Below are 461373 nucleotides of genomic sequence, written 5' to 3' on the forward strand. Positions count from 1 at the left end.
CCGGCCAGCCACGCCGTCTGGCGTCGGTGCCAGAATCGTTTTTTAGTCTTGATGAGTACTGCCTGAATAACGTCTTTCATGACACCGTTGGCTTCCCTCCTTCCTGGAGCACGCCAACCCACTGCTTTGCCGCCGCCATTCCCGCGACAGCGCTGAAAAACCTCACGCCCCCCAGCCCGGCGGGGGCGCCTATGTCCTCATAGCCTAACGGCTTGCCGAGCAGAAACAATAGGATAAACCCCAATCGCTCCCCAGTGACGTCGTCACTTGTACCCTTTACCGATCCATTCCGGCCGCCAGGTGAATTCACCGCATTTTAGCGCCGATTTTGCCGATAAAAAGCACAGTACCCCGTGGCTGCGCGCCACCGCGCAGGGCATTGTACACCCCTGCAATACGCAGCGTGGCGATGCGAACGCCTGCGCATTCCTCACAACCGACCGCGTTTTCCCCTGATGAAATACGCATTTTGCCGTTATTTTAGCCGTCTGTTCTACGACTGGCGGAGTCCGGATGTTGCTTTCTTTACTGTGGCACGCGCTGTTTTTCACCGCGCTGCTGTCGGCGGGCCTGATCGCCTTCGCGCTCATTACGTGGCTGGAACGCGTGGAGGGCGTCAACGATCGCCCACAGAGGTTGCGCCTTCAGGGGCCGCTGCTGACGGCACTGGGGCTGGCGTTGGCGACGCTGCCCCTGAGCCTGGCTGCAGCGCCTCGATGGGGGTTAGTGCCGGCCGCGGCGCTCCTGATCGCCCTGGCCTGGCTGGACTGGCGCCATCGGTGGCTGCCGGATCGACTGACTCAGCCGCTGCTGTGGGGCGGGCTACTGTGCAACCTTGACGCTCGCTGGGCGCCGCTGGAAGACGCCGTGCTGGGTGCCGTCGCCGGTTACGGCGCGTTATGGCTGCTCAATGCGCTCTACCGGCTGACGCAGCGGCGTGACGGCATCGGCCAGGGCGATTTCAAACTGCTGGCGGCGCTGGGCGCCTGGCTTGGCTGGACGATGTTGCCGCTGCTGGTCTTTCTGGCGGCGGCGTTCGGATTGGGCGTCGCGTTGGCGCGTGGCCTGCACAACCGCCGAGCCTGGCGAACGCCGCAACCTTTCGGTATCGGGTTAGCGGCGGCCGGCTGGCTATGCCTGCTGACCGGTCTCGGCTCACCTGGCCCGCAGTGGAATTTCATTTATTTCACAGCATCAACCCCACATGAAATCGAGGCAGAACGCGGTTCTGCGCATTTCGCACCGTTTTTACCCAGCCTCGCCGACGGCCATTTTTCCGCTGCCGGCAAGGGATGATAACCCGGTGAAATTTTGCCTATTTCACCAAAACTCACTGTGTCCCTTTAGGCCCCGGTGTTATGTTCCCCAGCTGGATCACGCCATGGAGCATCCCATGCAAAACCCGGTCAGGCCACTCGCCGCCCTTCCCGACAGCGAACAGGCGCATTCTTCCGTGCAATGGCTGCTGCTGGGCGCCGTCGCCATCACAGGCGTTTGGTTCGCCCCCTATTTATCGTTGGTGATTTGCAGCGGCTTGATCGCCGCCTTTATGCTGCTGCGCCAGCAACCCGATCGCGTGCTGAATCTCACCGCCTTCCTGCTGCTGACCGTGATATCCGCGGTGCCGCTGGCGACGAAGAACCTCGAGCCGGTGATGAACGACAAGGTGAACTACTACCTTGAGATGCAGCAGTACAGCGGCTACGGCCTGATGGACTGGTTGGCGCAGTTTTCCGGCACCGACTTTGTCTCGCACCTGTTGTTTAAACTGACTGCCACCTGGTTTGGCGTCGGTAATGGCGCATTCGCCGCCTTCTTCCTTATCAGCTTTTCGCTGCTGGCGCTGGGCGTTTACCGCCTGTCGCGCACTTACTTTGCCGTGATCCTGTTTTTGTTCTGCTGCCAGTACAATTTCCAGGGGCTGTACGGCAACCTGTTGCGGCAGGGGCTAGCGCTCTCTTTCCTGGTGCTGGCCGTGTCGGAACAGCACCGCGGCCGCATGTTGCTCTGGATCGTGATGGCGTCCTTCAGCCATTTTTCCGCTTTCCTGTTTCTGCCCTATCTGCTGCTGCCCGCGCGCTGGCGCACCGTGGGCACCCTGCCTGTGCTGGCGCTGTTCGCCGCCTGTTACCTCGGCGGCGCGGTGCTGATGCCTAAACTGATTGCCGTCGTCGGCAACGACTTTCTGGCCTCGCGCGCCGAAGCCTACGTCAGCGGCGACTTCGGTAATAACCCGGTGCGCAAAATCCAAATCACGCTGCTGTACGTCGGCGTGGTGGAGACGCTGTATCAATTCGCCCGCTACAAGTTCCACACGCCATCACCTCAGTTTGTACAAGCCGCCTATGCCGTGCGCCTGATGTTCCTTTATAACTGCGCGGTGTTCTTCGCCACCATCAGCTTTGAAGAGGTGGCCAACCGCTATTCATTCAACATGATGATCTTCGTGCTGATCTTTATGGTGATGGTGTGCGGCAATCTGAAAGACGCGGTAAGCCGGGTGCTGCTAACGTTGCTGTGCTTCTCGCTGGGCATCGCGTCCTATCTGTATATCAACCAGGTCGGCGTGCAGCAGTTTTGGTACGGCGATCTGCAGGCGCTGGTGACCGACAGCCTGCCGACAATCCTCAATAAGCTGAATCTCGCCGGCACGCCGTGGTGAGCTCGCCGCGTTAACACCGGCCAGGCCCCCTCTCCTCTCGGCGGCGAGGGGGCATTTTTCGTTCACGGCTGCGTTTTATTCACCCGATCCAAATACAGCATGCTGTTGGCGATATCCACCCGGGCATCTTCAACATTGTCCCGTAATGCCACCAGCGTTTGCCCCTGCAGCGCCAGCACATAAGGCGAACTGGCCTGCAATTCCCGTTGCAGCGCGGCGTAACGTGCGCTGCGCGCTGCGCTGTCGCCTTCCGCAGCCGCCGCACGCGTTTCCGCGCTGATGGCGGGAATGCTCCACTGGGTGCGCCAGGCCAGGGTCTTCGGCCCGCCCGGCACATTGTAGGCAAAGGCGCTGGCGTTGGTGTTCGGATCCAGATAGTCGGCGCCCCAATAGGTGAAGATCGCCTGGAAATCGCGGCCGCGCATCTTGCCCCACAGATCGCTCTCCACCACCGGATGAATGTCCAGCCGCAGCCCAGCCTGCGCAAAGCTGGCCTGCAGCGCCTGCGCGATGTCGGTATACGGCGGCTGGTTGATGACGATCAGGCTGATGCTTGTGCCCTCGTTGATGCCGGCATCGCGCAGGATCTGTTTGGCCTTGTCCACATCGAGCTTAAACGGCCGCTCGTCGAGCGCACCGTCCAAGCCCTGCGGCAAGAAGGCCTGATGCACGCGATATTGCCCTTTCAGCAACCGTTCGGCGATGCTCTGATAATCCACCAACCAGCGCGCCGCCTGCCACAGAGCCGGATTGCCCAGCGCCGGGTTGTCTTTGCTGCCGGTATTGAAACCGAGGTAATACACCTTGGGCGCATCGGCCTGCTCAATGCGCACGCCCGGCGCTTTGCGCAGCGAGTCGAACTGGTCAGCGCCCAGATCGTAGGCCACGTCGGCATCCCCCTTCAGCAACAGTAAACGGCGGGTGCCGGCATCGCTGACGTTCTTGAATAACACCATTTTCAACCGGGCCGGCGACGGCGCGTAATCGTTGCGGCCAAACAGCAGTGCCTCATGCGGCACATAGTTATTCACCCGATACGGGCCGCCGCCGGCCGAATGCTTGCGCAGCCAGGCGTTCCCGAAGTCCCCCTGCTGCGCGTGTTCGCTCAACAGCTTCTCATCCACGATCGAAGCCACGTTCGCCGTCAGCAGCCGCAGCGCCAGCTCGCTGCCGATGTTGGCCGACCAACTGAGCTGCACCTGGTTATCCCCGATCTTCTTCAGCTGCTGCTCGACGTTATCCGGCGTCCAGCCAAACTCAGCGAGAATAAAGGACGGCGCCTTGTTCAGCTTCACCGCACGCACCAGTGAGTAAATCACGTCCTCGGGACGCAGCGGATTGCCGGAAGCGAAACGTTGTTGCGGCTTCAGGGTAAAGATCAGGCTGCGCCCATCGGCGCCCGCTTGCCAACGGGCGGCGGCGTCCGGCACCAACTTTTGCGGCGCACCGCGATCCGGCGCCACCAGGCGCTGATAGAGATTGACCAGATTGGCCGAGCTGACGGTTTCAAAGCTCTCCGCCGGATCGAGGCTGATGATGCCCTCGAGCGAACTGACCACCACCAAGGTATCCGGCGGGGTGGCGGCCTGCGCGCCGAAAGCGGTCGCCAGCGCGCCATATAATAAGGTTGGGATTAACCGTTTCATCGATACACTCTCCACAATCACGCGGTTGCGTTGTTTTTCGAGTGTAGGGGGTAAGAATTAACAGAAGAACGACGATAAATTGCTTTATTTATTACCAAGATGGATATGCCCGCCGCATTGACGGGCATTGGCTCAGGCAAGGAGACGGCCGTGCGCCATCGCCACCGCGCGATCGCACATATGGTCGATCACATCCGCATCGTGACTGACCAGCACCAGAGTCAGATCGCCCGCCTGTTTCAGCTCGTTGAGCAAGTTGAGGATCTCCGCCTGCACCGACATGTCCAATGCCGAGGTCGGCTCATCCAGCAGCAGCAGCTTCGGCCGCAACAGCAAGGCGCGCACGATCGCCACGCGCTGCCGTTGGCCGCCCGACAGCTGATGCGGATAGCGATCCAGCAGGCGCGGATCCAATCCTACCTGGCGAAAGCCCGCGCTGATTTTGCGTTCGATGTCGCTTTCTTGCAGCAGTTTGAGCGGTTCCGACAACGTGCGCAACAGCCGGTGCTTGGGGTGTAGCGAAGCATAAGGATCCTGAAACACCATCTGCACTTCACGCCGCAGTTCGCCGGTGAACGCCTGCCCCGGCTGCAACCGCCGCCCGAGCAGTTCAAAACCGCCGCGCCAGCTGTCGTTCAGCCCGGCCAACACCCACAGCAGCGAGGACTTGCCGCAGCCGGAAGGCCCCACCAGGCCGAAGCACTCGCCCGGTTCGATACGCAGGTTAACGTCGTGCACCACGGTGCGCTGTTCATAGCCCTGGCGATGGCTGACGCTGAGGTTCTCCAGTGCAATCACGCTCATTTCAATGCCTCCAGCAGCGCGCGATCCAGCACCGGCAGCGGCTTGCCGCGCGTCTCGCGGCTCGGCCGACACGCCCACAGCGTGCGAGTATAAGGGTGCGTGGCCTGCGCCAGCTCTGCTGCCGGCAGCTGATCCAACAGCTCGCCTTTGTACATCACCAGTACCCGCTCGCAGTGGTGCGCCACCTGCTGCAGATCGTGGCTGATCAGGATCAGCCCCATATTACGTTGCGCCACCAGATTTTCTATCAGCTGCAGCACCTGATCGCGCATCTGGTGATCCAGCGCCGATGTGGGTTCGTCGGCAATCAGCAGCTGCGGATCGTTGATCAGGGCGATGGCCAGCATCACCCGCTGCCCCATCCCGCCGGAGAGCTGATGCGGATAGCGGCGACACAGCGCCACCGGATCGGGCAAGCCCACCGCCGCCAGCATCTCCAGCACTTTTTCACGCCGCTCGGCGCGGCTCAGCTTGGCATGCAACACCAGCGGCTCCTCCACCTGACGGCCAATCGGCTGATTGGGATTCAACGCATGTTTGGGATCTTGCATCACCATCGCCACCCGGTCGCCGCGCAGGCGGCTCCACTGGCGCTCGCTCAGGCGCGTCAAGTCTTCGTCGTCCAGCGTCAGGCGCTGCGCCCGCAGCTGCAACGGCGGCGGCAATAGCCCCATCAGCGCACGCGCGGTCAACGATTTGCCGGAGCCGGACTCACCGACCAGCGCCAGCCGCTCCCGCCCCATGCTGAACGAAATATTCTTCACCAGCGCCGCCGGCTGTGGCCCCGGCACGCCGATCGCCAAACGTTCAACGGTCAATAAGGTGTTATCAGTGCCCATGACGAGGATCCATTTTATCGCGCAGGCCATCGCCCAGCAGGTTAAAGGCCAGGCTGGCGAACAGGATCGCCCCGCCCGGTGCGGCGGCGACCCACCATTGATCGAAAATCACTTTACTGCCTTCGGCCACCATCGAGCCCCATTCGGCGGTCGGCGGCGCGACGCCCATGCCGAGGAACCCCAGACCGGCGGCGGACAGGATGATGCCGCCCAGGCTCAGCGCCGCGCGCACCACCGCGCTGGGCAGGCATAAAGGTAAAATGTGGCCGACCATCAGCCGCAGCCCGTTGATGCCCTGCATGCGCGCCGCCGCCAGATAATCGCTGCGGCGCAGCGCCAGCGTTTCGGCCCGCGCCTGACGGGCAAAGGCCGGCCAGCTGGTCAGTGCCAGCGCCAGCGCGCCGTTCATCAGCCCCGGCCCCATCACCGCCACGAACGCCAGTGCGATCACCAGGCTCGGCAACGACAGGAAAATATCGGTCAGACGCATCAAGATGCGTTCTGCCCAGCCGCCGAGATAACCGGCGCAGATGCCCACCAGCAGACCGATAGGAATGGTCAGCACCAGAATCAGCGACACCAGAATCAGCGTCGGCCGCGCGCCGTAAATCACGCGGGAGAGCAAGTCGCGGCCGAAACCGTCGGTGCCCAACCAATGCGTGGCGGAAGGCGGCAGCAGCCGCAGCTCGATATGCTGCAAATTGGGATCGAAAGGCGCCAGCCACGGGGCCAGCAGTGCGGTGACGATCAGGATCGCCACCAGCACTGCGCCGAGCGTCAGCGTGGTCAGCCGCTGACCGGTGCGATAGCCGACGGCCGGCTCGCTTTGCGGTTCGTGTTCAGAGAGATATTGGCTCATCGGGTTCGCGGATCCACTAGATAGGTCAAGGCATCGGCCAGGGTATTCAACAGCACGAAACAGGTGCCGATCAGCAGCGTGGCGCCGAGGATCGCCGGGGTGTCGGCGGCAAACAGCGCCGAGGTCAGATAGCGCCCGACGCCGGGCCAGGCGAACACCGTTTCGGTCAATACCGCGCCCTCCAGCAGGCTGGCATAGGAGAGAGACAGTACGGTGATCAACGTCCCCAGCACGTTGGGAAACACGTGGCGCAGCAGAATGCGCAGGCGGCCGGCGCCTTTGGAGCGCGCCAGCGTCACGTATTCCTTATTGCACTCTTCCAGCATCGCCGCGCGCAGCAGCCGGGTGATGCCCGCCATCGACAGCAGCGCCAGCGCCACGACCGGCAGCCACAGGTGGCTGATGGCGTTGTAGAACATCTCGCGATCGCCGGACAGCCAGCTGTCAATCAACACGAAACCCGTACGCGGCTCCATGCTGTACAAGTAAATGTCATCCAGGCGCCCCGGCCCCGCCGACCAGTGCAGCGTGGCGTAGAACAGCAGCAGCCCCAGCAGGCTCAACCAGAAAATCGGCACCGAATAACCCACCAGCGACAGCAACCGCGCCGCATTATCCAGCCAGCTCCCCGGTTTGAGCACCGCCAGAAACGCCAGCGTAATGCCGCCGAGAGCACCGAGAATAATGGCGCAGGTGGCCAGTTCCACCGTTGCCGGGAAGGTACGCAACAGATCGCTCAGCACCGGCTGGGCGGTAATGCGCGAAATGCCCAGATCGCCGTGCGCCAGGTGCACCAGATAGCGCCAAAATTGCACCGGCAGCGGCTGATCCAGCCCCAGGTCATGACGCACCTGCGCATAGGTGGCTTCGCTGGCGTGATCGCCCGCCACCTGCAGCGCCGGATCGATCGGCGCCAGGTGCGACAGCATAAAGGTGAACAGCAGCAGGCCGAGCAGCGTTAACGCCAGCGACAGCGCGCCGCCGAGCAGCCGCCCGCCCCAGCGCCAATACCGCCGGGCTAGCCCGGCGGAGGCGGAGAGTTCAGCGGCCATTACTTGCTGACCTTGCTGTAGAACACCATGTCAGGGTTGATGCCCTGCACATAGCCCTTGAGGTTGTCACGCACCGCGATCAGGCTGCGCGCCTGCAGGCCGATAACGAACGGCGAGCTTTGCTGCACCTGTTTTTGCAGTTGCTGGTAGTCGGCCACCCGTTTGGCGGTGTCGTTTTCCGCGGTGGCGGCCAGCGTCAACTTGCTCAGCGCCGGGATCTGCCAGTTGGCTCGCCAGGCCAGCGTCTTGCTGCCGTCCTCCGGGTTGTAGGCAAAGGCGGCCGCGTTGGTGTTGGGGTCGAAGTAATCCGGCCCCCAGGAGGTCAGCGTCGCATCGTAGTTAAGCGCTTTCACCTTGGTGGAGACCTGCGAGCTGATGCCCGGCACCAGTTCGACCTTCACGCCGCCCTGAGCAAAACTGGCCTGCAGCGCCTGAGCGATATCCAGGTACGGCGGCTGGTTGTTGACGTCCAGACGGAAACTGACGTTGCTCAGCCCCGCTTTAGCCAGTATTTCTTTGGCTTTCTGCGGATTGAAGCTGTACGGCCTATCCTTGAGCGCGCCCAGATAACCGTCCGGCAAGAATGCCTGATGGCTCTGGAACTGCCCTTTCAGCAGATCGTCGGCGATGCCTTGGTAATCGAACAGCCAGCGCGCCGCCTCCCAAAACGCCGGGTTGCCGAGCGCCGGCGACGCCTTGGCGTTGAACTGCAGGAAATAAAGCGAGGCGTAAGGAATGGCCAACGGTTTGACGCCCGGCTTGCCCTTCAGGGCCGCCATCTGGTCCGCCCCCAGGTTGCGGGCGATATCGGCATCGCCCTGCTCGATCAGCAAACGACGCGCGGCCGGATCGGGCACGTTTTTGATCAGGATGGTTTTCAACGTCGGCGCCCCTTCCGGCGAGCCGGGGTTCGCGTCCAACACCACCACTTCGTGCGGCACATAGGTGCGGATTTTGTAAGGGCCGCTGCCGGCGGAGTGGCTGTTCAACCATTGGTGCCCCAGATCGTCGCCCTGCTGGTGCGCCAGCGCCTCTTTGGCGTCGACGATCGAGGATACCGGCGCCGACAGCAGGCTGAGCACGAAGGCCGGGCTGACGTTTTCATCCCAGCTGATTTTTACCGTATGGTCATCCACCTTGGTCAGGTGTTGATCCACGTTCTTCGCGTTCCAGCCCAGCTGCGTCAGGATAAACGACGGTTCGAGATTGAGTTTCACCACCCGTGAAAGCGAAAAGATCACGTCCTCCGGCCGCAGCGGGTTGCCGCTGGCAAATTTGGCGTCCGGGCGCAGGCTGAAGGTCAGGCTGCGGTTATCGGCGCCGGCCTGCCAACGGCTGGCCAGGGTCGGTTTGAGATCGACGGGATTGTGCGGATCGGACTGGATCAGACGTTGATACAGGCTGTTGAACGACTGCACCGTGGTTAACTCAAATCCCTGAGCCGGGTCAAAGCTGACCACGTCATCGATAGACTGCGCGATCACCAACGTGTTGGCCGGCGTCGCCGCCTGTACGTCAACGCTGGCCGCCACGGCCAAAAACAGCAAAGAAGGAACGAGCGCTTTCATCTGAAACTCTCCAAGCGGATGGAATTTATAATAATTTCGCGAGTGTATGCGAGCGCGATCGGCAGCTGAAGGTACTTAAATCACTATAGATATTCTTTTTATGTATATAGATGGGGTTTTGATTATTAGAGCGAGGATTGCGCGGCCGATCGCACTCTCGCGGCACCTCGCAGCAATTGCCCATTGTCTTTGCGGCGCGATTCGCAGCGATGAAAGTCGAGGTTTGAGTCTGTTTCATCGGGTGATTAACGTGAGCTCGGTCACCCAAAGGACGGGCAAATGGAAAACCATCCATCAGAAAATGGCTTCTCACTCCGGCATGAGAGAGCGATAGAGCAAACATTGGCAGATATGAACAGCGTGCTGCTTGAGTCGGATCTCTTTATGACTCGTCTGACGGTACAAGACCGGCGCTGGCAAAAAGGCAGAAAAAACGGCCATACGTTAAATTGGCGCTCTCTCTTTAAATATCATGCCCAAATGCCCATAACTTTCGCTTTTGTCTACCGGCGAATAACCAGCCCGCTGAGCCGTGCAGGCTTTTGTCTGTGCCGTTATCTCCAGGCCGAGAACGTTATTGAACTTGTCGCGCTGGAGAATTTCTCCTTGCGCGAAACGCAACATCCACTGAAAGGCAATATGCTGCGCAACTGCTTGCAGGCTCTGTATCTGTATGGCCTGAACCTGCAAGAACAGGGGCTGACGCCGGCGTCTCCGCCGGACATGCTGATCAGCCACGCCATTAATCACCGCGTGTTGGCGCTGTATACCCGTCAGGCCGCCTTTGAAGTGATACCCGGTACCATGACATGTAAAACCAGCTTCAACGCACTGAAAAAGTACATACAATCGCTGGAAAAATACGGTGCCAAATGTGATAAGGTGCGTACAAATAACGCGCAAAAAGGAAGCAAAAATGAAAAATAAGGATCTGACCGACCCGACGCTCTCCATTCAAGAGCAAAAACGCATCGCCATAGAGATTTTACGTCAGTACCATCGCTGGGAGATGGCCAACCCTCGCCCCCCCGAAGAACTCCCGGAATGGGAAGCCATCGGCCCGTTCAGAAAAAGTAAACGTCATCTGATCGAACGTACCGACGACTGATCCCGCATTAGCCCGCAAGCAATCCGGTCCGGCAGGGCAATGACGCGCTGTTAAATCTGGTAATCAATCACCGCGTCCAGCTGCGACGAGAAGACCTTGTCTTTTATTTCGGTCAGCGACAGCGTCGGGTTGCACAGTTGGATAAAGCGCCAGGCATAGTTGCGCTGCAGCTGGCTGCGTTTCAGGCCCAGCCATACCGTATTAGGCTCAAACAAATGCTCGGCGTTGAGACTGACCAACCCGCGATCGCGCTCTTTTTCATACGACATGTCCGCCAGCACGCCCACGCCTAACCCCAGCTCGACGTAGGTTTTAATCACGTCGGAGTCCTGCGCGCTGAGCGCGATGTCCGGGGTCAGGCCCGCCGCTTTGAACGCCGCATCCAGCTTCGCGCGCCCGGTAATGCCCTGGCGGTAAGTGATCAGCGGCAAGGTGCTGAGCATCTCCAGCGTCACCTGCGGCTGACGCGTCAACTCGTGCCCTTCCGGCACCAGGATGGTGTGATGCCAGCGGTAGTAAGGGAACGCCGCCAGCGATTCGTCACTCATCAGCCGTTCGCTGGCGATGCCGATATCGGCTTCTCCGGCGGCCAACATCGAGACGATCTCCTCAGGGCTGCCCTGATTGAGCACCACCCGCACCCGCGGATAAAGCGCGCGAAACTCTTTGATTACCCCCGGCAGACTGTAACGCGCCTGAGTGTGCGTCGTTGCGATATGCAGCTGCCCCGAGTCGTTGCTGCTGAAAACGTCCGCCAGGCGACGGATGTTGTTGGCGTCGTTGAGAATGCGCTCCGCCACCACCAGCAGCTCTTTGCCGGGTTCGGTCATGCCCAGCAGCCGTTTGCCGCGGCGAATGAATATTTCAATGCCCAGCTCTTCTTCCAGCTCGCGAATATGCCGACTGACGCCGGACTGCGAGGTAAATAACGTATTGGCGACCTCAGTCAGGTTGTAGTTGCAGCGCGCCGATTCACGAATAATTTTTAATTGTTGAAAGTTCATCCCCGTCTCCCTGTTTCTTCCAGTAGCGTTAGCCATATTGATACGGAGTCCGACGAGTCTGAACAAATAAGAAATAACCTTTACTTATGCAATTTAATACTAAGTCGATCATTCTGCTTCGCAGGTGGGGTGGGAAACTGACAAAAAACAGCTAATGACTTTAAAAATAACGGGATAGATAACCACAATAAAAACATGCCTTCAATCGCTGCGCAAATTAAAGTTATTAAATATAGGCATTAGATATAAAAAAAGGGCTCAGCATGCTGAGCCCCTCACCGTTCGTATTCCCGCAGCAGCCTCAGGCGGTGGCCTCGCTGCCGATGCCGCCGGTGCGGTTCTGCTGCAGCCACTGCTGTACACAGCGCACCAGATCGCCGATGCAATCATCCTGCATGCCGTGGTGCTTCAACTCGTTATCCAGCGCAAACAGATATTGCGCGTTGGTGCCCAGCGGGCCGCTGGCGCTGGCGATCAATGGCGCAATCACCTGGTAGCTGGTGTCTTCTTCAAACAGCGGATGCTGCGGGTTCATCACGAACACCAACGCAGTAACCTTCTCGCCGCCATCCAACTGCAGCTCGCACCAGGTGGGCACGTAGCAATCGGTCACCATTTCGCGCTTCCAAAGCAGCTCCAACTCTTCACGCAACTTGCTTTCCGGCAAACGAAACGCCAGGCCCGTGGTGTGGCCGCCGGCTTTTAACGCCAGCATGCGCCCCGGCTGATGCAGCGTGCCGCGCCCGGCGGTCAAGCGCATGCAGAACGCCCGGTGCCAGCCCTGCAGCGTGGCCGGCCGCACTTCTTCCGATTCGAAAACTGGATTCCACATCAGCGAACCGTAACCGAATATCCATACGGGGCTGTGATCCGGCCGGCGCGATAAGGTGCAATCCAACGAGGCTGCACGCTGTTCAGGCGTCAGCAACAACGACTCCTCAATAGCGCCGAATGCAGTTTTGCAATCCGCTTTTTGCAGAAAATCTCGCGTTAACACTGATATTACCTCCCGGGAATACGATTTCTCGCCTTCCCTCGCCACTGCTGAACCTTTGATGTTTTATTTTCGGCTGCGGATTTTTATTAATTCAATCACCGCGCCTTATAAGAATGACCTTATTCTTTTCCTGACGTGCAATCAAGTTACAAAGCGGCGTTAAAGTGAAAAAGTATTTGTACTGAGCAGCAATAATATTAATTGCCGGGCTCCACATAATGTCTGCGCGATTTTACTGCGTGATAATTCGTTACTTTTTATGCCAGCGTTCGTCGTCGCCCTTGCGATAGCTTTGCTTGACCGCCGCCCAGGCCACCTTATGCGCCGTCTCTTCCCGGCTGTCGTCACCGCGCCGCTCATCGGGATCCCGGTATTGTTGCCAGGCGCTGTTGAACGCTTCTTTATAGATCGCCTGCGCATGTTCCGGCAGCACATGCTTAACGTTGTCCGGCAAGTCGTTCGTGCTGTGGTAGGGCATATGGCCTCCCCTTTCAGGATGAGTGAACCTTAAGCCTAGCCCACATGCGGTTTCGTCTCAATTAGCAAACAATTCTCATTATCAAACGACATGTTATACTCACCGCCAAACGAACTATAAGGAGAATCCCGTGACTACCGAAGCCCCTCGCTCACGCGCCCCCTACCTGATCGCCGTCAGCCGCGTACAGGACATGACGCCGCACCTGCGCCGCATTACCTTTACCGCTCCCGATCTGCGTTACTACCCGGCCAATGCCGCCGCTGCACACATCAAAGTCTTTTTGCCGCTCGCCGGCCAGACGCAGCCGGACCTGCCGACGCTGACCGAAAACGGCCCGCGTTGGGCTGCGGACGCCGTGCGCCCGATCGTGCGCACCTATTCCATCCGCGCCGTGCGCCCGGAACTGGCGGAAGTGGACATCGAGTTCGCCATTCATGATCATCAGGGCCCGGCGGTGGACTTTGCACGCCAGGCGAAAGCCGGTGATAAAATCGGCATCAGCAACCCGGGCGGCCCCAAGCCGATGCTGCCGGCCGCCGACTTCTACTGCCTGGCGGGCGATCCTTCCTCACTGCCTGCGCTGGCCGCACTGCTGGAAAACCTGCCGCCACACAGTGCCGGACGCGCTTTCGTCCGCGTCGACAGCAACGCTGACGTCATTGACCTGAAGAAACCCGCCGACGTTGAGGTCAATTGGGTCGTCGGCGGCACGGAGAAGACCGACGAGTTGGTCGCTCGGTTCCGCGCGCAGTCCCTGCCGCAGGGCGAAAGCCACTTCTGGCTCGCCGGTGAAGATCGCCTGGTGGTAGAGCTGCGCCGCTACCTGCGTCGCGAACGTCAATGCGATCGTAATCGTCTTTATGCCGTGCCTTACTGGCGTGAGGGGCTAAATGAAGAGGGTTACCACAATAAACGGCATGAAATCATGGACAACATTGACGACTGACGGTCTCATTTTCCTTGATTAACCACGAGCTAAACAAGTAAACACGACTTTTCTCAAATCTAACGCTAAAAATTGGCGTTATTGCGTAAAAGTAAGTAAATAAAACCGCACCCCGTGCGGTTTTTTTGTTACCCTGATCACATAAGCAAGCAATTGCTTTCTCAGATAAAACAACATCACACCGGCGCCGCGGGTGTATCCTAATATAAAATACCTACTGGAAACGCAACGTTGCCGTATCACGGCGACCGGCGCTGACGGGCTACGCTGTTTGAGAAGGAGTGCCACCCTCATGAAGTCGCAACACGATCCTGGCCGATCCACCAAATCTCGCCACACCGAATACTCGCTGATCTTCCCTATCGCCGCGCTGGTGGTGTTAAATCTATGGGGCAGCACCGATAACTTTCCGCTGATCGTCGGCATCAATATTCTCGCGCTGGTGGGGATCCTCAGCAGCGCCTTCAGCGTGGTGCGCCACGCCGACGTGCTGGCTCACCGATTGGGCGAACCCTACGGCTCGCTGATCCTCAGTTTGTCCGTCGTGATCCTCGAAGTCAGCCTGATTTCCGCGCTGATGGCCACCGGCGACGCCGCGCCGGCGCTGATGCGCGACACGCTGTACTCCATCATCATGATCGTTTCCGCCGGCCTGGTCGGCTTTGCGCTGCTGCTCGGCGGGCGCAAGTTCGCCACCCAGTACGTCAACCTGGGCGGCATCAAACAGTATCTGATGGCGATTTTCCCGCTGGCGGTGATCGTGCTGGTGTTCCCGAGCGCGCTGCCAGGCGGTAACTTCAGCACCGGGCAAGCGCTGCTGGTGGCGTTGATCTCCGCCGCCATGTATGGCGTGTTCCTGGTGATCCAGACCAAAACCCACCAGAGCCTGTTCGTGTACGAGCATGAAGACGACGATGGCGACCCGCACCACGGCAAGCCCTCTTCGCACAGCAGCGCCTGGCACGCCGCCTGGCTCATCGTGCACCTGATCGCGGTTATCGCCGTCACCAAGTTCAACGCCAACCCGCTGGAAGGCCTGCTAACCAAGATGAATGCACCGGCGCAGTTCACCGGTTTCCTGGTGGCGCTGTTGATCCTGTCGCCGGAAGGCCTGGGCGCGCTGCGCGCCGTGTTGAACAATCAGGTGCAACGCGCCATGAACCTGTTCTTCGGTTCGGTGCTGGCGACCATCTCCCTGACGGTGCCGGCGGTGACCATCATCGCTACCCTGACCGGGCAGACGCTGATCTTCGGCCTGCAAACGCCGCATATCGTGGTGATGTTGACGGTGTTGCTGCTGTGCCAGCTGTCGTTCTCGACCGGCCGCACCAACGTGCTGAACGGCACCGCCCACCTGGCGCTGTTCGCCGCCTACATGATGACTATCTTCGCCTGATCAAAAAGGGGCGCACTCTGTGCGCCCCTGCCTTCGTTATACCGAGAAGAATATCGCCGCGGCGATCCCCCCGAACAAAATCCACTTGATGATGTAATAACCGGTGCGGTTCCAGGCCTTCAGGCGTTTCCCCACCCGGCGTATCGCATAGATGTATTTGAACATCTTGTTGACGCCGCCGGTGCGATCGCCCTCTTCATTCGGCGCGGTGGCGGCGCTCATCAGGTTGCGCCCCAGCCAGTGATTCACCGCCTGCGCCCAGCGGTAGCGCATCGGCCGTTCGATGTCGCAGAACAGGATCAGACGATTCTGCCCGCTCTGGTTTTCCGCGTAGTGCAGATAGGTTTCATCGAACATCACCCCTTCACCGTCGCGCCAGCTGTAGCGCTCACCGTCCACCTCAATGAAGCAGCGGTCATCGTTGGGGGTAATCAACCCCAGGTGATAACGCAGCGAACCGGCGTAAGGATCGCGGTGGCGCGGCAAACGGCTGCCGTCCGGCAGTTCGGCGAACATCGCCGCTTTGACCGAAGGCAGGCTGCGCAGCAGTTCCGTGGTCTGCGGGCACAGGGTCATGGCGGAAGGATGGCTGTCTTCATACCATTTCAGGTAAAAGCGCTTCCAACCGGTCTTGAAGAACGAGTTGAAACCGGCATCGTTGAATTGATCGGACGCTTTGATCTGCTGGATCTCCATCAGCTTCTGTCCTTCGTCGCGGATGGTTTCCCAGTTCTCCCGCAGTACCGCCAGCTCAGGGAACTGCTCCGGCTTCAGGTACGGCGTAGTCGGCACACGAGAAAACAGATACATGAAGACGTTCAGCGGTGCGGTAAAGGTGGAATGGTCAGACAGCTGCCGCCAAACGTTGTAGCGCACCCGTCCGCGGTAATGCACATAGACGACGCATAAAATAAGCAAAATCAGAATGATGTATTTCATGTTTGAATCGCAGCAAGGAACCCACACTCAATGCGCCGCGCGGCGCACACCCCAGAAAATGTCCTTTTGGCGGCGCAGGCAAACTGCGCGCCAATCTGGAACCCATTAATCATTAACGCTAACTCAACGAAAATCTATACAGAAAACCACAATAATTTACACAAAGGTTAAACGAGAGCGGAAACGAGAGCGGAAATGGGGGGTGATAAAAAAGGCCGCCGAAGCGGCCTTTCCATTAGCGGATAGGTTAACTGTAAGCGTTGAGCGTGCGCTGGCACAAAGCGGAGCGCACGCAGTCCTGTTTTTCAAAGCGGATAACGCCGATCATCTCGTCCTCTTCGAAGCGCTCCAGGGCATCGCTGAGACCGGATTTCACGCCGCGCGGCAGGTCGCACTGGGTCACGTCGCCGTTAACGATAACCGTCACGTTTTCCCCCAGGCGGGTCAGGAACATTTTCATCTGGCTGGCGGTCACGTTCTGGGCTTCATCCAGGATAACGACCGCATTTTCGAAGGTGCGTCCGCGCATATAAGCGAACGGCGCAATCTCTACCTTGCCGATTTCCGGGCGCAGGCAGTACTGCATAAAGGAAGATCCTAAACGACGTACCAGAATGTCATACACCGGGCGGAAATAAGGGGCGAACTTCTCGGAGATATCCCCCGGCAAGAAACCGAGGTCTTCATCCGCCTGCAAAACAGGACGGGTAACGATAATCCGATCCACCTCTTTATGGATCAGCGCCTCCGCCGCCTTGGCGGCGCTGATAAATGTTTTGCCACAGCCGGCTTCGCCGGTGGCGAAGATCAGCTGCTTATTCTCTATGGCTGATAAGTAATGACCCTGAGCTTCGGTTCTAGCCTCGATGGGTGAGCTATCGCGCTTGTCTCGCGCCATGCCGATAGACTCGACTCCCCCCATTTGCACCAGCGAGGTCACAGACTCTTCTTCCAGCTGGCGATGACTACGAGCGTCACGACGAATAACGCGTTTCGCTTCACGACGTGCTTTGATCACTGCTTTCTGTCTACCCATAGTGGCACCTTACAGTTTGTTTCACCTACCGCAACGGCCAGGCCGTGCGATTATGTTTCACACACGTATTAGGTTTTGGCCTCCTCCGAGCCAATAAGAGCCAAGGGACAATGTGAATTGACGGCAACGCTTAAGCGCCGTTGCTTCACGGGACAACGCGGACTGCATCAATAAACGTGGAGTAAAAAGTGGTGAGATTCGGTAGCGATAAGAGTGCGGAGTTGCCGGTAAAAGAGAGTCGGAGAGAGAACCCTCGTTACAACGAGAAATCAGGGGAGATGTGTTATTTTTTCTTTCCAGCCCAACCAAGGACTTTACCATTAGCGATCCCCGCAGTGATATTTACAGCTTCAAGCTGTGCACCGTGTGAAAACTACCGCCAGATGATTACAGTATAATGACATTCAATCCTGTCGCGTTACTAAAATGTAAAAAAATTTTATATGTTTTGTTTTTAGTTATCGCTAAAACACTATATCACGCGCGACACGTCATTCCATAAAAAATTTTAACATATAAATTTCAATGAATTACAATTAAAAACCGCGAATGACACTTTGGTTTCCTGATTAAATTTTGCACAGCCCAAAAACGCGGGCGGTGTGTGCTTTTTAATCCATAGGCCAGGTGTCGAATTGACTTTCGACGCTCAATCTTCCGTACGGCAGGCAACACAAAGTAAAACGAGGCAGGCGAGCCCGCCTCGTCATTGCGCGCTCAGGCCTTGAGCAAACCGCTGGCCAAATAATCGCCGCGTTCTTTCACGCCCGGCAGCACGAAGAAATACCCGCCGCCAATCGGCTTGATGTATTCCTCCAGCGCTTCGCCGTTCAGCCTTTTTTGCACCGTCAGGAAACCTTTCTCCAGATCGGCCTGATAGCAGACGAACAGCAGCCCCATTTCCAGCTGGCCGGCATTGGATACCCCCAGTGAATAGCTGTAGCCGCGTCGCAGCATCAGATTGCTTTGGCTTTCCGGCGTGCGTGGGTTAGCCAAGCGAATGTGCGCGTCCATCGGGATCACCTTGCCGTCGGGATCGTTCGCGTAATTCGGCTCGTCATGTTCATGCTTCATGCCCAGCGGCGCGCCGCTGTGCTTCTCGCGGCCGAAAATGGTTTCCTGCTCCTGCAGCGGCGTGCGATCCCAAAACTCGACGCGGAAACGAATAATGCGCGCTGCCTGGTAGCTGCCGCCCGCCGTCCACGCCGGTTCACCGACGCTGTCGCCGACCCACACCACCTTATCCATCAGCGGTTTGTCGTCGGTTTTCGGGTTGGCGGTGCCGTCTTTGAACCCCAGCAGGTTGATCGGCGTCTCTTTGCCTTTGCTGCGCGCCGCGTGCGCGGAGATAAATCCTTCCCGCTTCCAGCGCACGCTGAGCAGATCCGGCGAATGCTTGATGATGTCGCGCAGTGCGTGGAGAGCGGTTTCGTTGGTGTTGGCGCAGATCTGCAGCAGCAGGTCGCCGTGGCAAAGCGCGGCGTCCAGCGCATCGTTGGGGAAGCGCGTCATCTTCTGCAACCGCAGCGGTTTGTGCGCCTGCAGGCCAAAGCGTTCATCAAACAGCGATGCGCCGACCGAGACGGTGATGGTCAGGTTGTCCGGGTAAATCTCCGGCCCCATGATGCCGGAATCGAGCGGCGGCAGCTTGGCGTCCACCTCCGGCGCCTTGCCGCCGTGGGTCAGGAACGCGATGCGATCGGTCAGCAGCCGGAACAGGCGCTCCAGATCCGCTTTGCTGGTCGCCAGCACGTCGAACGCCACCAGCATCATCGCCGCCTGTTGCGGGGTCAGCACCCCGGCCTGATGGCGGCCATAAAACGGCTGTTTCTGCCAGCGCTCATCCTGCGGCGTCGCCAACGGCTCCGCCACGTTGCCCGTCGCCTGCGCCAGGCGGGTGCCGCCCAGCGCCAGTGCGCTTAGCCCCAGCCCCTGCAGCAAACGGCGCCGCGAAGGCGATGCCGCCCCCTGAGAATGCGGATGAGGCCCGTTATTCGGGCCTGCCTTGTTGCTCATAACCGTATGCCTCAGTCCAGACCCAATACGCCGCGCAGTTGGGAAAGGTCTTCCGCCAGCGTGGTGATCGGCCCTTTCAACGCATTGCGATCGGCATCGGTCAGCTTCTCATAGAACTCATAGCCCTCTTTGGTTTGGTACTTCGCCAAAATGGTGTCGACGGTTTTGAAGTTGGCGTCGATCTTGTCCAGCAGCGGCTTGTTGGCCTTGGCCAACAGCGGGCGCAGCAGGTTGACTATCTTCTGCGCGCCGTCGACGTTGGCCTGGAAGTCCCACAAATCGGTGCGGCTGTAGCGGTCTTCTTCACCGCTGATCTTGCTGGCCGCCACTTCTTCGATCAGCCCGGCTGCGCCGCCCACCACCTTGCTCGGCGGGAAGGTCAGTTCACTCACGCGCTTTTGCAGCTCTACGGTGTCGTGGTACAGGCGATCGGCGTAGGCGCCCATGTCTTTGGTGGAGTTGTCGGCAAACAGCGCCTTCTCGAGGCGGTGGAAACCGGTGAAGTTAGGATCCGCCGCTTTCTTCTCGTAGTCGTCTTCACGGGCATCGATGCTGCCGTCCAGATCGGAGAACAGCTCGGCGATCGGCTCAATGCGCTCATAGTGCTGGCGGGTCGGCGCGTACAGCTTGCGCGCTTGTTCCACGTTGCCGGCCTTCACCGCGTCGGTAAACAGCTTGGTCTGTTTCACCAACCCATCGACTTCTTTGGTGACGTAAACCTTGTATTCGGCAATCGGGCCGACCAGGTCCAGCGCGTTCGGCTTGCCGTCGGTGGCGCCGTTGGCCGCTGCGGTGACAGTCAGTTTGCCTTTCGGGTTGCTGAGCAGCCCGCAGGTCATGTCATATTCGCCCGCCTCCAGCGTGGCGGTCATTTTCTGGGTAAAGCCCGGCGCGATGTTCTCACGCTCTTCCACCACCATCACCCCTTTCAGGATTTCCCATTCGACGTTTTTCTGGCTGGTGTTGTGCACCACAAACTGCGTCTTGCCGGCCGGCACCGTCAGCTGCATCGGGTCGCACTGCTTGTCGTTGACCGTGACCTTGACCTGCGGCACGTCCGCCGCCAACGCGTTGATGCTCAGCGCAAACGCCGGGATAGCCAGTAATGCTGCGTGCAACGCCTTGCGGCGAAATAACGGAGTAGACATACGAGATTCCCTATTAAACATTAATGATTGATTTTACGTTGCGCCGGGGCCGCTGCCGGCTCCGCGCGCTGCGGCAGAAAGAAGAAAATCAGCGCCGGGATCAAATACAGGAAGTAGACCGCCACTTCGCTGACTGTCGGCGCTTCCTGATAACCGAGGATGCCTTCCAGCAGGGTGCCGAACAGCGAATGGGTCGACAGGGTGCTGCTGAAATCGAAGGCGATGTCCTGAAAGTGGTTCCACAGACCGGCTTCGTGGAAGGCGCGGATCGCCCCGGCGGCCAGCCCGGCGGCGACGAACAGAATGAACAGGCTGGTCCATTTGAAGAATTTGGCCAGATGCAGCTTCACCCCGCCCCAGTAAATCATCATGCCCAGCACAATGGCGGCGACCAGGCCGAGCACCGCACCGATCGGCGCTGCGGCGCCCACGTCTTGCTGAAACGCCGCCAGCAGGAAGAATACCGACTCCAACCCTTCGCGAGCGACGGCGAAGAACACCATCGCCACCAGCGCCCACCCCTGCCCTTTACCGGCGCTGAGCGCCTGATCGATCGCCCCTTCCAGATGTACCTTGACCGACCTGGAGACTTTGCGCATCCAGAACACCATATAGGTGAGGATCAGCACCGCCACCACCGCCACGATGCCTTCGAACAGCTCCTGCTGTTTCTGCGGGAACTCGCCGGTGGTCTCATTGATGAAGATGCCGAGCGCCAGACACAGCGCCGCCGCGACAATCACGCCGATCCACACCGCGCCCAGCCATTGGCTGCGCTGCGTGCGCTTCAGGTAGCTGGCGATCAGGCTGACGATCAGCGCGGCCTCCAGCCCCTCACGGAACATGATAAGAAAGGGAACGAACATAACTAATCACCCCTGAAAAGACCGCGGCGGCAGAGAAAACCGGCTCGCAATGAGCCGCGGCGAGTATGTAAAGAAACGTAAAATACAACGAGAGTGATTATCATTCTGCCAAAAAGAAATACAAGAGGCGCAAGCGTGATTTTTTCTAATCAAATGTCGCCAGGTGTTACAGCTGAATGACAGTGGCGAACAGGCAAAAAGAAGGGGCGCTCTGAGCGCCCCTTGCTGACTGACAGTGAACGGCGTTATACCGTTTTGTACTCGGCTTCCGCCTGATCGAAACGTTCGGTCATGGTGGAAGACGGCTGGCGGCCCATCAGGCTCACCACCACAATGGCCAGACAGCCCAGGATGAAGCCCGGGATGATTTCGTACAGGCCCAGCCATTCGTACTGTTTCCAGACGATCACCGTCACCGCGCCGACCAACATGCCGGCCAGCGCGCCGTTGCGGGTCATGCGCGACCACATCACCGAGATCAGCACTACCGGGCCGAAGGCGGCGCCGAAACCGGCCCAGGCGTAGCTCACCAGGCCCAGCACGCGGTTCTCCGGGTTGGCCGCCAGCGCGATGGCGACCAACGCCACCACCAGCACCATGACGCGGCCGACCCACACCAGTTCACGCTGGCTGGCGCCTTTGCGCAGGAACGCTTTGTACAGGTCTTCGGTGATTGCGCTGGAACAGACCAGCAGTTGGCAGCTCAGGGTACTCATAACCGCCGCCAAAATCGCCGACAGCAGCACGCCCGCCACCCATGGGTTGAACAGCAGCATCGCCAGTTCGATGAACACGCGCTCGCCGTTTTGCGACACGTTGCCGGCCTGATCCGGGTTATTGGCAAAGTAAGCGATACCGAAGAAACCGACGGCGATGGTGCCGGCCAGGCACAGGATCATCCAGGTCATGCTGATGCGGCGCGCGCTGCGGATGGTGCGGTGAGAATCCGCCGCCATGAAACGCGCCAGGATGTGCGGCTGGCCGAAGTAGCCCAGGCCCCAACCCAGCAGCGACAGGATGGCGACGAAGTTCAGCCCCTTCAGCATGTCGAGGTTGGCCGGGTTCTGCGCCTGGATCACCAGCATCGAGGTATCGATGCCGCCGACGGCGAAGATCACGATCACCGGGGTCAGGATCAGCGCGAAAATCATCAGGCTGGCCTGCACGGTGTCGGTCCAGCTCACCGCCAGGAAACCGCCGATGAAGGTATACAGGATGGTCGCCGCGGCGCCGGCCCACAGGGCGGTTTCGTAGCTCATGCCGAAGGTGCTTTCGAACAGGCGCGCGCCGGCTACGATGCCGGAGGCGCAGTAAATGGTGAAGAACACCAGGATAACGATGGCCGAGATCACGCGCAGCAGCTTGCTGTTGTCTTCAAAGCGGCTGGTGAAATAATCCGGCAGCGTCAGGGCGTTGTTGTTGGCTTCGGTATGCACGCGCAGCCTTCCTGCCACCAGCTTCCAGTTCAGGTAAGCGCCGATGGTCAGGCCGATGGCGATCCAGCTTTCGGAGATGCCGGAGAGGAAGATGGCGCCCGGCAGGCCCATCAGCAGCCAGCCGCTCATGTCGGAAGCGCCGGCGGACAGCGCGGTCACCACACTGCCCAGACTACGGCCGCCGAGAATATAGTCATCAAAGTTATTGGTTGCCCGGTAGGCAAGCAGGCCGATCAGCACCATCCCGAAAATGTATACCAGGAAGGTCACCAGCATAGGTGTGCTCATTGTCATTTAATTCTCCACTTTCATTATTATTCGCGTTTCGCTCCGGCCAAGCCGGCGCCGGTAAACCCACGCGCAATGCATTTCACTGGCCGCCGCGCCGGAACGTGGCGCAGCCTGCGAGCAAGTGCAGGTAAAATAGTTTCTGCCCGTAATTGTTGACCGTCGGTTATCCTAGATGAGCCTTTCATCAACCAACAAGATATTTAACAACAAAGTTACACAAAGTTTACCCTGCGTCACATTTACCGGGCTCAAAGGTTGCACTCACGACAAGCAAAATGAGTTGCACCTTGCTATTACCCTTATATACCGCAAGGTAAAGCGCCTGCGGCATCATTAACCCCGCCGCGTTCGCTCAATAACGCAACATTCATGCCAACTGCCCGTGTTAAAAAATCGATGAAACTCACACTTCGCTCATCCGCCTGATTTAACAAGGTTGCACAAAGTTGCAACATGCAGGATATTGTCTGCATTCTTGACACCACACATCTCACGAACCTATCCCAACAGGCTTTCCGGCCTGCTGTTTGTCTAGCCTGATGGGATAGGTTCTAAACACAGGAGTTGGACAGGCATGGGCACTACCACAATGGGCGTGAAACTCGACGAGGCAACACGCGACCGGATCAAGAGCGCCGCGCAGCGCATCGATCGCACGCCGCACTGGCTCATCAAGCAGGCCATCTTTAATTACCTCGAGCGTCTCGAGAGCGGTACCGATATTCCTGAAATTCCAGCGCTGGCCGCAGCGGGCCAGCCTGAAGCGGACGACATTATGCCGCAAGCGCAGGAAGAGTCACACCAGCCATTCCTCGATTTCGCCGAACAAATTCTGCCGCAGTCGGTGACCCGCGCCGCCATCACCGCCGCGTATCGCCGCCCGGAGACAGAAGCGGTGCCGATGTTGCTCGAACAGGCGCGATTACCCGCCGATCTTGCACAGGCTACTCATAAAATGGCCTATGGCATCGCCGAGAAGTTGCGTAACCAAAAAAGTGCAAACGGCCGCGCCGGCATGGTGCAAGGCCTGCTGCAAGAGTTCTCCCTCTCCTCGCAGGAAGGCGTAGCGCTGATGTGCCTGGCGGAAGCGCTGCTGCGCATTCCGGACAAACCGACCCGCGATGCCCTGATCCGCGACAAGATCAGCAACGGCAACTGGCACTCGCACCTGGGGCGCAGCCCGTCGCTGTTCGTCAACGCCGCCACCTGGGGCCTGCTGTTCACCGGCAAGCTGGTGTCGACCCATAACGAAGCCAATCTGTCCCGCTCGCTGAACCGCATTATCAGCAAGAGCGGCGAGCCGCTGATCCGCAAAGGCGTGGACATGGCGATGCGCCTGATGGGCGAACAGTTCGTGACCGGCGAAACCATCGCCGAGGCGCTGGCCAACGCGCGCAAGCTGGAAGAAAAAGGCTTCCGCTACTCCTACGACATGCTGGGGGAAGCCGCCCTGACCGAAGCCGACGCCCAGGCCTACCTGGTTTCCTATCAGCAGGCTATCCACGCCATCGGCAAAGCCTCCAACGGCCGCGGCATCTATGAAGGCCCCGGCATCTCCATCAAGCTGTCCGCCCTGCACCCGCGCTACAGCCGCGCGCAGTACGAACGCGTGATGGAAGAGCTTTACCCGCGCCTGCTGTCGCTGACCCTACAGGCACGCCAGTACGATATCGGCATCAATATCGACGCCGAAGAGGCCGACCGTCTGGAGATCTCGCTCGATCTGCTCGAGAAGCTGTGCTTCGAACCGCAGTTGGCCGGCTGGAACGGCATCGGCTTCGTGATTCAGGCCTACCAGAAACGCTGTCCGTTCGCCATCGACGCTGTGATCGACATGGCGCAACGCAGCCGCCGTCGCCTGATGATCCGTCTGGTGAAAGGCGCCTACTGGGACAGCGAAATCAAACGCGCCCAGATGGACGGCCTGGAAGGCTACCCGGTTTACACCCGCAAGGTGTACACCGACGTTTCCTATCTGGCCTGCGCCCGCAAGCTGCTGTCGGTGCCGAACCTGATCTATCCGCAGTTCGCGACCCACAACGCCCATACGCTGAGCGCCATTTATCACCTGGCCGGCAACAACTACTACCCTGGCCAGTATGAGTTCCAGTGCCTGCACGGCATGGGTGAACCGCTCTACGAACAGGTGGTGGGCAAAGTGGCCGACGGCAAACTGAACCGCCCTTGCCGCATCTACGCGCCGGTCGGCACCCATGAAACGCTGCTGGCTTACCTGGTGCGCCGCCTGCTGGAAAACGGCGCCAATACCTCGTTCGTCAACCGCATCGCCGACGCCACCCTGCCACTCGACGAGCTGGTGGCCGATCCGGTCAGCGCCGTGGAAGCGCTGGCGGCCAGCGAAGGTCAAATTGGCCTGCCGCATCCGCGCATCCCGCTGCCGCGTGAGCTGTATGGTGAGAAACGTACCAACTCCAGCGGTCTGGATCTGTCCAACGAACAGCGTCTGGCTTCGCTGTCCAGCGCCCTGCTCACCAGCGCCAGCCATCCATGGCGCGCGGAACCGATCATCGACGCCGAGTTGGATCAGGGCGTCGAACAGCCGGTGATCAACCCGGCCGAACCGGGCGATGTGGTCGGCTACGTGCGTGAAGCCACCGAAGGCGAAGTCAGCCGCGCGCTCGACGCCGCCGCGGCCGCCGGCCCAATCTGGTTCGCCACACCGCCGACGGAGCGCGCCGCGATCCTCGAACGCGCCGCCGAGCTGATGGAAAGCCAGCTGCAAAGCCTGCTGGGCATTCTGGTGCGCGAAGCGGGTAAAACCTTCAACAACGCCATCGCCGAAGTGCGTGAAGCGGTCGATTTCCTGCACTACTACGCCGGCCAGGTACGCGACGATTTCGCCAACGACAGCCATCGCCCGCTGGGCCCGGTGGTCTGTATCAGCCCGTGGAACTTCCCGCTGGCGATCTTCACCGGCCAAATCGCCGCCGCGCTGGCGGCGGGCAACAGCGTGCTGGCCAAACCGGCTGAGCAAACGCCGCTGGTGGCCGCGCAGGCGGTGCGTATCCTGCTGGAAGCCGGCATTCCGCAAGGCGTGCTGCAGCTGCTGCCGGGCCAGGGTGAAACCGTCGGCTCAACGCTGGTTAACGACGCCCGCGTCCGCGGCGTGATGTTTACCGGCTCCACCGACGTCGCCGGCATTCTGCAGCGCAGCATCGCCGGCCGTCTGGATCCGCAAGGCCGTCCGACGCCGCTGATCGCCGAAACCGGCGGCCTGAACGCCATGATCGTCGACTCCTCCGCCCTGACCGAACAGGTGGTGACCGACGTGGTGGCCTCCGCCTTCGACAGCGCCGGGCAGCGTTGCTCCGCGCTGCGTATCCTGTGCATTCAGGAAGACGTGGCCGAGCACACGCTGCAAATGCTGCGCGGCGCGATGGCCGAATGCCGCATGGGCAACCCGGAACGCCTGTCCACCGACGTGGGCCCGGTGATCGACGCCGAAGCCAAAACCGGCATCGAACGCCACATCCAGGCAATGCGCGCCAAAGGCCGCAAGGTGTACCAGGCCGCCAAAGGCAGCGCGCAGGATGAGAAAGAGTGGGCGCGCGGCACCTTCATCAAGCCGACGCTGATCGAGCTCGACAGCTTCGACGAGCTGCAGAAAGAGATCTTCGGCCCGGTGCTGCACGTGGTGCGCTTCCAGCGCAACAATCTGGACGCGCTGGTCGATCAGATCAACGCCGCCGGTTATGGCCTGACGCTGGGCATTCACACCCGTATCGATGAAACCATCGCCCGGGTGACCGAACGCGCCAAGGTCGGCAACCTGTACGTCAACCGCAACATGGTCGGCGCAGTGGTCGGCGTGCAGCCATTCGGCGGCGAAGGCCTGTCGGGCACCGGCCCGAAAGCCGGCGGCCCGCTGTACCTGTACCGTCTGCTGGCCAACCGTCCGGACGACGCGCTGCAACGTACGCTGCACCGCCAGGACGAAGAGCGCCCGATGGAAGCCACCGCGCGGCCGCAGCTGCTGGGCGCGCTGCAATCGCTGGAGAAGTGGGCGGTCACCAGCCAACAAGGCGAACTGGCGGCATTGGCGCAACGTTATGCGGAACTGGGCCAGGGCGGCACCGTACGTCCGCTGCCGGGCCCGACCGGCGAGCGCAACACCTATGCCCTGCTGCCGCGTGAACGCGTGCTGTGCCTGGCGGATAACGAAACCGACGCGCTGATCCAGCTGGCCGCCGTGCTGGCGGTTGGCAGCTGCGCGCTGTGGCCGGAAGCGGAACTGCAACGCAATCTGTTCCGCCGCTTGCCGAACGATGTGCAGGCGCGCATCGCCTTCAGCAAAGACTGGCAGCAGGACAAGGTCGAGTTCGACGCCGCCATCTACCACGGCGATGCCGACCAGCTGCGCACCCTGTGCGAGCAGATCGCCCAGCGCGGCGGCGCCATCGTCTCGGTACAGGGCTTCGCCCACGGTGAAACCAACATCCTGTTGGAACGCCTGCTGATCGAACGTTCCCTGAGCGTCAACACCGCCGCCGCCGGCGGTAACGCCAGCCTGATGACCATCGGTTAACGCATCCTCAAGGCTGCACGCGTTGCAGCCTGATGGGCTTACCGCTACGCAAACCCTGCCTCGTGCAGGGTTTTTTATTGTCCGCAGGCCGATCGGCCGTTAGCGCCTTGTTATCCTTACAGGGTGGGGCATCGCTCATGGACGATGGATTACTCTGCTTGAAAGCCGCGTCAGAGCGCTACGAAACGCATTGGCTTTCGGGTTCGGTAATATCCGGGATACGGCAGCCGCAGCGGATTTCTCGCCGCCGCCGCGCGAAACGAATGGTTGAAAGCGGAGTGAATGCGGTCGGGGGAAACGCCCCCGCCGCCTTATTGATTCCGGAACTTGTCGAGGAATTGCTGGGTGCGTTGATGCTGCGGATTGGCGAACAGCGCTTTCGCCGGGCCCTGTTCGACGATGCGGCCGTGATCCATAAAGATAACCCGATCGGCCACGTCGCGAGCGAAGCTCATCTCATGGGTGACGATCACCATGGTGCGTTTCTCTTCCGCCAGTGAGCGCATGGTATTGAGCACTTCCCCCACCAGCTCGGGATCGAGCGCCGACGTCGGCTCGTCGAACAAAATCACCTCCGGCTGCATCGCCAGCGCGCGCGCGATAGCCACCCGCTGCTGCTGCCCGCCGGACAGCCGACGCGGATAAGCCGCCTCTTTGCCGCTCAGGCCCACTTTGGCCAGCAACGCGCGAGCACGCTGTTCGGCGCTGGCTTTCGCCTCACCTTTAACGATAACCGGCCCTTCAATGATGTTTTCCAGCACCGAACGGTGCGGAAACAGGTTGAAGTTCTGGAACACGAAACCGACCTGCTGACGCAGCGCGCGCACCTGATTTTTCTGTTTGCTCAGCGGCTTGCTGCCGTCGATCCGGATATCGCCGACGCGGATGGTGCCGGAATCCGGCTCCTCCAGCAGGTTGATGCAGCGCAACAAGGTGGTTTTCCCGGAACCGCTCGGCCCGATGATCGCCACCACTTCGCCGGCGTCCACCGCCAGATCGATCCCATGCAGCACCGTCTGACCCTTGAACTGCTTGGTCAATTGCTTAACTTCAATGGCACTCATGCGCTACTCCTGATCCTGGCGATTAACGTGGGCTTCCAGACGGTTTTGCAGTGCGGAAAGCAGGGTCGCCATCACCCAGTAAATCAGCGATGCCGCCAGGTACATGGTGAACACTTCCAGCGTGCGCGAGGTGATCAGCTGCGCCTGGCGGAACAGTTCCGGCACCTGAATGGTGGCGGCCAGCGAAGTGTCTTTCACCAGGCCGATAAAACTGTTGCCCAGCGGCGGCAAGGCGGTGCGCGCCGCCTGCGGCAGGATCACCCGGCGCAGGGTTTGCCAACGGGTCATGCCGATGCTGGCGGCGGCTTCCCACTGCCCTTTATCGATCGACGAAATCGCCGCGCGCAGCGTTTCTGAAGTGTAAGCGGCGGTATTGAGCGACAGGCCAATCAGCGCCGCCGGGAAGGGATCGAATTCAACGCCGAACTGCGGCAGACCGTAATAGATCATAAACAGCTGGGCGATCAGCGGCGTGCCGCGGAACAGCGATACGTAAATGCGCGACAGCCACGACAGCGGCCAAAGCGGCGAAAGGCGCATCAGCGCCAGCAGAAAACCGAGCAACAGGCCGAACGCCATGCCGCCCAGGCTAAGCTGGAGCGTCAGTATTGCGCCTTTCAATAAAAATGGCGCTGAATCCAGCGCCAGTTGAATACTTTCGTGCATTATTTAGTTACGTCCGCGCCAAACCATTTCTCGGAGATCTTCGCCAGCGTGCCGTCTTTTTGCATCTCGGCGATCGCCTGGTCAATCGCGGCCAGCAGCTCTGGGTTATTCTTGCGCAGCGCCACGCCGGACTCCTGGCGGGAGAATGCCGGGCCGGCCACCGCCAGCGTATCGCCGGTTTTCTTCACCAGATCCAGCGCCGCCAGACGGTCCACCAGAATGGCGTTGATACGGCCGACGCGCAGATCCTGATACTTGGTCGGATCATCGTCGTAAGTGCGCACGTCTACACCTTGCACGTTCGCACGCAGCCATTGCTCATAGTTGGTGCCCAGGCCAACGCCGACCTTCTTGCCCTTCAGGTCTTCCGGCTTGGTGATCGTGCCTTCGTTGCCCTTTTTCACCAGCGCCTGAATGCCGGAAACGGTGTAAGGGGTGGAGAAGTCATATTTCTTCTTGCGCTCATCGGAGATTGTCACCTGGTTGATCACCACGTCGATGCGTTTTGACTCCAGCGACGCCAGCATGCCGTCCCACTTGGTCGGGTTCAGCTTGGCTTTCACGCCCAGATGTTGCGCCAGCGCGTTGGCGAAATCCACTTCGAAACCGGTCAATTTGCCGTCTTCACCCTGGAAGCTGAACGGCGGATAGGTGCCTTCCAGCCCAACGATCAGCGTGCCGCGCTGTTTCACCTGCTGCAGCAGGTTATCGGCGGCGTAGGTTTGCGTCGTCACACCGGCGGCCAACGCAATACCCACCACGCCCAACAACCATTGACGACGAACTTTCGCAAACATCATAAACACCCCTGTGTGTTATTTATCTTTTTTGATATCAGCACTTTAACAGTGCGACCGCCCGCATAAAGGAATATAACTTTATAAATATAGTTCAAAATGGAATAACAAGCGGCATTTACACCTGCGGATGGTAGGCGAACAGCGCCGGCGCACCGCCGGTGTGAACGAACAGGATGGGCCCTTCGTCGCGGAAACGCCGCTGGGCGATGCCGTCGATCAAACCGGCCATCGCTTTGCCGGTATACACCGGATCCAGCAATACCCCCTCTTGCTGCGCCAGCAGCTGCACCGCCGCCATACCTTCTTCATTCGGCATGCCGTACTGCGGCGCGAAGTAATCGTCCCACAGCGCGATCGGCGCCAGTTCGTCGATATTCAGCGAACAGGCCAGGGCTTTCTGGATTTGTTCCACCTTCGGCAACTGATCGATCACGGTGCGCGAGACCGTCACGCCGATCAACTCGGTTTCGGGCAGCAGCTGTTGCAGCCCCACCGCCAGCCCGGCGTGGGTGCCTGCGCTGCCGGACGCCACCACCACCGAACTGAACGCCACGTTGCTGCGTTGGCTCTGTTCGGCGATTTCCAATGCGCACTGCACGTATCCCAGCGCGCCCAGCGCATTGGAGCCGCCCACCGGCACCACGTAAGGCCGGAAGCCCTGCGCCTCGAGGCGCGTCGCCAGCTCCGCCAGCTGCTGCTGCGGATCGTGCAGCGCTTCGCACATCACCACTTCGGCGTTGAACAAGCCGAGCAACAGGCGGTTGCCGTTGGTCAGGTAGTTTTCCGCGCGGGTATCGATAGGGTTTTCCAGCAGCGCGACACAGTGCAGGCCCAGTTTCGCCGCCACCGCCGCCGTCTGGCGCACGTGATTGGATTGAATGGCGCCGGCGGTAACCAGCGTATCGGCGCCTTGCCTCAGCGCATCGGCAGCCAGAAACTCAAGCTTTCTCAGCTTGTTGCCGCCCAGGGCCATAGGGGTGACATCGTCACGTTTAAGGTAGATTTCACGGCCGAGATAATCGGAGAGACGGGACAGTTTTTCCAGCGGCGTGGCGACGCCAACCAGATCCAGACGCGGAAATTGCGCCAGTTGTTGTTGCAGGTTCACTACTTCCCCCCAGGGAATCGAGTATCAACATCTGATAACCGATAGATTTAGCAGATGTGAACTGAATAATCATCCTTTATCACGGGGGGATCCGCAGACCCCGGCCCAGCGGCCGGGGAAAATCTCAGTAGCTGCGCTGCCAGGCGAGATACTGATCGTATTTGCGCAGCGCAATGCGGTAGTTGTTGTGCGCTGCGGTAGGCAGATCGTCGATAATGCGCTGATGGCTGGCGCAGTTGGCGAACTTGTCCGCCGGGTAATTACGCGCCACCAGCATTTCGTCCAGCCGGCGCAGCCGCACCACGTACTCGCGAATGGTGCTGTGGCTCATCTCGGTCTGTTCGAACAGATACTGCTTGAACGCCATGATGTCGAAATAGCTCGGGTGGCTGTTGCAGGAAATCTCGCTGCAAAAGCGGCACAGTGCGGTCAGCTCATGCTGCACGTTTTGCCAGACCGCATCGTCGATCGGCTGATCCATGCGCGCGATGGCTTCTTTATTGATTATCTTGCCGCGAAACACCAGCGCCATGCGGTCCAACAATTTACCGCACTGGGAGCAATGGGTCTGGCTGTGCTTGTAATCTTTCAGGTAACGGCTAAGCGGCCGTTTCTTCAACAGTATTCCTGGCATAAGGGGCAGTCCGATTGTCGCATGAGTCATCGAGTTGAGGGGGCGGCAGCCCGCCGTCAGGTATCGTTCGCCAGCCGCGCACGCAGCCGTTTGATCGCCTGACTGTGCAGTTGACTGACGCGGGATTCCCCGACGTCCAGCACGGCGCCGATCTCTTTGAGATTCAACTCTTCCTGGTAATACAGCGTCAGCACCATTTTTTCGCGCTCCGGCAACGCCTCGATGGCGTCGATCACTCGCTGGCGCAGGCTGCCTTCCAACAGGTGATGCAGCGGGTTGGCCTCTTCATGCCCTTCCAGCATCGGTTCCGCGTTTTCGCCATGCTCCTCGCGCCATTCGTCGTAAGAGAAAAGCTGGCTGTTATTGGTGTCCAACAGAATTTGACGGTACTCATCCAGCGAGATATTCAGCGTCTGCGCCACTTCCGTCTCGCTCGCCGGCCGGCCATAACGCTGTTCCAGTTGCCGCATCACCTGCGCGACCTCGCGCGCGTGGCGCCGCACGCTGCGCGGCACCCAGTCGCGGCTGCGCAGCTCGTCGAGCATCGCGCCGCGAATGCGCTGCACCGCATAGGTGGTAAAGGCGGTTCCCTGTAGGGCGTCATAACGCTCAACGGCGTTCAATAACCCGATTCCCCCGGCCTGCAGCAAGTCGTCAAGCTCCACGCTGGCGGGCAACCTGACCTGCAGGCGCAGCGCCTCGTGGCGCACTAACGGGACGTAGCGCAGCCAGAGAGAATTTTTGTCCATCACGCCTTCGGCGGTATACAGATCGCTCACTATGTCTTAAACCTGCGGATAAGAGAGTCAGCGCTATTATGCGTAGGGGGCGAAATGCCAATCGGCTGAACAGTCGCACAAAACGGGCTTTATTTGCGCCATGTAATAACCGCGCGGTGCGCGAGCATAAAAAAACCCCGCCGAAGCGGGGTTTTTTGCGACAGTTAATCGGGAGAGACGATTAACGCAGCAGGGACAGAACGTTCTGAGTAGACTGGTTAGCCTGTGCCAGAACAGAGGTGCCAGCCTGTTGCAGGATGTTGGCACGGCTCATGTTGGACACTTCGGTCGCGTAGTCAGCATCCTGAATACGGGACTGAGAAGCGGACAGGTTGTTCACGGTGCTGTTCAGGTTGTTGATAACAGAATCGAAACGGTTCTGTACCGCACCCAGAGAAGAACGCAGGCCGTCAACCTGTGCCAGCGCTTTGTCCAGGGTTGCCAGTGGATCTTTAACGTCAGTAACGTCAGCACCCTTGGTTACAACGCCTTTGTCGTCGATTTTCGCAGTGGCGTAGGTTTTTGCGCCAGTCGCTGCATCAGTAGTCTGAATGTAGTAACCTTCTTTACCGTCTTTGTCTTTACCGGAAACCAGAGTCGCTTTCTCTAAAGCGCCACCAGTTTTGGAAGATTCAGCCAGGTCGAAAGCAACATCTTTACCGGTGTCATCTTTAACCATGGCTTTATCGGCAATTGCAGAGCCAATTTTGGTGCCTTTTTCGGTTACATCGAAACCAGTCAGACCCAGTTTGCCAGAATCGATCTTCTGCAGGTCGATATCGATGGTTTCACCGTCGTTAGCGCCAACCTGGATAGTCAGTTTCTGATCGCTGCTCAGCACTTTCACGCCGTTGAAGTCAGTCTGCTCGGAGATACGGTTGATTTCCGACATGCGCTGAGTGATTTCGTCCTGGATGGATTTCAGGTCGCTGGTGGAGTTAGAACCGTTCTGCGCCTGTACGGTCAGACGACGGATGTTCTGCAGGTTGTCGTTAACTTCGTTCAGTGCGCCTTCAGTGGTCTGCGCCAGAGAGATACCGTCGTTGGCGTTACGGGAAGCCTGAGTCAGGCCTTTGATGTTAGCGGTGAAACGGTTGGAGATCGCCTGACCCGCAGCATCGTCTTTCGCGCTGTTGATACGCAGACCGGAAGACAGACGCTCAATCGCAGTGCCCAGAGAAGACTGAGATTTGTTCAGGTTGTTCTGCGCCATCAGAGACAGGCTGTTAGTGTTGATTACTTGTGCCATTGTTTGCTTTCCTTACGAGTCAGTTGCGTTCTTCGCAACACAGTTAAAAGGTTCGGGCTTGTTTGCCCACGGCGTCAACCACCGTCCCCTCAGGTATCGGCCCTCCCCTAACAACCTTTAGAATTTTTTTAATTTTTTTTGCGTCCGCCGCAATGGCGGAAATAACGCGGTTTTTCCCTCTTCTATTGCGCCATCGGTTTTTTGTTTTTTTCGGTAAACTTTTTCATCACTGGGCCGATAACGCGTAAAGCGAATAAAGTCATAATCAAGGAGAATTACCCATGGCAACGATCAGTTCATTAGGTCTCGGCTCAGGACTCGACCTCAATGGCCTGCTGGACAAGCTGACTAAAGCGGAACAACAGCGCCTGACCCCTTACACCACCAAACAATCCAGCTATAAAGCCCAGTTGACCGGTTACGGCACGCTGAAGGGCGCGTTGGAAAAATTCGACAACCTCAGCAAAGAGATGGCGAAAGAGGACTTCTTCAAGGCCACCACCGCCACCGAACATGACGCCTTCAAGATCACCACCAACGCCAAGGCGGTGCCGGGCAACTATGTGGTGGAAGTGAAGAACCTGGCGCAGGCGCAAACCCTGACCACTCAGGCGAAAGTCAGCGACCAGGGCGAAAAATTAGGTAAAGAAGGCATCACCAACCGCTCTCTGACCATCACCGCCGGCAACCCGCCGAAAGAAACCAAAATCCCGCTCAGCGACGATCAAACCTCGCTGGTTGAGATGCGCGACGCCATCAACGGCGCCAAGGCCGGCGTCACCGCCAGCATCATGCGCGTCGGCGACAACGACTACCAGCTGGCGATCAGCTCTTCCACCACCGGCGAAAACAACAAGATCTCCCTCCAGGTCGACAATGACGACAAACTGGGCGATATCCTGAACTACAACGCCACCCGCGGCACCACCACCGCCATGAAGCAGACGGTCGCGCCGCAGGACGCGGAGCTGATGGTGAACGGCACGGCCATCAAACGCAGCACCAACTCGATCAGCGATGCCCTGCAGGGCGTCACCATCGATCTGAAAACCAAAACCAAAACCGATGAACCGCAACACCTGGTGATCAGCACCAACACCGCCGGCACCACCGACAAGATCAAAGAGTGGGTCGACAGCTATAACTCGCTGCTGGACACCTTCAACTCGCTGTCCAAGTTCACCCCGGTGAAAACCGGCGAAGCGCCAAACCCAACCAACGGCCCGCTGCTGGGCGACAACACCCTGCGCGGCATTCAGTCGTCGATCAAAAGCGCGCTGAGCGCCGCCCAGGACAACCCGGAGTTGAAAGGCCTGGGCAACCTCGGCATTTCCACCAACACCAAAACCGGCAAGTTGGAAATCGACAGCGCCAAGCTGAAGAAAGCGATGGATGAGAAGCCGGATCAGGTCAGCAACTTCTTCGTCGGTAACGGCAAAGACACCGGCATGGCCACCGAGATCCACAACGAGATCCAGAGCTACATCAAATCCGGCGGCATCATCGAGAACTCGACCAAAAGCATCAACACTAACCTCGATCGCCTGAACAGCCAGATCACCACGGTCACGGCCAGCATTCAAAACACCATCGATCGTTATAAACAACAGTTCGTTCAGCTGGATACCATGATGTCGAAAATGAACGGCACCAGTAACTATTTGGCTCAACAGTTCAAGTAACCCTTTAACAAGGCAAAGAAAACAGCATGTATAACCGTAGCGGCACTCAGGCCTATGCACAGGTCAGTCTGGAAAGCGGCGCCATGAGCGCCAGCCCGCACCAGTTAATCGTGATGTTGTTCGACGGGGCGCTCAGCGCCCTGCTTCGCGCACGCATCCTGATGAACCAGGGCGATATCGCCGGCAAAGGCATGGCGCTCTCCAAAGCCATCAACATCATCGACAACGGCCTGAAAAGCGGCCTCGATCCTCAGCAGGGCGGCGAGATCGCCGAAAACCTGGCGGCGTTATACGACTATATGAAGCGTCGCCTGATGCAGGCCAATCTGCACAACGACGAAGCGGCGATTGCCGAGGTGGTCAAACTGCTGGAAAACATCGCCGACGCCTGGCGCCAGATCGGCCCCAACTACCAACCTTCGCAGGACGCCGTGTAATGGAACGTCAACAGCAGCTGTTAGCCGCTTATCAACAAATTTACACCCTGAGCAGCCAAATGATCGCGCTGGCGCAAACCGGGCGCTGGGAAGAGCTCGTCGAGCTTGAGTTCGCCTACGTGACGGCGGTGGAAAAAACCGCCGCCTTTACCGGGCAAGCCGGCCCGTCCATGGCGTTGCAGGAGATGTTGCGCAATAAGCTGCAACAGATCCTCGACAACGAAACCGAGCTCAAACGTCTGTTGCAGCAACGGATGGATGAGCTGAAAACGCTTATTGAACAGTCAACGCGCCAAAACGTGGTCAACAACACCTACGGCCAGTTTCATGACCGCGCGCTGCTGCTGGGAGAGCCACAGGTCCGATAAGATCGACAATACTGACGAAAATGGATTAAATAGCACTATGCGCTATTACCCTCGGGTTACGTTAGGATATTAATCTATGGCATTTGAATTATTCAGTTTATGGGTAATTGGTAAAATGCGCGCTTCGAGCCTGGCTCTCACTTTAATGGATAAACATCATCCCGACACGGACGTTTTCTGTTCATCAGGAAATTGATTTTTGATAGATAAAACTCGCCGCTGTGTTTCACGGCCCATGGAAAAATGTTGCTCCAGCGCGGATCAAAGCGTAAAGATATTCCCAGATAATGGCTGCGAAATGAATATCGATGGAACGTACAATTAATCTCTGTCCTGGAATTGGCGCCTCAGCGCACATCATTCAGTATACTGAATTATTATTCCCTTCAGTCTATTTTGAGCAACCACATCTGTATCTGATACAACAAGGCCATAAGCGCGTACGCTGGCAACAACACGAAGTGGTCGCTCATCCCGGCGAGCTGTTGATTATCGACGGCGGGCAAACGGTGGACATTATTAACGGCCCGTCCGAAGACGGCGTATTCAGTTGCCAACTGCTGACCTGCGATCCCCTGTTGCTCACCGTCCAACCTCCGGCCGAGGAAACGCCGGCGGCGATGCCGTTCGATGCCGTCCTGGCGCTGCGCAATCTGCCCTGCGCCCTAAAGCACAGTTTTGAAACCACCGGCCTGGCGCTGACGCTGCGGCAACGCTTTCCCACCATCATCGTGCGGCACAAAATGCTGGAAATTCTGCTGTGGCTGGCCCAATTCGGCATTCGCTTTATTCACAACGAAGCCAAGGATCTGACGCAGCGGGTGCGTCGCTGCCTCGCGACCGATCCGCACAGCATTTGGACGGCGGCCAAAGTCGCGGAGAGCCTGTCGATGAGTGAGGTGATGTTGCGCCGCAAACTGTCGATGGAAAACACCGCGTTGCGCAACCTGATGATCGACGTCCGGATGAGCAGCGCACTGGCCCTGCTGCAATCGACCGACTGGCCGATTTCCGCCATCGCGCAGCATGTGGGTTATGAAAGCGCGTCGCGTTTCGCCGAACGTTTTCGCAAACGCTTCGGTTTCGCGCCTACCGCCATTCGCGGCCACCAAAGGATTATGGAACCCGGCTCTCAGGGCGTTGAGGCGATGGTCGCCGGAGAAACATAAATAGACGCGCAACAAAATGGCTTTATTTAACACAAGTCCCTAACGGTTGTAACAACGCTGAGATACGCTAAGCCACGTCCATCCGCCGAAAGCGAATTAAACGATGCGCAATGAAAAGCGATTATTTTCTCTGGCAATAATGTTGTTGGGGCTGTGGCTGCTAGCCTTACTGTATGAAGAAGACATGATGCGTTTACTGGCCGCACAATAAAACGGCCAGGTTTTTTATCGCCTGGTCAGACTTCAATCCAGTTTGACCAACACGCCAATTAACGTGACTAACACCGCCAGCATTAAAATACTGATCAGGCGCCATCTGGATTCGCTTTTACTGCTCATTGACCTGCCTCGAATAATAACCCTACTAATAAGGCCATAATAAACGCTCACCGGCACATTCAATAAGCCTGACAGCACAATGTTCGCCCCTCTATTCGGGACATTGCCCCCATTTCCTGTCGGTTGCGACGCGGTGATTACCGCTGCGATAACGGCGGCGGCACAAGCGCCAATTTTGCGGGCAGCTCAGCCACCAGTTTGTCCACCGCCAGCCGCACCTTGAGCGGCTGGTAAGGCATATAGGGCCACACCACGTTGACCGGGAAACTGAGGTTGGACTCACCGCGCATGATCTCCACCAACGTCCCCGCCATCAGCCGCTCGCGCACCAGCCACTCCGGCAGCCAGGCAATGCCGGCGCCGGCGGATATCGCATCGACGATCCCCTGCATATCATCCATCATCATCTTGGCCGGGGGGCTGAACGATTGCAGCTCACCGTTTTCGCCACGCAGCTGCCACGGCAGCACGGCGCCGGCGTGCAGATACCCCACCGCCTGATGCCGGCTTAACGCTTCCACCGTGCTCGGCTCGCCGCAGCGCCGCACGTAGTCGGGCGACGCGCACAGGAGCATGCCATGTTCGCCCAGACGTCGGGCAACCAAACTGCCGCTGTCCGCCAGTTCGCCGATGCGCACTGCCAGATCGAATCCCTCGTCGACGAGATCGATCCTGCGGTCGCTGAATGAGATTTCCAGCGTCAGTAACGGATGCTCATTCGCCAGCGCCGTCAACAAGGGCGCAATGCACAGGTGGCCGAACAGCACCGGCACCGAGACTCTGAGCCGGCCGCTGACCTGCATCTTGCCGCTGTCGAGCTGGTTTTCCGCCGCCTGAACGTTCGCCAACGCCTGTCGACAGTGTTCATAGTACAGCGCGCCTTCGTCCGTCAGGCTCAGGCTGCGCGTCGTGCGCATAAACAGCATCACGCCCAGCCGCGCCTCCAGACGCGACACGATTTTGCTGACCGCAGAACGCGTCAGATGCAGTTTCTCTGCGGCGGCGGCGAAACTGCCGCCTTCCGCTACGGCAACAAAGGCCGGCAGCGCACTCAGATCGCTTTTCATCTTAATGTTGCCAATATGGAATCAATTAGGTGAAAACCTATCACCACTGGTGAACCTTAAGCAATGATAACCTGCAGTCATTCCGGAGTCCCCGGTGAAAACCACAGATTACCGTCAGAGGACAACAGCATGAAAAAAATACTGGCTCTCAAATCCAGCATTATGGGAAATGACTCGCAGACCAATAACCTGATTGACCGCTATCTGGCGGCGCGCAAAGCGAAAGGATACGACGATCGGATCGTCGAACACGATCTGACGGCGCTGGATCTGCCGGTGTTGGACGGCGAGCTGTTCAGCGCGCTGCGCGGCGCGGAAAATGTCAGCCCGCGCGCCAAAGCCACGGTGGCGCTCTCCGATCAACTGATTGCCGAACTGAAAGAGAGCGACCTGTTACTGATCGGGGCGCCGATGTACAACCTCAACGTGCCAACTCAGCTGAAAAACTGGTTCGATCTGGTGGCCCGCGCCCGGATGACTTTCAACTATACCGCCACCTACCCGGTGGGGCTGGTGGAAGGCGTCAATGCGGTGGTCTTCAGTTCACGCGGCGGTATGCACGCCGGGCATCCGACCGACGCCGTAACGCCCTACCTGCGCTCGGTGCTGGGGCTGATGGGGATCAGCGACGTGCAATTCATCTATGCCGAAGGGCTGGACATGAAGCCGCACGGCCGCGACCAGGGGCTGGCAAGCGCCCACCAGCGCATCGTGGCGTTAGCAGGCTGAGGCAAACGCACGGCAGCATTGATTTGTTATAATATAACAAATATGATGTTCGCGTTGACGCACCTCGAACGTGCGTCGGCGCTCCTACATCACATAAATGTTTTATCGCACCTTCAGCCAGCTATTTCGATAGCTGGCTTTTTTTGTCCATCGACTGGCGTCACGGCTTCAGTCTTACCGGGCGGCGCGTTTCATTTCACGCTCGCCGGGCGACTGTGTCTTCACCGACAGCGGCGCGACAAACGCCTTCCACTCTTTGCCGGCATCCTGATGAGGCGCCGTTTTTTGCGCCGATGGATAGTCATCATTCTGGCCGGCGCATCCAGACAACGCCATCATGGCCAGAGCAAGGCACAGCGATTTACACATTATCCTATCCCTCCTATAACCATCGCCATAGGCTAACGGCGCCGAGCCAAATTTCACTGAAAAATGGACGGTACGTTCATCACACCGGCATATTCATGATGTCCTGGTAGGCCGCCACCAGCTTGTTGCGCACCTGGACGCCCAGTTGCAAAGACACCGACGATTTCTGCAGATCGACCATCACATCGTTCAGGCTGATGCCCGGCACGCCCAGCTCAAAGTCCTGCGCCTGTTTGCGCGCCGTCTGCTGAGTGTCGCTGATCTTGCCGAGCGCCGCGGTCAGTTCGCTGGCGAAGCTGACGCCCTGCGGCGCCGCATTTTGCCCCATCTTGCCGGCCTGAACCGCCATGGTCTGCATCTGCTGCAGTACCCCTTCAATGCCCTGAATCGCCATCTGGTCCTCAATCCTCTCGTCTCGCCGGGTGACGTTTTCACCCTGTACTTCTCCAATGATGCACACCCTAGCACAGCGTTTTCGGACCTAAAGCGGTTAATTAACTGCAAAAAACCCGGCTTATCGGGCAATCGGAATTGTCTGATAAGGCGAATAATGGCCTGCCCAGAAATGGGAGCGCCGCTATTTAGAAGATATGTGTATCAGGGAGTCTGTTTTGTCACACAACGCTAACCATACCGTTCATCAGCCTGGCAGGGAGCTGCTCAGCGGCCCGTACGGGATCGTGAGCGCCATTGAAGGACGAGACCTAAAATGAGTGCTTCGATAACCGCCGGCGAAAGCCGCGACAACGGCCTGCAGGCCATCTGGAACCGTCTGCGCGCCAACCCGAAAATTCCGTTGCTGGTCGCCGCTTCCGCCGCGATCGCGATCGTCGTCGCACTGCTGTTGTGGGTGAAAAGCCCCGACTACCGCGTGCTGTACAGCAATCTGAACGACCGCGACGGTGGCGCCATCGTCACCCAGCTGACGCAGATGAATATCCCTTATCGCTTCGCCGAGAATGGCGCAGCGCTGCTGATCCCGGCGGAAAAGGTGCATGAAACCCGTTTGCGCCTCGCGCAGCAGGGGCTGCCGAAAGGCGGCGCCGTCGGCTTCGAACTGCTGGATCAGGAAAAATTCGGCATCAGCCAGTTCAGCGAGCAGATTAACTATCAGCGCGCCCTCGAGGGCGAGCTGTCGCGCACTATCGAGTCGTTGGGGCCGGTGCAAAACGCCCGCGTTCACCTGGCGCTGCCTAAACCTTCGCTGTTCGTGCGCGAACAAAAATCCCCTTCCGCCTCGGTAACGCTGACCCTGCAACCCGGCCGTGCGCTGGACGACGGCCAGATCAACGCCATCGTTTATATGGTGTCGAGCAGCGTCGCCGGTCTGCCGCCGGGCAACGTGACCGTGGTCGATCAGGCCGGCCGCCTGCTGACCCAGTCCGACGGGACCGGGCGCGATCTCAATGCTTCGCAGCTGAAATACGCCAACGAAGTCGAAAACGGCTTCCAGCGCCGCATCGAAGCGATCCTCGCCCCGGTGGTCGGCAGCGCCAACGTGCGTGCGCAGGTCACGGCGCAGATCGACTTCGCCACGCGCGAACAAACCGATGAACAGTACCAACCTAACCAGCAGCCGGATAAAGCCGCCATCCGCTCACAGCAAACCAGCCTGAGCGAGCAGATCGGCGGGCCGCAGGTCGGCGGTGTGCCGGGCGCGCTGTCCAACCAACCGAGCGCTCCGCCTACGGCGCCGATTGAAACCGCCAAGCCGGCGGCGGGCAATAACGCCAACGCCACCGCGCAAAACGCCGCGACCACCCGCAGCGCGGCGGCCAGCGGCGTGCCGCAAAATACCCGTCGCGACGCGACCACCAACTACGAGCTCGATCGCACCATCCGCCATACCCAGCAAAAAGCCGGCACCGTGCAGCGTCTGTCGGTCGCCGTGGTGGTCAACTACCTCGGCGCGGATAAAGACGGCAAACCGCAGCCGATGAGCAAAGAACAGCTGGCGCAGATCGAAGCGCTGGTGCGTGAAGCGATGGGCTACTCCAGTAGCCGTGGCGATACCCTGAACGTGGTCAACACGCCGTTTACCGACGCTCAGGTGACCGGTGGCGAACTGCCGTTCTGGCAAAGCCAGTCGTTTATCGATCGCCTGATCGACGCGGGCCGCTATCTGCTGGTGCTGCTGGTTGCCTGGCTGCTGTGGCGCAAACTGGTGCGGCCGCAGCTGCAACAGCGCCAGGCGGCGCAACAGGCCGCCATCGCCGCCGCCAACGCGCCTGCCGCCAAAGCGGTCGACAGCAGCAAACCGAGCAACGAGGAGCTGGCGCAGCGTCGTAAATCGCAGCAGCGCGTCAGCGCAGAAGTCCAGAGCCAGCGGATCCGCGATCTGGCTGACAAAGACCCGCGCGTGGTCGCTCTGGTAATCCGCCAATGGATGAGTAACGAGATATGAGCCTGACCGGAACCGACAAAAGCGCCATCTTGCTGATGACGCTGGGTGAAGATCGCGCGGCGGAGGTGTTCAAGCACCTCTCCTCGCGCGAAGTACAGCTGCTGAGCGGCACCATGGCCGGCATGAGCCAGGTGTCGCACAAACAGCTCGGCGAAATACTGACCGAGTTTGAAGACGACGCCGAGCAATACGCGGCGCTGAGCGTCAACGCCAGCGACTATCTGCGTTCGGTGCTGGTCAAGGCGCTGGGCGAAGAGCGCGCCGCCAGCCTGTTGGAAGACATTCTCGAATCGCGCGAGACCACCACCGGCATGGAAACGCTCAACTTTATGGAGCCGCAGAGCGCCGCCGACCTGATCCGCGACGAACACCCGCAGATCATCGCCACCATTCTGGTGCACCTCAAACGCGGCCAGGCGGCGGATATTCTGGCCCTGTTCGACGAACGCCTGCGCAACGACGTGATGCTGCGTATCGCCACCTTCGGCGGCGTGCAGCCGGCGGCGTTGGCGGAGCTGACCGAGGTGCTGAACAACCTGCTCGACGGCCAGAACCTCAAACGCAGCAAAATGGGCGGGGTGCGCACCGCCGCCGAGATCATCAACCTGATGAAAACCCAGCAGGAAGAAGCGGTCATCGACGCGATGCGCGAATACGACGGCGAGCTGGCGCAGAAGATCATCGACGAGATGTTCCTGTTCGAAAACCTGGTGGAAGTGGACGATCGCAGCATCCAGCGCCTGCTGCAGGAAGTGGAAGGCGAGTCGCTGCTGATCGCGCTCAAAGGCGCCGAACAGCCGCTGCGCGAGAAGTTCCTCAAGAACATGTCGCAACGCGCCGCCGACATCCTGCGCGACGATCTGGCCAACCGTGGCCCGGTGCGCATGTCGCAGGTGGAGAACGAGCAGAAAGCCATCCTGTTGGTGGTGAGACGCCTGGCGGAAACCGGCGAAATGATCATCGGCGGCGGCGAGGACACCTATGTCTGATCGCATTAACACCCTGCCCTGGCAGCCCTGGTCGCTCAACGATTTGGGTGAACAGAAACCGGCGTTCGAACTGCCGCCGATGCCGGATCTCGAACACAGCGATCCGTCGCCGGACGCGCAGGCCGAATTGCAACAGCAGTTGGCGACGCTGCGGCTGCAGGCCGAGCAACAGGGCCAGCAATTGGGCTATGCCGACGGCCAGCAAAAAGGCTATGAGGCCGGTTTTCAGTCCGGTCTGGAAGAAGGCCGTCAGCAAGGGCTGCTGGAAGCGCAGCAGCAGCAACAGCCGCTGACCGCCCACTGGCAGCAGTTGGTCACCGAATTCCAGCACACGTTGGACGCGCTCGACAGCGTGATCGCTTCCCGGCTGATGCAGCTGGCGTTGACCGCCGCCAAACAGGTGCTGGGCCAGCCGCCGGTGTGCGACGGCACCGCCCTGCTCGCGCAGATCCAACAGCTGATCCAGCAGGAGCCGATGTTCAACGGCAAACCGCAGCTGCGGGTCCACCCGGACGACTACCCCCGCGTCGAGCAGCAACTGGGGGTTACCCTCAGCCTGCACGGCTGGCGCCTGCTGGCGGACGGCGAACTGCACCCGGGCGGCTGCAAGGTCAGCGCCGAAGAAGGCGATCTCGACGCCAGTCTGGCGACGCGCTGGCATGAACTGTGTCGCCTGGCGGCACCGGGAGAAGTCTGATGACCGCGCGTCTCGGCCGCTGGCTGAGCTCTCTGGATACGTTGGAAAAACGCATCGCCCGCGCGCCGACGGTGCGCCGCTACGGCCGCCTGACCCGCGCCACCGGGCTGGTGCTGGAGGCCACCGGGCTGCAGCTGCCGCTCGGGGCGACCTGCCTCATCGAACGGCACGACGCCGGTGAAGTGCAGGAAGTGGAAAGCGAAGTGGTCGGCTTCAACGGCCAGCGGCTGTTCCTGATGCCGCTGGAAGAAGTGGAAGGCATCGTGCCGGGCGCGCGGGTTTACGCCCGCATCGCGCCGGAAGGCCAAAGCGCCGGCAAACAGCTGCCGCTCGGCCCGGCGCTGCTGGGGCGCGTGCTGGACGGCAGCGCCAAACCGCTCGACGGCCTGCCGTCGCCGGAAACCGGTTACCGCGCGCCGCTGATCACCGCGCCGTTCAACCCATTGCAGCGCACGCCGATCGAGCAGGTGCTGGACGTGGGAGTGCGCACCATCAACGGTCTGCTGACCGTCGGTCGCGGCCAGCGCATGGGCCTGTTCGCCGGTTCCGGCGTCGGCAAGAGCGTGCTGCTCGGCATGATGGCCCGTTACACCCAGGCGGATGTGATCGTCGTTGGCCTGATCGGCGAGCGTGGCCGCGAGGTCAAAGACTTTATCGAGAACATTCTCGGCGCCGAAGGCCGGGCGCGCTCGGTGGTGATCGCCGCGCCGGCGGACGTATCGCCGCTGCTGCGCATGCAGGGGGCGGCCTACGCCACCCGCATCGCCGAGGATTTCCGCGATCGCGGGCAGCACGTGTTGCTGATCATGGATTCCCTCACCCGCTACGCCATGGCGCAGCGTGAGATAGCCCTGGCTATCGGCGAACCGCCGGCGACCAAAGGTTATCCGCCTTCGGTCTTCGCCAAACTGCCTGCGCTGGTGGAACGCGCGGGCAACGGCATCAGCGGCGGCGGTTCCATCACCGCCTTCTACACCGTGTTGACCGAGGGGGACGATCAGCAAGACCCGATCGCCGACTCGGCGCGCGCCATCCTCGATGGCCACGTGGTGCTGTCCCGACGCCTGGCGGAGGCCGGCCACTACCCGGCTATCGACATCGAAGCGTCAATCAGCCGCGCCATGACGTCGCTGATCGACGAGGAGCATTATCGCCGGGTTCGCACCTTCAAACAGATGCTGGCCAGCTATCAGCGCAACCGCGATCTGATCAGCGTCGGCGCCTACGCGGCCGGCAGCGATCCGTTGCTGGACAAAGCGATGACGCTGTACCCGCAAATGGAGGCGTACCTGCAACAGGGCATCTTTGAACGCAGCGGCTATGATGAAGCCTGTCAACAGCTGCAGCAGTTGATTGTTTAACGTCACAGAGGCGCAGAGCGATGAAATCACAGTCACCCCTGATTACCCTGCGCGATCTGGCGCAGGACGCGGTGGAACAAGCCGCGCAACAGCTGGGCCAGGTTCGGCAGGCGCAGCAGGCGGCGGAGCAACAGCTGTCGATGCTGCTCAACTATCAGGACGAATACCGCCAGAAGCTGAATCATACGCTCTGCGACGGCATGGACAGCTCACGCTGGCAAAACTACCAGCAGTTTATCGGCACGCTGGAACAGGCCATCGACCAGCACCGCCAGCAGCTGCTGCAGTGGGGGCAGAAAGTGGATCATGCGGTGAAGCAATGGCAAGACAAACAACAGCGGTTGAACGCTTTCGAGACCCTGCATACCCGCGCCTTAAATGCGGAGCAGCAGCAGGAGAATAAACGGGATCAAAAACTGATGGATGAGTTCGCTCAACGCAGTGCACAAAGGAATATCAACCCATGAATCTGAACGCCCTGCCCGGCCTGGCCTTACCCGGCGATGCCGGCGGCCTGGCTGAACTGACGTCGGCGCTGGATGAGAGTCAACTGTCGACGGCATTCGCCCAGTTGCTCGGCGCGCGTTTCGCGCCCGCCGCCGATGGCAAACAGCCGCCGGTCACGCTGAGCGCGGACGATGAACGCGCCCCGGCCCTGAGTCGCAACCAGCTCAATCAACTGCTGGCCGCCTTCGGCGAGCGCGGCGGTCTGCTGCAGAACCCGGCAATCTCAGCCGATGCGCTTTCATCTGAACGCCCCGAGGCCGATGCGCCCCTCGCCGGCGATAAACAGGCGCAGCCGCCGATCGCCGCGGCCAAAGAGCTGGATGCCGCGACGCTGCAGGCGCTGTACGCCATGCTGCCGGCCGCGATCGTCGCCCAGACTCAACCGGCCGACGGCCAGCGGCCGCTGCCGGTGGAAAACGCTGACGATGCGACCGCGCTGCAGCCTGGCAACGGCCTGCTGAACATCGCGGCGGCCGGTGATAACACCGCCGCGCGCTCGTCGGCGTCAGCCGCCACGACGGTGACAAACGCTAAAAACCCTGCCCCGGACGGCGATAGCGCCACGGCGGCGCTCCCGCAGCCGACCAGCGGTGAGCGCGCCAGTGCCGCTCAACCGCTGCCGGCGAGCGATACGCAGCAGCCGACGACGCTCAATCACGCCGTCGCCCTGGCCGCCGCCAGCCCCACGCAAACGGCCGCCCCGGCCGGCGCGCTGGTGACGGCGCCGCCTACGCCGCAGTTAAACGCGCAGCTGGGCAGCCCGGAATGGCAGCAGGCGTTGAACCAACAGGTGCTGATGTTCCACCGCAACGGCCAGCAAAGCGCCGAGCTGCGCCTGCACCCGCAGGAGCTGGGCGCCTTGCAGATCACGTTGAAACTGGACGATCAGCAGGCGCAATTGCACATTGCCTCCGCCCACGGTCAGGTGCGCGCTGCGGTGGAAGCGGCGATGCCGCAGCTGCGTCACGCGCTGGCCGAGAGCGGCATCAACCTGGGGCAGAGCAGCGTGGGCGGCGAGTCCACCCCGCAATGGCAACAGGCGCAGCAGCAGGCTTCCAATGGCCAGGGGCGTTCCAGCTATGCTGAACACGCTGGCGGCGAGGCTGCGGCCGCCGAGGGCGTCAGCGCGCCGGTGGCGTTGCAGCGCATGGCCAGCGCGGTCAACGGCGTCGATATTTTCGCCTGAGCCGCTGCAAACGCCCAAGCTGGCACCCATTTGCGCGTCTATTCAGGCTATTGCACGCCGCGATAGACGCGATAATACCTTTACATGTCATGCGTGCGGCTTTGCCGCGCGCTATGCCCGCCGCCACGCAGGCCGCGGGTGGAACAACAGGAATTAGATTTGGCTATGTCTCAGAACTCCCTTCCGGCAGCACCGAAACGCCCCCTTCTGGTCATCCTGCTGGTATTGATCAGCGTCGTCGCCTGTGGCGCCGCGGGCTACAGCTGGTGGCTGCTGCAACAGCATAAAAACGGCGCCGAACCGGCCGCCGTCAAACAGCAACCGCCGGCCGCGCCGGTGTTCATGCCGCTCGACACCTTTACCGTCAACCTGGTGACGCCGGACAACAACCCAGATCGCGTGCTGTATATCGGCCTCACGCTGCGCCTGCCGGACGAAAGTACCCGCCGTCAGCTGAACGATTTTCTGCCGGAGGTGCGCAGCCGCTTGCTGATGCTGCTTTCCCGTCAGGAAGCGAGTCAGTTGGCCAATGAACAAGGGAAGCAACAGCTGGTGGCGCAGATTAAGGACGTGCTCAGCCCGCCGCTGGTTAAGGGACAACCGAAGCAGGTGGTCAGCGACGTGCTGTTCACCGCCTTCATACTGCGGTAATCACTATGGGCGATAGCATTCTTTCACAGGCAGAGATCGACGCCTTGCTCAACGGCGACAGCGCGGGTGATGAACCCGAAGCGGTGGTCGGCAAAGAGAGCGAGGTCAAGCCTTACGATCCGAACACCCAGCGCCGCGTGGTGCGCGAGCGTCTGCACGCGCTGGAAATCATCAACGAACGTTTTGCCCGGCAGTTCCGCATGGGGTTGTTCAACCTGCTGCGCCGCAGCCCGGACATTACCGTCGGCCCGATCAAAATCCAGCCGTATCACGAGTTCGCCCGCAACCTGCCGGTGCCGACCAACCTGAACCTGGTGCACCTGAATCCGCTGCGCGGCACTGCCCTGTTCGTGTTCGCGCCGAGCCTGGTGTTCATCGCCGTCGATAACCTGTTCGGCGGCGACGGCCGCTTCCCGACCAAGGTCGAAGGCCGCGAGTTCACCCCGACCGAACAGCGGGTGATCAAGCGCATGCTGCGCCTGGCGCTGGACGCCTACGGCGACGCCTGGAGCGCCATCTACAAGATCGACGTGGAGTACGTGCGCGCCGAAATGCAGGTGAAATTCACCAACATCACCACCTCGCCGAACGACATCGTGGTCACCACGCCGTTCCAGGTGGAGATCGGCGCGCTGACCGGCGAGTTCAACATCTGCATTCCATTCGCGATGATCGAACCGCTGCGCGAACTGTTGACCAACCCGCCGCTGGAAAATTCGCGGCAGGAAGACAGCCACTGGCGCGAAACGCTGGTGAAGCAGGTGCAGCACTCCGAACTGGAGCTGATCGCCAACTTCGTCGATATCCCGATGCGGCTGTCGAAAGTCCTGAAGCTGCAACCGGGCGATGTATTACCGATAGACAAGCCGGAACGCCTGATCGCCCATGTGGACGGCGTACCGGTTCTGACCAGCCAATACGGCACGTTAAACGGGCAATACGCCCTGCGTGTTGAACATTTGATTAACCCTATTTTGAATGCTCTGAGTGAGGAACAGCCCAATGAGTGATCCTAAGCAACCGTCTGGCGAAGGAAAGGAATCCGTAGACGATCTGTGGGCTGATGCGTTTAACGAGCAGCAGTCTTCAGAGAAATCCGGCGCGAGCACCGAAGGGGTGTTCAAGTCGCTGGAAGCTCAGGATGCGCTCGGCAGCCTGCAGGATATCGACCTGATCCTGGATATTCCGGTCAAGCTGACCGTGGAACTGGGGCGCACCAAGATGACCATCAAAGAGCTGCTGCGCCTGTCGCAAGGCTCGGTGGTGGCGCTGGACGGCCTGGCCGGCGAACCGCTGGATATCCTGATCAACGGTTACCTGATCGCGCAAGGTGAAGTGGTGGTGGTGGCCGACAAGTTCGGCGTGCGCATCACCGACATCATCACCCCATCCGAACGCATGCGTCGACTGAGCCGCTGATGACCGCCGCGGCGCCCGTTACCGTCCAAAGCACCCAACCACCCGCCGCGCCGGCCCTGCCGGCCGGTTCGGTGTTGATGCAGGTCAGCAGCGCGCTCGGCGGCATTCTGCTGCTGATCCTGCTTGCCGGTTGGCTGTTCCGTCGGCTGGGTTTCGCCCCGCAGGCGCGCAACAACAAACTGCTTAACCTGCGCGCCAGTTGCCAGGTCGGGCAGCGCGAGCGCGTGGTGGTGGTGGAAGTCGATGACACCTTGTTGGTATTGGGCGTCACCGCCCAGCAGATCACCCCGCTGCACACCCTGCCCGCTCCGCCGAAAGACGCAGGCGAGGCCGACGCGGCGACACCGGCGGACTTCCGCCAACTGATGCAAAAAGTTCTGAAACGCCCGGAAAAATCGGCATGACCTCGACTCTTCATACCCTCGTCCGCCGCCCGGCGGTTTGGCTCCCTGCCGCCCTGCTGTTCATCAGCCCGGCGGCTTTCGCGCAACTGCCGGGGCTGATCAGCCAGCCGCTGGCCAACGGCGGCCAGAGCTGGTCGCTGCCGGTGCAGACGCTGGTGCTGTTGACCTCGCTGACCTTCCTGCCGGCCATGCTGCTGATGATGACCAGCTTCACCCGCATCATCATCGTGCTCGGCCTGCTGCGCAACGCGCTGGGCACGCCGTCGGCGCCGCCGAACCAGGTGATGCTGGGGCTGGCGCTGTTCCTGACCTTCTTCATCATGTCGCCGGTGTTCGACAAGGTTTATCAGGATGCCTATCTGCCGTTCAGCCAGGACAAAATCGGGCTGGAAGTCGCGCTGGATAAAGGCGCGCAGCCGCTGCGCGAATTCATGCTGCGGCAAACGCGCGAAACCGATCTCGCGCTGTACGCCAGGCTGGCCAATCAGCCGCCGCTGGCCGGCCCGGAAGCGGTGCCGATGCGCATCCTGCTGCCCGCCTACGTCACCAGCGAACTGAAAACCGCCTTCCAGATCGGCTTTACGGTGTTCATTCCGTTCCTGATTATCGACCTGGTGGTCGCCAGCGTGCTGATGGCGCTGGGGATGATGATGGTGCCGCCCGCCACCATCTCGCTGCCGTTCAAGCTGATGCTGTTCGTGCTGGTCGATGGCTGGCAGCTGCTGCTCGGCTCGCTGGCGCAGAGCTTCTATTCGTAACCCCTGACCGGAGAAAGCGAGATGACACCTGAATCGGTTATGGCGCTCGGCACCGAGGCGATGAAAGTCGCGCTGGCGCTGGCCGCCCCGCTGCTGCTGGCGGCGCTGATCAGCGGCCTGGTCGTCAGCCTGCTGCAGGCCGCCACCCAGATCAACGAAATGACGCTGTCGTTCATCCCTAAAATTCTGGCGGTGGTGGCCACCATCATCATCGCCGGTCCCTGGATGTTGAATCTGTTGCTGGACTACATGCGCACCCTGTTCAGCAACCTGCCTACCCTGATCGGCTGACCGTGCTCACCTTCGACAGCGCCCAGCTCACCGTCTGGCTCAGCCACTACTTTTGGCCGCTGCTGCGCATTCTGGCGCTGATAAGCACCGCGCCGATATTCAGCGAAAAGCAAATCAGCAAAAAGGTCAAAATCGGCCTTGGCGGGCTGATCGTCATCCTGATTGCGCCGACGCTGCCCGCCAGCAATATCCCCATCTTCTCCGCCGCCGGCCTGTGGCTGGCGATTCAACAGATTCTGATCGGCGTGGCGCTCGGATTGACCATGCAGTTCGCCTTCGCGGCGGTGCGCCTGGCGGGGGAAGTGATCGGCATGCAGATGGGACTGTCGTTCGCCACTTTCTTCGATCCCAGCGGCGGCCCGAACATGCCGGTGCTGGCGCGCCTGCTCAACCTGCTGGCGATGTTGCTGTTCCTCAGCTTTGACGGCCATCTGTGGCTGATTTCGCTGCTGGCGGACAGCTTCCATACCCTGCCGATCCAAACGCAGCCGCTGAACGGCAACGGCTTCCTGGTGTTGACTCAGGTCGGCTCGCTGATCTTCATCAACGGCATGATGCTGGCGTTGCCGCTGATCTGCCTGCTGTTGACGCTCAACATGGCGCTCGGCCTGCTCAACCGCATGACGCCGCAGCTGTCGGTCTTCGTGATCGGTTTCCCGGTCACCATGACCTTCGGCATCATGACGCTGGGCATGATGATGCCGATGTTGGCGCCGTTCTGTGAGCACCTGTTCGGTGAAATCTTCGATCGACTGGCGGCGGTGATCGGCGGCATGACCTTCTGAGCCCCTGCGGCCCCTTCCTTTCCCCCTCTTCCGCCTGAGACAAAATGGCAATAAAAACGCTTTCTTGGGACAAAAGCCTGAGAAACGTCTTTTATCCGGATTAAGGTTCAAATGTCTCCGGCGGCTTGAATAAATAAAACCCCAACCTAAAATAGACCCGGTAGAAAAAATATCGCCCGCACCCCATCAGTCGCCCGCGGCGATAATATAAACTTATTGGTTAGAGAAAAATAAAATAACGCAGCCACGCAGAGTTAAATGCGCGGCAGATAACTTACACCCTGAATAAATGCGTCCGGCAGCCTGCCGGCTGCAGGGCGCAGCATCGACCTTTGCTAACTACAGGAGCGAGATCATGATTAAAGCGAAAAGCAACCGCAAAGCACGCCGATTATTCGGCATGGCCCACTGGAAAAGCAACAAATTTAAAGTTGCCATCAGCGAAACGGCCGCCGGTGAAAAATGGAAAGTGGTGAAGAAAAAGAAATAGCACCGATATTTATCGTCAGGGAAATAATATCCATCGTGATTTTTCCACCGCTGATTTCAATAATGTCATCGCGCATTAAACAGGGGTGACAATCGTATTATTTCTTCCCTGATGAAAAAAAGGCGCGTCACTCAGTCAGTAGTGGGAGAACGAGCGACGCGCCAAACGAGTGCGCCCGGTTTCAAGAAGCCTCCCTCCCCGCGGGGCGGAGAAGGCGTTTTCTAAGCGCACTAAAGGGAAACCCGTCGCGGTCAGGCAACGGGGTATTGCTCTTAACGATTCATCTGGAACAACGACATGCCCTGCATATCGCTGAAGGTTTTGTACGACGCCTGCAGCGCCGCCTGCTGCATGAAGTAGGACGAGATAGACTCGGCCAGGTCGGCATCCGTCAGCGCGCTCATCTGGATCTGATTGGTCATGTCGCGCTCTTTACCGATGCTGTCCAACTGATCCATCTCCTGCAGCTGGCTGCCCAGCTCGGCGCGCACGCTCAGCACGTTGTTGTAGGAGTTGTCCAGACCGCGGTTGGCTTTCGCCAGCGCATCGTTCACCTGCTGCTTGGTGGCCTCGTCGGCGCCCTGCAGCGGGGTTTTCAGCGCGTTCAGCGCAATATCGATGCTCTCGAATACGTTGCTGACCGGCGCGCTGCCGTCCGGCTCGGGCTTCGGATTGCTGGTCAACGACATGAACACCGCGTTGCCGGTATGGCCGATGGTCATGGTGCGGTTGGCGTCCACTTTCTGCTCAACCGTCTTGTCGCCGCCCTGGTAACTGACGGTGCCGCCGTTGTCGACGAACGGCGCCTTGTCGTTCACATACCCGCCGAACATATAGCGGCCGTTGCCGTCGGTGCTGTTGGCCTGGTTCAGCAGCTGATCTTTCAACCCCTGCAGCTGGGTGGCCAGCGACTGGCGATCGTTATCGCTTTCGGTGCCGCCGGCGTTGACGATCAACGCCTTCATGTCCGCGATGGTGGAGGTCGCGCCGGCCAATACCGTTTCTTCCATCGACACGTTCTGACGGGCGAAGGTGCGCGCCAGCGTGTATTGACTGTTTTCCGCCTGCGACTGCGACAGCATCACCGCGCGCGACGCCGCCAACGGATCGTCGGACGGGTTGATCACTCGCTTGCCGGAGGAAAGCTGCTCGGCGGCCTTCATGAACAGCGACTGGTTGCCCGTGATGCCGTTCATGTTTTGTTGGTACATCATGCCGGTACTCATGCGCATGCTGTGGGTTCCTTACTCTGAGCGACCGGCGCCGTTATCGGCGCCGATTAACAATGAAATCAACGAATGTTCAGCAGCGCGTCGAACAGCGAGCTGGCGGTCTGAATCACCTGCGCGTTGGCCATGTAGTACTGCTGGAAACGCAGCAGTTCACCGTACTCTTCGTCAAGGTTGACGCCGGACATCGACTGCTGTTGCGCGCCCAGCTGGGTGACGATTTTGGCCTGCGACGTGGCGATGGCCTTGGCGGCGGCGGTCTGGTTGCCGACGCCGCTGACGATGCCGGCGTAAGCGCCGCTCAGGGTCGCTTTGCCGTCCACCAGGTTTTTGGTTTGCAGATCCAGCAGTTTCTTGGCGTTCTCGTTATCGCCGCGGCCGCTGTCGTCTTTACCGGCGGCGGCGATCTTGGACGAATCGGTGATGGCCACTTTCAGGTTGCCCGCCACGTCGCTGACCGGTTTCACGGTGAAGCTGTCTTTGGCCTGCGCATTGCCGTCGATGCTCACTTCCAACCCGTCGAAGTTCAGCGTCGGTTTACCGTCGGCGCTGGTGCCCGGCGTCGCGTTGACTTTCACGTTGTCCGGCAGGCGGCTGACCTGCCAGTTGCTGCCGTCGAACTCGACGCGATAATCGTTGGCCTTCACCTTGCCGGTATCGGTGTAAGAGACCGACAGCGACGCGTCGCCAGTGTTGCGGGTGTTATCCACCACCCTGCCGCCGCTGAAGCTGAAGAAGTCGCCGCCCGCGTCACCGTTCAGATCGAAGCCGGCGCGATGCTGTTGGTTAAAGCTGTCCGCCATCGCCAGCGCCAACTGGCCCAGCTGATTGCGCACGCCGTCCAGCGTTTCGCTGCGGAATTTCAGCACGCCGCTCAACGTGCCGCTGGTGATCTGGCCTTCCGGCACTTCGCTGGCGCCGTTGCCGCGGTTATAGCCGATGGTCAGACGGGAAGGATCGCTGCTGGAAGGCACGGCTTCCACCTGATACGTATTGCTGCCCTGCACCAGGGTTAAACCGTTGGCGAAGGAAACGGTATAGGCGTCGCCGTCCTGTTGCGTGACCTGTACGCCCACCAGCTGGTTCAATTCGGTGACCAGCTGATCGCGCTGATCCAGCAACGCATTCGGTTCGCCGCCGGCGCTGCCGCGCAAACGGGTGATCTCGTCGTTCAGCTTGGCGATCTGTTGGCCGTAGCTGTTGATCTGCTGCGCCGTATCGCTGATCTGCTGATTGACGCCGTTGTCCATGTCGCGCAGGAATTTGTCGGTGTTGTTGAACTGGTTCACCAGGCCGTTGGCCTTGCCCAGCACCGTCTGGCGCGCGGCGTCGTCACCGGCGTTGCTCACCAGGTTCTGCAGGTTGGTAAAGAAATCCTGCATGTTGGTCGACAGCGGGTTGGTCTTGCTCGCCAACAGGTTGTCGATCTGCGAAATCTTCTCGTAATAGGCGTTTTGCGCCCCGAACGCGCTTTGCGCGCCGCGCAGCTGGTTGGTGATGAACTGGTTGTACTCGCGGTTAACGCTGGTGACGGTCACGCCGTTGCCGATAAAGCCGCTCATAGTGGCCATGCCGCCGTTCTGCGCCAGGATCGCGGTCTGACGGTTGTAGCCCGCCACGTTGTAGTTGGAGATGTTGTTGCTGACGGTACTGAGCGCCACCTGAGCCGCATTCAGCCCGCTCATCGCGGTATTGATTAAGCTATTGGACATCGGAATTCCTTATGCTGCGGCGCCGGTGGCCCACAGGGTTCTTAATTGAGCTGCTGAGCCTGTTCGCTCAGCCTGTTTCGGTTATCGGCAAAAATGAGAAGAACTTGAGGAAAAAAAGCGGCAATGCGGTCAGCATCCAGCGAGCCTCCATTGCCGCCTACCCCCTAAATAATTGGCGCCGCAGCGGCGTCAAGAATGACGGGGATTTAGAACAAATCTTTCAGATCGTGGGTGTAAGCTTTCACCGCCTGTTCCCCCGCGCTCTTCATCTGCTGAATCACGCTGACCAACTTGCTGGCGTACTGGGGATCGGTGGCGTACCCGGCGCGCTGCAGCGCATGCGCCGCCTGCTCCGGGCTGCGCGCGGCGGCCACGTCGGCGTAGCGCGGGTTGTTGGTCAGCAGTTTGACGTAATCGGCGATCGCTTCGACGTACGACCCGTAAACGCGGAACTTCGCCTTCACCTTCTTCGCCGCGCCCTGTTCGAACTCGGTGGTGGTGATCTCCGTCACCGGCCCGCTCCAGCTGCCGCCGGCCTTGATGCCGAACAGGTTGTAGCTCGGCGTGCCGTCTGAGGTTGGGATCTCGCGCTGCCCCCAGCCGGATTCCAGCGCCGCCTGCGCGACGATCAGCTGATGCGGAATGCCGCTCTGCTGGCTGGCGACCTTCGCCGGTATCGACAGACGAGCGACGAAGTTGCCGTTGTTGAGCGACAGCGGCGCGGCGGCCGGCGGGGCTTTCGGCATCGCCCGGCGCACCATCTGCTCCAGCGCCTGGTTCGGCAGCGTTTGCAGCACCTCGTTGTCCAGCGCCATCGGCGACATGCCCGCAGTTTCGCTCGGCACCGCGTTGGCGTTGCTCATCTGCTTGACCATCATGTCGGCCAGCCCCAGCCCTTTTTGCGACATCTGCTGGGCGATTTGCTGATCGTACATCGAGGTATAGAGCCGCGTTTGATCGCTGCTCAACATCCCGTCCTGCGGCAAGGCGGAACGCATGCTTTTCAGCATCATCTGCACGAACATGCCTTCCACCTGCTGGGCCACCTGCTTGAGGTTGCCCTGCGGGTCGGCCGCCGCGTCGCGCTTCAGGCCGTTCAGCGCCTGGGCGTCATAGGCCGCGCCCGACATCGCCATCAGATCGCCCGCCATCAGATGATTTCCAGCTTGGCGCGCAGGCAGCCGGCGCTCTGCATCGCCTGCAGGATCGACATCAGATCGATCGGCGTGGCGCCCAGCGCGTTCAGCGCGCGAATGACGTTGTTCAGGTTGGCGCTGGCATTCACCTTCTGCAGCGACCCGCCCTGCTGTTGCACCGAAATCTGGGTGTTTGGCGTCACCACCGTTTGGCCGCCGCCGAACGGCGTCGTCGGTTGGCTGACGGTGTTCTGCCGATCGACCACCACCGACAGGTTGCCCTGGGCGACGGCGCAGGAATCGAGGATCACATCGCGGTTCATCACCACCGACCCGGTGCGCGAGTTGATGATCACTTTGGCGTCCATTGCGCCGACGTTGACGGTGATGTTTTGAATCTCCGCCAGGAAGCGCACCTGAGAGCTGTTGCCCTGCGGCACCAGCACCTGAATCGTACGGGCGTCGAGCGGCGTCGCGGTGCCGCCGCCGCGTTGGCGGTTGATGGCGTCGCTGATCTGCTGCGCCAGCGTGAAGTCTTCGTCGTTCAGCTGCAGGTTGAGTACGCCGCCGCTGCCGAAGGTGGTCGGCAGTTCGCGCTCGATGGTGGCGCCGTTGCTGATGCGCCCGCCCGCCAGCTGGTTGACCTGCACGCTGCTGCCGCCGGCCGCCGCGCCCGCGCCGCCGACCAGCACGTTGCCCTGCGCCAGCGCATAGACCTGGTTATCCACGCCTTTCAGCGGCGTCATCAGCAAGGTGCCGCCACGCAGGCTCTTGGCGTTGCCCATTGATGAGACCACCACGTCGATATTCTGCCCGGCGCGCGAGAACGGCGGCAGTTTGGCGGTCACCATCACCGCCGCCACGTTTTTCAGCTGCATGTTGGTGCCCGGCGGCACGGTGATGCCCAACTGCGACAGCATGTTGCTCAGGCTTTGGGTGGTGAACGGCGTCTGCATGGTCTGGTCGCCGGAGCCGTCCAGCCCCACCACCAGGCCGTAGCCGATCAGGGCGTTGTCTCGCACGCCCTGCACCGTCACCAGATCGCGGATGCGCTCCGCCGCCGCCGGCAAGCACACCAGCCCGACGCACAGCGCGATAAACCATTTTTTCAGCATCAGTCAATCCTTAGAACGGTGAAACATTTAAGAAGAAGCGCTGCAGCCAGCCCATGGTCTGCGCTTCGTTGATATAGCCATTGCCGACGTATTCGATCCGCGCGTCCGCCACCTGCGTCGAGGTGACCGAGTTGTTGCCGCTGATGGTGCGCGGGTTGACGACGCCGGAGAAACGAATGAATTCGGTGCCCTGGTTGATGGCGATCTGCTTTTCCCCCACCACGTGCAGGTTGCCGTTGGCCAGCACCTGGTTGACCGTCACCGTAATGGTGCCGTTGAAGGTGTTGTTGGCGTTGGCGCCGCCCTTGCCGCCGAAGGTGCTGTCGCCGGAAATGTCCATATCGGCGCGCGCATTGCCCAACAGGCCGTCAAGGTAACGCGGCGAGGTGGCGACGCCGAACTTGCTGGCGCCGTTGCGGCTGGCATTGGCGGAGGAGCTCTTGCTGGCGCTGACGTTTTCCTGCAGCACGATGGTCAGGGTGTCGCCGACGTTGCGCGGACGGCGGTCTTCGAACAGCGGCTGATAGCCGTAGTTCATCGGCTGCACCGTCTGGAAGATCGAGCCGTTCGGCATCGGCGCGCTGGCCGGCGCGGGCTGCGCCGTGGTCGCACCGTCCACCAGCGGTTTATGCGGAATATAAGCGCAGCCGCTCAGCGTCAGCATCACCATTCCCGCCAGCCAGCGTTGTCCCTGCCGCGGCAGGATTGCCATCGAATATGTGGTTACCACGGGTATCGCCTTTGTTTCACGAAAGAGAATGACGGGCGCGGCAAGCCGGGCCCGTCAATGACAGATTACAGTTGCGTCAGCTTTTGCAGCATCTGATCGGAAGTCGATACCGCTTTGCTGTTGATCTCGTAAGCGCGCTGAGTCTGGATCATGTTGACCAGCTCTTCCGCCACGTTAACGTTGGAGGTCTCCACGTAGCCCTGATACAGCAGACCGGCGCCGTTGAGCCCCGGCGTGCTCTCGTTCGGCGCGCCCGAGCTTTCGGTTTCCTGATACAGGTTCTCGCCCACGCTCTCCAGACCGCTGTCGTTGACAAAGGTCGTCAGCGTCAATTGGCCCACCTGCTGGGCGGCGGTTTGCCCCTGCTGGGTGACGCTGACGATGCCATCGCGGCCGACGGTGATGGACAGCGCGTTCGCCGGAATGGTGATCGCCGGCTGCACCTGGAAACCGCTGGAAGTGACCAACTGGCCGTTCTGATCGATCTGGAACGAGCCGTCGCGCGTGTAGGCCTGGGTGCCGTCCGGCAACATCACCTGGAAGAACCCCTGCCCCTTGATGGCGACGTCTTTGCTGTTGTTGGTCTGCGACAGGTTGCCCTGGCTGTGCAGCCGCTCGGTCGCCACCGGACGCACGCCGGTGCCGATCTGCAGACCGGAAGGCAGCGTGGTCTGCTCGGAGGACTGCGCCCCCGGCTGACGCATGGTCTGGTACAGCAGATCTTCAAATACCGCACGCTGGCGTTTGAAGCCGTTGGTGCTGACGTTCGCCAGGTTGTTGGCGATCACGTCCATGTTGGTCTGCTGCGCGTCCAGACCGGTTTTGGCAATCCATAAGGATGGAATCATCGGTTATTTCCTTGCTGCTTAGCTCACTGAGAGCAGTGAGTTGGCACGCTGTTCGTTTTCATCCACGCTGTGGATGACCTTCATTTGCATTTCAAAACGGCGGGCGTTGGCGATCATGTCGACCATGGTCTCCATCGGCTTGACGTTGCTGCCTTCCAGCACCCCGGGCATCACCCGCACCTGCGGATCGTTTTGCAACTGATTGCCGCGCATCTGTTGGGTTTCCGGCGTCAGGCGGAACAGCCCGTCGTCACCGCGCATCACTTCGCGCGCGTCGGCTTTCACCAGCTTCAGGCGGCCGATCTGCGCGATGGTGTTCGGCGGATCGCCGGCGTTCAGCGCCGAAATGGTGCCGTCGGCGGCGATGGTGATCTCCGCCGACGGCGGCACCTCGATCGGCCCCCCGTCGCCCATCACCGGCAGCCCCTGCACCGTCAACTGCCCGGTGGAGGAGATCTGGATGTTGCCGTTGCGGGTATAGGCTTCACCGCCGCCCGGCAGGCTCACCGCCAGGAAACCGTCCTGCTGCAGCGCCACATCCAGCGGGCGCGCCGTATAGTTCAGCGCCCCCTGGCTCATGTCGGCGCCCGGCGTCGACGCGGCCACCAAGGTGCGCGTCGCCAGGCTCGGCCCGTCAACCGGCACCGCGCGCAGCGCGGCGAGCTGAGCGCGAAAGCCCGGCGTCGACGCGTTGGCCAGGTTGTTGGCGGTAATGGACTGCTGCTCCAGCGTTTGGCGAGCCGCGCCCATCGCGGTATAAATCGCGTGATCCATAACTCGACCCTATTAGCGCAGGCTAACCAACGTCTGCAGAATGGAGTCCTGCGTCTTGATGGTCTGGGCGTTGGACTGATAGTTACGCTGTGCGACGATCATGTTCACCAGCTCCTGGCTCAGATCGACGTTGGAAGACTCCAGCGCGCCGCTGGTCAGCTTGCCTAAGCCGCCGCCGCCCGCAAGACCGACGCGCGGCTGGCCGGACGCGCCGGTTTCCTGCCAAACGTTATCGCCCTGCGACGCCAGCCCTTCCGGGTTGGAGAAGTTAGCCATGACGATCTGGCCCAACAGCTGGGTTTGCTGGTTGGAGTAGACGCCCACGATGGTGCCGTCGTTGTTGATCTGATAGCCCGTGTATTCACCGGCGGCATAACCGTCCTGCGATACCTTGCTCACCGAGTCGCTGCTCACGTTCTGCTGCATGCTGCCGGCGAAGCTCAGGGTGAAGTTTTGCGCCGGCGCGCCGTCTTTGGCGGTCATCGGGATCACCATGCTGAACTCGCCCGGCGCGCCGTTGGTGCTGGTGGTTTTCACCAGGGTACCGCTGGTGCTGAACTCCATGGTGCCGGCGTTCACTGGCGCTGCGCTGCCGTCCTGGGTGTAGACCTGCCATTTATTGTCTTCGGTCTTCACGAAGTAAGCGTTGATGTTGTGCGCGTTACCCAGCGAGTCGTAGGCGGTGATGGTATTGGTATAGTTGTAGCTGTCCTGTTTGGTCGGATCGAAGGTCTTGTTTTCCGGCACCTTATGGGTCGACATCAGGTTGGCGACCATCTGGCCGGAAGTGGACGCTTTCGCGTTCATCATGCCTTCAGGAATGCTCAACGGCACCGGGTTGGCGCCCTGCTGAATGGTCGGCGGGGAGCCGGCCGCCGGATAGCCGGTCAGCTGCAGACCCTGCATGTTGGTCAGATTGCGGTTCTCGTCCAGCTTGAACTGGCCGTTGCGGGTATAGAAGATGCCGCCGTCTTTATCCTGCATGCGGAAAAAGCCGTTGCCGTTGATGGCCACATCCAATGAACGGCTGGTGCCGGTGGTGGTGCCGCCCTTGAAGTTCTGGGTGATGCCGGACACTTTGACGCCCAGACCGACCTGCGAACCGGCGAACATGTCGGCAAAGGAGACGCTGCCGGATTTGAAGCCCGCCGTCGCGGAGTTGGCGATGTTGTTACCGATCACGTCCAGGTTGGTTGCTGCCGCGTTCAAGCCGCTGACTGCCTGAGAAAAAGCCATGTTATTCTCCGAATAGTGGTCAGGCTATCGTCCGATTGAGCCTGATGCTTAGGGTTATAAGATCTGTCGCACGTCTTCCAGGGTGGCGTTGCCCGCCAGACCGAGATCCAGCTTGGCGCCGTTGCCGTCGCGGATCACGCCGTTCACCAGGCCGAAGTGCAGGCTGCGCGCCACCAACTGCTCGCCGTTGCCTTTGGCGTTAATCGCCACTTTGTAGGCGCCGTCGGGCGCGGTGGAGCCGTCATCCAGCGAACCGTCCCAGGTGAAGGCATGCACGCCGGCGGTCAGACCGCCGATTTCGATGGTGCGCACCACCTGCCCGCTGGCGTTGGTGATGGTGGCGGTTACCTGATCGGCGGCGCGCTCCAGTTCCACGCCGAACGGCGTGGTGCTGACTTTGCCGTCCTTGCTGCCGACCAGAATGTTGCTGCCCGGCACCATCACGCCGTGGCCGATCAGCGCGGTGGCCTGCAGCGACTGATTGCTGTTGATCTGACCGGAGATCGACCCCAGCGTGGTGTTGAGTTTTTCGATGCCCTGAACGGTGTTGATCTGCGCCAGCTGCGAGGTCAGTTCGTTGTTCTGCATCGGATTGGTCGGGTCCTGGTTTTTCAACTGCGCCACCAGCAGCGTCAGGAAGCTGTTGTGCAGATCCTGGCTGTTGGTATTTTTGCTGTTGTTACCGATGACGGTATTGTCCAACGACTCGTTCGTGGTTGGGGCGATAGCCATGGGAACCTCCGGTTACTGACCCAGCGTCAGGGTTTTCATCATCATCGACTTGGTGGTGTTGAGCACCTCGACGTTGGCCTGATAGCTGCGGGAAGCGGAGATGGTGTTGACCATTTCCCCCACTACGTCGACGTTCGGCATGCGCACATACCCCTTGGCGTCCGCCAGCGGGTTGCCCGGCTGATACACCAGACGCTCGGGCGCCGGATCGTCCACCACCTGGGCAACGCGCACGCCGCCGGTCGGCTGTCCCGGCGCCGCTGCGACCTGGAACACCACCTGCTTGGCGCGGTAAGGTTCGCCGTCCGGGCCGGTCACGCTGTCGGCGTTGGCCATGTTGCTGGCGCTGACGTTCATGCGCTGGGATTGCGCCGATAACGCCGAGCCGGAGATATCAAAAATATTCAGTAAAGACATGCGCCTTATCCTTGTTGCAGTACGGACATCATCCCTTTGATCTGACCGTTGAGCAGCGTCAGGTCGGTCTGATATTTCAGGCTGTTATCGGCAAAGTTGGTGCGTTCGCGATCCATGTCCACCGTGTTGCCGTCCATCGACGGCTGATCCGGCACCCGGAACAGCAGATCGAGCTGCGGCGGCTGCAGGGTCTGCGCCGGGATATGGCGCGCCGCCGTCAGGTTGAGCGCCATGCCGTTGCCGCTGACGCGCCCCTGCTCCATCACTTTGTTCAATTGGCTGGCGAAATCGATATCCCGCGCCTGATAACCCGGTGTGTCTGCGTTGGCGATGTTGGCGGCCAGAATTTCCTGCCGCTGGGCGCGCAAGTTCAGCGCCTCTTGGCCAAAGCGCAGAGCCGCGTCCAGTTTGTCGAGCATGCTCCCTCCGCGAGGTTAGAATTTGGAGTCGACAGCATAAACGCCCCCCGCGCTACCCTATCGCGGGAATAAACGCAAAATGGGGCGCTATTTATCTGCTTAGCCTGCGCGCGCTGCGGGTACACTTACGCGTATCCCGATGAAGCTTGAGAAGATGACGATGAAAGGTAAAATGCTGCTGCTTATCGGCCTGCTGTGCAGTCTGAACGCGCGCGCCGACGATCTGGCGACGCAAATCGAAAGCTTCATCCAAGGCAAGTTCAGCGGCGAACCGGTACAGGTAAAAGTGCGGGTGCGCACGCCGCCGAACCAATGGCCCGCTTGCGAACTGCCGCAGCTGTCGCTGCCGCCCAACGCGCGGATCGGCGGCAACGTCAGCATTTCGGCGCGCTGTGGCCAGGAGCGGCGTTTTATCCAGACGCAGGTGCAGGTGTTCGGCCGCTATCTCGTTTCGGCGCGCGGCATCACCGCCGGCAGCCGGTTGACGGCGGCGGACCTGACGTTGAAAGAAGGTCGGCTCGATACCCTGCCGCCGCGCGCGCTGACCGAAGCGGGCAAAGCGTTAGGCGCCGTCAGCCTGCGCAACATCAGCCCCGGCCAGCCGCTGACCCTCGCCATGCTGCGCCGGGCCTGGATTATCAAGGCCGGGCAACCGGTGCAGGTCAATGCACAGGGCGAAGGATTCAGCATTAGCGGCGCGGGCAAGGCGATGAACAACGCCGCCGCCGAAGACAGCGTGCGCGTGCGCATGGCGTCCGGGCAAATCGTCAGTGGCGTGGTCGGGGACGACGGCGCGATTCGCATTACGTTATAAAAAAGTAAAGGTTCCGCAAACCTTGCCGATAAGACAAATCAAGCAGCATTTTATTGGCCATCAGGGCCGTAACACTTTCATTGCAGCGTCGTCGCCCGAGTGCGGTCACGGCGTAAACGGAGATGGACCATGAGTATCGATCGCACCCAGCGGTTACAGCCGGTTTCCACTGTGCAACCGCGTGAAACCCCGGCCGACAACCCGCTCCAGCCGCGTAAGGCCGCCGTGGCCGAAACCGCCGTCAGCGGTACGCAGGTCAAACTGAGCGAGGCGCAGGCGCGCCTGATGCAGCCGGGCACCCAGGATATCGATATGGGCCGGGTCGAGGCCATCAAGCAGGCGATCCGCAACGGTGAACTGAAGATGGACGCCGGCAAAATCGCCGACGCACTGCTGCAAGACGCGCAGAGCGATGTTCAATGGATCGCCGGACGCGACTGACAACGCGGCGGCGGGTAGCGGTAAAGGATAAGTCATCACTATGGAAAAGCTGGCACAACTGCTGGACAAACTGTTGGAAACGCTGCAGGCGCTCAATGGCGTGCTGGAAGAAGAGCACGATCTGTTATGCTCCGGCCAGCTGCCGGGCGTGGCCTTGCAGCGCGTAACCGATGCCAAAAGCCAACTGTTGGCGACGGTCGCCTACCTCGAGCAACAGCGCCTGGGGCAGGAAAAAACCTGCGGGCAACGCGCGCCCTATGCCAGCCACGCCCCCCTGGCCGACCGTTGGCAGCGCGTTCAATTGCTGAGCCAAACGTTGCGCGAAAAGAACCAGCACAACGGCCTGCTGCTCAATCAGCAGATCGACCATAACGCTCAGGCGCTGGCCATCCTCAGCAAAAACAACAAATCGCTGTATGGCCCGGACGGCCAATCGCACGCCGGCAGCCTGCTCGGCAGAAAAATCGGCGTCTGACCTGACTCATTTGCCCGGTGAGCCTATCACCGGGCATGCGTTAACCGGCTTCTGCGCATCCCGTCGCATTTTCTCCCTATCACTCTTTGAATTCACTTAAGACTTTGCGCCAGGCTGCGCATGGCGTGAATTTGGCTGTTTCTTTCCCTTTGGCCGCTTGTCACCCTGTGGTTATTTTTAAACCACTTGAAATATACCCTTAACGGGTATAGATTCGCAGGGAGAGCGAATGGCCGACATTTATCTCACCAAAACCTTTCAGGGTTTTGCCGCACGCGAGCGCATTAGCGACGCCACGATAGTGAAAGCGGCGCGAGAGACGCAACATCAGCTGTACGACGCCAATCTTGGCGGTTGCGTATACAAAAAGCGCATCGCTCGGGCTGGTGCGGGCAAACGTGGCGGCTATCGGGTACTGATCGTTTTTCGCGATGAAGACCGCCTGTTTTTTATGCGCGGCTTTGCCAAAAGCGAGAGAGAAAACATCAGTGCGGATGAGTTACAGGGATTGAAACATCTGGCTGCGCTGTATCTGGATTATTCGCCATTCAGACTCTACCAGCTGGTCAACAACAGGGAGTTACGGAGGCTAAGCGATGAGTAAAATTCTTGCCGAGATCCACCAGGAAGTTCAGGGCCTGCACCGCGCCGGTTTCGTCGACGACGTGACCATGCGCACTTTCGACATGCTGTGCCTGCGGCCGGTAAAGCAGTTCGGGCCGGCCGAGATCCGCGCGTTGCGCGAACGGGAAAACGTCAGTCAGCCGGTGTTTGCGCTGTATCTCAACGTCAGCAAAAAGGCGGTGCAGAAATGGGAGCGCGGCGAAGCGCAACCGAACTCCGCCGCGATGAAACTGCTGACGCTGGTGGAACGCAACGGCCTGCAAATTCTGGCCTGATCTTACTGATAATTGACGATCACCTGATTGCCAATCACCCGCAGCGGCGGATTCAGCCCGCCTTGCGACTGCACGTAATAGACAAAGCGCAATTCCGCATTGGCCGGCTCGCCCTGCAGACCGATGCTGCTGCCGCTGCCGCCGCCGAGCGGAATGCAGCGGTTTACCGTGCAGAGTTGGGCCTGCAGCCCCACGGGCTCCGGCCCCAGCAAACGGTAGCGCCAGCTGACGCTGGTGATGCGCGCATTGGCATCCGGCAGCGCGTTCGGCGGCCGCAAACCGGCGGATTCATCGCGCATCCCGCCCTGTTCCAGCGTGACCCCCGCCCCTTCAGCCACCCAGGAGCCGGACACCGCGCCGGCGGCTAGCGGCGCCAGCAAACACAACAAGGACAGACAGCGTTTCATCAGGCGGCTCCAATGGTCGAGGTCATGCGAATCTGGCGATCGTCGTTGATCTCCAGGTTGGACAGCACCACGAGCTGCGGCAGGCTGCGACGCAGGAAGCGCGCCAGTAAAGGACGCAGCGCATGGTTAACCAACAGCACCGGCGGCGCGCTGAGCATCTCTTGCCGTTGCAGCGCCTGACGCGCCTGCTCCAGCAGACGGTCAGCCAGCCCCGGTTCCAGACCGCCTCCGCCCTGCAACGCCTGCAGCAACAGGCGCTCCAGCTGGGTATCCAAGCCGATAACCTGAATCTCGCCGTTGCCCGGGAACCACTGCTGCGTGATCGCCCGGCCCAGCGCCACCCGCACCACGGTGGTCAATTCGTAAGGATCGCTCTGCGCCGGGGCATGTTCCGCCAGCGTTTCGACGATGGTGCGCATATCGCGGATGGACACGCGCTCGGCGAGCAGATTTTGCAGCACCTTGTGCAGCGTCGTCAGTGACACTACGCCCGGCACGAAGTCTTCGGTCAGCTTCGGCATCTCCTGCGACACGCGATCCAACAGCTGTTGGGTCTCCTGGCGGCCGAACAGCTCGCTGGCGAACTGGCCAATCAGGTGATTGAGGTGCGTCGCCACCACGGTGCTGGCTTCCACCACGGTAAAGCCCTGGATTTGCGCCTGTTCGCGCAAGGCGCTGTCTATCCACACCGCTTCCAGTCCGAAGGCGGGATCGACGGTTTTGTCTCCCGCCAGCTCGCCCACGGCATTGCCGGGGTTGATCGCCAGCCAGCGGCCCGGCTGCGCTTCACCGCTGCCGATCTCGACGCCTTTCATCAGGATGCGATAGCTGGCTGGCGGCAGTTCCAGGTTGTCGCGAATGTGCACCACCGGCGGCAGATAACCCATGTCCTGGGCGAATTTCTTGCGGATCCCGCGGATACGCCCAAGCAGCTCGCCGTTCTGTTGAAAATCGACCATCGGAATCAACCGGTAGCCCACTTCCATCCCCAGCGGATCTTCCAACTGCACGTCGGCCCAGCTGGCCTCGGCGGCCTGCGGATTCTCCGGCATCACCGGATCTTCCACCGTTTTCGGCGCCTGTTGTTCACGGCCGCGCAGCCACCAGGCGAGGCCCAGCAGAGCCGCGGTAAACAGCAGGAACACCAGGTTCGGCATGCCCGGCACCAGGCCCAGCAGGCCCAGCACCCCGGCACTCAGCAGCATCACGCGCGGATTGTTGAACAGCTGGCCCACCATCTGCTCGCCGACATCCTGATCGGTCGCGACGCGAGTGACGATGACACCGGCGGCGGTGGAGATCACCAATGCCGGGATCTGCGCCACCAGGCCGTCACCGATGGTCAGCAGCGTATAGCTTTCCGCCGCCGCCCCCAGTTCCATGCCGTGTTGCACCACGCCGACCAGCAGGCCGCCGACCACGTTCAGCACCATGATCATCAGGCCGGCGATGGCGTCGCCGCGCACGAATTTACTGGCGCCGTCCATCGAGCCGTAAAAATCGGCCTCCTGGGTCACTTCGGCGCGGCGTTTCTTCGCTTCGTCTTCACCAATCAATCCGGCGTTCAAATCGGCGTCGATCGCCATTTGTTTGCCCGGCATGCCGTCCAGCACGAAGCGCGCGCCCACTTCGGCGATACGCCCTGCACCTTTGGTAATTACCATAAAGTTGATCAGCACCAGGATGATGAACACCACGATGCCGATGGCGAAGTTGCCGCCCACCAGGAAGTGGCCGAAGGCTTCCACCACTCGCCCGGCGGCGGCGGAACCTGTGTGGCCTTCCAGCAAGATGATGCGCGTCGAGGCGACGTTGAGCGACAAACGCAGCAATGTGGAGAACAGCAGGATGGTCGGGAAAGCGGCGAACTCGAGCGTACGCTGGGTGAACATCGCCACCAGCAGCACCATGATCGACAGCGCGATGTTGAAGGTAAACAGCAGGTCGAGGATAAACGCCGGCAGCGGCAACACCATCATCGACAAAATCAGCAGGATCAGCACCGGGCCGGCCAGCACCTGCCACTGCGTATCTTTAAAATTGCCCGGCAAACGAAGCAGGGAGGCCAAATTAGCCATCAGAGTCACTCTCTCTCGCAAAATCCAGTGCTTCCGGCACCGGTAAACGTTCAGGTTTTTTCGGGATCAGGCCGCCCTCGCGCCGCCAGCGGCGCAGTTGGTACACCCAAGCCAGCACTTCGGCGACCGCGGCATACAGGGTGGCCGGAATGTGTTGTCCAATCTCGCTGTGCCGATACAGCGCGCGCGCCAGCGGCGGCGCCTCCAGCATCGGAATGCGGTGCTCCGCGCCGAGCTCGCGAATGCGCAAGGCGATTTCGCCGGCCCCCTTGGCCAGCACCTTCGGCGCACTCATTTTCTTGTCGTTGTACTGCAACGCGACGGCGTAGTGCGTCGGGTTGGTGACGATCACGTCCGCCTTAGGCACATCGGCCATCATGCGGCGCCGGGCGATCGCCCGCTGCTGCTGGCGAATGCGCCCCTTGACGTGCGGGTCCCCTTCCTGGTCTTTGAATTCGTCGCGAATATCCTGCTTGGTCATCTTCAGCTTTTTGAAGTGGCTCCACAGCTGATAGAACACGTCGAACGCCACCATCGGCGTCAGCCCCAGCACCACCAGAAAACCGCAGAACAGGATCATCTGCAGCGCATTGCCCAGCGCATCGAGCGGCTGCTGGGTCATCAGATGCAGCATCGCCGCCCAGTTGTGCCACAGATAAAGACCGGTGACCCAGCCGACCAACGTCGCTTTCAGGATCCCTTTCAGCAGCTCGGCCAACACCTGGCTGGAAAAGATGCGTTTCAACCCGGACAGGGGGTTTAGCCGCTTCATATCGAACTTGATCGACTTGCCGCTGAACAAGATGCCCCCCAACAGCATTGGCGCGGCGAGCGCTACCAGCACCAGCCCCGCCATGATCGGCAGCAGCGCCAGCACCGCCTGACGCAGCAACATGCCCAGTTGGCGAAGCATCTGCTTGTCGTTACTGACCATGCCGTGGTCAAAGTTCAGCCCTTGCGTGAGCATCGCCGCCAGCTGTTGCGCCATGTTGCTGCCGGACATCAGGATGATCGCCAGGCCCGAGAGCAGCATCAGTACCGAGGTCAGCTCGCGGGAGCGCGGGATCTGGCCGTCTTCACGCGCCTTCTCCAGCCTGTGGGGCGTGGGGGCCTCGCTTTTTTCCAGATCGCTGTCTTCAGCCACGAAACGCCGTTCCTGTGTCGGGAGGGTAAAGAATGGCGGTCAGCATGCCAAAAAATTGGCGATGTCATTGGCGGAACAACGGGGAAAAAGGCGGGTTATTTAGGGGATGAGACGAAAACTGCGTGGCTTGTTGTCGGGGCGCGCCGTCGCGCGCCCCGAAAGGCCTCAGAAACCGAGGCTGTCGAGCAGATCGTCGACCTGCGCCTGGTTGGCGATCACGCCGACGCCGTTCTGGTCGAGCTGCGGGCCGTTCAGCAGGCTGTCGTTCGGCCGTTTTTCCTTCACCGGCTGCTCCGGCATGTTTTCCATCAGCACCATCAGCAGCTGCTTTTCGATCTCCTGCACCACGTCCATCATGCGCTTGATCACCTGACCGGTCAGATCCTGGAAGTCCTGCGCCATCATGATTTCCAGCAGCTGAGCGTTGGTGAAGGCCGTATGGCCCGGCACCTGATCCAGATACTGACGCGTGTCGTTGACCAGAGAACGCGCGTCGTCCAGTTCGATGGGATTGGCGAACCACTCGTCCCAGCGCCCTTTCAACGCGTTGGCGCCGGACTCCAGCTCCGCCTGGCGCGGTTGCGCCGCCTCCACGCAGTTCAACGCCCGTTCCGCCGCCTGCGCCGTCATGGTTACGACATAGTCAAGACGGTCGCGCGCATCCGGGATCGCCTCTGCCGCCTGGGCAATCGCCTGATCGAGCCCCAGTTCGCGCATGCTGTCGCGCAGCATTCGGGTCAGTTGGCCGATGCGGGAGATGATCTCTCCCGCGGTCGCTGCATCGCTGGCAGGCATTGGAATGTCTCTCATCGCCCTCTCCTTACATGCCCAATTTTTCAAAAATCTTGTTGAGCTTTTCTTCCAGCGTCGCCGCCGTAAAAGGTTTCACTACATAACCGCTGGCGCCGGCCTGCGCCGCCGCGATGATATTTTCTTTCTTGGCTTCCGCCGTCACCATCAGCACCGGCATCGCGGCCAGCGCGCTATCGGCGCGGATGGTCTGCAACAGTTCGAGCCCGTCCATGTTCGGCATGTTCCAGTCGGACACCACGAAGTCGAAACCGCCGGCGCGCAGCTTGTTCAGCGCATCTGCGCCATCTTCAGCTTCTTCGACGTTGTTGAAGCCCAGCTCTTTCAGCAAATTTCTGACGATGCGGCGCATGGTGGAGAAGTCGTCCACAACCAGAAATCTGAGGTTCTTGTCTGCCATTGTTACTCCTGAAATAGTTAACCGTTTAATGATGCAAAACCGCAGGCCGCCGCGCGGCGACCGTAGGTCATATCGCCGCCGGGCAAACCCTGCGGACTGAAATCAAATGCGCAATGCCTGGCCGCCGGAAATCTGCGCCAGCATGCGCTGGCTCATCCTGTCCAACTCGACCACTTCGCTCACGCCGCCGCCGGCGATCGCCTCGCGCGGCATGCCGAACACCACACAGCTCGCCTCGTTCTGCGCCAGGGTATAGGCCCCGGCGCGGTGCATCTCCAGCATCCCCGCCGCCCCGTCGTTCCCCATGCCGGTGAGGATCACCCCCACCGCATTGCGGCCAGCATATTGCGCTACCGAGCGGAACAGCACGTCGACCGACGGACGATGGCGGTTGACCGCCGGGCCGTCATGCAGCTTCACCTGATAGTTGGCGCCGCTGCGCGCCAGCTCCAGGTGGCGATCCCCCGGGGCGATGTAAGCATGGCCCGGCAGTACGCGCTCGCCGTCCTCCGCTTCTTTCACCGTGATCTGGCACAGCTTGTTCAGCCGTTCGGCGAACGAACGGGTGAACCCCGGCGGCATGTGCTGGGTGATCAGCAGCGCCGGACTGGTGGCCGGCAGCGGCTGTAGCACCTGGCGGATCGCTTCGGTGCCGCCGGTGGAAGCACCGATGGCGATCAGTTTTTCACTGCTCAGCAGCGGCGCATGGCTGAGGATCGCCGGCGCCGGGCTGCTGGATCGCTGCGGCAGGCGCGCTCTGGCGGCGGTGCGGATCTTCTCGGCGATCAGTTCGCTGTAGGCCAACATGCCCTCGCGAATGCCGAGCTGCGGTTTGGTGACGAAATCCACCGCGCCCAGCTCCAGCGCTCGCAGCGTGATCTCCGAGCCTTTACCGGTCAGCGAAGAAACCATCACTACCGGCATCGGCCGCAGGCGCATCAGCTTCTCGAGGAAATCCAGCCCGTCCATGCGTGGCATCTCGACGTCCAGCGTCAGCACCTGAGGATTAAATTTTTTGATCAGATCGCGCGCCACCAGCGGATCCGGCGCGGTCGCCACCATTTCCATGTCGGGGTGGCCGTTCACGATTTCCGTCATCAGCTGACGCATCAGTGCCGAATCGTCTACGCATAACACTCTGATTTTACTCATTACCTCTCCTTGGTCAGCCCATACACGGTCTGCCCACGCAAGTAGAAATCCCGGCTGATCTGGCTGAAGTTCTCGGAGTGGCCGGCGAACATCAGCCCCCCCGGCTTAAGCAAGGGAACGAAGCGGCGCAGGATGCGCTCCTGCGTCGCCTTATCGAAATAGATCATGACGTTGCGGCAAAAAATGGCGTCAAATTGCCCCGGCAGCGCCCATTCCGGCGCCAGCAGGTTCAACGGCTGGAAGTTCACCCGCGCCGCCAGTTCCGGCCGCACGCGCACCAGCCCCTGATGCGGCCCGGTACCACGCAAAAAATAGCGCTGCATTTGGGTCGGCGTCAGGGTGCGCAGATCTTCCTGGCGGTAAACGCCCGCTTCCGCTTTTTCCAACACCTGCGTGTCGATGTCGCTGGCCCAGACCTGGCAACTGCCGGCCCGCTGCCCCAGGGCATCGCTCAGCGTGATGGCGATCGAATACGGCTCTTCGCCGGTCGAGGCCGCAGTGCTCCAGACGCTGTAGCCGTTCGGCCGCGAGCGCGCATGCTCCGCCAGGATCGGGAAGTGATGCGCCTCGCGGAAAAATGCCGTCAGGTTGGTGGTCAATGCGTTGATGAACGCCTGCCACTCCGCGCTGTTCGGATCGCTTTCCAGCAGCGCCAGATAGTCGCCGAAATCGTGCAATCCCAGCAGCCGCAACCGGCGCACCAGGCGGTTGTAAACCATCTCGCGCTTATGCTCCGCCAGCACGATGCCGGCGCGTTGATAAATCAACTGGCTGATACGGCGAAAATGCACGTCCGACAGCGGCAGGCGCTGCACCATTTGCGTCAACATCGACGCAGTATCCCGGTTAGAAGTTGACGGCGCCTGTTTCATGCTGCCTCACCGGAGAAAAACGTGCTGTTTATGCGGTTTAACAATCTTGGGCTTCCTTTACCACGGGTGAAACTGCGTTGTTGCTGTTACCTGGCGCGACAACGTTATCGTCCGCCAGACGGAATACCGCGACCGCGTCGGCCAGGGTAATGGCCTGCTCTTCCAGCGCGGTGGCGGCAGAAGCGGATTCTTCCACCAGCGCGGCGTTCTGCTGGGTAACCTGGTCCATCTGGGTCACCGCCTGCGTCACCTGTTCGATGCCGCGGCTTTGTTCATCCGAAGCCGACGCGATCTCGCCCATGATGTCGGTCACGCGAGTTACCGAACGCACAATGTCCTGCATGGTGGCGCCGGAGTTTTCCACCAGCACCGAGCCGTGTTTGACGCGGCTGACCGATTCGTCGATCAGCACCTTGATCTCTTTCGCCGCCTGCGCGCTGCGGCTCGCCAGGTTGCGCACTTCACCGGCGACCACCGCGAAACCCCGCCCCTGTTCGCCGGCGCGCGCCGCTTCCACCGCCGCATTGAGCGCCAGAATGTTGGTCTGGAAGGCGATGCCGTCGATCACGCTGGTGATGGCGCCGATTTTCTGCGAACTGTTGGCAATATCGTGCATGGTGGTGACCACGTCACCGGCCAGTTCGCCGCCCTTGGCCGCAGTGGCCGAAGCGTCGCGCGCCAGCTGAGACGCCTGCCGCGCATTGTCGGCGTTCTGTTTCACCGTCGCGGTCAGCTGTTCCATGCTGGCGGCGGTTTCTTCCAGCGACGCGGCCTGCTGCTCGGTGCGGGAAGAGAGATCGTTGTTGCCTTCGGCGATCTCCTGCAGGCCGATCAGAATCGACTCCGCCCCGTCGCGCACCGCGCCGACGGTGCCGATCAGCGACTGCTGCGTGCGTTGCAGGCTGGCGAACAGCATGCTGATTTCATTACGGCCATACACCTGAATCGGCGTCGCCAGATCGCCGGCGGCGATGCGTTCAAAGTGGCTGCGGATTTGGTTCAGCGGCTGTATCAGCATGGTGCGCAACCACCACATGGCGCTGCCGGTCACCACGATCAGCATCAATACCGCCCCCGCCAGCATCAGGCCCGCCAGCGTGAAGGAGAACTGATTAGCGTCTCTGGCCTCGCTGATGTCACCGTTCACCAACTGCAGGTACTGCACGAAGTCGGCCTCGAACAGGTCCTGGGTTTTCTGCGTCGGCTGATCCATAAACGCCTGCAGCTCGCCCTTTTCCAGGAAACCGATCAGCTCGCGCAGCGCGCCGCGCAGCCGCTCGTAGCTGGCCTTGGTGGTGGCCGTCTGCTGGTTCTGCTGTTCACTGCTGCGTTCAACCGCCATAAACTGATTGAAATAGAGATCGGCCTTCTGCAGCGAACTGCGGGCGTTGCTCATCAGCTCGTTCACCTGCTCCTGCGGCAGTTTCAGCGCCGCGCGGGTGCCGGCGCGGTTCAGCGTATTGCGCGCCTGCAACAGCGACACCCAGCTCAGGCTAAGCGAATCGCGCTGCTGGCTGCCGAGGGTGATGATGTCGAGGTTGTGGTTATCGGAGCGAAACGCGGAATACGACAGGCCGCTGCTGGCCAACTGCAGAACGCAGAAGGTCATCAACAACAGGAATAAGCTGGTAGAGATACGGATTCGGTTAAACACTTGAACCTCCTTGCAGCCGGCCGGCGACCGGCCTACGTAGGGAAAAGGGCCTCTGCGAGAGAGGCCCGATACCGGTCAGAACGTTTCCCAGTTATCCTGCAGATCGCTGGCGTTCATTTTCTTATGATTGATTACCGGTGTTACCGTCGCCTTGCTGGTGACAGGCGCTTTAAATTCTTCCTGGCCTTCCTGCCTCAGACGGAATACCGCTACCGACTGGGTCAGCATGCTGGCCTGTTCTTCCAGCGCCGCCGCCGCCGAGGCGGATTCTTCCACCAACGAGGCGTTCTGCTGGGTGACGCGGTCCATTTCCGCCACCGCCTGGCCAACCTGATCGATGCCGCGGCTCTGCTCGTCCGACGCCGAGGCGATTTCGCCCATGATGTCGGTCACGCGGGTGACGGCGTTGACGATGTCGCCCATGGTTTCCCCGGCGCTCTCGACCAGCACGGAACCCATATCGACGCGGCTGACCGAATCTTCGATCAGGCCTTTGATCTCTTTCGCCGCCTGTGCGCTGCGCTGCGCCAGGTTACGCACTTCACCGGCCACCACCGCGAAGCCACGGCCCTGCTCGCCGGCGCGCGCCGCTTCCACCGCGGCGTTCAGCGCCAGGATGTTAGTCTGGAAGGCAATGCCGTCGATCACGCCGGTGATATCGGCGATCTTCTGCGAGCTGCCGGCGATGTCATGCATGGTCTGCACCACGTTAGCCACGACCTTGCCGCCTTTCTGCGCGGTTTCAGAGGCGCTCAGCGCCAGTTGCGAAGCCTGACGCGCGTTTTCGGCGTTCTGTTTCACCGTCGCGGTCAGCTGTTCCATGCTGGCGGCGGTCTCTTCCAGCGACGCGGCCTGCTGCTCGGTGCGGGAAGAGAGATCGTTGTTGCCCGCGGCGATTTCGGACGCGCCGCTGTAGATGGCGTCTGCGCCCTGGCGCACGCCGCTGACGGTTTCAATCAGTTCGCCTTGCATGTGTTTCAGGCTGGCCGCCAGCACGCCCATTTCGTTGCGGCTGTTGACGACGATCTGCTGAGTCAGGTCGCCGGCGGCGATCTGTTTGATGTGCTCGATCATGCGGTTCAGCGGGCGTACCAGGATGTGATGGATACCAGTCCAGACCAGTACGATCACCGCCAGCACCACCACCAGGATCACGATCAGCGTCCAGATGGCCGAGTTGTAGGAGCTGTTGCTGCCGTCGACCGCGATTTGGTACAGCTTGCCGTTTTGCTCCAGGTAAACGTTGTAGCTCTGCTCAAAGTTGTCCTGGTAACTCTGCGTAGGTTGATCGAAGAACGCGTTGATTTTGCCTTCGCCCAGCAGTTGGATCAGCTCGGAGAGCGCGCCGTACAGCACATCGTACTGATGCTTGAGGCGTTCCGCCGCCTGAGGATCCTGACGCGGGTCCTGAGGGATTTTCTCGTACGCGGCGTAGTGTCTTTCCGCTTCGCCCAGCTCTTCCTTCGCCTTGGCCAGCAGTTCATCAATGGTGGCGCCGCTGCCGATCTTGTTGGTATCCATCATGTAGCGAATACCGGCACGGTTCAGGGAGTTGCGCGCCTGCAGCAGGTCAACGCGGCTTTCGCTCAGCTGCAGCTGCTGCTGACGAATAGTTTGCAGGACGGTAAAGTTTTCCTTATCGCTTTTCAGCGAGGAGAAAAAGAGTCCGCCCGAAATCAACTGCAAGGCGCCAAACAGCACCAACACCAGCAACAGGCTGGTGACCACCTTCATACGATTTAACATGATTTCCCTTGTTGAAGCCCGCGCAGACAGGCTCTGATGACGTTGAATGTGAGAGTTATCGGCGCAGCGCGGCAAAACTTTATGCGGGAAAGTAACTATTTTTAGTGGGGGTTCCGGGCGCGGCGGGCGGCATCGCGACAGGTCAGGGAACGTGAAGGTTGAAGGGGGCAGCGCCCTGCCCCCTTGAGTCTTGGATCAGACGCTTTTCGCCACGCTGTCGACCAGCGACATCTCTTCGCTGCTCAGCAGCTTTTCGATATCCACCAGGATCAACATGCGCTCGCCCAGCGAACCGAGGCCGGTGAGGTATTCGGTCGCCAGAGTCACCGCGAACTCCGGCGCCGGACGGATCTGCTCGGCGGTCAATGACAGCACGTCGGAGACGCCGTCAACCACGATGCCCACCACGCGCTGGCCAAAGTTCAACACGATCACCACGGTGTTCTCATCGTAGGAAACGCTCTGCTGGGAGAATTTCACCCGCAGATCGATGATGGGAACAATCACGCCGCGCAGGTTGGTGACGCCCTTGATGAACGCCGGGGTGTTGGCGATGCGGGTCACCTGATCGTAGCCGCGAATTTCCTGCACCTTGAGGATGTCGATGCCGTACTCCTCGTTGCCCAGGGTAAAAATCAGAAACTCTTGCCCTACCGTTTCGCCAGCCAATTTGCTGACGGCTGCCAATCCTGCCATATCATTCACCTTTTAAATCAATAAACTCATTATTATGCGGCGGCGTCCGTCAGACGCTTTTCACGGTTCAAGGTTTGCAACGCCGAGACATCGACGATCAAGGCCACGCTGCCGTCGCCCAAAATGGTCGCGGCGGAAATGCCCGGCACTTTGCGGTAGTTGCTTTCCAGATTCTTCACCACCACCTGATGCTGGCCAATCAGCTGATCCACCAGCAACGCATAGCGGCGGCCGGCGCTTTGCAGGATCACCACAATGCCCTGGGTGGCGTCGGTTTTGGCGCCTTCCACTTCGAATACCCGATACAGTTCCACCAGCGGCAGGTATTCGCCGCGCACCTGCAGCACGCGCTCGCCGCCGGCCAGCGGGTGCAAGTCTTCCGCCTGCGGCTGCAGCGATTCCATCACCGCGTTCAGCGGCAGAATAAAGACTTCGTCGTTCACTTTGACCGACATGCCGTCGAGGATCGCCAGCGTCAACGGCAGCAGAATGCGGATGGTGGTGCCTTTACCGGCCTGCGAACGGATCTCGACGTGGCCGCCCATCTCCTGAATATTTCTTTTCACCACGTCCATGCCGACGCCGCGGCCGGAAACGTCGGTCACCTGCTCGGCGGTGGAGAAGCCCGGCGCGAAGATCAGCATGCCGACCTCTTCGTCGCTCATGCTGTCGCTCACCGCCAGCCCTTGCGAAGCGGCCTTGGCGAGAATTTTTTCGCGGTTCAGACCGGCGCCGTCGTCGATGACCTCAATACAGATGTTGCCACCCTGGTGTTCGGCCGACAGCACCAGATTGCCCACCGCCGATTTACCGGCGGCGATGCGGGTGGCCGGCTCTTCGATACCGTGATCGAGGCTGTTGCGCACCAGGTGCGTCAACGGGTCGATAATCCGTTCGATCAGGCTCTTGTCCAGTTCGGTCGAGCTGCCCTGCAGCGTCAGCTCCACCTGTTTGTTCAGCTTGCCGGCCAGATCGCGCACCAGACGCGGGTAGCGGCTGAAGACGTATTCCATCGGCATCATGCGGATCGACATCACCGACTCCTGCAGATCGCGTGCGTTACGCTCCAGCTGGCTCATGCTGTTCAGCAGATCGCCGTGGTTCACCGGATCCAGCGTGCCGGAACGTTGCGCCAGCATCGACTGGGTGATCACCAGCTCGCCCACCAGGTTGATCAGCTGATCCACCTTTTCCACCGCTACGCGAATGCTGGTAGATTCGCTCGCCTTGGCGCGTGCTTTCGGCGCTTCGGCCGCTGCGGCCGCAGGTTTGGCGGCAGGCAGCGCAGCGCTGGCGACCGGCGCCGGTTCCGGCGCAGCGACCGTCTCCGGCAAGTTCGCCTCCGCGACGGCCGGCGCGCTTTGCGTCGGCGTCGAGAAGCTGATTTGTTCCGGTTCCAGCACGAAGCACAGCACGGCGCTGATGTCGTCTTCGCTGGCGGAGGTGAGCAACGTCACGTCCAGGCTGTGTTCCGTCTGATGCGGGTCTTTAACTTCGCCGAGGTTGCCCAGCTCTTCCAACATCAAGGGGATTTCACTGGCTTTCAGCCCGTTCAGGCTGATGCGCATGCCGCCTTCGATCGCCGCCGGCGCGGCCGATGGCTGAGCGACCGGCTGCTGAACGGCGGGTTGAGCCGCAGGCGCCTCCTGCTGCTGTTGCGCTTCCAACGCCAGCTGACGCAGCGCCTGGCAAATGTATTCAAAGCTTTCAGCGTCAGGCTGTTGCGAGGTTTTATAGGCGTCCAGTTGCTCCTGCATAATGTCTTTGGTTTCCAGAAACAGGTTGATAATCTCGGTGCTCAGGCTCATTTCCTGGCGTCTTGCACCGTCCAGCAGGTTCTCCAGCAGATGGGTGGTTTCCTGCAGCACCGAAAAACCAAAGGTCGCCGCGCCGCCCTTGATCGAATGCGCCGCGCGGAAGATGGCGTTCAACGGCTCGATATCGGGGGCCAGCGGATCCAGCTCCAGCAGGTGTTGCTCCATGTCGGCCAGCAACTCGTCCGCCTCATCAAAGAAGGTCTGATAAAAATCGCTAATGTCCATGCTCACGGGGTCACCTCTGGCTGTGAGTCGCGGTTAGTCGGTGCGGGTGCGGCCGCCGGTGGTTCCGGCGCCTGGTCGGCCGGGGCTATCGCCGGGGACGCCTGCGGGGGAGCGTTCGGCGTTGGTGCCGCGGGTTCCGGGGCTGTCGTCGAGGATTCCGGCGTTTGGCTGGCCGGCGCGGTCGCCGACGGCGCCAGCTGCTTCAGGCTGTCCGGCTGGGCAATATCCAGCGCGTTGCTTTCGGCATTTTCGTGCTCGATGCCCTCTTGCGTTTGCTTGTTCAACACCAGCACGGTGATGCGGCGGTTAATCGCATCATCGGCGCCATGCTGTTTCAGGCTCATGGTGGCCGCCATGCCTACCACCCGCAGCACTTTGCCTTCCGCCAGGCCGCCGGCGATCAGCTCGCGACGCGACGCGTTGGCGCGATCGGCCGACAGTTCCCAGTTGCTGTAGCCGCGTTCGCCGGTGGCGTAAGGGATGTCATCGGTGTGGCCGGACAGGCTGATTTTGTTCGGCAAGTCGTTAAGGATCGGCGCTATCGCGCGCAGAATATCGCGCATGTAGCTCTCGACCTGCGCGCTGCCGGTTTTGAACATCGGCCGGTTCTGGCTATCGATAATCTGGATGCGCAGCCCTTCGTCCATCATGTTGATCAACAGATGTGGACGCAGCGCCTTCAGGCGCGGATCGGACTCAATCAACTCATCCAGCTTTTCACGCAGCTTGTTCAGGCGCAGCTCTTCGGCGCGCGAGTCCGGCGAATCGACCTGTTTTTTCACCAGGCCATGCTGTTGCGTTGGATCGTCGCCGCCGCCAGGAATGGGGCTGCTTTCGGAACTGCTCTTGTCGCCGCTGGTCAGGGCAACCTTGAGCGGCGTGCGGAAGTATTCGGCGATTTGCGTCAGCTCCTGCGGGCTGGCGATCGCCAGCAGCCACATCACCAGGAAGAACGCCATCATCGCCGTCATAAAGTCGGCATAAGCGATCTTCCAGGAGCCGCCGTGATGGGCGGCATGATGCGACTTGCGCTTTCTGACCAAAACGACCGGATGATTCTGTTTCATGCTTCTTCTTCTTCCGTCGCCTGCTGCGCCGGCGCTTTCACGCGGCGCACGTGTTCTTCCAGCTCAACGAAAGAAGGACGTTCGGTGGTATACAGCGTTTTACGGCCGAACTCGACCGCGATCTGCGGCGCGTAACCGTTCAGGCTCGACAACAGCGTGACTTTGATGCACTGCATCATCTTGACGTTTTCGGCGCTCTTCTGACGCAGCAACGTCGCCAGCGGCGAGATGAAGCCGTAGGCCAGCAAAATGCCGAGGAAAGTACCGACCATGGCGTTAGCGATCAGCGCGCCCAGTTCAGCGGCCGGACGGTCAGCCGAAGCCAGGGCGTGCACCACCCCCATCACCGCCGCGACGATGCCGAACGCCGGCAAGGAGTCGCCCACCATCGCCAGACTGCCGGCGGGCACTTCGCTTTCCTGCTCGTAGGTTTCGATCTCTTCGTCCATCAGCGCTTCGATCTCGAACGCATTCATATTGCCGCTCACCATCAGCCGTAAATAGTCGGTAATGAACTCCACCAGGGTGTTATCGGCAAGGATGCGCGGATAATTAGAGAAAATTTCACTTTCTTGCGGATTATCGATATCGAACTCGAGCGACAGCATGCCCTGCTGACGCGATTTGGCCAGCAGACGGAACAGCAACGCCATCAGATCCATATACAGATCTTTGTTGTATTTGGAACGGCGCATCAGGCGCGGCAGGGCGCGCAGCGTCGCTTTGATCGCCTTGCCGTTGTTGCCGACGATGAAAGCGCCGACCCCCGCCCCGCCGATAATCAGAAACTCCGCCGGCTGATATAACGCACCGAGATGACCGCCCACGATCAGGTAGCCGCCAAACACCGCACCCAATACCACGAGATAACCCAAAATAACTAGCACACGCATTCCTTAAATTAACAATGTGGATGGAAGGTGGGGCAAACGCGCCCTGGCGCGACAGACCAGGCTGCATGTCTGGGGGCGGCATGCCGCCCCTGCGTATCACACGTCGGTATTCATTGCCGAGAGCCGGCAACGTGGCGGCTCAAATGGCGCGTTTGACCTGCTCGTCCAGCAGTTGAGGAATAATATCGGCCAGTTGCGGCGAAAGTTTACGTCTTTTTACGGCGCGGGATGGGGGTTGGCATAAACTGCAGATGAAACCGTTCAGCGGCTGGTGCGCGTGGGTGATAAATGCGCCGCCGCAGCAGCTGCAAGCGGAGAGCTGCAACATGCCGCTGTCGACGAAGCGCACCAGCGTCCAGGCGCGGGTCAACGCCAGCAACGGCGCCTCGCCGGCCTGCTGCGGGCACTGCTCCAGGTAGAGGCGATAGGCTTTGATCACCGCTTCCACCCCGCTGCACTGTCCGCTTTTCATCAGAAACAGGTAGGCGTTATAAAACATCGAGGAATGAATATTCTGTTCCCAAGTCATAAACCAGTCGGTTGAGAACGGCAACATTCCTTTTGGCGGCGGGCTGCCGCGCAACTCCTTGTAAAGTTTAATCAAGCGCCCGCGGCTGAGCTGGGTTTCACTCTCCAGCATCTGCAAACGGGCCCCCAGCGAAATCAGCTCCATGGCGAGCTGAATGTCCTTGGCTTCTTGAACAATGCTTTTCTCAACCATCATCAGGCTCTTTTCTTCGTCGGGCTAGCGTCTTTACTCGATAGCTCTTGCAGTAAATGGCTTGATAGCAAAATGCCGGTATGGATTTGTTGCAGATCGTCGACGCGCGACTCTTTGGTCAGGCGTTCGATGGTCTGGTGATCGTTAAAGCGGAAGTGGCAAACCAGCTGGTTGGTCTCGGCCAGTTTGACCATTTGCGGCAAAGTCAGCTGCGCCAACGCATCGGCCATGGTCTCATCAATACCAAGGCGGAACATCGCGGACGCTTTTTCATCGTTGATCAAACGCTGTGCTAAAAGTAAATATGACAAATTGATGTCATAAATATGCTTAAGTAATTCAGACGTACCCATATTCCCCATCCCGACAGACTATGTTTAAAAACATACGCTGGGTGATAAATTTTATCGCCCGTGACCTGGGTTGTTTCCCAAAGTTGGCAAATTAATCTCTCAAAAACGACTGCTATAATTTTCGCCAATCGCTAAATTCGACCACTGTTCAGTATTTGCTACGAGCGTAAACCAACGTGTATGGATGTACAGCATTCTGCTTCGATAGTGTTTAGTCACCATGAAACTATTTTTACAAATTTAATAAGATTATTCCTAAAGCAGCGCAACTCTACCCCCGAACCATTAGCACACACAATGTAAGTGAGAGGCAATTTTAAATACAATGTGACATAGATCACAAAAATAAAAAATAATTAAGCCAAATACCCCTAAATTCGCACATTTTATGACCCGCATTTTGCTCATAAAATCGCCTTAGGTAAAAAAACGTCTTAAAAACAATGTTTATCAGCCAAAAAATTATCTTTTTTAGATCAATTCGAACAAAACCATCACCAAACCAAAATAACAGAACAAAAATCTGCATATAGGCAACAATCTTAGTATAAATAACCATTTGAGCCGCTAAAAAATATCCCAGGTGAAAAATAACCAATGTAAACTATAAGGTTATTAGCTATCGGATTTGACTTAAACCCTCCGCAGAGGGTTGTTCTAATTTTCAACATCAGGTGATTATGGCTTATCAATGATTCGCTGGCGTAGTGAACAAGCCAATAGACGTAACGATATGTTTCCGTATTAGCGCGGCGCAAGAATGGTTTTTTAACGTTAAATTACCCCAAAACGACATATCGGCAGCACATCCTAAAGCTTTAGCGTTTTTTTATTTCTTTTTTGCCGGCGCATTAATTACCACGCCGTTCCAGACGTTATTAAAATTCCCGCGCCCCATCGTTTCATTGCAATAAAATAAAACGCAGTTTTGTTTTACTTGCCATAATCGCGCAGGCCAAACAGGCGTAGTTTCAATGCCGACAGCGGCAACATACATCGCCTCGTGCTGCGAGCGCCCTCCGGACAGGCGAAAAAAACGCCGCCAAAGGAGAGCGAGCGCGGCTTCGCGCGCTTGCATGCAGCGAAACGTCGACGCTTAAGCTTCTCGTTCGTGACGCATCGCCCTGAGACTTTCCCTATTTCTTCATTTATCAGCAGGATGAGATTGCTGATGGCGCACTTGCATATTATGATTTATCCCAGCGCCGCCACGGGCGGCGTCACATTATTACCCAGTGCAATTTATTCACTTGAAATGATTTTTGTCAGGTCGTACATCGCTGCCTCGACGGCGTCGCCGTGAGCCGCTATGTGTTATTCACCCGGCTTTAACTATTAACAGGCTATATTTTAATCATGACCGATACGCTCGAATATCTGCTGACATTCCGTAAATGCTCCTCTTTGGACAGCCTGGAGAAGGTGTACGACAAACTGAACTATTCCATTGAAAACGATACAGAAATGAGCAATATGTACCGTGCTGCCGACCACCGTCGCGCCGAGCTGGTTGCCGGTAAATTGTTCGATCTGGGCAAGGTGCCGAAAACGCTGTGGGCGCAGGTGCTTTAATTCAGTGAAATTACGTGCGGCAACGGTTTTATCTTTTATTGCTATATAACCGGAGCAAACTCAGCTTTTATTGCCGCGCGTGATGCGAAACACATTTATTCCCCCCGCCAGGTTCTACCCTTTATCCGAGCGCAGCATTTCATCCAAGGCCCCGACGCGGCAGCCTGAAACACGACGGATGCAACAAGGAGTGGAATATGGGGTATCAAAACGTTCTGGTTACCGTCGCCGTCGCGCCTGACAGCCATCGCCTGGTGGAAAAGGCCGTCTCTATCGTCCGCCCCTACGGCGGCAACATCACCCTGTTAAGCACCCTCGCCAATCCGGAAATGTACAATAATTTCGCCGGGCCGATGCTGGCCGATTTGCGCACGCTGATGGAAGAGGAAACCCGGCTGTTTATGGAGGAACTGCGCCAACGCGCCGGCTACCCGATCGCCGATACCCTTATCGTGCATGGCGAGCTTGGCGACAGCCTGGAATACGCCAGCCGGCATCAGCCGTTCGACCTGCTGCTCTGCGGCAATCATCGCGACAGCATGATGAACAAAGTCTCCTGTTCCGCCGCCCGCTTCATCAACATCAGCCATATCGACGTGCTGATCGTTCCGCTCTGAGGCTAAGCACATTCGGTAACGTTGCCTTGGTGCCCCTGGACTAGGCTTAACGAACCTTGTTTGTCGCAACACAAAGGAGCTTTCGATGTCCCCTTCTCAACAGAACCGCCGCTTTCTGCTGGCCTCGCGTCCGCACGGCGAACCGACGGCGGCGAATTTCCGCCTCGACACGGTCGCCGTGCCACAACCCGAGGCCGGCCAGCTGCTGCTGCGCACCGTATATCTGTCGTTGGATCCTTATATGCGCGGACGCATGAGCGATGCACCCTCCTACGCGCCGCCGGTGGAAATCGGTCAGGTCATGGTGGGCGGAACGGTATCTCGCGTGGCGGCCTCACAGCATCCCGATTTCAACGTCGGCGATTGGGTATTGGGCTATGACGGTTGGCAGGATTACGCGCTGTCCGACGGCAGCGGCCTGCGCAATCTCGGCCCACACTTGCCGCACCCTTCCCGCCTGCTCGGCGTGCTGGGCATGCCCGGTTTTACCGCTTACATGGGGTTGCTCGATATCGGCCAACCGCAGGCGGGTGAAACGCTGGTGGTCGCCGCCGCCAGCGGCGCGGTCGGTTCAGTGGTCGGCCAAATCGGCAAACTGAAAGGCTGCCGCGTCGTCGGCGTTGCCGGCGGTGCGGACAAATGCCGCTATGTGGTGGAAGAGTTGGGTTTCGACGCCTGTATCGATCACCGTGCCCCCGACTTTGCCGAACAGCTGGCCGCCGCCTGTCCGCAGGGCATCGACATCTATTATGAGAACGTCGGCGGCGCCGTATTCGACGCCGTGTTGCCGCTGTTGAACGCCAAAGCGCGCATTCCGGTCTGCGGCATCATCGCCCATTACAATGCCACCGGGTTACCCGCCGGGCCGGACCGCTTACCGTTGCTGGAAGGGCTGATCTTACGTAAACGTATCCGCATGCAGGGCTTTATCATCTTCGACGATTACGGTTCACGCTTTGATGAATTCCTGCAACAGATGAGCAGTTGGGTCGAGCAAGGAAAGATCAAGTTCCGCGAGGACATCGTCGATGGACTGGAGCAGGCGCCGCAGGCCTTTATCGGCCTGCTGCAGGGCAAAAACTTCGGCAAATTGGTGATCCGCGTCGCTGACGAATAACGCGCATCAGGGCGTGGCGCGCCACGCCCTGCTTGTCAATGCACGGCACCGTCGCCGAATTGCACATCCTCCTCTACCGTGAGCGTCACCTGCACGAGAGTGCGCACCGCTTCCACCATCGTCGCCAGCGCCATACTCGGCTTGCCCGGATGCGCCGCCGCCAGTTCATGGCTGTACGGAATGTGCACGAATCCGCCCCTGGCCCGCGAATGCCGCGTCTCCAGATAGTGACGCAGACCATAAAAAATATGGTTGCAGTTATAGGTGCCCGCCGTGTAAGAAACGCCCGCCGGGATCCCCTGCCGGCGCAGTTGCTGCACCGCGGCCTTGACGGGCAGCGTACTGAAATAGCCCACCGGCCCGCCGGCAACCACCGGCACGTCAATCGGCTGTTTACCGGCATTGTCGGGAATGCGGGCATCGATCAAATTGATGGCTACCCGTTCCAGGGATATTTCGGCTCGGCCGCCGGCCAGCCCCAGACAGATCACCGCCAGCGGCTGCAATGCCTCAATCGCCGCGATCAGCTGCTGGTTGGCCACGCCCAATACGCACGGCAACTCGAGCACCGCGATCTCCGCGCCGGCGATACGCTCTCCGGCCAATGCCTGCGCGACCTGCCAGGAAGGGTTCACCGCGTCACCCTCGAACGGCTCAATGCCGGTGATTAACACTTTGTTCATCATTTCCCCTGATTGAAGGCTAAATACGTGTGCTACCAGCCTAGGGAACGCTGTAAGATTCTGGAAATGGATTATCTGTATATAGAGTATTCATAAAATGAATTTAGCCAACGTCGATCTCAATTTACTGGTGGTGTTTGAAGCGCTGTATCAGACTCGTAACGTCACCGCCGCGGGCCGGCGTCTTAACCGCGCGCAACCTTCCGTCAGCAATGCATTGGCGCGACTGCGCATTCTGCTCAACGATCCGCTGTTTGTCCGCAGCGGCGGCGGCATGGCGCCCACGCCGCGCGCCCACCAGCTTATGCCGCAGATACAGCGGGTGCTTGAGCAAATCCATCTGGCGTTGGCGCCCCCTGCCCGTTTCGATCCGGCCACCGCCGGGCAGCGGCGTTTTACGCTGGCCGCCGGCGACTATGCGGATATCTTGCTGCTGCCCGCCATCATCAGCCGTTTGCGTCAGGCGGCACCCGGCATCGATATTCGCGTTTCGCGTCTGGATCGCCGCAATATTTACCGTCAATTGGATAGCGGGGAGGTGGATGTCGCGCTGGGAGGGCATCTTTCCGGGGCGGAAAGTCACTATGTGCGCACGTTGTTTGAAGAGCATCTGGTCTGTATCGCCAGCCGTTCACACCCGCAATTGGCGGATGGCCGCTGGGATCTGGCCCGCTACCTCAGCCTGCCGCACGGGCTGTACGCGCCGGCTGACGACGGCTCCGCCAGAGGCTTGGTCGACCGCCGCCTGGCGGAAATCGGCGGCCAGCGGCGCGTCGCCGTGACCTTTTCACACATTGTCGCCCTGCCGGCGGTGGTCGCCGACAGCGATCTGATCGCCACCCTGGCCGCCAGCGTGGCCCGGCGTTTTTCCGATCCGCAACGCGTACGCATTCTCCCGCTGCCTGAGGAGTTGGCCATCGCGCCTTTCCCCATTGAGCTGATCGCCGGCCGACAGGCGCAACGCGACCCGGCCTTAATCTGGCTCTGTGACCTGATAAGCCGACTTTCCCTCGATCCCCTTCCGCGCTAACCGCATCAATTGCTGCTTTATCAACCATTCAGACTCACCGTCGGAGGCCCGCACCGCGGGCTTTTCACGCAGGCCAAATAGGAATCATCCGAATTAACATTCGGTAAATTTATATATTTGATCATCTTTAACTAACGAATGGTAAGGATAAAAAATACTCAGTGACTTTTTTCACGGAAAAAAAGAGTTGTTTTATAAACACGTTGACTTAAGTGTTACAGATTTATTATTTGGTATTACCATTTTCCCAATAATTTTGGATAAAAAAAGATCTGCTCGTATCCATATGTTTTAGATAATAAAAAACCAGATCGTGAGCGAGTTAACGAATTGAGCATTGATCCACAAGGCTATTTTGCAAATGCAGAGCTCTATTGTAGACTGCACAAATCGTGCCTTTGTGTAAACTTTGTTAAATCTTTCGTCAGCCCCTGTCTCAATTCGTGACAGATACGCCATCGGGATCGCGCGTCAAATCTCGTGCGGTAGCTATGCCTAAACCGGGGATATAGTATGGATCGCCTTATCATTGCGCACACACCTTTGCCCGCCTATCAGCTGTTGTTCAGAAGCCTTTCCGGTGAGGAAAGACTGGCCGGGCTGTTCGAGTTCGACGTCGAGCTGCTCAGCCCTGACAATCGCCTCGATCTGAAATCGCTGCTGGGACAAAAAATCACGCTGGAGCTGCGGGGCAACCCGATGGCCCCGCGTTATCTCAACGGCAATATCACGCGTATGACCCTCTCCGGACGAGAAGCCGGCGGCAACCGCTACTATATCTACCGCGCCGTGCTGCGCCCCACGCTGTGGTACCTGACGCAAAACCGCGATTTTCGCATCTATCAGGAAAAGACCGTTCCCGACATCCTGACCCAGGTGCTGGGGCAGTATCAGGTGAAGATCGATAACCGTCTGAGTTACGACTACCGCATCTGGGGGTACTGCGTGCAGTATCAGGAGAGCGATTTCGATTTCATCAGTCGTCTGATGGAACATGAAGGCATCTATTACTATTTCACGCACCAGCAGGACGGCCATACGCTGGTGCTGGCCGACGCGCCGGCGGCGCATCAGGAACTCGCCGGCTATGCCAGCATCCCCTATCAGCTCGCGGAAGGCGGTCTGGTGGAAAACAAGGACAGCATCAACAGCTGGAGCGTCTCGGACGCCATCACGCCCAGCCTGTATAGCCTGGATGACTACGATTTTCGCAAACCGCGCGCGCGGTTGCTCGAGGCCCGGCAGAATCCCGCCTCGTTCGCACAGGATAAAGCCGAGGTGTTCGACTGGCCCGGGCGTTATACCGATCACGCCCACGGCCAGTTTTACGTCAAGGTGCGCCAACAGGAGTTCGAAGCGCAGCATGAGCAGATGAGCGGCGAAGGCAGTTCGCAGGGCATTGCGCCCGGCTACCGTTTTCAGCTGATCCAGGCGCCGCGCATGGAAGACAACCGCGCCTATCTGGTGGTCAGCGCGCGTTACTTCATGCAGGAAAACAGCTACGCCAGCAACGATAACGACGTTGGCGAACAACATACCGAATTTCAGGTGGTGCCGGCGGACATCAACTGGCGCCCGGCGCGCACCACACCCTGGCCGAAAACCCATGGCCCGCAGACCGCCGAAGTGGTTGGCCCGGAAGGCGAAAGCATCTGGACCGATAAATATGGCCGGGTGAAACTCAAGTTCCGTTGGGATCGCCACGGCAGCGGCAATGAAACCAGCTCCTGCTGGGTGCGCGTCTCCAGCGCCTGGGCCGGCTGGAAATACGGCGGGATCCAAATCCCGCGCGTGGGTGAGGAAGTGGTGGTCGACTTTATCAACGGCGATCCGGATCGCCCCATCATCACCGGCCGCGTTTACAACGAAGACAGCATGCCGCCTTGGGATCTTCCCGGCGACGCCACCAAAATGGGCTTTATGAGCCGCAGCAAAGGCGGCGGCGTCGACAATGCCAGCTTCATGTTCCTGGAAGACTCGCCCGGCAACGAATCTTTCGACATGCACGCCGAACGCAACATGAACATGACGGTGGAAAACGACAAGAACGTCAATATTGACGGCAGTCGCACCACCACCATCGGTCGCCAGCAGAACGATACCGTCACCGGCGACGCCACGTTCCTGTACAAAGCGAAACGCACCACCACCGTCGATGGGCTGGAAACCGCCAACCTGAACGCTCACCAGACGGTGAACATCAAAGGCGGCCGCGCCCTGACGATTATCGACGGCGGCGATAAGATCGACATCACCGGCAATCAGTCCTTCAAGCTTGACGGCGCGCAGACGCAAAACATTACGCAAACCCAGCATGTCACGGTGAAGGGCGACCAGACCCTCGACATTACCGAGGGGCAACAGACCAACACCATCAACAAGGGGCAGACGGTCAACATCACCTCCGGCGGGCAGCACACCACCATCACCGCCGGCGGGCAAACCACTACCGTCACCGCAGGCGGTCAGACGCTGACGGTGGAGGCCGGCGGCCAGACCACCGACATCACGGGGAATGTCAAAGAAACCTACAAAAACGATCAGCAAACGACCATTAGCGGTTCGCTGACCATCACGGCAAAAACCATCAGCATTACCAGCGAGGACGGCGTGTCTATTTCGGCGCCCACCTGGAAAGATAACTGCCACGGCTATAAGTGGACCGCGATAGGCGCCAACCTTGCCTTAACGGGGCTGAGCGTCAAGCACACGATGTTCGATGTTTCCCATAACCCGCTTTCGATCAGCAAAACCAATTTCAAGCTAAGCAACGATCCCATGACGTTCACGCAGCTTGGGGCCTTAATCACCAACGGTTCTTTGCGATTGAGCAGCAAGGCGCTGGCGATCTTTTTATAAGTAGGGATGCCCATGTCCAAAGCCAAAAATATCTTCACCGTAATCGGTTTGATTTTATTGGCCCCTATTCTCAGCCTGGTGGGTTTTTTCAAATTCATCACGGTCGATATCTGGGGCTATTTCAAACACATCGGTTCCTCTCTCAGCGTGATGGAGAACGGAGTTTCCGCCTCCGGGCAAATCGTCAGCATCCGCCAGACCAACCTGTGGGACGGGAATCGGCCGGTCTGCGAAGTGGAAGTCAAATACATCGCCCAAGACGGAAAAAACCATACGGCCGTAGCGAAAGGCCCGATCAGCGTCGTTGATCTGCCGCGTTATCAGCCGGGTCATTTCACCGCGATAAAGTACGATCCCAAGAACCCCAAAAAAGCGGTGATCGAAGAGTTATCCCGACTTTGAGCGAAAAGAACCTTTTCAATCAACGCGATCCGATTTCAACGTTGTGAAAACGACTTGTCGTCCATCAGTTCGCTAAATCACCTTGCATAAGGAAGTGTCACGATGGGCGCGTTTATTGCCTTTTCGACGCAGGACAGCCTCTGGGGACAAATCCTGTTTACCTTCTTAGGCATCCTGGTTGGCGGCGTATTGATCGCCACCATTTGCAAGACCGTCTTACCCGCGGGCAGAACGGCGGCATTGTCCGTCCGGTTGCTGATCTTTGTCGCACTGATGCTGGCGATACTGAAGTACAACCAGCAGGTGATGTCTGCGGTGAACGCGCCCGCGGAGCTGATCGGGTTCCTGATTTTGCCCGGTTTTTTGATGGGTTATCTGGGTGCGGCGGCCCCCGGCAGACTGGCGCTGGCGATAGAACTGTGCTGTTTTGCCCCGCTCGCCGCGCTGCTGATTCTGGGTACCCCCGGCGTCGGCTTTTTTGCCCCCTATCATCTGGAGAGCGCAGGCCAATTTACCGCCAAGGCGATCGCCGCGGCATTGTCCGTCGCCGTCGTACTGCTGGCTCGTAAAATAAGCGGGAAGGACAACGCACCGTCCTCTTGATAATCCCTTTGACGCGAGGAAATGCTCCCCGCATTCGCGATCGGCTCTGGACGCCGCATCGTTTTCTTCATCTGTTGTGACATAGCCTGATATCTATTAAACCGAAAAACGGATTGTTTTTGAGCAAGCAGCCTGGCTGCCGGCTGATATCCACAGGAAGCTTTACACACACAATGAAAGTCGTAAAACCTCTGCGCCTCAGCGCGCTTCATCGCCCCTTCTCTTGGCAAGGGCAAAATCATCTGGGCGTTTCCATTTTGGCCTTGGCCGACATGGGGGCTTCCCCGCGCCTGCGCCCCGAACCGGAGCTGTGGCAGTTGGCCGCCGACGAACTTACGCTGAGCGGCGGCGTGCTCGATTTGGCTATTCCGAAAGCCTGTGCGGAGTTTCTCGCCACCGGCAACGCTTACACCCACCATCAACAAGACAAAACCGCCTGCGCCGTGAAGATCCAGCTTGATTCGCTGGAGAAAACGCTGGTGGTTTTCGGCGATCGTCATTGGATCAACGATCGCCCCTCCTCTCCTCTCCCTTTTGCAGAAATGCGTCTGGACTGGCGCCGGGCTTACGGCGGGGCTCAGTTCGCCGATAATCCGCACGGCATCGGCGCCACTCCAGAAACATTTCCGCAGGGCCGCATTCATCGCCTACCCAATGTTGAACCGCTGCAGGAGCGCCTCGCGTCTCCTCGGCAAAGCGCGCAGCCGGCAAGCTTTGACGCGTTGGAGATCACCTGGCCGCGCCGCTTCTCACGCATCGGTAAAAACTACGACGCCGACTGGTTGAAACACGGTTTTCCCGGCTTCGCCAACGATATCGACTGGCGCCTGTTCAACATGGCAGAAAGCGATCAGCAGTTTCCCCAACGCGACAGCTTGCCGCTTCAGGCTGCCTACCGGATATGGAACATGCACCCTTCAGAGCCGGTTCAGCAAGGCCGTTTGCCGCCGTGGCGCGCACGCTGCTTCATTAACCGGCTGCGCGGCGGCGAAGCGCATTTCGGGGAAGTCGCGATGCGCCACACCACCGTGTGGTTCTTTCCCCATCGCGAACAAATGCTGTTGATCTACCAGGGCAGCCTTCACATCAATGAAGACGATGCCGCAGACGTCATGCAGCTCATGCCGGCGCTGGAAATTGAGGGTAAAAGCCGCACCGTCGCGCATTATCGGCAGGTGCTCGATCGGCGGCTTGATAAAGAGCATGGCGCTCTGCACGCTTTTCGTGAAAAAGATTTGCTGCCGGAGTGCTGTATTGGCCCCTGGCTCGATACGGAAACGCCGACGCAGCAAAGCCCGATGGTGGAAAACATCGCCGCCTACGAGCATCACCAACGCGAACAACACCGCCAACGTCTGCAGCGCGAAGGCCGAGACATCGACGACATGTTTGCCGCGCCGCCAGCTGAACCGATGCCCGCTTTGGATCAGCTGGCCGAGTTTGTCGAGGGCATGGAACAGCGCGCTGAAGCGCATTACCGTGAAATCCGCGATAACGCGCAGGCAAACGGCATTGATATTGACGGCCCTGGCCCCGCCGACCTTTCCGGCGCGGAAAGCTACCAACAGCAGCGCGACCAGCTGTTTCAACAGGCGCGTCAACGCCCCGACGCGTTTAGCGACAAGCAGTTGGGGGAAAGCGAGCGCGCGCTGCACCAAATGTATTTAATGTCGGCACAGGCGCAAAGCCCGGCGCTGCGTTTAAGCGGCGATCTGGCACAGATCATTCGCCAACGCGTCACCGCGGCCATGCAGCGCGATAAAGATCTCAGCGGCCTGGACCTCACCGGCGCCGATCTGTCCGGCATGGACCTCAGCCATGCCACCTTGCGCGGCACGTTGCTGGAAAACGCCAATCTGCGCCAAGCCCGGTTGGTGGGCTGTGACCTTCGCGAGGCAATGCTGGCGCGCGCCGATCTCTGCGGTGCCGTCTTGCAGCAGGCGGATCTGAGCCACGCCTCTTTGGCCCTGGCGAAATGCGAAGCGACGGATTTCGGCGGCGCGCAGCTGCATGAAACCAACATTCAACAAACGTTGTTTCAACGCTGCAACTTCACGATGGCGTCCTTACGCGATTTGCTGGGGTACGAAACCTTGCTCGGACAGTGTGATTTCAGCCGCGCCACGTTGGCCAACATTACGCTGATGGAGCTGCAGCTGGAGCAACTGACATTCAGTCACGCCCGGCTCGACAAAGTCAGCTTCATCAAATGCCGGCTGCTGGCGGTGAAATTCGAGCAGGCACGGCTGGAAAGCTGCGCCTGGGTTGATACCGAAACACAAAACCTCAGCTTCCGCGCCGCGCGCCTGACGGCCTGCGCCTTTGCGGCAAAGACGCTGTTGCCCCAGGCGGATTTCAGCGACGCGACGCTGAACCAGTGCAATTTGCGTCAGATGCCGTTGCAGCGGGCGAGTTTCAGCCGCGCGCGCCTCAACAATTGCGATCTGTCGGAAACGCGGCTGAACGAGGCCGACTTCAATCAGGCCAACGGCAGCGGCAGCCTGTTCATTCGCAGCGATCTGACGCGCGCCAACCTGCGCGACGCCAACTTTATTGCGGCGATCCTGCAAAAGTGCGTGCTGTCAGGCGCCGACCTGCAGGGCGCCAATCTGTTCCGGGCCGATTTGTCGCAGTCGAAAGTGGACAAGGCGACCCGGCTCGACGATGCCTATACCGCCAGAGTGAAAACATTGCCTCGCCACAACGGGAAAGAAGTATGACCTCAACGCCAGAGCAGATACGCCAGCGTGTGAAACGCGGCGAACCGATTTCCGGTGAGGATTTGCACGGCCTGTCATTCGCGGGTATGGATTTGGCCGGCGCAATGTTCAACGCCCTGAACCTGAACGGCGTGGACTTCTCCGATTGCGATCTGCGCGACAGCGTATTCAGCGATTGCCGGCTCGAGCACGCTCTGTTTACTCGGGCGAACCTCAAGCAAACGGCCTTCAATCAGTGCGCCATGTCCGCCAGCCGCTTCAGTGAGAGTCATATCGAGCTGACGATGTTCAACGAATGCCGGCTTGAACAGGGTGATTTCAGCCGTCTGCCGCTCACCCAAAGCCACTGGATGTCATGCCAATTGGCCGGCGCGAACTTTTCCGCCACTCAGCACGATCGCACCACGTTTTACGAAAGCCCGCTCGACGGCGCCACGTTGGAGCATGCCCGACTTTCGCTTGTCACGTTTTTTCGCTTAACCCTCTGTAATACAGAATTTTCAGGAGCAGATTTCGACCGCGTCACGTTTTTCGAATGCGACCATCGCGGCAAAAGTTACGCCGGGCAGCGCCTGATCGCCTGCCAGTTTACCGATAACCAATTGGACGACGTCGACTTCAGCCAGGCGACGCTGCGCCAAAGCAACTTCAAGGGCGCTTCGCTGCGGCGCGCCAACCTGACGGGCGTGCAGGCGCAGCAGTCGCTGTGGCAGGAGGCCAACCTGACTCAGGCGCAGTGCCGCAGCGGGCAGTTCGATCAGGCGATTTTCAGCGAAGCGACGCTGGACGCCGCCAACTTCAACCAGGCGCGTCTGTATCAGGGCGTGTTCCAGCACAGCCGCGCGGCGCGCTGTGATTTCAGCGACAGCGACCTGACCTACGCCGATTTTTGTTATGCCGACATCGGCGCCGCCGATTTTCGGCGTGCGCGCTTCATGCGCACCCGCATGCACCGCGCCCACCAGCAGCAAACGCGCTGGGGCGACCGCAGCGGCATTCTCGAGCGCGACGAAGAGCTGTACGCCGCCGAAATCTGGAGCGCACAGCGCCAGAGCCGCATTTGAACGTATTGACCACTTCACGAGGGGATCACCATGAGCGTTGTCAACACTACTCGCGCCGTCAACATCGCGCCGCCCCAGCAGGCCGCCGGTCAGGTCGTCAACCTGTTGCCGGACGGCAGCCTGGTGGTGGAATGTGAAGGCCGCGGCTGGCATTGCCGCCGTGCGGCCAGCTGCCTGCTGACGCCGGCCCTCGGCGATAGCGTGCTGGTCGCCGGTTGCGGCCACCAGCTGTGGGCGATCGCCGTCCTCGAGCGCGCGGAACCGCAAAACGCGGCGCGGCTGAGCGTCGAAGGCGATCTGCACATTGAAACGCTGCACGGCTCGCTGTCGCTGCACGGCGCGCAGGCGCTGAACCTGAGCGGCGACGCCATGACCCTGCAAGCGAACAGCGGCGACTGCCACGTCGACAAGATGAAATACAGCGGCGAAGAGCTCTCGGCTTTCGTCAGCATCAGCCGCCTGGTCGGCAAACGCTGCGAGTCACTGTGGCATTCGGTCAGCCAGATCAGCCACTCGCTGTTTCGCAAAGTGCGCCAGACCGAGCACGTGCGCGCAGGGCAGCTGGATTATCAGGCGGAAGATTACGCCCGCATTCATGCTCGCAACACGCTGATTACCTCGAAAGACATCACCAAGCTGGATTCGGAACAGATCCACGTCGGATAACCTTGCGGAGGCCTTTTATGTTTGCCAACAGCCAAATGATCGGCGTGGACCTGGCGTTTCCCGACGTCTGTCTGACGCCAAGCCCGGCGCCGGTGCCCATTCCCTACCCGGATATCGCCCTGGCGCCGACCGCCATCCCGAACGCGTTCAACATTCTGTTCGTCGGCACCCCGGCGCACAACATGGCGACGGTGACGCCCCTGACCAACGGCGACAACCCCGGCGTGGCCACCGGCGTCGCTTCCGGCACGGTGATGGGGCCGTCCCGCCACCTGACCGGCGCCTTTACCGTGCTGCTCAAAGGCACCCCGGCCACCCGGCTGACCAGCCTCAGCCTGCAGAACTCCACCAACGCGCTCGGCATGCGCATCGTGCCGAGCCAATTAAAAGTGTTGCTGCTTGCGCCCTGATGACGGCGCTTTATTACACAGCCATTCAATCAAGAAAAAGAGGACATTGTGAAAACACGGATTACCCTGACGTTGTTGACCGCCCTGACGCTTGCCGGTTGCTCCACCCCACCGCCACCGCCGCCGGCGCTCAATAACGACGCCATCGTCAGCAGTGAAGTCAACGGCGTCACGCTAAAGCACCGCGCCGCGGTGAGCGCGCCGAAACAGTTCAAACCGATCGGTGAGGAGTACCGCAGCCTGTACGCCGCCAGCATCATGAGCAGCCCGAATTATACCGGCACCGCCGTCGGTAGCCTGGACAATGCCGCCGCGTTCTACGCGCTGGGCGAAGTGGAAAACAACTGGCTGGCGATCTCCGCCATCCGCGGCGGCGATCTGGTGGGGTATATCCAGGCCAACGCCGGCGTGCCGGAAGCGCGCTACAAAGCGACGCTGCGCAAAGATCTGCCGCGCCGCGCGCGCGCCGCCAAGCAGGACTGCGTTAAAGTCGGCGGCGACAGCAAGGCGTGCAAAAACGCCGGCTCAGCCACCTGGATCCTCCAGTAGTCAGCACGCCTGCGGGCGACGAGATTCCCATGACGACGACCCCTATCGCTTCCCGCTGGTGCGGGATGCTGTTTCTGCTGCTGGGCGCGCTGGCGCTCGGCGGCTGCATGTCTTCCGCGAAAAGCGTGCCGGCGCGTTACAGCCTGGTCTTCGACGCTGACCGCCAGGTCAACGCCGCCGCCGGCGCGCAACCGGCGCCGATCAAAATTCGCGTGCTGCTGCTGCGCTCGGATGCGGAATTCATGGAAGCCGACTTTTTCAGTCTGCAAAACGACGCCAAAAGCGTGCTCGGCAACAGCCTGCTGGACAGCGATCAGTTCTTCCTGACGCCGGGCCAGACCGGCAAAAAGCTCGGTGGGCAAAGCACATTGGACGCACGTTACATCGGCGTGATCGCCGAATATCAAAATCTGGACGGCAAGACCTGGCGCATTTCACTGCCGCTGCCGGAACCCACCGAAACCAATTTCTACAAGGTATGGCAATTCTCGCCGGATGAGCTGGAAGCGCATATCGTCGCGGGCGTGAGTGGCCTGCGCCCCGTAAAAAAGGTCGACTGACCTACCGCTGCGCTGAAGCGAAGTAACTATAGGTGTGATGATGAAAGATGCTCATAAGGTTGTCTGGACTGAGGGGATGTTTTTGCGCCCTCACCATTTCCAGCAGGCGGAAAACTATCTCGAAGGCTATATGCGCAACTGGGGCCAGGCCCACAGCGGCTGTTTCTGGGGCTTTCTCACCCTGGATCTGGACCAAACGCTGCTGCGCCAGGGCAAGATCGCGCTCAACGCCGCCAGCGGCATCATGCCCGACGGCACGCCGTTTCGCTTCTCCGGCGCCCAGCAGGCGCCCGCGCCGCTGGCCATCGCCGACAACAAGACCGGTGAAAACGTGGTGCTGGCTCTGCCGACCTATCGCGCGGGGCGTGAAGACGTGATCTTTCAGGAAAGCCCGGAAGCTCTGGCGCGCTATCTGGCTTACGAGACCGAAGTCGACGATCTCAACGCCGTTTCGGTGGGCAGCGCGGCCTTGCAATTCGGTCGCCTGCGCCTGCGGCTGATGCTGGAGAGCGAGCTGAACGCCGAATGGACTGCGCTCGGCGTCACCCGCGTGCTGGAAAAGCGCGGCGACAACAGCCTGCGTCTCGATACGGCGCAAATCCCGCCGATGCTGAACTGTCAGGGCAACCCGGTACTGAAGACCTTCATCAACGATCTGCAGGGGCTGCTGCAACAGCGCAGCCAGCAGATGAGTCAACGCCTGCTGCAACCGGGCCGCGGCGGCAGTTCCGAAATGGTCGATTTCATGCTGCTGCAGCTGATCAACCGCCATCTTGGCCAGGTGAGCCACGCCTACCACCTCGACCATCTGCACCCGGAGCGCCTGTTCGCCGATTGGCTGCAGTTCGCCACCGAACTCGCCAGCTTCTCGGCGCAGCGCACCCCGGAAGGCCGCCTGCCGGTGTATGACCACGACAATCTGGCGCTGTGCTTCGGCAAGCTGATGCTGTTGCTGCGTCAGGGCCTGTCGGTGGTGCTGGAGGACAACGCCATTCAGCTGACGCTGGTCGAGCGCTCCCACGGTCTGAACGTCGCCACCGTGCAAGACGCCAAAATGATGCGCGACTTCGGCTTCGTGCTGGCGGTGCGCGCCGACGTGGCCGCCGAGGTGTTGCTGACCCACTTCCCGGCGCAGATGAAGATCGCCCCGGTCACGCGCATCCGCGATCTGGTGCAGCTGCAGCTGCCGGGCATCGGTCTGCGCACCATGCCCGTCGCGCCGCGCCAGATCCCTTATCACGCCGGCTACACCTATTTCGAGCTGGAAAAAGGCGGCGACCTGTGGAAACAGATGGAAAAATCCAGCGCCTTCGCCCTGCACCTGGCCGGCGAATTCCCGGGGCTGGACATGGAATTTTGGGCGATTCGCAGCCATACGGACCGGTAACCTATGACTCAGGAAAATAGCATGGCGCCGGCGGCTAACCCGCTGGTGGACGCCGCCAACCCGCTGCTGAACGCCATTTCGCAGATCCGCCAATCGGCCACGCACGCCAACCCGGCGCAGCTGCGCCAACAGCTGATCGACGAAATGCGCCGCTTCGAGATCCGCGGCCAACGCGCCAACCTGCCGTACGAAGTGATCATCGGCGCGCGTTATTGTCTGTGCACCGCGCTGGATGAAGCGGCGGCGCTGACCCCGTGGGGCAGCAACAGCGTGTGGTCCGGTAGCGGGCTGCTGGTGACCTTCCATAACGAAACCTGGGGCGGCGAGAAGTTCTTCCAGCTGCTGGCCAAGCTGTCGCAGAGCCCGCGCGAGCACATCAATCTGCTGGAGCTGATCAATTATTGCCTGCTGCTGGGCTTTGAAGGCCGCTACCGGGTGATGGAAAACGGCCGCTCGCAGTTGGAAACCATGAAGCAGCGCCTGCTGCAGCTGATTCGGTCGGTGCGCGGCGGCTACGCCCCGCCCCTGTCGCCTCATGCGCTGGATCTGCCGGTACAACAGAAACTGTGGCGTCCGCTGGTGCCGCTGTGGGCCTGCGTGGCGCTGACCGGCTTCCTGGCTTCGCTGCTGTTTATCGCCCTCAACTGGCGGCTGGGCGACAACACCAGCCCGGTGCTGGCGGCGATTTACCAAACCAACCTGCCGCAGGTCGCGATCGGTAATCCGGCGCCGGCCGCGCCGCCGACGCTGAGCCTGAAAAGTTTCCTGCGCAAAGAGATCGCCGAAGGATTGGTGGTGGTGCGCGACGAAGCGCAGCAAAGCGTGGTGATCCTCAAAGGCGACGGGCTGTTCGACTCCGCCGCCACCACGGTGCGCGCCAACTATATTCCGGTCATCGACCGCATCGCCGCCGCCATGAACGGCGTCAGCGGCAAAATCCTGGTCACCGGCTACAGCGACAACGTGCCGATCCGCAGCGCCCGCTTCGCCTCCAACTGGGAGCTGTCGCTGGCGCGCGCCGAAGCGGTCAGCGCCCGCTTGCAAAAACACCTCGCTAACCCGCAGCGGGTCAAGGCCGAGGGCCGCGGCGAGAGCAACCCCGTCGCGCCGAACGATAACAAAGTGAACCGCGCGTTGAACCGCCGGGTAGAAATTACGCTGTTGGTCGCCCCGGAAAACACCCAGGCGGAAATCAACGGCTTGCCGCAAGGAACCGGAAAGTAATGCTCAGTACGTTATTCTCCATCATCACCAGCCGCCTGCTGTGGGGCTTTGTCGGCATCACCGCGCTGGCGTTCATCATCTGGACGATCGGCCCGCTGGTCGCCATCGGTGACTATCGCCCGCTGGAGCCGGAACTCAACCGCCAGATCGCCATCGGCACTATCTACCTGATTTGGTTCCTGTGCCGCCTGATCCCGCGCCTCTACAGCGCCTGGTTCAACAGCCGCCTGCTGAGCAACCTGCGCGCCGCCGAAGCGGTGCCGGCGGAAGACGGCAAGCCCGAGATCAAACCAGACGATCCGCTGGCCCAGCGTTTCGACGAAGCGGCGCAGCTGTTGAAAAAGGCGCGCTTCGCCCCGGGCCAGGGCGACGGCAAACATCGCTGGATGACCCGCTTCAGCCGCCAATATCTGTATCAGCTGCCGTGGTATGTGATCATCGGCGCGCCCGGCGCCGGTAAAACTACCGCGCTGGTCAACTCCGGCCTGCATTTTCCGCTGGCGGATCGCTTCGGCAAGTCCGCGCTGCGCGGTGTGGGCGGCACCCGCAACTGCGACTGGTGGTTTACCAACGACGCGGTGCTGCTCGACACCGCCGGCCGCTACACCACCCAGGAAAGCCAGCGCGAAGAAGACGCCGGCGAATGGCAAAGCTTCGTCGCGCTGCTGAAAAAATATCGCACCCGCCAGCCGATCAACGGCGTGATGGTCACCATCAGCGTCGCCGATCTGCTGAGCGACAGCGCGGAAGCGCGCGCCGCGCAGGCCAGCGCGCTGCGCAAACGCCTGATAGAACTGCACGAACAGCTGGGCATTCACTTCCCGGTCTATGTGCTGGTGACCAAAACCGACCTGCTCAACGGCTTTATGGCCTATTTCGGCAGCTTCGACAAAGCGCAGCGCGACCAGATCTGGGGATTCACCTTCCCTTACGAGCGCTCGCGGCAGCCGGACTTCAACCTGAACGCCGCCTTCGAACAACAATACGCCCTGCTGCAACAACGGCTGGATGCGGCGCTGCCGGATACGCTGCTGATGGAGCACGACGCGCGCCAACGCGCCGAAAGCTACCTGTTCCCGCAGGAGTTCGCCGCGCTGCGCCCGCTGCTCGGCCAATATCTGGAACAGGTGTTCGCCACCTCCAGTTTTGAAACCCGCTTTACCCCACGCGGCATCTACTTCACCAGCGGCACTCAGGAAGGTCTGCCGTTTGACCGGGTGATGGGCGAACTGAACCGCTACCTGCAGCTGCCGCCGGCCAATTCAGGGGCGCAGGCCAACGCGGCCTGGGACAGCGTGGGCCAGGAAACGCCGATCCCGGCAGCCAAAGGCCAGAGCTTCTTCCTGAAAGAGACGCTGGAATCGGTGGTCTTCCAGGAGTCCGGGCTGGCGGGCAGCAACCGCTGGTGGGAATACCGCAACCGCGCCCTGCACTGGGCGGGGTACATCGCGCTGGCGGTGATCCTGGCGGTGCTGGCGATGTTGTGGTTCACCAGCTACGGCAACAACAAGGCCTATCTGGCGGAAGTGGCCGCCAAGGTGCCCGGCGTCGAGCGCCAGGGGCAAAGCCTGACCCAGTTGGGCAACGGCGATATGTTCTCGCTGCTGCCGTTCCTCAACAGCCTGCTGCATCTGCCGGACAGCCAGAACTTTTCGCTGGACGATCCGCCGTTCACCTATCGCATGGGATTGTTCCGCGGCGATCAGGTCGGCAACGCCGGCAATGCCCTGTACCAAAAAGCGCTGAAAGAACTGCTGCTGCCGCAGGTGGCACAACAGATCGCCGCCACGCTGCGCAACGATAACCACGGCGACGCGGACTTCAGCTATGAAGCGCTGAAGGCCTACCAGATGCTGTATCTGCCGAAGCAGTACGACGGCAAATTCCTGCGCGCCTGGGTGATGCTCAACCTGCAGCGCAACCTGCCGCAGGGCAGCACCCAAAAACAGCTGCAGCAGATCGAATGGCACCTGAGCCAACTGCTGGATACGCAGATCCAGGCCTCGCCTTACGCCAAAGACGAGCCGTTGGTGGCGCAGGCGCAGGCCGCGCTCAATCGGGCGCCGCTGTCGCAACGCGTCTATGGCCGCCTTAAGCGTCTGCTGCTGAAACAGACCGACATCAAGCCGGTCAGCCTGGTCGATTTGGCCGGTCCGCAGACCGAACTGGCATTCAGCCGCAAAAGCGGCAAACCGGTGACCGACGGCGTGCCGGGCCTGTTCACCTCGCAGGGGTATTGGAAAGCGTTCAACGACAACATCGATCCGGTGACCGATACCCTGCGCAAGGAAGACGTCTGGGTGTTGAACAGCCAGACGCCGGAGCAGAAAAGCGCCGATCTGACCAAGACCATCCGCCAACTGTACATGCAGGACTTTATCAGCGCCTGGGATGAGCTGCTGGGCGATATCCAACTGGCCAACATCGGCAACCTGACCCAGCGCATCAGCAGCGCGCGCCTGCTGTCCGGCAATCCGTCGCCGATGCGCAATCTGCTGGTTAACGTCAGCAAAAACGTCACCCTGCGCGACGAGAAAAGCGACGCCGATTCCCGCTCGCTGCTGGCCAAAACCGAAGACAAACTGAATCAAAACGCCAACCGCACGCTGGAGGCGCTGTTCACCAACCGGCCGGCCAACGCCGACGGCGACGTGTCGGCCCAGCCGGAACAGCTGGTGATGGCGCACTTCGCGCCGCTGCTTGAGCTGGCGCAAAGCCAGGGCGAAGGCAATAAGGCGATCCCTTTTGACAGCGTGCTGAAACAGGTCGATGAGCTGTACAGCTACCTGACGGCGGTGCAAGGCGCGGCCAACAGCGGCATGTCAGCGCCGCCGAGCGACATCATCCCGCGCCTGCAGGCCGAATCCGGCCGCTTGCCGGTGCCGTTCAAACAGATGCTGCTGTCGCTGGCGATCGGCGCCAGCAGCGACACCCAGCGCAAAGAGATGGAGAACGTGAAAAAGCGCATCAGCTTCGAGGTCGGCAGCTTCTGCCGCCAGGCGATCGCCGGGCGTTATCCGTTGGTGGCCCGGGCGCGCCAGGAAGTGACGCCGGACGATTTGGCGCGCATGTTCGCGCCGAACAGCGGGCTGATGGACAGCTTCTTCCGCGACAACCTGCAGGGCAAGGTCGATACCACCCGCGCCAACTGGCGTTTCACGCCCGGCGTGGACGGCAAGACGCTGCCCGGCGGCGAAGGCATCCTGCGGTCGTTCCAGCAGGCGCAGCGCATCCGCGACGCCTTTTTCGCCAACGGCACGGCGACGCCCTCTTACCGCGTGACCGTGCGGCCGGTGCGGATGGATAACGACATCCTCAACCTGACGCTGGATATCGACGGGCAGCTGTTCAAATACAGCCACGGCCCGCAGGTGCCGCTGGTGGTCAGCTGGCCGGGCACCCGCAATACCAACCAGGTGCATCTGCAGCTGGCGCTGGCCAACGGCACCACCGCCAGTCTGGTGACCAGCGGGCCGTGGGCGCTGAACCGCCTGGTGGATATGGCGCAGTCTTCGGGCACCGGCGGCCTCGGCCGTCAGGCGACGTTCAATCTCGACGGCCACCGCGTCACGCTGGAGTTCACGCCCAACAGCATTCGCAATCCGTTCCAACTGCCGGCCTTCTCGTGCCCGTAGCCCCGAAAGGACATGACCATGAGCACTGATTCAAGCGCCCCGACGAGCATCGGCTGGTACGGCAAACTTCCTTCCGCCGGTGACTTCCTGCAACGCCGTTTGCCTGACCCGGTGGTCAACAACTGGGCCCACTGGTTCCATAACGGGCTGGTGAATTTGCAGCGCGATGCACAGGGGCCAAACGATCACCCGTTCAGCAACGCGCCGGTGTGGAACTTCGTGATCCCCGCCACGCTCGGCAGCCAGTACGTGCAGATGGGCTGCCTGTTGCCGGCGCGCGACCGCGTCGGGCGGCGTTACCCCATCTGCGCGCTGCGCCTGTTCAGCCAACAGGATTGGCGCCCGCAACAGCTGAACATGGCGGCGAGCTGGTACCAACAGCTCGGCCATACCCTGCTGAACGGCGTGCGCAACGGCTTCTCCGCCGAACAGATCGACCGCACGCTGCAGGCGATCCCGGCGCTGCCCAGCCCGCCGGCGGAAGCGGACTCCGAGATCTTGTCGATTATCGGTTTCCAGCATCCGGACGTACCGGGCCTCGGCTGGCAGCAGGCCGCCGACTGTTTCGATCCGGCGCAGTACACCAGCTTTTGGTGGACCAATCAGGCCGACGGGCACCCGCTCTACACCCACGTGCACAGCGGCAACCTCACCGTGCAGCTGTTTTCATTGCTGTTCGAACCCAACGGCTGGGCGCGCCCAGGCCGCGGCGGCCAGTACCCGCAAATGTTTGATTAACATCGCTCGTTGAAGGAAATCTTATGGCTATCGACACCGATACCCTGCTGGCCCCGGTTGACGCGGATACGCCCTGCGGCGACAACCTGGAATACGACGCCGACTTTCTGGCCATGGCGCGTGCCGCCACCGGCAAAGCCGAACAGCAATTCGGCAGCACCATCATTCCGGAAGAAGCGCCGGATTGGGTGCAGGTCGAGCGTCTCGCAAGCTCGCTGCTGGCGCGCACCAAAGACCTGCGCGTCATGCTGTATCTCACCCGCGCCTGGACCCAGCTGCGCGGATTGCCGGGCTATGCCGACGGGCTGACGCTGATCCACCAGGCGATACTCCGCTACTGGGATGCCCTGCAGCCGCCGCTGGAGTTCGACGGTGAGGCCGACCCGCTGTTCCGCATCAACGCGCTGGCCGACCTTGGCGACAAGGCCGCGCTGGCCGCCAGCGTGCGCGCCGCGCCGCTGCTGAAAAGCGCCGCCGGTGAAATCTCGCTGCGCGATGCCGGCGCCCTGCTCGACGGCAGCAAGCAAGAGTGCCCCAACTTTCCCGGCGGCCGCGCACGGCTGCAGGATGAGCTGGCGCAACAGGATCGCCCCGAAGGCGCGCTGGTGATGCATATCGCCAACACCCTGGCCGCCATTCGCAGCGAAGTCACCCGCCATCTGGGTGAAAGCGCGCTGCCGGAAATGAGCGCGCTGACCAAGGTCTTTTCGCTGGTGGCGCTTGCCGGCCAGAGCGAGGCCCCGGCCGCCACCGAAGCGGACGCCACACAGGAAACCGCCGCTGAGCAGCCACCGGCCGCCGTGCAGAGCGCCTCTGCCCCACTCAACTGGCGCAGCGCGCAGATCCAGTCGCGCGATGACGCCCAGCTGATGCTGGACAAGGTGAAAAACTATTTTCGTCTTCATGAGCCAAGCCACCCGGCGCCGCTGATGATCGATCGGGTACAGCGACTGATTACGCTGGACTTTATGCAAATCGTCCGCGATTTGGCGCCCGATGGGCTTAACCAACTGGAGACCATTCTCGGTCGCCCCGACAACGAGGAGAACAGCTAGCCGCCGACTTTTGTTCTCTTGACGACACCCGATACCGTCTGCCCCTGCGCAGACCCGAATCAGAACCTGACTCTCCCAGCCGGACGAGGCGCGTTCCCAATCGCCATTAGATGGAGTAAATCATGTCAAACTCGAAATCCCGCAGCGGGCAGAAATTCATCGCCCGCAACCGCGCGCCGCGCGTACAGATTGAATACGATGTCGAAATTTATGGCGCAGAGCGCAAAATCCAGCTGCCGTTCGTGATGGGCGTGATGGCGGATCTGGTGGGGAAAGCGGTCGATCCGCAAGCCAGCGTGGAGGAGCGCAAGTTCATGGAAATCGACGTCGACAACTTCGACGAGCGCATGAAATCGCTGAAGCCGCGCGTCGCTTATCAGGTTGACAATACCCTGACCGGCGAAGGCAAGCTGAACATCGATCTGACCTTCGAAAGCATGGAAGACTTCTCCCCCGCCGCTATCGCCCGCAAGGTCGACGCGCTGGACAATCTGCTGGACGCCCGCACCCAGCTTTCCAACCTGCTGTCCTACATGGACGGTAAAAACGGCGCCGAGGAGCTGATCTCCAAGATCCTGCAAAACCCGGCGCTGCTGAAATCCCTGACCGACGCGCCGAAGCCGGCGGTTAACGATGACAACAACGAGCGTGAGGATTAATCGATGAGCAACTCGCCTCAGCAACAAAATGCGTTGCAAACCACCGAGACTTTTTCCAGCGATGAGTTCAGCGCGCTGTTGAACAAAGAGTTCCGGCCGAAGACCGATCAGGCCAAAGAAGCGGTCGAGAACGCGGTGAAAACTCTGGCGCAGCAGGCGCTGGAAAATACCGTCACCGTTTCTTCCGACGCCTACCGCACCATCCAGGCGCTGATCGCGGAAATCGACGAAAAGCTGTCGCAGCAGATCAACCAGATCATTCACCACGACGATTTCCAGAAGCTGGAAGGCGCGTGGCACGGCCTGCACTACCTGGTCAACAACTCTGAAACCGACGAGATGCTGAAGATCCGTTTCATGAGCATTTCCAAGCAGGAGCTGGGCCGCACGCTGAAGCGTTATAAAGGCGTGGGCTGGGATCAGAGCCCGATCTTCAAGAAAATCTACGAAGAAGAGTATGGCCAGTTCGGCGGCGAGCCGTTCGGCTGCCTGGTGGGCGACTACTACTTCGATCACAGCCCGCAGGACGTGGAGCTGCTGGGTGAAATGGCCAAGATCGGCGCCGCCTCGCACTGCCCGTTCATCGCCGGCACCGCGCCAAGCGTGATGCAGATGGAGTCCTGGCAGGAGCTCTCCAACCCGCGCGATCTGACCAAGATTTTCCAGAACACCGAATACGCCGCCTGGCGCAGCCTGCGCGAATCGGAAGACGCGCGCTACCTGGGCCTGGTGATGCCGCGCTTCCTGGCGCGCCTGCCGTATGGCATCCGCACCAATCCGGTGGACGAGTTTGACTTCGAAGAAGATACCGACGGCGCGACCCACGGCAACTACACCTGGACCAACGCCGCCTACGCCATGGCCGCCAACATCAACCGTTCGTTCAAAGAGTTCGGTTGGTGCACCGCCATTCGCGGGGTGGAATCCGGCGGCGCGGTGGAGAACCTGCCGTGCCATACCTTCCCGAGCGACGACGGCGGCGTGGACATGAAGTGCCCGACCGAGATCGCCATCAGCGATCGTCGCGAAGCCGAGCTGGCCAAAAACGGCTTTATGCCGCTGGTGCACCGCAAAAACTCTGACTTCGCCGCCTTTATCGGCGCGCAGTCGCTGCAGAAGCCGGCGGAATACTACGACGCCGACGCCTCCGCCAACGCCCAGCTTTCCGCACGCCTGCCATACCTGTTCGCCTGCTGCCGCTTCGCGCACTATCTGAAGTGCATCGTGCGCGACAAAATTGGCTCCTTCCGCGAGCGCGACGATATGGAGCGCTGGCTGAATGACTGGATCATGAACTACGTGGACGGCGATCCGGCCAACTCATCGCAGGAAACCAAGTCGCGCAAACCGCTGGCCGCGGCGGAAGTGCAGGTGGAAGAGATCGAAGACAACCCGGGCTACTACAGCGCCAAGTTCTTCCTGCGCCCGCACTACCAGCTGGAAGGCCTGACCGTCTCCCTGCGCCTGGTGTCGAAGCTGCCTTCGCTGAAGCAAAACGACGCGTCCTGATGGGCTGAAGTCAGGCCGCGATCGCGCGGTCTGGCTGATACATTAACCTCATCACAGGGAAAGAAAGATGAAGACAAAGCGGTTTTATCTGGCATCGCTGTTGGCAGTCGTCTGCTCGCTCTCCGCCGCGCCGCCAGCTTTCGCAGAGCAGACATCGATAGCGCATTTGACGTCCGATGATGTCAATCTGCCAGGCAGCGACTTTTTCCGTTTCTATCGCAGTACAGATAAACAGGAAAAAGAGAAAGCGCGAATTTATTTGCTGGGCGTGCTGGACGCGACGGAAGGAAAAAGCTGGTGCCAATACAGCCAGCTACAAACCGTCACTCTGCAGGAGTTTGTGTTCGAATTCTTTAATAAACTTCCCGCTGCGCGCCTGCACGAAAGGGCTGCCCCCCTGATTGAAGAGGCTCTGGCGACTCGCTTCCCCTGCAAAGGAGGCAAAGCATGAAACCTTTATATCGTCAGCTAAAAAGCAGCCATTACTCCTCTGATTACTCTAGCCCGGGATATTTGGCAGCAGAAGCCGTTTACGCCGAGATTGGTTATGAGCTTGATACGCTTCTAAAGCAAAATCCTGGTTATGCCAATACCTGTGCCGTCCGCATGAGCCTGGCGCTGTTGAAAACCGGTATCAGCTTCAAAGGCCGCCTGCCAATCAAAAAAGGCGCCTATAAGGGTAAAACGATTGAACCTGGAGCCAAATTGCTGGCCGATCAGTTGCATCGCTCCAGTAGTTTTGGCAAAGCCAAAATTTTCTTTAATGCTCCAGATGCAGAGAAAGGTATTGGCAATAAAAAAGGCGTCGTGTTCTTCAATAAGATCACCAACTATGATGGCGGACACATTGATCTTATCGAACCAGAAAACTCGCTATTAACCTGCCATTCCCATTGCTATTTTAACTGCAAAGAGGTCTGGTTTTGGGAGTTGAGCTAGTGTTCCATCGGCTGGCCAGTAAAAGCATGAGGTTTGGTTTAACTGCATATAAGGCATTCTCTCTTGATGCGGCCAGAACGGCGAATGCGATGAGAGAATGGATGCCATTCGATATCGAATCAGGTGATGAGAAAATCAATGCTCTCATCGGCAAATATAAATCCAGAGTCAATGAGTTTCACAGTGAAACCAAAGGCAAGAGTCAAGGTGTCACCTTAAACTGCCTGCGGTTGTACCATAGTCCGGAATTGGACAAGCTTTCCCGACAGCTCATTGCAGGCAATCCAGATCGCACGTGGAATCAAGATAACGCGAAATAATTAAGCATTGAGCCATTATCATTTTAATAATGGCTCGGTAACCCGTACCGATAGTTTTCGGTATTTAAGAAGGTGCATGGCACAAGGATATAAATTGGTAATGCATTACCACACTTGCAATTCCTGCTGCTATTACCTGAGTTTTTCAACGTAACGTTAATACTACTGTTAACCCTTAATAAAGAGTGAAGAAACTATGGCTATTGATATGTTCCTGAAAGTTGAAGGTGCCAGCGGCGAATCCAAAGATTCGAATCACAAAGGCTGGACCGACATTACTTCTTTCTCCTGGGGCGCCTCTCAACCAGGCAATATGGGCGTTGGCGGCGGCGGTGGCGCCGGTAAAGTGTGCTTCAACGATCTGCACGTCAACGCGCTGATCGACAAGTCAACCCCGGCCTTGCTGAAACACTGCTCAAGCGGCAAACACCTGACCAAGATTGAGCTGTCGGTTTGCAAGGCGGGCGGCACCCAGGTTGAATACGCAAAAATCACCCTGGAAGACGTGCTGGTCACCGCCGTGCAGTACACCGGTGCAGGCGGCGAAGACACCGTGGGCGTCACCTACTCCTTCCAGGCGGCGAAAGTGAAACAGCAGTACTGGGAGCAGAGCGACAAAGGCGGCAAAGGCGCCGAAAGCAGCGCAGGTTGGAACATCAAGGAAAACCGCGAAGCTTAATTTGTCTGCCCCCGGCTACGGCCGGGGGTTCATAACATGGATACAATGGAGAGTCAGGATGAAAAAACCTCTATTTGGACCCGCATGGATTCGTTTTTCTGAAGTCAATATCAATGTAAAAAAAGTGGGTGCATTGATTGGTGGAAAAGTAGAAAGCAATATTGAAAACGGTATTTTTGAAAATGCTTGTCCTATACGAATGAGTTATGTACTCAACTATACAGGCATACCAATTCCCTCTAACTCCGGTTATGCGACTGTGTCTGGTAAAGATAAAAAATGGTATCTTTATCGTGTTAACGATATGATTCTCTTTTTAGAAAAGAACTTCGGCAAGCCTGATATCACGGTGAAATCCCCTACCCCAGCTAAATTCTCAGGTAAAAAAGGGATAATGGTTATACAAGGAAATGGCTGGCGAAATGCCAGAGGACATGTCACATTATGGAACGGTGACATTTGCTCTGACTCTTGTCATTTCATGGGGGATCCTGAGAATGGATCTTTTGTTCCTGAAGTCGCATCACTTTGGATATTAAAATGAAGACTACCCACATCGCCCTTGCTCTTCTTCTCGTTTCTCCTATGTTGCTGGCGGAAGATATAAAAATAGAAAACTTACCTCAAAGCGAAATTTATGAAAATTGGCTGATTAGCCGCTGCATTGGGAAATCTACTGACTCAGAAAAAACCAAGCAAGATGCCTTCCGTTCCGCTTCCGCCTATTTAGAATTCAGTAAACTCCCCATGGATGCATTCGAACAAGGCGAAAAACTGGCTGAACAGTACGCAAATAAAAATAGTCAAGGATCAGTTAAAGGAAGTTATCATACTTTAGATTGCCTTTCGCTGCAGAGTTCCAGTGAGGCTAAAGCCATCTTCGAACGTTACTCTAATTAATAATTAACATTGTAAGTTGCAATTTTATAAAACCATCAACTTAAGAAAATTAGAGTTTTATTAATTATTTTCACTGGGTATTAGCCATCAAGCATTGAGATACTCATGCGCTGGTTATGTATTACTCTGCACAAACCATACGGATTTTGGAGTGTTGAGATGAAAAAAATCCTTATCTCCTTTTTTTGTCTATATGCCACTTGTGCTATAGCGCAGAAAAATCAAGAAGAGTCGATTGAAAATTGGCCGCCGCAAGCGGCATACAGAAGCTATTTGCAAAACTACAAGGATATTGCTCTAACCTACTGCATTTCCGTCGCTTATAAGACATCACCAGAGGCTAGCAAAGATGCAATTGCCTCATCGAATGGTATCGATGCTTGGTCATACTATGCAATTCGTGATGAAGAATCCCCTATCATCAAGCTGACAAAGCAGTATTTGCAAAAGAATTACAATGCTAAGGATGGGAAAAGCCGTTTAGACTTAATGAAGTGCATGGATATGTACCATAGTAAAGAGCTTGACAAACTTGCGAAAGATTATGTGCAGCGCCCTAATGATAATTGGGTGAAAGACAATCCGGACAGAGTAAATGAAAATCCTCCTCGGAAATAACCAGTGAAAAAAATCTCACTGACTGTGGCCATCGCCGCAACGTTGAACGTCAATGCAGCGACAGAAATTGACTATTCCCCTGCCGAGTACCTCAAAAACTACGCGCTTAGCGTCTGTATCGCCGAGGGGTACTCAGCAAAAGAAGTCAAAAACGATGCCGCAGCCGCTGCTCGGGGTTACATGGAGTTCGGCGATTATTCTCTGGAGGCGCATACCGCCGTCAGGGCGCTGGCAAAAGAATTTCTGGCAAAGCCCTATGACAGCATGTCTGGGGAGCCGATGACGATGGCCAAGTGCATCGATCTTGTACATAGCCAAGCGTTGCAAGCCATCATCAAGAAGTACCAAGGGAAAGACGACAACTGATAATAAATACGCATCCTTACATATAATAAATGTTAGTTTAGAAAAATAGGAAAGGAATCCTGATGCAATACAAAACAAAAGCAGATCTGGATAGATCTGTCGATGAACTCAAAAAACTATCAAGAACGTTTTCACGACAGTATCTATACACCAACGAATCAAGAGCTAATTTCTCACTGGAAATAGACCAACTTATTCAGTTTGCACAAAGGGATATCAGTATACACTGCACATCCTACTCTGGGGCAATCAGTATAATTGAAGAGGAAATCAACAACCTCAAACAACAAGAATTCAACATTAATACAGGTAAAGCCAAGCTCTTTGTCGCAATAAAAAAAGAAAAAAGAGAAAGATTTTCAAACCTGGTGATGAAACAAGTTGGTTTTGTCAGCGGCGGCTCTCAGATATTTGCCGGAATCGGAACCTGTGCACTTTCTGCAGGCATGGCCTGCGGGGGCATTGGCGTACCGTTAATGGCTCAAGGAGCAAATAATGTTTACGAAAGTGGCTATTATTTACTTTTCAGAAAAGATAAGGTTGGCAGTATAAGAGAGGCATACCACTACGCGGCTAACTATCTAGGTTATAATAAAAATGAAGCTGACATCGTTTATAGTTCCGTTGACATATCACTATCCGGGTACGGTATATTTGGCAAGTCATTAAGACCTGACTCTTGGCGGTTGTTTAAACACATAAACAGCGATTATATTATTGGATGGAAAAAACTTGGCACGGTTCCATTAGGCGCAGAGGTTTTTTCCAATGCCATAACTGGCTATGGAATTTACAAATTAATCGATGAGGAAACAAAACAGTGATCGATGACGTCACGCTTTCCACCTACTCTTACTCATTTGTGTTTTTATACTTTTTCCTGTCAGTCTTAGTATTTGTCGGGCTTTATCACCTAAAACAAAAAACCAACAATAGAAAATCCTATTCCCTTTTTGTGATAGCTACCACAGTAAATTTATTTGCAAGCATCATCCAAGGTTTAGTATTTAACTATGGTTCTGAGATACTGGATCCAATTCTCAATATAAAATTTCAAGACTATGATGAGGTGTGGTACGCCAGTATTATATTCGCCCTTACTTACCTGTCTCAATTACCAACTAACCTCTATTACAAAAGAAAGACTAAGAATAATGCGAATAATAGCAAAGACATCTCCTGACATATACAGCCTCACGTTATTACATTGAAGTTTTCGACCATATAATGCGTTAGCCAAAGAATTTAGTCACTCACATTCAAAGCTCTCTCTTAGGAAAGAAATCAAGTCAAACTCATCCAGTTATCGAGTTTCACTGTCTGGCCATAAGATCTAATCAGCAGGAATGCCTTATGCGATTTTCCATTGTAAAAAATAAAAGCGGCCAGGTTCCGCCGCAAAGCAGTTGCGATTTTCTGCCGCCGGGCGGCACCATCGGCCGTAGCGTGGACAACAACCTGGTGCTGCCGGACGAAGAGCGCGCCATTTCCCGTCTGCAGGCGATCGTGCACATTTCCTCTGACGGCGAATGCCGCATCACCAATCGCGGCAACGTCACCCGCGTGCTGCTGAACGATATTCCGCTGGAGCGTGGCCGCCAGGTTGAACTGCAGGATGGCGACGTGCTCGGCATCGACGATTACCAGATTGAAGTCAGCGCGCTGCAACAGCACGCCGCGCCGCAGGCTCAACCGGTGGCCAAGGCCGTTGCCGCTGCTGCGGCCCCTGCAGCCGCCGCCAAAGAAAAATCCGCCGCGCCGATCCCCAACGAAATCTGGGACAGCCTGGTGGAAGAATTTACGCCGAATGCGTCGGCCGCCGTCACACCGCCGCCGGTAGCCAATCCAGACAGCCATCCGCTGCTGGATACCCCCGCTCGCGAGCTGAACCCGGCCGATCCGCTGGCGCAGCTGGCGGGCGATGTCGATCTGCGCCAATTGCAGCAACAGCAAACCGATCCGGCCGCCCTATTCAACACCGACTCCACTTTTGAGCGTGAGCATATCCTGGCCGACACCACCCCCAGCGCGCTGCTGGCGGAGCAGGCTGCGCCACCGCGCCCGGCTCCCCCCGTCCAGAATGCGCAGCAACCGGAACAAGAGCTGGATCCGCTGGCGCTGTTCGGCGGTTCATCCGCGCCCGCTTCGCCAGAGACGTTAAACAGCAACGACCCGCTGGGGCTGTTGATGGGCGGCGCCGTGCCGCTGGCTCAGCCGGAGGAACCGGCACAACCGCCGTCCCCACCACCGGCGCCGATCGCCGCACAACCGCAAGCGCCGCGCCCTCAACCGACGCCGCCGCCGGTGCAGAGACCCGAGCCGCAGCCCCAACCCGCACCGCAGTTCAGCCAGCAGGAACCGCCTGCGCAACCTCCGCGCCCGCGCCAGGGCAACCGCTTGGGCATCGATCCGGTCGCCTACCAGTCCGCCCAGCGGCAGCACGCCGCCGCGCCGAATGGCGACACCTTGGAGGGGCCGCTGCTGACGGCGCTGTTGCAAGGCCTCGGTCTCGACGATCTGCAGCCGCAGCCGCATTTCGACGAACAACAGATCCGCCAAGCCGGCCGCCTGCTGAGCCTGTTCTCGCAAGGCACCGTCGCCCTGCTCTCATCCCGCTCGATCCTCAAGCGCGGCGTGAAGGCTGAGATGACCATGATCCTCGACGAGGCCAACAACCCGTTCAAACTGCTGCCTTCGGGGAAAACGGTGCTGATGCAGATGTTCGGCAGCCAGATGCCGGGCTTTATGCCGCCGGAACAGGCGGTGCGCGATGCGCTGATCGACCTGCAGGCGCACCAGCTGGGGATGATCGCCGGCATTCGCGCCATCATCGCCGCCATGCTGCAGTCGTTCAACCCGGAGCGCCTCGAAGAGGAAGCGCGCAAGGAAGGCGTGGCGCCGCGTCTGTCGCTGCCCGCCAACCGCAAGGCCGCGCTGTGGGACTACTTTGTGAAGAACTATCAGCAAACCTCCGGCGAAATCGAGGACGATTTCCACACTCTGTTCGGCGAAGCCTTCCTGCACGCCTATGACGTTGAAGTGAATCAATACAAAGACTCACAGACCAAACCGGACGCGTAATGAATATCACCATAGCCTCTACCTCCAATCAGGGCGGCCGCGCCTCCAACCAGGATCAGACCGGCGAGGTGCTCGGCAACCGCGCCGCCTGCTTCGTGGTGTGCGACGGCATCGCCGGTTTTCCGGGCGGCGATATCGCCGCCAAACTGGCGCGCGACACCATTTTGCAAAACTTCGACGGCGAAAAGCACCTTAACGCCCAGAGCATTCGTCAGCACATTACGCGCGCCAATGCCGCCATCCACCAGCAGCAGCGGCAGTCGGACGAATACAGCAAGATGGGCACCACGCTGGTCAGTCTGTTTATCGATCGCGATTACCAGCTGGCCTACTGGGCGCACGCCGGCGACAGCCGCCTGTACCTGTTCCGCCGCGGCTACCTGCATGCCGTCACCACCGACCACAGCCTGATCCAACAGATGCAGGACGCCGGTTATCAGACCAACGGCATCAACAGCAACCTGCTGTATTTCGCGCTGGGGCTCAACGAAGAGCGCGACGCCACCTACAGCGACGTGCTGCAGCTGGAAGACGGCGACGTTTTCCTGCTGTGCACCGACGGCTTCTGGCACAGCTTCAGCCAGGCCGAACTGGAACAGTCGCTGCACATGGTCAACTCCCCCAGCGAGTGGATCGCCCTGATGCAGCAGGCATGGAAGAAAAACAATAACAGCGATAACTACAGCGCTATCGCCGTCTGGATTGGCTCACCGCAGGAAACCACCCTGCTGCATTCGCTGGCGGATGCGGAACGGTTTCTCATCCGCGACTGAGTCGGCGCACATTCACAGCAAGGTTCACTATGAAATACTGGATGCCGGGGCTCGTCGCCCTGATGGCGGTACCGACCGCGCAGGCGATGAACTATCGCCTGGTTTACTCCCCCAGCCAGAAGCTGGAAGTGTTTATTGATGACGTCAAGAACAGCAATCCGGAAAGCTGGTGCGGCAAAAGCATCCCGCTGCGCATCGTCTCGGCGCAAGGCAAAGATCCGGCCGTGTTGAACGACTTTCTGCCCCGCGTCGGCAATCTGCTGGAAAAGCAGTGCCCAAAAGCCGGTCATCTGCCCTGGACGCTGACCGACAAGCGCGGTGAGAAGCTGGCGACCGGCGAAGCCGCCAAAGCGCGCGGCTGGAAACCGGTGGTCAAGCAAGAGACCGCCGAGCAGCCGCAAACCCCGCCGCCGCCGACCATTCCTACGGCGGTGGCCGTCACCTCTGCGCAGGCGGACACCGCGCCGCCACAGCGTTTCAGCCTGCCGCAGGGCTGCCACTTCCGCACCTTCTGGGGTGACGAAGCCACCGGCGGCGCGCTGTTCATTCCCGCCGGCGACGCGCTGCGCTGCGGCGAGGACGGCTGGCTGCAAGGCAGCGGCGCGGTCACGCTGCAACACGGCGGGCAAACCCTCTCGCCGACGCTGTGGTTCCTGCAAGGTTACCCGCTGGCGAAGATTAACGGCGGCGATCGCGCGCTGACCGTCGTCAGCGCCAACGCCCAACGGCTCATTTTGGGCGGCAACCCGCAGGCGCCGGGCAGCTTCCTGCTGCTGACCTTCGAACCGCAGTTGCATGCCTGGGCGTTCAACGGTGAAGCGATCGTTGAAATGCCGCGTGTCGACGCCGCCGACGAGACCAAGATCACACAGCGCGTGCAGCAGGCGCAAACCGCCTGGCAGCCGCTGCTGAGCGCCGCCGCCCCGCTGACCTTCAAGCTGGTGGAACAGTTGGCCGCAGACCGGGTCGATCCCGCCAGCGGCAGCTACCTGTCGGTTAACGGCGCCACTCACTGATTATAAGGAAAGCCTGTGAAATCATTAGCAAGCATGCTGCAAGGCCAGTCGATCGCCGCGGCCATCACCGCCGTCGAGAACGATATCAAGGCAAAACCGGCGGATGCCGACCTGCGCGCCGCGCTGGTGCAACTGCTGTGTCTGAGCGGTAACTGGACGCGCGCCAACGCGCAGTTGAAATCCTGGCAGGCGCTGAAACCGATCGCCCAACCAACCACCTTGCTGCTGATGCAGTCGGTCAACGCCGAGCTGCAACGCCAGGCGGTATTCGCCGGCACGGCCGCGCCGACGCTGCTGCGGCAGGCGCATCCCTGGCTGAAACTGATGGTGCAGGCGCTGCATCAGGATGCGCAAGGGGCGGCCGAGCAGGCCCAGACGCTGCGCGATGAGGCGCTGGAGGCCGCCCCGGCCGGCGCCGGGCGGTTAATGTTGGCCGAAGGCGACCAAGAGCGGCAGCTGAGTTTCGACTGGCTGACCGACGGTGACGGCCGCCTCGGGCCGGTGTGCGAGCTGGCGCTCAACGGCGTTTACTACTGGGTGCCGTTTGCCGACATCGCCGCGATCCAGTTCCAGGCGCCACAGAGCGCCATCGATCTGGTGTGGAGCCATGCGCTGGTGCGCCTGACCGACGGCCGCGAACAGGTATGCCAACTGCCCGCCCGTTACCCGCTGCCCGAAGGCAGCGACGACGCGCTGCTGCTCGGCAAACGCACCGAATGGCAACCGCTGGGCGACGGCGCCCACTATGCGGGGCTGGGCCTGAAGACCTGGCTCAGCGAAAGCGACGAATTCCCGCTGCACAGCCTGCGGCAGTTGAGCTTCGACGCGAGCGCCTGACCATGAACGACAAGCGCCCACCCCACTATGACGGCGGCGATCTGCGCCGCCAGGGCTATCGCTCTCGTCAGGACAGCGAACGCCTGACTTCACGCGACAAAATGCAGCCGGTGCTGCTCGACATGCTGACCGACGACGAACCGCAGAAAAAGCAGGAGGCGCAGGTGCGCAACCTGGTGTCGCACAGCGAGCTGCGCCGCCGGGTATTGCGCGATTTGCAGTGGCTGTTCAACTGCGTCAACAGCGAATCCAATCTGGATCTCGGCGATTTTCCACAGGTGCGGCGCTCCACCCTGAATTACGGCATCGCCTCGCTGGCGGGCAAGCGCATGTCGGACATCGAATGGCTGGACATTCAGCGCGCGCTGACCGATTCCATCCTCCATTTCGAGCCGCGCATTCTGCCCGACGGGTTGCAGGTGCGCTGCATTTCGGACACCGGCTCGCTGGATCTGCACAACGTGCTGTCGATCGAAATCAAGGGCCGCCTGTGGTGCGTGCCCTATCCGCTGGAGTTTCTGTTCCGTACCGACGTGGATCTGGAAAACGGCCACTTCGATCTGAAAGACATAGGGTAAGGCGATGGACAGTAAACTGTTAGATTATTACAACCGCGAGCTGGCCTATCTGCGTGAGATGGGCGCCGAGTTCGCCGAACAGTACCCGAAGGTCGCGGGCCGTCTCGGCATGCGCGGCATCGACGTGGCGGACCCTTATATCGAGCGTCTGATGGAGGGCTTCGCCTTCCTCACCTCGCGCGTGCAGCTGAAAATGGACGCCGAGTTCCCGCGCTTTTCTCAGCGCTTGCTGGAGATCATCTACCCCAACTACCTGTCGCCGACGCCGTCGATGGCGATCGCCGAGCTGCAGCCGGACAGCAGTAAAGGCGATATCAGCAACGGCTTCGTGGTGCCGCGCGGCACCATGATGGACAGCCAGACGCTGAAGAAAAGCGGCATCACCTGCAGTTACACCACGGCGCATGACGTCACGCTGCAGCCGGTGCGCATCGCCGGCGTCGAGCTGGGCGGCATTCCGGCCGATATTCCGCTGGCCTCGCTGGGGCTGCAGCACAGCGGCTGCGTCAGCGCGCTGCGCATTCGGCTGGAGTGCTACGAAAGCGTGACGCTCAACAACCTGCAGCTGGACCAATTGATGTTTTACCTGGCCGGGCCGGACATGCAGGCGCAGCAGCTGCTGGAGTTGCTGATGCAGCACAGCGTCGGGCTTGTCTGCCAAACGGTGGAGGCTCAGCCGCAGCGGCGGGCGCTGGCGTTGGACGGGCTGCGACAGGAAGGCTTTGCCGCCGATCAGGCGCTGCTGCCCAACGATCTGCGCAACTTCGAAGGCTACCGGCTGCTGCAAGAATATTTCGCCTTCCCGGCGCGCTTCCAGTTCTTCAGCGTCAACGGCCTGCGCCCGCTGTTGCAAAGCGTGCGCGAAGGGAAAAAGGCGCTGCGCCAGTTCGAAATCGTGGTGCTGCTCGATAGGCACGACGCCGCGCTGGAACGGGTGGTCGACGTTGCCCATTTGGCGCTGCACTGCACGCCGGTGATCAACCTGTTTCCTAAAGTGGCCGAACGCATCGCGATCAACGAAAAGAACCACGAATACCATCTGGTGGTCGACAATATCCGGCCGCTGGATTACGAAGTGTTTTCGGTGCAGCGGCTCGGCGGCAGCGCCAGCGAAAAACGCTACGAGCAAGAGTTTCGGCCGTTTTACAGCACCCTGAGCGCGGACGATGGCAACTATGGCGCCTACTTCTCGCTGCGGCGCGAACAGCGCACGCTGTCGGAGCACGCCCGCCGCTACGGCACCCGCACCGGCTATGCCGGTTCGGAAGTGTTCGTATCGCTGGTGGACGAACGGCAGTCGCCGTGGCACAGCGATCTGAAATACCTCACCGCCGACGTGCTGTGCACCAGCCGCGACCTGCCGTTGATGCTGTTGCAGCAGGATCAGGGCAATTTCGTGATGCCCGATTCAATCCCGATCAAGCAGGTCTCGCTGCGCAAAGGCCCTACACCGCCGCGTCCGGCGCTGGCCGAAGGGATGATCACCTGGCGGTTGATCAGTCAGCTGCAGCTGAATTACCTCAGCATGATGGACGGCGATCCGGAACAGGGCGCCGCCAGCCTGCGCCAGCTGCTGGGGCTGTACGGCAACCTGAGCGAGCCGGCGATCGCCAAACAGATCCAGGGCGTGCGCCACTGCAACCTGCGGCCGGTCTATCGGCGAGTGCCTGAACCCGGCCCCATCGTGTTCGCGCGCGGCATCGCCATCGATCTGACGGTCGATGAGCAGGCGTTCTCCGGCAACAGTCCTTACCTGCTCGGCAGCGTGCTGGAGCGCCTGTTCTCGCGCCTGGTGGCGATGAACACCTTCACCGAGATGACGCTCTCCAGCCAGCAGCGCGGCGAGATCGCCCACTGGCAGGCGCGCATGGGCAAAAGGACGCTGATATGAACGCGGAGATGATCGCCACCGAACTGGCGCCGCCGCAGATCAACGCGCTGTATCGCCTGCCGGACGACTTCTGGCCGCGGCTGCGCAGCGCGCCTTACAAGCACGATCTGTTTCAACTGCTGCGGCGCATCGACGCCCAGGGCGGCCAACCCTACCTGCTGGGGCGCGCGCCGCTGCCGCGCCACGAGATGCTGCGCCTGGGCCAGGAACCTTCGCTGTCGTTCGCGCCGTCCACGCTGGCGCAGGTGACGCCGCGCGCCAACAGCCCGCTGCACGACGTATCGATCTTCAGCTTCGGCCTGTTCGGCCCCAACGGGCCGCTGCCGCTGCACCTGACCGAATACGTGCGCGAACGGGTGTATCACCATCAGGACACCACCCTGCTGGCGTTCACCAATCTGTTCCATCACCGGCTGACGCTGCTGTTTTACCGCGCCTGGGCCGACGCGCAACCTACGGTGTCGCTGGATCGCCCCGACAACCGGCGCTTCGACGAGTACCTGTCGAGCCTGATCGGCATCGGCCAGCCGGCGCAGCAAGAGCGCGACAGCATCAACGCCCACGCTAAACATTTTATGGCCGGTCATCTGATTCGCCACAGCCGCGATCCGGAAGGCCTGAGCAAAATTTTGCAGCAGTATTTCAAAGTGCCGGTGCGCATCGTCGAAAACGTGCCGCACTGGCTGCGGGTGGAGCCGAGCGAGCAGGCGCGGCTCAAGGCCGGACGCGGCGCGCCGCGGCTCGGCGAATCGGCCTTTCTCGGCATCGCGGTGCGGGATATCCAGCACAAGTTCCGCATCGAGCTGGGGCCGATGCCGCAGCAGGACTATGACCGCTTTCTACCCGGCGCCGATCTGTGCCGGCAACTGCGCGACTGGGTGCGCCAATACCTGGGCATCGAGTTCGTCTGGGAAGTCCGCCTGATCCTGGCGAAGGAACAGGCGCACGGCATCCAGCTCGGCGGCGCGCAGCGATTGGGCCTGAGCAGTTGGCTGGCCGACCATCGGCGACAGCGCGATCTCGACGATCTGATCTTCAGCCCTGAACCGCTGGAAAACCCGTTCTGACCCTATTTCGGCCGACGCCCGGCGGCGTCAGGCCACTCTGAGACCTGAGGAAAACCATGTCTGAAATCAGCCGCTCGGTATTATTCGGCAAACTGGATAGCCTGTTATTCACCTCTCTGGAAAGTGCGACGGCGTTTTGCAAGCTGCGCGGTAACCCCTACGTCGAACTGGCGCACTGGCTGCATCAGCTGATGCAATCGCCGGACGGCGATCTGCAGCAGATCGTTCGCCACTTCGCGCTGGACGAGGCGCAGCTGGCGCGCGACATCGTCGAGGCGCTCGATCGCCTGCCGCGCGGCGCCAGCGCCATCTCCGATCTGTCCGAGCACATCGACAGCGCGGTAGAACGCGCCTGGGTCTATGGCTCATTGAAGTTCGGCGCAGCGCGCATCCGCGGCGGCCACCTGCTGCTCGGCATTCTGAAAACCTACAGCCTGCGCCACCTGCTGAAGGCCATTTCCCCGCAGTTCGAGCGCATCAACGCCGATCTGCTGATGGAACAGTTCGCCGCCATTACCGCTCACTCGGCGGAAAACGCCCAGGACGCGGCGGCGCAAAGCGGCGCCGAGCCCCTGCCCGGCGCGGCGCGCAGCGGTGAAAGCGTGCTGGCGCAGTATGCCCAGGATCTGACCGCCAGAGCGCGCAACGGCGAGATCGACCCGGTGGCCGGCCGCGATGAAGAGATCCGGCAAATCGTCGATATTCTGATGCGCCGCCGCCAGAACAACCCGCTGCTGACCGGCGAGGCCGGCGTCGGCAAAACCGCCGTGGTGGAAGGCCTGGCGCTGCGCATCGTGGCCGGCGACGTGCCGCCGCAGCTGCGCGACGTGAAGCTGTGCCTGCTGGACATCGGCATGCTGCAGGCCGGCGCCGGCGTCAAGGGCGAGTTTGAAAAACGGCTGCAGGCGGTGATCGACGAAGTGCAATCCAGCCCGACGCCGATCATCCTGTTTATCGACGAAATTCACACCCTGATCGGCGCCGGCGGCGCCCAGGGCACCGGCGACGCCGCCAACCTGCTGAAACCGGCGCTGGCGCGCGGCCAGCTGCGCACGATCGGCGCCACCACCTGGTCGGAATACAAGAAATACATCGAGAAAGACCCGGCGCTCACCCGCCGTTTCCAGGTGGTCCAGGTACACGAGCCGAGCGAAGACAAAGCGCTGCTGATGCTGCGCAGCACCGTCAGCCCGCTGGAGCAACACCACCGCGTGCTGCTGCTGGATGAAGCGGTAGACGCCGCGGTGCGGCTGTCGCATCGCTATATTCCGGCCCGCCAGCTGCCGGACAAGGCGGTGGCGCTGCTGGATACCGCCTGCGCGCGCGTGGCGGTCAGCCAACATGCCGAGCCCGCCCAGGTCGAAGACTGCCGCCACCGCATCGATGCGCTGCAGATAGAGTTGGATATCGCCCGCCGCGAGGCCAAGGTCGGCATCGGCGATCCCCTGCGCCCGCAGGAGATTGAAGCCCAATTGACCGCGCTGCGCCAGGAACTCGAACAGTTGACCGAGCGTTGGCAGCAGGAGCTGGCGCTGATCCAGCAGATCATCACGCTGCGCGCCCAACTGCACGCCCAAGAAGAGGCGAGCACCGACGAAGAGACGCAAACGCGCCCTGATGCCGACGCGCTGCGCGCCCAATTGGGCGAACTGCAGCAGCAGCTGAGCGCGCTGCAGGGCGAAGCGCCGCTGATCTTCGCCGCCGTCGACGCCAACATCGTGGCGGCGGTGGTGGCCGACTGGACCGGCATCCCGCTGGGCCGCATGGTGAAAAACGAGATTGAAGCGGTGCTGCAGCTCTCCGACACCCTGAATCAGCGCGTCATCGGCCAACGCCATGCGCTGGATCTGATCGCCCGCCGGGTGCGCACTTCGCGGGCGCGGCTGGACGATCCGAACAAGCCGGTCGGGGTGTTCCTGCTGGCCGGGCCATCCGGCGTCGGCAAGACCGAAACCGCGCTGGCGCTGGCGGAAACCCTGTACGGCGGCGAGCAGAACGTCATCACCATCAACATGAGCGAATTCCAGGAGTCGCACACCGTTTCGACGCTGAAAGGCGCGCCGCCCGGCTATGTCGGCTACGGCGAGGGCGGCGTGTTGACCGAGGCGGTTCGCCGCCGTCCTTACAGCGTGGTGCTGTTGGACGAGATCGAAAAGGCGCACCCGGACGTACATGAAATCTTCTTCCAGGTGTTCGACAAGGGCTGGATGGAGGACGGCGAAGGCCGTCATATCGATTTCCGCAACACCATCATCATCCTGACCTCCAACGTCGGCACCGATCTGATCGCCGGGTTGTGCAGCGATCCGGAGCTGCTGCCGGAGCCGGAGGCGCTGAGCGGCGCGCTGCGCCAACCGCTGCTGTCGGTGTTCCCGGCCGCCTTGCTCGGCCGCCTGCTGGTGGTGCCGTATTACCCGCTGACCGACGCCACGCTGGGCAACATCGTGCGCCTGCAATTGGGCCGCATTCAGCGTCGCCTGGCGGAGAATCACGACATCGTCTGCACCTTCGACGATGCGGTCATCGAGCAGATCGTCAGCCGCTGCACCGAGGTGGAGTCCGGCGGCCGCATGGTCGACGCCATCCTGACCAACACCCTGCTGCCGCAGATCAGCCACACCCTGCTGACCGGCAGCGCCAACGACCAGCGCTATCGCCAGCTGCATATCGCGCTGCAGAACAACGAATTCATTTGTCAATTTCAGGCATAACGCCGCGGCCGCCGAGACGGCGGCCCTTTGAACACAGAGAGTCATCACTATGTCGGGAACCGGGATAACCAAACCGAATTCGAACAGCCTGCCGAGCGGCTATCGATTCAATGAATTCGAGATCCAGGAAGCGATCGGCGAAGGCGGCTTCGGCATCGTCTACCGCGCCTACGATCACCAACTGGAACGCACCATCGCCATCAAGGAGTACATGCCAACCTCGCTGGCGAAACGCAACGACGATCTCAGCATCGGGCTGCGCGGCGAACGCTTCGGCAAAACTTTCCAGGCCGGGCTGAACAGCTTTATTCAGGAGGCGCGTCTGCTGGCGCGCTTCTCGCATCCCGGTCTGCTGCACGTGTTGCGCTTCTGGGAAGAGAACGGCACCGCCTATATGGGCACCCAGTTTTACAGCGGCACCACGCTGAAAAACCTGCAGGCGCAGCAGCCGGAGAAAATCGACGAGGCGTGGATCCGTCGGCTGCTGCCGCCGCTGTTCAGCGCCATCAACACCATCCATCAGGAAGGCTATCTGCACCGCGACATTTCGCTGGATAACATCCAGATCCAGGAGAGCCAGCTGCCGGTGCTGCTGGACTTCGGGTCGGCGCGCAAAGAGATCGGCAACCTGTCGGACGAAACGGAGATCATGCTCAAGCCGGGCTTCGCGCCGATCGAGCAGTACACCGAGAACAGCGACGGCGAACAAGGGCCGTGGACCGATATCTACGCGCTCGGCGCCGTGCTGCACACGCTGATCGTCGGTTCGCCGCCGCCGGTCAGCGTGGTGCGCAGCATCGAAGACAGCTACCAGCCGCTGACCGAGCGCCGCCCCGCCGGCTACTCGCCGGAGCTGCTGCGCACCGTCGATCGCGCGCTGGCGCTGAAGCCGGAAGACCGCCCGCAGACCATTGACGAAATGGCCGAGTTGTTGCACCTGCCGATCGCCGATGAAAACGAAATAATCAGCACCCCGGCCGCCGCGCCGGAGAACTTGCTGGTCGCCGCCAACCCGGCCGCCGCTGCGGCCGCAGCCGGCACCGTTACCGCGCGCGGCACCCAATTCTCGCGCCCGATGATGGCCGGCGCCGGCGTCGCCGCGCTGCTGGTGATCGGCGCGATCGCCTGGCTGAGCGGCGGCAAGGACGATGCCCAGGCCGTCGCTCAAAACAGCGAGGCGTCACCGGCGCAGAAAACCCTGACGCAGCAGCCGAGCGCGCCGCAAACCGCGCAGCCTGCGGCGGCGGAACCTGAAAAAGCGGCGCCGCCGGCGCAACCGGTGGCGTTGGTGTACTTCAAACTGCAACCGGGTGAGCAGGTCAGCCTCGACGGCAAGCCGCAGCAGGTGACGCCGGGCGAAAACGGCTTCGCCAGCCTGAACCTGGCGCCGGGCCGCTATCAGCTGGAGATCCGTCACAACGATCGGCTCCGCCGCCAGCAGCTCAGCATCGACACCGCCGGCACCTGGCTGGTCAACCCGGCCACTGCCGGCTAATCCCGTTCTGAAACTCCGCCTCGGCGGGGTTTCCCCTATTTCATGAGACTGACGAGCAACTGCCCCCTCATTGGCCGCGCGGCAAGGCCGCTGCAACGCCGGAGTATGCAGGGCATGACGTCAATCACAGAGGACGTTCTCATGTTGGATCGCATTATTGCGCACACGCCGCTGGGCCAGGAGCAACTGCTGTTTCGCTCGCTGGACGGTATCGAAGCGCTTTCCACTCCTTTCGACTTCTCTATTGAATTGCTGAGCACCGACGCGCGCCTCGATCGCAAAGCGCTGCTCGGCCAACCGCTGACGCTGGAAATTCCGACCCAGGGCTTTCTCAGCGCCCCGCGTTACCTGAACGGTAAGATCACCGCCATCGCCGTCAGCAGCGAAGAGATCGGCGGCACGCGCTACGCGGTGTACAACCTGCACGTGCAGCCGGACCTGTGGCCGATGACCAAAGACCGTAATTTCCGCATCTTCCAGGAACAGACGGTGCCGCAGATCGTCAAGACCCTGCTGGCGGAGCACAACGTGCAGCTGGAAGATCAGCTGACCGGCGACTATCGTCTGTGGGGCTACTGCGTGCAGTACAACGAAAGCAGCTTCAACTTCATCAGCCGCCTGATGGAGCAGGAGGGCATCTATTACTATTTCAAACACGAAATGGGCAAACACACGCTGGTGCTCGGGGACGCCCCCCACCATCACCAGCCCTATCCCGGCTATGAGATGATCCCCTACCACCTGACGCCGTCGGGCGGCAGCACCAGCGAGGAAGGTATCAGCCAGTGGACGTTGTCCGATCGCGTCACGCCGGGCATCTACAGCCTGGACGACTACGATTTCCGCAAACCGAACGCCTGGCTGTTCCAGGCGCGGCAAAACCCGGTCTCGCCGACGCCGGGGCAAATCGACGTTTACGACTGGCCGGGCCGCTATACCGAGCATCAGCAGGGGGAGTTCTACGCCCGCGTGCGCCAGGAAGCCTGGCAGGCCGAACATCAGCAGATCCGAGGCACCGCCACCGCCATGGGCATCGCCCCCGGCAGTACCTTCACGCTGTATAACGCCCCGCATGCCGACGACAATCGCGAATATCTGACGCTGCAGGCCAGCTACCATCTGAAAGAGAATCGCTACGCCAGCGGCGACGATCAGAGCAGCGAACACCGCATCGACTTCATCGTCCTGCCGGCGGACGTGCCCTGGCACCCGCCGCAGCAGGCCACCTGGCCGAAAACCCACGGACCGCAGACCGCACGGGTGGTCGGCCCGGCCGGCGAATCGATTTGGACCGACAAATACGGCCGTATCAAGGTGAAGTTCCACTGGGATCGCTTCGGGCCGAAAGACGACGGCAGCTCCTGCTGGGTGCGCGTCTCCAGCGCCTGGGCCGGCCAAGGCTACGGCGGCGTGCAGATCCCGCGCGTGAACGACGAAGTGGTGGTGGACTTTATCAACGGCGATCCGGATCGGCCGATCGTCACCGGGCGCGTCTATAACGAAGCCAGCATGCCGCCGTGGGCGCTGCCGGCCGCCGCCACCCAGATGGGCTTTATGAGCCGCACCAAGGACGGCACCGCCGACAACGCCAACGCCCTGCGTTTCGAAGACAAGGCCGGCGCCGAACAGGTGTGGATCCAGGCGGAGCGCAACATGGACACCCAGGTGAAAAACGATGAAAGCCACACCATCGCTAACGACCACACGCATCTGGTGGGCGGTAACCAGATCAAACGGGTGGTGCTTAATCAGGCGACCGGCGTCAAAGGTGAATCCTCCGCGCTGACCGGCAAAACGCGCAGCGACGCCGTGGTCAATGCCTTTACCCTCGGCTCCGGCGAATCGCTGCGGCTCGAGTGCGGCGAAAGCGTGATCGAACTGCTGGCGGACGGCCAAATCAACATCACCGGCACCAGTTTCAATATCACGGTAAAAGAGGATGGCGCGATCAACACCGGCGGCCAGCTGGATCTCAACCAGCCTGGCGGCGCCGCGCGCACCGCCGCACCGGGCGGTGGCCATCAGGCGGCAATCCAGAGCGCCGTCGATCAGCTGTTCCCGAACGAGGAGGCGAGTGGTACGCCGGGAAAGCCGGTTAACGCCGCCCCTCGGGCGGCGGCAGCGGCGCCGGCATCTATCACGCAAAATGCTCAATCGACAACAAAACCCGGCAGAATTGATAATCGGGTTGTTGAATCGGTCATGGCCTCTGAAGGGAGTGCTGGAGAACAAGGTGGGCGCCGTGAGTTATACGGATTCAGAAAAGGAAATGGCAATGCTTATGACAAAATCCTTGCTGCTCGTAACCAATACGGCCAAGGCAGCGCTGAAGAGTTTGAGGAAGTATCCAAAGCAATGAGCGCATCAGCGAAGTCTGCAGGTGCACTGAACTTTTCTGATCCAGGAAAACAAGGGGCAATAACTTCATTGGCACATATGCGTGGCTCATCTGGCGCACAAGCGATCCTGAACTCCATGGAGTCCGGACGAATAGTTAAGGCTGATACCTTAACGTCGGAGGCAATAGCCAAAATTGAAAGTATGTCGGCGGAAAGCTTTCAGGATAATTTACTTAAAGCTCGGGTAGAATACGATAGAGCAATATATGGAGATACCATCACGACGCAGGGTGGTAAACAGTACAACTGGTGGGCACGTTATGGTAATGGCCTTCAAAAGCGGTATGCCCGGGAAGCAGAAGAATTTTTAAAATTATCAAACGAGTGATTTATGTTCAAAAAAATCTTATTACCTACATTGTTTGCTGCTTCTTTGCTTGGCTCCATTGAATCCACATCAGCGATAGACCTGTTACAATATAACAAAACCAACACAGTAAGCGGGCTGGTCAACGATAAAGCGGTCACTGACAATCTTAAAAGCATACTGGGTCAAGACTATGAAAAGTACATCAACAACTTTGATGTGTTCGGTGAACCTCATTCAACCCCAGGTGGTGGGTTATTTGTTGAAGGGTGGCTAAAAGATCTTTATCTGGAAAATGCCTCTGCTCTGGTCATCAATCCCGATGGGAAAATTTATGCCGCCTGGGTTGTACCTGATTCTGATATCATAAATTACAAATCATCTGATAAAGATTCCCCTATTAATAATGATATTCTGCATTGGGCTGCACGCTTCAAAGACATGCATTTTTCCTCAGACAGCAAAAGAAATAAGGTGAGGACTGAGGAAGAATACTTTGACACACAGTCATTCTCTATCAAGCTCATGACTGTTTGCATCAGTAAAGGAAACTGTAATGATGCTACTTATTATGGAGAGCGTAAAAAAGATGGTGCTGCTGTAACTTTGCAGGGAAAAGTGACACGTGCTGATTGCAATACAGCCCCATGCCCAATAATCAGTTATGAGTTTAAAAATGCATCGACGACCTACATGCTCAGTAAAATTGATAACACACTGACAGTTATAAAGAACGGTAAGATATTAATGAATCAAAAAGGAACTTGGGGGAAATAGCCACCACAACCGCCACCGAGTGATTCCAAGGCACTTGATTCCAAGGCGCTAAAGTGAGACTTGGCCTATCTACCTACACTGTATAGATATCAAACGGCCTATACGTCAGTGCGAGTGACACTCCCTCCTCTTGTCACCGCTCCTAAACCGAACAGGAATGACAATCACAGGCTGAATCGATATCCCCTATCGATTCAGCCTTCTTTATCATTTCCCCTTCACCACTTTTTCACCGTCTGGTAAATCTCGAGGTCGAAATAGCCGTCGGCCTCGCAATCGTTGAGATAGTGTTCATAGCTCACCCCCTCAACCGGCTGATAGCCGCTGGCCGGCAGCAGCTTCTGGTAGAACTCGCCCCACACCCGCTCGAAATCGCCATCGCTGATGCGTACGCGGTAAACCGCGTACTGCCCAGCGGGCAGCGTCTGCACGGTCATGCCCGCGCTGTCCGTCGGCAGCGCGAAATCGTCCGCCACGCTCATCACCACGTCGGCGCGCAGCTTTTCCGGCGCCACTTCTGCCGGATCGTCCCAGTACAACACCAGCCATTTGCCGAACGGCACGTCGTGACGCTGCCGCCATGCCAGCAGTTGCTGCGAACCCTGCGGGATGGTCTGTGGATACGGCCCCACCACTCTTACCCCCACCACCTTCTCCGCCGCCTTATCGATAATCCTCACGCTCATCGCCCTTCCCCCTCACAGTGTCTCAGGCACCGATTTCGGTACGCACGTCCAGCAGTTCGGGGAAAAAGGTCAGATCCAACGCCTTTTTCAGGAAACTGACGCCGCTGGAACCGCCGGTGCCCGACTTAAAGCCGATGATCCGCTCCACCGTTTTCATATGGCGGAAGCGCCACAGATGGAAACTCTCTTCGATATCCACCAGCTTCTCCGCCATTTCATACGCTTCCCAATAGGTCTGCGGGTTGTCGTAGATCACTTTGAACGCCGGCAGCAGATCCGGGTTGCGCTGATAGGGCTGCGTCCAGTCGCGCTTGAGGCACTCCTGCGGGATCGGCAAACCGTGGCGCGCCAGGTACAGCAAGTATTCGTCGTACAGGCTCGGCGCTTCGAGGATCGCCTTCAGCGCCGCGTGTTTTTCCGCATCGCTGCTGAACACCGCCAGCATGGCGGCGTTCTTGTTGCCGAGCAGAAACTCGATCGAACGGTATTGATGCGACTGGAAGCCCGACGAACTGCCCAACACATCGCGAAACTCGACGTATTCCGACGGCGTCAGCGTTTCCAGCACCGCCCACTGTTCGAACAGCAGCCGCTGGATCTGTTTGACGCGCGCGAGAATTTTGAAACAGTGGCTGAGTTTGTCCTGCTGCACCAGCCGCAGCGCCGCCTGTAGCTCGTGCAGCATCAGCTTCATCCACAGTTCGGAGGTTTGGTGCTGTATCACGAACAGCATTTCGTCATGATGCGCCGGGTTGGAGAGCGGGTGCTGGCAGTCCAGCAGTTGGTCCAGGCACAGGTAGTCGCCATAGCTCATGCGTTTGGAAAAATCGGTGACAATCGCGCTTTCTAATTCCCGTTTGTTCATCTGTGATCTCCGTTGCGCCCAGCGCCCCATCGGCCTGGAACGTGCCGCAAAGAGAAAACAATAGTACAGAACCCGCCGCCCCGAAGTGCGATAAACGAGAGATGCTTCGCAGATCTCACTCATCCGCGTCACCCCATGGCCGCCGCCCTTTGCTGTTTAGTAAACAACCAGCCCTGCGCCTGACGACTCTCACAAATGCGCGATCCCGTGCGGGTTTCGCCCCGGTTGCGGCTTGCCTGCGCCCGCCTTCCCTTATAGATTGCAGGCTAACGGCAGGCAGCAAGGGATCGGCAAATGGCAAATATTCGTGATGTCGCGCGGTTGGCCGGCGTGTCCATCAGCAGCGTGTCGAACCTGCTGAATAATCGCAGCCACCAGATGAGCGCACAGACCCGTCAGCGCATCGAACAGGCGATGGACACCCTGGGCTATCGTCCGGCGCGCACCGCAGTGAACCTCGCGCCACAGGCGAAGATCATCGGCCTGCTGCTGCCGTCGATCGTTAACCCGAGTTTTTCGGCGCTGGCGCACGCCGTCGACAGCGCGGCGCGCGCTCACCGCTACCGCGTCTTGCTCGGCAACGCCTACAGGCAGGAACAGGAGGAAGCCGCGTTTATCGACGATATGTTTCTGCATGGCGTGCGCGGCATCATCGTGGCGGCGAGCGACATCCGCCAGACCCATTTTGTCCGGGCGGCCGAGCGAGGCATGAAGATCGTCAGCTATGACAGCCCGTTCGCCGAGCCGATGGCCGCCGACAGCCGGTTGTTCGACAGCGTGTCGATGGACAATCTCGCCGCCGGGCGTCTGGCCGCGCAGCACCTGCTCGAACGCGGCTGCCGACATATCGTGTTCGCCACCGAAGCGGCGCTGACCGTGGGGCGCAGCCACAAGATCGACGGTTTTCTGAGTGCGCTGGGGCACAACTTGAGCGAACGCCAACGGGTGATCGAAGGCAAAGCCACCAGCGCCTACGGCGACACGGAGATGTTCGAATTGGGGCTGACGCTGGCATCCCGCATCCTCGCGCTGACGCCGCGCCCGGACGGCATCGTGGCGATTAACGATGCGCTGGGCATCGGGCTGATGGTGGGGCTGCGCGCCGCCGGCGTCCAGGTGCCAGCAGAGATTTCGGTGGTCGGCATCGACAATATCGCGCTTGCCGGCCTGGCCGAACCGGGGTTGACGTCGATCGGCCCGCCGCTGGCCGAGATGGCGCAGCTGATGGTCGAACGCCTGATCGGCCGCATCAACAATGATTCACAACCGCCCGGCGAGTTTCTCTTCCCGCCGACGGTCATCAGCCGGCGTTCCGTCAAAACCGCCGGTTAATACGGTAAAAACGGCTTACCCCGGCGATGCGCAGATAGCATCGTCCGGCTCGCCGCAGCCAAAATCAGAAAAAACAGCGTCGTCGCAATAAATAAACGGCGCGACGCTTTATGCACGCAACGTCGTTATTCAGCATGCCGCTCATGACTTTGGGCCGGGCCGCTATTATTCCGATTAACCACATGGGAAAAACCATGATGAAAAAAACAATGCCAAAGGATATTGAACGCAGTGCCATCAGGAAATTGACGCTGCATATTGTCCCCCTCATGATCTTGTTGTATTTCCTGGCCTTTCTCGACCGCAACAATATGGCCTACGCCGCCAAAGCGTTGGAAGATAATCTGGGATTGACCGCCTCGGCTTTCGGCTTCGCTTCCGGAATTTTCTTTATCGGCTATTTCCTGTTTGAAATACCCAGCAACGCCGGCACCATTAAATTCGGTCCGCGCATCTGGTTCGCCAGAATATTAATTTCCTGGGGCATCTTCGCAACCCTGCTCGGTTTTGTGCGCACGCCGCTGGAGCTGTATATTTGCCGTTTTATGCTGGGCGTGTGCGAAGCCGGTTTCTTTCCCTCGGTGGTGTATTATTTCACGGTCTTCTTCCCGGAAAAATACCGCACCAAAATTCTCGGCATGTTCATCATCGTCCAGCCGCTGTCCAACGCGGTCGGCTCGCCGATTTCCGGCTTTATTCTCAATATTCAGCATGACTGGTTCGGCTTCGCCCCCTGGCAGCTGCTGTTCATCCTCGAAGGGCTGCCGCCGATCGTCATCGGCCTGCTGATCCCCTTCCTGATCAAGAACTCGCCCAAGGACGTCGGTTATCTGAACGTGGAGGAAAAAGCCTGGCTGATGAGCAACGCCGGCCGCTCCAAATCCGGCTCAAAAATCACGCTGGGCGACTTCCTCAAGGGCATTAAAAACAGAAAGTACCTGCTCTACGCGCTGCTCAACTTCGGCATGGTATGCGGCATTTACGGCTTCGGCACCTGGCTGCCGTCGATCATCAGCGCCATTTCCGGCAGCGATATCTTTCGCGTCAGCCTGCTGGCGCTCATTCCCTACGGCCTGGCCGCGCTGCTGGTGTATCCGTGGAGCCTGTGGGCCAGCAAAACCAAAAAGCTCGGCGTGTTCGCCGGCCTCAGCATGGTGATCGCCGCCATCGGCCTAATGGGCGCGGTGACATTTTTTAAATACGACCCGTTCGTCGCGCTGTCATTCCTGTGCATTGCCGCCATCGGCATCTACACCGCCGTGCCGCCGTTCTTATCCATGCCCGCCAATATCTCCACCGGCGCGGCCGCGGCCGCCGGGCTGGCGGTGGTGAGCTGCATCGGCAATATCGGCGGTTTTGTCGCCCCCTATGCGGTGGGCGTGCTGAACGATCTGACCGGCAGCAGCGCGCCGGGGCTGTTTTTCCTGGCCTCGTGCCTGCTGGCGACCGGTTTGATCTGCATTTTCTACTGCGCCAAACAGCGTGAAGGCGTCATCAATTCTTAACGAACCAATAAGGAGTCAATCATGGGCGATCTTGCGGGCAAAAAGGTCTTTATCACCGGGGCGGAACAGGGCATCGGCCGCGCCACCGCAGAGCGGCTGATCAAGGCCGGGTGCGACATCTATTTTCACTACCACAGCGACGAAAGCGGCCCCAAGGCGCTGGTGGCACTGGCCCATTCACTCGGACAAAAGGCCGCCTACGGCTACGCCGATCTCATCGACACCGACGAAACGCTGCGCTGCGTCTCGGCCGGCGCCGAGTTTCTCGGCGGCATCGATATTCTGATCAATAACGTCGGCGGCATCGTCGGGCGCAAATGGCTGGGCGAGATCGATCGCGCCTTCTGGCAAACCGTGATCGACGTAAACATGACCACCATGCTGAACGTGACCCAGAGCGCGCTGCCGCACCTGAAGGCGGCGCCGAACGGCGCCAGCATCATCAACCTGGCCTCGCTGGCCGGCCGCGCCGGCGGGCACGCCGGCTCGCTGGTCTATTCCGCCACCAAGGGCGCGGTGCTCACCTGGACGCGCTCGCTGGCGGCGGAGCTGGGCGAGCACGGCATCCGGGTGAACGCGGTGGCGCCCGGCCTGATCCTCGGCACCCGCTTTCATAATCGCCATACCACCCAGGCATCGGCGGAGGAAACCGTTCGCAGCATCCCGCTGGGCCGCGCAGGCACGCCGGACGACGTGGCCCGCGCCATCGCCTTCCTGGCGGCGGAATACGACGGCTTCATCTCCGGCGCCACTCTCGACATCAACGGCGGCATCTTCCGCATGTAGTTCAGCTGCGGGCGGCACAGCCGCCCCCTATTCAGGAATCGCTTTATGATCAAATCCGCCATCACTCACCCGCCGCTGCTCGCCGCGCTGGCGCAATGCGGGCATAAAACCCAGGTGCTGATCGCCGACGGCAATTACGCCTGCGTGACGCACGCGCCGAAAGACGCCACCGTGGTCTATCTGAACCTGGCGCCCGGCACGCTCGCCGCCCCGCCAATCCTGGAAAAACTGCTGGCCTGCATCAACGTGGAAAGCGCGGCGCTGATGGCCTGCCCGCCGGACTTCACCAACACTATCGAAGCCGAATACCGGCAACTGCTGCCAGAACATTGCCCGATCGAGCACCTGCCGCGCGAGGCGTTTTACGCCGCGGTCAAATCGGATCGGACGCTGCTGGTGATCGCCTCCGGCGAACGGCGCCGCTTCGCCAATCTGCTGCTGACGGTGGCGCCGGTGGTGTGAAAGAGGTAGAGGGTGTGAGGGATAAAATGAGGGGGCCAGCCCCCTCATGCCGTTACAGGTCAGCGACCCACTTCTCCAGTTCCCCCGCACGTTCCGCATCGATATAGCTGGTGGCCCAGCCAAACAGGTAAGCAAAGGCGAAAATGCCCACCGTCGACGACACCAGCGTCGGCGCGAAAAACGCAGCGATAGCGGAAAGCGTATATCCTGCGCCGATCGACAACCCGAGCGCTTCGAGCTGGTTGCGGAACGCTTTCCAGTTGCCGGTAGAGAAACCTTCAATCGCGGCGTTTACCAGATCCGCGCCCTTGAGCGCCCAGTCCACCCCGGTGAAGACCTTGCCCAATACCCGCGCATTGCGGGCATACTGTTCCGCATCGATCATTTTCAGCCAGGCGACAATCGCCGCTTTGTCCTGCGCCTTGAGCTTTTTATTCAGGCCCTTCGTCAATTGCTCGTAGGTTTTCTCCGCATCTTGCACGTTGCGGATATATTTTCCTTGAATTCCCGCCTCCAAATCCTTGGCGAGTTTGGCGTATTTCGCGCCGATCTTTTCCGCGATATCTTTATTGATACCTGCGGCCAGGCTGACGCCATCCTTGATGGCTTTTAATTCCGCATTTTGATATTCGACGAATTCCTTAACGATCGTTTTTACCGAGCCGGGCGATTTTACCGGCTTGCCGTTGGCATATTTCACCTCCATGGCATTCAGGTTATCCCCTCTCACCACGGCGATAAACGCGGGCCGGTTCTTATTGGCCTTATAGTAGAGGTTGTAGGTCGCCACTCCGTCTTGCTTTTCCACCTTCAAATGATGAAAACCGTAGTAACTCCCGGTCGTGCGGGTCGTCGAGAATTCACCGGTTTTGCCGTTGCCATGCCAGCCGCTGACGGGCCGATCGCGATGCGAGTCTGTCACGAAACTGCCTAACGAAGAGGCGCCGATCTGCCCGGCATTCAGGCCATTGTTGCCGCCTTTGCCAGGGGGTGAGGGTTTGCGCGCATGGCCGGTTTCGATATCCCCGATCGCCACTGTCCCCCCCTTAGCGTTGACCCCCATCACCAGCCCCCCCAGGCCAATGTGCTTCGCCTGATCGGCCGTCAAACCGGTGGCGGAAAGGCTCAGCGTGCCGGATGGGCTGACGCTTTCAATATGCAATTTCGCATCCGGGTTAATTCTGCGCGCCGCCTTAATCACCGCCTCCAGCTTCATGCGCAGCGCCGGATCGTTTTGGATCGCCGCTATCTGTTGCTGTTCCGGGCTGTTGCCAACGCCGGCGCCGCCGCGATCGCGATCGCCGGAATGGCCTTTATCGCCGCCCCCCGGCTCAGGGCCCGTACCGCGTTCAGAACTCCAGTTAGTCCCATCTCCTTTACCACCATAATTAAATCCAGGCATATGCTTTCATCCTTATTTCGTTTTATTTTTAAGATGCCGATATTCTCGTTTAACGCGGATTGACACGCGCATTATCCCTATCGGCAAACCGTTTTTAGCTGCCCGTCATTTATAAAAAACCGCAGAAATAAGGACAACGGATGGCGGCTGTCTGGTCGGTGAAACAAATAGGATCGCGTCTGCATAACCTGAATATATCGCCGCGGGTCACGCCTGGATGGCTGCGACCTGTTCAGAAGTCATTGGCACACGCCATGAATTGCAATTACAATCATCGCACCTGCAACTTAAAGGGAATGCTCCGCATGTCGCCTCAACGTATAACAATGCCTGCCGCCTCCGCCAGGACCAGAACCCTGGCCGAAGCCTGTATCCGCAAGATGGCCTCCGTCAGCCAGAACGCCGGCGCGGCGCTTCCCTCTTCCACCGCCTGGACGGCGGAAGCCTTGAGCGAACTAAACGCCAGTGGCAACATCTGGCTCATCGACGGCAGAAGGCGCGCCGAACCGCCGAGCTCCTGCTACGCCACCGCCTGGCCGCTCTGGTTTGGCCATCAATCAGAACGTTATGAGAAACCGTTGTTTTACGTCGTCAACACCCCTTCGGTGGACATGCTCCGCGGGCTTGAGCCGGAAACCAATCGCAAGGGGATTTTCATCAGCGATGCGGATACCGGCAGTACCGACTTGCCGAAAGGCGTGCAGGCCTGGTTCCCGCTCCAGCTCACCGCCATGCCGGACTGGCTGCCTTTCGATCCGGCCAATGCCCGGGAAACCGGCGCGATACTCCATCACGCCCTGCACGCGCTCTATCTGGAGGGAACGAGAAAGATGGTGTATCTCGCGACCAACGCAGACAATGACGCCCCCGCTTCCGGTGAGCCGTTTGTCGCAGAGCAGGCGTTCAAGGGGATGTATCGTGTCGCGGCGGCGGCGGACTCGCCGTTGCAGGTTCGCCTGTGCGGCGCAGGCAGAGCGCTCGCCCGCGTTCAGCAGGCGGCTGAGGTGTTGAAAAATTGGGGCATCGCGGCCGAAATCTGGAGCTGCCCCAGCTACACGCGGTTGGCGCAGGATGCCGAACTCGCCGACATGCAGCGCCAGGACAGCGGTGGCGAATGCCATCTGAAAACGTGTCTGGGCGCCGGGAATGTCCCCGTCGTCGCCGTCACCGACTATTCGCATCTGCTCGCCAACCAGCTCAAGCGGTTCATTCCCGCACGCTTTGCCGCGGTGGGTTCGGATTCTCGCACCCGGGGCGAAATTCACTATCCGCAGGCGGAATGGATTGCGCTATGTGCCCTCAAACTGCTGGCCGACGAGCAGAAAATTCCCTCGACGCTGATCGCCGATGCGCTGCGCGTTCTGCACATCACGCCCGATGCCTGATCACGCTCTGGCCAGCTGCATCGCGTTGTCCAACGCGTCGGAGAAGCGTGCGATCTCTTCTTCGCTGAACTGATTGAGAAAGTGGGTTTTGACCACCGCGCGGTAGATCTCCCACATTTTTTTCCGCAGGGCCTTGCCTTCCTCGGTGATGGTGGCGAAGGAGGCCCGACGGTCGTCATCCGAACGGAAACGCGTGACCAGCCGCTCTTTTTCCAGGCGATCCATCAGGCGGGTCAGGTTATAACGCTCAATCACCAACACGTCCGCCAGTTCATGCATGCGGCGCGTGCCGTTTTCCCCGCTTTCCAATCCCCATAACACGTCATACCAGGCGTACGCCGGCAGCCCCGCCTCCGACAATTGCGTTTCTATCTTTTTGATGATTGCCCGGTGCGCGCGCACGAAGGAGAACCACAGGTCGGGTTGTTTATCTGTCATGTCAGTTTTCTCGTCAAAAGCGGTGAGTTGCAATTGCAATTGTAAAGGGATAGAGTGGCTTTCGCCATTATTGCATTTGCAACTCTTGCATATGCAATTCAATAAATTCCTGTATCGCTCAGCGCCTTATCAGGTAAGTACATTTGGAGCTTTTATGAACCAACCCGCGGTAAAAGCAGATCTTGACCCACAAGAGACGGCTGAATGGCTTGAGGCATTTGAAGGGGTCGCCGACATCGACGGCCGTGAACGCGCGCATTTTTTGTTGGAAAGAATGGCCGAAGCCGATCAGCGAAAACACGGCGATTTCTTCAGCATGGTCACCACGCCGTACGTGAATACGATCCCGGTCTATAAGCAGCCGACGTATCCCGGCGATCTGGCCGCGGAAGCGCGCATCAATGCGTTTATTCGCTGGAACGCCATGGCGATGGTGCTGCGCGCCGGCAAACATTCCAACGTCGGTGGACACATCGCCACCTACCAGTCGGCCGCGGTACTTTACGACGTGGGATTCACGCACTTTTTCCGCGGACGCACCGATGAGTTTGCCGGTGACATGGTGTATATCCAGGGTCACTCCGCCCCCGGCATTTACGGCCGCGCCTATCTCGAAGGCCGCATCGACGAGGAGCAGCTCGACAACTTTCGCCGCGAATCCGCGCGCCGCGGCCTTTCTTCCTATCCGCACCCCAGGCTGATGCCGGATTTCTGGCAATATCCCACCGTTTCGATGGGGCTGGGGCCGCTGACCGCCGCCTATCAGGCACGCTATATGCGCTATCTGGAATACCGCGGGTTGAAACCGCATCAGGGGAGAAAGGTGTGGGCGTTTCTCGGCGACGGCGAGATGGATCAACCGGAATCGCTGGCGGCAATTGCGCTGGGCGGGCGAGAAAAGCTCGATAACCTGATCTTCGTCGTGAACTGCAATCTGCAGCGGCTGGATGGTCCCGTGCGCGGCAACGGCAAGATCATTCAGGAACTGGAAGGCACCTTCAAAGCCGCCGGCTGGCAGGTGATCAAGGTGATCTGGGGCAGCGGCTGGGACAAACTCCTGCAAAAAGATCGCTCCGGGCTGCTGATGCAGCGCATGATGGAGTGCGTCGACGGCGATTACCAGACCTTCAAGTCGCAAAGCGGCGCCTATGTGCGGGAGCATTTCTTCGGCAAGTACCCGGAGTTGCTCGCGCTGGTCGCCGATCTGAGCGACGATGAGATCTGGGCGCTGCACCGCGGCGGCCACGATCCGCAAAAGGTGTACGCCGCCTACCATCAGGCGATGCATACCCCGGGCAGGCCGACGGTGGTATTGGCCAAAACGGTCAAAGGGTTCGGCATGGGAGAAGCCGGTGAAGGGCAGAACATCAACCATCAGCTGAAAAAAATGAGCCAGGATGCGGTGAAAGCCTTCCGCGATCGTTTGGGGTTGACGCTCCCCGATGCGCAGCTGGAAGCGATCCCTTATCTGAAGCCCGAGCCCGACAGCGCGGCGGCGAAGTACATCACCGCGACGCGCACCGCGCTGGGCGGCTACATCCCCGCCCGCTTCGGCCAATCCACCCCGCTGGCGATACCGGCGTTATCGCGCTTCGACAGTCTCCTTAAGGGCAGCGGCGAGCGCAACATGTCAACCACCATGGCCTTCGTCAATATCCTCGGCGCGCTGCTCAAAGACCCCAACATCGGCAAACTGATCGTGCCCATCGTGCCGGACGAGTCGCGCACGTTCGGCATGGAAGGCCTGTTCCGCCAGATTGGCATCCATTCCTGGCTCGGCCAGCTATATACCCCGCAAGATGCCGGGCAGCTCAGCTACTATAAAGAGGCCAAAGACGGCCAGATTTTGCAGGAAGGCATCAACGAATCCGGCGCGATATCGACCTGGATCGCCGCCGGCACCGCCTACAGCAACCACGATGTCGCGACGATCCCGTTCTATATCTTCTACTCCATGTTCGGGCTGCAGCGGGTGGGCGATCTCGCCTGGGCGGCGGCCGACGCGCGCACCAAGGGTTTCCTGCTCGGCGCCACCTCCGGCAGAACCACCCTGATGGGCGAAGGCTTGCAGCATGACGACGGCCACAGCCACGTGCTGTCTTCCGTGATCCCCAGCTGCGTCTCCTACGATCCGACCTATGCCTATGAACTCGCAGTGATCGTTCAGAGCGGCATGCGCAGGATGTTCGTTGAGCAAGAGGATATTTACTACTACATCACCTTGCTCAATGAGGGATACCCGCAGCCGCCGATGCCGGCGGGCGTAGAGGACGGGATTATCCAGGGGGCGTATTTGCTCAAACAGAGCGCAGCGACAACCCAAGAGAGCCCGCGCGCTCAGCTGGTCGCCAGCGGCGCCATCATGCGCGAGGCGCTGGCGGCGGCGGAGCTGTTGGCCGTGGACTTTGGCGTCGCCAGCGATATCTGGAGCGCCACCAGCCTGAGCGAGCTGCGCCGCAACGGCATGGCGGCCGAACGCTGGAACCTGCTGCATCCGGAAGATCCGCCGAAAGTCCCTTATATCCAAAGCCTGCTGGCGGCGCATCCCGGCCCGGTGGTGGTAGCGACGGACTATATGAAGATCGTCGGCGATCAGATCAAACCGTTCTTGCCCGACCGCACCTTTATCGCCTTGGGCACCGACGGCTTTGGCCGCTCGGACACCCGCGAGGCGCTGCGTGAGTTCTTCGAGGTCAACCGCCATTTCATCGCGCTCGCCGCCCTGAAGCTGCTGGCTGACGAAGGCCGTATCGCCCGCAGCGAGGTCAACCGCGCCATGGCGCTGTACGGCATCGCCCCCGATAAGCCGGATCCGGCTGCGGTGAAGTAACACTCAGCCTACCCACGCCGCCGGTTGTCACCCGCGGCGTTTTTCTTCCTTCGATTCGGCAGCGCGCGGCGCCCGCTCCCCCAGCCGCACCACGGGAATGTCCGCCAGCCGGGTGGTGTAGGCCGGCGACAGCATGTCGCGCTTCATTTGCCACGGTTTGACGATCCCCTGCCCGGCGAACCATACGCGCCCGCGCCCTTCCTGATTCAGGCGATCGAGGGTCGCCATCAGGCGCTCGCTGTTGCGGCGCGGCGGGCAGTCGTCGAACAGGTCGATCTGCGCCATGGCGGCGGCGCTGAAATCCCCCAGCATCACGCCGCCCTTCAGATAACGCCGCCCCTCCTGCCAAATGCTCTCCAGCGCGCGCACCGCCATGGCGATGATGTCGCGGCTGTCGTTGCTCGGCGTTTGCAGCCGGGCGGTGCCCATATTGCTGTAATAGCCTTCGCCCGCCGAATGCGGGCTGGTTTTGATAAACACCGACACGTTGCGGCAATAGCGCTTTTCCTGTCGCAGCTTTTCGGCGGCGCGTTCGGCATAGCTGCAGATCGCCTCGCGCATGTGCGGGTAGTGCGTCAACCGCTGGCCGAACGAGCGGGAACAGATGATCTGCTCTTTCGCCGCCGCCTCATCTTCCCATTGCAGGCATGACTCGCCGCGCAGCTCACGTATCGTGCGCTCCAGCACCACGCTGAAGGTTTTACGCGCCAGCCGGGTATCGCAGTCCGCCAGCTGCAGCGCGGTGTGAATGCCCATCGCCTGCAGCTGGCGCGTCAGGCGGCGGCCCACGCCCCACACTTCTTCCACCGGAAGCAACGCCAGCAGTTTGCGCTGGCGCGCCGGATCGGATAAATCCACCACGCCGCCGGTGCCGCGCCATTTCTTGGCCGCGAAGTTGGCCAGCTTGGCCAGCGTTTTGCTCGGCGCAATGCCAACCCCGACCGTCAAATGCAGCTCGCGCCGGATGCGATCGCGCACCCGCTGGCCGAACGGTTCCAGCGCTTCGCAGCGCGCCACGCCGTCCAGCCGCAGAAAGGCTTCGTCCAGTGAATAGATCTCCACCGCCGGCGCCATCTCCTCCAGCGTGTCCATCACCCGGCGGGACATATCGGCGTACAGCGCGTAGTTGGAGGAGAACACCGCGACGTTGCGACGGCGCATCTCCTCTTTGATCTTGAAATAAGGCGCGCCCATCGGCACGCCCAGCGCCTTCGCCTCGGCGCTGCGGGCGATCACGCAGCCGTCGTTGTTGGACAACACAATCACCGGCCGCCCCCGCAGGTCGGGCCGGAAAATGGTCTCGCAGGAAGCGTAGAAGCTGTTGACGTCTACCAGGGCGAACATGGCTACAGCGCCGCGTAGACGATAAAGGTCACCACGCCGAAAATCTCCAGCTGCGCTTCGTCGTCGAACACGATGGGCGCGTAGGCGGGATTCATCGGCAACAGCCGCACGTCGGGGTGGCACTGCAGCTTTTTGACGGTGAATTCACCGTCCACCGCAGCGATCACGATATTGCCATGCTCCGGCGTCAGGGCGCTGTCGACAATCAGCAGATCGCCGTCCCGAATGTTGCCGTCGATCATCGATTCGCCGCTGGCGCGCACGAAATAGGTGGCGTTGGGGTGCCGCACCAGCAGCTTGCCGATGTCCAGCCGGCCTTCGACATAGTCCTGCGCCGGGGAAGGAAAGCCGCAGGCCACGCGATCGGCAAACAGCGGTAACGTTAGGGGTTCACCTGGTGAAAAAGCATACAACCTTGAATTGCTCAGCATAATCATAACCAAACTGTATATTTATACAGTTAAGCATAAACAAAACGCGAACGCGTGCAACCCCCAATCCCCCTGCGGATCGCGCTTTCCCGCGTAATATAATAATTTTCTGAGCGATTTTTCCTGCAGCTTTTGGCGTTCTTCACGTGTGTTTGCACACATGATATCCACCAAAACTGTGGATAATGCGGCACTCAGACCGTTGGCGTATCGATGGGCAGGATGAGTGAGGGATTGTCATTGCGAACGGCGCCGACGGCGGGCGATACCGGTTGCCAGACGAAATCCTCTGCCTGCAGGCTGTACACGTCAGCCTGCATTTGACCAGAGGGCGGGACTAAGCGGGTGTCGAGCCAGTCGCGCGCGGCCGTCGGTCTCTGCTGCGTACAGCGCCGCAAAGAACAGCGGCAGGCCTTGCCTCAGCAAGAGCCCACGGGAGGAACGGCGGACGGCCTTACAAAATGACGCCAATAAAATTGCGACTGGCAATGGCATCAATGGGACGGCCAGAGACGAAAGTCAGTACGTTATGCCAGGAGCTTGGGATAACCCGACAAACGCTGTACCGCCACATTTCCCCTGATGGTCCACTGCGAGCTGACGGTATAAAGCTGCTCAACCGGGGATAATTTTAGCGGACGGAAAAATCTGGGGTTCCGGCGTAGAACCCCGAATAAGGAATAATCCTTAATTCATTTCAGGATTATTAATTCCATCTAAAACCTCTCGGCAATATTCTTTTTTATAGGCTTCATCATTACTTAATGACTTAACCAAAAAATCAGCATTTTTCCAACCATTATCCCAATGCGTATCGAATCCTGACTGTTCATACTTTAATGTTCTAGTTAATGAGTCTTTTATTTGTTTTTTATATTTATCAATTTTCTCATTGGTTGCCCCACAAACATCATGTGCAACACGAGCATTTGAGCCAGAAAAACCTATTGCTGAAATTGCCATCGCTTCATTTGATTTGTCGAAATCATTCGCATATGCCACAGCATTAGATAAAGCGAATATGACAAGAGCAGGTATGATTTTTTTGTATGAAATCATCTTTCACCTCTAACTCATTGATTGTTCATGGGGTCAGTTTGGATATCGAAAATTATTGTACATTAAGGCTGCTTTTTAATCAGTCTCAACTTCTTTATAGAAGGCCTGAATGCGACAAACTTGGGAAGTACTGTAGCCTGTCGCGTCTGCTGTTTCTCGGATGCTCAGTTTCTTAATCTGTCGGTAGTACAGGACTTTCTGATGTCGTTCCTGATCTGCCTGCTTTCCCCGGTATCTACCCAACGTATGCGCCCGTTCAATTCCCGGCTTTTGCCGTTGGCGGCGACTTGATCGTTCCGTCCGCGCGCCACAGCAGCAGGCAGGGGGCGCGCAGGTTCGGCCAGCACAATCAGCATCCGTCGCTACAGCGGCGACGGCCGGCGGACGTTAACCGTTGCCACGATGTCACTCCTCTCTCTTATAGATGAGGACATGCAGGCGCAGCCGGTCGGCATCAACACGTTCATCCATTATTGTGCCCGGATAGCCCTGCAGCGCCAGACCGTACCAGAAACTCAGAATGACAGAAGCCTTACCCAACTCTAGGGTGTAACCCATCCCGCCCTGGTTCAGATTGCATTTTTTAATCGCATCTTCTGCTTCCCGGATCAGCTGCGCATAGCTGAGTGAAAAATTCAGTGCCTGATCCATCCTGCTCGCTCCATCTCACCGCTGGCGCGCACGAATAAGTGGCATTAGGATGCCGCACCAGCAGTTTGCCGATATCCAGCCGGCTCTCGACATAGTCCTGCGCCGAGGAGGGAAAACCGCAGGCCACGCGATCGGCAAACAGCGGTAACGTCAGGGGCTCACCTGGTGAAAAAGCATACAACCTTGAATTGCTCAGCATAATCATAACCAAACTGTATATTTATACAGTAAAGCATAAACAAAACGCGAACGCGTGCAACCCCCTATCCCCCTGCGGATCGCGCTTTGTCGCGTAATATAATAATTTTCTGAGCGATTTTTTTTTACGCCTGCTAAGTGTTTCACTGCCCCTTGCACACACGTTATCCACCAAAACTGTGGATAACCTGCAGGGCGTGATTCCCTACGCGAGCGGGATCAGAATCCTGTATAATCCCCACACCTGCTAATAAGAATTCATCCTCGTCGGCGCCTCGTCACCGACGGTCACGAGAACGTTATGAACAAGCACCTGCTCTTCGCAGAAACCGACGATATCAAACAGGAATGCCTGTCGCGCCACGCGGTCTGGCAGCGCAACGATCTGGCACAGGCGCAGCAGGATTGGCTGGCGGAAGAAGTGCCGGTCGCCCTGGTGTACAACGGCATTTCCCACGTGGTGATGATGGCGACGCCAAAAGATCTGGCGGCCTTCGCCATCGGTTTTTCGCTGTCCGAAGGCATCATCACCTCCCCCGACGATATCTACGACATCCGTCAACAACCGGCCTGCAACGGCATTGAAGTGCATGTAGAGCTTTCGAGCCGCCGCTTTATGCAGCTGAAAGAGAAGCGCCGCAGCCTGGCCGGCCGCACCGGCTGCGGCGTCTGCGGGGTCGAGCAGCTGCAGGAGGTTGCTCAGCCCATCGCACCGCTGCCCTTCACCCAACGTTTCGATTTGGCTCAGCTCGACCGGGCGTTGGCTCAACTGCAGGAAGTGCAAACGGTGGGAAAACTGACCGGCTGCACCCATGCGGCGGCCTGGATCCAGCCGGACGGCGCACTCAGCGGCGGATGTGAAGACGTCGGCCGCCATGTGGCGCTCGACAAACTGCTGGGTTACCGCAGCCAACAGGCCTGGTCGCAAGGGGCGGCGCTGGTCTCGAGCCGCGCAAGCTATGAAATGGTGCAAAAGTCCGCCATGTGCGGCGTCGAGATCCTGTTCGCCGTCTCCGCCGCCACCCGTCTGGCGGTGGAAGTGGCCGAGCGCAGCAACCTGACGCTGGTGGGCTTCAGCAAACCGGGGCGCGCCACCGTCTATACGCACCCGCAACGGCTCTGGCAATCGACAACGGCGGCATAGCGCCGCCGGATAAGAATCGACTATTCTCAATAGCAGGACACCAGGAAGCACCCACGTTATGATAATTCGCCCGCACCAGAACTGGTTTTTTCGCCTGTTCGCCTGGCACGGTTCCGTGCTGTCAAAAATTACCTTTCGCCTGTCGCTGAACGTGCTGATGTCGATAGTGGCGGTGATCAGCTACCAATGGTACGAACAGCTCGGCGTGCATTTGACCATTGCGCCGTTCAGCCTGTTGGGCATCGCCATCGCCATTTTTCTCGGCTTTCGCAATAACGCCGGCTACAGCCGCTTTGTCGAAGCGCGCAACCTGTGGGGCTCGCTGCTGATTACCGAACGCACCCTGCTGCGCCAGATCAAAAGCCTGCTGCCGGACGAACCGGCGGTGCAGCAAAAGGTCGCCAAGCTGCTGATCGCCTTTAGCTGGAGCCTGAAGCATCAGCTGCGCGGCACCGACCCCACCGCCGATCTGTACCACAATCTCACCGGCAACGAGCTGGCCGAGGTGATCGCCAGCCCGATGCCGACCAACCGCATCCTGCTGATGCTGGGCCAGGAAATCGGCAAATTGCGCCGTCAGGGCCTGCTGAGCGACATCACCTTCGGGCTGATCGACGATAAGCTGAGCGAACTGTCTCATACCCTCGGCGGCTGCGAACGGCTCGCCAGCACCCCGGTGCCGTTCGCCTATACCCTGATCCTGCAGCGCACCGTTTACCTGTTCTGCAGCCTGTTGCCTTTTGCCCTGGTGACCGATCTGCATTACATGACACCGTTTGTTTCGGTGTTCATTTCCTATACCTTCTTATCCTGGGACTCACTGGCCGAAGAGCTGGAGGATCCGTTCGGCGTGTCGGCCAACCATCTGCCGTTAAACGCCATTTGCAACACCATCGAGCGCAACCTGCTGGAAATGAACGACCAAAGCCCGCTGCCACCGCCGATGAAACCCGACGAGCACTTTAATTTGATCTGATCTATTTCACCCGAACACACTGGAGCCGAATGCAATGAATGCAAATAACACCCCGCCGCAAGCCGTATTCACGCCGGTCACGCGCCATGCCATTTTCATCGTCGCCACCCTGTCGCCCGTTCCTGCCCATCTGGCGGCGGTGCGCGCCTGGTGCGGCGATATCGCCGCCGTGGTGCGTTCGGTCGGCAAACGCGCGCCGGCGGGCAATCTCACCTGCGTCTGCGGCTTCGGCTCCGAGGCCTGGGATACGCTGTTCGGCGCGCCGCGCCCTCGCCAGCTGCATCCGTTCAGCCCGATCGGTAGCGGGGAGCGCGTTGCGGTCGCCACGCCTGGCGACATCCTGCTGCACATCCGCGCCGATGAAATGGATCTGTGTTTTGAACTGGCCTCTCAGTTGACCGCCAAGCTCGGCGACGCCGTGACGGTGATCGAGGAGGTGCACGGCTTCCGTTATTTCGATCAGCGCGCCATGATCGGCTTCGTCGACGGTACGGAGAACCCGGAGGGGCACGAAGCCTTCGACTACACGGTGATCGGCGACGAAGACGCGGCGTTCAGCGGCGGCAGCTATGTGCTGGTGCAGAAATACCTGCACGACATGCAGGGCTGGAATTCGCTCAGCGTGGAAACGCAGGAGAAGATCATCGGCCGCCATAAACAGTCCAACATCGAGCTGGATGAAGCGGTCAAACCGTCGTCGTCGCACAGTTCGTTGACCACCATCACCGACGAGCAAGGCAACGAGGTGAAAATTCTGCGCGACAACATGCCGTTCGGCCGCCCCGGCCTGCGCGAGTTCGGCACCTACTTTATCGGCTATGCGCGCTCCCCGCAGCCGATCGAGCAGATGCTGGAAAACATGTTTATCGGCCGCCCGGCCGGCAACTACGATCGGCTGCTCGATTTTAGCCACGCGGTGACCGGCACCCTGTTCTTCGTGCCTTCCGCCCCGCTGCTGGAAGCGCTGGCCGATCGCAGCGGCGCCGAACTGCACTGATTGGATGAAATGCGGGGCCGCAGCGATTAGCCGTTGGTTATCCTGTGGCCCTGCGCATCAATCACCGGCTCCCCGTCCTCTTTGCTGAAGGCGCCGCGCTGCGGATCCGGCAGAATCTCCAACACCACCTCCGACGGACGGCACAAACGCGTGCCGAGCGGGGTCACCACAATGGGGCGGTTGATCAGGATCGGCTGTTGCAGCATGAAATCGATCAGTTGATCATCGCGCCAGCCGGCTTCGTCCAGCTTCAGCTCGGCGTAAGGCTCGACGTTTTTGCGCAGCAACGCGCGCGGCGTCATGCCCATTTCGTCCAGCAACGCAATCAATCGTTCGCGGCTTGGCGGCGTTTCCAGATACAAAACCACCTCTGGCTCAACGCCGCTGTTGCGGATCAACGCCAACGTATTGCGCGACGTGCCGCAGGCCGGGTTATGGTAAATCTTGATGTCGCTCATGACGGTTTCTCCGGTCAGGGCAAAACGGACAACCGCAATGCCAGCGCGGCCAGGGTGACAAACAAAATCGGTAACGTCATCACCAGCCCCACGCGGAAATAATAGCCCCAGGTAATGACGATGTTCTTTTGTGCCAACACATGCAGCCACAGTAACGTCGCCAGGCTGCCAATCGGGGTAATTTTGGGGCCGAGATCGCTGCCGATAACGTTAGCGTAAATCATCGCCTGTTTGATGACGCCTTCCGCACTGCTGCCGTCGATAGACAACGCCCCCACCCATACCGTCGGCATGTTATTCATGATGGAAGAGAGAAATGCGCTCAGGAAACCGGTGCCAAACGTCGCCGCCCACAGCCCCTGCCGTGCCAACGCGTCCAGCACACCGGAAAGCCAATCGGTCAAACCGGCGTTGCGCAACCCGTAGATCACCAGATACATGCCCAGTGAGAAAATGACGATCTGCCAGGGCGCCCCGCGCAACACTTTACCGGTATCGATCGCTCGCCCGCGTTTCGCCACCGCCAGCAAAACCAGGGCGCCGCAAGCGGCGACCAAACTGACGGGCACGCCGAGCGGCTCCAGGGCGAAAAAACCCATCAACAACAGCGCCAATACGGCCCAGCCGGTCCGAAACGTCGTGCGATCGCGAATCGCTTCCCGTGGCACCGGTAAACGCGTCAATGCGTAGCGCTGCGGAATATCCTTGCGGAAGAACAGATGCAACATCACCAGCGTCGCCGCGACGGCGGCAAGGTTGACCGGCACCATCACCGCCGCATACTCCGTAAAGCCCAGCCGGAAGAAATCCGCTGAAACGATATTTACCAGGTTGGACACCACCAGCGGCAGGCTGGCAGTATCGGCGATAAAGCCCGCCGCCATGACGAAAGCCAGCACGGCAGCAGGACGAAAACCGAGCGCCGACAGCATGGCGATCACGATCGGCGTCAGAATCAACGCGGCGCCGTCGTTCGCGAACAACGCTGCCACTACAGCCCCTAGCAGCAACATGTAGGTAAACAGCCATCGACCTTTGCCGTTGCCCCAACGTGCGACATGCAAGGCGGTCCAGGTGAAGAAGCCGCTTTCATCCAGCAGCAGGCTAATGATGATGACGGCGATGAAGGTCGCGGTCGCATTCCAGACTATCTGCCACACCACGGGAATATCACCGACGTGCACCACGCCGCTCACTAATGCCAATCCCGCCCCGATCGACGCACTCCAACCGATGCCCAGCCCTTTCGGTTGCCAAATCACCAAAATCAACGTCAGAATAAAGATTGTCCCTGCCACTATCATCGTCGCCTCGCTGCTTCTTCAAGTTTACATATATGTTTTTCCGGATATGTTAAGGCAAATTTTTTATCGTTACGGGCAACCTTTCGCCGCGCGTTGCGCCAATTCCATCATCTGTTCTGATCGGCACTGATAAGCCTGCTCAATAATAGCCGCCGCCCAGGCCGGCATATGCGGCGACAGGCGATAATGTATCCACTTGCCATCGCGCCGATCGAGCAACAGCCCGCTTTCACGCAGCATCGCCAGATGTCTTGATATTTTTGGCTGCGGCAGCGCCAGTGCGCCCGACAGCTCGCACACGCACAGCTCGCCGGCGTGGCGCAGCACCAGCACCAGCGTCAGACGCGTCTCATCCGACAAGTTTTTAAACAGCTTCAGCGGCGTCAATGACGTCATGTCGCACTCCCGTTAACCTTTATCTGCTCGACAAATCGCTCGTGAAAATATCACCTTCATATTCGAAAAAGCAAATATAAAACGCAAGGCGTTATCCCCAGCCCAACAACTTATACTTATCTTACGCTGTTTTTATGGGAAGGAGGCGCCATGCCGCTCACATTCAAACCGTCGGAAAGACTCTCCATCGGCACCGAAATAGAGCTGCAGCTGGTCGATGACGAGCACTACGATCTTACGGATCGGGCTGACCGGGTGGTCAGCGCGGTCGGCGACCGCCGACGCGTCAAACATGAGCTCACCAAGTCGATGGTGGAACTGAACAGCTCGGTGCACCGCGATCTCGATGCGCTGCACGCCGAGCTGCGCGCCCTGACCGATACCGTCCGGCGCAGCGCACGACGCCTGGGCTGTGACGTCTGCGGCGGCGGCCGCCACCTGAGCAACGACTGGCGCAAGCAGGTCATCAGCGACAACGCGCGCTACAGGCAGCTGGCCAGCCGCTTTGGCTATCTCTCCAAACTGGCCTGCGTATTCGGCCAACACATCCACCTCGGCGTCAACGACGGAGACGAGGCGATGTACCTGTGCCATGCGCTGACGCCCTATTTTCCGCAGCTGATCGCGCTCAGCGCTTCGTCACCGCTGTACCAGGGCGTCGATACGCGCTTTGCCAGCTCCCGTTTCAGCGCACAGAATTCTTTCCCCAATTACGGCTGCCTGGAACACATCTACAGCTGGCGCGAATTCAACGCCTACTATGACCGGCTGCATGCCGCCGGCGTCATCGACAGCGTCAAGGATATTTACTGGGATGCGCGGCCGAAACCGGAGCTGGGCACGGTAGAGATCCGCATCTGCGATACGCCGCTGCGCCTCGCGCACGCCACGCTGCTGGTCGGCTACTGCCGTCTGCTGGCCGATTTTCTGTTGCAACACCGCACGCCGATCGCGCCGGAGTACGATGCCTTCACCAACTACAACAAGATCAACGCCTATCGCAGCGGTTTCGCCGCCGAATACGTCGATCCCGCCACGCTGCGCCGCTGCAGCCTGACCGCACATATCCTGCACACCCTCGACACGCTGAGCGGCTTCGCCGAGCGGCAGGAGGATCGGGCCGTGCTGCAGGCGGTCGAGCGCCATGTGCGCCGGGGCATCAGCGATGCGGAGCATATCCGCCAGATGTTGCACAACGGCCTGCCGCAAACCCAGGTCATCAAACGCCTGTGCGATGAGCTGTTGCAACCGGCAAGTTAAGTTTCGGCTATCGATTCCATACGCCAAAGCGGCTGTTCATTATGTGCTCTTTCGCTACAATCGTGAGCACTGACATTCACCGTATCGAGGACACTATGTACAATTTCTCCCGCTATCAGGCAAAAGAACTGGCGCTGGCTTACATGAGCGGCAAAAAGCACGATCTGTCGCCGCAGGAGTTTTTGCAGCAGCTGAAAAGCAGCGAAAGATCGTTTGAGCACCTGCTGAAACACGGCAGTGAAATGCCGCGTGACGTGCTGGTCAAAAGCTTCTGAACGGCCGGTCGCCGGCCTCTTTCCGTCTACGCCGCCGGTGGCGGGCCTGACAGGTCCGCGCATTCCCGGCCGTCTCTCTCCCTTTCTCTTCGCCCCCGACGTTTCGCCTCCACCGACCAACACCCGGAAAATTCGCCTTTAGAGACGAATTATTGACATATTCGTATTCAGGTGCGAATTTATAGTCATCCCCCATCCACAACGGATCACGCCATGCCGACGCCAATCAGCGTAATCAGCGGCGATCTGGTCGATTCTCGCCGGTCAGACACCGTCAACTACCTCAACGGGCTGCACAGCCTGCTCGATCGGCTGCAGCGCGACGGGCGGCTGCGCCAGGTGGAAATCTTTCGCGGCGATGCCTTCCAGGCGCAGGCCGCGCCGGAGGACGGGCTGTTGCTGGCAGTGTATATTCGCACTGCGCTGCGGGCGATGGGCACCGCTCACTGGGATGCGCGCATCGCCGTCGGGCTGGGTAGCCAACGGCCCGACGCCGCCGGTTACGGTAGCGCCTTTATCAACTCCGGCAGCGCGCTGGACGCCATGACGAAAAATTGCCGCCTGGCTCTGAAAACCGACAACGATCGGACAAACGCCATTGTCAGCGATCTGCTGCCGATGTTAGATCATGTCATTGGCCGCTTGTCGCAGACCGAAGCGCGCATCGTCCAGGCGAGAATGTTCGCCGACAGCGGCGCGGCCGTAGCCGAGCAGCTGCAAAAAGCCGCTTCCACGGTCTCCGCCACGCTCAAACGCGCGGCCTATGAGGAGATCATGCGGTTTATTCACGCCATTAACAGGATCGTCTGACTATGGATCTGACCTATGCGCCTTTACTGGCCTGGCTGTTGATCGTCCATCTGCTGGCGGATTTTCCGCTGCAGCCGCTGAGTTGGGTGGAAGATAAAATCCAACATCGCGCGCGTTCGCGTTTTCTGCTGCTGCACGCGTTGCTGCATGGGGTGCTGGCCGCCTGGGTGGTGGCCGGTTTCGGCCTGCTGCACGGCGGACTGTCTTCACTGCAGGTGTTGGTCAGTCTGCTGGTTATCGCCGTCAGCCACTACCTGATCGATTTGCTGAAAGTCACCGCCATGATCCGCCTGAGCCCGGCCCGCAGCTTTCTGCTCGATCAGGGATTGCATCTGGCGGTGATCGCCTTGCTGTGGCTAGGGCTGACGCCGAATGCCGGTGAACTGCTCGCGGCGTTGGGACGGCAACTGGGGAGTTGGCAAACCGGCCTGGTGCTGGTGGCCTACAGCCTGATTTATCTGCCGATGAGCCTGCTGATTGGGCAACTGCTGGCGCGCTGGACGCCGCAAATGCCGCCTTCGGCCAAGGCCGACAACGATTCGCTGCTGCGCGCGGGCAAACAGATTGGCTATCTGGAAAGAACGCTGATCCTGACCTTTGTGCTGCTGGGGCAAATTCCGGCGATCGGTTTTTTGCTGGCGGCCAAATCTATCTTCCGTTTCGGCGATCTGCGCCAAAGTGACGATAAGATGCGTACCGAGTATGTGCTGCTCGGCACGCTGTTTTCCTTCACGCTGACCATCATGCTCGGCCTGCTGGTCAACAAACTGCTGTAGCGGTGCGGGGGCGAAGAATTTCGCCCCCGAAGTGAACGCCGAGGCGGCTTAGAGCCACTCGCCGAAGCGGCGGATATAGAAACGCTTCATCAACTGTGCGACCACGCAGTAGCTGACCAGCGTAGCGGCCAACCACGGGAAGTATTCCCACGGCAGCGGCTGCAAGCCAACCAGGGCGCCGAGCGGCGAGAACGGAATGTAGATGCCGAGCGCCATCACCAACCCGGTGGTCAGCAAGACCGGCAACGCCGCCGTGCTCTGAATGAACGGGATCTTCTGGGTGCGCAACATATGCACCACCAGCGTTTGCGACAGCAGCCCCTCAATGAACCAGCCGGACTGGAACAGCGCCTGGTGTTCCACGCTGTTGGCGGCGAACACGTACCACATCAGCGCATACGTCGTGATATCGAAGATTGACGAGGTCGGCCCAATCCACAGCATAAAGCGCCCGATGTTTTTGGAGTCCCACTTGCGCGGTTTGCGCAGAAACTCTTTGTCCATCTTGTCCCACGGCAGCGACAGCTGAGAAATGTCGTACATCAGGTTCTGAATCAACAGGTGGATCGCCAGCATCGGCAGGAACGGGATGAAGGCGCTGGCCACCAGCACCGAGAACACGTTGCCGAAGTTGGAGCTGGCGGTCATGTTCAGGTACTTGATGATATTGCCGAAGGTCTCGCGCCCTTTGATTACCCCCTCTTCCAGCACCATCAGGTTCTTTTCCAACAGGATGATGTCCGCCGACTCCTTGGCGATATCGGTACCGGTGTCGACCGAGATGCCGACGTCGGCGTCGCGCAGCGCCGGCGCATCGTTGATGCCGTCGCCGAGGAAGCCGACGGTATGGCCGTTGGCCTGCAGCATTTTCAGCACCCGCGATTTTTGCAACGGCGTCAGCTTGGTGAAGACCGTGCGCTGTTCCACTTCGCGCGCCAGTTCTTCGTCATCCATCTGTTCAATCCGCAGCCCGGAGAGCGGCTCGCCCGGCTCCAGCCCGACGTCGCGGCAAATCTTGCAGGTGATCACCGGGTTGTCGCCGGTCAGCACCTTCACCGTCACGCCATTTTCCTGCAGCGCGGCGATCGCCTGCTGAGCGCTCTCCTTCGGCGGATCGAGGAAGGTCAGCAGCCCTTGCACCACCATATCGCGCTCGTCGGCCACGCTCAGCGGTTCGGCCGGGCGTTGCGCGTCCAGCTCGCGCGTCGCCAGCACCAGCACGCGGAAACCGTCTTCGTTATATTCGCGGGCCAGCGCCTGCAGCGCCGCACGGCGCGCGTCGTCCAGCACCAGCGTCTGATCGCCTTCGCGCACGTGGGTGGCGATCTCCAGCATCTCCTCCACCGCGCCCTTACAGATCAGCTGCTGGCGACCATTCTCATCCGCCACCACGATCGACAAACGGCGGCGCACGAAATCGAACGGCAGCTCATCCACCTTGCTGAAACGCCCCAGGGCTTCAATGCCCGGTTTGCCGCGGCCAAAGCGGATCACCGCCTGATCCATCAGGTTCTTCATGCCGCTCTGATGGAAGCTGTTCAACCAGGCCAGGTGCAACACCTCGTTATCTCTGGCGCCGTTGACGTCGATGTGGTGCTCGAGAATGATGCGGTCCTGGGTCAGCGTGCCGGTTTTGTCGGTGCAAAGCACGTCCATGGCGCCAAAGTTCTGAATGGCGTTCAGACGCTTCACCACCACCTTACGACGCGACATGGCGATCGCCCCTTTCGCCAGGTTGGAGCTGACGATCATCGGCAGCATTTCCGGCGTCAGGCCGACCGCCACCGCCAGCGCGAACAGCGCCGCTTCGCTCCAGTCGCCTTTGGTGAAGCCGTTGATCAGCAACACCACCGGCACCATCACCAGCATGAAGCGAATCAACAGCCAGCTGACGCTGTTCACCCCGCGATCAAACGCAGTCTGCGCCCGTGTCCCGACGATCGACTTGGCCAACGAGCCGAAGTAGGTGCGCCCGCCGGTCGCCACCACCACCGCCGTAGCGGTACCGCTGGCGACGTTGGTGCCCATCAGACAGATGTTGGAGAGCTCAAGCAGCGCGTTCTCGCTGGACACTTCCCCTTCGCTCGACTTCTGCGCCACGTTGCCCATCGCATCGTATTTCTCGATAGGGATCGCCTCGCCGGTCAAAATCGCCTGGCTGATGAACAGATCGCGCGAGGCGATAAGACGCACGTCGGCCGGCACCATGTCACCGGCGGAGAGCTGGATGATATCCCCCGGCACCAGTTCGCGGATCGGCACTTCCAGCGTCAGCGGATGCGCGCTGTAGCTGCTGCGGCGCAGCACCGTGGCGGTAGTGCGCACCATCGATTTCAGCGCTTCCGCCGCTTTGTTGGTGCGGTATTCCTGCCAGAAACGCAGCAGCCCGCTCAGCGTGACCATGGTCAGGATGATAATGACGCCGGTGAGTTCAGTTTCTTCACCGCTCTGGAGCGGCAGCCAATAATCGGTAAAGAAACTGATCGCAGCCAGCACCATCAGCACGAAGATAAACGGGTTGTTGAAGGCCTTGATCAGCTGGATCAAGGCATGCGGCGCCTTGTCATGGGCGACCTGGTTGGCGCCGAACTGTTCCAGCCGCTCATCGGCGTCGTCCTGGGTCAAGCCGTTGCGGTTGCACTTCAGGTTCGCCAGCGTTTGAGCGATGCTGTTGGTGGCCTCTTGCGCAATGGCGTAGGTCACCGCGTCTTTATCACGGCGACGCGTTCTTTCATTAATCTGAGTCATAACGCTATTCTCTTATTTTAGTTCTGCGCACAGCGAAGCCCCGCCCGATAAACAGGTGACTATGCGCAGCTTGGAATTTTTTATTAGCGTGACTAAATGGCGGAATTACCCTGTCAGCCACGCTGGAATCATTTTCCTTCCGGGGTCATCGTCCATAACGCCTCCTTAATGTTCAGCGTTATTCAAGGCGTGCATGAATAAACCTGAACATATAATCAAGTTAATCAATATTTATATCATTAATCAGACCGGTAATTCGGACGCGACGCGCCAGCGAACGGCGCTCACGCTTTTTTCCAGACTGACGCGGCAGACAATACCTTCGATTTCTTTTTGCGCGGCCGGCGTAGCGGTAATTTCCGCGCACACTTCCAATTGCCCCGGGCTCGAAATATCGGCGCTGCGCAAGGATTGCAGCCGCAAGGCGACGCCGTTCAGCGCCTGCAGGATCAGGGTGCGCACCAGAATTTCGTCCTGCTCGCCGCAGGTCACCTGAATGCGATAGCACAGTTCCAGATCGGTCGCCTGCTGATGCGGCTGCAGATTGATGCGCTGCGCGGCTTCGCGCAGCAGGATATTGGCGCACAGGATCACCAGCGTAGCGACCACCGCATCCCAATGCTGGCCCAGGCCGCACAGTACGCCGATCCCCGCCGAACACCACAGCGTGGCGGCGGTATTGAGGCCGCGAATATTAAGCCCTTCACGCATGATCACGCCGGCGCCGAGGAAGCCGATACCGGATACGATCTGCGCCGCCACGCGGCCGGCGCTGGCCGGATCGGTGGACATGGAGCTGAGAATAAAGACCGCCGCGCCGGTCGCCACCAGCGCATTGGTGCGCAGGCCGGCCATGCGTTGGCGCCACTGGCGTTCGGCGCCAATGACCGCGCCCAGGCACATCGCCAGCAATAAATTCAAAACGAAAGGAGTCATAGCCATGACTGTCCCCTTAATTAACCGCAGGAGATAAAATCATGTGCTGTTTAGCACACGCGAAATCGCGCTGAAAATAAATCAGCGAATCAGCGTGCTGTGCCTGGAGGGAAAAGGCTGTGGCTGCAGAATACCATAATAACGTCCAACTCAATTCACCTGAAACCGTCAGGCATCAGGAAACGTTTCTTATTCGGGTATGCACAGCTCAGAAATAACTGGAGAGGGGTGCTGCCCGCCGATAACGGCAAGCAACAAATCAGAAGAGAATTGGTCAGCTTGCCTTATTTGTTTTATTACAACTACAACTGTCCAATTGGGTTTCTCCACTGAAATTTTGGCTGAGTATAGTGACGTCGGGTAATGAAGTAAAGGCTAATTTATTAAACGAAAAATAAACTGGAATACGGCGTTTATATTTCGATGTCACAAATAGAAGATGGCGACATTGGGTGACACTGCGCTTATCGGTAAACTGCCCTCTTTCATCTTCCAAGGACGCCCCTGATGAAACAACGGTTTTCCCCGCTCGCGCTGGCGCTGCTCATCAGTTTTCCCGCCGAAGCCTTACTGCTGCAGCAAGGCGACGTGCAGTTTGAACTCGACCCTGCCACGCTGCATATCGCCGCAGGCCCGGTGCCGATCAATCTGGCGCAGCCTGCGCAGCAGGTAACGGATCTTACCGCAACGCCACGACGCGCCAGCTGGCGATGGCCGCAACGCGCAATCAACGTCAGCGCCCGTCTGGAAGGCGGCGATCTGCGCCTGAGCTTCAGCAGCGATCGGCCGCAAACCCTGAACTGGTATCGTATGCCGCAGGGGGAAACGCTGCTGTTGCCGATCGGCGAAGGCAGCCGCATCCCGCTGGACAACGCGGTCTGGCGTCATTACCTGACGACGGAAATGACGCCGCTGGATACCAACTGGGATCTGAAACTGCCGCTGTGGAGCCTGCAACACCAGGGTAAGGTCTACAGCTGGCTGATGTTGACGCCGTTCAGTAACCAGATAGCCTTCGCCACCGCGCAGGAAAAGCTGGCGATGCGCGCCAGCCACCAATTCAATCGCTTCAATCAACAACAGGCATTCGAGGTGCTGCTGCACGTCGGCAACGCCCCGCTGTCCGGCGCCCGCCGTTACCGCGACTATCTGCAACAAAACGGCCGGTTCAGCAGCCTGCGCGAGAAGATCAAGCAGGCGCCCGAAGGCGAAAAGCTGATCGGCGCTACCCATATCTATCTGTGGGGCGACCAATTGCTGGCGGCGGAAGATGTCAAGGATTGGCCGGGATTACTGCACTACTTCGCCTCTCCCGCCGCCGAAGCGCTGCGGCAGAAGATGGACGCCGAGAGCAGAAGCTTGCTGCTGCGGCTGGCGGGAAAAACGCCGGAGGGCTGGCAACAACAGCCCCTGATCGACGGCATCAACCGGGCGTTGACGGCGCAGTTCGCGCTTGGCGCGACGCCGGATGACGCCGACTTTCTGCAGGCGCAACAGCGCCAGGCCGCCGCAGTGCGGGCGCTGGCGCAACGGGAGCTGGGACGCTGGTTAACCCCAGCGGACGGTTGGGGGCAAGGGTTGGCCAAACCGTTGATCGACGCGCTGCGCCAGGCCGGTTTGCCGCGCCTGTGGTTGGGCACCGATAACTGGACCGCCGCCTTCCTGCACCCGCAAGCGGTAGCCGCCGCCAAAGCGGCCGGTTATCTGATCGCCAGCTACGACTCCTACGATACCGCCATCGCGCGCGGCGTCAACGACAGCTGGCTCACTGCGCAGTTGCCGACGACGCTGCGGGAATCCTGCGCCATCGTGCGTGCAGACGGCAGCAGGAAACCCGGCTTCGGTAAACAGGGTTATTACCTCAATCCAGGCTGTGTCCTGCCCTATTCTCAACAGCGCATGCGCGAACTGGTGCAATTGGCCGGGTTGAACAGCCTGTTTCTCGATGTGGACGGCACCGGCATGGTTTCCGACGACTATCAGCCCGACCACCCAACCGGCGCGGCGCAGATGGCCGAAGCCCGCAACGCCCGGCTCGCCTGGTTCAGCGCCACCCTTAAGTTACCGCTGGGCTCAGAGGATGGTAACGCAGTGACCGCGCGCAGCCTGATGTTCGCCCACGGCATGGAAACCTGGGGATTCGGCTGGGGAGATAAACAGATGAATCAGGATAAATCCTCGCCCTATTATCTCGGCGCTTGGTGGCCCAACGCCCAACCGGCGTTTTTCTTCCGCCCCGCCAAAGTGAAACAGCCCTACCGTACCGTCGAATTCGATCCGCGTTACCGCCTGCCGCTGTACCAGGCCGTTTTCCACGATGCTATCGTCAGCAGCCACCACTGGAATTACGACAATCTGAAATTCAGCGACGTTCAGACCACCCGCAGCCTGCTCAGCCAGCTGTACAACACCGCGCCGATGTTCCACCTGAGCCGCACCACTCTGGCGGCGCGCTTACCGGCGATAAAACGCGCCGATGCCGCCTTCCGGCCGCTGCATCAAGCCTTGTGGGATAAAGCGTTAACCGACTTCCGCTGGCTCGATCGGGACGGCTGGGTGCAACAGACGACGTTCAGCGACGGATCGACCCTGACCGCCAATTTCAGCGCGCAACCTTTCGGCGGCGTGGCGCCCCACAGCGTACGCGCCAAACTGGCCGACGGCCGCACTCTCGACGTCGCACCTTAGCAAGGCCGCCGACAGTGGGCTACGCTAGGCTATATTTCCGTTTACCCACAAGGAGCGGCCGATGACTCCCCTGATCCACACTCTGCTCGACGAGATTTGGCAAAGCCTCGGGCAATGCCCTGCCCCCGCCGATCGCCTCACCGTAAGCGGCACCGGCGCATTGCCTTCGGCTTTTCCCGTGACCGAATTGGCCACCGCCGCCTGGAGCGCCGCAGGTTTAGCCTGCGCCGAGCTGCTGCGGCGCGAGGGCGCCGCCGCGCAGCAGGTTTGGGTCGATCAACGCCTGGCCTCGCTTTGGTTCGGCTGGACGCTACGCCCGCTGGGTTGGACGCTGCCCGCCGCCTGGGACGCGCTGGCCGGCGACTACGCCACGGCGGACGGCTGGATACGCCTGCATACCAATGCGCCACACCATCGGCGAGCGGTGGAACAGGTGCTGGGCCCGGCATCGAAGAAAGGCGCGCTGGCGGAACGTGTGCTGGCCTGGAAAAAAAGCGAGCTGGAGGAAGCGGTGATCGCGGCCGGCGGCTGCGCAGCCCAAATGCGTTCGGCGGCCGCGTGGCGACAACATATTCAGGGTAAAAGCGTGGCGCTCGAACCGCTGATCCACACCGCATTGCAGCCGGAAGCGCCATCGCCCGGCTGGACGCTGCCCGTCGCCCGGCCGCTGCACGGCGTGCGGGTACTGGACCTGACGCGCATTCTCGCCGGGCCGATCGCCACGCGTTTTCTCGCCGGCTTGGGCGCCGACGTGCTGCGTATCGACCCTTACGGGTGGGATGAGCCCGGGGTCGAACACGAAGTGATGTTGGGCAAGCGCAGCGCGCGCCTCAATCTGACCAATGCGCGCGATCGCCATACGTTTGAGCACCTGCTGAGAAACGCCGACGTGATCGTGCACGGCTACCGCGCCGGCGCGCTGGAGAAACTGGGCTATGGCGCGGAGGAAAGGCACGCGCTGGCGCCGGGCCTGATCGACGTCTGCCTGAATGCCTACGGCTGGAGCGGGCCGTGGCGCACCCGGCGCGGTTTCGACAGTCTGGTGCAGATGAGCTGCGGGCTGGCGGAGGCGGGCATGGTTTGGCGCAGCGCCAGTTTGCCGGTGCCGCTGCCGGTACAGGCGCTGGATCACGCCACCGGCTATTTGATGGCGGCGGCGGTGCTGACCGGTATGACGCAGCGTCTGAACCGCGGCACCGGCTATCGCGCGCGCTTGTCGCTGGCGCGGACGGCGCAGCTGCTGCTGGCGCATCCCTACCCGACGCATTATCGGTCGGAACCGCTGACACCGGCCGGAAGCGCCGACGAGAACCCTGAAACGGAACTGACTCACTGGGGGGCCGCGCAACGCCTGCGCGCGCCGTTGAGTCTGCAGGGCACGGCGCTGCAATGGGCGCTGCCGGCGACCACGCTCGGCACCTCGCAACCGGAATGGCTACGCCGCTAAATCGCCGCCAACTGCTGCTGAAGCCACTGCAGCAAGCGGGTGACCGCCGGCGTCAACCCGGCGGTCTGCGGCCATGCCAGATAAACGTCGTCATCGCTCAGGCGACAGGGCGCGGCCAAGGCCACCAGCCTCCCCGCGTCGAGGGCATCCTGCACCAGCAGCTTTTTCGCCAACGCGATGCCAAACCCTTGCTCCGCCGCGCGAATCAATAATCCGGCATCGTTGAACAACGCCTGTTGCCGCCCGCATAACGGGCGCCCCTGCGCGTTGAACCAGTCGCGCCAGGGACTGACGTCGTGCTCGAGCAACGGAATATCGCCACCGTTCTCGAAAGCCGCCCCCCATTCTCGCGCCATATCCGGCGAAGCGACAGGCAACACGTCCCCCGAGGCGATGCGCTGCGCCTGCAGCCCCGCCCATTGACCGCTGCCGATGCGGATCGCCGCATCGAACCCCCGCTGCGACAGATCCTGCAGCGCCAGCGACGCATCGATATCCAGCGCAATATCGGCACAGGCCTCATGAAAAGCCGACAGACGCGGCAGCAGCCAGTAATGGGCAAAAGACGGCAACACGCTGATGCGCAGCGTCTGGCTTGCCGCCGCTCGCCGGGCGCGGGCGACGCCCTGCTGCAGCGCCTGCAGCGCCGGCTCTACCGCCGCCAGCAACTCTCGCCCGGCGGCATTCAGGCGCACGCCGCGCCCGCGCCGTTCAAACAGCGGATAGCCGACCGCCTGTTCCAGCAGCTGAATTTGCTGGCTGACCGCGCCGTGCGTCAAATGCACCTGTTGCGCCGCAGCGCGCAAATTTTCCAACCTGGCGGCGATAGCAAAGGTCGGCAAGACATGCAAGGGAATGCGTTCACTCATTATTGGTTAACCAGGCTATCCAAAAAGGTTATTTTTTATCGATTTTGACCGGCAGGCAAATGTTCTATGTTTACCCCATCATCCCTGACGCTTTCGGAGCCGCCATGCACCCACGTTTACAACAGGACCTCGCACAGTTTCCGCAGATCCTCGATCACACCCGCCAACTGGCGGAAGATTTCCTGGCTGGGCTGCAGCAACGCTCGGTCTGCCCACCGCTCGAGCATCAGCAGCTGCAACCGGGCGACGATCGGCTCGACGAAAACGGCGAAGGCGCCCTGGCGGCGCTGGAGCGCTTTTGGCAACGTTATCAGGCCGGCATTTCCGCCAGCGCCGGCCCGCGTTATTTCGGCTTCGTCACCGGCGGCGGCACCCCGGCGGCGGTCGCAGCGGACTGGCTGGTTAGCGTGACAGACCAAAATAGCCTGCTCAGCCATGATACCATCGCAGCCACGATCGAGCTGGCGGCCGTGACGCAATTGAAATCCCTGCTGGGCCTGCCGGAAACGTTCAGCGGCAGCCTGGTCAGCGGCGCGACCATGGCTAATTTCACCGGGCTGGCCATTGGTCGGCAGTGGCTGGGGCAACAGCGCGGCGTGGATATCGCCCAACAAGGCCTGACGGCGCTGGGCCCGATCCGGGTTCTGGGAGCCAATCCGCATTCCAGCAGCGTGAAGGCGCTCAGCATGCTCGGTATCGGCCGCGAGGCGTTGACGATCGTCGCCAGCCTGCCGGAGTCTGAAGCCATGGATATGGCGGCGCTGGAGCGGCAGCTGGCCGCCGGCGCTGGCCAGCCAACGTTGGTACTGGCCAGTGCCGGCACGGTCAATACCGTCGCTTTCGACGATCTGCCGCAACTGCTGGCGCTGCGAGAGCGTTATCCATTTTGGCTGCATGTCGATGCGGCATTCGGCGGCGTGGCGGCCTGCTCGCCGCTCTACGCCCCAAGGCTCGAGGGCTGGCAGCATGCCGATTCCATCACCGTCGATGCGCACAAATGGCTGAACGTGCCTTATGACAGCGCGATCCAATTTACCCGCCATCTGGATCTGCAGATGCAGGTATTTCAGAACCATTCGGCCTACCTGGAAGCACCGACGCTGCGGCCAGACAACTATCTGCATCTGACGCCGGAAAATTCGCGCCGCTTCCGCGCCCTGCCGCTTTGGCTGACGCTGAAAGCCTATGGCCGCAGCGGCATACGAGATATCGTCGAGCGCAATGTCGAACTGGCGCAGGCGCTGGGAGCGGCGTTAGCGGCCGAGGACGGTTTTCATCTGTTGGCGCCCGTGAATATGAACGTGGTGTGCTTTGCCCTCAGTCATCCACAGGGCGACAGCGAAGCGGCGCGCGATCGCTTTCTCGAACGCCTTAGCCGGCATGGGGTGGCGCGTTGCACCCCTACGCGTTATAACGGCCAGCCGGGGATCCGCGCCGCGCTGGTCAACTGGATGACGGAGGAACAGGACATTCGCCTGACGCTGGACTCGCTGCGCCATTGCCTGGCGGAGACGGCCTAAACGCCTGGCGCGTCACCCGGGCTGGAAGGCCTGCAAACGCCGTTCTTGCCGCCCGTCGTCGCCGATGTTATCCGGTGACAGCCAGGCGGCAAACGCCGAGCGCAGCGCCGGCCATTCTCCATCGATGATCGACAGCCAGTCGGTGTCGCGCGTGCGTCCTTTGACGACGACCGCCTGACGGAACGTGCCCTCATAGCGAAAACCAAAACGCTCGGCGGCCTGACGCGAAGGCAGATTGAGGCTATCGCATTTCCATTCGCAGCGCCGGTAACCCAGATCGTCAAACAAATGGCGCAGCATCAGGAAAATGGCCTCGCTGCCGAGCGCACTGCGCTTCATCAGCGGGGACCAGTTGATGGTGCCCAGTTCAGCCGCACCGTTGGCGGGATCGATGCGCAAAAAAGCGCAGGTTCCTACCGCGCGCCCGTTCGCCTGATCGATCACCACCATCGTGCGCCTATCGGCGCTGGACGCCAGGGCCTGCAGGTAATGCTGAAAATCCTCGCGTGTCTGCGGCCGCGCCCAAAACAGATAGGTCCAGTCGCGGTCGTCCTCGGCGGTTTGATAAGCCTGATAAAGCTCGTCGCCCCAGCGTTCGAGGTTCAGCGGTTCCAGGCGGCAAAACCGCCCTGACAGTAACGCTTGCCCGGGCATGCCTGCCGGCTGCCAATGAGGGAGGGCATCGCCTATCGGCTGCCCATATTGATTTTGTCTCACCGCGACATCCTGTTTTTGAAAGGTGCAAAAGCAAGTTAAAACCGGCGCGGGTCAGAAACAACTCCGACCTGCCGCCGCCCCTGCCGACCGGCTGGCAAGACGATAGTTTAGAAAAATCACTCAATCACCGATAAACATTCACACAAATAATTTCATATGAAATAAATATCCACATAACCTATTGTAAAATGGTGATTTATGGCAACAATTAAGCTACACATTCCAGCAATAATGTTAACTTTTGTTTGTTGTTATGATAAAAACAGAAGCGCTTATCATTAGCGAAAGGTGCCAAGACAATCATAAGGCAATGATTTTTATGATTAAAAACAGAAGAACTCAGGGGTGAGTGCTTTTTGAGCACTTAAAAAGCACGCTAAAAGACTTCAAAAAAAAGACACATGAATTTTTTTTAAGACTTTTCCTAGCAAACTAAAATTTTGTTTCGTGACATGATGAACAGATTATCAGCAGACAATGCCAGCAGGCGCGGGCGCCAAGCGCGAATCAGGCCCATCATGCCGACGCCGGGCGAGTAGCGGATCGCTCTGACTTAAGCCAAACTTATAGATTCATGCGATTAATAAGTTTAGTATGAAAATATCATTGAGTGCCGTCGTGTTTATTGATAGAACACTCGCTACACTGAATTATTGTTCCATTTTGCCTTTCGGCTTTTTAGGCTTTTTCTCATATTACCGCAGTAAAACGGATTTAAGTGGGGGTGCGATATGCCAACGATTATCATGGATTCATGTAGCTATACCAGATTGGGGTTAACCGACTATCTGACTTCGCATGGCGTGAAGAAGCGCCATATTAATGCCATCGAGGACATTGACAGCCTGCATGAAAAATGCAGTAAGTTGAATCCTAGCCTGGTGTTTATTAACGAGGACTGCTTCATCCATGAAGCAAACGCCACGGAGCGAATAAAACGGGTGATTTCACTGCACCCGGATACGTTATTCTTCATCTTCATGGCTATTACCAATGTACATTTCGACGATTATTTATATGTTCGCAAGAACGTCATCATATCGTCAAAATCCATCAAACCAGAGACTATGAATCAGCTACTTAGTCATTATCTCGAGAAAAAATCCCTACGGGTGGAGAAATCTTCTCTGGATCAAACGCCGGTGACGCTGAGCCAAACTGAATCGAACATGTTACGCATGTGGATGTCAGGGCAAGGCACCATCCAGATATCAGACCAGATGCAAATAAAGGCCAAAACGGTCTCTTCCCACAAGGGAAACATCAAGCGGAAAATAAAAACGCACAACAAGCAGATCATTTACCACGTTGTCCGTTTGACCGACACATTGACTAGTGGAATATTCGTCAATAGCCGCTGAACCGTAGAGAACGCCCCCACTTTGTTTACCCATCGTTAATTTCCGGTGATAACGTAATCCGGTTCTCAAACGCTGGGATAACCAAAAGAATACCTGCTGCGTTATCCCCCGCTAGCGCAACGGGTATTTTTATGTCGTCGATAAAAAAATTCTTACCGCATTGAAATAATCTCAAAATAGACAGTTTCGTTAGCAAATTAATGAGATTATTCGAAGTTACTGCCCGGGCGCGCCGCAAGGCTCCACAAAAGTGCCGTCACGGCTGTCGATTTCATTAAAAAACCACACGCCCGCCGGGTAGTCCTCAAGAGACACCAGATACATGGTACCTTCGTTGAAGACCTCTACGGCCAGAATGACGCCTTCGCGCCGTGGGCCGCCATCTGTTTTTACCGTCACTCGATCGTTAACCTGCATACCCTTCCCCATTCTTTGCGATTGGCATCAGTGTATTACAAAACCCCAGGTGAAGGACACCGCCCCAGCCCTGCCGGTCTCTGCTATCAGCGTAGCAGCCGCCTGGATTTTCACTTTCTTAACGGTTTGACCGCAGAATCTTAAGCCGGCCTCGCGTAACCTGTCTTCAGGCGTTTCCCCCCCAGAGAAGCGCTTGCAAATGAAGAAGTAACAAGGAACTTTTGCCCGCAGACTTGCGGGCTTTTTTTTATGCGCCGTCAAATTGCAGGCATAAAAAAACCCGCCTCGGCGGGTTTTATTCAATCAGCGGTAGACGCCAATTAGATAGCGGTAACGTTAGCCGCAGATGGACCTTTCGCACCGTTCTCGATAGAGAACTGTACGTTCTGGCCTTCAGCCAGGGTCTTGAAGCCTTGATCCTGGATAGCAGAGAAGTGTACGAATACGTCTTTGCTGCCGTCTGCTGGGGTGATGAAACCAAAACCTTTAGCTTCGTTGAACCACTTCACTTGACCTTTGATCATGTTGGACATGTCTAATTTCCTTCAATAATAATGTTAGCCGCCATGGGCGAGATAGCCGGTCATCAGTTACTTATGGAGGCACTGGAAAGGAAATTCGTCAGAGAAGGGCTATCCGGGATAACGCTTTAAATTTGAACTACTTTACTCAAAATGTCGTGCATAAATAGGTCTGTACCACAGGCCGACATCATTAACTCACGAGCGAGCGGCAATAGCAACCTTTTTCGCCGTGCAGGGGCGTTAATCTCGGCTAAACGCACAGGATTTGACCCCGTCTGCCTACGGGATCGCCAGCTGAATCCCCATTACGCCGCAGGCAAATGATAGTAATTCTCGTTTTACTGTTTTATAGTTGCCCGGCGTAATCATCCAGGGAGACCCACCATGCCGAGATGGCTCACATTACCGGCCGCCAGCGCCGCCGCCCTGCTGGCCTTTGCCGCTTACAGCGCTCCGCTTGGCGCGCTGGAGCTGAATTATCAAGCCCCCGATCCCAGCGTCGCCCCTGCGCCCAAGCCGCCGACGTCGCCTGGGCCCGCGCCCAAGGCCGAGAAACCGCCGATCACTTGGGCAGAGGCGCGAGATAAAAACGGTTTTCGCGTCGACATCGAGTGCGATCATCCGGGCTGCAGCAAGCCGCGCACCAAACCTTATCCCGCGTATGACGGCCCGGTGAAGAAAACCGATCGCCGCCGCCAATCCGATCCTTATTCCACCAACCAGGATCCCGATTACAACATTCAGTTAGGCTATGAGTGGTAATGACGCTTTCGGAGAATACCTATACCTCACGCAATCACGGCCGCTTAGAATGGCGTCAGTTCACCACTCCTCCTGGTGTTGAACATGACAAGCTGTGTTGCAAATCTTTATGCGCCTCCCTATAGGCGCTTTTTTTTTGCCCTTCTCGCATCTCGACTTTCCGATTACAGATTGGTCTCATTGCCCTGCAAAGTGATGAATGTCACAAATACGCCTCCTTGCCATTCTTATTCGGAGGTGATGTTCATGGCCACAGGATCTCTTGCCCTCCTGGCCGTCTTGGCCGGCATTGCGGGCTATGCGCTCTATAAACACTTCAAATCTCAGAAGAAAAGCGCATTCGTTCGCCCGCACGATCGGTAACAGACAACACATTTTCACCGCAAAGGCGCGGCACGCCGCACGCCGCGCCTGCGGTTACCGTCATCCTTTCATCACAAAACTGTCACAATATGGCCATATGATGATTAGCGATTATCCGTTCTGGCTTAACACCAAGGATTTCGCCCATGACCATAATTAAAGCTGCAAACCACCAGGAAGCAGAAAAGCTCATCCGCGCCGGCACAGCCAAGAAAATCGAACTGGCTTACGACATCGGCAGCGACGATTTCTTCCAGCTTGCCAGCCTGTGGTGCGATAAAGGCGCCAAGATCTCCAAAGGAAAAGAACACTTTATCGTTTCATTGAAAGGGTTCCGCATCCCCCCTAACGATTGATGCCCAGCCGCCCATCGCGGCGGCGTCTCCTCCTCTTCCTCGCAAAACCGCTCTATTCGACCACGCGCACCTCATTCGATTTCGCTAAGCTAACAGCAGACTTTATTGTGGACGCGCCACCTGATAACCGCGTCCGCCACGATGAGGAGAGTAACCATGTCAACGAATGCACCGCTGCCCGACACGATGAAAGCGATTGAGATCAGCCAACCCGGCGCCCCCGAGGTTCTGGTCGTCGCCGAACGTCCGGTGCCGGTTCCGCAAGCGGGCCAACTTCTGGTGAAAATCGCCGCCGCCGGCGTTAACCGCCCCGACGTGCTGCAACGTCAGGGGAACTATGCGCCACCGCCCGGCGCCTCGGATATTCCCGGCCTCGAAATTGCCGGCGAAGTGGTGGCCATCGGTGAAGGCGTGACCCGCTTCGCGATCGGCGATCGGGTTTGCGCCCTCATCGCCGGCGGTGGCTACGCGCAATACTGCGCCGTGCATGAAAGTAATGCGCTGCCGGTTCCGGCGGGCCTGAGCCTGACCGAGGCCGCCGCGCTGCCGGAAACCTTCTTTACCGTCTGGGTCAACGTGTTCCAGCGCGGTCACCTCAAAGCCGGCGAGACCGTGTTGATCCACGGCGGCACCTCGGGTATCGGCACGGTCGCCACCATGCTGGCGAAAGCCTTCTGCGCCCAGGTGATCACCACCGTCGGTTCAGAAGAGAAGCGTCAGGCGAGCCTGGCGCTGGGCGCCGACGTGGCGATTAATTACCGCAACGAAGACTTTGTCGCCCGCACCAAAGACGCCACTAACGGCAAAGGCGCCGACGTGATCGTCGATCTGATCGCCGGCGACTATGTGGCCAAGAACTATCAGGCCGCAGCGATGGAAGGCCGTATCGTGCAAATCGGCACGCAAAACGGCGTGGTAAAAGAGCTCAACCTGATGCCGCTGCTCTTGAAACGCTTGACCCATACCGGTTCGACGCTGCGTTCGCGCAGCGTCGCGGACAAAGCGCAGATTGCCGCCGAGCTGCACGAGAAAGTTTGGCCGCTGCTGGAGCGCGGCGTGCTGAAACCGCAAATCTTTAAAACCTTCCCGCTTGAAGAGGCGGCCGCTGCGCATGCGCTGATGGAATCCAGCGAGCACATCGGCAAAATCATGCTGACGTTCTGAGACCTTTCCCCGCAGCGGGGCTGCGGGGACATTTATGCCGCATTCAGGGAATGATGCGGCGACGACGGAATGCATCGAACAGCGAGAAAAACATGGCTTCGGTTTCGACAAACTGATGGAAACCGAAACGCCGCGCCTTGCTGCCGTCCGCGAACATGTCGTAGTCCCAGGAAAAGACGAAATCGGCGAAACGCCAGCCGGCCACCGCCCGGTAATCGGGCTCGGTCAAGAAGTGCCGTTGCGCCAGCTCACGCCACAGCGGCGCTTTGTCCACCATCATGTTTTCCAGCGTCATCGGCAACGGCGGCGCACATTCCAGCCCGAAGTACGCGGCGATTTTCGGCCACATTTCGCTCCAGCGAAACAGATCGCCGTTGTTGATGTTAAACGCCTGATTGGCTGCCGCAGGTTCGGTCGCCGCCCAGAGCGTGGCGCGCGCCAGCAGTCCGGCGTCGGTCATTTCCAACAGGCTGTGGTAAGCGCCCGGCTTCCCGGGAAAGCGCAGCGGCAGCCCGAGCGCTTTACTGATCGAGGCGTAAACCGCGATGCTTAACGCCAGATTCATCGGGTTGCCGAGCGAGAAGCCCCCCACGACGCTCGGGCGAATGGCGCTCCAACGCCAGCGCTTGCCTGTTTGGCGCTGCTCCAGATACTGCTGCTGCGCCACGTTAAACTCCGGCGGCATATGCCCGGCATCGCTTTCACGCGCCGGCGTTTTAAACGGCCCCAAATGCGCGCCATAAACTTTATAGCCCTGCATCAGGCTGATATGTTCCAACGCCGGCGCAATCGGCTCCAGCCCTTCGACAACGTGTTGCAACATTTGCAGGTTCGGCGCCACCAGCCCCGCCCAATCCGGAGCATCCTGATAGGCGGCATAGAAAACGTGGCTAATCGCGCTCAGCGGCCGCAGCGCGTCCCGCGTCGCCGCCGCATCCAGCAGGTCAACCTGCAGGTGGCGCACCCCAGGCGCCGGTTCGCCGCCCCGGCGCGAGACGCCCACCACTTGCCAACCTTGGTCAATCAGCTCCTCAATCAATCGGCGCCCAATCACGCCATTGGCGCCGATCACCAGCGCCTGTCGCTTTGCGTTCATTTTGTCACCCCTCGGATTATCGATACCCTGAGTGTTATTGATTAGCGATGCTTGCGGTAGATGAGGGTTTCCACTAACACTAATAAGAAATATCTATAGGCAAAATCGACATGGATAAGCTGAACGCAATGAAAACCTTTATGCGGGTGGCGGAGCTGGGCAGCCTGTCTGCCGCCGCGCGCGATCTGCGTTTGACGCAGCCGGCGGTCAGTCAGCAAATCGCCGGTCTGGAACAGCAGTTGGGGGCGCAGCTGCTGTTTCGCAGCACGCGTGCGGTCACCCTGACGGAGGCCGGCAATGATTACTATCAGCGCCTCAAACCGATTATGGCGGCGGTCGACGAAGCGGAAGAGGCGTTGCACGGCCAGCACCACCAGCTGCAGGGCAATTTGCGCCTGCATGCGCCGACCGGATTCGGACAACGGCATATCACCCCTTTGGCCATCGCGTTCCAAAAACGTCATCCGGATCTCACCATCGAGCTGCTGCTGGACGATCGCCGCGCCGACGTCATCGGCGAAGGCATCGACGTGGCGCTGCGCTTCGGCGAATTGCATGCGCCCGGCATGGTGGCGAAACGGTTGGGTGAGCTGCAACGCCTGCTGGTCGCGTCGCCGGCCTATCTGGCCAGGCATGGCGCCCCTCGTTCGCCGGCGGATCTGGTGAAACATGCGCACATTCGCTACAGCGGCCTAAACGACGGCGATACGCTCACCCTGCTCGGCCCCCACGGCGCCGAGATGGTCGCGCTGCGGCCCACGTTTCGCGCCAACAATACCTTATCGCTGCTGGCGGCCATCGAGGCCGGGGCCGGCATCGGTGGCGCTCAGCGGCCGCTGATCGGCGAACAGCTGGCGACGGGGGCGCTGGTTCCCGTCTTGCCGGAATACCGCTACCCGCCCATGGCGCTGCATGCGGTCTATCCCGCTTTACGTTTTATTCCACAGAAAGTGCGCGCCTGGGTGGCGCATTTGCAACAGGCGTTGACGGCGATCGAGGGAATTAGCGGAGTGAATGCCCCCGGCCAGACGCCGGGAGCATAATCATTATTTGAACAGTTTGCCGACCATGTCGCCCAGTTCATTGCTGTCTTGCTGCACTTCACCGTTTGGCGAAGCGGCATCCGCTACCGTCGGCAAGAACTGTGCAATGGTGCTGGACGCCTGGGCCGGATCGACGCCCAGCTTTTCAGCCAGTTGATTGATCGCATCGCTGCCCAACGCCTGCTGCACATGATCGCCGGTAATCGGCTGGTTTTCGCCGTTACCGAGCCAGGAACCGACGATATCGCCGAACTGCCCCTGGCGGAACTTGTCCAAAATGGCCTGCAGGCCGCCTTGTTGCTCGACCCACTGCATAATGGCGATGTAATCGATGCCTTTGCCGTTGGCGCCGCCGCCCAGAATGTTACCCAATACGCTATCGAACAGACCCATGATATTCCCCTTTCAGCCGCTGCGGCCCGCGCCGCACAGCCGGATTGATTTCACGAAAAAGGGCCGCCGCGGCGACCCTGTTGAGCAACGGCTGCTTAGCCTTTGATCTTCCTGTAGACAAAAAGCACCACCAGGGCACCGATGACCGCCACCACGAAGCTGCCCAGGTTAAAACCGTCAACGCGTCCCATACCGAAGAAGGTGCTGATATAGCCGCCGACGACGGCGCCCACGATCCCCAGTATAACGGTAACAATAAAGCCGCCGCCGTCTTTGCCCGGCATAATCCATTTAGCCAGGATACCGGCGATTAAACCAAAAATGATCCAGGAAATGATGCCCATTTTTACTCTCCCTATTGCCTTTTGCCTAACAGAAATCCTATTACCAGGCCCACGACGGCGCCGGCGCCTACCCCTGCCCAAGGGTTATCCTTGATGCAGGCACATGATTGCTCGAGCGCTGCCTTTACGCCGCTGCGCACTTCGCAGGCGGTGGTTTTAACGTAGTCGCTCGGTTGCTCAACACCGCTTAGATCGTCATTTTCATATGACATGTCAAATCCTTACAGACCCGCCCTCTGAGAACTTCGTCACCTGTTTCACGTCCGGCGCTGCCCGTTCCGCGATCTTGCTCTGGACACTCTGCCCACAGCCGTTCAAGACGGGGCGTACGGCGACAAACGCACAACATCACACTATGACTATAGTAAAAAATCAGCGGTTTACCCATTTCCGTCCGTCTGAATTTCACCGCGTCAAAAGCGATCGCATTTCATCCCATTGTCATCTGGACAGGCTAAACTTTAAACACAGCCTCCTGGAGGAAACGCCGATGTTCAATGCCCCTTTTGTCCTGATTCTCGCGCTGCTGTATGCGCTGGCGGCCGTTTGGGACGGTTCCGCCGCGTTGCTGTTTCTCTAAGGTTACATAGCGGTTGTCACTTTTGCGATGCGCTGAATTGTGTCCTTATTTTTCAATGTCGCCAGCCGGTTGAAATAGCGGTGAATATCCGCCCTTCCCTCGGTAAAAATCTCATTTCGTTCCGTTTCCCGTCTGCGCTTAAATAAAGCGTAAAAAAAAAGCATGAATGGAAAACCCGGTCTCACAAAAAATGTTCTATCATTTCGCCCATAACAATTTGGGTTAAGGTCCCATTGCGAAATTAAAGGAAGAACAGAAAAATGATTTTAAACCAACGCTTTGAGCGCGAATTCTTGCGCCCTCGTTATTGGTTGCTGTGGATAGGGCTGGGAATACTCTATCTATTGGTGTTATTGCCCTATCCGCTCATTTATCGGCTTGGACACGGCCTTGGCAGAATCGCCATGCCCCTGATGAAACGCCGGGTAAAAATAGCGCGCCGTAATTTAGAACTCTGTTTCCCTGAGATGCCCGCCGCCGAACGAGAGGCGCTGATTGTCAAAAATTTTGAGTCCGTCGGCATGGGCCTGTTCGAAGTCGGCATGGCCTGGTTCTGGCCTGACTGGCGCATCGCCCGTTGGTTTAAGGTGAGCGGCATGGAAAACATGCAGTTGGCGCGTCAGAACGGGAAAGGCGTGCTGCTGATCGGCCTGCATTTCCTCACTCTGGAGCTGGGCGCGCGCATCTTCGGCATGCAAAACCCCGGCATCGGCGTACACCGCCCGCACAATAACAAGCTGATGGAATGGGTGCAGACCTGGGGCCGGCTGCGCTCGAATAAATTCATGATCGATCGTAAAGATATCAAAGGCATGATCCGCAACCTGAAGCAGGGTGAAATCCTGTGGTACGCGCCGGACCACGACTACGGCCCGCAAAGCAGCGTGTTCGCACCGTTCTTCGCCGTGGAAAACGCCGCCACGACGACCGGCACCTATATCCTGGCGCGTATGGGGCGGCCGTCGATCGTGCCATTCGTGCCGCGCCGCCTGCCGAATGCCTGCGGCTACGAGCTGATCGTGCAGCCGCCGCTGACGGACTTCCCGCTGGACGATGAAACGCGCGCGGCGGCCATGATGAACCGCGTGGTGGAAGAACAGGTGCTGCTGGCGCCCGATCAATACATGTGGTTGCACCGCCGCTTTAAAACCCGCCCACCCGGCGAACCTTCGCTGTATTAACCGCCTTCGCGCCTTCGCCCGCCCTGCCGGCGGCGAAGGCGCTCACCTCGCGCGAGCATTCTACGTCAGGGGGACTACACTAATAAGTCACCGACGGCAATTATTGCCGCCAGCAATCATTTCTTCCCGCCCGAGGGCCGGTCGTTGCCTGTCGGGCCACAACCGAGGTCAATGTCATGCTGGTACAACCCTATTTGTTCTTCAGCGGTAACTGTGAGCAAGCGATTAACTTCTATGTACAGCAGTTGAATGCCAAAATTGAAATGGTCATGCGCTTTAAAGACATGCCCGAAGAAGCCCGCCAAGGCGGGCCGCAGGACGTCAATCCTGAAGCGATCATGCATGCGCGTCTGCTGATTGGCGACGGCGTGCTGATGGCCTCCGACGGCTGTCCGCAGGATGACAGCGGCGGCGCTTCCCATAAAGGCTTCTCACTGTCGCTGAACCCCAGCGACGCGGAACAAGGACGCAAACTGTTCGATAATCTGGCGCAGGGCGGCCAGGTGACGATGCCTTATCAAGCCACCTTCTGGGCCAAAGGCTTCGGCATGCTGACCGACAAATTCGGCGTCAACTGGATGATCAACGTCGAATAACCCCGCATGGCGCCGCTAGCTGTAGCGGTGCCAGTCATACGCCGCTTTGGCGAACAGCGCGAACAACACCGTCAACAGCGCCAGCCCCAACCGCCAGTAAGGCGACCGTCGCCGCCGCCAGGCGAAGAACATCATCACCGCCAGCGCCCCCAGCGTGAGGGGGTAATACACCGCCAGCGTCAGTAAAGCGATAATGATGTAATCCGACATGGCTCTTTTACTCCTTCGCGTTCACACCGCCGCAAAAGCGGGGTGCGAGGCGCCTTTCTCCCTATCGCCACGTTAAGGGCTAGAGGTCTGGCGCATTTATGCATAAAATATAAGATTGCTCTTAACTCAAATTGAATAGTAATCAAACAACAAGGGTGACATGACTCAGCAGCAACCCATACAGGATGCCGCGGCGCCGCGCAGCGTTAAAAGCTCCCCATTATTATTTCAGGCCGGCGTGTTTGTCATCATCGTTGCCGCCACGCTGATCCTCTTTAACAGCTGGCAAATCTGGAACGCGCACCAGCGGGATCTGCGCAGCGCCGAGCATGAATCCGCCAACCTCGCCCGTTCGCTGGCGCAGCATGCCGACGATACCTTCATGCAGGTAGACGGCAATCTGCTCGATCTGACCGAACGTCTCCAGAACGACGGACTGGGGCCCTCGCAATTGACCCGGCTGCAACGGGTGATGCAAACCCAGGTCGGCAACCTGCCGCAGCTGCACGGGATGTTTATCTACGATGCGAGCGGCCGCTGGCTGGCGACCTCCTCGGGCAAATTCATCAAGAACGCCAACAACGCCGATCGCGATTACTTCAAATATCACCAAAACCGCGATGGCGGCGGTCTGTACATCGGCGAGGTGATCCGCAGCCGCACCACCGGCGATCTGATCATCCCCGTTTCGCGGCGCTTCAACAACCCGGACGGCAGCTTTGGCGGCGTGGTGCTGGCGACGTTGTACGTCGATTATTTTCGCCAGTTTTACGACAGTTTCGCCCTCAACACCGACGCCTCGCTAAATCTGCTGCTGGCGGACGGCACCATCCTCTACCGCCGCCCTTACTCGGCGGCCTCGATCGGTAAAAATATCGCCAAGGGCGTGTTGTTCAGCGAAATATTGCCGCATTCGGAATTCGGCAACGCCACCATCACCTCGCTGTACGACAAAGTGGAGCGCATCTACGGCTATTCGCGGGTCAACCGCTTTCCGCTGGTGATCGCCGCCGGGCTGTCGAAACGCGACGCGCTGGCGGACTGGCGCACCGACGCCGGCCTGTTCGCCGCCGGCGGCCTCTCTCTGCTGATGATCCTGCTGGCGATGGGCGCGGTGCTGCTGCGGCAAATCAAGCACAGCATGCAAACCGAAGCCGAGCTGATGCGCACCCGCGATCAGCTGACCAGCATCAACCAGATGCTGGAAGAACTGGCGCTGCTGGACAGCCTGACCGGCCTGGCCAACCGCCGCCAGTTTGACATTGCGCTGAAGAACGAGCTGGCGCGCGCCTCGCGCAACTACCGCAGCGTGGCGCTGCTGATGCTGGATATCGACTACTTCAAGCAGTACAACGACAGCTACGGCCACGTCGCCGGCGACCAGTGCCTGCAGCAGATCGGCCAGACGCTGAAAGGGTTGGCGTGCCGCAGCAACGATATTCTGGCGCGCTACGGCGGTGAAGAGATGGGGATTATCCTGCCGGATACCGACGTGCAGGGCGCGCTGATTTTCGCCGAACGCGTCATCCAGGCGGTGCGCGATCTGAAGATCCCGCATCAGGGCAACCCGCACGGCATCGTCACCATCAGCATCGGCATCTGCGCCAAAGTGCCGCATATGTATAACGATACGCCGATCAGCTTTATCAATGAGGCGGACAGCGCGCTGTATCAGGCCAAGAAAAAAGGCAAAAACTGCATTTACGGCGCTTAATCACTCATCGGGCCACCAAAATTGGGCGGCCCGATTTATTCCCACGACAAAAATGAAATAATTTCCCGCCGAAACATTATTTCCCCAATTTGCCCCGCTCTCGGAATGAAATAACGCCAATAAATAAGCAGCATATTTATTTCCATTACAATTCAATAAGATAAAAAATGCGCTATTCCGCGGACAATTCGTGCCATTTTTGATTATTCGTGCCTACGCCGAGCCTCGTTTAGCCTCCGTTTACTTTTCATTGGCATTGCCGGTGATACCCTTAGCAGGACTATTCTATATATCAGGAAGCCATCGCACGCTTCGGCGCACTGCGCCCTGCTGATACATCCATAATAGAACCCATAAATTTCACGTTGCATTTGGGCGACCGACGCAAAGACTTTTGGCGTCGCTCCAGCCAGCCACGGCGCAAGCCAGTGCAGCCAACCACGCGGCAACCTGAAAGGCGGGAATAAAGCGATATAGATTTGCGAGGAGATCTCATGCCTACTGGCGATATTATGCGTGAACAGGCCGTCCTGACGCTGCCGTTGCGACAATGGGCGGCAGCGGAAGCATCCAGCGCGGTCAGCGAACTGGAACAGGGCAAGGTGCTGTTTCTGCCCGAACTGGCCTTCACCCTGTCTGAGCAGGAAATGCCGCTGCTGGATCCGGCGCTGGTCGATCCGAAGCGCAAAAACATCAGCTATCAACCGCTGTCCGGCAAGCTGACCGGCGTCGCCGTCGCGGAGCGCCGGCAGCAGGTTCAGCAACTGCTGGAACGTTATTACCAATCTTGCCGCCAGCTGATCGCCGGGCTGTTGCCCGAGTATCAGGAGGCGCTGCACCATCCGACCGGCAGCCTGCGTTTGCATCCGGTTTCGGCCTGGCGCGCAAGCAGCTCCTGGCGCAAAGACGACAGCCGGCTGCACGTCGATGCTTTCCCGTCGCGCCCGAACTACGGCGAACGCATTCTGCGCATTTTCACCAACATCAATCCGCACGGTGAGCACCGCCAATGGCGCGTCGGCGAGCCGTTCCCTGAGCTGGCGCAACGCTTTATGCCGCGTCTGGCGCGCTACTCCGCCTTCAGCAGCTGGCTGCAGCACCGGGTACGTATCACCAAAACCCGCCGCAGCCATTATGACCACCTGATGCTGCAGTTGCATGACGCCATGAAGGCCGACGGCGATTATCAACAACAGGGGCCGCAGCTTGCGCTGGCGTTTCCGCCGGGCAGCAGCTGGATTTGCTTCTCGGATCAAACGCCGCACGCCGCGATGGGCGGCCAGTTTATGCTGGAACAGACCTTCTTGCTGCCGGTGAACAAGATGCAGGATCCGCAGCGCTCGCCGCTGAAAGTGCTGGAACAGCTGCGCGGTCAGCCGCTGATCTGAATAGATTGCCGCCGCCGGCAGCTCCGGCGGCGGCAAGCGCGCATCACGCCTCGAAGTCCCCCTGTTGGCGCGCCACCAACGTCAGGATACTGTACAGCGCCACCGGCTGCTGTTCCTGATTCAATACTTGCACATCCCACACCACCACGCCGTGCGGCCGATCTTCGGCGGTTTTCTGCGGCTTGCGGATCTTCTTCTTGCAGGTCAACCGCACCTGAATGGTGTCGCCGATCTTCACCGGTTCGATAAAGCGCAGATTCTCCATGCCGTAGTTGGCGATCACCGGCCCGACGGCGGCATCGACAAACAGCCCGGCCGCAGCGGACACCACAAAGTAACCGTGAGCCACCCGCTCGCCGAACAGCGAATCGGCGGCGCCGATCTTGTCCATATGCGCGTAGAAATGATCGCCGCTCAGGCAGGCGAAGTTGACGATATCCGCTTCGGTCACGGTACGGCGCGCGGTCAACAGGCTGTCGCCCAGCTGCAGCTGCTCGAAGTATTTCCGGAACGGATGTACCGGGTGCTCGGCGACCGGCGCGCCGCGCACCCATTCACCGCCGATGGCCGCCAGCATCGCCGGGCTGCCCTGGATCGCCGTGCGCTGCATATAGTGCTTCACCGCGCGCAGTCCACCCAGCTCTTCCCCGCCGCCCGCGCGCCCCGGGCCGCCGTGCACCAACATCGGCAGCGGCGACCCGTGGCCGGTGGACTCCGCCGCCGCCTGTTCATCCAGAATCAACATGCGGCCGTGGGCGCAGGCCGCCGCGCGAATGAAGCGCTTGGCCAGCGCCGGGTCGGCGGTCACCAGCGAGCCCGCCAGGCTGCCCTGCCCCAGCAACGCCAACGCGATCGCCTGCTCGGTATCCGCATACGGCATCAGCGTCGCCACCGGGCCGAAGGCCTCGGTGCCGTGCACTGCCTGATGGGTGAACGGATCGGCGCAATACAGCAAGGTCGGCGGATAAAACGCCCCGCCGCGCGCGCCGTCGCCCAGGATTTCCAGCTTATCCAGCGACGCGCCGCACAGCGGTTCGCAGCCGTTGCGCAGCAGGAACTCCACCTTGCTTTGCACATCATCACGCTGCTCGTGGCTGACCAACGCCCCCATGCGCACCTGCTCCAGCTGCGGGTCGCCCACCGTCACCCCAGCCAGGCGCTGCAACAAGGCCTGACGCACCGCAACCACCTGCGCCGCCGGCACGATGATGCGGCGGATCGCCGTGCATTTCTGCCCCGCCTTGGCGGTCATTTCACGGCACACCTCTTTGATAAACAGCGCAAACTCCGGCATCTCCGGCGTTACGTCTTCCGCCAGCACGCAGCAGTTGAGCGAATCCGCCTCCATGGTGAAGGCGATCGATTTCTCCAACAGCCGCGGGTGCGCGCGCAGCCGCTGCCCGGTCTGCGCCGAACCGGTGAACGTCACCGCATCCTGATAATCCAGGTGCGCAAACATGTCGCCGACGCCACCGCATACCAACTGCAGCGCCCCTTCCGGCACCAGCCCGCTGTCGACGATCAGCCTGACCATCGCCTGCGTCAGCTGCGCGGTGGCGGTGGCCGGCTTGATGATGGCCGGCATGCCCGCCAGCCAGGTCGGCGCCAGTTTTTCCAGCATGCCCCAGCAAGGGAAGTTGAAGGCGTTGATATGCAGCGCCACGCCGGGGCGCGAGGTCAATACGTGGCGGGCGGCGAACTGCGCCTGCTTCGACAGCGGGATCAGCTCATCCTCCGGCCACAGGGTATCATCCGGCAGATCGCGGCCGGCCATGCCGGCATAGGCGAACAGCGTGGCAATGCCGCCTTCGATATCGACCCAGCCGTCGCTGCGCGTCGCCCCGGTTTGATAGGAAATCTGATACAGCGCCTCTTTGTACGCCAGCAGGTGTTTCGCCACCGCTTTGAGCATCTGGGCGCGCTGCTGGAACGTCATTTGCGCCAGCGCCGGCCCCCCGTGGCGGCGGGCATAGCTCAGGCTCGCCGCTAACGGCAGGCCGTCGGAGCAGACCTGGTACAGCGCCTCGCCGGTCACGGCGTGGCGGATCTCGCGGCTCTCTCCCTGCCCATACACCCAGGCGCCAGAAAGATAACTGTGTAACTGCTGCATGTGCCCTCCAAAATTCATAAATTTCCACCCTACAGCTTAATTACGTATCACATAAATGCCAGTTTACGCCAAACTCAATTTTAACAAAAAGAGAACAAGAAGCGCGTTCAAGCCGCTTTCCCTGTCGTTAACACAGAGTCATTGATTTTATTTATCAAATTAAATCAATGATATAAACAATTCACTTGTGAGTGCGCTCGCAAAACCACATGAATCTCGTTTGATTTTTTTGTTATCAGTTTGTAGCCTTATGGTTATTTAAAGTGATTCACATTTTTATATTCAATGTGAAAAATACGAATCACCAAGAGGCGAGCATGACAACTGAAGCACAGTATCAGCAGCATTTCGACGCCAAGATCGCGGCGGATATCGCTATCGAAGCCAAAGACTGGATGCCGGACGCTTACCGTCAGAACCTGATTCGGCAGATTGGCCAACACGCCCATTCGGAAGTCATCGGCATGCTGCCGGAAGCCAACTGGTTGACGCGCGCCCCCACGCTGCGCCGCAAAGCGGTGCTGCTGGCCAAAGTGCAGGATGAGGCCGGCCACGGCCTGTACCTCTACAGCGCCGCCGAAACCCTCGGCTGTTCGCGCCAGGACATCTACCAAAAGATGCTCGACGGCAAAATGAAGTACTCCTCGATCTTCAATTACCCCACGCTCAACTGGGCGGATATCGGCGTGATCGGCTGGCTGGTCGATGGCGCCGCCATCGTCAACCAGGTGGCGCTGTGCCGCGCGTCCTTCGGCCCCTACGCGCGGGCGATGGTGAAAATTTGCAAAGAGGAAAGCTTCCACCAGCGTCAGGGCTACGAGGCGGTGATGGCGATGGCCCACGGCAGCGATGCGCAGCGCGCGATGTTGCAGGACGCCATCGATCGCTTCTGGTGGCCGGTGCTGATGATGTTCGGCCCGAGCGACGCCGACTCCCCTCACAGCGCCCAGAGCATGGCCTGGAAAATCAAACGCCACAGCAACGATGAACTGCGGCAAAAGTTCGTCGACAACACCGTGCCGCAACTTGAGGCGCTGGGCATGACGGCGCCGGACCCGAGTCTTACCTGGGACGAGGCCGCCGGCCACTATCGCTTCGGCGAGATCGACTGGAGCGAACTGCATGAAGTGATCAAAGGACGCGGCCAATGCAACCACGAACGCCTGCAGGCCAAACGCCGCGCCTGGGAAGACGGCGCCTGGGTACGCGACGGCGCCATGGCCCACGCCGCGAAAAACGCCGCTTCCGCCGCATAGCCAACATAAGGAACCGAGATCATGAGCCACGTTGAATGGCCGCTGTATGAAGTGTTTATCCGCAGCAAACAAGGGTTGGCGCATCGCCACGTCGGCAGCCTGCACGCCGCAGACGACCAAATGGCGCTGGAAAACGCCCGCGACGCCTACACGCGCCGCAACGAAGGCTGCTCGATCTGGGTGGTGCAATCGCGCCATCTGATCGCCTCGCAGCCGGAAGATCGCGGCGCGTTCTTCGATCCGTCCGAAGACAAGATCTACCGTCATCCGACGTTTTACACCATTCCCGACGGCATCAAGAACATGTAGAGGCGACCATGACGGTTAACGATCCGCGCATCAGCTATTTGCTCCGCCAGGGCGACACGCCTTTGATCCTCGCCCAGCGCCTGTGCGCCTGGTGCGGCCACGCGCCCGAGCTGGAAATCGATCTGGCGTTGGCCAACATCGGTCTCGATCTGCTCGGCCAGGCGCGCCACTTCCTGGGCTACGCCGCCGAACTGGCCGGCCCGCCCTGCAGCGAAGACAGCCTGGCCTTCGGCCGTGACGAGCGCCAGTTCCATAACCTGCTGCTGGCGGAACAGCCGAACGGCGGTTTCAACGACACGTTGGTGCGCCAGTTCCTGCTCGACGCCTACCACGTGCAGCTGCACCAGGCACTAAGCCGCAGCCGCGATGCGCAGATCGCCGCCATCGCCGCCAAGTCATTGAAGGAGGCCGATTACCACCTGCGCTTCAGCCGCGGCTGGATGATCCGCCTCGGCGACGGCAACGACATCAGCCACCGCAAGATCCAGCAGTCGCTGGATAACCTGTGGCGCTTCACCGCTGAGCTGTTCCACGCCGACGCGCTGGAGCTTGAGCTGGCGGAACAAGGCATCGCCGTCGATCCGCGCGAGCTGCAGGCCCCCTGGCAGGCGCAGGTGGAGGAGACGCTGCGCCAGGCGACGTTGACGCTGCCCGCCGAGCAGGCGTTCCGGCACGGCGGCAAACAAGGCCGACACAGTGAACACCTCGGCCCACTGCTGGCGGAGATGCAGTTCCTGCAACGCGCCTATCCAAACGGCCAATGGTAGGAGGCTGCGATGAACGTCACTCGTTTGCAACCCGCTGAAATCCCGCAGATTTGGCACTGTCTGCAACAGATCAGCGATCCCGAGCTGCCGGTGCTGTCGATCACCGATTTGGGCATGGTGCGCAACGTGGCCCGCGACGGCAGCGGCTGGCGCGTGACCTTCACCCCAACCTACTCCGGCTGCCCGGCCACCGAATTTTTACTCAACGCCATCGAGCAGCGGCTGACGGCCGCCGGATTCAGCCCGGTGCGGGTGGACATTCGCCTCAGCCCGGCCTGGACCACCGACTGGATGAACGCCGACGCCCGCGAGCGGCTGCGGCAATACGGCGTAGCGCCCCCGCAGGGCCACACCTGCGATCGGCCGCACGCCCACGGCCCGGTCGCCTGCCCGCGCTGCGGCAGCACCCACAGCGAGAAGATCAGCGAGTTCGGCTCCACCGCCTGTAAAGCGCTGTACCGCTGCTGCGACTGCCGGGAACCGTTCGACTACTTCAAATGCATATAGGAGCGCTGACACCATGACGGTCTTTCATCGCCTGAACGTCGCCGCCATCGAGCGCGAAACGCCGGACGCCGTAGCCATCACCCTGCGGGTGCCCGAAGAGCTGCAAAACCAATACCGCTACACCCCCGGCCAGCACCTGACGCTCAAGGCGCGGGTCAACGGCGAAGAGCTGCGGCGTTGCTATTCCATCTGCAGTTCACCGCAGGAAGGCCTGCTGCAGATCGGCGTAAAAGCGATTGATCAGGGCCGTTTCTCCGGCTTCGTCAACCGCATGCTGAAAGTCGGCGATGCGCTGGAAGTGATGGTGCCGCAGGGGCGCTTCGGCTATCAGCCGCAGGCGGAGCGCCGCGGCAATTACCTGGCGATCGCCGCCGGCTCCGGCATCACGCCGATGCTGTCGATCATCAAAGCGACGCTGCAGCTCGAACCGGGCAGCAGTTTTACCCTGATCTACGGCAACCGCAACAGCCGTTCGATGATGTTCAAAGAAGCGCTGTCGGATCTGAAAAACCGCTACCCGCAGCGTTTTCAGCCGCTGTACCTGTTCAGCCAGGAGAGCCTCGACAGCCCGCTGCTCAGCGGCCGCATCGATCGTGAACGCCTGACGGCGATCGGCGGCGCGCTGCTGGATTTCCGCGACTATGACCACGCCTTCATCTGCGGGCCGGAATCGATGATGGACGACGCGCAGACCGTGCTGGAACAGGCCGGCGTTCCGGCCAACCACATCCACAGCGAACGTTTCAACACCAGCGGCCTGGTCGCCCGCCCGCGCCACAGCGGCGATCGCAACGCCGCCAGGGTGACAATCCTGCTCGACGGCCGCCGGTTGGATATCGAGCTCGGCGAACAAGACGACAGCATTCTCGACGCTGCGCTGCGCCAGGGCGCCGACCTGCCCTACGCCTGCAAAGGCGGCGTATGCGCCACCTGCAAATGCCGTCTGAAGGCCGGCCAGGTGGAGATGGGCGTCAACTACAGCCTGGAGCCGGATCAGTTGGCGGCGGGCTATGTATTGAGCTGCCAGTCGTGGCCGAAAGGCGACGGCGTGGTATTGGACTTCGACGTCTAGGAGCCGCGATGGATACCCCCTTTATTTTGCGCCAGCAGCAGCACCGCGTGGTCACGCTGACGCTGCACCGCCCGGAGGCGCGCAATGCCCTGAGCACCCCTTGCCTGGAGCAGCTGGTGTTTCTGCTGGATCAGGCCGATGCCGACAGCGGCGTGGGTGCCGTGGTGATCGCCGGCGCGGCGCGTTTCTTTGCCGCCGGGGCCGATCTGCACGAGCTGCAACGGCAGGATCTGCCGGCCGCGCTGGCGGATCGCCGTCCGCAGCTGTGGCAGCGACTGGCGCAGTTCAGCAAGCCGCTGCTGGCGGCGGTGAACGGCTATGCCCTGGGCGCCGGCTGCGAGTTGGCGCTGGCCTGCGACATCGTTATCGGCGGCGAAAGCGCCCGCTTCGGCCTACCGGAGATCACCCTCGGCCTGATGCCGGGGGCCGGAGGCACTCAGCGCCTGATCCGCTGCGTCGGCAAGTCGCGCGCCAGCCAGATGGTGCTGACCGGCGGAGCCATCGACGCCCGCACCGCGCTGCAGGCTGGCCTTATCAGCGAAGTGTGCGTCGATGCCCTGACGCTGGAGCGCACGCAGCAGATTGCCGATCGCATCAGCCGTCAGGCGCCACTGGCGCTGCGCGCCGCCAAGCAGGCGCTGAAACAGGCCGAGGAAACCGGCCTTAGCCAGGGGCTGGCGATGGAGCGTCAGCAGTTCGTCACCCTGGCCGCCACCGACGATCGCCGCGAAGGCATCGCCGCCTTTTTCGAAAAACGTACGCCAAACTATCAGGGGCGCTGATTTATGGATAACGCATTGATTCTCAGTCATCTCGAGGCCGGCGTGTTGACGCTGACCCTCAACCGGCCGGATCGGCTCAACAGCTTTAACGACGAGATGCATCGCCAACTGAGCGAAGCGCTGACGCAAGCCGAACGCGACGACAACGTGCGCTGCCTGCTGATCGCCGGCGCCGGCCGCGGTTTCTGCGCCGGGCAGGATCTCAACGATCGCAACGTCAGCGCCGATCAACAGGCGCCGGACCTCGGCCTGTCGGTCGAACGTTTCTACAACCCCCTGATCCGTCGCCTGACCGCCCTGCCCAAACCGGTGGTGTGCGCGGTCAACGGCGTGGCGGCCGGCGCCGGCGCCGCGCTGGCTCTGGCGTGCGACATCGTCATCGCCGCCGACAACGCCGGCTTTATTCAGTCGTTCTGCCGCCTGGGGCTGGTGCCGGATTCCGGCGGCAGCTGGTTCCTGCCGCGGCTGGCCGGCCACGCCCGCGCGATGGGCATGGCCATGCTGGGCGACAAAATCAGCGCCCAACAGGCGCTGGAGTGGGGCATGATCTGGCAGGTGGTGCCGGCGGATGAATTGGCCGACCGCACGCAAACGCTGGCGCGCCATCTGGCCACCCAGCCGACTTACGGTCTGGGGCTAATCAAGAAAGCCATCTACAGTTCGGCCACCAACAGCCTCGATCAACAACTCGATCTGGAGCGCGATCTGCAGCGATTGGGCGGCCGCAGCGACGACTACCGCGAAGGCGTCAGCGCGTTCTTCGCCAAACGCACGCCAAACTTCAGCGGGAAATAGCCATGAACGCGCCCCTTCTTAACGGCCAGGTGGCGGTGATCGGCGCCGGCACCATGGGCATCGGCATTGCGCAGGTGGCCGCCGCCGCCGGTCACCCGGTGCGTCTGTTCGATATCGCCCCCGCCGCCGCCCAGCGCGCGATCGACGAACTCGCTCGCCGCCTGCGGCAGCGGGTCGACGGCGGCAAGGCCGACGCAAACACCACCGAGGCGCTGCTGGCGCGTCTCGAACGCGCCGATTCGCTCGAGCAACTGGCCGACAGCGCGCTGGTGATTGAAGCGGTGGCGGAAAATCTGACGATCAAGCAGAGCCTGTTCCGCGATCTGGAAGCGATCTGCTCGCCCACGGCGCTGTTCGCCAGCAATACTTCTTCGCTGTCGATCACCGCCATCGCCGGCGCCTTGCAACACCCACAGCGCATGGCCGGGCTGCACTTCTTCAACCCGGCGCCGCTGATGAAGCTGGTGGAGATCGTCAGCGGTCTGGAGACCGGGGCCGAGACCCTCGCCGCGCTGCAAGCCCTGGCGCAGCGCTGGGGTAAGCAGAGCGTCGTGTGCCGCTCGACGCCGGGATTCATCGTCAACCGCGTGGCGCGGCCGTTCTACGCCGAAAGCTTGCGCGCGCTGGAAGAACGGGTGGCCGACGCCGCCACCCTGGATGCGGTAATGCGCGACGCCGGCGGTTTCGCCATGGGCCCGCTGCAGTTGACCGATCTGATCGGCCAGGACGTCAATTACGCCGTGACCGACTCGGTGTATCAGGCCTTCTACCAGGATCCGCGCTTCACCCCCTCGCTGGTGCAGCAGGAGCTGGTGGCCGCCGGGCGCCTCGGCCGCAAATCCGGCCGCGGCTTCTACCGCTACGACGCGCAACGCCCCACCGCAGAGATGATCGCCTTTGCGCCACCGGCGCAGGCCGCGCTGCCGCAGCGCGTTACGCTGCACGGCGACTGGTCTTCGCTGGCCGATTTGGCGCAGCTGTTAAGCGAAAATGCGGGGGCGATCAAACAACCTGGCCAGACCAGCCCGCACGTCACGATCGACGACGTTACACTGATGTTAACCAATGGTAAAACCGCCGGCCAACTGGCCGACGAACGTGGAATGCCCGTGGTGCTGTTCGATCTCTGTGCCGACTATGCGCATGCCTCCGCCATCGCCATCAGCTGCGCGGCGCAAAACGGCGCGCAACACAATGCCAAAGCGATCCGTCTGCTGCAGTCCCTCGGCAAACGCGTCATCCCGTTGCCGGATTACCCCGGCCTGCTAACGATGCGCACCCTGGCCATGCTGGCCAACGAAGCGCTCGACGTGGTGAACAAAGGCGTCGCCAGCGCCGAGGATACCGATCTGGCGATGCTGCGCGGGGTCAACTATCCGCGCGGCCCGCTCGCCTGGGGCGCCGCGCTCGGCTGGCGCCACATCCTGACGACGCTGGAAAACCTGCAACGCTATTACGGCGAGGCCCGCTATCGCCCGATGCCGCTGCTGCGCCGCTACGCTTCCCCCGCCTCTTTCTCAGGAGCCGAACAATGAACGCCAATACGCCGCGCGCGCTGGCTCAGCGCTGCGCCGAACAGATGTTCCAGCAAGATACCTGCGCTCAGGCGATGGGGATGCACATCGATGCCGTCGACGTAGGGTACGCGCAGGTCAGCATGACCGTCGGCCCGCAGATGCTCAATGGCCACCAGACTTGCCATGGCGGCCAGCTGTTCAGCCTGGCGGATACCGCCTTCGCCTACGCCTGTAACAGCCAGGGGCTGGCGGCGGTGGCTTCCGGCTGCAGCATCGACTTCGTCCGCCCGGCGCTGGCCGGTGATCGCCTCACCGCCAGCGCGCAGATGCGCCATCAGGGCAAAGCCACCGGGCTGTATGACGTCGAAATCGTCAATCAACAGGGCAAAACCGTCGCCTGGTTTCGCGGCCGCGCGCACCGCCTCGGCCACAGCATTTTAGGAGATCAGGCATGAATCAGGCATTTATCTGCGACGGCGTGCGCACCCCGATCGGCCGCTATGGCGGCGCGCTGGCCCAGGTGAGGGCCGACGATCTCGCCGCCCTGCCGCTGCGCGTGCTGCTGGAGCGCTATCCACAGGTGGATTGGGCGCAGCTGGACGATGTGATCCTCGGCTGCGCCAACCAGGCCGGGGAAGACAACCGCAATCTGGCGCGCATGGCGCTGCTGCTGGCCGGATTGCCGGTCGGCGTTTCCGGCACCACGGTGAACCGCCTGTGCGGTTCGGGTCTGGACGCGCTGGCGATGGCGGCGCGCAGCATCAAAGCCGGCGACGCCGGGCTGATGCTGGCCGGCGGCGCGGAATCGATGACCCGAGCGCCGCTGGTGATGGGCAAGGCCGACAGCGCCTTCAGCCGCCAGGCGCAGTTGTACGACACCACCCTCGGCTGGCGCTTCGTCAACCCGCGCATGCAGGCCGAGTTCGGCACCGATTCGATGCCGGAGACCGCCGAAAACGTCGCGGCGCAGTTCAACATCAGCCGCGCCGATCAGGACGCCTTTGCGCTGCGCAGCCAGCAGCGCGCCGCCCGGGCGCAGGCGCTGGGCCACCTGGCGCAGGAGATAGCGCCGGTCAGCCTCACCGGTAAAAAAGGCGCAGTCACCCTGTTCAGCCAGGATGAACACCCGCGCGCCGACACCACCTTCGATCAGCTGCAGGCGCTGAAAACCCCGTTCCGTCAGCCCGGCAGCGTCACCGCCGGCAACGCCTCGGGGCTGAACGACGGCGCGGCCGCGCTGATCGTCGCCTCCGAAGCGATGGCGGCGCGCCAGGGCCTGACGCCGCGCGCGCGCATCCTTGCCACCGCCACCTGCGGCGTGGAGCCGCGGCTGATGGGCATCGGCCCGCTGCCGGCCACCCGCAAGGTGCTGGAGATCGCCGGGCTGAGCCTGGCGCAGATGGACGTCATCGAACTGAACGAAGCGTTCGCCGCCCAGGCGTTGGCGGTGATGCGCCAGCTTGGCCTGCCGGACGATGCCCCGCAGGTCAACCCCAACGGCGGCGCGATCGCTCTGGGGCACCCGCTGGGCATGAGCGGCGCGCGCCTGGCGCTGGCCGCCCTGTTTGAACTGGAACGGCGAGCCGGCCGCTACGCTCTGTGCACCATGTGCATCGGCGTGGGCCAAGGCATCGCCATGATCATTGAGCGTGTCTGACCCCTGAGGCTAACCATGACAATAAATCCACAGCCCCTCGAAACGATCGAATTCGCCTCGCGCGATGAGATTGAAGCGTTGCAGTTGGCGCGTTTGAAGTGGACGCTGCACCACGCCTACGACAATGTGCCGATGTACAAGCGCAAGTTCGATCAGGCGGGCGTACACCCCGACGATCTTAAGCAGCTGAGCGATCTGGCGCGCTTCCCCTACACCACCAAGCAGGATCTGCGCGACAACTACCCGTTCGACACCTTCGCGGTGCCGATGGAACAGGTGGTGCGCATCCACGCCTCCTCGGGCACCACCGGCCGCCCGACGGTGGTGGGCTACACCCAGCGCGACATCGATAACTGGGCCGATATCGTCGCCCGCTGCCTGCGCGCCGGCGGCGCCACCGCCAAAGACAAGGTGCACGTCGCCTACGGTTACGGCCTGTTTACCGGCGGCCTGGGGGCGCACTACGGCGCGGAGCGGCTCGGCGCCACGGTGATCCCGATGTCCGGCGGGCAGACGGAACGCCAGGCGCAGCTGATCCTCGATTTCAAACCCGACATCATCATGGTGACGCCGTCCTACTGCCTGACGCTGATCGATGAACTGGAGCGCAAAATGGGCGGCGACGCGCGCGGCTGCTCGCTGCGGCTCGGCGTGTTCGGCGCCGAACCCTGGACCGAAGCCCTGCGCCACGAAATCGAAACCCGCATGGGCATCAAGGCGCTGGATATTTACGGCCTGTCGGAGGTGATGGGGCCGGGCGTGGCGATGGAATGTCTGGAAAGCGGCGGCGGCCCCACCATTTGGGAAGACCACTTCCTGCCGGAGATCATCTGCCCGGAGACCGGTATCGCCCTGCCGGACGGCGAGCACGGCGAACTGGTGTTCACCACCCTGACCAAAGAGGCGCTGCCGGTGATCCGCTACCGCACCCGCGATCTCACCCGGCTGCTGCCGGGCGACGCACGCCAGATGCGCCGCATGGGCAAGATCACCGGCCGCTCCGACGACATGCTGATCATCCGCGGCGTCAACGTCTTCCCGTCGCAGGTGGAAGAACAGATCATGCAGTTCGAGCAGCTGTCGCCGCACTATCAACTGCAGGTCAGCCGCAGCGGGCATCTGGACACGCTGGCGGTGCGCGTCGAGCTGAAAGAATCGGCGCTCAGCCTCAGCCATCAGCAGCGTTGCGATATCTGCCACCAGCTGCGCCACCACATCAAATCGATCGTGGGCGTCAGCACCGACGTCAGCATCGCCAACTGCGGCGATATTCCGCGCTCGGAAGGCAAGGCGCAGCGCGTGGTCGATCTGCGGCCGCGCTGAGGCGCACGGCGTCACGGATGACGCCGCCCCAAATCAAATTATGGTAATGTTGTGGCTCATCGAAGGCTAACCCATGGAAAAATATGGAACATAAACTGGATGAGTTCATTCGCCATGCCGTCGACGCCCAGCCGATCAGCGGCACGTCGCTGATCATTTCGCTGTACGGCGACGCGCTCAGCCACCGCGGCGGCGAAGTGTGGCTCGGCAGCCTGAGCGCGCTGCTGGAGGCCTTCGGTTTCGGCGATCGCTTCGTGCGCACCTCGGTGTTCCGCCTGCAGAAAGAGGGGTGGCTGGCGGTGGAGAAAATCGGCCGCCGCAGCTTCTACCGCGTGACCGAGCAGGGCATGCGCCAGTTCCGCCACGCCGAATCGAAGATCTATCTGCGCGAGCAGCCCGCCTGGGACGGCAAATGGGAGCTGTTGCTACTGGAATGCGCCGAAAAAAACGCGCGCGCGCGGCTGAAAAAAGAGCTGGGCTGGCTCGGGTTCGGGCAGATCGCCAACAACCTGATGGCCGCCCCCACCCATGCGCAAACCGACGTGACGGCGCTGCTCGGCGAATTGAACGCCAGCGAGCAGGTGATCTACTTCCGCGCCGATTACCCCTACAATCGCTCCGAGCAAACGCTGCAGAAACTGGTGGCCGACTGCTGGTCATTGAGCGAGGTAGCGGCCGGTTATCATGAGTTTATCGTCTCTTTCCGGCCGCTGATGGCGCTGCTGCGCGAAGTCGACCCGGCGGCGCTGACGCCGCTGCGCTGTTTCCAGATTAAGCTATTATTGATTCACTTCTTCCGTCGCGTGGTGTTGAAAGATCCGCTGCTGCCGGACGCGCTGTTGCCCGCCCAGTGGGAGGGCCAGATCGCCCGCAATCTGTGCATCAATCTCTATCAGCAGGTCGATCGCGCCGCGACGGAGTACGTCAGCGCGCTGGCGGAGACCACCATCGGCGCCCTGCCCGCGCCGGCCGCCGGCTACTATCGGCGCTTCGGCGGCCTGCCGCGCGACCCTACATGTTAAGGAACTCACGCTATGCCTGTGTATCAGATTGACGGCCTGACGCCGGTCGTTGACCCCAGCAGTTACGTGCACCCGACGGCGGTGCTGATTGGCGACGTGATCGTCGGCAAACACGTGTATATCGGCCCGAACGCCAGCCTGCGCGGCGATTTTGGCCGCCTGGTGATCTGCGACGGCGCCAACATTCAGGACAACTGCGTGATGCACGGCTTCCCGCAGCAGGACACGGTGGTGGAAGAAGACGGCCATATCGGCCACGGCGCCATCCTGCACGGCTGCCGCATTCGCCGCAACGCGATGGTGGGCATGAACGCGGTGGTGATGGACGGTGCGGAGATCGGCGAGAACACCATCGTCGGCGCGATGGCGTTCGTCAAAGCCGCGGCGGTGATCGAAGCCAACAAGCTGGTGGTCGGCAGCCCGGCGCGCGTGCTGCGCGATCTGACCGAACAGGAGCTGGCCTGGAAGATCGCCGGCACCCGCGAGTATCAGGATTTGGTGCAGCGCTGCAAATCCTCGCTGCACGAAGTGGCACCGCTGACCGAAATCGAGCCGGGCCGCCGTCGCCTGAGCTTCGGCGACCACCTGATCCCGAAAAGCCAGCTTTAATCCCCGGGGCTGAGATGCGCCTCAGCCCCTCCCCTAATTACTCCACTTCCGGCGCCTTGAGTGGCGACGGCGCAACCGCGCGGCGGCTCTGGAAGTGATAAGCCGCCACCAGCAGCAAAGTGAACGGAATACCGAACCACAGCGTCATGCGGAAGAATTCGGTAAACGCCGTCGAGATCATCAACGCCGTCATCAGCCCGGCGCCGAGCAAGGTGGTATAGGGAAAGCCCCACATGCGAAACTTCAGGTGGGTCTGCCGATGCCGGCGGCGGAAGAACAGGTGGGTGACGAAAATCATCAGCCAGGTAAAGCAGGCGCCATACACCGAGATAGACATCATGGCGGCGAACGAGGTTTCCGGCGCCACCAGGCTCAGCACGATAGACACCACGATACCGATGCACGACATCGCCAGCGCATTGACCGGAATACCGCGCCGGCTGACGCGCCCCAACGCCGCCGGCGCCTGCCCGGCGCGCGACAGCGAGAACATCATGCGAGTGGTGATATACAGCTGGCTGTTCATTGCCGACAGCGCCGCTACCAGCACGATAAAGTTGAAAATACCGGCGGCGGCGGGCAGATGGATCACGTTCATCGCCATCAGGAACGGGCTTTCGCCGGTGCCGGACTGGCGCCAGGGCACGATGGCCAGCATCAGGGCGATCGACAGCATGTAGAAGATGAACAGCCGCACGATGGTGCCCTTGAACGCCGCCTTCACCGCAATCACCGGATTCTTCGCCTCGCCGGCGGCCACCGCGATCATTTCAATGCTCAGGTAGCTGAAGATGGACACGATCACCGCGAACCACATGCCCTTGACGCCAAACGGCATAAAGCCGCCGGCGGTCAGGTTGCGCAGACCATAGGCCGGGTTGCCCGAGAACGCCAGAATGCCGATGCCGATCAGAATAAACGCCACGATCGCCGTCACTTTGACGGTGGACAGCGCGTATTCCACCTGGCCGAACGATTTCACGCCGATCACGTTAACGACGATCACCGCCGCCGAGAACAGCAGCACCCACGGCCAGGTCGGCGTCGCCGGGAACCAGAACTGCATGTACATGCCGATGGCGGTGACTTCGGTGCCCACCGCCAGCACCACGCAGGACCAGTAAGAGTAACGCACCAGAAAACCGAACAGCGGGCCGAGGTAGAATTCGGCGTAGTCGCCGAACGAGCCGGGCGTCGGGTGTTCGGAGGTCATTTCCGCCAGGCTGCCCATCAGCAGCAGCGCAATGACGCCGCCGATCAGGTAGCTCAGCAATACCGACGGCCCCGCCATCTGGATGGCGTAGGCGCTGCCGAGAAACAGCCCGGTACCGATGGCGCCGCCGATCGCCAGCATCGACATCTGCCCGGCGGTAAGATGCTTGTTCAACCCGCCCTGGCGGCGGGCGATATGCTCAAAATCATTCATCTGTGGCATGGCTGTGCTCCCGGGCGGAGTTAGGCGGTACGGGTGACGTCGAGGATCGCGGCGGTCACATAGTCGATGTTGCCGGGGTTAAGCCCCGGCAGACACATGCGGCCGGGCGAGACCAGATAGATGGCGTAGCGCTGCCGCAGGGTCTGCAGCTGAGCTTCGTTCAGGCCGGTATAGCTGAACATACCGCGCTGCTCGCGAATGCGCCGGTGATCCAGCGAAGAGCCGCCCTGCGCCAGCCCGGCGGCCAGCTGTTCACGCATTTGCTTGATGCGCGAGCGCATTTCCGCCAGCTCATCGCGCCAAAGCTCGCCGAGTTCGGCATCGCCAAGCAGGGTTTCCACGATCTGGCTGCCGTGCGTCGGCGGGCAGGAATAGCTGCGGCGGATCAGCGTTTTTAACGCCCCTTTGACGTTGGCGGCATTTTCCGCGTCGGCGCAGCGCACCGACAGCGCGCCCAGACGCTGGCCGTACAGCGCGACGTTTTTGGAAAACGAATTGCAGACCAAAAACGGCAGATCGGTTTTCAGCGCTTCGCGCAATGCAAAGCAGTCCTCCTCCAGCCCGTCGCCGAAGCCCTGATAGGCGATGTCGAACAGCGGCAGCAGGCTGCGTCGCTGCAGCACGGCAAGCGTGGCGCGCCACTGCTCCGCCGTCAGATCGGTGCCGGTCGGGTTATGGCAACAAGGGTGCAGCAAGACCACGCTGCCCGGCGGCAGGCTGTCCAACGCGTCGAGCATGGCGGCGAAACGCAGGCCGCCCGCCGCTTCATCAAAGTAGGGATAGGTATTCACCCGCAGCCCGGCGCCTTCGAAAATCGCCCAGTGATTGGCCCAGGTAGGATCGGACACCCAGATTTCACCGCGCGCCAGAAAGTGGCGCAAAAAATCCGCCGCCAGCTTCAACGCACCGGAGCCGCCGACGGTCTGCACCGTGGCGATCTCGGCCGCCTGTTGCTCACCGAACAGCAGCGCCTGCACCTGGCGGGCGAACTGCGGCGAACCTTCGATCGGCGGATAACCGTGCGGGCGGCGCAGCGCCAGCAACCGCTGCTCGGCCGCCTCAACCGCCTGCATCAGCGGAATATTCCCCTGCCGATCGTAATACAGCCCAATGCCTAAATTCACTTTTTTCGGATTGGGATCCTGCAAATAGGCTTCCATCAGCGACATAATAGGATCGGCGGCGGAAGGTGCAATCTGTTTAAACATGACGCATCCTTAACTCGTTATTGAATTAATATGAAGACAGGCTTAAGGAGAAATTAAATCAGGCGATGGCGCTGACGGTAATTTCTATTTTCATTCCGGGCACCACCAATTTCTCGACGATAACCGTGGAGCGATTGGGATAAGGATAATTAAAGTATTTCCGGTAAATATCATCGAGCCATTTAACGTCGTTAACGTCGGTAAGATACACGATCACCTGCAGCACCTTATCGCTGTGGCTGCCCGCCGCCTTCAGCGTCTGCGCCAGGTTATCGAAGGTCAGCGCAATCTGTCGCTCCGGCGCGCCGGTGTCGATGCTGCCGTCCGCCCGCACCGGGCCGTGGGCGGTAAACAGCATGCCGCCGCCCCGGGTGGCCCAGGAAAAAGGCTGGCCGATATCCGGCAGCCCGGTCTCTACAATCTCGCGCATGTCAGTGGTTCCCGTGGTGGTCAAGTTGGCGAAGCAGCGCGCCGTCGGCGGCGAACAACGCATCCAGGATGGTGAAATGGTTGGCGCCTGGCACCGCGACCAGTTCAGCCGGCAGCCCGCGTTGGCGCAGCGCCGCATGATAGTGTTGCGACTGACCTCTCAGTTCCGGCAGCTCCAATGCGCCGTAATACAGCGTAAGCGGCTTGCCGCGCGTCGGCAGGCGGCGCGCCGGGCTGAGCGTTTCAATTTGCCGCGTGGTCAACTGCAGCGCCCGATTGACATAACTTTGTTGCAGCGGCGCCAGCTCGAACAGGCCGCTGATGGGAAAGACGGCATCCACCAACGCATGCTGCTGCCAGAGCGCCGCCAGCTGCCCGCCGGCGGAATGGCCGCACAGATAAACCGGATGGGCGTAGTGCGGCGGCAGGCGGCGCTGAATGGCATCCAGTGCCATTCCGATCTGTCGGCATATTTCGTCGAGATCCACCGCCGGTGCGAGCGCATATTCCACCAACACCACGTCAAAACCCAACGCCAGCGGCCCGGCGGCGATAAAGGCGAAATCCGCCTTATCGCAAAATTGCCAATAGCCGCCGTGAATAAAAATTAACGTCCCCTGATGCTGCTTTGCAGAATAGAGCCAATCAAATGTTTCACGTTCGCCGTTGCCATAAGCAATATTATTTTCATGGCGCGTCTGTTTATAAACAGCCGCGCTGCGGGTTTGAAATGAAGTCAAAATAGCCGCTTCATTATCCACCGTGGCGCCGTTGTCATAACTCCCCGCAAGTGGTTTCATATATTAAACTTCGTTTATTATTTAAGATGTGAATTAACTATTAGCACCGACAACATTATTGTCAAGACGGGCGCATCAGCAATGCGCGCCCGGTAAAATAAAACCTGATGAATAATGAAAAAGTTTAACCCATGAAACTTTTTGCGTTTATTTCCCCCGCCCGTCCAGCTGAATTTGCGGCAAGGCGCTGAGCCGTTCAAATGCATAATCCCAAAAGGCGCGCACCTTCAGCGGCATGTGCTGCGCCTGCTGCGCCACCAGCTGTACCGGCATCGGCAACGGCTCATGATCCGTCAACAGCCGCACCAGCGTACCGGCGGCCAAATCGTCCGCCACCTGATACGAGAGCAACCGGGCGACGCCCTTGCCGGCGCGCACCGCCAGCAGTTGCGCTTCCACGTCGTTGAGCAACAGCCGGGGCGTCAATCGCACGCGCTCGCCGTTTTCCTGCGGGCCGAAGCGCCATTCGCGCAGCGACGGCCGCTGGGTGCCGACGATGGTGGCGTGCTCCGCCAGCTGCGCCGGCGATCGCGGTTCACCGCAGCGCGCCAGGTAATCCGGGCTGGCGACCGTCACCCGGCTGACCTGCCCCAGCCGCCGCGCCACGCGGGAAGAGTCCTGCAGATGACCGATGCGCACCGCGATATCCAACCCTTCGTCAATCAGATCGAGATTGCGATCGTTCAATACCATTTCGATCTGCATCTGCGGGTAATCATCGAGAAATGCCATCACCACCGGCGCCACGTACCGGCGGCCGAACTGCACCGGCGAGGTAACGCGCAGCAAGCCGCTCAGCTGCGCTTCGGCGGTATCCTGCACCACCGCCTGATAATCCTGCAGCAGCCGTTGCGCGCGCTCCAACAGCCGCGCACCCGCCTCGGTGGGCGCCAGCCGCCGGGTCGTGCGCTCCACCAATCGGGTGCCGAAACGCTGTTCCAGCGCGGCGATGGCCCGGGTGATCGCCGGCGCCGAACGCCGCAGTTTGCGCCCGGCCGCCGCCAGGCTGCCTTGCTGCACCACCGCCACGAAAATCGCCAACTCGTCTAACCGATCCATAGATTCTTCCGAAAAGTGAAATTATCAATTTCCACATTGCCGGATTTCGCTCGTTCAACGCAAGAGTATGCTGACAAAAAGCACTGAGGAGAAACGCCATGTCCACCATCACACTCTACGGCACCCCGCTTTCCGGCCACGTTCATCGCGTGGCGTTGCTGCTGCGCATGCTGGCGCTGCCCTATGCATGGGTCGAAGCCTCGGCGGACGTACGGCAGAGCGCAGCCTTCCGCCGGCTCAACCCGTTCGGCCAGATCCCGGTCTTGCAGGATGGCGATCTGACGCTGGCCGACAGCAACGCCATTCTGGTCTATCTGGTGAAGCGCTATGCGCCGGACAGCCACTGGCTGCCGGAACAGCCGGCCGCGGCGGCGCGAGTGCAGGCCTGGCTTTCCAAAGCCGCCGGTGAAGTCCGCTACGGCCCGGCGGCCTGCCGACTGATCGCCCAATTCGCCGTGCCGGAGGACTATCAGGCGGCGCGGGCGGTCAGCGATCGTTTCCTGCCGCAGATGGAACAGCATCTGAGCGAGCGGGACTACCTGGCCACCGAACACCCCACCATCGCCGATCTGGCCTGCCACAGCTACGTGGCGGTCGCGGCTGAAGGCGGCATTTCGCTGTCGCCTTACCCTGCGATACGTCGCTGGGCGGCGCGCATCGCTGTACTGCCCGGCTACTTTGCCATGCCGGCCCTGCCGGAACCGGCGGGGAGCTGACGCCATGATCCCGCAACGGTTCCATCCCGATGAGCTGCGCGCACAGACGCTGGCCGGGTTTGGCGGCGTAGGCGGCGGCATCTACCCCGCGATGCCGGATCAGCACCGCGCGTTTTTCGCCGCGCTGCCCTACCTGTTTGTCGCCACGCTGGATGAACAAGGCTGGCCCATCGCCACCCTGTTCACCGGCCCGCCCGGATTTTTACGCACGCCGGACGACACGCATTTACGCATCAGCGCGCCGCGCCGCGGCGACGATCCCGCCCAGGCGCTGTTGCTGCCCGGCAAGCCGGTCGGCGCGCTGGGGCTGGATTTCAGCAACCGGCGGCGCAACCGCGCCAACGGCGCCATCGGTCGCACCGACAAAAACCGGGTGGAAATCCTCGTTCAGCAAAGCTTCGGCAACTGCCCGCAGTACATTCAGCGCCGCGAACTCTACCCGGTGGACAGCCGGCCGCAGCCGGTTGAGCATTTGGCCGTGCTGGATGCGGCGGCGCAGGCGCTGATCCGCGCCGCGGACACCTGCTTCGTCGCCAGCTGCGCGCACCTGACACTGCCGCAGGGCGGCGTGGATATTTCCCATCGCGGCGGCCGCCCCGGCTTTATCCATCTGGAAGGCGACACGCTGTGGATGCCGGACTTTCGCGGCAACCGCTACATGAACACGTTGGGCAATCTGCTCGCCGAACCGCGGGCGGCGCTGCTGTTCATCGATTTCGATCGCGGCGACGTGCTGCATCTGCAGGGGGAAACGCAAATCCTCTGGCAGGCGGAAGGGGATCCCGGCGTCGAAGGGGCGGAACGCTATTGGCGGTTTGACGTGCGCCGCGCCTGGCGTTTTGCGGCGGCGCTGCCGTGGCGAGGGCGCAATCTGGAGTATTCGCCGGCGACGCTGGCGACCGGGGTGTGGCGCCGCTGAGCTGAAATGAAAAGCCCCGCGGCGGCGGGGCTGGATCGGAAATTACAGGCTGTGTTCGGCCGCCGATGCGGCCTGATAAAGCTGACGAAAATAATTCAACCGCGCAAAGAACAGGCGGCTTTGCTGCTCCGACATATTGCCGGCCACTTGCCCGGCGTCAATCTGCCGCCCTTGCCATTCCATCAGGGCAATGCTCGACGCCAAAAAATCCATTTCGCTGCCGTAGGCCACGAGATGCCTGTCCACTGATTTCATCATTCGCACACTCCTTTTAATCACATCGAAAAGGGTCATATGCCTGCTCTTTCAGTATCGGCTCGCCGGCGGATGTTTTTTGTACAGAAGGTGCGCATGAAGAAAACGCTCATCTTGTCGCCACCTTGACAAACGGCGGCGGCAAAATTTGCTAGGGTAAAGGGGAGCCGTATGGGATAGACCATTCTGTTGAACTCAGCAAAGGAAGAGACCAATGAGCACCAGCATCAGCGCTACCCTCAAGGATCCCACGCTGTTCCGCGAGGCCAATTACATCGACGGGCAATGGTTGCCGGCCAAAGCAGGCCACACGATCGCCATTCATAACCCCGCCAACGGCGAGCTGGTCGGCCATGTGCCGGCCTTCGGCGCCGAAGAAACCGCGCGCGCCATCGCCGCCGCCAAAAAAGCGCTGCCCGCCTGGCGCGCGCTGACCGCCAAAGAGCGCGCCGGCAAGCTGCGGCGGCTGTTTGAGCTGATGATGGAAAATCAGGAAGATCTGGCGCGCATCATGACGGCGGAACAGGGCAAACCGCTGGCCGAAAGTCGCGGTGAAATCGCCTATGCCGCCTCCTTTATCGAATGGTTCGCCGAGGAAGGCAAGCGGGTGTATGGCGACACCATTCCACAGCCGCAGTCCGGTCGCCGCATTATCGTGCAAAAAGAGCCGATCGGCGTGTTCGCCGCCATCACCCCGTGGAACTTCCCGGCGGCGATGATCACCCGTAAAGCCGGCCCCGGCTGGGCCGCCGGCTGCACCGGGGTGATCCGCCCCGCCAGCCAAACGCCGTTCTCGGCGCTGGCGATCGCCGTGCTGGCGGAGCGCGCCGGGTTGCCCGCCGGGGTGTGCAACGTGATAACCGGCCCCAGCAAAGGCATCGGCGGCGAACTCACCGCCAACCCGGACGTGCGTAAACTCTCCTTCACCGGCAGCACCGAAGTCGGCGCGCAGCTGCTGGCCCAGTGTGCGCCCACCATCAAGAAAACCAGCATGGAGCTGGGCGGCAACGCGCCGTTTATCGTGTTCAACGACGCCGATCTGGACGCCGCCGTGGCCGGCGCGGTCGCCTCGAAATACCGCAACGCCGGCCAGACCTGCGTCTGCACCAACCGTTTTCTGGTGCAAGACGGCGTATACGATGCCTTCGCCGCCAAACTGAAAGCCGCCGTCGCCAAGCTGAAAGTCGGCAACGGCCTGGATGACGGCGTCACCATCGGCCCGTTGATTAACCCGGACGCGGTGGAGAAAGTGCGCGAGCACATCGCCGACGCCGTCGAGCACGGCGCCTCGGTGCTGCTGGGCGGCAAGCCTGACGCGCTGGGCGGCAATTTCTTCAGCCCGACCATCCTGACCGACGTGCCGCGCACGGCGAAAATCTTCCGCGAGGAGACGTTCGGCCCGGTGGCGCCCCTGATCCGCTTCAGCCAGGAAGCCGACGCCGTCGAACTGGCCAACGACACGCCGTTCGGCCTGGCCGCTTACTTCTACAGCCGCGACATCGGCCGGGTGATGCGCGTGGCCGAAGCGCTGGAGTACGGCATTGTCGGCATCAACGAAGGGCTGATCTCCACCGAAGTGGCGCCGTTCGGCGGCATGAAACACTCCGGTTTGGGCCGTGAAGGCTCAAAATACGGCATCGAAGACTATCTCGAGATCAAATACCTGTGCCTCGGCGGCCTGGGCGCCTGATGCGAGGGTCCCCGCGTCTGCGGGGGCCCTGTCTGGCGGTTTTGGGGAGCCTTTGCTACCTTTAGGCATCTTTTCAGCGGTTAAAAGGAATTGCCTCTATGCAGCCTCTCTCGGTACACCTGCCCGGTTTTTACGTCGTCGGCCTGACAATCAGAACCACCAATCAGGACGAAACCCAGCCCGAGACGGCTAAAATCCCGGCGCTGTGGTCAGACTTTTTCGCCACGTCGCCCGCCATGCCGGTTTACGGGGTCTACTCCAATTACGCCTCCGACGCCAGCGGGCCGTTTGACGTCACCGCCGGCAGCGCGGCAGAGAGCGGTTTGCACATCCAACCCGGCCGCTATCTGGTGTTCCAGGCCCGTGGCGCCATGCCGGCGGCGGTTATCGCAGGCTGGCAAGCCATCTGGGCCTACTTCGAGCAACACCCGGAAATCGAACGTCGCTTCCTGACCGACTTCGAAGCCTATACCGGCCCCGACGCAGCCGATATCCATATCGGCTGCCGCTAACGCGACAGTGAGGTCAACAATGATGACGCTCTCCCCCGCCATTCCGATCCTGCGTATCTTTTCAGTCGACAAGGCCAAAGAGTTTTATCTGGATTTTCTCGGTTTCACGCTGGCGTGGGAGCACCGTTTCAGCAAAGATCTGCCGCTGTACATGCAGATCGCCCGCTCAGAGCTGACGCTGCACCTGAGCGAACACTATGGCGACAGCACGCCCGGCGCCGCCATTTTCATCCCGGTGCACGATATCGACGCGCTGCACCAGGAGCTCACGGCCAAAAACTATCGCTATGCCAGGCCGGGGCTGGAGGTTGTCGACTGGGGCAAAGAGCTCAACCTCACCGATCCGTTCGGCAACCGCCTGCGGTTTTGCGAACAGAGCCCCCCGGCCTGATCGGCGTTATGGTCGGTAGTCCGCCTCGCTGACCGGCTCCAGCCAGGTCACCGGGCTGCCGTCCACCGCTTCGGCGATGGCGATATGGGTCATGGCGGTGTCCGGTGTCGCACCGTGCCAGTGTTTGACGTCGGCCGGTATCCAAACGATATCGCCGGGGTGCATCTCCTGCGTCTTCTCGCCCCACATCTGGATCCACCCGCGCCCCTGAGTGACGATCAGCGTCTGGCCGAGCGGATGCGTATGCCATGCCGTGCGGGCGCCGGGTTCGAAGGTGACGGTCGCGCCGCCCACCCTGGCCGGCGCATCACCGGCGAACGGCGCGTCGATGCGTACCTGCCCGGTAAAGTAATCCGCCGAACCGCGCTGTGATGGGATAGAACCGCTGCGTTGTATTTTCATCTGTCGTGTCCTCCGCGCCGGATCTCACAGCCGGCGCTGATAATCATGAGTGAGTGATGTCAAGATAGCGCCATGCTTTTCCGGCGACTAGCGGGTAGAATGCGCAAGGAGCTATGAGCTCAATTCATAAATCTACGCGCGACAGTGCGCTCACCCTCCTCTTCGGTGCCGATATGTTGAAAGAAAACTTTAACGATCTGATCGCTTTCCTGATGGTGGCCAGGGAGCGCAGCTTCACCAAAGCGGCGGCACAGCTTGGGGTTTCCCAATCGGCGCTCAGCCACGCTATTCGCGGCCTGGAAGAACGCCTGGCGCTGCGTTTGCTCACGCGCACCACTCGCAGCGTCGCCCCCACCGAGGCCGGTGAGCGGTTGCTCAACAGCATTGGTCCACGCTTTGCGGAGATAGAAAACGAGCTGAACGCGCTGGGTGAAATGCGCGATCGGCCCGCCGGCAACATCCGCATCACCGCCGGCGAACACGCGGTGGATGCGGTGCTATGGCCGGTGCTGCGCACTTTTCTCGTCGATTACCCGGATATCAACGTGGAAATCACCGTCGACAACAGCCTGACCGACATCGTCGCCGGGCGATTCGACGCCGGCATTCGGCTGGGGGAACAGGTAGCGAAGGACATGGTCGCGGTGCGCATCGGGCCGGATATGCGCATGGTGCCCGTCGCCTCCCCTGACTATTTCGCCCGTTACGGCCTCCCCGCTACGCCGCAAGCGCTGCAAAACCATCGCTGCATCAACATGCGCCTGCCCACCCTCGGCGGGCTGTACGCCTGGGAATTTGCCCGCGATGGCCGGGAGATCAAAGTGCGGGTGGAGGGGCAACTGACCTTCAACAGCCTGCGCCAGCGAATCGACGCCGCGCAGCTCGGCCTCGGCATCGCCTTTGTGCCGGAAGATACCGTCGCCGAGCCGCTGGCCGACGGGCGGTTGCAGATGGCGCTGGACGACTGGTGTCCGCCGTTTCCCGGTTATTACCTCTATTATCCAAGCCGCAGGCAACACACCACCGCCTTTGCGCTGCTGATTGAGGCGCTGCGGCGCGGGGCTTAACGCCCGACGTTTTTCTGCAGATGCGCCGGGTAGCGATCGCCAATCACGTCGATAGCGGAGAGCGCACGCTCAATCTCACCCAGTTCGTCCGCCGCCAACACCACCGACGCCGCCGCAAGATTTTCTTCCAGCCGGTGACGCTTGGTGGTTCCCGGGATCGGCACGATCCACGGCTGCTGCGCCAGCAGCCAGGCCAGGGCGATCTGCGCCGGCGTCACGCCCTTGCGCTGCGCTATCTGCCCCAGCACGCTCACCAGCGCCTGATTGGCCCGGCGCGCTTCGGCGCTGAAGCGCGGCACCACGTTGCGAAAATCGCCGCTGTCAAAGGTGGTGTCCTCGGTGATGGCGCCGGTGAGAAAGCCCTTGCCGAGCGGGCTGAATGGCACCAGACCGATGCCCAGCGCTGCCAGCGTCGGCAAGATTTCACGCTCCGGCTCGCGCCACCACAGCGAATATTCGCTTTGCAGCGCCGTGACCGGTTGCACCGCGTGAGCTCGCCGAATGGTTTGCGCACCGGCTTCCGACAGGCCGAAATACTTCACTTTCCCTTCGCGAATTAGTTGCTGCACCGTACCGGCCACCTCCTCGATAGGCACCTCGGGATCGACACGGTGCTGATACAGCAAATCGATCGTCTCCACCCGCAGGCGCTTCAACGAACCTTCCACCGCCTGGCGAATATGCTCCGGACGGCTGTTCAACACCTGCTGCCCCGCCGGCTGCGGCAAGTCGAAACCGAACTTGGTGGCGATGACGACCCGATCGCGCACCGGCGCCAGCGCTTCGCCCAACAATTCCTCGTTCGTGAACGGACCGTAAATCTCCGCGGTATCGAAGAACGTCACGCCTTCGTCGACCGCGGCGCGGATCAGATCGATCGCCTGCCGTTTATCGGTGGCCGGGCCGTAGCCAAAGCTCAGTCCCATACAGCCCAACCCCAACGCCGAGACTTCCAGCCCTTCGCGCCCCAATTTGCGTGTTTGCATCTTCACTCCCCCACTGATTGATACCGGCCCCGCCTGACGCGGCGCCGTTCCGGTGTGATGACTGTAAAACGCGACTGCCGCCATGACTATGGGGCGAAATACGCTTGAGCTTATGAACCAGGCTCATGAATCAAACGTCATCGTTGAGCACTTGTCCGATCGCCTCCTCACACTGCAAAATATTATGATGATGACAGGCCAGCGGGATAATCTTGAGCTGCGCGCAAACCGCGCCCAGTCCATTATCTTCCAGCGCCAGCAGCGGCGCCGTTATCGCCTCCGGCAACTGCGGGTTACCCTCCGTCGCCTTAAACAGCGTCACTTTCGTGGTCTGCAATCGGCGGCTCAGCCTTCCCTCAGACAGCCGCCGCTCCGCCTGCCCGGCGGCCATGGCGCGTGTCGCCGCCTCCCCCTCGATGCCCAGCGCAGGCAGCAGTTGCTCCAGCGGCAGCTCCGCCGTGGTCTGCAGATAGAAGCTGTCCAGCAGATACAGCTGCACGTTACGGCAGCCGCGCGCCTCCAGGCGAGCGGCGATCTCCAGCGCGATGATGCCCCCCAGCGACCACCCGAGAATGCGCACCGGCCCGGCGTCTTGCAGCAGGCCGGCGGCAATCATGTCGTTCAAATACCGTTCGGCCAGCTCGCCGAGCGAGTCGATGGTCGGTTGATGGTAAAGATTATGGTTATCGACGCCATAGCAATTGAGTCGCCCTTGCAACGGCTGAGCGAAAGCATGAAACGCCTCCGCGCCCACCAGTGCCGGGTGGATCATCCACACAGTGGGCACGCCGTCTGTCCGGCGGTTAAGCGGCATGACCAAACGGCGCTCGTTGGCGGCCAGCAGATTTTTCAGGGTGCGGCTTTGCAACAGCTGCACCACCGGCACCGGCGCGGCCATCAGCGCCCCCATGCCGACGCACAGGGAGATCGCCTTGATCGAAGTGCCGCCCAGCAGGAAGAAATCGTCCGTCATGCCGACCTGCTCGCACTGCAGCGCCTCCTGCCACAATGCGCACAACTGCTGCTCCAGCGCGTTCGCGGGAGCGACATAGGCCTGCGGTTCCCTCACCGCCGGCACAGGCAACGCCTTGCGATCCAGCTTGCCGCTGGAGTTGTACGGCAACGCTTCCAGCCGCACCAGCGCCGCAGGCAGCATGTATAGCGGCAATTGCCCGCTCATAAAGGCCAGCAGCGCCGACTCCTCCAGCGGCGCCTCACTGACGTAATACAGCGCCAGACGCTGCCGATGCGCCTCTGACAGCACCACGGCGCAGCAGGATTTGATCGCGCCGAACGCCAGCGCACATTGCTCGACCTCCCCCAGCTCGACGCGGTAGCCATTGATTTTCACCTGAAAATCCATACGGCCGAGGAACTCCAGATTGCCGTCCGGCAAATAGCGCCCGGCATCGCCGGTGCGATAAAGCCGCTCCCCCAGTTCCGGATGGTAGATGAATTTTTCCTCGGTCAGCGACGGATTGCGGTAATAGCCGCGCGCCACGCCGGCCCCACCGATGTACTGCTCCCCCGGTAAGCAGGGCGGCAACACGCGCAGATGGCGATCCAGCACATAGAAACGCTGATGGGCCATCGCCCGGCCATAAGGCACGCTGGGCGCCAGGATCGGCGTTTTCGGAATGTCGTACAAAATCGACCAAATGGAGCTTTCGGTCGCGCCCCCGGCGCTGACTACCCGGCACCCTGGCCGCCATTGGCGAATGCGCGCCGGCAGTGAACGCGAGATCACCTCGCCCACCAGCACCACGTTGCGCAAATGCGGCCACTGCGCCTGCGACGCGTCGGACTCCAGCTGCTCCACCAGCAGCGTCATCACCGAAGGCGCGGAATTCCAGAAGGTCACCCCCTGAGTCATCAACAACCGATGCCACGCCTCCGGCTGATAGCGTTCGGTTTCGGACGGCATCACGATGGCACCGCCCACCGACAGCAGGCCGAAAATATCGAACACCGAAATGTCGAAGCTCAGCGCGCTGAGCGCCAACCCGCGATCGTCCGCGCCGAGTTCCAGCTGGTGTAAGGTATCGATGATGCTGTTCACCGCGCCGCGATGTTCTACCGCCACCCCTTTCGGCGTGCCGGTAGAACCGGAGGTGAAGATCACATAGGCCAGCGCGGAAGGCGCCGGCAAGACCGGCTCACCCGGCGCCGCCGGCGGTAACGCGTTGACCGCACCTTGCGGATCGATCGTCAACAGTCTGGCGTTACCGTGGGCCGCCCACGCCCGGCTGCTGAGGATAATCCGGGTCTGCGACTGCGCGACGATATCCAGGCGGCGGCGTTCCGGCCAGGCGCCGTCCAGCGGCAAATAGGCCTTGCCGGCCATCAGGATCGCCAGCACCGCAATGATTTGCGCCCGCCCTTTGTCCACCATCACCGCGATGGTGTCGGCGCGCATATCCGCATGCTCGCGCAGCTGCAACGACAGCGCCAACGCACGCCGATACAGCTCACCGTAGTTCAGCTCACCCCATTCATCGACGATCGCCACCCGCTGCGGATGGCGCTCGGCCTGACGGATAAAATCATGATGGATGGCGCGTTCGAAATCGTAGGCCGGCGGACAGGATTGACGGAAGGCGCGCTGCCGCGCCGTTTCACTCGCCGATACCAGCGCCAACTGACTGACGCGCTGCTCCCCGTGATTGACGATCTGCGTGAGGATCGTCAGATAATACTCACCCAACAGCGCCAGCGTGGCCGGTGCAAACAGGGCGGTGGCATAGTTGAAGATCGCCCTGCCGCCTTGCGGCGCCGACTGTATGCTCAGCGTCAAATCGAATTTGGCCGCCTGATAGTGTGTCAACAGATCCTGCGGCGCCAGCCAGGCCGGCGCTTCACCCGCCTCTTCCAGCGCGAACAGCGTCTGAAACAGCGGATGGCGCGACAGATCGCGCGGCACCTGCAGCAGCTCAATCAACTGATCCAACGGTAAATTCTGATGCCGCTGCGCCTGCAGCACGCCATCAAAAACCCGATGCACATAATCGTTCAGCGACGCCGCATCGTCTATTTGCGAGCGCAACGGCAGCGTATTGACGAAGAATCCGATCGCCGAGCGGGTCTCCGCCACCGGCCGGTTAGCGACCGGCGTGCCGACCAGAATGTCTTGCTGGCCGCTGAAGTAACCGAGCAGCAGATTAAAGGCCGCAAGATACAGCGCAAACGGCGTGACGCCTTGCCGCCGGGCGAACTGCGTCGCCTGCATCGTCAGGGCCTCCGGCAGCGCGATGACGTGATTGGCGCCGCGATGATCGAAGCGCGCCGGCCGCACGAAATCGAGCGGCATCTCCAGCGCCTGCCACCCATCCAGCGCTTGTCGCCAATACGCTTTCGCCTCATCCGCCAACGCGGAGTCCAGCCAGCGCCGCTGCCAGACGGCATAGTCGCCATATTGCAACGGCAACGCCGCCAGCTCAGCCTCCCGCCCTTGCCGCTGCGCCTGATACAGCGCATCCAACTCCTGCAGCAGCACCGGCTGCGACCAGCCGTCAAACGCCAGGTGGTGCACCAGGATCAGGCTGTAAGTCACCCGCCCGCCATCAGGCTGCGCCACCTGGTAAACGCTCGCTCTGATCGGCAACTCCGCCTCCAGGGCAAACGGCCGATCGATATCCTGCCGCAGTCTGTCCGGCCAGCGCGCCGCCTCCAGCGCCACGCGCTCCAGCGATAGCGTTTGTTCACAGGCCCGGGCGACGGCAATTTGGGACGGCTTCTGGGCAATCAGGCTGTGCAACACCTGATGCCGGGCGACGACCGCCTGCAGACTGCGCTCGTAAGCCGTCAGACAGACATCGTCGTGGAGACGGAACAGCATCGGCACATGATAAAGATTGCCGCCGCCGTTCAGGTTCTCGATAAACCACAGCTGCAGCTGTGAAGCGGAGAGCGGATACTCGCGTTGCCGCAGCGGCGGGATCGACATCGGCGCGGCGCCCTCCCCCTGCCGCAGCAACGCACGGCACAATGAACGGATCGTCGGGAACCGGCCCAGCTCGCTCAACGTCACCTCGATCCCCAACCGTTGACCGAGCTGGTAACAGGCCTGGATCGCCAGAAGGGAATTGCCGCCCAGCGAGAAGAAATTGTCCTCCACGCCGATATCCTGCCGCTGCAACAGATCGCGCCACACCGCCAGGCAAGCGTTCTCCCGCTCGTTCTGCGCCGCGACGAACTCGCGCGCCGTCCTTTTCGGCGGCGGCAACGCCTGTCGGGCTATCTTGCCGTTTTCGGTCAGCGGCAGCTGTGCCAGCTGCATCAGCGCCTGCGGCACCATGTAAGGAGGCAGTTGGCTGCTCAAATGCTGCGCCAAATCCTGCGGGGCGATCGCCTCATCGGCAACGAAGTAAGCGGCCAGACAGGGCTGAGGGTCGGTGACGAGCACGCAACAACAGGCGATCACCCCCGGATAGGCAAGCGCGGCATGCTCTATTTCACCCAGCTCGATACGGTAGCCGTTCAGCTTGACCTGCTGATCGAGACGCCCCAGGAACTCCACATTGCCGTCCTCGAGCCATCGGCCCGCGTCGCCGGTGCGATACACCCGCTCCTGCAGCTCCTCATGCCAGAAGAAACTCTCGGCGGTGCGTTGCGGATCGCCGTAATACCCGCGCGCCAACCCTTCACCGGCCAGATAGATCTCCCCGCGCACGCCCGGCGCCGCGGGCCGTCGTCCGGCATCCAGAATGTAGCAACGCTGGTGCGGCAACGGTTTACCGTAAGGGATGCTGACCGAGCGAATTTTCTCGCCTCGCGGCACCTCATACAGCATGGTGAAGATCGCCGCCTCCGTAGCGCCGCCGGCGCTGCAGAAGCGGACGTGCGGCGCCCAGGCCAGGCAGCGTTCCGGCAGCGAGGTGGCGATCCAGTCGCCCCCCACCATCACCGCCCGCAGCGCCGGCGCAGGCCCGGCCGCCAGCCCCGTGCCGTTTACATAGTCCAGCAACAGCTCCATCAGGGCCGGTGCGCTCAACCATTGCGTCACTCGATGTGTCATCATCAGCTGATACCAGGCTTGCGGATTGACCCGATCTCGCTCGGCCGGCATCACAACCGCGCCGCCCGCGCTCAACGGGCTGAAAATATCGAAGATCGCCAGATCGAAGCTCAACGCGCTGAGCGCCAGGCTGCGATCCCGCTCGTTGAACCCGAAATACCGCCGAACGCCTTCCAGCATGTTCACCGCGCTGCGATGTTCGATCGCCACGCCCTTGGGCGTGCCGGTCGAGCCCGAAGTGAAAATGATATAGGCCAGGCTGTCAGGACCGGCCTCCACCGCCGGCAGGCGCCTCTCCGGCAGCGGCAACTGCGCCGCCAGCCCGTCGGCATTCAGTTCGACCAGGTTGATCTCGTCGCAGGCCCAGGGCGCATCGCTGAGCAACGTATTGATGCCGGCCTGCGCCATCACCTTCAGCCGCCGCTGCGGCGGCCATGTCGCCTCCATCGGCAAAAACGCCTTGCCGCACATCAGCGCCGCCAACAGGGCGATCGGCTGCCGGCGCCCCTTGTCGGCGACGACGGCGATGGCGTCGCCGGTCATCTTGCCCTGCACACGCAGTTGAGTGGCCAGCGTTAACGCCGCCTCGTGCAGTTCGCCGTACGTCATTTCCCCCTGCGCGTCGATCACCGCGACGGCCTGCGGATTGCGCTGCGCATGCCGCACGAAATCCTGTTGCAGGCAGCGTTCAAACGCATAGCTAAAGGCCGGCGCCGCAGGCAGCGCCGGGCTCTGCGGCTGCAGACGAATATTTTCCAGCGGCCAGTCATCGTGGCGCGCCATCTGTTGCAATAGGGCGAGATAGTAGCCGGCCAACCGATCCATCGACGCTTTGCTGAACAGCGCCGACGCGAAGTTGAAGCGCGCGCGCATCTGCTCCCCCTGCGGCGTCAGCGTGAGCGTCAGATCGAACTTGGCAGTGCGCTCATCCGCGCTCAGATCGACCACCGACAGCCAGTCCGGACGCGCCGGTGCGCCGCTCTCGCCCTCCAGCGCGAACATGACCTGGAACAGCGGATGCCGCGAAAAGTCGCGCGGCAGCGCCAGAGCGTCCACCAGCGCCTCCAGCGACAGCGTCTGATGCTGCTGCGCCCGCAGCGTCGTGGCCGCAACCTCTCGCACAAACTCGGCAACGCCCTGACGGGGGTCGATCTGCCGGCGTAAAGGCAGCGTATTGACAAAGAACCCGATCAGATTCCCCAGCTCAGGGCGATTGCGGTTCGCCAGCGGCGTACCCACCATGACATCGTTCTGACCGCTGTAGCGGGCAAGCAACAGCATGAACCCCGCCAGCATCACGGCATGCAGCGTCACGCCCTCTCGGCGCGCCAACGCCTCCAGCGCCTTCACCAGCGCCGCCGGCAGCGGCACTTCGCTGTTGTCGCCGCGTACGTCGAAGACCGCCGGCCGCAAAAAATCCACCGGCAGCGAGAGCGGCTGCCAGCCCGCCAGCTCTCGTTGCCAAAAGGCCAATTCGTCGGCCCGGCGCTGCACATTTTCCGGCGCTTGTTGCCAGCACGCATAGTCGAGGTATTGCAGCGCCGGCTCTGTCGCCTTACGCCACGTTCCCCGATAGCGCGCGTCCAGTTCCTGCAGCAGCACCTCAAGCGACCAACCGTCAAAGACGATGTGATGGAATACCAACAGACAAACGGCCGTTTCCCCGCCCGCCGCATCGCGGTAACGATAGCGCGTGGCGCGCAGCGGCAGCTCGCGCGTCAAATCCATCGGCCGGCTGCAGGCCTGCGCCAGCGCCATGTCAAACTCAGCGCCGCTCACCGTCAGCAAAGGCACCGGCAGCACGGCGTCGCTGACCCACTGGCTGGCTTCGCCCCGCTCATTCTGGCGAATCAGGCTACGCAGGATCTGGTGGCGCTCGACGATCGCCTGCAGACAGTCCGCAAAACGTTGGTCATCGATGTCCGGCGCCAGCCGCAGCAGCACCGGCGACAGATAGTGCGTGGCGTCCGCCGACAGTTGCTGAACAAACCACAATCGCGACTGCTGAAGCGACAGCGGCCCCTCCCGCAGCCCGCCGACGAGGATGGGCGGCTCATCCGACGGCGCCTGCCGTTGAGCGGCGATATGCTCGCTCAGCGCGGCCACCGTCGGATGCTGATTCAACGTCAGCACCGAGATCTTCGCCCCCGGCAGTTTATTCACTTCGTGACACAGCCTGATGGCCATAATGGAGTTGCCGCCGAGGCGGAAGAAGTTGTCGTCCATGCCGACATGGCCGCCCAGCAGCCGATTGAACAGTGCAGAAAGCTGAGTCTCCAGCGGCGTGCCCGGTTGGCGAAACGCCGTTTGCCGCTCCACCGGCAGCGGTTCCGGCAATGCCCGGTAATCGACCTTGCGGCTCACCGTCAGCGGCAGCGCCGACAGCGCCGACAGCGCCGACGGCAACATATAATGCGGCAGCTGCGCCGCCAGGCGTTGCAAGATGTCGCCGGCCTGCGGCGTCGCGCCGGGCTTCGGCACATACCAGGCCGCCAGTTGGTCCGTCGTGCCGGGGCGCAGGGTCACCACCGCCTCGGCCACCTCGGGCAGCGCGCGCAGCTGCATTTCGATCTCGCCCAACTCGATGCGATAGCCGTTGATCTTAATCTGCTGGTCGTGTCGCCCAAGATAGTCCAGGCTGCCGTCGGCCAAGCGCCGTACCCGGTCGCCGGTGCGATACAGGCGCCGGTAAGGCTCACGCAGTTCAAAAGGATTGGCGACGAATGCGGCTTCCGTCAGCGCCGGCAGGTTCAGGTATCCGCGCGCCAGGCCGACGCCGGCCAGACACAGCTCGCCCTCCGCCCCCAGCGGCATTAGATTGTCATGCTCGTCAACCACATAACAACGCATATTGGCGATGGCGTGGCCGATATTGCGCGCGCCGTTGCGGCGATAGATATTCAGACTGGCGCTGACCGAAGCCTCGGTCGGGCCGTACAGATTGGCAACCTGCATGCCGCAGGCCAGGTAATGGTCGAGCGCCTCCTGCGCGGTCGCCTCGCCGCCGGTCGCGAGATAGCGCACCGAAGCCGGCAGGTCTGGCAAGGTGCCAAGCAGCGCCGGCGGCAGGAAACAGGCTTCGATGCCCCAGGCCGCCATTTGGCCGCACAACAGCGCCGGATCGCGCCGCTGCGCCTCGCCCGCGATGAACAGCCGGTGGCCGTTGCTCAGGGCCATGAACACTTCAAACACGTGCGCGTCAAAGGCCAGCGACGCGAACTGCAGGCAGTTGAGCGCGCCCGATTCATTGCGCAGCAAACGCTGCGTATGACCCCGCACCATGTTGGCCGCGCCCCGGTGTTCGCACAGCGTACCTTTCGGCCGCCCGCTGGTGCCGGAGGTGTAAATCACGTAGGCCAATTGCCGGGCTTCGACATTCGGCAGGCTCGCGGCATCCGCATCGGCAAGCGATTCATCCGCCGCCAGGCAAACGCCGTCCGGCGCCAGACGCCGCGCCTCCCCTTGCAATGCGCTTTCCGTCAGGACGATGGGGCTGTTCACCTCTTGCAGAATATATTCCAGGCGCTGCGCCGGCGCCGCGGGATCCAGCGGCACATAGGCACCGCCCGCCTTCATGATGGCCAGCATCGCCACCACCGCTTCCGCGCTGCGCTGCAGATACAGCGGGATCAGCGTCTCTGGCGGCATGGCGGCGCCGCGCAACCGGCGATATTCTTCCCTCAGCCGTATTGCCAGGCGATCGCTGCGCTGCGCCAGTTGGCGGTAGCTGAGCGAACCGTTGGCATCGGTTACGGCGATGCGTTCCGGATGACGGCGCGCCTGGCGAGCCACGCCGTCGAGCAGTGTCGCCCCTGGGTCGGCCGTGTCCGGCTCGCTCTCCCAGGCGTCGCGGCAGCGTAAAACCTGCTGCGCCGTGAGCTGCGGCCACGCGGCTATCGGCGCGTCCGGTTCGGCTAGCGCACGCTGCAATAGCCCGAGATACTGATCCGCCATCTCCGCCATTTGCGTGGCGTCGAACAGATCGGGCCGATAACGCAGGCGAAACTCAAAGGCCTGCTCGGTCGGCTGATACTCCAGCAGCAGTTCCGAACCGGCCAGATCGACGTTGTAACGGTGATTGACGCCGATGCGGCAACCGTCAAGCGCCAGCGGCGCATCTTTCAGGTAAGCCTGAGTGAAATTGACGTTCAGCTCGCGCACCGGGCTGAGGTTCAGCATGTCATAAACCGGCAATTGGCTGTGCCGCAGCTTGCCCGTCACCTTGAGCGCTTTGCTGTAGGCCAGCGTCGCGCGGTACAGCTGGTTGAACGTGGCTTGCGGGGCGAGCGTTAAGGGAAACACCGCGGTGTTGACCTGGGCGCCGAAAAACAGCGGCTCGCCGCCGTCCGGCGCGACGGGATAACCGATATGCACCGTGTCCTGCGCGGATTGCCGGGCGATCAGCAACGCCCACAGCGTTTTGAATATCAGGAATGGGTTGGCATATCTGACGCCAGACTTCAGCGCCTGCCACTCGGCGAACGGCAACGTAAAGCGCACTTCGCCGGCGCCGGGTGCTTCGGGGGCTTCACCGGGGAGATAAGGCAACGCTACGCGCGGGGCGCATTCGGCCAACCGGTCGCCCCAGAATGACGCGGAAGCGAAGTCCTGCTTCAACGCCGCGATATCCGCCTCATAGCGCCGGTACAATCGACAAATGTCCGTTTCATCCGCCTGCGGCGGCGCCACGGCAGCCCCGCGATTGTAATAGGCGGAAACGGCGTTGTAGAACTCCTGGCCGGACAGGCCGTCGATCAGGATGTGATGAACGACAATGATCAAATTATAGCGCTGCGGCGCCAGCTCAATCAGGTAGAAGCGGCACAGCGGCCCCTCCCGGAGATCGAACGGCGTATTGATTAATTTACCGGCATCGCAATCGGCATCAAGCGTTTCCAACGCAATTTTCTTCTCCGTCTTTACCCAGCGTAATTGCGGCGAGCTGTCGTCGAGGACATGGTGAAACAGAATATAGTCCCGGCACACGCCCTCGACCGCCGCGCGCAGTCGATCGACGTCCAGCGCCCCCTCAATGGTCTGATCCAGCACCAGGTTGTACTCGCAGGAGTGTGGATTGAGGACGTATTCATTCCAAAACGTGTGGGTATAGGGTGAAGCGATGATCGCGCCCATGAATCAATTCCCTTTTAATATATTCCAATAATATATGAATAGATATTTATGCATGGCATAAATACCGTGATGGTTATGCGATTGAGCTGTTAGGCGAAAACTTAAAAAACATAAGAGCGAATATTATTTTATTTTTATAAAAAATAAAGCCACAAAAACACAAATAAGCTAAAACCAACAAAAACAATGACATAAAAAATAATTTGTCATTTCAAAATGATTCACGGATTTTCATTCATAAATAAAATAACTATTGTAAATAAATTAAAAACAAAGATAGGAATATATTTAATATAAATAAATTTAATTTAAAGGCATCGCAGGAAAAGCGATAAAAAAGAGAATCTTCTTAAATGAAAACCCGCATCTTTCAGTTGCGCTATTCCAAAGCGTACGGTGTCGGAATATCCTATACTCGTTGCAGGATGCAGTTTCCCTCCCATTGAATGCCAGTACAGGGAGTCACAAATGGCTATTTTCGCCCACTTGCGGGCAATTTTTTCAGCATTATTGGCAGAATTATCTGATGAATAAAAAACGTCCCGTCTTGACCCCGGCAACCCTGTTATTGCTGCAGCCGGTCTGCATCGGTTCGGCCCTGGCGGCGGATCAGAAAGACAGCGATACGCTGGTGGTAATGGCGCAACCCATCGGATTGACCGAGCTGGGATCGCCGGTGTCCGTCAGCGTGATCGACGGCCAGGACCTGCGCAACGCCGCACCGCAGATTAACCTGTCGGAAAACCTTGGCAGCGTGCCGGGCCTGCAGCTTCAAAACCGACAAAACTATGCGCAGGATCTGCAGCTGTCGATACGCGGATTCGGCAGCCGATCGATGTTCGGCGTGCGCGGGGTGCGCATGTACGTCGACGGCATCCCCGCCACCATGCCCGACGGCCAGGGACAAACCTCCAACATCGACATCAACTCCGTCGAGCGCATCGAGGTGCTGCGCGGCCCCTATTCCGCGCTGTACGGCAACGCTTCGGGCGGGGTGATCAACGTTGACACACAGACCGGCGCCCAGCCGCCAACGCTGGAGGCCGGCAGCTATTTCGGCAGCGACAACACCTGGCGCTACGGGGTGAAAGCGACCGGCGCCACCGGCGACGGCACCCAGGCCGGCGACGTCAACTACGCTATCTCCGGCACCCGCTTCACCACTCAGGGCTATCGCGATCACAGCGCCGCGCGGAAAAACCTCGGCAACGGCAAGCTCGGCGTGCGGTTGGACGACGTCAGTACCCTGACGCTGATGTTCAACAGCGTCTCCATTGACGCCGGCGATCCGGGCGGCCTGACCGAAGCGGAATGGAAGGAAAACCCGCGCCAGGCGCCGCGCGCGGATCAATACAACACCCGCAAGTCGCTCGATCAGACCCAGGCCGGTCTGCGCTATCAGCGCCAGATGAGCGAGCGCGACGAACTGACGCTGACCGCCTACCACGGCGAGCGCCACACCACGCAGTACCAATCCATTCCACGCGGGCCGCAGCTCAACCCTACCCACGCCGGCGGGGTGATCGTGCTGGAAAGAAAATATCAGGGCATTGACACTCGCTGGAAGCATGAGGATACTCTCGCCTCGTTACCGGTAACACTGATCGGCGGTCTGGATTATGAAACCATGACCGAACGCCGGCAGGGGTTTGAAAACTTTATTCTGCGAGACGGCACAGTGGACTACGGCGAGAAAGGCGACCAGCGGCGCAACGAGAAAAACCGCATCTGGAACCTGGATCCTTACCTGCAAACCTCCTGGCAACTGACGCCGCACTGGACGCTGGACGCCGGCCTGCGCTACAGCACGGTCAGCTTCGACTCGACCGACTACTACATCACGCAGCGCAACGGCGACGACAGCGGCAGCAAACGCTACCACCAGTGGCTGCCGATGGGCTCGCTCAACTATAAAATCAATCCGGCGTGGAACGTTTATCTCTCCGCAGGCCGCGGCTTTGAAACCCCGACCATCAACGAACTCTCCTATCGCCCCGACGGCCAGGCCGGCCTGAACATCGGTCTGCAGCCGTCCACCAGCGACACCGTCGAACTGGGCAGCAAACTGCGCCTCGGCAACGGCCTGGTGAGCGCCGCCCTGTTCCAGACCGATACCGACAACGAGCTGGTGGTGGCGGAAAGCAGCGGTGGGCGCACCAGCTACGCCAACGCCGGCAAAACCCGGCGGCGCGGCCTGGAACTGGCGCTGGATCAAGAGTTCGCGCTGGACTGGCGCCTGCATATGGCCTGGACGCTGCTGGACGCCACCTACCGCAGCGAAATGTGCGGCAAAGCCGTTTGTACCCCGGCTCAAACCATTCCCGCCGGCAATCGCCTGCCGGGCATCGCCCGCAACATGGGCTACGCCTCGCTGGCCTATGCCCCGCCGGAAGGCTGGCACGCCGGCGCGGAGCTGCGCTACATGAGCGACATTCAGGCCAATGACGCCAACAGCGCGCAGGCTCCCTCTTACACCGTGGCCGGCGTAAACGCCGGTTATCGCTTTACCTGGAACCGCTGGGCGCTGGACGTGTTCAGCCGGGTGGACAATGTTTTCGATCGCCGATACGTCGGTTCGGTGATCGTCAACGAAGGCAACGGCCGCTACTTCGAGCCGGCGCCGGGGCGCAACTGGGGTGGCGGCGCCACCTTGTCTTATCGCTTTGAATAAGGCAAAGCACCTTAAGGTTAAAAAACGGGATGGGTTTTACGTCACCCTAGCGGCTTCTCGCTGAAATAATAGGGAGAAACCGCGTGTTTTTTCCGATTTGGCTTAATCTCTAAATCGGGGACTTTCATTTTTGGTAAGGGTATTGCTATGCAAAATAAAGCGTCACTATCGCCGCTTATCGTCATAACGGCGCTGTTTGCCGCGCTGAGCGGGCTTTATCTGCTCGGCGGCGGCATCTGGCTGGCCAAGTTGGGCGGTTCGCTGTATTACATCATCGCCGGGCTGGTGCTGCTGGCGACTTCCTGGCTGCTGTTCCGCCGCCGCGCCACCGCGCTGCTGCTGTACGCGGTATTCCTGCTGGGCACCACGATTTGGGCCCTGTGGGAAGTGGGCCCGGACTTCTGGGCGCTGACGCCGCGCCTGGACGTCACCTTCTTCTTCGGCCTGTGGCTGGTGTTGCCGTTTATCTACCGCAAGCTGGTGGCCAACGGCAAATTCGCCTACGGCGCGCTGAGCGCGGCGCTGGCGATCACCGTCATCGCGCTGGCCTATGCCGTGTTCAACGATCCGCAAGAGATTAACGGCACCCTCGACGCCGCCCAGGTACAACCGAAAGACGCCACCGGCGCCGACTGGCCGGCCTATGGCCGCACCCAGGAAGGCACCCGTTACTCGCCGCTGAGCCAGATCAACGACAAAAACGTTGGCCAGCTGCAAGAGGTTTGGCGTTTCCAGACCGGCGATCTGAAGACCGCCAACGATCCGGGTGAGATCACCAACGAAGTCACGCCGATCAAGATCCGCGATACCCTTTACATGTGTACGCCGCACCAGAAGCTGTTCGCGCTGGATGCCGCCACCGGTAAAGAAAAATGGAAGTTTGATCCGCAGCTGAAATACAACCCAACCTTCCAGCACATCACCTGTCGCGGCGTGTCTTACCACGAAACCGCCGCAGCCGCAGGCGCCGCCGGCGACGCCGCTCCGGCGATGTGCGCACGCCGCATCATTCTGCCGGTCAACGACGGCCGTCTGTTCGCACTGGACGCCGAAACCGGCAAACCCTGCCCGGACTTCGCCAACAACGGTGAGCTGAACCTGCAGAGCAATATGCCGTATGCGACGCCGGGCCACTACGAGCCGACCTCGCCGCCGGTGATCACCGATAAAGTGATCGTCGTCGCCGGTGCCGTGACCGACAACTACTCCAACCGCGAGCCTTCCGGCGTGATCCGCGGCTTCGACGTCAACAGCGGCAAGCTGCTGTGGGCCTTCGATCCGGGCGCGAAAGATCCGAACGCCATCCCGGCGGACGAGCACCACTTCGTGCCGAACTCGCCGAACTCCTGGGCGCCTGCCGCCTATGACGCCAAGCTGGATATCGTTTACCTGCCGATGGGCGTTTCCACTCCGGACATCTGGGGCGGCGATCGCACCCCGGAAATGGAACGCTACGCCAGCGGCCTGTTGGCGCTGAACGCCTCCACCGGCAAACTGGCCTGGTTCTATCAGACGGTCCACCATGACCTGTGGGATATGGACGTGCCGGCGCAGCCGACCCTGGCGGACATTACCGACAAGAGCGGTAAAAAAGTGCCGGTCATCTATGTGCCGACCAAAACCGGCAACATCTTCGTGCTGAACCGTACCAACGGCGAACTGGTGGTGCCGGCACCGGAGAAACCGGTACCGCAAGGCCCGGCCAAGGGCGATCGCCTGTCACCGACCCAGCCGTTCTCCGAGTTGACCTTCCGTCCTGAGAAGAAACTGACCGGCGCCGACATGTGGGGCGCGACCATCTATGATCAGCTGGTCTGCCGCGTGATGTTCCACAGCCTGCGTTATGAAGGCACCTTCACCCCGCCTTCCGAGCAGGGCACGCTGGTGTTCCCGGGTAACCTGGGCATGTTCGAATGGGGCGGCCTGGCCGTCGATACCGATCGCGAAATCGCCATCGCCAACCCGATCGCGCTGCCGTTCGTCTCCAAACTGATCCCGCGCGGCCCAGGCAACCCGATTGAGCCGCCGGAAGGCGACAAAGGCGGCAGCGGTACCGAGTCTGGCGTACAACCGCAGTATGGCGTGCCGTTCGGCGTCACCCTGAACCCGTTCCTGTCGCCGTTCGGCCTGCCGTGCAAACAGCCGGCTTGGGGTTACATTTCCGCCGTGGATCTGAAAACCAACGACATCGTGTGGAAAAAACGCATCGGCACCGTGCGCGACAGCTCACCGTTGCCGCTGCCGTTCAAAATGGGCATGCCGATGCTGGGCGGCCCGGTGACCACCGCCGGTAACGTGTTCTTCATCGGCGCCACCGCGGACAACTACCTGCGCGCCTTCAGCGTGACCAACGGTGAAAAACTGTGGGAAGCGCGCTTGCCGGCCGGCGGCCAGGCGACGCCGATGACCTATGAGGTCAACGGCAAGCAGTACGTGCTGATCTACGCCGGCGGCCACGGTTCCTTCGGCACCAAGCTGGGCGACTACGTGGTCGCTTACGCCCTGCCCGATCAGAAGTAACCACCGCCGTTATTACCCCGCAAAGCACGCCGCAAGGCGTGCTTTTTCTTTTCCCGCCCCGCCGGCTGCCCCCTCGCAATACCCTTAATTTTTTCACCTCCATTATTGATAATGGTTATCATTCGCAATATTATACCTCTGCGGCCCCGGCAGCGGCTGCGATCCTCTCCAGCTTAATGGGCAATACAACGATCGGCCGCCTTCAGGCGGCCCTATTCGGAGGCGCATGGTCGACCATACTCGGAAGCATCGAAAGAAGATTCTGCAAGCGGCGGTGAAAACGCGACGCGCCGGCCTGACGTTCGCGCCGGCATCGCCAGCCACGTCGCCCTTTATCGGCCAGCACCGCCAGACGCAAGCCGTACTGATACACCTGATCGGCCATGATGACGCCCAGGAGGAACATGAATGAACCTGCAGCCCTTTACCGCCATGCTGATGTTCGCCTATGTGCTGCTGATGGTGCCGCTGCTCTACGTCATCGACAGCCGCCTGAGCGCCAGCAAACTGGTGCGCAAAGCCACGCAAAACCTCATCATCATCGCCTTGACGCTGTTGTTCTTCAGCGCGATGACGCTGCTGTATTGACGCTTCCTGCCCCTCAGGCGCCAAATTGAGCGCCTGAGCCACCCTCTCATCCGCGCGCCCGCTCTACGGTTTTCAACCCGCCCAACCGCAACCAATGGTAGAGATCCGCATTGCGTTTAAATCCCAGTTTTCGCATCGCCGCCTGTTTGTGATTGCTGACGGTTTTCACGCTCAGATGCAGGTTGCGCGCGATGGCGGTCTGCGGCAATTCACAGGCCAGGTAGCGCATGACATCCTGCTCACGGCGGGTAATGCGCTGCCGTTCACACCAATAGCACCGGTGCTCTGCGTCGCGGTTCGTCCGCGCCGCCAATGCCCGCTCCAGCTGGCTTAATACGCTGCCCGGCGAGTCGTTGCGGAAAATAACGCCCGCCTCACTGATGCAACGCGGGTTATCGCGCCAGCGGGTATCGCCGGGTTCACGCAGCGCAAAGTTGAGCGGTTGGCCGCCGCTCACTGAATGCAGGCAGAAACGCGCCTGCCAATCACGCTCCACGGACTGGAACACCACATCCGCCCGATGCGCCTGTGTGGCGTCGAGCACCTGAACCCGCATGCCGCGGCGCGCAAAATACGCCAGCAGCAGCTGCTGCAATCCTTCAATAAAGAAACGGTCATTATCGATAAACGCCAGAGTGATGGTAGTTTCCATCGGCACGCTCCCTTTGAAATCATCCTTCCCGGTCGCCGCCGAGCGCGATTCCCCCCCCCTGATGGCGGGTGACTCAACGGCATAATGCAACGGCGCGCGGCGCGGGTAATGCAGCTACGGCAACGCCAGAATGGCGACCGATTGCCCCGAGTAATTGCCAGCCTTGATCGTTCCCGTCACGCCAAGGGTGGAAGTGATCGGCACCGTGACCCCGCGCGTATCCGCGGTGAACTGATAACCCAGGTTGCCCAGGGCGCCGTTGATGCGCAGCGTGCTGTAGACGCCGGAATTCCCCAGATCCAGGCGGCCATTGCTGCCGACGCGGATATACATGACGATGTTCATCTTCTGCGAGCACACTACGCGCAGGCTGCCGCGCGCCGTATTGCCTACCAGGTCGGTATCCGGCAACACGCCGTGGTTCAGATCGAGCTGTTGCTCATCGATGCCGCAGACCCCGACCGGCGGCGGCGCGATGCCGCAGACGCTGCTCGGCATCAACCGTGCGCTGTTGCCTTCAACGGCGGAGGAGGACGAGGTGGTATAAAACAGCCCGACACACTCCTGAGTGATGGCATCCCCCACATGAGAAGTCGCACCGACGATCGGCAACGGATAAATGCTCTGGTAGAAGCGGCTGAGTTCACCCATCGTCCGCAGTTGGGTAATCTGCGGGTAGCGCCCCGACCCGACGATAGAGGCCGAAGGCGTCACGGCCGTGCTGCCGCCCGTATTGGCGCTGGTGTGCCGGTGGTTGATCCCCACAGCGCACATGCTTTGCTGATAGCAAGGATTAGGCGATGAGTCATCCTTATCCCAGCTCTCAAGCACATACTCATAAGCCGCATTGCTGGGAGAGCCGGTACTCTTGGTCACATAGGAATAAATTTGCGCCGAGCACAGCCCCGGCAGCAGGCCGAGCAGTAAATACATCCCTCTGAAGTGAAAACGCTGCATCGCGTCATATCCTTATTCTGTTTTGCCGAAGCCCGGCGCTCATTGGTAGTCCAGGCTGAACGTCGCAATGGCGCTGAAAGCACCGCGACCGATGGTTCGCTTTGCCAGCGCTTCCGGTTCGCCGCGCACATAGGCCTGCACCCCAATCACCGTGCCGCCGTCCTGCAACGGGTACTTGCCGCCTGCGCTGTTGAGCGGTAAAGGCTGCCCCTGCAGCGTCTCCATGCCGATGGCGATCCCGCGCGCCTGGCTGCTCGCCGCCAAAGCCAAAAGCCCCGGCAGCTGCGCATTCTCCGTCCCTTTGAAGGTGATCGACACCGTCTTGCCCAGGCTGAGATCGCACTCCGCCAGCCGCAACTCGAACGGTTGCCCCTGCGTGCGCTGGTTCAGGTACAGGTACTTGTCGACCAGCGTGCCGAAATCCAGCGCGATGCTCTCGTCGCCCGGCTGAATGACGCAAGGTTCCGCCACCAGCGCCCCGCGCATGCGCAGATTGTCCGCGGCTTGCGCCGCGCCGTTCACGCCCAGCGCCAACAGCAACAGGCCGATAACGCCCCAGCCGCCTTGTGTTGTTTTCACGCTCGCCTCCTCCTTCATTGATAGTCGGCCCGCAGCGTCGCCGTGGCCTCGAACGCGCCTTCCGTCAGGGTTTCGCCCGATTTGCCGACCGGCACCGCTTCCAGCACCGGCGGTTTGGCCGGATCGATAGGCAGCGCGCTGCCCACTTTGAACGGCTGTGCGTTCTGGTAAATGCGGATGCCGAGATAGCGCCGGTTGGTTTGCACCGCCGCTTCGTCAAACGTTGCGGCGTTGCCGGTCAGACTCAGCAACATGTCCCATTTGCCGATCCCCGGCTCGCAGCGAATGCGGTAGCCGATGCTTTGCCGATAGTTCGCACCATCGACCTTGTTAATGCCGACACGATCGCCGAAGTTCACGTCAATGATCCCGTCATCGTTGATGGTGCAGGGCGGCGGCTCGATCAACGTGCCGCGAAACTGCATGTCGACCGTTTTCTCCGCCCAGGCGAGATGGCATGCCATCCCTGCGCACAGCAGCACGCTCGCCGTAAAACGTTGTTTCATGCTCTCGCTCCCGCGTTACTGATAATCCACCTTCATGGTGGCGCCCGCGGTGAATTCACCCGCCGCCAGCCTGGCGGTGGCCGATTTCACCGGTACCGCCTCAAGCGTCGGCGCGGCCGGATAGGTAAAGCTCAACCACTGGTTGATCGGCCAACGGCGGCCGCCATTCAGCAACGCAATGCCCAAGCCGTCTTTGCTGGTGCGCAGCAGTTGGCCGTCGAAGCCGCTCGCCGCCCCCTGCACCTGCAGTTTGAGCCCGTTGCTGCTCTGCCCGCTGCACGTCAGCGTGTAACTCACCGCCCGCCGATAGTTGGCGCCATCAATGCGGGTGGTCATCACTTCATCGCCAAAGTCCACCTCGATCGGGCGTCCGCCGTTGATGATGCAGGGGGGAGAAAGCACGGTGACCCGTACGTTCACCGTGGTCGCCTGCGCCGGCAGTTGGCCTAGCGCCAGCACTCCCGCCAGCCAGAAAGGCACCCGGCCGCGTCTTATCCTCGGTACCATCGCCTCGCCTCAGTCATAATTCAGCCTAAAATCCACCGTCGCCCGATATGCGCCGGCCATCAGCGGCGCCACGGTTCGCTCCGGTGCCACGCTGTAGCTCAACGCCTCTTGCCCTGGCGTCAGCAGCAGCGGCTCGCCGCGGCTGCCCAACCGAACGTCGCGACCGCGGCCGTCCAGCAGGCGCAACCCCAGCCCTGAAGTGCCCTGCGCTTTCACCAGCTGCGGATTGTCGCTGTCCGCCGTCGAACCGAAGCTGACCGTCACCGCCGGTTGATTCGGCGCCCAGACCAACGCGCCGGTACGCGCATCTCGCTGCCCCCCCGGCGTGTGCAGGCAATCCTGCAAACGCAGCTCGAACGCCACCGGCTGCCCGCGATCGCCGGCCTGACGCAAGCGCGCGGTGCCGGTCTCACCCAGCCAGATTTCCTGCCGCGCGCTGCTCATCTCCAGCCGGCAGGCGCTTTCCGTCAGCGCGCCATATACCTGCAGTACGCCATTGGCGCCCTCCACCTGCCAGTTGTCCACCACGTCGGCCTTCGCCGGCGGCATCGCTATCACACCCAGGCTGAGCGCCAGCATCAACGCGCTCCCGCCGGCCTTTTTCCGTTCTCGTTTCATCCTTTCCCCCTGAATGGCTCTCCCGTCGGCACCGCCTGCGGCGGGTTATGACGCCGTCCGTTTCTCCGGCACCACCTTGCAGCTCACGCCGCTGCAGCTGAAGCTCAGCTGCGGCCGGCCGCCGTAATCGTTGATGTAGGTCAGCACCGGGCTACTGCCCAGCCCCGCTGCGCCCACGGTCAGGCGCGCCTGGCTCTTCGGTGCGATCATGAAAGGCTCAAATCCCTTTACACCCTCCCCCCCTTTTTTGCTGCCCGCATCGACGATCGTGATGTAGTACGGCGTCGGGTTATTGACCTGATAGCTCTCCCCTTGCCGCGTCAACGTCAGCTGCTCTTGCCATGGCATCGCCATATCGGTGCGGTTCGGCACGATCGCCGCCGGGCGATAGAACAGCTTGATGCGCGTCTGCAGCGCGATCTGCAACGTATTGGGCTTGTTGCTCTTCGGCGGTATCTCGCGCAGGTTGAAGTAGTACAACGTCTCCCGATCCTGCGGCAGCTGTTTGGCCGCCGGCAGCGCCTGAATCTTGATCTGGCTCGGCTTGCCCGGCTCGATGCGCTGCACCGGCGGCAACACCACCAGCGGGCTCTGGATCTTGTTGCCCTGCTCGTCCTCCAGCCAGCCCTGCGCCAGGTACGGCAGCTGCTTGTTCTGGTTGCTGAGATTCAGGCTGACCGAGTTCTGGCCGCCGTCGAAGATCACCCGGGTGCGATCGAGCGCGATTGCCGCCTGCGCGTGCTGCGCCGCCGTGGCGCCCAACAGCGCGAGCGCCGCGGCGGTTTTAAGAGAAAAAGTTTGCATGTTGTCGATAACTCCAAATTCAGGGTGATGGGTTTATTCAACCGGGGCCGATGGCGCCGCGGCGATCGGCCGACACGGCAGCAGCAGCGTACGCGTCAGCATGTCGGCCGGCAGCGTTGCGGGCAGCTGCACCTGACACTGTGCCGCGCCGCTCCAGTGCAGCGTCATGATCTCCCCGGCGTTGATGCCGCTCAGGTACACGCTGCCGCCATCGTTGACGATGCCGGTTTCTTGTTTGCGGGCGTTCAGCACCGTGGCGCCGAACGGCGGTGTACTGCCGTCCGCCAGTTTGACGATCGCCATCGCTTTTTCGCCCGCGATAACGTCAAACTGACGGTAGCCAATCGCCCCTTCGGTCAGGGTGGCCTGCACCACCGAACGGGTGGCTTCGGCGTTGTCGCCCAGTTTGTCCAGATCGATGCTGGCCTTGTTGCGGTAGTAGCTATTGACGTCCGCCACCACCGCCTTGCCGAAGCGGTTGGTGCTGACGGTGCTGCCGTAGCCGCGCACCGGCACACCGGCCACGCCGTTGGTGTCCACCAACAGGCGCGTACCGCCGATCATGCCGACGCGGTGCAACGCGCCGCCTTCCGGCGTCAGCGTCATGCCGCCCTGCGCGGACAGCCCCACGGCGCTGTAGCGCCCTTCCTGATAGCTGGCGTTGGCGCTCAGGCGCGCCGCATCGCCCTCGTGGTTGTAGTAGCCGCTCAGGTTAGCGCCGCGGCGGGCGCTGCCGGCGCTCAGTTGGTAGTTGTTGTGTTCATCGATTCGCTGGTAGTACCCCACCCGGTTCGTGGTGTCGTTGCGGTTCACCGTGCTGTTGTAGCTGAGCGTGGCGCCGTTGCCCCACGGCATCGACAGCGACAGGTACATGCCGTCATCGTTGGAATCGTTGTAACGGTTGCGATAAGCCGACAACGACAGGTTCAGGTTTTTTATTTTGCCGAGATCGAAATAGCGCGACACCGTCAGGTTGTAACGATCGTTGGACGGGCGATCCCAATAGGTCTGGTGGCTGTAGTTGAGATAGCTGCTCAGGCCCCAGTCGCGGAACTGTTTGTTGAAGGTGATGGTGTACATCTCCTTGTTGTTGCCGACCCGGCTGCCGTAATAACGCGCGTCGAGATATTCGCTCATGCTCATGAAGTCCTCTTCCGAGAAGCGATAGCCGGCAAAGGTGACCTGGCTGTCCAGTTCATCGAACGTCTTCGAATAGCTCACCCGATAAGAGCCGCCGCTGAGCGTCTCCTCCCGCTGCGGCAACCGCGCCCGCGATTGGGTGGCGTCGAACGAGAGCGCGCCGAACATCATCAGATCGCGGCCTATCCCCAGCGACAGCGCGTTATAGTCACCGCCCAGCAGTGCGCCGCCATACAGCGACCAACCGTTGCTGACGCCCCAGGAGAACTCTCCGGTGCCGAACAGCGGCCCGCGCGAATGGTGCTGCCAATCCGACGGTTTACCGGCGGCCAGCTTGAAGCGCCACGATCCGGGCCGCGTCAGGTACGGAATGCTGGCGGTGTTGACCTTGAACGCCTGTACGCTGCCGTCCTGCTCCTCGACCCGCACATCCAGTTCGCCAGTGATGGCATCGTTGATGTCCTGAATGCGAAACGGCCCCGCCGCCACCTGGGTTTCATAGATCACCCTCCCCTGCTGGCTGATCGTCACCTTGGCGTTGGTCTTGGCGATCCCGACCACCTCAGGCGCATAGCCGCGCAGGTTCGGCGGCAGCATGTTGTCGTCCGATACCAGGCTCGCGCCGGAAAAACGGAAGCTGTCGAAAATCCCCGAATCCAGATAGTCTTCACCCAGCGTCAGGCGCGAGCGCAGCGCAGAAATGGCCCGATAGGCGTAGTAACGGCTCCAGTCCAGGCGTTTGTCGGTGGATTGCCCGCTGCCGGTCTGGTGATTGATCTGCCCCTGCCAGTCGGCACGCAGACGCCAGGCGCCCAGGTTGGCGCCGGCGGTGCCGTTGCCACTGACGCTGTACCCGCGCGTGCCGCCCTGCTGCTGCTGCCGACTCTGGGCGTTGACGTTGTAATCGAACAGCAAGCCCGGGATGCCTTCATCCCAGCGCGACGGCGGATCCCAGTCGTCGGAGCTGTATTCCAGATAAGCCTGCGGGACGCTCAGATACAGCGAGCCCGTCGCCAGATCGCCACGCGACACCATGCCTTTCAGGCTGGACTCATCCAGACATTCCCCCTGATGCCACCAGGTCAGCGCTTGCAATGCCGACGGCTTCAATCCCAACTGCTCGACCAGCGCTTTGCCCACGCAGGCGCGGCTGCCGTCAGGATCGTTGTCCGGCGGATAAAAAGGGATCTTCTGTTCGGGCAACTCGCTTTTATTGAGATGGACCACCATGCCGTAACTTCCCGGCATAATGTATCCACTGCGGGAAAATTGGCTTAGGTCGATATTTTTGCGATCGTTCACGTCCAAAATGTCGGCATTAAATTGAATACCGTCTTCGGCATATACCCACGTTGATGAACTTCCCACCGCCAGCGTGATACATAACCCCAGTACCTGAAAACGAAATAGCTTCCCAGCAGGCGACAACATCATATCCCTAACCTTATATCGTATAATTCTGGCGTTGCGGCTTGCCGCAATAACAGCGCTCAGTAATAATCCAGCTTGAACCGCACGGCGGAAAAATAGTCCCCCGCACGCATCGGTTGATTATTGGCAACCAATTTAATGGAGTAATTAAGCGACATGCTGCCTGGCGTTATATCCCCCAGCGGCAACGGACGACCGGGTGCGGCGATATTCCCCATATCATCGGATATTTGCAGCGCGATGCCTTTCGCCTCCCCGTGCACGCCGAATAAGTCGCCATCGGCATCGCCATCGAAAACCACCTGAAACTGTCGCCAGTCCGGCAAATTCGGTTTCGGGCGTTCAAGCGTGCAGTTGATTAATTCGATGGTGAACGGATGCGTATTGCCTAAGCCATCACGCATGATATTTCCCGTCGGCATCACGGCCATATCGATAGTCTGCTCGCGGCTGCCGGCGGCAATAGCGCAAGCGGTATCAATAATGGCTCCTTGCATATTTACGCGTCCCCAGCCCTGAGAACCGGATGCCGCCAGCGCGGCCGGGCTCATCAGCGTAGCCGTCAATATGCAAGGAGACACTAAAGGGTGAATAAACCGGCGCATTGAACCTCCTGACACAGACCTTCCGTCTGGGAAAAAGCATGCGGGGAAGCCCCGCATGCAAAATGTCACGCCAATGGCGCAGGCTTACTGGTATGCCAGCTTGAAATCGGCAACGGCGGTGAAATCACCCGGAACGACGGTGGCGGAAGCGCCGTCACCCTGCAGGTAAGCCGCGAAGCGCAGCGTGTTGGTGCCGGTGCCCAGGTTCTGTGGGGCCGTTGCGGTGCCCAGTTTGATCGGGTTGCTGGCGGTGTCGGTGATGGCGATGCTGGCGCCGCTGGCGGTCCCGACGATGCCCAGCAGATCCTTATTGGCGGTAGAGGCTTTGCCTTCGAAGGTGGTGGTGACGGTTTTCAGCGTCGAGTTGTCGCACTGTTCCAGTTTGATATCGAACTGACGCGGCGCTGATTTACCGCCATTTTTCAACGCAACGTTGGATACCTGGCCCATATCCACGGTCTGGTCCACGGTCTCAGGAGAAATGGAGCAAGGCGCATCAATAATGGAACCGGTAAACGTCACTTTGCCATGCCCTTGGTCGGCGGCATGCGCCAGAGAAGAAACGCCAAACGCCAGAACTGCTGTCAGCATGATTTTGTTCAGTTTCATAATTCACTTATTCCTTTAATTTATGTAAAAAGCGCAGGATCGCTCCCGTTCCTTTAACGGTTATTTATACAATCCAGAATGAAAACGGTATTACCCGCAGCCAAAGCAAACCCTCACGATAATTAAATCGCGACCTTTATTTCATCATCACCCATTTTAGGTATTCAACGAAAACCACACTGATGAGAAAGAAAACAACCGAACCAGTAAATTCCCGCAAGATTTTAACTCTTGCCATGGGAATTACACTAAGATTCAACTTACCGCTTGTTTTGGCCCAAATATTGTTACAAAAATCGTTGTAATTTGAAAAGTCATTCAAAGCAAAAGTAATAAATACGAGATATAAGCCCAAAAACCACAAGACAACTATATTTTTTCGAGACAACAGATCGTAAAATTAATAACGATAGTCGATTATCTCGTAAAATATATACAACACGACATTATTGATCGCCTTTCTCCTATTTGCGGTATAATGATTTGGAAAAGAAAAGGGAGGCTTATCAATTCGGTCTGGTAAAAACCAGCACCGGGCAGTAAACCATGGAGAAAAACGATGAAGTACAGCCATTACGCACAGCAGGCTGAAAATTTGGCCACCTCATTACCGCTCCCGATCCGTGAACGCCGCTGGTTTATTGCAGTGGAAATATCGGGTTCAGGCAAGTGTTCGCTACCGGTTCAGGAAGAGTATTGCCGGGACAGGGCATTATTTTCCGGGCGACGCTTATCGTTATATCAAAATTCGGCTGAAGTTTAAGGGAGGCTGACATGATAAAACGCACGTCAAAACAACAAGAATTACAAAACCTGCAGCAGCATTTATTAACGACGCTGCACCGCCTCTGCCCTTCGGCCAACGGCACAGCACCTCCTCCTCCCGGCGAGTGGCCCACGACCCGCCAGTTGGCGGAGTCTAACGACATCACGATCTATCAGGCGCGCAATCTGCTGTTGAATCTGGCCGGCCGAGGTAAGGTGTTGGTCACACCGGGGCCGGTCAAGAAGTCATTGCGTTGGTACCCTTCCCTCTGAATAGAGCTTCTTCCTGCCGGTGCCTCTCAGGCCGCCGGCAGGCTGCGCGCAGGCGAGCTTATTCGGCGTCCGAGCGCCTGGCCCGCGGATATTTCCACAGCCAGCGCCCGCTGACCATGCGCCAGTAGAATAAGGCGCCGCGCACCGCCCAATCGAGGAACATCCCCAACCAGACGCCCACCACGCCCATGCCCAGTTCGATGCCCAACGCGTAGCCGGCCACCACGCGGCACCCCCACATGCCGAGCATCGTCACCCACATGGCGAAGCGGGCGTCGCGCGCGCCTTTCAACCCGGCGGGCAAGACCCAGGAAGCGGCCCAGATCGGCATAAAGGCGGCGTTGAGCCAGATCAGGGTTTTCACCACCGTTTTCACATCATCCTGCGAGGTATAAAACGCAGCGAACACCCCGGCCAGCGGCGCGGTGCCCCAGGCGATGGCTGTCAGCCCAAGGGTCGACAGCCAGAAAATATGGCGCAGCTGCCGCTCCGCCTGGCCGATCTCGCCTTTGCCGAGCCGCCGGCCGACGATAATGGTCGAAGCCGATCCCAACGCGTTGCCCGGCAGGTTGATCAACGAAGCGATGGAGAAAGCGATAAAGTTGCCGGCGATCACGTTGGTGCCCATGCCGGCGACAAACATCTGCGTCAACAGCTTGCCGCCGTTAAACAGTACCGACTCGACGCTGGCGGGAATGCCGATCCCCAACACTTCCCACAGGATGCTCATCTTGAGCGGCGTGAAATAGCTTTTCAACGTGATGTGCAGCGCCGGATTAAAGCCGATCGCCAGCACGTAGAGGATGGCGATGGCGCCGATATAGCGGGAAATCGTCAGCCCCAGCCCGGCGCCGACGAACCCTAGGCCATGCCAGCCCAGCATGCCGTAAATCAGGATGCTGCTGATGATGATATTGAGGATATTCATGCCGCCATTGATAAGCAGCGGGATCTTGGTGTTGCCCGCGCCGCGCAGGGCGCCGCTGCCGATCAACGCAATCGCCGCCGCCGGGTAGCTCCACACCGTGGTTTGCAGGTAAGAGAGCGCCAGCGCTTTCACCTCCGGCGAGGCCGCGCCGGCGATCACATCAATGATAGGCTCGCCCGCCAGGTGAATGCCAGCCGCCAACAGCAGCGCCACGCCGGTCATCAGCACCAGCGACTGACGCGCCGCCGCTCGCGCCCGCCGGCGATCGCGCTTGCCGAGGCTGAAAGCCACCACCACGGTGGTGCCGAGATCCACCGCGGCAAAAAAGGCGATGATCACCATGTTGAAACTGTCCGCCAGCCCCACTCCGGCCATCGCCTCTTTGCCGAGCCAGCTCACCAGAAAGGTGCTCAGCACCCCCATCAGCAGGACACAGGCGTTCTCCAGAAAGATGGGCACCGCCAGTGGCGTGATCTCGCGCCAGAACAGCACGCGGTAGCTTTTCCGTTTGGCGTACCAGCGCGTATTTTCCACGCGCTGACGCAGTGCGGCATACAGGTTCAAGATGGGCTCGATGGGTAAAAGTGAAACATCATTTCAAATGATGATCGATAAATCGTTATCCTGCAAAGAATTTTGGGGCGCCCATGAAGCGCGCCCGAAAGGCATGCCGGCGCGCTACTCCATATAATCTTCCTGATCGGCCTGCGCCGCCGCGATAAAGCGGGCGGTGCTGCGGCTGAGCGCAGCGCATTTTTCCGTCAGCAGCTGATTGTCCTGTTGCAGGGTCAGGTAACGCGCCTGGGTAAGCGCCGGCAACTGCCGATACCCTGCCGCCTGCGTGTCCCAGCCGCGGCGCTGCGCCGCGCGCATTGCGGTGCGCTGCAGCTTCACATCGTCCGGTATCTCGCTGCGTCCGCAGTCCACGCGCAGGAAGTGTCCGCCGGCCAGCATCGAAGCGATGTGATCCAGCTGCGCCTGCAGCGGCGGCGCCGGTTTATGCGCCGTCTGCTGACAACCGGCGAGCAGCAGCAATGCCAGCGCGCCGCAAAGAGACGTGCGAAACAGAGTCAACATGGGGGCTCCGGGAAAACCTGTGGGTGATGAGATGATCTTAGGTGAGCGGACGTCGGGCGGCAAGGCGAGCAGCACGCGCGGCCCGCTTAACGTCGGCCGCTGCTGACCTTGGTGGCGCGGGCGGGGTTGCCGGCGACGAATTCCAGCGTGGGGGAATAGTAAAACGGCAGCCAGGCGTTATAGCCGCTCTCCCACTCCCATTTGACCGGGCAAGGCCACAGCATGTCTTCATGCAGGATGTAATAGATCCACCGCCCGGGCGGGCGGCGCGGTTTGCGCGTTTTCATAGCGGGTTCGACGGCCTGATGGAATGCGATAGGGTCAACTGCTGCATTTTACCGCGATTTTCGCCGTGGGGACAGCCTGCATTGCCGGCTTCGCCCCGGCGCCGGCAAGCGCCCTTTATTCACCGCCGCCTGCCGGCGCGCCGCTCTCGGCCCCCAGCACCACTACCCTGTCGGCCGAGTCGATGGTCGACTTTCTGTGGGCGACGATCACGCGCGTAATATTCAGCGAAGATATCGCCCGGTTGATCGCCGACTCATTCTCAACGTCCAGATGGCTGGTCGCTTCATCCATAAACAGCACGCTCGGGCGGCGATAGAGGGCGCGCGCGATAAACAGACGTTGCTTTTGCCCGCCGGAGATGCCGTTGCCCAACTCGCCGATCAGGGTTTCGTAGCCCATCGGCATCTGCATGATTTCATCGTGGATATTGCTGTGTATCGCGCAGGCCATGATCAGCTCTTTATTGGCATTGACCTCAAACCCGCTGATGTTTTCCGCAATGGACCCGGAGAACAGCCGGTCGTCCTGCAGCACGCAGGCGATCGCGTTACGGTAGTTATTCACCCCGACTTTATGGATATCCATCGCGTCGGCCAAAACCTGGCCGGAAGTGGGGCTGAGCAAACCGCACATCACCTTCAGCAAAGTGGTCTTGCCCGCGCCGGAGGCGCCCACGACGGCCACGCTTTCGCCGGCCGCAATGCGCATGTTCAGGTCTTTGAAGATTGGCCGCGACAGCGCGTCATATTGATACGTAAGATTTTTTACCTCAATGGCAATCCCCGTGCCCGAGGGGAAAACCTGTCGCGGCGCGGACTCCGTCTCCGCATCGGTAAAGACGATGTCGGATATCCTCTCATTGTGCAGCGACAGCATGCGCAAGCCGATCGCCAGGTCGATCAGGCTCGAGGCCCGCTGAGAGAACTGGCCGCGATAGGCATTGAACGCCATGAACATGCCGAGCGTCATGGAATTGTCGATGACCATCATGGCGCCAAGCCACAGGATCGCCACCTGATCGAGCGTTGTGATAAAGGTATTGATCCCGCCGAACATCATATTGAATCGAGTGATTTTGATATTGGTATTGGCGGCGTCGACGTTCAGATTGAGCCAATAGCTGGAGCGCGTTTCCTTGATGCCCAGCGCCTTGACGGTCGAGATGCCGTACAGCGTCTCCATGAAATGCGAGTTGGCCTTGGCCGCCTTGACGATCTGCTCCTCCGAGAATTGACGGTAGGTTCTGTAAGTCATCATCCTGATGAGGATGTAGATCAGAGTGAAGCCCGCCACGACCCAGACCAGCCAGCCGCCGTAGACCATCATCATCGCGAACAGCCCGACCGTCATGATGCCGTCGATGATCCCGCTGACGATATTATTGGTAAAGGTGGTTCTGATCGCATCCAGCGAGGAAAAGCGCGATTGAATGTCCCCCAGGTGCCGTTTCTCGAAAAAATCCAGCGGCAGCTTCATCAGGTGTTCAAACAGCGTCGTCTTCCACTGAATATCGGTCAGCGTCCCGAGCACGATGGAGATCCAGGCCCTGGCGATACTGACCACCGCGCGGAACAAGGTGAAGAAGATCAGCCCCAAACAGATGACCGTCAGCAGGCTGTAGTCATGCGCCTGAATGACATGGTCGGTCACCAGTTGCGTTCCCACCGGCAGCAGCAGGTTGACCGATTCGATGACTATCGATAACGCAAAGATCTTGAGCAGCGTCCCCGGCAGGCCCTCGATGTTTTTCATCAAATCCAGCAGGCGCAAACGGGTCTTGAGGGTCTCTTTTTGAAAGGCCCTGTCGGGCCACAGCTCCAACGCGATGCCGGTAAAGTGATTCGACATCTCCTGCAGCCCGATCACTCTGCGCCCGAAGGCCGGATCGTGAATGACAAAACCGGCGCGCTGCACCTTAACCAACACCACGAAGTGATTCATATTCCAGTGCAGTATGCAGGGCGTTTTCAGCTGATTGATTTCGTCGATGTCCAAGGACAAGGCGCGCGTCTTCAGCTGGATTTGCGACGCGATTTGAGAGATCGTCCCCAGGGTCGCGCCCTGGGTGGAAATGCCGAATCGCTGCCGCAGGCTCAGCATATCCACATTAAACCCGTAATAGGAGGCGATCATGGCGAGGCACGCCAGGCCGCATTCCGATGACTCCGACTGCAAGATGCTCGGCACCCGCTTGCGCAGTGAGAATGTTAACTTCTCGTTGATCCGTTCAAAGAGATTATTGTCCTTCATCGACTCGCCCCACGACGCTGTTTTTTATGTCATACAAAGGCGCGATCGCCCACTGATAAAGCGGTTTCTTATCCAGGAAGACGATGACCCTGGCCTGCAGCCCGCTGCTGATTTCGAGATATTTGCCTTTATCGCTGAATTGCGTGTCGCTGATGGACGCCAGCACTTTGTAGTAGGCGTTCCTTTCCCTTTTATTTCCGCTGCTGTATTCCGACATTTCCTGCGGGGAGGCGGGGACCGACGAGATGGATTCTATTTTTCCCGGAAACTGACCGAATTTATCCGACGGGAAGGCTTCATAGCGAATGTTGATGCCATCGCCGATTTTCACGTAGGGCAAACTGTTATTCGGCAGCCATAAAACCAGATAATATTTGATGTTATCAATCGGTTTGATTTGCGCCAGACTGCTGCCGCTCTCGACCACCTGCCCGGCGGTCACGCTCAGCGACTCGATTTTCCCCTTGAGCGGCGCTTTGATAATGACCTGGCCGCCGGCATTGGACTCCGCCAGCTGGCGTTGTAAATCACTGCGTTGCGATTCGCTTTGCGATATCTGATTGTCGTAATCGGCGGCGCGAATCAGCAAATCGCTGCGCAACTGCGACAGTTGAATATTTTGCTGGATCTTTTGGCTGTAGAGCGCCTGATACGAGCTTTGCTGTTGTTGAAAGAGCGAGCGCTGATAATTTAACTGATCTTTGGTGATCAGGCCTTTCGTCAAATAGTGTTCGTAATTTTTCAGGCTATCGCGCATTTTATCCATCCCCTCTTTGGCGCTGAGGTTCAGTTTCTCGGTTTCTTTATAGGCGTTTTCATAGCTATTGATCTGTTTGCGCAAATTATCCAGCATGGCGGTTTTATTTTTATTCAGCTTGCTGATTATCGAATCCAGATTGCTAATCTGTTTGCTTATTTCGCTGGCCGCGATATGGCTGACATTGCCGGACGTGGTGCTTCTCGAGACATCAATCACATACAGCGGTTCGTCCTTTTCCACGACGTCACCGGCTTTATGGAATGCCTGGCTCACGTAACCGTATTGGGAGGAAAACACATTGGTGGAATGCGGGATGCTGATCACCTCGCCTTCAACATCGACCCGGCGCGTGTACTCGCAAAAATAGAGTGCGCCCGCCAGGATCAGAATAAAAGTGAAACAGGTGGCGGCAATCACATGGCTCGACGCGCCGGAAATTAACAGCGCCCTGCCGGTCCATCTTTGACGTTGATAATTGACCGCCTCCTGGCGGAAAATATTCCTGCTCTTATTATCACTCATAGGAAGAACCTGCGCTTGCCTGACCGGGAGACAGCCGCAGCGAGAACGCTGCGGCTTTGGACCGCGTATGGATTTAGCTGATGGTGCCGTTAATCAGCCCATCGAGGCCTTTTTTGGAGTATTCCAGCGTGGTGTCCCAGCCAATAACGGCTGCGGCCACGCCGCTGGCTACGCCGCCCAGGATGCCGCCGGCGACCATGCCGACGCCCTGGCCAATCGAGCCGACGCCCAGCAGGCCGCCGCCGTCGCCGCCATGCTTACCGCCGATGACGGCGCCCGCCATGCTGCCCACGGAGGCGCCCAGAGCGATGGATGAAACGGCTTCCGCGGCATTGGAGACGGCGCTGCCAATCAGCCCCGACAGTCCATTGCTCATATCCCAGGAATAAGCGCCTGACACTTCATTCATTTCGATAACAGACAGTTCTTTCATTGGTTAATCTCCATATTTAAACGGACAAACACTGCCATACATGCGTGTTGTCATTGCATTGGCATCGGCCTGCAGCGCCTGATGCCACCAATAATGTCGCGCGAACAGACGACATTATATTTTTAATAGGGGTCTCTTTAATTCTGCGTAATGGTGAATGTCATCACCGCGTCGGCCTGTCCGGGGCTAATGGCTCCCGTTTGCTTATAGCGCGCCATCAAGGGGATCCTGATCTCTTTTTCAGCCGCGGTGTGGTAATTGATCGGTCTGGAAAACGTTAATGGATTACGGTTCTCATCCAACACTTCCACGGCGACGCCCTTCGCCGCATCGGCGCCGTCGGCGATATCAATCATTCCCACGCCAGGCGAATTTCCGGCCGCCTCGAACGTGACCTGAACCGGAATATTGTCCTCCTGACATTGCAGAATCACGGAAAAATTGCGTTCGGAAGACGCCGCCGTGCTGCCGACGCCGTTAAACTCGCTGCGTTTAGGGCTGCCCAGATTTACCGTTTGATTTTTATAGTTCAAATCAACCAGGCAACTTTTCTGAATGACCTTCATGCCGGAAATACTGATATCCAAAATGGAGGTCGAATCCAGATAATATCTGGCGATAATTTTCCCGCCCATATCGCCGCCGGTTTTGATCGGGCCGGTTTTAATAAACGTCAGCCGAACATCGTTTCGATTGATCCACGGCGTCAGCAAGTTGGGCGAAATCGCCGTGTTGACGGGCACGTTCTTATTGCTCTGCCATAGGTCTGAAATCGTCACCCCCACGCCCTCGATGCCCGTTTCAAATACGCCGGGCAGCGCGCTCGGCGTCAGCGGCGACATGGAGCGATAGGCGACCGAACCGGAACAAAGAAAAGAAAACGTCGTGCCGTTAATGCTGTTCTCCGTTCGAACAGCCAACTGCTCGCCGACTTCAATGCGCGGATCCACGGCCAGCGTCAGCAACCCCATACGGGCGGTTTTCGCGTTGGTGGTACAGGTGCCGGCATAAACCGCCGTCGTGAGCGTCGCCAGCCACACCAGGGCGCCGTAACCGAATATCCTGAGAAAAACGTTCATTTTCACTCTCACTTAAAAGTCATGATGGAAATAGAGCGAGATCTATTGGCAAACGCCGTTTAGGGTTTGGAGACCCGCTGACGGCGGCTCCGCCGGCAACTGGTAACGGATGCGGCATTGGTTCTCGCCATTCCTGCCCCACTGCGCGATGATCAGGCCCTTTTCCGCCATGCCGCTCAGATAGACCACGCCGTCGCCGCCGACCAGGAACGGCTGAGTCGCCCCCTCGGCAAGACGCAGGCTGGCGCCCAGCGGCAGGGGTGCCCCCTGCGAGTCCGTCACCTTCATCAAAATCCGTCTGCCGACGTTGGCTTTGAAATTCGCCCGGCTCACCGCGCCGCGAGTCGGCGTGACCGACTGGTTCGTCAACTCGAGATCGACATCATCCGGCAAGCTGTCGACATCGAGGCGAATCGAATTGTTGCGATAAGGCGTGGCGTAAGGAACGATCGCGTAGCCGCGCCAGTCGGTTTTCACCCCGACCTGATTGCCGACCGCCACATCGCTCGCGCCGGCCGCCTGTACCAGGGCGACGGTTTCGCCGAACGGTTGACCGAAGGTCACACCGTCTTCATGGGCGATCACCCCGCCCTTCACCCCGTAGTTGACGCGCTGTTGACTGCGATCGTAGGCATAGCCCGCCGTGAGTTCGCCGTACGTCGCGCGCCAGTCGGCGTTGGCGTTGCCGCTGTTGCCCTGGCCCTGGCTGCCATACCCTTCCTGTACGCTCCAGCTGAGGTTGCCGCCGGCCAGCGCCGTGCCGTTGAGGCCCGCCGTATGGCTGGTATTGCCTTTTTTGCTGGTGTTGAGGTTGTAGGTGGCGTAGGTGTTGCTCAGCCATTTCTCTAATGGCACGCTGATGTTGAAAGCGAAGATCTGATCGCGATCGTAAATGCGCCCGCGGTTCGAATCGCCGTAAATAGCCTGTGAATTCCGGCTATAGCTGTAGTTAAAACCGTAGCTGATGCCATTCCAGCTATTGTTGTAACCCGCGCTCAGCGACTGCATATTGCGCTCGGAGCCCCAATAGTCTTCGGAGACCGCGCTGAGTGAAAGCGACCCCGCCCCTTCCCATAAATTCTGGTTCAGCGTGATTTCGCCGCGATTCTTGCGGCGGTCTATCGGGGCGTAACGGTTGCCGCTGCGATAGGTGTCCAGCACTTCCTGCAGCCCATAGTAGCCGCTGGTCGAATAGCGGTAGCCGGCGATGGCGAAGTTCGTCCCCGTCTCGACGATATTTTTGCTGTACCGCACGCGCCATGACTGACCATCGCTTTTCGGTTGATGCTCCTGCTTTGCCCACGCCTGGGTGACGTCGGCCGACAGAGCGCCGAACTCGCCCAGGTTCTTGCCCAGACCCAATGCCAGCGATTGATACGGCCCGGCGAATTGGCCGCCGCCATACAGGGTGAAACCGGCGGGCAAGCCATAAATCAGACTGGCCTGCGAGAAGATCTTTTTATCCACGCTGTGATCGTAAGTGCGGTATTGCCCCGAGGTCAGCGCATATTTCAGCCGCCCTTCGCGTTGCAGCACCGGCAGGCTGGCGAAGGGAACGGTCAGGTGCTGTTCGCTGCCGTCCGCCTCCTTGATAGTCACCTCCAAATCGCCGCTGCCGCCGGTCGGGTACATGTCCGAAATTTCAAACGCGCCCGGCGCAACGTAACTCTGGTAGATGACATAGCCGTTTTGGCGAATGACCACTTGCGCATTGCTGCGCGCGATGCCGCGCACCACCGGCGCATAACCGCGCAGGCTTTCCGGCAACATGTCGTCATCGGAAGCCAGCTGCGCGCCGCGAAACGATACGCTGTCAAACACATCGGACGGGCTGCTGCTTTCGCCGAGCGTCAGCAAGCTTTTCAGGCGGATGATATTGCGCTGGGCGTAGGTATAGACGGAGTCCCAACGATCCTCCGACGCTCGCCCGCCGCCGGCGCTGTTGTAGCTCCAGGTGGTGTAGTTCCGCACTCGCCAGGCGCCCAGGTTGAAGCCCGGCCGCAGGTTAAGGTAATAACTGCTTGCGCTCTGGGTGAATCGATCGCGCCCCTTGCTGTTGCTGCCGGTGAAGCCATAGTTCAGCAGCATCGCCGGCAGGCCTTCATCCCATTGTTCCGGCGGAACGTATCCGCGCACCTTATTTTCCAACGCCGCCTGGGGGATACTCAGCATCAGGCGTTGGCGGTTAAATTGAAATTGCGCCGAGGCCTGCGGGATCGCGGCCAAATTCGCGCAGCGATCGGCACCGGCCAAACCGGGAAACAGTTCAACTTTCACCCCAAGCCGTTTCAGATCTTCCCGCGTCAGACAAGGCTGCAGATCGGCCTTCTCGTCGCTGCCGGCCCGCCGAGCGAACGACACCTCGCGCGTTTCCAGCAGCATGTCGTTCACCCAAATATCGACCCGATACGTGCCGGGAACCTGCTGGCCATTTTCAAAAATCGACAGATCGACGTGCTGCTGACCTGAGCGCCCGGTTTCCAGCAACGCCGGATTAAAATAGTCACGAGAGAAGGCGGGATTAGCCATGTTGCCGCATACCGCCGTTGTTGCCGTGAATAAGGCTATGCGTTTCAGCCAAGCATCCCGCTTCGCTAATATACGCTTTTGAGTTATCATTCATTAGCTCCATTATTGAAATGTTTTATCCCTCTGTCTGCCTTCCCTTACAGATTAAATACCTGACTGATGTTCTTTCCCTGTGCCGCCATAATCATTAATTAATTTCCAGCTTACCGACGTTGCGCCCGCCACGGGCAATGCAAACATTTCGCTGCTCATCGGCGCGATATACGCCACCTCTTTCATTTCCCGCCCCCCGATGCGGACATAATGAAAGTTCATATAATAAGGCGTTGGGTTGGTGAGTTTTAATTCTGAACCGACACGCTGCCATTTCAGCTGCTGCGTCACTTCTTCGGGCACCTGGCGGAGCAGCGGCGCCGGCCGATAAATCAATTTAATGCGGGTCTTGACCGCTATTTGCAGCGTATTCGATTTACCCGCCTGGGTTGTTGAAGGAATGGATTTAATATTCATCCAATACAAGCTTTCTTTATCTTTCGGTAAGTCATCGCCCACTTTCACGATGCGCAGCATATTTTCCTGGTTGCCGTCCAGCCGAAATAAAGGCGGCGTAACGATAAACGCGATTTTATCCACCCCGCTTTGTTGATTCTCCAGCCAGGACTGAATCAAATACGGTTCTTTATCCGGATTCTCCACGCTGATTGACGCTTCTTTTTTTTCGCCGTTGAATATCACCCGCGTCCCGCCAATCACCACGCCGGCGTGAACCGTAGACGCAAACAATAAAATAATGAAAGCCGCTAAGGCGCCGTAGCGATTAAAACGCATAATATTATCTCCGAGGCAATACAGCCCGCTGTGAACCAGCGGGCAAGAAAATATTATCAGTTATAATTCAGCGTAAAGGTGGCGACGCTATTAGCTTTACCGGCGGTAACATCTGCCTGCGTGGAAATATAGCGGGCGGTAAAATCGAGGTTATTTTTCACGCCGCTGCCGGAAGCCAACGGATAAGCCGTCGACGCCGTGTAAAGCGGCAGAACACTGTTAGAAATATCAGACAGTTGGATACCGACGCCGGTAGCGACATCCGTTTCCTGGGTCAGCTGCAATACGTTGCTGTCGCCGTTATCGGCCGCGCCGTCGAACTTAACGGTGGCGCTTTTTACCGTATCCGGACAATCGGTGACTTCCAGCGTGAATTTTGTCGCGCTGGACGTTGATCCCTTGCCACCCGCAAATGCCGTTCGGGCCACATCACCCAAAACAACATTTAATGGATTACTCAAGTCATTCGTGACCTTGCACGCAGCATCGACAATATTCCCGGTAAAATTAACCTGACCATCTGCTGCCAGAGCAGGTAAAGCGCTTGAACACGCTGCCGCGACAAATGCCAACATAATCACTTTTTTTTCCATCATGGGTACTTCTCCTTTTGATTAGACAGACTTCAAAATATCCCCGCCACGGAGAACCCGGACAGGGAGAATAGGAGCTCCGCTCCTTTCACAGTTAATTATGCTTAGCTTTCCCCCTTTAGCAATACATAAAATCAATGTAAAGATGAGAAAAGATAATTACCCCAAATAGAATTAGCATCATTCTTAATTTTATTTTGAAAAAACCGCCAAATCGGCGTTTCTTGATTCAATCATCTGGCCGCCAGAGAATTTATTCTCGCGCTATTCGAAGGCGCTTTCGCCAGATCCTCCTCATTTCCTCCTCAGCCGGAAAATCGGGCGACATCGCCGTAAAATGAAAGCCGGGCGATAAAACTCGCCCTGAAATAAGTGACATTTATATTACGAAAGGCATCACGACGCGGCGGCAGAAAGAGGAGCAGAGGAATAGGAAAAGCATGGCGATAACGGTTTATCGAACAGGAGGGAGAATAAAGCATTCGCCGTTCGTGAAACCGGCGCGGTCATGTGACAACGAGAAAATGGCGTTACGCAGAAATATTCTGTCTGACGCCGTTCACTATTTCGAAAACAAGGCAACAATGCGCTCTGTCGCGCAGAATAACGCATTGCCGCCTTATTGTTTTTCGGCGCCGCTAATTAATCGTCATGGCGATAATCTTCTCCCAGCCCTCTGCCGGGTAGGGTTTCACACGCCAGGCCATCGCCCGCGGGAACGGCGGACGGATAGTTATCGTCAGGCGTGATAAAGACCGGCGTGGTCGCGATAAACCCATCGTTGAACACCGCCTCGATAAAGGTGGCCTCCCAGCCTTGCGCCGGGGCGGCCAGACGAAACTCGCCGCGATCGGCCTCCGCTGCGGCCAACGGCTCCGGGGTAAAGCGTACGCCGCACGAATAACGAAAATCTCGGGCCGTGCGGTTGTGCGCGCTCCAACGCCGCACGGTGGCCGGCGGTTCGGAAAAACGCAGCGTGCGCACCGCAGCATCCGCGGCGCTGCCTTGCACCTCGATCGTCGGCAACGCGATATCGCGCTGGCGGCGCTTGATCATCGCCAGTATGGCGCGTTCGGCGGCCGGCCGGCTTGCCGCGCGATCCCCGTCGGCAATCACGCGCAGCGAAGCCTCTCCCGGTGAGGCGCTGAAATAGAATCGCGTGCTGTCCGGCGGATAACGTTCGTCGCCGCTGGCGATGATGACATATTTCGCCGCCGCTGGCCGCTCTCCCGCCGTCGGCGGCGGATAAGCGGTGGGATCCGCTATTTGCATCAGTTTGTCGAACGCCGGCGTCTCTATGCGCCGATCGATGCCGAGTTGGTAATAAGGATGAAACGCCAACGGCCAACGGCCGCCATACGTACGATAGGTATGCTTCAAGACCTGCCGCGCCGCGACCCCATCCGGGAACATGGCGACGACGGCATCGATGCGCTCATCCGACAATGACGCCAGCCACGCCGCGGTTGCGCCGCTCGCCGCGCCCGCCACGATGAATTTATCTATCCCCCATCGGCTCAATTCGCGCTGCGCCAGCGTCATGGTTTGCGACAAGGCCGCCGTCATGGGGATCGCCAGCGGCATCATCAAGTACTCATCCGCATCGTCCAGGAACAATCGCCAGCCTCGGGCCTGGCTGTCCTCCCCCGCACGACGCCGCCCCTCATTTTGATATTCCAGGTACGGATAAGGCAGCCGGTTGACGACAATCACGATGGTGTGACTTTCCGCCGCCAAGGCCGCCGGCGTAGCGACGGAAAACGCCGCATTTTGCTTGCCTGGCCCGCTCGCCCCTGCGGCGGCGCAAGCGCAGTCATCGCTCATCAGCACCAACGCTTTACGGGCAAGCGCCCCGTTGGGGATATAAATATCCACATCGTGCCACCATTGCGTCGGCCGGATGGCGTCTTGCGGCGACCAGGATTGCGACATCAACCGATAATGGCGTATCGACACGTCATGGCCGTTATCCACGCCCTTTAATGAATATGACAGAGGCAATATGGCCAACTGATTGTTATAACAAGGAATAACAGTGTGCAAGGCGGGATGTTCGTCCGCAAAGCAGCGATCTTCCTCTGCCGCCATGGCCTGCCGGCCGCCGATTAAGGCCAGGCAAATCAGCGCGATGTATCCGATGCGTTTCAGCATTTTTTCCTCCCCCTTTGTCCGTGGCAAATCCCTTTTACGCCGCCTGGCGGCAGGAAACCTTCCGCGCGCCTAGAGCACCTGATGAAAGCGTATCGGATAGCCAAAGCTGTCCTTTTCGAACGCCACGTCTCTGTCGTTCTCGCCCAGCAATAGGCTGTAAACGCCGTTTTCCTCATAACGGCTCATGGCGATATACAGCACCACCTCCCGATGGTCAGCGATCGTAAACTGTTTGCGCCTGGCGTTGATTTCCAAGGTAAACGCCACCACAGGATTGTTGTTCAGAAATACCGAAGTCTGCTGCATGGAGACGATCCTGCCCTGCGCTTTCTCGGTCACCTGAAAGGGCGTGGCGTCATTGGGGGCGCGTATATCCACCTTCTTTTGGATATAGATAAAGTTAAACACCGCCAACGCCACCGCCACGAACAGATTGATGACCATGATCAAGATGATTTTATTCGCCATGAACTCTCCCTTTGCCGTTCTTCCGGCTCCCGACATGAGCGAGGTAAAAGTGCCCTTGCGGGCACTTTTCATTAAGGGCCGGGCTTATGACGATTTACGGCCAAACAGCTGCGAGAAGGCGCTAATCCCGGCATCGATGACGGCGCCAATACCCTCACCGAGTTTGGCGCCGGCGCCCGCCGCATCCGCGTGGATCCCGAATAGACCGGTACCGGCATCTACGATGGCGCCAATGCCATTGCCCAGGATTTTGCCGGCATCGGAAGCGATGCCTGCGCCGGAAACCGCCATGACTTCTGCTTCAGTCAGTTCTTTCATACTGTCTCCTTTGTATTTATCGACATGTTTAGTAATGAAAAAATGAAACCCTCACTGTTTGTTCACCTCCTTGTTATCTGCCCACGAAAGACCCTGTTGCCAATGCGTTCACCCGCGCGGCGGTGACAATGTCAGAACAGGCCGAACTCACGGCAGAGATAATCGGCGACGCCATTGCGGCTGTTGGGCAGCGCAATCGGGTTAAACGGCAGCGCGCGCTTCAATTCGCCCATGGCATTGCCCATCACCACCCCCGTTCCGGCCCAGCGCAGCATGTCCAAATCGTTCATCGCATCGCCGAAAGAGAGGCAATCGCGCATCGCTATCTGTTTGGCGCTCAGATAGTCGGCCACGCTTCTGGCCTTGGAAATATGCTTATCCATGATGTCTATCGTTTCCGCAGAGGACTTACAGATGGACAGCGTTTTTCCGAAAGCCTGACTGACCTCGTCGTAAAACCGCTCGATCAGCGCCGCTTCACCCTGCAGCAGCACTTTCAGGATCGGTTGCCGTTTCATCGCCTCCGGCTCGACATAGCGGCAAGCGACGCCCGAGGTTTTGATATAGTCGGCAAAATGCGGATTCTCTTCGGCCATCATCCATCCTTCCTGGGTGAACAACGTCACGTGGAGCGGACAGGCGAAGAGGTAATCCATCAACATCATTTGGCTGTCGCGAGGCAGGAAATAACGTTTATCCGCCACCGGCCGCCCCTCGATATTGACCATCGCGCCATTGCAGGAGACGATCGCCGGCGAGAACCCCAAGCCATCCACAATCCCGCGCGCATCCGCATCGCAACGGCCTGTCGCGATGACGATTTCCAGCCCGCGGGCATGCAGGATATTGAGCGTTTCCACCGTCAGATCAGACAGATTCCCGGCAGGATCCAGCAAGGTTCCGTCAAGATCGCTCACGATCGCCCGGTATTTTATTTTGCCGTCGATAGCAAGCCACATATCACGCCTCCTCCGCCTGGATAATCCCGTCTTCGGCGCGGATTTCGCTGTCGGGCGGAAGGTGGGCGATCGCGAGCGCAATGGCCTGAAAACGGCGTCCTACCGCAACGATGCTCTCCTGAGCTATCTCATGAGAATCATAAAACAGTGAAATGGCGAGCCGTTCCGCTTCGGGGAACAAGCACAGCACCGTCTGGTGGTTGCTGCCGCTGACGATATCCGTCACCCGGAACGTAAACGGCAAGCGCGGATCCTTCTGCGGTTGCGGCATGTTTTCAAACACAAACAGGCTGCCGAACGGCGAAGTGGGCACCCATTGTTCGTCGTAGCGGTTCAGTTCGGAAAAGGCGTACTTCTGCCTCAGCGTCTGGGAATCCGCGATATCGGCCAGCAACGCATAAATGGGCCGGCGGCGAATCGCCTGCAGGCGCAGCACCGGGCTGGCGACACACAGGCCAAACAGCGTCTGCACCTGCTCAATGTCCGCCGGGCGCTCGCTCATGGTCGTGCCGATCGCGATATCGTCACAGGCCAGCGCTTCGGCCAGCGCCAGCATCCAGGCCAGCTGCGTCAGTTGATTGACCGTGATCCCCTGGCGCCGGCAAAACGCGGTGAGGCTTGCCACCTGTTCCGCGGTGAATTCCGCGCCATATTGCCGCATGCGTCGCCCCTGCGGCGCGGCATCCGGCGCAGCGCTCAACGGCAAACGTTGGTTGACCGGCGCTCCGCGCAAATAGTCCGTCCAGAACGCCTGCGCTTCGGGATCGTCGCCGTGCGCGCGCACATAAGCGGCGAACGGCTCAAATCGGTTAATTTCCAGCGCCGGCGCGCCCCCTTCCAGCAAGGTGAGGTAGTCGTTGAACCAGTGTTCGAACAGAACGCCGAGGGACCAACCGTCGAACAAGATATGGTTAAAGGTCTGCACCAAATAGTGCTCATCGGCGTTCAACTTGATCAGGCGCCAGCGGATCAACGGCGGCGCATCCAGCTCAAACGAGGTTTCTCGTTCCCGGGCCAACAGCGCCTCCATCCTTTCTTCCAGCGAGGACGGCGGCGCATCGGTCCAATCCTCGATCGCGATCGGCGCCTGCAGCGTCTCGCAGATGAAGACGTTGGGCCGCCCACGGCGGGTTTGATCGCCAAACCCGGCGCGCAGCATTTCAAAGCGCTGCAGCGCCAGCGACCAGGCCTGGTTCAACACCTCCGGCTGCAGCGGGCCGGCCACCTCATAAACGGCCTGATCGATCTGATACTCGTGGTTAAGCCGGTTGAAATACATCAGTTCCCGCTGCGTGACCGTAGCCTCGAAAACGGCGGCGATGCGATGACGTTGCTGCCAGTGGTCCAACTCGGCGAGGCTGACGTCGGCATGGGGGAAGTCCCCCGGGCTGGCGAGGCGAACGCCCTGGCTCGCCTCGTGGCAACAGTGTTCGACCAGCGCCGACACGCTCGCCCTATAGTGCGAACCGAGCCGGGCCAGCGTCGCCTGCGGCAATAAGCCCGACATCACGATGCTCAGCCGGTCGCCGTGCACGTAGAGCACCAGATCCAGCACATTGTCGCTCGCCGGCAGCGCGCCGTTTTCCAGATCCGCCGTTTGGTCGATCAAGGCCCACAGGGCGTCGTCAGTCTGTTCGTTAAAGACGCCGAGATAGTTGAATGAAATGGCCGGCAAGCGGTGGCGCCGCAGACAGGCTATCGCTTCGTCGTCCGACGCTGAACCGTATTTCAGCGCCGAATAGCCGATGCCGTGATCCGGCATCTTTCTTAATGTGTCCTTGATGGCGCGCAGCGTGTGTTTTGGGCTCTGATGCGCGGTGATGCGCAAAGGCAGTAAGGCGGTGAACCAGCCGACAGTGTCGTCGAGCTGGATCTTATCGTCATTGATATCGCGGCCATGGTGTTCGAGCGTCAGGTAACTGTCCGCACGGCCATGCCAGGCCTGCAGCACCGGCGCCAGCGCCGCCAGCAACACCTCGCGGGTCGAGGTACGGTAGGCCTGATGACAGGTGTCCATCAACAGCGTCGTCAACGCCGCGTCGCACTCTAAGCGGCAAAACGCCGGACTCTGCGCCCCCTCGCTGAGCGTGGCGTAATCGGGTTGCCCGGCGATCATCGCCAACCAGTAAGCGCATTGGTCATGCCGGCTCGCCGCGTAGTGCCTTAACGTCTCGCCCCACTGCCGGTAGCTGGTGCCTTTCGCCGACAGCGATTCGCCCTGATGCAACCGTCGCATGTCTCTGACGATGATGCGCCAGGACACCACGTCGATGATCAGATGATGGAATGCGCAGAACATCAACGCGTAGCCGGGCGCGCTGCTGTCGAAAATGTAGACGAAGCGGCACAGCGGCCCTTCTACCGGATCAAACCCCGATTGCCATTGATGCAGAAGTTCGGCGCGGCTTTGGCGACAAAGCGCCAGGTCATAGTATCCCCATGAAGGGCCGCCGTCGGCCACCGACAGATAGCGCTGCGCGACCAGCGCGCCGGCATCGTCGGCGCTAAACCGCGCGCGCAGCATGTCATGGCGCGACGCCAGCCCGTTGACCAGATCGGCCACGCGCTCGGCGGACATCGGCGGCACCCGCACCAAAAAAGTCTGGTTGAAGAAGGCGCGATGTTGCGGCGGCTGCTCGTTGTACCAGCGCTGAATCGGCAACAATTCGAATTCGCCCTGCAGCTCGCCCTGTTCATTGAGCGGCGCAATCGCGTCCCGTTGCTGCAAGATGCGCTTGGCCAGTGCCCGCGCATTCCGGGTTTCGAACACCGCACGCGAGTTGCTGTGATAGCCCGACTTGCTCAATTCGCTGGTGAACACGATGCTTTGGATCGAATCGCCGCCCAGACGAAAGAAGTCGTCATCCACCCCAACCCGTTCAACGCCGAGGATCTCCGCCCACAGGGCGCAAATCAACGCCTCCAGCGCATTCTGCGGCGCGGCATATCGCTCGCTTTGCGCGAATTGCGGAGCGGGCAGCGCCGTGCGATCCAGCTTGCCGTTCACCGTCAGCGGTATCTCGTCGAGCGCAACATAGCTGGACGGCACCATGTAATCCGGCAGGATCCGCTCCAGCCGGGCGCGCAAATCGGCAGGATCCAGCGGCTCGCCCCGCGCCATCAGCACATAAGCGGCAAGGCGCTTGCTATCGCGATGGACGACATCCACCACGACGCATTTCTCGACGCCCTCCAGCGCATTGATCGTATTTTCTATTTCGCTGAGTTCAATTCTGAAACCGCGGATTTTCACCTGGCAATCGTTTCTGCCGAGATACTCCAGATTGCCGTCGCGCAACTCTCGCACCCGATCGCCGCTTTTATACAAGCGTCGCCCGTTCAGCGTAATGAAACGCTCTTGCGTCTGCTGCGGCTGGTTGAGATAGCCGCGCGCCAGCGCGTCTCCGCCGATATACAGCTCGCCGGCCAGCCCTGGCGGCAACGGCTGCAGCCAGCGATCCAGCACATGAAGTTCGCGCCCCGGTATGGCTCGCCCAATCGGGATGCTGCTGCGGGTTTCGTCCGCCGCGATGGCGTACATCGTGGTGAACGTGGTGCATTCCGTCGGGCCATAGCCATTGATGACCTGCTGCGGGCGGTTGGCTTGCCGCACCAGGCGCTGCATCAGCGTGGCGGTCAGCGCCTCCCCGCCCACCAGCAGACAGCGCAGCCCGGCGAACAGGTCGGGGTGACTGAGGTAAAGATGATCGAACAGGCTGCGCGTCGCCCACAGAATCGATACCTGCTGCCGACGCAGCAAGGCCTCCAGCTGCGGCACATCGCCGGCGATATCCTCCGTGTCGCGCACGACGACCAATTTGGCGCCGTTGAGCAATGCGCCCCACACCTCGAACGTCGCCGCATCGAACGCCGGGCTCGAGAGGAAGAGCAACACGTCATCGGGCGTGACAGCGATGCCGGATGCGGTCGCCAACCCGCACATCGCGTGTTGCTCGAGCATCACGCCTTTCGGGATCCCCGTCGATCCCGAGGTATAGATCACCGCGCCGAGCCGGTCGGCGCCGGTGATGGCCGGCAGATTCTGCCGCTCGTGTGGCAGGCGGTTCAGATCGCCCAGCGTGAGGACGGACACGGCGTGCGGCATCATCGCCGCCAGCGCCTCGGCGGCCGACTGCAGGCTTTCCCCGGCGATGAGCACCGGCGCGCGCGTTTCTTCGAGAATATGCCGAATGCGCGCCTGAGGATAATTGCAGGAGAGCGGCACATAGGCCGCACCGGTTTTCAGCACCGCCAGCAGCGCCACCACCATTTCCAGGCTTTTCTCGCTGTACAGCGCAATCAGCGTGTCCGCCTGAGGGGCGACCCCGGTCAGCGCTTGGTAGCGGAACGTAATTTCGCGCGCCAGGCTATTCGCCATGCCGTTCAGCTCACGGTAGCTGACATGCAGCCCCTCAAACTCCAGCGCAATCTTATCCGGATAACGCAGCGCGATCGCCTCAAACCGGGCGCTGAGGGTTTCTCTCGGCAACGCGGGGGCCGCGTCGTCATCTGGCGGCATATCGGCGGCGGGATAAAAGCCGAGGTGGCGTAAAGGCGCGTCAGGCGCGCGCATCGCCGCTTGCATCAAGCGCATGAAATGTTCCGCGCAGTCGCGCATGTCATCTTCGTCAAACATGTCCTGACGAAAACGCAGCCGGAACTGCAAGGCATCGCTGTCGGCCCGATCCTCATATTCCAGGGAAAGCGACGCGCTGGCCATATCGTGGTTGGCTTCAAACAACGGCGAAGTGGCACAATCGGCCAGCGCCAATGCCGCATCGCGCAGGTTGGTTTGGGCAAAGGAAATCGGCATCGCGCGGATCCCCAACGCCTGCACCACCTGTTGCGTGGGCAGTTGGTTAAACCGTTGGCGCGAGTGCGGCGCCGCGGCGGTAATAAACGCCAGCGCGCGTTGATAAACGGCGGCGAAGCCTTCGCCGTCACGCAGCGCGAGGGGCATCACGCTGGTGTTGACATGCCCGCCAAGCGCAAATCTTTGCCCCTTTTTTATCGACACCGGATAGCTGATATAGACCGTTTCCTGATTGCCGCTGCGCGCCATCAAGATGCCCCACAGCACCAGCAACGCCAGAAAGTCATTCATTCGCCGTATTCCCGCGCTCTGCTTCAGCGCTTTCCATTGCGCTTTGGGCACCTGGAAACGCAGCTCGGCCGCCTCATCGTTTCGCACGGCGCCGCTTTTCTCAAAGGGCACGTCTATCGCGCCCAAATTTGCCGCTTCGGCCCGCCAGTGCGCCAGCGCTCCATCGGCGGCCAGTTGTTCCACCTCGCGCTGCAGCTGCCGGTTGATGGCGGCAATCTCGGCCGCCTCGAGGCGGGTCGATAGCCGCTGTTGACCATAGTACTGGCTCACCAATGAGAAAAACTCGTCGGAAGACGCGCCGTCGATCACCAGATGATGGCCCACCAGCGCCAGGGTATAGCGCCCCGGCCCCTCGGCGAAAAGCGCCCAACGATAAAGCGGCCCGCGGTAAATGTCGAAGGGCTGGCGAATCACTTGGGTCAGCAGCGTGCGGTCCGTGTAATGCTGCAAAGGATGGATTGCGTCATTGCGACGCCAATACAGTTCGCCATTCCGTTCATGAATATGGCTGTTCAGCAGGACATGATCTTGCACCAGCGCATTCAGCGCAGCTTGTAATCTGATGGGATCCAGCGCGCCCTCAATACGCTGCAGCACCAATACGTTGTAATTACAGCCCTCTGGATGGCGGTCATATTCATCGATAAAAACTTTTGAATAGGGTGATACAGGAATCTCTTCCATGACAAACACTCCATTTAGAATACACGTGCCCTGCTTAACGGCGATCCATGCGGCATACCCAAACCTCTTTCGGCATCAGCTCGCTTATCTTTTCTGAGTAATAACCGATCAGCATGTTGATGCGCTTTTCTGCAATGACCTCCGCCGCCTGAGCGCAAATCGACTTGTAAAAACCAATAGGGATCATCACTTTGCAACGGCTATGCAGGTGCCGACAAACGCCGATGGCCCAGGAAAAACACTCCCTGGAAGGATTGGAAATATCCAAAAGTTCGGCACACTCACTGGAACAGCCAATCACAGCGTAGAGATTGCCTTTATTGATATAATGAATTTTATGATACAGAGGATGTTTTTCAATATATTCAAATGCGCGATGATCTTTTTCTCGCCCCAGATTATTGATAAAGCTGGCCTGCCGCGCTTGTCCGCCCTCGGTAAAACGAAAGGCCATAAACTTATCAGGCTTTAAGGTTAATTCGACGAAGGGATAGATTTGCGTATTGGTCGTTAAATACTTTCTAAAAATCTTTTCATAAACCCTGATCTTCCTGTCATCGGAAAAGCAGATATCCGCCGCCACATCCGAACGCCTGGCCTGCAGGAAAAAATCTTTCAAGACGGTGGAAGATTTGACCTGACGGTGGATCCCAAGATCGCCAAGCATATTAACATTAAAAGAAAATTCATTGATTTTAAAAGGATAAAAACTGGATACAAACATCCCGAGATAACGTTCTTGATCCTTGTAAAATATGCCTGTTTTTTCCATCGGCGCCCCACAATGCGGATCGAGCAAATGCTTCCAGTGCAGGAAACGCTCCCCGCCCAAATCTCTGCCATAAAGCTCCTGCAATAATTTGAAATGATTATGAGAAACCGCTTCTCTCACAAAGACAGCCATGTTTTATCTCCCTATAAAACCGATTCCATGCCGGGCGGAAATCAATAAAAGATGACCGCTCAGCGCCGCTGATAATACGGCGCCGGACCGTTCGCGTCCTTTCCCTGATTAACAAGAGTCGCTGTGCATTTTTAACCAGCGCAAGAATTCAATATTATTATCGATGTTCAGTTTTCTCATAGCCGAACGTTTATGAATACTCACCGTTTTCGGGCTGATGCCGAGCAACATCGCCGTTTGGTTTTGTGAATAGCCCAGATGGATTAAACGGCACACTTTCCCCTCGCTAAAGGTCAACTGGGTACGACAACGCGGGCAATAGCTTGAAAACAAACTATTTTTCTTGCGATAGCAGAACATGACCTTGTCCACGATCGCCGCCACGCTGTCTTTGCGCGTAATACTTCCGGCTTCCAAATTGCAATGAATTTTAGGGAATGTCTTTTTATGCTCCAATATTGAAAAATAGAGCGGAATAGAAGAAAAGTTGCCCTGCAAAAGCTGGGTATGACAAAAATTTATGGACACCCGCTTGTCCGGCGCCCTGAATATGATGTTGGCACGTTCTTCTCCCGTGATCTTGGCCTTAATGCCATTCGTGAGAAAACCTTCTTGCAAGGCAAGACTCAACCCCAGCTTGAAGAATTGATTTTTATCCACAATAGCGATATTGACGCGCTCCATTAACAAACCTCCCTTTTGACTACGCTTGCTCACTCTCCTTACTGCAATATCATTGCTGTGATTATTTTTTGTTTTAACGTGCTTTTTAATAAAAAAGCGTTATAGGCGAAGCAAAAAAGACCTTGCCTCGCAAAAGTGCATTTTATATATAGGGTTATATAAATCATCTGCCCTGGAGAGCATACAAAAGCAAGACGCGGTAAGCTGCCGCGCTTCGCAAGGGAAATTGTTATCGTAAGATATATTTATAAGGCATCATTGCCATCAGCATCACGGTGCTAAGATTTTTCTCTGATACGTTAATTTTACTCCAAGAGCGCAATATATCCAGATAAATATCGAAAAAACACATAATATAGAATATAACATTGCGCGACATTGATTGTTAAGAGAATCCGTTTATGCATTAGGAATTTACTTATGATAAAGGCAGGATAATGCTTTTTTCGCACGAGGCGGCGGGGTCATCGCAGACCCTATTAAACAGAGTATAACCATATTCATTTTATTGTAAAAAAATTGCATAAAAAAAAGCTACACTTTATGGCAGTAAGTGATTCCCGCCCTTTCATGTAGACGGCAACAAAAAAGAAGAAGGCGAACCCATCGGCCGCCCGCGCAAGAAATGCCTGGTAGGAGTAAAGATTTTTCTGGAGTGATGCGCAGCGTAGAAAGATAACGCGGCATCGTTGACGAGCGGGATGAATTATATTTTTTTGATCCTCATCAATTTTTTAGCCTCCAGGCAGGAAACCAACCCGAGGTGATCTTTTTTTAGCTGCTTGTCGCTCCCAAGAGGAAGAATGACTTTGAACGTTTGCAACTTACCGTGATTATTATAGATATCAAAGACTATCACCGGCGGGCCATAACCCAGGATCATGCAGTCTAAAAACCGCAGAACGGCGCAGCCCAAGCGGCTCCTGGCCTCCCGGATGATTTTATCCGCAAGCTCATCATACCGGAAAGGTCTTTCCGGCGTCGTCAATACCTTCATAAGGTCTCCCTTCTGGTATATATCATTCCGATTTAAAATAATAACCTCATAAAACCGCCACCGTTCAAGGCGAGTGAGATATAAAAACCCAGGCTTCGGCAATATATAATCTAACGATGCAAAATCAATCTAACAAAAAACACAATAGTATAAAAAAACAGCGCGAGTTTTATTGAAAAAACGACCTAATTTGCAATAATGAAATTGCCTGAAGTAAAGGGCTAACTGAAAAAGGAGTTTCAATCATGAAAGAACTATCCGCAGTAGAAATTGAACAAGTTAACGGTGCTGGTTTTTTTGGTGACGTAGGCACACTGATTGGCAGTGCGGTAGGTACAGGTATTGATACCATTTCCGCGATTGCCGGTGTTAACCCGGATGCCAAAACCGTTGTCGGCACCATCGGTAAAGGTATTGGTCTGGCCGTCGATGCGCTGATTTCCAGCGGATTGCAGATCATCTCTAAACTGTAATAACAACTCATAATCATCCCTTCCTATTTTTTAATTCGCTTCATTTTAAGCACCTTCGCGGGTGCTTTTTTTTACATCAAAGAATCAAAAAATAGATAAGGTCAGAAAAACCAATATCCAAAAAAACAGGCTGGGTATCACCATGATAAAAAAACCCATGCGTTTATTGGCGTTTTTGAGCATCCAGTCATAGATCATCGCAACACTCCTTGTGAATACCAGGAGGCATTTCCGCCTCCCGGTATTTTATCCATCGAGTTTTTGATTACAGTTTCGGCACTTTGGAAAAGAAGTCCGCCATTTCGTGCGGGAACCCTTTCGCAATCGCCGGACGAAGATCGTCCATGGAAACATTAAAATCTTTCGGCTGCTCGCTCGTTTGCATTTTTTGGTGTGCGTTCACATTCGATTGCAGACCATTAAAAATGCCCTTCATATTGCCGAACATATCATCGCAAGATTTTGTCACATTACTCATGACCGACTTGGCCGCATCCGGCCCCGACATTTGAATATTGCTGACGCCTTGCATAAACGGTTGACTCAGCGACGATTGGGAATTGGTGCCCAAATTGCCGCCGGCCTTCATGGTTTCTAAAATTTTGGCTGGATCTAACATGTTTATCACCTCTTTACGGTTGTGTTTACATCGCTTTCGGGCACGAGAATCCTCGCAACGCCCGTGACCAAAGTGGGAAATCTTTCATCGTCGAGCGCAATTCCAGTTTGAGCACGCCCACCACCGACGACATCGACATCGTCAGCTCTCGCCTGTCGCTGGCGAGCGGCACGGGATTGCTGGCGTCGAACATCCGGAACAAGGCCCAGGGCCCGTCGAAACTGGCGACCTGGATCTGGCCGGTGCCGGTGCGGAAGGTGAGTCGAACATAGCTGCCGCCTTTCGGGCCCGGCCAATCGATACGGGTAGGCTGGCTGAAGCCATGGCTGTAGTTAATAACCTGCCCATCGATATCCAGGGTCGCCTCCGTAATGGTCGGCGTCAGGGACAACGGCCTGATGAACATGGAGAAGGACAGCTTGTCGCCGGCGGTGAAGAAGGTATCGCGGATCAGGCGGGCATTTTCAAACGCGCCCAGCGTGCTGGCATTGACGATCCCCTCTGAACCCGGTTTGGCATTCCATTTCTGCGCGTTGACGTCCACATAAGGGGCCAGGTTCTCATCGAAGAACTGCTGCATCGCGCCGCTTTGGCCAAACATGCGCGAGAAGTCCTCGATGCCGACCTCCGCTCTGGCGTTGCGCGAGAACGGATAACGCCCGCTGATGCTGCTCTTGCACAAGCCGGAGGCCAGCGACGAAGCGCCTTTGCTCAGGTTCTTTTGGCTCTGCTGAATAGTCTGGCTGTCCCCAACCTGCAACAGATCCATCATCACGCTGCGCACCGGTTCCGGCTGGCGCGCCGCATCCAACTGCAGACGCTTCAGCGTGCCGCCGGCGGGCACCACCTGGCCGCCGCGCAGCGAGGTGGACAAGGTGGTCAACTGGCTGTACAGCGCTTCGAAACTGCGGCTCAGCGGATCGTTGCTGGCGTTGGTGGTCTGTAACAGCTGATAGCCCAGACGGCGCAGCAGCTCGAAGCGATCTTCCACCGCGCGTTCCGGCGTGAGACGAAAACGCGCGCGCTCGCCGGAAATCTCGCCGAGGATGTCGCGCCGCTGCTGCTCGATGCGATTGCGCTGGCGATCGAACCAGCTTGCCGCATCGCCCTGGTTGGTGCCGGTCATGCTGGTTTCGCGCGCGGCGAAGCGCACCAGATTAGCCAGCGGGGAAGAAGGGTCGGACAGTTGACGCGCCAGGATCGCCGCATCCTCAAGCCCGTTGACCGGCCGGGCGCGCACGTCGCGCATGAAAGCATCCCATTTGTCGGCATACTCGATGAGGTATAGCTTCCTCGCCTCGTCGGCCAGCTTCTGCGCCGAGGCCAGCGAGTTCACCGCGTTTTTCCCTTCCGCGCTGTCGCGCAGCACCCAAGACTCTTCTTCGATCATGTCCTTGGCGGCGTCATCGAGCTGCGCCAGGAAAACGTCGCGATAGCTGGCGCGGGTATAGAACCCCGGCACGGCGGTATCGGTGACCGTCGCCTGGCTCTTGCGGCGCAGCATCAAGGAGACGTTCGGCCCGGCGGCGTCGGCTAACGAAATATCGTTGATCGCCGCCGGCAACGGTTTCTCTTCGATGCGGCGCACCACCCGCACCTGCATCGGAATGTTCATCGCTTTCACCCGCGCCAGGCGCAGCAGATCGCCGTTCATCTTCATGACCGGCGCGTCCGGCAAAGAGAACATCTCCCGCAGATGGTAAGCAAAGATGCCTTTGTTCATGTCGGTGTAACCCTGCGGCATAAAGGTTTCCCAGCGCGCCATGAACCAGTCGACCAAGGCTTCGGCGGAGCGGTGCGAAGGTTCGCCCATCATCAGGTACACTTTCAGGGTGCCGTAGACGTCCTTGTTGGACGCCGAGACGTCATTCTTGAGTTCGTCCGCGATATAGTTTTCCACCGCCGGCCAGAAGATCTGCAGCAAATGGCGTTGGTAGGTTTTTTGCGCCGCGCTGTTGATCAGCTTGTGCTCGAAATAGGGATTCGGCACCGGCGACACTTCGCCGCCCAATTGCGCGTTCATGTACCCCAGCTGCTCATAGGCGGAAATGACATCGTCGCTGACGCGGTTAGTCACCGGAATTTCGCGCACGATGCGCTTTGTCTCATCGAAGCGCGCCGCAATGTAGGAGATGTAATCGCTCTCCCACAGGTAACGCATCGCCAGCAGGTTAAACGAGACCGCCAACAGAATGAGCACCAGCACATAGCGGCCCAGGGAGCTCATGCGGCTGCCGAGCGGCCTGGCGTGCGAAGACTGCTGCATCACCCCGCGTTCTTGCCGGGCATAATCCAGCTCCGGGTGATAAATGCGCCCGGTCGGGCGAGCTTCATAGATATCCGCCGCTTCCGCGTTGTAGATCGCCCCCTGCGGCGGCAAGGCGATGGTGCTGCCCAGCCACACCTGCTGCAGATGGCAGGCGTAGCCCACCGGCGTTTGCGGGAAGATCTGCTCTAACAGGGAATACAACGGGTTGCCCAGCGACCCCAGCGATTCAGTGAAGAACAGCAGCTGTTGGCGGTTTTGGCTGTCCGGCGCATCGTGCAACAGTTCGAGCACGTGATGGCTGACGCGCGCCACCATCTCCCGGTAGAGGGTTTCATACTGCTCGAAGGGGGTTTCTCCCTGTTCGGCGCGGTTCAGGCTGAAGCCCATGCCTTTTTGCAACAGATCGTCGCCCAGCATGGACAGGAAGGTCTCGCCGCCGACCAGTTGATCGAGGTGGCTGATGGTGAGATAGACCGGCAGCTCGCTGCGGAACCACGAGGCCATCTCCAGCAGGCGAACGCGCAGTGCGTCGGCGACCGACTTTCTCTCCGTCAGCGAGGCGTGCAGCAACCAACGCGCATCCAGACACAGCATGATGCCGTCGATGCCCGGATGGCGGCGATGGCGGCGGATCAGTTTGAACAGGGTGTCGCGCGCCCTGGCGCCCTCTTCCCCCAGGCCGTTCAACTGCAGCCATTCGCCGGAGGTGTCGACATACACCGAATTCTCCGCCAGCCACCAGTTGCAATCCTGGGTCGGCCCGACGTCCACCGTCTGCTGCAGGCCATAGTGCTCAGCCAGCAAGAAGCGTTCGCCGCTTTCGCCGATCAGCGAGGTTTTGCCGCTGCCCGGCGGCCCGACGACCAGAAACCACGGCTTTTCGCTGACATAACGGCGCGTCAGGCGGTATTTGAAGCGCTGCCAAGGGGTGCGCTGCTTCGCCGTGCCGACGTACTGCAAGGTGCGCAAGGCGTCGTAAAAGCGCGAGGTCACGCGGTCTCGCTGGGCGGTCTTGCGTTTGGCCGGGGCCGGCGCTCGCGCGTGGCGGAACACCCAGGATAAGAACGTCGCCACGAACGGCCACAGCGCCCAGCACAGGATCAGCGCGATGATGATGCCCCTGACCCAGACCGACAGCAGCGGCCGATAGGTGCCGATGGCGATCAACGGCCCAATCCACCACACCACCGCACACAGCAGCAAGGCAATCACCAATATGAATGATCTACGTATCATATAATTTCCTTATTATCTCTACGCCGGCGGATGTCTTAGTTATCCTCGGGGACCTCGGCGGCTACCCCTGCCTGATTTAACGTTGCAGACGGTGAAGCCATCTCCCTCTCGCCGATTTTCCAAAGGATGTCCACGCGGCGGTTGCGGCGGCGCCCTTCTTCCGTCGCGTTGTCGTCCAGCGGCTCCTGATCGCCCTTGCCGACCGATGTCACGGTGCGGTTGTATTTACTGTTGGCCAAGGATTCGCGCAGCTTGTCGGCGACCGTCTGCGCGCGAGCCTCGGACAGTTTCAGGTTGGAGTTGTTGGAGGTGTTGCGATACGGTTTGTTGTCGGTATGCCCGATGACCTCCAGATCGCCCGGCCACGGCGCCAGCGCTTCCCCCAAACGCTCAATGTTGCGTTTCTTTTTAAACTCTTCCGACAGCTTCGACTGCCCGGTGGCGAACGCGCCGTCGGAGGTGAAGATCAACAGCCAGCCGCGCGGATCGGCGCGCACCTCCAGCCACCCTTCGCTGAGGATTTGCGGCAGCGGCTGCGGCAGCGTCTCCATGATGTTGATTTTACGCGGCTGCGGCGGCGTCCAGGCCAAAATGGCGTTGCGCAGCGCGCGGGACTGATCGTGCAGATACCAGGCGGCCGAGGCGTACGCCAGCAGCGCGATGGCCAGGCCGTAGCACAGCAGCTTCAGCGGCGTGATGCGGGTCGCCTTGCGCACCACGTTGCTCGGCTCGGCATCGGCCAGCGTCTGCGTCGGGTTCTGGCTGTACAGATAGCCGTCAAGACGGTTGCGCACGTCGGCCAACAGCACCGCGCCGCGTTCCATTACGTGGTATTGCCCTTCGAAGCCCAGCGACAGGATCAGATCGTAAAACGCCAGGATCTCCTTGTTGCGCGGCGAGGCGGCCAGATAGGCCTGCAGGTGCTCGAAGCACTTTTCCCCGCCCCAGGCGTCGCGATAAAACTCCACCAGCAGGCTGAGATTCAGTTCGCCGGATTCGAGCGTGCTCATGCAGCACTCATCCACGTAGGAGCACAGCAGATAGGCCAGCTTGTCCACATCGCTCGGCGCGATGTGATCCGCCAGCAGCGTCTGCTGAAACTGTTGGATCTCACGCACGATCTGCGCGCGCACCGCGCCCGGATTCAGCTGTTTCTGATCGCGCACCCGCTCCACCTGCAGCAGGACCGGGATAGCGGCGGCGATCAGCGGGTTGTCCCAATGGCCCATCATCACGCCGGGCTTGCTCAGCGCGGCGCGGCCGAACAGCCCGCTCGAGGTCGGCGCCGCCTCGGCCGGGCGCTCGCCCGGCGCGGGCTCGCTGCTTTCCGGCGCAACGCTTTCCGCTTCATAAGGCTTGGGTTCGGGGGGCGTCGCCACCCCGGCGCTTCCCGGCCGCAGCTTGGCGGCCAGCGCCCGCGCGCCGAAGGACAGCGCGGCGATCTCCGCCGTCGTTTTGCCCACCGAGCCGGACGCGGGAAGGCGCGGCGTCGCGTTGTTGCGCGTTACCGCCATCGCCTCGCGTATTTTTCTCTCGAATTCGTTCATCCCACCCTCCCTTGCCTTAATCCCCAGACGTCAAAACGCAGGTCGGGGAAATCACCCACGATGCTGAGCGCCATCGCCGAGCCGGCCATCATTTCCTTATAAATCGGGTCGGCATGATCAACCTCGAAATAGATGCTGTTCGGGTAATACGGTATGTGCCGCGGCGGCGAAGCCATCGGCAGCAAGCGAGCGCCCGGTAATTGCAGATCGATCAGCTGAATGATTTTCTCGACCGGCCCCAGTTTGACCTGCGCGGGGAAATACGAGCGCAGATGCTCGATGGACAAACCGCAGCTGACGGCGAACACCAGTTTTTCCAGGCGCAGCTGCGAGTCGTTCGGGCACAGATAAATGCTGTCGCCGCGATCGATAAACGGCAACGCCACCGCCGGCGCTTCGATCACCAGCGACAGCGCGCGGCGAATCGAGGCGAACAGTTGGAAGTAGCAGTTGTGCGGTTCATCGTGCAGATACACCAAATCAGCCCGATCCCAGAGGCGTTCGCCGCCGGGAATGATGCTGAGCCGCCCCAGCAGGCTCAGCAACGTGTCGAACAGGGTTTCAGGATGCACCTGCGGGCTGGCCAGCAGTTGGCTAATGCGCAAATTGAACTCGCTCAAGGTTTGCAGCAACAGCAGTTCCAGCAGCTCGGAAAGCCCGCCGATCGTCATATGCACGTCCGGGCGGAAAACCGACTCCAGACGCTGGCTGATCAGCCCAAGCAATTCGGTGGTGAACGCGGGCAGCCAGCCGATGGCGCGGAAATCCAGCATCGGCGGCAAGGCGCGCTCATCCAGCAGCACCCGACGATCGCTGGTCAGCTCGCGCACGAAACCGACCGGCAGCACGCTTTCCGCGCTGCTGACCGCGTCCTCCAGGCTTAGCCGCGTCACCAGGCTGCCCAGTTGCATCGTGCACACGCGCGGGGTCCCTTCCAGGCTGACGCCGTGGTTGCGATCCGGCACCTCGGCGTCCATGGTGCGAAAACGGCTGCTTTTTCGCGCATCCTGGATAAGATCGATCTGGGCGTTGCCGGCGATATCCATCAGCACGGACAGGCACACCACTTTCCCCTGGCAGCCTTCTCCCAGCACCAGCGGCGGCGGCAGCGGAATATCCTCAGGCATGCTGAACGCCGTGCCGTCGGGGAAAACGCCCTTGGCTTTCTTCAGCGCAAACTTGCCCTGTTCCAATAGCCCGTTGTCGATCTCCAGCGTCAGGAACCCCCAGGTGAAGGTTTCGACGCTGCGCAAGCGCGCTTCAATCAAGTGCTCGAAAAAACGTTCCTGCTGCTGGAAATGCTGCGGTTCCATCAACATGCCTTCTACCCAGGCGACGCGTTGTTTAGGTAACATGTCATTCATCCATTTTGTCGTTAGTCACTATGCTGAGTGACGTCATCCCCACCATCACCTTCATTTGCGAATCAGCCTGCGCAGGGGACTTTTGCTCGGCGAGCGGCAACACGCCGCTGATTTGCTGAAACTCCGCCCCGACGACGACCCATCGCTCTTGCCCCGCCGGCACCTCGAAGCGATAACGCAACGTCTCCCTCGGTTGCAAAATGCTCTGGTGCCGGCTCAGCGCCCCTTCCGACGGCGCCGTCTCGCGGCAAGGGGCGCCGTCGCCAATTCCCTCAGGCATCCACCCCGAGCGATTGGTTTCTATCACGCACACCTTGACCGGCTGCGCCTCCCCGGCGGCATTCGGGTTCACGTTGTCGTTGGCGGTCACCTCGACGTCGATAAACCGCAACCGACGCCCCGCATCCGCAGCCTCATCGTGAGAAAACCAGCTGCATCCGCCGAGCATCCCCACCGCCAACAGTCCCCCTGTCGCAATCCCCCGGAGCGTTTTCACCATGCTGAACTCCTATGCATTAACGAAACATTTGGTCTGGCTCGGCGCGACCTGAGTGCAGACCATGTTGTTGTTGTTCGTCGTGCTGGAATCACCTAGCCGCGTGACCGGCATGCCGCCGGAGAAATACTTACCCGATCCCTGCACCGGCTGCGCCTGGGCCGAATGCGTCCCCGAGGCAGCGCCGATCACTCCGCCCGAATCGGCGGTGGCCACACGAGTGGTGCCGAGGTTTTGTTCATTGCCGCCGGAAATGAAAATGTTAGGCACGTTCGGTATGCCGGTGTTGTTGGGCGAGGTGTTCGGGCCCGGCGCCGGTATCATCGGGTCGCAGCCGGCAAAGCCGATCCCGCCCATGTTGGTATTGGCTGCAGTCATGGTGGTTTACCCCATATGTATCTGGCCACCGTCGATCTTCAGCACCGCCGAAGACTTCAGGGAACCAATTTCACTGTTGATGACGAGGGATTGCCGCGCATCCTGAATGATGTGCTTGGCCAGCACCTCGTCGGTTTCCTCCACCCGCCGGCTCGCGTGCTTGCTGCGCACAAACAGGCGTTGAGAGATTTGGTGCAGCGTTTCGGCAACCCAACGGCTGCTGCGCGTCAGCAGCGTGAAGTGCGGGCTGCGCAGCGTCAGCCGCTTGCCGCCCTGCAGCTCGATCTCCGGCGCCACGATGCGCAAGTTGGCGCAGCGGCTGTCCAGCGTCATGACGGCGTTCGCCTGTTGCCGCGACAGGATCTCGGTGATGACCAACTTGTCGCCGTCGGCGATGACGCAAACGCGATCGCCCGCCAGCGGCTGAACCAGGCAGCTGGTGGCGACCGCCAGACAATGCGCGCGCATGCCATCGACATACAGACCGCCGTTGGCGTCGGCCGCCAGCGTCACCACCTTGCGCCCCCCTTGTTCGGGAAGCGGAGCGCTGCGCACCAACTGCAAAGGCGTCACCCTGGCGTTGGCATAGACCTTCTGATGCTCTCTTCTGGATTTATACATATCTGCTTACTCCTGTTGGCCGTTGATACGACGGTTGCCGCGGCCCCGGTTGTTGATGCGCATACCAGGCGTCGATCGCGCTCAAGAACGGATCGGCGGTAAGCGGCACGTTTTCGGCGCGATGACGCTGCGCGCCATGCAGGCGAGCGCTCTGTTGCTGAGCGGCGGTCAACGGCTGTTCGATCAGGTTCGCTTCCCGCAGTTCGGCCTGCTCAAGATTGGCTAACGCCAGATCGCACGCCCTGAATTCCGCTTGCGGCAAGATGGCGCGCCCCCAGTTGGCGCCGCCCATCGCACATTCGCTGAACCGGGCCTTCTGCCCCTGCGCCAGGATCAGCGTCGCGCGCTCGAAATCGCAGCGCAGCGCCTGCGCTTCAGCGAAGATCGCCGAGGTCAGATCGCTGTCGGCGAACGAACACCCCTCCAGCTCGCTGCGGTGAAAACTGGCGCCCTGCAGCTGTAGCTGAGCCAAAGTGCAGCCCGACAGGCGGCAGGTGAACCAGATGCGCGCCTGCCCCGCGATCGTCTGCCAGCTGCACGTCTCCAGCCGGCAGCTCCCCATGATGTGGCGCTCGAGGGTCGACGCCTGCCACAGGCACTGCGTGAGCTGGCAGGCGTACCAGTTGGCGTCCTGTATCACGTCCTGGTGAAACATCAGGTTGGTCAGGGTGCTGGACTGCACGGCCAGATGCCCCAGGCTGCTGCGTTCAATTTCCGCGCCGTTGACCTCGCACCGGATCAAACCGCAGTCATCCAGCAGACAATCGCCGACGTAACACCCCTGCAGCGTGGTGTCGTTGCACGCCAAATTGCACAGCAGCCCCTGTTGCAGCGTCAGGTTCTCAAACCGGCATTCGTTGAACGACAGGCACATCAGGCTGCCGCCGACCACGTTGACCTGCTGCAGGGTGCAGCCCTCAAAGCGCACCGCCCGCAAATCACAACCTTCAAACGTGACGCGTTCGAAATGACAGTCGATGAAAAAGCAGTCGCTCAGCGTCAACCCTTTCAGCTCGCGATCGTGGAACCGGCGTTTCTTGAAGATCCGCGGCATGGGCGGCGTCTGCGCCACCGCCTGGGCGACCTCAAGTTCGATCGCCTCTCGGTCAGGCAGCGCCTGTTGAATCACGCGGCTTTCAGTTTTCATGCACATAGTCCCCATGAATGATTCTGCGCGGCACCCAACACGCGCGCTCCAGCAGACAACCGCTGAACCGCGTGCCGGCGTCCTGCCAGGTCATCGCCAGATGCGCCGCCGCCAGATTGCACTGGTCAAATTCCGCATCGCGCAGATCGGCGTTATAAAACAGGCCTTGCTGAGCGCTGCTGTTTTGCCAACGTGAGTGCGTCAACAGGCTGTCTTTAAACCGCACGCCGGCCAGATCGCAGCCGGCGATCGCGCAGGCCGTCAGATCGGCCTCGTCAAAGTTGCATTCAGTGAAAACGCTGTACAGCAGTTGGCACCTCTCCATGCGCGCCGCTTTCAATCCCACTTTGGTGAAACAGCTATCGCTGAACACGGCGTGGGAAAAGTTCGCCTGCATGCCCGCCGTCAGGCTCTCGACGCGGCAGCGTTCGAACCGCACGCCGCGCCAGTTGCCGCCAAGGAACGAGTTTTTGGTGAGCGTCATCTCCAGCGCAACCGCCTCTTCGGCGAGGCAGCGGTTAAACACGCACGCGTCCAGCTCGCCTTGCAGAAACTGCGCACGAATCAGCGTCGCGCCATTAAACATGCCGTTGCCGATCGCCGCGTGTTCAAAGCGGCTCGCGGTGAAATCGCCCCGTTCGAAAACGCAGTTATCCAGCTTCACGTGGTCGGCGCGCAGCCCTTGCCCCTGAGGCTCCGCCAGCGTCACCCGTTCCAAGACCGCCTCTTGCCACACGCTTTCCGCCAGCAACGGCTTTTGCAGCGTGCACGAGATCATGCGGATCTGGCGCAGCGCCGCCTGCGTCAAATTGACCGCATCAAAAACGCAGTTTTCGAAGGTGCAGCCGTCGAGGGAAGCCTGCGAGAAATCGCAGCGCTCAAAGCGGCACTGCAGAAAATGCCGGCCCGACAGCGCCTCGCAGCGCAAACCGGTGAAAGTCTTCCCTTCCACGGTCGCGCTATCGGGGAAAAACGCGTCATTGCCGTCTTCAGCGGGAAGATCCGGCAAATCGGGCAACGTCACGGAAGCGGGCTCCGCCGCCGCTTGTTGCTGGTGCAAGGCGATCGCCTCGCGGATGCGTTGATAGAACACGGCGGAATCGCCCAGAGAGGTGGGCGACGGATCGTAACGCAAATCGCTGGGGTGATCCGACACCGCCTGGATGACGTTCAATCCCATCTCCGCCGGCATCAGATCCGGATCGAACAGAAACTCAAAGGGCGAGGCGTCATCGTCGCTGCGCTTGCGGAATACCTGTTGGAAATAGTCGAACGAGCGCGGCGCATCGCAGCGATCCAACGCCAGCATGACGGACTCGATGGACTCGTCCAGCAGATGCGTCAACGGCGCATTGCCGGTGAAGATAAGCAAAGCGATGTCGCTGTCGGGCAGGAACCACAGCGTTTTGCGCTGCAGCTCGATTTCCTCGAGGCTGTCGCTATCGTGACGGCGGATGAACGCCCGTCCGCGCACCGCCGGCAGCTCGCCGCGAATCGCCTCGCTTTGCGCGCCGACGCCCTGCAGCTCGAAGGGCACCCGATCCGGCCACGCCGCTTCCGGCAACCACTGCGCCGGCGGCGCCATCTGGAAATAACGCCGATCGATATTGGCCGGCAGCCCGGGGAATGCCGTCTCGAGATAGGCTTTGCCGGCGATCTGGCCCGCCACCTTATCGATGTGCGCCTTGCGCAGCGCAAACTCGTGCGGCACCGGCGCCGGCGCCGCCAGCGGAGAGCGCTCCTGCGCGGTCCCCTCGGCGGACAGCGTCATCAGCAGCGGCCGCAGCCCGTCATTGCAGCCGCGGCCAAACGGGTTCTCCTTGTTGTCTTTGCCGCCCCAGGCGGAGGTGTGATCCAGCGGCACGCTGAGGAAGGGTTCCACCTCCATCGCGCCGCGCCGTCCCTCGCCCTCGACCCGCCAACGGCGCTTCAGCCCGCCGATGTCGGCGCTGACATTCAGCGTTTTCACCGGCTGACCGATGCCGGCATGGCCGGCGATCAGGTATTCGGCGAACGGCTTCGGCTCGGCAACATCCAATATCGGCAGGCTGAGCGGCACGCGCTTCCATGCCTCCCAGATTTCGGCTTCGTTCACGAAGTGCTCAGGCCGGGACAGGTAGCATCCGGCCACGACGCTGATGCCGAGCCGGCTGTCTGTCCCGATCTGGTAACTTCCTTTAATCGCCACCAATTGCTGTGGCCGTATGATTCTCATTGCCGCGCCTCGTTAGTTTTTGCTTTGCATCCCGACTTTTTTCAAATCGACGCCGGTCTCGGACAGTGACGCGCCGGTATAGCTGATCGACACCCCTGTCGTGCTGGTGCTGCTGCCGGTATTGCTGACGCTGCTGCCGGTATTGCTGACGCTGCTGCCGGTGCTGCTGACGCTGCTGCCGGTGGTGCCGACGCTGCTGCCGGTGGTGCTCACGCTGCTGCCGGTGGTGCTGATGCTGCAGCCGGTGGTGCTGGTCGACGATCCGGTGGTGCTGATGCTGCAGCCGGTGGTGCTGGTCGACGAGCCGGTGGTGCTGACGCTGACGCCGGTAAAGCTGGTGCTGCTGCCGGTCTGGCTGGTGCTGACCGTGGTGTAGCTGTTGCTTTCGCCGGTCATGCTGTTGCTGATGCTGGTGAAGGAGTTGCTTTCGCCGGTCATCGAGTTTGATACGCCGGTGCAGCTGGTGCTCTGCCCGGTGAACGAGGTGCTCAGCCCGGTGAACGAAGTGCTCACGCCGGTAAATGACGTGCTCACGCCGGTGAACGAGGTGCTGACGCCGGTAAACGAGGTGCTCACGCCGGTGGCGGTGAGGCTGACGCCGGTCATCGACGCGCTGACGCCTTTAATCGAGGCGTCAAACCCGGTAATGCTGAAGACGTAATCCTTGTAAGAGACGTGGTTGGTGAACCAGTCGGTAAAGGTGCGGCGGATGATGTCGAACTTGTCCATTCCCACCTCGGTGGCCTGGTTGCGCTCCACCGTGGTTTGCAGATCGCGTTCGGCATGCAGCATGACGCGTTCGTTGTTGCGGTTGTCATCGAAGGTCAACTGGCTGGCATGCTGCGGCTTGCCGAAGCGCAGCGAACGCGACACCATGCCCGAGTAGTTGATGTATTCAGGTAACTGATAAGGCGGCGGGTTGTCGCCGTTATACACAATCCCGGTCACCATCGGACGATCGAGATCGCCGTCGACATAGGTCACCAGCACTTCCTGACCGACGCGCGGCATGGCGATCACGCCCCAGCCTTTCCCGGCCCAGGCCTGCACCACGCGGATCCAGCAAGAGCTGTCTTCCTCGGTGGTTTTGTAGCGATCCCAGTGGAAATGCACGCGGATGCGCGCAAATTTGTCGGTATGCACTTCGGAGTTGGGCGCGCCGACCACGGTGGCGCTCTGGATGCCCGGCATCTGCGGCTTTGGCGTTTCGCGCAGCGGGCGGAACGGCACGTCGTCGTTCAACGCATTGAAACGGCAGGTGACGTTGCGGCCGTCGCTGCTGCTGTCCGGGCCGTCTTGCACGAACACATAGTCGCAGCGAGTCAGCTTGAAGCGGCGATTGCGGTTGGCGTCCGGGTGCAAAATCAAGGAGAAATCCTTGCCGGCCATCAACCCGACGGCGTTGCTCTCGCCAAACAGCAGATGGCCGTCGCTTTGCATTTCTTCAAGGCGCAGCCGCGCCAGGTTTTCACCGCGTTCGGTATCCACATAACCCGCCGCGTAGTCGTACCACTCCAACGGGGTGTTCTGCAGGCCGAGGCGGCTCTCTTCCACCTTGGTTTGCAGGTTCTTGCGCGGGTTCTGGAAGTCGAAGTCGCGCAGCACGATTTCATTCGGGCGCACTTTGCGTGAACGCTGGATGCGCTGGATCCCTTCGCGGATGGCGCGGTTTTCTTCGCTGTCCGGCATGAACGGCAACACGGCGTAACCGAAATCCAGATCGTCGAAATTCTGCCGGTCGGTGATCACCAGCGTGTGTTTATCCTCGGCGTGATCGAAGTAATACCAGATGCCTTCGTCTTCAAGCAGGCGGCTGATAAACGCGAAATCCGTTTCGGAAAACTGCACGCAATATTCACGCGTCGGATAAGTGCCTTGAATATCCAGACGGTAGTCGGCAAAACCGTAGCGCGAGAAGATTTGCTCGATGATGTCGAGCACGTTCAAATCCTGGAAAATGCGGCTGTTGCGGTTCTGCATCAAAAACCACAGCCAGGTGCTCAGCTCCAGCTTATAAACGAACTTATCCTGATGCTGCCCCGAATCGGAGGCGCCGATCACGTAAGCGTAAAACGGCCGCGCGCCGAAATCCGGCCTTTCTATTTGAATGCTGATCCCTTGACCCAGCAGAGATTCATAATCAACGTCCGCCTGTTCACATTCGAATTCGAGCGTATATTGCGAGTTGCTCGACAACCCTTCTTTGGTGGTGAAGCTGAGTGGAAACGCATTTAATTCGGCTAACACCGGGTTATCAATTTCGATTAAAGGCATAACAACCTCTCTGATCCGATATCGAACCCCGCCCCGCGTTTGCGGGCCGGCGGCAAATTAAAAATCAGTCGAAATAAACACTTAAACTATCGTTCTCGACCATGAGTTGGATATTCTGCAGTTCCTGTCCCGTCCGTTTGCGCTGCAGCACTTCATTGCTGATGGGCGGCAAAATCGCCTGCTGCAGCAGCGACTCGACCGCTCTGCCGCGCGAAGGATGGGCGCTGATGCGTTTGGCTATCCAGCCTGGAATGTCGCCTTCCAGCACCAGCGACACGCCCACTTCTTTGTGCAAACGCTGTTGTAAACGCGAAATCTGTTTGGTGGCGATATGGGTTATCGCTTCGGTAGAAAGCGGCACGTAGGGAATGACGTTCATGCGCGCCAACAGCGCCGCCGGGAAGAAGCGCGCCAGCACGTCATGCAGCATCGGCCGCAGCGCTTCGGTTTTCAGATCCGGCGTTTCCGCCAGCGTCGCTTCTATTTCGCCGGCGCCGATATTGCTCGTCATTAAAATGAAACACTGGCGGAAGCTGATCATGCGGCCCTCACCGTCTTCCATCACGCCCTTGTCGAAGACTTGATAAAACGCCTCGTGGATATCGGGATGCGCCTTGTCGAATTCGTCGAGCAAGACGATGGAATAAGGTTTGCGGCGCACCGCCTCCGTCAACTTGCCGCCCTTGCCGTAGCCGACATAGCCCGGCGGCGCCCCTTTCAGGGTGGAAACGGTATGCGATTCCTGAAACTCGCTCATATTGAAGACGATCAGGTTATGCGCGCCGCCGTACATCGCCTCCGCCAGCGCAAACGCGGTCTCCGTTTTGCCGACGCCGCTCGGGCCGGACAGCATGAAAACGCCCAATGGCCGATCGTGCGCCTGAATGCCGGCGCGGGAGATGCGCACCGCCTGCGCGATTTCATCGATCGCCGTCTGCTGGCCGAATATCTGGCGGCTCAGCAGTTGGTTGAGATTGAGCGCATTGTCCAGATCGCTTTGCAGCATGCGGCCGGTGGGGATGCCGGTCCAATCCGACAACACCTCCGCCACGACGCGGTCATCCACCCACGGATACACCAACGGCAGGCCGCCGTCTTGCAAGGCTCCCAGCTCGGAGGCCAACTGCGGCAAGCGCTCCGGCGACTGCCGCTCCGCGTCGAGCAAGGTGGTGACCGCCTGTTGCTCCTGCGCCTGCCGCTGACGCAGCGCATCCAGTTCACCTTCCATATCGCTGAGGGTCTGCTGCAATTCAGTGATGCGGGTGAGCGCCAGATCGTCGAATTTGCTTTCCTCCTGCAGGCCGTTCATTTCGGTGCGCTTCACCGCCAACCCGGCCTCGAGCGACTCGATTTTTTCAGGCAGCGCATGCTGGCTCAGCGCCACCCGCGCGCAGGCGGTGTCCAGCAAGCTGATGGCTTTATCCGGCAGTTGCCGCGACGGCAGATGGCGCAGCGACAAATGCACCGCCGCCTGCAGCGCCGACTCACGGATCTTGACGCTGTGGTGCTGCGCAAAATGCGGGGCGATGGCGCGCATCATGTTCACCGCATTCTCTTCGTCGGGTTCAGAAACCAACACGTACTGGAAACGGCGCGTCAGCGCGGCGTCCGGCTCGATGAACTGTTTGTATTCCGACCAGGTCGTCGCCGCCACCATGCGCAGCGCCCCCCTGGCCAACATCGGTTTCAACAGGTTGACGGCGTCGCCGGTGCCGGCCTGCCCGCCGGCGCCCACCAGCGTATGCGCCTCGTCGCAAAACAGGATCACCGGCACCGCCGAATGCGCGATGGCGTCGATCAGCGCTTTCAGGCGCGATTCGAATTCGCCCCTCATGCTCGCCCCGGCCTGCATGCGCCCCAGATCCAAAGACAGCAGCCGGGCGCCCTGCAGCAGCGGCGGCACCTGCCCCTGGGCTATCTTGCAGGCCAGCGCTTCCGCCACCGCCGTTTTGCCGACCCCGGCTTCGCCCACCAAAATCGGGTTGTTCTGCCGGCGACGCAGCAAGATGTCGATCACCTGGCGCAGCTCCGCTTCGCGGCCAATCACCGGGTCGATTTCACCGTCGCGCGCCTGGCGGGTCAGATCGGCGCACCATTTATCGAGAATATCGACCGTCTCGGACGCCTCCGGCGCATCGCCGTGGGCGCTGTAGACCTCTTCTTCCTCTTCCTCATGCTCGACGGACTCCGCCAGAATCGCCGGATAATCGTCGAACAGCTGCGGGATCGGCAGTTTTTTGAACTCGTCGCTCAGCCGGTACAGGCTGCGCTGCAACGTGGGATCCTGCAGAATGCCGACCAAGATATGAATGGTGCGCACCCCGCCGGACGGCGTTTCGGCGAGCTGGCTCATCAGCAGCCCTCTTTCCACCACCGTTTCCAGTTGCGTCGACAGGTCCACCACCGCATTCGTCCGGTTAGGCAAGGTATGAAGAATGCGATCCAACGCATCGCTGATGCGCTGACTGTTGATGGCGTAGTGCGCCAGGATCATCGGCAAGTCGCCGCGTTCCTTGTCCACCAGGACTTTCAGCCAGTGTTCCAGCTCCACGTATTCGTGCCTGAAGGTTCGGCACAGCTTGGTCGCTTCGACGAACGACTGATAGGCAAAGTGGCCCAATCGCGAAAAAAGACGTTCTCGTTGATACACCTTAAATTTCCTTATATTAAGTTGTTGATTGATAAACCAGCTGCCTAAACGTCCCTGTCTTAGGTTTCAGCCAGCTGTCTTTACTCAGCGACTTGCCGCCCAGCTGCGCCGCCATGCCCGGCTCCGTGGCAATCAGCAGGCTGACATCCAGCATCAGCTGATGGCTCGTAAAGTCATGACAGATGCTCACCAACGCCTGCAGCCGCCTGCTGCCGCGCTGATACTGCTGATACTGCGGGGCCCCCAGCGGGCCGATCTGAATATGCGCGCCGTACTGGGCATCGAAAAAGCGGCTGCCGATGCGCGTGCTGCCCAACTTGCCCAGCTTTTGGCTGCCGCTTTGCTTGCCGTCGTCGATCCACTTGGCGTAGCGCGGCGTAATCGTGATGGGAACGGCGAAATAGGCCGCCAACATCTTGTTGAGCTGCCGCAGCGAGCGGCGACCGGGCAGATAAGTGCCGGGGTACGCCTCGCGCAGGCGCTGGATATGCGGGTTCACCGTCAGCGCCGTATCGACGCCCACCGTCTGGCGCAAATGGCGCAAGAACGGGTTTTTGTCATCGTCATGCTCATGGCCGATCATCGCCTTCAGCTGCGCCCAGGCCCGGTAGTGCAATACGGCGAAGCGCTGGCTGACGATGCCGACGAACTGCTGGAACGCCTGGTTGCGTCTGGCGATGACTTCGGTGCGCGCGTGCTCGGTCACATGGATCGGCAGCGGGCCGTAGGGGGCGAACATGCCGAAATGCCGCGCCTGAATCAGCACTTGCTTAGGGCGCTGCACGATAGAGGCGATTTCACGCGAAGCGAACGCCATATCCGCCGGCTGGGTAATGCAGAGCCTTTCGCGGCTGCGATCGTTGGAGACGCCGAGCCGCGGCGCATCCGGCTGCGCGCGTTCGATACGCCGCAGCAGCTCGAAAAAATCCTGTCGATTGGACAGCCCGCGGATTTCGGCCTGGCCCGCGCTTTCGCTTTGCGCCCCCGGCGTCGGCGCCGGCTCCAACGAGAGCGCCGTTTCACGCATCAACGACATATCAGCCATAGTAGAGCGCCCCCCAGTCGGCGTGGGTTTCCCCATCCAGCAACAGCTTCATGCTTAACGTTTGGTTCAGGTCGCCGTATTGGCTCAACGCGTGGTGCAATATTTTGCCGAACAGATAGGCGCCGTGGTCGGCATGATGGTTGGCGCTTAAGTTGACGGCGATCTCGGCTCCGCGGATCCAGGCCAGCGGCCCCGGCCCCTGATTGCGTTCGAAATGGTGCTCCACCCAGGCGTTTTTAATGCTGGCGATGCGCTTGCGCTGGCTGGAGTCATCCTGATGGCAGAACAACGACAGCCAGTCGCGCAACAGCGCCGAACAATCCTGAACGTCGGGGCGCGCATGGCGCAAAGGATTGGAGGCCAGCATCTGAATCGCCTGCCACGCCTGGCTGATGTTCGGCACCGCGACCGGGTTGCTCGGGTAGCGGACGATCTCCACCTGGTGGATCGGCATCGCCGTTTCCAGCTGGAAATGCGGCTGCTGAAGGTGCGCCGGCACCAGATGCCGTTCGCATACCAGCGCCTCGACGCTGAGCGACGTGATGTCGTCGATGTCGATGCCGCTTTTGCCCGGCGAGATGGCGATGAAGGTATCTTCGTTGGGCAGGTGCGGATTGTTGTACTTGGAGGGCGACGGCTCCCGGCGACGGTGCAGCGTATAACCGGCCGGCTCCCGCTCGCAGTCGTACTGCACGTCGGCCTGCAGTGAAGAGAAAATCACCGGGTTGCCGTCGGGCAGCATGCCTTTCACTTGTTTTACGCTGTGTATCTCATACAGCGAGGTGTTCAAACGATCGACCACCAGCTGGTGCTCCGTGCGCTCATCCGTCAGCAGCACCGGCGAGCAATGGCGGCGATACAGGTTGATGACCGGGGTCGCGAAAAGATGAAAATCCCTGGCGTTGACGCGACCGATCAGAGTGAGTGGGCGTTGCTCCAGCGCGAACAAGATCTCGAACTCGTGAACGCGTTCACATTGGCACAGAAAATCCTGCACGCCATGCAGCTCCAGGCTGAAGAAGCGGCTTGGCGCGGCGAAGTATTCGCGCATCAGCCGGTTGCCGGGCAGTTCCCCCACCACGGTGGGCAACAAGGCTTCTTCATCGCTGACGCCGCCCAGGCGCAAGCTGTCCGGCTGCAAGACTTTGACGATTGGCCGGTCGTCGCTTTTCGCCCATAGCACGATGCGCAAGGTGCGATTAAGCAACGCGGCCAGCAGTTGATTGGCCCGCACCGTATCTTCCGCCAGCGTCAGGTGCAGCGGCTCGAGATCCAGCTCCGAGACGGGAAGCACGCCGTGCGTCGTCAGGCATATCCTGACGTAGGCCGAGCAATCCTGCATGTGTCTGGCGGCGCCGTCAGGCAAATGGTGCGGCGGCAAAATCTCACATTCCGCCAGTGAAATCTCAACGGGCTGCACTTTAATATGCCGCGCCGTGGTGAACGTGGCGGGTTTGTTGTTCAGCGAGATATCGTTGAGGGTCATGCGGCTCCCGCGCGGCAGGTCAACCTGGCTGTGCCACTGGGGAAAAGAGAGATCGGGCTTAATCGCGACGGTAGCGATCGCGGGAACCGGCGTATACCACAGCGGCGCCAGGCGTGAGAGCATTTGCAGGGCAAATTCCGGCTGCTCATTGTTCAGCTTTTCCTGGATGCGGGTGCAAAGGAACGCGGAGCCCTCCAACAGACGCTCAACGAAAGGATCCAGCACGCCATCGATATGCATGCCTAAATGCTGGGCGACCTGGGGATGAGAAGAGGCGAACTGACGACCGGCCTCGCGAAAATAACGCAGCTCATCATTATATAATTGGAGAAAGCGCTCACTGAACATAGTCACCCCTATTAATCAAATACGTGTACGGCGCCACAGGAATAATCAAGAGCGATGCGCAAATTAACCAGCATTTCGTCACCCGGTAATGAGCAGGTGCCATAAATATCGAATAAAATCGCCAGCACATACGATTGGCGTTCATTCACTACAGGCACCACACGAATCGTTTTCGGATCCAGACGCGGCTCAAACGAAGTAATGATTCTTTGTATATGTCTCGCCAGCGTTAACGGATCGGTATTAATCGGTATGCGTTGGCTCAGCGACGGCAGGCCATAATTCAATACCGAACTTTCGCTGTGCGCATAATCATGAAGTTTCAAATCAGCGCTGCGCGATGCGTCATTCAGTAAAAATTCGATATCACGCACCAAAACACGCCGCCAATTATCGGCGCTGGCGCTTTGATGTCTCACGCTGAGCTTATCGAATAGCATGGGCAATGACGCTTTCATTTAACACCTCGCGATAAGGCTTATGTCTGCCCGCAATCGCTGCGGGCAGACAGCCTGCAATTAGTGTTGTGACATCAATGATCAGATACGGGCATTAAGCTTGAGGTCATACCCCGTCTTAATTACCGCACCCATGGAGCCATCATTGTTTTGCTCTTTGTACTCAACTTCGATACGTGCGAAATTCAGCTTGATAACGTCGGTTGGCAGCACGGTATCGATTTCAGTACCGATGGTGGAATTCAGCGGCATATTACCCACGGTCTTGAATGAGGAAACCAGGCAGTTGCTGAAGGTCACGGCAATGAAGTCTTGCTGACCCTGGCCTGATTTACGGCAAACAAGTTTTGCCTGAGGAATATGCTCGCCGGTGGCGCACATCAGGAACAGTTTCGGCGAAGCCTTATTGCTCACCATGCGAAACTCAAAGTCTTTCATCTCGACTTTGCCTGAACCACCGCCGCTCCCGAACCCCCAACGGCCGGCGTTTTCTTCCGCCCATTGCCAGGCTTGCAGCTGAATCCAGCCAGGGTAGGTTTGGTCGGGTGATTCACCATCAACACCCTCAATTTTCAAAAAATAGTCTACTAAAGCTTTCGTGCTCATTTTTTGTCTCCTTGACTGATAGGTCTACTTCGTTAATTGAAAAGTCTATTCAGATAAGTCGTTATATTGCCTACGCGATCATTGAAATAGCGACAATGAGAACCCATTAGCCATTAATAAATAGCAATAGCGTAAAAAACAGCGCCACTAAATTTCAATGAAATATCAATTCCCACCAACGCCATTTAATAATTAACGTCGGCAATATCCAAACCAATGACCAGCCGTAACTTATCTGCTCCCATCTTTTTTGGCTGACGGAAGTTTTGATACAAGTCGCAAGGACACGGTCATGCCTTCCAACTGGTAATGCGGGCGCAAATAGAAATGCGCGCGGTAATAACCCGGATCGTCTTCTACATCCTCAACGCGCACCTCGGCGGCGGCTAATGGACGACGCGCCTTGGTCGCCTCGGTCGAGACGGAAGGATCGCCATCGACGTAGTTCATCAGCCAGTCATTCAGCCACAGCTGCATATCGTCCCTGGACCGAAAAGAACCGATTTTGTCGCGCACGATGCATTTCAAATAGTGCGCGAATCGGCACGTGGCGAAAATATAAGGCAAGCGCGAAGACAGCTTGGCGTTGGCCGTCGCGTCGGGATCCTCGTATTTCGCCGGCGCGTGCATGGTGCAAGAACCGATAAAAGCGGCGAAATCGGAATGCTTGCGATAGACCAGGGGCAAGAACCCGGCGTCGGAAAGCTCTTGCTCGCGCCGATCGGAAATGGCCACTTCCGTCGGGCACGTCAGTTCATATCCGCCCTCATCGGATGGAAACGCGTAGGCGGGCAGTTCTTCCACCGAGCCGCCGGATTCGATGCCGCGAATCTTCGAACACCAGCCGTACTCATGGAACGCGCGGTTGATGTTGACGCCCATCGCATACGCCGAGTTGGCCCAGGAAAAATCATCATCCACATCCGGCCTGACGGACTCCTCGAAAGCGAACTCTTCGATCGGGTTGGTTTTCGCCCCATAAGGCAAACGCGACAGGAAACGCGGCATCGTCAACACCAGGTAACGCGAGTCGTTGCTTTCGCGCAGGCGGCGCCAGGACGCATATTCCGGCGTGGTGAAAATCTTGCCGATATCCCGCGGGTTGCCCAGTTCGTTCCACTTGCTCATCTGCAGCAGCGACGGCGACGCGGCGGAAATGAACGGACAGTGCGACGCCGCGGAAATTTTCGCCAACTCGGTCAGCAGCGTAACGCTCATCGGGCTGTGATCGAATTCAAAATCGCCGATGATGCAACCGAACGGCTCGCCGCCGAACTGACCATATTCCTGTTCGTAAATCTGTTTGAACACCGGGCTTTGATCCCAGGCGGAGCCCCGATAGCGGCGCAAATTGCGCGTCAGCTCATCCTGACTGATGTTCAACACCCGGATCTTGAGCGTTTCGCTGACGTTGGTGTTATCGACCAGATAACTCAGACCTTGCCAGGCGGACTCCAGCTTCTGGAACTCCTTGTGGTGCAAGATATTGTTCATCTGTTGCGAAAGCTGTTCGTCGATCTGGGCAATCAACGATTCAATGGTCAATACGACATCCTGACTGACCTTGACCTTGCCTTTATTGGCATATTCGGACAGCGTGCCGATAGCCCGACGAACCGCTTCCGAAGCCTCGTTCGTTCTGGGCCGGAATGAACGCTTGAGCAAACCGTCAAGCTCATTTTCCGTTTCCTGCGTTTCAACTTCAGCGACTGCCGTAGCCTGCTGCTTAGCCGAATAGCGTCGTTGCCTCGCTCTCATTCCTCATCTCCTTTATTGCCGGAATCCTGCACATCCTGTTCCGCATCCGCGACCGTTTTACGCGCATCCGTCACCAAACGATGCAGAAAATCGGGTTTCTCCAGCAGATTCTTCACCACTTCTTCCGCGCTGGATTTACCATCCATATAGGTGATCAGCTCCGTGAGATGTTCCCGGGCTTCAAGCAGGCGTTGCATCTGCGGAACCCGTTTGGCGATGGCGCCAGGCGTGAAGTCATCCATCGATTCAAACTCCAATTCCACGTCCAGCAACGCATCGTCTTCGCTCAGGGTGTTCTCTACGTAAAATTGCAGACGAGGCTTGATGGCGCGCATACGATCGTTGAAGTTGTCCTGATCAAAGGTCAGGAATTTCCGCTCTTCGATCGGCAGCAAAGGCTTTTTCCGATGCCCAGAGAGATCGGACATGACCCCCGTAACAAAGGGCAACTCCACTTTCTTTTGTGAACCGTAAAGCTCTACGTCATATTCAATTTGCACGCGCGGCGCGTTATTTTTACCGATAAATTTCTGAGAGCTTGAGTCCTTAGCCATTGGAAAACTCCTTTGTGATAAAAATTACTTCCCGGACAATTGATTTAACGAGGCCAGAGATTCCGGCAAAAGCTCCTCAACAATCGTCGCGAAGTCCATACCGATCATTTTTTGTGAACGTCGAATAAGAATGGGGGCCGGATGGCTGGGCTCATAGTTTTGGAAATAGTCCAAAACCTGATCCAACAGCAAGATGACATCCTGCCGGGAACGGATATATTTGCCGGGCATGGCGACAGGCGCGTCAGCATCCGGCGAGTCAATCTCCGCGTCATCCCGTTCAGCCGGCAATTCCTGCTGTTCCAGTGAAGCCAGCTGGCGGTTGAACTGTTTCAAATAGTCGCGCACCTGCCGGCAGTCCAAACGATAATCTTCGGCCTGCAGATTGGCGTAATTCTCGACGCGCTCCAGCGCATCGATTTCCAGCGCCAATTGCTCTTTCAGCGAAGGCAGATTTCTGCCGGCAAAATAACTGTCGGCTTGCCCCAGCACCTTTACCACCTCCGAAAAATGCAGGCTTTTGCCTTCCTGCTCGTCAAGCCGCATATTCAGCAGCTCGTCGGTGGTTAACGGCGTGTCGGGAAAAATCTTGCTGTTCTTGATTTCGTGCAGACAGGACGATGTGGCGAGCCACCCTAATGCGGCCGCATGAAAGCTGTCCGATGAGGGTTCCATATCCGCCTGAGGGAAAATGGTGGCGCCCTCCTCGGCATATTTGGCGTCAATATCCTTAATGCCCTGGTAGAAGGCCGAAAAACCGTCGATATGAAGATTGGCGCGCATAAACCACAGCACGACATGTAAATCGAAGCACTGTTCCAGCAACGCGGCAGACTGCTCGCGAATGGCGTGCCAATTGATATCACGCGCATTGTCTACGGCATTAAGCGGATCGGTTTGGCTGTCATATTCCGAAAGCGTGAATTCAATTTCACTGTATCGTGGATCAAATTCGACGCCATTCACTTCCGTTGAGATGACTTCATTCATGGCCTGATATCCTTTTCAATCAGCACTAGAAACATAAAGCCTAATAAAGCGGGCTTTTACGTTCGCCAGTCTTTCCCAGAGTCCTTTTAGCGTAAGTTAGTCGTCACCAAGCTCGCAAATTGTTTAGATGTATTAATATTAACAACAATAATAGATTGAACCTATCAATAGAATCACAGTGATCGGTTTAAACTATTTTACATTTACATATTTATTTTTTCCTTTTAAAATCAATAAATTGCAAACGATAATTATGCAAGCTAAGAATAGGAAAAAAATCAAAAACTGCCCTAAAAACAACGTTTCATCCTTGGTAGGATAATTCCAGTAATACCACTGGATACAAATAATTTAATTAGCAAATGATAACCACAGTAAATAGTGAAATTTTTTCATAAAACCATGACAGCCAGTCGTTTCTTGCAAGCGGGTAGCACGCAATGATCAATAGAAGACGATGGCAGTGTGACTTTCATTTCCAGCACTCAGTACTTACACATGCGAAACCTGGTGTGAAAATAAACAATTTGGCGAGAGTTTTGATTATTAATTTTAAAGCTAAAGCACAGATTAACATTCCGCCGTGGTGCACCGAATACCTATTGGTACACAAACAGCCTGGTGGATAAAGTATCGTTCTTTTATAGTTAACTCAGGGTAATGATCAGAATAATTTAAGATTCAATTCCCCTTCATGTGTGTTCTCATACGGCTTACCGCGGCAAAAGCACCACTGCAGTAAAGGGTCTCGCAGACTAAAGTGGCATTAGAGATATCATTTACTATAACCGCGAAATAACCACGTAAGCGCTGCAACGACAGTAACCGTGTTAAGACCAGCGATCTGTTCCATATACAAGAAATGTTTCCCTAACTGATAAGACCACTAATTTGATACTAGCAAAGGCAAACCCAATATCAAGAAAAAATATTATTTTTTTAATAAAAAAATAACAAATCAATATACATAAAACAAACAATTCAATAACTTAAAACAGCGCTGAATCGATTACTTTTACGCCAGGAAAAATAGTTCATGGAAATTTACACCCACTCATAACCCCCTCAGTCAATCTCACTCATTCTCTTCGGCATTGAATTGTCATCAAAAAATAAGAAAATCTATAAAAATAAAACCCGCCACTGGCCGTGCGTCCCACAGGATCAACTTTCGCAAGGCAAAATAAGCAAGATAATTCCCAATAAAAAGGCCGAAAAAAAGCGTTAATGATTTAGCGGTTCAAAATAAAAATAAAGGTAACTCTATTGGGTTATTAAAGCGAAAACGCGCACCTTTTCATTGCTGCAAAAAAACCTTATGAATCTTTACGTTGCCTGTCCTTTGACAATCATTGATGAAAACGCAAATCAGGTAGCCAACACATACAGAAAAGAGATGGGCTACGCGATGGGCCAACCCTGCCGATGACTTTTCTCATCCCCGGTTCGGCCCGTGCGCACAGGTTATTCCGCCTAAAAATCAGGCCGCATCGCCGGCCTCGTCCGGCGATTTAACGCCGAGCCCGCCGTTTTCCTGATCCAGAACAGCTTTCGCATTCATCCGACTGATATATTGATTGAAAATCATTCCTATTCAGGAGAAAAAGCCATGGTTAAGTCACTCAATGCGGCATTCACTCGCTTTTTTGACCACCCGGACGCAGGCAAATTGGCGCTCAGGCTAACCTTCGGCGGGCTGATGCTGTTTCACGGCGTCGCGAAAGTTCAGCATGGCGTCGGCTGGATCGCCGATGCGTTACAACAACAAGGGCTGCCCGCCTTCATCGCCTATGGCGTATATATTGGGGAGATCCTGGCGCCGATACTGATCGTTTTGGGGCTGTTCACCCGCCCCGCCGCAGGGGTTTACGCCCTCACGCTGGTGGTGGCGTTTTTGATGGTGGGCACCGGCAAGGTCTTCACCGTCACCGACGTCGGCGCCTGGGGCATTGAAAACGAACTGGTGTTCTTTATGGGTGGGGTCGCCATACTGCTGCTGGGCAGCGGGAAGTATGCCATCGCGCGCAATGAAGCCTATCGATAAACCGCGCTATCAACTATCAATAAGGAGGTTCCTGGTCTGAGCCTCCTCTTTATCTATAACGGCCATTAACGGTCGGCCAGCCGGTAAACCGGTACCTTGCGCGTCGTGCCGGTCAGGGTGTCGAAAATCTCCGTTTCCGCCGTCACGATCGTCATGCCGGTTTTTCTTAGCCTGCGCACTTCGGCGGCGATGCGCTGTATGCCGAACCAGAACAGTCCGTCCAGCGCCGTGACGCGCAGCCCCTGCTCCAGCGCCAGCTTAAGCCGCTCACGCGGCGCCTTGAGCGCCTTGGCGATTTCACGGTAGGGCAGCGCGTCCACGCCCGACGCCGAGGTTCGGTGAATGCGGGTCGACAGACCGTATTGGAAGGCCTCGGGCACGTCGCTTAAATCGCTCTTCAGGCTGTAAACGCAGCCAAAGCGCTTGCCGTTGAACACCACATTTTTTTGACTGATCGACAGCTCATCACGCAGGCCGGCAATCAGCTGCGGCGCCCGCACCAGCAATAAGCGAAACGGCAATTCGAAACTGGTCACATAGTCCACGTTGAGCAACGCAATGCGCAGGCGCTCTTCCGCGCCCGCCTGCGTCTGGCGACACTCGTTCAACACCTCGCTCCACTGGCGCGCAAGCCGCGGGGCTTCATCCAGCGGCGCGAAATGGTATTTCTCGATGTGGTAGTCGATTCTTTCGTTCATGTCCGTTGGCCCCCGCGTCAGTCATCATGCCCTCAGCAAATTACCTTACCCGCAGCCCACAATACAACACCGCATCGCGCCGCAAGATGCGGAAAAATCGGGCGCATACGCCCCCTGCGCGCTCGCTCAAGGTGAGTCGTGCAGCAGCAGCGATATCTCTTCGGCGGCCGAGCGCAACAAAGGCAGGTGGTGCTGGTGCAAACGCTCTGCGGAAACCTGACCGGCATGCACGCCGACGTTCAACGCCGCGGCGATGCGGCCGTCCGGCGTGGTGAGCGGCACCGCCAGTGAACGCAGGCCAATCTCCAGTTCCTGATCGTTGATGGCATATCCCTGCTGACGCACGCGCGCCAGCTCTTCCCGCAATGCGCTGACGCTCACCAGGGTATGGCTGGTGTAACGCAGTTGAGTCAATCGCGCCAAATAGTCATTCAACGTCTCACTGGCGAGCCCGCTGAGCAGCACCCGCCCCATCGACGTCGTGCTGGCGGGTAAGCGACTGCCGACGTGCAAATCGATGGTCATGATCCGCGAAGTTGATGCGCGGGCGATATAAAGAATGTCATCGCCGTCCAATATGGCCATGGAACAGGACTCATTGAGCGTCTGGCTGAGTTGCCTCAACACCGGCTGCGCGGCGTTGGCCAACGGCGAAGCCCCCAGCCAGTTGTGACCCAGCGACAAGACGCGCGGGCGCAACTCATAATTCTTGCCGTCTTCCGCGTACACAAAGCCCAGCTTACTCAGGGTGTAAAGGCAGCGGCGCACCGCCGCGCGCGGAATGCCGGTACGCTGGCTAATCTGCGACACCGACATCAGCCGCCGCTGCGGCGTAAAAGCCTGCAGGACCTCCAATCCTCGCGCCAAAGAGGCCATAAAGTCGGGATCCCCCTTCCAGGGATCGGTGCTGCTGCGCGTAATTTCCTGTTCTTTTTCCATTCTCGTTACCCCGCTGTCTGCCTGAAATATCGGTGTGCTGACGATCACACCTGCGAATGCCCATTAAAGAATAGCCGATAATCGCACACTTTTTCGATAATCGGTATTGTTTGCCTGAAAGGGACGATCTACTTTTCCCATTGACGATAAACACTCCCCCGGCGGGCGCCGAATGAAAGGAACAACAGATGATCGATAAAAGTGTGGCCACCCTGGAAGACGCCGTGTCCATCATTCCGGACGGCGCGAGCATCATGATTGGCGGCTTTGGCCCCGCGGGACAGCCGCTGGAACTGATCGATGCGCTGATTGAACACGGTGCCCGCGAGCTGACGGTAATCAGCAATAACGCCGGCAACGGCGACAGCGGCCTCGCGGCGCTGCTCAAGACCGGCTGTGTGCGAAAGATGATTTGTTCCTTCCCGCGCCAGGCCGATTCGTGGGTCTTTGACGACCTTTATCGCCGCGGCGCGATCGAACTGGAACTGGTGCCTCAGGGCAACCTTGCCGCCCGCATGCAGGCCGCCGGCAGCGGGTTGGGCGGCATTTTCACCCCAACCGCCTTTGGCACGCCGCTGGCGCAAGGCAAAGAAACGCGTGAAATCGACGGACGGCATTACGTATTTGAAACGCCCTTAAAGGCGGATTTCGCCTTGATAAAGGCCCATCGGGGTGACCGCTGGGGCAATCTGGTTTACCGCAAAGCGGCGCGTAATTTTGGCCCGGTGATGGCGATGGCCGCCGCCACGACGATAGCGCAGGTCGCTGAATTGGTGCCGCTTGGCGCACTGGATCCGGAAAACGTGATAACGCCGGGCATCTTCGTCCAGCGCCTGGTGGCGGTGGCGCACCCCGCGACCTTTTCCCTCTCTGCCTGAGGAGTCATAACATGCAAAAATTAACCCGCGACCAATTAGCCCAACGGGTAGCGCGCGATATTCCGGAAGGCGCCTACGTCAACCTCGGGATTGGGCTGCCGACCCGCATCGCTAACTACCTGCCCGCCGACAAAGAGGTGATTCTGCACAGCGAAAACGGCCTGCTCGGCATGGGGCCGTCACCCGCGCCGGGCGAAGAAGATCCGGAGCTCATCAACGCCGGTAAAGAACGGGTGACCTTGCTGCCCGGCGGCAGTTATTTCCATCACGCCGACTCTTTTACCATGATGCGCGGCGGCCACCTCGATATCTGCGTGATGGGGGCATATCAGGTCTCGGCTGCCGGCGATCTGGCCAACTGGAGCACCGGCGCCGAAGACGCGATCCCGGCGGTGGGCGGCGCTATGGATCTGGCCATCGGCGCGCGCAAAGTCTATGTGATGATGGACTACCTGACCAAGACCGGCGAATGCAAGCTGGTGGAACAGTGCAGCTACCCGCTGACCGGATTGGCCTGCGTCAGCCGCATTTATTCGGATATGGCAATCATTGATATCACCCCGGACGGCCCGCAGGTGCGGGAGCTGTGTCCGGGGCTCACCTTTGACGCGCTGCAAGCGTTAACCCCGATACGTTTACTGCAATCTGACTTGATCCCCGCTTGAGGAAATCGCCATGCAACAGGCTTTTATCTGCGATGCCGTTCGTACGCCATTCGGCCGTTACGGCGGCGCATTATCCGCGCTGCGCGCCGACGATTTGGCCGCTCTGCCCCTGAAGGCGCTGCTTGCCCGACTGCCGCAGTTGGATCCCCACGCCATTGATGACGTTATTCTGGGGTGCGCCAACCAGGCCGGTGAAGACAACCGCAACGTGGCGCGAATGGCGCTGCTGTTGGCCGGATTGCCCCACACCGTGCCGGGCACCACCCTCAATCGCCTGTGCGGTTCGGGATTGGACGCGGTAGGCATGGCGGCGCGCGCCATTAAATGCGGCGAAGCGGAGGTCATCATCGCGGGCGGCGTGGAAAGCATGTCGCGCGCGCCCTTTGTCACCGGCAAAGCGGACAGCGCCTTCAGCCGATCGCTGAAAATGGAAGATACGACGATGGGATGGCGCTTTATCAACCCGCAAATGCGCGCGCAGTTCGGTGTCGAAACCATGCCTGAAACCGCCGAAAATGTGGCTCGCGATTTCGCCGTCAGCCGCGCCGATCAAGACGCCTTTGCATTGCGCAGCCAACAGCGCACCGCCCGCGCTCAGGAGCTGGGCCTGTTTGATGAGGAACTGATCGCCGTCAGCATTCCGCAACGCAAAGGCGAGCCGCTCAGCCTGGTTCGCGACGAACATCCCCGCAGCACCTCTTTGGCCGCGCTGTCCGCCCTGAAAGGCGTCGTGCGCCCTGAGGGGAGCGTCACCGCCGGCAACGCCTCGGGCATCAACGACGGGGCCAGCGCCCTGCTCATTGCCAGCGAACGCGCGGCGGTGCAGTATGGGCTCGCCCCGCTGGCGCGTGTGGTCGGCATGTCCGCCTGCGGCGTAGAGCCGCGCATCATGGGTTACGGGCCGGTTCCCGCGGTCCGCAAAGTGCTGGCGCAAACCGGTTTGAGCCTGGCGCAAATGGACGTCATCGAGTTGAATGAAGCCTTTGCCGCCCAGGCGCTGGCCGTGACGCGCGCCCTGGGACTGCCGGATGACGCGGAACGGGTCAACCCTAACGGCGGCGCTATCGCGCTGGGGCATCCCCTGGGGGCATCCGGCGGCAGGTTGGCCATGACCGCCGCTTATCAACTGCGGCGCACCGGCGGGCGTTTTGCCCTGTGCACCATGTGTGTCGGTGTCGGGCAAGGCGTCGCCTTGATTCTGGAACGGATATAACGAATGTCTCTCTATAGCGCAATGTTTATGGCTTCGCCATTAACGCCCTGCTTCAGCGACACGGCGCTGCTGCAGGGCATGCTTGATTTCGAAGCCGGTCTGGCGCAGGCCCTGGCGTCTGCAGGGATTATCGATGACGCGTCCGCGCGGATCATACGCAGCCACTGCCAGGCGGAAAAGCTCGACGCCGCCGCGCTGACGCAGTCCGCCGGATTGGCGGGCAATTTAGCCATTCCCCTCGTCAAACAATTGACGGCGTTGGTGGCGCAAACCTCACCGGAAGCGGCGCGTTTCGTTCACTGGGGGGCGACCAGTCAGGATGCGATTGACAGCGGGCTGGTGCTGCAACTGCGCAGCGCGCTCGATAAAACCGACGCGCTGCTCAATCAGCTGATTGCGGCGCTGACGGCGCAATGCCGGCGCCATAGCGCAACGTTAATGGTGGGCCGCACCTGGCTGCAACACGCTTTGCCAACGACGCTGGGGCTGAAGCTGGCCGGCACGCTGGACGCCTTGCTGCGCTATCGGGCGCGTCTGGCTGAAATGCGGCCACGCGTGCTCGCGTTGCAATTCGGCGGCGCGGCCGGCACGCTCGCCTCGCTCGGCGAACAGGGCGAGCGCGTTGAGCGGGCGCTGGCGCAAGCGCTGGCCCTGCCGCGCAGCGCCACGCCGTGGCATACCCAACGCGATCGGTTGTTGGAGCTGGCGAGTTGGTATGCCGGCCTGACGGGCTCGCTCGGCAAGCTGGCGCGCGACATGTCTTTGTTGATGCAGACCGAAGTCGCTGAAATCAGCGAGCCGTCGGCCCCCGGACGCGGCGGCTCTTCCACGATGCCGCATAAGCGCAATCCGGTACTCTGCGCCGCCATCCTCAGCGCGGCCAACCGTCTGCCTGCGTTGATGTCGGGATTGTATGCCGGCCTGGTGCAGGAGCACGAACGTGCGCTGGGCGGCTGGCAGGCCGAGTGGCAAAGCCTGCCGCAGCTCCTGGTGCTGAGCGGGGCGGCATTGGCGCAAAGCCTGGATCTCATTAACGGTCTGGAGGTGCATGAAGCGGCGATGCGGCGCAATCTGGCGCTGACGCAGGGGCTGATCATGGCTGAATCGGTTACCCTGGCCTTAGCCCCCACCCTCGGCCGTCAACAGGCGCACCATCATATAGAACGGTGCTGCCGGCAAGCCCTGGCCACCCAGCAACCCCTGTTAACCCTTCTGTGCGCCGATGCGGAAGTCTCTTCCCGACTCAGCCGGGAAACCCTGGAAACCTTGCTCGATCCGGCCAATGCCACCGGCAGCACGCAGCGTTTCATTCAACAAGTCCTGGCGATGGCCGAGAGGGAGCAATCATGTTGAATTATGTCCTTGAGGGGCCTGAAAACGCCCCGGTTATTCTGTTTGGCAACTCGCTGGGCACCTCATTATCAATGTGGCAGCCGCAGCGCGACGCGTTCATCGCCCACTATCGCATTCTGCGCTACGACGTTGCCGGCCACGGCGACTCTGCGCCCGATGAACAGCCCGGCTCGCTGGCGCGACTGGGCGAACAGGTGCTGTCCCTGCTGGACACTCTGGCGATTGATCGGGTGCATTTCTGCGGCATCTCCATGGGGGGGCTGACGGGGTTATGGCTGGCGCGCTTTCATGCCGATCGCTTGCTGACGCTGACGATCGCCAATAGCGCCGCGAAAATCGGGGTGACGGAGCATTGGCGAGAACGCGCCGCGCAGGTGCGCCAGTGCGGCATGTCCGCCGTCAGCGATGGCGCGGCAGCGCGCTGGTTCACCCCGGCATTTTGCCAATCCGCCCCCGTCAAGGTGCAAACCGTCGTGCAACAGCTCACCGCCTGCGATCCCGAGGGCTATGCCGCTTGCTGCGACGCGCTGGCGACCGCCGATTTACGGGCCGAGCTGGCAGGCATCCGCGTTCCGACGCTGGTTATCGCCGGACATGAGGATGCGGTAACGACCGTCGACGATGCAAAAGCCTTGGCGGCAGGCATTCCCGACGCGCAATGCGTCATCCTGCCCGCCGCCCACCTGTCCAGCATCGAAGCCTGGCGGGCATTTAACCGCGCGTTCCGGGCCTTTTTGGATGAGCAGCTCACGCAGCGGCAACGTTATCAGCAAGGCCTGACGGTGCGCAGAGCGGTGTTGGGCGATGAGCATGTCGATAATACCCTCGCGGCGCTGTCGCCGCTCAACGAGGAGTTTCAGCATTTCATCACTCGCTACGCCTGGGGAGAAATATGGACGCGTCCGGGCTTGTCGCGCCATACCCGCAGCCTGATCACCATCGCGATGCTGATCGCCTTGAATCGCGAAGCTGAGCTGAAAATGCATATCCGGGCCGCCTTCAATAACGGCGTCACGCGTGAAGAGATCAAAGAAGTTCTGATGCATGCGGCGCTTTACTGCGGCTTACCCGCCTCGAACGCCGCTTTTCATCTGGCGCAGTCCGTCTTTGCCGAACACGACGCCGGGCGGCGATCGGACGACTAGAAGACGCGGTTATACCGGCACATCCAGCACCCTTTGGCGCAGCGCAGCAATCAGGCGCTGCTGCTCAGGGGACGAGAGCGCCTCTTGCCGGGTAATGATGCCCAGCGGCTCGGCCATGCCCTGGGTAGGCAACGGCAGCGCACGCAGGTGATTGCTGAACAAGTCGTCACGCACCGCGCCGTAAGGCACCAGCCACACATAGCCATACTGTAGCGTCAGGCAGCGCGCCAGCGTGACCGACAACGTCTCGACGCACCCTTTAGGCACCGCCAGCCCATGGCTGACAATGAGCGCCTCCGCATTCTGACGCGGCACGGTACCTCGCGGGGAGAGCACCAATGGCCAGCTCAACGCCTCCGCCAGCGAGACATCCGAATGCAACAGCGGATGATGAGGCGCAACCACCAGCCGCAGCGTTTCATGGTACAGCAGCTCGAAGTTGAGCCCCTCCATGCGGGAGGGGTCTGACATGCGCCCGATGCCTAACGTTAATTGCCCCGATCTCACCGCCATCATCAGCGCATCGTTGGCCAGCGTCGTAACCTGCATGCGCCAGCCGGGGGATTGCTGCTGCAACCCCACCACGACCGGCGCGACCAGACTCACCAGCGTGGTGGGCAGCGCGCCGATATGCAGCGGCGCCGGCAGCGCCTCGCTGTCCGAGGCAAGCGTGCGCCCCAACACATTCAGCGCATCCAAAACGCGGCTGGCATCCTGCAGGAAACGCGCCCCGGCGGCGGTCAGTTCCGCCCCCTGCCGATTGCGCGAAAAAAGGCGCTCGCCGGCCAGGCTTTCCAGTTCGTTGAGCGTTTTAGAGAGCGCGGGCTGCGTGATGCCCAATTGCTGTGCGGCGCGCACCAACGTCCCCTGTTGCGCGGTAGCGACAAAGGCGTGCAGATGACGAAGGCGGATGCGTTGGCTAAAGCGAGAAGTCATGTTCATGATTTATAGTATTAACTTGCCGCCGGCGCGGCAAGCTCATTGTCAGGGCGAACAGAGGATCAAATATCAAAAAAAACGGTTTCGTTCTCGCCCTGTAACCAGATGTCGAAATGGTACACCGTCTGATCCCCGCGCTGCCGCCTTTGCGCCAATAACGTGCTGCGCCGTTTTTCCCACTCGATGAGATTCAACACCGGATCTTCGGCATTGGCCGCCTGTTCGTCGGCAAAGTAGAGACGCGTGTTCAATCCGATGTTGATGCCGCGGGCCACTATCCACAGATTGAGATGGGGCGCCATCAACCGGCCGTCGCGCCCCGTCACGCGCCCCGGTTTAATCGTCTCGAATTGCCACAGGCCGCTGGTGAAATCCGAACAGGTTCGCCCCCAGCCGCGAAACGCCGGATCGTCGGGCTTATCCAACTGGCCGTCGGCGGGGTGCTGATATCGCCCGGCAGCATTGGCCTGCCAGACTTCGACCAGCGCGTCTCGAACCGGCGTGCCGGAGCCGTCATAGACATGCCCTTCCACCACGATGCGCTCCCCGCGCGTCTCCGGTTGCGTCAACACATGGGTGAAATTACGCTCGAAAATATCAAAGCCGGCGGCATGCGGCGCCAAACCGATGTGCACATAAGGCCCGGCGGTTTGCGAGGCCGTTTCAGACAAGTACTTTTTCATCACGCGGCTCCCTGTGTACGGTTCTCAAACCACGTGGCTCGATGGCCCCGCAGCACCAGATCGAAGCGGTAAGCCAGGCTGTCCAGCGGCACGGCGGCGTGCATATCCAGCTCGGCAATCAGCGTGCGCATCGCATCGTCACTGCCTACCGACTGCAAGATGGGGCAGCGAACGAGCAACGGATCGCCTTCGAAATACATCTGCGTGATCAAGCGCTGCGCGAACGCCTCGCCGGAGAGCGAGAAGTGAATATGTGCCGGACGCCAGTCGCTGACCTGATTGCGCCAGGGATATGGGCCCGGCTTGATCGTACGAAAACAGTAATACCCGTTGTCGTCGGTCAGCATCCTGCCGCAGCCGCCAAAGTTGGGATCGATAGGCGCCAGATACTGATCTTTCTTGTGGCGATAGCGCCCTCCCGCATTGGCCTGCCATACCTCGACCAGGGCGTTGCGCACCGGCGTCCCAAAGGCATCCCGCACAAATCCATGCACGATGATCCGCTCGCCGATCGGTAAGCCGTCTTTGGCGTAATTCAGAATCAGATCGTGATCCAGCGGGCCGATATCCGTTGGCGTGAAGACGGGGGCGGTCAGTTCAGACAGCGAGTTTTGTAATGAAATTAATGCATTGCGCGGCGACCGCAGCACGCTGGTTTTATACAGCGGCGCCAGCGCCGGCGGGTGATGACTGTAATCGCGATGCACCAGTTCTCGCGCCATCCAATCACTTTTCATCCCGGTATCCTTATTATTTGAGGGTACATGTCGTCAGAGTGTAGGAAGCGCAATATGTAAAAGTAAAGTGAGAAAACCGATCGATTTATATAACCAAAAGTAATGGAATGTTCTGAATTGACGAAACATTTCATTTGGTCCATAACATGATTCAATTCCCGTCGGTGGTCCGCCTCGCTGCTGAATGGTCGCTTTCAGGTCATCCATGACCGCTTAACTGGAGGCAATGATGAAACGTTCTATCGCGACGGTCTCGGTATCGGGTTCGCTGCCGGAAAAACTGCGGGCTATCGCCGCCGCAGGCTTTGATGGCGTCGAAATTTTCGATAACGATCTGGTCTACTACCCCGGCTCACCGGCGGAAATCCGTGAGTTGTGCGCCGAACTGGGCCTGGAAATTTTACTGTTCCAACCGTTTCGGGACTTCGAAGGAGGCCCGCGCGAAACGCTGGCGCAGAACCTTTCCCGCGCGGCGCGCAAGTTCGAAGTCATGCAGCAACTGGGCTGTTCTCGCATGCTGCTCTGCAGCAATGTCTCGCCCGACAGCAGCGAAGACATGGCCACGCAAGTGAGCGATTTGCGCGCGTTGGCGGAGTTGGCCGCCGAGTATGATATTACTGTCGGTTATGAAGCGCTGGCCTGGGGACGTCACGTGAATATGTGGCGCGACGCCTGGGCGCGCGTGAAGGCCGTAGATCATCCGGCGTTGGGGATCATTCTCGATAGTTTTCATATCCTGTCGCGCGGCGATAACCTCGATGGCCTCGAGGACGTGCCGCCCGAAAAAATCGTGTTTGTCCAACTGGCGGACGCCCCGCTGTTGAAGATGGATGTGCTCGCCTGGAGTCGCCATTTCCGCTGCTTCCCCGGCCAAGGGGAGCTGAATCTGACCCAGTTCATGACCCAACTTTCCGCGCATGGCTATCGCGGCGCCTGGTCGCTGGAGATATTTAACGATGGTTTCCGCGCCTCGCCGGTGCTCCCCACGGCCCAGGACGGTTTCCGATCGTTGTTGTGGCTGGAGGAGCAAACCTATGACTGGTTGGCCAAACAGCCTCTGCTGCCCAACGCCATGGCCTCGCTCATGGAACGTTCCTTATTTCATTCGCAGCCGCATCCGCCCTTGCTGGCGCTGGAGTTTATCGAATTTGCCGTCTCGCACAACGACGGGCTGGCGATGGGCCAATGGCTGACGCAACTGGGATTGGTTCACGCCGGCGAGCACCGCTCCAAAAGCGTCGCCCTCTATCGCAACGGCAAAGTGAATGTCATTCTGAATGCCCAGCCGGAAAGCCAAGCCAGCGGCTATTATCACCTGCACGGCATTTCCCTGTGCGCCGTGGCGTGGCGGGTGCGCGGCGTAGCGCGTTTACTGCAACGGGCGCAAGACTACGGGTACGCCATCTGGCAAGGCGAAACCGGCCCCAACGAGCGGCAAATCCCCGCGCTGTGCGCACCGGACGGCAGCCTGATTTATCTGGTGGAAGCGGACGAAGATCCCAAGAACGATATTTATCACGCCGATTTTCATCTGACGCATCGCAGCGCGCCGCCGCCCGCGCTGCAGAGCATCGATCACCTGGCGATTGCGCTGGCTGATGAATCGAGCGGCAACTGGATCATGTTCCTGCGCAGCGTGCCGGGTTTTGTGCAGGACAACGAGTGGGAATTGCCCGATCCGCTGGGTTTGGTTCGCAGCCGCGTCTTGCGCAGCCCCAACGACGCCATCCGGCTGCCGCTGAATATGTCGGTGAGCCGGGAAACGCAAATCGCCCAGGCGCTAACCGCCTATCAGGGCGCAGGCTTGCAGCACGTCGCCTTTGGCTGCGAGGATCTGTTCAGCATGGTGAAAGCGGCGCAGGCGCGCGGATTAAAAACGCTGCGTATTCCCGATAACTACTATCACGATCTCAGAGCGCGTTTCGATCTGGACCCCGCTTTCCTCTCACAGCTGCAAGCGGGCAATGTGCTCTACGATCGAGACGATCAGGGCGGTGAATTGCTGCATGTCTACACCGTTCCCTATGAAAAAGGCCGCTTCTTCTTCGAACTTCTGGAGCGCCGAGGCGGCTACCGCGGCTTTGGGGCCGCCAACGCCCCGGTTCGGCTCACCGCCATGCGTTAATCGCGCGGGCCATCAAGGCCCGCCTGTTCTTCCATCTTACTGAAAAGGTTAATGATCGCGTTCACACTCTCAGTGGCCTCCGGCGCCGCCATTCTCACGGCAATCCCTTTTCATAACATAAAGTTAACACTGCCTCGTCATTCACCGCCGGCTCAATTGTCCGATAAACGCACATTTTTTCGATTATCGCCGTTTAACGTCCACCCAGGGGCTGCTTATAGTGATGACACTCAACTACTGCACCGGGGGCACCTCCATGTCGGGAAACAACGCAATCAATGTTCGGGCGCTGATCGACGACCGCCCGTTAGGCAAATGGCAAAAGATGATCGTGCTGCTCGGCTTTTGCATCATTGCTCTGGATGGATTCGATATCGTTATCATGGGATTTATCGCGCCAGAGCTTAAGGCGGATTGGCAAATCACTAACCGCGAACTGGGGCTGGTGATCAGCGCGGCGCTGATTGGCCTGTCGCTGGGCGCGATGCTATCCGGGCCATTGTCAGACAGATTCGGCCGCAAAGTCGTCATCATCAACAGCGTATTCTTTTTTGGCGTTTGGACGCTGGTGACGGCGTTTTCTCAAAATATGGAGCAGATGATGTTATTTCGCCTGCTCACCGGATTGGGGCTCGGCGCCGCCATGCCGAATGTCGGCACCCTGGTGGCGGAGTTCGCGCCCGCCCGACGCCGCGCTTTCTTGATTACCGTGGTTTTCTGCGGCTTCACCTTTGGCGCCGCCTTGGGCGGATTCGCCGCGTCCTGGCTGATGCCGCGCTTCGGCTGGCATGCCGTGCTGCTGCTCGGCGGGATCTTGCCCCTGCTGTTCGCGCCCGTGCTGATGGCGGCGTTACCCGAATCGGTGTGTTTCCTGGTGGCGAAACGGGCAGATCAGGGCGGCATTCAGCGCATTCTGGCGAAACTGGCGCCCGATCGCGATTTTCGACATTCTACCGTCGTTCTGCCCCCGCCGGGCCAGGTCTGCACTCATCCGGTTAAACTGGTGGTGAGCGCACGGTACCGCTTCGGCAGTTTAATGCTGTGGGGCGCGTATTTTAGCGCGCTGTTTCTGTACTACACCTTAGGCAGTTGGCTGCCGCTGCTGATTAAAGACAGCGGTTTCAACATCGCGCAAGCGGCGGTCATCACCGCGCTGTTTCAGGCGGGCGGGACATTAGGGTCGCTATTTTCCGGGTGGTTGATGGACAGATCCGAACCGCATCGCGCGTTGGCGTCGATTTATGGGTTGGGGGCGCTGTTCACTCTGCTGATGGGGATGGCGATGGGTTACCCCCTCCTGATGGGCGGCTGCGCGATGGCCATCGGGTTCTGCATCGGGGGCGCCAACACCGGCATGAACGCGTTGTCGGCCAGCTTTTACCCCACCGAAGCGCGAGCCACCGGCTCCAGCTGGATGCACGGCATCGGCCGTTTGGGCGCTATCTTAAGCGCGCTGGCCGGGGCTGAAATGCTGGCGCTCGGTTGGAGCTTCAGCACCATTTTCGCCGTCCTGGCGCTGCCCGCCCTGCTGACGGTGGCGATGATCGTCGCCAAGCGGCGTCATCAGGCGCGTCAAGCGACAGAGCATCAATATGCCGCCTATCTGGATGCGCGTTCGAATGATGTTTGATTGCGTCGGGAAATAATCGAGAACAAAGGGGAAGGCGTGTCGGCCTGCAGGGCCGGGGCGCTTTAACTGTGATGGGGATCGTTGAAAGATTTTTTCGTAAGTGATTGAATAATGGCGGAGAGAGGGGGATTTGAACCCCCGGTAGAGTTGCCCCTACTCCAGTTTTCGAGACTGGTCCGTTCAGCCGCTCCGGCATCTCTCCTGACAACGCTTGCTATCATGCCCGCTTTTACGGCATTTTTACAGCATTAGCATACCGCTGAACGTTCAAGTGACGACTTTACGAGCAACCTGATGATTAAATGGCCGTGGAAAGCGACTCAACCTTCTCACCCCGAGGCGGATACCCAGGCACAGTGGCGGGACGCGCTGGCGATCCCGCTGCTCTCGCCGCTGAATGAGCAAGAGCGGCAGCGGCTGGTGGCCGTCGCCGGGCAGATTTTGCAGCAAAAGCGCATCGTGCCGCTGCAGGGGCTGCAGCTCACCTCGCAAATGCAGGCGCGCATCGCCCTGCTGTTCGCCTTGCCGGTGCTGGAGCTGGGCGCGGAGTGCCTCGACGGCTTCAACGAAATTCTGCTCTACCCCACCCCATTCGTGGTGGAAGACGAATGGCAGGACGAGATCGGCCTGGTGCACTCGGGGCCGGTGGTGCAGTCCGGCCAGAGCTGGGAACAGGGGCCGATCGTGCTCAACTGGCAAGACGTGCAGGACTCTTTTGACCTCTCCGGTTTCAATCTGGTGATCCACGAAGCGGTGCACAAACTGGATATGCGCAACGGCGGCGTCGCCACCGGCGTGCCGCCGATCCCGCTGCGCGAGGTGGCCGCCTGGGAACATGATCTGCACGCCGCGATGGAAAGCCTGCAGGACGAGATCGACATGGTCGGCGAAGAGGCCGCCAGCATGGATGCCTACGCCGCCACCGATGCGGCCGAGTGCTTCGCCGTGCTGTCGGAGTACTTCTTCAGCGCCCCCGAGCTGCTGGCCGAACGCTTCCCGGCGCTGTATCAGCACTTTTGCCGCTTCTACCGCCAGGATCCGCTGGCGCGCCTGCTGCGCGCCCAGGCGGAAAACGACGCGCAATGGGCTGATTGACAGGCACATTGCTCAGATACCGAGCAGTCGCACCGCCTGGGGCAATTTAGCGTTGACACACCCGGGGCAGCTGGATATGATGCGCCCCGTTCACACGATTCCTCTGTAGTTCAGTCGGTAGAACGGCGGACTGTTAATCCGTATGTCACTGGTTCGAGTCCAGTCAGAGGAGCCATATTTAGAAAAGCCCGCTTAAGGCAACTTAAGCGGGCTTTTTGCTGTTGGGCGTTTACAGCCCGCGCTTTTCCATCAGCAGCGCCAGATCGACCAACCGATTGGAGAAGCCCCACTCGTTGTCATACCAGGCAAGCACCTTCACCAGATTGCCGCCGATCACCAGCGTGGACAAGCCGTCGATGATCGACGAACGCGCATCGCCCCGGTAGTCGCTCGACACCAGCGGTTCATCGCTGTACCCCAGGATCCCTTTCAGCGGCCCGGACGCCGCCGCCGCGCGGAACGCCGCGTTGATCTCCTCCGCCGTCGCCGGGCGTTTCAGCGTCACCGTCAGATCGACAATGGAAACCACCGGCACCGGCACCCGCAGTGAATAACCGGTCAACCTGCCGTCCAGATCCGGGATCACCTTGCCGAGCGCCTTGGCCGCACCGCTGGAGTAAGGCACGATCGATTCCGCCGCCGCCCGCGCGCCACGCAGATCTTTTTCCGGCTGATCGTGCAGCGCCTGGCTGTTGGTATAGGCGTGAGTGGTGTTCATCAGCCCGTATTCGATGCCGAACGCCTGATGCAGCACCTGCGCGGCGGGCGCCAACCCGTTAGTGGTGCAGCTGCCGTTGCTGACCACCTTATGCAGCGCCGGATCGTAGAGGTGATCGTTAACCCCCATCACCAGCGTGATGTCATCGTTCTTGGCCGGCGCCGAGATAATCACCCGCTTGGCGCCGCCGTGCGTGATGTGCACTTCCGCCTTGGCCTTGTCGGTAAAGAAGCCCGTCGCTTCGATCACCACGTCCACGCCCACGCTGTGCCAGGGGATCTCGGCGGGATCGCGCTGCGAAAACACCTGAATCGGCCGGCCGTCCAGCAGCAGCTGGTTGTCGCCGGCTTCGACCCTGGCCGCCAGCGTGCCGGAAAGCGTGTCGTATTTCAGCAGGTGCGCCAGCGTCTTGCTGTCGGTCAGATCGTTGATCGCCACCACTTCAAAATCGCTGCGCCCCAGCGCCGCGCGCAGCACGTTGCGTCCGATCCTGCCGAATCCATTAATGCCTACTCTCACCATGATGCACTCCTCGTTTTGGGCTTTGCCTCAACTCTAGCCCTGCCCCGAAGCGGCGTAAATGACGTTTACCGATCAATTTACGCCAAATTGCGCGCATGAAAGCGTTCGCGGTATTCGCTCGGGGTCAGCTGCAGTTTTCGCTCAAACACCCGCCGCAGGTTAAGGCCGTTGCCAAAGCCGGTGGCCAGGGCGATCTGTTCGATGCCTTGCGCACTCTGCTCCAGGCGCTGCCTGGCGGTATGCAACCGCCCTTCTTCGACGAATTTGGCGGGAGAAATGCCCGTCTCGCGGGTGAACACGCGGGTAAAGTTGCGCGGGCTCATCGCCACGCGTTCGGCCAACCGTTCAACGCTGAGATCGTCGGCGAGATTCTCCAGGATCCAGGACTGCAGGTCGCGGATCGGGCCCGGCGATTTGGCCTGGTTGAGCGGGTAGCGGCTGAACTGCGCCTGCCCGCCGGGGCGGCGCAGAAACATCACCAGATCCTGCGCCACTTCACGCGCCTGCACGAAGCCGTAGTCGTCCTCCACCAGCGCCAGCGTCAGGTCGAAGCCGGAGCTGACGCCGCCGGAGGTCCAAATCGGCCCGTCCTGCACGTAGATCGGGCCGTTTTCGACCTGCACCTGCGGGAAGCGCGCCTGCAGCGTTTCCGCCAGCCGCCAGTGAGTGGTCGCCCGCCGCCCGTCCAGCAACCCGGCCTCGGCCAGCAGCAGAGCCCCGCCGCAAACCGAAGCGATACGGCGCGTCTGCGGCGCCGCGCGGCGCAGCCAATCCGCCACCAGGGTGCCCTCTTCTTCCGTCGCCCCCTTGCCGGCAACAATGACGGTATCGCGCGGCAGGGCCGGATCGAGATCCGCCAGGCGATGGTCAGCCAACAGGCTCAGCCCGGACAGGCCGTGCACCACCCGGTGAGATTGCGTGGTGGCGACCGCGATCTGATACAGCGGCGTCTCGGCGGCACTCAGGCGATTAGCCTGCATCAGGATATCGGCGATGCCCGCCGCTTCGAACAGCATGCCCCCTTCAGGGACGATAATCAGGAATGTGTGCATGGCGATAATAGAGAGAACGGTCAAAACAGGTCAGGAAGCCACTGTATAAGAAAAGCGCCGCCGGTTCACCCTGCGGGCATAAAAAAGCCCGCCGATAACCCCGACGGGCCTGGAAGGAATAGTCATTTAAATCTGTGGCAGAGTCACCCCGCCGGCGCGCGCCAATTGCGCCAGCAGCGCCGTTTGAAACGCCTCGTCGTGTACCGCCGCGTGAGGCTCGAACCGCTGCTGATGATGCCAATAGCCGCCGGACGCCAGGGCCTGAGGTTCATCGCTGCTCACCAGCCATGCCTGCGTCACATGCCCCAGCGCCAGATCGTCGGGCGCATCCGCGCCGCCCATTTTGGTCGGCACCCAGCCGGGATCGACCGCGCTGCTGATGACGTCGGGCCACAGGCGCGCCACGGCGGCGGCCAGCGTGGTGACGAACAGCTTGCTGTCCGAATAAGAACCGGCAGCACCGCCAAGCCAGTCTACGCCGTTCAGCTCCGCCACGCCGTCAAAGTGCATGCTGCTGCTCAGGTAGACGATACGCGTGGGGCGTTCGATCAGGGCCGTCAGCAGGTAGGGCGCCATGACGTTCACCGGCATCACCTGCGGCCCGGTAAACATACCGGCATTGTGGATCACCGCGTCCGGGCGACCGAGGCGATTGACCTGCTCGGCGAGCTGCCGGATCTGTTGCATATCGGACAAATCGCCGATCGTCGCCTGTGCGCCGCGCTCCAGCAGATCGCGCACCGCGTCCAGACGGCCGGGCTCACGCGCATGCAGAATCACCTGATGCCCTTCGTCCAACAGCGTTTGCGCGGCGGCGCGGCCCAGCCCGTCTACCGAGCCGGTAATGAAAATGCGTGACATGCCATTCCTCCGTTTAGCGCCAGCCGAGCGCCGGCGCGACATGGGTTAAAATCGATTCGATGACGTGGGCGTTGTAATCCACGCCCAGTTGGTTAGGCACGGTCAGCAGCAAGGTATCCGCTTCGGCGATGGCCTCGTCCTGCGCCAGCTGTTCGATCAGCACGTCAGGTTCTGCGGCGTAACTGCGGCCAAAGATCGCCCGGGTTTGCGCATCGATATACCCCAGTTGGTCGCCTTCCTTACCGCTGCCGCCGAAGTAGTTGCGATCCCGCTGATCCACCAGCGCGAAGATGCTGCGGCTGACGGAAACCCGCGGCTCGCGCGCATGGCCCGCCTCTTGCCAGGCCGCGCGATAGGCGCGGATCTGCTTGGCCTGCTGGATATGGAAGGGTTCGCCGGTTTCGTCGTTCTTGAGCGTCGAGCTTTGCAGGTTCATGCCCAGCTTCGCCGCCCAGACGGCGGTGGCGTTCGAACCGGCGCCCCACCAGATGCGGTCGCGCAGCCCGGCGGAAAACGGCTCCGGCCGCAGCAGCCCGGGCGGATTCGGGAACATCGGCTGCGGATTGGGTTCAGCGAACCCTTCGCCGCGCAGCGCTTCCAGGAACACTTCGGTATGGCGGCGGGCCATGTCCGCGTCGGTTTCGCCGTCGGCCGGGGCATAGCCGAAATAGCGCCAGCCGTCGATGACCTGCTCCGGCGAGCCGCGGCTGATGCCGAGCTGCAGCCGCCCGCCGGCGATCAGATCCGCCGCGCCGGCGTCTTCCACCATGTACAGCGGGTTTTCATAGCGCATGTCGATCACGCCGGTGCCGATCTCGATGCGTTGGGTTTTGGCGCCGATGGCGGCCAGCAGCGGGAACGGCGATCCCAGCTGACGCGCGAAATGGTGTACGCGAAAATAGGCGCCGTCCGCGCCCAGATCTTCGGCGGCGACCGCCAGATCGATGGACTGCAGCAGCGCATCCGCCGCTGAACGGGTGCCGGACTGGGCGGAAGGCGTCCAGTGGCCAAACGAGAGAAAACCAATCTTTTTCATCGGGCATCGTCCTCAAAGGCAAAACATGGGCCTACAGTGACAAAAATCGCGCGCTTTGCGCCAGCAAAATCGCCCCCGATCGCACTAAACGAACCGATTGCCGCCGCGCCGCCCGGCGATTGTAATCAAAAAACAAATGTCGTATAACAGGCAGCTCCGAGGGGTGTCCTGTTACGGGCTGAGATGGCGCAAGCCGAACCCTTTGAACCTGATCTGGGTCATGCCAGCGAAGGGACGGTTAGGCAACCGCGCGATCACCCGTTGCCTGTTCATACCTCAGCGTGCCCGGATCTCCACTGACTCAAGGAGGTCCCATGTCCATCACCACCCTGTTCGAAAGCGGTCTTTACGGCCGGCTGCGCCAACAGGCCGGCAGCCACTGGCAAAATTACGTCGATCACCCGTTTCTGCAGCAGCTGGCCGCCGGCACCCTGCCTGAACGCGCTTTTCGCCGCTACCTGACGCAGGACTATCTGTTCCTGCTGCACTTCGCCCGCGCCTACGCGCTGCTGGTCAGCAAGCTGCGCACCCTGCCGGAGATGCGCGCCGCCACCGCCTCGCTCAACGGCATCGTCGCCGAACTGCCGCTGCACGTGGCCTACTGCGCCGAATGGGGGCTGAACGAAGCGCAGATCGCCGCCCAGCCGGAGGCGGCGGAAACCATGAACTACACTCGCTACGTGCTGGACATCGGCCATGCCGGCGACGCCCTCGATCTGCTGGCCGGCCTGCTGCCCTGCGTGGCCGGTTATGCCGAAATCGGCCTGCGGCTGCTGCACGATCCCGCCACCCAAATGGAGGGCAATCCTTACGCCTCCTGGATCCGCAACTACGGCGACGAGGGCTATCTGGCCGGCGTGCACGCCGCCATCGAACTGCTGGAAACCGTCGGCCACCAGCGCGGCGCACAAAGCCGCTTTACCGAGCTGGCGCAGATTTTCACCACCGCCACTCAGCTGGAAGCGGCATTTTGGCAAATGGGGCTGAACGCCTCATGACCTCCCCGCGCCTCCCGCCCGGCATCCAGGTGCGGGATCTCACTCTGCGCTTCGGTCAACAGACGATCTTTGAGCGGCTGAGCTTCGACATCGCCGGCGGCAGCTTCGTCTCCCTGCTCGGCGCCAGCGGCGCCGGCAAAACCAGCCTGCTGAAGATCATCGCCGGGCTGGCGCAGGCCAGCTCGGGCACGGTGAGCGGCAGCGACGGCCTGCCGATCGCCGGGCGCATCGCCTACATGGGGCAAAAAGACCTGCTCTATCCGTGGCTGAGCGTCGAAGACAATGTCGCCCTCGGCTCGCGGCTGCGCGGCGAAGCGCCGGATCGGGCGTGGACGGCGCACCTGCTCGAACGCGTAGACCTGGCCGCGCATAGCCGCAGCCTGCCCGCCGCGCTGTCCGGCGGCATGCGCCAGCGCGCCGCCATCGCCCGCACGCTCTACGAACGCCAGCCAATCGTGCTGATGGACGAACCCTTTTCCGCGCTGGACGCCATTACCCGCGCCGAGATCCAGAGCCTGGCCGCCGAGCTGCTGGCGCAAAACACCGTGCTGCTGATCACCCACGATCCGATGGAGGCTTGCCGCCTGAGCCACCGGCTGCTGGTGCTGTCGCCTTGGCCGCTGGGCCTCGACGATACCCACCGCATCAGCGGGCAACCGCCGCGCGCGCCGGATGACGCCGACCTGCTGAAAAGCCAGGCCGAGCTGCTGCTGCAAATGGTGAGGGCAGCGCAATGAATATCGCCAAAGAGCGCGGCTTCACCCGTCTGCGGCGTGGGTTGACGGTCTTCATCGGCCTGCTGCTGCTGTGGTGGCTGGCGGCGCAAAGCGGCATTCCGGCCTTTCTGCTGCCCACGCCGGGCGCGGTGGCGCAGGCGCTGTGGGACGGACGCGGCTATCTCGCCTGGCACACGCTGGTCACGGCTTCGGAGATCGTCAGCGGTCTCGCGCTCGGCGTGCTGCTCGGCGCGGCGCTGGCGCTGTGCATGATCTTCTCGCCGCGCCTGCAGCGCTGGCTGATGCCGCTGGTGGTCACCAGCCAGGCGATACCGGTGTTCGCCCTGGCCCCATTGCTGGTGCTGTGGTTCGGCTTCGGCATGAGCGCCAAGGTGGCGATGGCGGTGCTGGTGATTTTCTTCCCGGTGGTGTCGGCCTTTTTCGACGGGCTGCGCCGGGTCAACAACGACTATCTCGATCTGGCGCGCACGATGCGCGCTTCGCGCTGGGCGCAGCTGCGGCACGTGCGGCTGATGGCGGCGCTGCCGGCCTTCGGCTCCGGCCTGCGCATGGCCGCCGCCGTCGCGCCGATCGGCGCCATCATCGGCGAATGGGTCGGCTCGGCCGAAGGTCTGGGCTACGTGATGCTGAACGCCAACGCGCGCATGCAGACCGACGTCTGCTTCGCCGCGCTGTTTATTTTGGTGCTGATGACCGTGCTGCTGTGGGCCGCGGTGGATGCGCTGCTGCGGCGCCTGATCGCCTGGGCGCCGGAAAACGACTGATGATTGCAATCATAACCAGGGATAAAGGAACGACCATGATCAAACAAACCCTCTGCGGGCTGCTGCTGGGCGCCGCCATCACCGGCCAGGCCGGCGCGGCCGAAAAGCTGACGCTGGTGCTCGACTGGTACATCAACCCCGATCACGCGCCGATTATGGTGGCCGAGCAGATCGGCGCCTTCAAGGCCGCAGGGCTGGACGTCAAGATCGTGCCGCCGTCCGATCCGGCGCTGCCGCCGCGGCTGGTGGCCGCCAAACAGGCCGACCTCGCCATCACCTATCAGCCGCAGCTGCATTTCTTCGCCGATCAGGGCCTGCCGCTGATGCGCGTCGGCACGCTGATCAACACGCCGCTGAATACGGTGATCGCGCTGGATAAAAACATCACGTCGCCGGCGGATCTCAAGGGCAAAACGGTGGGTTACTCCGTCAGCGGCATCGAACAGGCGACGCTGGCCACCATGGTCGAACACGAGCACCTCAAGCCGCAGGACATCAAGCTCATCAACGTCAACTTCCAGCTGACCAGCGCCCTGCTGGCGGGCCAGGTCGATGCGGTGATCGGCGGCTACCGCAACATCGAAGCGCTGGAGCTGAAGCTGCGGGGCAAAAAACCGGTGGTGTTTAACGTCGAAGACTACGGCGTGCCGGCCTACGACGAGCTGATCATCGTCGCCAACCGCGATGCGGTGAACGAGCCGAAAATCCGCAAATTCCTCGCCGCGCTGAAGCAAGGCAGCGACTACCTGCATGCGCACCCGCAGGACACCTGGCTGGCGTTCGCCAAGGCGCACCCGGAGCTGAATACCGAGCTGAACAAACAGGCGTGGCAAGCCAGCCTGCCGCTGTTCGCGCGCGATCCGGCCAAGTTGGATCGGGCCCGCTATGAGGCTTACGAACAGTTCCTGTTCGACAACAAGCTGATCAAGAAAATCACCCCGGTAGACCAGTATGCGGTGGAGCTCGACTGATCACGCCGAGGCGGCCGGCGGCGCCACCGTCACCTCGCCCTGGCCGCTGCGCTGCAAGGCCGCCTTCACCAGCCCGTTGGCCTTGCAGCGTTCGATAAACGCGTTCACGTAGGCGGCGCCCTGCGTTTTTTGCCTCGGCACCGCCATCGCCTGGCGAATGGCGGTGAAATGCCCATCCAGCACTCGGTAGCCGGGCTGGGCGGCCGCGGCGGCCAGCAGCGGCTGACGCACGCCGGCCGCCGCCTCCAGCCCGCGTTCGAAAAACAGCGCGATCGCCTCGGCGGAAGTAGCCGCCCGCACCAGCTGCGCCTGCTGCAGCGTGCGCGACAAAAACAGATCGTACGCCGCCCCCTGGCCGACCGCGATGCGCACCTCCGGCCGATCGAGCTGCGCCGCCTCAAAGTAAGGCGCGTCGTTCGCCACCAGGTAAGTCCCCTCGATGATCACGTAGGGTTCGCTGAAAGCGATTTGCGCCGCACGCACCGGCTCGATAGCCATAAACGCCAGGTTCCAGGCGCCGCTGTCCAGGTCGGCGAACACCTTGCCCGCCGCGTCATAGGTGACCAGTTCGAGCGCCACGTCCAGTTCGCGAGCCAGCGCGGCGGCCAGCTCCACCGAAGCGCCTTGCGGTTTACCGCCGGGCCCGGCCTGCGCCAGCACCGGATTGCCGAGATTGATCGCCGCGCGCAACACGCCTTGCGGGGCCAGATCGTCGAGTACCGCTGCGGAAATCGTCTGCATACTTCCTCCTGAATGGCTGATGGACGCGCCGTCGTGGCGCTCATTAAGCGTAGAGCGAAACCTCCGACCAGCAAGATTTCGCCGCCGCGGCCGCCGCCACGTGATTAACGTCACACTATTGTCATAAAAATGTACAATAGCCGCCGACCGTCGGCCGGAGCGGGACATCGCGCGTTGTTCCGCCGCCGACAATAGGCTATACCCTTCACTTTTCGCGCCGCGGCACGGTCGGCGGCGCAGACCAGGGCAGCAACGTTTTTTTCCAATCAGACAAGGTTTGGCGGATGGTTCTCGCAGTCGTTTCGTTTGTTCTTTTTTTGGCGTCGATTTTGATTTATCGCACCCGGGCCGCCGCCAACCGCTGGTGGTTCGCCATTCTGCTGACGCTGCTCGGCAGCTATCTGGTGCTGAACGTCATTCTGATCGCCAGCAACTACTTCACCGGCGACGGCATCACCGATGCGGTGATCTACACCGTCACCAGCAGCCTCAAAGGCGCGGGCATCAGCAAATACGTGCTGCCGTTCATCGGCCTGCTGGCGGCGCTGGGGCTTATCTTCGCGGTGCTGGCCCGCAGCCTGCTGCGCCGCAAGGCCAAAGGCAGCAGCGTGGCCTACAGCCTCGTCGCCGTGCTGCTGGCGCTGTTTTCGGTCGGCACCACCCCGGCGTTTCAGGACATCTCGCTGCTGGTCAAGAGCCAGATCGTCGGCGATACCGCCGATTTCACCACCTACTACAAGGCGCCGAAAAAGACCGTGCAGGGCAAACGGCCGAATCTGGTGTACATCTATGCCGAGAGCCTGGAGCGCACCTACTTCGATACCGAGCTGTTTCCCGGCCTGGCCGACGAGCTGAACGCCCTGCGCGCAGACAGCATCGATTTCAGCAACACCCAGCAATTGCCGGGCACCGGTTACACCATCGCCGGCATGGTCGCCTCACAGTGCGGCATTCCGCTGTTCGCGCCCTTCGACGGCAACGCCTCCAGCGCGGTCTCCACCTTCTACCCGGAGAACGTCTGCCTGGGCGACGTGCTGAAGGCCGCCGGCTACAGCAACTCTTTCTATCAGGGCGCCGAGTTGGCGTTCGCCGGCAAAGACACCTTCCTGAAATCCCACGGCTTCGACCACGTTTACGGTTTCAAAGAGCTGCGCGAACAGGTCGCCGATCCGAGCTACAAAAACGACTGGGGCTGGTACGACGACAGCGTGCTGGACGTGGTGTACGGCAAGTTCGTCGAGCTGTCCAAACAGCGCCAGCCGTTCTCGCTGTTTACCCTGACCGTCGATACCCATCACCCGGACGGTTTTATCTCCGCCGGCTGCAGCAAGAAAAGCTACGCCTGGCAGAACAAGGAAAACCGCTCGCTGAGCGCGGTGGCCTGCAGCCAGCAACACATCGCCGCGCTGATCGACAAAATCAAACGCTCGCCCTATTTCAGCAACACCGTGATCGTGGTGTCCTCCGATCATCTGGCGATGAACAACACCGCCTACGACATCCTGACCAAACAGAAGCGCCGCAACCTGTTCTTTATCATCGACGGCACCCGGCCGCAGGCGGAGCAGCGCAACGAGAAACGCAGCACGCTGGATAACGGCGCCACGGTGCTGGACGTGATGGGCGGTGACAACTATATCGGCCTCGGCCGCAGCAGCCTGTCGGCGCCGTCGCTGTCTACGGTGTTCCTGAATATCGAAGAGAAAATCAACGGCTGGAAACCGGCGGTGATCAATCAGTGGGGCCTGCCGAACCGCATCAGCGACTACAGCGTGGACACGCGCCAGCGCAGCTTCAGCTTCTCCGGCGTCACCTACAAGGTGCCGTTCATCCTGCGGGTGGGCGACAACCGCATCGAACCGATGTTCAACGTCTACCTCTCCACCCCGCTGCGCAAGCAGCTGGCCGGGCTGGGGGCGGGGGAGAAATTCGTCTGGGTCGATAAATGCTACGAGATCGGCCGGGTCTGGGCGCCGCAGCTGGCGCTGAGCACCGACATCTGCGTGGCCTCCGGCACCCTGGCCTCGCCGCCGCAGATCGTGCAGGCCAGCGGCGAGCGCTTCCGCGGCAAGGTGAACTTTACCGGCCCGGCGGCGGACAGCGTCGCCGATTACCAAAACGCCGTCGCCCGCCTGCAGGTGGACGACGCGGCGATGAAGTACCGGGCGGACGCCATCGAGTTCATGCTGCCCGGCATGCCGGAACAGGTGAAAGCCATTACCGGCGTCTCCGCCGTCGAGGAGTGGGGCCGCTGGTCCGACGCCAACCTGGCGCCGGCGGTCGACATCGATTATGTCGATCCGCTGCCGAAAACCTTCGATCTGGTGCTGCGCGCCCGCGCCTACGGCAACAACGTCGGCGAACCGATTTCGGTGCGCGTCGGCGACGAAGAGCGCTTCGTGTCGCTCGGCGAGCAGGACAGCACCGTCACCCTGCGTTTCGACAACCCGCGTGGCGCGCAGAAGATCAGCATTACCCCGCCGGCACCGACCGAGCCGAAAGAGAGCGCCAGCGGCGGCTTCACGCCGAAGAAGCTGGGCATCGGCCTGGTATCGCTGAAGGTCGAAGCGGCCGCTCCCGCCTCCTGATCCCCCCGCCTTCACGGGCGCGGTAATTTCTTTGCCGTGCCCGTCATTTCGACCAAGCTTTTACGCCCTGCTTCGGCTAACCTGTGACGGTGAAACGCCGCCAATCCCGCCCCAGAGCCGGGACATCGAAGGAGAAAGTATGAGCTATGCCCCACCTCGCAGCGGCCTCAGCGCCGATCAGGCACTCGATCAACTGGAAGCCTTGTATGACGCCGCGGTAGACGCGCTGCGGCAGGCGGTCAGTGACTTTATCAGCCACGGCACCCTGCCGGACCCGCAGGCGCGCGCCGCCGGGCTGTTCGTGTATCCCGAGCTGCGCGTCAGCTGGGACGGGCAGCAGTCCGGCCCGAACAAAACCCGCGCCTTCGGCCGCTTTACCCATCCCGGCAGCTACAGCACCACCGTGACCCGGCCGCAGCTGTTCCGCCACTATCTGGCCGAACAGCTGGCGATGCTGGAACACGACTACGCCGCCCATATCGAAGTGGCGCCGTCGCAGCAGGAGATCCCGTTCCCTTATGTGATCGACGGCTCCAGCCTGGCACTCGATCGCTCAATGAGCGCCGGTATCGCGCAGCATTTCCCCACCACCGAGCTGGCGCAGATCGGTGACGAGACCGCCGACGGCCTGTATCACACCACCGACAACCATTTCCCGCTGTCGCATTTCGATGCGCTGCGCGCGGATTTCTCGCTGGCGCGTCTGCGGCACTACACCGGCACCCCGGTGGAGCATTTCCAGCCGTTCGTGCTGTTCACCAACTACACCCGCTATGTGGACGAGTTCGTGCGCTGGGCCTGCGCGCAGATCGCCGATCCGGCCAGCCCGTACATCGCGCTCTCCAGCGCCGGCGGCACCTACATCACGCCGGAAACCAGCGCGCCCGAACAGGCGGTGTCCGATCTGGCGTGGAAAAACCACCAGATGCCGGCCTATCACCTGATCTCGCGCACCGGCCAAGGGATCACGCTGATCAACATCGGCGTCGGCCCGTCCAACGCCAAAACCATCTGCGATCACCTGGCGGTGCTGCGCCCGAGCGCCTGGCTGATGATCGGCCACTGCGGCGGCCTGCGCGAAAGCCAGAAGATCGGCGATTACGTGCTGGCCCACGCCTATCTGCGCGACGATCACGTGCTGGATGCGGTGCTGCCGCCGGATATCCCGATCCCGAGCATCGCCGAGGTGCAGCGCGCCCTGTACGACGCCACCAAGATGGTCAGCGGCATGCCCGGTGAAGAGGTCAAACAGCGTTTGCGCACCGGCACCGTGGTCACCACCGACGATCGCAACTGGGAGCTGCGTTACTCCGCTTCGGCGCGCCGCTTCAACCTCAGCCGCGCGGTGGCGGTCGACATGGAGAGCGCCACCATCGCCGCTCAGGGTTACCGCTTCCGGGTGCCGTACGGCACGCTGCTGTGCGTCTCCGACAAACCGCTGCACGGTGAAATAAAACTGCCGGGCCAGGCCAACCGCTTCTATGAAGGGGCAATCTCAGAACACCTGCAGATCGGCATCTGCGCCATCGATCTGTTGCGCGCCGAGGGCGATCGCCTGCACTCACGCAAGCTGCGCACCTTCAACGAACCGCCGTTCCGATAACGGTGCTCAGGCCCGCTGCGGCGGGCCGTTTTTTCCTCAACGCACCAGCGCCAGCGCGCGCTTCTCCTGGCTGCGGCCACCGGCGATCGACAGCAGCAGGTCTTTCACCAGCAGCGCCGGGGCGGACAGCGACTGTTGGCCCGACATGCACAGCGACAGCGGCACCGACATCGTCGGCGCATTGATGCGCGCCATCCAGGCCTTGGCCGGGCCGATCATCGCGCGCGCCACCGACTCCGGCAATACGGTCGCCCCCAACCCGCCGGCGATCGCGGCGCTCAGCGCACCCGAGGATTCAATCTCCCCCACCACGTTGACAGCCAGCTTGCGCAGCGCCATCGCCTCCTCCAGTTGGTTGCGCACCGCATCCCCCTCGCGCGGCAGGAACAGGTTCAGCCGCGCCACGTCCAGCAGCTCGACGCTGTTACCGGGATGCGGCACCGCGCGCGTCGCCACCAGATAGAGATCCTCCCGCATCAGCGCGACGGTGTGCAGACCGGCGGGCATTTTGGCGCCGTAGACCATCGCCATGTCCAGCGTTTGGTTGGCCACCTGTCCGGCCAGCGCCGCGCCGCTGTTTTCATGCAGGCTGAGCAAAATGCCCGGCTGCTGATCGCGCAGGGTTTGCAGCAGCGGCAGCGCCAGCTGCGCTGCGGTGCTCCCCGACGCCAACCCGAGAGACACCTGGCCGCTCATCGCCTGCCCGGCGCTGTTGACCGCGCTCTGCGCCTGCTCGCACTGGCGCAAAATGGTTTGCGCGTGGGCATACAGAATGTTGCCGGCCTCGGTCGGCTGCACTCCGCGCTTGGTGCGGATCAGCAGCTGTTGCTTCAGCTCCCCCTCCAGCGTCGCCAACTGCTGGCTGAGCGCCGGCTGGGCGATATGCAACACCTCCGCCGCCTGGGTCAGGCTGCCGACATCGACGATTTTCACGAAGTACTTCAGACGTCTGAGATTCATAGTGCCTCCAGCGAGCCGCTAAATTGAGAATGCCGAAATCCGGTCATGCAACCGCAGCAAGATCCAGGCCAGAGTCGTCAAAAGGCCAAAAACGGCGGCAAATGGCCGTTTATCGGGCGAGGCGCGCCACAACGCAGGGCACGCGTTGCACCACCGGCAGGCAACGGCGCCGCCTCAGCGGGCAATCCGGCGGCGCTGCGCGTGAGGTAAGCGATAAAAGCGAGAAAAAGCAGCAGGTTGGGTAATCTTGCAGCAAACGCGCGCGCCGGGCGTTTTCGCGCTTTACAAGCCGCAACCGCCCCGCTATTATTCGCCCCGTTCAAACGATTCCTCTGTAGTTCAGTCGGTAGAACGGCGGACTGTTAATCCGTATGTCACTGGTTCGAGTCCAGTCAGAGGAGCCATATTTAGAGAAGCCCGCTTAAGGAAACTTAAGCGGGCTTTTTGCCTTTCAGCCGCCGTCAAAAGCTGCGTTTCGCCACCAGATAGGCGCCCGCCACCAGCAACAAGGCGCCGAACAGCGCCGGCAGATTCTCGCGCAGCGCCGCCGGGCCGGCGCGGTAGACGTCCACCAACAGCCCCATGCACAGCTGGCTGGCGACCAGGATCGAAATGGTGGCCGCCGCGCCCAGTTTTTGGTAGCCCAGGATGCCGGCGAACACGAACAGCGATCCCAGCAGCCCCGGCAACAGCATCCACCATTTGGCGGCGCCGGTCACTTCCGCCACCGCGCCGAGGCCGTTTTTGGCCAGCAGCAACCCCACCAGCAGCAACAAACCGACGCTGGAGTTGATCACCAGCGTGATAAGGATGGTCGAGACGCTTTCGGTGATGCGCACCATCAGCAGATTCTGCACCACCAGCCCCATCCCGGCCGCGATCAGCAGTAACAGCATATTCATCGCCCTGTCTCCCGGGATCAGCGCGCGGGCGGCGTCGCCCGTTCGTCGAGCCTCAGTTGCAGGAACGTCAGATCCAGCCATTGGCCGAATTTGGCGCCCACCTGTTCCATGCGCCCCACGTCGCGGAACCCGAGCGCCATATGCAGCTTAATCGAGGCCTGATTGCCGGATTCGATGCCGGCCACCATCACATGTTTGCCGATTTCCCGCGCCCGTGCGATCAGCGCCAGCAGCAGTGCCTTGCCAATCCCTGCGCCGCGATGCGCCTGATGGACATACACCGAATGTTCCACGGTGTGGCGATAGCCGTCCCAGGCGCGCCAGTCGCCGAACGACGCGTAGCCGATCGCCTCGTCCTCGGCGTTCACCGCCACCAGCACCGGGTAACCCGCCGCCTGCCGTTCGCCGATCCACGCCGCGCGATTGGCCGCATCCACGGTTTGTTCATTCCAGATGGCGGTGCTGTTCAACACCGCGTCGTTATAGATAGCGGCAATCGCCGCGCTATCGTTGAACGTCGCATTTCGTATAATCATGGTTTACCCCGGCCAATTGTCCACTATAATACTACGATATGAATATTAAATTAGACAATCTAAATCAGCTGATCGGCGCACGCATTCGCATTGAACGCGAAGCGCGCCACTGGTCGCTGTCCGATTTGGCCGAACGGGCGGGTGTCTCACGGGCGATGGTTCATAAGATCGAACGCGGCGAGAGCAGCCCGACGGCGATGCTGTTGGGCAGACTGGCGGGCGCGTTCGGCCTCAGCATGTCCAAGCTGATCGCCCGAGCGGAAACGCAGGAAGGCCGGCTGCTGCGCCGGGAAGATCAACCTATCTGGGTCGATCCTGAGAGCGGTTACGTGCGGCGCCACGTGTCGCCCCGCACCGATTTGCCGCTCGATCTGGTGCGCATCGAACTGCCGGCCGGCGCGGCGATCCCGATGCCGGCTTCGGTGTACGCGTTCAAACGTCAGCTGATCTGGGTCTTATCCGGCGCATTGGTCTTTATCGAGGGTGACGCGCGCCATGAGATGGCCGAGGGAGACTGCCTGGAGCTCGGCCCGCCAGCGGACTGCCGATTTGAAAATCAGAGCGACCAACCGTGCGTGTATATGGTGGCAGTGCTGAGCGCCGCCTGACGGCCGTCTGCCCTAACCCTGCGCCGGGCGGTTATAGCCGGCGCGGAAAAACTTCTCCGCCAACCGGCTGTCGCCGCCGGAGAAGAACTCGCTCATCGGCTCGCTGCCAAGCCCATAGGCGCGGCTGAGCTGCCCGGCCTCGAACGCCGCCCGGTTCTCGTCGCCGCAGCGCTGCGCCAAATGGTGCGCATAGCCGAGCACGAAACCGCGCTTGTAGTCGGAGCAAAAGCGCGACAGCTCCGCCTCGGGTTTCAGGTTGTCCGCTTTTAATCCCGCCAACAGCCCTTTGCCAAAATGATCCCCCATCGGTTCCTCCTTATCACGCAATCGCTATATAACAAAATATACAGCGAATGGGCGAACGCGAACATACTCCCAAAGTTTTACTCGCCGCATAAAAAAGGCCCGCCAAGCGGGCCTCGGCGAGAACGCGCGGTCACAGCGTGAAATTCAGCCCTTCGCTGACGGTGTTGCCCAGCGGCAGGCGGCCCGACGGCGCCTCTTTTTCCTGCAGGAAATCCGGCAGGCGGGATTTGTCGCCCGGTTTGCCGATCGCCACCATGGCGTGCACCGCATAGTCGTCCGGCAGCTGCAGCGCCGCTTTGATCTTGTCGTGGTGAATGCCGCTCATGCAGTGGGTCAGCCAGCCTTTCAGGTGCGCCTGATGCGCCAGGTTGGCCCAGGCGGCGCCGGTGTCGAACGCGTGGGTCGGGTTGTCCACCAGCCGCTCGCCGTTCAGGCTGGTGGTTTTGGAGACGATCACCACCAGCGCCGAAGCGTGTTGCGCCCAGCCGCGGTTGAAGTCGATCAGGAACTCCAGGTAGTTCTCCCAGCTGTCGGAGCCGTGCTTGCTGTAGGCAAAGCGCCACGGCTGAATGTTGTAGGCCGAAGGCGACCAGCGCGCCGCTTCAAAGAAGCTCAGCAGCGTTTGATCGTCGATGGCGTCGTTGGTCATCGCGCGCGGCGACCAGCGCTCGATAAATTGCGCATCAATCGGGTAATCGGAGATTCTTGGCTGGCTCATGATAGGTTCTCGCAGTGAAGTAAAAACAAAAGTTCGCTGATATTCCCACAGCTTAGGACGGTAAAACTTTTATTTCGTGCCATTGTCCTGCGGCAATTCCTGCTGCAGCCAGGCCAGAAACGCCCTGACCGGCGGGTGCCGCTCGCGCCCCGGCGCGCACAGCACGCTGTATGCGGCGCCCGGTACGCGCACCTCCGGCCGGTACGCCGCCAGCAGGCCGTTGGCCACCATCTCGGACACCATCACCGAGCTGGCGAGCACCCACCCTTGCCCGGCCACCGCCGCCTGCAGGGCGTAATGCTCCTCGTGATAGCTGCGCATCGCCGCATGGCGTCGCCACCAATCGACCCCGGCGGTCCGGCACCAGTCATGCCAGCCGCTGTCGTACAGCGCCGAATCCCCCCACTTGACGGTGATCAGCACCGGATTTTCCGGCTCGGCGGCGGCCAGCCCCGGCGCGGCGTAGACGCCAAAGCTTTCCTCCAGCCGCGCCGCCTGATGCAGCGCGGGATAGTGCGCGCGGCTGTAGCGCACCGCTACGTCCACGCTGGCGTCTTGCTGCAGATCGATCACCTCGGCGCAGGCCTCCAGGCGCACCAGATAGTGCGGATACGCCTGATAGAAGCGCCCCAGGCGCGGCACCAGCCACAGCGCCGCGAACGAGTGCGTCACCGAAACGCACAGCGATCCTGCGCTGGGCTGCGGCCGCAGGCCTTCGAGCGTGGCGGCGACGTCCAGCAGCGCGCCGTGCACCCCGGCAAACAGCGTTTCCCCCTTCGGTGTCAGCCGCACGCCGCGCGGCACCCGCTCGAACAGCGCAAACCCCAACTGCTGCTCCAACGCTTTGATCTGGTGTGATATCGCCGTCGGCGTCACCGCCAGTTCGGCCGCCGCCAGCTTGAAGCTGCGCAGGCGAGCGGCGGATTCGAAGGTGCGTAATGCGTTGACGGGCAGCGTGGCGAACATGGCGAAGCCTCTCCAGGTGAGTTGAATTCATCCTGGCAGAAAAGCCGTCATTTGTCGCCCGCCGGGGTTTGTTTCTAGAGTAAGGCTGAATTCATTTCACACAGAGGAATATGACATGAATGCAACTCATCAACCCAAGCGTTTGGCGGTGCTGGTCGGCAGCCCGCGCCGCGACGGCAACAGCGCCACGCTGGCACAGGCGATCATGGCGGGCGCCGCCGAAGCCGGCACCGTCGCCAGCCTGCATTTTCTCGACGATTACCTGAGCGGTTTTCTGAGCGATGAACGCCATACGCCGCCGCCGGCCGATCGCTACGCCGAGCTGTTCCTGGAGCACTTCCTGCCGGCCGACGGCGCGGTATTTTGCACGCCGATTTACTGGTACGGCATGTCGGCGCAAACCAAGGCCTTTTTCGATCGCTCGTTCAGCTTCTATTCCAATGCCTACCCTCAGGCGGCGGACGTGCACCAACGCATGAGCGGCAAGCGCATCGGGCTGGCGGTGGCGTCGGAAGAGACCTACCCCGGCGCGGCGCTGGGCATCGTGCATCAGATCCAGGAGTTCAGCCGCTACACCCATTCCGCCTTCGTTGGGCTGGTGCACGGCGCCGGCAACCAACGCGGCGAGATCGCCCGCGATCCGCGCAACCCGCTGCGGGCCGCCCGCGAGTTGGGGCGCGAGTTCTTCACCCGCCCCTATTCGGATTATCAGATGGACAGCCCGCGCAGCACGCAGGTGTGGGCGGACTGACGCTTGAGCCTGCCGGCAAACCGCGCTGTCACCCTCCGGCGGCGATCGCCGCCAGCAGATGACGCGCGACGCTTTCGGCGTGTTCCGCCACCTGCGGCAGCCCCATCAGTTCGCCGAAGCGGCCGCGCGCCGCCGGGCCGGCCACCAGCAGGCGCGGGTTGGCCAGGCCGTCGCCGCCGATCGCCTGGCTGTCAGCATTGACCCACAGCCCCAGCCCCAGCGGATCGGCGCGCAGCGCCCCCTGCTCCGCCAGTGAATGGAGCAAGGGGCTGGAGGCGATCAGCCCGGCATGGGCCGGGCCCGTGGTGATCAGCAGCCGCTGCGCCTGCAGCGCACGCTCTGCGCCTTGGCGCGGCAGAATCGTCAACCTTACGCCCTGCGGCGTTCGCTCCGCTCTACGCAAACGAGCGGCCAATACCTGCAGCGTGCCCGCCGCCTGTTGCTCCGCCAGCAGCGTGCTCACCTGCGGCGCAAGGCGATAGCGATGCACGTCCCAATAGGCGCGCAAATGCCGCAGAAAGCGCTGCTGTTCGGTCGGCGTCAACGCTTGCCACAGGCGCTGCCCCTGGGCGCGCACCGCGTCCAACACCGCCTGCCACGGCACCCGTTGCCGAGCAGCGCGCGCCACCTCAAGGCGCACCTGCCGCACCCCATCGCGCAGTCCGGCGGGCGGGGCAAACGACCATGTCGGGTACTCCCCTTCGGCATTGGGGCGCGGCAGCAGGCCGTGACGAGAGAAGGCGGTAATCGGCCCGCGATGCCCGCGGCGGTGCAACGCCGCCACCGTATCGGCCATCGTCAGCCCAGTGCCGACGATCGCCAACGCCTCACCGGGTTCAACTTCGTCCAGCGCCTCCGCCGCCCAGGGATTGGCGATCAGACGCGCATCGCGCGCCAGCTCCGGGGCGATCTGCCGCGGCAGCGCGGGCGGCGGATGACTGGTCGCCAACACCACATAGTCGCCCCACAGCCGTTCGCCGCCGGCGGTGATGACGGTCGCGCCCTGCGCCTGCGGCTGCAGGCGCAGCGCCCGATCGCGCAGGTGCCGCAAGCGGGCCTGGCCCGACTGCGCCGCCTGATGGAAACGTTCCTCGACATAGCGGCCGAAGGCGCCGCGCTGCGGATAGGCTTTACCGTCGCGCCACAACGCCTGCGGATCGGCCACCAATCCGCCGCCCAGGCGATACCAGCGGTCAAAATCCCCCGCCGGCTCATCCGCCAGCTGCATCCGATCGGCCGGGACGTTGATGCGGTGGGTCGGTTCGGGGGTCGAGTAGGCCACGCCATAGCCCGGCGCCGCGCGCGGTTCGATCACCGTGACATCCACCGCTCCGCGCGCCAGCTGGATCGCCAGCGCCGCGCCGGTGAAACCACCGCCGATAACGATAATATGGGCACGCTTCGCCATCAGCCCTCCCGCTGTACCGGGCCGGGACGACGATCGCCGCCGATGGTTTCGCCGAACGGGCCGGTATTGATCGTGCGGGCCGTCTGATGGGCCGGCTGCGCCAGCGGCAACAGCGGCATCACCAGTTCGGCGAAGCGGTGGGCCTCTTCCAGATGCGGATAGCCGGAAAGGATGAAATTGTCGATGCCCAGCGCCTGATACTCGCGTATGCGCGCCGCCACCTGCTGCGGATTGCCCACCAACGCGGTGCCGGCGCCGCCGCGCACCAGGCCGACGCCAGCCCACAGGTTGGGGCCGATGTGCAGACTCTCGCGCGAGCCGCCATGCAGCTCGCTCATGCGGCGCTGGCCGGTGGAGTCCATGCGCGCAAAGATCTGCTGCGCCGCCGCGATGGTGTCGTCATCCAGATGCGCGATCAGGCGCTCAGCCGCCGCCCAGGCTTCGTCTTCGGTTTCGCGCACGATAACGTGCAGGCGAATGCCGTAGCTGAGTTTACGTCCCTGCCGCTCGGCGCGCTGGCGCACCGCCGCCAGCTTTTCCGCCACCTGAGCCAGCGGCTCGCCCCAGGTCAGGTAGGTGTCGATCTGCCCGGCGGCGATGTCGATCGCTTCCGGCGACGAGCCGCCGAAATAGAGCGGCGGGCCGTTTTCCTGCACCGGCGGGAACAGCAACTCGGCGCCTTCGACGCGAATATGCTTACCGCTGAAATCCACCTTCTCCCCTTGCAGCAGCCGTTGATACACCGTGAGAAATTCCTGTGTCACCTCGTAGCGTTCGGCATGGCTGAGGAAGATGCCATCCCCTTTGTTTTCCACCGGATCGCCGCCGGTCACCACGTTGATCAGCAGGCGCCCGTCCGACAACCGGTCCAGCGTCGCGGCCATGCGCGCCGCCAGACTCGGCGGCTGCAGGCCGGGGCGCACCGCCACCAGATAGCGCAACCGACGGGTGATCGGCGCCAGCGCCGCCGCCACCAGCCAGGAATCCTCGCAGCTTTTACCGGTTGGGATCAGCACGCCGTAATAGCCAAGGTTATCGGCGGCCAGCGCCACTTGCTGCAAGTAAGGCAGGTCTACCGGGCGCCCGCCCTGCGCCGTGCCCAGATAGCGGCCATCGCCGTGGGTCGGCAGAAACCAGAAAACGTTGATGCGTTCTTTCGCTGACTCAGTCATTTATGCTTTTCCTATATAACTATTCTCAATATTTATCGATAGAAAAATCTTGCTTGGTTATAAAACGAAAAGCAGGATGCATGCCACAGTGGCGGATTTTAAAAAGCAATGCATATCAATGCGTTGAAAAGACATCACCGCCCAAGCGCTGCTGCATTGGCAGCAGGCGGCGGCGAAAAGCTGTTGCCAATGCAGCACCGTGCGCCTTTTACCCTCTCGCGGCCGCTCATGGGCTGGGATAAGATTTTTTTCCCCCTTCGCCGTCAGCCAGGAGACGCCCATGTACGATCCCCAACCGTTCGCCGCCGACAAACCGGTGCTGATCGATCCGGCGTCGCTCGCTCTGCAAAGCGTGCTCGATCGGCTGGCCCCCACCGACGCCACCGTACTGATCGTCGGCGAAACCGGCACCGGCAAAGAGGTGGTGGCGCGCTATCTGCACCACCACAGCGCGCGCCGCCATCGCCCTTTTTTGGCGGTCAACTGCGGCGCGCTGACGGAAAGCCTGGCGGAAGCCGAATTGTTCGGCCATGAGAAAGGCGCCTTCACCGGCGCCGTCGGCACCCATCAGGGCTGGTTCGAAGCGGCGGAAGGCGGCACCCTGCTGCTGGACGAGATCGGCGAACTCAACCTGTCGCTGCAGGTCAAGCTGCTGCGCGTGTTGCAGGAACGAGAAATCACCCGCGTCGGTTCGCGCAAACCGCTGAAGATCGATGTGCGGGTCATCGCCGCCACCCACGTCGATCTGGCCGGCGCAATCCGCCAACGACGCTTCCGCGAAGATCTCTATTACCGGCTGAACGTCGCGGCGGTGACCTTACCCCCGTTGCGCCAGCGGCCGGAGGACATTCCGGCGCTGACCAGACACTTTCTTGCGCTGTACGCCCGCCGGCTGGGACGGCCGCCGCTGCAGTTGACGGTGGAGGCGCAGCAGGCGCTGCTGGACTACCCCTGGCCCGGCAACGTGCGCGAGCTGGAGAACACGCTGCATAATGCGGTCTTGCTGAGCCAGGAGGGGCCGATCGCCCCGCAGCAACTGCGGCTCACGCAACGCCTGACGGATCACGGCGGCGGCGGTGACGACGCCATCGATCGCTTCGTGCAGCAGCAGTTGCAAGGCGACGGTACCCAGCTCTACCAACGGGTGCTGGATGCGCTGGTGCGCAACGCCTTCGAACGCAGCGGCGGCAACCAGCTGCAGGCGGCGGCCTTGCTCGGCGTCAGCCGCAATACCCTGCGCACCCATTTGGCGCATCTTGGCCTGATCAAACCGCGCCGCCGCAGCGTCGGCGCGCCCGCGCATTCGCCGGCCATCAGCGCAGCGCCGCTGCCCGAACGCGAACTGCGTATCGGCTATCAAAAATTTGGCAACCTCGGCGTGCTCAAGGCGCGGCAAAGCCTGGAACAGCACTTCGCCGCACAGCGCATCAGCGTACTGTGGAGCGAGTTTCCCGCCGGGCCGCAGCTGCTGCACGCGCTCGACGGCGATGAAATAGACTTCGGCACCACCGGCGAAGTGCCGCCGATCTTCGCGCAGGCGCAGGGCAACGCGCTGGTGTATGTCGGGTTTGAGCCGCCGGCCCCGCAAAGCGTGGCGATGGTGGTGCCGCAAGACAGCCCGATACGCAGCGCCGCCGATCTGCGCGGCAAACGCATCGCACTCAACAAAGGCTCCAACGTGCACTATTTATTGCTGCAGATGTTGGACGAACAGGGAATGACGTTGAACGATGTGCGCATCGTCTATGCGCCGCCGAAGTATCCGCTGTCGGCGACCGACCTGCAGGCGGTGGACGCCTGGATGATGTGGGATCCGCTGCTCAGCGACGCGCAGCGCAGCGGGGAACTGCGCGTGATCGCCGACGGCACCCAACGGGTGCTCAATCAGCAATTCTATCTGGCGCGCCGCGAGTTCGCCGAACGCTCGGGCGATCTGTTGCAGCCGCTGATGCAAGCATTGCAGCACACCGGCCGCTACATTGCCGCGCAGCCGAGAGAAGCCGCTCGTCACCTTTCCGACGAACTGGGGCTGGCGAGCGCCTCGCTGGAACTCGCGCTGTCGCGCCGCAGCCACGAGATCCGCGCCATGGATTTGCAGGTGATCCGCCAGCAGCAAAGCATCGCCGACCGCTTCTACGCCCTGGGGCTGTTGCCCAAAGCGATCGCCGTGCGCGAGGCGGTTTGGCCGCTGGGATCTTAGCCTGGCTTCGGAGGGCGCAGCATCGGCCGCCCTTTCTCCTCTGCGCACAAACTCATACCGCCGTCGGAGCCGGGCGGTAATGCCAATGCCGCAAAGACATTTTTAGGTAAAATATACCGCCGATGTCAGTGCTAGGATTAATTCGCTATCATTTTATGTGCACTTTCAATTAACGTTACCCTGTTATTTTCGCATTCGCCGGTCGTCACGACCGGCTTTTTTATTCCCCCACCTCCCCTGCCAAAAAATATCGCTTTTTGGTAAAAAAAAACGCGCCAGGTAGGATTACATAGCAACTGCATGGTCTTATTTCCCGTGTAAGGCCGTGCATCTCAGAGAGATTGTCGATGTTTCATTGGCCGGCGTTAATCGCCGGCTTTTTTTATCTTCATTTCATGACGCCTGCGCGTCGCAGGCCCCACGTCTTATTGCCAAAGAGGATGCGCGCATGCCGAGTCTATTGTTCCGTGAGATAACACTTTTCGGTAAAGACAAAACCTCAACGCGCGCTATTATTTACTTGTAGTGTTGTCATACCTATTGAATACCCCATGCTTACCGACCCTCGCGGTCGGTTTTTTTTCTCCCTCACCAACCGTTCCGTTGGCGGAAACAGGCTTATGGGGCGTTGACGGGAGGGCGCCATCAAAATATCGATGGCATAACCCAAGCTTTCCGTTGTGATCAGGCAACCTGCTGCCGCGCGCGATAAACAAAGCTCATTTTATCGGGATGAAATACCACATGCTGACGTTTTCCTTTTCACCTGGGCAGTGATCGTGAATTTTAAAGATTACGCTTTGCGTGATGAAGATATCCAGGGAAGCCAACACCCCCTCATAGAGCGATAGGATGAACTCATTTTCGCTCATCTTTTTTTCATTGCGTCTGATCGCAATGTACTTTGCCGATGCGTTGTACAGGCTACAGGTTATTGGATTCTTTACGTTTACCTTCATCTGCCCCCGGCTGATTACCGGCGAAAGCAGTTGCACGATCCTTTTATTCTCGTAATACTCATGCAAATTCAAGTACACGATGCTGCTGGGGAAAGGCTCTTTATCGAAGCCAATAATCGGTTGATAATTGAGAAAAGGCCAATCGCGCAGGGTTCTGAATGTTCTCGGCGGGCAACCGAATTGATTTGAAAACGCACGGCTAAATGATTGCTGAGAACTAAACCCGGAGAGCAACGCGATTTCATAGATCTTCATATCGGTACATTTCAGCAATAACGTCGCGCGGCTTAGTCTGCGCTTTCTGATATAAGTCCCTATCTTCATCCCTTCATACAAATAGAACATCCGCTGTAAATGCCCGATGGAATACCCTGACTTAATGGATAGCGCCCTTATTGATACATGGCTTTGTGTATCAATAGCTTTTTCAATGATAGCGATTATCTCATCTAAAATATTGCGTCTGAACTTGTTAGAACAATCCATAGTAAAGCCTGTCATCTTGCTATTTTTATTATTGAATGCATCTCTCTTCTTGCGGAACCAAAAGCTGTCCGGCTTGCTTTCTTTCGAAGAATGGCATTCCCATATCCGTTCAAATATATCCACGCATCACGTTGCACAAAAATCATTTCCAGGGCGAAAGATGCCGATTCACCTCTCGCACAAGATGAGATTCACAAAGAAGTCGTGTGGAAAAACGCTGATAAACCACGGACGCCAAGACAGAAAACGCTCAGCGTTTATTCTGCCTCAAAAAACGCAGGCCACAGCCAGAAGATAAATAGCAAACGCTATTTTTCGTGAAAATACCCCCCTCATACTCCTCCCTGAATGTCATTATCCTTGATACCCCCTTGGATTAACCATTATTTAATTACGCAATCCCCTGCCTGGCCTATTTGCCGCTTAACCACCCACTCTTAAACATAGAATAGTTAATTATTTCGATTCGAAAAGATGTTACTGTCAATAAATTGACAGCCATATAGAGTTTTTATCTATCAATGAGCAAAAAATGTGCTCCCACCACCTTGACTCATTCATACAAACTCATAAAAATCAATAAATTAATACACTTAAAATGTATCCCTGTACTTTCTCCTTCTTAGCCATACGCTGCTATTTGGTAAATGACACTTTTAAGTACATTTTTTTTAATTTACCGCGTTAATATTGCAAGCGTTCTATACTCAGGATATTTCCTAAAAGAACGGATAAATTGGGGGCTTATCGCTGAATACCGATAACGCGTTATTTTACCCAACGCAACCATTAGGCAGATAACTAAAAGGGAGCTCCTGCATGTTTATAACCAAAGTCATTGAGGAGCTGCTCGCCTGGGTGGAAGAAAGTGGGTTCAATGAGAAGCTCACCGTTGAGATGCTGTCAGAAAAAAGCGGATATTCACGCGGGCATATCCAAAAAGCGTTTAAAGATGAAACAGGGATGACTTTCGGGAGCTATGTGAGGGGCAGAAAACTCATTCGCGCCGCATTTATGTTGAAAGCGACGAACCTCTCTATTTCCGATATCGTTAAAGCGCTGAACTTTCAGTCATATCAATCCTTTGAACGGGCGTTTCGCAAGCAATTCAGAACCTCGCCGATGCAGTATCGCAAAAGTAAATCGTGGGACGTGTCCTCCGCCATCCCATTGCTGTTTCTCGACGGCATTCCCGAGCATCGCTATGTGCACCTGCCAAAATTTTTCGACGATTCAGGGGATGGCGTTGATGCAGAGATAGATCACTTCCATCCTGCGGTTTCCGCGCTGCGATTGGCGGCAATTGATAACATGAAAAAAACGGATAGCGGCGTGATTAACTTTTTCAATTTTGGCGCGAGCATCAAGAAAGAGAATTACGTCAGCATCTATTTGAAGACCCTCTATATTTCTGAAGAAGACTGTCTTGGCAGCGTGCTTGCCTCTCTGGCCGACGCCCAGGGAAAAAAAGACATGCAACTTTATGCAGAGTTCAGTTATGACGGCGCAAGCGATGAGGCGCAAAAATTCACGCAAAGTATCTACACCAAATCATTCCCGATAAATAAAGTTGGCATGATCGATCGCTTTCTCATTGAAATTATCACCCCCAAAGGCGGCGATAGAATAGAGATGAAGACCTATATCCCCATTGTCTTCCCTATCAAGCACAGAGAGAAAGAGGTAGCGCCAGGGCCAGCGCGGTAACCCTGTCACTATCGGCGTTGCCATTTATTAAAAAGGGTAATGATTTATATTAAACAATAAAGATTTATGCTGAATTTAGGCTCAAAACCACTCATTACCCACTCGCTGCAAAGCGCCAACTTTAAGACTTATCTAATTGGAAAACACGTCAATATCGCCATGAAGATCGCGCCAAGATGAGTTCTTCTCGCCCCCACAAGGAATTACCGCTTATCCGTTAAGCGTTGACTTCGATATGACTTACGTACCAAAACCTTAAATATCAATGTGTTACCCACATTTACTTTTTGTGCGGCCGATTGGATAACTTATTGTTTTTATTCTATTTGCACTAAATACCCCGCCTGAGCGCAACCGGCATTTTTCGCTTTATCCCGCCCGCACGCTTGTAGACATCCCCAGGTAGTGACGATATTTTATTTCTACGAGACTTATTTTTACGGGTGCTATCAATATGCCTTAAACAAGAATAAAGCGCGTCAGGAAAATAGAATTATGAGTATTCAAGTATGGTCTAAAAACCTAAAAAAACACTATCCTAATGTTAATGTTGAAAAAGTCACCGTCGGCGAACGCGGGAAAGGTTATATTGTCTATGTCGATGGGGAAAGAATGGCATTAAATCATTTTTTTCGCCGTTTCTATCGACACCGGCTTGATAAAGAATGATGTTTCACCCTGAACTCAACGCAGGGTAAACCTCTACGCAACCTCGTGATTAAAAGCAATTTCGCATTCATCATCACTCTAAATAATTAGTCCAGAGAGGCTCTTTCATTCAATGCGCTTATCACTGCAATAAAATATCGGATTGCCCAGCGCACCCAAAACCGTATCTCTGCGAGACGGTTACAACCCGGTATTAAATAAAAATGTTGATGGTTATTTTTATCGCGCGCGTTCTGTCATCGCCCAATAAAAACCCCTTATCTTGGTCTGGCGACTGATCCAAGCCGCAATGGCCACTGTTGAAATGGATATCAAAACGACAACTCAATGCCCCTAAAGCGTTAAAGAATAAAAAGTCTCAAGGCGGGACATGCCTTGCCTTTCGCGCCGGCATTTTCACGCGTTGGCAGCGATGGGATGGTGATCCAATGTGGATTTAAAAGTCAAAGGAAAACATATGATTAGAACATCGTTTGGTAAGAGAGCCGCAATAATCACGTTCTTTTGCTTGCTGGTTTTTTCTGGCGTCGCGTTAACCGTGGGGGGAATTTGGCTGATCGCCCTCGGCGGATCGTTCTACTATGCCATTACCGGGATAGGCTACATCGCCGCCGCAGTGCTGGTCCTCAAGCGCAGCAAATCGGCTTGTTACTTAACCGGCCTGCTGTTTTTGATGACGGTGCTGTGGGCGCTTTGGGAATCGGGGCTTAACTACTGGGCATTGTTCCCTCGTCTGCTGGTGCCCGCCGGCCTCTCTATTATCGCCGCGTTTTTACTTCCCTCGTACCTGCACGGCGCCAAGAGTCAAAAGCAGGCTTACATCGCCGGTTCGGCATTATCCGTGGCCTTTGTCGCTTTCTTTATCGGCGCCTTCTTTCCCCATGGCGAAATTACCCCTGCTGGCGACGTGACGTTTATCGAGAGCAAAAGCGACAATGCGCCTGCCGATTGGAGCGCCTATGGCCGCACGACGGAAGGAACGCGCTACGCGCCGTTCAATCAGGTGAACCGTTCAACCGTCAAAGATCTGAAACTCGCCTGGGTGTATCGCACCGGCGATTTCCGGCCGGGCGTGGACCAAAATACCCCGCTCGCGATTGATGATGTGGTGTATAGCTGCACGCCCAACGGTCTTATCACCGCTATCGATGCCGATACGGGTAAAGCGCGCTGGAAATTTGACTCGCATTCCACCTCCCCCGTTTGGCAACGCTGCCGCGGGCTTGGCTACTACAAAAATGAGGAGGTTGCGCCAGGCGCTCTGTGCGAGAAAACGATCGTTCACACCACGATCGATGCCCGCCTCATTGCGCTGGATGCCAAAACGGGCCAGAAATGCCCCGCCTTCGGTCAAAACGGTGAGGTGAATCTCGGCCAGCATATGGGGGAAGTCAAACCGGGTTATTACTTCCAAACCTCGGCGCCGACCATCGCCAGAGGGAAGATTATCGTCGGCGGCTGGGTTATCGATAACGTAATGAAAGGCGAGCCTTCCGGCGTCATCAGGGCGTTCGACGCCAAAACCGGCGAGTTGGACTGGGCGTGGGACTTAGGCAATCCGGGCATCACCAAGGCTCCGCCGGCCGGAAGCACCTATACGCGCGGCACGCCGAATATGTGGACCACCGCCGCCTATGACGACAAATTAGGCTTGTTGTATGCGCCGCTTGGCAATGCAACGCCCGACTATTACGGCATGAATCGCCCGGAAAATTCGGATGAGTACAACTCTGCCCTGGTCGCCATTGATATTGAAACAGGCCGTGAGCGCTGGAAATTCCAAACCACGCATCACGACATTTGGGATTATGACCTCGCGTCCCAACCCGCGCTGGTAGACGGTTTTGATGAGCAACATCGCCCGGTGCCCGCCCTTTTGCTCGGCACCAAACGCGGGCAGATTTTCTACCTGAACCGGGAGACCGGCAAACCGCTGGCGCAGGTTGAAGAGAAAGCCGTGCCGACGCAAGGCGCCGCAGAGGAAGAGCGCCTCTCGCCAACCCAGCCGTTCTCCGTCGGCATGCCGACCATTGGCGCCGAGCGCCTGACCGAAGAAAAAATGTGGGGCACCACCCTGTTTGACCAGATGGCCTGCCGCATCCTGTTCAAACAGATGAATTACCAGGGCGACATGACCCCGATCGGCACCCGCCCAACGCTCGAGCAGCCCGGCAATTTAGGCGGACTCAACTGGGGGAGCATGTCGATTGATCCTGTAAACCATATGGCTTACATGAACGATGTGCGCATCCCGAATGTGTTTTGGTTAGTGGCGCGCGACAGCTATGAACGCGTCGCGAAGCAGTACCCGCAAAAAGTGATCGATGGCCACGGGCCTTCTCCCATGATCGGCACGCCATACGGCATGATCACGTTGATGTGGATGTCGCCGCTCGAAGTGCCTTGCAACCAACCCCCTTACGGCACGATCACCGCCGTCGATTACAAAAACAAAAAGATCGCCTGGCAGATACCGGCCGGCACCGCCGAAAAAATGGGGCCGCTGGGCATCAGATCGCACCTGCCGATGCCGGTTGGCATGCCCACCTACGCGGGCACCATGACGACCGCCGGCGGCCTGGTCTTCTTCGCCGGCTTCCAGGACTATTATCTGCGCGCCTATAACAGCAGCACCGGCAAAGAAGTCTGGAAATATGCGCTGCCGGTCGGCGCGAGCGCGACGCCGATGAGCTACGTTTCGCCTAAAACCGGCAAGCAATACATCGTTATTGTGGTCGGCGGCGCCGCGCATTCGTCAGAAACCGGCGATTACGTGATGGCGTTTGCGCTGCCTTAACCCTTTGCCCCGTTTGCCTGCGCCATTCCACAGGCAAGCGGGGCGAAGACCGGCCTTGCTCAACTGCGCTTTCTTTATCGACAGCGGCCGCCGTGGCCGCTGTTCAGCCTTGGCCGACGAGCCCGCCTGAGGGGCGGCATGCAGAAAAACCGTTTGATAACGGCGAGAAAAATTAAATCCACAAAAGGTTCACGATGGAAACATTCTTCACCATATTGATCTTATTGCTCACCGTCTCGTTGTCCGGCGTCGTGACGCGCATATTGCCCTTCCAAATCCCGCTTCCGCTGATGCAAATCATCGTTGGCGCCGTGTTGGCCTGGCCGCAGTTTGGGTTGCATATCGACTTCAATCCCGAGCTTTTCTTGATGCTGTTTATTCCCCCGCTGCTGTTCGCCGACGGTTGGAAAACGCCGGCGCAAGAGTTCATCCATTACGGCAGAGAAATCCTTTGTCTGGCCCTGGTGCTGGTGATCATCACGGTCGTCGGGGTGGGTTATCTGATCCACTTCCTGCTCCCGTCAATCCCCCTCGCCGCCGCATTTGCCCTGGCCGCCGTTCTGTCGCCAACGGACGCCGTGGCGCTGTCCGGCATCGTCGGTAAAGGACGCATGCCCAAACCCGTGATGAGCGTAATTGAAGGGGAGGCGCTGATGAACGACGCCTCCGGGTTGGTTTCCCTCAACTTCTCCATCGCTGTCGCGCTCGGCGCGATGGCGTTTACCCTGGAGAGCGCCTTTCTGACCTTTCTTCAGGTATCGATTGGCGGGGTGCTGTGCGGCATCATTATTGTCTTTCTCTATAATCAAATGGTTAAGTTCATCCATAAATGGATGTATAACGATTCCGCCACCCAGATTATTTTCTCGCTGTTACTGCCCTTTTCCTGCTATCTGATTGCGGAAAGAATCGGCGTATCCGGCATCCTGGCCGCCGTCAGCGCCGGCATGATGATTGGCCAATCCAAAGTGAATCGCAGCATGCCGCTGGTGCGTTTACGCACCAATAATATTTGGGAAATGCTCGAGTTCGTGTTTAACGGCATGGTGTTTATTCTGCTTGGGCTGCAGCTGCCGGGCATCTTGAACTTCACCGTGGCGCAAACCGGTATCGATCATTCCATCAGCCTGGAGACACTGCTGGCTTACGTGGTGATCATCTATTTTAGTTTGATCGCCGTGCGTTTGATTTGGCTGTGGCTGATGAAGGTCGGCAGCGCGACCCTGATGCGCAAAGATCCGCTGTTATTTTCGAAATTCAGCACGCGCGATCTGTTCGTCGCCGCCTTTGCCGGGGTGCGAGGGGCGGTGACCCTGGCGGGCGTGCTGTCAATTCCGCTGTTTCTATTGGATGGCTCGCCATTCCCGGGGCGGTATCAGCTGGTGTTTATCGCCTCAGGAGTCATCTTGCTCTCGATCGTCGTCGGCATCGTCACGCTGCCCTTCCTGTTGCGCGGCAATCTGCCGCCGGAAGAAGATCAGGAAGAGGCTTTCTCCGTTTCAGAAGCCTTGGCGAGCGCGGCGACCAAGGCCGTCAACGAAACCAAGGAAAAGCTGCTCGTCGCCCCGCCGGACGACGCCACGCCGGAACTGATTGAAGAAACGACGCGGCGGATGCTGGACGTGCTGCAACGTAAAATTCTGACCAAAGAAGACGTTAAGAATATCGTGGCGCTGAAGCGGCTGGAAAAGCAGCTGTACTTAGCCTCGTTGCACGCGGAAAGAGAAGAGCTGTACCGGCTGCGCCGCATGAAGAAAATCAGCCATGAGAAACAGAGAAAGCTGCTGCATCGCATTGATATTACTGAGGTGCTGATCGCTGAAGACAGCGTTTAAACGAGGAGATGAAGGCGGTTCGCCCCCCGCCTTCGGCGCGCGGTTGCCGGCCCAACGCCGCAATCGCGCGCCGCAATCGAACGGGAGCTCACGCCACGCCCGCCGTTCGGCTATCTGTGGTACCACGCCTTGAAATACTTCAAAAAGCTGTAGGACACCGCGTAAACGCCGGTCACGGCCCCGACCCGGCCCGCTTTCCAGGCGCCGCTGAAAATGTACCACTTGAAAAATGCGCCGATGGCGCTAATCACCCCTCGGAGAATCGATGGCCTTATCGCCTTGTATTTCACCACGCGCGCCGTATAGCTGTTCAGCTTGGCAAACACTTCCTCGATTGAGAAAAAAGTGTCGTGTTTAACGTGCCCGGCCAGTATCAAGGTGGATGCGCCCCCTTCCGCCGCATCATCTACCGGCGCATCATTGAACTTCACCACCTGGCGATGAAAAAAGCGAATGGGGAAATCTGGTGACGAGACGGGATAAAGCGTTCTGACCGCCTGTCCCAACACAAACCAATCGCGACGAATGCGATAGGCGTTATTTTTGTCGGGGCCTGGGGTGCGCTTGAAAAGCAGCATCGCGTCGACCGCTTCATCATCCATGATCTCATCGCTGTCCAGGCACAAAACCCAGTCATATCGCGCGCGGGATATGGCGTAATTCATTTGCCGGCCATGGGTTTCAAACGGGTGATAAAGAGGCTTGATATTGAAGTCGTCGCAAATGGCCAAGGTGCCGTCAGTACTGCCCGAATCCACCACGATGATTTCATCGGCGAACGCCGCCACAGGTTGCAACACGTCACGCAGCAGGCGCGATGAATTAAACGTCAATAAACACACGGAAATCCGGTTACAAAAATCCATTTTACAATCCACGACACTGAGAAAATGCAGTCCATGCCAAAAACGGCGGGCGCGCCGTGCAAAAACGCGCGCCCAAAGCGCTTCTCCTGCCCCGAGCGCCTCTTCAATTAAGTATTTAGAATATTGGCTGCCCTGTCATGCCCTGGATGATGGCATCTGACTATTTCATCAATTTCAATAAAATCAACGAGTAACCAGAATTAAGCTCGGGCGTTCACCGCACCGGCTCACGCGCCGGCGGGCGCCGAGCGCGAGAGCGACGCTTGGCGGCGCTTTGGTTTTGTTATAACGTATCAAAAAAAGCAAAGGGAAGACGACGATGAAAATCCAGCTGTCGCTGCTGTTTCTCAGCCTGTTGGCCGGCAAGGCTGCGGCGTTTCAGTCAAAAGTGCCCGAGCCACGCACCGAACAGGCGCGTGCGGCGGAACAGAACATCGAAAATCTGTTTTACGGCTTTCACGCTATGGATGCCCAGCCGGTGAATATCGGCCGCTGTGAGGCGGTGCCGGTGGCGGGATGCCAGTGCGCCTTCTGCACCCAGCTGCGGCAGGCCGGGCGCTGACGCTTTTATCCCAGCGCATACTGCACGATCAGCTGCCCTTTCTTCATCTTTACGCCGGTAATCGCGATCGCGCCCACCTCGCCCAACGTGGCGACATGCGTGCCGCCGCAGCCGTAGGCGGGCAGATCGCCGAAACCGATCTGGCGCATCCCGTCCACCGCCTGTTGGCGACGCGGCAAATCGGCGGCGATCAGGCGCGCCAGCTCCGCGTGTAAAAACGCCGCCTCCAGCGTCTGTACGTCCGGCCCCGGCGTGAACGTGATGCGCCCTTCTCCCGGCCAATGATGCGCTTTCACCGGCCGCCAACCGCGGGTTTCGCCCAGCCAGCCGATCAGATGGCCGCCGGAGTGCCAGCGGGCGTGCAGCCGGCGTTGCGCTTCGTCGACCTGCATATTGACCGGCCCGATCGGCAGCGGCGCCGCGGTATAGTGCAACACCCTATCCCCCTGCTGCTGCACCCGCAACACGGCGACGCCGTTCAACGCTCCCACGTCGGCCGGCTGCCCGCCGCCCTGCGGGTGAAACAGCGTGGCGTCCAGTTCCACGGCGTAAGCGCCCGCCTCGGCCGGCTCACAGCTCAATACCTGCGCCTGGCCCTGTAAATCGTCGCTGTAGTAATAACGTCGCTCGGTCATCATTTTTCTCCTCGGTTCGAAGAGCCATTATATTCATGTCATAATCGGAGCATAATCCGTCGCCATCACAATGGACCTTTGCGTCATGAGCACAAATCTTTCTTACGCGCTGTTGGCCGAAATGGCCGTTTTCGTCCAGGTCGTGGAGAGCGGCAGCTTTTCCGCCGCCGCCCGCAAACTGGGCGCTTCACCTTCCGCCGTCAGCCGCAGCGTGGCGAAGCTCGAACAGGCGCTGGCGCTGCAGCTGCTGCATCGCACCACCCGTAAACTGCGGCTGAGCGAAAGCGGCGAAGAGGCGTTTGCGCACTGCCGCACCCTGCTGGCGGCGGCCGACGCGGTGATGGCGATCGGCGGGCGCGGCGCCGCAGAGCCCGAAGGGCTGGTCAGCGTCAGCGTGCCCAAGGCGGTAGGCCGTTTCGTGCTGCATCCGCACATGCCGGCGTTCCTGCGACGTTACCCGAAGGTGGACGTGAGGCTGCGGCTGGAAGATCGTTATATGGATCTGATCGACGACCGCGTCGATCTGGCGCTACGCATTACCGATCGCCCGTCGCCGGGCTTGATCGGCCGTCAGCTGATGCGAATAGACCACCTGCTGTGCGCCACGCCGCACTATCTGGCGCAGCACGGCGCGCCACAGCACCCGCACGATCTGGCGGCGCACAGCTGCATCTATCTGGGAGAAACGCCGAGCGACGCGCAATGGAAGTTCCGCCGCAGCGGCAAAACGGTGACGGTCAAGGTGCGCGGCCGCTACGCCGCCAACCACACCGGCGTGCGGCTGGACGCGGTGAAACGGCATATCGGCATCGGCAGCCTACCGTACTTTACCGCCCGCCAGGCGCTCGACGAGGGCGAGATCGTGCAGGTACTGCCGGAATGGGATTTCCTCAGCAGCTATCACGGTGGCCTGTGGTTGCTTTACGCGCCCAACCAGTATCTGCCGCCCAAACTGCGGGTGTTTATCGACTATCTCGTCGCCTGCCTGGCGCAGGAGCCGCAGCTAAAGCGCCTTGCGTAGCGTGATGTTGATGCGGTGCGGCCCCACCAGCGAGTGGTAGCCTTCCTTGACCGGCAGGATGCCGTGGAAACAGAGCCGCGATGGGCCGCCCCACACCACCACGTCGCCGTGCGCCAGCGGGATGCGCCGCGCCCGATCGCTGCGTTGCAGCCCGCCGAACTGAAATACCGCCGGCAACCCGAGCGACACCGAGACGATCGGCGCGCCGAAGTCGTGCTCGTCTTTATCCTGATGCAGCGACAGCTTGCTGCCCGGATCGTAACGGTTCATCAAACAGGAATCCGGTACAAAGGGGCCAAAGCCCGCCTGCTGCGCGGCTTCGTCCGCCAACGCCATCAGAATAGGCGGAATGGCCGGCCAGCGTTTGCCGCTGCGCGCGTCGCGTTCCGAGTAACGGTAGCCGCGGCTGTCGCTGGTCCAGCCGTTGCCGCACCAGCTCATCGCCACCGACATCACGTGCCCGCCGGGGGTGGTCAAATGCTGCCACGGCACCTGCGCCACCACGCCCCGCACCGCCGCCAGCAGTGCCGGCCCGTGATCGCGCACAAAGCCGTGCATCACCACCGCGCCGGGGGCGATCTCTTCACGCCACGGCGGCGGCAGCGCGTCTTCAAAAAGATCGATTGTCATCGCCAAAACCTGTATGAATACACAGTATCCATTGTAACCCGACGCCGCCGATTGTCCAGCGCCCGGCTGCGCCATTGTCGTTGGCGGCAAATTTCTCTACAGTAGCCGCCATAAAATCAATCACTCACCAGGAATGCGTGTGATTAAGGGCATCTCTCTTTCGGTCGTCGCCTCCATCTTGTTCGGCGCGATGTATTACTTCACCTCTACCCTCACCCCGCTGAACGGCGAACAGGTCTACGGCTGGCGCACGCTGCTGACGCTGCCGTTCCTGACGCTGTTCATGGCGCTGTCCGGCGATTGGCGCAAGGTGAGCGACACGCTGGTCGGGATAGGCCAACGGCCGCCGCGTCTGCTGGGCCTGCTGCTCACCTCGGCGCTGCTGGGGGTGCAGCTGTGGCTGTTCCTGTGGGCGCCGCTGCACGGCAAGGCGCTCGACGTGTCGCTCGGCTATTTTCTGCTGCCGCTGACCATGGTGCTGGCGGGCCGTTTGATCTACCGCGATCGGCTGTCGCTGCTGCAAAAACTGGCGGTGGCGTGCGCCGTGGCGGGGGTGGGCAATGAGCTGTATCAGGCGGGCGGCGTATCGTGGCCGACGCTGGTGGTAGCGCTGGGGTATCCGCTCTACTTTATTTTGCGGCGGCGTTTCGGCACCGACAATCTCGGCGGCCTGTGGTGCGAGCTGACGCTGATGCTGCCGGCGGCGGCCTGGTTCGCCTTCGGCGACGGCGGCGCGGCGGCACTGCAGATCAATGCCGAGCTGTATTGGCGCATTCCGCTGCTCGGCGTCATCAGCGCCGTGGCACTGGTGTGTTACATCCTCGCCAGCCGCATGCTGCCGTTCAGCCTGTTCGGCCTGCTGAGCTATGTGGAACCGGTGCTGCTGGTGCTTGTCGCGCTGCTGCTCGGCGAGAGCATCAGCCAAAGCGAATGGCCAACCTATCTGGCGATCTGGCTGGCGGTGCTGCTGCTGGCGGCGGAGGGCGCGCGGCACCTGCTGCGCCGCCAGCGGGTCTGACTCAGGCGGCCAGCGTGGCGCCGCCGTCGATCACGATGTCCTGCATGGTGATGTGGCTGGCCAAATCCGAGGCCAGGAACAGCACCGCGTTGGCGATCTCGTCCGGACGCGCGATTTTACCCAGCGGGATCCCCAGCTTGAACATCTCGGGGAAGCCGGCGATGGTGCGTTGCTGCGCATCGTCGGTCTGCCACATGCCGCGCTGCATCGGCGTGTCGGTCGAGCCCGGCGACACCAGATTGCACCGCACGCCGAACGGCGCCATCTCCAACCCCACGCAGTGGTTCAGGCTGGTCAGCGCCGCCTTGGAGGCGCAGTAGGCCGCCATCTGCGCGCGCGGCACGTGCGCGGCGTTGGAGCCGATGCTGACGATCGCCCCGCTGCGCTGCGCCTTGAAGTGCGGCAGCACGGCGCGAAACAGGTAAAACGCCCCCGAGGCGTTGACGTTGATGCACTGGTGCCAGTCATCCACGCTCAGATCTTCGGTATTGCCCATGCGCAGAATACCGGCGGCGTTGACCAACACGTCCAGTCGCGGGTTCTCCGCCAGCTGTTGGCGGCACACCGCCTCCACCAGCTCCGGCCGGCTGATGTCCAACGTCACGCAGGGGTAAGGCAGATCCGGATTGGCGAATTCTCGGTCAAACCCCACCACCTCGGCGCCCTGGGTCAAAAAGTGGCGGGCGATCTGCTCGCCGATGCCGCGCGCCGCGCCGGTCACCCACACGCGTTTGCCGGTGAAATCCATCTGAATACTCATGCGCGCACCGCCATCCGGGCGCACCGCCGGGTCATGTTGTTGTTCATCGTTGTCTCCTGCGAAAGGCTATGACGCGGCGCGGACTGCGCCGCAAAGAGGCCTACAGCGCGCCGCTGTTCAGGCCGAAAGCGTTGAGCATGGTGCCCAGTTTGGCGGTGGTTTCCATCCACTCGGACTGCGGCGTCGAGGCGGCGACGATGCCCGCGCCGGCGAACAGCCGCACCCGGTTGCCGCGCAGCAGCCCGCTGCGGATGACGATCGCCCACTCGCCGTCGCCGTTGGCGTCGCACCAGCCGACGATGCCGCTGAACAAGCCGCGATCGTGCGGTTCCAGAGCGGCGATCAGCTGGCGGGCGCTTTCGGTCGGGAAGCCGCACAGCGCCGGCGTCGGATGCAGCAGGCAGGCCAGCTGCATCACGTTGAGAGCCGGGTTCAGCAACTCGCCGCGAATGCGGGTGGACAGGTGCCACATGGTGCCGGTGCTGAGCAGCGACGGGCCGCTGGGCACGCTCAGGGTGGCGCACAGCGGCGTCAGATGCCGACGAATATCGTCGATCACCAGCTTGTGTTCGTATTTGTCTTTGGTCGAGCGCATCAGGCGCTCGCTGCCGAGGCGATCCTGCTGCGGATCGTCCTGTCGGCGCGCCGAGCCCGCCAGCGGATTGGTGTGGATCTCGCCGCCCTGCTTGCGGATCAGCAGTTCAGGGCTGGCGCCGATCAACACGCTGCCATCGGCCAGCGGCAGGGAGAAGTGGTAACCGGTCGGGTTCTGCACCATCAGGTTATTGAGGATCCGGTGGCCGGCCACCGGCTGCTCCAGCTCGATATCGAGGATGCGCGACAGCACCGCCTTGTCCAGCTTGCCTTGTTTAAAGCGGCTGACCGCTTCCGCGACCGCGTGTTTGAATCGCGGTTCGTCTGGAATACTGGTGCAGGCGACCAGGCGATGCGGCTGTTGCAGCATCGGGCGCGCGGCGCGGATAAAGCTGTCGTTGGCGACGAATCGGCTTTCTTCAGGGATATACAGGCAGGAAGGCCGGCGCGTGTCGAACGGAATGGCGCCCACCACCACCGGGGCCGCCTGGCCGGCGGCTTTGGCGCGCGCCAGCGCCTGGCGAATATGCTGCGCCAGCGCGCTGCCTTCCTGCTCGCCGCCGAACGCCGGCGTCTCGATACGCTCAAACACGCCGTGGGCGGAGAGGGAACGGAATTCTGACCGGTACAAAAAGGTCGATTGTTCGGCGTACTCAAACCCGGAGAAGGTTTGGTTTTCTGTCGTCAGTGTCGCCACAAGACCACTCCTTTGTTGCGCCTCACCAATGATAATGTTTATGCGAATAATTATCATTAGCTGTAAAGGGTGGGTAAATTACACCGGATCCCCACCGTCGGTCAATCTCCGATGAATGAATCTTTCCGCACGCCGCGGCAAATTCGCGTTACGCCACAACAAGAAATAACACACTGTTATTATTGTGTTTTAGCAAAAAATAAAAGTCGTGACATCGTCACCTTCGCGCCAAAACCGCCCGGCGAAACGCCGTCCGGCGCAGCAATGCGGCGTCAACGTGGTGAGCAGCGCCAATTCGAACGTCTGCCGCTGCGCATCCACCGCCACCATCCGCGCATCAAGAAAATCGAAATATCGACGCACCTGCGGGTACAGCGCTTTGAACAGGCTCTCTTTGGCGGAAAACGTCAGCGTCAGCAGCTCGTTGAACGGCAGCGTTTCGCCCAGCAACGTCTCGCGCTCCGCCGGTGAAACGATCGCGCTCCACAGCTCCTCTGCTCGCGCCACGGAGAGCAGCGTCTCCACATCCAGCCCCACGCCGCCCAGCCCGCTCTCGCGGTGCACGGCGCACAGCGCGGTATCCGAATTATGGCTCAGCGCCCCGGCGATGCCCGGTGGCCACTGCGGCGCGCGATCTTCGCCGCGCGCCAGGGTGAAGTCGGCAAAACCGAGCGGCGCCAACAGTTGCCGCGCCAGAACACGCCCGGCCAGATACTCCGCGCGGCGCTTCGGCACCGCACGTGCCAGATGCTCCGGCAGCGTAAAGCCCGCCTCGGGAAAACTGTCGTCGCGATACTCCGCCAGCGCAAACTGGCAGCGCGCCACCTGGCCCGGATAGCCGTCCGGCGTGAAAAATTCGATATTGCGGATAAAAGTGGGCAACGGCGGTATCCATGATAAGCAGGCTGGCTGATGATGTTAGCCCCCGAAACGGCCTGCAACAATGACCCTGGGCAAAATAAATTGGCGTTAGGTCCCGCGCGGAGGCGCGTTGGGCGAAGTGGGAAAAGGCCTCTCCCCCGCATTCGGGAGAGAGGCTGAGCATTACAAGATGCCTTTCATGGTCTTCTCGAAATCGCTCCAGGCGCAGAAGCCGTCTTTGTCGATCGGGCAGCCTTTCAGCGCCAGCGTCACCCGCTGCGGCGGGGTTTGCAGCGTCAGCGGCGTCGCCTTGCGCAGCTGTTCGGTGGACTGATAGACGTACTCGATCTTCAGCAGTTCACGGTCGTTCTGCGCGTCGCGCCAGCGCTGGAACACCAGTTTGCCGCCGATCGGCGTTTTCTCGTATTGCTGCGGCAGCTGATACGGCTGGAACTGCATGGCCGACAGCAGCGAGGCAATATTGGAATCGTGGCCGACCAGCACCGTCAGCTTCGGCGCGTCCGGTTTGCGCTCGCCCAGCAGCGCGTTGTTGATGTAAGTCAGCAGCGGCTTGGCAACGTTCTGCGCCACCACCGGCGAGGTGAACAGCGAGTCCTGATAGCCGTCTTTCAGCTGCGCCAGCTGCTGCCACTGGTGCGGGGTGGCTATTTTGCCCCAGGCCACCTCTTTCATCGGGAAACCTTCGTAATACTGCAGCATAAAGGCGTCCACCAGCGAGTTGCCCACCCGCAGCGGGCCGGAGACGCCCGGCTCTTTGCCCGGCACCGCGCTCATCACGCTGGCTTCTTTGGTCAGGTCACAGTGTTTGTCGGTCTTGCAGGCGGCGGAATCCTTGTAGTCGATGATCTTCGCCAGCTGTTGGTAAGAGGCGTCCAGCTTCAGCGAGCCCAGCGCGGCGTTCATCGCCGCCAGCGCCTGCTGGTTGAAGGCCTCGCTGGTGTCGGTGATGATCGGGTTGAAGGTCGGATCCATCTCGCCCATCTTGTCCTGATGGTGCACGCTGACGTCGCAGCCGGGGAACGCGCCGTTGCTGAAGAACTGCGCGGTGGCGACCGTGCGCTGCAGGCTGTTGGCGTAGACGTACACGCTGCCGGCGGTCGGGCAGCCCTCTTGCGGCAACAGGCCGGTCTGCTTCAGCCAGGCGTTGAAGTAGTGCCCCATATACACTTCCAGCACCCCGCCCTTGGTGGTCAGCTGGCCGCCCGGCGTTTCCCAGGCCGGCCAGAACTTCGGCGTAGACTGCGCCAGCACGCTGCCGTTGTTGGCCAGCGGCGCGCGCAGGTTATGGCGGCTCATGACCAGCACCTGTTCCAACTGATAACCGCCGGCGTCCGCCAGCGCGCTCCCGGTGAATAACAAAGGCAGGCACAGCAATAGCGTTTTTTTTCTCATCCGCAGAGGCTCCCGGAAAATGATTATTTTTAAGGTGTTAGCGTTTGCCCGAGTATGATGGCGGGGTTAGTGTGACAAGTGTGTGACAGGGTTCACGGGAAAGGATCGTAACCGCGGCCACCGGGCGGTGGCCGCGTGGCTTCAACTCAGTACCACAGGCTCATGATCGGCCAGCCGATCAGCAGCAGCGCGGCGATGTACACCACGCCGAGAATACCGCCCAGGCGCCAGTAGTCTTTCGACTTCACGTAGCCGCAGCCGTAGATGATCACCCCCGGGCCGGTGGCGTACGGCGTCAGCACGCCCATGATACCGATCGACAGCACCAGCAGCATCGACAGCTGCTCCATCGGCACGCCCGGCAGCCCTTTGCCGACCGCCAGGATCACCGGCAGCATGGTGGCGGTGTGCGCCGACAGGCTGGCGAACAGGTAGTGGGCGAAGTAGAACACCAGCACCAGCGCCACCACCGTCATGTTCGGCGAGAAGCCGTCCAGATGGGTGCTCATGGTCTGGGCGAACCAGTCGATAAAGCCGGAACGCGTCAGGCCGTTGGCCATCACCACCAGCGTCGCCAGGTTAACCAGCGTGTTCCAGGCGCTGGAATATTTGGTGATCTCTTTCCACGACACCACGTGCAGCGCCAGCATCAGCGACACCGCCAGCAGGCACACCGCGGTGGCATCCAGCATTTTGCCGCCGAACACCCACAGGCACAGGCTGAGCAGCACCAGGCCGATCAGGGTGTATTCCTTGCGCGTCAGCTTGCCCATTTCCCCCAGCGCGGTATCCGCCCAGGCGGCCACTTCGCTGCTGTGGGTCACGCCCGGTTTGTACAGGTAGTAGGAGATCAGCGGCGCGATGATCAGCAGCAGCAGGCCGACCGGCAGGAACGCCAAGAACCACTGCATCCAGCTGATGTGCACCCCGGCGATCTTGCCGACGAACTCGATGCCCAGCACGTTCGGCGCGGCGCCGGTGACGAACATCGAGGAGCTGATGCTGGTACCGACCACCATCATCCACATCAGGTAACCGCCGATACGGCGCGAGGAGGGATCGTTAGGGAAAGAGTCGAACAGCGGCGGCAGGTTTTTCACCACCGGGAACACCGTGCCGCCGGTGCGCGCGGTGTTGGACGGCGTGAACGGCGCCAGCAGGATATCGATGATCACCACCGCATAGCCCAGCGTCAGCGTGCGCTTGCCCATGAATTTCACCAGGAACAGCGCGATGCGCCGCCCCAGCCCGGTGGCCTCGTAGCCCAGCGCGAAGATAAAGGCACCGAACACCAGCCAGACGGTAGTGCTGGAGAAGCCCGCCAGCCCCCATTTCAGCGCCTCTTTACCGGCCTTGAAGCCCGGCTCCGCCAGTTCCTGCGCGCCGAACAGCACCCAGTTGGCGCTCAGCACGCTGACGGTCACCGCGATAAAACTGATGGCGGTGGCCGGGATCGGCTCCAGAATCATGCCGACGATCATCGCCACAAAGATGGCGAAATAGTGCCACGCCTGCGGCGGCATGCCGTCGGGCACCGGTATCAATAACAGGATCGCGAGCACCGCCAGCGGCGCTATCGCTTTCCAGATCTTTTCCTGGGTTTGGGACATAGGGACTCTCCTGAAGGCTTGGTTATTATTCTTGGGCACCCAGCTGCGCCAGCAGCCAGGTCACTATCAACAAGTCGGCGCTGCCGCCGGGGCTGAGGTTGCGGGCAATGCAATCGGCATCGAAGCGCCGCAGGCGCGCCAGGCCCGCCTCCCCCGCCGAGCCGCCCTGCGCCAGCAGCAAAGCCGCCCGGCGCCGCAGCCAGCGCAGCCCGCGCAGGCCGCCGCGCGAGGCGACGTTGGTGTCATCGTTGTGGGCCATCAGCCACAGCAGGCTGTCCAGCAGCGCCCGCTGTTCGTCGCCGCCGGCGGCCAGCCGTTGCCGATACAGCGGCAGCGCGCCGTCAAGCACCAACCGAAAACCGGATTCCGCCTCGCCGCGTGCGCCGCTCAACCCGTGCGCGGCGAACAGCCGCTGGCCGGCGGTCTGCCCCGCGTTGTTGCGCCGCAGCTCGCGATCCACCAACCCCCGGCACATCGCCGCCACCTCGGCGCACAGCGCTTCGGCGCCGATGGCGCGGCCCTGCTGCTGCAGGCGGCCGAAGGCGGTGCACAGCAACCCGAGCGAGAACACGCTGCCCTTGTGGGTGTTAATGCCGCCGGTAGCGCGAAACATCTGGTTTTCGCAGGCCAGGCCGAGCGGCCGCAGCCGCGCCAGCTGCTGCTCTGCCGGCAAAGCGGCGTCCTCGCGCCCGCGTTGGATAAAGCGCGGCAGCCACACGCCGATGGCGCGGGCGCTGCGATAGAAGTGCCCGAGATCCATGTCGCGGTGGGCGCCGGTGTTATGGCGATCCACCAGCCCCGGCTTGGGCGTGAGGTTGACTTCTACCAGCAGCGCGCGGAAAGCGGCGCGGGCGAAATCGCAGGCCGGTTCGGCACGGTGGGCGGGCAGGTTAATCGGCAGAGATCGCATCGTTGAACATCCTTTCCATTTCTTGCAGCAGCTGCTCGCTGCCATGCCGCCGCTGGCGGGCGCAGATCTTGGCCGGTTGGCCGCACAGCAGGCAGCGCCGCGCCGGCAGGCCGATGTCGCGGCGCGACAGGATTCGCCCCTGCGCATCCAGCACGTCGATATCCCACAGCCGGCCGATCGGGCGGCTCACCTCCAGCTGCATGGCGCAGTCCTTCACCCGCTGGGCATCGGCGCGCAGCGCTACAAACCCTTCGCAGCCGGTGGCGAGCGCCAGCGCCTCGGCCTGCGGGCTCGGCCAACCCTGTTCGGCGCACAGCCGCAGCAGCGCCGCCCACCCGAGGTTGAAGATGCCGCGCGTCAGCGCGCTGTCCTTCACCGGGCCGGGCACCACCAGCGTCAGCACCAGCAGCGTGCACTCGTGCTGCGCCAGCCACGCCTGCTGCCGCGCCTGGCGGCATTCGCGGCTGGTGAGCAACTCCGGCAGGCTGACCGCGCGTTCGGCGGCCAGTTGGGGATCGACGGCGGCCATCGGTTACTCCGCCACCTGATGCACCACGTCGATCACCGAGCCGTCGCGGTAGCGCACCACCGCCACCACCTTGTCGGTAAAGGCGATCGGCTGCGGTTCGCCGGTCAGCTGCAGCGCGCGGGCGCGCAGCCAGTCGATGCTCACCACCTCAAGCCCGGCCTCCCGCAGGCGCTGCGCCAGCTCCGGCCGCGCCGGGTTGACGGCGATGCCGTGGTCGGTCACCAGAATGTCGATGCTGGAGCCCGGCGTGACGCAGGTGGTCACCTGTTCCACCAGCGTCGGGATGCGCCCGCGCACCAACGGCGCGACGATGATCGCCAGCCGCGCGGCGGCGGCGGTGTCGCAGTGGCCGCCGGACGCGCCGCGCAGCACGCCGTCGGAGCCGGTCAGCACGTTAACGTTGAAGCCGGTGTCGATTTCCAGCGCGCTCAGCACCACCACGTCGAGCCGATCGACCGACGCGCCCTTGGAGCTGAAGTTGGCATACTGATTGGCGCTGATTTCGATATGGCGCGGGTTGCGCGCCAGCGAGGTCGCCGCCGCCCGATCGAAGCTCTGCACGTCCAGCAGCTTGCCGATCAACCCTTTCTCGTGCAGATCCACCATGGTCGAGGTGATGCCGCCGAGGGCGAACGCGGCGCGAATGCCGCGGGCGCGCATCTTGTCCTCCAGGAACCGGGTCACCGCCAGCGAGGCGCCGCCGGTGCCGGTTTGCAGCGAGAACCCTTCGGTGAAGTAGCCGGAACCGGCGATCACCTCGGCGGCGCGGCGGGCGATCAACAGCTCGCGCGGGTTCGAGGTCATGCGCGTGGCGTCGGCGCCGATCTTGTCGGCGTCGCCCACCCGCTCCAACTGCACGATCAGATCCACCCGATCCTGCGCCAGGCTGGCGGGATGATGCGGATACGGCACCAGCTGCTCGGTCAGCAACACCACGGTGCCCGCCGCCTCGGCGTCCACCCGCGCATAGCCGAGCGAGCCGCAGCAGGCTTCACCGCTGTAGCCGTTGGCGTTGCCGAACTCATCGCAGGCCGGCACGCCGAGGAAGGCCACGTCTATCTTCAGCTCGCCGGATTCGATCAGATTGACCCGGCCGCCGTGCGAGTGAATTTGCACCGGCTCCGCCAGCAGCCCGCGCGATACGGCGTCCGCCAGCGGGCCGCGCAGCCCGGAGGTGTAAATGCGGCTCACCACGCCGTGGCGGATATGCTCAACCAACGGCGCATGGCAGTCGGTCAGCGAGCTGGAGGCCAGCGTCAGGTTGCGGAATCCCATCGCCGCCAGCGTCTCCATCACCTGATTGAGCGCCAGATCGCCGCCGCGAAACGCATGGTGGAAGGAGATGGTCATGCCGTCCTGCAGCCCGCTGCGGCGCACCGCTTCCTGCAAGGAGTCGCACAGCTTGAGATCGCGCGGTTTACGCGCCTGCAGGTTGGCCTTGGACACGTCCTGATAGCCCGGCAGATCCGCCGGGTTGGCGAAGGTCATCAATCGTTGTTGGCGGTTCATCATGCTTCCTCCCCGTGCTGCGCCGGTTCTTCCCGTAAGCCGGACAGCGCGGCGCGCTCCAGCACCAGCCGGGCGCGTTCAATCACCGGGCTGTCGACCATTTTTCCGTTGAGCGACACCACGCCGCGCCCTTCCCGCTCCGCCGCTTCGGCGGCGTCCACCACCCGCTGCGCGTGCGCCACCTCTTTGGCGGTCGGCGCGTACAGGTTGTGCAGCAGCTCAATCTGGCGCGGGTTGATCAGCGATTTGCCGTCGAAGCCGAGCTGTTTGATCAGCGCCGCTTCCTGCAGGAAGCCGGTCTCGTTGTTGGCGTCGGAGTAGACGGTGTCGAACGCCTGAATGCCGGCGGCGCGCGCCGCCTGCAGCAGCGAGCAGCGGGCGAACAGCAGCTCAATGCCCTCCGGCGAGCGTTCGGTGCGCAGGTTGCGCACATAGTCTTCCGCCCCCAGCGCGATGCCGATAAGACGCGGCGAAGCGTGCGCGATCGCCACCGCGTTGGTGATGCCCTGCGCCGATTCGATCGCCGCCAGCAGCCCGGTGCTGCCGACCGGCCGGCCGCAGACCGCCTCGATGGCGGCGATCTCGCGCTCCATGTCGACAACGTCCTGCGCGCTGTCGGTCTTCGGCAGGCGCACGATGTCCGCGCCGCCGCGCACCACCGCCTGCAAGTCCGCCAGGCCGTAGGCGGAATCGAGCGCATTGACGCGCACGATGGTTTCCACCTCCTGGTACAGCGGATGCTGCAGCGCGTGGTACACCAGCCGGCGCGCCGCGTCTTTTTCACGCAGGATCACCGAGTCTTCCAGATCGAACATCAGCGCATCGGCCTGATAGATAAAGGCGTTGCTGACCATCGCCGCGTTAGCGCCGGGAACGAACAGCATGCTGCGGCGCAGCCGGGTTTTATTCAGCGTTTTCATCTTTCGCCTCCCACGGCAGTTGGCCGCTCTCGCAGGCGCGCATCAGCGCGGTTTCCAGCCGGGCGCGCAGCACGCAGTCCAGCGCCCCTTTGTCGTCGACGATCACCTGCACCGGCTCCACCTCATAACGCTGCAGCACCTCCAGCAGGGTGCGGCGGATCGCCGTGCCGAACTGTTTTTCCACGCTGCTGGCGATCAACAGATCGTGCTGCGGCCCCTCGGCGGGCGCGATGCGCACCATGACATCGCTGGATTCCAGCGTGCCGGCCATTGCTTCTCGGATAATTTTCATCATTCACCTGATTGTGCGGACTCAAAAGGATGCGGGGCCGCCTTGGCCCGGCGCTGCGTTTGCAGATCCTGCAGGTAGTACAGGGTGTCCGGCGGCACCAGCGGCGCGGCGGCGTGGAAGTCCCCCGCCGCCAGCAGCTTGCGCACCCAGGAGGCGGAGATCGCCGTGCCCTGATATTGCAAACGCTCGATTTCCACCAGCGCGATCGGCGGGCTGGGCAGCGCCGGCGTTTCCAGCCAGTAGCGCATGTCGCGGTTGTATTTCGCGGTCACCGCGCAGAACGGCTCGTTGCCGACGAAACGGTGGGTAATGCCCAGCGCGGGCGCCAGATACTGGCGGAAGATCTTCAGATCGATTTCGGTGTAACAGTCGTCGGCCACGCCCTGGTCCTTGATGAAGTAACAGGGGAAAGTGGCGCGCGAGATCACGTACTGCGAGCCTTCGTGTACCGTGAGGTTGGGGATATCGGCGGTGCCGGCCAGCACCAGCCGGCGCCGGTCTTCATAGCTGAAGCGCGAGGTGTTTTCTTTCACCAGAAACAGGTGCAGCCAGTCGCAGCGTTTGGCCGCCTGACGCACCAGATACTGGTGCCCGCGGGTGAAGGGGTTGGCGTTCATCACGATGCTGCCGATGGTGTCGCCCGGCCGGCGCTGGCTCGCCAGCTGGGCGGCGTAGCGCTTCAGGCGGCACGGGCTGTTTTCCATCAGCACCACGATGCCCGGCACGGTGGCGATCGGGTAGAAACCGCACTGGCGGAACAGCGGCTCGTTCTGCACCTTGGTGTAGATAAACAGCTGGGTGTGGTGGCGCTCGTAGGCCAGGTTCACCAGCTCGGTCGCCAGCGCCAGCGCCAACCCTTCGCCGCGCATCAGCGGGCTGATGGCGACGCATTTGATAATATTGTCGGCGATGCCGCCGCAGGCGACCAATTTGTCGTGCTGGGTAACGGTAATAAATATTTCAACCGTGGTATCGATATTCAGATCGTTACTGCGCAAGAAGGCGCTTATTTCCGAAATCGCTTTATGATCCGATCGCTTTACCCGATTAAATACGGCATCGCCTAACATAACACGCTCTCTGGGTTAACTGGCAAACAACAAATGAAATACAAAAAGGCATTTTAATTAACATCAGAAATGGCAATTAAAACCTTAAAAACCATGAAGATAAAATCATCCTCTCGTTCGGTAAACCCATGGTAAGCAGAAAAAAAACGCGGATTATTGACCTATTTCACAAACCGATCCCGGTTAATAAGTTATTTAATGTTCTTTATTTGCTTAATTAATCTTATGGTGTTTATTATTGAGATAATCTTTATTTGGCGCCGCAATTCACTTACATTCACTTAGCATTTTTATTGCAATTACGGGTCGCACTATGGAATGGCTGAACATCCTGATCGTTGAAGACGAAACGCCGCTGGCGGAGATGCACGCGGAGTTTATCCGCCAGAACGGCGGCTGCCGCCAGATTTGGCTGGCCGGCACGCTGGCGCAGGCGCGCGCCATGACCGACCGCTTCAAGCCGGATCTGATCCTGCTGGACAACTTTCTGCCGGACGGCCAGGGCATCACCCTGCTGCGCGAACTGACGCTGAGCGGGTATCGCGGCGGCATCGTGTTCATCACCGCCGCCAGCGACATGGCCACCGTGGCCGAGGCGTTGCGCTACGGCGTGTTCGACTACCTGATCAAACCGCTGGCCTATGACCGGCTGAGCCAGACGCTGCTGCGCTTCAGCCAGCGCCGCGAAGCGTTGAAGGACAAAGCGCGCCTCAACCAGCGCCGCATCGACGAGATGTTCAATACCTACGCCCGCGGCGAGCAGCAGGCGGCGCTGCCCGCCGGCATCGACGAGCTGACGCTGGGCAAGGTCCGCGCGCTGTTCGCCGAACCCGCCGCGCGGCACACCGCTGAAAGCGTTGCGCAAAAAATGGGGCTCAGCCGCACCACCGCTCGCCGTTATCTGGAGTTTTGCACCGCCGCGCAGCAGCTGCGCGCCGAGATCATTTACGGCAAGGTAGGCCGCCCACAGCGGATCTATCGCGCCGGCGAGCCGCATTAACGGTTATTTGATCGCCCTTGCAAGGTTGCGTGTAACCGCTTTACTTTTTATGCGCCGGTCAGCATCTTGGTGAGCATCACCTAGCCGACTGGACGATCGCCGATGCCTGCTGCGCCCCTAGCTTCCCTGACCGAGATCCTCGCCCGCCGTGACTGGCAAAACCCGGCCTGCACCCACTACCGCCGGCTGGAGGCCCACCCGCCGTTCGCCAGCTGGCGCACGGTGGAAGACGCGCGCGACGACGCCCCCAGCGCCAGCCGCCGATCGCTGAACGGCGAGTGGCGCTTCAACTATTTCCCGCGCCCAGAGGCGGCACCGGAGAGCTGGCTGCAGCAGGATCTGCCGGACGCCGCCCCGCTGGCGGTGCCGGGCAACTGGCAGCTCGCCGGCTACGACGCGCCGATCTACACCAACGTGCGCTACCCGTTCCCGGTCGATCCGCCGCGCGTGCCGGAAGACAACCCGACCGGCTGCTACTCGCGCGCCTTCAGCGTCGATCCGGCCTGGCTGGCCGCCGGCCAGACGCGCGTCATCTTCGACGGCGTCAACTCGGCGTTCTATTTATGGTGCAACGGCCACTGGGTCGGCTATTCGCAGGATAGCCGCCTGCCGGCTGAGTTCGATCTCAGCCCGTGGCTGCGGCCGGGTGAAAACCGGCTGGCGGTGATGGTGCTGCGCTGGTGCGACGGCAGCTATCTGGAAGATCAGGACATGTGGCGCATGAGCGGCATCTTCCGCGACGTCAGCCTGCTGCACAAACCCGCCGCGCACCTGAGCGATGTGCGCATCACCACGCCGCTGCATGACCGCTTTACCCGCGGCGAACTGGTGGTGACAGCGCGCGCCAGCCGGCCCGGCCCGCTGCAGGTGCAGGTTCAGCTGTGGCGCGATGGCGCGCGGGTGGCCGAACGCACCCAGCCGCTCGGCAGCGAGATCGTGGACGAGCGCGGCGCCTATGACGATCGCGTCACCCTGCGCCTGCCGGTGGAACGCCCGGCGCTGTGGAGCGCCGAAACGCCCGCGCTGTATCGCGCTACCGTCGCCCTGCTCTCACCTGAGGGGGAGATTATCGAGGTGGAGGCCTATGACGTCGGCTTCCGCCAGGTAGAAATCAGCGGCGGGTTGCTGAAGCTCAACGGGCAGCCGCTGCTGATCCGCGGCGTTAACCGCCACGAGCATCATCCGCGCCACGGCCAGGTGATGGACGAGGCGACGATGCGCCACGACATCCTGCTGATGAAACAGCACAACTTCAACGCGGTGCGCTGTTCCCATTACCCCAACCATCCGCTGTGGTACCGGCTGTGCGACCGCTATGGGCTGTACGTGGTGGACGAAGCCAATATCGAGACCCACGGCATGCAGCCGATGAACCGCCTGGCTGACGATCCGCTGTGGCTGCCGGCGATGAGCGAGCGCGTCACCCGCATGGTGCAGCGCGATCGCAACCACCCCTGCATCATTATCTGGTCGCTGGGCAACGAGTCCGGCCACGGCGTGAACCACGATGCGCTGTACCGCTGGGTGAAAAGCCAGGATCCGACCCGCCCGGTGCAATATGAAGGCGGCGGCGCCGACACCGCCGCTACCGACATCATCTGCCCGATGTATGCCAGAGTGGATCAGGATCAGCCGTTCCCGGCGGTGCCCAAATGGGCGCTCGGCAAGTGGATCGGCCTGCCGGAGGAACAGCGGCCGCTGATCCTGTGCGAATACGCCCATGCGATGGGCAACAGCTTCGGCGGCTTTGAGCGTTACTGGCGCGCGTTCCACCACTATCCGCGCCTGCAGGGCGGCTTTGTCTGGGACTGGGTCGATCAGGCGCTGATCAGGCGCGACGCCCAGGGCGAAGAGTACTGGGCCTACGGCGGCGACTTCGGCGATACCCCCAACGATCGCCAGTTCTGCCTGAACGGGCTGGTGTTCGCGGATCGCACCCCGCACCCGGCGCTGTTCGAAGCGCAGCGGGCGCAGCAGCTGTTCCGCTTCGCCTTCGACGCCGCCTCGCTGACGCTGACCGTCACCAGCGATTACCTGTTCCGCCACACCGACAACGAGCAGCTCAACTGGCGGCTGGAGCTGGACGGCGTGGAGCGCGCCAGCGGCAGCTTCGATCTGGCGCTGCCGCCGCAGGGCAGCGCTCGCTTCACCCTGCTCGATCGCCTGCCGATGCTGCACCAGCCCGGCGAGCTGTGGCTGAACGTGGAGGTGGTGCAGCCGCAGGCCACCGACTGGTCCGAAGCGCACCACCGCTGCGCCTGGGATCAGTGGCGGGTGCCGCGCGCGCTGCATCCCGCCCCGCCGCCGCCGCAGGGCGTGCCGCCCACGCTGATTGAAGACGATCAGGGGCTGACCCTCACCCACGGCGACCAGCGCTGGCGCTTCGAGCGCAGCAGCGGCCACCTGACGCAGTGGTGGCAGAACGAGCAGCCACAGCTGCTGACGCCGCTGCGCGACGGTTTTGCGCGCGCGCCGATCGATAACGACATCGGCGTCAGCGAAGCGGACCATATCGATCCCAACGCCTGGGTCGAACGCTGGAAGCTGGCGGGCCTGTACCGGCTGGAAGAGCGCTGCACGCAGTTGCAGGCCGATGCGCTGCAAAACGAAGTGCGGGTGGTGAGCGAGCACCAGTTCGGCGTGGACGGGCAGATTTTGCTGATTAGCCGCAAGCAGTGGCTGTTCGACGCGCTGGGCGCGGTGAGCGTGAATGTGGAGGTCGAGGTGGCCGACGCCCTGCCGCCGCCGGCGCGCATCGGCCTGCACTGCCAACTGGCGACGGTGCAGCCGCAGGCGGAATGGCTGGGTCTGGGCCCGCACGAGAACTATCCGGATCGCCGCCTGGCCGCGCAGCACGGGCGCTGGCGCCTGCCGCTGGCGGATCTGCACACGCCGTATATTTTCCCCGGCGAGAACGGCCTGCGCTGCGACACCCGCAGCCTGCGCTACGGCGGCTGGCGCATCGACGGCCGCTTCCACTTCTCGCTCAGCCGCTACGGCCTGCAACAGCTGATGGCCTGCAGCCACCAGCACCTGCTGCAGCCGGAAGCAGGCACCTGGCTGCATCTGGACGGCTTCCACATGGGGGTGGGCGGCGACGATTCCTGGAGCCCGAGCGTGCACCGGGATTACCTGCTCACCGCCGGCGTTTACCGCTATCAGCTGCGCCTGCAGCGAGCGCCAGAGGGCTAAATCTGCCAAAAAACTCAACGGGTTGCGCATTCTGTAAGCAAACAGTCACAGAATGTGTAATCCGCCTTTGACATGCCGACGGCGCCTCGCTATTATTCGCCCCGTTCACACGATTCCTCTGTAGTTCAGTCGGTAGAACGGCGGACTGTTAATCCGTATGTCACTGGTTCGAGTCCAGTCAGAGGAGCCATATTTAGAGAAGCCCGCTCAGGGAAACCTGAGCGGGCTTTTTGCTGTTGGGCGGATCATAATCGGCGATCCCCTACGCTCTCGCTACCCGACACCGTTCAGCCATCCGTTGAACGGGTGAGTTTCTCCCATTGTTCAATTTCCTGACCTAACGCCTCGAGCTTTTGCCGCACCAAACTTAATGCGTCACTGCCTAACAACAGATGCGTAGGCGGGTTCCCGCTCTCGATCAATGCCAGCATGGCGTGAGCCGCCTTAACCGGATCGCCGAGTTGCTTGCCGCTTTTTTCCTGGCGCGCCTGACGAACAGGTTCAAATAACGCGTCATAGTCCGGAAGACGACGAGGGCTGCGCACCATTGAACGCCCGGCCCAGTCCGTCCGAAACGAGCCAGGCGCCACGGCGGTCACGTGTAGGTTGAACGGGGCAAGCTCTTTACTTAAGGTTTCTGATATTCCTTCCAGTGCAAATTTGCTGCCGCAGTAATAGCTGATACCGGGCAAGGTAATGAAACTGCCCATTGAGGTGATATTGATAATGTGGCCCCGACAGCGCTGGCGCATGCCCGGTAGCACGGCTTTGATCATTGCCACCGCACCAAACACATTGACGTCAAACTGGCGGCGCAGCTCTGCAAGCGGGGATTCTTCCAGAATGCCTTCATGGCCGTAACCGGCATTGTTCACCAGCACATCTATCGGACCGACGGCGGACTCTATCTCTCCAACCACCTCATCAATACGTTCATCGTCCGTGACATCAAGCAGATAGCCAAAAGCCCGCTGCGTATCGAGCGCGGCGAAAGCCTGCAGTGCTTCGCTGTTGCGCACCGTCCCTACAACCCGATGCCCTACGGCGAGGGCTTCCCGCGCCAGCGCCTGACCAAAGCCACTGCTGACGCCGGTAATTAAAATCGTTTTTGCAGATGCCATAAAAAGAACTCCCATGAACCATGAAGGTTGCATGGTATTCTCTTCCCTGCCGTATTTTTAGGCCGTATTTTCTCTTTTTCTTGCCTGATTTTATGAGGTGGTGGGATGTCCGACATGATTGCCCTGATGAATAGACTTGCGGTGCAAGAGGGATACAACCTCACTGCCCTACCTGATGTGCGAATTTTGCGTTCCGATCGCCCGCTTGCCAGAACGCCGGTGCTTTACGATCCGGGGATCGTGATCGTCTGCCAGGGCAGCAAACGCGGCTATTTCGGTCAACAGACCTATTTATATGATGAGCAGCACTACCTGGCGGTTTCGGTGCCGGTGCCGTTTGTGATGGAAACCGACGCGTCGGCAGCACATCCGCTGCTGGCGATTTATATGCATCTGGATTTTCAGCTTGCCGCGGAACTGATGTTGCAGATTGAACAGCATGGCGCCCCGCATCCTCCCGTCGCGCCGCAAAGCATGATGTCGAGCCCCATGGACAGCGCGGTAAAAATGGCCGTACTTCGCTTACTTGAAGTCCTGGCTAACCCACTTGAGGCGGCGATCCTCGGCCCGGCGCGGGTGCGTGAGCTTTATTTCCGCGTGCTGACAGGCGCACAGGGCAACGCAATGCGTGCCGCGCTGGCCTTGCAGGGGCAGTTTGGCAAAATCGGTAAAGCGTTGCAGCACATCCATGCCGCTTACGCGGAGCCGTTAACGCTGACGCAGCTGGCGATGATGGCCGGCATGAGCGTGCCGACCTTTCATAGCCATTTCAAAGCGATAACGCAGATGCCGCCGATGCAGTATGTGAAATCGGTGCGCCTGCACCAGGCACGAATGCTGATGGTGCGCCAACAAATCACCGCCGCCGCCGCGAGTTACGCCGTTGGCTATGAAAGCCCATCGCAATTTAACCGAGAATTCAAGCGTCTGTTTGGCCTGCCACCGGCAGAGGAGATAAAGCGTATGCAGCATCACTTCGCCATTCCGCCCGCGCAGCCTGCCTCGGTATTTGTTTCATCGCACTGAGGCTTATTTGGTCAGGCGAACGATAGTCCGCTATGAGCGAAAAGCGGACGTTTACGCTTAGTTCTGTGCTGATAAAAATACCATTAAATAGTATAATTAATCAAAGTATCATGTGATATCTTTCGTAAAGATTAATTCTTAACTTTTAGGATTATTATGTCAGATTTAGAAAAATTCCTGCCAACTTTGAAACGCTTATCAAAATTAGACAAGCTCTCTGAGAATGAAATTCTAAATCAATTCAGGAGAAATCATAGCGTAGAACCAGTAATCTCAAAAAGTGAACTTTGTTATGCTTCTTTCACAGTTAAAATTGATGATTTAAACTTCTTGCTTACCGAAAGGCCAATATCGTACTTAAATAGACATTGGGGACGATGTTCGAATATTCAGTCGCATGCAAATTCACTTGGTATAGCATTACCCCTATATATTGGAGAAGGCACTCTTTCTTCTGCAATCCATGAAATTAAAAGAAGTGAAAATCCGCTTGATAATTCAAATAAATGGTTATTCGAAAATTTCTCATTAGAAATTGCAATTGCTTATTTCAACAAATATTTTATAAAGAGCGAATCACTAAAAAACTACAAGACAATTATTTTTGAAGCTATAGAAGCTTTTTATTTGGGGTATGATCATATATCTATAATGTCGCTCTTCCCTGTCTTTGAAGGTGGATTGAGGAACTTACTTGTAAAATTTTGTGATGGTGACAACACAAATACAAGTGCAGACAGATTTGAAAAGGAAATTAGAAAACTCATTATTACATGGGGAAGACGGCAGCTCCCAAATTTTGACTGGTATCCCGGCAAAGGTTATGACATTGAAACTGAGGTGGATTTTTTCACACATTTAAACCCCCAGTGTGATGTGATTAATTCAACCAGATCTTTTTTTAAAAATGTCATATATAAACCAACTGGAGGTGTTAATGAAGGTAGCTTCAATAGACATTTGACACTACATTTGCTGAATCAGGATTTCAATGAGCCATCTAATTTTGTTAGGATTTTCTTGGTGTTAACACATTTAACCTTTGCAGAAAGTCTGATGAACAATAATGTCCCTTTCTTCTGGGAAGGTGTAGATGACAATGACCGACGCATTGCTTCATTCATTTCTAGAAGTGGTGATGTTATTTTTGAAATGCGTAGAAAAGAAATTAGTAAGCTTGGGTTAAATTTATACTGATGCAAGCGTAATCTAAAATAAAAATCAAGTATAGGTCGCACCCCTCTTTTTTCGGTTGCCCTAAAAGGAATTTATAACGTCCGCTTTTGGCACGGAGCGGACGAGTTTACCAGGTTGAAGGTCTGCTGTGAGCGAGGAGCGGAAGTTCGCAATTGAGTCGCCATATATGTTTCTATTAATGCCGTGAATCAATTGGACTGACCCCACCACGGTATAGAATTCTGCTCTATAGTTTGGAGTGCCCCATGACAGTAAGCCTCCTTCGGGTGTTTTTTTATTTGCCGCAGGTCTATTTGCGCGACCCAATGAATAGATCAGGTGTTTTATGTGCCTTCAGGGCTTCTTCTACATCGTTGAAGTAGTTTTTTAATATGTTCGTCATCGCCTGGAGAGAGCCAGATTTAAAGTTAACCTGCTCACCATCTTGTACTAATTCCTTAGAATATGTATGCATCAGGTCCTCCAACTCAGGGATGGGCCTACCATCATTTGAGACGAAACGCGCATCGTTGTGCGCACAAGCGTTACGTAACTTAGTTACTTTCTTCACCAAAGAGTAATATCTCGAAGCCTTCATGCCAATGATCTTCCTGGCATACAAGTCACAACGTTCAAAACCATTACCTTTAAGGTCTGACAACTTAACAGGCGCGTTGTGAACCCTTGCAAAGCCATTACATAGCTTCTCGAAATCGTGCTCAAGCATGCCGTATAACGTCAAAAAGACAGAGCGGCGTGTAACGCTGGGATAGTAGGATGTAAACATATCATCTAAATCAACAGATCCGCTATCCAGTCCCATATAGTACTCAACTAAATAATAAGCGTTATCTTCAGCAGAGATTTCATACTCTTCAGTTTCTGGCCCTTCGGTATGGTACTGGCTTACATTAGCTGCGATAGAGGCATCAGTTTGCGCATTTAGAGAGGAAATGATCTCAAACGTTAGGCTTACGTCATAGTGTGAAAATTGCATTGGAAGGTCCAGTAAAGCCTCGAATTTAAACATTTCATATTTCCTGTATAGTTTGTTCTGTTCATAAAACCCGAATGATATGCCCTACCAGTGTTGCTGTAATCATAGCAACACCAAATGTTTCGACCTAGTCCCAATTCATTATTATACCGTGATTTAGCAATGTCCTCTCATGGCACGAAGCCGACCGCCAGAGTCCCCACGCCAGCATCTCCCCACCCTATTCCACGCCCCAGCAGCGTTGGAGCGAAACCACCCCCGGCGTTGCCGTCGGTGTAAATCCGCAAAGCGGCAGCCACAATCACCGCCATAACGCCAACGCTTGGCCCCACCAGCGAAACCCACTCTTTTACCTAAGAAGATTCCTAACCTAGCTGACGGAAATGCCTTCCTGACGCCAATACGCGGATTTACCCGCCGATTTACAGCAATAATCCTGAAAAAACAATCGATAAGCCAATCTCTCTCGCTCAGCAAGTTGCGTCTATCCTTTCGCTATGGGCGCCTGCCGCCCATCGTTCGCTGCAGATCGCGGCATGCGCGTTTCTGGCTGTTCGGGTTTCGGTTTTATTCCATCGCGCGCTTCCATTCATCATGTTGAATTTCACAGCAATCTCTCAGCAACAAGGAGTGTTTATATGGCTTACGTCATTACCGACCGAGAAAAACTGCAAGCGATTTGGGAGGCCGCCAAAGCCGGCGACTGGCCAGCGGTATATGCCGCCTCCGTCGATGCGCTCACCGATCCCAACCATGCCAACCAACCCATTGAGGGCGTGGATATCGCGGTGTATACCTGGATCAAAGGCGCCTATGGCGTGAACTCGAATCAGGGGGCGTTTGCCCATTACATTCGCGACCAAACCAAGCTGCAGTATGAGCTGCGCACCGGGCATGTGCCCGATGACTGGGAGGCGCGCATTCAGAATGCCTCCGACAACATCGCCAAAAACTTCGCCAAAACGCTGTTTGGCGTCGATCTGAGCAGCGATCCCAACGCGCCGCTGCCGGATGCCCCGCCCACCAGCGCCAAAGTGCCGGACATTCACGAGGTCGGCCTGATCGACGCCGGCGCGGCGGCGTCCGAAGTGTTCACCGACGCCTCCTCGACCGGCGCCCCCAACTATTCCCCCTGGGCCGGCACCACGCTGTTCTCTTATTTAGGCGATACCTCGTTCTTTACCGAATGGGTGGCGACCAACGACACCTCGGCCTTTAAGGTGGAAGGCGGGACTTACGATCTGATTGCCGCGGCGCAGGTCTCCATGCAAATGAAAAACCTCAGTTACGTGGTTGAAACGCTGCTGGCGGGCGAAGTGCCCACCTATTTGACCACCCTGGGCATTGGCCACGAGACCATCCGCCTCGCCGCCGAAGCGGCGCGTGATTTCTACACCGAATCCTACGGCAGCAGCGTGACCGGCGGCGGCAGCCTCATTCCCGGCAAGCTGGATATCGGCTCGGCGATTTTCAACGACATTGCCGACGTGCTGTCCACGCCGAATCTGTACCGCGTCGGTACGCTGCATGACGATGATTTCACGCTGGCGTTCGGCAATATCGCCGTTAACACCGGCAGCGGCGACGACACCATCAGCGTGCCGCGCGGCTGGCAAAACAACGCCGGCAACTACGGCTGGACGGTGATCGACGGCGGCAGCGGCCATGATACGGTCGATTATTCCAGCCTGTCGCACGGGGTAAACCTGAAGTTTGACGCCCAGGGCAGCTACGGCGGGCGCGGAGTGATCGAGAAAAACGGCATCGGGCTGTATGGCTTTAAGGACGGGCTGTACAACATCGAAGCGGTGAAACTGACCGACTTTAAGGACAACGTCACCTTTAACGATCGGGTGCTGACGCCGGCCAACGGTCTGGAGGTCAGCCTGGGCAAAGGCTCCAGCGAGATTCGTTTCGAGCACGGTTATACCACTGCGCCGGGAGGGAGCGCGCCGCAGGATTATCTCGGCGTGAACCTGAGCATGCTGTCCAACGATGTGCCTTTCCCCAACAGCCTGCTGAACATTCCCGTGAAGCAGACCCACAATATCTACATCGACGACAGCTTCGAGCTGGGCTTTTTACAGGCCTCCTCCCTGTCTATCGACAACCACCTGCTGGCCTTCGGCGCCGAAGGATCAAACAGCAGCTTCTCACTGAATTACAACGCGCAAACCCATACGCAGGATCTGTCGATATTCATGCAGGGCGAAAGCGCGCTCAATCAGCACGTCGTCAATATCTACAATTGGGATCAAGGATACTTTGGCATCAATCTGGAGCAGCCGGCCATTCAGCTTGTCGGTTTGCAAACCATTGCCCCGCAAGAGCTGGCGGCCGCCTAAGCGAAGCCCGCCGGGTTTACCGGCGGGCTGTTTACCTGCGGCGCGGCGGCTCACTCCCTGTCACGCTCCGCAATCCGCGCCATCAACACCCCCAGCAACGCCAGATCGACCAGCAGCGCCAGCGCGAAACAGATCCCTCTCACGCCCGGTGCGGCGTAGGTTTGCACCAGCGAAACGGCAACCACTACGGCCACGATAGTCACCACCGTCGTCAGCCTGCACGCCACGGCGAACGCCGCTTTCTCCTCCGCCGCCGTGCGGTAGGCAACGCCCTGCCCCAGGCCGCCGAGGGCGAGCCCCGCCAGCAGAGCCGGCCAGTCATGGCCGCCGAACAGCATCAGCAGCGTCAATAGCCATCCCGCCGCCGCCAGCAAAAAGCCGTGGCGGAGAATCGCCAGCGCAGGCCGGTTCCGCAGCGGCTGCCAGCGGGCCAGTGCGGCGCCGCCGAGAAACGCCAGCGCCAATGCCGTCAGCAGCATCAGGGTCGCGCCGATGCCCTGCAGGCTCTCCGCCTCCAGCAGCAAAGCGCCCGCCGCGACCGGCACGCTGAGCGCCAGGGCGCTCGCCGCCGTTCCCGTGTGTGCCATGGCGCCCAGGGCGCCGTTGTTGATAGAAAGGCTCATCGCTCACTCCCAATAGGGTGGAAATGATGAAATAAATTCATTTCCCTATTCACATGTCAGTAGCCTATCTCTTGTATAATCGGTCAGACAAACTCATAGTTTTCAGCCTTAGATGAGAATAACTCAGCCATGAGAAAACCCCGTTTGCCGCCGCTGGGCGCGCTGCGCGCCTTCCACGCTGTGGCCGGCTGTCGCAGCTTTAAACATGCCGCCGAAGAGTTGGGCGTCAGCGCGACGGCGGTCAGCCACCAGATCAAGCTGCTGGAATCGGTGCTGGAATGCCGGGTGTGCGAGCGCAGCGCGCAGGGCGTCAGCCTGACCGAGACCGGCGAGATCCTGTATGCCGGCACCCAGCGCGCCTTCGCCGCACTGGAGCAGTCCGTCGCCCAAATCGCCCGCGCCCAGCAGCCGCCGGCGCTGACCGTCACCACCACCTCCAATTTTCTCACCCACTGGCTGGTGCCGCGCCTGGCGGATTTCAAGGCGGAGTTTCCCGCCATCGATCTGCGCCTGCACACCAGCGTCGAGCGGGTCGATCTCAGCCAACGCACCGTGGACGTCGCCATCCGCTACCGTGAAACGCCGGAAAGCGATCTGCACTGCACCCTGCTGCATGAGGATCGCTTTATCGTGGTCGCCAGCCCGGCGCTGGCGCTGGCGCACATCGAGGATTTACAGCGGGTGACGCTGTTTCACGTGGCGCATCGGCAGGTGCCCGCCGACTCGCCGACCTGGGAGAACTGGCGGCGGCGCTACGGGCCGGAAGGGTTGAACGTGGAAGCCGGGCTGACCTTCAGTGACGAAACCCATGCGCTGCAGGCGGCGGTGGCCGGCCAGGGGGTGGTGATCGCCAGCCGGCTGCTGGCGCGCGATTTGTTGCAGCGCGGCGTGCTGGCCGCGCCGTTCGAGATGGCGTTACCCGGCGCCAACTACTATCTGGTGGCCACCGAAGAGACCGCGCAGCGCCCCGATATCATTGCGCTGCGCGAGTGGCTGCTGCGGCAAATGGCGGCAGGCTAACGGCTCTCGGGGGCAATTTCGCCCAGGCGGATCGCCACGCTGATCGCCTGCGCGGTGGTGGCGGCGCCAAGGCGCCGGCGAATGCGGCGCAGGTGGTTTTCCACCGTGCGTTCAGACAGGCCGAGCATCGCGGCGATATCCGCCTGTCGTCGGCCGATGGCGGTCCAGCTCAGCACCTCACGCTCGCGCGCCGACAGCCGGCCTTCTTCTTTGCCGGCCGCCGGTTCAAACAGCCGCCGCGCCGCCAAAAAGGCCGCCGTGCCCACCAGCGACAGCGCCAACCGCACCGGCGGCGAGGCGGCGATGCGCTCGCCTCCCAGGCTGACGGCGCCCTCCAGGCCGGCGGGGCCGAACACCGGGATTTGCATGCCGTGCAGGCCCGCGCCGCGCGGCGTGTGCACAATCCGGTAGCGCTCTCCCTGCTGCGCCCGGGTCTTGGTCCAGAAGAACGGCTCGCTGGCCCGCAGCATGTGGCGAGTCACCGGGCAGTGCCGCACGTAGGTCAGCGCATCGACCGCCTCCCCCTCGCCGAACCAGTCGCCTTCGACCCAATAGATATGCTCGATCCCCGCCTCCGCCGTGGCGGAAGCGGAAAACAGCACAAAGCGATCGAAGCCGAACGGCGCGGCGAAGGCGCGAACCCGCCCCTGAATGGCGGACAGGGTTCGCTCGTGGTCCATCGCCAACGCCGTCTGGAAAGCGCGCTGCGCGATCTCATCGCTCATCGCGCGGCGACGTCGGCCAGCAGCGTCTCCGCCGCCAGTTTGCCGAGGTTGTTGGAAGCCAGCGGGCTGTCGCCGGTCAGCAGGCGCCGATCTTTATGCACCTTGCCGGTGATGTCGGCATTGACGATCTTCACGCCCAGCTCACGCAGGCGTTCGCCCACCAGCCAGGGCATCGGGCCGGGGATATAGCCGATGTCGATGTTGGCGCCGGTATCGAGAGCATCCGGGAACACGCACATCTCATAGCCGCGATAGAGGAAATCGTCTTTGCTCTCGCCGATGCCCGCCGCCAGCAAACCGGCCGGCCCGTGGCACAGCGAGATCACGTAGCGATCGTTGTCATGGGCCCAGTGCAGCGTCTTTTTCACCTCTTCACTGAACGGGATATCATTGAGCACGCCGTGGCCGCCGGGAATGAAAACGCCGAGATAGTTGCCGCCATCCAGATCCTTCACGACTTCCGTCAGCTTTTTCGGCTGCTTGAGTTGGCTGCGGTACTTCTCATAGGTGGCCTTGACCGCTGGGTCTTCATGCGGGAACGCCCACATCTCCAGCTTCACCGGATCGCCGGACGGCGTGGCGATGTCGATCTCGAAACCGGCCAGATCCAGGTGATACATCGGTAGCAGCATCTCGACCGGATGGTTGCCGGTGGAGAAGAACTTGCCGTTTTGCATCAGCAGGTAGCGCTCCTGCGAGGCGATCATCAGCACCTTCCACTTGCCGCCGCGATAGGCGTTCGGGTAGCTGGCGCCCGTGAAGTCGGTTTTGGACGAGGTGTACTGGCTGAGGGAGTAAGGTGATGGGAAGAACGCGTTGTCTTCCGCCACATCCGGGGTGGGATTACGATCGTTGGATACTGAATCAGTCATGATTATCTCCATATTCACCGTTGCATTTCTCTTTCAGCTTAAATAACCGCCGGCGGGGCCGCAATGAGGGATATCCCTCAATCGTCCTCGCACTGGCGGCGCTCAAGCGGGGTGCCGTAGCGCGACAATGAACGTTTCTTCGCTGACGCCGGCATATTCGTACCGGCACTTTCTCACCGGCACCTGGAAGTAGCGCTCCAGGATATCCTCTTGCAGCAAGGCGTTTTTATCGCCAAACATGCACTGTCGCTTATTCATCAGCAGGCACTTGTCGGAGATGCGATCGGCGTAATGCAGAAAATGCGTATTCAGCACGATCGTCATCTGCCGCTCTTTGGCGAGGCGCCAGAGCATCTCGATCATTTTAGCCTGATTGTAAAAATCCAGGTTCGACTCCGGTTCGTCGAGGATCATGACGTCGGGGTCCGCCGCCAGCGCCTTGGCGAAATAACACATCTGCAGTTCCCCGCCGCTGATCTGATTGATGTTTTTCTGCGCCAGCGGCGCGATCTCCAGCGCGTGCAACACCGCCTGCGCCTTGGCGAAATCTTGCCGCCGCGGCCCGGCGAACCACCCCGCCTGGCGAGCGCAGCCGAAAGTGACAAAATCGAGCACGCCATACGCGAAATGCGGCGTTTTCGCCTGCGGCACATAGGCCAGTCGGGCGGGCCGATTGTCGATATGGCCGATCTGGCACACGCCTGACAGGGGCCGGCACAGGCCCGCGACATGTCTCAGCAGCGTGGTTTTACCGGCGCCGTTCGGCCCGAGCACGCTGAGGATCTCACCGCGTTTCAGATGAAAACTGACGTTGTCGAGAATGGGCTCACACCCTTTGAACCCCAGGGTCAACTGGCTAACGGTGATCATGTTTGCTGCTCATAATAAAAAGGAGGGCGAAAAGCGGCGCGCCGATCAGCGCGGTCAGGATGCCGATCGGGATTTCAGCGTAGGTGGCGCCTCTGGCGATATTGTCGATCACCAGCAAAAACAGCGCCCCGCTCAGCGCCGAAGCCGGGATCAGGCGACCGTGGTTATACCCCAACACGCTTCGCACCAAATGCGGGATCACCAAGCCGACCCACCCCACCACGCCGGCCAAGCTCACCGAGGCGGAAACCAGCAGAGAGGCGGCGATCAGCAACAGGATCTTCAGCCGAGGCGGATTCAGACCGGCGATACGCGCCTCGTCGTCCCCAAGAGAGAGAATGTTCATATTCCACCTGAGCCGGTAGATAGTCAGGTAACACGCCGCAAACAGCGGGATCAGCCAATAAACCTGCGCTTTCGCTACTGAAGCGAAGCTGCCCATCAGCCAGAAGACGATCGCCGGCAAGGTATCCTGCGGATCGGCGACATATTTTATGACCGAGACAAACGCGATAAACAGCGACGCGATAATCATGCCGGACAAAAGCGTGGTGAGCGCATCCTGCCGGCGTTTGAGGCGGCAGATGCCGAGCACCAGCAACAGGCTCACCACGCCGAAAAGAAACGACAGCAGCGAACTCAGGGCAAAAGGCAAACTCAATAGAATGCCCAGCGCAGCGCCAAAGGCGGAGGCGGAAGACGTGCCCAGCACGTCCGGGCTGGCCAATGCGTTTTTCAGCACCGCCTGAAAGGTCGCGCCGGCGACCGCCAACCCGCCGCCCACCAGCATCACCGCCACTACCCGCGGCGCGCGCAGGTTAAAAATCACCGAATAGCGGGCCTGGTTTTCCCCCGGCATGTTCTCCTGCCATAAAATCTGCGCCACATCATGGGCCGACAAGGCGTAGCGGCCGGCAAACAGTGATGCGAAGGCGACCACACAGAGCGAAATAAACAATCCCGCCATGATCGCCACATATTTTCCTCTGCCCGGCATCTCCAAGCTCCTCCAACGAACTCACGCTATTTAACCGTGGCACTAGCGCTGTGCCAGCACCTCATCCAGCAACCGGTCCGGGATCGCATAAGAGAACATCGTCTGATAATAGCGGCGCGTCTCCTCCCGCAGCGTTTTGTCGCTAATGTCTTCAGGGGCATACCGGTTGATCATAAACAGCGGCAGCAGTGATGTTTCCGCCGACAGGCCCCCCCAGTTATGAATGCCCACCGGCGTCGAGAAAACCTTGCCGTTTTTTACCGCCCTGAGCGTCTCCCACGCCTGGCCGGGGATCCCCCCGTGCAGCAGCGCTTTGGCGCTGCCGAACACCACGAAAATCACATCCGGGTCCCAGGCCATGATCTGCTCCATCGAAACGTTGATGTACCTGCCGGCATCGCCCTTCACCGGCAAATCCCCGGCGACGTTGTCCATGCCGGCCATTTTCAGGTAGGTGTCGCCGTAGGTATGCGGGCCGCTCACCTTCAGCTGCCTGCCGTCGCTTTCTTCGAGATACAACGCCCTGACGTGCTGCGCGCGGATGGCGGCGGCATAGGGGCGGATCTGCTTCAGGGTCTTTTCCCAGGCGTCTTTGAATTTATGCGTGCGCGGCAGGCCGAGGGTGTCGGCGAAAGTATTTTCCCAATACACCTGGGTGACCATCGGCTGGTATTTGGTCTTCCCGCCGGCATCCAGATCGACGGTCATCACGCCCGCCCTTTCCAGCCGATCGTCCTGGCTTTTGCCGTAGTAATAAATGATGTCGGGCCGGAGATTCATTAACGACTCCATGTTGACCCGATAGTCCTTATTGATGAAACCGGACGTGATCCTGCCGATATCCGGCTTCATGTCCTTCAACACATGCCTATCGGCATGCATGAACGCCCAGGGGCCGACGCCGACGACGTGCCGATAGGCCGCCTCGTTGGCCAGGATCACGCCGAAGGGGCAGTTGCCGGTGATAACGATCCGCGGGTAGCTGCCGGGCAGCGTTTGCGCCGCCGCGCTCTGCGGCAGCGCGGCCGCTTCCGGCTGGCTGGCGCCGGCGCAAGGCAGCATCGGCAAAGCGGCTATCGCCAGCAAGGCGGTGGCGATGAATGTCAGTTTTACGGCCATGAGGCCTCCTGCGCGCACGCGCAATGGCGCGCGTCGATGAATGGTGTCAGGCCGAGGCGGCGATGCCGGCGGCCATGATGGTGATCCCGGCAACGAAAACGATCGCCGCGGTGGCGACCGCGCCGCCGCCGACCAACGCGGCGGTTTTTCCTTCGGAAATCTCTTTTCGCTGCAGGAAAGAGAGTTGCGACAGGGGAATGATTTTTCCGCTGTCGGCAACGATGTCTTTCGGTTCAACCTTCGCAACCGTCAGCTCACCGCCGCTGCCGTCCTTCAGGCCGTATTTCAGCCGATCGCCGACATACACCGGCGGCTGCAACAGATAATACGGGCTATTGAGCCCCGCCTCTTTTTGTTGCAGCGCCACGTCGTGGTAGGTCGAGCAGCCGCTGAGGGAAAACGCCGCCATCCCGATAATGAGCGGCACCAGGTGGATGAATCGCATGGGAAACCTCGAACGTGCTTATTTGCTGGTTTTTAACGTAACGGCGGACTTGAAGCGCATATAGCTCACGGCCAGAGAGAGAAACGAGAACGCCGCCCCCGCCATTAAGCTGATAGTCGTCGCTTGCGCGCCGCGCATATTGAAGAAAATCGCCACTAACGCCGAACCGACGATTTGCCCAATCAACCGGGAACTGCCCAACAGACCGCTGGCGATGCTGCTGTTTTCATGAGAGACCGAGGTCATGATCAGCAGGTTGTTCGGTGATTGAAACAGGCCGAAACCGATGCCGCACAGCGCCACACGCCATACGATCGCCCCATTCGACGGATCGGCCGGCAGGTTGGCCATCAGCAGCATGCCGGCCAACAAGCAGGCGAGGCCTGACAGGGCGACGAGATTGGGATCGTATTTCTTGGTCAAATCGCCGGAAATCAACGACGACACCATGGTGGCCAGCGGCCAGGCGGTCAGCAGCAGACCGATTTCCACCACGTTTCTTTGCAGGACATTGTGGAAATAAAAAGGCAGCGATACAAAAGCCAAAAGCTGGGTGCTGTAAGACAGCATCGACATCAGCAAAGACAATGACAGCGTCGGGTTATGCAGCATCGCGACCGGGATCAGCGCGGCGTTGGCCTTTCTTTTCTGATTGATGTACAGCCACCCGGCCAGTCCGGCGAATACCGCAAAGCTCAGCGCCGCCGCCGGCAGATGGCGGGTGGTCATGCTCATCGTGCTGAGCGAGAAAGCGATAAACAGCACAAACACCAACAGGGCGCCCCCGCTGTCGAAGCCAACGCTGCGCCGCTCGCGGGAGCCCAGAAATATCACGCTCAGCAGCAGCGACAGGCAGGCGATGGGAACATTGATGGTGAACAGCCAGTTCCAGCTCGTTTGAGAAAGTATCGCCGAGGCGATGGACGGCCCGGCGGCGGCGGAAACCGACACCACCATCACGTTAATCCCCAGGCCGCGCCCCAGCAGCCTTGCCGGATAGATCTCCTTGATCAGCGCCGCATTGACGCTGAGCACCGCCGCCGCGCCGAAGCCCTGTATCACTCGGAACGCCGTCAGCATCGCCAGCGTGTCGGAAAGCGCGCAGCCCAACGAGGAGAAAGCAAACAGCACCACCCCGGCCATAAAGATTTTTTTATTGCCCACCGCTCTGCCCAGCGCCGCAAAGGGCATCAACGACGCGACGACGGCAAACTGGTAGGCATTGATAATCATGATGGAGGCCGATTCGGAAACGGCGAAATCTTTCGCGATCACCGGCAGCGCTACGTTGGCGATGGTGCTGTCGAGCATGGCGATGACCGTGCTTAACGAGACGGCGAGAACCGCGAATAGATTTAGCGTCTCTTTTTCCTGGTGTTTAAAAGTCATGTTAACGCTCCAAAAACGTGGGTGTCTTTATGCCGGCATGCCGGCGGCAAAGACGCCGTTTTTATCAATTTTTGTAATTACGTTATAACATATCATTATTGGATGGTAATAAATCTCATTTGAAATATTGGATTGCATAGTGTTTCAAAATAAGAATTAACAAATGCAATACAAATAAATCACAATATAAATACCCAATCAAATAACCACATTTAGTATAAAAACCGGTTGATTTATAGAATGACATTAAAAGTAACAGGCGCTAACAGACAACGATGATGCCGGTATAAATTGTTATGTTATAACAAAACAACCTTCCCTTTATGCGGGTTAACCTTATGGCTAAGAAGGACCTTTTGAACACGCGCTTGTCCCGCCGCAGAATGATGCTGGCCGGGCTGGCGGCTCTGGCGCTCAATAGCGCCGTTTCTCCGCTGGCTGGCGCCCACGGCTTGCCACGCCCCAAAAAACAGGCGGGCCCTCAGGGTGCGCGAAAACGATTCCTGGTCATGTTGGATCCCGGCCATGGCGGCATCGACTCCGGCGCCATTGGCCACACCGGTTCGCTGGAAAAACATGTCGTTCTGGCGATCGCCAGAAACGTGCGGGCGCAGCTCGATCGACACGGCATCGATGCCCGCCTGACGCGAGACAGCGACGTTTTTATTCCGCTATACGATCGGGTGGAGATCGCGCACCGGCACGGCGCGGATCTTTTCATGTCGATTCACGCCGACGGCTTTACCTGCCCCAGCGCCTGCGGCGCTTCGGTCTTTGCGCTTTCCACTAAGGGCGCCAGCAGCGCGATGGCGAAATACTTATCGAACAGTGAAAACGCGGCGGACGATCTCGCCGGCCCCCACGTCATCAAGAAAGATCGCTATTTGCAGAAGATACTGTTTGATTTGGAACAAACGGAAACCATCAAAGAAAGCCTGACGCTGGGCTCGCACCTGATCCAACATATTGCGCCCATCCATCATTTGCATGCCAAAAATACCGAACAGGCGGCCTTCGTGGTGTTGAAATCCCCGTACATTCCTTCGGTATTGGTGGAAACCTCGTTCATCACCAACCCCGAGGAAGAAAGGCTGCTGGGCACCCCTGCATTCCGAAATAAAATCGCCACCGCCATCACGCAGGGGATCGTCAGCTACTTTAAACACGTCACGCACGCTTAAGCTTCACCAGGACGGCAAGCCGGCCGGCTTGCCGCGCACAGGGACGACGTCATCATGATAAAATGCAATCCTCGCGCTTTTTCGGCGAGCCTGTGGCTCCCGCTGCTGGCCCTGTTGCCGCGCAGCGCCTTCGCCGTGCCGCTGACGGTATCGCAACACAGCAGCCTGAATTTCTACGGCACGATTATCGCCAGACGCTACAGCGGCCAAAGCGAACGCGACGACGGCGACCGCAGCTATCTCTATTTCGGCCTGATCGGCAAAAAAAAGATCGCGCCGCGCTGGCGGGCCTACGCCCATTGGGAATATACCGTCAGCTTCGCCGACGCCACCCGAAACAGCACCCGGCTCGCCTACCTCGGCGTGCAGAACGCCGCCCTGGGCAGCCTCGATATCGGCCGCAACTGGGGCGTGCTCTATGATGTGACCGCCCTGACCGATCGCTCCCCGCTGTTCAGAGAAATGGCCTACAACTACATCGACAACTTTATGCGCGGCCGGGCGCACAACCTGCTCACTTACCGCAAACCTTTCAGCCTGTTTCAGCGGCACGCCGCCCTCGCGCTGCAGTATCAGTTCAAAGACGGCGACGATCGACAGGCGCTGGGCAAACAAAACGGCAACGGGTTCGGCGCCTCCTTCCGCTATGCGCTGACGCCGACGCTCAGCCTCATCGCCGCCGCTTCGGCGTCTCAAACCACGCAGCGGCAGCAACGCGCCGCCGGCTATCGTCGGCGCATCGATACGCTGGCCGAGGGGGTTCTCTATGCGTCGAAAAAAATCTATCTCGCGGCCGTGTTCACCCAAAGCGACAACGCCATCAGCCCGCAACAAACCGCTAACCGCGGCTCGGCGTCCAGTTATGAAGCGCTCGCCAAATACCGGCTGACGGACCACATCCAACCCAACATCGGCTATACCCGTTTGATACAGGCCCGGGCAGGCCGCAACACCGACTTATTGAACTACGAGGAGTTGGGCGTGACCTGGTTGCTCAATAGCAACATGCAGGTGTTTATTAACTATGAATTCAATAACCTTTCTCGGCACGCTCCCGGCGTCGATGCGTCGGACAAACTCGATATGGGCATCAGCTATCACTGGTGACGCGCTGCCGCAGCCAATAAAAAGCCCCGCCCGGTGAAGGGCGAGGCTCGCTCGCGCCGATCGAGACGGTGCGAGAGGATCATGAGGGCAGAGTGATGACAGGGTGCCGAATGCGCCTGCTCATGGCGCGACGGACGCCTCAGCGCGGCGCTTGCGCGTTTTTCCACTCCCGCCAAATCGTTTCCAGCCCGGCGCGATACGTCGTGACGGCGAAGTCGGGAAAACGCTGTTTGAACTTGGTCGAGTCGAACAGGTTATCGTGCTCGTAGCGCGGCAGCAGCTCGCGCATCTCTCGCGCCCCGGACGAAACCAACCCCGCGGCGATCAACGCCCATTTGCCGATAACGGAATATGAAATCTCCTTCCCAAACACCTCGCAGGCCAACGCGGCGAACTGCGCATAGGTGAGCCGCTCGTCGCAGCACGGGAGATGCCACGTCTGGCCGAACGCGTCGGGCGTATTGCCGAGCCGGGCTAACCCACGGCTGGCGTCGGGCGTCCAGATCAGCGTGCGCAGCCTGTCGTCGCGAACCGGCACGCGCGGTTTTTCCCCCGCTTTCAGCCTGTCGACGATCAGCGCATTGGTGAAGCTCTGCGTTTTTCCCGGCCCATAAAACTCGGGCGCACGACCGATCAGCACGGGGATCTGCTTGCGCTCCATCTCGTCGAGCACCTTCTCGGTCATCAGAGCGCGCACCCGTCCCTTGCGCCCCCGAGGCGCGAACGGCGTCGATTCCGTCTGCGGCTCGCCGTTCTGCGGATACATATAGGTATTGTCGAAATAAACAAAGGGCACGCCCGCGGTACGGCTGGCGTCCAACGCATTCTGCAGCATGGTCGGAAATTGCCGCTCCCACAGCGCCGAATCCGGCGGCAGGCCGGCGGCGAAATACACCACGTCGCTGCCCTTCACCGCCGCCAGGGTCTGCTGTGCATCGAGCAGGTCGGCCGCGACCAGCGTATCGCTGTCGTTGACCTTCCTCGGGTTGCGGCTGACCAATCTTAAATCATCGGTGTACGCGCGCTTCAGTTCACGCGCCAGCTCTTGGGCGATCTGGCCACTGGCGCCCAGGATCGTTTGCATTGGCGTTCCTCATCGCAATGAAAAAAACTCCGCCCACTCAGGGCGGAGCAAAAGTGCTTGTTCGCGCTTAACTGTTCACGAACGCCAGCAGATCGGCGTTGACCTGATCGGCATGGGTAGTCGGTATGCCGTGCGGCGCGCCCTTATAGGTATGGAGCGTGCCGTTTTGCACCAGCTTGGCCGACAGCGCGCCGGAATCCTGATAAGGCACCACCTGGTCGTCGTCGCCGTGGATCACCAGCACCGGAATGGCAATCTTCTTGAGATCTTCGGTGAAATCGGTCTGCGAGAAGGCGACGATGCCGTCATAGTGCGCCTTGGCGCCGCCCATCATGCCCTGCCGCCACCAGTTCCAGATAATGGCCTCCGACGGTTTGGCGCCCGGACGGTTATAGCCGTAGAACGGGCCGGCGGGCACGTCGTAATAGAATTGCGCCCGGTTGGCGGCCAGCTGCGCCTGGAAATCATCGAATACCGATTTTGGGGTGCCCTGCGGGTTACTGTCCGTTTTCACCATCAGCGGCGGCACCGCGCTGATCAGCACCGCTTTGGACACCTTGTCCTCGCCGTGGCGCACGATGTAGCGCACCACCTCGCCGCCGCCGGTCGAGTGGCCCACGTGCATGGCGCCCTGTACGCCGAGGTGTTTTACCACCGCGGCGACATCATCGGCGTAGTGATCCATGTCGTGCCCTTCCCACACCTGGCTGGAGCGGCCGTGGCCGCGGCGATCGTGCGCAACCACGCGGAACCCTTTGTTCACGAAGAACAGCATCTGGGCATCCCAGTCATCGCTGGACAGCGGCCAGCCGTGGTGGAAGTAGATAACCTTGCCGTTTTTTGGGCCCCAATCCTTGTAGAAAATCTCGACGCCATCGCTGGTCGTTACATAACCCATGTCGTTTCTCCCATTTACACTCTGGTTAAAAAAGAAGGTTTATACTGCGCACGGCGCCGGGATCTCTGGCTCCCTCATCCCGGTTGGCCGACGATCTTGCGTTGATCGTTTAACGAGTATAGGTTTAAAGTTCACTTTAAGGTCAAACACAATTCGGCAAACCGCATTCCCGCTTTCACTCGGCATCAGGAGAATTCAAGTGCAGGGAGATGACATCCTCATGACGATGGAGCCGCGGCTTGCCGCCCAGCGCCACGCCTTCCTGCGCGACGGCGCGCCGACGATGCAACAGCGCAAGGCCGCCCTGCGCCGCTTGCGGAGCGCCATTCTGGCCCAGCGCGCCGCGCTGGCGGCGGCCGTCAGCGCGGACTTCGGCCACCGTTCGCCTTACGAAACCGATATTCTGGAGATTCTGGTCACCGTTCAGGCGATCGATTACCTGCTGCGCAACCTGAAACGCTTCATGAAGCCGGAGCGCCGCCACGTCGCCCTGCCGTATCAGGCCGCACGCGCCTATGTGCAATATCAGCCCAAGGGCGTGATTGGCATCATGGCGCCGTGGAACTATCCCTTCTCGTTGACCTTCATCCCGCTGGCCACCGCCCTGGCCGCCGGCAACCGCGTGATGCTGAAACCTTCGGAGCTCACGCCGCATACCAGCCGCCTGATCGAAACGATGCTGGCGGCGCTGTTTCCCGCCGATGAGGTCGCCGTCGTGACCGGCGGGCCGGACGTCGGGGCCAGATTCAGCGAGCTGGCGTTCGACCATCTGGTGTTCACCGGCAGCACGGCGATCGGCCGTCAGGTCATGCAGGCAGCCGGCAAACATCTGGTGCCGTTAACGCTCGAACTGGGCGGTAAAAGCCCTGCCGTCATGGCGCGCGGCGCGGTTAACGCCAGAAACGTCAAGAGCGTGGCGTTCGGCAAGCTGTCGAACGCGGGCCAAACCTGTATCGCGCCCGATTACCTGCTGGTTCATCAGGACGATCTGGCAAGCTTCATGGCGCTCTATGACGCGGCGGTTAAAAGCTTTTATCCCGACGGGCCAACCGGCGACGACTACGGCGCCATCATCAACGACAGGCACTATCGCCGCTTGCAAGCGCTGCTTGCCGACGCACAGGCGCGCGGCGCGCAACTCCATCCGGTCGGCCACCGCCCGGACTCGGCGTCTGAACGGCCGAACACGCTGGCCCCTACGCTTATCGTCGGCGCCCCCGATGACAGCGCGATCATGCAAGAAGAGATCTTCGGGCCGCTGCTGCCGGTGCGCACCTACGCCGCCTTTGATGAAACGATCGACGTTATCAACGCCGCGCCCCGCCCGCTCGCGCTCTACTACTTCGGCCCGCCGGGCGAGGATCGGGACCGGCTGCTGGCGCGCACTACCTCCGGCAACGTCAGCATCAACGCCACCCTGCTGCACTTCGCCCAGGACGACCTGCCGTTCGGCGGCATCGGCCCCAGCGGCATGGGAGCCTGTCACGGCATCGAAGGATTTCGGGCGCTGAGCCACGCCAAAGGCGTTTTCATCCAGAGCCGCTGGCGCTTTACCGACCTGCTGCGCGCGCCGTTCGGCAAGCTGGCGGACGCGGTGCTCGCGGTCATGTTGCGGCGCCGATAACGCGGCGTGTTGACTATCAATAGCACACCCATAAATCGCCGCAAGCTATCACAATATTCACTCATTCCTATTTTATCTCTCCGCCGCCGCTGACTAAGCTTAGCCCTATGTCCCCCTTTGCCCGTTGGCGGCGAGGGTGACGTCAATCGATTGAGTTCAGTTACTTAGCGCAACACCCGACGCAAGCCTTACCCGCATGCCTTGTTAACCGCTCCACGCCCGGCGGCTGGAGCATCTTTACGGAAGCAGAGAGCGCATTATGACAACTGAAAGCAAATGCCCGTTTTCGGGCGGCAAGCAGCCCGCACCGCAGAACGGCCCCACCAATCAGGATTGGTGGCCTAATCAGCTCAGCCTGAAACCGCTGCACCAGCACTCCCCCCTGTCCGATCCGATGGATAAAGACTTCAACTACGCCGATGCCTTCAACAGCCTCGATCTGGCGGCGGTCAAACAGGATCTGCACGCCCTGATGACCGACTCGCAGGAATGGTGGCCGGCGGACTTCGGCCACTACGGCGGCCTGTTCATCCGCATGGCCTGGCACAGCGCCGGCACCTACCGCATCGGCGACGGCCGCGGCGGCGCAGGCGAAGGCCAGCAGCGCTTCGCCCCGCTCAACAGCTGGCCGGACAACGTCAGCCTCGACAAGGCGCGCCGTTTGCTGTGGCCTATCAAGCAGAAATACGGCCGCAACATCTCCTGGGCCGACCTGATTATCCTGACCGGCAACGTGGCGCTGGAATCGATGGGCTTCAAAACCTTCGGCTACGCCGGCGGCCGCGCCGACACCTGGGAGCCGGACGACGTCTACTGGGGCTCTGAGAAGATCTGGCTGGAACTGAGCGGCGGGCCGAACAGCCGCTACTCGGGTGACCGCGATCTGGAAAACCCGCTGGCGGCGGTGCAGATGGGCCTGATCTACGTCAACCCGGAAGGCCCGGACGGCAACCCTGATCCGGTGGCCGCCGCGCGCGACATCCGTGAAACCTTCGCCCGCATGGCGATGAACGACGAAGAAACCGTGGCGCTGATCGCCGGCGGCCACACCTTCGGCAAGACCCACGGCGCCGGCCCGGCGTCTCACGTCGGCGCCGATCCGGAAGCGGCCGGACTGGAGTCGCAGGGCCTCGGCTGGCACAGCACCTTCGGCACCGGCGTCGGCAAAGACGCCATCACCAGCGGCCTGGAAGTCACCTGGACCACCACCCCGACCCAGTGGAACCACGACTTCTTCCGCCACCTGTTCGAATACGAATGGGAGCTGAGCCAAAGCCCGGCCGGCGCGCACCAGTGGGTGGCGAAAGACATCGGTGAAACCATTCCCGACGCCTTCGATCCCAACAAAAAACGCCGCCCAACCATGCTGACCACCGACCTGTCGCTGCGCTTCGATCCGGCCTACGAGAAGATTTCGCGCCGCTTCTATGAGCACCCGGAGGAGCTGGCCGACGCCTTCGCCCGCGCCTGGTTCAAGCTGACCCACCGCGACATGGGGCCGCGCGCGCGCTACCTCGGCCCGGAAGTGCCGCAGGAAGCGTTGATTTGGCAGGATCCGATCCCGGCGGTCGATCATCCGCTGATCGATGAGCAGGACATCGCCGCGCTGAAAAACGCCGTGCTGGCTTCCGGCCTGTCGGTGTCGGCGCTGGTCTCCACCGCCTGGGCTTCCGCTTCCAGCTTCCGCGGCTCAGACAAGCGCGGCGGCGCCAACGGCGCGCGCATTCGCCTGGCGCCGCAAAAGGACTGGGCGGTCAACCAACCTGCGCAGCTCGCCGCGACGCTGGCCAAGCTGGAGAGTATCCAACGCGCCTTCAACGATGCGCAGACCGGCGGCAAACGCGTCTCGCTGGCGGATCTGATCGTGCTGGCCGGCGCGGCGGGCGTGGAACAGGCGGCGAAGAACGCCGGTTTCACCCTGACGGTGCCGTTCGCCCCGGGCCGCATGGACGCCTCGCAGGAACAGACCGACGTGGACTCCTTCGAGGCGATGGAGCCGCTCGCCGACGGTTTCCGCAACTTCCTGAAGGGCAAATACCGCGTGCCGGCCGAAACGCTGCTGGTCGACAAGGCGCAGCTGTTGACCCTGACCGCGCCGGAAATGACGGTGCTGGTCGGCGGGCTGCGCGTGCTCGGCGCCAACGTCGGCGGCACGCAGCACGGCGTGTTCACCCATCGCCCGCAGGCGCTGACCAACGACTTCTTCGTCAACCTGCTCGACATGGGCACCACCTGGCACCCGGTCGGTGAAGACGGCCTGTTCGAAGGCCGCGATCGCCGCAGCGGCGCGGTTAAATGGACCGGCACCCGCGTCGATCTGGTGTTCGGTTCGCACGCGCAGCTGCGCGCGCTGGCCGAAGTCTACGGCAGCGCCGACGGGCAAGAGAAGTTCGCCCACGACTTCGTCGCCGCCTGGAACAAAGTGATGAACCTCGATCGTTTCGATCTGGCGTAACGCCCTCCAACGGCCTGCTTCGGCAGGCCGTTTTCTCTCCCGAGATAAACACCGCCTCCCCCTCTCCGTCAGCCCTGTCAGGCGCCGCGATATTCTCTTTTCCCGCTTATTCGTATTTACTCAACAAGTCATATAAAAATTTGATGGGCGGCAATTCTTTTAATGCTGTATTTATATTTAGAGGGCAATGAAGAGCGTAAACTCACATCGTTAATGCGATATATCCCATCAAGGAGATGACCGTTATGGATTATCCTCGATACACCTCAACACGCGACGAGGCGGATCTCATCATCGCCGTCCCTTAGCGTCAGTGGGTTTGGCCGGCAAAGGCGCCCCATCGTTTTACGCCATAAAAATAGATGTTCTGCACCTGCGCGATATTCGCCTGGGCGCCTGACGTTTGCCCTTCGTTAATGTTTCACGGCGCGCATTGCGCTTTTGGTTTTTATTTTTCAGCCGACGGGAAAGCTCATGGAAAATTACGCTTCACTCAGGAATATAACCGCTACCTGGAGGTCAACATGCAACATATTATCGGCATTTCTTCTCGTCGGCTGAGAATATCGGCCCTTGCTCTGCTGCTCCCGGCGATGTCATGGGCGGCCGATACGGCGTCTGTCGCCGTAGGGCCGCAGTATGACACCACCCATGTCTACGTCGAACGCGGCAAGATGGATGCCTTTGTCGACAGCATCCTGAAAACTTTCGGCGGCACCAGCACCGAACGCGTGCTGGTCAACGTCACGCCCACGCCCAGCGAAACCTACTCCCAGCTGATACTGACGCCGGCCGGCAGCTTCTCGGTGTTCGATTTCAAAACGCCGATCCCGCATCCGTTTGGCGCTGAGCGCAACGGTTTTCTGGTCAGGGATATGGACGCCGCCATCCGGCAAGCCAAGGCCGCCGGCGCCGATGTGCAGGTCGAACCCTTCGACGATCCGATTGGCCGCGACGCAGTGATCCAGTGGCCCGGCGGCGTCAACATGCAGCTTTATTGGCACACCAAAGCGCCCAACTACAAGCCGCTGCTGAGCGTGCCGGAAAACCGCCTGTACCTCTCCGCCTATCGCGTCGACGACTTCCTTAACAGCTATCGGGCATTCTCGCACGCCAAGGTGGCGAGCGACGCGCAAGTCAGCGATGCGGCGATCGGCCGTAACGGCAACGGCAAGATCCGCCAGATCGAACTGGACTCCCGCTTCGGCAAAACGCGCATTTTCGTCACCGACGGGCATCTGCCTTATCCGTTCGGCCATGAGCGCACCGGCTATGGCGTCGACGATCTGTCGGCCACGCTGGCCAAAGCGACGGCCAGCGGCGCGCAGGTGCTGTGGCGTTCGACGGCGGCGGAACGCCGCGCCTCGGCGCTGGTGAGTTTCCCCGGCGGCTATATCGCCGAAATTCACCAGACGGCCAAATAAACCCAAGGCGCGCTGCGGCGCGCTTTTTTCTTCGGATATCCATGATGAAACGCACGCTACCCGCACTGTTGCTGTTCTCCACGCTCCCCGCGCTGGCGGCGGAGCCCGCCGCTTCCCCCTGGAAAAACATCCCGTTGGGCGATGCGGCCACGTTGTCTTTCGACGGTTCACTGCGCGAGCGCTATGAATGGACGGATCAGCGGGATCTGAACGGCGGACGCGACGACACCTTCATGCAGCGCTTGCTGGTTGGCGCGCGCCTCGACTACGGCGACTATGTCGGCGCCTATGTGCAGGTGGGATCGTCGCTGGCCACGCCGCGCGACCGCGGGCGCAAGCCGACCGACGAAGATCATGCCTACCTCGGCCAGGGCTATGTAGATATGAAACTGCCCACCGCCTACGGCCTCGGCACCCTGCGGATCGGCCGCCAGGAGATTGCGCTGGGCTCGCTGCACCTGCTGGGCACCCGCGACGGCCCCAACGTGCGCCGCTCCTTCGACGCTATCCGCGCCAGTTGGGTCAAGGACAAAAACCGCCTCGACGCCTTTATCGGCCACCCCATTACGCTCAAGACCGGCAGTTTCGACGACGATACCGACAACAGCCAAAAGGTATGGGGGCTGTACGGCACCACACCGCTGACGCCGCTGGCTTCCTCGCTCGATCTTTATACCTTCGGCTTTGAAGATAACGACGCCCACTACGCGCAGCTCAGCGGGCAAGAGCGGCGCTACACCGTCGGCGCGCGCATTTTCGGCGCGGCGCAGGGCTTCGACTGGGACAATGAGGCCGCCTGGCAGTTCGGCAGCGCGGAACAGCGCGACATCCGCGCCTGGTCGGCGTCGGCGCACGCCGGCTATACGGCGAACGACTGGCGCTGGCGGCCGCGCTTTGGCGGCAAAATCGGTATCGCCAGCGGCGACAAAAACGGTCACGACGGGCAGCTCAATACCTTTAACGCCATGTACCCCAAGCTGCCCTACCTGACCGAGAACGGGCTGGTGGCGCCGGCGAACCTGATCGCCATCCATCCTTCGGTCACGATCACGCCGTGGCAAACCCTGTCCATCGACTTCAGCTGGGACGCGTTATGGCGGCAACGCCGCGAGGATGCCTTCTACCTCGGCCCGATGCGCCCGGTGAAAGGCAGCGAACAGGGCTCGCGCTTTATCGGCAACCAGTATCAGGTCGAAACCACCTGGACACCGCGCAGCGATCTTCAGTTCAAGGTGGCCTATGTCTACTTCGACGTCAGCAACAGCCTGCAGCACCATGCCGGGCTGAAAAACATGAACTTCGTCCTGGCGCAGGGCACCTACAGTTTTTAAGTATCAGGCAAGTTAATCGGTGTACGCGGGCGCCCTCAATAATCCCGTATCCGATTAATGCCGACAGCCGGCGTGCGGCCGCCTCTATGCGTTACGGCAATGGCGGCTACTCACCGCATTTCACAGATAAAGAGCTGGAAAAGCAGAAAGATAAATCAGCGACGCAAACGCCGCGCGCCGATTACAGAGAAATATTAAATAAAGATTTAATTCCAACGAGTTATTTAAACACGTCTTTTACTCATATCTTATGTAAAAGATTCATATAAGAATAACTCATTAATAAAATAATTGTGTTTATACTGCTTTAACTCAATCACAGTGCACAATTAATTCCTCACCGTGATTAATGATAAGGATATATTCCGCTTGAACGCAATATTCAAGCCAGACCAAGGAGGCAAGCCAATGATATCACTTTAATTACCCCTGATTTTCAAACCTGTGTACGAGCATATAGAGCGTTAGGTGCAATATTGTCAACGTCCAAAGGAGTTTGATATGTCATTAGCGACCGATAAGATTTCCGATTATTTAACCCGTTATGAAAGAGGCGATCACGCGGGGAGCAGTAAACCGTCATATACCACGCAAGAGGTTTCAGATCTGCTGCTGAGGAGCCATTATTCCGCCAATGGCAAAGGCGTGACCGACCATGCGGCTACCTTGACCTACTCTTTCCCCGTCTATACGGGCAGCGACAAGACGGGCGCCGCGCAGCTTACCGCCGCCCAGCAAGCCCAAACCAAGCTTTCATTGCAATCCTGGTCGGATGTGGCCAACATCACGTTCACCGAGGTTAAAGGCAACGACGCGAAAAATGCAGATATAAAGTTTGGTTTTTATAAGGCGGCCAGCGGGGGCAATTACACCTCGTATGAAAGTACGCAGAGCAATCTAAAAAGCACCATTTGGATCAGCGGCAATAACGGCTACGACGCCTCCAATCCGCAAACCAATAATTACGCCAGGGATACACTCACCCATGAAATAGGGCATGCGTTGGGGCTTTCTCATCCCGGCAATTATGATGCGTCAAATGCCACCTACCCCACCTACGCCAACTCGGCGAAGTATTATGAAGACGACCATCAATATTCTTTGATGAGCTATTTTAACGAACAATACACCAGCGCTGACTATAAAGGCGTTTGGCCATCAGGGCCGCAGCTGGATGATATTACCGCCATACAGAAGCTTTACGGCGCGAATACCACCACGCGCACCGGCGATACCACCTATGGTTTCAACTCGAATACGGACCGAGACTTTTTGAGCGTTAAGGCGTCCACGGACAAAATCGTGGCGGCTATCTGGGATGCCGGCGGCAATGACACGCTGGATTTTTCAGGCTACAGCCAGGATCAGCGCATCAACATTAACGAAGGCGCATTCTCTGATGTCGGCGGCTTGAAGGCGAATATCGCCATCGCCTACGGCGCGCAGATTGAAAATATCATCGGCGGCAGCGGCGCCGACATTCTTGTGGGCAACGCGCTGAACAATACGTTAAAAGGCGGTGCAGGCAACGACATCATTTACGGTGCCGGCGGCGCCGATCAGCTCTGGGGCAATGCAGGCGCGGACACCTTCGTCTTCCGCGAAGCCGGCGACAGCCAAGCCGCCGCGCCGGATTGGATCCGCGATTTCCAGACCGCGGAGGATAAAATCGACCTGTCGTGGCTCAACCAGACGGCTAAGGCCGAGGGGGGCGAGTTGCACTTCGTGGATAATTTAAGCGGCTCGTTATATGAAGCGGCGCTGAATTATGACGCGCAGCAGAATGTCACCGATCTGGCCATCAATCTCTCCGGCAATCAATTGCCTGATTTTCTGGTTAAAATCGTTGGGCATGTCGACGCTTCCGCCGATATTCTCGTCTAGCCAAGAAACCAACAGTCCGGCGCGAACGCCGGACTGTTCATCTCTTATCAGACCTCACCCGGCGTCTTTTTACATTGCCACAGCAATAAATCGCGCAGACGAGGTCACACCGCTTCCAGCTCCGCCGCCAGGGTGGCGACCAGCTCCGCCGCCGGCATCGGCCGCGCCAGGCCGACACCCTGCCCGGCCCACAGCGACATAAACTCCCCGCGCCCGGCCTTGGCCGCCGCCTGGCGGATATCGCCGGTGAGCGCGTTCTGCACCGGATAAGGCAGGATCTGCGCCTCTTCCGCGCGCATCTGCCGCATGAAATCATTGACGATGCCGCGCGCCGGGCGGCCGCTGAAGGCGCGCGTCAGGCGCGTGCTGTCATCGCCGGCGTTGCTCAGCGCCGCCCGCCAGGCTTCGGCGATGCCCGACTCCGGGCTGCACAGGAATGCAGTGCCCAGCTGCGCCGCCTGCGCGCCCAGCAATTGTGCCGCCGCGATGCCGCGCCCGTTCATGATGCCGCCTGCGGCAATCGCCGGGATCTTCACCGCCGCCACCACCTGCGGCAGCAGGGCCATCAGGCCGACGCAGGACTGTTCGATATCGCCAAGGAAGGTCGGGCGGTGGCCGCCCGCCTCCGCGCCCGAGACGCAGACGAAGTCGGCGCCCGCCTCTTCCCAGGCGCGGGCTTCCGCCACCGTGGTGGCGGTGCCGATCACCCGCGAACCGGCCTTCTTGAACTGCGTGACCGTCGCGCGCGGCAGCACGCCGAAGGTGAAGCTGACCACCGGCGGTGCAGCCTCCAGCAGGGCCGCGATCTGGTCGCGGTTGTTTTCGGCGAATTGGGTCGGCATGGGCGGTTCACTCAGCCCCAGCGCTTCGCGGAACGGCCGCAGCAGGTGCTGGGCGCGCTTGAGCTCGGCGAGATCCGGGTGCTGCTCATCGAGCAGAAACAGATTGATGTTGAACGGCGCGGCGGTCTGCGCGCGGATCTGCTGCACGCGCTCGAGGATCACCGCCGGGGAAAACAGCGCCGCCGCGCACGATCCCAGCGCCCCGGCGTTGCTCACCGCCACCGCCAGCGCCGGCGGCGACGCGCCGTTCATCGGCCCCTGAACGATCGGATAGCGCAGCCCAAGCTCGCGGGCAAAAGCAGAAGGTGCCGTCATCAATATGTCTCCCTGTGCTGACTACATTCGTCTTACGGCGGCCGCGCCGCCGAACCGACCAAAAGCATAGCACCTTCTCACCGCCTGGCCGTGCAGTTAATGCTTCACCTGACGCCGGTCGAGCGACAGGAAGTGATGCACCACCGGTTTCTCAGGGCCGATATGGAAGCGCAGCGCCTCCTGCTGCAGATCGGCGTCGGCGTGCGATACCCGCTGGTGCTGCCGCAGATGCTCCGCCCAGGATTCCACCAGGAACCACTCCATGATGCATTCCGGATCGCCGGTGTGCTCGGTGATGCCCCAGGCGTAAGCGCCATCGCGGCGACGCGCCCGCTCCAGCATCAGCAGCGTGCGCAAGAACTGCGGCCGATCCTGCTCGCGAATGCGGTACTCCACCTGAATCATCACCGGGCCGCGATCGTTCTCGACCGGCGTGTTAACCAACGGCTCCGGCCAATGGTTCGACGGCTGCAGATCGGCCTCGCCGGTCGGCAGACGCAGGCGGTGGAACAGCAGCCCCGCCGCCAACAGGCCGACGCCGCCGACCAGCAGCGTGGCGGCCACGCCCAGCTCCTGCGCCACCAGCCCCCACAACAGGCTGCCCGCCGCCATCGCGCCGTTGAACACCATCAGATAGATGGCCAGGCCGCGGCCGCGCACCCAGTTAGGCAGCACGCCCTGCGCCGCGCCGTTGAGCGTGGTCAGCGCAATGATCCAGCCGGCGCCCAGCACCAACAGCAGCACCACCGCCAGCCACTGCGGCGGCGCCAACGACAGGGCCGCCATTACCGCCGCCGTCAGTACCGCCGCCAGCAACACCAGCCCGTCGGCGTTTAGCCGCTGGCGCAGGCGCGGCAGCACGATCGCCCCGATGATCGCCCCGGCGCCCACCGCCCCCAGCAGGACGCCGTAAAAACCGGCGCTGCCGCCCAGCATGCGGCGCGCCACCAGCGGCAGCAGCGCCCAGACCGAGCTGGAGAAGGCGAAGAACACCGCCGCCCGCAGCAGCACCACGTGCAGCTCGCGGCTGGAACGGGCATAGCGCAGCCCGGCGCGGAAGGCGCCGAAGAAGTGTTCCGACAGGCCGCTGTCCTCAACCTTCGGCCGCTTCCACCACAGCAGCGCCGCGATCACCAGCACATAGCTCATCACGTCCGCGCCGTAGGCCGCGCCGGCGCCGAAGCTGGCCAGCAGCAAACCGCCGGCCGCCGGGCCGATGGAGCGGGCGATGTTGATGCCCAGCGAGTTCAGCGCCACGGCGTTTTTCAGCTCGCCGCGCGGCACCAGCTCCGGCACGATCGCCTGCCAGGTCGGCCCCATCAGCGCCGCGCCGATGCCGCCGACGAAGGTCAGCGCCAGCAGGTATTCCACCGTCAGCGCGCCGGTCTGCGACAGCAGCAACAGGCTGCCGCTGACGCAGGCCAGCAGAATTTGCACGAAGATCAGAAAGCGTCGCCGGTCGAGAATGTCCGACAGCACCCCGGCCGGGATGGCCAGCAGGAACACCGGCAGCGTGGCGGCGGTTTGCATCAACGCCACCGCCGAAGGGTTGCTCGACAGGTCGGTGATCAGCCATGAGCTGGCGACGTCGCGCATGAAACTGCCGACGTTGCCGAGCACCGTGGCGCCCCACAGCACCGCAAATAATGGAATTTTCAGCGGCGCGAAGCCGCCCGCCGCCGCCTTGTTTTCCGTCTGTTCAGCCATCCGTTCGCTCCTTCAAATCGTTAAATGCCACCAGCAGCAGCGCGCCGGCCAGCCCGAGGTGTTCAAAAAATCCGTTCATCATCTGGCCGCGCTCCGCCCCGTCGAACTGCCAGAACGGATTGGCCATCAGCATCGCCATCAGGGTAAAACCGGCCAGCGCCAACGCGCCGAGCCAGCGATAAAAACCGCTTAGGATCAGCGCCGACGCCGCCAGTTCCAGCAGCGTCACCAGCACGGCGAACAGCGCCGCCGGCTGCAGGCCGAAGTGGGTCATCTCGGCGATGGCGCCCTCAACGTTCAGCGCCTTGACCAGCCCGCCCTGAATATAGGCGGCGCAGATCGCGAGCAGCAGCACCCAGCGCACCGCAGGCGCGTGCAGCCGCTGCGCGCAGCGGGCGGCGATAACAGTCAGGTTCATCGCGCCTCCTTAAAACGGCGAATTCTGGATGAAGGCCAGCAGATCGGCGTTGAAGCGATCGGGATCGGCCTGCGCCAAACCGTGAGAGCCGCCGGCGTAAACATTCAGCTCCGCCTGTTGCATAAGCTTAGCGGCTTTCAGCGCCGAGGCGCCGATCGGCACGATCTGATCGGCGTCGCCGTGCACCAGCAGCGTCGGCTTGTCAATCGCCAGCAGATCGGCGGTGTAATCCACTTCGGAGAACGCGCGTACGCAGTCGTACTGCCCTTTCACGCCGCCCTGCATGCCCATCAGCCAGAAGCTGTCGATCAGCCCCGCGTTGCTCTCCACCTCGTCGCACTGGAAGCCATAGAACGGCACCGCCAGCTCTTTGAAGAACTGCGAGCGGTTGCCCGCCACGCCGCTGCGAATGCCGTCGAACGCCGCCATCGGCGTGCCCTCTGGGTTGACCGGCGTCTGCAGCATCAGCGGCGGCACGGCGCCGACCAGCACCACTTTCGCCACCCGATCGCTGCCGTGACGGCCGATGTAGCGCGCCACTTCGCCGCCGCCGGTGGAATGGCCGACCAGGATCAGATCGCGCAGATCCAGCGTTTCGATCAGCAGGGTCAGATCGTCGGCGTATTGGTTGATGTCGTTGCCGTGCCAGGTTTGATCAGAACGGCCGTGGCCGCGGCGATCGTGGGCGATCACGCGGAACCCGCTCTGGCCGAAAAACAGCATCTGGTTGTCCCAGGCATCGGCGGACAGCGGCCAACCGTGCGAGAACAGGATCGGCTGGCCGCGGCCCCAATCCTTATAGAAAATGCGTGCGCCATCGGGCGCGGTAAGAGTGCTCATGACGTGTTCCCCGCTCGGTATCGAATTGGATTTTGGACGGGTTAACAGTACGGCAGGCGCAAAGGCAGTGATAACGGAATAATTTTCGCATGATCGCGAGTTTTTTTGCTGAAGAGGCCGGCGTCGCCGCCGGCGCAAAACGTCAGATGTTTTCCAGATCGATGCCGCGCGTTTTCGGGCCGAACAGCCCGATCACCAGCATCACGATCAGCATGCTGGCGACGATAAACGCGATCACCCCCAGCGAACCGCCGTACTGCAAGATAATGCCGATAATGATGCTGCTGAACACCGTCGACAGCCGGCTGAAGGAGTAGCAGAAACCGACGGCGCGGGCGCGGATGTGGGTCGGGAAGATCTCGGATTGATAGGAGTGGTAGCTGTAGGTCAGCCAGGCGTTGGACCAGGTGATGAAGAAGCCGCACAGGATCAGCCACAGCGGGTTGTTCTGCAGCGCGAACAGCGAGCCGAAGATCACCGTCACCAGGCAAGACAACACGATCTGCCACTTATTCTCCATCTTGTCGGCGTAGAAGCTGCACAGCAGCGAGCCCAGCGGGTAGGCCAGCGTGATGAAGAAAGCGTACAGCAGGCTGTGGGTGACCGAAGCGCCCTTGCCCGACAGCAGCGCTGGCAGCCAGTTGCCGAAGCCGAAGAAGCCGATGGCCTGAAAGAAATTCATCACCACCAGCATCAGCGTGCGATCGCGATACTGCGGCGCCCAGATATCGCGAAAGCGGCCGCGCAGCGGCGCGCCCTCGGCATCGTCAACCGGGCGCGACGGGAAGTCCGTGGCTGCCACGCCGCAGCGCCGCTCCATATCCCGCATCACCTGCCGGGCCTGCGCATAGCGCCGCTGCTGCACCAGCCAGCGCGGCGACTCCGGCAGCCCCTTGCGCACCAGCCAAATCACCAGCGAAGCCAGCGCGCCGGCGATCACCACGTAGCGCCAGCCGCTCAGGCCCCAAATCGTCTGCGGCACCAGCCACCAGGACATCAGCGCCACCGCCGGCACCGACAGGAACTGCACGAAGAACGCGAAGGCGAAAGCCCGGGTGCGCAGATGCGCGGGCACCCACTCCGTCAGGTAGGTATCGATGGTCACCAGCTCAATGCCGAGCCCGACGCCCACCAGAAAGCGCAGAAAGATCACCCACTCCGCCTGCTGTTGAAACGCCAGCAGCAGCGAGAAGGCGCCATACCAGATCAGGGCGAACATGAAGGTGGCGCGCCGGCCGAAGCGATCGGCGTACGGGCTCAGCAGGCTGGCGCCGACGAACAGGCCGAGAAAGGTGGCGGAGGCGAAGGCCGCCTGATCCGACACGCCGAAGACGCCCTGCGCGCCGGTGTGGAAAATGCCGTCGGCGATAAGGCCGGTGCTGATATAGCCGGTCTGGAACAGATCGTAGAGTTCGAAAAAGCCGCCCAGCGACAGCAGAATGATAAAGCGCCACAGGCCGGCCGACGCGGGCAAGGCGTCGATTCTGGCCGCCAAATCCCGCGCATGGATCGGCGACGCCGCTACAGAGTCACTCACCGTTAACCTCGCATTAACATTTTTGATGACTTTCTATGCTAGCGAAGCGGCGTCGGAGTTAAATTTTTAATTAGCAGACTATGAAAAAAAGTTAAGCATAAAACGCTGCAGCAGCCTGTTTTATAGCAGGAAAATGTAGCGCGGGATGCCGCAGCGGCATCCCGAATCGGCAGGTTAACGGCTGTGGTGGTGCTGCAGCCGTTCGCTGCGGTAGGCGCTCAGCAAGCACCAGCCGAGGGCGATCAGCGCCAGCGGCGCGGCGACGAAGCCGATGTTGCCCATGCCCAGATGCAGGCTCACCTGATTGCCCAGCAGCGCGCCGCTGCCGATGCCGAAGTTGTACAGGCCGGAGAAGATCGCCATCGCCACGTCGGTGGCGTCCGGCGCCAGGCTCAAAACCCTGGCCTGCATCGACAGGCCGATCGCCATGATCGCCATGCCCCAAAAGATGCACAGCACCGTCAGATGGCTTTCGCTGCCGGCGGCCGGCAACAGCAGCAGCAGGCTCAAGGCCAGCAGCGTAATGGCGCCGATAAAGAAGCCGGAAGGAAAACGCTCGCTGTAGCGGCTGAACAGCAGGCTGCCGACGATGCCGGCGGCGCCGAACAGCAACAGCATCAGCGTGGTGAAGTTCTCCGACAGCCCGGCCACGGTCTGGATAAACGGCTCGATGTAGCTGTAGGCGGTGAAGTGCGCCGTCACCACAATGATGGTCAGCATGTAAAGCGCCATCAGCGCCGGGCGCTTGAACAGCAGCGGCACGCTGGCCAGCGAACCGGAGTGCTCGCTTTTCAGCACCGGCAACAGGCGCCACAGCAGCACCAGCGCCAGGGTGGCGCACACCGCGATGCCGATAAAGGTCATGCGCCAGCCGAGCAACTGCCCCACCACCCGCCCGAGCGGCAACCCGAGCACCATCGCCAGCGCGGTGCCGCCCGCCAGCAGGCTCAGCGCCTGGGCTTTCTTGCCCGGCGGCGCCACGCGGATCGCCAGCGAGGCGGTGATCGACCAGAACACCGAGTGCGCCAGCGCCACGCCGGCGCGCGAGATAACCAGCGTGGTAAAGTTCCAGGCCACGGCGGTCAGTATGTGGCTGGCGATAAACAGCATGAACACGCCGATCAACAGTTTGCGGCGCTCGATCTTGCTGGTCAGCAGCATGCACGCCAGCGAGGCGGCGGCGACGATCCAGGCGTAAATGGTAATGATCAAGCCGACCTGTTCGGTTTGCATCGAAAAGCTGGCGGCGATATCGCTCAGCAGACCGACCGGAATAAACTCGGTGGTGTTGAATATAAAGGCCGAGACGGCGAGGATGACCACGCGCAACCAGGCGGTTGAGCGGGAAACGGGAGCGTGTTCCATGGTAAAAAAAATCCGGACAGGTGCGGGCAAGTCGCGATATTTTAACCAACCGGCCCGCTAAATGCGATACGCGTCACATTTTAATTGTGTGGTTTTTTTCACCGCCCATCGACACGCTCACCGACGCACGGTTGCCAAAATGCTGTGCTAATCTATTGAAGCGTACCAATTTTTCCTGCCGCTCTTCCCCGGCCGTCCACGCGCCGCGCCGAAGACCCGCGCAGTGTCCCTTTGGCGTTTCCTGAGGCGAGGTCATTATGATGTCCGCGATTTATGATTGGTCCGTACTTGCCCTGCGCAATGTTTACGATCGCCGCATCCAGGGCCAGCCGGTGCTCGACAGCGCGGCCCTCTTCCCCGACGCCGAACGCTTTACCGCCCAATGGCGGCAGATCCGCGAAGAGGCGCTGACGGTCGCCCACGATCTGCACAATATCCCGCGCTTCCACGAGATCATGAGCCAGCAGGCGTCCATCTCCGCCAACGACGCGCGCGACTGGCGCATGTTCATCATGAAGGCCTATGGCCAGCCCATCCCCCGCAACCTGGCACGCTGCCCGACGCTGGCGGCGCTGATCGCCTCCTCGCCGGACGTGCTGTCCGCGTCGCTCTCCTTCCTGGCGCCCGGCAAACAGGTGCCGCCCCATCGCGGCCCGTTCCGCGGCATTCTGCGCGGCTATCTGGTGCTGGACATGCCCAAACGCGCCGACGGCGCGCCGGCGGCGGTGCTGAAGGTGGATGGCCGCGAATACCGGCTGCGCGAAGGGGAGTTCATGCTGTGGGACGATACCTTCGAGCACGAGGTATGGAACGACAGCCCGCAGGTGCGCACCGTGCTGCTGCTGGACATTCGCCGCCGCGACATGCCCGGCGGGCTGCGGCTGCTCTCCAGAGCCATCATCGCGCTGGTGCGGCTGAACGTGCGCTGGATGCAGCGCCAGTTCTGACTGCGGCGCACAGGCGATTAACCACCCTGAGAAGCCAGCCACTGGCCGGCGGTGGTGGCGGCCATGCCCTGGCGCGCATTGAAGGTGTTCGCCTTATCCCAGGCCACGCCGTCGGGTCGGGCGAAAGCCAACCGGTATTTCGCGCCGACGTCATGCGGATGATTCCGCACCTCCGCCTGCAGCCGCTCTTTGTCCAACAGGACTCTGTTGACCTCCACGCCCCAGTGCGCCTGCATAAGATCGGCAAGCTCACGGTAGGTCAGCGTATCCCCGGCGATATAGACCACCAGGTTGCGAAACGCGGGCCGATGGAAAAAAATCGCGGCCGTCAGCCGGCCAATGTCCTCGGGAGTGGTCAGCGTCACCGCATACTGCCAGTCACCCAGCGCGCGCACGGTTTTGCGTTCCGCATCCACCACGCCAAAAACCGAGTCAAACAGGTAGCTGGTGAAAATGCCCGTGGAAACAATCACCCACTCCGTTGCGCTCTGCGCGCGCAGCAGGTGACGCACCTCAAGCTGTTCATCCCACACCGGCTGCCCGCTGCCTTTACCGACGACATCGTAGTCCACGCCGAACTGCCACGGGAAGTAGCGCGCCACGCCGGCCTGCAAAACGGCCTGGGTGATCTTTATCTGCGTGCCCGCCCCGCCGACGAAGCCGCTGCAGTTGATTACCGCATCAAAGCCGCGCAGCAGCACGCTCAGCGCCTCCACACCGCTTTGCTGTAGATCGCCTTCCACCACGGCGATCCCGAGCCGCGCCAGTTCATCCCGCCGCGCCCGGAGCGGGCCGCTGACGGCGCGGGCGGCCTCCGGCCGGAGCAGTACGCTGATTTTTAAAGATGGAGATAACCGAGCCTGCCGGCTCATCGCTCGCAGTACCGGCAGCCCCAGTTCGCCGGCGCCGAGTATGAGCACGGTATTGATGGATGGATTTGTGGATTTCATGCTTGCCTCCTGTCTTGACACTGCGTCATCCTGACAGCTGACAAAAACGGGTTCAATTAGGTACACGCGTGATACCGGGGAGGAATATGACGAGCGATCGGGAAGCGCTGCTGCAATTTTCGCAAGCGTTCTGTGAAGCATTGAGCAACGACGATGAAGGATTGAAGCGCGAGATCCTCGCGCATGCGGGCAACCGTTGGTCGCTGGGCGTATTGCATCTCCTGGGCACCCACGGGCCGCTGCGCCACGGCGAACTAGGCCGCCAATTAGCGGGCGTGACGCAGAGAATGCTGACGCGGACGCTGCGCCATCTCGAGCGGGATGGGTTGATATCGCGCTGCGATTATCAGGAAAAACTGCCCCGCGTGGTTTACACCATCACCGAGGCGGGGGAAGAAATGCTGCTCAACATGCTGCCGCTCTGGTCGTGGATTATCTCCTCCGCCGACGCCTTCAGGGCAGCCCGCTCGCACTACGATAGCCAAGAGCGCGACGCCGAAAAATGAACGCGGGCTTCCCTGCCCGCAGGCGGCTGTCAGCCGCCGCCCAGATACGCCTTTCTCACCTGCGGATCGTTCAACAGTTCTTCCCCGCTGCCGGTGAGGCGGATCTGGCCGTTGACCATCACATAGCCGCGATCGGACAGTTTCAGCGCATGGTTGGCGTTCTGCTCCACCAGAAACAGCGTCATGCCGCTGCGGGTCAGTTCGCGCAGCACCCCGAAGATCTGCCGCACCACGATCGGCGCCAGCCCCAGACTTGGTTCATCCAGCAGCAACAGCTTCGGCCGGCTCATCAGCGCGCGGGCGATCGCCAGCATCTGCTGTTCGCCGCCGGACATGGTCATCGCCCGCTGGTTGCGCCGCTCTTTCAGGCGCGGAAACAGCTCGAACATGCGCGGCAAATCCTCTTCCAGGTAGCGATTGCCGACGGTGATGGTGCCCATCAGCAGGTTCTCCTCCACGCTCATGTCCGGAAAGATGCGCCGCCCCTCCGGCGCCTGCGCGATGCCGCTGCTGGCAACAAAGTGCGTGGAGCGGCGGCTGATGTCCTCGCCGCGAAACAGGATCTGCCCGCCGGCGATACGCGGCTGACCGAAGATCGACATCAACAGCGTGGACTTGCCCGCGCCGTTGGCGCCGATCAGCGCCACCGTCTCCCCGGCGTTCACCTGCAGCGACACCTGGCGCAGCGCCTGGATCGGCCCGTAAAACACATCGACCTCGCGAAATTCCAACATCGTTTCGCTCATCCCGCCAGCTCCTCTTCGTCCGCGCCCAGGTAAGCGGCGATCACCGCCTCGTTGTGCTGAATCTCCTGCGGCGTGCCGCGGGCGATCACATCGCCGTGATCGAGCACGATCACCCGATCGGAGATCTCCATTACCATGCCCATGTCATGCTCGATCAGCAGCACCGTGATGCCGTGATGCTGGCGCAGGAAGCGGATGATGCGGCTCAGCGCGGCCGTCTCCACCGGGTTCAGCCCGGCGGCCGGTTCGTCGAGGCAGATCATCTCCGGCGCGGTGCACATGGCGCGCGCGATCTCCAGCCGCCGCTGCTGGCCGTAGGACATCTCCCCCGCCAGCCGGTTGGCGCAGTCCGCCAGATCCACCACCTCCAGCCAGTAGAAGGCGTGATCGAGCGCGGCGCTTTCCGCCCGGCGGTAGCCCGGCGTATTCAGCACCCCGGCGATCAGATTGCGGTTGCTCTGCATGTGCTGCGCCACCAGCAGGTTTTCCACCACCGACATTTCGCGGAACAGGCGGATATTCTGGAAGGTGCGCGCCAGCCCGGCGCGGTTGACCAGGTGGGTGCCGCCGAACATCTTGTAATAGAGGCGCGAACCGAGCCGCTTCGGGCGTATCCAGTCGCTGGCGCGGAACTTCTGCCCCAGCACCTGGATCACATCGGTCGGCCGCTTGTGGGTATTGAGCAGGATCGCGCCGCCGGTGGCGCGATAGAAACCGGTCAGGCAGTTGAACACCGTTGTCTTGCCGGCGCCGTTGGGGCCGATCAGGGCGGTGATGGAACCGCGCTCCACCTCCAGATTGACGTCGTTCAGCGCCTTGATGCCGCCAAAGCGCATCATCAGGTGTTCCACCCGCAAAATGGCGTCGCTCATGGCGCCACCCCCTTGCGTTCCGCAAAGCTGGCGCGGCTGATGCGCACCAGCCCGCGTGGCCGCCAGATCATCATCGCCACCATCAGCACGCCAAACAGCAGCACCCGGTATTCGGCGAAGCTGCGCAGCAGCTCCGGCGCCACCGTCAGCACAAAGGCCGCCAGCACCACGCCGAGGGTGGAGCCCATGCCGCCCAGCACCACGATCGCCAGGATCAGGGCCGACTCGAAGAAGGTGAACGAAGTCGGGTTAACGAACCCCTGGTAAGTGGCGAAAAACACCCCCGCCAGCCCGGCGGTGGAAGCGCCCAGCATAAACGCCGACAGCTTCACCAGCACGTGGTTCAGCCCGAGGGAGCGGCAGGCGATCTCGTCCTCGCGCAGCGCCTCCCAGGCGCGGCCGATCGGCATGCGCGTCAGCCGGTGCTTGATATACAGCACCAGCAGCACCACCAAAAACAGCATCGCGTAGATGAAGATGAACTTGAGATTGGGATTGTAATCGATGCCGAGAAACTCGTGGATCGGCACCCCGCCGTCTTTAGCGCGCCGGCCGAACTCCAGGCCGAACACCGTCGGCGCCGGCACCGAAATGCCGTTCGGCCCGCCGGTGAGCGACATCCAGTTGTTCAGCACCAGCCGGATGATCTCGCCGAACCCGAGCGTGACGATGGCAAGATAGTCGCCGTGCATCCGCAGCACCGGAAAGCCCAGCAGCGCGCCCGCCAACGCCGCCATCAGCGCCCCGAGCGGCAGCATCGCCCAAAAACCGAGCCCGAGATACTGGTAGCCCAACGCCAGCCCGTAGGCGCCGATGGCGTAAAACGCCACGTACCCCAGATCGAGCAGCCCCGCCAACCCGACCACAATGTTCAGCCCCAGTCCGAGCAGCACGTAGATCAGGCCGAGGATCGCCACCGTCAGCAGGTATTTGGTGGCGACGAACGGGAACAGCAGCGCGATCGCCGCCATCAGCGGCAGGAACCAGCGCAGATTGGATTTATAGCCCAGCGGACGCACGTACACGCCGTCGTTGCCGCCGTCGAAGCGCGCCAGCACCTTGCGGCCCGGCGCGGTTTGCAGGAACAGGCTCAGCAGCAGCCGCCCGGCCATCACCGCGACGATGATCCACACCAGCCGGTGCGGCTCGAAGTTAAAGCTGTAGCCGTTCAGCACGATGCCGACGATCGGCCCGAACACGATCAGGGCGATCAGCCCGGCCAAAACGGCATCCAGCAGGCTGCGTTTGACGTTCAGCCCGCCGTTGATTACGGATTGCGACATGGCGTTCTCCTTAAACCTTGGCGACCAGCGGCCGGCCGAGCAGGCCCTGCGGGCGGAAGATCAGGATCGCCACCAGCAACCCGAAGGAGAACACGTCCTTGTAATCCGAATTCACCATCCCGGCGAACTGCGCCTCCGCCACGCCGAGCAGCAGCCCGCCCAGCATCGCGCCCGGCAGCGAGCCGATGCCGCCCAACACCGCGGCGGTGAAGGCCTTGATGCCGATGATAAAGCCGACGTAAAAATCGAAGGTGCCATAGTTCATGGTGATCAGTACCCCGGCCAGCCCGGCCATGGCGGCGCCGATCACGAACACCAGCGAGATCACCCGATCGGTATTGATGCCGAGAATCGAGGCCATTTTGCGATCCTGCTGGGTGGCGCGGCAGATGCGCCCCAGCCGGGTGCGCTGAATGATGTAGGTGAGGATCGCCATGCCGAGCAGCGACGCCACCAGAATGAACACCTTGGTGTAGGTGATCTGCACCACGCCGCCGTCGAATTCCAGGCGGAACACGCCGCTCAGCAGCGTCGGGATGCCCTGCTGGCGCGGCCCCTGGCTTATCTGCGCATAGTTTTGCAGGATTAACGACATGCCGATGGCGGAGATCAGCGGCGCCAGGCGGGTGGAGTTGCGCAGCGGCCTGTAGGCGATACGCTCGATCACCCAGCCGTACACCCCGGTGATGACGATGGTGAATACCAGCGTGCCGAGGATCAGCAGCGGGAACGATTGCAGCCCGAAGAACGACAGCAGCGCCAGACCGATGGCGCACAGGTAGGCGGAGATCATGTACACCTCGCCGTGGGCGAAGTTGATCATGCCGATGATGCCGTAAACCATGGTGTAGCCGATGGCGATCAGGCCATACACCGCGCCGAGGGTCAGGCCGTTGATCAGCTGTTGCAGAAAGAATACATCCATAATGAGCAGTCTCGCCTGGTAAGGCCGCCAACGCAGTCCGACGCGGCCCAAAGGTAGTCGCGGAACGGGCGCGCCAAGGCGGCGGCCCGTCGGTCATAGGGTCACACCCTCAATGTTCGGCCGTTTACAGTTGGTGATATTTGCCCTTGTCATCCCATTGATAGACCACGTAATCCGAGACCTTCAGATCGCCCTTCTGATCCCAGGCTTTTTTACCCATCACGGTGTCAACATCGTGCGACTTCAGCCATTCGGCGGCCTTGGCGCTGTCTTTGCCGCCGGTGGCGTTGAAGGCGGCGGCGATCGCCTGGATCGAAGCGTAGGAGTAAAGGGTGTACCCTTCCGGCTCAAAGCCGCTGGCGCGGAACTTGGCGATCACCGCCTTGCCTTCCGCGATCTGGCGCGGATCGTTGCCGAAGGTCATCAGCACGCCGTTGGTGTACTGCGGCCCGCCGGCGGCGGTCACCAGCTCTTCGGTCACCACGCAGTCGCCGGAGAAGAACTTGGCGGTCACGCCCTGCTCGCGCATCTGGCGCACCAGCGGCCCGGCTTCGGGATGGCAACCGCCGAAGTAGACCACGTCCGGCTTGACCGAGGCGATCTTGGTCACCAGGGCGTTGAAGTCTTTCTCGCCGCGCGACAGCCCCTCATACAGCACCTCTTTAACCCCGCGCTTGTTCATTGCCGCCTTGGCGGCGTCCGCCAGCCCCTGGCCGTAGGTGTCTTTATCGTGGATCACCGCGATGCGTTTGGCCTTCAGGGTATCCAGCATGTAGTTGGTAGCGATCACCCCCTGCTGATCGTCGCGCCCGCACATGCGGAACATGGTCTTCATGCCGCGCTCGGTGATCTGCGGGTTGGTGGAGCCGGGGGTAATGGCGATGATGCCGGCCTCGTCATACACCTCGGAAGCGGGCATGGTGGATGAGGAACAGAAGTGGCCGACCACCGCCGACACCTTGTCCTGATCCACCAGCCGGTTGGCGACCGCGACCGCCTGTTTCGGTTCGCAGGCGTCATCCCCCTGCACCAGTTTGATTTTTTCCCCTTTGATCCCGCCGGCGGCGTTGATGTCCGCCGCCGCCTGCGAAGCCCCGCGCCAATACTGATCGCCATAGGTGGCGTTCGGCCCGGAGAACGGCCCGGCGACGCCGATGACGATATCGGCCTGCGCGGAAAAAGCCGTACCTAAACAACCGATGAGCAAAGCAGCGAGCGGACTTTTTATCAATTTCGATGACATTGTTATCTTCCTCAGCACTGTTTTCATACCCTAGATAATTGGCGTTGCATCCAGGCGGCAAGAGCATGAGCCCCGAGAGCTGACTCAAGGTCAGTGACCGGGGTAAATGCTCGCAGCCAACACCGAGGCAGCGTCAAGTATGACGGGTATAGCGGAACGCCCGGGGGCGCGGAACTTTCACTTTATGTGTAGACGGGGAAAATAATTTTCTTGAGAGCGCAGTCGCATTCCCCAAAAATGGGTAAGCAAAAATCCAGCCATTGTGACGACGAATACATATTGTTTGCTTATTCATCCTACATATCAGTTGCGGCGCGGCGTGTGGCGCCGTTAACCAGGGTCTGGCCAATACGGTTAGCGCGAGTGGAAGTATGGGTGGGAGAACGGCCCTGCACCATCGCCGTGCAAAGGCGTGTGCAAGCGGCGTCAAAACGATTGGGGATGCAAAAATCAACGCATAGCGATGGAAAATGCCGAAAAACAGCGCAAGGTGCTCATTCCCTCAGCAAACGCGCTTTTTTTGCAGTTTAGCGCTTTGACAAACCCCGGATGCCCCGCTATTATTCGCCCCGTTCACACGATTCCTCTGTAGTTCAGTCGGTAGAACGGCGGACTGTTAATCCGTATGTCACTGGTTCGAGTCCAGTCAGAGGAGCCATATTTAGAGAAGCCCGCTCAGGGAAACCCGAGCGGGCTTTTTGCTTTTTGCTTTTTGCTTTTTGCGTTGCATGGCTGTGCGCAAAAATCGATACAACGCATCCTATCGTTATTTATCTATTAATTTTCGCCCTTATTTTATTTCAGTAGCGAAGCGCTCCTCATCAACACCGCGCCATATTGGACAGAAATCCTTATTCAAGCTAGATGTATATTATACCGTCACGAACTGGTCGGCGACGCTCTGAACACCCAGTGTCTCAGCAAAATATTAAATAAAAAAATCAGTTATCTAAATAACTACGTGCTGAAATACGCTGGGTAGACTCCCGCCTCCCTCTCTCGTTTTGGTCGTCAATGCTGTCGACAACGCTACTGTCGGGGGTACGTTCATGAAAGGCTATGCGGAACTTGAGATCGTGTTTCAGCGGAATTCACTCGATGAATTTCAAGCCAGTTTTCGCCAGCGCTTTGACGAAAGCGAAAATATTACCCCTTTCATCCCGTTGGCATTAAACATCCACGATCCGACATTTTACTCCCGCAACCCGCAAAGAATGGGCCGGTTATTATCGGAATCACTGTTTATGCAGCCCGCACTGCGTGATGCATTCACGTCCGCCCGGGCATTTTCCGGCCATCAGCAAAGCCCGCTAAAAATACGCCTGCTTATCGATTCAAACGCATCTATATTGCACAGCCTCCCTTGGGAAACGCTGGTTGACCCCTCCGATCCAGCCACGCATCTCTTACGCAGCAATCAGTGCGTTTTTTCGCGCTATCTGGCGGCTCGAACTTACCGCCTCCCGACGTTGCGCCCTAAGCAAGGCATTAAGGCACTATTAGCCATCGCCAATCCCCAGGACCTGTCGGAAACCTTCCCGCCCATCAACGTTCCTCATGAGCAGGAGCTCGCTGAAAATGCCCTGCGTCATGTTCCGTTAACCACGCTCACGCGGCGCGGAAGCGCGACGCTCCAGGCGGTTATCGAAGGCATAAAAGAGGGAGCCGACATTCTCTATCTCATGTGTCACGGCATTGTCGGGCAGCAAGGCGCCGTGTTGTGGTTGGAGGATGAGACCGGGAATGCCGCCAGCGTCACCGGCGAAGATTTCGCCGCGCGTTTGGGCGCGCTGGAGAGAATTCCCAGCTTGGTCGTCCTATGCTCCTGCCAAAGCGCCGGTGCCGGCAATCCCGCACGCGACGCGCTGGTCGCTCTGGGCCCCCTGTTAGCCAAAGAGGGCGTGCCGGCGGTATTGGCGATGCAGGGCAAGCTTTCGATGTCTGCGGCAACGCAATTTATCCCGGAGTTTTTCAGACAGCTGGCGGAGCATGGCGAAGTCGATCGCGCTACCGCCAGTGCGCGGGCAAAAATCATGGACTCACCGGACTGGTGGATCCCGGTCGTTTTTACCCGGTTGAATAATGCACGTATTTGGTATCCACCCGGATTCGGTGTTTCCGACGAAAATAAGGATCCCTGGGCTCTGATCGTCGACAATATTACCAGCCAAGACAGCACTCCTATCCTCGGCCCGAGCATGAACGAAGCGCTGTTCGGCTCGCGGCGTGAACTGGCACGTGAATGGGGGGAAATCTACCACTATCCGTTAGGTGGGCACGACGTGGCGGGTCTGCCGCAGATTGCACAATATCTTGCCGTGATGCGGCAAGACAAATACCCCCGTCAGGAATTTTACAAGTACGTCTATGAGCGAATTCTTGAGAAATATCCTGACGATGTGCCGGACCGGCTAAAAGGTTTAGATCAAATGGAGATCTACACATCACTAGGAGAACTGGTTTCAGTGGTGGGGCAAAAAATCCGCGCCCGTACCCCTCTTGATCCGCTGCGGATCTTGGCCGGCTATAAACTCCCGGTTTACATCACCACCGATCCCAGCGATCTACTGGTCGATGCCCTCAAAGAACAGGGCGCGACGCCGACAGTCCGCCTGCTGAGGTGGAATATACACGCTGAAATTTGCGATGCCAATTATGTCAGCCGAGCCCCCGCCAGCCCGGCGGACGAAGGCACTGCGACCCATCCGATCGTGTTCAAGCTCTTCGGGGATTTATCCACGCCAAAATCGCTGGTGTTAACCGAAGATCATTTTTTTGACTACCTGACCAAAGTCTCTTCCGCCCAAGACGCCATTCCCCTTTACGTCCGTGCCAGGCTGAACAGCAGCGCGCTGCTGTTTGTCGGCCTGCAGGCTGAATCCTGGGAGTTTCGGGTACTGTTTCGCAGCCTTTTACTGTTGGAAGGCCATGACCTGCGCAAAAATATCGAACATTTCTCTGTACAAATTGATCCAAACAGCATTCTTGATCCCGGCAGCGCACGCCGCTATATCGAAAAATACCTGCAGACGAAGGCCCAATGGCGTCTGTACTGGGGAGACGTTACCACCTTTATGGCGGAATTAAATGCCCGTACGCAGGAGGACTCATGAAGGCTCCTTACGTAGGCCCCAGCCCTTTTAGCGCCGAACAAACACTCTTCGGTCGCGACGCGGACATTAAGCAACTGCAATGGCGCTTAATCTCGGATCGGATAATCGTGCTGTACTCCCCTTCCGGAGCGGGTAAAACCTCGCTTTTGATGGCCAAGAACGGCCTTTTATCCACACTGACAACGCTGTTCCATGTTTTACCCGTGCAGCGCATCGCGCAGGCCGATGATACCGATCCGGTCATCTCCCTCTTGCAGCGCCTGGACCAAGATAGTTTTGGCTCGATTCGTCCCAATGATACGCTTCTTACCTACTTCAACCGTATCACTCTGCCTGAATCTGATCCGCCGAAGCGTCTTCTGTTAGTGCTCGATCAATTTGAGGAAGTGTTAACCGGTAATGTCCCCTACGAGCAACAAAAAGTCTTTTTCCAGCAGTTGAAAGAACTGCTGTCAAACGACGAAAAAACTATCTGGCTCCTCATCAGCATGCGAGAAGAATACTTCTCCTGGCTTGATGATTTCCGCGATGATATTCCCACCCGCCTTAACAACACCTACCGTTTAAACCTGTTGTCGGTCGAGCAAGCCGTCGCCGCCATCAAGGGGCCGGCAGAAGCCATGGGCGTCGCTTTTCCAGTGCAAGACGGAACAGATGCGGCGCAGTTGCTGGTCAGCGAATTGATTAAAGCGCCGGAAGGCGCACGCCCGAGTAAGACCGTGGAACCGGTACAGCTGCAGGTTATCTGTACGGATCTGTGGAACACCTTAAGCCAAACCGAGCGGCAGGTCTGTGAGGTTCGCGTCGCCGACGTGGCGGGATATAACCCGGACAATGCCTTACTGGATTACTGCACCAAGACGCTCAATCTGGCGGCGCAAGATCCCCATCGATTCAGAACGTTGGGAGATTGGATAGACCGGTATCTGCTGACGTTAAGTGGGCGCCGCTCAGCCGTGATTTTCAGCCCGCAAAGCACGGACGGGCCATCACTTAAAGAAATTCAAAAGCTCGAGGAGCACCATCTCATCCGTCGTCAAAGCCGTGAAGACGACATGTGGTATGAATTGGCGCACGATCGTTTAGCCGGCCCCGTACGCCGCAGCATAGAAGAGTGGCGTAGCAATAATCTGAAAGAATGGCAAAAACAGGCGCGGATATGGCATATGGACGGCGAAAAACCAGATTACTTTCGCGCCCTGCCATACCGTACCCAACGAAAAATGAGGCCGGCGGAAAGCGATGCTCCCGATTCAAAAGTCGAGGCGCGATTCCTCGCGGCGTATGCGTCGTATCGCCGCAGGAAACAGCAGCTTTTTTGCGCTTCGGGTTTAGTCATCGCCGTTTTGGCGATAATTATTGGTTTCTTTGTTGACAAAAGCGCCGATGAACAACAGAAAACCAAGCTCGCGTTGAATTATCTCGCCATTCAAACCGGTATTCTTTCCATTCTCAACGATCACCCCAACCCAGGTTTGGAAGCCTTAGCCACCGCGGCCGGCGCGCAGTTACGGTTACCAGCCAACTCAAACAATCTGTTGACGTTCAATTTTCAAATGTTGCTCGGCGACTATCTCGGCCGCTATAGACAACTTGAGCGCATTGATACTCTCGGCGATGGCAAAACCACAGTAGTACGAATCCGCGAGAACGAATGCATTAGCGCCAAGATCGGCCGTGACCGTTTCTCGATAAAAACCTGCGGTGCGAACAGCGAATTCATCCCCCCCGAAGAGGTGCAACAGGCGCATCCCTCGGGAATTAACACCTTAACATTAGTCACACCTAAACTATTGGCGACTGGAGATGGCGATGGGACGATCCGCATCTGGGGTCTGGCGACAAGAAAAACCGTGGGAGGCCCGCTACATCTGCCCGATAGTGACAACACTAAGCATGTAAGCAACAAGGTGCGTGCCATCACGGCAGCTGGCGACAGGCTTTATGCCGGATATCAAGACGGTACGCTGGCCGTGTGGAAAATATCCGGAGCCGAATTTGAATTATTGTCACAACAATTCGATAAGAAAACCAACTCCGTGATGGCCACCGCCGTCGCCCCCCAAAATGCTCTGGATAACGTCGCCATCGCCACAAGCAGGGCAGTCAAATGGCAGACGTTTAGCCAAGGTAAACCGCAACAGTCCATCCCATTGGCGGCCATCGCGCCAGAGACCGAGTACAGCAAAACTTTTTACAGTATCGACATCAGCCCCGATGGACGATTTATCGCAGCCGGCAGCAGGGATGGCTACATTTATATCTGGGACACTTTACGCCTTTCTCCGACCAAGAATAACGTCGAAAAGGATGTTTCGCCGCGAGCCGACGCCCCCTTGCCAACATCGTCGTTCTTTTACTGGCCAACGATTATCAACGCTCATCAGCAAACCGTCGCGCAACTCAAGTATCTGCAAAATGGCGACCTCTTGTCATTAAGCTGGGATGGGAGCCTCAAGCTGTGGCTGTTTTCGGCCAATAATGCCGCCGCTCCCACCAACCGCACCCTTTTGCAATTTCCGCGGCAGTTGGTCAGCGTCGCGACCGAGCCTGATGAGCAAAGCGCCTATGTCACCAGTGAAGCCGGCGACATACTCAAAGTCAATTTGCGCGTTGACAGACATCCTTTAGGGCAATTTTTGCTTAGTCCTCAAGCTCCTGCGCTGTTTGTCGACAGTAAAGCAAACCGTCAGCTATTCACCGTACAGGCGACAGGGCTGACGCAATATCGGTTGGATGCCAATACCGGCCAACCATCGGTCATTCGGCAGTTGCCGGTATCGAACGTCGTCGCTCTCGCGTGGTCCCCCTCAGCCACGATGCTCTTTGCTGCGCAACAGCAAGGCGTTGAGGTGTTTCGCAATGTGCTGATTTCACCTTCCCAAGGCGAGCCGCTGGCGTGCCTGCTGCAACCGCCAGGCCGCCGCATCGCCGCCATTCGCGTCAATGATGCCGGCACCCTGCTGGCGGTTACCCTCGTCGGCAAGAACGGGCGAGAGCTCGCCAATAAACTGTATCGCCTCACCGCGTCAGCCCCCCATGGATTCACCTGCAAAGAAATTAAAACTCAGCGCAACGTCTACTTTCCATTGCCCTGGTTCAAACCCAACAGCGACGAAATCATGACCATAAATGACAAGAATGAAATCGTCTCATGGCGATTCAACGCTCAGTCACGTGAAGAACTTGAGATAGTCAAAACCCGCGTCATTCAGGTTGCGAGCGAACGTTCTGAATCCAGCAATATGCGTGCTCCGATCGAAACACTGGCGTTCGATTCTTCAGGCCAAACGATGCTGCTGGGCGACTTCTCGGGCAAGATATATTCCGCAACGATAAACGGGGAGGACTGGTCGTTCACACAGAAGAAAAATGATTCATTTTTTATCCCCCATCTATTGGCCGTCGCGGGTGATGGCAACACCGTCGCCATGGGGGACAACAAAGGGCAGTTGTCCGTGTTCGTCGCAGGTTCAGCCATGCACATCGCACAAGACTTCCACACGACGCCAATCACCGCCCTCGCCCTTTCTCAGGATGGAGAATGGCTGGTTTCTTCATCAAGCGCCGGCACAGCCATTTGGGATCTGCGCATGAAAAGCTGGATAAAACAGGCTTGTAAATGGGCGAACCGCCCGACATTCCAGCCTGGAGACAGCGACAAATACTTCCACTACGCGTCCATTAACGCCCCGTGTCCCGACAATCAACAGAGATGACTTTTGAGGAGGTTGTATGCCATACCGCACGATCCCGACAACGGATACAAACTATTTCATGATTGTCACCGATAAAAACGGCGCGGAACTAGATAACGATCCCGATGCACCTAACGGCAAACTGAGCGAGTTGATGCTGTCATCCCTGGTGGACAATGGCATTACCGACGTGTTCATTCGCTGCCACGGCTGGCATCAGGATAAGGCCAAAGCCTTCGCTCAATTTGACAGTTGGATCGGCGCTTTTGCCTCGCTGGATGAAGATCGCCTGCATATGCTGCAACAAATCCCCTCGTTTAAAGAAATGCACATTGGCTTTCACTGGCCCAGTCTGGCATGGGGGGATGAAAAAGAGGCCTCAGACACCAGTTTCTCCCCTGCTAACACTCAGACATTGAGAGAAAGGATCGACTTCCATATCGAGGCGCTCGGCGGCACACCGGAAGTTCGGGCGGCGCTGTATAAAATCTTTGATGAAGTACGCACAGACTCCGCGTCAATGACGTTATCCGACACCTTGCGTGCGGCCTATTTAGAGCTCAATGCCGCACTGGATTTGGGTGCCAACGGCGCACCGGGTGAAGGCTCCGCCGATCGTCTGCCTTTCGATCCCGATCAAACCGTGGCTGAAGCCGTCAATAATGTGGCCTTCGGTAATGATGTCGGCGACAACCCGTTACTGGCGCCTCTGCGGCAATTAACTTTTTGGACGATGAAGAAAAGAGCCAAAGACGTCGGCGAAAGAGGGCTGCATCCTCTGCTGCGCGCTATGCAGCAAGCCTCACCCGCCGTACGCATCCATCTGATGGGACACAGTTTCGGTTGCATAGTCGCCAGCGCGGCCATTGCGGGCCCTGCTGGCGCTACGCCGTTGCCATTCCCGATAAACTCTTGCGTATTGGTCCAAGGCGCCATGTCTATCTGGTCCTTTACCTCATCACTCCCTACATCACATGAAACGGCAGGATTCTTCAATAACATCCTGATGGAAAAGAAAATCAGCGGGCCTTTAGTGGCTACGCGCTCGGACAGCGACATGGCCGTCGGCAAACTTTATCCCTGGGCAGCAGGGGTGGCTGGCCAGGTCGCCTACATGTTTCCTCCGCTCTATGCCGCAATTGGCGCGTTGGGCATTTGTGGCATACCCACCGCTCACAATATTACCCTATTGCCAGCCGCTGGCATCTATGCCTTCGTTCCGGCTCACATTTATAACGTGAACAGCAGCAATTTTATTTGCCATGGCAACGGCATCTCCGGCTCGCACAGCGATATTGCCGGCCCCGAAGTGGCCCATCTGCTCTGGCAAGCGGCGCTCAAAACGGCGGACGCATCATGATTGACGAAGAACAGATGCCGCTACTGGCTTTCGGCATTCACGCTGACACGGGGTTGCCATTGGAAACCGGGGGCATGGATCAGCACGAGCAGCATCAGTCTGCCGCTGAATCACTGCTCGGACAAACCGTCGGCGCGGCATTTCCCGACAGAGCGCATTTGGGTTTGCAATTCGGTTTCGATGCCGACCAACTGTCCGAAAGTGGTTGGGGGCTCCTCTTCGCCGCGAATATGGACTCGGCACCTCATTTGGCCGCACTGGCCCCTCTGGTTGAATTGCGACGGCAGCAGGCCGGCGACACATTCCGCATCTTCGCCGGTCCGGACGGTTACCGACAGGGCGAAAGCGCCAGCGGCTGGCTTAATCGTCATGGTTCCTCATTAGATATGATTAATCCCGATCTCGGCATGCCTTATTATCTTGTCCTGATCGGTTCGCCAGAGGCCATTCCGTTTGAATTTCAATATGCGCTGGATCTCGTCGCCGGGGTTGGGCGATTGGATTTCCCCACACTTGAAGAATTTACCGCCTATGCAGACAGCATCGTGGCCCATGAAACAGATGCCTCTCGCAAAACAGCTCGGCGTATTGAACTGTTCGCTACCCGCCATGATTTCGATCGCGCCACCCAGCTGTTCATCAAGCATGTCGCCACCCCCTTTGGCGCTGGCACAGGTTCACTCGGGCCGTTGGGTGAAAAGTATCGCTTTGCGTTAAACAGTTCATTAAGCGAGCAAGCGACCAAAGCCTGCCTGAGTCACCTGCTCAGTGCCCCACATAACCCGCCTTCGCTGCTGATCACGGGCACGCACGGCATGGCCTTTCAGGCCGATGACCCTCGACTGGCGGACCATCAAGGGGCATTGGTGTGTCAGGATTGGCCCGCTTATGGCGATATTACCCATGAACACTGGTTTGCCGCTCAAGATATTCCAGAGCATGCCAACGTTCATGGCATGATCCATTTGTTTTTTGCCTGCTATGGCGCCGGTACGCCGGCGTTCGATAACTTTCACTCTAAAGCGGATCGCGTTCGCATTGCGCCACATGCGATGACGGCCCGCCTGCCGCAAAAGCTCATGACGCTTCCCCAGGGAGGCATTCTGGCTTCTCTGGGACATATTGATCGGGTGTGGGCATCCAGCTTCGTTTCTGAAATCGGTATGGCGCAGCCCCAACGATTTCGTGACGTCATCCATCGCTTGCTTGCCGGCCAACGCGTCGGTATGGCCACCGACGCTTTCAACGGGCAGTGGGGGGTGCTAAGCACCAGGCTGTTGGAAAAACTGAATAACAAACTGAATGGACAAACCGTCCCCGCCGCTGACTTGCTGGCATTGCAAATCGCGCGCGATGATATCCGTAATTATGTCGTATTGGGCGATCCCGCGGTTAGGTTGAAGCCAGAGTAGGATGATGTGAGCGGGTAAATATCACCATCCCCAGCCGGGACAACCCTCTGGCCCAGAAACCGTTACTGCCTGGTCACTACCTTCTCTCCCCGCCGCCCCTTTATGAACCCTGTCACAAAAAGCGCATAACGTTTTCGGCGTTCTGCGCAGCGGGCGATGAGCGACAAACTTGTTAACGCCACGTTACATCGGGTTAGGCAACATTGTTAACGCCGATTGATGCGTCAAACGCATCACGCCATGAGTTTATTGCGCTTATTTACTTTATTTTCCTGAGCGAGTCTTCAGCAACAGGCGCAGCGTCAAGCGCCAATAACAAACTGGAGATAAAGATGCATTCCTCTACCTCACCCATGACCACCCGGGCCAGAACCGGCGCGATACTGCGCGTCACCTCCGGCAACTTTTTAGAGCAGTTCGATTTTTTCCTGTTCGGCTTTTACGCTACCTACATCGCACACACCTTTTTCCCGGCCAGCAGCGAGTTCGCCTCGCTGATGATGACCTTCGCGGTATTCGGCGCAGGTTTTCTGATGCGCCCGATCGGCGCCATCGTGCTGGGCGCTTACATAGATAAAGTTGGCCGCCGCAAAGGGTTGATCGTGACCCTGTCGATCATGGCCGCGGGCACCTTCCTGATCGTGCTGATCCCCTCTTACCAAAGCATCGGGCTTTGGGCGCCGCTGCTGGTGCTGTGCGGGCGTCTGTTGCAAGGCTTCTCGGCGGGCGCGGAGCTGGGCGGCGTGTCCGTCTATCTGGCTGAAATCGCCACGCCGGGCCGTAAAGGCTTCTACACCAGCTGGCAGTCCGGCAGCCAGCAGGTGGCTATCATGGTGGCGGCGGCCATGGGCTTCGCGCTCAATGCGGCGCTGGAAGAAAGCGCCATTCGCGAATGGGGCTGGCGCCTGCCTTTCCTGTTCGGCTGCCTGATCGTTCCCTTCATCTTCTTCCTGCGCCGCAAGCTGGAAGAGACGCAGGAATTTACCGCTCGCCGTCACCACCTGGCGATGCGCGACGTGTTTAAAACCCTGCTGAAAAACTGGCCGGTGGTGATCGCCGGCATGCTGATGGTCGCCATGACCACCACCGCGTTTTACCTGATCACCGTCTATGCGCCGACCTTCGGCAAAAAGGTGCTGCTGCTCAGCGCTTCCGACAGCTTGCTGGTCACCCTGCTGGTGGCGATCTCCAACTTCATCTGGCTGCCCATCGGCGGCGCGCTGTCGGACCGTTTCGGCCGCAAACCGGTGCTGGTCGCCATGACGTTGCTGACGTTGGCCACCGCCTACCCGGCGCTGAGCCTGCTCGCCGCCGCGCCCAGCTTCAGCATGATGCTGGCCGTGCTGCTGTGGCTGTCCTTCATTTACGGCCTCTACAACGGCGCCATGATCCCGGCCTTGACGGAGATCATGCCAACGGAAGTGCGGGTGGCCGGGTTCTCGCTGGCCTACAGCCTGGCGACGGCGGTATTCGGCGGCTTTACGCCGGTAGTCTCCACCGCGTTGATCGAATACACCGGCGACAAGGCTTCACCGGGTTACTGGATGAGCTTCGCCGCGCTGTGCGCCCTGCTGGCGACGCTGTATATGTATCGCCGCATCGCCATGCCGCTGCAAACCGCGCGCTAAGCCGCCATCTCAAAAGGAATGATGCCATGCAAAAACTCACTCGTTCGATCCTCGCCGCGCTGGTGTGCGCCTCCTGCAGTACGGCGGCGCTGGCCAAAGACGTGACCGTCATGATCTCCGGCGGCTTCAAAGCCGCGCTGGAGAAGCTGGCCCCGGAGTATGAAGCCCAAAGCGGCGACAAAATCATTCTGGTGTCGGGCCCCTCGATGGGCAAAACGCCGCAGGCGATCCCCGCGCGGCTGGCGCGCGGAGAGCAAGCCGATGTGCTGATCATGGTGGGCGACGCGCTCACCCAACTGGAAAAAGAGCGCTGGACCCAGCCGGGTTCGCGCGTGGAGCTGGCCGATTCGCCGATCGGCATGGTGGTCAAACAGGGCGCGCCCAAGCCGGTGATAAAAACGGATGCCGACCTGCGCAATGTCTTGCTGCAGGCGGACTCTTTCGCCTATTCCGACAGCGCCAGCGGCCGCTATGTCAGCGGCCAACTGTTCAAAAAGCTGGGCATCGAGGAACAGGTGAAAGGGAAAGCGCATAAGGTTGAGCGCATTCCGGTGGCCTCTGAAGTGGCGCAGGGGAAATACGCGCTGGGTTTCCAGCAGGTCAGCGAATTGCTGCCCGTGGCGGGCGTGACCTTTATCGGCGAGCTGCCTGAAAACGTGCAGTACATCACCCGCTTCGCGGGCGCGGTAACCGCCAAGGCGGAACATCGCCGCGAAGGCAAAGCGCTGCTGGACTTCCTCGCCTCCTCTCAGGCCCAGCCGACCATTCGCGCGACCGGCATGCGAACCGTGCTGGCGCCGCAGCCGGTCAGGCAGAGTGATACTGTTCAGTAATCAGCTTTTCCAGCTCGGCGGCGACGAAAGACTGCATGCGGCCGCCGCGTCTGATGAGGCCTACGGTGCGTTTCACCACCGGATCGACCAGCGGCACCGACGTCAACACCGAGTGCTCTGAAGCGGGCATCGACATGGCGGGCACGGCGGCAATGCCGATGCCCGCCTCAACCATGCCCAGCATGGTCGTCACATGGCGAGTTTCACACACGCTGGGGCGTTCCGGCACGAGGTGTTCCAGGCGCTGATCGAGCAGATTGCGATTGCCGGAGGTTTTATCCAGCGACACGTAATCCTGCTGATAAAACTCCCGCCAGCTGAGGCTCTTTTTACCGGCGAGCGGATGGTCTCGCCGGCAGGCGGCCACGTAGACGTCCCCCACCAACGGCACAAACTCAAGATTAGGCTGCAGCCGCCCGGCGAAGCAGATGCCGAAATCGGCCTGGCCGCCGGTGACCGCCTCGATGACATTGCCTGCGCTGCCGTCGATCAGCTTAACGCGCACGCGCGGATAGCGAAGCCGGAAACGGCGTATCACGTCGGGCATGAAATAGTAGGCCGCCGACGGCACCGTGGCGACGGAGACCAGCCCCACCCGCTCTTGGCTGACCTTATCGATATCAGCCATCACCGCTTCGACGTTCATCAGCAACTGCTCCGAACGTTCGGCGAAGGCCTGCCCGTACAGCGTCAAGGTCACGCGCCGGGTGGTGCGATCGAACAGTTTGATGCCCAGCGCGTTTTCCAGCTTCTCAATCCTGCGGCTTAATGCCGACTGCGACAGGCAGATGGACTCTGCGGCCAGCCGAAAATTGCCGTACTCCACCAGCGCGCGAAACGCATAAAGATCGTTGAGATCAAAATTCACGGGCATAACGGCAACCTATCCTTACCATGGCGCCAAAGGCGTAAAGCAACGATAATAGCCGCTTATTTAGCCGCAGCAACCGGTTTAACGCCGTAGCGCGCCTCGCCGTTATCCTCCCAGCAGCACCGTCCCCCAAATAATGATGGTCATTATCACCGCCACCAGCTGCGCTGCGCCGCCCAGATCTTTGGCGCGTTTGGATAACGGATGCAACGCCAGCGAAATGCGATCGACCACGGTTTCAATCGCCGTATTAAGCAGCTCAACCACCAGCAGCAGGAAACTGCAGGCGATTAATAACAGCCGCTCCATTTTTGTAATATCCAGAGTAAATGTAACAACCAGTAAAATGGCGTTAATAACCAATAATTCACGAAACGCATTTTCGGTCAGCGCGGCATCAATAAAGCCGGCCCAGGAGTTCCTTATGCTGTAGGTTAATCGGCTTATTCCCTTTTTCTTTTCCACAGGCATGCATTCTGCTCTCTTCAGCATCACGGCGATCGTGGTTCAATAAATCACGCGCCGTGAATTTATCTCGGGTTTATTAATTAACGGCCTTAACCGTTCCACTCTGGGGACAATGCTTTCACTCACGCTCAGTCCCCCAAAACGAACGGCGCCGCACGCAATGCGCTTATTATCCTGATGGCGTTAAAAGGCGATGCGATATCAGTCGATTAAAGCGTCTTTTCGTACAAACGGTAGCGCTTATAAGGCACCGCGCCGATACGTTCTAAAATCGTCCGCATGCCGGTATTGGTTTCCAGGATCCACGACATTTCCAGCGCGTCGATATTGCGCTTGGCGAACGGCTCGCGCAGCGCCTCAATCAACAGCAATGCAATAATCGGCCCGATGCGGCTGAATTGATATTCCTGGCGAACGCCCATCAGCGGCACGCGCGCGGTGCGAACGCCGCTGACTTTCAGCCGCCACAATAACTTCGCCCAACCGAACGGCAATAACCGCCCCTGCAGATCGGCAATCGCCTCATTAATGTTCGGCAACCCGACGATAAAGGCGCAGGGCGCGCCATCCACCTCGGCGATATGGATCATATCGTCGGGCACCAGGAACTTCAGCTGATCCCCCATGGTGGCGAACTCATGCTCGGTGAACGGAACAAACCCCCAGTTATGCTGCCACCCGGAGTTGAATACCTCGCGCAGCACCTGCATCTCCTCGCGAAAGCGCTTGCGGTTGAGGCGGCGAACGGTCACCTTTTTGCGCACCTGATCCATCATCCGGGTCAGCGACGGCGAAAAATGCAGGTCGGTTCTTTTCATCCAATAAGCAAGCAAATCAATCCCTTCGCTATACCCTTGCTGCGCTATCTGGGCCGCATAGTAGGGTTTGGCATGGGTCATCAGGGCCGACGGCGGCGTGTCGAACCCTTCGACCAGCAGGCCGCTTTCCTGATTGATGTTGAGGCTGAATGGTCCGGTGATTTTACGCGCGCCTTTCGACCTCAGCCACTCTTCCGCTACCGTGAATAAGGTGCTGAAAACGGCGGGATCGTCAACGGCGTCGATCATGCCGAAGTGACCGGTATCTTCTCCGTGCAGCGCCCGGTGCAGAGAATCGATTTGCGCGGTGATGCGCCCGACGACCTTCCCCTGCTTTTTCGCCACCCACGCCTGCCATTCGATATGATCGGTGCCGGGATTCTTCTTTGACAAGTGCTCTTCGCGCTCTAAATACAGCGGCTCAATCCAGTTCGGGTCATCACGAAACAGTAACGAAGGGAAAGCAATAAATTCTTTAAGTTCGCGTTTATCCAGAACTTTCTCAATACGGATCATAAATAGCCTTACGTTTTAATAAAATAATTAAATATGAGCGCGACAACGCCTTTAGCATTTTTTATGCTGTTCTCTTTTATTGGATTGTGTATCGCCTCCGGTTCAACGATAAGAAAAACCGAATATTCCCCCCTGTGAACCAGCGCATTATTTGCCTATCACGCGCACTGAGGCGGCGTGATTAAACAAAAAAAGGAAAGCCCAACGCGGCGCTGACATGCTACGCTATGCGTGCTCTTTTATTATTTAGTGCTATTTGGGCGAAAGAAACCCGCCGCTTTAAGTGTACCGACTTTAATCAGGTGGCGCGCCGCCATTTTTACCACTTAATGCTCTTTTTAAGAATCAACTTAAATGAGGCATTCACTTTTTGATTTCTTGCGGCATACTGTTTAGGAAGTGTTTAAGTTCGAAGATAGCCATGCATGAGGTCATAACCTATGAGCAGACAGGTATTTCCTGCCCGACAGATGCAGACTAAAGAACGGCGAACCTCGGGTATTACAATCACCTCTCGTATATCTCCAGGTCGCCGCTCAAGGCTGATAATGCAGGCCGCTCACGCGCTACCGGGTTAATAACCGGCGTGCCGCTCAAGTACGGCAATATACGCAATTCGCGGAATGAAGATGGTTGAATAACAAACTTATTCAAAACCTATTCATAGTAAAACATCAATTACCTCGCCAAGAGTGATTTAACTCTTTTGGTGATTTTTAATCTATGGCTAAGTTTGTCTATGTCTGAAACAAGTTCCGTTCATTCTCTTCCCATGCGCTATGCGGACTTCCCCACTTTAGTGGACGCGTTGGATTACGCGGCGCTCGGTAATACGGGAATGAATTTTTACGATCGGCGCAATCAACTCGTGACCGTTCTCGATTATCGCACGCTGCAGCAAAAAGCGATCTCGGGCGCGCGGCGTTTATTGTCCCTGAAGCTCAAGAAAGGCGATCGCGTGGCGCTTATCGCCGAAACCAGCGCGGGGTTCGTCGAAGCCTTTTTCGCTTGCCAATATGCCGGCCTGGTGGCGGTGCCGTTGGCGATCCCGATGGGCGTGGGCCAGCGCGACTCCTACACCGCCAAACTGAAAGGGCTGATCGCCAGCTGCAACCCAGCGGCTATCATCAGCAGCGAAGAGTGGACGCCGCTCATCGCCTCCGCCACGGAAAACGCGTCAGCGATGCACATCCTCAGCGACGCGGATTTCAACGCATTGCCGGAGCCGGAGATCGCGCTGCCGGCGCCTTCGCCCGACGATATCGCCTATCTCCAATACACTTCGGGCAGCACCCGCTTCCCGCGCGGCGTGATCATCACCCAGCGGGCGGCGATGGCGAACCTGAATGCGATCAGTCGCGACGGGATCAAGCTGCGCGCGGGCGATCGCTGCGTGTCGTGGCTGCCCTTCTATCACGATATGGGCCTGGTCGGTTTCCTGCTGACGCCGGTGGCGACCCAGCTGTCCGTCGATTATCTGCGCACGCAAGATTTCGCCATGCGCCCGATGCAGTGGCTGAAACTGATCGCCAAGAATCGCGGCACGGTGTCCGTCGCCCCGCCGTTCGGCTACGATCTGTGTCTGCGCCGCAGCAACGCCAAAGAGCTGGCCGATCTGGATCTCTCCAGTTGGCGGGTCGCCGGCGTGGGCGCCGAGCCGATCCCGGCCGAGCTGCTCAGCCAGTTTGGCGAACACTTCAGCAGAATCAACTTCGACAGCAAAGCCTTCATGCCGTGCTACGGGCTGGCCGAGAACACCCTGGCGGTGAGCTTTTCCGATCCTTGCTCCGGCCCGCAAACCAACGCGGTCGACCGCGATATTTTGGAGTACGAGGGTAAAGCGGTCGCGCCGGGCAAAAAAACCCGCGCCGTCTCGACCTTCGTCAACTGCGGCCGTGCGCTGCCCGGCCACCGCATCGAGATCCGCAGCGAAACCGGGCAACCGCTGCCGGAGCGCCAGGTCGGCCATATCACGATTTCCGGCCCCAGCCTGATGAACGGCTATTTTTGCGATGCTGAGTCCCAGCAGCAAATTCAGGTGACCGGCTGGATGGATACCGGCGATCTGGGCTACCTGCTGGACGGCTATCTGTACGTCACCGGCCGCAAGAAGGATTTGATCATCATTCGCGGCCGCAATATCTGGCCGCAGGATATCGAGTACGTCGCGGAATCCGAACCGGAAATCCGTTCCGGCGATGCGATCGCCTTCGTGACCGAAGAACACGACGAAGCGGCCAGGATCATTTTGCAGATCCAATGCCGAGTCAGTTCGGAAGAGCGCCGGGAGCAGATCGTGCATTCGCTGAGCGCGCGCATTCAAAGCGAATTCGGCATTGCGGTGGACATTGAGCTGCTGCCGCCGCACAGCATTCCCCGCACGTCGTCGGGCAAACCCGCCCGCGCCGAAGCCAAGAAACGCTGGCTGAGCGCTTCGCTCTACCCGCAAATGCCGCAGTTGGCCGGTTTCGCGCAATGAGCGGCACCGTGGCGGTGACGGGCGCGACCGGCTTTATCGGCCGGCATATCGTCCGGGAACTGCTGGCGCAGGGGTTTAGCGTGCGCGCCCTGACGCGGCAAGCCGACAAAGCCGCCGCGGACAACCTGCAGTGGATCCCCGGCGCGCTGGAAGATCGGCCTTCGCTCACCGAACTGGTGCGCGGCGCCGAGTGCGTCGTGCACTGTGCGGGCCAGGTGCGCGGGCATGCGGAAGCGGTGTTCACCCGCTGCAACGTGACCGGCAGCCTGAACCTGATGCAGGCGGCCAGGCAAAACGGCCGCTGCAATCGTTTCTTGTTCATGTCATCGCTGGCGGCGCGCCATCCGACGCTGTCCTGGTACGCCCATTCAAAACAGGCCGCCGAGCAGCAATTGATCGCCGCCTCGGGCGAGATCGCGCTGGGGATTTTCCGCCCGACGGCGGTTTACGGGCCGGGCGATAAAGAGCTGAAACCGCTGTTCAACGGCCTGCTGCGCGGCGTGCTGCCCCGGCTGGGCGCGCCTGACGCCAGACTCTCTTTTCTGCACGTGAGCGATTTGGCGAAGGCGGTCGGCCAATGGTTATTGGCGCAGCCCGCGCAGCCGAATATTTACGAACTGTGCGACGGCGTGGCCGAAGGCTATGACTGGCTGCGCCTGCGGGACATCGGCGCCGCCGTGCGTCACGGGCCGGTGCGGCTGGTGGGCATTCCGCTGCCGCTGCTGAAAGCCCTGGCGGATATCAGCGTGGTGTGGAACCGCCTGATAAAACAGGAGCCGATGCTGACGCGCAGCAAAATACGCGAATTAACCCATCAAGACTGGTCCGCCAACAATCAGGCGCTGTCGCAACAGATTAATTGGTTTCCACAGGTGAGTTTGGAACGCGCGCTGCGTGAAGGGCTGTTTTAATTATTCCAAGTAGAGGTGTGTCAACGTTCTTATGCTAAATCGCGATGCTGTAATGGATTATATCCTGACGTGTTTGCAAGGTATCGTCGAAGGCGGAGTGGAAATAAAACCTGATAGCGATCTCGTCAATGATCTTGGCCTGGAATCCATCAGAGTCTTGGATCTGCTGATGATGCTGGAAGATGAATTAGATATCTCCATTCCGATCAATATATTGCTTGATGTCAGAACGCCTGAGCAACTGCTTGACGCGCTGCGCCCTTATCTGGAGAAAAACCATGGGACTGTATGATAAGTTTGCGCGGCTCGCGGGCGATCGCGAACAGTTTCAAACCTCCGGCCTGAATCCGTTCGGCACCTGCATCGACGAAGTCTATTCCGCCACCCAGGGGCGCATCGGCGATCAAAAGATTGTCCTCGCCGGCACCAATAACTACCTTGGCCTGACGTTCGATGCGCAGGCGATCGCCGCCGGCCAATCGGCCCTGGCCGCGCTCGGCACCGGCACCACCGGCTCGCGCATGGCGAACGGCAGCTACGGATCGCACCTGGCGCTCGAACGGGAGCTGGCGGCATTCTTCGATCGCCCGAGCGCCATCGTGTTCTCCACCGGCTACACCGCCAACCTGGGCGTCATCAGCACGCTGGCGGGGCCGGGATCCGTGGTGTTGATCGACGCGGACAGCCACGCGAGCATTTACGACGCCTGCGCCCTCGGCGGCGCGGAGATTATTCGCTTTCGCCACAATGACGCCGCCGATCTGGAGCGCCGCATGGTGCGCCTGGGCGAACGCGCCCGCGAGGCGCTCATTATCGTGGAAGGCATCTACAGCATGCTGGGCGACGTCGCCCCGCTGGTGGAAATCGTCGATATCAAGCGGCGGCTCGGCGGGTATCTGCTGGTCGACGAAGCGCACTCCTTCGGCGTGATGGGCGAACACGGCCGCGGCCTGGCCGAAGCGCTGGGCGTCGAGCAAGACGTGGATATCATCATGGGCACCTTCAGCAAAAGTCTGGCTTCGATCGGCGGTTTCGCCGTCGGCGGCAAGGGGATGGACGTGCTGCGCTACAGCAGCCGGCCGTATATCTTTACCGCTTCGCCGTCGCCGTCCAGCATCGCGTCGGTGCGCACGGCGCTGCAAAAAATCGCGCGCCAACCCGAGCTGCGGGAAAAACTGTGGAGCAACGCGCACCGCCTGTATCACGGCCTCGCCGAGCTGGGCTATACCCTGGGGCCGCGCATCAGCCCGGTAGTGCCGGTGATGATCGGTTCGAAGGAGGACGGCCTGCGTTTCTGGCGTGAGCTGATCGCCCACGGCGTGTATGTGAATTTGGTGCTGCCGCCGGCCGCGCCGGCGGGCGTCACCCTGCTGCGCTGCAGCGTCAATGCCGCGCACAGCGATGAAGAGATAGACACCATCGTGCGCGCCTTTGCGGCGCTGAAAAAATAAAGCCTTCCCTCTCGGCCGCGGCGGCGGCGAAAACGCCATCGCCGCCCTGCCGAATCGCTGCGCACCTCAGTGCGCAGCCGGTGATGCCTCATCAGCCGAATAGCGATAACCCTGCGCCGCCATAAATTCCCCAATGGCTTTTTCCGCCGCCGAAAGCACCTCCTCGATCGGCCGATCGGCATCGAGATCCACGATGTCGGCGCCTTCGAAGGTCAATAACGGCGTGACGGCGATCTTCTTCTCCAGCGCCGCTTTGCGGTGATCGGGTTTACGGGCGCAGGCCACGTCCAGACTGACATTCAGCTTGAGCACCAGATCCGGTTTTTGCTTCGCCATCCACTGAAACGCCGCCCGCTCCCGCGCCGCCAGCCAACGGACGAAACGGCTGCCTTCGACATCGACGGGAAATACCGTGCCATCATAAGCGCCGGGGATTTGCGCCTGCGGAAAACGGTCGGTCAGCACGATGAACCCCTGCCGCCGAAACGCCAGCATGCGGCGAAACCGCAGCAGCCGCCGCCCCACGAAGGCGATGATCACCGCCGACGGCAACAGGCCGATGCGGGATTTTTTCGTTTTGACTTTTTTGGTATTGCTTTCGATAGCCTTGCCCACCGAGCGCCCGAGCAGCGGCAGTTTCGCCGCCGCGCGCCCGACGTTGCCCGCCTGTTTGCCCAGATGCACCTGCACCGCCGGGCCATAATGTTTCACATATTCGATCAGATGTTCACAAACGGTGGACTTACCCGATCCGTCGCTGCCGATAACCGCAATCAGCGGCGGAAATTTTGCATTCATAATCAGACTCTCTTTCAATACACCAGAAACGGCATGCCCTATTTGAAACGAAATATCGCTCACGGCCGCGACGGCAGCGCGAAGATAATTGCCATGACGCCGCGCCAAACCGCACAAAAGATTAAGCGAAAATGGAAAACCTCTGCTCTTTTTTCGCCGTCAGCCAGGCCGAAAGTTAACATAAAAAGCGAAACCGGCTTACGCCCGGCCAATTAGCACAAAATAACAAGAACGAACGCCATAAATATCAATTCAAATAACCAACAGGAATACCGAACCCATTATTTTATCGCGGCAAAGCACAATAAATATCTTGAACCCAAGGCGTATTGGAATACAATAGTTTTTTTCGCATTGGATTAATTATTGTGAGTCAGCAGATAAGACCTTCATCTGATCGCTCGCCCGTGCGCGTAATAGCGATAACCGGCTGTGACGGCTCGGGAAAATCCACCCTGGCCGCCAGTCTGGTCGAGGCCTTATCGGCGCAAGAACCTGCCGAACTGCTTTATCTCGGCCAGTCTTCCGGGCGTATCGGCGAATGGATCAGTTCGCTGCCGATTATTGGTGCGCCCTTCGGGCGTTATTTGCTGAAGAAATCGCAGCGCGTGCATGAGCGCCCTTCCACGCCGCCGGATAATGCCACGGCGCTGGTGATTTTTTTACTCTCCTATTGGCGCGTTTTTAAATTCCGCCGCATGCTGAAGAAAAGCCGCAGCGGCGCATTGCTGATCACCGATCGTTATCCGCAGGCTGAAGTGGCGGGGTTTCGTTTCGATGGCCCGCAGCTGGCGAAAACCGCCGGCGGCAATCGCTGGATACGCTGGCTGAGAAAACGCGAACAACGTCTGTACCACTGGATGGCGTCTTATCAGCCCTTATTATTAATTCGGTTGGATATTGACGAGCAAACGGCCTATTCACGCAAACCCGATCACTCGTTGGCGGCGTTGCGTGAAAAGATCGCCGTCATCCCGCACCTGACGTTTAACGGCGCTAACATATTGGATTTGGACGGCCGCGATCCGGCCAAGCATATTTTCGATGCCTCGCTGCGCGCCGTTAAAATATCGCTGAGGGCCGCCAATGCCTAGCCGCCAAATAACCTTTTCGTACCGAAACAGATGAAAAAAAATAAACTCACTGCCGCACAGGATACCTCTCCCGCCTGCATCACCGGGCTGATTGCCGTGGTGGGCAGCGACGGCACGGGCAAGTCCACGCTGACCGCCGATCTGGTGAAAAACCTGCAGCAGCATCGCCCCACGCAGCGCCGCTATTTGGGGCTGATCTCCGGCGAAGACGGCGACAAAATCAAGAAATTGCCGTTCATCGGCGTGTGGCTGGAGCGGCGCCTGGCGGCCAAATCCGATAAAACCCAGCGCATGAGCAACAGGTCGCCGGCGCTGTGGGCGGCGCTGATCATGTACGGCTTTTCGCTGTGGCGCGCCGCCAACCTGCGCAAGGTGCGGCGGCTGGCGCAGAGCGGCGTGCTAGTGATCAGCGATCGCTACCCGCAGGCGGAAATTTCCGGTTTTTACTACGATGGGCCCGGCATCGGCGTGGAACGCGCAAAAGGCCGGCTATTGCGCCGCCTGGCGGCGCGCGAACGCCGTTTATATCAACGCATGGCCGTCTATCGGCCGGAGCTGATCATTCGCCTGGATATCGACGTCGATACGGCGTTTTCCCGCAAGCCCGATCACAGCTATGAAGAGCTGAAAGACAAGATTTCCGCCATGGTGCGCCTGCAGTACAACGGCGCGCGCATCATCGAGCTGGACGCCAGAGCCCCTTACGACGAGGTGCTGAGCAACGCGCTCAACGCCATTTCCGCCGTGGTGAATCCCGCGAAACGCCCGCAGAGCGGCATCGGGCAACCCGGCGAAAACGCCGGTAAAGAAACTCAGGTTTATTAAAAAGATGCAGGGCAAGCGCATGAGTGCGGAACACAAGATGCACAAAAATAATGATGATGGCTGGTTTAAGTTATGAAACGATGGTTTTCCGATGGCGCGTTTCGTTCCATTTTACGTAATGCCGCCTATTTAGGCTCCGGCAGCGTCGCCAGCGCACTGCTTGGCCTGCTGGCGCTCTCCTGCGCCGGTAAGGGCATGTCGCCTGAAATGTTCGGCGTGCTGGTGGTGATCCAGGCCTATACCAAAGCGGTCAGCGATTTCATCAAATTCCAGACCTGGCAGTTTGTGGTGCAATTCGGCACCCCGGCGCTGGAGCATCAAAATACCGGGCGCTTCCGCGACGTCGTCGCGTTCTCCTTCGGCCTGGATATCGCCAGCGGCGTCATCGCCGTGCTGGGCGGCATGATCATGCTGCCGTTCTTGTCACACGCCCTGGGGCTGGACAGCGAAAGCTTCTGGCTCGCCATGCTGTACTGCACCCTGATCCCGTCGATGACCTCGTCCACGCCGACCGGCGTGCTGCGCGCCTTCAACCGCTTCGATCTCATCGCCATCCAGCAGGCGATCAAGCCGTTCCTGCAGGCGGTGGGCAGCGTCATCTCCTATTATTTCGATCTGGGGTTCCCCGGTTTCATCGTCACCTGGTACGCCTCTAACCTGATCGGCGGCACGCTGTTTTGGTGGTTCACCGCGCGCGAGCTGCGCCGTCGCGATATCCACGGCGCGCTGAGGCCGCGCCTGTTCAACGTCGCGCGCCGCATCGAGGGCGCCTGGAACTTCGTCTGGACCACCAACATCGCCCACACCATCTGGGCCGCGCGCAACTCCTGCACCACCGTGCTGGTGGGCGTGGTGCTCGGGCCGGCCGCCGCCGGGCTGTTCAAGATCGCCATGACCTTCTTCGATGCGACGGGCACCCCGGCCAAGCTGCTGGAGAAAAGCTTCTATCCCGAGATCATGCGTTTGGATCCGCGCACCAAGACCCCGTGGCTGCTGGGCCTGCGCTCTTCGTTGCTGGCCGGCGGCATCGGTCTGGCCGTCGCGGTGTTGATGTTGCTGGTGGGCAAGCCGCTTATTTCCGCGGTCTTCGGGCAGCAATACCTGGAAGCCTATGACCTGATTCAAATCATGCTGGGCGCGATCATCGTCTCGATGATGGGCTTCCCGCAGGAATCCTTGCTGTTTATGGCGGGCAAGCAGCGCGCTTTCCTGATCGCGCAGGCGACGGCCTCGGCGGCCTACATTGCGCTGCTGGTGTCGATGGCGTATGCCTTCGGCGTGCAGGGCGCCGCCTTCGCTTATTTACTGGGGCAATGTTTAGACGTGCTGTTATCCCTGATACCGACGATCGGCGCCTACCGCAATCGCTTTATGTTGGGGCTGAATGTGCCCAAAGAGAGTAATCAATGACCGCTAACACGAATTGGAAGAAGTTCTCCGCCGAAACCACCCAGGCGCTGTTTGTCGCGGTGGAAGAGGATGACCTGGTCGAGGCGAATATCAGCCTGCCGCAGCAGATCGATCTGGAATGCTCCCCCGAGAGCATCCGGGACAACTACGCGCTGTGCCTGCAGTTTTGGGAAGACGGCTTTTCCCGCCGCGAGCTGCTGCAACTGGTGAACGGTTTCCTGCAAGACCCGCAGTTGGCGGCGGCTACCCGCATGCGCTACAAATATATCCGCGCCCGCTATAAGCACCTGCGCTTCGCCCAGCAGCTGTACGGCGCGCCCCACCGCGCCAACCGCCTGTTCCACACCACCACCGTGGTGCTCGGCCATTTTCAGGACGCGTTTCGCAACGGCAACCAGAAGAACCTGACGCTTTACGGCAACCTGCTGCGGCTGCTGCTCAGCAAGCCGGTATGGTCTTACGTGCGCTATGCGCTACGCCACACCCGCCTGGAAAGCGCGCAGGGCTTTATCGCCTACCGCCAGGAGCAGATGCGCCAGCTGCAGACGCTGATCGCCGGCCCGGCGCTGACCGGGCATCAGTTCCACGACGTGCGCAAAATCGTCAGTCGCCAGGTGTCGTTTTACGACACGCTGAGATCGATCGATCCGGACAACCGCGAGGCCCGGCAGATCTCGCGCTTCCTGGCGGCGATTAACGGCCTGATGGGCGACCGGCACGACGTGATGGTGGCGGACAAGCTGGCCGGCGGCGATATCTATGACCGGCCGGCGACGCTGGACATCGATATCCGCCAGCGCCTGGAGCTGCTGCTGGCGCGTTTTCCGCTGTCGTTTTCCCCGTCGGCCGTCGCGGCCGGCAGATAAGCGCGTTGCCCGTAGCCATGATGACGTTACCTCGCTTGCTGGCCCTTGCGCTGCTGCTGTCGCCGCTGGCGGCGCCGGCACATAACTTCGTGCATGGCCGGCCGGTGGCGCCGATCGCCATCGCCGATCGCGGCGAGCTGCTACTGCGTAACGGCGATTTCAGCTACCGGCCGTGGAACAGCGCAAAACTGGCGGGCAAGGTGCGGGTGATCCAGTACATCGCCGGGCGCACCTCCGCCAAAAAGAAGAACTCGCTGCTGATCAACGCCGTCAAGGACGCGAACCTGCCGGGCGATCGCTTCCAGCCGACCACCATCGTCAACACCGACGATGCGATACCGGGCTCCGGCTTCTTCGTGCGCGGCAAGATCGAGAAAAACAAGCGGCATTACCCCTGGGCGCAGTTCATCGTCGACAGCGACGGGCTGGGGCGCATGGCCTGGCGGCTGCCTGAGGAGAGCTCCACCATCGTGGTGCTGGACAAGGCCGGGCGCGTGCAGTGGGCGAAGGACGGCGCACTCACCCCGCAGGAAGTTGACCAGGTGATCGCCCTGCTGCGCGCCCTGATCGCGCGGGAGGCGCCATGAAGCGCACGCCGCCGGGAGCCGATAACGCATGCCTTTGATTGAACGCTATATCACGGTTGAGATCCGCCGCCTGGTGATGATGATCGCCGGGTTTCTGATCTTCATGTTCGCCAGCTACTCCGCCCAGCGCTACCTGACCGACGCCGCCAACGGCACGCTGGCGCTGCGGGTGGTGGCCGACGTAGTTTTCTATAAGTCGCTGATTGCGCTGGAGATGATATTGCCCGTCGCGCTGTATGTCTCGGTGGCGGTGGCGCTGAGCCAGATGTACAGCGATGCGGAGATCACCGCCATGCTGGCCGCCGGCGCCAGCCCGTTGCGGCTGTACAAGGCGGTGCTGCTGCTCGCGGTGCCGCTGGCGATAGCGGTCACGCTGCTGTCGCTGTATGGCAGGCCCTGGGCGTACGCCAATATTTATCAGCTGCAACAACAGTCGCAGTCGGTGCTGGACGTGAGCCACCTGCAGGCCGACAAATTCAACGTCAGCGGCAACGGCCGCATGATCCTCGCCAATCACGTCGACAAAACGGCCAATCATTTGACCGATGCCCTGATTTATGTGCGCGGCGGCCATCACACCAACCTGTATCGCGCGCAGTCGGTGGAGGTGCTCGACGCCTCCCCCGCCAGCCCCGCCGTGCGGCTGAAAACCGGCACCGCCTATGTGCTGGATCGTGAGGGCGCTGACGACAACGGGCAGAATTACGACAACTTTGATATCGCGCTCAAACCGTTCGTGCTCAGCGCCGAGAGCCGGCACAAGTCGGCCTCGCCGGCGGAGCTGGCGCGCTCCGCCGATCCGGGCGATGCCGCCGAACTGCAATGGCGCGAGAGCCGCGGGCTGACCACCGTGCTGATGGTGCTGCTGGCGATCCCCTTTAGCCGCATCAAGCCGCGGCAGGGGCGCTACGCCGCGCTGCTGCCCCTGACGGTGCTGTTTACCGTAATTTTCTATGGCGGCAACATTTGCCGCACGCTGGTGGCCAACGGCTCTCTGCCGACGATCCCCGGCGTTTGGCTGGTGCCGCTGGCGATGGCTGTCGGCATCGCCCTGCTGCTGGCGCGCGACCTATCTCTGCTGCGGAAACCCTCCCGATGACTATTTTTGGCCGTTACCTGATCCGCAACGTGTTCATCGGCTTCGCCGCCGCGGCCGGGCTGCTCATCCCGCTGTTCACCACCTTTACGCTGATCAACGAGCTGGAGGACGTCACTCCGGGCGGCTACCGCTGGCAGCAGGCGCTGCTGGTGACCGTGATGACGCTGCCGCGCAGCCTGGTCGATCTGGGGCCGTTTATTGCGCTGCTCGGCGGCATCGTCGGGCTGGGGCAGCTGTCTAAAAGCCTGGAGCTGACGGCGATCCGTTCCGCCGGGATGTCGATATTCCGCATCGCGCTGGTGATGCTCGCCGCCGGGCTGCTGATGAACCTCTCGCTCGGCGCCCTCGATGAATGGGCCGCCTCGCCGCTGCAACAACGCGCGCTGCAGATGAAAAACAACGCGCTGGCGCAGTCGAACAGTAACGACGTCACCGTTAACCCGCTGTGGGCGCGGCGCGGCAACGAGTTTGTGACGGTCAAAACCGTCGATGAGAACGACCAGCCCCACGGCATAGAGATCTTCCGTTATCAGGCCAACCGCGCGCTGGAATCTTACATTTACGCCGACAGCGCCAGCACCGCCGCCGACGGCAACTGGCTGCTGCATAACGTGATGCAGAAAAGCTGGCAAGGCAGAAAGGAGACGATTGCGCGGCAAGACAGCCTGCTCTGGCGCTCGCTGTTCGCGGTGCCGAGCCTGAAAGAGCTGACCCTGCCGGCGGGCAGTTTCTCGCTCCAACAGCTGGATCGCTATATCGATTATCTGCAGGGCTCTGGGCAACCCAGCACCGAATACCGCCTGGCGCTGTGGAAAAAACTCGGCCAGCCTCTGCTGGTGCTGGCGATGATTTTGCTGGCCATCCCGTTTACCTTCACCGCCCCACGTGCGCCCGGCATGGGCAGCCGATTAGCGCTCGGCGTCATCATTGGGCTGCTGACCTACATCGCTTACCAGATCGTCCTCAATCTGGGGTTGCTGTTCGCCCTCAACGCGCCCTTCACCGCCCTCGCTCCGCCCCTGTTGCTCCTGGCGTTGGCGCTGGCGCTGGTTTATCGGTTTGATCGGCGGGGTTAGGCATTTTCCGAGGTTGATAAGGGATAAGAAGAGAATCGCAATTTCCATTCCAGAGAAAACATCACGCGCTCACCTGATCAGCGATTTTTAAGGATGTTAGTTAATGGCAAAGATAGCTGTTTGTATACTGACCTTTAACTCCTCTCGTTTATTGCACGAGGTGCTTTCTCCACTCATGGGCATTGCGGACGAGTGGATTGTGGTTGACTCCGGCAGTACGGATAAAACGCTGTCTATTTGCCAAAGCTTTGGAATAAACCCTATTTACCATCGTTTCGAAACGCATGGACGGCAAATGAACTTTGCGATTTCTCAATCTCACCATGATTGGGTACTGTGCCTGGACAGCGACGAAATCCTTGATGCGGAAACCATAGCGTCCATTTTAACATTCAAATCACAGGCAAACCCGCCACCACAGCAAGCCTATAGAATAAAAAGGAATTGGTTTGTACTCGGACAGCCAGTCAGAACGATTTATCCCATCTCCTCACCGGACTACCCCGTTCGACTGTTCAATAGAACACAGGTCAGGTTCAATGATGCTCCGGTAGATGATGCCGCTGAAGGCTATATTCAGACGTCGGTCATTCCCGGCAATGTTAAGCACGATACTTTTTATTCTCTCCATGAAATACTCAATAAGCTCAATAGCTATACGACAAGGGTAGTAAAATACAGAGACATTAGGCCCTCAATATTTCGTGGCGTCGTTAGCGCGATCGGCGCATTTTTTAAATGGTACATACTGAGCGGGGCATGGAAGGAAGGCAAAGTCGGCGCCGTCACTGGGTTTTATGCCGTGGCCTACAGTTTCCTGAAGTATTTTAAATCCTGGTATGGCAAAGATTGATAACGTTAAGGACAGAAACAGGGGTTGAATGGCAACCGCCATCCACCCCTGCTTGCCCAGCCGACGTTAACGCAACTCCTTCGCTATGGCGCTAAACATCAGCGAGGCCTCCAGCGGTTGTGCGCTGAAAGAAGGCTCCGCCTGCGGCCAGGTAGACCACTGGACGATCACCAGATTCTCCGCCTGATTGACCATAATCATCTGGCCGAAGATCCCCAGCGCCCACAGGGAATGCTTGAGGGAGGCCTGCGGGACAGGTTCTACGTTGGTCGCATTCACCGGTACTTCGTTGTTCCACCATTGGTAGCCGTAGATGCCGTTAGGGTGTGCCGCCGACACCGAGCCTGCCGCCCGCGTCCAGTTGGACGACTGGGCTACCCAATCTTCCGGCAAGATCTGTTTGCCGTTCGGCAGCTTCCCGTTATGCAGAATGAATTCGCCGAAGCGCCCCCAGTCTTCCAGCGTGGCGTTGAAGCCGTGCGCGCCCACGTCGTGCTGGCCTTTGGCGTAAGCATGCCACACGCCGTCGCTCGCCATGCCGTACGGCTGCCAGATGCTTTGCTGCAGATAGGCCGCCAGCGGCATGCCGGTGGCGCGCTCCAGCACGTCGCCCAGCAGCCAAGCGCCGCCGGAGGAGTAAGACCAGTTCTGCCCGGCCGGATGCGCACGCTGCAAACCGGCCACCAGTTTGCGCACGCAGGCATAGGCGCCGGGCCTGGCCTCACACTCGGTCAGCTGCGCGAAGTCCGATTTCGGGTTGGTGTAATCCTCATTCCACGCCACGCCGGAGGTGTGGGTGATCAGCTGCCTGAGGGTCACACCGTCCCACGCGGTACCTTTCAGATCGGGTTCGTATTGCGTGATGAGATCGTCGAGCGAGTGGATTTTGCCCTGTTTAATCGCCACGCCCACCAGCGTGGCGACCACGGATTTGCCCACCGAGCGCGACGTCCACAGGGTAGCGTCGGTATTACCCTCCCCCAGATATTTCCAAGCGATTTTGCCGTCTTTCAATACCAGCATGCCACTGACGTTCTGGCGCTGCAGGTAATCCTGCAGGTGGTAGGTCTTGCCATTCACCCGATAACTGGCGTCCGTTAGCGGTTTAGCGGCAGCCAGCAGCGGCGCGGCGTTGCCGTGATGAAACACATCCCCGGCATAGTTGCGGTAGTCGTTACGAAAACCGATCACCCGGTCGCTCTGGCTCCAGGTGAGCATCTTGTGCGTGTCCGGCAATTGCGCATCGAAAGGCGCGGGACAGGCGCTGAGTTCGGTGCCCGCACAGGCGGCCAGGGCGGCGGGCGCCAACAGGCCGCTGCAGAGACTGATGACAACGCCCGCCAGCAGCCTGCGGTTAAACACTTTGCTTTTCATATTTTTCTCGCTTAGCTCAGGAAGGCGTTCAGCTTAAAAAAACGCGGCCTATAATAAAAAACGCCTAATGGGGGAAAATCCCCCGCAAAATCGACGGGGGAACCGCGTGCCGAGCCTGATTTATTCCTTTGCCCAACTGGAAGCCTTCACCGCCGTGGCCGAGCACGGCAGCCTGGCGAAAGCCGCGCTCAAGCTGGGCAAAGACCGCACGACGCTGCGCGATTTGATTGATTTTCTCGAGGATGGCTTGGGCTATGCGCTGTTCCTGCGCGAGGGGCGCAGCCTGCACCTGACGCCGGAAGGCGAACAGTTGCAGCGCCAGGCGCACCTGCTTATGCGCCAGGTGAAAGCGTTTGAGGCGTTTGCCAAAGACGTGCCGAAGAGCGCGGCGCAGGAAATCTCGCTGGTCTACGATCCCTTTACGCCCCGCGCGCTGCTGCAGGCGCTGATTGCCGCCATGGCTCAGCGCAACACGCGCCTGAGCCTGATTAACGCCTCGCGCGAAGAAGCGGAAAGGCTGCTGGCAAACGGCCAGGCCGATCTGGGCATCTGCCAGGCGCGCAACCGCAGCGTGGGCGACACCATGGAGTGGCGCGCCTTAGGGGCGATAGAGATGGATTTTTACGCCGCCAAAACGCTTTTCCCCGGCGCGGAACAGCCGCTCTCGCTGCTGGAGCTCTCGCTCGCGCCGCAGGTGATCATGCACCCGGATTCTGACGAACCGGTGGCGCGCCGCCTGCAAATTTCAGGGCATACAATATTTACCAACGAGCTGGAGATGCTGCGCGCCCTGCTCGAACAGGGCTGCGGCTGGGGATTCTTGCCGACGCACATGCATGCCGAACGGTGGAAAAACGTCAACATGCTGCGCACCGAAGTGGGCAGCCAGGGGATCAGCCAAACCATGGTGACCATCTGGAAGCCGGGTAATGACCGGCGCGCGCTGATTGATGAGACGTTGGCGCTATTGCCGGGGTTGTGGCGGGAGGTTGGGGGTGAAAAGTCGCTGCCAAATTAACAGTGCTGTTACCGGTAGTCGATCGTGGGGAGTATCGCCTGCGTTGTTGGTCCGTTCGCTCTTAAGCGGGGATTGTTGTTTTCACCCAATGAGAGCCCCTCACCTCCATCGCTGCAGCGCTGCTGGCGCTGGTTTGTTGCTTTGCTCGACAGTGTTAGGGACAGCTTCGAGAGAAGAGCGGACGTTTAGTATTCATAACTGTTTTAGTACCATACTCTTTTTGAGAGTTCCGATTTTTCATATTAGTGAGTACTCTACCGGCATACTTGAGAGGCGCATTCCTGATCCAAATAGCGCCTCTTTCACCGTAAAAAAACTCTTTTTGCCCTTTTTACTAAGGTGTCCTGGGTGGTTCACCGATGCTCTTCAATAGTGCATTGTATTGATGCGGATCTGCCGTATAAATCTTGTCTAACACGTAGTTTGCCACCTTGGAAATTTCTGGAATCTCAACAGGTTTAAATCCACGATCAGGAATCGATTCGAGATGTGAAAACTCGTTATTAAGTCTATTCACAAGAGCTATTGCAGTCGGATCCTCTTCGCCAAAGAATTTCTTGATCCGCTCAAAGGCATCATTCTTGTCATCTTGATGCGGGAACTTAAAGAATAAAAATGCCTCAAGGAACTTACGGAGGTTGTTACCAAATCCATAAAATGGCTCATGAGATTCATTCGCTCCACCTTGATTGCGGCATTTGTAGATCTGATGAAACAGGTAGTTGAATTCTGTGATGTAGTCTCGCAGATACGAAGGCATCAGGGAAATCTGACTTGCCCCTCCGTTTCTCTCCACGATGAAATGTTGGCATCCACCGTGATTCTTCTCATTAGGAAGTGATATTTTCTTTAGATACTTCAAGAAATCTAGGTTGTGGGTGGATATAAAAAGCTGCTTGTAGCGATAGCTGTTTGTTCCATCTGCATTCTTGATGGGTTTCGCAATCAGGCTTTCAATCAAGCTGAACATGAAGAAGATGTGATTCCCGTCTAGGCTGGAAATTGGGTCATCTATATAAATGATCAGATCTTTACCCTTGCTATCTGGCTCTTCCAGCTTGGCTATGAAGTAGCAGAAAGCAATCAGACTGCATTCGCCTTCGCTCAAGTTGTAGGCAGATTTGCCATCTCTGGTAACTTCAAACTTAACCGAAGTATTCTCAATATTGTCTTTGGCTTCAAGCGTGATGCCGTCATGGCCAAAGAAGTGATTGAGCAAGTCATTCACTCGCTCCGCGCCCTTGCGTTCATCCTTCTGCTGGCCCTGTAGACGGGCCACTTCGGTTTCTTGTTCGAGAATTTCGGCTTCAGCCTCGGTAAATACAATTTTGGCAGTATCAGCATCTTTTTTGAGACTGGCAATACGGGCTAATTCAGTGTCGTAGGTGATGTCTCCGATAAAAGATGCCACATCGGTAAGCCGTAGAGATTCTCGTGCAGTGTTTTTATCGTTCTCTAACGAAATTGTGCGGCCATTGTTTTTGGCGATCAGATCATTGATGTCGCCCACGTATTGCTGAATTGCTGTCGAATCATGAATGTAGACAGGTATGGCAACCTGCTGAAAAATAGAGTTCTTTCTCTTATCCAATGCAGCCTTCAGAGCTCTGAGATCCTGCATGTAGCCTTTCAGGTGATCAGTAAGTGCTATCTTGCTCGCTTCAAATAAAACTTTTTCTTCTGCATAGAACTTATCACCAGTCAAAGTCAAGAAGTTAGGAATGGCTTGGATTTCGGTGGTGATGGAAGTCAGGCATGAATCGATACACGACTCCAGATCCGAGGATTCCTTACTGAAGTGAGAGTCTAATACCTGCCAGAGGTCATGAGGGAGATTCTGACGGCAGAATGCGCAAGTGTCCCGCTTACCTTTGTGTAGCGGTATGCCTTCCTTCACCCACATCTGAAGAGCCGTCTCATTCAACAACTCCTGAATTGGCAGGGTTGGCTTAATCAATCTTGAAAGGAGTTCTTCAGCTACCTTGCTTATTGATTCGATGTTGAGGTTTATCGATACGGTATCGGTAATATCAGGTAGAGCCTCTTGCTTCAAGAGATTGACCTTGGCTGCTTGTTCTTCGGTTGTCAGAGCTATGAAGCTAGTTTTTTTGACTGAGCCAATGTCTTTTTTGATGCTTTCTATGTTGTAGACAGCTGGGCCGTAGATGCGATTCTGTTTAATCTTATTGTTGGCATGAAAACGAAGTTTGCCCTCTAGAGCATCAGACGCAGTTTTATGATTGTCTTTCGTTCGATCTCGCTCTTTCTTTTTAGCTTCAAGTTCATGCCGGAGGCCCACCTTCGATTCAACACTGCCTAGCTTAGTTTGGATTGCGGTAATGGTATCTTCGATTTCTTTATTCTTTTCACCAACAATAGCAAACGTCTTGATCTCGCCGTCGGTTTGATTGACCAAGAAGCTTAGGTTATCGCTCACAAAATCTCGGTTGTAGACTCGAACATCGTAGCCATGACCGGCAAGGTCTACTTGTGTCACATCACCTTTGTCACCACGAATAGTGAAATTTGGGTCCACGTAGTTGTGTGGAATGCGCCCCGTTTCCAAAGCGCGGAAAATCCGCGAGAGTGTTGTCTTACCGGAGTAGTTCCGTCCGTAGAGGATGTTGAGCCTCTTGAAATTCTGGACGTTGTTACCTGCATCCTTAAGGCTCTTTCTCCAACTGAGGTCCGCAAAACTACCGAAACTATTGATGTCAACCTGACTGAACATGAACACTCCCTTAGCGCTTGCTATTGGCTGCCGATATGCAATTGAAACATATTGTTCATCTAGTTTACTCTGAGGTTAAGGAATGTCTAAACAGGTTATTGATCTGCTCTCCACAGATTAATGCAAATAGAATTTTTGCAATGTCCGCTCCTGGTAGAAAGTCGCCTGCCATACCAGCCTTCCCCCGTAAAACACACCTTATCGCACTTTCCGGAAATGAAAATCTGTCACTCGAAATAATTAAAAAAACACTAATCAACGAAATTTATTATTAACTATTTTTATATTTTATTATTTTCCCCTCCCTCAAATAAATCTCCCCCCACCTCCCCCCTAGCACCGCTCCCGCCCTTTCCCTACAATAAGGGATCTGTTGAGGCATAACGCAAGGAAAGACGGTGTCGAAAGCCAATCCCAATGCCACTATCGTGGATATCGCCCGCCGCGCCAGGGTGACCAATATCACCGTTTCCCGCGCCTTCAATAAGCCCGAGCTGGTCAAGCCGGAAACCCGCGAGCGCATTCACGCCATCGCCAAAGAGTTGAACTATGTGCCCAACGCGTTCGCGCAGGGGCTGAAAAGCAGCAGCAGCCAGATTATCGGCATCGTCACCAGCAGCATGTATAACCCGTTCTATTCCGGCCTGATCAAGACCGTGTCGCGCATTGCGCGCCAGCAGGGCTACCAGATCATGCTGTTCGACACCGACGGCAGCGAAGAGGCGGAAATGCGCGCCATTCAGGCGCTGTTCGGCTATAAGGCGCGCGGCATTCTGCTGTCGGCGGTGCGTGACGACAAGCGCTACCGCCCCGCCTATCTCGAGCTGGCCGAGGTGTACGGCGTGCCGCTGATCCTTATCGACCGCGATCTTTACGATCAGCAGCTGAGCGGCGTGTTCCTCGATAACCGCGAGATCGGCGTGCTGGCCGGGCGTTATCTGGCGGAGCAGCCGGAGCAGAAGCTGCTGATTATCGGCGGCCCGGCGGATTCGGAAATTACCTTAACGCGCACCGCCGGCATCGTCGCGGCCTTGCAGGGCAGCGGGCGTGAGATTCATATCATCAACGGCGACTACGATTTCACCTCGCAAGAGAGCGAGGTGCGCGCCTATCTGGCGCAGCCGGAGAACCGCCCGGATTACATCATCGGCCTGAACGGTATCATCACGCTGGGCGCCATCGCCATCTGCCACGAGATGGGGCTCTATCAGCAGGTGAAGTTCTTTTCGATAGACGAGCCGCCGCGCGCCGGCGCTTACGGCCTGCACATTCCGGGGGTGTATCACGATACGCAGAAACTGGGGGAGATCGCCGCGGAGCTGCTGTTCAGCGCCATTCACAGCCCGCGCGGCGAGTTGCCGGTGCGCAGAGAGTTCTTCACCGGCTCGCTGTTGAATCGCTGACGGGCGCTATTGCCCGTAGTAGGCGTGTTTGCCGTGCTTGCGCAGAAAATGTTTGTCCAATAGCTCCGGCTGCATCGGGGCGATGGCCGGCGCCAGCTGGCGCGTCGCCATCGCCATGATCGCCACCTCTTCCAGCACCACCGCATTGTGCACCGCATCCGCCGCGTCCTTGCCCCAGGCGAACGGGCCGTGGGAGTAAACCAGCACCCCCGGCACCTGCTGCGGATCGCGCCCCGCCTGATTGAAGGTCTCGATAATCACCTTGCCGGTTTCCCCCTCGTAATCGCCGGCGATCTCCGCCTCGCTCATCGGCCGGGTGCAGGGAATGTCGCCGTAAAAGTAGTCGGCGTGGGTGGTGCCCAGCGCCGGGATCGGCTGCCCGGCCTGCGCCCAGATGGTGGCGTTGCGGCTGTGGGTGTGCACCACGCCGCCGATATCGGCGAAGGCGCGGTACAGCGCCAGGTGGGTGGCGGTGTCGGATGAGGGCTTGCGGTGCCCTTCGCGCACCTTGCCCTCCAGATCCACCACCACCAAATCCTCCAGCGTCATCGCCTCGTAGGCGATGCCCGAAGGCTTGATCACCACCAGCCCGCTCTGGCGGTCGATCGCCGAGACGTTGCCCCAGGTAAAGGTCACCAGCCCGTATGCCGGCAGGCTGAGGTTGGCCGCCAGCACCTGCCGCTTGAGTTCGTTCAGCATGCGATGCCTCCCTCAATCATCTGTTGTTCGATCCAGGCCTTGGCCTGGGCGATGCGTTGCTTGTCCTGCCCGTCTTCGCGCGCCCACATCTCCAGCAGGTAGGGGCCGCGATAGCCGAGCGCGTTGAGCACGGAAAAGGCGTGGGCGAAGTCCACGCAGCCCTCGCCGAACGGCACGTCGCGGAATTGCCCGGCGCTGCCCGGCCCCACCGCAACGGTGTCTTTGAGGTGCACGGCAGTGATACTGCCGATGCCCAGCGCCAGCTCGGCGGCAACGTCGTTGCCCCAGGCGCTGAGGTTGCCGAGATCGGGATATACCGTGAACCACGGGCTGTTGACGTGGCGGGCGATGTCGCGCCATTTGCTGATGCTGTTGATGAACGGCGTGTCCATCACCTCCACCGACAGCATCACCTGCGCCCTGGCGGCCTGCGCCGCCGCCCACTGCATGCCCTCGATAAAGCGTTCGCGGCTGTGGCGATCGGCAGGTTCGTAATAGACGTCGTAACCCGCCAGCTGGATGTTACGGATGCCGAGATCCGTCGCCAGTTCCAGCGCCTTGCTCATCAGCACCCGCGCCCGTTCGCGGATGGCGGCATCATGGCTGCCGAACGGATCGCGCCGGTGCGCCGACAGGCACAGGCTCGGCACCGTCACCCCGCTGTCGAGCCGCGCCTGGATAAACGCCAGCCGCTGGCGGCGATCCCAGTCCAGCCGTTGCTGGCGCGCCGGCTGTTCGTCTATAGACATCTCCACAAATTCAAAGCCCAGCTCGGCGGCGGTGGCCAGCCGCTGCGGCCAGCTCAGATCGGCGGGCAGCGCCTTTTCATACAGCCCCAGACAGGCGGCGTTAGTCGTTTGCATCAGTCACCTCACTCAAAGCCTGAGCGACCGCCAGATAGCGCGCCTGCTGGGCGCGCAGGCGCCGGTGGGCGGCGGTCGCGGGATAATAACAGCGCAGTTTGGGCGGCGCGGCGGCGATCGCCTCTGTGAACCCGGCGTACTCCCCGGCGCCGACGGCGGCGCACAGGGCGGCGGCGCGGCAGCCGCCTTGGCGGGTTTCCACCACCTCAAGCGGCAGGTTGCCAGCGTCGGCGTACATCTGCATCCAGACCTCAGACTGCGTCGGCCCGCCGGTCATGCGCACCCGTTCGATGCGCGGGTTCAGCTGCACCATGCGCTCCTGATGGATCAGGTGCGAGAACACGATGCCCTGATAGATCGCCTGCACCACGTCCGCCATCTCGTGGTGGGCGCTCAGGCCGATCAGCCCGCCCGGCGTGTTGCCGCCGAGGTTGGAGCCATACAGATAAGGCAGGAACAGCAGCCCGCTCGGCTGCTCGCGGCGCTCAGCCACCCAGGCGTTGAACTGGGCGTAGCGCTGCCGGTCGTCGGCGCAGAACTGGCGCAGGAACCAGGCCAGGTTGCCGGCCGAGGTCGGGCTGCCTTCGTGCACGAAATAGCGGCCGTCGATGCAGTAGCGCCCCCAGGCGTAGGGGTAATCGGCAGGAATGATGCGCTCGGTCACGCAGGTGGCGATCGACCAGGTGCCCGCCACCGCGCTGAGCGTGCGATCGTCGGCCACGCCGGAGCTGAGCGCCGCGCCCACCACGTCGAACAGGCCGCCGTACACCGCGGTGCCCGTTCGCAGGCCGCACTGCGCCGCCGCCGCGGCCGTCACCCGCCCGGCCAGCTGCGCCGAGCCGATCGTTGGCGCGGTCTTCTCCTGCGCCTCTTCGATGCCGAAAGCCGCCATCAGCGCCGGATCGTAAGCGCCGCTGCGCTGGTTAAACAGGTTGCTGCCGGAGATGTTGGTCACTTCGGCCGCCGCCTCGCCGGTGAGGCGAAAGCGCAGGTAGTCGTGCGCCATCAGGATGCGATCGACGGCGGCGTACTGCGCCGGTTGCCGCTGCTTCAGCCAGCGCAGCAGCAGCGCCGGGTGGCTGGGCCACAGCGGCTGCAGGCTGCGCGGGTAGGTCTGCGCGTCCACCCCGGCGCGGCGCAGCTCAGCCGCCGTGGCCGCTGCGCGGTTGTCCGAAGAGAGGATGCCGTTGCCGACCGGTTTGCCATGGCGGTCGATGGCGTACAGCCCTTTGCCGTGCGCCGAAAAGCTGACGCCGCGCACCTGCCCGGCCGCCAGCCCCGCCGCGTGCAGCGTCTGGCGGATCGCCGTGCAAACGTCATCCCACAGCGCGTCCATATTGCGTTCGCTAAAGCCCGGCTGGGCGGCAATCGCCGCGCCGTCGCGCTCGGCGACTGCCAGCTCTTCACCGCTTGCCCGGTACAGCCCGGCCTTGATCACCGTGCCGCCGACGTCTATGCCAAGAAAGACTGACATCGCGCCTCCTATTTGCGCCGCACGGAGCTGAGGTAGATGGCGGCCAGGATGATGCCGCCTTTCACCACGTTCTGGATATACGGCGATACGTTCATCAGATTGAGGCCGTTGTTGAGCACCCCGAGCATCATCGCCCCCACCAGCGTGCCGACGATGGCGCCGCGCCCGCCGGAGATCGCCGCCCCGCCCAGCACTACGGCAGCGATAGCGTCCAGCTCGAAGCCTTCGCCGGCGTTGGGCTGCCCGCTCATCAGGCGCGAGGTCAGCACCAGCCCGGCCAGCGCGGCGGTCAGGCCGCTGATCACGTACACCAGCATCTTGTAGCGCGGCACGCGGATGCCGCTCAGGCGCGCCGCCTCTTCGTTGCCGCCCATGGCATAGACGTAGCGGCCGAACGGCAGCTGGTTGAGCATCAGCCAGGCCAGCAGGTACACGCCGAGCATGATCAGGATCGGCACCTGGATGCCGAGCAGCGTGCCGCGGCCAAAGAAGGAGAAGACGTCGGGCAGGCCGGAGATCGGGTAGCCGCCGGTATAGAGCAGCGCCAGGCCGCGGGCGATGCCCATCGACGCCAGGGTGACGATGATCGGCGGCATGCGCAGGTAGGCAATGCAGGCGCCATTGGCCAGGCCGAACAGCGCGCCAACCGCCAGCGCCGCCACCATCGCCAGCGGGATGGGCACCGCCGCCAGCATCAGCCCGGCGGCGACCGAACCGGCCAGCGCCATCACCGGCCCCACCGAGAGATCGATGCCGCCGGTCAGGATGGCGCAGGTCATGCCCACCGCGATGATGGCGTTGATAGACACCTGGCGCGCCACGTTGGTCAGGTTGTTGACGCTGAGGAAGCTGTCGTTCAGCAGGCTCATCAGCACGAACAGGACAACGAAGCCGATAAACGGCAAGACCGCAGGGTGATGCAGCAGTTTTTCCCAGCGCTTGCCGAGGCTGGGGCCGGCGGCGCGGCGCGCCACGGCGGGTTGTTCAATTCCGATCATAAGGCACTCCCGGTCGCGTGAAGCATGATGTGGTTGGATTCGATGTCGTCGCCGGTCAGCTCGGCGACGATGTGGCCGCCGCGAAACACCAGCACGCGGTCGCACACGCCGATGATCTCCGGCAGTTCGGAGGAAATCATGATGATGGAGATGCCCTGCTGGGTCAGTTGCTGCATCAGCTGGTAGATCTCGGCCTTGGCGCCCACGTCGATGCCGCGCGTCGGCTCGTCGAAGATCAGGATGTTGCAGTCATTGTTGAGCCAGCGGGCGATCACCACCTTCTGCTGGTTGCCGCCGCTCAGGGTGCTGACGGCGGTCTCGGCATCCGGGGTTTTCACGCCCACGGCGCGGATCAGCCGCTGCACCACGTCGCGATCTTTGCGGGCGCTGACGAAGATCTTGCCGCGCCGGTGGTGCCGGTTGAGGGTGATGTTCTGCGCCACCGAGAACGGCAGCACCAGGCCCTCGGTTTTGCGGCTCTCCGGCAGCAGGCCGATACCCTGCGCCAGCGCCTGCGCCGGGGAGCGCAGCGCCGCCGGTTGGCCGCCGAGGCGGACGCGTTTACGGTGGCAGCGGCTGGCGCCGATCAGCGCCGAGACGGTCTCGGTGCGCCCGGAGCCCACCAGCCCGGCGAAGCCGAGGATCTCGCCCTTGTGCAGCCGGAAACGGTCGGTCGCGCCGTGCTTCTCGCGCTGGATCTCCGCCTCCAGCAGCACCGTCGCGGTATCGACCGGGTGCTGTTTCACCGGGAAGGCGTTCTCGATTTTGCGCCCGACCATCAGCCGCACCAGCTCTTCCACGTTGGTGTCGCCGGTGGCCAGCGTTTCGATGTAGGCGCCGTCGCGCAGCACGGTAATGCGATCGCAGATGGTGAAGATCTCGTCCAGGTGGTGCGAGATGAACACCATGCCGACGCCCAGCAGCCGCAGATCGTTCATCACGCTGAACAGGTGTTCGGCCTCGCCCGGCGTCAGCGTGGCGGTCGGTTCATCCAGCACCAGCACCCGCGCCTCCAGCGACAGCGCCTTGGCGATCTCAACGAACTGCTGCTGCGCCACGCTCAGTTGCTCCACCGGGCAATCGAGATCGATAGCCACCGTCAGCCGCTTGAAGATCGCCTCGGCCTTGCGCCGCATCGCCCGGCGATCCAGCAGGCCCCAGCGGTTCCTGATCTCCCGGTTGAGGAAGATGTTGTCGATGGCGCTCATGTAGGGAATCAACGAGAATTCCTGAAAAATAATGCCGACCCCTGCCTCGATCGCCTGGCGATAGTTGTTAAAGCGGCGCTGCTCGCCGTCGATAAAAATATCGCCCTCGTCCGGCTGATAGATGCCGCACATGATTTTCACCAGCGTCGATTTGCCGGCGCCGTTTTCGCCCAGCAGGGCGTGCACTTCGCCGCGTTGAATGGCCAGATCGATGCCGTCCAGCGCCTTCACGCCGGGAAAGCTCTTTTTTATTCGTTTCAGTTCCAGTAAAGGTGTCACCGCATTGCCCTCCGCGCCGAACGCCCCGCCGCAGCGGGGCGAACCCGGCCGCTGTTACCAGCTAAAGCCGGCCGCATTGCTGCGGTCGATCAGCTTCACTTTGACCGGCACGGTTTTCGGCACCGTGGCACCCCAGTAGCGGGCCAGCGCAATGCCGAGCGCGATGCGCAGCTGGTCGCGCGGGAACTGCGCCGAGGTGGCGATGAACGGCGAGTTCGGCTTGAGGATCTCTTTGATGGCTTCCGGCTGGCCGTCGACACTCACCAGCTTGACCTTGGCGCCGTTGCTTTCGATCGCCGCCAGGGCGCCGAGCGCGCCGACGTCGTTGACGCTGAAGATGCCTGCCAGATCCGGCGCCGACTGCAGCATGTTTTCGGTCACGGTCAGCGCGGTGTCGCGCTCCTGCTTGCCGTTTTGCTTGGTGACGATCTTGATGTCGGGGTATTTCTTCATCGCCGCTTCAAAGCCGCGCACGCGCTCCAGGATCGGCACCACCGGGATGCCGTCGAGGATCGCCACCTTGCCTTTGCCGCCCAGCGCTTTCGCCAGGTACTCGCCCGCCTGGAAGCCGGCGTCGTAGTTTTCCGAGCCGACGAACGAATCCAGCGGCCCTTCCGCCTGCGCGTCGATCGCCACCACCACCACGCCCGCCTTATGGGCGGAGATCACCGCCGACTGCACCCCCACCGAGTCGGTCGGGTTGATCAGCAGGATATCCACCTTCTTCTGCAGCATGTCTTCCACGTCGCCGATCTGTTTGGCGACGTCATGGCGCGCATCGGCCACGTACACCTTGGCGCCGATATCCGCCGCCGCCTGATCCAGCGCCTGCTTCATGGTGACGAAGTAGTCGTTGTTCATTTCCTGGAACGACATACCGATAGTGATTTGCTTGGCCAGCGCCCCATGGCTGGCCGCCAACATTCCACCGGCGACGATAAAAGGCAGGGTCTTTTTGAATAATGAAAACATAGCCAATTCTCCTGTAGGGAAGCTTCTTGTTGTGGTTATCAGAGCAACAGCATGTCTTTACGTTTGGCCGACCGGTCGGCCCCCCCATTGCGGACGGGCCGGCGGTCGTGACTGCAACAGCGGTATGGCGGGAGGGTCAGGGAACCAGGATCACCTTGATGGAGTCGGTCGAGTCCGCCAGGGCGAAGGCTTCGTCCCAGTCGTTCAATGAATAGCTGTGGGTGACCACGCCGTTGGAAGTCACCAGCCCGCGCTCGAACAGATCGATGGCGATTTCATAGCTGTAGGGCGCCAGGTGCGCGCCGCGAATGTCCAGCTCCTTGCGATCGCCGATGATGGACCAATCGACGGTGGTTTCCTTGCCGAACACGCTGAACTCCACGAAGCGGCCCAGCTTGCGGATCATCTGCAATCCTTGGGTGACGCCGATCGGCGCGCCGGTGGCCTCGATGTAGACGTCGCAGCCGTAGCCGCCGGTCAGCGATTTGACGATCTGGTCGGCGTCTTCCTTCAGCGGGTTGATCACCACGTCGGCGCCGAATTCCTTCGCCAGCGTCAGTCGCTCGTCGATGGCGTCGATCACGATCAGTTTCTTCGGCGTTTTCAGGCGCGCCACCTGCACCATGCACAGCCCGAGCGGCCCGGCGCCGGCCAGCACCACCACGTCGTCCAGTTGGATGTCGCCGCGCGCCACAGTGTGGATGGCGCAGGCCATCGGCTCAATCAGTACCGCGTCTTCATGGCTCAGGCTTTCCGGGATCTTGTGCACGATGGCGTTCTCGGAAAAACGCATGTACTCCGCCATGCCGCCCTCCGCCACGTCTTTCTGGAAGCCGTAAATGTTATGCGTCTCACACATCCAGTAGCTGCCGGATTTGCAGTAGCGGCACTCCCAGCACGGCACGATCTGCTCGGCGATCACCCGCTCGCCGATCCGGTATTTGCCTTCCGCGCCCTCGCCCAGCGCGGCGATGCGGCCGTAGAACTCATGCCCCGGCACCACCGGCGGTTTGACCCACGGGTTCTCCCCCCAAAACATCTGCGCGCCGTTCTTGCACTTGCAGTCGCCGGCGCAGATGCCGCAGCCTTCCACCTTGATCACCAGCTCGCGTGCCTTCGGCAGCGGCGTGGGCACCTGTTCGAAACGATAGTCCTGCGGGCCGTGGCAAACGACCGCGCGCATTTTTTCCGGCAACTGGCTCATCTCTTCCTCCAATACACTCGTTAAACGCTTGAATTCTCTTAATGTTGACGTTGTCATTTTTATCTAACAAAAAACAAATAACGTTATAAAATGATAAATTTCAATAAATTAATCATGAAACACTCAGTAAACTCAAAATGACAACGTGAACATAGAGCGACATATAACCAAAGCTGCAAAAAGAATTGTTTGAGCAAAATCACAGTTCGTTAACATTGCGGCTAAAAATGCTACAAATGCGGATCGCGATCCCATTTACAGGATCGGTGAGGATCGGGAGATGATCGAAACGGCGGGAAGAAGATGATTGGCAGGAATGCGGGCCAGGCATCGCGCCCGGCCCGATAAAGCGGGTTACTTCACTTCGCCCATCGCTTTCAGCTTTTTGGACAGCTCGCGGCGCTCTTTGGACAGATCGGCATTTTTGATGATGTAGTCATCAACGCGATCTTCGTAGTCGCTGCGCATGTTGGCGATGATACCCTGAATGTCTTCAATGCTCATGCCGGGCTTGATGTACTCACTCAGGTTGTCGAGCAGCAGCACGCGCTTCTGGTTATCACGAATTTTCTTTTCGTTGTCGACGATCTCGCGTTGCAGTTTGTTTTTGCGGCGGAACATACGCACAAACTCCAGCACGTCCTGGAAACTCGGCTTATTTGCATTATCCATCTTTATACCCTTGCTTTAGTAATACACAGATTCATTTGCTTACGGCCACATGGCACCAAGATACAGGTTTGTGGCGGTCCGGCACAACAGTGATTGGCTTATCTTACCCACTTTGCCCCGGCGGCCAAAACCCAAAGCGCCGCCTTCATGATCTGACCCCTTATTCGCGCCCGGCGGCGGTGCAAACCTGGAACAAATCCCCCAACTCTTCCAACTGCAGCGCCAGCTCCATGCTGAGCCAAACGTAGCCGTAAATCGGCGCTTCGCCGTGTTGGCCGACGCTGACTTCCTGCATCAGCGTTTTCAGCTCGCCGGCGATTTCCGCCAGCTGCCCCGCCGCCGCCTGGCGCTGCGCCTGCGGCCCTTCGCGCATCAGCACCGCCAGCGACTCCAGCGAGCTCAGCGTCAGCAGCTGGGTGCTGCGCAGCGTGCGGGCGTTCAGCATGATGAAGTGCGTTTCGCGCGAGGCCCAGTAAGCATCGGCCATCAGCTCCAGCGTGCACACCAGATTGCGGCTGAGGGTTTGCACCGCTTCGAACACCGCTTTGGGGATGCGAGTTTCCTTGCTGGCGGGCACGATCAGGCTGCGCAGCTTCACCACCTGATTCAACAGATCCTTGAGCTGCGGCTCCAGCCGCGGCCGCTCGATAACGTTCGGCGAAAAATACGCGCCGTAGAGGCGGGCGGCGGTTTGCAGGCAGTCCGCCATTTGCATGCGCCACAGAATGTAGGCGCGCTGCGGGTAGATGCTGGTGAACAGCAGCGCCAACAGCGAGCCGAAGATCACGTCGCCGCTGCGCCACAGCGCGGTGTGCATGTCGCCGGCGCCCGCGCCGCACACTACCGCCAGCGTGATCCCCACCAGCAGCGCCATATACGGCCGTTTGCCGAGCGTCAGGTAACCGCAGACGAACATCACCACGCCGCACCAAACCAGCATCAGCGGCAGCGAATAGAGCTCCAGATACAGGGCGATCAGGCCGGAAGCCGCGCCGAACACCGTGCCGGCAATGCGTTGCAGCGCCCGCTGCAGCACGTTGCCCCAAAACGAGATCGGCCCCATCACCACCACCAGGGTGATCAGCGGCCAGGTGCCTTCGGGCACCGCCAGCAGGCGGATCAGCAGAAAGGTCAGGATAAACGCCAGCCCGATGCGCACGCCGTGAACGATGCGGTAGTGGCGATAGGTCAGCAGTTCAAGGGAAGAGATTTTTCGATCGAGGCGCACAGTGCCTCCGATAAAGACCAGCCAGGCCGCTATTTTAGCGGAGGAAGCCCGGCGAGGAAAAGGCGAATGAGGCGTCCCCCATTCACCTTCAGGCTCAGGCGACGTACTTGTCGACCAGCGCGCGCAGAACGGCGGCGGTTTCAACATCCATCACGCCGTCATACTTCTGCTGACGGAAGTGCAGCTGGAACGCGCGCACCAGCTGGCGATAGCCTTCTGCGGTGTTCGCCGCCGAGGTGTCGTAGCCGTATTGGGCGAACAGTTTCAGCAGATCGGCCTGCGCCGGCAGGCCCTGGCTGCAGTATTCCTGCTGGCGCTGCTGCTTGGTCGCTTCGTCATACCAGGCGCCGACGCCGGCCTGATACAGCTGCTGCCACGGGAACTGCGGGCCCGGATCGCTCTTGCGGCCCGGTGCGATGTCCGAGTGCGCCACCACGTTCACCGGCGAGATGTCCGGATAACGCTGCAGGATGTTCTGCGCCAGCTGGGTGACGGCCTCGATCTGCTGCGGATTGAACGGCGGGAAGGTGATGTTTCCACCGTCGCCGCTCGCCAGGTTGACGATCTCGATGCCGATCGAGGTGTCGTTGATATTGCTGCGGGTGCCCCATTGGCTGCTGCCGGCATGCCAGGCGCGCTCATTCTCGTCCACCAGGTTGAAGATGCGCACGCCGCTGAAGCCGGCCGCCTGATAGGTCGCCTCGGTCGGATCCGGCACCAGATAGTGCGCGCTGACCGATTTTCCGGTCAACGACTTCACCGAGTCGGCGAAGTTTTGCGCCGTGTAGTGCAGCACCAGAAAGCGCACGCGGTGGCCGAAGCTGGCGACCGATCGGTAGCTATTGTAATCAATCTTGTACATCGTAAAGTCCCTCTCTCGTTTGATTTCACTGAGCGGCCCCTCATCATGACAGACCGCCCCGCACGGGTGAACCCTTGGCTCACCCTTTTTGTTTTAGCTAATTGCTAAATCATGCGCAAGTTTTTTTTAGCAAAATCGTTATTTACCTTTTTGCTAAAGAGTGCGATCATTGCACGATGGAAACTAAAGAAATCAGGCGCAACAATCTGCGCGAATTGATGGCCCGCTACGCCCGGCAAGGCGTCAACCAGAATGAATTCGCCACGCTGGTTGAGTCTTCCGCGCCGACGCTGAGCCAAATCATCGGGGAGAAATCCTCCCGCAATCTTGGCGACAATCTGGCCAGGCGGATCGAGGCCAAGCTGAATTTGCCCAAGGGCTGGTTCGACGTGTTTCATGAAAAGCAGCTGGTGCGCCCGTTTGACAACGTGGCGGCGGAGTCGGACTTCCAACCCGCCCGCTTGAAACCGGTGGTATGGGAAGATACCGAACAAGACAAGGAAGAGTTTGTGGAGATCCCGCTGCTGGATATCGATTTTTCCGCCGGCGACGGCTGCTACGAAATCGTCGATCGCGAGGAGTTTTCGCTGATCTTTCGCCGTTACTATCTGCACAAGATGGGGGTGGCGGTCAACGCCGCGCGCATTATCCGCATCTCCGGCTCCAGCATGGAGCCGCGCCTGCAGGACGGCGACGTGGTCGGCATCAACACCGACGACACGCGCATCCGCGAGGGCAAGACCTACGCCATCCGCCACGGCAATTTGCTGCGGGTGAAGGTGCTTATCGAGCAGCCGGACGGCGGCGTCATCATCCGCTCCCTCAACCGGGAAGAGTACCAGGACGAGCATCTCAGCTATCAGCAGCGCAAAGAGCAACTGGTGGTGCTCGGCCGCGTCTTCTGGTCATCTTCGTCCTGGTAACGGACCACAGCGTCGGGCGCCCAGGGCGCCCGGCGGTTATTTGAAGTCCACCACCATCTGCTGCTGAATGGACAGCCCGCGGGTCGACTGCACGCAGCCGGCGATGTAGTCGGTGAAGCGCGGCGGTTTCGGCATGCCCAGCTTGAGAATTTTCTCGTTGCTGAAACGCACGTTGAGCATGGCGAACGATCCGTACAGGCGCATCGCTTTGAGCATCAGCCGCTCGTTGCACGGGCCGAAAATGTCTTTCAGCTGACGGCGCATTTTCACCAGCGTGTCATACGTCACCTGCGCATACTCATCGCCCACCGGCGCCTTTTCCAGCGCCGCCGCCATGGCGCGGTCGATTTCGGCAAAGCTGACGCTGCTCTCCTCACCGGCGGAGATATGATAAACGTCGTTCTCGAGCGTTTCGCTGTTCATCAGCATCACCAACGCATCCGCACAGTAGTCCGCCGGGATCACATCGATATTGTCCTGCAGCGAACACATGAACTTGCGCAGCATCAGCGCCATGCCGAACACCCAGAAAATGCTGCTGGAAGGCTGGCAGCCCAAGCGAGTGTGGCCAACGACGATCGACGGACGGGCGATGGTCAGCGGCATGTGCGGGCAGCGCTGGCGCATCAGCTGTTCGATGGTGGATTTGGAACGCGTATATTCCACCAGGTGCTCGGCGTCTTCCTCAAACTCGCCGCTCTCCGACACCAGCGAACCCGGCTCCGGCGAACAGGACATGGCGGTACCGACGTGCAGGAAGCGTTTTAATCCCGGCACCTGCGCCATTCTTTCGGCAAAGGCCAGTGTGCCTTCTACGTTTACCTTCCAAATGAGCGGGTTATTACCGAAAGAAGCAACGGCCGCGCAGTTAATAACGTGCGTGACTTTGTTAATGCGTGCGTCAGTTAAAAAGTCGGCCGGCTCGGAAAGGTCGCCCAACAATATATTTTCTATCGTAATTTTAGACAGCAGATTCGCGTCGATATTAAATTTTTCCATATTCGCGCGAATACGGGCCAGCCCTTGCTGCGCATCGTCGGCGCGCACCAGTAAAAGATAATTAATAGACTGATTTTCAATCAATAATTTTTCAAGAACCGCACCACCGAGAAAGCCGGTAGCGCCGGTCAACAGCAGCGTTTTCATCATTGTCACCCACATTGGCATTGAATGTGGAAGATTGTATCTGTGGATAATTAAACAATTATTAAATAGAATTACGGCGCCCTTAAACACTTTTCTTAATATTATCTTAAGGAATCTTTTGAAACATCCATCATGGGTTTAGTAACAAAAGAGTCGGGACAAGATTACGATTAATCCCTACTGTTTAAATACCATTGATGTAACCCCTGATTTAATTTAACGGTCAATGTTATTTCTCTTAGCGTCCGTGGAGGACTTATGACCTATAATCAAAAAATCTGGTTGGGGGTTTTGCTGCTATGCACCCTGTTTTGGGTGGCGGTGATCGGCGGCGCCTGTTCGCTTTATCAACGCGTGGATCGCTTCCAGGCACATCACGCAGAGAGTGAGTTCGCCGCCCGCCACGGCCAGGCGCCTTGCGCGCAACCCGGCGCTCAGGCGTCGACTGCCCCCCGGAATGGGTAGGGACAATATCCGCTAACGATCCTATTATGCCCTAAGGTTAACAGGGAGATAACGATGGCTCGAAAGCTGGATAGCTTACCGCAGGCGCAACGCGAGAAAATAGAAACCGATTTGCTGGCCATCAGCGTGATCTACAACGAACGCTACGGCATCGCCTCCACTCAGGCGGAAACAGAACAACAGGTCCCCGACCACCTGCTCCCCTACTTTCATCAACGGCTGAATTATTATCGCCGTGCGTAATTGCGCGCATTTCGCTAACCGCCGCTTGGCATCGCTCCCCACGCCGTTACAATAGAGGCATATTGTATCCGCCACTGAAGAGACGCGATTTTGAGCAGCAAGGCAACGGCCACATTTTACATTCACGATTACGAGACCTTCGGCAAGAGCCCGTCGCTGGACCGCCCGGCGCAGTTCGCCGGCGTGCGCACCGATATGGATTTCAACATTATCGAAGAGCCGCTGGTCATCTACTGCGCCCCGGCCGACGATTACCTGCCGGAGCCGGAGGCGGTGATGATCACCGGCATCACGCCGCAGGTGGCGCGCGCCAAAGGCGTTAACGAAGCCGAATTCACCCGCCAAATCCATCAGGCCTTCAGCGTGGCCGGCACCTGCATTCTCGGTTACAACAACATCCGCTTCGATGACGAAGTGAGCCGCAATATCTTCTATCGCAACTTCTACGATCCCTACGCCTACAGCTGGCAAAACGGCAACTCGCGCTGGGATCTGCTGGATGTGATGCGCGCCTGCTACGCTCTGCGCCCGGACGGCATAGTTTGGCCGGAAAACGAAGACGGTTTCCCCAGCTTCCGCCTGGAACACCTGACGCGCGCCAACGGCGTCGAGCACACGCAGGCTCACGATGCGATGTCGGACGTTTACGCCACCATCGCCATGGCCAAGCTGGTCAAGCAGGCGCAGCCGCGGCTGTTCGATTTCCTGTTGCAGCACCGCAATAAACACAAGCTGAACGCCCTGATCGACGTCGCCGACATGACGCCGCTGGTGCACGTCTCCGGCATGTTCGGCGCGGCGCGCGGCAATACCAGCTGGGTGTCGCCGCTGGCCTGGCACCCGGACAACAAGAACGCGGTGATCATGTGCGATCTGGCCGGCGACATGACGCCGCTGTTGACGCTGAGCGCCGAGCAGCTGCGTGAGCGGCTGTACACCCGCCGCGACGATCTGGCGCCGGATCAGGCGCCGGTGCCGATCAAGCTGGTGCACATCAACAAATGCCCGGTGCTGGCGCCGGCCAAAACCCTGCTGCCGGAGAACGCCGAGCGGCTGGGCATCGATCGTCAGGCGTGCCTGCAAAATCTGCAGCTGCTGAAACAGCATCCGGAAGTGCGCGAGAAAGTGGTCGCGCTGTTCGCCGAAGCCGAGCCGTTCAAAGGTTCCGAGGACGTCGACGCCCGCTTGTACGACGGTTTCTTCAGCGACGCCGACAAGGCGGCGATGAGGATTATCCAGCAGACCAAGCCGCAGAACCTGCCGGCGCTGGATCTGGCCTTCAGCGACGGCCGCATGAAAGAGCTGCTGTTCCGCTTCCGCGCGCGCAACTACCCGAATACGCTGGACGACGCCGAGCAGCGCCGCTGGCTGCAACATCGTCAGGAAGCCTTGAGCGCGGAGCGCGTGCAGAGCTATCTGCTGCAGCTCGAATCGCTGTATAACCTGCACGAAGGCGACAAAGAGAAAACCGCCCTGCTGAAAGCGCTGTTCGATTACGGCAAAGAGTTGGTGGGATAAAATCCGCCGCAGCAGAAAAGGAAAAGGCCGCGAAAGCGGCCTTTTTTGTGGCTGAGGAGACGGCTCGCGCTTAGGCGGCGTCTTCGCTCGCTTGCGGCACCGGCAGACGGAAGCTGCGGGTGACGAAGGCCAGGTAGATCAGGCCGATGGCCGCCCAAACCAGGCCCAGCGTCATCGAGCTGGCTTCCAGGTTGATCCACAGCGCGCCGACGGTCAGTGCGCCCATCACCGGCAGGATCAGGTAGTTGAACGTGTCCTTCACGGTGCGGTTCATCTTATCGCGAATATAGAACTGCGAGATCACCGACAGGTTAACGAAGGTGAAGGCCACCAGCGCACCGAAGTTGATCAGCGCGGTCGCGGTCACCAGGTCAAACGACACCGCGGACAACGCGATGGCGCCTACCAGCAGCACATTCAGCGCCGGGGTACGCCACTTCGGATGCACATAGCCGAAGAAGCGAGTCGGGAACACGCCGTCGCGGCCCATCACGTACATCAGACGCGAAACGCCCGCGTGCGCCGCCATGCCCGACGCCAATACCGTCACGCAGGAGAACACCAGGATCACCGACTGGAAGAACTTGCCCGCCACGTACAGCATGATTTCAGGCTGCGACGCGTCCGGATCCTTGAAGCGCGAAATGTCCGGGAAGTACAGCTGCACGAAGTAAGACACCACGATAAAGATGATGCCGCCGATCAGCGCCGTCAGGAAGATGGCTTTCGGGATCACTTTTTCCGCGTCTTTGGTCTCTTCGGACAGCGAGCTGATGCCGTCGAAGCCCAAGAACGAGAAGCACAGGATGGTCGCGCCGGTAATCATCGGCACCACGTGAGCGTTATCGGACCAGAACGGGCGGCTGCTGACCAGCGTACCGGCGCCTTCGCCGTGGTAAATGCCGTTGATCACCAGGCCGAGGAACACGATCATGATCGCCACCTGCACCACCACGATGATGGAGTTCAGGTTAGCCACCAGCTTGATGCCGCGCAGGTTGAAAATCGTCATCAAGCCGACCAGCACCGCCACGAAGATCCAGGACGGTACGCCCGGGAAGATCGCTTCCAGGTAAATCTTGGCCAGCAAAATGTTGATCATCGGCATGAACAGGTAGTCCAGCAGCGATGACCAGCCCACCATAAAGCCGACGTGCGGGCTGATGGCTTTCTGGGCGTAGGTGTAGGCGGAACCGGCGGAAGGGAACTTCTTCACCAGCTTGCCGTAGCTCAGGGCGGTAAACAGGATCGCCAGCAGAGCGAAGGCGTACGCGGTCGCGACGTGACCATCGGTCAGGCCGGATACGATGCCGAAGGTATCGAAAATGGTCATTGGCTGCAGGTAAGCCAAGCCCATCATCACTACCGGAACTAAAGTCAGGGTTTTACGCAGCTGAGTGCGCTGAGCCGGAGCGGCGTTGATAGTGTTATCGGACATTGTTCAGCCCCCCCTTACCTTGAGCCTTGCGGATGGCGGACACGCCAAGACTTAAGGTTGCGGGGAAACTTCGCAACGAGCGACTTAATTCTAAAAGAAGGGGGTTGTAAGCTGGATAACGGGTCGAGGTAACCTCGGCTGCTCCATAGTCGCTGCGGCCACAGCGGAAACCGGCGGGCACCGGCGCTAAAGTGAAAAATTGCCCCATCTTTCTAATCCTCATGAGTCACGACCATAAAGTTTTGTTTGATCGTGCACGAAACTATTTATCTATCCGGATCGGTGTCCGGCCTCGCTTGGTGTATGAAACGCTACGTTGGTAAAACATAATGCAAAAAAAATAACCGACGCTTTCAAAACGTCGGCTATCTGCATTTGAGATATTTTGCACCAGAATGCCTCCGAATGACAAGATCCGGAAACCCTCAAATACAAATTCTTTTTGTCGATCGCACGGAAAACCAGCCCGGCAGGCGAATTAATCCGCTGCCGGCAGGCCAGTCGCCCGCACATACCTCTTACTTTATACGCCTATTCAGGCATTTTTCAACATCCAGTCGATCTCGGTTTCCGTCACTCGCCGTTCAAACTGCAGCAGTTCGTCGGTCTTGCAGGCGTGATAAACGCGGGTGAAACGCTCGCCGAGATAGTGCGTCAGCGCGTGCTGATGTTCAAACTCGTACAGCGCGTCGCTCTGGCGGATCGGCAGCGGCAGCCCCTCTTGCTCCAGCCCGTTGCCGGTCACCGGCTCAGGCAGCGGCAGTAGGTTGTCCAGCCCGTACAGCATGCCGGCCAGGATCGCCGCCATCACCAGATACGGATTGGCGTCGGCGCCGGCCACGCGATACTCCACCCGATGGTTCTCCGGTTCGCCGCAGGGAATGCGCAGCGCCACGGTGCGGTTATTGTGGCCCCAGGCGGCCTGGATCGGCACATACATCCCCGGCTGGAAACGCCGATAGGCATTGACGTTCGGCGCCAACAGCGCCATCGACGCCGGCATCAGGGTGATCATCCCGGCCAGCGCCTGTTTCAAGAGCGGCGAATCCTCGCCTTCGCCGTCGGCGAACAGGTTGTTGCCCGCGCCATCCTGCATGCTGACGTGCACGTGCATGCCGCTGCCGGCGTAATCCTCATAGGGCTTGGCCATAAAGGTGGCGTGCATGCCGTGGTTCTCGGCCACCAGCCGCACCAGCCGCTTCAGCGCCAGCGCGTGGTCGCAGGCCTGCAAGATATCGTCGGTATGGCGCAGGTTGACCTCGAACTGCCCCGGCGAGGCCTCCGCCACCGCGCCGTCCGCCGGCAGCCCCTGCAGCTTCGCCAGCGCGTCGATATCGTTCAGCACCTCGGCGAAATGGTTCAGGTTATCGACGGAGTACACCTGGCTTTGGGTGTTGCGCTCCTGCGTGCCGGGCGCACACGGCGGTTGCAAATCGCCTTCCGCGTCGCGCTGCCGATCGATGAGATAAAACTCCAGCTCTACCGCTGCCACCGGGAACAAGCCGCGCTGTCGCAGCGCCTGCCACACGCGGTTCAGCACATTGCGGGGTTCAACGTCAAAGGGAGTGCCATCTTCATCCAGCATGGTGAGCAGCACCTGGCCGATGTGCTGCGGATCGGCCGCCGACGGCGTCAGCGAACCGGGCACCGGCAGGCATACGCGATCCGGTTCGCCGAGTTCCTGCCCAAGGCCGGCCTCCTCCACCACGTTGCCGAGGATGTCCATAGCGAACACCGACGCGGGGAAGTAGCTGCCTTTTTCCAGTTTTTTCAACCCTGAGACGGGTATGCGTTTGCCGCGGAAGGAACCATTGAGATCGGTGAGAAGGATATCGATATACTGCGTGGCGGGATGGCGTTCCAAATAATGAGCGACCTCATTTTGGAACGCGCTACTTCGCCTCTCTTCATGATGCTGTGCAAAATGTTCAACTGCTGCGCTATTGGTTTGCATACGTCACCCGCCATTATGCTCTTAAGGCGCGTTGGCGCCCGTCCGCCGTTCGATTCAACACATGATTGGATTTCTCGCCAGGTCGCGCCGCTGCGGGCGCTCAAAATAACATCCACAACATGAAACATAGTCTTAACAGAATGGGTTTGCAAATGTTACAATCCTGTTTGATTATTCGCCACCGGCTGCTAAATTGATAAAATATTGACCGAAAAGGCCTTGCCGCCATTTTCACGTCAACTATTTTGTCCGCCGCGCCGACGGTGAGCATGGGCAATATATTTTCCAAACCTACCCTAACTACCGATATCATGCAGCATCGTTATCGACCAGGCAGGCGCCCGATACCGATCGTCATTTCAGCCTGTCGCCCTTACCAGAAGGAAGTACCGCTATGAGCGAAGCCAGCTTGGCACCGGGCAAACGCCTGTCGCAGATCCGCCAGCAATTGGGTTTGTCACAGCGCCGGGTCGCCGAACTGTCCGGGTTAACCCACAGTGCGATCAGCACCATCGAACAGGACAAAGTCAGCCCGGCCATCAGCACGCTGCAAAAGTTGCTTAAGGTGTATGGCCTGTCGCTGTCGGAATTCTTTGCCGAACCGGAGGCCGTCGACGAGCCGCGCGTGGTGATCGACGCCGAGGATCTGATTGAGATCGGCAGCCAGGGGGTGTCGATGAAGCTGGTGCACAACGGCAGCCCGACGCGCAACCTGGCGATGATGCTGGAAACCTACCAGCCCGGCACCACCACCGGCGAAAAGATCAAGCATCAGGGCGAAGAGATAGGCACCCTGCTGGAGGGCGAGATCGTGCTGACCATCAACGGCCAGAGTTACTGCCTGACCGCCGGTCAGAGCTACGCCATCAACACCGGCATTCCGCACAGCTTCAGCAATACCTCGGCGCGCATCTGCCGCATCGTCAGCGCACACACCCCCACCACCTTCTGACCGTTTATCGCTCCGGCGCAGCCTGACGCGGGTTGCGCCCCTGCCCGCCCACGCTTTTCATCGCCGTTATGCCATTTTGTTGGTTGCCAACGGCGCAATCTGTGTTACAACAGAGCAAAACAGCCATCTAAACATCTAAACGGCCTTACTACGCAATGTCAACCGCAACGCCTTCGCGCCTCGAGATGCGCAATATCTCGATCGCCTTCGCCGGCTTCAACGCGCTGCAGGACGTGGACTTCACGCTGCACGGCGGCTCAATCCACGCGCTGGTCGGCGCCAACGGCGCGGGCAAATCGACGCTAATGGCGATCCTCTCCGGCGCCCACGATCACTACCGCGGCGAGATCCTGATCGACGGCCGGGCAGTGGAAATTCATTCCCCGCTGCAGGCGCGCCGCCACGGCATCCACGTGGTGCAGCAAGAAGTCGATGTCGCGCTGATCCCCACGCTGTCGGTGGCGGAAAACATCATGCTGGACTGGCTGAACGAACCGGGCCACTGGCTGAACTGGGCGGAGCTGCACCGCCGCGCCGCAGAGCTGCTGCAGCAATGGGCGCTGCCGCTCAATCCGCGCAGACGCCTGGCGGACTGCACGCTGGCGGAAAAACAGCAAGTGCTGCTGGCGCGCGCGCTGTCGCACCGCTGCCGTTTTCTGGTGCTCGACGAACCGACCGCACCGCTCGATCGCGCCGAGAGCGAGCGCCTGTTTAACGTGGTGCGCCGCCTGCAATCCGAAGGCATCGGCATCGTGTTCATTTCTCACCGCATCCACGAACTGAGCGACATTTGCGATCGGCTGACGGTGCTGCGCGACGGCCGGCGCGTCAGCGAAGACGCCATGCGCGGGCTGAGCGGCGAACAGATCGTCGAGAAGATGCTCGGCCATCGGCTGGACGACATTTTCCCACCGCCGCGCCCGCCGCACCCTGAGCGAACGCTGCTGCAGGTGCAAGGCTTGCGCGATCGCCATAAGCTGCGCGACGTTTCGCTGCGGCTGCATGAGGGCGAAATTCTCGGCATCGCCGGGCTGGCCGGGGCGGGCAAAACCGAACTGTGCAAGGCATTGTTCGGCGCCGGCGCCGTGCAGCTCGAGCGCGGCGAACTGCGCGGGCAGCCCTGGGCGCCACGCGCGCCGCACCTGTCGGTCGAACAAGGACTGGCGCTGGTGCCGGAAGAGCGCCGCAAAGAGGGCATTTTCATCGACGAGGCGATCCCGATGAACCTGAGCGTCAGCGCCGACGACAGCTTCTCGCGCTGGAGCCTGTTCAACCGGCGGCAAGAGCTGCGCTGGGCACGCGAGATCATGCAGCGTCTGAACATTCGCGCATCCGGCCCGCAACAGCGGCTGGCGCGCCTGTCCGGCGGCAATCAACAAAAAGTGGCGATCGGCAAGTGGCTGCGCGGCGACGCCGAGGTGCTGATCTTCGATGAGCCGACCAAGGGCGTGGACATCAAGGCCAAACAGGAACTGTTCAGCCTGATCGACGGCCTGGCGCGCGCCGGCAAAGGCGTGATTTACGCCTCCGGCGAGTTCGCCGAGCTGATTGGCCTGTGCGATCGCATCTGCGTGCTGTGGGACGGCCGCATCGTGGCAGAGTTGAACGCCGCCGACATCGACGAAGAAACCTTATTGTTCTATTCCACCGGAGGAACCCCTGCGTGAGTAAAGAATTTGCCCTGCGGCCTGCGCTGCCCTGGCGCCAACAGCTGTTTGATTTCCTCTACAAATGGGGCATGTTGCTGACCGTCGCGGCGCTGATCGCCCTGTTTGGCCTGGCGTCGGACAACTTTCTCGATGCCAACAACATCATCAATATTCTGCGTTCGATCGCCATCGTGACGGTGATCGCCATCGGCGTCTCCATCTCGCTGTCGGTCGGCGGTTTCGATCTGTCGGTCGGCTCGACCGCCTCGCTGGCCAACGCGCTGGTGATTTCACTGTTCGTCTGGCACGGGTTCGGCACCACCGGCGCCATCGTGGTAACGCTGCTGCTGTGCACGCTGGTCGGCCTGTTCAACGCCCTGCTGATCGTGGTGCTCAAAATCCCCGACATGCTGGCGACGCTGGCCAGCCTGTTCGTGATCCAGGGCGTGGCGATGACCTACAGCTACGGCGGTTCCATCACCCAAAACATGGTGCTGCCGAATGGCGACATGGCGGAGGGCCTGATCCCGGAGGTGTTTTCCGCCCTCGGCCAGGTGCCGGTGATCGTGCTGATCATGCTGGCGGTCACCGTGGCGGTGCAGCTGTTCCTGTCGTTGACCAAGCACGGCCGCCGCATGTATGCCATCGGCGGCAACCCCGAAGCGGCGCGCCTGTCGGGCATCCGCACCGTGCGTTACAGGGTTGCCGCTTACGTCATTTCTTCCTGGCTGGCGGCGCTTGGCGGCATCTTGCTGGCGTCACGTATCGGCTCTTCGCAGGTCAACGCCGGCGGCGGTTATCTGATGGACGCGGTGGCGGCGGCCTATATTGGCTTCTCGCTGGCCGGGGCCGGCAAACCCAATGCGCTCGGCACCCTGATCGGCGCGGTGATCCTCGGCGTGCTGCAAAACGGCCTGGTGATGCTGTCGGTGCCCTACTACGCCATGGACATTATCAAAGGCCTGGTGCTGGCGCTGGCGCTGGCCATCACCTACATCCAGAAACGCTGATCCTCCGGCGCACGTCTGCTGCGCCGCTTTTCCCTTTAATTCATCCGGTTACTCTTTCCCGCCAGAATAACAAGCATACAAATGATATGAATTATCATTAGCGTTTACATTCAGTAAAAAATCCTTACAATGGCCTCACGCAACGCTGACGAAGCGACGGATTTCTCAGCGAACGATGAATTATTTCATTAGAAATTCAATTGGTTAATTACTTTCACTTCAATCCAGGAAAGGTTTACCTCATGGAAACGCCACGTTACAGCAAGCTCGCCGCCATGGTCATCGCCTCACTCAGCGCCACCGCCGCACTGGCCGCGCCGCAGGACGACACCCAAGACACCATGGTCGTCACCGCCTCCGGCTTCCAGCAAAAAATTCAGGACTCCGCCGCCTCCATCTCGGTGATCCCGCGCCAGCAGATCGAAGATAAGGCCTATCGCGACGTGACCGACGCGCTGAAAGACGTGCCGGGCGTGGTCGTCACCGGCGGCGCCAGCAGCAGCGACATCAGCATCCGCGGCATGTCCTCCAAGTACACGCTGATCCTGGTGGACGGCAAGCGCGTTGACACCCGCGGCACCCGGCCGAACAGCGATAACGCCGGCATCGAACAGGGCTGGCTGCCGCCGATGGAAGCCATCGAGCGCATCGAAGTGGTGCGCGGGCCGATGTCTTCGCTGTACGGTTCCGACGCCATGGGCGGCGTGATCAACGTCATCACCCGCAAGACTTCCCGCACCGAGTGGAAAGGCTCGCTGCACGGCGACGCCACCCTCCAGGAAAACCGCGATTCCGGCGATCTGTTCCAGACCAACGCCTACGCCTCCGGCCCACTGATTGAAGGCCTGCTCGGCGTGCGGGTCAACGGCCTGCTGTCGCGCCGCGCGGAAGATAAAATCGCCAACGGTTACAACGAACAGCGCATGCGCAGCGGCACCGCGGTGTTCACTCTGACGCCGGACGAGAAAAACGAATTCGACTTCGAAATCGGCCGCTCGCTGCAGGATCGCAACAGCACGCCGGGCAAATCGGTGGTGGCGGAGCGCTGCAGCAAAGGCAAGTGCAAACCTACCTCTCGCAGCGAAAATCTCTACACCCGCACCAACTACGCGCTGACCCACAACGGTTATTACGACTTCGGTAACTCCACCAGCTACGTTCAGCGGGAAGAGACCAATAACCCGGGCCGCAAGATGAAGATGTACAACACCATCTTCAACACCCAGAACCAGTTCGAGCTGGGTGCCCACATGCTGAACCTCGGCGGCCAATACCGCTATGAGAAACTGGGCGACAGCGGCAACCAGCTGAGCTCGGCGCAAGACGTCAACCAGCTGACGCGCTGGAGCTGGGCGCTGTTCGCCGAGGACGAATGGGCGCTGACCAACGACTTCAGCCTGACCAGCGGCATCCGTATGGATCGCGATCAGAACTTCGGCAGCCACTGGTCGCCGCGCATGTACGGCGTCTGGCACCTGACCGAACAGTGGACGATGAAAGGCGGCGTCTCCGCCGGCTACCGTTCGCCGGATCTGCGCCAATCCTCCGCCAGCTGGGGCCAGGTCACCGGCGGCGGCGTGCGTAACGGCATCATCGTCGGCAACCCGGATCTGCAGCCTGAGAAGAGCCTGAGCGAAGAGATCGGCCTGATGTGGGACAGCCTGAAAGGCGTAAACGCTGGGGTGACGGTCTTCAACACCGACTTCAAGAACAAGATCACCGAAGTGCGCCGCTGCGAAGACACGCCGGACTGTAAGATCGGCAATGACGTCTACGACTTTATCAGCGATCGCGTCAACGTCGACAAAGCCAATATGCGCGGCGTAGAGGCCACCTTCGGCTGGCAGATCAATAAAGACTGGAAGTGGAACGCCAACTACACCTACACCGCTTCCGAGCAGAAAAGCGGCGAGTTCCAGGGCAAGGCGCTGAACCAGATGCCTAAGCACATGATCAACACCGTGCTGGATTGGCAGGCTACGCAAGACCTCAGCCTGTGGTCGCGCGTTAACTTCCGCAGCCGCACCTCAGACTACCTGAGCCGCACGTCGATGGAGACCAGCACCCCGTCCTACACCTTCGTCGATGCGGGCCTGAGCTACCAGGCGGCGAAAAACCTGCAGCTGACCGGCGGGGTCTACAACATTCTCGACAAGACCGTGGATTACGATCACTATCGCACCACGCTGGACGGCCGCCGTTACACCGTCGGCATGACCTACAACTTCTGATGCCCCCGGGCGCGCGCTGCGCGCCCTTTTCATTCCATCACCGAGAGGAAGCCCCATGAGATTACGCCGCTCCCCCCTGATGATCGCCCTGCTGGCCGCGATGGCGCTGGCGGGTTGCCACAGCAAAACCGACGCGCCGGCGGCCTCGACCACCGTCAACGTCCAGCACCTGAACGGCAGCACCGAGGTGAAGAAGCACCCGCAGCGTATCGTGGTGCTGGATTACGCTTCGCTGGAAACGCTGCAGCTGCTGGGCGTCGAGCCGCTGGCGCTGCCCGGCAATCGCAAGAACTTGCCGGATAACCTGAAGCGCTATCAGGATGACAAATACCTCAATGCCGGCACCCTGTTCGAGCCGGATATGGCCGTGCTGCGCGCCGCCAAACCGGACCTGATCCTGATCGCCGGCCGGGCGTCCAAAGCCTATGACGAGCTGAACACGCTGGCACCGACGTTGAACATGTCCGTCGATCAGCAGGATCAGTTGGGCAGCCTGAAACAGCGCACCCTGCAGTTGGGCGAGCTGTTCGATAAGCCGCAACAGGCGCAGGCGGCGATCGACAAGCTGGATGCGCAGATCGCGGCGGTCAAACCGCAGGCCGCCCAGGCCGGACGCGGGCTGGTGGTGCTGTTCTCCGGCGGCAAGATCAGCGCTTACGCCCCCAAGAGCCGTTTCAGCTTCGTCTATGACGCCCTCGGCTTCTCGTCCGCGCTGCAGTCCGATGAAAAAGACGTGCGCGGCAATAAGCTGACGCCTGAGCAGGTCGCCAAACTGAACCCGGACTGGCTGTTCGTCATCGACAGAGACGCCGCGACCGGTCGGCCGAACGCGGTGGCGCCGCAGAAAATCCTCACCGGCACCGCGCTGAAGAAAACCACGGCGGTGAAAAAAGGCCAGGTGGTTTACCTGCCGGCGGCCGAGGTCTATCTGTCCGGCGGCATCGTCACCGCCCAGCACGTCGTCGAACGCGTGAGCGAAGCACTGAACCGCGCTGCGCGATAAAAAAAGCCCGGCGATGCCGTAATGCGTGTCAGTTAGCGTTTTTTTGAAGTACTCGTGACGCTTTCGGTCGATAAATGAGAGGTGCATCATGAGACTCCCGCACCTCGACCGAGCCAGGGGCCGAAGGCGCGGTCCCTGGCAACCCGCGCCTTTGCCCTGTCAGACGGTTGGCTTTGCCAACTTCCCTCCCTCCGCCATAGCGCATTGAGGCCGGTTGCGACAGGCGTCCCTGTCTGTCTCACCTGAAACCGCCGTCCATGGCGGTTTCGCCTAATGCGCTATGCCTGCGTTCGGCGTCTTCAAGGGCGCCCAACACCGCGCTCATCTCCAACTTCTCTACCACAACCTCATCAGCGGCAGATTTCCCAGTAGCTGCCAGCTCAGGTGTTGACCTTGAGCGCGCATCACTGGCTGCCGAGCAAGACGGCGTTGTCAGGGGCAACCGGCCAGGGAAGGCCGGTTGAGGCGAGACTAACAGGGACGTTTGTCGCAGCCGACCCGCCCGACAACGCAGACACGGCGAGGGTATCCGCGTAGCGGACAGACGGTGTTAAGCGAAGGCGCAGGTGGAGGGGCCGCGCCTTCGGCCCCTCCAATTGCCGTTCGCTACGGCATCAGAGAAATGAGAGATTTTTACGGCAATTCAGGCTGCACGAAACACACAAAGATGGGATAAAAAAATGCCAGTCAGGCTTAACTGACCGGCATTACCGGCGATGCCGGGCTTTTTCCTGGATTATATCGTCGGCTGGTTCACCAGACCGTCTATCAGCACCTGCGGCGTGCCCTGCGAGCAACGCTCGATGCGCCCGCGCACGCCATAGACCCGCGCCAGGCTCTGCGGCGTAATCACCTGATCCGGCGCGCCGTCGGCGATCAGATCGCCATCCTGCAGCATCAGCACGTGGTCGCCGTGACGCAGCGCAATGTTGATGTCATGCACTACCACCACCGTCACGATATCGCGCTTGCGGGTTTCGCGGCGCACCAAATCCATCACGTGGAACTGGTAGTTGAGATCGAGCGCGCTCAGCGGCTCATCCAGCAGCAGCAGCGACGGCTGACGGATCAGCGACTGCGCCAACCCCACCAACTGTTTCTGGCCGCCGGACAGCTGATCGAGATAACTCAGCGCCAGGTGGGCGATGCCCAGCTGTTCCAGCAAAGCCATCACTTCCGCTTCGCTGCCGGCGTTGCTGCGGCCGCCCGAGGCGCGCTGCGCCACGATGATCGACTCCAGCACGTGCAGATGCACCCCGGCGGGCAGCGACTGCGGCAGGTACACCACTTTCTCCGCCCGACGGGCGAACGGCATCTGCATCAAATCGCCGTCGTCCAGCCACAGCTTGCCCTGCGCCGGGTTCAGCCCGGCCAGCGAGCGCAGCAATGTCGATTTGCCGCTGCCGTTCGGCCCCAGCAACACGGTGATTTGCCCGCGCGGCAGCATCGGCACCGAGAGATTGTCGATCACCTGGCGTTTCGGGTAACCCGCCGAGAAGTTTTCTATCCGTAAACCCTGGCTCATACGTTCCCCCGGTGGCGCAGAATAATGCTCAGGAAGAACGGCACCCCGACCAACGACGTCACGATCCCCACCGGGATGATTACCCCAGGCACCAGGTTTTTCGACGCCACCGAGGCCATCGACAGCACCAGCGCGCCAATCAGCGCACTGGCCGGCAGGTAGAAACGGTGATCTTCGCCGAAGATCATGCGGGCGATGTGCGGCGCCACCAGACCGATAAAGCCGATCGGCCCGACGAAAGCCACCGCCAGCGCCGAGAGCATGCTGATGCGCAGCAGCGTGGTCAAACGCAGCCGACGCACGTCGATGCCGAAGCTCACCGCCCGGTCTTCACCCAGACGCAGCGCGGTCAGTTTCCACGAGCTCATCATCGACAGCGGCAGCAGCACGGCGAACACCCCGAACAGAATGCCCAGTTTGTCCCACGAGGCGCGCGCCAGGCTGCCCATGGTCCAGAACACCAGCCCCTGCAGCGTATCCTCGCTGGCGATGAACTGCATCATCGAGACCAGCGCGTTGAAGGTAAACACCAGCGCAATGCCGAACAGCACTACGCCGGAGGTGGCGACCCGCGTCCAGCGCGTGATGCCGTCAAGCATCAGCGCGGCGAACAGCGCGAAGATAAAAGCGTTGGCGGAGATGAACCACTGATCGGGGATCCCCGGAATGCCGATGCCGAGCACGATCGCCAGCGCGGCGCCAAAGGCCGCGGCGGAAGACACCCCGAGGGTGAAGGGGCTGGCCAGCGGGTTATTCAGGATGGTCTGCATTTCCGCCCCGGCCAGGCCGAGCGCAAAGCCCACCACCACCGCCATCAACGCATAGGGCAAGCGGATGTCCCAGACGATCACCCGCGTGCCGGCATCGGCCGCGGCGGGATCAAGCAGCGTTTGCCATAAGGATGACAACGACAGGCCGGACGGCCCCATGGTGAAATCCAGCAGCAGCGAGCCCAGGATCGCCAATGCCAATACGCCCATCATCAACAGGCGATGGCGAAGAATATGCTGATAACGCCCCATCACGCCGGCGTCGGGCTGCCCCTTGGCTTCAGTCATGGGATCGGTGGATACGCTCATTAGTTAAGATACCTGTTGCAACCATCATGACAGCGGCGCGAAAGCGGCCGCCGTGAACCGAAAAGTGTGCGGCAGCAGCCTGCGCACAGCCGTTAACAATAAAACAAACGATAATACTTATCAATCATATCAATAGGTGAAAACGGCGTTGTCGAAATGTAATAATTTGTTTTTTATCGCCATTTTTCAAACCGCCACGCTTTCCCCCGCCAACGGCCAGTAGGTTAATTATTCTGAAAATTCTTCCTGATCCGACCAGACTCTGACAAATAACGGCAAAACCACATAGAATCCAAAATCACAGCACCGCGCGTGCAAAAAAACTTCAGGCCGCCGCAAGAGCGGCCTTATTGATTGACGAGGCTGTAATGAGAAGTCCATCTCCGGCGGTAACGCCCAAACGCCCGGCGCTGCTGAACTGGCTGTTATACAGCCCGCTGCACGCCGATGACGAGCCGTTTCAACGCCAGCTGCGTCTCACGCTGACGCCCTCTCCTCTTACGCCCTGGCTGAATGCCGCGGGGCCGGCCGCGCTGCTGGCGGGGTACGCCTGGCTGGTCCAGCGGCCGCTCGGCATCGGTTTGTTGCTGCTGCTGCTGTTGTTGACCGCCGGGCGAGCCTGGCTGGCACGCCGGCGTCAACCGGCCTGGCCGAATGCCATGCTGGTGACGGTGCTGCTGTGGGCGCTGCTGGTCGGCGCCAGCGCCGCTCTGGCGATGCTCTCGGGCCGCTTCGTCTTAATGCTGTTCGCCGGCCTGACGATCACCGCCCTGGCCTGCTGGCTCATGCAACGCCACGCCGCCGCCCCGCGCTTCGCGCTGCTTGAGGTGATCGCGCTGACGCTGCCTTACCTGCTGGCGGCGCCGCTGTCGCGCGTGCAAAACCTGTTTGTCCTGGCGGACCTCGCGCCGCTGTGGCTGGTGCTGGCCCACGGCATGATCGCGCGCTACCACCGCCAGCTGGTACAGCACGTCACGCTGGCGTGGGAGAAGCAGCAGGCGTCGCACCGCGATCGCCTGACCGGCTTTCTCAACCGCGCAGGCGGCGAGACGGTGATGCGCAGCATCTGCCGTCCCGGAACGGCGCAGCCGATCTCCCACCTGTTCATTCTTGAATTCGGCCCGCTGGCGGCGCTCTACCAAAGCCACGGCGTCCAGATCGGCGACGACGTGCTGCGCACCGTCGGCGAGCGCCTCAAGACGCTGATCCGCCCCAGCGACTATATCTGCCGCTATACCGGCGGCCAGTTTCTGATTCTGGTGCACGATCTGCCCTACGGCGCGGAAAGCGAGTTTCTGGCGCGCATTGTGCCGCCGCTGGAGGCGCCCTACGATTTTGGCGCGTTCGGCGAGGTGAACATGCAGCTTAACGCCGGCATTGTGGCGCTGACGCAGGATTACGCGACGGTAGAGAGTTTGATGAGCTCGGCGCAGCAGGCGCTGGCGGAAGCCAAAGGCGGGAAAAAGTAAAACAAAACGCGGCGGGAGCCCCCGCCGCGTGTCACTCACCGAAAATTACTTCACGTCCATCTTCGGGAATTCCATCTCGCTGTACTTCACGACACGGGTGCCTTGCGACAGCTTGTAACCAAACCAAATCAGCAGGAACAGCGGAATACCGATGTAGGTCGCGGTCACGCCGTACCAGTCGATCTTGTCTTGCAGGAAGGCCTGGTAGTTCTGCCCCAGGGTGATAATCAGACACAGCACGAAGGCGAAGATCGGCCCCAGCGGGAAGAAACCGGAACGGTACGGCAAATCGTTCAGATCGCGCCCCTGCAGCATGTAGCCGCGACGGAAACGGTAGTGGCTGATGGCGATGCCCAACCAGGCGATGAAACCGGTCATGCCCGAAGTGTTCAGCAGCCACAGGTAAACCGACTGGTTACCGAACATCGACGTCAGGAAGCACAGGCCGGCTACCACGCAGGTCGCGTACAGCGCGTTGCGCGGCACGCCGCCTTTCGACAGCTTGGCGAAGATGCGCGGCGCCTTGCCTTCCGAAGCCAGGGTGTACAGCATGCGGGTCGACGCATACATGCCCGAGTTACCGGCCGACAGCACCGCCGTCAGGATCACCGCGTTCATCACCGCCGCCGCCGACAGCAGGCCGGCATGTTGGAACACCAGCGTGAACGGGCTGACGCTGATGTCTTTCACGTCGTTGCGCAGCAGGCTCGGATCGGTGTACGGAATGATCAGGCTGATGATCAGAATGGCGAAGATATAGAACAACAGGATACGCCAAAACACCTGACGCACCGCGCGCGGGATGTTTTTACCCGGGTTTTCCGATTCGCCGGCTGCGATGCCGATAAGTTCGGTGCCCTGGAACGAGAAGCCGACGATCATGGCCACGCCGATCATCGCCGAGAAGCCACCGGCAAACGGCGCGTCTCCTATTGTCCAGTTCTGCCAGCCGGCATGCTCGCCGCCCTTCAGAATGCCGACGATCATCATCACGCCGACGGCGATGAAGATAATCACGGTGCTGACCTTGATCAGCGCGAACCAGTATTCCGCCTCGCCGAACCCTTTCACCGAAATGTAGTTCAGCAGGAACATCAGGCCGAGGAACAGCGCGCTCCAGATCCAACCCGGGGTGTCCGGGAACCAGTAGCTCATCACCAACTGCGAGGCCACCAGGTCAACGGCGATGGTCACCGCCCAGTTGTACCAGTAGTTCCAGCCCAGCGCGAAGCCGAAGCCTTCTTCTACGTATTTGGCGCCGTAGGTGGAGAATGAACCGGAGACCGGCATAAAGGCCGCCAGTTCGCCCAGGCTGGTCATCAGGAAGTACACCATCAAACCGATCAGAGCGTAAGACAGCAGCGCCCCGCCGGGGCCTGCCTGAGAAACCGTGGCGCCCGAGGCGACGAAGAGGCCGGTGCCGATGGAGCCGCCGATGGCGATCATGGTCAAATGCCGGGCTTTCAATTCACGGCGCAATCCGGGTGCTTGCTGCCCCGATGTTTTTATATCCTGCTGAGCCATTCGTTCCCTATCTATCTGCTCTTCGAAAAATGAGGGCGGATTGTAACAAATACCCGCCGGTGAACTAGCAACATTGCACCGATATAAGATAGCTTCATAATTCAGAGGCAATTATTAGCTGCGGCCCTTATAGCCTTACTTACTCTCATTAATGTGAGCGCGCGCAGGTTTTTATGCTTTTTCCGGCCTGCGCGGCAGCAGAGGGCTTGACGTGCCGCCGGTTACAGCACGCAATAGCTGAGAAAACGTTGCAACGCGTTGGAGACGTGCTTTTGCCGATGGCGGATCAGGTACAGGGTGCGGCGCAGCGGCGGCAACGGCACCGGCAGTTCCACCAGCGCGCCGCTGGCCAGCTGTTCCGCCACCACCCGCCGCGACAGGCAGCTGATGCCGATGCCGTGCCGCACCGCATGCTTGATCGCCTCCGAGTTGCCCAGCTCCATCACCAGCTGGAAGTGCGGCAGATGCGCCAACAGCAGATGGTCCAACACCTCACGGGTGCCGGAACCGCGCTCGCGCAAGATCCACGGCGCATTGGCCAGCGCCTCCAGCGTCGGCGGTTGACGGGTCAGCGGGTTATCCGGCGCGGCGAACACCACCAGCTCGTCCTCCAGCCACGGCTGCGTCACCAGCTCCGGCATATGGCAAGGCCCTTCGATCAGCCCCAGATCGACGCGAAAATCCGCCACCGCCACGATTACGTCCTGGCTATTGCCGACGTTCAGCTCCAGCGGCGTGGAGGGAAAATCCCGGCGGTAGCGGGCGATCATCTCCGGCAGCATGTAGTTGCCGATGGTGCTGCTGGCGGCGATGCGCAACGCCCCGCCGTCATGGCGAAACAGCTGCTCTATCTCCCCCGCCTGTTCCAACAGCGCCAGCGCCTTGGGATACAGCAACCGGCCGTGCTCGTTAATCACCAGCCGTTTGCCGACGCGATCGAACAGCTGCACGCCCAACTGCCCTTCCAGATCCGCCAGCGCCGCGCTGACCGCCGACTGCGACAGCGCCAGCACCACCGAGGCCTGCGTGGTCGAACCGCTTTTCAGCACTTCGGTAAAGACTTCCAGTTGACGCAACGTGATATGCATAGCTGTCCCGGTATTGAAAGAAGGTTCTGCCAGAGAACCCCCACATGGTGTGGTGGGCAGCCCTGCCAGGCTACCCTGTTTGCGGCCAGATCGGCGCGCTATTTGCCCAACGCGACCAGCTGCGCCGCCGCGGCCAGCACCGGCTCTCGCGGCGTGCCGGTTTCGTCCCGCAGTATCAATTGCAGCATCGCCGCGAGATGGTCGCGGTCGATCGCCTTGTTTTCTTCAATCAACCGCCGCACCGCGCGGCCCACTTCCTGATCTACCTGCTCTCTGCGTTGATCGTCGGTATCCATCACCTGCTCCTGTTAGTTGGAAAATTGACGGCGGCTCGCCGCTCCTCCACACCCTAGCCGCAATGCGGCGTTATGCCAATGGCTGACCCCATACCACTTATTCAGATAGGTTATAAATATATAATCAATTTCTCTTTTATTCAGCCCAAACGTACTCTTGACCGCAAGAAACAGACTGAAGGACTGACTTTATATGGCGACTGATACCACTCACACTTACCCCGAGCGACGCTTCCCGCTGTTCGGCCTGCCGCGGCTGGTGCCGGGGCTGGCGCTGACCGGCGCGCTCACCGCGCTGGCCGTCTGGGCCGGCGACATTCCCTGGGTGGCGGAGCTGGGGCTGGGGGCGCTGACGCTGGCGATCCTGCTCGGCATTCTGGTGGGCAACACGCTGTACCCCCGCTGGCAAACCGTTTGTCACAGCGGCGTACAGCTGGCCAAACAGCGCCTGCTGCGTCTGGGCATTATCCTTTACGGCTTCCGGCTGACCTTTCAGCAGATCGCCGACGTGGGCGCCAGCGGCATCATCATCGATGCGCTGACCCTGATCACCACTTTCCTGCTGGCCTGCTGGCTCGGCAAGAAAGTGTTCGGCATCGACAGCCAAACCGCGATACTGATCGGCGCCGGCAGCAGCATTTGCGGCGCGGCGGCGGTGATGGCCACCGAGCCGGTGCTGAAGGCCGACTCCAGCAAAGTGGCGGTGGCGGTTTCGACCGTGGTGGTGTTCGGCACCCTGGCGATCTTCGCCTATCCGTGGCTGTATCAGTTGAATGAACACTTCCAGTGGCTGCCGTTCAGCCAGGAAACCTTCGGCATCTACGCCGGCTCCACCATCCACGAAGTGGCTCAGGTGGTCGCCGCCGGGCACGCCATCGGGCCGGACGCCGAAAATGCGGCGGTGATCGCCAAGATGATCCGCGTGATGATGCTGGCGCCGTTCCTGCTGCTGCTGTCGGGCTACATCAGCCGAGGCAGCGCAGGCAAGGCGGAAAAATCCGCCATCACCATTCCGTGGTTCGCCGTGCTGTTTATCGCCGTCGCCGGGCTGAACTCCTTCAACCTGCTGCCGGCCACGCTGGTGCGGCACCTGATCACCGCCGACACCTGGATGCTGGCGATGGCGATGGCGGCGCTGGGGCTGACTACCCACATCAGCGCCGTGCGCCAGGCCGGGATGAAACCGATTCTGCTGGCAACGCTGCTGTTCGTCTGGCTGCTGGTCGGCGGCGGCGCGATAAACCAACTGGTGCAACACCTGCTGTAATCTCCCTCGGCGGCCCGCTTCGGCGGGCCGCCGCTTTTCGCCATTCAATCCGCCCGCCATCAATGCCATAATGTCACCGATAACACAGGAGAATGAAGATGAAGTTTGTCGGTGCACATGTCAGCGCGTCAGGCGGCGTGGATCAGGCGGTTATCCGCGCGCACGAATTGGAGGCGACCGCGTTCGCCCTGTTCACCAAAAATCAGCGTCAATGGAAGGCCGCCCCGCTGGCCGCCGACGTGATCGATAAGTTCAAGAGCGCCTGCGCCCAGTACGGTTACGGGCCGGGGCAAATCCTGCCGCACGACAGCTACCTGATCAATCTGGGGCACCCGGTAGCCGACGCGTTGGAAAAATCGCGCGAGGCGTTTATCGACGAGCTGCAGCGCTGCGAACAGCTGGGGCTGACGCTGCTGAACTTCCACCCCGGCAGCCACCTGCTGCAAATCGACGAAGACAAGTGCCTGGCGCGCATCGCCGAATCGATCAACATCGCGCTGGATAAAACCGCCGGCGTGACGGCCGTGATCGAGAACACCGCCGGCCAGGGCAGCAATCTGGGCTTCAAATTCGAGCACCTGGCGGCGATCATCGACGGCGTCGAAGACAAAAGCCGCGTCGGCGTTTGCATCGACACCTGCCACGCCTTCGCCGCCGGGTACGATCTGCGCACCGAAGAAGAGTGCGAGCGCACCTTCAAGCAGTTGGGCGACATCGTCGGTTTCAACTACCTGCGCGGCATGCACCTGAACGACGCCAAGAGCGAGTTCAACAGCCGCGTCGACCGCCATCACAGCCTGGGGGAAGGCAACATCGGCAAAACGGTGTTCAGCTACATCATGCGCGATCCGCGTTTCGACAATATCCCGCTGATTCTGGAAACGGTAAACCCGGATATTTGGGCCGAAGAGATCGCCTGGCTGAAAGCGCAGCAGTAACGCGGCGCCCAAACGACAAAACCGGAGCCTGGGCTCCGGTTTTTTTATGGCTGGATCGCCGTTACGCCACGCTGGCCGCCGGTACTTCAGCACGTTTCAGCAGGGCATAAGCCACCCCGGCCAACAGCGTGCCGGCGGCGATCGCCACCAGGTACAGCAACACCGGCGAAATCGCGCCCGGGATCAGCAGCACGAACAAGCCGCCGTGCGGCGCCATCAGCTTGGCGCCGAAGGCCATCGACAGCGCGCCGGTCAGCGCCCCGCCGGCGATGCAGCACGGCAACACGCGCATCGGATCGCGGGCGGCGAACGGAATCGCCCCTTCGGTGATGAAGCACAGCCCCAGCACCAACGCCGCCTTGCCGCCTTCCTGTTCGGATTTCGGGAACTTGCGGCGCGCCAGCAGCGTCGCCAGGCCCATCGCCAGCGGTGGCACCATGCCCGCCGCCATGATGGCCGCCATCGGCGCATACACCGAGGAGCTGAGCAGCGCCACGCCGAACGCGTAGGCCGCTTTGTTCACCGGGCCGCCCATGTCGGTGCACATCATGCCGCCCAGGATCGCCCCCAGCAGCACGGCGTTGGCGGTGCCCAGAGACTGCAGCCAATGGGTCAGGCCTTCCATGATTTTCGCCACCGGCGTGCCGACCACGTAAATCATGATGAGGCCGGTGATCAGGCTGGCCACCAGCGGAATGATCAAGATGGGCTTCAGCGCTTCCATACTTTGCGGCAGGCGCAGCTTGCTGCTGATCGCCCTGGCGACATAACCCGCCAGGAAACCGGCGATGATGCCGCCAAGGAACCCGGCGCCGGTGCTCACCGCCAGCATGCCGCCGATCAGGCCCGGCGTCAGGCCCGGACGATCCGCGATGGAGAAAGCGATGAAACCGGCCAACACCGGCACCATCAGCGCGAAGGCGGAGCCGCCGCCGATCTGCATCAGCGCCGCCGCCAGGGTGCCCTTGACCTCAAACGCCTTGATGCCGAACACGAACGACAGCGCGATGCACAAACCGCCCGCCACCACCATCGGCAGCATGTAGGACACGCCGGTCAGCAGGTGACGATACGGGCCGTTGCCCTCTTTCTTCTTCGCCGTCGGCGCCGCGCCGCTGCGCTGCTGCGGCTGGAACACTTCGGCTTCGGCCAGCGCCTTGTCCAGTTCCTGCGCGGTTTTCTTCAGCGCCAGACCGGTGGAAGTTCGATACATCGGCTTACCGGCAAACTTGTCCAGATCCACTTCGATGTCCGCCGCGACGATCACCAGATCCGCCGCCGCTACTTCTTCCGGGGTGATGGCGTTGCCGGCGCCGACGGAGCCGCGCGTTTCCACCTTCACCCACCAGCCGCGTTTCTTGGCTTCACTTTCAATGGCTTCGGCCGCCATAAAGGTGTGCGCCACGCCGGTTGGGCAAGCGGTGATCGCCACGATGCGTTTTTGTCCATCGGCTTTCACCGCCGCCGCTGCCTGCGGCGCCTGATAGGTTTCAGCTTCGGCCTGGGCGCGCGCCAGAAACGCGTCCGGTTCACGCACCGCCTGTTCTACCTCGCCCACATAGATCAATTTGCCGTTCAGCGCGGCGTCAGCAGGAGCAGCCTGCCCCGCCACCGCCACCAGTTCGGCGTCCTGCAGCGACTCGACCAGCGTCAGGCCGGCTTTGGCCGCGGCGGCCTCCAGCATGCGTTTCGCCAGGTGGCCACGGGCCTGTCCCTGCGAACTGTCTACCATCAGCAGCGTTTTCATTCTGCCTCCTGCTATTGATTGAAAGGTTTCAGATCGACGCGCGCCATCATCGCGGCCAACTGGGGACGATCGGTCACGCCGACGTTGCTCTGGCTGACCGCCAGCGCCGCTACCGCCGTGGCCAGACGCAGGGTGTGTTCGCTGGATTCGCGCATCAGCAGGCCATAAATCAGGCCGCCGACCATCGAATCGCCGGCGCCCACGGTGCTGACCACCTCACAGGACGGCGGTTTGGCGATCCAGGCGCCGGATGCGTTAACCCACAGCGCGCCTTCCGCGCCGAGGGAGATGACCACGTGGGCGATGCCCTGTTCGCGCAGCGCATGCGCGGCCTCGACCACGTCCGCCAGCGTCGGCAGCGGGCGGCCGGCCCAGATTTCCAGCTCGCGGCGGTTCGGTTTGACCAGCCACGGCGAGGCCTTCAGCCCGGCGACCAGCGCTTCGCGGCTGCTGTCGAAAATGATGCACGGGCACTTGGCGCGCAGTTGGGTCATCCAGTCGGTAAACGCGTCGGGATCGACGCCGGCCGGCAGGCTGCCGCTCACCGCCACCATGTCAAACTGGCCCAGCCAGCTCAGCGAGTCGCTGACGAAGCGATCCCAGTCCTGCGGCGTCACTTCGAAGCCGGAGAAGTTGAAATCGGTCACTTCGCCGTCTTTTTCCGTCAGCTTGACATTGATGCGGGTGCGCCCCGGCACCACCTGAAAGCGGTTGGCGATCCCCAGATCGCTGAACAGCAGCTGGAAACCGTCCTGATTATCTTTGCCCAGGAAGCCGCCGACGGTGACGTCGATGCCTAAATCTTTCAACACCTTGGCGACGTTGATGCCCTTACCGGCGGCGTGCAGGCCGGCGGTTTTTACCCGGTTGACTTCCCCGCGTTCAATCTGCGGGCAGAAACCCACCAGATCGTACGCCGGGTTCAGGGTGATTGTTGCTACTCTTCTGCTCATGCTGCGCCCTCGCCCAGTCCTTCATTAATCGCTTCGCCAATCGCCTTCAGCGCGGCTTCAGCATCTTCTCCATTGGCGGTAAAGCGCAGGTGATGCCCTTTCTTCACGCCCAACGCCACCACCTTCATCAGGCTGCGCCCGTTGGCCGGCTTGCCGCTGCCGTCCAGGTTGGTGACGGTGATGTCACTGTTGAAACTTTTGATCACGTTGACCAGCGCCGTGCCCGGCCGCGCGTGCAGACCGTGCTCGTTGCGGATCACGAACTCGGCGCTCAGCACGCTGCTCTCTTCCGCCACGTCGCTGGTCAGCAGCGCCAGCACGCCGGCGGCATCCGCCTTCAGCAAGCGTTCAGCTTTGTTGGCCAGCAGCAGATCGCTGAGGTAGTTGAGCACCGCCAGCGGCTGCGCGTCGGCGACCGACACCGTCAGCAGCAGCGCCACCGGCTCGCCGTCTTCCACGAAAGCCTGCGCCGGGCGGCTGACGGTGGCCGCGCTGGCCAGGTTGCCTTCAACGCTGTCGCTCAGCCAAATGCCCTGCCCCAGATTCAGCGGCTTGCGGGTGATGGCATCGCTGACGAACTGCGCGTTGACCGCCCCGATTTTTTGCAGACGGCCGGCGTTCAGCGCCTGCAGCGTCATCAGGCTGTCGGCGGCGACGTCGAGCGCAATCAGCGAAACGTCGAACTGGAATTCGGCGCTCTGCCGTTCGCCCATCAACAGGCTGCGCAGCTCTTCCGCGGAGGTGGTTTTCGCCAGCCGCTCCGCCACGCTGTCATCGCTCAGCACGTGGGTGAGCTGACGCAGCAGCGCCAAATGCTCGTCGGAACGGGCGGCGATGCCGATCGCCACATAGGCGGTCTGGCCCTCCCCCCACGCGATGCCCTGCGGGAACTGGAACACCTGCACGCCGGTTTTCAACACCAGATCGCGGGTATCGGTGGTGCCGTGCGGAATGGCGATGCCGTTGCCCAGGTAGGTGGACGTCTGCAGTTCGCGCTGCAGCATGCCGTCCACATAACCGGCGCTGACGCAGCCGGCGTCGGTCAGCGCGGCGGCCACCTGACGGATGGCCTCCTGCTTATCGGCGGCAGCGGCGCCCAGATGAATGTCTTGCGGTGACAACTGGAACATGATTCTCCTCTCCTGCTGAATTGAATCGTTTCAGCTTCATTGAGAAAAAGGAGCGTTACCCGCTGCCCACAAGCGGTCGGATAACGCTGAAACGTTTCAAGGAGTGTGTAAGCAGCGCAAGATGAAAGCAAGTTTTCTCCCTTTCGCCATTGCAGATTTTTGAGCTTACGCACACTTTCATCGGCGCATTGGTCAGCGCCGGGGCAAAATGACATACTGTGCTGAAACTTTGCTGACGGAGAAAAGCATGAATGTAGTGACGGGCGTCGGGGTGATCATCGTGAACCCGCAAGGCGAGATTTTGCTGGGCAAACGCTGCGGCTCCCACGCGCCCTTTTGGTCGATCCCCGGCGGGCATCTGGATGCCGGTGAAACCTTCGAGCAGTGCGCCCAGCGCGAAATTGCCGAAGAAACCGGGTTGATCATCGATCCGCCGCGCTTCGTTGGCGTCAGCAACAATCTGCAAACCTGGCGCGCCGAAGGCAAACACACGGTGTCCATCTGTCTGCAGGTGGCGCATCCCGGCGGCGAAGCCGAGCTGAAAGAACCCGAAAAATGCGCCGAATGGCGCTGGTGCGCGCCAGACTCTCTGCCGGAACCCCATTTCGAAGCCAGCCGCACGGCGATCCGCCTGTGGCTGAGCGGCCAAACCTACTTGCCAACGGCCTGAGCCCTTCGCGAGCGCGCGGCGTTCGCGTTGCCTGCCTCACAGCCCATCGCTATATAAAATAGAATATAACGCTATTTTTTGCGATATACGCCATTTTTTTGACTACGGATAACCCCATGGGGTTAACCCTCTTCTATCATTACCCCTGCAATCGACGTGGCATTCTGACCTCCGGTCGGCGGCCTTTTGGCAAGATTTTATTTTAAATTCATAATTATAAGCGGGTTTACCATGAGCAAAAAACTGACTGGCTTTGAAAAAAAGCGCCGGTGGGGATGGCTATGGCTTTTGCTGCTGGGGATTATCCTCGGCGCGGCGCTGTTGGCCGGGACCGCCACCGTATTCCATAAAACCAGCGATACCGCCTTCTGCGTTTCCTGCCACACCATGCAACAACCGCTGGCCGAATATCAGGGCAGCGTCCACTTCCAAAACACCAAGGGTATCCGCGCCGAGTGCGCCGACTGCCACGTGCCGCACCAGCCGATCGATTACCTGTGGACCAAAATCCGCGCGGTAAAAGACATCTACGGCGAGATGGTCGGCACCATCGATACGCCGGAAAAATATGAAGCGCACAAGCTGGCGATGGCGCAGTCGGTCTGGAAGACGCTGAAAGAGAACGACTCGGCCACCTGCCGCTCCTGCCACAGCTACGACGCCATGGACATCACCGCCCAGCGCCCTGAGGCGCGCCTGCAGCACCCGGTGGCGATCAAACAGGGCGAAACCTGCATCGACTGCCATAAAGGCGTGGCCCACATCCTGCCGGACATGAGCGGCGAAACCCAGGCCGGCGCCGCCGAGCTGGCCAAGGCCGCGGCGCTGACCGCACCGGGCGCCACCACCCTCTACACCATCGCCACCGAACCGTTCTTCCTCAGCGCAGACGACAGCCATAATGCCGGCAACCTGATGCCGTCCACCGAAGTGCAGGTGGTGAAACAGGATGGCGACAAGGTGCTGGCCACCGTGAGCGGCTGGCAGCAAGACGGGGTCAGCGAAGTGTTCTACGCCGCGCAGGGCAAACGCATCCTCAGCGTGCTGCTGGGTGAAAACGCGCGCAAACAGCTGAAGACCGCGTCCACCCAGACCGATGCGGAAACCGGCCTGGTCTGGCATCAGGTCTCTCTGCAGGTGTGGCTGCCGCGCAAGCAGCTGATCGACGATCAGCAAAAAATCTGGCGCTACGCCGCGGACATGATGTCGGCCAACTGCACCGGCTGCCACGGGCTGACCGCGCTCGATCGCTTCAACGCCAACCAATGGATCGGCGTCATCAAAGGCATGGCGCCGCGTACCTCGCTGACGCAGGAACAGCTGCGCGTGCTGACGCAATACGTACAAAAACACGCCAGCGACATGCCACCTGCCGCACCGGCCAAGCTTTAAGGGAGAAGCGCAATGAGCAACCAACAACCGTTAACAATGAGCCGCCGCCGCTTCCTGACCGGGGCCGCCGCGCTGGCCGCCGCCCCGCTGCTGGCAGGCTTATGGCCCAAAGCGGCGCTGGCGCAGGCCATCAGCGAAGCGCTGCCGCAGTTCATCGTCTTGCGTCAGGCGCAAAAAGGCATTCTGACCGGCGCCCACTGGGGCGCGTTTGAAGCCATCGTGCAAGACGGCAAGATGGTCGGCGTGCAGCCGGTGCAGGACGATCCGTATCCGAATGAGCTGATCGCCATGGCGCCTTATCAGGTGCACGCCGAGAACCGCATCAAATACCCGATGGTGCGTAAAAGCTGGCTGGAAGGCGGCCCCGGCAGCCATACCGAGCTGCGCGGCCGCGACGAGTGGGTGCGCGTCAGCTGGGACAAAGCGACCGAGCTGGTGTGCAATGAGATCGTTCGCCTGCAAAAAGATCACGGGCCGCAGTCGATCTACGCCGGTTCCTACGGCTGGAAAAGCGTCGGCATGCTGCACAACAGCCGCACGCTGCTGCAGCGCCTGATGAACCTGACCGGCGGTTTCCTCGGCTACGCCGGCGACTACTCCACCGGCGCAGCGCAGGTGATCATGTCGCACGTGGTCGGTTCGATGGAGGTCTACGAACAGCAGACCGCCTGGCCGAACGTGATCGAGAACAGCGAGCTGGTGATCCTGTGGGGCTGCAACCCGATGGTCACGCTGAAAAACAGCTGGAACGTGCCGGATCACGTCGGCCAGACCGGCTTTGAGGCGCTGAAGAAGAAAGGTACCCGGGTGATCAGCATCGATCCGGTGCACAGCGACAGCGCCAAGTTCGTCAATGCGCAGTGGATCGCCCCGCGTCCTTATACCGACGGCGCCATGCTGATCGGCATCGCCCACACGCTGCTGACCGAGAAGCTGCATAACCCGGACTTCCTGAAAACCTATACCGTCGGCTTCGACAAGTTCCAGGCCTACCTGCTGGGCGAGAGCGACGGCGTGGCGAAAACCGCCGAATGGGCGGCCGACATCAGCGGCGTCGATGCCGACACGCTGCGCGCGCTGGCGCGCGAGATGGCGAAGCACCGCACCATGATCATGGGCGGCTGGGGCATTCAGCGCCAGCATCACGGCGAACAGCAGCACTGGCTGCTGGTGACGGTGGCGGCGATGCTCGGCCAGATCGGCCTGCCGGGCGGCGGCTTCGGCTTCAGCTACCACTATTCGTCCGGCGGCAGCCCGACCGCCAAGGGCGGCATCATCGCCGGCATCTCCGCCGGCAACGCGCCGAAGAACTCGCCGGCGCCGATCCCGGTAGCGCGCATCGCCGAATGCCTGAGCAATCCGGGCAAAACCATCGACTTCAACGGCGCCAAGGTCACCTACCCCGAGGTGAAAATGGTGTATGTGGCGGGCGGCAACACCTTCCACCAGCATCAGGACACCAATAACCTGGTCAAAGCCTGGCAGCGGCCGGACACCATCGTGGTCAACGAGCCTTACTGGACCGCCACCGCCAAGCATGCCGATATCGTCCTGCCGGCCACCACCAGCTACGAGCGCAACGATCTGGAAATGGGCGGCGACTATTCGCAGCTCTACGTGTTCCCGATGCATCAATGCGTGCCGCCGCAACATGAATCGCGCAGCGACTTCGACATTTTCTCGGCGATGGCGGCCAGGCTGGGCGTACAGGAAGCGTTTACCGAGGGCAAGGACGAAACCCAGTGGCTGAAAGGCATGTATGACGACATGAAAAACCAGGCGCGCGCCGCGCGGGTGGCGCTGCCGCCGTTCGACATGTTCTGGCAGTCCAACAACTACGTGCGCTTCCCGGTGCCGGAGGCCAACACGCAGTGGGTGCGCTTCGCCGATTATCGTGACAACCCGCTGCTGAACCCGCTGGGCACGCCGTCGGGCAAGATCGAAATCTACTCCGATGCGATTGCCAAAATGCATTATGCGGATTGCCCCGGCATCCCGACCTGGATGCCGCCGCACGAATGGTATCGCGGGCCGGAAGCGGCCAAATATCCGCTGTCGCTCAATACCGCGCACCCGACCAACCGGCTGCACTCCCAGCTCGACAATACGCCGCTGCGCGAGAAATACGCGGTAGCGGATCGTGAAGCGATCCTGATCCACCCGCAGGACGCGCAGCCGCGCGGCATCACCGGCGGCGATTTGGTGCGGGCGTTTAACGATCGCGGCCAGATCCTGGTGGGCGCGGTGGTCAGCGAAGACGTGCGGCCGGGCGTGGTGCGCATCAGCGAGGGCGCCTGGTTCGATCCGGCCGATCCGGCGCAGCCCGGCTCGCTGTGCAAGAACGGCAACGTCAACTGTCTGACCTTCGATATCGGCTCTTCCAGCCTGGCGCAGGGCAACTGCGGGCAGATGGCGCAGCTGCAGATCGAGAAGTATCAGGGGCCGACGTTGAAAAATACCGCGCACGCGGTGCCGCAAGGCGCCTGAT

Annotated in this window: 413 protein-coding genes, 5 tRNA genes, 6 pseudogenes and 1 riboswitch (1 of these 425 cut by a window edge); of the genes and pseudogenes, 203 read left to right on the top strand and 221 right to left on the bottom strand. The window is 60.0% G+C overall.

The annotated features are described in order from the left end of the window. Positions 1-80, bottom strand: the 5' portion of a protein-coding gene (locus CPH57_RS10875; protein ID WP_096242336.1) for a YchO/YchP family invasin. 1432 nt of this gene lie to the left of the window's left edge; only the first 80 of its 1512 coding nucleotides appear in the window; its start codon is at positions 78-80; the stop codon falls past the left edge of the window. 433 nt (positions 81-513) lie between these two features. On the opposite strand from CPH57_RS10875, the gene CPH57_RS10880 reads away from it, so the two are divergent. Beyond that, entirely contained in the window at positions 514-1296 is a 783-nt protein-coding gene (locus CPH57_RS10880) for an A24 family peptidase (RefSeq protein ID WP_096242337.1), read from the top strand. Between the two features lie 97 nt (positions 1297-1393). Further along, entirely contained in the window at positions 1394-2662 is a 1269-nt protein-coding gene (locus tag CPH57_RS10885; RefSeq protein WP_160204374.1) for an EpsG family protein, read from the top strand. 62 nt (positions 2663-2724) lie between these two features. On the opposite strand, the gene CPH57_RS10890 is transcribed toward CPH57_RS10885, so the two are convergent. The 6 genes from CPH57_RS10890 to CPH57_RS10915 all read right to left on the bottom strand — a co-directional run bounded on the left by CPH57_RS10890 (position 2725) and on the right by CPH57_RS10915 (position 9430). Then, positions 2725-4308, bottom strand: a complete 1584-nt coding sequence (locus CPH57_RS10890; RefSeq protein ID WP_096242339.1) for an ABC transporter substrate-binding protein — start codon at positions 4306-4308, stop codon at positions 2725-2727. Positions 4309-4440: 132 nt separating this feature from the next. Beyond that, entirely contained in the window at positions 4441-5112 is a 672-nt protein-coding gene (locus CPH57_RS10895; protein WP_069100013.1) for an ABC transporter ATP-binding protein, read from the bottom strand. Then, positions 5109-5951 (bottom strand): ABC transporter ATP-binding protein, encoded by an 843-nt coding sequence (locus CPH57_RS10900; protein ID WP_096242340.1) that lies wholly within the window; start codon positions 5949-5951, stop codon positions 5109-5111. Before CPH57_RS10900 ends, CPH57_RS10895 begins: the two co-directional genes overlap by 4 nt. Next, positions 5941-6810 carry an ABC transporter permease gene (locus CPH57_RS10905; RefSeq protein ID WP_060660593.1) on the bottom strand — a complete coding sequence of 290 codons (870 nt, stop codon included), beginning with the start codon at positions 6808-6810 and terminating at the stop codon, positions 5941-5943. The genes CPH57_RS10900 and CPH57_RS10905 overlap by 11 nt, the downstream gene beginning before the upstream one ends. Beyond that, positions 6807-7862 carry an ABC transporter permease gene (locus tag CPH57_RS10910; RefSeq protein ID WP_033643453.1) on the bottom strand — a complete coding sequence of 352 codons (1056 nt, stop codon included), beginning with the start codon at positions 7860-7862 and terminating at the stop codon, positions 6807-6809. Before CPH57_RS10910 ends, CPH57_RS10905 begins: the two co-directional genes overlap by 4 nt. Continuing rightward, entirely contained in the window at positions 7862-9430 is a 1569-nt protein-coding gene (locus CPH57_RS10915; protein ID WP_089197169.1) for an ABC transporter substrate-binding protein, read from the bottom strand. Before CPH57_RS10915 ends, CPH57_RS10910 begins: the two co-directional genes overlap by 1 nt. 279 nt (positions 9431-9709) lie before the next feature. Here CPH57_RS10915 and CPH57_RS10920 point away from each other — a divergent pair, with 279 nt between their 5' ends. Both CPH57_RS10920 and CPH57_RS10925 read left to right on the top strand, forming a co-directional pair. Next, positions 9710-10357, top strand: a complete 648-nt coding sequence (locus CPH57_RS10920; protein WP_060660592.1) for a hypothetical protein — start codon at positions 9710-9712, stop codon at positions 10355-10357. After that, a complete protein-coding gene (locus CPH57_RS10925; protein WP_033643456.1) occupies positions 10347-10538 on the top strand; it encodes a hypothetical protein in 192 nt (63 codons plus the stop codon). Before CPH57_RS10920 ends, CPH57_RS10925 begins: the two co-directional genes overlap by 11 nt. 50 nt (positions 10539-10588) lie before the next feature. Here CPH57_RS10925 and cbl read toward each other — a convergent pair whose 3' ends face one another. From cbl to chaB, 3 genes are all read right to left on the bottom strand, one after another. Further along, complete coding sequence (cbl, locus tag CPH57_RS10930; protein ID WP_033634950.1) at positions 10589-11542, bottom strand: HTH-type transcriptional regulator Cbl; 954 nt, start codon at positions 11540-11542, stop codon at positions 10589-10591. Between the two features lie 301 nt (positions 11543-11843). Continuing rightward, positions 11844-12539 (bottom strand): gamma-glutamylcyclotransferase, encoded by a 696-nt coding sequence (locus CPH57_RS10935; protein WP_033643457.1) that lies wholly within the window; start codon positions 12537-12539, stop codon positions 11844-11846. Positions 12540-12789: 250 nt separating this feature from the next. Beyond that, positions 12790-13017 (bottom strand): putative cation transport regulator ChaB, encoded by a 228-nt coding sequence (chaB, locus tag CPH57_RS10940; RefSeq protein ID WP_033643458.1) that lies wholly within the window; start codon positions 13015-13017, stop codon positions 12790-12792. Positions 13018-13147: 130 nt separating this feature from the next. On the opposite strand from chaB, the gene CPH57_RS10945 reads away from it, so the two are divergent. Both CPH57_RS10945 and chaA read left to right on the top strand, forming a co-directional pair. Continuing rightward, a complete protein-coding gene (locus tag CPH57_RS10945) occupies positions 13148-13966 on the top strand; it encodes a siderophore-interacting protein (RefSeq protein WP_033643460.1) in 819 nt (272 codons plus the stop codon). Positions 13967-14258: 292 nt separating this feature from the next. After that, positions 14259-15362, top strand: coding sequence for a sodium-potassium/proton antiporter ChaA (chaA, locus tag CPH57_RS10950; protein ID WP_025303229.1), 1104 nt, complete (start codon positions 14259-14261; stop codon positions 15360-15362). A gap of 36 nt (positions 15363-15398) precedes the next feature. Here the strand turns inward: chaA and lpxO are convergent, their stop codons facing one another. The 6 genes from lpxO to putP all read right to left on the bottom strand — a co-directional run bounded on the left by lpxO (position 15399) and on the right by putP (position 23097). Beyond that, a complete protein-coding gene (gene lpxO / locus CPH57_RS10955) occupies positions 15399-16301 on the bottom strand; it encodes a lipid A hydroxylase LpxO (RefSeq protein ID WP_025303230.1) in 903 nt (300 codons plus the stop codon). Between the two features lie 247 nt (positions 16302-16548). Next, the gene (gene phoH / locus CPH57_RS10960) at positions 16549-17337 is read right to left on the bottom strand and encodes a phosphate starvation-inducible protein PhoH (protein ID WP_015378226.1); all 789 of its coding nucleotides are present in this window, start codon (positions 17335-17337) and stop codon (positions 16549-16551) included. Positions 17338-18054: 717 nt separating this feature from the next. After that, positions 18055-19353, bottom strand: a complete 1299-nt coding sequence (efeB, locus tag CPH57_RS10965) for an iron uptake transporter deferrochelatase/peroxidase subunit (RefSeq protein ID WP_096242341.1) — start codon at positions 19351-19353, stop codon at positions 18055-18057. A gap of 11 nt (positions 19354-19364) precedes the next feature. Further along, positions 19365-20501, bottom strand: a complete 1137-nt coding sequence (gene efeO, locus CPH57_RS10970; RefSeq protein ID WP_096242342.1) for an iron uptake system protein EfeO — start codon at positions 20499-20501, stop codon at positions 19365-19367. A gap of 20 nt (positions 20502-20521) precedes the next feature. Continuing rightward, a complete protein-coding gene (gene efeU, locus CPH57_RS10975; protein WP_033643493.1) occupies positions 20522-21367 on the bottom strand; it encodes an iron uptake transporter permease EfeU in 846 nt (281 codons plus the stop codon). 245 nt (positions 21368-21612) lie between these two features. Further along, positions 21613-23097 carry a sodium/proline symporter PutP gene (putP, locus tag CPH57_RS10980; protein ID WP_033643494.1) on the bottom strand — a complete coding sequence of 495 codons (1485 nt, stop codon included), beginning with the start codon at positions 23095-23097 and terminating at the stop codon, positions 21613-21615. A gap of 571 nt (positions 23098-23668) precedes the next feature. Here putP and putA point away from each other — a divergent pair. Next, on the top strand, positions 23669-27640 hold the full coding sequence (gene putA, locus CPH57_RS10985) for a trifunctional transcriptional regulator/proline dehydrogenase/L-glutamate gamma-semialdehyde dehydrogenase (RefSeq protein ID WP_046896608.1): 3972 nt from the start codon (positions 23669-23671) through the stop codon (positions 27638-27640). Positions 27641-27951: 311 nt separating this feature from the next. Here the strand turns inward: putA and tcyN are convergent, their stop codons facing one another. The 7 genes from tcyN to CPH57_RS11020 all read right to left on the bottom strand — a co-directional run bounded on the left by tcyN (position 27952) and on the right by CPH57_RS11020 (position 33940). Beyond that, a complete protein-coding gene (gene tcyN / locus CPH57_RS10990; RefSeq protein WP_033643496.1) occupies positions 27952-28704 on the bottom strand; it encodes an L-cystine ABC transporter ATP-binding protein TcyN in 753 nt (250 codons plus the stop codon). Positions 28705-28707: 3 nt separating this feature from the next. After that, positions 28708-29370, bottom strand: coding sequence for a cystine ABC transporter permease (gene tcyL / locus CPH57_RS10995; protein ID WP_033643498.1), 663 nt, complete (start codon positions 29368-29370; stop codon positions 28708-28710). Then, a complete protein-coding gene (tcyJ, locus tag CPH57_RS11000; RefSeq protein ID WP_033650878.1) occupies positions 29370-30170 on the bottom strand; it encodes a cystine ABC transporter substrate-binding protein in 801 nt (266 codons plus the stop codon). The genes tcyL and tcyJ overlap by 1 nt, the downstream gene beginning before the upstream one ends. A 115-nt stretch (positions 30171-30285) precedes the next feature. After that, the gene (locus CPH57_RS11005; RefSeq protein ID WP_033643500.1) at positions 30286-31278 is read right to left on the bottom strand and encodes a D-cysteine desulfhydrase; all 993 of its coding nucleotides are present in this window, start codon (positions 31276-31278) and stop codon (positions 30286-30288) included. 124 nt (positions 31279-31402) lie between these two features. After that, positions 31403-31912 (bottom strand): flagella biosynthesis regulatory protein FliZ, encoded by a 510-nt coding sequence (fliZ, locus tag CPH57_RS11010; RefSeq protein WP_033643501.1) that lies wholly within the window; start codon positions 31910-31912, stop codon positions 31403-31405. A 56-nt stretch (positions 31913-31968) separates the two neighbouring features. Beyond that, positions 31969-32691, bottom strand: a complete 723-nt coding sequence (locus CPH57_RS11015) for an RNA polymerase sigma factor FliA (protein ID WP_004934752.1) — start codon at positions 32689-32691, stop codon at positions 31969-31971. A 181-nt stretch (positions 32692-32872) separates the two neighbouring features. Then, positions 32873-33940 (bottom strand): flagellin FliC, encoded by a 1068-nt coding sequence (locus tag CPH57_RS11020; RefSeq protein ID WP_033643502.1) that lies wholly within the window; start codon positions 33938-33940, stop codon positions 32873-32875. 281 nt (positions 33941-34221) lie between these two features. Between CPH57_RS11020 and fliD the strand changes: the two genes are divergently transcribed. From fliD to CPH57_RS11045, 4 genes are all read left to right on the top strand, one after another. Then, entirely contained in the window at positions 34222-35622 is a 1401-nt protein-coding gene (gene fliD / locus CPH57_RS11030; RefSeq protein WP_033643503.1) for a flagellar filament capping protein FliD, read from the top strand. Between the two features lie 26 nt (positions 35623-35648). Continuing rightward, on the top strand, positions 35649-36059 hold the full coding sequence (gene fliS / locus CPH57_RS11035; RefSeq protein ID WP_004934758.1) for a flagellar export chaperone FliS: 411 nt from the start codon (positions 35649-35651) through the stop codon (positions 36057-36059). Then, positions 36059-36427 carry a flagella biosynthesis regulatory protein FliT gene (gene fliT / locus CPH57_RS11040; protein WP_033643504.1) on the top strand — a complete coding sequence of 123 codons (369 nt, stop codon included), beginning with the start codon at positions 36059-36061 and terminating at the stop codon, positions 36425-36427. The genes fliS and fliT overlap by 1 nt, the downstream gene beginning before the upstream one ends. A 308-nt stretch (positions 36428-36735) precedes the next feature. After that, entirely contained in the window at positions 36736-37596 is an 861-nt protein-coding gene (locus CPH57_RS11045; RefSeq protein WP_033643505.1) for a helix-turn-helix transcriptional regulator, read from the top strand. A gap of 476 nt (positions 37597-38072) precedes the next feature. Here the strand turns inward: CPH57_RS11045 and CPH57_RS11050 are convergent, their stop codons facing one another. Continuing rightward, positions 38073-39002, bottom strand: coding sequence for a LysR family transcriptional regulator (locus CPH57_RS11050; RefSeq protein ID WP_046687329.1), 930 nt, complete (start codon positions 39000-39002; stop codon positions 38073-38075). Positions 39003-39131: 129 nt separating this feature from the next. On the opposite strand from CPH57_RS11050, the gene CPH57_RS11055 reads away from it, so the two are divergent. Beyond that, the gene (locus tag CPH57_RS11055; protein WP_046687330.1) at positions 39132-39731 is read left to right on the top strand and encodes an FMN-dependent NADH-azoreductase; all 600 of its coding nucleotides are present in this window, start codon (positions 39132-39134) and stop codon (positions 39729-39731) included. A gap of 174 nt (positions 39732-39905) precedes the next feature. On the opposite strand, the gene CPH57_RS11060 is transcribed toward CPH57_RS11055, so the two are convergent. Together CPH57_RS11060 and fliE are read right to left on the bottom strand one after the other, a co-directional pair. Beyond that, positions 39906-40100, bottom strand: a complete 195-nt coding sequence (locus CPH57_RS11060) for a hypothetical protein (RefSeq protein ID WP_096242343.1) — start codon at positions 40098-40100, stop codon at positions 39906-39908. A 79-nt stretch (positions 40101-40179) separates the two neighbouring features. After that, positions 40180-40494 (bottom strand): flagellar hook-basal body complex protein FliE, encoded by a 315-nt coding sequence (fliE, locus tag CPH57_RS11065; protein ID WP_033643509.1) that lies wholly within the window; start codon positions 40492-40494, stop codon positions 40180-40182. 315 nt (positions 40495-40809) lie between these two features. Between fliE and fliF the strand changes: the two genes are divergently transcribed. The 14 genes from fliF to sra all read left to right on the top strand — a co-directional run bounded on the left by fliF (position 40810) and on the right by sra (position 52042). After that, complete coding sequence (gene fliF, locus CPH57_RS11070) at positions 40810-42504, top strand: flagellar basal-body MS-ring/collar protein FliF (RefSeq protein ID WP_033650870.1); 1695 nt, start codon at positions 40810-40812, stop codon at positions 42502-42504. Further along, positions 42501-43493, top strand: a complete 993-nt coding sequence (gene fliG / locus CPH57_RS11075) for a flagellar motor switch protein FliG (RefSeq protein WP_004934775.1) — start codon at positions 42501-42503, stop codon at positions 43491-43493. The genes fliF and fliG overlap by 4 nt, the downstream gene beginning before the upstream one ends. Further along, on the top strand, positions 43486-44190 hold the full coding sequence (gene fliH, locus CPH57_RS11080) for a flagellar assembly protein FliH (RefSeq protein ID WP_096242344.1): 705 nt from the start codon (positions 43486-43488) through the stop codon (positions 44188-44190). Before fliG ends, fliH begins: the two co-directional genes overlap by 8 nt. Beyond that, the gene (gene fliI, locus CPH57_RS11085; RefSeq protein WP_004934781.1) at positions 44190-45551 is read left to right on the top strand and encodes a flagellar protein export ATPase FliI; all 1362 of its coding nucleotides are present in this window, start codon (positions 44190-44192) and stop codon (positions 45549-45551) included. Before fliH ends, fliI begins: the two co-directional genes overlap by 1 nt. A 20-nt stretch (positions 45552-45571) precedes the next feature. Next, positions 45572-46018, top strand: a complete 447-nt coding sequence (fliJ, locus tag CPH57_RS11090; protein ID WP_033643513.1) for a flagellar export protein FliJ — start codon at positions 45572-45574, stop codon at positions 46016-46018. Beyond that, positions 46015-47244 carry a flagellar hook-length control protein FliK gene (locus CPH57_RS11095; protein WP_096242345.1) on the top strand — a complete coding sequence of 410 codons (1230 nt, stop codon included), beginning with the start codon at positions 46015-46017 and terminating at the stop codon, positions 47242-47244. The genes fliJ and CPH57_RS11095 overlap by 4 nt, the downstream gene beginning before the upstream one ends. Positions 47245-47409: 165 nt before the next feature. Beyond that, positions 47410-47895: a flagellar basal body-associated protein FliL gene (gene fliL / locus CPH57_RS11100; protein ID WP_033643515.1), complete on the top strand. Its 486-nt coding sequence runs from the start codon at positions 47410-47412 to the stop codon at positions 47893-47895. Between the two features lie 5 nt (positions 47896-47900). Continuing rightward, positions 47901-48905 (top strand): flagellar motor switch protein FliM, encoded by a 1005-nt coding sequence (gene fliM, locus CPH57_RS11105; protein ID WP_004934798.1) that lies wholly within the window; start codon positions 47901-47903, stop codon positions 48903-48905. After that, entirely contained in the window at positions 48898-49314 is a 417-nt protein-coding gene (gene fliN / locus CPH57_RS11110; protein WP_004934799.1) for a flagellar motor switch protein FliN, read from the top strand. Before fliM ends, fliN begins: the two co-directional genes overlap by 8 nt. Further along, positions 49314-49718, top strand: coding sequence for a flagellar biosynthetic protein FliO (gene fliO, locus CPH57_RS11115; protein WP_033650868.1), 405 nt, complete (start codon positions 49314-49316; stop codon positions 49716-49718). The genes fliN and fliO overlap by 1 nt, the downstream gene beginning before the upstream one ends. After that, positions 49715-50476 carry a flagellar type III secretion system pore protein FliP gene (gene fliP / locus CPH57_RS11120; RefSeq protein WP_033632755.1) on the top strand — a complete coding sequence of 254 codons (762 nt, stop codon included), beginning with the start codon at positions 49715-49717 and terminating at the stop codon, positions 50474-50476. Before fliO ends, fliP begins: the two co-directional genes overlap by 4 nt. Before the next feature lie 21 nt (positions 50477-50497). Continuing rightward, positions 50498-50767, top strand: coding sequence for a flagellar biosynthesis protein FliQ (gene fliQ, locus CPH57_RS11125; protein ID WP_004934803.1), 270 nt, complete (start codon positions 50498-50500; stop codon positions 50765-50767). Between the two features lie 2 nt (positions 50768-50769). After that, positions 50770-51552, top strand: coding sequence for a flagellar biosynthetic protein FliR (gene fliR, locus CPH57_RS11130; RefSeq protein ID WP_033632754.1), 783 nt, complete (start codon positions 50770-50772; stop codon positions 51550-51552). 355 nt (positions 51553-51907) lie between these two features. Then, entirely contained in the window at positions 51908-52042 is a 135-nt protein-coding gene (gene sra, locus CPH57_RS24630; RefSeq protein ID WP_004934807.1) for a stationary-phase-induced ribosome-associated protein, read from the top strand. 272 nt (positions 52043-52314) lie between these two features. Here sra and flgL read toward each other — a convergent pair whose 3' ends face one another. From flgL to flgB, 11 genes are all read right to left on the bottom strand, one after another. After that, the gene (gene flgL, locus CPH57_RS11140; protein ID WP_033643518.1) at positions 52315-53274 is read right to left on the bottom strand and encodes a flagellar hook-associated protein FlgL; all 960 of its coding nucleotides are present in this window, start codon (positions 53272-53274) and stop codon (positions 52315-52317) included. 59 nt (positions 53275-53333) lie between these two features. After that, positions 53334-54983, bottom strand: coding sequence for a flagellar hook-associated protein FlgK (flgK, locus tag CPH57_RS11145; RefSeq protein ID WP_033643519.1), 1650 nt, complete (start codon positions 54981-54983; stop codon positions 53334-53336). A 206-nt stretch (positions 54984-55189) separates the two neighbouring features. Continuing rightward, positions 55190-56134: a flagellar assembly peptidoglycan hydrolase FlgJ gene (gene flgJ, locus CPH57_RS11150; RefSeq protein ID WP_096242346.1), complete on the bottom strand. Its 945-nt coding sequence runs from the start codon at positions 56132-56134 to the stop codon at positions 55190-55192. Then, complete coding sequence (locus tag CPH57_RS11155) at positions 56134-57234, bottom strand: flagellar basal body P-ring protein FlgI (RefSeq protein ID WP_004934816.1); 1101 nt, start codon at positions 57232-57234, stop codon at positions 56134-56136. Before CPH57_RS11155 ends, flgJ begins: the two co-directional genes overlap by 1 nt. 10 nt (positions 57235-57244) lie before the next feature. Then, positions 57245-57946 (bottom strand): flagellar basal body L-ring protein FlgH, encoded by a 702-nt coding sequence (flgH, locus tag CPH57_RS11160; RefSeq protein ID WP_004934817.1) that lies wholly within the window; start codon positions 57944-57946, stop codon positions 57245-57247. 83 nt (positions 57947-58029) lie between these two features. Continuing rightward, positions 58030-58812 (bottom strand): flagellar basal-body rod protein FlgG, encoded by a 783-nt coding sequence (flgG, locus tag CPH57_RS11165; protein ID WP_004934819.1) that lies wholly within the window; start codon positions 58810-58812, stop codon positions 58030-58032. A gap of 18 nt (positions 58813-58830) precedes the next feature. Beyond that, on the bottom strand, positions 58831-59586 hold the full coding sequence (locus CPH57_RS11170) for a flagellar basal body rod protein FlgF (protein ID WP_033650865.1): 756 nt from the start codon (positions 59584-59586) through the stop codon (positions 58831-58833). 12 nt (positions 59587-59598) lie between these two features. Continuing rightward, positions 59599-60822 (bottom strand): flagellar hook protein FlgE, encoded by a 1224-nt coding sequence (gene flgE / locus CPH57_RS11175; protein ID WP_033643522.1) that lies wholly within the window; start codon positions 60820-60822, stop codon positions 59599-59601. Positions 60823-60876: 54 nt separating this feature from the next. Continuing rightward, positions 60877-61554 carry a flagellar hook assembly protein FlgD gene (gene flgD, locus CPH57_RS11180; RefSeq protein WP_033643523.1) on the bottom strand — a complete coding sequence of 226 codons (678 nt, stop codon included), beginning with the start codon at positions 61552-61554 and terminating at the stop codon, positions 60877-60879. Positions 61555-61566: 12 nt separating this feature from the next. Continuing rightward, entirely contained in the window at positions 61567-61971 is a 405-nt protein-coding gene (gene flgC, locus CPH57_RS11185; protein ID WP_004934826.1) for a flagellar basal body rod protein FlgC, read from the bottom strand. A gap of 5 nt (positions 61972-61976) precedes the next feature. Further along, a complete protein-coding gene (flgB, locus tag CPH57_RS11190; RefSeq protein WP_033643526.1) occupies positions 61977-62390 on the bottom strand; it encodes a flagellar basal body rod protein FlgB in 414 nt (137 codons plus the stop codon). A 160-nt stretch (positions 62391-62550) separates the two neighbouring features. Here flgB and flgA point away from each other — a divergent pair, with 160 nt between their 5' ends. From flgA to CPH57_RS11215, 5 genes are all read left to right on the top strand, one after another. Then, positions 62551-63204: a flagellar basal body P-ring formation chaperone FlgA gene (flgA, locus tag CPH57_RS11195; protein WP_033650864.1), complete on the top strand. Its 654-nt coding sequence runs from the start codon at positions 62551-62553 to the stop codon at positions 63202-63204. Positions 63205-63333: 129 nt separating this feature from the next. Then, positions 63334-63645 carry a flagellar biosynthesis anti-sigma factor FlgM gene (gene flgM, locus CPH57_RS11200; RefSeq protein ID WP_004934832.1) on the top strand — a complete coding sequence of 104 codons (312 nt, stop codon included), beginning with the start codon at positions 63334-63336 and terminating at the stop codon, positions 63643-63645. 40 nt (positions 63646-63685) lie between these two features. Beyond that, entirely contained in the window at positions 63686-64120 is a 435-nt protein-coding gene (locus CPH57_RS11205) for a flagella synthesis protein FlgN (protein ID WP_033650863.1), read from the top strand. Positions 64121-64349: 229 nt separating this feature from the next. Beyond that, the gene (locus CPH57_RS11210; RefSeq protein WP_096242347.1) at positions 64350-64724 is read left to right on the top strand and encodes a type II toxin-antitoxin system RelE/ParE family toxin; all 375 of its coding nucleotides are present in this window, start codon (positions 64350-64352) and stop codon (positions 64722-64724) included. Further along, complete coding sequence (locus CPH57_RS11215; protein ID WP_015378258.1) at positions 64717-65019, top strand: DNA-binding transcriptional regulator; 303 nt, start codon at positions 64717-64719, stop codon at positions 65017-65019. The genes CPH57_RS11210 and CPH57_RS11215 overlap by 8 nt, the downstream gene beginning before the upstream one ends. A 2-nt stretch (positions 65020-65021) precedes the next feature. Here the strand turns inward: CPH57_RS11215 and CPH57_RS11220 are convergent, their stop codons facing one another. The 16 genes from CPH57_RS11220 to CPH57_RS24350 all read right to left on the bottom strand — a co-directional run bounded on the left by CPH57_RS11220 (position 65022) and on the right by CPH57_RS24350 (position 82132). Next, complete coding sequence (locus tag CPH57_RS11220) at positions 65022-65426, bottom strand: flagellar protein FlhE (RefSeq protein ID WP_033643530.1); 405 nt, start codon at positions 65424-65426, stop codon at positions 65022-65024. After that, a complete protein-coding gene (gene flhA / locus CPH57_RS11225) occupies positions 65426-67504 on the bottom strand; it encodes a flagellar biosynthesis protein FlhA (RefSeq protein ID WP_033643531.1) in 2079 nt (692 codons plus the stop codon). Before flhA ends, CPH57_RS11220 begins: the two co-directional genes overlap by 1 nt. Further along, entirely contained in the window at positions 67497-68648 is a 1152-nt protein-coding gene (flhB, locus tag CPH57_RS11230) for a flagellar biosynthesis protein FlhB (protein WP_033640021.1), read from the bottom strand. Before flhB ends, flhA begins: the two co-directional genes overlap by 8 nt. A gap of 165 nt (positions 68649-68813) precedes the next feature. Further along, a complete protein-coding gene (cheZ, locus tag CPH57_RS11235; RefSeq protein WP_004934858.1) occupies positions 68814-69458 on the bottom strand; it encodes a protein phosphatase CheZ in 645 nt (214 codons plus the stop codon). A 10-nt stretch (positions 69459-69468) separates the two neighbouring features. Beyond that, the gene (cheY, locus tag CPH57_RS11240) at positions 69469-69858 is read right to left on the bottom strand and encodes a chemotaxis response regulator CheY (RefSeq protein WP_004934862.1); all 390 of its coding nucleotides are present in this window, start codon (positions 69856-69858) and stop codon (positions 69469-69471) included. A gap of 102 nt (positions 69859-69960) precedes the next feature. Then, entirely contained in the window at positions 69961-71010 is a 1050-nt protein-coding gene (locus CPH57_RS11245; RefSeq protein WP_033643532.1) for a chemotaxis response regulator protein-glutamate methylesterase, read from the bottom strand. After that, a complete protein-coding gene (gene cheR, locus CPH57_RS11250) occupies positions 71010-71882 on the bottom strand; it encodes a protein-glutamate O-methyltransferase CheR (RefSeq protein ID WP_025159837.1) in 873 nt (290 codons plus the stop codon). Before cheR ends, CPH57_RS11245 begins: the two co-directional genes overlap by 1 nt. Positions 71883-71919: 37 nt before the next feature. Further along, positions 71920-73536 (bottom strand): methyl-accepting chemotaxis protein, encoded by a 1617-nt coding sequence (locus tag CPH57_RS11255; protein ID WP_033643533.1) that lies wholly within the window; start codon positions 73534-73536, stop codon positions 71920-71922. 75 nt (positions 73537-73611) lie between these two features. After that, a complete protein-coding gene (gene tsr, locus CPH57_RS11260) occupies positions 73612-75282 on the bottom strand; it encodes a methyl-accepting chemotaxis protein (protein ID WP_033643534.1) in 1671 nt (556 codons plus the stop codon). Between the two features lie 195 nt (positions 75283-75477). After that, positions 75478-75978 (bottom strand): chemotaxis protein CheW, encoded by a 501-nt coding sequence (gene cheW, locus CPH57_RS11265; protein ID WP_025303271.1) that lies wholly within the window; start codon positions 75976-75978, stop codon positions 75478-75480. 32 nt (positions 75979-76010) lie between these two features. Next, on the bottom strand, positions 76011-78026 hold the full coding sequence (gene cheA, locus CPH57_RS11270) for a chemotaxis protein CheA (protein ID WP_033643535.1): 2016 nt from the start codon (positions 78024-78026) through the stop codon (positions 76011-76013). Continuing rightward, positions 78023-79087: a flagellar motor protein MotB gene (gene motB, locus CPH57_RS11275; RefSeq protein WP_033643536.1), complete on the bottom strand. Its 1065-nt coding sequence runs from the start codon at positions 79085-79087 to the stop codon at positions 78023-78025. The genes cheA and motB overlap by 4 nt, the downstream gene beginning before the upstream one ends. Further along, the gene (motA, locus tag CPH57_RS11280; RefSeq protein WP_015378266.1) at positions 79084-79974 is read right to left on the bottom strand and encodes a flagellar motor stator protein MotA; all 891 of its coding nucleotides are present in this window, start codon (positions 79972-79974) and stop codon (positions 79084-79086) included. The genes motB and motA overlap by 4 nt, the downstream gene beginning before the upstream one ends. Positions 79975-80119: 145 nt before the next feature. Further along, positions 80120-80704, bottom strand: coding sequence for a flagellar transcriptional regulator FlhC (gene flhC, locus CPH57_RS11285; RefSeq protein WP_016927281.1), 585 nt, complete (start codon positions 80702-80704; stop codon positions 80120-80122). Then, positions 80704-81054: a flagellar transcriptional regulator FlhD gene (flhD, locus tag CPH57_RS11290; RefSeq protein ID WP_033643537.1), complete on the bottom strand. Its 351-nt coding sequence runs from the start codon at positions 81052-81054 to the stop codon at positions 80704-80706. The genes flhC and flhD overlap by 1 nt, the downstream gene beginning before the upstream one ends. 829 nt (positions 81055-81883) lie before the next feature. After that, the gene (locus tag CPH57_RS24350) at positions 81884-82132 is read right to left on the bottom strand and encodes a hypothetical protein (protein ID WP_127897182.1); all 249 of its coding nucleotides are present in this window, start codon (positions 82130-82132) and stop codon (positions 81884-81886) included. A 278-nt stretch (positions 82133-82410) separates the two neighbouring features. On the opposite strand from CPH57_RS24350, the gene ydgT reads away from it, so the two are divergent. From ydgT to CPH57_RS11310, 3 genes are all read left to right on the top strand, one after another. Beyond that, positions 82411-82626 carry a transcription modulator YdgT gene (gene ydgT, locus CPH57_RS11300; RefSeq protein ID WP_004934895.1) on the top strand — a complete coding sequence of 72 codons (216 nt, stop codon included), beginning with the start codon at positions 82411-82413 and terminating at the stop codon, positions 82624-82626. A gap of 197 nt (positions 82627-82823) precedes the next feature. Beyond that, entirely contained in the window at positions 82824-83243 is a 420-nt protein-coding gene (gene uspC / locus CPH57_RS11305) for a universal stress protein UspC (RefSeq protein ID WP_096242348.1), read from the top strand. A gap of 85 nt (positions 83244-83328) precedes the next feature. Further along, the gene (locus CPH57_RS11310; protein WP_033650857.1) at positions 83329-84360 is read left to right on the top strand and encodes an NADP-dependent oxidoreductase; all 1032 of its coding nucleotides are present in this window, start codon (positions 83329-83331) and stop codon (positions 84358-84360) included. 35 nt (positions 84361-84395) lie between these two features. On the opposite strand, the gene pcp is transcribed toward CPH57_RS11310, so the two are convergent. Beyond that, positions 84396-85043: a pyroglutamyl-peptidase I gene (gene pcp, locus CPH57_RS11315; RefSeq protein ID WP_033644303.1), complete on the bottom strand. Its 648-nt coding sequence runs from the start codon at positions 85041-85043 to the stop codon at positions 84396-84398. A gap of 97 nt (positions 85044-85140) precedes the next feature. Between pcp and CPH57_RS11320 the strand changes: the two genes are divergently transcribed. From CPH57_RS11320 to CPH57_RS11505, 37 genes and pseudogenes are all read left to right on the top strand, one after another. Beyond that, positions 85141-86073, top strand: coding sequence for a LysR family transcriptional regulator (locus tag CPH57_RS11320; protein ID WP_033643541.1), 933 nt, complete (start codon positions 85141-85143; stop codon positions 86071-86073). A 513-nt stretch (positions 86074-86586) separates the two neighbouring features. Then, on the top strand, positions 86587-88932 hold the full coding sequence (locus CPH57_RS11325) for a type VI secretion system Vgr family protein (protein WP_096242349.1): 2346 nt from the start codon (positions 86587-86589) through the stop codon (positions 88930-88932). Positions 88933-88944: 12 nt separating this feature from the next. Next, positions 88945-89334, top strand: a complete 390-nt coding sequence (locus tag CPH57_RS11330; protein WP_033643543.1) for a DUF3592 domain-containing protein — start codon at positions 88945-88947, stop codon at positions 89332-89334. A gap of 102 nt (positions 89335-89436) precedes the next feature. After that, on the top strand, positions 89437-89937 hold the full coding sequence (locus tag CPH57_RS11335) for a hypothetical protein (protein WP_096242350.1): 501 nt from the start codon (positions 89437-89439) through the stop codon (positions 89935-89937). Between the two features lie 173 nt (positions 89938-90110). Continuing rightward, positions 90111-92657 carry a DUF2169 domain-containing protein gene (locus CPH57_RS11340; protein ID WP_089194892.1) on the top strand — a complete coding sequence of 849 codons (2547 nt, stop codon included), beginning with the start codon at positions 90111-90113 and terminating at the stop codon, positions 92655-92657. Beyond that, positions 92654-93721, top strand: coding sequence for a pentapeptide repeat-containing protein (locus CPH57_RS11345; RefSeq protein ID WP_089194893.1), 1068 nt, complete (start codon positions 92654-92656; stop codon positions 93719-93721). The genes CPH57_RS11340 and CPH57_RS11345 overlap by 4 nt, the downstream gene beginning before the upstream one ends. Before the next feature lie 30 nt (positions 93722-93751). Then, a complete protein-coding gene (locus tag CPH57_RS11350) occupies positions 93752-94387 on the top strand; it encodes a DUF3540 domain-containing protein (protein WP_033650852.1) in 636 nt (211 codons plus the stop codon). Between the two features lie 17 nt (positions 94388-94404). Next, positions 94405-94797 (top strand): DUF4150 domain-containing protein, encoded by a 393-nt coding sequence (locus CPH57_RS11355; protein ID WP_033643549.1) that lies wholly within the window; start codon positions 94405-94407, stop codon positions 94795-94797. A gap of 48 nt (positions 94798-94845) precedes the next feature. Beyond that, positions 94846-95346, top strand: a complete 501-nt coding sequence (tagV, locus tag CPH57_RS11360; protein ID WP_033643550.1) for a type VI secretion system accessory protein TagV — start codon at positions 94846-94848, stop codon at positions 95344-95346. A gap of 29 nt (positions 95347-95375) precedes the next feature. Beyond that, positions 95376-95906, top strand: coding sequence for a type VI secretion system lipoprotein TssJ (tssJ, locus tag CPH57_RS11365; protein ID WP_033643551.1), 531 nt, complete (start codon positions 95376-95378; stop codon positions 95904-95906). 40 nt (positions 95907-95946) lie between these two features. Then, positions 95947-97293 carry a type VI secretion system baseplate subunit TssK gene (gene tssK / locus CPH57_RS11370; RefSeq protein ID WP_033644304.1) on the top strand — a complete coding sequence of 449 codons (1347 nt, stop codon included), beginning with the start codon at positions 95947-95949 and terminating at the stop codon, positions 97291-97293. Between the two features lie 21 nt (positions 97294-97314). Beyond that, a complete protein-coding gene (locus tag CPH57_RS11375) occupies positions 97315-98517 on the top strand; it encodes a DotU family type VI secretion system protein (RefSeq protein ID WP_049272050.1) in 1203 nt (400 codons plus the stop codon). After that, positions 98517-102152: a type VI secretion system membrane subunit TssM gene (gene tssM / locus CPH57_RS11380; protein ID WP_096242351.1), complete on the top strand. Its 3636-nt coding sequence runs from the start codon at positions 98517-98519 to the stop codon at positions 102150-102152. The genes CPH57_RS11375 and tssM (CPH57_RS11380) overlap by 1 nt, the downstream gene beginning before the upstream one ends. Before the next feature lie 18 nt (positions 102153-102170). Beyond that, complete coding sequence (gene tagF, locus CPH57_RS11385) at positions 102171-102890, top strand: type VI secretion system-associated protein TagF (RefSeq protein ID WP_033643553.1); 720 nt, start codon at positions 102171-102173, stop codon at positions 102888-102890. Positions 102891-102913: 23 nt separating this feature from the next. Continuing rightward, on the top strand, positions 102914-103945 hold the full coding sequence (tssA, locus tag CPH57_RS11390; RefSeq protein WP_033643554.1) for a type VI secretion system protein TssA: 1032 nt from the start codon (positions 102914-102916) through the stop codon (positions 103943-103945). A gap of 122 nt (positions 103946-104067) precedes the next feature. Then, entirely contained in the window at positions 104068-104604 is a 537-nt protein-coding gene (gene tssB, locus CPH57_RS11395; RefSeq protein ID WP_015378282.1) for a type VI secretion system contractile sheath small subunit, read from the top strand. A 3-nt stretch (positions 104605-104607) separates the two neighbouring features. Further along, positions 104608-106113, top strand: coding sequence for a type VI secretion system contractile sheath large subunit (gene tssC, locus CPH57_RS11400; protein ID WP_004934958.1), 1506 nt, complete (start codon positions 104608-104610; stop codon positions 106111-106113). A gap of 67 nt (positions 106114-106180) precedes the next feature. Continuing rightward, positions 106181-106564 (top strand): Rap1a/Tai family immunity protein, encoded by a 384-nt coding sequence (locus CPH57_RS11405; RefSeq protein WP_047574724.1) that lies wholly within the window; start codon positions 106181-106183, stop codon positions 106562-106564. Next, the gene (locus tag CPH57_RS11410; RefSeq protein ID WP_025303293.1) at positions 106561-107052 is read left to right on the top strand and encodes a T6SS effector amidase Tae4 family protein; all 492 of its coding nucleotides are present in this window, start codon (positions 106561-106563) and stop codon (positions 107050-107052) included. Before CPH57_RS11405 ends, CPH57_RS11410 begins: the two co-directional genes overlap by 4 nt. Positions 107053-107108: 56 nt before the next feature. Then, a pseudogene (locus CPH57_RS11415) lies at positions 107109-107372 on the top strand (T6SS amidase immunity protein Tai4 family protein); the annotation flags it as partial. Positions 107373-107568: 196 nt separating this feature from the next. Further along, on the top strand, positions 107569-108051 hold the full coding sequence (locus CPH57_RS11420; protein ID WP_004934962.1) for a type VI secretion system tube protein Hcp: 483 nt from the start codon (positions 107569-107571) through the stop codon (positions 108049-108051). A gap of 58 nt (positions 108052-108109) precedes the next feature. Then, a complete protein-coding gene (locus tag CPH57_RS11425) occupies positions 108110-108595 on the top strand; it encodes a type VI secretion system amidase effector protein Tae4 (protein WP_071796739.1) in 486 nt (161 codons plus the stop codon). Continuing rightward, entirely contained in the window at positions 108592-108951 is a 360-nt protein-coding gene (locus CPH57_RS11430) for a T6SS amidase immunity protein Tai4 family protein (protein WP_033643555.1), read from the top strand. The genes CPH57_RS11425 and CPH57_RS11430 overlap by 4 nt, the downstream gene beginning before the upstream one ends. A 159-nt stretch (positions 108952-109110) precedes the next feature. Next, complete coding sequence (locus CPH57_RS11435; protein ID WP_060660571.1) at positions 109111-109569, top strand: T6SS amidase immunity protein Tai4 family protein; 459 nt, start codon at positions 109111-109113, stop codon at positions 109567-109569. Positions 109570-109581: 12 nt separating this feature from the next. Continuing rightward, positions 109582-109935 (top strand): T6SS amidase immunity protein Tai4 family protein, encoded by a 354-nt coding sequence (locus CPH57_RS11440; RefSeq protein ID WP_050594451.1) that lies wholly within the window; start codon positions 109582-109584, stop codon positions 109933-109935. 62 nt (positions 109936-109997) lie between these two features. Next, the gene (locus CPH57_RS11445) at positions 109998-110759 is read left to right on the top strand and encodes a DUF4225 domain-containing protein (protein ID WP_096242352.1); all 762 of its coding nucleotides are present in this window, start codon (positions 109998-110000) and stop codon (positions 110757-110759) included. Positions 110760-111288: 529 nt separating this feature from the next. Then, positions 111289-113016 (top strand): type VI secretion system-associated FHA domain protein TagH, encoded by a 1728-nt coding sequence (gene tagH / locus CPH57_RS11455; protein WP_060660569.1) that lies wholly within the window; start codon positions 111289-111291, stop codon positions 113014-113016. Continuing rightward, positions 113016-113789: a PP2C family serine/threonine-protein phosphatase gene (locus CPH57_RS11460; RefSeq protein ID WP_033643559.1), complete on the top strand. Its 774-nt coding sequence runs from the start codon at positions 113016-113018 to the stop codon at positions 113787-113789. Before tagH ends, CPH57_RS11460 begins: the two co-directional genes overlap by 1 nt. 29 nt (positions 113790-113818) lie before the next feature. After that, positions 113819-114805, top strand: coding sequence for a type VI secretion system-associated protein (locus CPH57_RS11465; RefSeq protein WP_096242354.1), 987 nt, complete (start codon positions 113819-113821; stop codon positions 114803-114805). A 15-nt stretch (positions 114806-114820) separates the two neighbouring features. Next, positions 114821-115642 carry a type VI secretion system accessory protein TagJ gene (locus CPH57_RS11470; RefSeq protein WP_033643561.1) on the top strand — a complete coding sequence of 274 codons (822 nt, stop codon included), beginning with the start codon at positions 114821-114823 and terminating at the stop codon, positions 115640-115642. Between the two features lie 2 nt (positions 115643-115644). Continuing rightward, positions 115645-116220, top strand: coding sequence for a type VI secretion system baseplate subunit TssE (locus CPH57_RS11475; RefSeq protein WP_033650842.1), 576 nt, complete (start codon positions 115645-115647; stop codon positions 116218-116220). Between the two features lie 4 nt (positions 116221-116224). Beyond that, positions 116225-118111, top strand: a complete 1887-nt coding sequence (gene tssF, locus CPH57_RS11480) for a type VI secretion system baseplate subunit TssF (RefSeq protein ID WP_033643563.1) — start codon at positions 116225-116227, stop codon at positions 118109-118111. Then, complete coding sequence (gene tssG, locus CPH57_RS11485) at positions 118108-119178, top strand: type VI secretion system baseplate subunit TssG (protein WP_096242355.1); 1071 nt, start codon at positions 118108-118110, stop codon at positions 119176-119178. The genes tssF (CPH57_RS11480) and tssG (CPH57_RS11485) overlap by 4 nt, the downstream gene beginning before the upstream one ends. Positions 119179-119234: 56 nt before the next feature. Continuing rightward, positions 119235-121889 (top strand): type VI secretion system ATPase TssH, encoded by a 2655-nt coding sequence (gene tssH / locus CPH57_RS11490; protein WP_033643564.1) that lies wholly within the window; start codon positions 119235-119237, stop codon positions 121887-121889. A gap of 49 nt (positions 121890-121938) precedes the next feature. After that, positions 121939-123384, top strand: coding sequence for a serine/threonine-protein kinase (locus CPH57_RS11495; protein ID WP_033643565.1), 1446 nt, complete (start codon positions 121939-121941; stop codon positions 123382-123384). Between the two features lie 141 nt (positions 123385-123525). Further along, the gene (locus CPH57_RS11500) at positions 123526-126111 is read left to right on the top strand and encodes a type VI secretion system Vgr family protein (RefSeq protein WP_033643566.1); all 2586 of its coding nucleotides are present in this window, start codon (positions 123526-123528) and stop codon (positions 126109-126111) included. Positions 126112-126114: 3 nt separating this feature from the next. Continuing rightward, positions 126115-126867: a hypothetical protein gene (locus CPH57_RS11505; RefSeq protein ID WP_096242356.1), complete on the top strand. Its 753-nt coding sequence runs from the start codon at positions 126115-126117 to the stop codon at positions 126865-126867. A gap of 218 nt (positions 126868-127085) precedes the next feature. Here CPH57_RS11505 and sbmC read toward each other — a convergent pair whose 3' ends face one another. Next, positions 127086-127553: a DNA gyrase inhibitor SbmC gene (sbmC, locus tag CPH57_RS11510; protein ID WP_096242357.1), complete on the bottom strand. Its 468-nt coding sequence runs from the start codon at positions 127551-127553 to the stop codon at positions 127086-127088. A 22-nt stretch (positions 127554-127575) separates the two neighbouring features. After that, a complete protein-coding gene (gene kynA, locus CPH57_RS11515; protein WP_046687354.1) occupies positions 127576-128418 on the bottom strand; it encodes a tryptophan 2,3-dioxygenase in 843 nt (280 codons plus the stop codon). A 294-nt stretch (positions 128419-128712) separates the two neighbouring features. Here kynA and CPH57_RS11520 point away from each other — a divergent pair, with 294 nt between their 5' ends. The 4 genes from CPH57_RS11520 (at position 128713) to CPH57_RS11540 (ending at position 132503) form a co-directional block, all read left to right on the top strand. After that, complete coding sequence (locus tag CPH57_RS11520) at positions 128713-129750, top strand: LacI family DNA-binding transcriptional regulator (protein ID WP_033643570.1); 1038 nt, start codon at positions 128713-128715, stop codon at positions 129748-129750. A gap of 269 nt (positions 129751-130019) precedes the next feature. Beyond that, positions 130020-131255: an MFS transporter gene (locus CPH57_RS11530; protein WP_226772921.1), complete on the top strand. Its 1236-nt coding sequence runs from the start codon at positions 130020-130022 to the stop codon at positions 131253-131255. 21 nt (positions 131256-131276) lie between these two features. Then, positions 131277-132041 (top strand): SDR family NAD(P)-dependent oxidoreductase, encoded by a 765-nt coding sequence (locus CPH57_RS11535; protein WP_033643571.1) that lies wholly within the window; start codon positions 131277-131279, stop codon positions 132039-132041. A 45-nt stretch (positions 132042-132086) separates the two neighbouring features. Next, positions 132087-132503 carry an RbsD/FucU domain-containing protein gene (locus tag CPH57_RS11540; protein ID WP_033643572.1) on the top strand — a complete coding sequence of 139 codons (417 nt, stop codon included), beginning with the start codon at positions 132087-132089 and terminating at the stop codon, positions 132501-132503. A 52-nt stretch (positions 132504-132555) separates the two neighbouring features. Here CPH57_RS11540 and CPH57_RS11545 read toward each other — a convergent pair whose 3' ends face one another. Then, complete coding sequence (locus tag CPH57_RS11545; RefSeq protein ID WP_231922837.1) at positions 132556-133719, bottom strand: colicin-like pore-forming protein; 1164 nt, start codon at positions 133717-133719, stop codon at positions 132556-132558. A gap of 491 nt (positions 133720-134210) precedes the next feature. Here CPH57_RS11545 and CPH57_RS11550 point away from each other — a divergent pair, with 491 nt between their 5' ends. Then, on the top strand, positions 134211-135290 hold the full coding sequence (locus tag CPH57_RS11550; RefSeq protein ID WP_096242359.1) for a pyruvate dehydrogenase (lipoamide): 1080 nt from the start codon (positions 134211-134213) through the stop codon (positions 135288-135290). On the opposite strand, the gene CPH57_RS11555 is transcribed toward CPH57_RS11550, so the two are convergent. Beyond that, the gene (locus CPH57_RS11555) at positions 135291-135728 is read right to left on the bottom strand and encodes a MarR family winged helix-turn-helix transcriptional regulator (protein WP_033643576.1); all 438 of its coding nucleotides are present in this window, start codon (positions 135726-135728) and stop codon (positions 135291-135293) included. 154 nt (positions 135729-135882) lie between these two features. Between CPH57_RS11555 and aceE the strand changes: the two genes are divergently transcribed. Beyond that, the gene (gene aceE / locus CPH57_RS11560; RefSeq protein ID WP_089194900.1) at positions 135883-138558 is read left to right on the top strand and encodes a pyruvate dehydrogenase (acetyl-transferring), homodimeric type; all 2676 of its coding nucleotides are present in this window, start codon (positions 135883-135885) and stop codon (positions 138556-138558) included. A gap of 27 nt (positions 138559-138585) precedes the next feature. Here the strand turns inward: aceE and umuC are convergent, their stop codons facing one another. The 3 genes and pseudogenes from umuC to CPH57_RS24840 all read right to left on the bottom strand — a co-directional run. Then, positions 138586-139902 carry a translesion error-prone DNA polymerase V subunit UmuC gene (umuC, locus tag CPH57_RS11565; RefSeq protein WP_033643578.1) on the bottom strand — a complete coding sequence of 439 codons (1317 nt, stop codon included), beginning with the start codon at positions 139900-139902 and terminating at the stop codon, positions 138586-138588. Between the two features lie 2 nt (positions 139903-139904). Continuing rightward, on the bottom strand, positions 139905-140339 hold the full coding sequence (gene umuD / locus CPH57_RS11570; protein WP_033643579.1) for a translesion error-prone DNA polymerase V autoproteolytic subunit: 435 nt from the start codon (positions 140337-140339) through the stop codon (positions 139905-139907). Positions 140340-140527: 188 nt separating this feature from the next. Further along, positions 140528-140707, bottom strand: a pseudogene (locus tag CPH57_RS24840) (hypothetical protein); the annotation flags it as partial. A gap of 21 nt (positions 140708-140728) precedes the next feature. Between CPH57_RS24840 and CPH57_RS24680 the strand changes: the two are divergent. After that, positions 140729-140962, top strand: a pseudogene (locus tag CPH57_RS24680) (resolvase); the annotation flags it as partial. A 58-nt stretch (positions 140963-141020) separates the two neighbouring features. On the opposite strand, the gene CPH57_RS24355 reads toward CPH57_RS24680, so the two are convergent. From CPH57_RS24355 to CPH57_RS24690, 4 genes and pseudogenes are all read right to left on the bottom strand, one after another. Beyond that, positions 141021-141392 (bottom strand): hypothetical protein, encoded by a 372-nt coding sequence (locus tag CPH57_RS24355; RefSeq protein ID WP_126502249.1) that lies wholly within the window; start codon positions 141390-141392, stop codon positions 141021-141023. A 75-nt stretch (positions 141393-141467) separates the two neighbouring features. Then, a pseudogene (locus CPH57_RS24685) lies at positions 141468-141680 on the bottom strand (resolvase); the annotation flags it as partial. Positions 141681-141797: 117 nt separating this feature from the next. Further along, positions 141798-142043, bottom strand: a complete 246-nt coding sequence (locus tag CPH57_RS11590) for a hypothetical protein (RefSeq protein WP_016927225.1) — start codon at positions 142041-142043, stop codon at positions 141798-141800. Between the two features lie 14 nt (positions 142044-142057). After that, positions 142058-142248: pseudogene (locus CPH57_RS24690) on the bottom strand (DNA polymerase V); the annotation flags it as partial. Between the two features lie 294 nt (positions 142249-142542). Between CPH57_RS24690 and fdhD the strand changes: the two are divergent. The 3 genes from fdhD to CPH57_RS11610 are packed head-to-tail and all read left to right on the top strand — an operon-like array spanning position 142543 to position 145358. Next, the gene (gene fdhD, locus CPH57_RS11600) at positions 142543-143385 is read left to right on the top strand and encodes a formate dehydrogenase accessory sulfurtransferase FdhD (RefSeq protein ID WP_033643581.1); all 843 of its coding nucleotides are present in this window, start codon (positions 142543-142545) and stop codon (positions 143383-143385) included. A gap of 58 nt (positions 143386-143443) precedes the next feature. Beyond that, positions 143444-144361, top strand: a complete 918-nt coding sequence (locus CPH57_RS11605) for a bestrophin family protein (RefSeq protein WP_033643582.1) — start codon at positions 143444-143446, stop codon at positions 144359-144361. Between the two features lie 34 nt (positions 144362-144395). Then, positions 144396-145358: a Dyp-type peroxidase gene (locus CPH57_RS11610; protein WP_033643584.1), complete on the top strand. Its 963-nt coding sequence runs from the start codon at positions 144396-144398 to the stop codon at positions 145356-145358. 26 nt (positions 145359-145384) lie between these two features. On the opposite strand, the gene arsC is transcribed toward CPH57_RS11610, so the two are convergent. From arsC to CPH57_RS11625, 3 genes are all read right to left on the bottom strand, one after another. Then, positions 145385-145816 carry a glutaredoxin-dependent arsenate reductase gene (gene arsC, locus CPH57_RS11615; protein WP_069100616.1) on the bottom strand — a complete coding sequence of 144 codons (432 nt, stop codon included), beginning with the start codon at positions 145814-145816 and terminating at the stop codon, positions 145385-145387. 14 nt (positions 145817-145830) lie between these two features. Next, entirely contained in the window at positions 145831-147120 is a 1290-nt protein-coding gene (locus CPH57_RS11620) for an arsenic transporter (protein WP_096242360.1), read from the bottom strand. Positions 147121-147189: 69 nt separating this feature from the next. After that, on the bottom strand, positions 147190-147516 hold the full coding sequence (locus CPH57_RS11625) for a metalloregulator ArsR/SmtB family transcription factor (protein WP_033650826.1): 327 nt from the start codon (positions 147514-147516) through the stop codon (positions 147190-147192). Positions 147517-147666: 150 nt separating this feature from the next. Here CPH57_RS11625 and CPH57_RS11630 point away from each other — a divergent pair, with 150 nt between their 5' ends. The 4 genes from CPH57_RS11630 (at position 147667) to CPH57_RS11645 (ending at position 150637) form a co-directional block, all read left to right on the top strand. Next, positions 147667-148776 carry a YbdK family carboxylate-amine ligase gene (locus tag CPH57_RS11630; protein WP_069100617.1) on the top strand — a complete coding sequence of 370 codons (1110 nt, stop codon included), beginning with the start codon at positions 147667-147669 and terminating at the stop codon, positions 148774-148776. A gap of 95 nt (positions 148777-148871) precedes the next feature. Beyond that, positions 148872-149051, top strand: a complete 180-nt coding sequence (locus tag CPH57_RS11635; protein WP_004935085.1) for a hypothetical protein — start codon at positions 148872-148874, stop codon at positions 149049-149051. Positions 149052-149264: 213 nt separating this feature from the next. Continuing rightward, positions 149265-149861, top strand: a complete 597-nt coding sequence (locus CPH57_RS11640; RefSeq protein ID WP_069100618.1) for a hypothetical protein — start codon at positions 149265-149267, stop codon at positions 149859-149861. Between the two features lie 2 nt (positions 149862-149863). Then, on the top strand, positions 149864-150637 hold the full coding sequence (locus CPH57_RS11645) for a DUF3307 domain-containing protein (RefSeq protein WP_033650823.1): 774 nt from the start codon (positions 149864-149866) through the stop codon (positions 150635-150637). Positions 150638-150685: 48 nt separating this feature from the next. Here CPH57_RS11645 and mgtA read toward each other — a convergent pair whose 3' ends face one another. Further along, positions 150686-153385: a magnesium-translocating P-type ATPase gene (gene mgtA, locus CPH57_RS11650; RefSeq protein ID WP_033643589.1), complete on the bottom strand. Its 2700-nt coding sequence runs from the start codon at positions 153383-153385 to the stop codon at positions 150686-150688. A gap of 243 nt (positions 153386-153628) precedes the next feature. Next, on the bottom strand, positions 153629-154327 hold the full coding sequence (locus CPH57_RS11655) for an MgtC family protein (protein ID WP_025303346.1): 699 nt from the start codon (positions 154325-154327) through the stop codon (positions 153629-153631). 501 nt (positions 154328-154828) lie between these two features. Here CPH57_RS11655 and CPH57_RS11660 point away from each other — a divergent pair. Then, positions 154829-157009 (top strand): glycoside hydrolase, encoded by a 2181-nt coding sequence (locus CPH57_RS11660; RefSeq protein WP_069100619.1) that lies wholly within the window; start codon positions 154829-154831, stop codon positions 157007-157009. Between the two features lie 61 nt (positions 157010-157070). After that, entirely contained in the window at positions 157071-158456 is a 1386-nt protein-coding gene (locus CPH57_RS11665) for a CoA transferase (RefSeq protein ID WP_096242361.1), read from the top strand. Here CPH57_RS11665 and CPH57_RS11670 read toward each other — a convergent pair. Next, positions 158453-159328, bottom strand: a complete 876-nt coding sequence (locus CPH57_RS11670) for a LysR substrate-binding domain-containing protein (protein WP_033650819.1) — start codon at positions 159326-159328, stop codon at positions 158453-158455. The genes CPH57_RS11665 and CPH57_RS11670 overlap by 4 nt on opposite strands. Before the next feature lie 101 nt (positions 159329-159429). Between CPH57_RS11670 and CPH57_RS11675 the strand changes: the two genes are divergently transcribed. Then, positions 159430-160845, top strand: coding sequence for a pyridoxal-dependent decarboxylase (locus CPH57_RS11675; RefSeq protein WP_042785742.1), 1416 nt, complete (start codon positions 159430-159432; stop codon positions 160843-160845). A 12-nt stretch (positions 160846-160857) separates the two neighbouring features. On the opposite strand, the gene CPH57_RS11680 is transcribed toward CPH57_RS11675, so the two are convergent. Beyond that, positions 160858-161499, bottom strand: coding sequence for a GNAT family N-acetyltransferase (locus tag CPH57_RS11680; RefSeq protein WP_033643593.1), 642 nt, complete (start codon positions 161497-161499; stop codon positions 160858-160860). A gap of 794 nt (positions 161500-162293) precedes the next feature. Between CPH57_RS11680 and rcsA the strand changes: the two genes are divergently transcribed. After that, entirely contained in the window at positions 162294-162923 is a 630-nt protein-coding gene (gene rcsA / locus CPH57_RS11685) for a transcriptional regulator RcsA (RefSeq protein WP_019453510.1), read from the top strand. A gap of 216 nt (positions 162924-163139) precedes the next feature. Here the strand turns inward: rcsA and dsrB are convergent, their stop codons facing one another. Next, positions 163140-163340: a protein DsrB gene (dsrB, locus tag CPH57_RS11690; RefSeq protein WP_033643594.1), complete on the bottom strand. Its 201-nt coding sequence runs from the start codon at positions 163338-163340 to the stop codon at positions 163140-163142. 320 nt (positions 163341-163660) lie between these two features. After that, the gene (cspE, locus tag CPH57_RS11695) at positions 163661-163873 is read right to left on the bottom strand and encodes a transcription antiterminator/RNA stability regulator CspE (RefSeq protein ID WP_004935122.1); all 213 of its coding nucleotides are present in this window, start codon (positions 163871-163873) and stop codon (positions 163661-163663) included. Between the two features lie 375 nt (positions 163874-164248). Between cspE and CPH57_RS11700 the strand changes: the two genes are divergently transcribed. The 3 genes from CPH57_RS11700 to CPH57_RS11710 all read left to right on the top strand — a co-directional run bounded on the left by CPH57_RS11700 (position 164249) and on the right by CPH57_RS11710 (position 166509). Further along, on the top strand, positions 164249-164626 hold the full coding sequence (locus CPH57_RS11700) for a hypothetical protein (RefSeq protein WP_033643595.1): 378 nt from the start codon (positions 164249-164251) through the stop codon (positions 164624-164626). A 509-nt stretch (positions 164627-165135) separates the two neighbouring features. Next, entirely contained in the window at positions 165136-165345 is a 210-nt protein-coding gene (locus CPH57_RS11705) for a hypothetical protein (protein ID WP_004935132.1), read from the top strand. A 156-nt stretch (positions 165346-165501) separates the two neighbouring features. Continuing rightward, positions 165502-166509, top strand: coding sequence for an NAD(P)H-quinone oxidoreductase (locus CPH57_RS11710; RefSeq protein WP_033643596.1), 1008 nt, complete (start codon positions 165502-165504; stop codon positions 166507-166509). A gap of 43 nt (positions 166510-166552) precedes the next feature. Here the strand turns inward: CPH57_RS11710 and CPH57_RS11715 are convergent, their stop codons facing one another. Then, on the bottom strand, positions 166553-167605 hold the full coding sequence (locus CPH57_RS11715) for an SDR family oxidoreductase (protein WP_069100621.1): 1053 nt from the start codon (positions 167603-167605) through the stop codon (positions 166553-166555). A gap of 110 nt (positions 167606-167715) precedes the next feature. Between CPH57_RS11715 and CPH57_RS11720 the strand changes: the two genes are divergently transcribed. Then, positions 167716-168648 (top strand): LysR family transcriptional regulator, encoded by a 933-nt coding sequence (locus CPH57_RS11720; protein ID WP_033650815.1) that lies wholly within the window; start codon positions 167716-167718, stop codon positions 168646-168648. A gap of 3 nt (positions 168649-168651) precedes the next feature. On the opposite strand, the gene CPH57_RS11725 is transcribed toward CPH57_RS11720, so the two are convergent. The 3 genes from CPH57_RS11725 to CPH57_RS24845 all read right to left on the bottom strand — a co-directional run bounded on the left by CPH57_RS11725 (position 168652) and on the right by CPH57_RS24845 (position 169597). Next, complete coding sequence (locus tag CPH57_RS11725; RefSeq protein ID WP_019453502.1) at positions 168652-169041, bottom strand: YidB family protein; 390 nt, start codon at positions 169039-169041, stop codon at positions 168652-168654. Positions 169042-169136: 95 nt separating this feature from the next. Continuing rightward, on the bottom strand, positions 169137-169385 hold the full coding sequence (locus CPH57_RS11730; protein ID WP_004935146.1) for a GlsB/YeaQ/YmgE family stress response membrane protein: 249 nt from the start codon (positions 169383-169385) through the stop codon (positions 169137-169139). 11 nt (positions 169386-169396) lie between these two features. Further along, complete coding sequence (locus CPH57_RS24845; RefSeq protein ID WP_033643599.1) at positions 169397-169597, bottom strand: DUF883 family protein; 201 nt, start codon at positions 169595-169597, stop codon at positions 169397-169399. A 628-nt stretch (positions 169598-170225) separates the two neighbouring features. On the opposite strand from CPH57_RS24845, the gene CPH57_RS11740 reads away from it, so the two are divergent. After that, a complete protein-coding gene (locus CPH57_RS11740) occupies positions 170226-171146 on the top strand; it encodes a Kdo(2)-lipid IV(A) acyltransferase (RefSeq protein ID WP_089194905.1) in 921 nt (306 codons plus the stop codon). Between the two features lie 176 nt (positions 171147-171322). Further along, positions 171323-171742, top strand: coding sequence for a VOC family metalloprotein YjdN (gene yjdN / locus CPH57_RS11745; protein WP_046687369.1), 420 nt, complete (start codon positions 171323-171325; stop codon positions 171740-171742). A gap of 15 nt (positions 171743-171757) precedes the next feature. Here the strand turns inward: yjdN and CPH57_RS11750 are convergent, their stop codons facing one another. Beyond that, positions 171758-171952, bottom strand: coding sequence for a hypothetical protein (locus CPH57_RS11750; protein WP_033643602.1), 195 nt, complete (start codon positions 171950-171952; stop codon positions 171758-171760). A gap of 160 nt (positions 171953-172112) precedes the next feature. On the opposite strand from CPH57_RS11750, the gene CPH57_RS11755 reads away from it, so the two are divergent. After that, positions 172113-173666 (top strand): sensor domain-containing diguanylate cyclase, encoded by a 1554-nt coding sequence (locus tag CPH57_RS11755; RefSeq protein WP_060660554.1) that lies wholly within the window; start codon positions 172113-172115, stop codon positions 173664-173666. A 494-nt stretch (positions 173667-174160) separates the two neighbouring features. Next, a complete protein-coding gene (locus CPH57_RS11760; RefSeq protein ID WP_033650811.1) occupies positions 174161-175054 on the top strand; it encodes a Kdo hydroxylase family protein in 894 nt (297 codons plus the stop codon). Between the two features lie 43 nt (positions 175055-175097). Here CPH57_RS11760 and paaZ read toward each other — a convergent pair whose 3' ends face one another. After that, positions 175098-177164, bottom strand: coding sequence for a phenylacetic acid degradation bifunctional protein PaaZ (gene paaZ / locus CPH57_RS11765; protein ID WP_096242362.1), 2067 nt, complete (start codon positions 177162-177164; stop codon positions 175098-175100). 317 nt (positions 177165-177481) lie between these two features. On the opposite strand from paaZ, the gene paaA reads away from it, so the two are divergent. The 13 genes from paaA to paaY all read left to right on the top strand — a co-directional run bounded on the left by paaA (position 177482) and on the right by paaY (position 188780). After that, complete coding sequence (gene paaA / locus CPH57_RS11770) at positions 177482-178420, top strand: 1,2-phenylacetyl-CoA epoxidase subunit PaaA (protein WP_042784922.1); 939 nt, start codon at positions 177482-177484, stop codon at positions 178418-178420. Between the two features lie 21 nt (positions 178421-178441). Continuing rightward, positions 178442-178729, top strand: a complete 288-nt coding sequence (gene paaB / locus CPH57_RS11775; RefSeq protein WP_004935173.1) for a 1,2-phenylacetyl-CoA epoxidase subunit PaaB — start codon at positions 178442-178444, stop codon at positions 178727-178729. Positions 178730-178737: 8 nt separating this feature from the next. After that, positions 178738-179496 carry a 1,2-phenylacetyl-CoA epoxidase subunit PaaC gene (gene paaC / locus CPH57_RS11780; protein WP_096242363.1) on the top strand — a complete coding sequence of 253 codons (759 nt, stop codon included), beginning with the start codon at positions 178738-178740 and terminating at the stop codon, positions 179494-179496. Between the two features lie 9 nt (positions 179497-179505). Further along, complete coding sequence (gene paaD / locus CPH57_RS11785; protein ID WP_096242364.1) at positions 179506-180003, top strand: 1,2-phenylacetyl-CoA epoxidase subunit PaaD; 498 nt, start codon at positions 179506-179508, stop codon at positions 180001-180003. A gap of 13 nt (positions 180004-180016) precedes the next feature. Beyond that, entirely contained in the window at positions 180017-181075 is a 1059-nt protein-coding gene (paaE, locus tag CPH57_RS11790; protein WP_033643610.1) for a 1,2-phenylacetyl-CoA epoxidase subunit PaaE, read from the top strand. Positions 181076-181083: 8 nt separating this feature from the next. After that, the gene (gene paaF / locus CPH57_RS11795) at positions 181084-181857 is read left to right on the top strand and encodes a 2,3-dehydroadipyl-CoA hydratase PaaF (RefSeq protein ID WP_096242365.1); all 774 of its coding nucleotides are present in this window, start codon (positions 181084-181086) and stop codon (positions 181855-181857) included. Positions 181858-181860: 3 nt separating this feature from the next. Next, the gene (gene paaG, locus CPH57_RS11800; protein ID WP_047025413.1) at positions 181861-182652 is read left to right on the top strand and encodes a 2-(1,2-epoxy-1,2-dihydrophenyl)acetyl-CoA isomerase PaaG; all 792 of its coding nucleotides are present in this window, start codon (positions 181861-181863) and stop codon (positions 182650-182652) included. Positions 182653-182654: 2 nt separating this feature from the next. Further along, entirely contained in the window at positions 182655-184187 is a 1533-nt protein-coding gene (locus CPH57_RS11805; RefSeq protein WP_096242366.1) for a 3-hydroxyacyl-CoA dehydrogenase, read from the top strand. Next, positions 184184-184624 carry a hydroxyphenylacetyl-CoA thioesterase PaaI gene (gene paaI, locus CPH57_RS11810; protein ID WP_033643614.1) on the top strand — a complete coding sequence of 147 codons (441 nt, stop codon included), beginning with the start codon at positions 184184-184186 and terminating at the stop codon, positions 184622-184624. The genes CPH57_RS11805 and paaI overlap by 4 nt, the downstream gene beginning before the upstream one ends. After that, positions 184621-185826, top strand: a complete 1206-nt coding sequence (pcaF, locus tag CPH57_RS11815; protein ID WP_096242367.1) for a 3-oxoadipyl-CoA thiolase — start codon at positions 184621-184623, stop codon at positions 185824-185826. Before paaI ends, pcaF (CPH57_RS11815) begins: the two co-directional genes overlap by 4 nt. A gap of 15 nt (positions 185827-185841) precedes the next feature. Beyond that, entirely contained in the window at positions 185842-187149 is a 1308-nt protein-coding gene (gene paaK / locus CPH57_RS11820; protein WP_016927188.1) for a phenylacetate--CoA ligase PaaK, read from the top strand. 83 nt (positions 187150-187232) lie between these two features. Continuing rightward, the gene (gene paaX, locus CPH57_RS11825) at positions 187233-188171 is read left to right on the top strand and encodes a phenylacetic acid degradation operon negative regulatory protein PaaX (protein ID WP_033643616.1); all 939 of its coding nucleotides are present in this window, start codon (positions 187233-187235) and stop codon (positions 188169-188171) included. A 12-nt stretch (positions 188172-188183) separates the two neighbouring features. Continuing rightward, positions 188184-188780 carry a phenylacetic acid degradation protein PaaY gene (gene paaY / locus CPH57_RS11830; protein ID WP_033643617.1) on the top strand — a complete coding sequence of 199 codons (597 nt, stop codon included), beginning with the start codon at positions 188184-188186 and terminating at the stop codon, positions 188778-188780. A 37-nt stretch (positions 188781-188817) separates the two neighbouring features. Here paaY and CPH57_RS11835 read toward each other — a convergent pair whose 3' ends face one another. The 5 genes from CPH57_RS11835 to CPH57_RS11855 form a co-directional block, all read right to left on the bottom strand. Continuing rightward, positions 188818-190215 (bottom strand): amino acid permease, encoded by a 1398-nt coding sequence (locus CPH57_RS11835; protein WP_033643618.1) that lies wholly within the window; start codon positions 190213-190215, stop codon positions 188818-188820. Between the two features lie 20 nt (positions 190216-190235). Then, complete coding sequence (locus CPH57_RS11840; RefSeq protein ID WP_033643619.1) at positions 190236-191423, bottom strand: amino acid aminotransferase; 1188 nt, start codon at positions 191421-191423, stop codon at positions 190236-190238. Between the two features lie 58 nt (positions 191424-191481). Then, positions 191482-191853 (bottom strand): RidA family protein, encoded by a 372-nt coding sequence (locus CPH57_RS11845; protein WP_033643621.1) that lies wholly within the window; start codon positions 191851-191853, stop codon positions 191482-191484. Position 191854: 1 nt separating this feature from the next. Next, complete coding sequence (locus CPH57_RS11850; RefSeq protein ID WP_060660544.1) at positions 191855-192652, bottom strand: alpha/beta hydrolase; 798 nt, start codon at positions 192650-192652, stop codon at positions 191855-191857. A gap of 147 nt (positions 192653-192799) precedes the next feature. Beyond that, entirely contained in the window at positions 192800-193711 is a 912-nt protein-coding gene (locus CPH57_RS11855) for a LysR family transcriptional regulator (RefSeq protein WP_033643624.1), read from the bottom strand. 98 nt (positions 193712-193809) lie between these two features. On the opposite strand from CPH57_RS11855, the gene CPH57_RS11860 reads away from it, so the two are divergent. Both CPH57_RS11860 and CPH57_RS11865 read left to right on the top strand, forming a co-directional pair. Beyond that, a complete protein-coding gene (locus CPH57_RS11860; protein WP_060660543.1) occupies positions 193810-194427 on the top strand; it encodes a glutathione S-transferase family protein in 618 nt (205 codons plus the stop codon). Positions 194428-194431: 4 nt separating this feature from the next. Further along, entirely contained in the window at positions 194432-195346 is a 915-nt protein-coding gene (locus tag CPH57_RS11865; protein ID WP_069100530.1) for a pyridoxamine 5'-phosphate oxidase family protein, read from the top strand. A 42-nt stretch (positions 195347-195388) separates the two neighbouring features. On the opposite strand, the gene CPH57_RS11870 is transcribed toward CPH57_RS11865, so the two are convergent. Beyond that, complete coding sequence (locus CPH57_RS11870) at positions 195389-195604, bottom strand: glycogen synthesis protein (protein WP_096242368.1); 216 nt, start codon at positions 195602-195604, stop codon at positions 195389-195391. A 211-nt stretch (positions 195605-195815) separates the two neighbouring features. Between CPH57_RS11870 and gabD the strand changes: the two genes are divergently transcribed. The 3 genes from gabD to CPH57_RS11885 all read left to right on the top strand — a co-directional run bounded on the left by gabD (position 195816) and on the right by CPH57_RS11885 (position 198194). Beyond that, on the top strand, positions 195816-197291 hold the full coding sequence (gabD, locus tag CPH57_RS11875; protein WP_096242369.1) for an NADP-dependent succinate-semialdehyde dehydrogenase: 1476 nt from the start codon (positions 195816-195818) through the stop codon (positions 197289-197291). Positions 197292-197389: 98 nt separating this feature from the next. Then, positions 197390-197803 (top strand): GyrI-like domain-containing protein, encoded by a 414-nt coding sequence (locus CPH57_RS11880; RefSeq protein ID WP_033643629.1) that lies wholly within the window; start codon positions 197390-197392, stop codon positions 197801-197803. A gap of 22 nt (positions 197804-197825) precedes the next feature. After that, on the top strand, positions 197826-198194 hold the full coding sequence (locus CPH57_RS11885) for a glyoxalase superfamily protein (protein WP_033644308.1): 369 nt from the start codon (positions 197826-197828) through the stop codon (positions 198192-198194). A gap of 6 nt (positions 198195-198200) precedes the next feature. Here the strand turns inward: CPH57_RS11885 and CPH57_RS11890 are convergent, their stop codons facing one another. Beyond that, positions 198201-198596, bottom strand: a complete 396-nt coding sequence (locus tag CPH57_RS11890; RefSeq protein ID WP_033643630.1) for a cupin domain-containing protein — start codon at positions 198594-198596, stop codon at positions 198201-198203. A 173-nt stretch (positions 198597-198769) separates the two neighbouring features. Between CPH57_RS11890 and CPH57_RS11895 the strand changes: the two genes are divergently transcribed. Then, positions 198770-199663 carry a LysR family transcriptional regulator gene (locus CPH57_RS11895; RefSeq protein WP_042785744.1) on the top strand — a complete coding sequence of 298 codons (894 nt, stop codon included), beginning with the start codon at positions 198770-198772 and terminating at the stop codon, positions 199661-199663. Here CPH57_RS11895 and CPH57_RS11900 read toward each other — a convergent pair. Next, the gene (locus tag CPH57_RS11900; RefSeq protein ID WP_033643631.1) at positions 199660-200649 is read right to left on the bottom strand and encodes an aldo/keto reductase; all 990 of its coding nucleotides are present in this window, start codon (positions 200647-200649) and stop codon (positions 199660-199662) included. The two genes, CPH57_RS11895 and CPH57_RS11900, sit on opposite strands and share 4 nt — an antisense overlap. Positions 200650-200779: 130 nt before the next feature. Further along, complete coding sequence (locus tag CPH57_RS11905; RefSeq protein ID WP_096242370.1) at positions 200780-210796, bottom strand: non-ribosomal peptide synthetase; 10017 nt, start codon at positions 210794-210796, stop codon at positions 200780-200782. 526 nt (positions 210797-211322) lie between these two features. On the opposite strand from CPH57_RS11905, the gene pqqU reads away from it, so the two are divergent. From pqqU to CPH57_RS11925, 4 genes are all read left to right on the top strand, one after another. Continuing rightward, positions 211323-213467, top strand: coding sequence for a TonB-dependent receptor PqqU (gene pqqU / locus CPH57_RS11910; RefSeq protein WP_033650792.1), 2145 nt, complete (start codon positions 211323-211325; stop codon positions 213465-213467). A 147-nt stretch (positions 213468-213614) separates the two neighbouring features. After that, complete coding sequence (locus tag CPH57_RS11915; RefSeq protein WP_033650791.1) at positions 213615-215987, top strand: glucose/quinate/shikimate family membrane-bound PQQ-dependent dehydrogenase; 2373 nt, start codon at positions 213615-213617, stop codon at positions 215985-215987. 226 nt (positions 215988-216213) lie between these two features. Continuing rightward, a complete protein-coding gene (locus tag CPH57_RS11920) occupies positions 216214-216399 on the top strand; it encodes a hypothetical protein (protein ID WP_033643635.1) in 186 nt (61 codons plus the stop codon). After that, positions 216396-216575 carry a hypothetical protein gene (locus tag CPH57_RS11925; RefSeq protein ID WP_015378373.1) on the top strand — a complete coding sequence of 60 codons (180 nt, stop codon included), beginning with the start codon at positions 216396-216398 and terminating at the stop codon, positions 216573-216575. The genes CPH57_RS11920 and CPH57_RS11925 overlap by 4 nt, the downstream gene beginning before the upstream one ends. Before the next feature lie 46 nt (positions 216576-216621). Here CPH57_RS11925 and CPH57_RS11930 read toward each other — a convergent pair whose 3' ends face one another. The 10 genes from CPH57_RS11930 to CPH57_RS11975 all read right to left on the bottom strand — a co-directional run bounded on the left by CPH57_RS11930 (position 216622) and on the right by CPH57_RS11975 (position 224983). Then, a complete protein-coding gene (locus CPH57_RS11930) occupies positions 216622-217227 on the bottom strand; it encodes a LuxR C-terminal-related transcriptional regulator (protein ID WP_060660539.1) in 606 nt (201 codons plus the stop codon). Positions 217228-217341: 114 nt separating this feature from the next. After that, a complete protein-coding gene (locus CPH57_RS11935; protein ID WP_033643637.1) occupies positions 217342-218184 on the bottom strand; it encodes a hypothetical protein in 843 nt (280 codons plus the stop codon). Positions 218185-218223: 39 nt separating this feature from the next. Continuing rightward, positions 218224-218781 (bottom strand): fimbrial protein, encoded by a 558-nt coding sequence (locus CPH57_RS11940; RefSeq protein WP_049866692.1) that lies wholly within the window; start codon positions 218779-218781, stop codon positions 218224-218226. Next, on the bottom strand, positions 218778-219269 hold the full coding sequence (locus CPH57_RS11945; protein ID WP_042784943.1) for a fimbrial protein: 492 nt from the start codon (positions 219267-219269) through the stop codon (positions 218778-218780). The genes CPH57_RS11940 and CPH57_RS11945 overlap by 4 nt, the downstream gene beginning before the upstream one ends. A gap of 15 nt (positions 219270-219284) precedes the next feature. Next, entirely contained in the window at positions 219285-219776 is a 492-nt protein-coding gene (locus tag CPH57_RS11950; protein ID WP_050594428.1) for a fimbrial protein, read from the bottom strand. Between the two features lie 9 nt (positions 219777-219785). Continuing rightward, on the bottom strand, positions 219786-220394 hold the full coding sequence (locus tag CPH57_RS11955; protein ID WP_231922828.1) for a fimbrial protein: 609 nt from the start codon (positions 220392-220394) through the stop codon (positions 219786-219788). A 45-nt stretch (positions 220395-220439) separates the two neighbouring features. After that, positions 220440-221198 carry a fimbria/pilus periplasmic chaperone gene (locus tag CPH57_RS11960; protein WP_096242371.1) on the bottom strand — a complete coding sequence of 253 codons (759 nt, stop codon included), beginning with the start codon at positions 221196-221198 and terminating at the stop codon, positions 220440-220442. A gap of 33 nt (positions 221199-221231) precedes the next feature. Further along, complete coding sequence (locus tag CPH57_RS11965; protein ID WP_060660538.1) at positions 221232-223772, bottom strand: outer membrane usher protein; 2541 nt, start codon at positions 223770-223772, stop codon at positions 221232-221234. A gap of 56 nt (positions 223773-223828) precedes the next feature. Continuing rightward, positions 223829-224374 (bottom strand): fimbrial protein, encoded by a 546-nt coding sequence (locus CPH57_RS11970; RefSeq protein WP_096242372.1) that lies wholly within the window; start codon positions 224372-224374, stop codon positions 223829-223831. Between the two features lie 84 nt (positions 224375-224458). Beyond that, positions 224459-224983, bottom strand: coding sequence for a fimbrial protein (locus CPH57_RS11975; protein ID WP_033643642.1), 525 nt, complete (start codon positions 224981-224983; stop codon positions 224459-224461). Positions 224984-225542: 559 nt separating this feature from the next. Between CPH57_RS11975 and CPH57_RS24365 the strand changes: the two genes are divergently transcribed. Both CPH57_RS24365 and CPH57_RS11980 read left to right on the top strand, forming a co-directional pair. Next, positions 225543-225746, top strand: a complete 204-nt coding sequence (locus CPH57_RS24365) for a hypothetical protein (protein WP_129992881.1) — start codon at positions 225543-225545, stop codon at positions 225744-225746. 11 nt (positions 225747-225757) lie between these two features. Next, positions 225758-226021, top strand: a complete 264-nt coding sequence (locus CPH57_RS11980; RefSeq protein WP_096242373.1) for a FaeA/PapI family transcriptional regulator — start codon at positions 225758-225760, stop codon at positions 226019-226021. 58 nt (positions 226022-226079) lie between these two features. Here the strand turns inward: CPH57_RS11980 and CPH57_RS11985 are convergent, their stop codons facing one another. From CPH57_RS11985 to CPH57_RS12070, 18 genes are all read right to left on the bottom strand, one after another. Next, complete coding sequence (locus CPH57_RS11985) at positions 226080-227513, bottom strand: EmmdR/YeeO family multidrug/toxin efflux MATE transporter (RefSeq protein WP_033643643.1); 1434 nt, start codon at positions 227511-227513, stop codon at positions 226080-226082. Positions 227514-227627: 114 nt separating this feature from the next. Then, positions 227628-228026: a type II secretion system pilot lipoprotein GspS gene (gene gspS, locus CPH57_RS11990; protein ID WP_033643644.1), complete on the bottom strand. Its 399-nt coding sequence runs from the start codon at positions 228024-228026 to the stop codon at positions 227628-227630. An 86-nt stretch (positions 228027-228112) separates the two neighbouring features. Next, complete coding sequence (locus tag CPH57_RS11995; protein WP_015378375.1) at positions 228113-228313, bottom strand: hypothetical protein; 201 nt, start codon at positions 228311-228313, stop codon at positions 228113-228115. Between the two features lie 115 nt (positions 228314-228428). Beyond that, the gene (locus CPH57_RS12000; protein WP_004935271.1) at positions 228429-230564 is read right to left on the bottom strand and encodes a peptidase domain-containing ABC transporter; all 2136 of its coding nucleotides are present in this window, start codon (positions 230562-230564) and stop codon (positions 228429-228431) included. Continuing rightward, a complete protein-coding gene (locus CPH57_RS12005; protein WP_004935276.1) occupies positions 230551-231846 on the bottom strand; it encodes an HlyD family secretion protein in 1296 nt (431 codons plus the stop codon). Before CPH57_RS12005 ends, CPH57_RS12000 begins: the two co-directional genes overlap by 14 nt. Positions 231847-231919: 73 nt before the next feature. Beyond that, on the bottom strand, positions 231920-232279 hold the full coding sequence (locus CPH57_RS12010; protein WP_004935280.1) for a hypothetical protein: 360 nt from the start codon (positions 232277-232279) through the stop codon (positions 231920-231922). A 137-nt stretch (positions 232280-232416) separates the two neighbouring features. Further along, a complete protein-coding gene (locus CPH57_RS12015; RefSeq protein ID WP_096242374.1) occupies positions 232417-233358 on the bottom strand; it encodes a fimbrial protein in 942 nt (313 codons plus the stop codon). 42 nt (positions 233359-233400) lie between these two features. Then, on the bottom strand, positions 233401-235977 hold the full coding sequence (locus CPH57_RS12020; protein ID WP_060660536.1) for a fimbria/pilus outer membrane usher protein: 2577 nt from the start codon (positions 235975-235977) through the stop codon (positions 233401-233403). Positions 235978-236031: 54 nt separating this feature from the next. Further along, positions 236032-236715 carry a molecular chaperone gene (locus CPH57_RS12025; protein WP_033632666.1) on the bottom strand — a complete coding sequence of 228 codons (684 nt, stop codon included), beginning with the start codon at positions 236713-236715 and terminating at the stop codon, positions 236032-236034. Between the two features lie 56 nt (positions 236716-236771). Beyond that, complete coding sequence (locus CPH57_RS12030) at positions 236772-237311, bottom strand: fimbrial protein (RefSeq protein ID WP_004935293.1); 540 nt, start codon at positions 237309-237311, stop codon at positions 236772-236774. A gap of 639 nt (positions 237312-237950) precedes the next feature. After that, positions 237951-239459: a PhoPQ-activated protein PqaA family protein gene (locus tag CPH57_RS12035; RefSeq protein WP_033643648.1), complete on the bottom strand. Its 1509-nt coding sequence runs from the start codon at positions 239457-239459 to the stop codon at positions 237951-237953. 69 nt (positions 239460-239528) lie between these two features. After that, a complete protein-coding gene (locus CPH57_RS12040; protein ID WP_042784953.1) occupies positions 239529-239927 on the bottom strand; it encodes a hypothetical protein in 399 nt (132 codons plus the stop codon). Positions 239928-240011: 84 nt separating this feature from the next. Then, entirely contained in the window at positions 240012-240245 is a 234-nt protein-coding gene (locus CPH57_RS12045) for a hypothetical protein (protein ID WP_004935304.1), read from the bottom strand. A gap of 131 nt (positions 240246-240376) precedes the next feature. After that, positions 240377-241204, bottom strand: a complete 828-nt coding sequence (locus CPH57_RS12050; protein ID WP_033643650.1) for a Cof-type HAD-IIB family hydrolase — start codon at positions 241202-241204, stop codon at positions 240377-240379. 1 nt (position 241205) lies between these two features. Next, positions 241206-246992 carry a non-ribosomal peptide synthetase gene (locus CPH57_RS12055; RefSeq protein ID WP_089197201.1) on the bottom strand — a complete coding sequence of 1929 codons (5787 nt, stop codon included), beginning with the start codon at positions 246990-246992 and terminating at the stop codon, positions 241206-241208. Between the two features lie 34 nt (positions 246993-247026). After that, positions 247027-247896: a hypothetical protein gene (locus CPH57_RS12060; RefSeq protein ID WP_096242375.1), complete on the bottom strand. Its 870-nt coding sequence runs from the start codon at positions 247894-247896 to the stop codon at positions 247027-247029. A gap of 108 nt (positions 247897-248004) precedes the next feature. Continuing rightward, entirely contained in the window at positions 248005-248580 is a 576-nt protein-coding gene (locus tag CPH57_RS12065; protein ID WP_096242376.1) for a LuxR family transcriptional regulator, read from the bottom strand. Positions 248581-249286: 706 nt separating this feature from the next. Then, complete coding sequence (locus CPH57_RS12070) at positions 249287-249577, bottom strand: hypothetical protein (RefSeq protein WP_004935318.1); 291 nt, start codon at positions 249575-249577, stop codon at positions 249287-249289. A 245-nt stretch (positions 249578-249822) separates the two neighbouring features. Here CPH57_RS12070 and CPH57_RS12075 point away from each other — a divergent pair, with 245 nt between their 5' ends. Next, positions 249823-250050, top strand: a complete 228-nt coding sequence (locus CPH57_RS12075; RefSeq protein WP_004935320.1) for a hypothetical protein — start codon at positions 249823-249825, stop codon at positions 250048-250050. Between the two features lie 265 nt (positions 250051-250315). Here the strand turns inward: CPH57_RS12075 and CPH57_RS12080 are convergent, their stop codons facing one another. The 18 genes from CPH57_RS12080 to CPH57_RS12165 all read right to left on the bottom strand — a co-directional run bounded on the left by CPH57_RS12080 (position 250316) and on the right by CPH57_RS12165 (position 274111). Next, positions 250316-250669 (bottom strand): DUF6277 family protein, encoded by a 354-nt coding sequence (locus CPH57_RS12080; protein ID WP_033632662.1) that lies wholly within the window; start codon positions 250667-250669, stop codon positions 250316-250318. A gap of 25 nt (positions 250670-250694) precedes the next feature. Further along, positions 250695-254174: a type VI secretion system membrane subunit TssM gene (gene tssM / locus CPH57_RS12085; RefSeq protein ID WP_069100817.1), complete on the bottom strand. Its 3480-nt coding sequence runs from the start codon at positions 254172-254174 to the stop codon at positions 250695-250697. A gap of 35 nt (positions 254175-254209) precedes the next feature. After that, positions 254210-255721 (bottom strand): type IVB secretion system protein IcmH/DotU, encoded by a 1512-nt coding sequence (gene icmH / locus CPH57_RS12090; RefSeq protein ID WP_033643654.1) that lies wholly within the window; start codon positions 255719-255721, stop codon positions 254210-254212. After that, positions 255718-257076 (bottom strand): type VI secretion system baseplate subunit TssK, encoded by a 1359-nt coding sequence (gene tssK, locus CPH57_RS12095; protein ID WP_021505816.1) that lies wholly within the window; start codon positions 257074-257076, stop codon positions 255718-255720. Before tssK (CPH57_RS12095) ends, icmH begins: the two co-directional genes overlap by 4 nt. 1 nt (position 257077) lies before the next feature. Then, complete coding sequence (locus tag CPH57_RS12100) at positions 257078-257584, bottom strand: type VI secretion lipoprotein TssJ (RefSeq protein ID WP_033643655.1); 507 nt, start codon at positions 257582-257584, stop codon at positions 257078-257080. Positions 257585-257593: 9 nt separating this feature from the next. Further along, positions 257594-257959, bottom strand: coding sequence for a PAAR-like domain-containing protein (locus tag CPH57_RS12105; protein ID WP_033643656.1), 366 nt, complete (start codon positions 257957-257959; stop codon positions 257594-257596). A gap of 6 nt (positions 257960-257965) precedes the next feature. Continuing rightward, positions 257966-258580, bottom strand: coding sequence for a DUF3540 domain-containing protein (locus CPH57_RS12110; RefSeq protein WP_033643657.1), 615 nt, complete (start codon positions 258578-258580; stop codon positions 257966-257968). Next, positions 258573-259727 carry a pentapeptide repeat-containing protein gene (locus CPH57_RS12115; protein WP_226886095.1) on the bottom strand — a complete coding sequence of 385 codons (1155 nt, stop codon included), beginning with the start codon at positions 259725-259727 and terminating at the stop codon, positions 258573-258575. Before CPH57_RS12115 ends, CPH57_RS12110 begins: the two co-directional genes overlap by 8 nt. After that, positions 259717-261942: a DUF2169 domain-containing protein gene (locus CPH57_RS12120; protein WP_170852871.1), complete on the bottom strand. Its 2226-nt coding sequence runs from the start codon at positions 261940-261942 to the stop codon at positions 259717-259719. Before CPH57_RS12120 ends, CPH57_RS12115 begins: the two co-directional genes overlap by 11 nt. Positions 261943-261954: 12 nt before the next feature. Further along, positions 261955-264216 (bottom strand): type VI secretion system tip protein VgrG, encoded by a 2262-nt coding sequence (vgrG, locus tag CPH57_RS12125; RefSeq protein WP_004935351.1) that lies wholly within the window; start codon positions 264214-264216, stop codon positions 261955-261957. Between the two features lie 64 nt (positions 264217-264280). After that, positions 264281-266866, bottom strand: a complete 2586-nt coding sequence (gene tssH, locus CPH57_RS12130) for a type VI secretion system ATPase TssH (RefSeq protein ID WP_033643660.1) — start codon at positions 266864-266866, stop codon at positions 264281-264283. Between the two features lie 16 nt (positions 266867-266882). Continuing rightward, the gene (gene tssG, locus CPH57_RS12135; protein ID WP_046687388.1) at positions 266883-267911 is read right to left on the bottom strand and encodes a type VI secretion system baseplate subunit TssG; all 1029 of its coding nucleotides are present in this window, start codon (positions 267909-267911) and stop codon (positions 266883-266885) included. Then, complete coding sequence (gene tssF / locus CPH57_RS12140) at positions 267904-269745, bottom strand: type VI secretion system baseplate subunit TssF (protein ID WP_096242379.1); 1842 nt, start codon at positions 269743-269745, stop codon at positions 267904-267906. Before tssF (CPH57_RS12140) ends, tssG (CPH57_RS12135) begins: the two co-directional genes overlap by 8 nt. An 11-nt stretch (positions 269746-269756) precedes the next feature. Then, positions 269757-270203, bottom strand: coding sequence for a type VI secretion system baseplate subunit TssE (locus CPH57_RS12145; RefSeq protein WP_015378391.1), 447 nt, complete (start codon positions 270201-270203; stop codon positions 269757-269759). Between the two features lie 81 nt (positions 270204-270284). Next, the gene (locus tag CPH57_RS12150) at positions 270285-270809 is read right to left on the bottom strand and encodes an Hcp family type VI secretion system effector (RefSeq protein WP_004935369.1); all 525 of its coding nucleotides are present in this window, start codon (positions 270807-270809) and stop codon (positions 270285-270287) included. A 231-nt stretch (positions 270810-271040) separates the two neighbouring features. Then, on the bottom strand, positions 271041-272567 hold the full coding sequence (tssC, locus tag CPH57_RS12155) for a type VI secretion system contractile sheath large subunit (RefSeq protein WP_033643662.1): 1527 nt from the start codon (positions 272565-272567) through the stop codon (positions 271041-271043). Further along, entirely contained in the window at positions 272564-273121 is a 558-nt protein-coding gene (gene tssB, locus CPH57_RS12160) for a type VI secretion system contractile sheath small subunit (protein ID WP_033643663.1), read from the bottom strand. Before tssB (CPH57_RS12160) ends, tssC (CPH57_RS12155) begins: the two co-directional genes overlap by 4 nt. Before the next feature lie 24 nt (positions 273122-273145). Next, the gene (locus tag CPH57_RS12165) at positions 273146-274111 is read right to left on the bottom strand and encodes an ImpA family type VI secretion system protein (RefSeq protein WP_033643664.1); all 966 of its coding nucleotides are present in this window, start codon (positions 274109-274111) and stop codon (positions 273146-273148) included. A 1609-nt stretch (positions 274112-275720) separates the two neighbouring features. Here CPH57_RS12165 and CPH57_RS12170 point away from each other — a divergent pair. After that, a complete protein-coding gene (locus tag CPH57_RS12170) occupies positions 275721-276155 on the top strand; it encodes a DoxX family protein (protein ID WP_033651807.1) in 435 nt (144 codons plus the stop codon). Positions 276156-276220: 65 nt separating this feature from the next. Here CPH57_RS12170 and CPH57_RS12175 read toward each other — a convergent pair whose 3' ends face one another. Both CPH57_RS12175 and CPH57_RS12180 read right to left on the bottom strand, forming a co-directional pair. Then, positions 276221-276853, bottom strand: a complete 633-nt coding sequence (locus CPH57_RS12175) for a helix-turn-helix domain-containing protein (protein ID WP_033643666.1) — start codon at positions 276851-276853, stop codon at positions 276221-276223. A 126-nt stretch (positions 276854-276979) separates the two neighbouring features. Next, on the bottom strand, positions 276980-277792 hold the full coding sequence (locus CPH57_RS12180) for an IclR family transcriptional regulator C-terminal domain-containing protein (protein ID WP_033643667.1): 813 nt from the start codon (positions 277790-277792) through the stop codon (positions 276980-276982). Positions 277793-277980: 188 nt separating this feature from the next. Here CPH57_RS12180 and CPH57_RS12185 point away from each other — a divergent pair, with 188 nt between their 5' ends. From CPH57_RS12185 to pcaC, 6 genes and pseudogenes are all read left to right on the top strand, one after another. Next, positions 277981-278670 (top strand): 3-oxoacid CoA-transferase subunit A, encoded by a 690-nt coding sequence (locus CPH57_RS12185; RefSeq protein WP_033651809.1) that lies wholly within the window; start codon positions 277981-277983, stop codon positions 278668-278670. Between the two features lie 11 nt (positions 278671-278681). Further along, entirely contained in the window at positions 278682-279335 is a 654-nt protein-coding gene (locus tag CPH57_RS12190) for a 3-oxoacid CoA-transferase subunit B (protein WP_089191977.1), read from the top strand. 10 nt (positions 279336-279345) lie between these two features. Next, positions 279346-280548, top strand: coding sequence for a 3-oxoadipyl-CoA thiolase (pcaF, locus tag CPH57_RS12195; protein WP_096242380.1), 1203 nt, complete (start codon positions 279346-279348; stop codon positions 280546-280548). 3 nt (positions 280549-280551) lie between these two features. After that, positions 280552-281901: a 3-carboxy-cis,cis-muconate cycloisomerase gene (locus tag CPH57_RS12200; RefSeq protein ID WP_033643671.1), complete on the top strand. Its 1350-nt coding sequence runs from the start codon at positions 280552-280554 to the stop codon at positions 281899-281901. Beyond that, positions 281892-282635: pseudogene (gene pcaD, locus CPH57_RS24695) on the top strand (3-oxoadipate enol-lactonase); the annotation flags it as partial. The gene CPH57_RS12200 and the pseudogene pcaD, both read left to right, overlap by 10 nt. Next, positions 282636-283046 (top strand): 4-carboxymuconolactone decarboxylase, encoded by a 411-nt coding sequence (pcaC, locus tag CPH57_RS24700; protein ID WP_223524804.1) that lies wholly within the window; start codon positions 282636-282638, stop codon positions 283044-283046. 9 nt (positions 283047-283055) lie between these two features. On the opposite strand, the gene CPH57_RS12210 is transcribed toward pcaC, so the two are convergent. Genes CPH57_RS12210 through pcaH form a run of 3 tightly spaced genes read right to left on the bottom strand, consistent with a single transcriptional unit; the run spans position 283056 to position 285405 of the window. Further along, positions 283056-283988 carry a LysR substrate-binding domain-containing protein gene (locus tag CPH57_RS12210; protein ID WP_096242381.1) on the bottom strand — a complete coding sequence of 311 codons (933 nt, stop codon included), beginning with the start codon at positions 283986-283988 and terminating at the stop codon, positions 283056-283058. A gap of 59 nt (positions 283989-284047) precedes the next feature. Then, positions 284048-284668, bottom strand: coding sequence for a protocatechuate 3,4-dioxygenase subunit alpha (gene pcaG, locus CPH57_RS12215; protein WP_016927159.1), 621 nt, complete (start codon positions 284666-284668; stop codon positions 284048-284050). Next, positions 284668-285405 (bottom strand): protocatechuate 3,4-dioxygenase subunit beta, encoded by a 738-nt coding sequence (gene pcaH / locus CPH57_RS12220; protein ID WP_033651814.1) that lies wholly within the window; start codon positions 285403-285405, stop codon positions 284668-284670. Before pcaH ends, pcaG begins: the two co-directional genes overlap by 1 nt. Before the next feature lie 229 nt (positions 285406-285634). Between pcaH and CPH57_RS12225 the strand changes: the two genes are divergently transcribed. Continuing rightward, positions 285635-287530, top strand: coding sequence for a bifunctional sugar phosphate isomerase/epimerase/4-hydroxyphenylpyruvate dioxygenase family protein (locus CPH57_RS12225; RefSeq protein WP_033651815.1), 1896 nt, complete (start codon positions 285635-285637; stop codon positions 287528-287530). A 256-nt stretch (positions 287531-287786) separates the two neighbouring features. Continuing rightward, positions 287787-289160: an aromatic acid/H+ symport family MFS transporter gene (locus CPH57_RS12230; RefSeq protein ID WP_046687396.1), complete on the top strand. Its 1374-nt coding sequence runs from the start codon at positions 287787-287789 to the stop codon at positions 289158-289160. Between the two features lie 112 nt (positions 289161-289272). Here the strand turns inward: CPH57_RS12230 and CPH57_RS12235 are convergent. After that, a tRNA-Ser gene (locus CPH57_RS12235) sits at positions 289273-289362 on the bottom strand. A gap of 92 nt (positions 289363-289454) precedes the next feature. Between CPH57_RS12235 and mtfA the strand changes: the two genes are divergently transcribed. Continuing rightward, entirely contained in the window at positions 289455-290255 is an 801-nt protein-coding gene (gene mtfA / locus CPH57_RS12240; protein ID WP_033643675.1) for a DgsA anti-repressor MtfA, read from the top strand. 99 nt (positions 290256-290354) lie between these two features. Beyond that, a tRNA-Asn gene (locus CPH57_RS12245) sits at positions 290355-290430 on the top strand. 54 nt (positions 290431-290484) lie between these two features. On the opposite strand, the gene gap is transcribed toward CPH57_RS12245, so the two are convergent. The 4 genes from gap to CPH57_RS12265 form a co-directional block, all read right to left on the bottom strand. Next, positions 290485-291495, bottom strand: a complete 1011-nt coding sequence (gene gap / locus CPH57_RS12250; RefSeq protein ID WP_096242382.1) for a type I glyceraldehyde-3-phosphate dehydrogenase — start codon at positions 291493-291495, stop codon at positions 290485-290487. A 77-nt stretch (positions 291496-291572) separates the two neighbouring features. Continuing rightward, the gene (locus CPH57_RS12255) at positions 291573-292547 is read right to left on the bottom strand and encodes a GlxA family transcriptional regulator (RefSeq protein ID WP_096242840.1); all 975 of its coding nucleotides are present in this window, start codon (positions 292545-292547) and stop codon (positions 291573-291575) included. Between the two features lie 126 nt (positions 292548-292673). Continuing rightward, the gene (locus tag CPH57_RS12260; protein WP_096242383.1) at positions 292674-293408 is read right to left on the bottom strand and encodes an SDR family NAD(P)-dependent oxidoreductase; all 735 of its coding nucleotides are present in this window, start codon (positions 293406-293408) and stop codon (positions 292674-292676) included. 13 nt (positions 293409-293421) lie between these two features. Beyond that, positions 293422-294444: an LLM class flavin-dependent oxidoreductase gene (locus CPH57_RS12265; RefSeq protein ID WP_096242384.1), complete on the bottom strand. Its 1023-nt coding sequence runs from the start codon at positions 294442-294444 to the stop codon at positions 293422-293424. A 149-nt stretch (positions 294445-294593) separates the two neighbouring features. Further along, positions 294594-294696, top strand: a riboswitch (TPP riboswitch). 62 nt (positions 294697-294758) lie between these two features. Here CPH57_RS12265 and CPH57_RS12270 point away from each other — a divergent pair. The 4 genes from CPH57_RS12270 to CPH57_RS12285 are packed head-to-tail and all read left to right on the top strand — an operon-like array spanning position 294759 to position 297914. Then, positions 294759-295442, top strand: coding sequence for a TenA family protein (locus CPH57_RS12270; protein WP_069100809.1), 684 nt, complete (start codon positions 294759-294761; stop codon positions 295440-295442). Then, a complete protein-coding gene (locus CPH57_RS12275; protein WP_096242385.1) occupies positions 295439-296179 on the top strand; it encodes an ABC transporter ATP-binding protein in 741 nt (246 codons plus the stop codon). Before CPH57_RS12270 ends, CPH57_RS12275 begins: the two co-directional genes overlap by 4 nt. Next, positions 296176-296943: an ABC transporter permease gene (locus tag CPH57_RS12280; protein WP_069100808.1), complete on the top strand. Its 768-nt coding sequence runs from the start codon at positions 296176-296178 to the stop codon at positions 296941-296943. The genes CPH57_RS12275 and CPH57_RS12280 overlap by 4 nt, the downstream gene beginning before the upstream one ends. Before the next feature lie 35 nt (positions 296944-296978). After that, positions 296979-297914: an ABC transporter substrate-binding protein gene (locus tag CPH57_RS12285; protein WP_096242386.1), complete on the top strand. Its 936-nt coding sequence runs from the start codon at positions 296979-296981 to the stop codon at positions 297912-297914. Here CPH57_RS12285 and CPH57_RS12290 read toward each other — a convergent pair whose 3' ends face one another. Beyond that, positions 297915-298655, bottom strand: coding sequence for a transporter substrate-binding domain-containing protein (locus CPH57_RS12290; RefSeq protein ID WP_096242387.1), 741 nt, complete (start codon positions 298653-298655; stop codon positions 297915-297917). A 284-nt stretch (positions 298656-298939) separates the two neighbouring features. On the opposite strand from CPH57_RS12290, the gene opgB reads away from it, so the two are divergent. Both opgB and CPH57_RS12300 read left to right on the top strand, forming a co-directional pair. Next, the gene (gene opgB, locus CPH57_RS12295; protein WP_046687404.1) at positions 298940-301243 is read left to right on the top strand and encodes a phosphatidylglycerol--membrane-oligosaccharide glycerophosphotransferase; all 2304 of its coding nucleotides are present in this window, start codon (positions 298940-298942) and stop codon (positions 301241-301243) included. Positions 301244-301382: 139 nt separating this feature from the next. Next, entirely contained in the window at positions 301383-302846 is a 1464-nt protein-coding gene (locus CPH57_RS12300) for an AMP nucleosidase (RefSeq protein ID WP_033643685.1), read from the top strand. A gap of 36 nt (positions 302847-302882) precedes the next feature. On the opposite strand, the gene nac is transcribed toward CPH57_RS12300, so the two are convergent. After that, complete coding sequence (gene nac / locus CPH57_RS12305; RefSeq protein WP_033643686.1) at positions 302883-303806, bottom strand: nitrogen assimilation transcriptional regulator NAC; 924 nt, start codon at positions 303804-303806, stop codon at positions 302883-302885. Positions 303807-304134: 328 nt separating this feature from the next. On the opposite strand from nac, the gene CPH57_RS12310 reads away from it, so the two are divergent. Then, a tRNA-Asn gene (locus CPH57_RS12310) sits at positions 304135-304210 on the top strand. Positions 304211-304267: 57 nt separating this feature from the next. Here CPH57_RS12310 and CPH57_RS12315 read toward each other — a convergent pair. Together CPH57_RS12315 and CPH57_RS12320 are read right to left on the bottom strand one after the other, a co-directional pair. Beyond that, positions 304268-304708 (bottom strand): DMT family transporter, encoded by a 441-nt coding sequence (locus CPH57_RS12315; RefSeq protein WP_033651828.1) that lies wholly within the window; start codon positions 304706-304708, stop codon positions 304268-304270. A 17-nt stretch (positions 304709-304725) separates the two neighbouring features. Continuing rightward, positions 304726-305244: a GNAT family N-acetyltransferase gene (locus CPH57_RS12320; RefSeq protein WP_096242388.1), complete on the bottom strand. Its 519-nt coding sequence runs from the start codon at positions 305242-305244 to the stop codon at positions 304726-304728. A 38-nt stretch (positions 305245-305282) separates the two neighbouring features. Here CPH57_RS12320 and CPH57_RS12325 point away from each other — a divergent pair, with 38 nt between their 5' ends. Further along, positions 305283-305852, top strand: coding sequence for an XRE family transcriptional regulator (locus CPH57_RS12325; protein ID WP_033651830.1), 570 nt, complete (start codon positions 305283-305285; stop codon positions 305850-305852). Positions 305853-305864: 12 nt separating this feature from the next. On the opposite strand, the gene CPH57_RS12330 is transcribed toward CPH57_RS12325, so the two are convergent. The 3 genes from CPH57_RS12330 to CPH57_RS12340 form a co-directional block, all read right to left on the bottom strand. Next, positions 305865-306158, bottom strand: a complete 294-nt coding sequence (locus tag CPH57_RS12330; protein ID WP_033643690.1) for a DUF2623 family protein — start codon at positions 306156-306158, stop codon at positions 305865-305867. A 130-nt stretch (positions 306159-306288) separates the two neighbouring features. Further along, on the bottom strand, positions 306289-306876 hold the full coding sequence (locus CPH57_RS12335; RefSeq protein WP_033643691.1) for a nitroreductase family protein: 588 nt from the start codon (positions 306874-306876) through the stop codon (positions 306289-306291). 69 nt (positions 306877-306945) lie between these two features. Then, entirely contained in the window at positions 306946-307842 is an 897-nt protein-coding gene (locus tag CPH57_RS12340; protein WP_096242389.1) for a LysR substrate-binding domain-containing protein, read from the bottom strand. Between the two features lie 115 nt (positions 307843-307957). Here CPH57_RS12340 and CPH57_RS12345 point away from each other — a divergent pair, with 115 nt between their 5' ends. Next, positions 307958-308593: a flavodoxin family protein gene (locus tag CPH57_RS12345; protein WP_042784975.1), complete on the top strand. Its 636-nt coding sequence runs from the start codon at positions 307958-307960 to the stop codon at positions 308591-308593. A gap of 28 nt (positions 308594-308621) precedes the next feature. Here the strand turns inward: CPH57_RS12345 and CPH57_RS12350 are convergent, their stop codons facing one another. The 3 genes from CPH57_RS12350 to CPH57_RS24370 are packed head-to-tail and all read right to left on the bottom strand — an operon-like array spanning position 308622 to position 311455. Next, complete coding sequence (locus tag CPH57_RS12350) at positions 308622-310001, bottom strand: FAD/NAD(P)-binding protein (protein WP_096242390.1); 1380 nt, start codon at positions 309999-310001, stop codon at positions 308622-308624. Further along, entirely contained in the window at positions 310001-311173 is a 1173-nt protein-coding gene (gene ssuD / locus CPH57_RS12355; RefSeq protein WP_096242391.1) for an FMNH2-dependent alkanesulfonate monooxygenase, read from the bottom strand. Before ssuD ends, CPH57_RS12350 begins: the two co-directional genes overlap by 1 nt. A 57-nt stretch (positions 311174-311230) precedes the next feature. Next, the gene (locus tag CPH57_RS24370) at positions 311231-311455 is read right to left on the bottom strand and encodes a hypothetical protein (RefSeq protein ID WP_139120308.1); all 225 of its coding nucleotides are present in this window, start codon (positions 311453-311455) and stop codon (positions 311231-311233) included. Between CPH57_RS24370 and CPH57_RS12360 the strand changes: the two genes are divergently transcribed. After that, entirely contained in the window at positions 311454-313373 is a 1920-nt protein-coding gene (locus CPH57_RS12360; RefSeq protein WP_047574558.1) for a sigma-54-dependent Fis family transcriptional regulator, read from the top strand. The two genes, CPH57_RS24370 and CPH57_RS12360, sit on opposite strands and share 2 nt — an antisense overlap. Before the next feature lie 719 nt (positions 313374-314092). Here CPH57_RS12360 and CPH57_RS12365 read toward each other — a convergent pair. Next, positions 314093-314941 (bottom strand): helix-turn-helix domain-containing protein, encoded by an 849-nt coding sequence (locus CPH57_RS12365; RefSeq protein WP_223524802.1) that lies wholly within the window; start codon positions 314939-314941, stop codon positions 314093-314095. A gap of 696 nt (positions 314942-315637) precedes the next feature. On the opposite strand from CPH57_RS12365, the gene CPH57_RS12370 reads away from it, so the two are divergent. From CPH57_RS12370 to CPH57_RS12380, 4 genes are all read left to right on the top strand, one after another. Next, on the top strand, positions 315638-316525 hold the full coding sequence (locus tag CPH57_RS12370) for a helix-turn-helix domain-containing protein (protein WP_033643699.1): 888 nt from the start codon (positions 315638-315640) through the stop codon (positions 316523-316525). Between the two features lie 495 nt (positions 316526-317020). Beyond that, on the top strand, positions 317021-317194 hold the full coding sequence (locus CPH57_RS24590) for a hypothetical protein (protein ID WP_154219870.1): 174 nt from the start codon (positions 317021-317023) through the stop codon (positions 317192-317194). A 457-nt stretch (positions 317195-317651) separates the two neighbouring features. Continuing rightward, positions 317652-319991, top strand: a complete 2340-nt coding sequence (locus CPH57_RS12375) for a membrane-bound PQQ-dependent dehydrogenase, glucose/quinate/shikimate family (RefSeq protein ID WP_096242392.1) — start codon at positions 317652-317654, stop codon at positions 319989-319991. Positions 319992-320185: 194 nt separating this feature from the next. Continuing rightward, on the top strand, positions 320186-321826 hold the full coding sequence (locus tag CPH57_RS12380) for a Na+/H+ antiporter (RefSeq protein ID WP_016927100.1): 1641 nt from the start codon (positions 320186-320188) through the stop codon (positions 321824-321826). A gap of 110 nt (positions 321827-321936) precedes the next feature. On the opposite strand, the gene CPH57_RS12385 is transcribed toward CPH57_RS12380, so the two are convergent. Continuing rightward, entirely contained in the window at positions 321937-322692 is a 756-nt protein-coding gene (locus CPH57_RS12385; RefSeq protein WP_096242393.1) for a glycosyltransferase family 2 protein, read from the bottom strand. Between the two features lie 319 nt (positions 322693-323011). Between CPH57_RS12385 and CPH57_RS12390 the strand changes: the two genes are divergently transcribed. Continuing rightward, positions 323012-323254 carry a hypothetical protein gene (locus tag CPH57_RS12390; RefSeq protein ID WP_015378427.1) on the top strand — a complete coding sequence of 81 codons (243 nt, stop codon included), beginning with the start codon at positions 323012-323014 and terminating at the stop codon, positions 323252-323254. 5 nt (positions 323255-323259) lie between these two features. Here CPH57_RS12390 and CPH57_RS12395 read toward each other — a convergent pair whose 3' ends face one another. Beyond that, positions 323260-323889: a hypothetical protein gene (locus CPH57_RS12395; RefSeq protein ID WP_096242394.1), complete on the bottom strand. Its 630-nt coding sequence runs from the start codon at positions 323887-323889 to the stop codon at positions 323260-323262. Between the two features lie 85 nt (positions 323890-323974). Between CPH57_RS12395 and CPH57_RS12400 the strand changes: the two genes are divergently transcribed. Next, complete coding sequence (locus CPH57_RS12400; RefSeq protein ID WP_047574552.1) at positions 323975-324910, top strand: LysR family transcriptional regulator; 936 nt, start codon at positions 323975-323977, stop codon at positions 324908-324910. Here the strand turns inward: CPH57_RS12400 and alkB are convergent. Continuing rightward, complete coding sequence (alkB, locus tag CPH57_RS12405) at positions 324893-325540, bottom strand: DNA oxidative demethylase AlkB (protein ID WP_096242395.1); 648 nt, start codon at positions 325538-325540, stop codon at positions 324893-324895. The genes CPH57_RS12400 and alkB overlap by 18 nt on opposite strands. Before the next feature lie 139 nt (positions 325541-325679). On the opposite strand from alkB, the gene rarD reads away from it, so the two are divergent. Next, the gene (gene rarD / locus CPH57_RS12410) at positions 325680-326558 is read left to right on the top strand and encodes an EamA family transporter RarD (protein WP_096242396.1); all 879 of its coding nucleotides are present in this window, start codon (positions 325680-325682) and stop codon (positions 326556-326558) included. Position 326559: 1 nt separating this feature from the next. On the opposite strand, the gene dhbA is transcribed toward rarD, so the two are convergent. The 11 genes from dhbA to citC form a co-directional block, all read right to left on the bottom strand. Beyond that, complete coding sequence (gene dhbA / locus CPH57_RS12415) at positions 326560-327318, bottom strand: 2,3-dihydro-2,3-dihydroxybenzoate dehydrogenase (protein ID WP_033643707.1); 759 nt, start codon at positions 327316-327318, stop codon at positions 326560-326562. Between the two features lie 100 nt (positions 327319-327418). Continuing rightward, a complete protein-coding gene (locus CPH57_RS12420; RefSeq protein WP_033643708.1) occupies positions 327419-328609 on the bottom strand; it encodes an isochorismate synthase MenF in 1191 nt (396 codons plus the stop codon). A gap of 189 nt (positions 328610-328798) precedes the next feature. Then, positions 328799-329491, bottom strand: a complete 693-nt coding sequence (locus CPH57_RS12425; protein WP_096242397.1) for a 4'-phosphopantetheinyl transferase — start codon at positions 329489-329491, stop codon at positions 328799-328801. Positions 329492-329653: 162 nt separating this feature from the next. Continuing rightward, positions 329654-330883, bottom strand: coding sequence for a bifunctional glucose-1-phosphatase/inositol phosphatase (gene agp, locus CPH57_RS12430; protein WP_089194937.1), 1230 nt, complete (start codon positions 330881-330883; stop codon positions 329654-329656). Positions 330884-331029: 146 nt separating this feature from the next. After that, positions 331030-332493, bottom strand: coding sequence for an anion permease (locus CPH57_RS12435; RefSeq protein ID WP_004940821.1), 1464 nt, complete (start codon positions 332491-332493; stop codon positions 331030-331032). 25 nt (positions 332494-332518) lie between these two features. Next, positions 332519-333403, bottom strand: coding sequence for a triphosphoribosyl-dephospho-CoA synthase CitG (citG, locus tag CPH57_RS12440; RefSeq protein ID WP_096242398.1), 885 nt, complete (start codon positions 333401-333403; stop codon positions 332519-332521). After that, a complete protein-coding gene (gene citX, locus CPH57_RS12445) occupies positions 333384-333932 on the bottom strand; it encodes a citrate lyase holo-[acyl-carrier protein] synthase (RefSeq protein ID WP_033651845.1) in 549 nt (182 codons plus the stop codon). The genes citG and citX overlap by 20 nt, the downstream gene beginning before the upstream one ends. A gap of 3 nt (positions 333933-333935) precedes the next feature. Beyond that, a complete protein-coding gene (citF, locus tag CPH57_RS12450; protein WP_028130661.1) occupies positions 333936-335441 on the bottom strand; it encodes a citrate lyase subunit alpha in 1506 nt (501 codons plus the stop codon). After that, entirely contained in the window at positions 335441-336361 is a 921-nt protein-coding gene (citE, locus tag CPH57_RS12455) for a citrate (pro-3S)-lyase subunit beta (RefSeq protein ID WP_096242399.1), read from the bottom strand. The genes citF and citE overlap by 1 nt, the downstream gene beginning before the upstream one ends. Next, complete coding sequence (gene citD, locus CPH57_RS12460) at positions 336345-336653, bottom strand: citrate lyase acyl carrier protein (protein ID WP_016927084.1); 309 nt, start codon at positions 336651-336653, stop codon at positions 336345-336347. The genes citE and citD overlap by 17 nt, the downstream gene beginning before the upstream one ends. Further along, on the bottom strand, positions 336653-337723 hold the full coding sequence (gene citC, locus CPH57_RS12465) for a [citrate (pro-3S)-lyase] ligase (protein WP_004940809.1): 1071 nt from the start codon (positions 337721-337723) through the stop codon (positions 336653-336655). Before citC ends, citD begins: the two co-directional genes overlap by 1 nt. Before the next feature lie 313 nt (positions 337724-338036). Between citC and dpiA the strand changes: the two genes are divergently transcribed. The 3 genes from dpiA (at position 338037) to CPH57_RS12480 (ending at position 342105) form a co-directional block, all read left to right on the top strand. Continuing rightward, positions 338037-338723: a two-component response regulator DpiA gene (gene dpiA, locus CPH57_RS12470; RefSeq protein WP_033643717.1), complete on the top strand. Its 687-nt coding sequence runs from the start codon at positions 338037-338039 to the stop codon at positions 338721-338723. Between the two features lie 102 nt (positions 338724-338825). Next, positions 338826-341915 carry a beta-galactosidase gene (locus tag CPH57_RS12475; RefSeq protein ID WP_096242400.1) on the top strand — a complete coding sequence of 1030 codons (3090 nt, stop codon included), beginning with the start codon at positions 338826-338828 and terminating at the stop codon, positions 341913-341915. A 114-nt stretch (positions 341916-342029) separates the two neighbouring features. Next, positions 342030-342105: transfer RNA gene (locus tag CPH57_RS12480), tRNA-Asn, on the top strand. A 97-nt stretch (positions 342106-342202) separates the two neighbouring features. Here the strand turns inward: CPH57_RS12480 and CPH57_RS12485 are convergent. Continuing rightward, positions 342203-343036 carry an oxidoreductase gene (locus CPH57_RS12485; RefSeq protein ID WP_096242841.1) on the bottom strand — a complete coding sequence of 278 codons (834 nt, stop codon included), beginning with the start codon at positions 343034-343036 and terminating at the stop codon, positions 342203-342205. A gap of 105 nt (positions 343037-343141) precedes the next feature. Between CPH57_RS12485 and CPH57_RS12490 the strand changes: the two genes are divergently transcribed. Together CPH57_RS12490 and CPH57_RS12495 are read left to right on the top strand one after the other, a co-directional pair. After that, positions 343142-344062, top strand: a complete 921-nt coding sequence (locus CPH57_RS12490) for an AraC family transcriptional regulator (protein WP_033643719.1) — start codon at positions 343142-343144, stop codon at positions 344060-344062. Positions 344063-344218: 156 nt separating this feature from the next. Continuing rightward, complete coding sequence (locus CPH57_RS12495) at positions 344219-345259, top strand: hypothetical protein (protein WP_096242401.1); 1041 nt, start codon at positions 344219-344221, stop codon at positions 345257-345259. A gap of 289 nt (positions 345260-345548) precedes the next feature. Here CPH57_RS12495 and CPH57_RS12500 read toward each other — a convergent pair whose 3' ends face one another. Then, complete coding sequence (locus CPH57_RS12500) at positions 345549-346268, bottom strand: hypothetical protein (protein ID WP_096242402.1); 720 nt, start codon at positions 346266-346268, stop codon at positions 345549-345551. 605 nt (positions 346269-346873) lie between these two features. Here CPH57_RS12500 and CPH57_RS12505 point away from each other — a divergent pair. Continuing rightward, positions 346874-348580, top strand: a complete 1707-nt coding sequence (locus CPH57_RS12505) for a hemolysin (RefSeq protein ID WP_089194941.1) — start codon at positions 346874-346876, stop codon at positions 348578-348580. 50 nt (positions 348581-348630) lie between these two features. Here CPH57_RS12505 and CPH57_RS12510 read toward each other — a convergent pair whose 3' ends face one another. Continuing rightward, entirely contained in the window at positions 348631-349203 is a 573-nt protein-coding gene (locus CPH57_RS12510) for a hypothetical protein (RefSeq protein WP_096242403.1), read from the bottom strand. Positions 349204-349332: 129 nt separating this feature from the next. Between CPH57_RS12510 and CPH57_RS12515 the strand changes: the two genes are divergently transcribed. Then, positions 349333-350223, top strand: coding sequence for a LysR substrate-binding domain-containing protein (locus CPH57_RS12515; protein ID WP_089194943.1), 891 nt, complete (start codon positions 349333-349335; stop codon positions 350221-350223). Here the strand turns inward: CPH57_RS12515 and CPH57_RS12520 are convergent. The 7 genes from CPH57_RS12520 to CPH57_RS12550 form a co-directional block, all read right to left on the bottom strand. Beyond that, complete coding sequence (locus CPH57_RS12520; RefSeq protein WP_033643727.1) at positions 350220-350948, bottom strand: PA1136 family autoinducer-binding transcriptional regulator; 729 nt, start codon at positions 350946-350948, stop codon at positions 350220-350222. The genes CPH57_RS12515 and CPH57_RS12520 overlap by 4 nt on opposite strands. Beyond that, positions 350945-351820 carry a glyoxalase III HchA gene (hchA, locus tag CPH57_RS12525; protein WP_033643728.1) on the bottom strand — a complete coding sequence of 292 codons (876 nt, stop codon included), beginning with the start codon at positions 351818-351820 and terminating at the stop codon, positions 350945-350947. The genes CPH57_RS12520 and hchA overlap by 4 nt, the downstream gene beginning before the upstream one ends. Before the next feature lie 102 nt (positions 351821-351922). Further along, complete coding sequence (locus tag CPH57_RS12530; RefSeq protein WP_033651856.1) at positions 351923-352690, bottom strand: ABC transporter ATP-binding protein; 768 nt, start codon at positions 352688-352690, stop codon at positions 351923-351925. Beyond that, the gene (locus tag CPH57_RS12535) at positions 352677-353687 is read right to left on the bottom strand and encodes an iron ABC transporter permease (RefSeq protein ID WP_096242404.1); all 1011 of its coding nucleotides are present in this window, start codon (positions 353685-353687) and stop codon (positions 352677-352679) included. The genes CPH57_RS12530 and CPH57_RS12535 overlap by 14 nt, the downstream gene beginning before the upstream one ends. A 42-nt stretch (positions 353688-353729) precedes the next feature. Beyond that, positions 353730-354806 carry an ABC transporter substrate-binding protein gene (locus CPH57_RS12540; protein ID WP_231922805.1) on the bottom strand — a complete coding sequence of 359 codons (1077 nt, stop codon included), beginning with the start codon at positions 354804-354806 and terminating at the stop codon, positions 353730-353732. Between the two features lie 46 nt (positions 354807-354852). Then, positions 354853-355251, bottom strand: coding sequence for a hypothetical protein (locus CPH57_RS12545; RefSeq protein ID WP_223524788.1), 399 nt, complete (start codon positions 355249-355251; stop codon positions 354853-354855). Positions 355252-355269: 18 nt separating this feature from the next. Next, on the bottom strand, positions 355270-356640 hold the full coding sequence (locus CPH57_RS12550; protein ID WP_033651857.1) for an MFS transporter: 1371 nt from the start codon (positions 356638-356640) through the stop codon (positions 355270-355272). A gap of 338 nt (positions 356641-356978) precedes the next feature. Between CPH57_RS12550 and amiA the strand changes: the two genes are divergently transcribed. Beyond that, positions 356979-357821 (top strand): N-acetylmuramoyl-L-alanine amidase AmiA, encoded by an 843-nt coding sequence (gene amiA, locus CPH57_RS12555; RefSeq protein ID WP_096242405.1) that lies wholly within the window; start codon positions 356979-356981, stop codon positions 357819-357821. Between the two features lie 54 nt (positions 357822-357875). Beyond that, positions 357876-358928, top strand: a complete 1053-nt coding sequence (locus CPH57_RS12560; protein ID WP_033651859.1) for a porin — start codon at positions 357876-357878, stop codon at positions 358926-358928. Between the two features lie 139 nt (positions 358929-359067). Here CPH57_RS12560 and CPH57_RS12565 read toward each other — a convergent pair whose 3' ends face one another. Next, positions 359068-360012, bottom strand: a complete 945-nt coding sequence (locus CPH57_RS12565) for an NAD-dependent epimerase/dehydratase family protein (protein WP_033643734.1) — start codon at positions 360010-360012, stop codon at positions 359068-359070. A gap of 67 nt (positions 360013-360079) precedes the next feature. Then, positions 360080-360910, bottom strand: coding sequence for an alpha/beta fold hydrolase (locus CPH57_RS12570; RefSeq protein WP_033643735.1), 831 nt, complete (start codon positions 360908-360910; stop codon positions 360080-360082). A gap of 220 nt (positions 360911-361130) precedes the next feature. Here CPH57_RS12570 and CPH57_RS12575 point away from each other — a divergent pair, with 220 nt between their 5' ends. From CPH57_RS12575 to CPH57_RS12595, 5 genes are all read left to right on the top strand, one after another. Further along, complete coding sequence (locus tag CPH57_RS12575; RefSeq protein WP_172428006.1) at positions 361131-362534, top strand: coniferyl aldehyde dehydrogenase; 1404 nt, start codon at positions 361131-361133, stop codon at positions 362532-362534. Positions 362535-362793: 259 nt separating this feature from the next. Beyond that, the gene (gene katG / locus CPH57_RS12580; protein WP_096242406.1) at positions 362794-364989 is read left to right on the top strand and encodes a catalase/peroxidase HPI; all 2196 of its coding nucleotides are present in this window, start codon (positions 362794-362796) and stop codon (positions 364987-364989) included. A gap of 524 nt (positions 364990-365513) precedes the next feature. Continuing rightward, a complete protein-coding gene (locus CPH57_RS12585; protein WP_033651863.1) occupies positions 365514-366413 on the top strand; it encodes a VOC family protein in 900 nt (299 codons plus the stop codon). A gap of 41 nt (positions 366414-366454) precedes the next feature. Next, positions 366455-367744, top strand: a complete 1290-nt coding sequence (locus tag CPH57_RS12590; RefSeq protein ID WP_096242407.1) for an alginate export family protein — start codon at positions 366455-366457, stop codon at positions 367742-367744. Between the two features lie 501 nt (positions 367745-368245). After that, positions 368246-369628: a serralysin family metalloprotease gene (locus CPH57_RS12595; RefSeq protein WP_096242408.1), complete on the top strand. Its 1383-nt coding sequence runs from the start codon at positions 368246-368248 to the stop codon at positions 369626-369628. Between the two features lie 104 nt (positions 369629-369732). Here the strand turns inward: CPH57_RS12595 and CPH57_RS12600 are convergent, their stop codons facing one another. From CPH57_RS12600 to CPH57_RS12625, 6 genes are all read right to left on the bottom strand, one after another. Continuing rightward, on the bottom strand, positions 369733-370785 hold the full coding sequence (locus CPH57_RS12600) for a nitronate monooxygenase family protein (RefSeq protein WP_060660504.1): 1053 nt from the start codon (positions 370783-370785) through the stop codon (positions 369733-369735). Positions 370786-370881: 96 nt separating this feature from the next. Beyond that, positions 370882-372492: an MFS transporter gene (locus CPH57_RS12605; RefSeq protein ID WP_047025360.1), complete on the bottom strand. Its 1611-nt coding sequence runs from the start codon at positions 372490-372492 to the stop codon at positions 370882-370884. Next, a complete protein-coding gene (locus CPH57_RS12610; RefSeq protein WP_047025359.1) occupies positions 372485-372910 on the bottom strand; it encodes a DoxX family protein in 426 nt (141 codons plus the stop codon). Before CPH57_RS12610 ends, CPH57_RS12605 begins: the two co-directional genes overlap by 8 nt. 9 nt (positions 372911-372919) lie before the next feature. Next, positions 372920-373750 carry an alpha/beta fold hydrolase gene (locus CPH57_RS12615; protein WP_096242409.1) on the bottom strand — a complete coding sequence of 277 codons (831 nt, stop codon included), beginning with the start codon at positions 373748-373750 and terminating at the stop codon, positions 372920-372922. Positions 373751-373892: 142 nt separating this feature from the next. Further along, complete coding sequence (locus tag CPH57_RS12620; RefSeq protein ID WP_170852885.1) at positions 373893-375287, bottom strand: MFS transporter; 1395 nt, start codon at positions 375285-375287, stop codon at positions 373893-373895. A gap of 174 nt (positions 375288-375461) precedes the next feature. Further along, on the bottom strand, positions 375462-376652 hold the full coding sequence (locus tag CPH57_RS12625) for a sugar transporter (protein WP_046687439.1): 1191 nt from the start codon (positions 376650-376652) through the stop codon (positions 375462-375464). A 260-nt stretch (positions 376653-376912) separates the two neighbouring features. Between CPH57_RS12625 and CPH57_RS12630 the strand changes: the two genes are divergently transcribed. Next, positions 376913-377599 carry an aspartyl/asparaginyl beta-hydroxylase domain-containing protein gene (locus tag CPH57_RS12630; protein WP_046688516.1) on the top strand — a complete coding sequence of 229 codons (687 nt, stop codon included), beginning with the start codon at positions 376913-376915 and terminating at the stop codon, positions 377597-377599. 17 nt (positions 377600-377616) lie between these two features. On the opposite strand, the gene CPH57_RS12635 is transcribed toward CPH57_RS12630, so the two are convergent. Then, positions 377617-378549, bottom strand: coding sequence for an aromatic alcohol reductase (locus CPH57_RS12635; RefSeq protein WP_096242410.1), 933 nt, complete (start codon positions 378547-378549; stop codon positions 377617-377619). A gap of 86 nt (positions 378550-378635) precedes the next feature. Between CPH57_RS12635 and CPH57_RS12640 the strand changes: the two genes are divergently transcribed. Next, the gene (locus CPH57_RS12640; RefSeq protein ID WP_033643748.1) at positions 378636-379055 is read left to right on the top strand and encodes a helix-turn-helix domain-containing protein; all 420 of its coding nucleotides are present in this window, start codon (positions 378636-378638) and stop codon (positions 379053-379055) included. Between the two features lie 29 nt (positions 379056-379084). Here CPH57_RS12640 and CPH57_RS12645 read toward each other — a convergent pair whose 3' ends face one another. The 5 genes from CPH57_RS12645 to CPH57_RS12665 all read right to left on the bottom strand — a co-directional run bounded on the left by CPH57_RS12645 (position 379085) and on the right by CPH57_RS12665 (position 384124). Beyond that, positions 379085-379801 (bottom strand): ABC transporter ATP-binding protein, encoded by a 717-nt coding sequence (locus CPH57_RS12645; protein ID WP_033643749.1) that lies wholly within the window; start codon positions 379799-379801, stop codon positions 379085-379087. After that, positions 379798-380673: an ABC transporter ATP-binding protein gene (locus CPH57_RS12650; protein ID WP_096242411.1), complete on the bottom strand. Its 876-nt coding sequence runs from the start codon at positions 380671-380673 to the stop codon at positions 379798-379800. Before CPH57_RS12650 ends, CPH57_RS12645 begins: the two co-directional genes overlap by 4 nt. Next, on the bottom strand, positions 380670-381956 hold the full coding sequence (gene livM, locus CPH57_RS12655) for a high-affinity branched-chain amino acid ABC transporter permease LivM (protein ID WP_033643751.1): 1287 nt from the start codon (positions 381954-381956) through the stop codon (positions 380670-380672). The genes CPH57_RS12650 and livM overlap by 4 nt, the downstream gene beginning before the upstream one ends. Before the next feature lie 10 nt (positions 381957-381966). After that, positions 381967-382881 carry a branched-chain amino acid ABC transporter permease gene (locus CPH57_RS12660; protein ID WP_033643752.1) on the bottom strand — a complete coding sequence of 305 codons (915 nt, stop codon included), beginning with the start codon at positions 382879-382881 and terminating at the stop codon, positions 381967-381969. 124 nt (positions 382882-383005) lie between these two features. Further along, positions 383006-384124: a branched-chain amino acid ABC transporter substrate-binding protein gene (locus CPH57_RS12665; RefSeq protein WP_016927040.1), complete on the bottom strand. Its 1119-nt coding sequence runs from the start codon at positions 384122-384124 to the stop codon at positions 383006-383008. Between the two features lie 582 nt (positions 384125-384706). On the opposite strand from CPH57_RS12665, the gene CPH57_RS12670 reads away from it, so the two are divergent. From CPH57_RS12670 to CPH57_RS12700, 7 genes are all read left to right on the top strand, one after another. Next, positions 384707-384782 (top strand) — tRNA-Asn (locus tag CPH57_RS12670). A gap of 391 nt (positions 384783-385173) precedes the next feature. Next, a complete protein-coding gene (locus tag CPH57_RS12675; RefSeq protein ID WP_096242843.1) occupies positions 385174-387237 on the top strand; it encodes a CHAT domain-containing protein in 2064 nt (687 codons plus the stop codon). Continuing rightward, positions 387234-390956: a hypothetical protein gene (locus tag CPH57_RS12680; protein ID WP_172428007.1), complete on the top strand. Its 3723-nt coding sequence runs from the start codon at positions 387234-387236 to the stop codon at positions 390954-390956. The genes CPH57_RS12675 and CPH57_RS12680 overlap by 4 nt, the downstream gene beginning before the upstream one ends. Before the next feature lie 16 nt (positions 390957-390972). Next, on the top strand, positions 390973-392295 hold the full coding sequence (locus CPH57_RS12685) for a hypothetical protein (protein ID WP_096242413.1): 1323 nt from the start codon (positions 390973-390975) through the stop codon (positions 392293-392295). Next, the gene (locus CPH57_RS12690; RefSeq protein ID WP_197705151.1) at positions 392292-393707 is read left to right on the top strand and encodes a C25 family cysteine peptidase; all 1416 of its coding nucleotides are present in this window, start codon (positions 392292-392294) and stop codon (positions 393705-393707) included. Before CPH57_RS12685 ends, CPH57_RS12690 begins: the two co-directional genes overlap by 4 nt. Positions 393708-394039: 332 nt before the next feature. Beyond that, positions 394040-395335: an MFS transporter gene (locus CPH57_RS12695; protein ID WP_033643756.1), complete on the top strand. Its 1296-nt coding sequence runs from the start codon at positions 394040-394042 to the stop codon at positions 395333-395335. A gap of 26 nt (positions 395336-395361) precedes the next feature. After that, positions 395362-396168, top strand: a complete 807-nt coding sequence (locus tag CPH57_RS12700) for a substrate-binding domain-containing protein (RefSeq protein ID WP_096242414.1) — start codon at positions 395362-395364, stop codon at positions 396166-396168. Here CPH57_RS12700 and CPH57_RS12705 read toward each other — a convergent pair. The 3 genes from CPH57_RS12705 to CPH57_RS12715 form a co-directional block, all read right to left on the bottom strand. Beyond that, positions 396143-397042 (bottom strand): LysR family transcriptional regulator, encoded by a 900-nt coding sequence (locus CPH57_RS12705; protein ID WP_096242415.1) that lies wholly within the window; start codon positions 397040-397042, stop codon positions 396143-396145. The two genes, CPH57_RS12700 and CPH57_RS12705, sit on opposite strands and share 26 nt — an antisense overlap. Positions 397043-397144: 102 nt before the next feature. Next, positions 397145-397531: a diacylglycerol kinase gene (locus CPH57_RS12710; protein ID WP_223524775.1), complete on the bottom strand. Its 387-nt coding sequence runs from the start codon at positions 397529-397531 to the stop codon at positions 397145-397147. 185 nt (positions 397532-397716) lie between these two features. Further along, on the bottom strand, positions 397717-398841 hold the full coding sequence (locus CPH57_RS12715; protein ID WP_096242416.1) for an N-acetyltransferase: 1125 nt from the start codon (positions 398839-398841) through the stop codon (positions 397717-397719). 739 nt (positions 398842-399580) lie between these two features. Here CPH57_RS12715 and CPH57_RS12720 point away from each other — a divergent pair. From CPH57_RS12720 to CPH57_RS12735, 4 genes are read left to right on the top strand one after another with little or no spacing between them, the layout of a single operon-like run. Beyond that, positions 399581-401320 (top strand): fatty acyl-AMP ligase, encoded by a 1740-nt coding sequence (locus CPH57_RS12720; RefSeq protein WP_096242417.1) that lies wholly within the window; start codon positions 399581-399583, stop codon positions 401318-401320. Continuing rightward, positions 401317-402231: an NAD(P)-dependent oxidoreductase gene (locus tag CPH57_RS12725; RefSeq protein ID WP_096242418.1), complete on the top strand. Its 915-nt coding sequence runs from the start codon at positions 401317-401319 to the stop codon at positions 402229-402231. Before CPH57_RS12720 ends, CPH57_RS12725 begins: the two co-directional genes overlap by 4 nt. Before the next feature lie 31 nt (positions 402232-402262). Further along, entirely contained in the window at positions 402263-402523 is a 261-nt protein-coding gene (locus CPH57_RS12730; RefSeq protein ID WP_015378483.1) for an acyl carrier protein, read from the top strand. Further along, positions 402510-403682, top strand: coding sequence for an aminotransferase class I/II-fold pyridoxal phosphate-dependent enzyme (locus CPH57_RS12735; RefSeq protein WP_033643763.1), 1173 nt, complete (start codon positions 402510-402512; stop codon positions 403680-403682). Before CPH57_RS12730 ends, CPH57_RS12735 begins: the two co-directional genes overlap by 14 nt. A gap of 66 nt (positions 403683-403748) precedes the next feature. Here CPH57_RS12735 and CPH57_RS12740 read toward each other — a convergent pair whose 3' ends face one another. Next, positions 403749-404480 (bottom strand): ATP-binding protein, encoded by a 732-nt coding sequence (locus tag CPH57_RS12740; protein WP_096242419.1) that lies wholly within the window; start codon positions 404478-404480, stop codon positions 403749-403751. 368 nt (positions 404481-404848) lie between these two features. On the opposite strand from CPH57_RS12740, the gene CPH57_RS12745 reads away from it, so the two are divergent. The 8 genes from CPH57_RS12745 to CPH57_RS12780 all read left to right on the top strand — a co-directional run bounded on the left by CPH57_RS12745 (position 404849) and on the right by CPH57_RS12780 (position 412290). Then, complete coding sequence (locus CPH57_RS12745) at positions 404849-405574, top strand: hypothetical protein (RefSeq protein WP_150130713.1); 726 nt, start codon at positions 404849-404851, stop codon at positions 405572-405574. Positions 405575-405604: 30 nt separating this feature from the next. Continuing rightward, positions 405605-406399: a hypothetical protein gene (locus CPH57_RS12750; protein ID WP_096242421.1), complete on the top strand. Its 795-nt coding sequence runs from the start codon at positions 405605-405607 to the stop codon at positions 406397-406399. Between the two features lie 72 nt (positions 406400-406471). After that, complete coding sequence (locus tag CPH57_RS12755) at positions 406472-407809, top strand: lipopolysaccharide biosynthesis protein (protein WP_004935553.1); 1338 nt, start codon at positions 406472-406474, stop codon at positions 407807-407809. Then, positions 407806-408675 carry a hypothetical protein gene (locus CPH57_RS12760; protein ID WP_033643767.1) on the top strand — a complete coding sequence of 290 codons (870 nt, stop codon included), beginning with the start codon at positions 407806-407808 and terminating at the stop codon, positions 408673-408675. The genes CPH57_RS12755 and CPH57_RS12760 overlap by 4 nt, the downstream gene beginning before the upstream one ends. Positions 408676-408695: 20 nt before the next feature. Continuing rightward, positions 408696-409262 (top strand): YtfJ family protein, encoded by a 567-nt coding sequence (locus CPH57_RS12765; RefSeq protein ID WP_047575559.1) that lies wholly within the window; start codon positions 408696-408698, stop codon positions 409260-409262. A 28-nt stretch (positions 409263-409290) separates the two neighbouring features. Next, the gene (gene lptF / locus CPH57_RS12770; protein ID WP_096242422.1) at positions 409291-410361 is read left to right on the top strand and encodes an LPS export ABC transporter permease LptF; all 1071 of its coding nucleotides are present in this window, start codon (positions 409291-409293) and stop codon (positions 410359-410361) included. Next, complete coding sequence (gene lptG / locus CPH57_RS12775) at positions 410358-411437, top strand: LPS export ABC transporter permease LptG (protein WP_096242423.1); 1080 nt, start codon at positions 410358-410360, stop codon at positions 411435-411437. Before lptF ends, lptG begins: the two co-directional genes overlap by 4 nt. Positions 411438-411540: 103 nt before the next feature. Further along, positions 411541-412290, top strand: a complete 750-nt coding sequence (locus tag CPH57_RS12780) for a glycosyltransferase family 2 protein (protein ID WP_096242424.1) — start codon at positions 411541-411543, stop codon at positions 412288-412290. Between the two features lie 66 nt (positions 412291-412356). On the opposite strand, the gene CPH57_RS12785 is transcribed toward CPH57_RS12780, so the two are convergent. Beyond that, a complete protein-coding gene (locus CPH57_RS12785) occupies positions 412357-413664 on the bottom strand; it encodes a serine hydrolase (protein ID WP_096242425.1) in 1308 nt (435 codons plus the stop codon). 106 nt (positions 413665-413770) lie between these two features. On the opposite strand from CPH57_RS12785, the gene CPH57_RS12790 reads away from it, so the two are divergent. Further along, positions 413771-414682, top strand: a complete 912-nt coding sequence (locus CPH57_RS12790) for a LysR family transcriptional regulator (RefSeq protein ID WP_096242426.1) — start codon at positions 413771-413773, stop codon at positions 414680-414682. 334 nt (positions 414683-415016) lie between these two features. Here CPH57_RS12790 and CPH57_RS12795 read toward each other — a convergent pair whose 3' ends face one another. Then, positions 415017-417413, bottom strand: a complete 2397-nt coding sequence (locus CPH57_RS12795; protein WP_172428008.1) for an AAA family ATPase — start codon at positions 417411-417413, stop codon at positions 415017-415019. 398 nt (positions 417414-417811) lie between these two features. On the opposite strand from CPH57_RS12795, the gene CPH57_RS12800 reads away from it, so the two are divergent. After that, on the top strand, positions 417812-418816 hold the full coding sequence (locus tag CPH57_RS12800; RefSeq protein WP_021505897.1) for a LacI family DNA-binding transcriptional regulator: 1005 nt from the start codon (positions 417812-417814) through the stop codon (positions 418814-418816). Positions 418817-418822: 6 nt separating this feature from the next. Here CPH57_RS12800 and araD read toward each other — a convergent pair whose 3' ends face one another. The 10 genes from araD to CPH57_RS12850 form a co-directional block, all read right to left on the bottom strand. After that, positions 418823-419515 carry an L-ribulose-5-phosphate 4-epimerase gene (gene araD / locus CPH57_RS12805; protein WP_033632583.1) on the bottom strand — a complete coding sequence of 231 codons (693 nt, stop codon included), beginning with the start codon at positions 419513-419515 and terminating at the stop codon, positions 418823-418825. Continuing rightward, positions 419509-420378: an L-ribulose-5-phosphate 3-epimerase gene (locus CPH57_RS12810; RefSeq protein ID WP_096242428.1), complete on the bottom strand. Its 870-nt coding sequence runs from the start codon at positions 420376-420378 to the stop codon at positions 419509-419511. Before CPH57_RS12810 ends, araD begins: the two co-directional genes overlap by 7 nt. Continuing rightward, positions 420365-421852, bottom strand: coding sequence for an FGGY-family carbohydrate kinase (locus CPH57_RS12815; RefSeq protein ID WP_096242429.1), 1488 nt, complete (start codon positions 421850-421852; stop codon positions 420365-420367). The genes CPH57_RS12810 and CPH57_RS12815 overlap by 14 nt, the downstream gene beginning before the upstream one ends. A gap of 8 nt (positions 421853-421860) precedes the next feature. After that, positions 421861-422850, bottom strand: a complete 990-nt coding sequence (locus tag CPH57_RS12820; RefSeq protein ID WP_096242430.1) for an ABC transporter permease — start codon at positions 422848-422850, stop codon at positions 421861-421863. Beyond that, the gene (locus tag CPH57_RS12825) at positions 422847-424337 is read right to left on the bottom strand and encodes a sugar ABC transporter ATP-binding protein (protein ID WP_096242431.1); all 1491 of its coding nucleotides are present in this window, start codon (positions 424335-424337) and stop codon (positions 422847-422849) included. The genes CPH57_RS12820 and CPH57_RS12825 overlap by 4 nt, the downstream gene beginning before the upstream one ends. A 54-nt stretch (positions 424338-424391) precedes the next feature. Beyond that, positions 424392-425309 carry an ABC transporter substrate-binding protein gene (locus CPH57_RS12830; RefSeq protein ID WP_096242432.1) on the bottom strand — a complete coding sequence of 306 codons (918 nt, stop codon included), beginning with the start codon at positions 425307-425309 and terminating at the stop codon, positions 424392-424394. Between the two features lie 136 nt (positions 425310-425445). Next, the gene (locus tag CPH57_RS12835; RefSeq protein WP_069100301.1) at positions 425446-426513 is read right to left on the bottom strand and encodes an alcohol dehydrogenase catalytic domain-containing protein; all 1068 of its coding nucleotides are present in this window, start codon (positions 426511-426513) and stop codon (positions 425446-425448) included. Positions 426514-426867: 354 nt separating this feature from the next. Continuing rightward, on the bottom strand, positions 426868-427185 hold the full coding sequence (tmaR, locus tag CPH57_RS12840; RefSeq protein ID WP_004935612.1) for a PTS system regulator TmaR: 318 nt from the start codon (positions 427183-427185) through the stop codon (positions 426868-426870). Between the two features lie 160 nt (positions 427186-427345). Next, positions 427346-428413: an FUSC family protein gene (locus CPH57_RS12845; protein ID WP_096242433.1), complete on the bottom strand. Its 1068-nt coding sequence runs from the start codon at positions 428411-428413 to the stop codon at positions 427346-427348. 94 nt (positions 428414-428507) lie between these two features. Continuing rightward, a complete protein-coding gene (locus CPH57_RS12850) occupies positions 428508-429275 on the bottom strand; it encodes an N-acetylmuramoyl-L-alanine amidase (protein WP_033651900.1) in 768 nt (255 codons plus the stop codon). Between the two features lie 176 nt (positions 429276-429451). Between CPH57_RS12850 and CPH57_RS12855 the strand changes: the two genes are divergently transcribed. Next, the gene (locus CPH57_RS12855) at positions 429452-430198 is read left to right on the top strand and encodes a helix-turn-helix transcriptional regulator (protein ID WP_033643785.1); all 747 of its coding nucleotides are present in this window, start codon (positions 429452-429454) and stop codon (positions 430196-430198) included. A gap of 36 nt (positions 430199-430234) precedes the next feature. Here CPH57_RS12855 and CPH57_RS12860 read toward each other — a convergent pair whose 3' ends face one another. Continuing rightward, positions 430235-431344, bottom strand: a complete 1110-nt coding sequence (locus CPH57_RS12860; RefSeq protein ID WP_096242845.1) for an SDR family oxidoreductase — start codon at positions 431342-431344, stop codon at positions 430235-430237. 258 nt (positions 431345-431602) lie between these two features. Between CPH57_RS12860 and CPH57_RS12865 the strand changes: the two genes are divergently transcribed. From CPH57_RS12865 to sbcB, 3 genes are all read left to right on the top strand, one after another. After that, positions 431603-431809: a hypothetical protein gene (locus tag CPH57_RS12865; RefSeq protein WP_033643786.1), complete on the top strand. Its 207-nt coding sequence runs from the start codon at positions 431603-431605 to the stop codon at positions 431807-431809. A 54-nt stretch (positions 431810-431863) separates the two neighbouring features. Next, the gene (locus CPH57_RS12870; RefSeq protein WP_033643787.1) at positions 431864-432052 is read left to right on the top strand and encodes a DNA polymerase III subunit theta; all 189 of its coding nucleotides are present in this window, start codon (positions 431864-431866) and stop codon (positions 432050-432052) included. Positions 432053-432142: 90 nt separating this feature from the next. Then, entirely contained in the window at positions 432143-433570 is a 1428-nt protein-coding gene (sbcB, locus tag CPH57_RS12875; RefSeq protein WP_033643788.1) for an exodeoxyribonuclease I, read from the top strand. A 70-nt stretch (positions 433571-433640) separates the two neighbouring features. Here sbcB and CPH57_RS12880 read toward each other — a convergent pair whose 3' ends face one another. Together CPH57_RS12880 and CPH57_RS12890 are read right to left on the bottom strand one after the other, a co-directional pair. Next, positions 433641-435008: an APC family permease gene (locus CPH57_RS12880; protein ID WP_025303526.1), complete on the bottom strand. Its 1368-nt coding sequence runs from the start codon at positions 435006-435008 to the stop codon at positions 433641-433643. Between the two features lie 535 nt (positions 435009-435543). Further along, a complete protein-coding gene (locus CPH57_RS12890; protein ID WP_033643789.1) occupies positions 435544-436962 on the bottom strand; it encodes a glutamine synthetase family protein in 1419 nt (472 codons plus the stop codon). A gap of 394 nt (positions 436963-437356) precedes the next feature. Between CPH57_RS12890 and puuR the strand changes: the two genes are divergently transcribed. From puuR to CPH57_RS12915, 5 genes are all read left to right on the top strand, one after another. Continuing rightward, positions 437357-437914, top strand: a complete 558-nt coding sequence (gene puuR / locus CPH57_RS12895) for an HTH-type transcriptional regulator PuuR (protein ID WP_016927000.1) — start codon at positions 437357-437359, stop codon at positions 437912-437914. A gap of 155 nt (positions 437915-438069) precedes the next feature. Next, positions 438070-439581, top strand: coding sequence for a sugar ABC transporter ATP-binding protein (locus CPH57_RS12900; RefSeq protein ID WP_096242434.1), 1512 nt, complete (start codon positions 438070-438072; stop codon positions 439579-439581). Beyond that, positions 439578-440573, top strand: coding sequence for an ABC transporter permease (locus tag CPH57_RS12905; protein ID WP_096242435.1), 996 nt, complete (start codon positions 439578-439580; stop codon positions 440571-440573). Before CPH57_RS12900 ends, CPH57_RS12905 begins: the two co-directional genes overlap by 4 nt. A 242-nt stretch (positions 440574-440815) precedes the next feature. Next, positions 440816-442804, top strand: a complete 1989-nt coding sequence (locus CPH57_RS12910) for a ligand-gated channel protein (RefSeq protein WP_096242436.1) — start codon at positions 440816-440818, stop codon at positions 442802-442804. A gap of 55 nt (positions 442805-442859) precedes the next feature. Beyond that, complete coding sequence (locus CPH57_RS12915) at positions 442860-443807, top strand: siderophore ABC transporter substrate-binding protein (protein WP_096242437.1); 948 nt, start codon at positions 442860-442862, stop codon at positions 443805-443807. A gap of 736 nt (positions 443808-444543) precedes the next feature. On the opposite strand, the gene CPH57_RS12920 is transcribed toward CPH57_RS12915, so the two are convergent. Beyond that, on the bottom strand, positions 444544-445332 hold the full coding sequence (locus CPH57_RS12920; RefSeq protein WP_033643795.1) for an ABC transporter ATP-binding protein: 789 nt from the start codon (positions 445330-445332) through the stop codon (positions 444544-444546). Next, positions 445329-446411: an iron ABC transporter permease gene (locus tag CPH57_RS12925; RefSeq protein WP_033643796.1), complete on the bottom strand. Its 1083-nt coding sequence runs from the start codon at positions 446409-446411 to the stop codon at positions 445329-445331. Before CPH57_RS12925 ends, CPH57_RS12920 begins: the two co-directional genes overlap by 4 nt. A 368-nt stretch (positions 446412-446779) precedes the next feature. On the opposite strand from CPH57_RS12925, the gene CPH57_RS12930 reads away from it, so the two are divergent. Next, positions 446780-447880 (top strand): GGDEF domain-containing protein, encoded by a 1101-nt coding sequence (locus CPH57_RS12930; RefSeq protein WP_089192030.1) that lies wholly within the window; start codon positions 446780-446782, stop codon positions 447878-447880. A 45-nt stretch (positions 447881-447925) separates the two neighbouring features. On the opposite strand, the gene CPH57_RS12935 is transcribed toward CPH57_RS12930, so the two are convergent. The 3 genes from CPH57_RS12935 to CPH57_RS12945 form a co-directional block, all read right to left on the bottom strand. Continuing rightward, on the bottom strand, positions 447926-449404 hold the full coding sequence (locus tag CPH57_RS12935; RefSeq protein ID WP_033643798.1) for an amino acid permease: 1479 nt from the start codon (positions 449402-449404) through the stop codon (positions 447926-447928). A 221-nt stretch (positions 449405-449625) separates the two neighbouring features. After that, positions 449626-450492 (bottom strand): DNA-binding transcriptional regulator YeiE, encoded by an 867-nt coding sequence (gene yieE, locus CPH57_RS12940; protein WP_096242438.1) that lies wholly within the window; start codon positions 450490-450492, stop codon positions 449626-449628. Positions 450493-450590: 98 nt separating this feature from the next. Further along, the gene (locus tag CPH57_RS12945) at positions 450591-450788 is read right to left on the bottom strand and encodes a hypothetical protein (protein ID WP_033643799.1); all 198 of its coding nucleotides are present in this window, start codon (positions 450786-450788) and stop codon (positions 450591-450593) included. 193 nt (positions 450789-450981) lie between these two features. On the opposite strand from CPH57_RS12945, the gene CPH57_RS12950 reads away from it, so the two are divergent. Both CPH57_RS12950 and nfo read left to right on the top strand, forming a co-directional pair. After that, positions 450982-452055, top strand: a complete 1074-nt coding sequence (locus tag CPH57_RS12950; protein WP_033652542.1) for a YeiH family putative sulfate export transporter — start codon at positions 450982-450984, stop codon at positions 452053-452055. A gap of 98 nt (positions 452056-452153) precedes the next feature. Beyond that, positions 452154-452993: a deoxyribonuclease IV gene (gene nfo, locus CPH57_RS12955; RefSeq protein WP_033643802.1), complete on the top strand. Its 840-nt coding sequence runs from the start codon at positions 452154-452156 to the stop codon at positions 452991-452993. Between the two features lie 61 nt (positions 452994-453054). Here the strand turns inward: nfo and fruA are convergent, their stop codons facing one another. Genes fruA through fruB form a run of 3 tightly spaced genes read right to left on the bottom strand, consistent with a single transcriptional unit; the run spans position 453055 to position 456823 of the window. Beyond that, positions 453055-454740, bottom strand: coding sequence for a PTS fructose transporter subunit IIBC (fruA, locus tag CPH57_RS12960; RefSeq protein WP_046687517.1), 1686 nt, complete (start codon positions 454738-454740; stop codon positions 453055-453057). Positions 454741-454751: 11 nt separating this feature from the next. Continuing rightward, a complete protein-coding gene (gene fruK / locus CPH57_RS12965) occupies positions 454752-455693 on the bottom strand; it encodes a 1-phosphofructokinase (protein ID WP_015378523.1) in 942 nt (313 codons plus the stop codon). Beyond that, positions 455690-456823, bottom strand: a complete 1134-nt coding sequence (gene fruB, locus CPH57_RS12970) for a fused PTS fructose transporter subunit IIA/HPr protein (RefSeq protein ID WP_033643805.1) — start codon at positions 456821-456823, stop codon at positions 455690-455692. The genes fruK and fruB overlap by 4 nt, the downstream gene beginning before the upstream one ends. 247 nt (positions 456824-457070) lie before the next feature. On the opposite strand from fruB, the gene CPH57_RS12975 reads away from it, so the two are divergent. From CPH57_RS12975 to torA, 3 genes are all read left to right on the top strand, one after another. Further along, positions 457071-457493, top strand: coding sequence for an NUDIX hydrolase (locus CPH57_RS12975; RefSeq protein ID WP_033652539.1), 423 nt, complete (start codon positions 457071-457073; stop codon positions 457491-457493). A 231-nt stretch (positions 457494-457724) separates the two neighbouring features. Continuing rightward, positions 457725-458885 carry a NapC/NirT family cytochrome c gene (locus CPH57_RS12980; RefSeq protein ID WP_060660452.1) on the top strand — a complete coding sequence of 387 codons (1161 nt, stop codon included), beginning with the start codon at positions 457725-457727 and terminating at the stop codon, positions 458883-458885. Between the two features lie 12 nt (positions 458886-458897). Continuing rightward, positions 458898-461372 carry a trimethylamine-N-oxide reductase TorA gene (gene torA / locus CPH57_RS12985; protein ID WP_096242439.1) on the top strand — a complete coding sequence of 825 codons (2475 nt, stop codon included), beginning with the start codon at positions 458898-458900 and terminating at the stop codon, positions 461370-461372. Position 461373: the final 1 nt, after the last annotated feature.

The organism is Serratia sp. JKS000199 (assembly GCF_900215455.1).
In the GTDB taxonomy this organism is placed as follows: domain Bacteria; phylum Pseudomonadota; class Gammaproteobacteria; order Enterobacterales; family Enterobacteriaceae; genus Serratia; species Serratia ureilytica.

What these genes read in the sequence shown, in the direction of transcription:
- CPH57_RS10880 (WP_096242337.1), top strand. Translation starts at nt 514, where the DNA reads ATGTTGCTTTCTTTACTGTGGCACGCGCTGTTTTTCACCGCGCTGCTG.
- CPH57_RS10885 (WP_160204374.1), top strand. Translation starts at nt 1,394, where the DNA reads ATGCAAAACCCGGTCAGGCCACTCGCCGCCCTTCCCGACAGCGAACAG.
- CPH57_RS10890 (WP_096242339.1), bottom strand. Translation starts at nt 4,308, where the DNA reads ATGAAACGGTTAATCCCAACCTTATTATATGGCGCGCTGGCGACCGCT.
- CPH57_RS10895 (WP_069100013.1), bottom strand. Translation starts at nt 5,112, where the DNA reads ATGAGCGTGATTGCACTGGAGAACCTCAGCGTCAGCCATCGCCAGGGC.
- CPH57_RS10900 (WP_096242340.1), bottom strand. Translation starts at nt 5,951, where the DNA reads ATGGGCACTGATAACACCTTATTGACCGTTGAACGTTTGGCGATCGGC.
- CPH57_RS10905 (WP_060660593.1), bottom strand. Translation starts at nt 6,810, where the DNA reads ATGAGCCAATATCTCTCTGAACACGAACCGCAAAGCGAGCCGGCCGTC.
- CPH57_RS10910 (WP_033643453.1), bottom strand. Translation starts at nt 7,862, where the DNA reads ATGGCCGCTGAACTCTCCGCCTCCGCCGGGCTAGCCCGGCGGTATTGG.
- CPH57_RS10915 (WP_089197169.1), bottom strand. Translation starts at nt 9,430, where the DNA reads ATGAAAGCGCTCGTTCCTTCTTTGCTGTTTTTGGCCGTGGCGGCCAGC.
- CPH57_RS10920 (WP_060660592.1), top strand. Translation starts at nt 9,710, where the DNA reads ATGGAAAACCATCCATCAGAAAATGGCTTCTCACTCCGGCATGAGAGA.
- CPH57_RS10925 (WP_033643456.1), top strand. Translation starts at nt 10,347, where the DNA reads ATGAAAAATAAGGATCTGACCGACCCGACGCTCTCCATTCAAGAGCAA.
- cbl (WP_033634950.1), bottom strand. Translation starts at nt 11,542, where the DNA reads ATGAACTTTCAACAATTAAAAATTATTCGTGAATCGGCGCGCTGCAAC.
- chaB (WP_033643458.1), bottom strand. Translation starts at nt 13,017, where the DNA reads ATGCCCTACCACAGCACGAACGACTTGCCGGACAACGTTAAGCATGTG.
- chaA (WP_025303229.1), top strand. Translation starts at nt 14,259, where the DNA reads ATGAAGTCGCAACACGATCCTGGCCGATCCACCAAATCTCGCCACACC.
- lpxO (WP_025303230.1), bottom strand. Translation starts at nt 16,301, where the DNA reads ATGAAATACATCATTCTGATTTTGCTTATTTTATGCGTCGTCTATGTG.
- phoH (WP_015378226.1), bottom strand. Translation starts at nt 17,337, where the DNA reads ATGGGTAGACAGAAAGCAGTGATCAAAGCACGTCGTGAAGCGAAACGC.
- efeB (WP_096242341.1), bottom strand. Translation starts at nt 19,353, where the DNA reads ATGAGCAACAAGGCAGGCCCGAATAACGGGCCTCATCCGCATTCTCAG.
- efeO (WP_096242342.1), bottom strand. Translation starts at nt 20,501, where the DNA reads ATGTCTACTCCGTTATTTCGCCGCAAGGCGTTGCACGCAGCATTACTG.
- efeU (WP_033643493.1), bottom strand. Translation starts at nt 21,367, where the DNA reads ATGTTCGTTCCCTTTCTTATCATGTTCCGTGAGGGGCTGGAGGCCGCG.
- putP (WP_033643494.1), bottom strand. Translation starts at nt 23,097, where the DNA reads ATGACAATGAGCACACCTATGCTGGTGACCTTCCTGGTATACATTTTC.
- putA (WP_046896608.1), top strand. Translation starts at nt 23,669, where the DNA reads ATGGGCACTACCACAATGGGCGTGAAACTCGACGAGGCAACACGCGAC.
- tcyN (WP_033643496.1), bottom strand. Translation starts at nt 28,704, where the DNA reads ATGAGTGCCATTGAAGTTAAGCAATTGACCAAGCAGTTCAAGGGTCAG.
- tcyL (WP_033643498.1), bottom strand. Translation starts at nt 29,370, where the DNA reads ATGCACGAAAGTATTCAACTGGCGCTGGATTCAGCGCCATTTTTATTG.
- tcyJ (WP_033650878.1), bottom strand. Translation starts at nt 30,170, where the DNA reads ATGATGTTTGCGAAAGTTCGTCGTCAATGGTTGTTGGGCGTGGTGGGT.
- fliZ (WP_033643501.1), bottom strand. Translation starts at nt 31,912, where the DNA reads ATGCCAGGAATACTGTTGAAGAAACGGCCGCTTAGCCGTTACCTGAAA.
- CPH57_RS11020 (WP_033643502.1), bottom strand. Translation starts at nt 33,940, where the DNA reads ATGGCACAAGTAATCAACACTAACAGCCTGTCTCTGATGGCGCAGAAC.
- fliD (WP_033643503.1), top strand. Translation starts at nt 34,222, where the DNA reads ATGGCAACGATCAGTTCATTAGGTCTCGGCTCAGGACTCGACCTCAAT.
- fliS (WP_004934758.1), top strand. Translation starts at nt 35,649, where the DNA reads ATGTATAACCGTAGCGGCACTCAGGCCTATGCACAGGTCAGTCTGGAA.
- fliT (WP_033643504.1), top strand. Translation starts at nt 36,059, where the DNA reads ATGGAACGTCAACAGCAGCTGTTAGCCGCTTATCAACAAATTTACACC.
- CPH57_RS11045 (WP_033643505.1), top strand. Translation starts at nt 36,736, where the DNA reads ATGGAACGTACAATTAATCTCTGTCCTGGAATTGGCGCCTCAGCGCAC.
- CPH57_RS11050 (WP_046687329.1), bottom strand. Translation starts at nt 39,002, where the DNA reads ATGAAAAGCGATCTGAGTGCGCTGCCGGCCTTTGTTGCCGTAGCGGAA.
- CPH57_RS11055 (WP_046687330.1), top strand. Translation starts at nt 39,132, where the DNA reads ATGAAAAAAATACTGGCTCTCAAATCCAGCATTATGGGAAATGACTCG.
- CPH57_RS11060 (WP_096242343.1), bottom strand. Translation starts at nt 40,100, where the DNA reads ATGTGTAAATCGCTGTGCCTTGCTCTGGCCATGATGGCGTTGTCTGGA.
- fliE (WP_033643509.1), bottom strand. Translation starts at nt 40,494, where the DNA reads ATGGCGATTCAGGGCATTGAAGGGGTACTGCAGCAGATGCAGACCATG.
- fliF (WP_033650870.1), top strand. Translation starts at nt 40,810, where the DNA reads ATGAGTGCTTCGATAACCGCCGGCGAAAGCCGCGACAACGGCCTGCAG.
- fliG (WP_004934775.1), top strand. Translation starts at nt 42,501, where the DNA reads ATGAGCCTGACCGGAACCGACAAAAGCGCCATCTTGCTGATGACGCTG.
- fliH (WP_096242344.1), top strand. Translation starts at nt 43,486, where the DNA reads ATGTCTGATCGCATTAACACCCTGCCCTGGCAGCCCTGGTCGCTCAAC.
- fliI (WP_004934781.1), top strand. Translation starts at nt 44,190, where the DNA reads ATGACCGCGCGTCTCGGCCGCTGGCTGAGCTCTCTGGATACGTTGGAA.
- fliJ (WP_033643513.1), top strand. Translation starts at nt 45,572, where the DNA reads ATGAAATCACAGTCACCCCTGATTACCCTGCGCGATCTGGCGCAGGAC.
- CPH57_RS11095 (WP_096242345.1), top strand. Translation starts at nt 46,015, where the DNA reads ATGAATCTGAACGCCCTGCCCGGCCTGGCCTTACCCGGCGATGCCGGC.
- fliL (WP_033643515.1), top strand. Translation starts at nt 47,410, where the DNA reads ATGTCTCAGAACTCCCTTCCGGCAGCACCGAAACGCCCCCTTCTGGTC.
- fliM (WP_004934798.1), top strand. Translation starts at nt 47,901, where the DNA reads ATGGGCGATAGCATTCTTTCACAGGCAGAGATCGACGCCTTGCTCAAC.
- fliN (WP_004934799.1), top strand. Translation starts at nt 48,898, where the DNA reads ATGAGTGATCCTAAGCAACCGTCTGGCGAAGGAAAGGAATCCGTAGAC.
- fliO (WP_033650868.1), top strand. Translation starts at nt 49,314, where the DNA reads ATGACCGCCGCGGCGCCCGTTACCGTCCAAAGCACCCAACCACCCGCC.
- fliP (WP_033632755.1), top strand. Translation starts at nt 49,715, where the DNA reads ATGACCTCGACTCTTCATACCCTCGTCCGCCGCCCGGCGGTTTGGCTC.
- fliQ (WP_004934803.1), top strand. Translation starts at nt 50,498, where the DNA reads ATGACACCTGAATCGGTTATGGCGCTCGGCACCGAGGCGATGAAAGTC.
- sra (WP_004934807.1), top strand. Translation starts at nt 51,908, where the DNA reads ATGATTAAAGCGAAAAGCAACCGCAAAGCACGCCGATTATTCGGCATG.
- flgL (WP_033643518.1), bottom strand. Translation starts at nt 53,274, where the DNA reads ATGCGCATGAGTACCGGCATGATGTACCAACAAAACATGAACGGCATC.
- flgK (WP_033643519.1), bottom strand. Translation starts at nt 54,983, where the DNA reads ATGTCCAATAGCTTAATCAATACCGCGATGAGCGGGCTGAATGCGGCT.
- flgJ (WP_096242346.1), bottom strand. Translation starts at nt 56,134, where the DNA reads ATGGCGGGCGATCTGATGGCGATGTCGGGCGCGGCCTATGACGCCCAG.
- CPH57_RS11155 (WP_004934816.1), bottom strand. Translation starts at nt 57,234, where the DNA reads ATGCTGAAAAAATGGTTTATCGCGCTGTGCGTCGGGCTGGTGTGCTTG.
- flgH (WP_004934817.1), bottom strand. Translation starts at nt 57,946, where the DNA reads ATGGCAATCCTGCCGCGGCAGGGACAACGCTGGCTGGCGGGAATGGTG.
- flgG (WP_004934819.1), bottom strand. Translation starts at nt 58,812, where the DNA reads ATGATTCCATCCTTATGGATTGCCAAAACCGGTCTGGACGCGCAGCAG.
- CPH57_RS11170 (WP_033650865.1), bottom strand. Translation starts at nt 59,586, where the DNA reads ATGGATCACGCGATTTATACCGCGATGGGCGCGGCTCGCCAAACGCTG.
- flgE (WP_033643522.1), bottom strand. Translation starts at nt 60,822, where the DNA reads ATGGCTTTTTCTCAGGCAGTCAGCGGCTTGAACGCGGCAGCAACCAAC.
- flgD (WP_033643523.1), bottom strand. Translation starts at nt 61,554, where the DNA reads ATGGCTATCGCCCCAACCACGAACGAGTCGTTGGACAATACCGTCATC.
- flgC (WP_004934826.1), bottom strand. Translation starts at nt 61,971, where the DNA reads ATGTCTTTACTGAATATTTTTGATATCTCCGGCTCGGCGTTATCGGCG.
- flgB (WP_033643526.1), bottom strand. Translation starts at nt 62,390, where the DNA reads ATGCTCGACAAACTGGACGCGGCTCTGCGCTTTGGCCAAGAGGCGCTG.
- flgA (WP_033650864.1), top strand. Translation starts at nt 62,551, where the DNA reads ATGAAAGGTAAAATGCTGCTGCTTATCGGCCTGCTGTGCAGTCTGAAC.
- flgM (WP_004934832.1), top strand. Translation starts at nt 63,334, where the DNA reads ATGAGTATCGATCGCACCCAGCGGTTACAGCCGGTTTCCACTGTGCAA.
- CPH57_RS11205 (WP_033650863.1), top strand. Translation starts at nt 63,686, where the DNA reads ATGGAAAAGCTGGCACAACTGCTGGACAAACTGTTGGAAACGCTGCAG.
- CPH57_RS11210 (WP_096242347.1), top strand. Translation starts at nt 64,350, where the DNA reads ATGGCCGACATTTATCTCACCAAAACCTTTCAGGGTTTTGCCGCACGC.
- CPH57_RS11215 (WP_015378258.1), top strand. Translation starts at nt 64,717, where the DNA reads ATGAGTAAAATTCTTGCCGAGATCCACCAGGAAGTTCAGGGCCTGCAC.
- CPH57_RS11220 (WP_033643530.1), bottom strand. Translation starts at nt 65,426, where the DNA reads ATGAAACGCTGTCTGTCCTTGTTGTGTTTGCTGGCGCCGCTAGCCGCC.
- flhA (WP_033643531.1), bottom strand. Translation starts at nt 67,504, where the DNA reads ATGGCTAATTTGGCCTCCCTGCTTCGTTTGCCGGGCAATTTTAAAGAT.
- cheZ (WP_004934858.1), bottom strand. Translation starts at nt 69,458, where the DNA reads ATGAGAGACATTCCAATGCCTGCCAGCGATGCAGCGACCGCGGGAGAG.
- cheY (WP_004934862.1), bottom strand. Translation starts at nt 69,858, where the DNA reads ATGGCAGACAAGAACCTCAGATTTCTGGTTGTGGACGACTTCTCCACC.
- CPH57_RS11245 (WP_033643532.1), bottom strand. Translation starts at nt 71,010, where the DNA reads ATGAGTAAAATCAGAGTGTTATGCGTAGACGATTCGGCACTGATGCGT.
- cheR (WP_025159837.1), bottom strand. Translation starts at nt 71,882, where the DNA reads ATGAAACAGGCGCCGTCAACTTCTAACCGGGATACTGCGTCGATGTTG.
- tsr (WP_033643534.1), bottom strand. Translation starts at nt 75,282, where the DNA reads ATGTTAAATCGTATGAAGGTGGTCACCAGCCTGTTGCTGGTGTTGGTG.
- cheW (WP_025303271.1), bottom strand. Translation starts at nt 75,978, where the DNA reads ATGGCAGGATTGGCAGCCGTCAGCAAATTGGCTGGCGAAACGGTAGGG.
- motB (WP_033643536.1), bottom strand. Translation starts at nt 79,087, where the DNA reads ATGAAACAGAATCATCCGGTCGTTTTGGTCAGAAAGCGCAAGTCGCAT.
- flhC (WP_016927281.1), bottom strand. Translation starts at nt 80,704, where the DNA reads ATGATGGTTGAGAAAAGCATTGTTCAAGAAGCCAAGGACATTCAGCTC.
- flhD (WP_033643537.1), bottom strand. Translation starts at nt 81,054, where the DNA reads ATGGGTACGTCTGAATTACTTAAGCATATTTATGACATCAATTTGTCA.
- CPH57_RS24350 (WP_127897182.1), bottom strand. Translation starts at nt 82,132, where the DNA reads ATGCAAGCGCGCGAAGCCGCGCTCGCTCTCCTTTGGCGGCGTTTTTTT.
- ydgT (WP_004934895.1), top strand. Translation starts at nt 82,411, where the DNA reads ATGACCGATACGCTCGAATATCTGCTGACATTCCGTAAATGCTCCTCT.
- uspC (WP_096242348.1), top strand. Translation starts at nt 82,824, where the DNA reads ATGGGGTATCAAAACGTTCTGGTTACCGTCGCCGTCGCGCCTGACAGC.
- CPH57_RS11310 (WP_033650857.1), top strand. Translation starts at nt 83,329, where the DNA reads ATGTCCCCTTCTCAACAGAACCGCCGCTTTCTGCTGGCCTCGCGTCCG.
- pcp (WP_033644303.1), bottom strand. Translation starts at nt 85,043, where the DNA reads ATGAACAAAGTGTTAATCACCGGCATTGAGCCGTTCGAGGGTGACGCG.
- CPH57_RS11320 (WP_033643541.1), top strand. Translation starts at nt 85,141, where the DNA reads ATGAATTTAGCCAACGTCGATCTCAATTTACTGGTGGTGTTTGAAGCG.
- CPH57_RS11325 (WP_096242349.1), top strand. Translation starts at nt 86,587, where the DNA reads ATGGATCGCCTTATCATTGCGCACACACCTTTGCCCGCCTATCAGCTG.
- CPH57_RS11330 (WP_033643543.1), top strand. Translation starts at nt 88,945, where the DNA reads ATGTCCAAAGCCAAAAATATCTTCACCGTAATCGGTTTGATTTTATTG.
- CPH57_RS11335 (WP_096242350.1), top strand. Translation starts at nt 89,437, where the DNA reads ATGGGCGCGTTTATTGCCTTTTCGACGCAGGACAGCCTCTGGGGACAA.
- CPH57_RS11340 (WP_089194892.1), top strand. Translation starts at nt 90,111, where the DNA reads ATGAAAGTCGTAAAACCTCTGCGCCTCAGCGCGCTTCATCGCCCCTTC.
- CPH57_RS11345 (WP_089194893.1), top strand. Translation starts at nt 92,654, where the DNA reads ATGACCTCAACGCCAGAGCAGATACGCCAGCGTGTGAAACGCGGCGAA.
- CPH57_RS11350 (WP_033650852.1), top strand. Translation starts at nt 93,752, where the DNA reads ATGAGCGTTGTCAACACTACTCGCGCCGTCAACATCGCGCCGCCCCAG.
- CPH57_RS11355 (WP_033643549.1), top strand. Translation starts at nt 94,405, where the DNA reads ATGTTTGCCAACAGCCAAATGATCGGCGTGGACCTGGCGTTTCCCGAC.
- tssJ (WP_033643551.1), top strand. Translation starts at nt 95,376, where the DNA reads ATGACGACGACCCCTATCGCTTCCCGCTGGTGCGGGATGCTGTTTCTG.
- tssK (WP_033644304.1), top strand. Translation starts at nt 95,947, where the DNA reads ATGAAAGATGCTCATAAGGTTGTCTGGACTGAGGGGATGTTTTTGCGC.
- CPH57_RS11375 (WP_049272050.1), top strand. Translation starts at nt 97,315, where the DNA reads ATGGCGCCGGCGGCTAACCCGCTGGTGGACGCCGCCAACCCGCTGCTG.
- tssM (WP_096242351.1), top strand. Translation starts at nt 98,517, where the DNA reads ATGCTCAGTACGTTATTCTCCATCATCACCAGCCGCCTGCTGTGGGGC.
- tagF (WP_033643553.1), top strand. Translation starts at nt 102,171, where the DNA reads ATGAGCACTGATTCAAGCGCCCCGACGAGCATCGGCTGGTACGGCAAA.
- tssA (WP_033643554.1), top strand. Translation starts at nt 102,914, where the DNA reads ATGGCTATCGACACCGATACCCTGCTGGCCCCGGTTGACGCGGATACG.
- tssB (WP_015378282.1), top strand. Translation starts at nt 104,068, where the DNA reads ATGTCAAACTCGAAATCCCGCAGCGGGCAGAAATTCATCGCCCGCAAC.
- tssC (WP_004934958.1), top strand. Translation starts at nt 104,608, where the DNA reads ATGAGCAACTCGCCTCAGCAACAAAATGCGTTGCAAACCACCGAGACT.
- CPH57_RS11405 (WP_047574724.1), top strand. Translation starts at nt 106,181, where the DNA reads ATGAAGACAAAGCGGTTTTATCTGGCATCGCTGTTGGCAGTCGTCTGC.
- CPH57_RS11410 (WP_025303293.1), top strand. Translation starts at nt 106,561, where the DNA reads ATGAAACCTTTATATCGTCAGCTAAAAAGCAGCCATTACTCCTCTGAT.
- CPH57_RS11420 (WP_004934962.1), top strand. Translation starts at nt 107,569, where the DNA reads ATGGCTATTGATATGTTCCTGAAAGTTGAAGGTGCCAGCGGCGAATCC.
- CPH57_RS11425 (WP_071796739.1), top strand. Translation starts at nt 108,110, where the DNA reads ATGAAAAAACCTCTATTTGGACCCGCATGGATTCGTTTTTCTGAAGTC.
- CPH57_RS11430 (WP_033643555.1), top strand. Translation starts at nt 108,592, where the DNA reads ATGAAGACTACCCACATCGCCCTTGCTCTTCTTCTCGTTTCTCCTATG.
- CPH57_RS11435 (WP_060660571.1), top strand. Translation starts at nt 109,111, where the DNA reads ATGAAAAAAATCCTTATCTCCTTTTTTTGTCTATATGCCACTTGTGCT.
- CPH57_RS11445 (WP_096242352.1), top strand. Translation starts at nt 109,998, where the DNA reads ATGCAATACAAAACAAAAGCAGATCTGGATAGATCTGTCGATGAACTC.
- tagH (WP_060660569.1), top strand. Translation starts at nt 111,289, where the DNA reads ATGCGATTTTCCATTGTAAAAAATAAAAGCGGCCAGGTTCCGCCGCAA.
- CPH57_RS11460 (WP_033643559.1), top strand. Translation starts at nt 113,016, where the DNA reads ATGAATATCACCATAGCCTCTACCTCCAATCAGGGCGGCCGCGCCTCC.
- CPH57_RS11465 (WP_096242354.1), top strand. Translation starts at nt 113,819, where the DNA reads ATGAAATACTGGATGCCGGGGCTCGTCGCCCTGATGGCGGTACCGACC.
- CPH57_RS11475 (WP_033650842.1), top strand. Translation starts at nt 115,645, where the DNA reads ATGAACGACAAGCGCCCACCCCACTATGACGGCGGCGATCTGCGCCGC.
- tssF (WP_033643563.1), top strand. Translation starts at nt 116,225, where the DNA reads ATGGACAGTAAACTGTTAGATTATTACAACCGCGAGCTGGCCTATCTG.
- tssG (WP_096242355.1), top strand. Translation starts at nt 118,108, where the DNA reads ATGAACGCGGAGATGATCGCCACCGAACTGGCGCCGCCGCAGATCAAC.
- tssH (WP_033643564.1), top strand. Translation starts at nt 119,235, where the DNA reads ATGTCTGAAATCAGCCGCTCGGTATTATTCGGCAAACTGGATAGCCTG.
- CPH57_RS11495 (WP_033643565.1), top strand. Translation starts at nt 121,939, where the DNA reads ATGTCGGGAACCGGGATAACCAAACCGAATTCGAACAGCCTGCCGAGC.
- CPH57_RS11500 (WP_033643566.1), top strand. Translation starts at nt 123,526, where the DNA reads ATGTTGGATCGCATTATTGCGCACACGCCGCTGGGCCAGGAGCAACTG.
- CPH57_RS11505 (WP_096242356.1), top strand. Translation starts at nt 126,115, where the DNA reads ATGTTCAAAAAAATCTTATTACCTACATTGTTTGCTGCTTCTTTGCTT.
- sbmC (WP_096242357.1), bottom strand. Translation starts at nt 127,553, where the DNA reads ATGAGCGTGAGGATTATCGATAAGGCGGCGGAGAAGGTGGTGGGGGTA.
- kynA (WP_046687354.1), bottom strand. Translation starts at nt 128,418, where the DNA reads ATGAACAAACGGGAATTAGAAAGCGCGATTGTCACCGATTTTTCCAAA.
- CPH57_RS11520 (WP_033643570.1), top strand. Translation starts at nt 128,713, where the DNA reads ATGGCAAATATTCGTGATGTCGCGCGGTTGGCCGGCGTGTCCATCAGC.
- CPH57_RS11530 (WP_226772921.1), top strand. Translation starts at nt 130,020, where the DNA reads ATGATCTTGTTGTATTTCCTGGCCTTTCTCGACCGCAACAATATGGCC.
- CPH57_RS11535 (WP_033643571.1), top strand. Translation starts at nt 131,277, where the DNA reads ATGGGCGATCTTGCGGGCAAAAAGGTCTTTATCACCGGGGCGGAACAG.
- CPH57_RS11540 (WP_033643572.1), top strand. Translation starts at nt 132,087, where the DNA reads ATGATCAAATCCGCCATCACTCACCCGCCGCTGCTCGCCGCGCTGGCG.
- CPH57_RS11545 (WP_231922837.1), bottom strand. Translation starts at nt 133,719, where the DNA reads ATGAAGCTGGAGGCGGTGATTAAGGCGGCGCGCAGAATTAACCCGGAT.
- CPH57_RS11550 (WP_096242359.1), top strand. Translation starts at nt 134,211, where the DNA reads ATGTCGCCTCAACGTATAACAATGCCTGCCGCCTCCGCCAGGACCAGA.
- CPH57_RS11555 (WP_033643576.1), bottom strand. Translation starts at nt 135,728, where the DNA reads ATGACAGATAAACAACCCGACCTGTGGTTCTCCTTCGTGCGCGCGCAC.
- aceE (WP_089194900.1), top strand. Translation starts at nt 135,883, where the DNA reads ATGAACCAACCCGCGGTAAAAGCAGATCTTGACCCACAAGAGACGGCT.
- umuC (WP_033643578.1), bottom strand. Translation starts at nt 139,902, where the DNA reads ATGTTCGCCCTGGTAGACGTCAACAGCTTCTACGCTTCCTGCGAGACC.
- umuD (WP_033643579.1), bottom strand. Translation starts at nt 140,339, where the DNA reads ATGATTATGCTGAGCAATTCAAGGTTGTATGCTTTTTCACCAGGTGAA.
- CPH57_RS24355 (WP_126502249.1), bottom strand. Translation starts at nt 141,392, where the DNA reads ATGATTTCATACAAAAAAATCATACCTGCTCTTGTCATATTCGCTTTA.
- CPH57_RS11590 (WP_016927225.1), bottom strand. Translation starts at nt 142,043, where the DNA reads ATGGATCAGGCACTGAATTTTTCACTCAGCTATGCGCAGCTGATCCGG.
- fdhD (WP_033643581.1), top strand. Translation starts at nt 142,543, where the DNA reads ATGAACAAGCACCTGCTCTTCGCAGAAACCGACGATATCAAACAGGAA.
- CPH57_RS11605 (WP_033643582.1), top strand. Translation starts at nt 143,444, where the DNA reads ATGATAATTCGCCCGCACCAGAACTGGTTTTTTCGCCTGTTCGCCTGG.
- CPH57_RS11610 (WP_033643584.1), top strand. Translation starts at nt 144,396, where the DNA reads ATGAATGCAAATAACACCCCGCCGCAAGCCGTATTCACGCCGGTCACG.
- arsC (WP_069100616.1), bottom strand. Translation starts at nt 145,816, where the DNA reads ATGAGCGACATCAAGATTTACCATAACCCGGCCTGCGGCACGTCGCGC.
- CPH57_RS11620 (WP_096242360.1), bottom strand. Translation starts at nt 147,120, where the DNA reads ATGATAGTGGCAGGGACAATCTTTATTCTGACGTTGATTTTGGTGATT.
- CPH57_RS11625 (WP_033650826.1), bottom strand. Translation starts at nt 147,516, where the DNA reads ATGACGTCATTGACGCCGCTGAAGCTGTTTAAAAACTTGTCGGATGAG.
- CPH57_RS11630 (WP_069100617.1), top strand. Translation starts at nt 147,667, where the DNA reads ATGCCGCTCACATTCAAACCGTCGGAAAGACTCTCCATCGGCACCGAA.
- CPH57_RS11635 (WP_004935085.1), top strand. Translation starts at nt 148,872, where the DNA reads ATGTACAATTTCTCCCGCTATCAGGCAAAAGAACTGGCGCTGGCTTAC.
- CPH57_RS11640 (WP_069100618.1), top strand. Translation starts at nt 149,265, where the DNA reads ATGCCGACGCCAATCAGCGTAATCAGCGGCGATCTGGTCGATTCTCGC.
- CPH57_RS11645 (WP_033650823.1), top strand. Translation starts at nt 149,864, where the DNA reads ATGGATCTGACCTATGCGCCTTTACTGGCCTGGCTGTTGATCGTCCAT.
- mgtA (WP_033643589.1), bottom strand. Translation starts at nt 153,385, where the DNA reads ATGACTCAGATTAATGAAAGAACGCGTCGCCGTGATAAAGACGCGGTG.
- CPH57_RS11655 (WP_025303346.1), bottom strand. Translation starts at nt 154,327, where the DNA reads ATGGCTATGACTCCTTTCGTTTTGAATTTATTGCTGGCGATGTGCCTG.
- CPH57_RS11660 (WP_069100619.1), top strand. Translation starts at nt 154,829, where the DNA reads ATGAAACAACGGTTTTCCCCGCTCGCGCTGGCGCTGCTCATCAGTTTT.
- CPH57_RS11665 (WP_096242361.1), top strand. Translation starts at nt 157,071, where the DNA reads ATGACTCCCCTGATCCACACTCTGCTCGACGAGATTTGGCAAAGCCTC.
- CPH57_RS11675 (WP_042785742.1), top strand. Translation starts at nt 159,430, where the DNA reads ATGCACCCACGTTTACAACAGGACCTCGCACAGTTTCCGCAGATCCTC.
- CPH57_RS11680 (WP_033643593.1), bottom strand. Translation starts at nt 161,499, where the DNA reads ATGCCCGGGCAAGCGTTACTGTCAGGGCGGTTTTGCCGCCTGGAACCG.
- rcsA (WP_019453510.1), top strand. Translation starts at nt 162,294, where the DNA reads ATGCCAACGATTATCATGGATTCATGTAGCTATACCAGATTGGGGTTA.
- dsrB (WP_033643594.1), bottom strand. Translation starts at nt 163,340, where the DNA reads ATGCAGGTTAACGATCGAGTGACGGTAAAAACAGATGGCGGCCCACGG.
- cspE (WP_004935122.1), bottom strand. Translation starts at nt 163,873, where the DNA reads ATGTCCAACATGATCAAAGGTCAAGTGAAGTGGTTCAACGAAGCTAAA.
- CPH57_RS11700 (WP_033643595.1), top strand. Translation starts at nt 164,249, where the DNA reads ATGCCGAGATGGCTCACATTACCGGCCGCCAGCGCCGCCGCCCTGCTG.
- CPH57_RS11705 (WP_004935132.1), top strand. Translation starts at nt 165,136, where the DNA reads ATGACCATAATTAAAGCTGCAAACCACCAGGAAGCAGAAAAGCTCATC.
- CPH57_RS11710 (WP_033643596.1), top strand. Translation starts at nt 165,502, where the DNA reads ATGTCAACGAATGCACCGCTGCCCGACACGATGAAAGCGATTGAGATC.
- CPH57_RS11715 (WP_069100621.1), bottom strand. Translation starts at nt 167,605, where the DNA reads ATGAACGCAAAGCGACAGGCGCTGGTGATCGGCGCCAATGGCGTGATT.
- CPH57_RS11720 (WP_033650815.1), top strand. Translation starts at nt 167,716, where the DNA reads ATGGATAAGCTGAACGCAATGAAAACCTTTATGCGGGTGGCGGAGCTG.
- CPH57_RS11725 (WP_019453502.1), bottom strand. Translation starts at nt 169,041, where the DNA reads ATGGGTCTGTTCGATAGCGTATTGGGTAACATTCTGGGCGGCGGCGCC.
- CPH57_RS11730 (WP_004935146.1), bottom strand. Translation starts at nt 169,385, where the DNA reads ATGGGCATCATTTCCTGGATCATTTTTGGTTTAATCGCCGGTATCCTG.
- CPH57_RS24845 (WP_033643599.1), bottom strand. Translation starts at nt 169,597, where the DNA reads ATGTCATATGAAAATGACGATCTAAGCGGTGTTGAGCAACCGAGCGAC.
- CPH57_RS11740 (WP_089194905.1), top strand. Translation starts at nt 170,226, where the DNA reads ATGATTTTAAACCAACGCTTTGAGCGCGAATTCTTGCGCCCTCGTTAT.
- yjdN (WP_046687369.1), top strand. Translation starts at nt 171,323, where the DNA reads ATGCTGGTACAACCCTATTTGTTCTTCAGCGGTAACTGTGAGCAAGCG.
- CPH57_RS11750 (WP_033643602.1), bottom strand. Translation starts at nt 171,952, where the DNA reads ATGTCGGATTACATCATTATCGCTTTACTGACGCTGGCGGTGTATTAC.
- CPH57_RS11755 (WP_060660554.1), top strand. Translation starts at nt 172,113, where the DNA reads ATGACTCAGCAGCAACCCATACAGGATGCCGCGGCGCCGCGCAGCGTT.
- CPH57_RS11760 (WP_033650811.1), top strand. Translation starts at nt 174,161, where the DNA reads ATGCCTACTGGCGATATTATGCGTGAACAGGCCGTCCTGACGCTGCCG.
- paaZ (WP_096242362.1), bottom strand. Translation starts at nt 177,164, where the DNA reads ATGCAGCAGTTACACAGTTATCTTTCTGGCGCCTGGGTGTATGGGCAG.
- paaA (WP_042784922.1), top strand. Translation starts at nt 177,482, where the DNA reads ATGACAACTGAAGCACAGTATCAGCAGCATTTCGACGCCAAGATCGCG.
- paaB (WP_004935173.1), top strand. Translation starts at nt 178,442, where the DNA reads ATGAGCCACGTTGAATGGCCGCTGTATGAAGTGTTTATCCGCAGCAAA.
- paaC (WP_096242363.1), top strand. Translation starts at nt 178,738, where the DNA reads ATGACGGTTAACGATCCGCGCATCAGCTATTTGCTCCGCCAGGGCGAC.
- paaD (WP_096242364.1), top strand. Translation starts at nt 179,506, where the DNA reads ATGAACGTCACTCGTTTGCAACCCGCTGAAATCCCGCAGATTTGGCAC.
- paaE (WP_033643610.1), top strand. Translation starts at nt 180,017, where the DNA reads ATGACGGTCTTTCATCGCCTGAACGTCGCCGCCATCGAGCGCGAAACG.
- paaF (WP_096242365.1), top strand. Translation starts at nt 181,084, where the DNA reads ATGGATACCCCCTTTATTTTGCGCCAGCAGCAGCACCGCGTGGTCACG.
- paaG (WP_047025413.1), top strand. Translation starts at nt 181,861, where the DNA reads ATGGATAACGCATTGATTCTCAGTCATCTCGAGGCCGGCGTGTTGACG.
- CPH57_RS11805 (WP_096242366.1), top strand. Translation starts at nt 182,655, where the DNA reads ATGAACGCGCCCCTTCTTAACGGCCAGGTGGCGGTGATCGGCGCCGGC.
- paaI (WP_033643614.1), top strand. Translation starts at nt 184,184, where the DNA reads ATGAACGCCAATACGCCGCGCGCGCTGGCTCAGCGCTGCGCCGAACAG.
- pcaF (WP_096242367.1), top strand. Translation starts at nt 184,621, where the DNA reads ATGAATCAGGCATTTATCTGCGACGGCGTGCGCACCCCGATCGGCCGC.
- paaK (WP_016927188.1), top strand. Translation starts at nt 185,842, where the DNA reads ATGACAATAAATCCACAGCCCCTCGAAACGATCGAATTCGCCTCGCGC.
- paaX (WP_033643616.1), top strand. Translation starts at nt 187,233, where the DNA reads ATGGAACATAAACTGGATGAGTTCATTCGCCATGCCGTCGACGCCCAG.
- paaY (WP_033643617.1), top strand. Translation starts at nt 188,184, where the DNA reads ATGCCTGTGTATCAGATTGACGGCCTGACGCCGGTCGTTGACCCCAGC.
- CPH57_RS11835 (WP_033643618.1), bottom strand. Translation starts at nt 190,215, where the DNA reads ATGCCACAGATGAATGATTTTGAGCATATCGCCCGCCGCCAGGGCGGG.
- CPH57_RS11840 (WP_033643619.1), bottom strand. Translation starts at nt 191,423, where the DNA reads ATGTTTAAACAGATTGCACCTTCCGCCGCCGATCCTATTATGTCGCTG.
- CPH57_RS11845 (WP_033643621.1), bottom strand. Translation starts at nt 191,853, where the DNA reads ATGCGCGAGATTGTAGAGACCGGGCTGCCGGATATCGGCCAGCCTTTT.
- CPH57_RS11850 (WP_060660544.1), bottom strand. Translation starts at nt 192,652, where the DNA reads ATGAAACCACTTGCGGGGAGTTATGACAACGGCGCCACGGTGGATAAT.
- CPH57_RS11855 (WP_033643624.1), bottom strand. Translation starts at nt 193,711, where the DNA reads ATGGATCGGTTAGACGAGTTGGCGATTTTCGTGGCGGTGGTGCAGCAA.
- CPH57_RS11860 (WP_060660543.1), top strand. Translation starts at nt 193,810, where the DNA reads ATGTCCACCATCACACTCTACGGCACCCCGCTTTCCGGCCACGTTCAT.
- CPH57_RS11865 (WP_069100530.1), top strand. Translation starts at nt 194,432, where the DNA reads ATGATCCCGCAACGGTTCCATCCCGATGAGCTGCGCGCACAGACGCTG.
- CPH57_RS11870 (WP_096242368.1), bottom strand. Translation starts at nt 195,604, where the DNA reads ATGATGAAATCAGTGGACAGGCATCTCGTGGCCTACGGCAGCGAAATG.
- gabD (WP_096242369.1), top strand. Translation starts at nt 195,816, where the DNA reads ATGAGCACCAGCATCAGCGCTACCCTCAAGGATCCCACGCTGTTCCGC.
- CPH57_RS11880 (WP_033643629.1), top strand. Translation starts at nt 197,390, where the DNA reads ATGCAGCCTCTCTCGGTACACCTGCCCGGTTTTTACGTCGTCGGCCTG.
- CPH57_RS11885 (WP_033644308.1), top strand. Translation starts at nt 197,826, where the DNA reads ATGACGCTCTCCCCCGCCATTCCGATCCTGCGTATCTTTTCAGTCGAC.
- CPH57_RS11890 (WP_033643630.1), bottom strand. Translation starts at nt 198,596, where the DNA reads ATGAAAATACAACGCAGCGGTTCTATCCCATCACAGCGCGGTTCGGCG.
- CPH57_RS11895 (WP_042785744.1), top strand. Translation starts at nt 198,770, where the DNA reads ATGTTGAAAGAAAACTTTAACGATCTGATCGCTTTCCTGATGGTGGCC.
- CPH57_RS11900 (WP_033643631.1), bottom strand. Translation starts at nt 200,649, where the DNA reads ATGCAAACACGCAAATTGGGGCGCGAAGGGCTGGAAGTCTCGGCGTTG.
- CPH57_RS11905 (WP_096242370.1), bottom strand. Translation starts at nt 210,796, where the DNA reads ATGGGCGCGATCATCGCTTCACCCTATACCCACACGTTTTGGAATGAA.
- pqqU (WP_033650792.1), top strand. Translation starts at nt 211,323, where the DNA reads ATGAATAAAAAACGTCCCGTCTTGACCCCGGCAACCCTGTTATTGCTG.
- CPH57_RS11915 (WP_033650791.1), top strand. Translation starts at nt 213,615, where the DNA reads ATGCAAAATAAAGCGTCACTATCGCCGCTTATCGTCATAACGGCGCTG.
- CPH57_RS11920 (WP_033643635.1), top strand. Translation starts at nt 216,214, where the DNA reads ATGGTCGACCATACTCGGAAGCATCGAAAGAAGATTCTGCAAGCGGCG.
- CPH57_RS11925 (WP_015378373.1), top strand. Translation starts at nt 216,396, where the DNA reads ATGAACCTGCAGCCCTTTACCGCCATGCTGATGTTCGCCTATGTGCTG.
- CPH57_RS11930 (WP_060660539.1), bottom strand. Translation starts at nt 217,227, where the DNA reads ATGGAAACTACCATCACTCTGGCGTTTATCGATAATGACCGTTTCTTT.
- CPH57_RS11935 (WP_033643637.1), bottom strand. Translation starts at nt 218,184, where the DNA reads ATGCAGCGTTTTCACTTCAGAGGGATGTATTTACTGCTCGGCCTGCTG.
- CPH57_RS11940 (WP_049866692.1), bottom strand. Translation starts at nt 218,781, where the DNA reads ATGAAGGAGGAGGCGAGCGTGAAAACAACACAAGGCGGCTGGGGCGTT.
- CPH57_RS11945 (WP_042784943.1), bottom strand. Translation starts at nt 219,269, where the DNA reads ATGAAACAACGTTTTACGGCGAGCGTGCTGCTGTGCGCAGGGATGGCA.
- CPH57_RS11950 (WP_050594428.1), bottom strand. Translation starts at nt 219,776, where the DNA reads ATGGTACCGAGGATAAGACGCGGCCGGGTGCCTTTCTGGCTGGCGGGA.
- CPH57_RS11955 (WP_231922828.1), bottom strand. Translation starts at nt 220,394, where the DNA reads ATGAAACGAGAACGGAAAAAGGCCGGCGGGAGCGCGTTGATGCTGGCG.
- CPH57_RS11960 (WP_096242371.1), bottom strand. Translation starts at nt 221,198, where the DNA reads ATGCAAACTTTTTCTCTTAAAACCGCCGCGGCGCTCGCGCTGTTGGGC.
- CPH57_RS11965 (WP_060660538.1), bottom strand. Translation starts at nt 223,772, where the DNA reads ATGATGTTGTCGCCTGCTGGGAAGCTATTTCGTTTTCAGGTACTGGGG.
- CPH57_RS11970 (WP_096242372.1), bottom strand. Translation starts at nt 224,374, where the DNA reads ATGCGCCGGTTTATTCACCCTTTAGTGTCTCCTTGCATATTGACGGCT.
- CPH57_RS11975 (WP_033643642.1), bottom strand. Translation starts at nt 224,983, where the DNA reads ATGAAACTGAACAAAATCATGCTGACAGCAGTTCTGGCGTTTGGCGTT.
- CPH57_RS24365 (WP_129992881.1), top strand. Translation starts at nt 225,543, where the DNA reads ATGAAGTACAGCCATTACGCACAGCAGGCTGAAAATTTGGCCACCTCA.
- CPH57_RS11980 (WP_096242373.1), top strand. Translation starts at nt 225,758, where the DNA reads ATGATAAAACGCACGTCAAAACAACAAGAATTACAAAACCTGCAGCAG.
- gspS (WP_033643644.1), bottom strand. Translation starts at nt 228,026, where the DNA reads ATGTTGACTCTGTTTCGCACGTCTCTTTGCGGCGCGCTGGCATTGCTG.
- CPH57_RS11995 (WP_015378375.1), bottom strand. Translation starts at nt 228,313, where the DNA reads ATGAAAACGCGCAAACCGCGCCGCCCGCCCGGGCGGTGGATCTATTAC.
- CPH57_RS12000 (WP_004935271.1), bottom strand. Translation starts at nt 230,564, where the DNA reads ATGAAGGACAATAATCTCTTTGAACGGATCAACGAGAAGTTAACATTC.
- CPH57_RS12005 (WP_004935276.1), bottom strand. Translation starts at nt 231,846, where the DNA reads ATGAGTGATAATAAGAGCAGGAATATTTTCCGCCAGGAGGCGGTCAAT.
- CPH57_RS12010 (WP_004935280.1), bottom strand. Translation starts at nt 232,279, where the DNA reads ATGAAAGAACTGTCTGTTATCGAAATGAATGAAGTGTCAGGCGCTTAT.
- CPH57_RS12015 (WP_096242374.1), bottom strand. Translation starts at nt 233,358, where the DNA reads ATGAACGTTTTTCTCAGGATATTCGGTTACGGCGCCCTGGTGTGGCTG.
- CPH57_RS12020 (WP_060660536.1), bottom strand. Translation starts at nt 235,977, where the DNA reads ATGATAACTCAAAAGCGTATATTAGCGAAGCGGGATGCTTGGCTGAAA.
- CPH57_RS12025 (WP_033632666.1), bottom strand. Translation starts at nt 236,715, where the DNA reads ATGCGTTTTAATCGCTACGGCGCCTTAGCGGCTTTCATTATTTTATTG.
- CPH57_RS12030 (WP_004935293.1), bottom strand. Translation starts at nt 237,311, where the DNA reads ATGATGGAAAAAAAAGTGATTATGTTGGCATTTGTCGCGGCAGCGTGT.
- CPH57_RS12035 (WP_033643648.1), bottom strand. Translation starts at nt 239,459, where the DNA reads ATGCTGAAACGCATCGGATACATCGCGCTGATTTGCCTGGCCTTAATC.
- CPH57_RS12040 (WP_042784953.1), bottom strand. Translation starts at nt 239,927, where the DNA reads ATGGCGAATAAAATCATCTTGATCATGGTCATCAATCTGTTCGTGGCG.
- CPH57_RS12045 (WP_004935304.1), bottom strand. Translation starts at nt 240,245, where the DNA reads ATGAAAGAACTGACTGAAGCAGAAGTCATGGCGGTTTCCGGCGCAGGC.
- CPH57_RS12050 (WP_033643650.1), bottom strand. Translation starts at nt 241,204, where the DNA reads ATGTGGCTTGCTATCGACGGCAAAATAAAATACCGGGCGATCGTGAGC.
- CPH57_RS12055 (WP_089197201.1), bottom strand. Translation starts at nt 246,992, where the DNA reads ATGGAAGAGATTCCTGTATCACCCTATTCAAAAGTTTTTATCGATGAA.
- CPH57_RS12060 (WP_096242375.1), bottom strand. Translation starts at nt 247,896, where the DNA reads ATGGCTGTCTTTGTGAGAGAAGCGGTTTCTCATAATCATTTCAAATTA.
- CPH57_RS12065 (WP_096242376.1), bottom strand. Translation starts at nt 248,580, where the DNA reads ATGGAGCGCGTCAATATCGCTATTGTGGATAAAAATCAATTCTTCAAG.
- CPH57_RS12070 (WP_004935318.1), bottom strand. Translation starts at nt 249,577, where the DNA reads ATGAAGGTATTGACGACGCCGGAAAGACCTTTCCGGTATGATGAGCTT.
- CPH57_RS12075 (WP_004935320.1), top strand. Translation starts at nt 249,823, where the DNA reads ATGAAAGAACTATCCGCAGTAGAAATTGAACAAGTTAACGGTGCTGGT.
- CPH57_RS12080 (WP_033632662.1), bottom strand. Translation starts at nt 250,669, where the DNA reads ATGTTAGATCCAGCCAAAATTTTAGAAACCATGAAGGCCGGCGGCAAT.
- tssM (WP_069100817.1), bottom strand. Translation starts at nt 254,174, where the DNA reads ATGATACGTAGATCATTCATATTGGTGATTGCCTTGCTGCTGTGTGCG.
- icmH (WP_033643654.1), bottom strand. Translation starts at nt 255,721, where the DNA reads ATGAACGAATTCGAGAGAAAAATACGCGAGGCGATGGCGGTAACGCGC.
- tssK (WP_021505816.1), bottom strand. Translation starts at nt 257,076, where the DNA reads ATGTTACCTAAACAACGCGTCGCCTGGGTAGAAGGCATGTTGATGGAA.
- CPH57_RS12100 (WP_033643655.1), bottom strand. Translation starts at nt 257,584, where the DNA reads ATGGTGAAAACGCTCCGGGGGATTGCGACAGGGGGACTGTTGGCGGTG.
- CPH57_RS12105 (WP_033643656.1), bottom strand. Translation starts at nt 257,959, where the DNA reads ATGACTGCAGCCAATACCAACATGGGCGGGATCGGCTTTGCCGGCTGC.
- CPH57_RS12110 (WP_033643657.1), bottom strand. Translation starts at nt 258,580, where the DNA reads ATGTATAAATCCAGAAGAGAGCATCAGAAGGTCTATGCCAACGCCAGG.
- CPH57_RS12115 (WP_226886095.1), bottom strand. Translation starts at nt 259,727, where the DNA reads ATGAAAACTGAAAGCCGCGTGATTCAACAGGCGCTGCCTGACCGAGAG.
- CPH57_RS12120 (WP_170852871.1), bottom strand. Translation starts at nt 261,942, where the DNA reads ATGAGAATCATACGGCCACAGCAATTGGTGGCGATTAAAGGAAGTTAC.
- vgrG (WP_004935351.1), bottom strand. Translation starts at nt 264,216, where the DNA reads ATGCCTTTAATCGAAATTGATAACCCGGTGTTAGCCGAATTAAATGCG.
- tssG (WP_046687388.1), bottom strand. Translation starts at nt 267,911, where the DNA reads ATGGCTGATATGTCGTTGATGCGTGAAACGGCGCTCTCGTTGGAGCCG.
- tssF (WP_096242379.1), bottom strand. Translation starts at nt 269,745, where the DNA reads ATGTTCAGTGAGCGCTTTCTCCAATTATATAATGATGAGCTGCGTTAT.
- CPH57_RS12145 (WP_015378391.1), bottom strand. Translation starts at nt 270,203, where the DNA reads ATGAAAGCGTCATTGCCCATGCTATTCGATAAGCTCAGCGTGAGACAT.
- CPH57_RS12150 (WP_004935369.1), bottom strand. Translation starts at nt 270,809, where the DNA reads ATGAGCACGAAAGCTTTAGTAGACTATTTTTTGAAAATTGAGGGTGTT.
- tssC (WP_033643662.1), bottom strand. Translation starts at nt 272,567, where the DNA reads ATGAGAGCGAGGCAACGACGCTATTCGGCTAAGCAGCAGGCTACGGCA.
- tssB (WP_033643663.1), bottom strand. Translation starts at nt 273,121, where the DNA reads ATGGCTAAGGACTCAAGCTCTCAGAAATTTATCGGTAAAAATAACGCG.
- CPH57_RS12165 (WP_033643664.1), bottom strand. Translation starts at nt 274,111, where the DNA reads ATGAATGAAGTCATCTCAACGGAAGTGAATGGCGTCGAATTTGATCCA.
- CPH57_RS12170 (WP_033651807.1), top strand. Translation starts at nt 275,721, where the DNA reads ATGGTTAAGTCACTCAATGCGGCATTCACTCGCTTTTTTGACCACCCG.
- CPH57_RS12175 (WP_033643666.1), bottom strand. Translation starts at nt 276,853, where the DNA reads ATGAACGAAAGAATCGACTACCACATCGAGAAATACCATTTCGCGCCG.
- CPH57_RS12180 (WP_033643667.1), bottom strand. Translation starts at nt 277,792, where the DNA reads ATGGAAAAAGAACAGGAAATTACGCGCAGCAGCACCGATCCCTGGAAG.
- CPH57_RS12185 (WP_033651809.1), top strand. Translation starts at nt 277,981, where the DNA reads ATGATCGATAAAAGTGTGGCCACCCTGGAAGACGCCGTGTCCATCATT.
- CPH57_RS12190 (WP_089191977.1), top strand. Translation starts at nt 278,682, where the DNA reads ATGCAAAAATTAACCCGCGACCAATTAGCCCAACGGGTAGCGCGCGAT.
- pcaF (WP_096242380.1), top strand. Translation starts at nt 279,346, where the DNA reads ATGCAACAGGCTTTTATCTGCGATGCCGTTCGTACGCCATTCGGCCGT.
- CPH57_RS12200 (WP_033643671.1), top strand. Translation starts at nt 280,552, where the DNA reads ATGTCTCTCTATAGCGCAATGTTTATGGCTTCGCCATTAACGCCCTGC.
- CPH57_RS12210 (WP_096242381.1), bottom strand. Translation starts at nt 283,988, where the DNA reads ATGAACATGACTTCTCGCTTTAGCCAACGCATCCGCCTTCGTCATCTG.
- pcaG (WP_016927159.1), bottom strand. Translation starts at nt 284,668, where the DNA reads ATGAAAAAGTACTTGTCTGAAACGGCCTCGCAAACCGCCGGGCCTTAT.
- pcaH (WP_033651814.1), bottom strand. Translation starts at nt 285,405, where the DNA reads ATGAAAAGTGATTGGATGGCGCGAGAACTGGTGCATCGCGATTACAGT.
- CPH57_RS12225 (WP_033651815.1), top strand. Translation starts at nt 285,635, where the DNA reads ATGAAACGTTCTATCGCGACGGTCTCGGTATCGGGTTCGCTGCCGGAA.
- CPH57_RS12230 (WP_046687396.1), top strand. Translation starts at nt 287,787, where the DNA reads ATGTCGGGAAACAACGCAATCAATGTTCGGGCGCTGATCGACGACCGC.
- mtfA (WP_033643675.1), top strand. Translation starts at nt 289,455, where the DNA reads ATGATTAAATGGCCGTGGAAAGCGACTCAACCTTCTCACCCCGAGGCG.
- gap (WP_096242382.1), bottom strand. Translation starts at nt 291,495, where the DNA reads ATGGTGAGAGTAGGCATTAATGGATTCGGCAGGATCGGACGCAACGTG.
- CPH57_RS12255 (WP_096242840.1), bottom strand. Translation starts at nt 292,547, where the DNA reads ATGCACACATTCCTGATTATCGTCCCTGAAGGGGGCATGCTGTTCGAA.
- CPH57_RS12260 (WP_096242383.1), bottom strand. Translation starts at nt 293,408, where the DNA reads ATGTCACGCATTTTCATTACCGGCTCGGTAGACGGGCTGGGCCGCGCC.
- CPH57_RS12265 (WP_096242384.1), bottom strand. Translation starts at nt 294,444, where the DNA reads ATGAAAAAGATTGGTTTTCTCTCGTTTGGCCACTGGACGCCTTCCGCC.
- CPH57_RS12270 (WP_069100809.1), top strand. Translation starts at nt 294,759, where the DNA reads ATGTCCATCACCACCCTGTTCGAAAGCGGTCTTTACGGCCGGCTGCGC.
- CPH57_RS12275 (WP_096242385.1), top strand. Translation starts at nt 295,439, where the DNA reads ATGACCTCCCCGCGCCTCCCGCCCGGCATCCAGGTGCGGGATCTCACT.
- CPH57_RS12280 (WP_069100808.1), top strand. Translation starts at nt 296,176, where the DNA reads ATGAATATCGCCAAAGAGCGCGGCTTCACCCGTCTGCGGCGTGGGTTG.
- CPH57_RS12285 (WP_096242386.1), top strand. Translation starts at nt 296,979, where the DNA reads ATGATCAAACAAACCCTCTGCGGGCTGCTGCTGGGCGCCGCCATCACC.
- CPH57_RS12290 (WP_096242387.1), bottom strand. Translation starts at nt 298,655, where the DNA reads ATGCAGACGATTTCCGCAGCGGTACTCGACGATCTGGCCCCGCAAGGC.
- opgB (WP_046687404.1), top strand. Translation starts at nt 298,940, where the DNA reads ATGGTTCTCGCAGTCGTTTCGTTTGTTCTTTTTTTGGCGTCGATTTTG.
- CPH57_RS12300 (WP_033643685.1), top strand. Translation starts at nt 301,383, where the DNA reads ATGAGCTATGCCCCACCTCGCAGCGGCCTCAGCGCCGATCAGGCACTC.
- nac (WP_033643686.1), bottom strand. Translation starts at nt 303,806, where the DNA reads ATGAATCTCAGACGTCTGAAGTACTTCGTGAAAATCGTCGATGTCGGC.
- CPH57_RS12315 (WP_033651828.1), bottom strand. Translation starts at nt 304,708, where the DNA reads ATGAATATGCTGTTACTGCTGATCGCGGCCGGGATGGGGCTGGTGGTG.
- CPH57_RS12320 (WP_096242388.1), bottom strand. Translation starts at nt 305,244, where the DNA reads ATGATTATACGAAATGCGACGTTCAACGATAGCGCGGCGATTGCCGCT.
- CPH57_RS12325 (WP_033651830.1), top strand. Translation starts at nt 305,283, where the DNA reads ATGAATATTAAATTAGACAATCTAAATCAGCTGATCGGCGCACGCATT.
- CPH57_RS12330 (WP_033643690.1), bottom strand. Translation starts at nt 306,158, where the DNA reads ATGGGGGATCATTTTGGCAAAGGGCTGTTGGCGGGATTAAAAGCGGAC.
- CPH57_RS12335 (WP_033643691.1), bottom strand. Translation starts at nt 306,876, where the DNA reads ATGAGCCAGCCAAGAATCTCCGATTACCCGATTGATGCGCAATTTATC.
- CPH57_RS12340 (WP_096242389.1), bottom strand. Translation starts at nt 307,842, where the DNA reads ATGTTCGCCACGCTGCCCGTCAACGCATTACGCACCTTCGAATCCGCC.
- CPH57_RS12345 (WP_042784975.1), top strand. Translation starts at nt 307,958, where the DNA reads ATGAATGCAACTCATCAACCCAAGCGTTTGGCGGTGCTGGTCGGCAGC.
- CPH57_RS12350 (WP_096242390.1), bottom strand. Translation starts at nt 310,001, where the DNA reads ATGGCGAAGCGTGCCCATATTATCGTTATCGGCGGTGGTTTCACCGGC.
- ssuD (WP_096242391.1), bottom strand. Translation starts at nt 311,173, where the DNA reads ATGACTGAGTCAGCGAAAGAACGCATCAACGTTTTCTGGTTTCTGCCG.
- CPH57_RS12360 (WP_047574558.1), top strand. Translation starts at nt 311,454, where the DNA reads ATGTACGATCCCCAACCGTTCGCCGCCGACAAACCGGTGCTGATCGAT.
- CPH57_RS24370 (WP_139120308.1), bottom strand. Translation starts at nt 311,455, where the DNA reads ATGGGCGTCTCCTGGCTGACGGCGAAGGGGGAAAAAAATCTTATCCCA.
- CPH57_RS12370 (WP_033643699.1), top strand. Translation starts at nt 315,638, where the DNA reads ATGTTTATAACCAAAGTCATTGAGGAGCTGCTCGCCTGGGTGGAAGAA.
- CPH57_RS24590 (WP_154219870.1), top strand. Translation starts at nt 317,021, where the DNA reads ATGAGTATTCAAGTATGGTCTAAAAACCTAAAAAAACACTATCCTAAT.
- CPH57_RS12375 (WP_096242392.1), top strand. Translation starts at nt 317,652, where the DNA reads ATGATTAGAACATCGTTTGGTAAGAGAGCCGCAATAATCACGTTCTTT.
- CPH57_RS12380 (WP_016927100.1), top strand. Translation starts at nt 320,186, where the DNA reads ATGGAAACATTCTTCACCATATTGATCTTATTGCTCACCGTCTCGTTG.
- CPH57_RS12385 (WP_096242393.1), bottom strand. Translation starts at nt 322,692, where the DNA reads ATGGATTTTTGTAACCGGATTTCCGTGTGTTTATTGACGTTTAATTCA.
- CPH57_RS12390 (WP_015378427.1), top strand. Translation starts at nt 323,012, where the DNA reads ATGAAAATCCAGCTGTCGCTGCTGTTTCTCAGCCTGTTGGCCGGCAAG.
- CPH57_RS12395 (WP_096242394.1), bottom strand. Translation starts at nt 323,889, where the DNA reads ATGACCGAGCGACGTTATTACTACAGCGACGATTTACAGGGCCAGGCG.
- CPH57_RS12400 (WP_047574552.1), top strand. Translation starts at nt 323,975, where the DNA reads ATGAGCACAAATCTTTCTTACGCGCTGTTGGCCGAAATGGCCGTTTTC.
- alkB (WP_096242395.1), bottom strand. Translation starts at nt 325,540, where the DNA reads ATGACAATCGATCTTTTTGAAGACGCGCTGCCGCCGCCGTGGCGTGAA.
- dhbA (WP_033643707.1), bottom strand. Translation starts at nt 327,318, where the DNA reads ATGAGTATTCAGATGGATTTCACCGGCAAACGCGTGTGGGTGACCGGC.
- agp (WP_089194937.1), bottom strand. Translation starts at nt 330,883, where the DNA reads ATGAGAAAAAAAACGCTATTGCTGTGCCTGCCTTTGTTATTCACCGGG.
- CPH57_RS12435 (WP_004940821.1), bottom strand. Translation starts at nt 332,493, where the DNA reads ATGTCCCAAACCCAGGAAAAGATCTGGAAAGCGATAGCGCCGCTGGCG.
- citG (WP_096242398.1), bottom strand. Translation starts at nt 333,403, where the DNA reads ATGCGATCTCTGCCGATTAACCTGCCCGCCCACCGTGCCGAACCGGCC.
- citX (WP_033651845.1), bottom strand. Translation starts at nt 333,932, where the DNA reads ATGGCCGCCGTCGATCCCCAACTGGCCGCCGAACGCGCGGTCAGCCTG.
- citF (WP_028130661.1), bottom strand. Translation starts at nt 335,441, where the DNA reads ATGAACCGCCAACAACGATTGATGACCTTCGCCAACCCGGCGGATCTG.
- citE (WP_096242399.1), bottom strand. Translation starts at nt 336,361, where the DNA reads ATGAAAACGCTGAATAAAACCCGGCTGCGCCGCAGCATGCTGTTCGTT.
- citD (WP_016927084.1), bottom strand. Translation starts at nt 336,653, where the DNA reads ATGAAAATTATCCGAGAAGCAATGGCCGGCACGCTGGAATCCAGCGAT.
- citC (WP_004940809.1), bottom strand. Translation starts at nt 337,723, where the DNA reads ATGTTAGGCGATGCCGTATTTAATCGGGTAAAGCGATCGGATCATAAA.
- dpiA (WP_033643717.1), top strand. Translation starts at nt 338,037, where the DNA reads ATGGAATGGCTGAACATCCTGATCGTTGAAGACGAAACGCCGCTGGCG.
- CPH57_RS12475 (WP_096242400.1), top strand. Translation starts at nt 338,826, where the DNA reads ATGCCTGCTGCGCCCCTAGCTTCCCTGACCGAGATCCTCGCCCGCCGT.
- CPH57_RS12485 (WP_096242841.1), bottom strand. Translation starts at nt 343,036, where the DNA reads ATGGCATCTGCAAAAACGATTTTAATTACCGGCGTCAGCAGTGGCTTT.
- CPH57_RS12490 (WP_033643719.1), top strand. Translation starts at nt 343,142, where the DNA reads ATGTCCGACATGATTGCCCTGATGAATAGACTTGCGGTGCAAGAGGGA.
- CPH57_RS12495 (WP_096242401.1), top strand. Translation starts at nt 344,219, where the DNA reads ATGTCAGATTTAGAAAAATTCCTGCCAACTTTGAAACGCTTATCAAAA.
- CPH57_RS12500 (WP_096242402.1), bottom strand. Translation starts at nt 346,268, where the DNA reads ATGTTTAAATTCGAGGCTTTACTGGACCTTCCAATGCAATTTTCACAC.
- CPH57_RS12505 (WP_089194941.1), top strand. Translation starts at nt 346,874, where the DNA reads ATGGCTTACGTCATTACCGACCGAGAAAAACTGCAAGCGATTTGGGAG.
- CPH57_RS12510 (WP_096242403.1), bottom strand. Translation starts at nt 349,203, where the DNA reads ATGAGCCTTTCTATCAACAACGGCGCCCTGGGCGCCATGGCACACACG.
- CPH57_RS12515 (WP_089194943.1), top strand. Translation starts at nt 349,333, where the DNA reads ATGAGAAAACCCCGTTTGCCGCCGCTGGGCGCGCTGCGCGCCTTCCAC.
- CPH57_RS12520 (WP_033643727.1), bottom strand. Translation starts at nt 350,948, where the DNA reads ATGAGCGATGAGATCGCGCAGCGCGCTTTCCAGACGGCGTTGGCGATG.
- hchA (WP_033643728.1), bottom strand. Translation starts at nt 351,820, where the DNA reads ATGACTGATTCAGTATCCAACGATCGTAATCCCACCCCGGATGTGGCG.
- CPH57_RS12530 (WP_033651856.1), bottom strand. Translation starts at nt 352,690, where the DNA reads ATGATCACCGTTAGCCAGTTGACCCTGGGGTTCAAAGGGTGTGAGCCC.
- CPH57_RS12535 (WP_096242404.1), bottom strand. Translation starts at nt 353,687, where the DNA reads ATGCCGGGCAGAGGAAAATATGTGGCGATCATGGCGGGATTGTTTATT.
- CPH57_RS12540 (WP_231922805.1), bottom strand. Translation starts at nt 354,806, where the DNA reads ATGGCCGTAAAACTGACATTCATCGCCACCGCCTTGCTGGCGATAGCC.
- CPH57_RS12545 (WP_223524788.1), bottom strand. Translation starts at nt 355,251, where the DNA reads ATGCGATTCATCCACCTGGTGCCGCTCATTATCGGGATGGCGGCGTTT.
- CPH57_RS12550 (WP_033651857.1), bottom strand. Translation starts at nt 356,640, where the DNA reads ATGACTTTTAAACACCAGGAAAAAGAGACGCTAAATCTATTCGCGGTT.
- amiA (WP_096242405.1), top strand. Translation starts at nt 356,979, where the DNA reads ATGGCTAAGAAGGACCTTTTGAACACGCGCTTGTCCCGCCGCAGAATG.
- CPH57_RS12560 (WP_033651859.1), top strand. Translation starts at nt 357,876, where the DNA reads ATGATAAAATGCAATCCTCGCGCTTTTTCGGCGAGCCTGTGGCTCCCG.
- CPH57_RS12565 (WP_033643734.1), bottom strand. Translation starts at nt 360,012, where the DNA reads ATGCAAACGATCCTGGGCGCCAGTGGCCAGATCGCCCAAGAGCTGGCG.
- CPH57_RS12570 (WP_033643735.1), bottom strand. Translation starts at nt 360,910, where the DNA reads ATGGGTTATGTAACGACCAGCGATGGCGTCGAGATTTTCTACAAGGAT.
- CPH57_RS12575 (WP_172428006.1), top strand. Translation starts at nt 361,131, where the DNA reads ATGACGATGGAGCCGCGGCTTGCCGCCCAGCGCCACGCCTTCCTGCGC.
- katG (WP_096242406.1), top strand. Translation starts at nt 362,794, where the DNA reads ATGACAACTGAAAGCAAATGCCCGTTTTCGGGCGGCAAGCAGCCCGCA.
- CPH57_RS12585 (WP_033651863.1), top strand. Translation starts at nt 365,514, where the DNA reads ATGCAACATATTATCGGCATTTCTTCTCGTCGGCTGAGAATATCGGCC.
- CPH57_RS12590 (WP_096242407.1), top strand. Translation starts at nt 366,455, where the DNA reads ATGATGAAACGCACGCTACCCGCACTGTTGCTGTTCTCCACGCTCCCC.
- CPH57_RS12595 (WP_096242408.1), top strand. Translation starts at nt 368,246, where the DNA reads ATGTCATTAGCGACCGATAAGATTTCCGATTATTTAACCCGTTATGAA.
- CPH57_RS12600 (WP_060660504.1), bottom strand. Translation starts at nt 370,785, where the DNA reads ATGACGGCACCTTCTGCTTTTGCCCGCGAGCTTGGGCTGCGCTATCCG.
- CPH57_RS12605 (WP_047025360.1), bottom strand. Translation starts at nt 372,492, where the DNA reads ATGGCTGAACAGACGGAAAACAAGGCGGCGGCGGGCGGCTTCGCGCCG.
- CPH57_RS12610 (WP_047025359.1), bottom strand. Translation starts at nt 372,910, where the DNA reads ATGAACCTGACTGTTATCGCCGCCCGCTGCGCGCAGCGGCTGCACGCG.
- CPH57_RS12615 (WP_096242409.1), bottom strand. Translation starts at nt 373,750, where the DNA reads ATGAGCACTCTTACCGCGCCCGATGGCGCACGCATTTTCTATAAGGAT.
- CPH57_RS12625 (WP_046687439.1), bottom strand. Translation starts at nt 376,652, where the DNA reads ATGGAACACGCTCCCGTTTCCCGCTCAACCGCCTGGTTGCGCGTGGTC.
- CPH57_RS12630 (WP_046688516.1), top strand. Translation starts at nt 376,913, where the DNA reads ATGTCCGCGATTTATGATTGGTCCGTACTTGCCCTGCGCAATGTTTAC.
- CPH57_RS12635 (WP_096242410.1), bottom strand. Translation starts at nt 378,549, where the DNA reads ATGAAATCCACAAATCCATCCATCAATACCGTGCTCATACTCGGCGCC.
- CPH57_RS12640 (WP_033643748.1), top strand. Translation starts at nt 378,636, where the DNA reads ATGACGAGCGATCGGGAAGCGCTGCTGCAATTTTCGCAAGCGTTCTGT.
- CPH57_RS12645 (WP_033643749.1), bottom strand. Translation starts at nt 379,801, where the DNA reads ATGAGCGAAACGATGTTGGAATTTCGCGAGGTCGATGTGTTTTACGGG.
- CPH57_RS12650 (WP_096242411.1), bottom strand. Translation starts at nt 380,673, where the DNA reads ATGAGCGACGCCATTTTGCGGGTGGAACACCTGATGATGCGCTTTGGC.
- livM (WP_033643751.1), bottom strand. Translation starts at nt 381,956, where the DNA reads ATGTCGCAATCCGTAATCAACGGCGGGCTGAACGTCAAACGCAGCCTG.
- CPH57_RS12660 (WP_033643752.1), bottom strand. Translation starts at nt 382,881, where the DNA reads ATGGATGTATTCTTTCTGCAACAGCTGATCAACGGCCTGACCCTCGGC.
- CPH57_RS12665 (WP_016927040.1), bottom strand. Translation starts at nt 384,124, where the DNA reads ATGTCATCGAAATTGATAAAAAGTCCGCTCGCTGCTTTGCTCATCGGT.
- CPH57_RS12675 (WP_096242843.1), top strand. Translation starts at nt 385,174, where the DNA reads ATGAAAGGCTATGCGGAACTTGAGATCGTGTTTCAGCGGAATTCACTC.
- CPH57_RS12680 (WP_172428007.1), top strand. Translation starts at nt 387,234, where the DNA reads ATGAAGGCTCCTTACGTAGGCCCCAGCCCTTTTAGCGCCGAACAAACA.
- CPH57_RS12685 (WP_096242413.1), top strand. Translation starts at nt 390,973, where the DNA reads ATGCCATACCGCACGATCCCGACAACGGATACAAACTATTTCATGATT.
- CPH57_RS12690 (WP_197705151.1), top strand. Translation starts at nt 392,292, where the DNA reads ATGATTGACGAAGAACAGATGCCGCTACTGGCTTTCGGCATTCACGCT.
- CPH57_RS12695 (WP_033643756.1), top strand. Translation starts at nt 394,040, where the DNA reads ATGCATTCCTCTACCTCACCCATGACCACCCGGGCCAGAACCGGCGCG.
- CPH57_RS12700 (WP_096242414.1), top strand. Translation starts at nt 395,362, where the DNA reads ATGCAAAAACTCACTCGTTCGATCCTCGCCGCGCTGGTGTGCGCCTCC.
- CPH57_RS12705 (WP_096242415.1), bottom strand. Translation starts at nt 397,042, where the DNA reads ATGCCCGTGAATTTTGATCTCAACGATCTTTATGCGTTTCGCGCGCTG.
- CPH57_RS12710 (WP_223524775.1), bottom strand. Translation starts at nt 397,531, where the DNA reads ATGCTGAAGAGAGCAGAATGCATGCCTGTGGAAAAGAAAAAGGGAATA.
- CPH57_RS12715 (WP_096242416.1), bottom strand. Translation starts at nt 398,841, where the DNA reads ATGATCCGTATTGAGAAAGTTCTGGATAAACGCGAACTTAAAGAATTT.
- CPH57_RS12720 (WP_096242417.1), top strand. Translation starts at nt 399,581, where the DNA reads ATGTCTGAAACAAGTTCCGTTCATTCTCTTCCCATGCGCTATGCGGAC.
- CPH57_RS12725 (WP_096242418.1), top strand. Translation starts at nt 401,317, where the DNA reads ATGAGCGGCACCGTGGCGGTGACGGGCGCGACCGGCTTTATCGGCCGG.
- CPH57_RS12730 (WP_015378483.1), top strand. Translation starts at nt 402,263, where the DNA reads ATGCTAAATCGCGATGCTGTAATGGATTATATCCTGACGTGTTTGCAA.
- CPH57_RS12735 (WP_033643763.1), top strand. Translation starts at nt 402,510, where the DNA reads ATGGGACTGTATGATAAGTTTGCGCGGCTCGCGGGCGATCGCGAACAG.
- CPH57_RS12740 (WP_096242419.1), bottom strand. Translation starts at nt 404,480, where the DNA reads ATGAATGCAAAATTTCCGCCGCTGATTGCGGTTATCGGCAGCGACGGA.
- CPH57_RS12750 (WP_096242421.1), top strand. Translation starts at nt 405,605, where the DNA reads ATGAAAAAAAATAAACTCACTGCCGCACAGGATACCTCTCCCGCCTGC.
- CPH57_RS12755 (WP_004935553.1), top strand. Translation starts at nt 406,472, where the DNA reads ATGAAACGATGGTTTTCCGATGGCGCGTTTCGTTCCATTTTACGTAAT.
- CPH57_RS12760 (WP_033643767.1), top strand. Translation starts at nt 407,806, where the DNA reads ATGACCGCTAACACGAATTGGAAGAAGTTCTCCGCCGAAACCACCCAG.
- CPH57_RS12765 (WP_047575559.1), top strand. Translation starts at nt 408,696, where the DNA reads ATGACGTTACCTCGCTTGCTGGCCCTTGCGCTGCTGCTGTCGCCGCTG.
- lptF (WP_096242422.1), top strand. Translation starts at nt 409,291, where the DNA reads ATGCCTTTGATTGAACGCTATATCACGGTTGAGATCCGCCGCCTGGTG.
- lptG (WP_096242423.1), top strand. Translation starts at nt 410,358, where the DNA reads ATGACTATTTTTGGCCGTTACCTGATCCGCAACGTGTTCATCGGCTTC.
- CPH57_RS12780 (WP_096242424.1), top strand. Translation starts at nt 411,541, where the DNA reads ATGGCAAAGATAGCTGTTTGTATACTGACCTTTAACTCCTCTCGTTTA.
- CPH57_RS12785 (WP_096242425.1), bottom strand. Translation starts at nt 413,664, where the DNA reads ATGAAAAGCAAAGTGTTTAACCGCAGGCTGCTGGCGGGCGTTGTCATC.
- CPH57_RS12795 (WP_172428008.1), bottom strand. Translation starts at nt 417,413, where the DNA reads ATGTTCAGTCAGGTTGACATCAATAGTTTCGGTAGTTTTGCGGACCTC.
- araD (WP_033632583.1), bottom strand. Translation starts at nt 419,515, where the DNA reads ATGCTGAACGAACTCAAGCGGCAGGTGCTGGCGGCCAACCTCAGCCTG.
- CPH57_RS12810 (WP_096242428.1), bottom strand. Translation starts at nt 420,378, where the DNA reads ATGCAAACGACTAACGCCGCCTGTCTGGGGCTGTATGAAAAGGCGCTG.
- CPH57_RS12815 (WP_096242429.1), bottom strand. Translation starts at nt 421,852, where the DNA reads ATGTCAGTCTTTCTTGGCATAGACGTCGGCGGCACGGTGATCAAGGCC.
- CPH57_RS12820 (WP_096242430.1), bottom strand. Translation starts at nt 422,850, where the DNA reads ATGATCGGAATTGAACAACCCGCCGTGGCGCGCCGCGCCGCCGGCCCC.
- CPH57_RS12830 (WP_096242432.1), bottom strand. Translation starts at nt 425,309, where the DNA reads ATGTTTTCATTATTCAAAAAGACCCTGCCTTTTATCGTCGCCGGTGGA.
- CPH57_RS12835 (WP_069100301.1), bottom strand. Translation starts at nt 426,513, where the DNA reads ATGAGCCAGTTGCCGGAAAAAATGCGCGCGGTCGTTTGCCACGGCCCG.
- tmaR (WP_004935612.1), bottom strand. Translation starts at nt 427,185, where the DNA reads ATGGATAATGCAAATAAGCCGAGTTTCCAGGACGTGCTGGAGTTTGTG.
- CPH57_RS12850 (WP_033651900.1), bottom strand. Translation starts at nt 429,275, where the DNA reads ATGTACAAGATTGATTACAATAGCTACCGATCGGTCGCCAGCTTCGGC.
- CPH57_RS12855 (WP_033643785.1), top strand. Translation starts at nt 429,452, where the DNA reads ATGGAAACTAAAGAAATCAGGCGCAACAATCTGCGCGAATTGATGGCC.
- CPH57_RS12860 (WP_096242845.1), bottom strand. Translation starts at nt 431,344, where the DNA reads ATGAAAACGCTGCTGTTGACCGGCGCTACCGGCTTTCTCGGTGGTGCG.
- CPH57_RS12865 (WP_033643786.1), top strand. Translation starts at nt 431,603, where the DNA reads ATGACCTATAATCAAAAAATCTGGTTGGGGGTTTTGCTGCTATGCACC.
- CPH57_RS12870 (WP_033643787.1), top strand. Translation starts at nt 431,864, where the DNA reads ATGGCTCGAAAGCTGGATAGCTTACCGCAGGCGCAACGCGAGAAAATA.
- CPH57_RS12880 (WP_025303526.1), bottom strand. Translation starts at nt 435,008, where the DNA reads ATGTCCGATAACACTATCAACGCCGCTCCGGCTCAGCGCACTCAGCTG.
- CPH57_RS12890 (WP_033643789.1), bottom strand. Translation starts at nt 436,962, where the DNA reads ATGCAAACCAATAGCGCAGCAGTTGAACATTTTGCACAGCATCATGAA.
- puuR (WP_016927000.1), top strand. Translation starts at nt 437,357, where the DNA reads ATGAGCGAAGCCAGCTTGGCACCGGGCAAACGCCTGTCGCAGATCCGC.
- CPH57_RS12900 (WP_096242434.1), top strand. Translation starts at nt 438,070, where the DNA reads ATGTCAACCGCAACGCCTTCGCGCCTCGAGATGCGCAATATCTCGATC.
- CPH57_RS12910 (WP_096242436.1), top strand. Translation starts at nt 440,816, where the DNA reads ATGGAAACGCCACGTTACAGCAAGCTCGCCGCCATGGTCATCGCCTCA.
- CPH57_RS12915 (WP_096242437.1), top strand. Translation starts at nt 442,860, where the DNA reads ATGAGATTACGCCGCTCCCCCCTGATGATCGCCCTGCTGGCCGCGATG.
- CPH57_RS12920 (WP_033643795.1), bottom strand. Translation starts at nt 445,332, where the DNA reads ATGAGCCAGGGTTTACGGATAGAAAACTTCTCGGCGGGTTACCCGAAA.
- CPH57_RS12925 (WP_033643796.1), bottom strand. Translation starts at nt 446,411, where the DNA reads ATGAGCGTATCCACCGATCCCATGACTGAAGCCAAGGGGCAGCCCGAC.
- CPH57_RS12930 (WP_089192030.1), top strand. Translation starts at nt 446,780, where the DNA reads ATGAGAAGTCCATCTCCGGCGGTAACGCCCAAACGCCCGGCGCTGCTG.
- CPH57_RS12935 (WP_033643798.1), bottom strand. Translation starts at nt 449,404, where the DNA reads ATGGCTCAGCAGGATATAAAAACATCGGGGCAGCAAGCACCCGGATTG.
- yieE (WP_096242438.1), bottom strand. Translation starts at nt 450,492, where the DNA reads ATGCATATCACGTTGCGTCAACTGGAAGTCTTTACCGAAGTGCTGAAA.
- CPH57_RS12945 (WP_033643799.1), bottom strand. Translation starts at nt 450,788, where the DNA reads ATGGATACCGACGATCAACGCAGAGAGCAGGTAGATCAGGAAGTGGGC.
- CPH57_RS12950 (WP_033652542.1), top strand. Translation starts at nt 450,982, where the DNA reads ATGGCGACTGATACCACTCACACTTACCCCGAGCGACGCTTCCCGCTG.
- nfo (WP_033643802.1), top strand. Translation starts at nt 452,154, where the DNA reads ATGAAGTTTGTCGGTGCACATGTCAGCGCGTCAGGCGGCGTGGATCAG.
- fruA (WP_046687517.1), bottom strand. Translation starts at nt 454,740, where the DNA reads ATGAAAACGCTGCTGATGGTAGACAGTTCGCAGGGACAGGCCCGTGGC.
- fruK (WP_015378523.1), bottom strand. Translation starts at nt 455,693, where the DNA reads ATGAGCAGAAGAGTAGCAACAATCACCCTGAACCCGGCGTACGATCTG.
- fruB (WP_033643805.1), bottom strand. Translation starts at nt 456,823, where the DNA reads ATGTTCCAGTTGTCACCGCAAGACATTCATCTGGGCGCCGCTGCCGCC.
- CPH57_RS12975 (WP_033652539.1), top strand. Translation starts at nt 457,071, where the DNA reads ATGAATGTAGTGACGGGCGTCGGGGTGATCATCGTGAACCCGCAAGGC.
- CPH57_RS12980 (WP_060660452.1), top strand. Translation starts at nt 457,725, where the DNA reads ATGAGCAAAAAACTGACTGGCTTTGAAAAAAAGCGCCGGTGGGGATGG.
- torA (WP_096242439.1), top strand. Translation starts at nt 458,898, where the DNA reads ATGAGCAACCAACAACCGTTAACAATGAGCCGCCGCCGCTTCCTGACC.